The 440,299-nt window shown below is 64.9% G+C and carries 442 protein-coding genes, 5 tRNA genes and 12 pseudogenes (2 of these 459 only partly in view); 187 read left to right on the plus strand and 272 right to left on the minus strand.

Annotated elements, in window-relative coordinates:
- On the minus strand, positions 1-689 hold the 5' end (the start) of the coding sequence (locus ACEN9N_RS17265) for a DUF5906 domain-containing protein (protein WP_495654128.1). It extends 1,735 nt beyond the left edge of the window; only the first 689 of its 2,424 coding nucleotides appear in the window; the start codon lies at positions 687-689; the stop codon falls past the left edge of the window.
- A gap of 178 nt (positions 690-867) precedes the next feature.
- Entirely contained in the window at positions 868-1,401 is a 534-nt protein-coding gene (locus tag ACEN9N_RS17270; RefSeq protein WP_495654129.1) for a phage regulatory CII family protein, read from the minus strand.
- Between the two features lie 32 nt (positions 1,402-1,433).
- Between ACEN9N_RS17270 and ACEN9N_RS17275 the strand changes: the two genes are divergently transcribed.
- Positions 1,434-1,691, plus strand: a complete 258-nt coding sequence (locus tag ACEN9N_RS17275) for a hypothetical protein (protein WP_495654130.1) — start codon at positions 1,434-1,436, stop codon at positions 1,689-1,691.
- A gap of 23 nt (positions 1,692-1,714) precedes the next feature.
- Here the strand turns inward: ACEN9N_RS17275 and ACEN9N_RS17280 are convergent, their stop codons facing one another.
- Positions 1,715-1,957 carry a helix-turn-helix transcriptional regulator gene (locus tag ACEN9N_RS17280; protein WP_495654131.1) on the minus strand — a complete coding sequence of 81 codons (243 nt, stop codon included), beginning with the start codon at positions 1,955-1,957 and terminating at the stop codon, positions 1,715-1,717.
- Positions 1,958-1,986: 29 nt separating this feature from the next.
- On the opposite strand from ACEN9N_RS17280, the gene ACEN9N_RS17285 reads away from it, so the two are divergent.
- Positions 1,987-2,757, plus strand: a complete 771-nt coding sequence (locus ACEN9N_RS17285) for a S24 family peptidase (RefSeq protein WP_495654132.1) — start codon at positions 1,987-1,989, stop codon at positions 2,755-2,757.
- A 3-nt stretch (positions 2,758-2,760) separates the two neighbouring features.
- On the opposite strand, the gene ACEN9N_RS17290 is transcribed toward ACEN9N_RS17285, so the two are convergent.
- Positions 2,761-3,327: a hypothetical protein gene (locus ACEN9N_RS17290; RefSeq protein ID WP_495654133.1), complete on the minus strand. Its 567-nt coding sequence runs from the start codon at positions 3,325-3,327 to the stop codon at positions 2,761-2,763.
- A 160-nt stretch (positions 3,328-3,487) separates the two neighbouring features.
- On the opposite strand from ACEN9N_RS17290, the gene ACEN9N_RS17295 reads away from it, so the two are divergent.
- The 20 genes from ACEN9N_RS17295 to ACEN9N_RS17390 all read left to right on the plus strand — a co-directional run bounded on the left by ACEN9N_RS17295 (position 3,488) and on the right by ACEN9N_RS17390 (position 14,014).
- Positions 3,488-3,691, plus strand: a complete 204-nt coding sequence (locus ACEN9N_RS17295; protein ID WP_495654134.1) for a hypothetical protein — start codon at positions 3,488-3,490, stop codon at positions 3,689-3,691.
- 9 nt (positions 3,692-3,700) lie between these two features.
- On the plus strand, positions 3,701-4,060 hold the full coding sequence (locus ACEN9N_RS17300) for a hypothetical protein (RefSeq protein ID WP_495654135.1): 360 nt from the start codon (positions 3,701-3,703) through the stop codon (positions 4,058-4,060).
- Positions 4,057-4,197 (plus strand): hypothetical protein, encoded by a 141-nt coding sequence (locus ACEN9N_RS17305; protein ID WP_495654136.1) that lies wholly within the window; start codon positions 4,057-4,059, stop codon positions 4,195-4,197. The genes ACEN9N_RS17300 and ACEN9N_RS17305 overlap by 4 nt, the downstream gene beginning before the upstream one ends.
- Positions 4,194-4,637, plus strand: a complete 444-nt coding sequence (locus ACEN9N_RS17310) for a hypothetical protein (RefSeq protein ID WP_495654137.1) — start codon at positions 4,194-4,196, stop codon at positions 4,635-4,637. Before ACEN9N_RS17305 ends, ACEN9N_RS17310 begins: the two co-directional genes overlap by 4 nt.
- 115 nt (positions 4,638-4,752) lie before the next feature.
- Positions 4,753-4,926, plus strand: a complete 174-nt coding sequence (locus ACEN9N_RS17315; RefSeq protein WP_495654138.1) for a hypothetical protein — start codon at positions 4,753-4,755, stop codon at positions 4,924-4,926.
- Complete coding sequence (locus tag ACEN9N_RS17320; RefSeq protein WP_495654139.1) at positions 4,923-5,306, plus strand: hypothetical protein; 384 nt, start codon at positions 4,923-4,925, stop codon at positions 5,304-5,306. Before ACEN9N_RS17315 ends, ACEN9N_RS17320 begins: the two co-directional genes overlap by 4 nt.
- A gap of 21 nt (positions 5,307-5,327) precedes the next feature.
- Entirely contained in the window at positions 5,328-5,669 is a 342-nt protein-coding gene (locus tag ACEN9N_RS17325; RefSeq protein WP_495654140.1) for a YfdP family phage-associated protein, read from the plus strand.
- 3 nt (positions 5,670-5,672) lie between these two features.
- Positions 5,673-6,515 (plus strand): DUF2303 family protein, encoded by an 843-nt coding sequence (locus tag ACEN9N_RS17330; RefSeq protein WP_495654141.1) that lies wholly within the window; start codon positions 5,673-5,675, stop codon positions 6,513-6,515.
- A gap of 4 nt (positions 6,516-6,519) precedes the next feature.
- Positions 6,520-7,212 (plus strand): deoxynucleotide monophosphate kinase family protein, encoded by a 693-nt coding sequence (locus ACEN9N_RS17335; RefSeq protein ID WP_495654142.1) that lies wholly within the window; start codon positions 6,520-6,522, stop codon positions 7,210-7,212.
- 2 nt (positions 7,213-7,214) lie between these two features.
- Positions 7,215-7,688, plus strand: a complete 474-nt coding sequence (locus ACEN9N_RS17340) for a hypothetical protein (protein WP_495654143.1) — start codon at positions 7,215-7,217, stop codon at positions 7,686-7,688.
- Positions 7,685-8,122 carry a hypothetical protein gene (locus tag ACEN9N_RS17345; RefSeq protein ID WP_495654144.1) on the plus strand — a complete coding sequence of 146 codons (438 nt, stop codon included), beginning with the start codon at positions 7,685-7,687 and terminating at the stop codon, positions 8,120-8,122. Before ACEN9N_RS17340 ends, ACEN9N_RS17345 begins: the two co-directional genes overlap by 4 nt.
- Before the next feature lie 18 nt (positions 8,123-8,140).
- Positions 8,141-8,734: an Lcl C-terminal domain-containing protein gene (locus tag ACEN9N_RS17350; RefSeq protein WP_495654145.1), complete on the plus strand. Its 594-nt coding sequence runs from the start codon at positions 8,141-8,143 to the stop codon at positions 8,732-8,734.
- Between the two features lie 58 nt (positions 8,735-8,792).
- Complete coding sequence (locus ACEN9N_RS17355; RefSeq protein ID WP_495654146.1) at positions 8,793-9,305, plus strand: Lcl domain-containing protein; 513 nt, start codon at positions 8,793-8,795, stop codon at positions 9,303-9,305.
- A 48-nt stretch (positions 9,306-9,353) separates the two neighbouring features.
- Positions 9,354-9,728: a four helix bundle protein gene (locus ACEN9N_RS17360; RefSeq protein WP_495654147.1), complete on the plus strand. Its 375-nt coding sequence runs from the start codon at positions 9,354-9,356 to the stop codon at positions 9,726-9,728.
- Positions 9,725-11,125 (plus strand): RNA-directed DNA polymerase, encoded by a 1,401-nt coding sequence (locus ACEN9N_RS17365; protein WP_495654148.1) that lies wholly within the window; start codon positions 9,725-9,727, stop codon positions 11,123-11,125. Before ACEN9N_RS17360 ends, ACEN9N_RS17365 begins: the two co-directional genes overlap by 4 nt.
- Positions 11,122-11,805, plus strand: a complete 684-nt coding sequence (locus ACEN9N_RS17370) for a hypothetical protein (RefSeq protein WP_495654149.1) — start codon at positions 11,122-11,124, stop codon at positions 11,803-11,805. Before ACEN9N_RS17365 ends, ACEN9N_RS17370 begins: the two co-directional genes overlap by 4 nt.
- Positions 11,805-12,014 (plus strand): hypothetical protein, encoded by a 210-nt coding sequence (locus ACEN9N_RS17375; RefSeq protein ID WP_495654150.1) that lies wholly within the window; start codon positions 11,805-11,807, stop codon positions 12,012-12,014. Before ACEN9N_RS17370 ends, ACEN9N_RS17375 begins: the two co-directional genes overlap by 1 nt.
- A complete protein-coding gene (locus ACEN9N_RS17380; protein WP_495654151.1) occupies positions 12,004-13,113 on the plus strand; it encodes a phage Gp37/Gp68 family protein in 1,110 nt (369 codons plus the stop codon). The genes ACEN9N_RS17375 and ACEN9N_RS17380 overlap by 11 nt, the downstream gene beginning before the upstream one ends.
- Positions 13,110-13,769, plus strand: a complete 660-nt coding sequence (locus tag ACEN9N_RS17385; protein WP_495654152.1) for a hypothetical protein — start codon at positions 13,110-13,112, stop codon at positions 13,767-13,769. The genes ACEN9N_RS17380 and ACEN9N_RS17385 overlap by 4 nt, the downstream gene beginning before the upstream one ends.
- On the plus strand, positions 13,766-14,014 hold the full coding sequence (locus ACEN9N_RS17390; protein WP_495654153.1) for a helix-turn-helix transcriptional regulator: 249 nt from the start codon (positions 13,766-13,768) through the stop codon (positions 14,012-14,014). The genes ACEN9N_RS17385 and ACEN9N_RS17390 overlap by 4 nt, the downstream gene beginning before the upstream one ends.
- On the opposite strand, the gene ACEN9N_RS17395 is transcribed toward ACEN9N_RS17390, so the two are convergent.
- The 3 genes from ACEN9N_RS17395 to serS all read right to left on the minus strand — a co-directional run bounded on the left by ACEN9N_RS17395 (position 13,979) and on the right by serS (position 16,806).
- Positions 13,979-15,151: a tyrosine-type recombinase/integrase gene (locus ACEN9N_RS17395; protein ID WP_495654154.1), complete on the minus strand. Its 1,173-nt coding sequence runs from the start codon at positions 15,149-15,151 to the stop codon at positions 13,979-13,981. The genes ACEN9N_RS17390 and ACEN9N_RS17395 overlap by 36 nt on opposite strands.
- Before the next feature lie 176 nt (positions 15,152-15,327).
- Positions 15,328-15,417: transfer RNA gene (locus ACEN9N_RS17400), tRNA-Ser, on the minus strand.
- Between the two features lie 57 nt (positions 15,418-15,474).
- Positions 15,475-16,806: a serine--tRNA ligase gene (gene serS / locus ACEN9N_RS17405; protein ID WP_413315732.1), complete on the minus strand. Its 1,332-nt coding sequence runs from the start codon at positions 16,804-16,806 to the stop codon at positions 15,475-15,477.
- A 61-nt stretch (positions 16,807-16,867) separates the two neighbouring features.
- Between serS and ACEN9N_RS17410 the strand changes: the two genes are divergently transcribed.
- Complete coding sequence (locus tag ACEN9N_RS17410) at positions 16,868-17,269, plus strand: VOC family protein (RefSeq protein ID WP_413315733.1); 402 nt, start codon at positions 16,868-16,870, stop codon at positions 17,267-17,269.
- A gap of 103 nt (positions 17,270-17,372) precedes the next feature.
- Here ACEN9N_RS17410 and ACEN9N_RS17415 read toward each other — a convergent pair whose 3' ends face one another.
- The 3 genes from ACEN9N_RS17415 to ACEN9N_RS17425 are packed head-to-tail and all read right to left on the minus strand — an operon-like array spanning position 17,373 to position 19,743.
- A complete protein-coding gene (locus ACEN9N_RS17415; protein ID WP_413315734.1) occupies positions 17,373-18,338 on the minus strand; it encodes a threonine/serine dehydratase in 966 nt (321 codons plus the stop codon).
- Positions 18,335-19,303: a 4-hydroxy-3-methylbut-2-enyl diphosphate reductase gene (gene ispH / locus ACEN9N_RS17420; protein ID WP_007839273.1), complete on the minus strand. Its 969-nt coding sequence runs from the start codon at positions 19,301-19,303 to the stop codon at positions 18,335-18,337. The genes ACEN9N_RS17415 and ispH overlap by 4 nt, the downstream gene beginning before the upstream one ends.
- Complete coding sequence (locus ACEN9N_RS17425; protein WP_413335521.1) at positions 19,300-19,743, minus strand: FKBP-type peptidyl-prolyl cis-trans isomerase; 444 nt, start codon at positions 19,741-19,743, stop codon at positions 19,300-19,302. Before ACEN9N_RS17425 ends, ispH begins: the two co-directional genes overlap by 4 nt.
- A 108-nt stretch (positions 19,744-19,851) precedes the next feature.
- Here ACEN9N_RS17425 and radC point away from each other — a divergent pair, with 108 nt between their 5' ends.
- Together radC and ACEN9N_RS17435 are read left to right on the plus strand one after the other, a co-directional pair.
- Entirely contained in the window at positions 19,852-20,529 is a 678-nt protein-coding gene (gene radC / locus ACEN9N_RS17430) for a RadC family protein (RefSeq protein WP_007839271.1), read from the plus strand.
- The gene (locus ACEN9N_RS17435) at positions 20,529-21,185 is read left to right on the plus strand and encodes a Smr/MutS family protein (RefSeq protein ID WP_495654155.1); all 657 of its coding nucleotides are present in this window, start codon (positions 20,529-20,531) and stop codon (positions 21,183-21,185) included. Before radC ends, ACEN9N_RS17435 begins: the two co-directional genes overlap by 1 nt.
- A gap of 144 nt (positions 21,186-21,329) precedes the next feature.
- Here the strand turns inward: ACEN9N_RS17435 and ACEN9N_RS17440 are convergent, their stop codons facing one another.
- The 3 genes from ACEN9N_RS17440 to fabV are packed head-to-tail and all read right to left on the minus strand — an operon-like array spanning position 21,330 to position 24,235.
- Positions 21,330-22,553 (minus strand): NAD(P)/FAD-dependent oxidoreductase, encoded by a 1,224-nt coding sequence (locus ACEN9N_RS17440; RefSeq protein ID WP_495654156.1) that lies wholly within the window; start codon positions 22,551-22,553, stop codon positions 21,330-21,332.
- A gap of 38 nt (positions 22,554-22,591) precedes the next feature.
- Positions 22,592-23,011, minus strand: coding sequence for a group II truncated hemoglobin (locus ACEN9N_RS17445; RefSeq protein ID WP_007839268.1), 420 nt, complete (start codon positions 23,009-23,011; stop codon positions 22,592-22,594).
- A gap of 27 nt (positions 23,012-23,038) precedes the next feature.
- Positions 23,039-24,235: an enoyl-ACP reductase FabV gene (fabV, locus tag ACEN9N_RS17450; protein WP_413315735.1), complete on the minus strand. Its 1,197-nt coding sequence runs from the start codon at positions 24,233-24,235 to the stop codon at positions 23,039-23,041.
- Between the two features lie 204 nt (positions 24,236-24,439).
- Between fabV and ACEN9N_RS17455 the strand changes: the two genes are divergently transcribed.
- The 5 genes from ACEN9N_RS17455 (at position 24,440) to ACEN9N_RS17475 (ending at position 28,590) form a co-directional block, all read left to right on the plus strand.
- Complete coding sequence (locus tag ACEN9N_RS17455) at positions 24,440-25,270, plus strand: ABC transporter substrate-binding protein (RefSeq protein WP_495654157.1); 831 nt, start codon at positions 24,440-24,442, stop codon at positions 25,268-25,270.
- A 163-nt stretch (positions 25,271-25,433) separates the two neighbouring features.
- Positions 25,434-26,129, plus strand: coding sequence for an amino acid ABC transporter permease (locus tag ACEN9N_RS17460; protein ID WP_007839265.1), 696 nt, complete (start codon positions 25,434-25,436; stop codon positions 26,127-26,129).
- 12 nt (positions 26,130-26,141) lie between these two features.
- Positions 26,142-26,852, plus strand: a complete 711-nt coding sequence (locus ACEN9N_RS17465; RefSeq protein ID WP_007839262.1) for an amino acid ABC transporter permease — start codon at positions 26,142-26,144, stop codon at positions 26,850-26,852.
- Positions 26,849-27,592, plus strand: a complete 744-nt coding sequence (locus ACEN9N_RS17470) for an amino acid ABC transporter ATP-binding protein (protein WP_007839260.1) — start codon at positions 26,849-26,851, stop codon at positions 27,590-27,592. Before ACEN9N_RS17465 ends, ACEN9N_RS17470 begins: the two co-directional genes overlap by 4 nt.
- Positions 27,589-28,590, plus strand: coding sequence for an isopenicillin N synthase family dioxygenase (locus ACEN9N_RS17475; RefSeq protein ID WP_495654158.1), 1,002 nt, complete (start codon positions 27,589-27,591; stop codon positions 28,588-28,590). Before ACEN9N_RS17470 ends, ACEN9N_RS17475 begins: the two co-directional genes overlap by 4 nt.
- A 10-nt stretch (positions 28,591-28,600) precedes the next feature.
- On the opposite strand, the gene ACEN9N_RS17480 is transcribed toward ACEN9N_RS17475, so the two are convergent.
- Together ACEN9N_RS17480 and ACEN9N_RS17485 are read right to left on the minus strand one after the other, a co-directional pair.
- The gene (locus tag ACEN9N_RS17480; RefSeq protein ID WP_495654159.1) at positions 28,601-29,290 is read right to left on the minus strand and encodes an HAD family hydrolase; all 690 of its coding nucleotides are present in this window, start codon (positions 29,288-29,290) and stop codon (positions 28,601-28,603) included.
- 64 nt (positions 29,291-29,354) lie between these two features.
- Entirely contained in the window at positions 29,355-30,695 is a 1,341-nt protein-coding gene (locus ACEN9N_RS17485) for an MFS transporter (RefSeq protein WP_007839257.1), read from the minus strand.
- Between the two features lie 178 nt (positions 30,696-30,873).
- On the opposite strand from ACEN9N_RS17485, the gene cyoA reads away from it, so the two are divergent.
- Genes cyoA through trhA (ACEN9N_RS17525) form a run of 8 tightly spaced genes read left to right on the plus strand, consistent with a single transcriptional unit; the run spans position 30,874 to position 38,396 of the window.
- The gene (cyoA, locus tag ACEN9N_RS17490) at positions 30,874-31,902 is read left to right on the plus strand and encodes a ubiquinol oxidase subunit II (protein ID WP_042674611.1); all 1,029 of its coding nucleotides are present in this window, start codon (positions 30,874-30,876) and stop codon (positions 31,900-31,902) included.
- Between the two features lies 1 nt (position 31,903).
- The gene (gene cyoB / locus ACEN9N_RS17495; RefSeq protein ID WP_413315346.1) at positions 31,904-33,907 is read left to right on the plus strand and encodes a cytochrome o ubiquinol oxidase subunit I; all 2,004 of its coding nucleotides are present in this window, start codon (positions 31,904-31,906) and stop codon (positions 33,905-33,907) included.
- Positions 33,900-34,562, plus strand: coding sequence for a cytochrome o ubiquinol oxidase subunit III (gene cyoC / locus ACEN9N_RS17500; protein WP_007839254.1), 663 nt, complete (start codon positions 33,900-33,902; stop codon positions 34,560-34,562). The genes cyoB and cyoC overlap by 8 nt, the downstream gene beginning before the upstream one ends.
- Complete coding sequence (cyoD, locus tag ACEN9N_RS17505) at positions 34,559-34,963, plus strand: cytochrome o ubiquinol oxidase subunit IV (protein WP_007839253.1); 405 nt, start codon at positions 34,559-34,561, stop codon at positions 34,961-34,963. Before cyoC ends, cyoD begins: the two co-directional genes overlap by 4 nt.
- Positions 34,963-35,766, plus strand: coding sequence for an SURF1 family protein (locus ACEN9N_RS17510; RefSeq protein WP_495654160.1), 804 nt, complete (start codon positions 34,963-34,965; stop codon positions 35,764-35,766). The genes cyoD and ACEN9N_RS17510 overlap by 1 nt, the downstream gene beginning before the upstream one ends.
- Positions 35,750-37,144: an ATP-binding protein gene (locus ACEN9N_RS17515; RefSeq protein ID WP_495656396.1), complete on the plus strand. Its 1,395-nt coding sequence runs from the start codon at positions 35,750-35,752 to the stop codon at positions 37,142-37,144. The genes ACEN9N_RS17510 and ACEN9N_RS17515 overlap by 17 nt, the downstream gene beginning before the upstream one ends.
- Entirely contained in the window at positions 37,125-37,670 is a 546-nt protein-coding gene (locus ACEN9N_RS17520; protein ID WP_413315350.1) for a response regulator transcription factor, read from the plus strand. The genes ACEN9N_RS17515 and ACEN9N_RS17520 overlap by 20 nt, the downstream gene beginning before the upstream one ends.
- A 36-nt stretch (positions 37,671-37,706) precedes the next feature.
- Entirely contained in the window at positions 37,707-38,396 is a 690-nt protein-coding gene (gene trhA / locus ACEN9N_RS17525; protein ID WP_007839245.1) for a PAQR family membrane homeostasis protein TrhA, read from the plus strand.
- 10 nt (positions 38,397-38,406) lie between these two features.
- Here trhA (ACEN9N_RS17525) and ACEN9N_RS17530 read toward each other — a convergent pair whose 3' ends face one another.
- Genes ACEN9N_RS17530 through ACEN9N_RS17540 form a run of 3 tightly spaced genes read right to left on the minus strand, consistent with a single transcriptional unit; the run spans position 38,407 to position 40,390 of the window.
- On the minus strand, positions 38,407-38,631 hold the full coding sequence (locus ACEN9N_RS17530; protein WP_007839244.1) for a SlyX family protein: 225 nt from the start codon (positions 38,629-38,631) through the stop codon (positions 38,407-38,409).
- A gap of 46 nt (positions 38,632-38,677) precedes the next feature.
- Positions 38,678-39,601 carry an SDR family NAD(P)-dependent oxidoreductase gene (locus tag ACEN9N_RS17535; protein WP_495654161.1) on the minus strand — a complete coding sequence of 308 codons (924 nt, stop codon included), beginning with the start codon at positions 39,599-39,601 and terminating at the stop codon, positions 38,678-38,680.
- Between the two features lie 45 nt (positions 39,602-39,646).
- Entirely contained in the window at positions 39,647-40,390 is a 744-nt protein-coding gene (locus ACEN9N_RS17540) for an SDR family oxidoreductase (RefSeq protein ID WP_495654162.1), read from the minus strand.
- A gap of 123 nt (positions 40,391-40,513) precedes the next feature.
- On the opposite strand from ACEN9N_RS17540, the gene ACEN9N_RS17545 reads away from it, so the two are divergent.
- The gene (locus ACEN9N_RS17545; RefSeq protein ID WP_413315355.1) at positions 40,514-41,410 is read left to right on the plus strand and encodes a LysR family transcriptional regulator; all 897 of its coding nucleotides are present in this window, start codon (positions 40,514-40,516) and stop codon (positions 41,408-41,410) included.
- Between the two features lie 7 nt (positions 41,411-41,417).
- Here the strand turns inward: ACEN9N_RS17545 and ACEN9N_RS17550 are convergent, their stop codons facing one another.
- Complete coding sequence (locus ACEN9N_RS17550) at positions 41,418-42,929, minus strand: MFS transporter (protein WP_413315356.1); 1,512 nt, start codon at positions 42,927-42,929, stop codon at positions 41,418-41,420.
- A 107-nt stretch (positions 42,930-43,036) separates the two neighbouring features.
- On the opposite strand from ACEN9N_RS17550, the gene ACEN9N_RS17555 reads away from it, so the two are divergent.
- The gene (locus ACEN9N_RS17555) at positions 43,037-43,963 is read left to right on the plus strand and encodes a LysR family transcriptional regulator (RefSeq protein ID WP_007839236.1); all 927 of its coding nucleotides are present in this window, start codon (positions 43,037-43,039) and stop codon (positions 43,961-43,963) included.
- Here ACEN9N_RS17555 and ACEN9N_RS17560 read toward each other — a convergent pair whose 3' ends face one another.
- Entirely contained in the window at positions 43,964-45,550 is a 1,587-nt protein-coding gene (locus tag ACEN9N_RS17560) for an AAA family ATPase (protein ID WP_495654163.1), read from the minus strand.
- Between the two features lie 89 nt (positions 45,551-45,639).
- Positions 45,640-48,156, minus strand: coding sequence for an ABC transporter permease (locus ACEN9N_RS17565; protein ID WP_495654164.1), 2,517 nt, complete (start codon positions 48,154-48,156; stop codon positions 45,640-45,642).
- 204 nt (positions 48,157-48,360) lie between these two features.
- On the opposite strand from ACEN9N_RS17565, the gene ACEN9N_RS17570 reads away from it, so the two are divergent.
- Positions 48,361-48,588, plus strand: a complete 228-nt coding sequence (locus ACEN9N_RS17570; RefSeq protein WP_495654165.1) for a hypothetical protein — start codon at positions 48,361-48,363, stop codon at positions 48,586-48,588.
- Positions 48,589-48,671: 83 nt separating this feature from the next.
- Here ACEN9N_RS17570 and selD read toward each other — a convergent pair whose 3' ends face one another.
- On the minus strand, positions 48,672-49,739 hold the full coding sequence (gene selD, locus ACEN9N_RS17575; protein WP_007839232.1) for a selenide, water dikinase SelD: 1,068 nt from the start codon (positions 49,737-49,739) through the stop codon (positions 48,672-48,674).
- Between the two features lie 83 nt (positions 49,740-49,822).
- Between selD and ACEN9N_RS17580 the strand changes: the two genes are divergently transcribed.
- The 5 genes from ACEN9N_RS17580 (at position 49,823) to mnmH (ending at position 54,439) form a co-directional block, all read left to right on the plus strand.
- On the plus strand, positions 49,823-50,683 hold the full coding sequence (locus tag ACEN9N_RS17580) for a putative selenate ABC transporter substrate-binding protein (RefSeq protein ID WP_007839231.1): 861 nt from the start codon (positions 49,823-49,825) through the stop codon (positions 50,681-50,683).
- A 124-nt stretch (positions 50,684-50,807) separates the two neighbouring features.
- Positions 50,808-51,623, plus strand: coding sequence for a phosphonate ABC transporter ATP-binding protein (locus tag ACEN9N_RS17585; protein WP_413315359.1), 816 nt, complete (start codon positions 50,808-50,810; stop codon positions 51,621-51,623).
- Positions 51,620-52,450: a PhnE/PtxC family ABC transporter permease gene (locus ACEN9N_RS17590; RefSeq protein ID WP_007839229.1), complete on the plus strand. Its 831-nt coding sequence runs from the start codon at positions 51,620-51,622 to the stop codon at positions 52,448-52,450. The genes ACEN9N_RS17585 and ACEN9N_RS17590 overlap by 4 nt, the downstream gene beginning before the upstream one ends.
- Positions 52,447-53,247, plus strand: coding sequence for a phosphonate ABC transporter, permease protein PhnE (gene phnE, locus ACEN9N_RS17595; RefSeq protein WP_495654166.1), 801 nt, complete (start codon positions 52,447-52,449; stop codon positions 53,245-53,247). Before ACEN9N_RS17590 ends, phnE begins: the two co-directional genes overlap by 4 nt.
- A 121-nt stretch (positions 53,248-53,368) precedes the next feature.
- On the plus strand, positions 53,369-54,439 hold the full coding sequence (mnmH, locus tag ACEN9N_RS17600; protein ID WP_413315361.1) for a tRNA 2-selenouridine(34) synthase MnmH: 1,071 nt from the start codon (positions 53,369-53,371) through the stop codon (positions 54,437-54,439).
- Here mnmH and fdhD read toward each other — a convergent pair.
- The 10 genes from fdhD to apbC all read right to left on the minus strand — a co-directional run bounded on the left by fdhD (position 54,373) and on the right by apbC (position 65,234).
- On the minus strand, positions 54,373-55,299 hold the full coding sequence (gene fdhD / locus ACEN9N_RS17605; protein WP_413315363.1) for a formate dehydrogenase accessory sulfurtransferase FdhD: 927 nt from the start codon (positions 55,297-55,299) through the stop codon (positions 54,373-54,375). The two genes, mnmH and fdhD, sit on opposite strands and share 67 nt — an antisense overlap.
- A 31-nt stretch (positions 55,300-55,330) precedes the next feature.
- Positions 55,331-55,621, minus strand: coding sequence for a hypothetical protein (locus tag ACEN9N_RS17610; protein ID WP_007839221.1), 291 nt, complete (start codon positions 55,619-55,621; stop codon positions 55,331-55,333).
- A complete protein-coding gene (locus tag ACEN9N_RS17615) occupies positions 55,618-57,978 on the minus strand; it encodes an FdhF/YdeP family oxidoreductase (RefSeq protein ID WP_495654167.1) in 2,361 nt (786 codons plus the stop codon). Before ACEN9N_RS17615 ends, ACEN9N_RS17610 begins: the two co-directional genes overlap by 4 nt.
- Before the next feature lie 84 nt (positions 57,979-58,062).
- Positions 58,063-58,854, minus strand: a complete 792-nt coding sequence (locus ACEN9N_RS17620; protein WP_007839219.1) for an ABC transporter ATP-binding protein — start codon at positions 58,852-58,854, stop codon at positions 58,063-58,065.
- A 340-nt stretch (positions 58,855-59,194) separates the two neighbouring features.
- Entirely contained in the window at positions 59,195-59,944 is a 750-nt protein-coding gene (gene modA, locus ACEN9N_RS17625) for a molybdate ABC transporter substrate-binding protein (RefSeq protein ID WP_413315366.1), read from the minus strand.
- Between the two features lie 28 nt (positions 59,945-59,972).
- Complete coding sequence (modB, locus tag ACEN9N_RS17630) at positions 59,973-60,656, minus strand: molybdate ABC transporter permease subunit (protein ID WP_056593864.1); 684 nt, start codon at positions 60,654-60,656, stop codon at positions 59,973-59,975.
- Between the two features lie 89 nt (positions 60,657-60,745).
- Positions 60,746-61,093 (minus strand): winged helix-turn-helix domain-containing protein, encoded by a 348-nt coding sequence (locus ACEN9N_RS17635; RefSeq protein WP_042674408.1) that lies wholly within the window; start codon positions 61,091-61,093, stop codon positions 60,746-60,748.
- A 65-nt stretch (positions 61,094-61,158) separates the two neighbouring features.
- Positions 61,159-62,856, minus strand: coding sequence for an OFA family MFS transporter (locus ACEN9N_RS17640; RefSeq protein WP_007838583.1), 1,698 nt, complete (start codon positions 62,854-62,856; stop codon positions 61,159-61,161).
- A 132-nt stretch (positions 62,857-62,988) separates the two neighbouring features.
- Positions 62,989-63,933 carry a LysR substrate-binding domain-containing protein gene (locus ACEN9N_RS17645; protein ID WP_495654168.1) on the minus strand — a complete coding sequence of 315 codons (945 nt, stop codon included), beginning with the start codon at positions 63,931-63,933 and terminating at the stop codon, positions 62,989-62,991.
- Positions 63,934-64,142: 209 nt separating this feature from the next.
- The gene (gene apbC / locus ACEN9N_RS17650; protein WP_056593872.1) at positions 64,143-65,234 is read right to left on the minus strand and encodes an iron-sulfur cluster carrier protein ApbC; all 1,092 of its coding nucleotides are present in this window, start codon (positions 65,232-65,234) and stop codon (positions 64,143-64,145) included.
- 181 nt (positions 65,235-65,415) lie between these two features.
- On the opposite strand from apbC, the gene ACEN9N_RS17655 reads away from it, so the two are divergent.
- A complete protein-coding gene (locus tag ACEN9N_RS17655; RefSeq protein ID WP_042674176.1) occupies positions 65,416-66,621 on the plus strand; it encodes a patatin-like phospholipase family protein in 1,206 nt (401 codons plus the stop codon).
- Positions 66,622-66,652: 31 nt separating this feature from the next.
- Here ACEN9N_RS17655 and ACEN9N_RS17660 read toward each other — a convergent pair whose 3' ends face one another.
- From ACEN9N_RS17660 to ACEN9N_RS17675, 4 genes are all read right to left on the minus strand, one after another.
- Positions 66,653-67,333: a YceH family protein gene (locus tag ACEN9N_RS17660; RefSeq protein WP_495654169.1), complete on the minus strand. Its 681-nt coding sequence runs from the start codon at positions 67,331-67,333 to the stop codon at positions 66,653-66,655.
- 48 nt (positions 67,334-67,381) lie between these two features.
- The gene (locus ACEN9N_RS17665; RefSeq protein ID WP_413315370.1) at positions 67,382-68,080 is read right to left on the minus strand and encodes a phosphodiester glycosidase family protein; all 699 of its coding nucleotides are present in this window, start codon (positions 68,078-68,080) and stop codon (positions 67,382-67,384) included.
- 28 nt (positions 68,081-68,108) lie between these two features.
- Positions 68,109-69,140 carry an isocitrate/isopropylmalate dehydrogenase family protein gene (locus ACEN9N_RS17670; RefSeq protein WP_007837620.1) on the minus strand — a complete coding sequence of 344 codons (1,032 nt, stop codon included), beginning with the start codon at positions 69,138-69,140 and terminating at the stop codon, positions 68,109-68,111.
- A 114-nt stretch (positions 69,141-69,254) separates the two neighbouring features.
- Positions 69,255-69,614: a DUF4180 domain-containing protein gene (locus tag ACEN9N_RS17675; protein ID WP_413315372.1), complete on the minus strand. Its 360-nt coding sequence runs from the start codon at positions 69,612-69,614 to the stop codon at positions 69,255-69,257.
- Positions 69,615-69,838: 224 nt separating this feature from the next.
- Here ACEN9N_RS17675 and metG point away from each other — a divergent pair, with 224 nt between their 5' ends.
- Both metG and ACEN9N_RS17685 read left to right on the plus strand, forming a co-directional pair.
- On the plus strand, positions 69,839-71,929 hold the full coding sequence (metG, locus tag ACEN9N_RS17680) for a methionine--tRNA ligase (RefSeq protein WP_495654170.1): 2,091 nt from the start codon (positions 69,839-69,841) through the stop codon (positions 71,927-71,929).
- 17 nt (positions 71,930-71,946) lie between these two features.
- Positions 71,947-72,153 (plus strand): hypothetical protein, encoded by a 207-nt coding sequence (locus ACEN9N_RS17685; protein WP_495654171.1) that lies wholly within the window; start codon positions 71,947-71,949, stop codon positions 72,151-72,153.
- A gap of 12 nt (positions 72,154-72,165) precedes the next feature.
- Here the strand turns inward: ACEN9N_RS17685 and ACEN9N_RS17690 are convergent, their stop codons facing one another.
- Positions 72,166-73,878, minus strand: coding sequence for an enoyl-CoA hydratase-related protein (locus tag ACEN9N_RS17690; RefSeq protein ID WP_495654172.1), 1,713 nt, complete (start codon positions 73,876-73,878; stop codon positions 72,166-72,168).
- Positions 73,879-74,000: 122 nt separating this feature from the next.
- Between ACEN9N_RS17690 and ACEN9N_RS17695 the strand changes: the two genes are divergently transcribed.
- Positions 74,001-75,680 carry a SulP family inorganic anion transporter gene (locus ACEN9N_RS17695; protein ID WP_495654173.1) on the plus strand — a complete coding sequence of 560 codons (1,680 nt, stop codon included), beginning with the start codon at positions 74,001-74,003 and terminating at the stop codon, positions 75,678-75,680.
- 3 nt (positions 75,681-75,683) lie between these two features.
- Here ACEN9N_RS17695 and ACEN9N_RS17700 read toward each other — a convergent pair whose 3' ends face one another.
- On the minus strand, positions 75,684-76,157 hold the full coding sequence (locus ACEN9N_RS17700) for an outer membrane protein assembly factor BamE (protein WP_495654174.1): 474 nt from the start codon (positions 76,155-76,157) through the stop codon (positions 75,684-75,686).
- 69 nt (positions 76,158-76,226) lie between these two features.
- Here ACEN9N_RS17700 and ACEN9N_RS17705 point away from each other — a divergent pair, with 69 nt between their 5' ends.
- The 7 genes from ACEN9N_RS17705 to ACEN9N_RS17735 all read left to right on the plus strand — a co-directional run bounded on the left by ACEN9N_RS17705 (position 76,227) and on the right by ACEN9N_RS17735 (position 81,798).
- A complete protein-coding gene (locus ACEN9N_RS17705) occupies positions 76,227-76,433 on the plus strand; it encodes a DUF3460 family protein (RefSeq protein WP_007837597.1) in 207 nt (68 codons plus the stop codon).
- A gap of 76 nt (positions 76,434-76,509) precedes the next feature.
- Positions 76,510-77,346, plus strand: coding sequence for a segregation and condensation protein A (locus ACEN9N_RS17710; protein ID WP_007837595.1), 837 nt, complete (start codon positions 76,510-76,512; stop codon positions 77,344-77,346).
- A gap of 42 nt (positions 77,347-77,388) precedes the next feature.
- Complete coding sequence (gene nadB / locus ACEN9N_RS17715) at positions 77,389-78,933, plus strand: L-aspartate oxidase (RefSeq protein ID WP_495656397.1); 1,545 nt, start codon at positions 77,389-77,391, stop codon at positions 78,931-78,933.
- A 73-nt stretch (positions 78,934-79,006) separates the two neighbouring features.
- On the plus strand, positions 79,007-79,903 hold the full coding sequence (panB, locus tag ACEN9N_RS17720; RefSeq protein WP_007837592.1) for a 3-methyl-2-oxobutanoate hydroxymethyltransferase: 897 nt from the start codon (positions 79,007-79,009) through the stop codon (positions 79,901-79,903).
- A 10-nt stretch (positions 79,904-79,913) separates the two neighbouring features.
- Positions 79,914-80,756 (plus strand): pantoate--beta-alanine ligase, encoded by an 843-nt coding sequence (panC, locus tag ACEN9N_RS17725; protein ID WP_007837590.1) that lies wholly within the window; start codon positions 79,914-79,916, stop codon positions 80,754-80,756.
- On the plus strand, positions 80,753-81,391 hold the full coding sequence (queE, locus tag ACEN9N_RS17730; protein ID WP_413315378.1) for a 7-carboxy-7-deazaguanine synthase: 639 nt from the start codon (positions 80,753-80,755) through the stop codon (positions 81,389-81,391). The genes panC and queE overlap by 4 nt, the downstream gene beginning before the upstream one ends.
- A gap of 44 nt (positions 81,392-81,435) precedes the next feature.
- Positions 81,436-81,798 (plus strand): 6-carboxytetrahydropterin synthase, encoded by a 363-nt coding sequence (locus tag ACEN9N_RS17735; protein ID WP_495654175.1) that lies wholly within the window; start codon positions 81,436-81,438, stop codon positions 81,796-81,798.
- A 115-nt stretch (positions 81,799-81,913) separates the two neighbouring features.
- Here the strand turns inward: ACEN9N_RS17735 and nadA are convergent, their stop codons facing one another.
- The 6 genes from nadA to ACEN9N_RS17765 all read right to left on the minus strand — a co-directional run bounded on the left by nadA (position 81,914) and on the right by ACEN9N_RS17765 (position 86,375).
- Positions 81,914-83,029, minus strand: a complete 1,116-nt coding sequence (gene nadA, locus ACEN9N_RS17740; protein WP_495654176.1) for a quinolinate synthase NadA — start codon at positions 83,027-83,029, stop codon at positions 81,914-81,916.
- A 7-nt stretch (positions 83,030-83,036) separates the two neighbouring features.
- The gene (gene nadC, locus ACEN9N_RS17745; protein WP_413314807.1) at positions 83,037-83,915 is read right to left on the minus strand and encodes a carboxylating nicotinate-nucleotide diphosphorylase; all 879 of its coding nucleotides are present in this window, start codon (positions 83,913-83,915) and stop codon (positions 83,037-83,039) included.
- Between the two features lie 25 nt (positions 83,916-83,940).
- Positions 83,941-84,981, minus strand: coding sequence for an NAD(P)H-dependent glycerol-3-phosphate dehydrogenase (locus ACEN9N_RS17750; RefSeq protein ID WP_413314806.1), 1,041 nt, complete (start codon positions 84,979-84,981; stop codon positions 83,941-83,943).
- Positions 84,982-85,006: 25 nt separating this feature from the next.
- The gene (gene secB / locus ACEN9N_RS17755) at positions 85,007-85,471 is read right to left on the minus strand and encodes a protein-export chaperone SecB (RefSeq protein ID WP_007837580.1); all 465 of its coding nucleotides are present in this window, start codon (positions 85,469-85,471) and stop codon (positions 85,007-85,009) included.
- Between the two features lie 206 nt (positions 85,472-85,677).
- Complete coding sequence (grxC, locus tag ACEN9N_RS17760; protein WP_007837180.1) at positions 85,678-85,938, minus strand: glutaredoxin 3; 261 nt, start codon at positions 85,936-85,938, stop codon at positions 85,678-85,680.
- Positions 85,939-85,958: 20 nt separating this feature from the next.
- Entirely contained in the window at positions 85,959-86,375 is a 417-nt protein-coding gene (locus tag ACEN9N_RS17765) for a rhodanese-like domain-containing protein (protein WP_007837177.1), read from the minus strand.
- A gap of 72 nt (positions 86,376-86,447) precedes the next feature.
- Between ACEN9N_RS17765 and gpmA the strand changes: the two genes are divergently transcribed.
- The 3 genes from gpmA (at position 86,448) to ACEN9N_RS17780 (ending at position 89,526) form a co-directional block, all read left to right on the plus strand.
- Complete coding sequence (gene gpmA / locus ACEN9N_RS17770; RefSeq protein ID WP_007837175.1) at positions 86,448-87,191, plus strand: 2,3-diphosphoglycerate-dependent phosphoglycerate mutase; 744 nt, start codon at positions 86,448-86,450, stop codon at positions 87,189-87,191.
- 103 nt (positions 87,192-87,294) lie between these two features.
- Positions 87,295-88,737 carry a S41 family peptidase gene (locus ACEN9N_RS17775; protein WP_042674053.1) on the plus strand — a complete coding sequence of 481 codons (1,443 nt, stop codon included), beginning with the start codon at positions 87,295-87,297 and terminating at the stop codon, positions 88,735-88,737.
- Between the two features lie 12 nt (positions 88,738-88,749).
- On the plus strand, positions 88,750-89,526 hold the full coding sequence (locus ACEN9N_RS17780) for a HesA/MoeB/ThiF family protein (RefSeq protein ID WP_495654177.1): 777 nt from the start codon (positions 88,750-88,752) through the stop codon (positions 89,524-89,526).
- Here the strand turns inward: ACEN9N_RS17780 and ACEN9N_RS17785 are convergent.
- Positions 89,523-91,532 carry an AsmA family protein gene (locus ACEN9N_RS17785; protein WP_495654178.1) on the minus strand — a complete coding sequence of 670 codons (2,010 nt, stop codon included), beginning with the start codon at positions 91,530-91,532 and terminating at the stop codon, positions 89,523-89,525. The two genes, ACEN9N_RS17780 and ACEN9N_RS17785, sit on opposite strands and share 4 nt — an antisense overlap.
- Before the next feature lie 245 nt (positions 91,533-91,777).
- Between ACEN9N_RS17785 and ACEN9N_RS17790 the strand changes: the two genes are divergently transcribed.
- Positions 91,778-92,182: a response regulator gene (locus tag ACEN9N_RS17790; RefSeq protein WP_042674050.1), complete on the plus strand. Its 405-nt coding sequence runs from the start codon at positions 91,778-91,780 to the stop codon at positions 92,180-92,182.
- Positions 92,183-92,227: 45 nt separating this feature from the next.
- Here the strand turns inward: ACEN9N_RS17790 and ACEN9N_RS17795 are convergent, their stop codons facing one another.
- Positions 92,228-92,860, minus strand: coding sequence for a response regulator (locus ACEN9N_RS17795; RefSeq protein ID WP_007837167.1), 633 nt, complete (start codon positions 92,858-92,860; stop codon positions 92,228-92,230).
- 130 nt (positions 92,861-92,990) lie between these two features.
- On the opposite strand from ACEN9N_RS17795, the gene ACEN9N_RS17800 reads away from it, so the two are divergent.
- From ACEN9N_RS17800 to ACEN9N_RS17825, 6 genes are all read left to right on the plus strand, one after another.
- On the plus strand, positions 92,991-94,310 hold the full coding sequence (locus tag ACEN9N_RS17800) for a CHASE3 domain-containing protein (protein WP_007837166.1): 1,320 nt from the start codon (positions 92,991-92,993) through the stop codon (positions 94,308-94,310).
- Between the two features lie 197 nt (positions 94,311-94,507).
- On the plus strand, positions 94,508-94,672 hold the full coding sequence (locus tag ACEN9N_RS17805) for a DUF1328 domain-containing protein (protein WP_007837165.1): 165 nt from the start codon (positions 94,508-94,510) through the stop codon (positions 94,670-94,672).
- A gap of 54 nt (positions 94,673-94,726) precedes the next feature.
- Complete coding sequence (locus ACEN9N_RS17810) at positions 94,727-95,104, plus strand: hypothetical protein (RefSeq protein ID WP_007837164.1); 378 nt, start codon at positions 94,727-94,729, stop codon at positions 95,102-95,104.
- Positions 95,105-95,140: 36 nt separating this feature from the next.
- Positions 95,141-95,524 carry a hypothetical protein gene (locus ACEN9N_RS17815; protein ID WP_413314802.1) on the plus strand — a complete coding sequence of 128 codons (384 nt, stop codon included), beginning with the start codon at positions 95,141-95,143 and terminating at the stop codon, positions 95,522-95,524.
- Positions 95,511-96,035 (plus strand): hypothetical protein, encoded by a 525-nt coding sequence (locus ACEN9N_RS17820; protein WP_495654179.1) that lies wholly within the window; start codon positions 95,511-95,513, stop codon positions 96,033-96,035. The genes ACEN9N_RS17815 and ACEN9N_RS17820 overlap by 14 nt, the downstream gene beginning before the upstream one ends.
- On the plus strand, positions 96,032-96,592 hold the full coding sequence (locus tag ACEN9N_RS17825) for a ferritin-like domain-containing protein (protein WP_007837161.1): 561 nt from the start codon (positions 96,032-96,034) through the stop codon (positions 96,590-96,592). The genes ACEN9N_RS17820 and ACEN9N_RS17825 overlap by 4 nt, the downstream gene beginning before the upstream one ends.
- A gap of 92 nt (positions 96,593-96,684) precedes the next feature.
- On the opposite strand, the gene ACEN9N_RS17830 is transcribed toward ACEN9N_RS17825, so the two are convergent.
- The 20 genes from ACEN9N_RS17830 to serA form a co-directional block, all read right to left on the minus strand.
- Positions 96,685-97,203 carry a BON domain-containing protein gene (locus tag ACEN9N_RS17830; RefSeq protein WP_413334031.1) on the minus strand — a complete coding sequence of 173 codons (519 nt, stop codon included), beginning with the start codon at positions 97,201-97,203 and terminating at the stop codon, positions 96,685-96,687.
- A gap of 47 nt (positions 97,204-97,250) precedes the next feature.
- Positions 97,251-97,448, minus strand: a complete 198-nt coding sequence (locus ACEN9N_RS17835) for a CsbD family protein (protein WP_007837149.1) — start codon at positions 97,446-97,448, stop codon at positions 97,251-97,253.
- A gap of 125 nt (positions 97,449-97,573) precedes the next feature.
- On the minus strand, positions 97,574-98,398 hold the full coding sequence (locus ACEN9N_RS17840; RefSeq protein WP_413314798.1) for a DUF429 domain-containing protein: 825 nt from the start codon (positions 98,396-98,398) through the stop codon (positions 97,574-97,576).
- Positions 98,399-98,402: 4 nt separating this feature from the next.
- Positions 98,403-99,284: a DMT family transporter gene (locus tag ACEN9N_RS17845; protein WP_495654180.1), complete on the minus strand. Its 882-nt coding sequence runs from the start codon at positions 99,282-99,284 to the stop codon at positions 98,403-98,405.
- A 36-nt stretch (positions 99,285-99,320) separates the two neighbouring features.
- The gene (locus ACEN9N_RS17850) at positions 99,321-99,743 is read right to left on the minus strand and encodes a BLUF domain-containing protein (RefSeq protein WP_007837143.1); all 423 of its coding nucleotides are present in this window, start codon (positions 99,741-99,743) and stop codon (positions 99,321-99,323) included.
- A gap of 3 nt (positions 99,744-99,746) precedes the next feature.
- Complete coding sequence (folE, locus tag ACEN9N_RS17855; RefSeq protein ID WP_007837141.1) at positions 99,747-100,478, minus strand: GTP cyclohydrolase I; 732 nt, start codon at positions 100,476-100,478, stop codon at positions 99,747-99,749.
- A gap of 73 nt (positions 100,479-100,551) precedes the next feature.
- A complete protein-coding gene (locus ACEN9N_RS17860) occupies positions 100,552-101,319 on the minus strand; it encodes an endonuclease/exonuclease/phosphatase family protein (protein WP_007837139.1) in 768 nt (255 codons plus the stop codon).
- Complete coding sequence (gene nudB, locus ACEN9N_RS17865; RefSeq protein WP_413314796.1) at positions 101,316-101,792, minus strand: dihydroneopterin triphosphate diphosphatase; 477 nt, start codon at positions 101,790-101,792, stop codon at positions 101,316-101,318. The genes ACEN9N_RS17860 and nudB overlap by 4 nt, the downstream gene beginning before the upstream one ends.
- Before the next feature lie 7 nt (positions 101,793-101,799).
- The gene (gene aspS / locus ACEN9N_RS17870; protein WP_495654181.1) at positions 101,800-103,605 is read right to left on the minus strand and encodes an aspartate--tRNA ligase; all 1,806 of its coding nucleotides are present in this window, start codon (positions 103,603-103,605) and stop codon (positions 101,800-101,802) included.
- 37 nt (positions 103,606-103,642) lie between these two features.
- Positions 103,643-104,275, minus strand: a complete 633-nt coding sequence (locus ACEN9N_RS17875) for a DUF502 domain-containing protein (RefSeq protein ID WP_007837133.1) — start codon at positions 104,273-104,275, stop codon at positions 103,643-103,645.
- A 15-nt stretch (positions 104,276-104,290) separates the two neighbouring features.
- On the minus strand, positions 104,291-104,626 hold the full coding sequence (locus ACEN9N_RS17880) for an FmdB family zinc ribbon protein (protein ID WP_007837132.1): 336 nt from the start codon (positions 104,624-104,626) through the stop codon (positions 104,291-104,293).
- Positions 104,627-104,696: 70 nt separating this feature from the next.
- Entirely contained in the window at positions 104,697-106,145 is a 1,449-nt protein-coding gene (locus tag ACEN9N_RS17885) for a high affinity choline transporter 1 (RefSeq protein WP_413314794.1), read from the minus strand.
- Between the two features lie 13 nt (positions 106,146-106,158).
- Positions 106,159-107,724, minus strand: a complete 1,566-nt coding sequence (ubiB, locus tag ACEN9N_RS17890) for a ubiquinone biosynthesis regulatory protein kinase UbiB (protein WP_413314793.1) — start codon at positions 107,722-107,724, stop codon at positions 106,159-106,161.
- Positions 107,721-108,278 carry a ubiquinone biosynthesis accessory factor UbiJ gene (locus ACEN9N_RS17895; RefSeq protein ID WP_007837122.1) on the minus strand — a complete coding sequence of 186 codons (558 nt, stop codon included), beginning with the start codon at positions 108,276-108,278 and terminating at the stop codon, positions 107,721-107,723. The genes ubiB and ACEN9N_RS17895 overlap by 4 nt, the downstream gene beginning before the upstream one ends.
- Before the next feature lie 162 nt (positions 108,279-108,440).
- The gene (locus ACEN9N_RS17900; RefSeq protein WP_495654182.1) at positions 108,441-109,469 is read right to left on the minus strand and encodes a Tim44 domain-containing protein; all 1,029 of its coding nucleotides are present in this window, start codon (positions 109,467-109,469) and stop codon (positions 108,441-108,443) included.
- Positions 109,470-109,500: 31 nt separating this feature from the next.
- A complete protein-coding gene (gene ubiE, locus ACEN9N_RS17905) occupies positions 109,501-110,232 on the minus strand; it encodes a bifunctional demethylmenaquinone methyltransferase/2-methoxy-6-polyprenyl-1,4-benzoquinol methylase UbiE (protein ID WP_007837120.1) in 732 nt (243 codons plus the stop codon).
- 134 nt (positions 110,233-110,366) lie between these two features.
- A complete protein-coding gene (locus ACEN9N_RS17910; RefSeq protein WP_495654183.1) occupies positions 110,367-110,780 on the minus strand; it encodes a gamma-butyrobetaine hydroxylase family protein in 414 nt (137 codons plus the stop codon).
- Positions 110,780-111,217, minus strand: coding sequence for an HIT family protein (locus ACEN9N_RS17915; protein WP_495654184.1), 438 nt, complete (start codon positions 111,215-111,217; stop codon positions 110,780-110,782). Before ACEN9N_RS17915 ends, ACEN9N_RS17910 begins: the two co-directional genes overlap by 1 nt.
- Complete coding sequence (locus ACEN9N_RS17920) at positions 111,214-115,092, minus strand: DUF3683 domain-containing protein (RefSeq protein WP_495654185.1); 3,879 nt, start codon at positions 115,090-115,092, stop codon at positions 111,214-111,216. Before ACEN9N_RS17920 ends, ACEN9N_RS17915 begins: the two co-directional genes overlap by 4 nt.
- A 270-nt stretch (positions 115,093-115,362) precedes the next feature.
- Entirely contained in the window at positions 115,363-116,595 is a 1,233-nt protein-coding gene (serA, locus tag ACEN9N_RS17925) for a phosphoglycerate dehydrogenase (protein WP_056593990.1), read from the minus strand.
- Between the two features lie 228 nt (positions 116,596-116,823).
- On the opposite strand from serA, the gene ugpB reads away from it, so the two are divergent.
- The 6 genes from ugpB to ACEN9N_RS17955 all read left to right on the plus strand — a co-directional run bounded on the left by ugpB (position 116,824) and on the right by ACEN9N_RS17955 (position 124,493).
- Positions 116,824-118,137, plus strand: coding sequence for a sn-glycerol-3-phosphate ABC transporter substrate-binding protein UgpB (ugpB, locus tag ACEN9N_RS17930; protein ID WP_007837114.1), 1,314 nt, complete (start codon positions 116,824-116,826; stop codon positions 118,135-118,137).
- A 101-nt stretch (positions 118,138-118,238) separates the two neighbouring features.
- A complete protein-coding gene (gene ugpA, locus ACEN9N_RS17935; protein WP_007837109.1) occupies positions 118,239-119,120 on the plus strand; it encodes a sn-glycerol-3-phosphate ABC transporter permease UgpA in 882 nt (293 codons plus the stop codon).
- A gap of 1 nt (position 119,121) precedes the next feature.
- A complete protein-coding gene (gene ugpE / locus ACEN9N_RS17940; protein ID WP_007837107.1) occupies positions 119,122-119,973 on the plus strand; it encodes a sn-glycerol-3-phosphate ABC transporter permease UgpE in 852 nt (283 codons plus the stop codon).
- Between the two features lie 123 nt (positions 119,974-120,096).
- Positions 120,097-121,104, plus strand: a complete 1,008-nt coding sequence (gene ugpC / locus ACEN9N_RS17945) for a sn-glycerol-3-phosphate ABC transporter ATP-binding protein UgpC (protein ID WP_042674438.1) — start codon at positions 120,097-120,099, stop codon at positions 121,102-121,104.
- A 124-nt stretch (positions 121,105-121,228) separates the two neighbouring features.
- Complete coding sequence (gene ugpQ / locus ACEN9N_RS17950; RefSeq protein WP_495654186.1) at positions 121,229-121,972, plus strand: glycerophosphodiester phosphodiesterase; 744 nt, start codon at positions 121,229-121,231, stop codon at positions 121,970-121,972.
- A gap of 52 nt (positions 121,973-122,024) precedes the next feature.
- A complete protein-coding gene (locus tag ACEN9N_RS17955) occupies positions 122,025-124,493 on the plus strand; it encodes a DUF3772 domain-containing protein (protein ID WP_413314787.1) in 2,469 nt (822 codons plus the stop codon).
- Between the two features lie 58 nt (positions 124,494-124,551).
- Here ACEN9N_RS17955 and ACEN9N_RS17960 read toward each other — a convergent pair whose 3' ends face one another.
- Complete coding sequence (locus ACEN9N_RS17960) at positions 124,552-124,830, minus strand: hypothetical protein (protein WP_007833272.1); 279 nt, start codon at positions 124,828-124,830, stop codon at positions 124,552-124,554.
- 112 nt (positions 124,831-124,942) lie between these two features.
- Between ACEN9N_RS17960 and hemA the strand changes: the two genes are divergently transcribed.
- From hemA to paeA, 6 genes are all read left to right on the plus strand, one after another.
- Positions 124,943-126,214 (plus strand): glutamyl-tRNA reductase, encoded by a 1,272-nt coding sequence (gene hemA / locus ACEN9N_RS17965; RefSeq protein ID WP_413314786.1) that lies wholly within the window; start codon positions 124,943-124,945, stop codon positions 126,212-126,214.
- Between the two features lie 95 nt (positions 126,215-126,309).
- Positions 126,310-127,398 carry a peptide chain release factor 1 gene (gene prfA / locus ACEN9N_RS17970; protein WP_007833268.1) on the plus strand — a complete coding sequence of 363 codons (1,089 nt, stop codon included), beginning with the start codon at positions 126,310-126,312 and terminating at the stop codon, positions 127,396-127,398.
- Positions 127,398-128,249, plus strand: coding sequence for a peptide chain release factor N(5)-glutamine methyltransferase (gene prmC / locus ACEN9N_RS17975; RefSeq protein WP_413314811.1), 852 nt, complete (start codon positions 127,398-127,400; stop codon positions 128,247-128,249). The genes prfA and prmC overlap by 1 nt, the downstream gene beginning before the upstream one ends.
- A gap of 29 nt (positions 128,250-128,278) precedes the next feature.
- Positions 128,279-128,605, plus strand: a complete 327-nt coding sequence (gene grxD / locus ACEN9N_RS17980; protein WP_495654187.1) for a Grx4 family monothiol glutaredoxin — start codon at positions 128,279-128,281, stop codon at positions 128,603-128,605.
- Positions 128,606-128,621: 16 nt separating this feature from the next.
- On the plus strand, positions 128,622-129,128 hold the full coding sequence (locus ACEN9N_RS17985) for a cupin domain-containing protein (RefSeq protein WP_007833262.1): 507 nt from the start codon (positions 128,622-128,624) through the stop codon (positions 129,126-129,128).
- Positions 129,129-129,183: 55 nt separating this feature from the next.
- Entirely contained in the window at positions 129,184-130,494 is a 1,311-nt protein-coding gene (gene paeA / locus ACEN9N_RS17990) for a polyamine export protein PaeA (protein ID WP_495654188.1), read from the plus strand.
- A gap of 7 nt (positions 130,495-130,501) precedes the next feature.
- On the opposite strand, the gene ACEN9N_RS17995 is transcribed toward paeA, so the two are convergent.
- Positions 130,502-131,179 carry a lytic transglycosylase domain-containing protein gene (locus tag ACEN9N_RS17995; RefSeq protein ID WP_007833257.1) on the minus strand — a complete coding sequence of 226 codons (678 nt, stop codon included), beginning with the start codon at positions 131,177-131,179 and terminating at the stop codon, positions 130,502-130,504.
- Entirely contained in the window at positions 131,176-132,921 is a 1,746-nt protein-coding gene (locus tag ACEN9N_RS18000; protein ID WP_495654189.1) for a proline--tRNA ligase, read from the minus strand. The genes ACEN9N_RS17995 and ACEN9N_RS18000 overlap by 4 nt, the downstream gene beginning before the upstream one ends.
- Before the next feature lie 147 nt (positions 132,922-133,068).
- Here ACEN9N_RS18000 and ACEN9N_RS18005 point away from each other — a divergent pair, with 147 nt between their 5' ends.
- On the plus strand, positions 133,069-133,737 hold the full coding sequence (locus ACEN9N_RS18005; protein WP_007833253.1) for an RNA pyrophosphohydrolase: 669 nt from the start codon (positions 133,069-133,071) through the stop codon (positions 133,735-133,737).
- 91 nt (positions 133,738-133,828) lie between these two features.
- Positions 133,829-134,278: a CNP1-like family protein gene (locus tag ACEN9N_RS18010; RefSeq protein ID WP_237726091.1), complete on the plus strand. Its 450-nt coding sequence runs from the start codon at positions 133,829-133,831 to the stop codon at positions 134,276-134,278.
- Between the two features lie 41 nt (positions 134,279-134,319).
- Here ACEN9N_RS18010 and proB read toward each other — a convergent pair whose 3' ends face one another.
- The 4 genes from proB to rplU form a co-directional block, all read right to left on the minus strand.
- On the minus strand, positions 134,320-135,459 hold the full coding sequence (gene proB, locus ACEN9N_RS18015; RefSeq protein ID WP_042673374.1) for a glutamate 5-kinase: 1,140 nt from the start codon (positions 135,457-135,459) through the stop codon (positions 134,320-134,322).
- A gap of 78 nt (positions 135,460-135,537) precedes the next feature.
- Positions 135,538-136,614: an Obg family GTPase CgtA gene (gene cgtA / locus ACEN9N_RS18020; protein WP_413314778.1), complete on the minus strand. Its 1,077-nt coding sequence runs from the start codon at positions 136,612-136,614 to the stop codon at positions 135,538-135,540.
- Positions 136,615-136,685: 71 nt separating this feature from the next.
- Complete coding sequence (gene rpmA / locus ACEN9N_RS18025; protein WP_007833244.1) at positions 136,686-136,946, minus strand: 50S ribosomal protein L27; 261 nt, start codon at positions 136,944-136,946, stop codon at positions 136,686-136,688.
- A 12-nt stretch (positions 136,947-136,958) separates the two neighbouring features.
- Entirely contained in the window at positions 136,959-137,270 is a 312-nt protein-coding gene (gene rplU / locus ACEN9N_RS18030) for a 50S ribosomal protein L21 (protein WP_007833243.1), read from the minus strand.
- 191 nt (positions 137,271-137,461) lie between these two features.
- Between rplU and ACEN9N_RS18035 the strand changes: the two genes are divergently transcribed.
- From ACEN9N_RS18035 to ACEN9N_RS18080, 10 genes are all read left to right on the plus strand, one after another.
- Entirely contained in the window at positions 137,462-138,454 is a 993-nt protein-coding gene (locus ACEN9N_RS18035; protein WP_495656398.1) for a polyprenyl synthetase family protein, read from the plus strand.
- Between the two features lie 53 nt (positions 138,455-138,507).
- A tRNA-Pro gene (locus ACEN9N_RS18040) sits at positions 138,508-138,584 on the plus strand.
- Between the two features lie 113 nt (positions 138,585-138,697).
- Entirely contained in the window at positions 138,698-140,431 is a 1,734-nt protein-coding gene (pilB, locus tag ACEN9N_RS18045) for a type IV-A pilus assembly ATPase PilB (RefSeq protein WP_413314776.1), read from the plus strand.
- Positions 140,432-140,459: 28 nt separating this feature from the next.
- Positions 140,460-141,689 carry a type II secretion system F family protein gene (locus ACEN9N_RS18050; RefSeq protein WP_007833240.1) on the plus strand — a complete coding sequence of 410 codons (1,230 nt, stop codon included), beginning with the start codon at positions 140,460-140,462 and terminating at the stop codon, positions 141,687-141,689.
- On the plus strand, positions 141,689-142,654 hold the full coding sequence (locus ACEN9N_RS18055) for a prepilin peptidase (RefSeq protein ID WP_056594048.1): 966 nt from the start codon (positions 141,689-141,691) through the stop codon (positions 142,652-142,654). The genes ACEN9N_RS18050 and ACEN9N_RS18055 overlap by 1 nt, the downstream gene beginning before the upstream one ends.
- Positions 142,655-142,662: 8 nt before the next feature.
- On the plus strand, positions 142,663-143,271 hold the full coding sequence (gene coaE, locus ACEN9N_RS18060; RefSeq protein WP_007833238.1) for a dephospho-CoA kinase: 609 nt from the start codon (positions 142,663-142,665) through the stop codon (positions 143,269-143,271).
- A gap of 69 nt (positions 143,272-143,340) precedes the next feature.
- Positions 143,341-144,834 carry an MBOAT family O-acyltransferase gene (locus ACEN9N_RS18065; RefSeq protein WP_495654190.1) on the plus strand — a complete coding sequence of 498 codons (1,494 nt, stop codon included), beginning with the start codon at positions 143,341-143,343 and terminating at the stop codon, positions 144,832-144,834.
- Between the two features lie 161 nt (positions 144,835-144,995).
- Entirely contained in the window at positions 144,996-146,030 is a 1,035-nt protein-coding gene (locus ACEN9N_RS18070) for a hypothetical protein (RefSeq protein WP_007833234.1), read from the plus strand.
- A gap of 30 nt (positions 146,031-146,060) precedes the next feature.
- Positions 146,061-146,816: a cell division protein ZapD gene (zapD, locus tag ACEN9N_RS18075; RefSeq protein ID WP_495654191.1), complete on the plus strand. Its 756-nt coding sequence runs from the start codon at positions 146,061-146,063 to the stop codon at positions 146,814-146,816.
- Positions 146,813-147,025: a DNA gyrase inhibitor YacG gene (locus ACEN9N_RS18080; RefSeq protein ID WP_007833230.1), complete on the plus strand. Its 213-nt coding sequence runs from the start codon at positions 146,813-146,815 to the stop codon at positions 147,023-147,025. Before zapD ends, ACEN9N_RS18080 begins: the two co-directional genes overlap by 4 nt.
- 12 nt (positions 147,026-147,037) lie before the next feature.
- On the opposite strand, the gene ACEN9N_RS18085 is transcribed toward ACEN9N_RS18080, so the two are convergent.
- From ACEN9N_RS18085 to secA, 6 genes are all read right to left on the minus strand, one after another.
- On the minus strand, positions 147,038-149,008 hold the full coding sequence (locus ACEN9N_RS18085) for an acyltransferase family protein (protein WP_495654192.1): 1,971 nt from the start codon (positions 149,006-149,008) through the stop codon (positions 147,038-147,040).
- Positions 149,009-149,025: 17 nt separating this feature from the next.
- Entirely contained in the window at positions 149,026-150,993 is a 1,968-nt protein-coding gene (locus ACEN9N_RS18090; RefSeq protein ID WP_495656399.1) for an acyltransferase family protein, read from the minus strand.
- 3 nt (positions 150,994-150,996) lie between these two features.
- Positions 150,997-151,443 carry an NUDIX domain-containing protein gene (locus ACEN9N_RS18095; protein WP_413314772.1) on the minus strand — a complete coding sequence of 149 codons (447 nt, stop codon included), beginning with the start codon at positions 151,441-151,443 and terminating at the stop codon, positions 150,997-150,999.
- Positions 151,440-152,315: an ATP-binding protein gene (locus ACEN9N_RS18100; protein WP_042673371.1), complete on the minus strand. Its 876-nt coding sequence runs from the start codon at positions 152,313-152,315 to the stop codon at positions 151,440-151,442. Before ACEN9N_RS18100 ends, ACEN9N_RS18095 begins: the two co-directional genes overlap by 4 nt.
- A gap of 82 nt (positions 152,316-152,397) precedes the next feature.
- Positions 152,398-153,627, minus strand: a complete 1,230-nt coding sequence (argJ, locus tag ACEN9N_RS18105; protein WP_495654193.1) for a bifunctional glutamate N-acetyltransferase/amino-acid acetyltransferase ArgJ — start codon at positions 153,625-153,627, stop codon at positions 152,398-152,400.
- Between the two features lie 30 nt (positions 153,628-153,657).
- Positions 153,658-156,444, minus strand: a complete 2,787-nt coding sequence (gene secA / locus ACEN9N_RS18110) for a preprotein translocase subunit SecA (protein ID WP_413314768.1) — start codon at positions 156,442-156,444, stop codon at positions 153,658-153,660.
- A gap of 181 nt (positions 156,445-156,625) precedes the next feature.
- On the opposite strand from secA, the gene ACEN9N_RS18115 reads away from it, so the two are divergent.
- A complete protein-coding gene (locus ACEN9N_RS18115; protein WP_007833220.1) occupies positions 156,626-156,934 on the plus strand; it encodes a hypothetical protein in 309 nt (102 codons plus the stop codon).
- A gap of 56 nt (positions 156,935-156,990) precedes the next feature.
- Positions 156,991-157,980, plus strand: coding sequence for an ornithine cyclodeaminase family protein (locus ACEN9N_RS18120; RefSeq protein ID WP_413314767.1), 990 nt, complete (start codon positions 156,991-156,993; stop codon positions 157,978-157,980).
- A 6-nt stretch (positions 157,981-157,986) separates the two neighbouring features.
- Here ACEN9N_RS18120 and ACEN9N_RS18125 read toward each other — a convergent pair whose 3' ends face one another.
- Positions 157,987-159,138, minus strand: a complete 1,152-nt coding sequence (locus ACEN9N_RS18125) for a threonine synthase (protein WP_495654194.1) — start codon at positions 159,136-159,138, stop codon at positions 157,987-157,989.
- A 94-nt stretch (positions 159,139-159,232) separates the two neighbouring features.
- Between ACEN9N_RS18125 and ACEN9N_RS18130 the strand changes: the two genes are divergently transcribed.
- On the plus strand, positions 159,233-159,859 hold the full coding sequence (locus tag ACEN9N_RS18130) for a helix-turn-helix transcriptional regulator (protein WP_413314765.1): 627 nt from the start codon (positions 159,233-159,235) through the stop codon (positions 159,857-159,859).
- A gap of 35 nt (positions 159,860-159,894) precedes the next feature.
- Here ACEN9N_RS18130 and ACEN9N_RS18135 read toward each other — a convergent pair whose 3' ends face one another.
- The 4 genes from ACEN9N_RS18135 to ACEN9N_RS18150 all read right to left on the minus strand — a co-directional run bounded on the left by ACEN9N_RS18135 (position 159,895) and on the right by ACEN9N_RS18150 (position 166,696).
- Positions 159,895-161,139 carry a threonine synthase gene (locus tag ACEN9N_RS18135; RefSeq protein WP_495654195.1) on the minus strand — a complete coding sequence of 415 codons (1,245 nt, stop codon included), beginning with the start codon at positions 161,137-161,139 and terminating at the stop codon, positions 159,895-159,897.
- 124 nt (positions 161,140-161,263) lie between these two features.
- A complete protein-coding gene (locus ACEN9N_RS18140) occupies positions 161,264-161,932 on the minus strand; it encodes a PA4824 family protein (RefSeq protein WP_495654196.1) in 669 nt (222 codons plus the stop codon).
- A 142-nt stretch (positions 161,933-162,074) separates the two neighbouring features.
- Positions 162,075-163,106, minus strand: coding sequence for a response regulator transcription factor (locus ACEN9N_RS18145; RefSeq protein ID WP_007833205.1), 1,032 nt, complete (start codon positions 163,104-163,106; stop codon positions 162,075-162,077).
- Positions 163,103-166,696, minus strand: a complete 3,594-nt coding sequence (locus ACEN9N_RS18150; RefSeq protein ID WP_495654197.1) for a hybrid sensor histidine kinase/response regulator — start codon at positions 166,694-166,696, stop codon at positions 163,103-163,105. Before ACEN9N_RS18150 ends, ACEN9N_RS18145 begins: the two co-directional genes overlap by 4 nt.
- Before the next feature lie 190 nt (positions 166,697-166,886).
- Here ACEN9N_RS18150 and ACEN9N_RS18155 point away from each other — a divergent pair, with 190 nt between their 5' ends.
- From ACEN9N_RS18155 to ureC, 4 genes are read left to right on the plus strand one after another with little or no spacing between them, the layout of a single operon-like run.
- Complete coding sequence (locus ACEN9N_RS18155; protein ID WP_007833203.1) at positions 166,887-167,189, plus strand: urease subunit gamma; 303 nt, start codon at positions 166,887-166,889, stop codon at positions 167,187-167,189.
- Between the two features lie 28 nt (positions 167,190-167,217).
- Entirely contained in the window at positions 167,218-167,823 is a 606-nt protein-coding gene (locus tag ACEN9N_RS18160) for a HupE/UreJ family protein (RefSeq protein WP_413314004.1), read from the plus strand.
- Between the two features lie 2 nt (positions 167,824-167,825).
- On the plus strand, positions 167,826-168,131 hold the full coding sequence (locus tag ACEN9N_RS18165; protein WP_007833201.1) for an urease subunit beta: 306 nt from the start codon (positions 167,826-167,828) through the stop codon (positions 168,129-168,131).
- 2 nt (positions 168,132-168,133) lie between these two features.
- Positions 168,134-169,852, plus strand: a complete 1,719-nt coding sequence (gene ureC / locus ACEN9N_RS18170; protein ID WP_495654198.1) for an urease subunit alpha — start codon at positions 168,134-168,136, stop codon at positions 169,850-169,852.
- Between the two features lie 3 nt (positions 169,853-169,855).
- Here the strand turns inward: ureC and ACEN9N_RS18175 are convergent, their stop codons facing one another.
- The gene (locus ACEN9N_RS18175; RefSeq protein WP_413314001.1) at positions 169,856-170,260 is read right to left on the minus strand and encodes a type II toxin-antitoxin system death-on-curing family toxin; all 405 of its coding nucleotides are present in this window, start codon (positions 170,258-170,260) and stop codon (positions 169,856-169,858) included.
- On the minus strand, positions 170,257-170,484 hold the full coding sequence (locus ACEN9N_RS18180) for an AbrB/MazE/SpoVT family DNA-binding domain-containing protein (RefSeq protein ID WP_007833196.1): 228 nt from the start codon (positions 170,482-170,484) through the stop codon (positions 170,257-170,259). The genes ACEN9N_RS18175 and ACEN9N_RS18180 overlap by 4 nt, the downstream gene beginning before the upstream one ends.
- Before the next feature lie 71 nt (positions 170,485-170,555).
- On the opposite strand from ACEN9N_RS18180, the gene ureE reads away from it, so the two are divergent.
- From ureE to ureG, 3 genes are all read left to right on the plus strand, one after another.
- Positions 170,556-171,128 (plus strand): urease accessory protein UreE, encoded by a 573-nt coding sequence (gene ureE, locus ACEN9N_RS18185; RefSeq protein WP_007833194.1) that lies wholly within the window; start codon positions 170,556-170,558, stop codon positions 171,126-171,128.
- A 98-nt stretch (positions 171,129-171,226) separates the two neighbouring features.
- A complete protein-coding gene (locus ACEN9N_RS18190; protein ID WP_007833192.1) occupies positions 171,227-171,907 on the plus strand; it encodes an urease accessory protein UreF in 681 nt (226 codons plus the stop codon).
- A 16-nt stretch (positions 171,908-171,923) separates the two neighbouring features.
- Positions 171,924-172,574 (plus strand): urease accessory protein UreG, encoded by a 651-nt coding sequence (ureG, locus tag ACEN9N_RS18195; RefSeq protein WP_007833183.1) that lies wholly within the window; start codon positions 171,924-171,926, stop codon positions 172,572-172,574.
- Between the two features lie 21 nt (positions 172,575-172,595).
- Here ureG and ACEN9N_RS18200 read toward each other — a convergent pair whose 3' ends face one another.
- The 5 genes from ACEN9N_RS18200 to ACEN9N_RS18220 form a co-directional block, all read right to left on the minus strand.
- Entirely contained in the window at positions 172,596-172,775 is a 180-nt protein-coding gene (locus tag ACEN9N_RS18200) for a DUF3606 domain-containing protein (protein WP_007833182.1), read from the minus strand.
- Between the two features lie 110 nt (positions 172,776-172,885).
- A complete protein-coding gene (locus ACEN9N_RS18205) occupies positions 172,886-173,419 on the minus strand; it encodes a hypothetical protein (protein ID WP_042673368.1) in 534 nt (177 codons plus the stop codon).
- A gap of 82 nt (positions 173,420-173,501) precedes the next feature.
- The gene (locus ACEN9N_RS18210) at positions 173,502-174,125 is read right to left on the minus strand and encodes an ATP-binding protein (RefSeq protein WP_495654199.1); all 624 of its coding nucleotides are present in this window, start codon (positions 174,123-174,125) and stop codon (positions 173,502-173,504) included.
- Positions 174,125-174,373, minus strand: coding sequence for a hypothetical protein (locus ACEN9N_RS18215; RefSeq protein ID WP_495654200.1), 249 nt, complete (start codon positions 174,371-174,373; stop codon positions 174,125-174,127). The genes ACEN9N_RS18210 and ACEN9N_RS18215 overlap by 1 nt, the downstream gene beginning before the upstream one ends.
- Before the next feature lie 88 nt (positions 174,374-174,461).
- The gene (locus ACEN9N_RS18220; protein ID WP_495654201.1) at positions 174,462-175,619 is read right to left on the minus strand and encodes a porin; all 1,158 of its coding nucleotides are present in this window, start codon (positions 175,617-175,619) and stop codon (positions 174,462-174,464) included.
- Between the two features lie 192 nt (positions 175,620-175,811).
- On the opposite strand from ACEN9N_RS18220, the gene ACEN9N_RS18225 reads away from it, so the two are divergent.
- The 5 genes and pseudogenes from ACEN9N_RS18225 to ACEN9N_RS18245 all read left to right on the plus strand — a co-directional run bounded on the left by ACEN9N_RS18225 (position 175,812) and on the right by ACEN9N_RS18245 (position 181,410).
- The gene (locus ACEN9N_RS18225; RefSeq protein WP_007828016.1) at positions 175,812-175,967 is read left to right on the plus strand and encodes a hypothetical protein; all 156 of its coding nucleotides are present in this window, start codon (positions 175,812-175,814) and stop codon (positions 175,965-175,967) included.
- A gap of 169 nt (positions 175,968-176,136) precedes the next feature.
- A complete protein-coding gene (gene bamA, locus ACEN9N_RS18230) occupies positions 176,137-178,539 on the plus strand; it encodes an outer membrane protein assembly factor BamA (RefSeq protein WP_478180514.1) in 2,403 nt (800 codons plus the stop codon).
- 142 nt (positions 178,540-178,681) lie between these two features.
- Positions 178,682-178,804 (plus strand): annotated as a pseudogene (locus tag ACEN9N_RS18235) (winged helix-turn-helix domain-containing protein); the annotation flags it as partial.
- A gap of 339 nt (positions 178,805-179,143) precedes the next feature.
- The gene (locus ACEN9N_RS18240; RefSeq protein WP_478180513.1) at positions 179,144-180,727 is read left to right on the plus strand and encodes an ATP-binding protein; all 1,584 of its coding nucleotides are present in this window, start codon (positions 179,144-179,146) and stop codon (positions 180,725-180,727) included.
- Positions 180,724-181,410 carry a response regulator gene (locus tag ACEN9N_RS18245; RefSeq protein ID WP_495654202.1) on the plus strand — a complete coding sequence of 229 codons (687 nt, stop codon included), beginning with the start codon at positions 180,724-180,726 and terminating at the stop codon, positions 181,408-181,410. Before ACEN9N_RS18240 ends, ACEN9N_RS18245 begins: the two co-directional genes overlap by 4 nt.
- A 7-nt stretch (positions 181,411-181,417) precedes the next feature.
- On the opposite strand, the pseudogene ACEN9N_RS18250 reads toward ACEN9N_RS18245, so the two are convergent.
- Together ACEN9N_RS18250 and ACEN9N_RS18255 are read right to left on the minus strand one after the other, a co-directional pair.
- Positions 181,418-181,567 (minus strand): annotated as a pseudogene (locus tag ACEN9N_RS18250) (thioredoxin domain-containing protein); the annotation flags it as partial.
- A gap of 66 nt (positions 181,568-181,633) precedes the next feature.
- Entirely contained in the window at positions 181,634-182,467 is an 834-nt protein-coding gene (locus ACEN9N_RS18255; RefSeq protein ID WP_495654203.1) for a helix-turn-helix domain-containing protein, read from the minus strand.
- A 103-nt stretch (positions 182,468-182,570) separates the two neighbouring features.
- Here ACEN9N_RS18255 and ACEN9N_RS18260 point away from each other — a divergent pair, with 103 nt between their 5' ends.
- A complete protein-coding gene (locus ACEN9N_RS18260) occupies positions 182,571-183,551 on the plus strand; it encodes a Bug family tripartite tricarboxylate transporter substrate binding protein (protein WP_495654204.1) in 981 nt (326 codons plus the stop codon).
- A 2-nt stretch (positions 183,552-183,553) separates the two neighbouring features.
- On the plus strand, positions 183,554-184,414 hold the full coding sequence (locus ACEN9N_RS18265; RefSeq protein WP_495654205.1) for a PhzF family phenazine biosynthesis protein: 861 nt from the start codon (positions 183,554-183,556) through the stop codon (positions 184,412-184,414).
- A 36-nt stretch (positions 184,415-184,450) separates the two neighbouring features.
- Here the strand turns inward: ACEN9N_RS18265 and ACEN9N_RS18270 are convergent, their stop codons facing one another.
- On the minus strand, positions 184,451-185,668 hold the full coding sequence (locus ACEN9N_RS18270; RefSeq protein WP_478180511.1) for an acyl-CoA dehydrogenase family protein: 1,218 nt from the start codon (positions 185,666-185,668) through the stop codon (positions 184,451-184,453).
- Between the two features lie 128 nt (positions 185,669-185,796).
- On the opposite strand from ACEN9N_RS18270, the gene ACEN9N_RS18275 reads away from it, so the two are divergent.
- The 5 genes from ACEN9N_RS18275 (at position 185,797) to ACEN9N_RS18295 (ending at position 191,263) form a co-directional block, all read left to right on the plus strand.
- The gene (locus ACEN9N_RS18275) at positions 185,797-187,134 is read left to right on the plus strand and encodes an NUDIX hydrolase (protein WP_413336140.1); all 1,338 of its coding nucleotides are present in this window, start codon (positions 185,797-185,799) and stop codon (positions 187,132-187,134) included.
- Between the two features lie 48 nt (positions 187,135-187,182).
- Positions 187,183-189,393 (plus strand): YccS family putative transporter, encoded by a 2,211-nt coding sequence (gene yccS / locus ACEN9N_RS18280; RefSeq protein WP_495654206.1) that lies wholly within the window; start codon positions 187,183-187,185, stop codon positions 189,391-189,393.
- Positions 189,394-189,506: 113 nt separating this feature from the next.
- On the plus strand, positions 189,507-189,824 hold the full coding sequence (locus ACEN9N_RS18285) for a hypothetical protein (protein WP_413313996.1): 318 nt from the start codon (positions 189,507-189,509) through the stop codon (positions 189,822-189,824).
- A 175-nt stretch (positions 189,825-189,999) separates the two neighbouring features.
- The gene (locus ACEN9N_RS18290) at positions 190,000-190,698 is read left to right on the plus strand and encodes a Bax inhibitor-1/YccA family protein (RefSeq protein ID WP_413313995.1); all 699 of its coding nucleotides are present in this window, start codon (positions 190,000-190,002) and stop codon (positions 190,696-190,698) included.
- 22 nt (positions 190,699-190,720) lie between these two features.
- Positions 190,721-191,263 carry an Rrf2 family transcriptional regulator gene (locus tag ACEN9N_RS18295; protein WP_007828037.1) on the plus strand — a complete coding sequence of 181 codons (543 nt, stop codon included), beginning with the start codon at positions 190,721-190,723 and terminating at the stop codon, positions 191,261-191,263.
- 23 nt (positions 191,264-191,286) lie between these two features.
- On the opposite strand, the gene ACEN9N_RS18300 is transcribed toward ACEN9N_RS18295, so the two are convergent.
- A complete protein-coding gene (locus ACEN9N_RS18300) occupies positions 191,287-192,189 on the minus strand; it encodes a DMT family transporter (protein WP_495654207.1) in 903 nt (300 codons plus the stop codon).
- A 196-nt stretch (positions 192,190-192,385) separates the two neighbouring features.
- On the opposite strand from ACEN9N_RS18300, the gene ACEN9N_RS18305 reads away from it, so the two are divergent.
- The gene (locus ACEN9N_RS18305; protein ID WP_007828039.1) at positions 192,386-193,177 is read left to right on the plus strand and encodes a fumarylacetoacetate hydrolase family protein; all 792 of its coding nucleotides are present in this window, start codon (positions 192,386-192,388) and stop codon (positions 193,175-193,177) included.
- A gap of 230 nt (positions 193,178-193,407) precedes the next feature.
- On the plus strand, positions 193,408-193,749 hold the full coding sequence (locus ACEN9N_RS18310) for a hypothetical protein (protein WP_042672577.1): 342 nt from the start codon (positions 193,408-193,410) through the stop codon (positions 193,747-193,749).
- Between the two features lie 226 nt (positions 193,750-193,975).
- Here ACEN9N_RS18310 and ACEN9N_RS18315 read toward each other — a convergent pair whose 3' ends face one another.
- Positions 193,976-195,133: a porin gene (locus tag ACEN9N_RS18315; RefSeq protein ID WP_495654201.1), complete on the minus strand. Its 1,158-nt coding sequence runs from the start codon at positions 195,131-195,133 to the stop codon at positions 193,976-193,978.
- A gap of 338 nt (positions 195,134-195,471) precedes the next feature.
- On the opposite strand from ACEN9N_RS18315, the gene ACEN9N_RS18320 reads away from it, so the two are divergent.
- From ACEN9N_RS18320 to ACEN9N_RS18335, 4 genes are read left to right on the plus strand one after another with little or no spacing between them, the layout of a single operon-like run.
- Positions 195,472-196,038 (plus strand): hypothetical protein, encoded by a 567-nt coding sequence (locus ACEN9N_RS18320; RefSeq protein ID WP_495654208.1) that lies wholly within the window; start codon positions 195,472-195,474, stop codon positions 196,036-196,038.
- Between the two features lie 18 nt (positions 196,039-196,056).
- Positions 196,057-196,815, plus strand: coding sequence for a nuclease-related domain-containing protein (locus tag ACEN9N_RS18325; protein WP_495654209.1), 759 nt, complete (start codon positions 196,057-196,059; stop codon positions 196,813-196,815).
- Positions 196,816-196,819: 4 nt separating this feature from the next.
- Positions 196,820-197,509, plus strand: a complete 690-nt coding sequence (locus tag ACEN9N_RS18330; protein WP_413333531.1) for a response regulator — start codon at positions 196,820-196,822, stop codon at positions 197,507-197,509.
- Positions 197,510-197,540: 31 nt separating this feature from the next.
- Positions 197,541-197,666 carry a hypothetical protein gene (locus ACEN9N_RS18335; protein WP_495654210.1) on the plus strand — a complete coding sequence of 42 codons (126 nt, stop codon included), beginning with the start codon at positions 197,541-197,543 and terminating at the stop codon, positions 197,664-197,666.
- 104 nt (positions 197,667-197,770) lie between these two features.
- Here ACEN9N_RS18335 and ACEN9N_RS18340 read toward each other — a convergent pair whose 3' ends face one another.
- The 12 genes from ACEN9N_RS18340 to nac all read right to left on the minus strand — a co-directional run bounded on the left by ACEN9N_RS18340 (position 197,771) and on the right by nac (position 207,845).
- Complete coding sequence (locus tag ACEN9N_RS18340; protein ID WP_007829020.1) at positions 197,771-198,613, minus strand: ABC transporter substrate-binding protein; 843 nt, start codon at positions 198,611-198,613, stop codon at positions 197,771-197,773.
- 43 nt (positions 198,614-198,656) lie between these two features.
- Entirely contained in the window at positions 198,657-199,391 is a 735-nt protein-coding gene (locus ACEN9N_RS18345; RefSeq protein WP_007829018.1) for an amino acid ABC transporter ATP-binding protein, read from the minus strand.
- 50 nt (positions 199,392-199,441) lie between these two features.
- A complete protein-coding gene (locus tag ACEN9N_RS18350) occupies positions 199,442-200,200 on the minus strand; it encodes an amino acid ABC transporter permease (RefSeq protein ID WP_007829016.1) in 759 nt (252 codons plus the stop codon).
- 12 nt (positions 200,201-200,212) lie between these two features.
- Positions 200,213-200,914: an amino acid ABC transporter permease gene (locus tag ACEN9N_RS18355; protein ID WP_007829015.1), complete on the minus strand. Its 702-nt coding sequence runs from the start codon at positions 200,912-200,914 to the stop codon at positions 200,213-200,215.
- Between the two features lie 38 nt (positions 200,915-200,952).
- The gene (locus tag ACEN9N_RS18360; RefSeq protein WP_042672747.1) at positions 200,953-201,705 is read right to left on the minus strand and encodes an SDR family NAD(P)-dependent oxidoreductase; all 753 of its coding nucleotides are present in this window, start codon (positions 201,703-201,705) and stop codon (positions 200,953-200,955) included.
- A gap of 169 nt (positions 201,706-201,874) precedes the next feature.
- Positions 201,875-202,639, minus strand: a complete 765-nt coding sequence (locus ACEN9N_RS18365) for a LamB/YcsF family protein (RefSeq protein ID WP_413313988.1) — start codon at positions 202,637-202,639, stop codon at positions 201,875-201,877.
- 21 nt (positions 202,640-202,660) lie between these two features.
- Positions 202,661-203,059, minus strand: a complete 399-nt coding sequence (locus ACEN9N_RS18370) for an acetyl-CoA carboxylase biotin carboxyl carrier protein (RefSeq protein ID WP_413313987.1) — start codon at positions 203,057-203,059, stop codon at positions 202,661-202,663.
- A 294-nt stretch (positions 203,060-203,353) separates the two neighbouring features.
- Positions 203,354-204,334 carry a 5-oxoprolinase subunit C family protein gene (locus tag ACEN9N_RS18375; protein ID WP_495654211.1) on the minus strand — a complete coding sequence of 327 codons (981 nt, stop codon included), beginning with the start codon at positions 204,332-204,334 and terminating at the stop codon, positions 203,354-203,356.
- Positions 204,331-205,002: a 5-oxoprolinase subunit PxpB gene (pxpB, locus tag ACEN9N_RS18380; protein WP_007829010.1), complete on the minus strand. Its 672-nt coding sequence runs from the start codon at positions 205,000-205,002 to the stop codon at positions 204,331-204,333. Before pxpB ends, ACEN9N_RS18375 begins: the two co-directional genes overlap by 4 nt.
- Positions 204,999-206,351 (minus strand): acetyl-CoA carboxylase biotin carboxylase subunit, encoded by a 1,353-nt coding sequence (gene accC / locus ACEN9N_RS18385; protein WP_413333526.1) that lies wholly within the window; start codon positions 206,349-206,351, stop codon positions 204,999-205,001. The genes pxpB and accC overlap by 4 nt, the downstream gene beginning before the upstream one ends.
- Positions 206,352-206,364: 13 nt before the next feature.
- The gene (locus ACEN9N_RS18390) at positions 206,365-206,793 is read right to left on the minus strand and encodes an acetyl-CoA carboxylase biotin carboxyl carrier protein (RefSeq protein ID WP_413333524.1); all 429 of its coding nucleotides are present in this window, start codon (positions 206,791-206,793) and stop codon (positions 206,365-206,367) included.
- A gap of 113 nt (positions 206,794-206,906) precedes the next feature.
- A complete protein-coding gene (gene nac, locus ACEN9N_RS18395; RefSeq protein ID WP_042672744.1) occupies positions 206,907-207,845 on the minus strand; it encodes a nitrogen assimilation transcriptional regulator NAC in 939 nt (312 codons plus the stop codon).
- A gap of 136 nt (positions 207,846-207,981) precedes the next feature.
- Here nac and ACEN9N_RS18400 point away from each other — a divergent pair, with 136 nt between their 5' ends.
- The gene (locus tag ACEN9N_RS18400; RefSeq protein WP_413313981.1) at positions 207,982-209,208 is read left to right on the plus strand and encodes an aspartate transaminase; all 1,227 of its coding nucleotides are present in this window, start codon (positions 207,982-207,984) and stop codon (positions 209,206-209,208) included.
- 18 nt (positions 209,209-209,226) lie between these two features.
- The gene (locus ACEN9N_RS18405; RefSeq protein WP_007829004.1) at positions 209,227-209,898 is read left to right on the plus strand and encodes an RraA family protein; all 672 of its coding nucleotides are present in this window, start codon (positions 209,227-209,229) and stop codon (positions 209,896-209,898) included.
- 139 nt (positions 209,899-210,037) lie between these two features.
- Here ACEN9N_RS18405 and ACEN9N_RS18410 read toward each other — a convergent pair whose 3' ends face one another.
- The gene (locus tag ACEN9N_RS18410; protein WP_007829003.1) at positions 210,038-210,973 is read right to left on the minus strand and encodes a LysR family transcriptional regulator; all 936 of its coding nucleotides are present in this window, start codon (positions 210,971-210,973) and stop codon (positions 210,038-210,040) included.
- Between the two features lie 113 nt (positions 210,974-211,086).
- On the opposite strand from ACEN9N_RS18410, the gene ACEN9N_RS18415 reads away from it, so the two are divergent.
- From ACEN9N_RS18415 to ACEN9N_RS18430, 4 genes are read left to right on the plus strand one after another with little or no spacing between them, the layout of a single operon-like run.
- Positions 211,087-212,025 carry a dihydrodipicolinate synthase family protein gene (locus tag ACEN9N_RS18415; RefSeq protein WP_495654212.1) on the plus strand — a complete coding sequence of 313 codons (939 nt, stop codon included), beginning with the start codon at positions 211,087-211,089 and terminating at the stop codon, positions 212,023-212,025.
- Between the two features lie 49 nt (positions 212,026-212,074).
- Positions 212,075-213,046: a Bug family tripartite tricarboxylate transporter substrate binding protein gene (locus tag ACEN9N_RS18420; protein WP_413313979.1), complete on the plus strand. Its 972-nt coding sequence runs from the start codon at positions 212,075-212,077 to the stop codon at positions 213,044-213,046.
- Entirely contained in the window at positions 213,036-213,737 is a 702-nt protein-coding gene (locus ACEN9N_RS18425) for an SDR family NAD(P)-dependent oxidoreductase (RefSeq protein WP_495654213.1), read from the plus strand. The genes ACEN9N_RS18420 and ACEN9N_RS18425 overlap by 11 nt, the downstream gene beginning before the upstream one ends.
- Positions 213,738-213,771: 34 nt before the next feature.
- Entirely contained in the window at positions 213,772-214,938 is a 1,167-nt protein-coding gene (locus ACEN9N_RS18430; RefSeq protein ID WP_007828997.1) for a mandelate racemase/muconate lactonizing enzyme family protein, read from the plus strand.
- A gap of 120 nt (positions 214,939-215,058) precedes the next feature.
- On the opposite strand, the gene ACEN9N_RS18435 is transcribed toward ACEN9N_RS18430, so the two are convergent.
- Positions 215,059-216,042, minus strand: a complete 984-nt coding sequence (locus ACEN9N_RS18435) for a tripartite tricarboxylate transporter substrate-binding protein (protein WP_413333513.1) — start codon at positions 216,040-216,042, stop codon at positions 215,059-215,061.
- A 195-nt stretch (positions 216,043-216,237) separates the two neighbouring features.
- Here ACEN9N_RS18435 and ACEN9N_RS18440 point away from each other — a divergent pair, with 195 nt between their 5' ends.
- Both ACEN9N_RS18440 and ACEN9N_RS18445 read left to right on the plus strand, forming a co-directional pair.
- Positions 216,238-216,786: a MarR family winged helix-turn-helix transcriptional regulator gene (locus ACEN9N_RS18440; protein ID WP_495654214.1), complete on the plus strand. Its 549-nt coding sequence runs from the start codon at positions 216,238-216,240 to the stop codon at positions 216,784-216,786.
- A gap of 80 nt (positions 216,787-216,866) precedes the next feature.
- The gene (locus ACEN9N_RS18445; RefSeq protein WP_007828992.1) at positions 216,867-217,313 is read left to right on the plus strand and encodes a universal stress protein; all 447 of its coding nucleotides are present in this window, start codon (positions 216,867-216,869) and stop codon (positions 217,311-217,313) included.
- A 22-nt stretch (positions 217,314-217,335) separates the two neighbouring features.
- Here the strand turns inward: ACEN9N_RS18445 and ACEN9N_RS18450 are convergent, their stop codons facing one another.
- The 4 genes from ACEN9N_RS18450 to ACEN9N_RS18465 form a co-directional block, all read right to left on the minus strand.
- Entirely contained in the window at positions 217,336-217,560 is a 225-nt protein-coding gene (locus ACEN9N_RS18450; RefSeq protein ID WP_495654215.1) for a polysaccharide deacetylase, read from the minus strand.
- Positions 217,561-217,663: 103 nt separating this feature from the next.
- Positions 217,664-218,740: a helix-turn-helix transcriptional regulator gene (locus tag ACEN9N_RS18455; RefSeq protein ID WP_007828987.1), complete on the minus strand. Its 1,077-nt coding sequence runs from the start codon at positions 218,738-218,740 to the stop codon at positions 217,664-217,666.
- Between the two features lie 132 nt (positions 218,741-218,872).
- A complete protein-coding gene (locus ACEN9N_RS18460; RefSeq protein ID WP_495654216.1) occupies positions 218,873-219,202 on the minus strand; it encodes a hypothetical protein in 330 nt (109 codons plus the stop codon).
- On the minus strand, positions 219,203-219,655 hold the full coding sequence (locus tag ACEN9N_RS18465; protein ID WP_413313972.1) for an Lrp/AsnC family transcriptional regulator: 453 nt from the start codon (positions 219,653-219,655) through the stop codon (positions 219,203-219,205).
- Positions 219,656-219,863: 208 nt separating this feature from the next.
- Here ACEN9N_RS18465 and gcvA (ACEN9N_RS18470) point away from each other — a divergent pair, with 208 nt between their 5' ends.
- The 3 genes from gcvA (ACEN9N_RS18470) to ACEN9N_RS18480 are packed head-to-tail and all read left to right on the plus strand — an operon-like array spanning position 219,864 to position 222,155.
- On the plus strand, positions 219,864-220,811 hold the full coding sequence (gcvA, locus tag ACEN9N_RS18470; RefSeq protein ID WP_413313971.1) for a transcriptional regulator GcvA: 948 nt from the start codon (positions 219,864-219,866) through the stop codon (positions 220,809-220,811).
- Complete coding sequence (locus ACEN9N_RS18475; RefSeq protein WP_042672740.1) at positions 220,808-221,011, plus strand: hypothetical protein; 204 nt, start codon at positions 220,808-220,810, stop codon at positions 221,009-221,011. Before gcvA (ACEN9N_RS18470) ends, ACEN9N_RS18475 begins: the two co-directional genes overlap by 4 nt.
- A gap of 1 nt (position 221,012) precedes the next feature.
- Positions 221,013-222,155 carry a saccharopine dehydrogenase family protein gene (locus tag ACEN9N_RS18480; RefSeq protein ID WP_413313970.1) on the plus strand — a complete coding sequence of 381 codons (1,143 nt, stop codon included), beginning with the start codon at positions 221,013-221,015 and terminating at the stop codon, positions 222,153-222,155.
- A 123-nt stretch (positions 222,156-222,278) separates the two neighbouring features.
- Here ACEN9N_RS18480 and ACEN9N_RS18485 read toward each other — a convergent pair whose 3' ends face one another.
- Entirely contained in the window at positions 222,279-222,674 is a 396-nt protein-coding gene (locus tag ACEN9N_RS18485; RefSeq protein ID WP_007828978.1) for a hypothetical protein, read from the minus strand.
- Positions 222,675-222,914: 240 nt separating this feature from the next.
- Here ACEN9N_RS18485 and ACEN9N_RS18490 point away from each other — a divergent pair, with 240 nt between their 5' ends.
- Positions 222,915-223,187, plus strand: coding sequence for a hypothetical protein (locus ACEN9N_RS18490; protein WP_495654217.1), 273 nt, complete (start codon positions 222,915-222,917; stop codon positions 223,185-223,187).
- A 652-nt stretch (positions 223,188-223,839) separates the two neighbouring features.
- On the opposite strand, the gene aroQ is transcribed toward ACEN9N_RS18490, so the two are convergent.
- From aroQ to ACEN9N_RS18520, 6 genes are read right to left on the minus strand one after another with little or no spacing between them, the layout of a single operon-like run.
- Positions 223,840-224,286: a type II 3-dehydroquinate dehydratase gene (aroQ, locus tag ACEN9N_RS18495; RefSeq protein ID WP_007828976.1), complete on the minus strand. Its 447-nt coding sequence runs from the start codon at positions 224,284-224,286 to the stop codon at positions 223,840-223,842.
- A 22-nt stretch (positions 224,287-224,308) separates the two neighbouring features.
- Positions 224,309-225,130: a shikimate dehydrogenase gene (aroE, locus tag ACEN9N_RS18500; protein WP_007828974.1), complete on the minus strand. Its 822-nt coding sequence runs from the start codon at positions 225,128-225,130 to the stop codon at positions 224,309-224,311.
- Between the two features lie 13 nt (positions 225,131-225,143).
- The gene (locus ACEN9N_RS18505) at positions 225,144-226,373 is read right to left on the minus strand and encodes a CaiB/BaiF CoA transferase family protein (protein WP_413313967.1); all 1,230 of its coding nucleotides are present in this window, start codon (positions 226,371-226,373) and stop codon (positions 225,144-225,146) included.
- Positions 226,370-226,822, minus strand: a complete 453-nt coding sequence (locus tag ACEN9N_RS18510; RefSeq protein ID WP_413333543.1) for a MaoC family dehydratase — start codon at positions 226,820-226,822, stop codon at positions 226,370-226,372. Before ACEN9N_RS18510 ends, ACEN9N_RS18505 begins: the two co-directional genes overlap by 4 nt.
- A gap of 34 nt (positions 226,823-226,856) precedes the next feature.
- Positions 226,857-227,240 (minus strand): VOC family protein, encoded by a 384-nt coding sequence (locus ACEN9N_RS18515; protein WP_007828955.1) that lies wholly within the window; start codon positions 227,238-227,240, stop codon positions 226,857-226,859.
- A complete protein-coding gene (locus tag ACEN9N_RS18520) occupies positions 227,237-228,166 on the minus strand; it encodes a ketopantoate reductase family protein (RefSeq protein WP_007828954.1) in 930 nt (309 codons plus the stop codon). The genes ACEN9N_RS18515 and ACEN9N_RS18520 overlap by 4 nt, the downstream gene beginning before the upstream one ends.
- An 89-nt stretch (positions 228,167-228,255) precedes the next feature.
- Between ACEN9N_RS18520 and ACEN9N_RS18525 the strand changes: the two genes are divergently transcribed.
- From ACEN9N_RS18525 to ACEN9N_RS18535, 3 genes are all read left to right on the plus strand, one after another.
- On the plus strand, positions 228,256-229,200 hold the full coding sequence (locus tag ACEN9N_RS18525) for a LysR family transcriptional regulator (RefSeq protein WP_007828953.1): 945 nt from the start codon (positions 228,256-228,258) through the stop codon (positions 229,198-229,200).
- A 239-nt stretch (positions 229,201-229,439) separates the two neighbouring features.
- On the plus strand, positions 229,440-230,462 hold the full coding sequence (locus ACEN9N_RS18530) for an alpha/beta fold hydrolase (protein ID WP_495654218.1): 1,023 nt from the start codon (positions 229,440-229,442) through the stop codon (positions 230,460-230,462).
- Positions 230,463-230,514: 52 nt separating this feature from the next.
- Complete coding sequence (locus tag ACEN9N_RS18535; protein ID WP_495654219.1) at positions 230,515-231,963, plus strand: aldehyde dehydrogenase family protein; 1,449 nt, start codon at positions 230,515-230,517, stop codon at positions 231,961-231,963.
- Positions 231,964-232,266: 303 nt separating this feature from the next.
- Here the strand turns inward: ACEN9N_RS18535 and ACEN9N_RS18540 are convergent, their stop codons facing one another.
- From ACEN9N_RS18540 to ACEN9N_RS18555, 4 genes are read right to left on the minus strand one after another with little or no spacing between them, the layout of a single operon-like run.
- Positions 232,267-233,148 (minus strand): LysR family transcriptional regulator, encoded by an 882-nt coding sequence (locus ACEN9N_RS18540; protein ID WP_007835746.1) that lies wholly within the window; start codon positions 233,146-233,148, stop codon positions 232,267-232,269.
- A gap of 18 nt (positions 233,149-233,166) precedes the next feature.
- Positions 233,167-234,252 carry an ABC transporter ATP-binding protein gene (locus ACEN9N_RS18545; RefSeq protein ID WP_007835747.1) on the minus strand — a complete coding sequence of 362 codons (1,086 nt, stop codon included), beginning with the start codon at positions 234,250-234,252 and terminating at the stop codon, positions 233,167-233,169.
- A 9-nt stretch (positions 234,253-234,261) separates the two neighbouring features.
- Positions 234,262-236,004, minus strand: a complete 1,743-nt coding sequence (locus ACEN9N_RS18550) for an ABC transporter permease (protein WP_007835748.1) — start codon at positions 236,002-236,004, stop codon at positions 234,262-234,264.
- A 48-nt stretch (positions 236,005-236,052) separates the two neighbouring features.
- Entirely contained in the window at positions 236,053-237,375 is a 1,323-nt protein-coding gene (locus tag ACEN9N_RS18555; protein ID WP_413333492.1) for an ABC transporter substrate-binding protein, read from the minus strand.
- A 264-nt stretch (positions 237,376-237,639) separates the two neighbouring features.
- Between ACEN9N_RS18555 and ACEN9N_RS18560 the strand changes: the two genes are divergently transcribed.
- Together ACEN9N_RS18560 and ACEN9N_RS18565 are read left to right on the plus strand one after the other, a co-directional pair.
- The gene (locus ACEN9N_RS18560; RefSeq protein ID WP_042673743.1) at positions 237,640-238,725 is read left to right on the plus strand and encodes an ABC transporter ATP-binding protein; all 1,086 of its coding nucleotides are present in this window, start codon (positions 237,640-237,642) and stop codon (positions 238,723-238,725) included.
- A 253-nt stretch (positions 238,726-238,978) separates the two neighbouring features.
- On the plus strand, positions 238,979-239,734 hold the full coding sequence (locus tag ACEN9N_RS18565; RefSeq protein WP_007835751.1) for a phosphatase PAP2 family protein: 756 nt from the start codon (positions 238,979-238,981) through the stop codon (positions 239,732-239,734).
- A 38-nt stretch (positions 239,735-239,772) separates the two neighbouring features.
- On the opposite strand, the gene ACEN9N_RS18570 is transcribed toward ACEN9N_RS18565, so the two are convergent.
- A complete protein-coding gene (locus ACEN9N_RS18570; protein WP_237726120.1) occupies positions 239,773-240,408 on the minus strand; it encodes a L,D-transpeptidase in 636 nt (211 codons plus the stop codon).
- Between the two features lie 591 nt (positions 240,409-240,999).
- Between ACEN9N_RS18570 and ACEN9N_RS18575 the strand changes: the two genes are divergently transcribed.
- A complete protein-coding gene (locus ACEN9N_RS18575; RefSeq protein ID WP_162130820.1) occupies positions 241,000-241,161 on the plus strand; it encodes a hypothetical protein in 162 nt (53 codons plus the stop codon).
- A gap of 243 nt (positions 241,162-241,404) precedes the next feature.
- Here the strand turns inward: ACEN9N_RS18575 and ACEN9N_RS18580 are convergent.
- A pseudogene (locus ACEN9N_RS18580) lies at positions 241,405-241,617 on the minus strand (urocanate hydratase); the annotation flags it as partial.
- Between the two features lie 224 nt (positions 241,618-241,841).
- Here ACEN9N_RS18580 and ACEN9N_RS18585 point away from each other — a divergent pair.
- A complete protein-coding gene (locus ACEN9N_RS18585; RefSeq protein ID WP_495654220.1) occupies positions 241,842-243,485 on the plus strand; it encodes a hybrid sensor histidine kinase/response regulator in 1,644 nt (547 codons plus the stop codon).
- Positions 243,486-243,684: 199 nt separating this feature from the next.
- Positions 243,685-244,551: a DUF3108 domain-containing protein gene (locus ACEN9N_RS18590; RefSeq protein ID WP_495654221.1), complete on the plus strand. Its 867-nt coding sequence runs from the start codon at positions 243,685-243,687 to the stop codon at positions 244,549-244,551.
- Between the two features lie 98 nt (positions 244,552-244,649).
- Here ACEN9N_RS18590 and ACEN9N_RS18595 read toward each other — a convergent pair whose 3' ends face one another.
- The gene (locus tag ACEN9N_RS18595; protein ID WP_007835757.1) at positions 244,650-245,297 is read right to left on the minus strand and encodes a response regulator transcription factor; all 648 of its coding nucleotides are present in this window, start codon (positions 245,295-245,297) and stop codon (positions 244,650-244,652) included.
- A 111-nt stretch (positions 245,298-245,408) separates the two neighbouring features.
- On the opposite strand from ACEN9N_RS18595, the pseudogene ACEN9N_RS18600 reads away from it, so the two are divergent.
- Positions 245,409-245,503: pseudogene (locus ACEN9N_RS18600) on the plus strand (IS5/IS1182 family transposase); the annotation flags it as partial.
- Between the two features lie 170 nt (positions 245,504-245,673).
- Here the strand turns inward: ACEN9N_RS18600 and ACEN9N_RS18605 are convergent.
- A pseudogene (locus tag ACEN9N_RS18605) lies at positions 245,674-246,411 on the minus strand (IS5 family transposase); the annotation flags it as partial.
- A gap of 444 nt (positions 246,412-246,855) precedes the next feature.
- On the opposite strand from ACEN9N_RS18605, the gene ACEN9N_RS18610 reads away from it, so the two are divergent.
- Complete coding sequence (locus ACEN9N_RS18610; protein ID WP_495654222.1) at positions 246,856-248,076, plus strand: tyrosine-type recombinase/integrase; 1,221 nt, start codon at positions 246,856-246,858, stop codon at positions 248,074-248,076.
- A 560-nt stretch (positions 248,077-248,636) separates the two neighbouring features.
- On the opposite strand, the gene ACEN9N_RS18615 is transcribed toward ACEN9N_RS18610, so the two are convergent.
- Complete coding sequence (locus ACEN9N_RS18615) at positions 248,637-249,506, minus strand: helix-turn-helix domain-containing protein (RefSeq protein WP_495656400.1); 870 nt, start codon at positions 249,504-249,506, stop codon at positions 248,637-248,639.
- Between the two features lie 185 nt (positions 249,507-249,691).
- Between ACEN9N_RS18615 and ACEN9N_RS18620 the strand changes: the two genes are divergently transcribed.
- The 3 genes from ACEN9N_RS18620 to ACEN9N_RS18630 all read left to right on the plus strand — a co-directional run bounded on the left by ACEN9N_RS18620 (position 249,692) and on the right by ACEN9N_RS18630 (position 252,762).
- Positions 249,692-250,561 carry a fumarylacetoacetate hydrolase family protein gene (locus ACEN9N_RS18620; protein WP_495654223.1) on the plus strand — a complete coding sequence of 290 codons (870 nt, stop codon included), beginning with the start codon at positions 249,692-249,694 and terminating at the stop codon, positions 250,559-250,561.
- Positions 250,562-250,571: 10 nt separating this feature from the next.
- The gene (locus ACEN9N_RS18625; RefSeq protein WP_495654224.1) at positions 250,572-251,360 is read left to right on the plus strand and encodes an alpha/beta fold hydrolase; all 789 of its coding nucleotides are present in this window, start codon (positions 250,572-250,574) and stop codon (positions 251,358-251,360) included.
- A gap of 61 nt (positions 251,361-251,421) precedes the next feature.
- On the plus strand, positions 251,422-252,762 hold the full coding sequence (locus ACEN9N_RS18630) for a metal-dependent hydrolase family protein (RefSeq protein ID WP_495654225.1): 1,341 nt from the start codon (positions 251,422-251,424) through the stop codon (positions 252,760-252,762).
- Between the two features lie 384 nt (positions 252,763-253,146).
- On the opposite strand, the gene ACEN9N_RS18635 is transcribed toward ACEN9N_RS18630, so the two are convergent.
- The 6 genes from ACEN9N_RS18635 to ACEN9N_RS18660 all read right to left on the minus strand — a co-directional run bounded on the left by ACEN9N_RS18635 (position 253,147) and on the right by ACEN9N_RS18660 (position 263,345).
- Positions 253,147-253,674, minus strand: a complete 528-nt coding sequence (locus ACEN9N_RS18635; RefSeq protein WP_495654226.1) for a hypothetical protein — start codon at positions 253,672-253,674, stop codon at positions 253,147-253,149.
- A gap of 240 nt (positions 253,675-253,914) precedes the next feature.
- Positions 253,915-254,568, minus strand: coding sequence for a hypothetical protein (locus ACEN9N_RS18640; protein WP_495654227.1), 654 nt, complete (start codon positions 254,566-254,568; stop codon positions 253,915-253,917).
- Positions 254,565-255,212, minus strand: a complete 648-nt coding sequence (locus ACEN9N_RS18645; protein WP_495654228.1) for a PIN domain-containing protein — start codon at positions 255,210-255,212, stop codon at positions 254,565-254,567. The genes ACEN9N_RS18640 and ACEN9N_RS18645 overlap by 4 nt, the downstream gene beginning before the upstream one ends.
- A 67-nt stretch (positions 255,213-255,279) precedes the next feature.
- The gene (proA, locus tag ACEN9N_RS18650; protein WP_495654229.1) at positions 255,280-261,330 is read right to left on the minus strand and encodes an anti-phage protein ProA; all 6,051 of its coding nucleotides are present in this window, start codon (positions 261,328-261,330) and stop codon (positions 255,280-255,282) included.
- A 336-nt stretch (positions 261,331-261,666) separates the two neighbouring features.
- Entirely contained in the window at positions 261,667-262,707 is a 1,041-nt protein-coding gene (locus ACEN9N_RS18655; protein WP_495654230.1) for an endonuclease/exonuclease/phosphatase family protein, read from the minus strand.
- A gap of 275 nt (positions 262,708-262,982) precedes the next feature.
- Entirely contained in the window at positions 262,983-263,345 is a 363-nt protein-coding gene (locus ACEN9N_RS18660; protein ID WP_495654231.1) for an H-NS histone family protein, read from the minus strand.
- Between the two features lie 180 nt (positions 263,346-263,525).
- Here ACEN9N_RS18660 and ACEN9N_RS18665 point away from each other — a divergent pair, with 180 nt between their 5' ends.
- Positions 263,526-264,044, plus strand: coding sequence for a hypothetical protein (locus ACEN9N_RS18665; protein WP_495654232.1), 519 nt, complete (start codon positions 263,526-263,528; stop codon positions 264,042-264,044).
- Between the two features lie 139 nt (positions 264,045-264,183).
- Here the strand turns inward: ACEN9N_RS18665 and ACEN9N_RS18670 are convergent, their stop codons facing one another.
- From ACEN9N_RS18670 to ACEN9N_RS18735, 14 genes are all read right to left on the minus strand, one after another.
- Positions 264,184-265,239 (minus strand): hypothetical protein, encoded by a 1,056-nt coding sequence (locus ACEN9N_RS18670; RefSeq protein ID WP_495654233.1) that lies wholly within the window; start codon positions 265,237-265,239, stop codon positions 264,184-264,186.
- Positions 265,240-265,652: 413 nt separating this feature from the next.
- On the minus strand, positions 265,653-267,308 hold the full coding sequence (locus tag ACEN9N_RS18675) for a DUF927 domain-containing protein (RefSeq protein WP_495656401.1): 1,656 nt from the start codon (positions 267,306-267,308) through the stop codon (positions 265,653-265,655).
- Positions 267,309-267,313: 5 nt separating this feature from the next.
- Entirely contained in the window at positions 267,314-267,526 is a 213-nt protein-coding gene (locus ACEN9N_RS18680; RefSeq protein WP_495654234.1) for an excisionase family DNA-binding protein, read from the minus strand.
- A 233-nt stretch (positions 267,527-267,759) separates the two neighbouring features.
- Entirely contained in the window at positions 267,760-268,608 is an 849-nt protein-coding gene (locus ACEN9N_RS18685) for a hypothetical protein (RefSeq protein ID WP_495654235.1), read from the minus strand.
- A 635-nt stretch (positions 268,609-269,243) separates the two neighbouring features.
- Positions 269,244-270,080, minus strand: coding sequence for an enoyl-CoA hydratase-related protein (locus tag ACEN9N_RS18690; RefSeq protein ID WP_495654236.1), 837 nt, complete (start codon positions 270,078-270,080; stop codon positions 269,244-269,246).
- A 45-nt stretch (positions 270,081-270,125) separates the two neighbouring features.
- Positions 270,126-271,109, minus strand: coding sequence for a Bug family tripartite tricarboxylate transporter substrate binding protein (locus tag ACEN9N_RS18695; RefSeq protein ID WP_495654237.1), 984 nt, complete (start codon positions 271,107-271,109; stop codon positions 270,126-270,128).
- Positions 271,110-271,134: 25 nt separating this feature from the next.
- Positions 271,135-271,863 (minus strand): enoyl-CoA hydratase/isomerase family protein, encoded by a 729-nt coding sequence (locus tag ACEN9N_RS18700; protein WP_495654238.1) that lies wholly within the window; start codon positions 271,861-271,863, stop codon positions 271,135-271,137.
- Between the two features lie 146 nt (positions 271,864-272,009).
- The gene (locus tag ACEN9N_RS18705; protein ID WP_495654239.1) at positions 272,010-273,143 is read right to left on the minus strand and encodes a CaiB/BaiF CoA transferase family protein; all 1,134 of its coding nucleotides are present in this window, start codon (positions 273,141-273,143) and stop codon (positions 272,010-272,012) included.
- Between the two features lie 2 nt (positions 273,144-273,145).
- Positions 273,146-274,111, minus strand: a complete 966-nt coding sequence (locus tag ACEN9N_RS18710) for a Bug family tripartite tricarboxylate transporter substrate binding protein (protein WP_495654240.1) — start codon at positions 274,109-274,111, stop codon at positions 273,146-273,148.
- Between the two features lie 46 nt (positions 274,112-274,157).
- Positions 274,158-274,733, minus strand: coding sequence for an SRPBCC family protein (locus ACEN9N_RS18715; RefSeq protein WP_495654241.1), 576 nt, complete (start codon positions 274,731-274,733; stop codon positions 274,158-274,160).
- An 8-nt stretch (positions 274,734-274,741) separates the two neighbouring features.
- Positions 274,742-275,557 (minus strand): alpha/beta fold hydrolase, encoded by an 816-nt coding sequence (locus ACEN9N_RS18720; protein WP_495654242.1) that lies wholly within the window; start codon positions 275,555-275,557, stop codon positions 274,742-274,744.
- On the minus strand, positions 275,547-277,961 hold the full coding sequence (locus tag ACEN9N_RS18725) for a xanthine dehydrogenase family protein molybdopterin-binding subunit (protein WP_495654243.1): 2,415 nt from the start codon (positions 277,959-277,961) through the stop codon (positions 275,547-275,549). The genes ACEN9N_RS18720 and ACEN9N_RS18725 overlap by 11 nt, the downstream gene beginning before the upstream one ends.
- Positions 277,954-278,448, minus strand: coding sequence for a (2Fe-2S)-binding protein (locus tag ACEN9N_RS18730; protein WP_495654244.1), 495 nt, complete (start codon positions 278,446-278,448; stop codon positions 277,954-277,956). The genes ACEN9N_RS18725 and ACEN9N_RS18730 overlap by 8 nt, the downstream gene beginning before the upstream one ends.
- Positions 278,449-278,450: 2 nt before the next feature.
- On the minus strand, positions 278,451-279,332 hold the full coding sequence (locus tag ACEN9N_RS18735) for an FAD binding domain-containing protein (protein WP_495654245.1): 882 nt from the start codon (positions 279,330-279,332) through the stop codon (positions 278,451-278,453).
- A 110-nt stretch (positions 279,333-279,442) separates the two neighbouring features.
- Here ACEN9N_RS18735 and gcvA (ACEN9N_RS18740) point away from each other — a divergent pair, with 110 nt between their 5' ends.
- Positions 279,443-280,375: a transcriptional regulator GcvA gene (gcvA, locus tag ACEN9N_RS18740; RefSeq protein WP_495654246.1), complete on the plus strand. Its 933-nt coding sequence runs from the start codon at positions 279,443-279,445 to the stop codon at positions 280,373-280,375.
- Positions 280,376-280,386: 11 nt separating this feature from the next.
- Here the strand turns inward: gcvA (ACEN9N_RS18740) and ACEN9N_RS18745 are convergent, their stop codons facing one another.
- The gene (locus ACEN9N_RS18745) at positions 280,387-281,445 is read right to left on the minus strand and encodes an AraC family transcriptional regulator (protein ID WP_495654247.1); all 1,059 of its coding nucleotides are present in this window, start codon (positions 281,443-281,445) and stop codon (positions 280,387-280,389) included.
- Between the two features lie 172 nt (positions 281,446-281,617).
- Here ACEN9N_RS18745 and ACEN9N_RS18750 point away from each other — a divergent pair, with 172 nt between their 5' ends.
- Together ACEN9N_RS18750 and ACEN9N_RS18755 are read left to right on the plus strand one after the other, a co-directional pair.
- Entirely contained in the window at positions 281,618-283,084 is a 1,467-nt protein-coding gene (locus ACEN9N_RS18750; RefSeq protein ID WP_495654248.1) for a coniferyl aldehyde dehydrogenase, read from the plus strand.
- The gene (locus ACEN9N_RS18755; protein WP_495654249.1) at positions 283,081-284,694 is read left to right on the plus strand and encodes a GMC family oxidoreductase; all 1,614 of its coding nucleotides are present in this window, start codon (positions 283,081-283,083) and stop codon (positions 284,692-284,694) included. Before ACEN9N_RS18750 ends, ACEN9N_RS18755 begins: the two co-directional genes overlap by 4 nt.
- 3 nt (positions 284,695-284,697) lie before the next feature.
- Here the strand turns inward: ACEN9N_RS18755 and ACEN9N_RS18760 are convergent, their stop codons facing one another.
- The 21 genes from ACEN9N_RS18760 to ACEN9N_RS18860 form a co-directional block, all read right to left on the minus strand.
- A complete protein-coding gene (locus tag ACEN9N_RS18760; protein WP_495656402.1) occupies positions 284,698-285,594 on the minus strand; it encodes a branched-chain amino acid ABC transporter permease in 897 nt (298 codons plus the stop codon).
- A gap of 106 nt (positions 285,595-285,700) precedes the next feature.
- Positions 285,701-286,573, minus strand: coding sequence for a branched-chain amino acid ABC transporter permease (locus ACEN9N_RS18765; RefSeq protein WP_495654250.1), 873 nt, complete (start codon positions 286,571-286,573; stop codon positions 285,701-285,703).
- 1 nt (position 286,574) lies between these two features.
- On the minus strand, positions 286,575-287,291 hold the full coding sequence (locus tag ACEN9N_RS18770; protein ID WP_495654251.1) for an ABC transporter ATP-binding protein: 717 nt from the start codon (positions 287,289-287,291) through the stop codon (positions 286,575-286,577).
- Positions 287,275-288,087, minus strand: a complete 813-nt coding sequence (locus ACEN9N_RS18775) for an ABC transporter ATP-binding protein (RefSeq protein ID WP_413333704.1) — start codon at positions 288,085-288,087, stop codon at positions 287,275-287,277. The genes ACEN9N_RS18770 and ACEN9N_RS18775 overlap by 17 nt, the downstream gene beginning before the upstream one ends.
- Before the next feature lie 11 nt (positions 288,088-288,098).
- Positions 288,099-289,043, minus strand: coding sequence for an SDR family NAD(P)-dependent oxidoreductase (locus tag ACEN9N_RS18780; RefSeq protein ID WP_413333706.1), 945 nt, complete (start codon positions 289,041-289,043; stop codon positions 288,099-288,101).
- A gap of 32 nt (positions 289,044-289,075) precedes the next feature.
- Positions 289,076-289,870, minus strand: coding sequence for an enoyl-CoA hydratase/isomerase family protein (locus ACEN9N_RS18785; RefSeq protein WP_413333708.1), 795 nt, complete (start codon positions 289,868-289,870; stop codon positions 289,076-289,078).
- Complete coding sequence (locus ACEN9N_RS18790) at positions 289,867-290,292, minus strand: MaoC/PaaZ C-terminal domain-containing protein (RefSeq protein WP_413333710.1); 426 nt, start codon at positions 290,290-290,292, stop codon at positions 289,867-289,869. The genes ACEN9N_RS18785 and ACEN9N_RS18790 overlap by 4 nt, the downstream gene beginning before the upstream one ends.
- Positions 290,289-290,747 carry a MaoC family dehydratase N-terminal domain-containing protein gene (locus ACEN9N_RS18795; RefSeq protein ID WP_413333712.1) on the minus strand — a complete coding sequence of 153 codons (459 nt, stop codon included), beginning with the start codon at positions 290,745-290,747 and terminating at the stop codon, positions 290,289-290,291. Before ACEN9N_RS18795 ends, ACEN9N_RS18790 begins: the two co-directional genes overlap by 4 nt.
- A 9-nt stretch (positions 290,748-290,756) precedes the next feature.
- Positions 290,757-291,950: a lipid-transfer protein gene (locus tag ACEN9N_RS18800; RefSeq protein ID WP_413333713.1), complete on the minus strand. Its 1,194-nt coding sequence runs from the start codon at positions 291,948-291,950 to the stop codon at positions 290,757-290,759.
- Positions 291,951-291,986: 36 nt separating this feature from the next.
- A complete protein-coding gene (locus tag ACEN9N_RS18805) occupies positions 291,987-293,534 on the minus strand; it encodes an acyl-CoA synthetase (protein WP_413333715.1) in 1,548 nt (515 codons plus the stop codon).
- A 5-nt stretch (positions 293,535-293,539) separates the two neighbouring features.
- Complete coding sequence (locus tag ACEN9N_RS18810; RefSeq protein ID WP_413333717.1) at positions 293,540-294,547, minus strand: tripartite tricarboxylate transporter substrate binding protein; 1,008 nt, start codon at positions 294,545-294,547, stop codon at positions 293,540-293,542.
- A 119-nt stretch (positions 294,548-294,666) separates the two neighbouring features.
- The gene (locus tag ACEN9N_RS18815; RefSeq protein ID WP_495654252.1) at positions 294,667-295,755 is read right to left on the minus strand and encodes a thiolase C-terminal domain-containing protein; all 1,089 of its coding nucleotides are present in this window, start codon (positions 295,753-295,755) and stop codon (positions 294,667-294,669) included.
- Positions 295,756-295,771: 16 nt separating this feature from the next.
- Positions 295,772-296,974 (minus strand): ABC transporter substrate-binding protein, encoded by a 1,203-nt coding sequence (locus ACEN9N_RS18820; protein ID WP_413333721.1) that lies wholly within the window; start codon positions 296,972-296,974, stop codon positions 295,772-295,774.
- A 39-nt stretch (positions 296,975-297,013) separates the two neighbouring features.
- Entirely contained in the window at positions 297,014-297,850 is an 837-nt protein-coding gene (locus ACEN9N_RS18825) for an SDR family oxidoreductase (protein WP_413333723.1), read from the minus strand.
- Positions 297,851-297,869: 19 nt separating this feature from the next.
- Positions 297,870-298,727, minus strand: coding sequence for an SDR family NAD(P)-dependent oxidoreductase (locus ACEN9N_RS18830; RefSeq protein WP_495654253.1), 858 nt, complete (start codon positions 298,725-298,727; stop codon positions 297,870-297,872).
- 3 nt (positions 298,728-298,730) lie between these two features.
- Positions 298,731-299,930 (minus strand): cytochrome P450, encoded by a 1,200-nt coding sequence (locus tag ACEN9N_RS18835; RefSeq protein WP_413333727.1) that lies wholly within the window; start codon positions 299,928-299,930, stop codon positions 298,731-298,733.
- A 31-nt stretch (positions 299,931-299,961) separates the two neighbouring features.
- Positions 299,962-301,479, minus strand: a complete 1,518-nt coding sequence (locus ACEN9N_RS18840) for an aldehyde dehydrogenase (protein WP_413333729.1) — start codon at positions 301,477-301,479, stop codon at positions 299,962-299,964.
- Positions 301,476-302,783 carry an NAD(P)/FAD-dependent oxidoreductase gene (locus tag ACEN9N_RS18845; protein WP_413333731.1) on the minus strand — a complete coding sequence of 436 codons (1,308 nt, stop codon included), beginning with the start codon at positions 302,781-302,783 and terminating at the stop codon, positions 301,476-301,478. The genes ACEN9N_RS18840 and ACEN9N_RS18845 overlap by 4 nt, the downstream gene beginning before the upstream one ends.
- Positions 302,780-303,103, minus strand: a complete 324-nt coding sequence (locus ACEN9N_RS18850) for a 2Fe-2S iron-sulfur cluster-binding protein (protein ID WP_413333732.1) — start codon at positions 303,101-303,103, stop codon at positions 302,780-302,782. Before ACEN9N_RS18850 ends, ACEN9N_RS18845 begins: the two co-directional genes overlap by 4 nt.
- Before the next feature lie 161 nt (positions 303,104-303,264).
- Positions 303,265-304,461, minus strand: a complete 1,197-nt coding sequence (locus ACEN9N_RS18855) for a PrpF domain-containing protein (protein ID WP_413333735.1) — start codon at positions 304,459-304,461, stop codon at positions 303,265-303,267.
- Positions 304,462-304,468: 7 nt separating this feature from the next.
- Entirely contained in the window at positions 304,469-305,440 is a 972-nt protein-coding gene (locus tag ACEN9N_RS18860; protein ID WP_413333737.1) for a Bug family tripartite tricarboxylate transporter substrate binding protein, read from the minus strand.
- Between the two features lie 90 nt (positions 305,441-305,530).
- On the opposite strand from ACEN9N_RS18860, the gene ACEN9N_RS18865 reads away from it, so the two are divergent.
- A complete protein-coding gene (locus ACEN9N_RS18865; protein ID WP_413333739.1) occupies positions 305,531-306,508 on the plus strand; it encodes a LysR family transcriptional regulator in 978 nt (325 codons plus the stop codon).
- An 11-nt stretch (positions 306,509-306,519) separates the two neighbouring features.
- Here the strand turns inward: ACEN9N_RS18865 and ACEN9N_RS18870 are convergent, their stop codons facing one another.
- The 6 genes from ACEN9N_RS18870 to ACEN9N_RS18895 all read right to left on the minus strand — a co-directional run bounded on the left by ACEN9N_RS18870 (position 306,520) and on the right by ACEN9N_RS18895 (position 312,955).
- Complete coding sequence (locus ACEN9N_RS18870) at positions 306,520-307,656, minus strand: CaiB/BaiF CoA transferase family protein (protein ID WP_413333741.1); 1,137 nt, start codon at positions 307,654-307,656, stop codon at positions 306,520-306,522.
- The gene (locus ACEN9N_RS18875; protein WP_413333743.1) at positions 307,653-308,759 is read right to left on the minus strand and encodes a CoA transferase; all 1,107 of its coding nucleotides are present in this window, start codon (positions 308,757-308,759) and stop codon (positions 307,653-307,655) included. The genes ACEN9N_RS18870 and ACEN9N_RS18875 overlap by 4 nt, the downstream gene beginning before the upstream one ends.
- Positions 308,756-309,520 carry an enoyl-CoA hydratase/isomerase family protein gene (locus ACEN9N_RS18880; RefSeq protein WP_413333745.1) on the minus strand — a complete coding sequence of 255 codons (765 nt, stop codon included), beginning with the start codon at positions 309,518-309,520 and terminating at the stop codon, positions 308,756-308,758. Before ACEN9N_RS18880 ends, ACEN9N_RS18875 begins: the two co-directional genes overlap by 4 nt.
- Positions 309,517-309,951 (minus strand): Zn-ribbon domain-containing OB-fold protein, encoded by a 435-nt coding sequence (locus ACEN9N_RS18885; protein WP_413333747.1) that lies wholly within the window; start codon positions 309,949-309,951, stop codon positions 309,517-309,519. Before ACEN9N_RS18885 ends, ACEN9N_RS18880 begins: the two co-directional genes overlap by 4 nt.
- A 4-nt stretch (positions 309,952-309,955) precedes the next feature.
- Positions 309,956-311,071, minus strand: coding sequence for a thiolase family protein (locus ACEN9N_RS18890; RefSeq protein WP_413333749.1), 1,116 nt, complete (start codon positions 311,069-311,071; stop codon positions 309,956-309,958).
- Positions 311,072-311,461: 390 nt separating this feature from the next.
- The gene (locus tag ACEN9N_RS18895) at positions 311,462-312,955 is read right to left on the minus strand and encodes an NAD-dependent succinate-semialdehyde dehydrogenase (protein ID WP_413333751.1); all 1,494 of its coding nucleotides are present in this window, start codon (positions 312,953-312,955) and stop codon (positions 311,462-311,464) included.
- Positions 312,956-313,672: 717 nt separating this feature from the next.
- On the opposite strand from ACEN9N_RS18895, the gene ACEN9N_RS18900 reads away from it, so the two are divergent.
- The 3 genes from ACEN9N_RS18900 (at position 313,673) to ACEN9N_RS18910 (ending at position 315,462) form a co-directional block, all read left to right on the plus strand.
- Positions 313,673-313,768 carry a hypothetical protein gene (locus ACEN9N_RS18900; RefSeq protein ID WP_495656403.1) on the plus strand — a complete coding sequence of 32 codons (96 nt, stop codon included), beginning with the start codon at positions 313,673-313,675 and terminating at the stop codon, positions 313,766-313,768.
- Positions 313,769-313,783: 15 nt separating this feature from the next.
- Positions 313,784-314,215 (plus strand): hotdog fold thioesterase, encoded by a 432-nt coding sequence (locus ACEN9N_RS18905; protein ID WP_413333755.1) that lies wholly within the window; start codon positions 313,784-313,786, stop codon positions 314,213-314,215.
- Positions 314,216-314,307: 92 nt separating this feature from the next.
- On the plus strand, positions 314,308-315,462 hold the full coding sequence (locus ACEN9N_RS18910) for an acyl-CoA dehydrogenase family protein (protein ID WP_307642057.1): 1,155 nt from the start codon (positions 314,308-314,310) through the stop codon (positions 315,460-315,462).
- A 42-nt stretch (positions 315,463-315,504) separates the two neighbouring features.
- On the opposite strand, the gene ACEN9N_RS18915 is transcribed toward ACEN9N_RS18910, so the two are convergent.
- Entirely contained in the window at positions 315,505-316,266 is a 762-nt protein-coding gene (locus ACEN9N_RS18915; RefSeq protein WP_413333757.1) for a FadR/GntR family transcriptional regulator, read from the minus strand.
- Between the two features lie 404 nt (positions 316,267-316,670).
- Here ACEN9N_RS18915 and ACEN9N_RS18920 point away from each other — a divergent pair, with 404 nt between their 5' ends.
- From ACEN9N_RS18920 to ACEN9N_RS18935, 4 genes are all read left to right on the plus strand, one after another.
- A complete protein-coding gene (locus tag ACEN9N_RS18920; RefSeq protein ID WP_495654254.1) occupies positions 316,671-318,212 on the plus strand; it encodes a carotenoid oxygenase family protein in 1,542 nt (513 codons plus the stop codon).
- A gap of 31 nt (positions 318,213-318,243) precedes the next feature.
- On the plus strand, positions 318,244-319,218 hold the full coding sequence (locus tag ACEN9N_RS18925) for a Bug family tripartite tricarboxylate transporter substrate binding protein (RefSeq protein WP_413333761.1): 975 nt from the start codon (positions 318,244-318,246) through the stop codon (positions 319,216-319,218).
- A gap of 122 nt (positions 319,219-319,340) precedes the next feature.
- Positions 319,341-320,579 (plus strand): CaiB/BaiF CoA transferase family protein, encoded by a 1,239-nt coding sequence (locus tag ACEN9N_RS18930; protein ID WP_413333763.1) that lies wholly within the window; start codon positions 319,341-319,343, stop codon positions 320,577-320,579.
- 174 nt (positions 320,580-320,753) lie between these two features.
- Positions 320,754-320,978 (plus strand): hypothetical protein, encoded by a 225-nt coding sequence (locus tag ACEN9N_RS18935; RefSeq protein WP_495654255.1) that lies wholly within the window; start codon positions 320,754-320,756, stop codon positions 320,976-320,978.
- Positions 320,979-321,014: 36 nt separating this feature from the next.
- On the opposite strand, the gene tnpC (ACEN9N_RS18940) is transcribed toward ACEN9N_RS18935, so the two are convergent.
- From tnpC (ACEN9N_RS18940) to ACEN9N_RS18965, 6 genes are all read right to left on the minus strand, one after another.
- The gene (gene tnpC / locus ACEN9N_RS18940; RefSeq protein WP_495656404.1) at positions 321,015-322,535 is read right to left on the minus strand and encodes an IS66 family transposase; all 1,521 of its coding nucleotides are present in this window, start codon (positions 322,533-322,535) and stop codon (positions 321,015-321,017) included.
- Positions 322,536-322,643: 108 nt separating this feature from the next.
- Positions 322,644-322,976, minus strand: a complete 333-nt coding sequence (tnpB, locus tag ACEN9N_RS18945) for an IS66 family insertion sequence element accessory protein TnpB (RefSeq protein ID WP_495654256.1) — start codon at positions 322,974-322,976, stop codon at positions 322,644-322,646.
- Positions 322,973-323,320: an IS66-like element accessory protein TnpA gene (gene tnpA, locus ACEN9N_RS18950; protein WP_495654257.1), complete on the minus strand. Its 348-nt coding sequence runs from the start codon at positions 323,318-323,320 to the stop codon at positions 322,973-322,975. The genes tnpB (ACEN9N_RS18945) and tnpA (ACEN9N_RS18950) overlap by 4 nt, the downstream gene beginning before the upstream one ends.
- Positions 323,321-323,532: 212 nt before the next feature.
- On the minus strand, positions 323,533-324,873 hold the full coding sequence (locus ACEN9N_RS18955; protein WP_413335880.1) for a metal-dependent hydrolase family protein: 1,341 nt from the start codon (positions 324,871-324,873) through the stop codon (positions 323,533-323,535).
- Positions 324,874-324,937: 64 nt separating this feature from the next.
- Entirely contained in the window at positions 324,938-325,720 is a 783-nt protein-coding gene (locus tag ACEN9N_RS18960; protein WP_495654258.1) for an alpha/beta fold hydrolase, read from the minus strand.
- Positions 325,721-325,728: 8 nt separating this feature from the next.
- A complete protein-coding gene (locus tag ACEN9N_RS18965; protein ID WP_413335877.1) occupies positions 325,729-326,598 on the minus strand; it encodes a fumarylacetoacetate hydrolase family protein in 870 nt (289 codons plus the stop codon).
- 223 nt (positions 326,599-326,821) lie between these two features.
- On the opposite strand from ACEN9N_RS18965, the gene ACEN9N_RS18970 reads away from it, so the two are divergent.
- On the plus strand, positions 326,822-327,676 hold the full coding sequence (locus ACEN9N_RS18970; RefSeq protein ID WP_413335875.1) for a helix-turn-helix domain-containing protein: 855 nt from the start codon (positions 326,822-326,824) through the stop codon (positions 327,674-327,676).
- Positions 327,677-327,769: 93 nt separating this feature from the next.
- Here ACEN9N_RS18970 and ACEN9N_RS18975 read toward each other — a convergent pair whose 3' ends face one another.
- The 4 genes from ACEN9N_RS18975 to ACEN9N_RS18990 form a co-directional block, all read right to left on the minus strand.
- Entirely contained in the window at positions 327,770-329,119 is a 1,350-nt protein-coding gene (locus ACEN9N_RS18975) for a sensor histidine kinase (protein WP_413335872.1), read from the minus strand.
- Complete coding sequence (locus ACEN9N_RS18980; RefSeq protein ID WP_413335870.1) at positions 329,116-329,790, minus strand: response regulator transcription factor; 675 nt, start codon at positions 329,788-329,790, stop codon at positions 329,116-329,118. Before ACEN9N_RS18980 ends, ACEN9N_RS18975 begins: the two co-directional genes overlap by 4 nt.
- A gap of 82 nt (positions 329,791-329,872) precedes the next feature.
- Positions 329,873-330,616, minus strand: a complete 744-nt coding sequence (locus ACEN9N_RS18985; RefSeq protein ID WP_413335868.1) for a phosphatase PAP2 family protein — start codon at positions 330,614-330,616, stop codon at positions 329,873-329,875.
- 209 nt (positions 330,617-330,825) lie between these two features.
- Positions 330,826-332,118, minus strand: a complete 1,293-nt coding sequence (locus ACEN9N_RS18990) for a porin (RefSeq protein ID WP_413335866.1) — start codon at positions 332,116-332,118, stop codon at positions 330,826-330,828.
- A 187-nt stretch (positions 332,119-332,305) separates the two neighbouring features.
- Here ACEN9N_RS18990 and ACEN9N_RS18995 point away from each other — a divergent pair, with 187 nt between their 5' ends.
- The 6 genes from ACEN9N_RS18995 (at position 332,306) to ACEN9N_RS19020 (ending at position 337,993) form a co-directional block, all read left to right on the plus strand.
- Complete coding sequence (locus tag ACEN9N_RS18995; RefSeq protein ID WP_413335864.1) at positions 332,306-332,953, plus strand: TetR/AcrR family transcriptional regulator; 648 nt, start codon at positions 332,306-332,308, stop codon at positions 332,951-332,953.
- A gap of 134 nt (positions 332,954-333,087) precedes the next feature.
- On the plus strand, positions 333,088-334,251 hold the full coding sequence (locus tag ACEN9N_RS19000; protein ID WP_495654259.1) for a Gfo/Idh/MocA family protein: 1,164 nt from the start codon (positions 333,088-333,090) through the stop codon (positions 334,249-334,251).
- A 7-nt stretch (positions 334,252-334,258) separates the two neighbouring features.
- On the plus strand, positions 334,259-335,443 hold the full coding sequence (locus ACEN9N_RS19005; RefSeq protein ID WP_495654260.1) for a dihydrodipicolinate synthase family protein: 1,185 nt from the start codon (positions 334,259-334,261) through the stop codon (positions 335,441-335,443).
- Positions 335,444-335,455: 12 nt separating this feature from the next.
- Positions 335,456-336,472, plus strand: coding sequence for an amidohydrolase family protein (locus tag ACEN9N_RS19010; protein ID WP_413335860.1), 1,017 nt, complete (start codon positions 335,456-335,458; stop codon positions 336,470-336,472).
- Positions 336,473-336,517: 45 nt separating this feature from the next.
- Entirely contained in the window at positions 336,518-337,489 is a 972-nt protein-coding gene (locus tag ACEN9N_RS19015; protein WP_413335858.1) for a Bug family tripartite tricarboxylate transporter substrate binding protein, read from the plus strand.
- 186 nt (positions 337,490-337,675) lie between these two features.
- Positions 337,676-337,993, plus strand: a complete 318-nt coding sequence (locus ACEN9N_RS19020) for a YMGG-like glycine zipper-containing protein (protein WP_495654261.1) — start codon at positions 337,676-337,678, stop codon at positions 337,991-337,993.
- Positions 337,994-338,089: 96 nt separating this feature from the next.
- On the opposite strand, the gene ACEN9N_RS19025 is transcribed toward ACEN9N_RS19020, so the two are convergent.
- From ACEN9N_RS19025 to ACEN9N_RS19065, 9 genes are all read right to left on the minus strand, one after another.
- Positions 338,090-338,929, minus strand: coding sequence for an SDR family NAD(P)-dependent oxidoreductase (locus ACEN9N_RS19025; protein ID WP_413335854.1), 840 nt, complete (start codon positions 338,927-338,929; stop codon positions 338,090-338,092).
- Positions 338,930-338,968: 39 nt separating this feature from the next.
- Complete coding sequence (trhA, locus tag ACEN9N_RS19030) at positions 338,969-339,598, minus strand: PAQR family membrane homeostasis protein TrhA (RefSeq protein ID WP_495654262.1); 630 nt, start codon at positions 339,596-339,598, stop codon at positions 338,969-338,971.
- A 170-nt stretch (positions 339,599-339,768) separates the two neighbouring features.
- Positions 339,769-340,059: a hypothetical protein gene (locus tag ACEN9N_RS19035; protein ID WP_495654263.1), complete on the minus strand. Its 291-nt coding sequence runs from the start codon at positions 340,057-340,059 to the stop codon at positions 339,769-339,771.
- 231 nt (positions 340,060-340,290) lie between these two features.
- Positions 340,291-341,298, minus strand: coding sequence for a zinc-dependent alcohol dehydrogenase family protein (locus ACEN9N_RS19040; RefSeq protein WP_413335849.1), 1,008 nt, complete (start codon positions 341,296-341,298; stop codon positions 340,291-340,293).
- Positions 341,298-341,876 carry an amino acid synthesis family protein gene (locus tag ACEN9N_RS19045; protein ID WP_093050634.1) on the minus strand — a complete coding sequence of 193 codons (579 nt, stop codon included), beginning with the start codon at positions 341,874-341,876 and terminating at the stop codon, positions 341,298-341,300. The genes ACEN9N_RS19040 and ACEN9N_RS19045 overlap by 1 nt, the downstream gene beginning before the upstream one ends.
- Before the next feature lie 10 nt (positions 341,877-341,886).
- On the minus strand, positions 341,887-342,858 hold the full coding sequence (locus tag ACEN9N_RS19050) for a tripartite tricarboxylate transporter substrate binding protein (protein ID WP_413335847.1): 972 nt from the start codon (positions 342,856-342,858) through the stop codon (positions 341,887-341,889).
- 67 nt (positions 342,859-342,925) lie between these two features.
- Positions 342,926-343,789 (minus strand): fumarylacetoacetate hydrolase family protein, encoded by an 864-nt coding sequence (locus ACEN9N_RS19055; protein WP_495654264.1) that lies wholly within the window; start codon positions 343,787-343,789, stop codon positions 342,926-342,928.
- Positions 343,790-343,832: 43 nt separating this feature from the next.
- Entirely contained in the window at positions 343,833-344,390 is a 558-nt protein-coding gene (locus tag ACEN9N_RS19060) for a VOC family protein (RefSeq protein WP_413335844.1), read from the minus strand.
- A gap of 28 nt (positions 344,391-344,418) precedes the next feature.
- Positions 344,419-345,138 (minus strand): FCD domain-containing protein, encoded by a 720-nt coding sequence (locus ACEN9N_RS19065; protein WP_495654265.1) that lies wholly within the window; start codon positions 345,136-345,138, stop codon positions 344,419-344,421.
- Between the two features lie 33 nt (positions 345,139-345,171).
- Between ACEN9N_RS19065 and ACEN9N_RS19070 the strand changes: the two genes are divergently transcribed.
- Positions 345,172-345,771, plus strand: a complete 600-nt coding sequence (locus tag ACEN9N_RS19070) for an NADPH-dependent FMN reductase (RefSeq protein ID WP_413335841.1) — start codon at positions 345,172-345,174, stop codon at positions 345,769-345,771.
- A gap of 33 nt (positions 345,772-345,804) precedes the next feature.
- Here the strand turns inward: ACEN9N_RS19070 and ACEN9N_RS19075 are convergent, their stop codons facing one another.
- Both ACEN9N_RS19075 and ACEN9N_RS19080 read right to left on the minus strand, forming a co-directional pair.
- Positions 345,805-346,347, minus strand: coding sequence for a cupin domain-containing protein (locus ACEN9N_RS19075; RefSeq protein ID WP_413335840.1), 543 nt, complete (start codon positions 346,345-346,347; stop codon positions 345,805-345,807).
- 9 nt (positions 346,348-346,356) lie between these two features.
- A complete protein-coding gene (locus ACEN9N_RS19080; protein WP_495654266.1) occupies positions 346,357-347,466 on the minus strand; it encodes an alcohol dehydrogenase catalytic domain-containing protein in 1,110 nt (369 codons plus the stop codon).
- Positions 347,467-347,615: 149 nt separating this feature from the next.
- Between ACEN9N_RS19080 and ACEN9N_RS19085 the strand changes: the two genes are divergently transcribed.
- Positions 347,616-349,232 carry a bifunctional 3-(3-hydroxy-phenyl)propionate/3-hydroxycinnamic acid hydroxylase gene (locus tag ACEN9N_RS19085; RefSeq protein WP_413335837.1) on the plus strand — a complete coding sequence of 539 codons (1,617 nt, stop codon included), beginning with the start codon at positions 347,616-347,618 and terminating at the stop codon, positions 349,230-349,232.
- 339 nt (positions 349,233-349,571) lie between these two features.
- Here ACEN9N_RS19085 and ACEN9N_RS19090 read toward each other — a convergent pair.
- The 4 genes and pseudogenes from ACEN9N_RS19090 to ACEN9N_RS19105 all read right to left on the minus strand — a co-directional run.
- Positions 349,572-350,123, minus strand: a pseudogene (locus tag ACEN9N_RS19090) (xanthine dehydrogenase family protein molybdopterin-binding subunit); the annotation flags it as partial.
- A gap of 41 nt (positions 350,124-350,164) precedes the next feature.
- Complete coding sequence (locus ACEN9N_RS19095; RefSeq protein WP_495654267.1) at positions 350,165-351,793, minus strand: AAA family ATPase; 1,629 nt, start codon at positions 351,791-351,793, stop codon at positions 350,165-350,167.
- Positions 351,794-351,873: 80 nt separating this feature from the next.
- A complete protein-coding gene (locus ACEN9N_RS19100; protein ID WP_495654268.1) occupies positions 351,874-352,332 on the minus strand; it encodes a hypothetical protein in 459 nt (152 codons plus the stop codon).
- A 943-nt stretch (positions 352,333-353,275) separates the two neighbouring features.
- The gene (locus ACEN9N_RS19105) at positions 353,276-353,752 is read right to left on the minus strand and encodes a hypothetical protein (RefSeq protein WP_495654269.1); all 477 of its coding nucleotides are present in this window, start codon (positions 353,750-353,752) and stop codon (positions 353,276-353,278) included.
- A gap of 437 nt (positions 353,753-354,189) precedes the next feature.
- Between ACEN9N_RS19105 and ACEN9N_RS19110 the strand changes: the two genes are divergently transcribed.
- Positions 354,190-354,549, plus strand: coding sequence for a hypothetical protein (locus tag ACEN9N_RS19110; RefSeq protein ID WP_495654270.1), 360 nt, complete (start codon positions 354,190-354,192; stop codon positions 354,547-354,549).
- Positions 354,550-354,639: 90 nt separating this feature from the next.
- Positions 354,640-355,113 (plus strand): hypothetical protein, encoded by a 474-nt coding sequence (locus tag ACEN9N_RS19115; protein ID WP_495654271.1) that lies wholly within the window; start codon positions 354,640-354,642, stop codon positions 355,111-355,113.
- A 194-nt stretch (positions 355,114-355,307) separates the two neighbouring features.
- Here the strand turns inward: ACEN9N_RS19115 and ACEN9N_RS19120 are convergent, their stop codons facing one another.
- The 7 genes from ACEN9N_RS19120 to ACEN9N_RS19150 form a co-directional block, all read right to left on the minus strand.
- Positions 355,308-355,661 carry an H-NS histone family protein gene (locus ACEN9N_RS19120; RefSeq protein WP_495654272.1) on the minus strand — a complete coding sequence of 118 codons (354 nt, stop codon included), beginning with the start codon at positions 355,659-355,661 and terminating at the stop codon, positions 355,308-355,310.
- Between the two features lie 316 nt (positions 355,662-355,977).
- Positions 355,978-356,205, minus strand: coding sequence for a hypothetical protein (locus ACEN9N_RS19125; RefSeq protein ID WP_354425581.1), 228 nt, complete (start codon positions 356,203-356,205; stop codon positions 355,978-355,980).
- Positions 356,202-356,939, minus strand: coding sequence for a DUF7227 family protein (locus ACEN9N_RS19130; protein ID WP_495656405.1), 738 nt, complete (start codon positions 356,937-356,939; stop codon positions 356,202-356,204). Before ACEN9N_RS19130 ends, ACEN9N_RS19125 begins: the two co-directional genes overlap by 4 nt.
- 204 nt (positions 356,940-357,143) lie before the next feature.
- Positions 357,144-357,440 carry a hypothetical protein gene (locus ACEN9N_RS19135; protein ID WP_495654273.1) on the minus strand — a complete coding sequence of 99 codons (297 nt, stop codon included), beginning with the start codon at positions 357,438-357,440 and terminating at the stop codon, positions 357,144-357,146.
- Positions 357,437-357,748: a hypothetical protein gene (locus tag ACEN9N_RS19140; RefSeq protein ID WP_495654274.1), complete on the minus strand. Its 312-nt coding sequence runs from the start codon at positions 357,746-357,748 to the stop codon at positions 357,437-357,439. Before ACEN9N_RS19140 ends, ACEN9N_RS19135 begins: the two co-directional genes overlap by 4 nt.
- The gene (locus ACEN9N_RS19145; RefSeq protein ID WP_495654275.1) at positions 357,745-358,269 is read right to left on the minus strand and encodes a hypothetical protein; all 525 of its coding nucleotides are present in this window, start codon (positions 358,267-358,269) and stop codon (positions 357,745-357,747) included. Before ACEN9N_RS19145 ends, ACEN9N_RS19140 begins: the two co-directional genes overlap by 4 nt.
- A 201-nt stretch (positions 358,270-358,470) precedes the next feature.
- The gene (locus ACEN9N_RS19150; RefSeq protein ID WP_495654276.1) at positions 358,471-358,869 is read right to left on the minus strand and encodes a hypothetical protein; all 399 of its coding nucleotides are present in this window, start codon (positions 358,867-358,869) and stop codon (positions 358,471-358,473) included.
- 108 nt (positions 358,870-358,977) lie between these two features.
- On the opposite strand from ACEN9N_RS19150, the gene ACEN9N_RS19155 reads away from it, so the two are divergent.
- Positions 358,978-359,208 carry a hypothetical protein gene (locus ACEN9N_RS19155; protein ID WP_184605489.1) on the plus strand — a complete coding sequence of 77 codons (231 nt, stop codon included), beginning with the start codon at positions 358,978-358,980 and terminating at the stop codon, positions 359,206-359,208.
- Positions 359,209-359,264: 56 nt separating this feature from the next.
- On the opposite strand, the gene ACEN9N_RS19160 is transcribed toward ACEN9N_RS19155, so the two are convergent.
- The 6 genes from ACEN9N_RS19160 to ACEN9N_RS19185 form a co-directional block, all read right to left on the minus strand.
- Entirely contained in the window at positions 359,265-359,843 is a 579-nt protein-coding gene (locus tag ACEN9N_RS19160) for a YqaJ viral recombinase family nuclease (protein ID WP_495654277.1), read from the minus strand.
- A gap of 227 nt (positions 359,844-360,070) precedes the next feature.
- The gene (locus tag ACEN9N_RS19165) at positions 360,071-361,069 is read right to left on the minus strand and encodes a DUF932 domain-containing protein (RefSeq protein WP_495654278.1); all 999 of its coding nucleotides are present in this window, start codon (positions 361,067-361,069) and stop codon (positions 360,071-360,073) included.
- Positions 361,070-361,137: 68 nt separating this feature from the next.
- Complete coding sequence (locus ACEN9N_RS19170) at positions 361,138-361,593, minus strand: hypothetical protein (protein ID WP_495654279.1); 456 nt, start codon at positions 361,591-361,593, stop codon at positions 361,138-361,140.
- Positions 361,594-361,742: 149 nt separating this feature from the next.
- Complete coding sequence (locus tag ACEN9N_RS19175) at positions 361,743-362,090, minus strand: DUF2958 domain-containing protein (RefSeq protein ID WP_184605493.1); 348 nt, start codon at positions 362,088-362,090, stop codon at positions 361,743-361,745.
- A gap of 204 nt (positions 362,091-362,294) precedes the next feature.
- A complete protein-coding gene (locus tag ACEN9N_RS19180; protein WP_495654280.1) occupies positions 362,295-363,341 on the minus strand; it encodes a toxin-antitoxin system YwqK family antitoxin in 1,047 nt (348 codons plus the stop codon).
- Between the two features lie 37 nt (positions 363,342-363,378).
- Entirely contained in the window at positions 363,379-363,792 is a 414-nt protein-coding gene (locus tag ACEN9N_RS19185) for a hypothetical protein (protein WP_495654281.1), read from the minus strand.
- 273 nt (positions 363,793-364,065) lie between these two features.
- On the opposite strand from ACEN9N_RS19185, the gene ACEN9N_RS19190 reads away from it, so the two are divergent.
- From ACEN9N_RS19190 to ACEN9N_RS19205, 4 genes and pseudogenes are all read left to right on the plus strand, one after another.
- Positions 364,066-364,338, plus strand: coding sequence for a helix-turn-helix domain-containing protein (locus tag ACEN9N_RS19190; RefSeq protein ID WP_495654282.1), 273 nt, complete (start codon positions 364,066-364,068; stop codon positions 364,336-364,338).
- A gap of 479 nt (positions 364,339-364,817) precedes the next feature.
- A complete protein-coding gene (locus ACEN9N_RS19195) occupies positions 364,818-365,039 on the plus strand; it encodes a hypothetical protein (protein WP_495654283.1) in 222 nt (73 codons plus the stop codon).
- Between the two features lie 68 nt (positions 365,040-365,107).
- A pseudogene (locus ACEN9N_RS19200) lies at positions 365,108-365,500 on the plus strand (transposase domain-containing protein); the annotation flags it as partial.
- 542 nt (positions 365,501-366,042) lie between these two features.
- A complete protein-coding gene (locus ACEN9N_RS19205; protein WP_495654284.1) occupies positions 366,043-369,798 on the plus strand; it encodes a hypothetical protein in 3,756 nt (1,251 codons plus the stop codon).
- A gap of 250 nt (positions 369,799-370,048) precedes the next feature.
- On the opposite strand, the pseudogene ACEN9N_RS19210 reads toward ACEN9N_RS19205, so the two are convergent.
- The 4 genes and pseudogenes from ACEN9N_RS19210 to ACEN9N_RS19225 form a co-directional block, all read right to left on the minus strand.
- Positions 370,049-370,159: pseudogene (locus ACEN9N_RS19210) on the minus strand (transposase domain-containing protein); the annotation flags it as partial.
- 26 nt (positions 370,160-370,185) lie between these two features.
- Positions 370,186-370,614, minus strand: coding sequence for an IS66-like element accessory protein TnpA (tnpA, locus tag ACEN9N_RS19215; protein ID WP_495654285.1), 429 nt, complete (start codon positions 370,612-370,614; stop codon positions 370,186-370,188).
- Positions 370,615-370,861: 247 nt separating this feature from the next.
- Positions 370,862-371,590 (minus strand): HNH endonuclease, encoded by a 729-nt coding sequence (locus tag ACEN9N_RS19220; protein WP_495654286.1) that lies wholly within the window; start codon positions 371,588-371,590, stop codon positions 370,862-370,864.
- A gap of 81 nt (positions 371,591-371,671) precedes the next feature.
- A complete protein-coding gene (locus ACEN9N_RS19225) occupies positions 371,672-372,520 on the minus strand; it encodes an abortive infection family protein (protein WP_495654287.1) in 849 nt (282 codons plus the stop codon).
- A gap of 350 nt (positions 372,521-372,870) precedes the next feature.
- Between ACEN9N_RS19225 and ACEN9N_RS19230 the strand changes: the two genes are divergently transcribed.
- The 3 genes from ACEN9N_RS19230 to tnpC (ACEN9N_RS19240) are packed head-to-tail and all read left to right on the plus strand — an operon-like array spanning position 372,871 to position 375,328.
- On the plus strand, positions 372,871-373,398 hold the full coding sequence (locus ACEN9N_RS19230; protein WP_495654288.1) for a transposase: 528 nt from the start codon (positions 372,871-372,873) through the stop codon (positions 373,396-373,398).
- The gene (tnpB, locus tag ACEN9N_RS19235; protein ID WP_101488468.1) at positions 373,374-373,724 is read left to right on the plus strand and encodes an IS66 family insertion sequence element accessory protein TnpB; all 351 of its coding nucleotides are present in this window, start codon (positions 373,374-373,376) and stop codon (positions 373,722-373,724) included. The genes ACEN9N_RS19230 and tnpB (ACEN9N_RS19235) overlap by 25 nt, the downstream gene beginning before the upstream one ends.
- Positions 373,725-373,741: 17 nt before the next feature.
- A complete protein-coding gene (tnpC, locus tag ACEN9N_RS19240) occupies positions 373,742-375,328 on the plus strand; it encodes an IS66 family transposase (RefSeq protein WP_495654289.1) in 1,587 nt (528 codons plus the stop codon).
- A 174-nt stretch (positions 375,329-375,502) separates the two neighbouring features.
- On the opposite strand, the gene ACEN9N_RS19245 is transcribed toward tnpC (ACEN9N_RS19240), so the two are convergent.
- Positions 375,503-376,479, minus strand: a protein-coding gene (locus ACEN9N_RS19245) for an IS5 family transposase (protein WP_495654290.1) whose coding sequence is annotated in 2 segments (ribosomal slippage) — positions 375,503-376,278 and positions 376,278-376,479 — 978 coding nt in all. Because the reading frame shifts where the segments join, the coding sequence is not laid out codon by codon here.
- Between the two features lie 227 nt (positions 376,480-376,706).
- Positions 376,707-377,081, minus strand: coding sequence for a hypothetical protein (locus ACEN9N_RS19250; protein ID WP_495654291.1), 375 nt, complete (start codon positions 377,079-377,081; stop codon positions 376,707-376,709).
- Positions 377,082-377,309: 228 nt separating this feature from the next.
- On the opposite strand from ACEN9N_RS19250, the gene ACEN9N_RS19255 reads away from it, so the two are divergent.
- Positions 377,310-378,227: a hypothetical protein gene (locus ACEN9N_RS19255; RefSeq protein WP_495654292.1), complete on the plus strand. Its 918-nt coding sequence runs from the start codon at positions 377,310-377,312 to the stop codon at positions 378,225-378,227.
- Between the two features lie 189 nt (positions 378,228-378,416).
- On the opposite strand, the gene ACEN9N_RS19260 is transcribed toward ACEN9N_RS19255, so the two are convergent.
- From ACEN9N_RS19260 to ACEN9N_RS19325, 14 genes and pseudogenes are all read right to left on the minus strand, one after another.
- Positions 378,417-379,769 (minus strand): hypothetical protein, encoded by a 1,353-nt coding sequence (locus ACEN9N_RS19260; protein WP_495654293.1) that lies wholly within the window; start codon positions 379,767-379,769, stop codon positions 378,417-378,419.
- 78 nt (positions 379,770-379,847) lie between these two features.
- On the minus strand, positions 379,848-382,988 hold the full coding sequence (locus ACEN9N_RS19265; protein WP_495654294.1) for a DEAD/DEAH box helicase: 3,141 nt from the start codon (positions 382,986-382,988) through the stop codon (positions 379,848-379,850).
- A gap of 115 nt (positions 382,989-383,103) precedes the next feature.
- On the minus strand, positions 383,104-383,700 hold the full coding sequence (locus tag ACEN9N_RS19270) for a recombinase family protein (protein WP_495654295.1): 597 nt from the start codon (positions 383,698-383,700) through the stop codon (positions 383,104-383,106).
- A 131-nt stretch (positions 383,701-383,831) separates the two neighbouring features.
- Positions 383,832-384,113 (minus strand): hypothetical protein, encoded by a 282-nt coding sequence (locus ACEN9N_RS19275; RefSeq protein ID WP_495654296.1) that lies wholly within the window; start codon positions 384,111-384,113, stop codon positions 383,832-383,834.
- A gap of 6 nt (positions 384,114-384,119) precedes the next feature.
- A complete protein-coding gene (locus ACEN9N_RS19280; RefSeq protein WP_495654297.1) occupies positions 384,120-384,701 on the minus strand; it encodes a plasmid pRiA4b ORF-3 family protein in 582 nt (193 codons plus the stop codon).
- 2 nt (positions 384,702-384,703) lie between these two features.
- On the minus strand, positions 384,704-386,623 hold the full coding sequence (locus tag ACEN9N_RS19285) for a UvrD-helicase domain-containing protein (RefSeq protein WP_495654298.1): 1,920 nt from the start codon (positions 386,621-386,623) through the stop codon (positions 384,704-384,706).
- Entirely contained in the window at positions 386,620-388,893 is a 2,274-nt protein-coding gene (locus ACEN9N_RS19290; protein ID WP_495654299.1) for an ATP-dependent nuclease, read from the minus strand. Before ACEN9N_RS19290 ends, ACEN9N_RS19285 begins: the two co-directional genes overlap by 4 nt.
- A gap of 221 nt (positions 388,894-389,114) precedes the next feature.
- Positions 389,115-389,246 (minus strand): annotated as a pseudogene (locus tag ACEN9N_RS19295) (transposase); the annotation flags it as partial.
- 230 nt (positions 389,247-389,476) lie between these two features.
- Positions 389,477-389,564, minus strand: a tRNA-Ser gene (locus tag ACEN9N_RS19300).
- 32 nt (positions 389,565-389,596) lie between these two features.
- A complete protein-coding gene (hemW, locus tag ACEN9N_RS19305) occupies positions 389,597-390,859 on the minus strand; it encodes a radical SAM family heme chaperone HemW (protein WP_478180409.1) in 1,263 nt (420 codons plus the stop codon).
- Positions 390,859-391,458 (minus strand): non-canonical purine NTP pyrophosphatase, encoded by a 600-nt coding sequence (locus tag ACEN9N_RS19310; RefSeq protein WP_413314429.1) that lies wholly within the window; start codon positions 391,456-391,458, stop codon positions 390,859-390,861. The genes hemW and ACEN9N_RS19310 overlap by 1 nt, the downstream gene beginning before the upstream one ends.
- A gap of 3 nt (positions 391,459-391,461) precedes the next feature.
- Positions 391,462-392,193 (minus strand): ribonuclease PH, encoded by a 732-nt coding sequence (gene rph / locus ACEN9N_RS19315; protein ID WP_007835865.1) that lies wholly within the window; start codon positions 392,191-392,193, stop codon positions 391,462-391,464.
- Between the two features lie 41 nt (positions 392,194-392,234).
- The gene (locus tag ACEN9N_RS19320; protein WP_056595071.1) at positions 392,235-393,143 is read right to left on the minus strand and encodes a PP2C family protein-serine/threonine phosphatase; all 909 of its coding nucleotides are present in this window, start codon (positions 393,141-393,143) and stop codon (positions 392,235-392,237) included.
- Positions 393,144-393,147: 4 nt separating this feature from the next.
- On the minus strand, positions 393,148-394,155 hold the full coding sequence (locus ACEN9N_RS19325; protein WP_042673779.1) for a serine/threonine protein kinase: 1,008 nt from the start codon (positions 394,153-394,155) through the stop codon (positions 393,148-393,150).
- 91 nt (positions 394,156-394,246) lie between these two features.
- Between ACEN9N_RS19325 and ACEN9N_RS19330 the strand changes: the two genes are divergently transcribed.
- From ACEN9N_RS19330 to ACEN9N_RS19345, 4 genes are all read left to right on the plus strand, one after another.
- Positions 394,247-395,170: a YicC/YloC family endoribonuclease gene (locus ACEN9N_RS19330; RefSeq protein ID WP_495654300.1), complete on the plus strand. Its 924-nt coding sequence runs from the start codon at positions 394,247-394,249 to the stop codon at positions 395,168-395,170.
- A 14-nt stretch (positions 395,171-395,184) separates the two neighbouring features.
- On the plus strand, positions 395,185-395,805 hold the full coding sequence (gmk, locus tag ACEN9N_RS19335; protein WP_007835873.1) for a guanylate kinase: 621 nt from the start codon (positions 395,185-395,187) through the stop codon (positions 395,803-395,805).
- A gap of 39 nt (positions 395,806-395,844) precedes the next feature.
- Positions 395,845-396,048, plus strand: a complete 204-nt coding sequence (rpoZ, locus tag ACEN9N_RS19340) for a DNA-directed RNA polymerase subunit omega (RefSeq protein ID WP_007835875.1) — start codon at positions 395,845-395,847, stop codon at positions 396,046-396,048.
- Between the two features lie 93 nt (positions 396,049-396,141).
- Positions 396,142-398,397 carry a RelA/SpoT family protein gene (locus ACEN9N_RS19345; protein WP_007835877.1) on the plus strand — a complete coding sequence of 752 codons (2,256 nt, stop codon included), beginning with the start codon at positions 396,142-396,144 and terminating at the stop codon, positions 398,395-398,397.
- 6 nt (positions 398,398-398,403) lie between these two features.
- On the opposite strand, the gene greB is transcribed toward ACEN9N_RS19345, so the two are convergent.
- From greB to ACEN9N_RS19360, 3 genes are all read right to left on the minus strand, one after another.
- Positions 398,404-398,979 carry a transcription elongation factor GreB gene (greB, locus tag ACEN9N_RS19350; RefSeq protein ID WP_007835879.1) on the minus strand — a complete coding sequence of 192 codons (576 nt, stop codon included), beginning with the start codon at positions 398,977-398,979 and terminating at the stop codon, positions 398,404-398,406.
- A 57-nt stretch (positions 398,980-399,036) separates the two neighbouring features.
- Positions 399,037-399,113 (minus strand) — tRNA-Arg (locus tag ACEN9N_RS19355).
- A 115-nt stretch (positions 399,114-399,228) separates the two neighbouring features.
- Positions 399,229-399,305, minus strand: a tRNA-Arg gene (locus ACEN9N_RS19360).
- A gap of 349 nt (positions 399,306-399,654) precedes the next feature.
- On the opposite strand from ACEN9N_RS19360, the gene ACEN9N_RS19365 reads away from it, so the two are divergent.
- Positions 399,655-400,287, plus strand: a complete 633-nt coding sequence (locus tag ACEN9N_RS19365) for a YiaD family glycine zipper/OmpA-like lipoprotein (protein WP_413314427.1) — start codon at positions 399,655-399,657, stop codon at positions 400,285-400,287.
- A 250-nt stretch (positions 400,288-400,537) separates the two neighbouring features.
- Here the strand turns inward: ACEN9N_RS19365 and ACEN9N_RS19370 are convergent, their stop codons facing one another.
- The gene (locus ACEN9N_RS19370; RefSeq protein WP_413314426.1) at positions 400,538-402,040 is read right to left on the minus strand and encodes a lyase family protein; all 1,503 of its coding nucleotides are present in this window, start codon (positions 402,038-402,040) and stop codon (positions 400,538-400,540) included.
- An 87-nt stretch (positions 402,041-402,127) separates the two neighbouring features.
- Positions 402,128-402,289 (minus strand): helix-turn-helix domain-containing protein, encoded by a 162-nt coding sequence (locus tag ACEN9N_RS19375; protein WP_495654301.1) that lies wholly within the window; start codon positions 402,287-402,289, stop codon positions 402,128-402,130.
- A 185-nt stretch (positions 402,290-402,474) separates the two neighbouring features.
- On the opposite strand from ACEN9N_RS19375, the gene ACEN9N_RS19380 reads away from it, so the two are divergent.
- The gene (locus ACEN9N_RS19380) at positions 402,475-402,702 is read left to right on the plus strand and encodes a hypothetical protein (RefSeq protein WP_495654302.1); all 228 of its coding nucleotides are present in this window, start codon (positions 402,475-402,477) and stop codon (positions 402,700-402,702) included.
- A gap of 57 nt (positions 402,703-402,759) precedes the next feature.
- On the opposite strand, the pseudogene ACEN9N_RS19385 reads toward ACEN9N_RS19380, so the two are convergent.
- From ACEN9N_RS19385 to ACEN9N_RS19415, 7 genes and pseudogenes are all read right to left on the minus strand, one after another.
- A pseudogene (locus ACEN9N_RS19385) lies at positions 402,760-403,106 on the minus strand (DUF2958 domain-containing protein).
- 784 nt (positions 403,107-403,890) lie between these two features.
- On the minus strand, positions 403,891-404,211 hold the full coding sequence (locus tag ACEN9N_RS19390) for a chaperone modulator CbpM (protein ID WP_495654303.1): 321 nt from the start codon (positions 404,209-404,211) through the stop codon (positions 403,891-403,893).
- Between the two features lie 5 nt (positions 404,212-404,216).
- Positions 404,217-405,176 (minus strand): DnaJ C-terminal domain-containing protein, encoded by a 960-nt coding sequence (locus ACEN9N_RS19395; RefSeq protein WP_495654304.1) that lies wholly within the window; start codon positions 405,174-405,176, stop codon positions 404,217-404,219.
- Between the two features lie 28 nt (positions 405,177-405,204).
- Positions 405,205-407,844 (minus strand): ATP-dependent chaperone ClpB, encoded by a 2,640-nt coding sequence (gene clpB / locus ACEN9N_RS19400; RefSeq protein ID WP_495654305.1) that lies wholly within the window; start codon positions 407,842-407,844, stop codon positions 405,205-405,207.
- Between the two features lie 169 nt (positions 407,845-408,013).
- The gene (gene dnaK, locus ACEN9N_RS19405) at positions 408,014-409,924 is read right to left on the minus strand and encodes a molecular chaperone DnaK (protein ID WP_495654306.1); all 1,911 of its coding nucleotides are present in this window, start codon (positions 409,922-409,924) and stop codon (positions 408,014-408,016) included.
- Positions 409,925-410,002: 78 nt separating this feature from the next.
- The gene (grpE, locus tag ACEN9N_RS19410) at positions 410,003-410,584 is read right to left on the minus strand and encodes a nucleotide exchange factor GrpE (protein WP_495654307.1); all 582 of its coding nucleotides are present in this window, start codon (positions 410,582-410,584) and stop codon (positions 410,003-410,005) included.
- 59 nt (positions 410,585-410,643) lie between these two features.
- The gene (locus ACEN9N_RS19415) at positions 410,644-412,923 is read right to left on the minus strand and encodes an FdhF/YdeP family oxidoreductase (RefSeq protein WP_495654308.1); all 2,280 of its coding nucleotides are present in this window, start codon (positions 412,921-412,923) and stop codon (positions 410,644-410,646) included.
- A 686-nt stretch (positions 412,924-413,609) separates the two neighbouring features.
- Here ACEN9N_RS19415 and ACEN9N_RS19420 point away from each other — a divergent pair.
- Complete coding sequence (locus ACEN9N_RS19420; protein WP_495654309.1) at positions 413,610-414,170, plus strand: mechanosensitive ion channel domain-containing protein; 561 nt, start codon at positions 413,610-413,612, stop codon at positions 414,168-414,170.
- Between the two features lie 3 nt (positions 414,171-414,173).
- Here ACEN9N_RS19420 and ACEN9N_RS19425 read toward each other — a convergent pair whose 3' ends face one another.
- The 6 genes and pseudogenes from ACEN9N_RS19425 to ACEN9N_RS19450 all read right to left on the minus strand — a co-directional run bounded on the left by ACEN9N_RS19425 (position 414,174) and on the right by ACEN9N_RS19450 (position 419,729).
- Positions 414,174-415,112, minus strand: a complete 939-nt coding sequence (locus ACEN9N_RS19425) for a Dyp-type peroxidase (protein WP_495654310.1) — start codon at positions 415,110-415,112, stop codon at positions 414,174-414,176.
- Between the two features lie 94 nt (positions 415,113-415,206).
- A complete protein-coding gene (gene hemH, locus ACEN9N_RS19430) occupies positions 415,207-415,980 on the minus strand; it encodes a ferrochelatase (RefSeq protein WP_495654311.1) in 774 nt (257 codons plus the stop codon).
- Positions 415,981-416,032: 52 nt separating this feature from the next.
- Positions 416,033-416,257, minus strand: a pseudogene (locus ACEN9N_RS19435) (ferrochelatase); the annotation flags it as partial.
- Positions 416,258-416,349: 92 nt separating this feature from the next.
- Entirely contained in the window at positions 416,350-417,267 is a 918-nt protein-coding gene (locus tag ACEN9N_RS19440) for a bestrophin family protein (protein ID WP_495654312.1), read from the minus strand.
- Between the two features lie 61 nt (positions 417,268-417,328).
- Entirely contained in the window at positions 417,329-418,336 is a 1,008-nt protein-coding gene (cydB, locus tag ACEN9N_RS19445) for a cytochrome d ubiquinol oxidase subunit II (RefSeq protein ID WP_495654313.1), read from the minus strand.
- Between the two features lie 4 nt (positions 418,337-418,340).
- Positions 418,341-419,729 (minus strand): cytochrome ubiquinol oxidase subunit I, encoded by a 1,389-nt coding sequence (locus ACEN9N_RS19450; RefSeq protein ID WP_495654314.1) that lies wholly within the window; start codon positions 419,727-419,729, stop codon positions 418,341-418,343.
- Positions 419,730-419,985: 256 nt separating this feature from the next.
- Between ACEN9N_RS19450 and moaA the strand changes: the two genes are divergently transcribed.
- Genes moaA through ACEN9N_RS19465 form a run of 3 tightly spaced genes read left to right on the plus strand, consistent with a single transcriptional unit; the run spans position 419,986 to position 421,947 of the window.
- Positions 419,986-421,062: a GTP 3',8-cyclase MoaA gene (moaA, locus tag ACEN9N_RS19455; protein ID WP_495654315.1), complete on the plus strand. Its 1,077-nt coding sequence runs from the start codon at positions 419,986-419,988 to the stop codon at positions 421,060-421,062.
- A 45-nt stretch (positions 421,063-421,107) separates the two neighbouring features.
- The gene (locus ACEN9N_RS19460; protein ID WP_495654316.1) at positions 421,108-421,686 is read left to right on the plus strand and encodes a molybdenum cofactor biosynthesis protein MoaE; all 579 of its coding nucleotides are present in this window, start codon (positions 421,108-421,110) and stop codon (positions 421,684-421,686) included.
- A gap of 3 nt (positions 421,687-421,689) precedes the next feature.
- Positions 421,690-421,947, plus strand: coding sequence for a MoaD/ThiS family protein (locus ACEN9N_RS19465; protein WP_495654317.1), 258 nt, complete (start codon positions 421,690-421,692; stop codon positions 421,945-421,947).
- Between the two features lie 64 nt (positions 421,948-422,011).
- Here ACEN9N_RS19465 and ACEN9N_RS19470 read toward each other — a convergent pair whose 3' ends face one another.
- The 9 genes and pseudogenes from ACEN9N_RS19470 to ACEN9N_RS19510 all read right to left on the minus strand — a co-directional run bounded on the left by ACEN9N_RS19470 (position 422,012) and on the right by ACEN9N_RS19510 (position 432,963).
- A complete protein-coding gene (locus ACEN9N_RS19470) occupies positions 422,012-423,433 on the minus strand; it encodes an aminotransferase-like domain-containing protein (protein WP_495654318.1) in 1,422 nt (473 codons plus the stop codon).
- A 687-nt stretch (positions 423,434-424,120) separates the two neighbouring features.
- Positions 424,121-424,318 carry a hypothetical protein gene (locus ACEN9N_RS19475; protein WP_495654319.1) on the minus strand — a complete coding sequence of 66 codons (198 nt, stop codon included), beginning with the start codon at positions 424,316-424,318 and terminating at the stop codon, positions 424,121-424,123.
- A gap of 93 nt (positions 424,319-424,411) precedes the next feature.
- Positions 424,412-424,999, minus strand: a pseudogene (locus ACEN9N_RS19480) (IS3 family transposase); the annotation flags it as partial.
- A 283-nt stretch (positions 425,000-425,282) separates the two neighbouring features.
- A complete protein-coding gene (gene phaP, locus ACEN9N_RS19485; protein WP_495654320.1) occupies positions 425,283-425,729 on the minus strand; it encodes a TIGR01841 family phasin in 447 nt (148 codons plus the stop codon).
- A 46-nt stretch (positions 425,730-425,775) separates the two neighbouring features.
- Positions 425,776-427,116 carry an MFS transporter gene (locus ACEN9N_RS19490; RefSeq protein ID WP_495654321.1) on the minus strand — a complete coding sequence of 447 codons (1,341 nt, stop codon included), beginning with the start codon at positions 427,114-427,116 and terminating at the stop codon, positions 425,776-425,778.
- 48 nt (positions 427,117-427,164) lie between these two features.
- Complete coding sequence (locus ACEN9N_RS19495; protein ID WP_495654322.1) at positions 427,165-428,817, minus strand: wax ester/triacylglycerol synthase family O-acyltransferase; 1,653 nt, start codon at positions 428,815-428,817, stop codon at positions 427,165-427,167.
- Between the two features lie 51 nt (positions 428,818-428,868).
- Positions 428,869-430,590, minus strand: a complete 1,722-nt coding sequence (locus ACEN9N_RS19500) for a long-chain-fatty-acid--CoA ligase (protein ID WP_495654323.1) — start codon at positions 430,588-430,590, stop codon at positions 428,869-428,871.
- Positions 430,591-430,622: 32 nt separating this feature from the next.
- Positions 430,623-431,402 (minus strand): esterase/lipase family protein, encoded by a 780-nt coding sequence (locus ACEN9N_RS19505; protein ID WP_495654324.1) that lies wholly within the window; start codon positions 431,400-431,402, stop codon positions 430,623-430,625.
- 517 nt (positions 431,403-431,919) lie between these two features.
- Complete coding sequence (locus tag ACEN9N_RS19510) at positions 431,920-432,963, minus strand: AraC family transcriptional regulator (RefSeq protein WP_495654325.1); 1,044 nt, start codon at positions 432,961-432,963, stop codon at positions 431,920-431,922.
- 307 nt (positions 432,964-433,270) lie between these two features.
- On the opposite strand from ACEN9N_RS19510, the gene ACEN9N_RS19515 reads away from it, so the two are divergent.
- Positions 433,271-433,678, plus strand: coding sequence for an IS3 family transposase (locus ACEN9N_RS19515; protein WP_495654326.1), 408 nt, complete (start codon positions 433,271-433,273; stop codon positions 433,676-433,678).
- 74 nt (positions 433,679-433,752) lie between these two features.
- Here ACEN9N_RS19515 and ACEN9N_RS19520 read toward each other — a convergent pair whose 3' ends face one another.
- The 8 genes from ACEN9N_RS19520 to ACEN9N_RS19555 all read right to left on the minus strand — a co-directional run.
- Positions 433,753-434,100, minus strand: a complete 348-nt coding sequence (locus ACEN9N_RS19520; protein WP_495654327.1) for a DUF2958 domain-containing protein — start codon at positions 434,098-434,100, stop codon at positions 433,753-433,755.
- Positions 434,101-434,150: 50 nt separating this feature from the next.
- On the minus strand, positions 434,151-434,567 hold the full coding sequence (locus tag ACEN9N_RS19525; RefSeq protein WP_495654328.1) for a hypothetical protein: 417 nt from the start codon (positions 434,565-434,567) through the stop codon (positions 434,151-434,153).
- Positions 434,568-435,265: 698 nt separating this feature from the next.
- The gene (locus ACEN9N_RS19530) at positions 435,266-435,700 is read right to left on the minus strand and encodes a hypothetical protein (protein ID WP_495654329.1); all 435 of its coding nucleotides are present in this window, start codon (positions 435,698-435,700) and stop codon (positions 435,266-435,268) included.
- Between the two features lie 13 nt (positions 435,701-435,713).
- The gene (locus ACEN9N_RS19535) at positions 435,714-436,556 is read right to left on the minus strand and encodes an AP2 domain-containing protein (RefSeq protein ID WP_495654330.1); all 843 of its coding nucleotides are present in this window, start codon (positions 436,554-436,556) and stop codon (positions 435,714-435,716) included.
- A gap of 6 nt (positions 436,557-436,562) precedes the next feature.
- Positions 436,563-438,317 (minus strand): ShlB/FhaC/HecB family hemolysin secretion/activation protein, encoded by a 1,755-nt coding sequence (locus ACEN9N_RS19540; protein ID WP_495654331.1) that lies wholly within the window; start codon positions 438,315-438,317, stop codon positions 436,563-436,565.
- Between the two features lie 49 nt (positions 438,318-438,366).
- The gene (locus ACEN9N_RS19545) at positions 438,367-439,086 is read right to left on the minus strand and encodes a hypothetical protein (RefSeq protein WP_495654332.1); all 720 of its coding nucleotides are present in this window, start codon (positions 439,084-439,086) and stop codon (positions 438,367-438,369) included.
- Between the two features lie 182 nt (positions 439,087-439,268).
- Positions 439,269-439,685, minus strand: a complete 417-nt coding sequence (locus tag ACEN9N_RS19550; protein WP_495654333.1) for a hypothetical protein — start codon at positions 439,683-439,685, stop codon at positions 439,269-439,271.
- On the minus strand, positions 439,685-440,299 hold the final stretch of the coding sequence (locus tag ACEN9N_RS19555) for a two-partner secretion domain-containing protein (protein WP_495654334.1). 8,109 nt of this gene lie beyond the right edge of the window; 615 of the gene's 8,724 nt are visible here — the last part of the coding sequence; its start codon lies off the right edge, out of view — the gene reads right to left on this strand; its stop codon occupies positions 439,685-439,687. The genes ACEN9N_RS19550 and ACEN9N_RS19555 overlap by 1 nt, the downstream gene beginning before the upstream one ends.

Below are 440,299 nucleotides of genomic sequence, written 5' to 3' on the forward strand. Positions count from 1 at the left end.
TGCAGGTTGCCGGCATCGAAGGCGACAGCGACCGGCAGGCCCGTGGCTTCGTGCAGGCTGGCGGCCGTCGCGTAGCCCTCCGCCACGAGCATGATCGGCCCGCCCATGCCCAGCAGGTGGAAGTGCCCCTTCTTCACGAGGCCCGCGGGCCAGAATTCCTTCTCGAGGCGCACGCCCTGCTGCTTGCGGTCCCGAATGATCTGCAGACCGTGCACACGGCCGGCCGTGTCCAGCATCGGCACGACCATGGCGCCCTGCGGACTGAAGCGCACGCCATGTGCCCCCACCCCCTTGCGCTGGAGGTAGCCGCTGTCGCCTTGCTCGGAGCACTTGCGCCAGGCGGAGGTGGCTCGGGCCGCCGCGCGATCGGCATCGGCCTGGCGCGCCTGCTCGGCGCGGCGCTTGTCGTCGGCGAGCCGCTTGCGCAAGCTGTCGCGCTGCTCGGCGCTCAGTTCGGTCTTGCGCAGCTCCACCTTTGTCGCGTTGTTGTCCGCGCCGCGCCACACGCCGTAGCTCCCGACGATGAGGTCCTCGCCGTTGTCCATGCGGATCTCGTGCAGCAGGTACCAGCCGCGGCGCTCGCGGTCATCGACCACGCGGCAGCGGCGCAGCCGACCGATGTCCAGGCTGTCCACGATCAGGCCCGCGGCCTGCAGCTGGCCCAGCACGTCGTCGTAATTCGAGGCCATCAGTAAGTTCGCACCCCGCTGACTACACACCGCAAGGGGTTCGAATTACCCTCATCGCATGAGGCCAGGGAGGACCCACGATTCGGTTGAGGCAATGCACCAAGCAGGTGCAGCGTCGTTACTGACAGCACGCGCCGAAAAGCGCGCGCCATCTGCTCGCTCGGGGGGGTGGGGCTGCTCACCTGCCCGCTCCCGTGTCACGCATGCGTGCGCGCAGCATGGCGAGCGTGTGACCAGTGAGGGCGAGCAGTTCCTGCCCCATGTGGTCGGCCCTGCGCATCTGATTGCGAGACACCTCGCCGTCGCCGAGTAGCAGCGCATCAGCCACCGAGCGGCAGAAGTCGGCATGCGCCACCTGCAGGCGCGTGAAGGTATCGACCGGATCGCCGCCCGCCTGGTCAGGCGTGGCGCGCGAGCATGTGTGGCCCAGCGCCTCGGCCATCGCGTGCAGCACCGAGTAGTTGCCGCTGAACACCTGGATGTCAATCAGCTCGCGGGGGTTGGGCTGATGCGTGTTGGTGTTCGGGTTGGCTTTGTGGGTGAGCGTGTTCGGGCTCATGCCCATGCGCGCAGCCAAGGCGGTCACGCCACCGGGGTAGCCGTGCACCGTGTTGTAGACGGCATCGAGGATGTCCTGCCCGACCACGGTGGAGGGGAAGGGCTCATCAGCGCCGTGGGCAAGGTGCGGAGGAACTGAGACAGTTGCTTTCATGCAAACCTCAAGAGAAAGAAAGGGCCCGCCGCATGGACGCAACGCAACCCACCACGCACGAACGAATCGATGCGATCGAACAATTCCTGCAGCAGCTCGTGTTGCTGCTCGAAGTGGAGCCCGAGCTGTCGCGCGACAGCATTGGTGCGTGGTTCGCTGTGTGCCAGGCCAGCTCGCGGGCCAGTGGGATCGGGTCTCCACGCAGCGAGCGGGCGCTGGCGCAGTTGTGCGGGCGGGTGCTGGAGTCGCCAGTCGACGTGCTGCGGCCATCGGGGACATGGCCATCGTGAAAGGCAGGAACGCGAACCGGCTTTCACGCGGGCGCACCCTCCCCTTGGGCGCGGACGGCCGGGAGTTCCACGTCGCCATAGACGTGGTCGTATGTGATGGTCAGGCCTCGACGCAACGCAACGGCGATGATCTTCGCCGCCATCTCAGGCGGGACCGTCTGCCCACGCTCGTAGTTGGCGATGTTGCCCTGCGTGCAGCCCACATCAGCCGCAAGCTCCTGTTGCGTGATCCCGAGGCGGCCGCGAATGGCCTTGAGGTTGTTCATCCCGCCAAGTATCAGCGGCGCTGATTCTTATGTCAACAGCGGAACTGATTATTCTTGCAGGCGGCGCGGGGCATCATTCGCCCGCTATGAAATCCGCAGCACCTCGCAAGGCCAACGTCACCGATGAGCACCGCGCTGAAGCTCGGCGCTTGAAAGCCATCTGGGATCGCACCCAACATCCCAGCCAGGCTGCGTTTGGCGAGTTGCACGACATCGGCAGCCAGAGTGCCGTCGGCAATTTCTTGAATGGGCTGTCTGCGCTCAGCCTCAAGGCGGCGACGGGGTTTGCCAAAGGGCTCGGCTGCGATCTGTCCGACTTCAGCCCACGGCTCGCGAAGATGGCTGCAGAGATCTCGTCAATGGTGCCCGGCGACGAAGACGATTTTGTGTACGTGGCGCGCGTCGGCGTCACGTTCTCAAATGGGCGGGGCAGCCTCGTGTTCGATGAGCACGGGAAAGCCAGGCTCGCGTTCCGCGCCGACTATTTGCGCAAGCTGGGCGTCAGCACGAAGAACGCTGTGATCGTTGACTCAGAAGGCCGAAGCAACGACCCCGACATCAAGGACGGCGCGGTGCTCTTGGTAAATCGTGCAGCCACTCAGGTCCTGCCGGGAAAGTTTTACGCCTTCCGCCTCGATGGCGAACTCATCGTCAAGCCGCTGTTCCCCCAAAAGGACGGCACCATCAAGGCGACACCGGCCAACCAAGACCGCGACCTCTACCCCGAGTTCGTGATCGGCCCCGACTCCCAGGACTTCGAGATGATCGGTCGCGTGCTTTGGGCCGCAGGAGAACTGTAGACGTCAGCGGCACTCACGCATGCGCTGCACGATTGCCATTTTTTCTTTGCGCTGGGCTTCGTTGAGCGCGATGCTGTTCGCCGACACCTCGGCATTCCGAATGTCATGCGCACCTGGACACGACCGCGCACTCTCGATGACCTGCGGCCGGATCGCCTCGGTGAATTGGCTTGACCGGACGATGCCGTTCTCGGTGTACACGTAGAAGGTGCCGCTCGCGCGCTCGTAAATTCGCTGCTCCTGAAAGCCCGAAGAGTAGTCGCTCGCGTTCACACGGGAGGGGCTGCCCAAGGCGGACTGCAGTTGGCTCGCATTCATTCCGCGCACCGGATAGCTGCCCACGATTCCGGCGTTGATCGCGGCTTGGAGCGCAGCCGGCACCTCGGCTGAATCCGGCCGAGCTGGCCGAGCGGCTTCACGCATCTGCGTCTGCGCGGCATCGCTCGCACACGGTCGCTCCTGATACTCAGTTTTGCCGCCCACGACGCATTTAAACAGCGCCCATGATGGTGTCGCAGCCGCAATAGCCGCACCCACCACCGCCGCCTTGATGAAGAGCTTCGCTCGCATCGCCTGCCTCCTTATCGGCGCATGGTATCTGCAACGGTCTGAAACACGCAGCGAGTATGAGCGGCGCTGTTACAAAAAATAGTTTGACTGATATCAGTTCCGCTGTTGACTTAATAATCAGCGGCACTGATACTGCGTCCACCTCAACACGGAGATGGACATGGCAAAAGCTCCCACCGCCCAACGCAGCTACCGCTGCTTCTTCACCCCCAAGGACGGCCTCGGCCACTTGGCGCCCTCCGACACTGGCGCCCAGCCCTTCGTGCAGCTGAAGGCGCCCAACGCCGAAGCCGCCTTCGTGAGCGCGCACCACGTCACCGGCTGCCCGGTCTCCGACGTCGAGCGCATCGAACACGCCGCCTGAGGCCGAGCCATGAAGGCCCCGAGCAAGAAGGCGCGCAGCGTGGTGCTGGCGCCCATGTCGGCCACAGCGGCCGAACTGCTGCACCGCCTGCAGCAGGAAGCCGCCGACGCCGTCACACCGGCGCCGGGCACAGTGATGCTGCCGCCCCAGGGCGTTCTCAAGCCGTCGAGTGCGTGTGACGGGACCTACTTCTCTGCCTATGGCGCGGGGCACTACAACTCGATCACGCTGCTCCAGAACCACGCCCGCGAGAGCCAAGTCAAGTGGAACGGCACCGAGGCGCGCTACGACACAGACGGCCGGCGCTGGGAGCGCAGCATCCGCGCCGTCGTCGACGACTTCGGTGCGCTTGTCGAGGTGTCGCGATGAACGCCCTCCTTCTGCTCGACACCGAGCTCTTCCTGGAAGCGTGCGCCGTCAAGGTGTTCGAAGACGAAGAGCAGGCGCAGGAAGCCGTGGCCGATTTCCTCGCTGGTGACGACCTGGTGCTGGAGCAAGCAACGTGAGCGCCGCACAGCAGACGCCGATTCACGGATCCTCACTGCTGGCCGCGCAGCCAGGCTTGTTCGATCCGGTGAACATGGCGGCAACGGTTGTGATCCCGACCGCGCCCGAGCTGGAACTGCACGCATGGCCCTACCCAGGCTTGACGCCCGAAAACAGCGCACGGGCAGCCTGGGGCATCAGCACCGAATACGCCGACATGCTGGCGGCCCTTGTGAAGTCGCAGGCCGGCGCGGAGCTGACAACGGGCCAGGTCCTGGCCCTGATTCCCGCCGAATGGCGCGCGCTGCTCGGCGAGTGGGTGCATGCGAGTTTGTGCCCCCGCCAAGGCGAGGCGCGCGGCATTGAAGTCCGCTACGTGCACCACGACGGCGGGGGCTACCACTTCACCTATCAAGCAGCCGCGAAGCACCACGCGATCGCCACCGGGAGCGCCGTATGAGAACGTCACCCGTTCAGGCCGCACCGGGCCTGCTCAAGACCGCTGCAATGCTCGCGGTTCCGATCGTGCTGCCCGCAGTCTTCGCGGTATTGCTCGTTTACGGGTGGTGCACACCATGATCGTCATCGTGCAGCCCACGCGCCCACGGCGCCCGCGCACCGCCGTGCCCACCGGCCCGGTCGGCGGTCTCGACGACCCACGCTTCAAGTACTCCGAGAGCGTGGCTACCGACATTCGCAAGACTTTCCGCCGCGTGCGGCGCGAACTGAAGGCGGGAGCACGGCTGTGAGGTCCAACGGCGTGTTCTTCCTGCGAGGACGGCCCACGATCGCGCGCCAGTCGCCTGCGGCTGACGCGGCCGCCTCGTGGATCTTCTCGCTCGGCGAGCGCACCAGCGCGCGCGGCGTGAACCTGTTCTACGCAATCTGGCGCGGGCCCGACGCCGACCGCTTCATGGCCGCCAACCCGAACCTGCGCGCCGGCGACTGCCTGCGCCTGGAGCTGGACCGCCTGCACGCCACCAACAACGAGCTGCGCGGCTACGTCACGCGCTGCGAACTCGCGCCGCCCCGCTGGCCCGAGCCACCCCACACCGAAGGTGCCGACGGCACTGCCGGCGCTCCTGCCGCGCGCACTCGTTCCACGAGCGCAGCCGGCCATTTCCACTGAACCACCTGGAGAACAACACCAGTGAAAGCGTTTTCCCATTTCATGGTCGAGCTCAACGACGGCAGCACGCACGCCGCGCTGAGCGCCGACCTCGCTGAACTGCTACGCACCGTGCAGAACACGGGCCGCGCCGGCTCGCTCACGCTGAAGGTGAAGGTGGCGCCCGCCACCCGCACCAACAGCGGCTCGGTCGACAAAGTGACCATCACCGCCGACCGAAAGCTCGAGCTGCCCAAGCCTGAGCAGGCGAGCGACTTCTTCTGGCTCACCGAAGACGGTGAGACCTCCCGCAATCACCCGCGCCAGCAAGACCTGCCGCTGCGCGACGTGTCCACCACCCCGCAATCTTTCAAGGAAGCCTGATCCATGGACGCCATCAATGCGCCTACCGCACAGCTCGTGCGCGACCTCACCGCCAGCGGCGACGTCATCAAAGAAGCCGGAGACACCACGCACCTGGTTGTTCCTTCGAACTACCAGACGATCGACATTACCAAGGCCATCGAAGCCGCGCAGGACGCGCCGAATCGGAAGCGCGGCACAGTGACTCTGGGCGACCTGCCGAGCCTGCTCGCCTACATGAAAGACCAGGGCTGCCAGCCGTGCGGCTACGTGTACGCCGACCCCGACGCGCGCACCATCACCGCCGTCTTCAACGACGCGAAGGACGGCCCGGGCTGGCGCGATCATCGCGCAGTGTTCACCGCCCTGCTCACACCCGAGGCCAAGCGCTGGATCGAGAAGAACGGGCAGGTGTTCGGCCAGACCGAGTTCGCGGAGTTCATCGAGGACAACATGGCGGACCTGCAGGGCGAGGACGCGCAGAAGCTGCTCACGGTGGCCACCACCATCGCCGCATCGACGGGCATCAACTTCTCCAGCGCCAAGCGGTTGCAGGACGGCCAGACCCAGCTGACCTACAACGAGTCGATCAACGCGACCGCGGGCGTCGACGGCGCGCTGGCGATCCCGAAGACCTTCACGCTGGGCCTGCGCCTGTTCAAGAACGGCGCCGGCTACAAGCTGGTCGCCCGCCTGAAATACCGGCTGCACAGCGGCTCCGTGAAGTTCCACTACGAACTGGAGCGCCACGAGAACGCCATCGACGACGCCTTCAGCGACTACATCAAGCAGGTGCGCGAGGCCAAGGTGGGCGACGCCGCCGACGGCGAGCTGCTGGGTTACACGGTCCTCATCGGCAAGGCCTGAAGCGATGCAGCACATCCTCGGCCTCACCGGCTTCGCAGGCGCCGGCAAAGACACGGTCGCAGACCTGCTGGTAGCGCACGCGCGCTTTCGCAAGCTGGCATTCGCCGACGCGCTGCGCGCCGAGGTGGCCGAGGGCTTCGGCGTGCTGGTCAGCGACTTGGCTGACCCCGCAGCCAAGCACAGGCCCACGACGGCGCTGTGCATGCGCCGCGCGCCGCGCGACTTTCTCGCCGCCGTGGTGCTGTCGCTCAGCGTTGCGGCGCCTGACCACCGCACGCCGCTCAGCAATGAGTGGCTGGACGAACCGCGCAGCCCGCGGCAAATCCTGCAATGGTGGGGCACGGAGTACCGCCGCTCCCAGCACGACCGATACTGGACGCGCGCCATGCTCGCGCGCCTGGTCGGCTACCAGCGCGACGGCGAAAGCCGCTTCGTCATCACCGACGTGCGCTTCGACAACGAGGCCGACACAGTACGCACCGCCGGCGGCGCGATCTGGCAGGTGACGCGGCCGGGCTGCGACGGTCGCGCCGAGGGCGCGCACGTCAGCGCGACGGACGGCAGCCGATTCAAGCCGGACGCCGTCATCTCCAACCTGCACGACGTGCGCCATCTTCAAGGCCTGGTGCTGACCGAATTCGTCGCGCGCGAATGCGGGCTGGACCCGGCGCGCGTCTCCCTGACTGTGAGCGCCTGACCATGATGCCGTCCGCTCTCACCGATGAACTGGCCGCCGTGCTGCGCACGGTTGCGCTGGCCGACTTCTGCGAGCCCTCGACCATCGCCAAGGCGATCGGGTATGCGGTCGCTGAGCAGCTCGAGCAGCTGCGCGCCGCCGGCCTGGTGATGCGCAACGCGGCACGCCGTGCCGATCGCAGCCACACCACTCTCTACACCATCACCGCAATCGGGCGCGACCAGCTGCGCGTGTACGAAATCAACTCGGTGCCTCGCCTGCGTGTCCCGACTGGCCTGCCAACCGTAGCAGGACCTCGCACCGCACAGCTGACCACCCGAGGTCTCTACGTCGGCGCCGAACTGCGCCCCTACGAAGGGCGGCCGGGCGCCATGGACGCCTTCGCGCTCCCGAGCCGCATGGGCAGCCGCCTCTTCTATCGCTCGGGCGAGGTCGCTCTGGCGCACGCTGCCAGCGACGAGGAAACCGCAGCATGAAGCATCGCAGCGCAAATCCCACCAGTTGGGCCGAGACCATCGCAGCGCGCCAGCCCATGGCGCACAGCGTGGCCGACGACGTCATGGCGAAGCTCTACAGCGCCTTCGGCGACCTGAAGGCCGGCAGCACCGACGACGACCTGTTCGACCGCCTGGCCGCCGCAGTCAACGTGGGCATCGTCCGTGCCGAGCAGATCGACCCAGCATGCGTCGCGCCCATGCTGGCCGCACGCGACGCGCTCATCCGATGCGATGACATTCGCGGCCGCCATGGTCGCTATGGCTTTGACGGCCAGGGCTTGCTGGCGATGGCCGCAGGCCTTGAGGTCTACGAGGAAATGGTGCGCAACAGCACCCCACAGCAGATGCGCGAGGCCATGACGGCATCGATCACGCGAATGCGCCGCCAAGTCGCGCACCCCACCAGTCAGTGATTTCAACCAGGAGCCACCGTGCAACTTCACATTTCCAATTCCACCATCCATCTGTCGCTGCCGCACTCGGCCGCCATCGAAGGCACCGCGCTACGCTCGCTCGAGCCGCTGACAACTGCCACCTACATCGGCGACACGCCGAAGCCGGGCGACTACTGGGCCGGCCAGGGCGGCCGATTCATCTGCACGCTGCCGGCGCTGCAAGGGCTGCCCGCTCGGCATCTCATCGTCGGTGACGGCGAAGCCGAGGGCCTGCCGTTCGGGCCCAGCGTCGAAGTCTCCGGTGCGGGCAGTCATGCCGACGGCGCGGCCAACTCTGCCGCACTGCTGGCGCACTCCAGCACTCACCCTGCAGCCAAGTGGGCAGCGGAGTACTCGGCCGACGGGCACACCGATTTTCACCTGCCCAGTCGCCTCGATCTGCTGCTGGCATACATCAACGCGCCGCAGCTGTTCAAGAAGTCGGGCTGGTACTGGTCGAGCACGCAGTACTCGCGCGACAACGCCTTCGTCCAGGCCTTCGAGGACGGCTACAGCGACTGGGACGGCGAGGTCAACGAGCACCGAGTTCGGGCCGTCCGCTGGATTCGACTTGACGCCTTGAACGCTTAACCCCTTCACCGGCGCGCCGCGCCGGTTCACGCGATTTTTCCACCACCGAAAGCATGACATGAATGCAAGCTCCCTCTCCCTCCCGGCGTTCGGCGCCGAAATCCAAGGTCAAGGCGGCCTGTTCGCGGCCATCGTGCGCGCACCGCGCATCGATGGCGTCGAGCAGCCACCATTCGCCCTGATCGTTTCCAGCGCTGCCAGCGGCGAGTTGCGCAGCGTGTGGGGCGAATACGGCAATGAAGTGCCGGGCACCTCCAGCCGGACCGACGGCAAGGCCAACACCGATGCAATGGCCGCTGCAGGCTGCCCGGCCGCGCTCCGCGTGCGTGATCTCAGCATTGAAGGGCATTCCGACTGGTATCTGCCCAGCCTTGGCGAACTCAACGCGGCGGCGGCCAACGTGCCGGAGCTGTTCAACACGGACGGCTGGTATTGGACCAGTACGCAGTACTCGCGCAACTACGCCTTCGTCCAGGTCTTCGAGGACGGCCTCAGCGGCTGGTACTACAAGGACAGCGAGCACCGAGTTCGGGCCGTCCGCCGGATTCAGCTTGAACTCTTGACCGCTTAACCCCTTCACCGGCGCGCAGCGCCGGTTCGCCGAATTTTTCCTAGACCCATGGCCCTCTACAGCGACCTTCCCATCTACAAGCACGGCTGCGACCTCCTGTCGTTGGCCGTCGACGTGCAGACCCAAATGCCCCGCGCGTTCAAGCGCAGCCTGGGCGAGAAGATCCACGGCCTGTGCGTGGAGATGTTGGAGGCCATGGCCACGGCAAACGCCTGCCGCGGCGAAGAGCGCCTGCGGCAGCTTGAAAACCTGCTGCGGCACCTGCGCGCCGCCACGGCCATGCTGCGGGTCAGCCACGACAAGCGGCTGATCTCGCCGAAGCTGTGGGCCCAGTCGGTCGAGTTGCTCGACGCCGTGGGCTCGCAAGCCGGCGGCTGGCGGAAGCAGACCGCCGCAACCCTTTCCGCAGCGCCTGCTGCATGACGGTCAAGGCCCTCATGCCCGTGCGTTTTATGAATCCGGTCGAGCCGCTGGGCCACAAGCCCACCGCCATGCGCACCACGGATACCGGCGGGCAGCAGCTCGCGCTTTGGTCCGGCGCAGTTTCCGAGTCGATCGGCGAAAGCCTTCGGCCCGGCGACGTAGATAGCACGACATCACGCAGAACTCGCGCAACAACGCCTTCGTCCAGGACTTCGAGAACGGCAACAGCGACTGGAACGACAAGGACAACGAGCACCGAGTTCGGGCCGTCCGCGGATTCATCCGCCTCCCTCGTGGAGGCCCCTTTTTCAATGGCCGAGCTGGTGCAAGCCTGGCTCGACTGCCGACGCAGCAAGAGGCATAGCGCCAGTGCGCAGGCCTTCGAGGCCGAAGCAGAGCGCAACCTGTGCCAGCTGCGCGCCGAGCTGCTGTCAGGCGCGTACCGCCCCGGCCGCAGCATCTGTTTCGTGGTCACACGCCCGAAGCCGCGCGAAGTGTGGGCCGCCGACTTTCGCGACCGCATCGTGCACCACCTGCTTTACAACCGCGTCGCGCCGAGGTTCCATGCCGGCTTCGACGCCGGCAGCAGCGCGTGCATTCCCGGCCGCGGCACGCTCTACGCCGCGAACCGGCTCGAGCACAACGTTCGCTCAATCACCCAGAACTGGACTCGGCCCGCCTGGTATCTGAAGTGCGACCTAGCGAACTTCTTCGTTGCGATCGACAAGCATGTGCTGTTCGCGCGCATCCTGCGGCGCGTTGTCGAGCCGTGGTGGCAGGAGCTGACTCGGCTGGTGCTGTTTCACGACCCGCGCGCCGACGTCGATCTGCGCAGTTCGCGCAGCCTGCTCGCGCGGGTCGCTCCGCACAAGAGCTTGTTCAACGCGCCAACGGACGTCGGCCTACCCATCGGGAATCTCAGCAGCCAGTTCTTTGCGAACGTGCTGCTGGACGGACTGGACCAGTTCGCAAGGCACCAGCTGCGCGCGCGCCGGTATGTGCGCTACGTCGATGACTTCTTGCTGCTGCACGAGTCAGCGCAGTGGCTCAACGACGCGCTGACCAAGATCGACGCCTTCCTGCCCAATGAACTGCAGGTCCGGCTGAACCCGCGCAAGACCATCCTGCAGCCGATCGCGCGTGGGATTGACTTCGTCGGCCACGTCATCAAGCCCTGGTGCCACACCACGCGGCCGCGCACGCTGCGCGCCGCACTGCGCCGCATCGAAACCTTGCCAGCGAACGAGCTCCACGCCGCGGGCAACAGCTACCTCGGCCTCGTGCGCCAGGTGCCTCAGAGCCACACCGAACAAGTCGCGATCGCGCGCGCCCTACTGAAGCGCGGGCATGCGGTCGACGGCGGTCTCACGAAGATTTTCAGAAGGAAAGACGCATGATCACCATCACGCTGCGCCAAGCAGAAGAGCTCGTTGCTTTTTTCGGTGGACACGATGCCGAGGTAACCATCGCGCGGGAGTCGCCCGGGCTGCCCGCCGGACTGTACGCATGGCTCACTGACGACCCGGGCGAAGGCTCCGCATTCCTCGGCGCGACGGAGGTTGACGACGACCTCGCGGACAACGGACGGCCGGGCCCGGTCGCTCAGCTCGACGCGGTGATGAAGCTGGCCGACCACTACGCGTACCGCTATGCCTTCGTGGGCGACGACTCCATGCTGCGGGCACGGGAAGCGCTGCAAACCGCGCTGCTCGCCTTCCTGCCTGCGGGAGTGGCCGAGTTGCATGCCGAGCTCGCGCGGCTTCACGCCGTGGTCAACGAGCCGCACACCGACGACTTTCTCCAGGCCACGAGCATCGAGAAGGAACACCAGCGCCAGCGTTGGGGTGACGCACACGACCGCAGCAAGAGCGCGGAGCACTGGTTTTGGCTGGTGGGCTACTTGGCCGGCAAAGCCCTGCGCGCAGCCGTCACCGGCGACCGCGCAAAGGCGCTGCATCACACCATCAGCAGCGCCGCGGCGCTGGCCAACTGGCACGACGCCATTGCCGCCGATGCGAGCGGAGCATGCATCGGGCAGGACGCGGACCTCAAGAAGCATGCCGAGGTGACAACGTGATGGACACCGAACGCCGTCCTGGCATTGCAGGCGTGATTGCCGATGTACGCCGGCGCAAGCCGCACCTGAGCGCCCAGGCGGCATCCGCCGAAGCAAAGGCCATCTACTGCAGCGCCTTCATCGCGAAGCACACGGCGAGCGGGCTGACCATCGTAGAGAACCCGCTATACCGCGGCGGCACGGGCACGGAGGCAAGCAATGGCAGCTGACAGCAAGATCGAATGGTGCGACCACACCTTCAACCCGTGGATTGGCTGTACCAAGGTCTCCATCGAGGCCACCGGCGGCGGTGGCTGCGACCACTGCTACGCCGAGGTGAGCACGCCGGTGCGCGTGCTGCGCAGCAAGGGCGATGAGACCTGGGGCGCCCGCGCGCCGCGAGTTCGCACCAGCGCCGCAAACTGGGCGCTGCCGAAGCGCTGGAACGCGCAGGCCGAATCCTTCCGTGCTCAGCACGGCCGCCGCCAGCGTGTGTTCTGCGCGAGCCTGGCCGACTGGCTCGACAACGCCGTCGACATCGAATGGTTGATCGAACTGCTCGCATTGGTGCGGCTCACACCCGACATCGATTGGCTCATGCTCTCGAAGCGCATCGGCAACTGGCGCAGCCGACTGGAGCAAGCGGCGACGGCCCTGCGTGACCGGATCGAGCGCGCGTCAGAGGCGACCGTCGCGCTGCTGCGCTGGATTGAGCGCTGGCTCGCAGGGAACGCGCCAGCCAATGTTCGGGTCGGTGCGACTGTCGTGAACCAGGCCGAGGCCGAGCGCGACATTCCGAAGCTGCTGGCGATTGGCTGCCCGAACTTCCTGAGCCTTGAGCCGCTTCTCAGCGCCCTCTGGCTCAGCAAATGGCTGCACCCTACCTGCACGCTGCACGGCAAGCTCGAAGACGACGGGATTTGCGATGTGTGCCACGCCCGCGGCATGTGGGACGATTACCCGCCGCGCGAAGGCGGCCCGGCACCAACGCTGCGCGCGATCGACTGGGTAATCGTCGGCGGCGAGAGCGGCCCCAAGGCCCGCCCCATGCACCCGGACTGGGCCGCCAGCCTACGCAACCAGTGCGAGGCGGCCGGCGTGCCTTTCATGTTCAAGCAATGGGGTGAGTGGCTGCCGACGCAGCAGGCCGATCAGGCACAACGCGATGCCTCGCGCGACGAGGTGTTCGTGCGCCTAGTCGACGGCCGCACGCACACCTATGCCGACGACACGCCCTACGAGGCCAGCGATGCGCAGGTCCTGCTCGTGGGAAAGAAGGCCACTGGCCGCGTGCTGGACGGCCGCGAATGGAACGAGGTGCCAGCATGACGCCGTTGACGGAAAGCAAGCCTTCGATGCTCGAGCGCGGCAAGGCTCTGATGGTGCGCTTCTGCGCCCTGAACGACCTACCCGTGCCGGCCGTCGAGATGGCCGATCCGAAGCGCTGGCCGTTCGGGGTCTGCGCCTACTACCGCGACCATGTCACAACGATCGCCGTCGACAAGTGTGCAGCGATCGGGACCGCGGGCATGCAATGGTCATTCCCGGGCCACTCGGTGGACCGAACGCCCTATGGGGTCCTGCAGCATGAGCTTGGGCACCACGCTGACTGGCTCCGCAGCACGCGGCGCGGCCGCTACTTCGGTGACTTCAGCGTCGCGATGCGCGTGCGCGCCGCTGAGGCCCCGCTCACCTCGTACTGCCCGAACGACGCCGAATGGTTCGCCGAGATGTTCCGCCTGTTCGTGACGAACCCGGATCTGCTGGCGAAGCTGCGCCCTCGCACACACGCCGAGCTGCTCACGCGGTTCAAGCCAGCATTCGAAGATTCGTGGCGCGACCGCCTGGCCGGCGCGCCCGACCGGACCATCCTGTCGATCGAGCGAAAGCTCAGCCGCACATCCACCACCGAACTCCCGCTGACCGCAGGCCAAGTCGCCTGCATGGACAGCACCATGCAATCACTCACAGGAGAGCAGCCTTGATGCCGCCATCGATCATCAATTCCGAGCCGTGCCCAGTGCACACCGTTGAAACGCCCGACACCAACAGCAAGCCGGACCGGGTCATCTACCGCAGCGAGTTGTGCCAGATGACAGGGGTGGGGTCCGAGGCAGTGCGCCGGTGGATCAAGGCGAAGAAGATTCCACCGCCCGACGTCGCGATCAGCCAGAAGACGATGGGCTGGCGCCTCTCAACCCTCCGCGCTGCTGGCATCGGGCTTGTCTAACCAGTCGGCCCACGCTTGCATCATGGGCCGGCGCTCCTTCATGTACTCCGCGCGGTTGTATGCCGCCCGCACCTTGTCTTCGGGCGAGTGCGCGAGCTGCCTCTCGATCGCATCCGGCGGGTAGCCTTCCTCATTGGCCCAGGTTGACGCGATCGACCTCCAACCGTGGCCAGTCATCTCTCCCTTGTAGCCCATGCGCGCGATCAGCGCCAACACAGTGTTCTCGCTGATCGGCCTGTCGATTCGATGATCCGACGGGAACACGTAGTCGCAGCCCTCGCGCCGCCGCTCGCGCATCACCCCGATGATCTCCAGCGCCTGGCGCGAAAGCGGCACCAGGTGGTCCTTGTCGCGCTTCATGCGCTCGCCACCGATTAGCCACACGTCGCCTTCGATTTCATCGAAGCGCATCATCCGCATCTCGTTCGTGCGCACCCATGTGTAGGCGATCAGCCGGCAGGCCAGCACCGAGTTGAGATCCTTCTCGAAGCTCAGCCGCCGCACGAACTCGTGCACCTCGCTGAGCTTCAGAGAAGCGTGGTTCTTCACCTTGCGCCGGCCGAACGCCTTCTTCGGGTTGATCAGCTCGGCGGGATTGATGGTGGCCAGTTCCTGCTCGATCGCCCAGTCAAAGACCTGCGATGCCCACATGCGGACCTTGCGCACGTAGACGAAGCGGCCGTTGGCATCCATGCGGTTGAGCTCGGCGAGCAGCATGCCGCGGTCAATGTCTCCGGTGGCCAGGTCACCGAGCGCGGGCCTGAGATGCAGCTCCAGCCCGCGCAGCGCGTTGGCCCGATAGTCGGGCGAAACGTCCTGCCGCCCAGTCCAAAACGTCTCGCAGTCCTGCCAGAACGTCGATGGCGCGCGCTTTTTCTTGGTGGTCGGTGCTACCCCAGCCTGAAGCCCTTTGCGAAGCTCTGCGCACTTCGCTCGCGCTTCGGCGAGGCTCAGCAGCGGGTAGTCGCCCAGCGATTTCGTCTTTGGCTTGCCGTCGACGCGGTAGGCCATGCGCCAGACCTTTGCGCCCTTGGCGCTGACGAACAGGTAGAGGCCGTGGCCATCGAACATCTTGCGGTCCTTCTCGGACGGCTTGGCGCTCTTGCAGAGGTGGTCGGTGAGAGTGTTTGTAGGCATCGTGGTTCGGATGCCGCTCGATGCCTACTCGGATGCCTACCGACTGTCGGTGTGGGACAGCTTTTATCGGTGGGGAACGGATCGAAACGCAGGGGCACAGAAGCAGCTAAGGCCTTGATTCTGCGGCGTTTTCGGTGGGGAATGGGCAAAAAAATAGCCCCTTGCGGGGCCATTCTTGGAGGAGAGGGAGGGATTCGAACCCTCGGTACTATCGCTAGTACGCCTGATTTCGAGTCAGGTACATTCGACCACTCTGCCACCTCTCCGGTGCTGTCGAGCCTTCGATTATAGCAGAGGAAATTGTACTTTTTGAAGCCCTGGGCTCAGCCGCGCAAAACTTCGAGCCCACCGAGGTACGGACGCAACGCCGCGGGCACGTTGATGGAGCCGTCTTCGTTCTGGTGGTTTTCCAGCACGGCCACCAGCGCGCGGCCCACCGCCAGGCCGGAACCATTGAGGGTGTGCACGAGTTCGTTCTTGCCCTGCGCGTTCTTGAAACGGGCCTGCAAACGACGCGCCTGGAAGGCTTCGCAGTTCGAGACCGAGCTGATCTCGCGGTAGGTGTCCTGCGCCGGCAGCCACACCTCGAGGTCGTAGGTCTTGGCGGCGCCGAAGCCCATGTCGCCGGTGCACAGCAGCACGACGCGGTATGGCAGCTCCAGCGCCTGCAGCACGGCTTCGGCATGGCCGGTCATCTGTTCGAGCGCGTCGTAGCTCTTCTCGGGGTGCACGATCTGCACCATCTCGACCTTGTCGAACTGGTGCTGGCGGATCATGCCGCGCGTGTCGCGGCCCGCGCTGCCGGCCTCGGAGCGGAAGCACGGCGTATGGGCCGTGAGCTTGATCGGCAGTTGCGACTCGGCCACCACCTCGTCGCGCACGAAGTTGGTCAGCGGCACTTCGCTGGTGGGAATGAGGTACAGCGCCGAATGGTCGGGCGCGGGTTCGCCGTCCTGGCCGCCCTTCTTCGCGGCGAACAGGTCGCCTTCGAACTTGGGCAGCTGGCCGGTGCCGCTGAGCGTGGCGGCGTTGACCACGTAGGGCACGTAGCACTCGGTGTAGCCGTGCTGTTCAGTCTGCAGGTCGACCATGAACTGCGCGAGCGCGCGATGCAGACGGGCGATCGGGCCCTTCATGACGGAGAAGCGCGAGCCCGAGAGCTTGGCGCCCATCTCGAAGTCCAGGCCCAGCGGCGCACCGAGGTCGACGTGGTCCTTGGGTGCGAAGGCCAGCGGCGTGGCATTTGCGCCGGCGCCGCCCTTCGGGGCCCAGCGGCGCATCTCGACGTTGCCGGCCTCGTCTTCGCCCAGCGGCACGCTGGCGTGCGGCAGGTTGGGCACGGCGAGCAGCAGCGCGTGCAGTGCGGGCTGGATCTCTTCGAGGCGCCTGGATTGCGATTCCTGCTCGGCCTTGAGCGCGTTGACCTCGGCCATGAGCGCGTCGACCGATTCGCCCTTGGCCTTGAGCGGGCCGATCTGCTTGTTCAGCGTGTTGCGGCGCGCCTGGATTTCCTCGGTGCGGGTTTGCAGCGTCTTGCGCTCGGCCTCGAGCGCGGTGAACGCCGACACGTCGAGGTACGGCTGGTTCTTCTTGCGTTTTTCGAGGCCGGCCACGGCGGAGGCCAGGTCTTTGCGGAGCAGGGTGATGTCAAGCATGGGGGGATTTTAGGTGGGCGTAGCATCGCGATCCCACTCACCCACCTCGAAGGGAAAAACGATGGAAGCCTATCTGACATTCAACGGCAATGCCGCCGAAGCGCTCGCCTTCTATGCCAAGGCGCTGGACGGCAAGGTCGCCTTCAGCATGACCTTCGGCGAGAGCCCGATGGGCGCCCAGACGCCGGCCAGCCACAAGGACAAGATCATGCACGCCACGCTCGAGGCCCGCGGCCACAAGCTGATGGCCTCGGACGCCCCGCCGGAGTGGCCCTTCGAGGGCTACAAGGGCTTCTCGCTCTCGGTGCAGGCGAACAGCGTGGACGAAGGCAAGAAGCTGTTCGACGCGCTGGCCGAAGGCGGCAAGGTGACGATGCCCTACGGCCCGCAGTTCTGGGCCAAGGGCTTCGGCATGCTCACCGACAAGTTCGGCGTGCCGTGGATGGTGAACTGCGAGAAGTGAAGGCCCCCCGGCTTTTCACTGCGCTTCGCTCCGTGTAATTTGCCCCCCCGAGGGGGAGGCGCGGCTCGCCTTGGGGCGGCCCGGCGGCGGCCGCCTTCGACTCTCAGGCGACCGTCGCGGGGTCGACGTTCGCCCCGCAGACGATCAGGCAGACCTTCTCGCCCGCGCGCGGCGCGTAAGCGCCGGTCTGCAGCGCGGCCAGCGGCAGCGCGGCGGCCGGTTCCACTGCCAGCTTCAGCTCTTTCCACAGCCACTGCTGGGCGGCGCGGATGGATTCATCGGACAGCAGCAGGGCGTGCCGCACCTGCCGCTGCGTGATTTCCCACGAAATGGCGCCGATGCGGCGCGCCCCGAGCGAATCGGCCGCGATGCCGCCCACCTCCACGTCGATCGGCTCTCCGGCCTCGCGAGCGCGAAACAGCGTGGGCGCCTTTTCGGGTTCGAGTGCCACCACACGGGCGCGCTGCTCGAACCAGCCAGCGAGGCCGCCGATCAGCCCACCCCCGCCGACGCTCACGAGCACCGCATCGGGAAGACCGCCCTGCTCTTCGATCTCGCGGCCGAGCGTGCCCGCGCCGGCCACCACTTCGGGCTGGTCGTAGGCGTGGGTGAGCAAGGCGCCGGATTCCTTCTGGCGCGTCAGGCAGGCGGCCAGCGCATCGGGGTACAGCTCGCCGACGACGACCACTTCCGCGCCCAGCGCACGCAGCCGCGCGCGCTTGGCCTCAGGCGACACGCCCGGCAGGAACACCTGGCAAGGCACGCCCAGAGCGCGCGCCGCGGCCGCCGTGGCGATGCCCGCATTGCCGCCCGAGGCCACGACCACGCCGCTGTCGGGAATGTCGTTGGCCAGCAGCCGGTTCATCATGCCGCGCGCCTTGAAGCTGCCGCTGACCTGCATGTGCTCGAGCTTCAGCCAGATCTCGGCGCCCGGCGCCGCGACGCCGAAGGCGGCCGCCGGCAGCTTCCATAGCGGGGTTTCGCGCAGAAAGTGGCCGGCACGCTCGCTCAGCCTGCGGGAAGCGCTATCTATTTCAGAGCGCCAGTCGAAGGTTTTCTTGTCGTTCAAGAGATATGTCCTGGAGGGGGAATGTCGTCGAGCTTGAGCCCCTTGGGCAGCGGAAACTTGATGGTTTCCTCGATGCCGTCCATCTTGCGGACCGACACCGCGCCGAACGCGCGCACGCGCTCGATCACCTCGCGCACCAGCACCTCGGGGGCCGAGGCGCCGGCGGTGAGGCCGATGCGCGTCTTGCCCTCGAACCACTCGGGCTTGAGCTCTTCGGCCGAATCGACCATGTAGCTCTCGGTGCCCAGCCGCTGCGCCAGTTCGCGCAGCCGGTTGCTGTTGGAACTGGTGGGGCTGCCGACCACGATCACGAGGTCGACCTGCGGGCTCATGATCTTCACCGCGTCCTGGCGGTTCTGGGTGGCATAGCAGATGTCCTGCTGCTTGGGTTCGCGCACGGCCGGAAAGCGCGTGCGCACGGCGGCGGCGATCTCGGCCGCGTCGTCCACGCTCAGCGTGGTCTGGGTGACCACCGCGAGCTTCTCGGTCTGCGAGGGCGAGACCTTCGCCACGTCGGCCACGTCCTCGACGAGGTGAATGCCGCTGCTGAGCTGGCCCATCGTGCCCTCGACCTCGGGATGCCCCTTGTGGCCGATCATGATGAACTCGAAGCCCTCCTTCGCGAGCTTGGCGACCTCGACGTGCACCTTGGTCACCAGCGGGCAGGTGGCATCGAAGATCTCGAAGCCGCGGTCGCGCGCCTCCTGCTCCACCGCCTTGCTCACGCCGTGTGCGCTGAACACCAGCGTGGCGCCGGGCGGCACGTCGGACAGTTCCTCGATGAAGATCGCGCCCTTGGCCTTGAGCTCGTTCACCACGTAGGTGTTGTGCACGATCTCGTGGCGCACGTAGATCGGTGCGCCGAACTTGGCAATGGCGCGCTCGACGATCTCGATGGCGCGATCGACACCCGCGCAGAAACCGCGCGGTTCGGCAAGGATGACTTCCGAGATGTCGGGGTTCATAGCACGCCGATCAGCTTCACTTCGAAGGTGACGGGCTGGCCGGCCAGCGGATGGTTGAAGTCGAAGCGCACCGCCGTGTCATTCGATTCGATCACCGCTCCCGCGTAGCTGCCCGTGCCGTCGGGCGTGGGGAACTGCACGACGTCGCCCGTGGCGTATTGCTCGTCGGGGTCGCCCATCTGAGCGAGCAGCTTCCTGGCCACCCACTGCTGCATGTCGGGGTTGCGCTCGCCGAAGGCCTCGCCGGCGGGCAGCTCGAAGGTGGCATGCGCGCCTTCTTCCAGGCCCATCAGGCGCTGCTCCATGGCCGGAGAAAGCTCGCCGGTGCCGAGCGACAGGGTCGCGGGCTTGTCGGCGAAAGTGTTGATGATGTCGCCCGCCGGGCCGGCCAGCCGGTAGTGCAGGGTCAGGAAGGAGCCGGAAGTCACGAGTTGGGACATGGGGGCAGCGGAGGTGGGCAAAGACAAGGTGGGTGTCCCGATAAACTGGACCTCATTTTAAGGACCGGGACTTCACCCGGCTCCGCCAAGGTTTCACCCCAGGGTTTCATGGCATTCAAGGATCTCCCTCTCGACGCCCGTCCCCGCGAAAAACTCATCTCGCGAGGGGCATCCGCGCTGGCCGACGCCGAGCTGCTGGCCCTGCTGCTGCGCACCGGCGTGGCGGGCATGAACGTGCTGCAGCTGGCGCAGCAGCTGCTCGAGCGCTTCGGCGGCCTCTCGGGCCTGCTGCACACCGGCGCCGAGGAGCTCAAGACCATCAAGGGCATGGGCGGCAGCGCCAAGCGCTCCGAACTGATCGCGGTGCTCGAACTGGCGCGCCGCGCCATGGGCGAAAGGCTCAGGGAGCGCACGGTGTTCGACTCGCCCGACGCGGTCAAGCAGTACCTGCAGCTGCACATCGGCTCGCGCCCCTACGAAGTGTTCGCGGTGGTGTTCCTCGACGTGCAGCACCGCATGATCGCGCTGGAGGAAATGTTCCGCGGCACGCTCACGCAGACCAGCGTCTATCCGCGCGAGGTCGTCACGCGCGCCATCCACCACCAGGCTGCGGCGGTGGTGCTGGCGCACAACCACCCCAGCGGCAACATCGAGCCCTCGCGCGCCGACGAGTCGCTCACGCAGACGCTGCGCGCCGCGCTGGCGCTGGTGGACGTGCGGGTGCTCGACCACATCATCGTGAGCCCCGGACAGAGCTTCTCGATGGCCGAGAAGGGCGTGCTCTGATGGCCGCACGCGCCCCGTCTCTCAAGAACCTCGCCGACCTCAAGCAGGTGCAGCGCACGCTCGCCGAAACCCGTGAGCGCGAAGCCGCCGAGGCGGTCGCAAAGGCCGCGGCCGAACGCAAGCTCGCCGCCGAGAAAGACCTCTTTGCACGCGCCATCGGCGCCACCGAGCCGCTGCGCCGCAAGGCCGCAGTGCCGCTTGCGCCGCTGCCGCCGGCACCGATCCCGGTGCAGCACCAGCTCGACGAGCAGCGCGTGCTGCGCGAGTCGCTCTCCGACGAGTTCGACGTGACCACGCTGCTCGACGTGGACGACGCCATGAGCTTTCGCCGGCCCGGCATCGGCACCGACGTGACGGCGCGGCTGCGCAAGGGCGAATGGGCGATCCAGGGGCAGGTCGACCTGCACGGGCTGCGCAGCGACGAGGCGCGCGAGGCGCTCGGCGGCTTCATCCGCAACGCCAGCAAGCAGGGGCTGCGCTGCGTGCGCGTGGTGCACGGCAAGGGGCTGGGTTCGCCAGGCAGGCAGCCGGTGCTGAAGACCAAGGCGCAGCGCTGGCTGATCCAGAAGAACGAGGTGATCGCGTTCGTGCAGGCCAAGCCCGCGGAAGGCGGCGCCGGCGCCCTCGTCGTGCTGCTGGCGCCCGCGCGGCGCTGACGCTTTCTGCCTTGCTCCTTCCCCTTTCGGGGGAAGGCTGGGATGGGGGCTCGCGGCCTTTGCACGGGCCCTCCCCTCATCCGTCGCGGTCGTGCCCCCGCCCCTACCCTCCCCGGCGGGGAGGGAGCAGGAAACGCAGCCGGCTTACGCCAAGTGATTCTTCAGCGGAACCGATGCATCCGCCACCGCCGCAGCATCAGGGCTACGCCCCCCTTCAAGCAGCTTGCGGCTCATCATGTGGTCGACCGGCGCGTTCACCGACTCCACGCACACGAGCTGCCCATCGACGTAGTGGAACAGCGAGAACGCATCGGGCTTCGGCCCCGCGCGGCGAACGCTGACGAGGCCCGGCGTGCCTTCGGCCGGCATCAGGCCCACCATCTGCAGGCGCATGCCGCCCTGGTCGGACCAGAACCACGCGACCGCGTCGTGCGCACGCGCCGCGCCGGTCAGCGTGGCCACCGCGGTGCGCGCCTGGTCGTTGGCGTTCTGCACCGACTCGAGCCGCAGCGCGCGGCCCGCGCGGCGGTCGGGGAAGCGCGTGCAGTCGCCCACCGCGAGCACACCGGCCGCGCTGGTCTGCATGTGGCCGTCGACCACGATGCCGTCGGCGCATTCGATGCCGGCCGCCTGTGCGAGCGCCGTCTCGGGCACGGCGCCGATGCCGAGCAGCAGCAGGTCGACCGGCTGCTTCACGCCGTTGACCTGGATCGACACCAGCCGGTCGCCTTCCACTTCGAAGGCACCGGTCTGCGCACCGAGCACGATGTCGATGCCGGCCGCACGGTGCGTGGCGAGCACATGCGCCGACAGCTCGGGCGAGACGGCCCGGCCCAGCAGGCGCGGCGCGCTTTCGATCACCTGCACCGATTTGCCGAGCGCCTTGGCGGTGGCCGCCACCTCGAGCCCGATGAAGCCGCCGCCGAGCACGGTCACCTTCTCGGCCGATGCAAGCCGCTCGCGCAGGCGGTGCGCTTCTTCGGCGGCACGCAGGCTCGCGACGTTTTCGAGGCCCGGCTTCAGGTCGGGCATCTGGCGTGCGCGCGTGCCGGTGGCCAGCACCAAGCGCTCCCACGGCAGCACCGCGCCCGAACGCAGCGTGACGGTGCGCGCCTCGCGGTCGATCGCCACGGCCGCGTCGCCCAGGTGCAGCGCGATGCCCGCTTCGCGGTACCAGTCGGCGGCCTTGTGCGGCTGCGTGGTTTCCTCCGCGCTCTTCAGGAAGGCCTTGGACAGGGGCGGGCGGTGGTACGGCTCGCACGCCTCTTCGCACACGAGGTGCACGCGCGCGCCCTGCCCCGCTTCGGCAAGCCCGGCGCAGAGCTGGGCCGCGGCGTGGCCGCCGCCGATGATGACGATGGAATTCATGATGAGAGAAACGTCTTTCGGAATCGTTGTGGGGTCGGTCACTCGCCGCGGTTGCGCATCCAGTCGGCGGTTTTGAAAAAGGAGTCGCGCAGCCTTGCGCGCAAGTCCTCGGGCACACCCGTCTCGCCCATCGCCTGGTCCATGCAGGCCAGCCATTGGTCGCGTTCCTTGATGCCGATGGTGTGGCCGCCGATGCTCTGCGGCAGGTGGCGCGCGCGCAGCATCGGATGGCCGAAGCGGTCGGTGTAGTGCTGCGGCCCGCCGAGCCAGCCGCAGAGGAACCAGAACAGGCGCTGGCGCGCGTTGTCGAGGCTGGTGCCGTGCACGGCGCGCAATTGCGCATACGCGGGCTCGAGGTCCATCAGGTCGTAGAAGCGCTCGACCAGCGCCTCCACCTTCGGTTCGCCGCCGATCCAGTCGAAGGGCGTGCCGGCGGGCGGCTTTTCTTGTATCTGCATGGGCGGGAGTATCCCTTGAGGGGCCTGCTAGAGCTGCACGATGCCCGGAATGCCCACATCGGGGTTCACGTCGGCCTCGTAGTCCACGCCCTCCACGGCGAAGCCGAAGAGCCGCAGGAACTCGGTCTTGTAGCCCGCGAAGTCGGTGAGCTCGTACAGATTTTCCTTGGTCACCTGCGGCCACAGTTCGAGCACGCGGGACTGCACCTGCGGCGCCAGCTCCTTGTAGTCGGCGCGCAGGCGGCCTTCGGCATCGATGTGCGGGGCGCTGCCGTAGAGGCTCTCGGCGTAGAGGCCGTGCACCTGCTCGATGCAGCCCTCGTGCACGCCCTGCTCCTTCATCACCTTGAAGAGCAGCGACAGGTACAGCGGCATCATCGGAATGGCCGAGCTGGCCTGCGTGACCACCGCCTTGAGCACCGACACGCGCGCGTCGCCACCCTTGGCAGCCAGTCGTGCGCGAATGCCCAGCACCTTCTGGTCGAGGTCCTTCTTGGCCGCGCCGATGGAGCCGTTCCAGTAGATGTCGTGCGTGATCTGCTCGCCCAGGTAGGTGAAGGCCGTGGTCTTCGCGCCGTCGGCCAGCACGCCGGCCTGCTGCAGCGCGTCGATCCACATCTGCCAGTCTTCACCGCCCATCACGGCCACGGTGTTGTCGATTTCTTCCTGCGTCGCGGCTTCGAGCACCGTTTCCTTCACGGCCCCGCTGTCGGTGTCGAGGCCGCGCAGGTTCACGGCCTTGCCCACGGGCTTGAGCACCGAGTTGAAGACCTGGCCGGTCTTCGGGTGCGTGCGGCGCGGCGCGGCCAGGCTGTAGACGACGAGGTCGACCTGCCCCAGGTCGGCGCGGATGGTGTCGATGACCTGCTGCTTCACCGCGTCGGAAAAGCCGTCGCCGTTGATGCTCTTCGCATAGCGGCCTTCGGCGTGCGCCGCGCGCTCGAAGGCGGCGGTGTTGTACCAGCCGGGCGAGCCGGGCTTGGCCTCGCTGCCGGGGCGCTCGAAGAAGACGCCCAGCGTGTCGGCGCCGCAGCCGAAGGCGGCGGTGATGCGCGCCGCGAGGCCGTAGCCGGTCGATGCGCCGATCACCAGCACCTTCTTCGGGCCGCCCTCGATGGCGGGCCTGGCCTTGACGTACTCGATCTGCTGGCGGACGTTGGCTTCGCAGCCGGCGGGATGGGTGGTGACGCAGATGAAGCCGCGCACGCGGGGTTTGATGATCATGAGGATCTCGCTCGAAGAGATGCTGGAGGGAAGCGGGAGGGGCCGGAAGGAAGGCGCCGGAAGCGTGTTTTCGCGCCGCGAATTTAACCCAGCCCGCCAGGACGGCCTTCCGCTTGACCATATGCATATGTCGATTGACGATTTAATAATCAGCGGTTTTATTGATATGGTCCCGCCCCTCTGCTTTCCACCAAGGAGAAGAACATGCGCTTGAACCTGATCGCCGCCGCGGCCCTCGCGGCTTCCACTTTCCTGCTCGGCACCCTCGCCCACGCCGACCAGCTGGCCGACATCAAGAAAAAGGGCGAGCTGGTCGTCGGCGTGCTCGGCACCGACGAGCCCGCGACCTTCGTCGACCCCAAGACGCGCCAGATCGTCGGCTACGAAGTCGACCTGGCGAACGCCATTGCAAAGAAGATCGGCGTGAAGCCGGTGCTCAAGCAGATCGCCGTGGCCGCGCGCATTCCCGAACTGCAGCAGGGCCACGTCGACCTTGTCGCCGCCGGCCTCACGCACAACAAGGAGCGCGAGGCGCAGATCGACTTCTCGCTCACCACCTTCGTCACCGGCCAGAAGGCCATCGTGAAGAAGGACAGCGGCATCACCGAGGTGCCGCAGCTCGCCGGCAAGAAGGTGCTGACCATCCGCGGCGGCACGCAGGAACCCAACATCCGCAAGGCCGTGCCCAACGTCGAGGTCGTGACCTTCGACACCAGCCAGCAGGCCTTCCAGGCGCTGCAGCAGGGCAAGGGCGTGGGCTATGTGGACGACGAGGCCGCGCTGCTGCGCAGCTACGCCAAGCTCGGCCCGCAGAAGGCGCAGTACGTGGTGCTCAAGCAGAACCTGAGCACCGAGGCGCTGGCCATCGGTATCAAGAAGGGCGAGAGCGGCCTGAAGGCCGTGGTGGACGACACGCTGCGTGAGCTCGAGAAGTCGGGCGAGGCGCAGAAGATCTTCATCAAGTGGTACGGCCCGGACACGGCCTCGGGCTTCCAGTCGCGCGACTTCAAGCTCGAGACCGACAAGATCGACTGAGTTCGGTGTTTCTCCTTCCCCCGCTGGGGGAAGGTAGGGATGGGGGCATGCGGCCTCCGCATGAGTGCCGCGTCTTTCCAGGCGCCGCCGTGCCCCCACCCCAACCCTCCCCCAGCGGGGGAGGGAGCCAAGACCCCCTGCGGCAGTGATACTGTCGCCCCCCATGCCCCTGTTCGACTATTCCTTGCTGCTCACCGGCAAGTACCACGACATGCTGGTCGCGGGCCTGCTGCTGTCGCTGCAGCTGCTCGCGGCCGCGCTGGTGCTGGCGCTGCCCCTCGCGCTGGTGGTCGCGCTGCTGCGCCTTTCGCCCTTCGCACCGCTGCGCTGGCTCGGCTTCGCGTACGTCGAGTCGATCCGCAACATCCCGCTGCTCGCGCACATGCTGTTCTGGTACTTCGGCGCGCCCGAGCTGCTGCCCGAAGGCATCAAGCAATGGCTCTACGCGGGGCACATCGAGGCCTACAGCGCGGTGATCGCGCTGTCGCTGTACACGGCGGCCTTCATGGCCGAGGACATCCGCAGCGGCATCCGCGCGATCCCCACGGTGCAGTTCGAGGCCGGCCGCGCGATGGGCTTCAGCTACCTCGCCACCATGCGCGGCGTGGTGCTGCCGCAGGCGCTGCGCGTGACTGTCCCGCCGCTGATCTCGCAGACGCTGAGCCTCTGGAAGAACACCTCCATCGCCACCGTGATCGGCGTGGCCGAGCTGATGTACCAGGCCGGCCAGGTCGAGAGCGCGACCTTCCGCAGCTTCGAGTCCTTCGCGTTCGCGAGCGCGGCGTACCTGACGGTGTCGCTGGCGATCACGGGGCTGGCGACCTGGTATCACCACCGGTATCCGGTGCGCACGATCTGAGGACGCCGGGCGATGCTGCAGATCATCAACGACTATTGGGTCTACTTCCTCATCGGGCAGTACCCGAATGGCCCGCTCGGCGGACTGGTGCTCACGCTGCTGCTGGCCTCCTGCGGGCTCGTACTCGCCTTGCCATTGGGCATAGTGCTCGGCCTCGCGCGCGTCAGCCCGTGGCGCTGGCTGCGCTGGCCGGTCACGGGCTTCGTGTTCGTGGTGCGCGGCCTGCCGCTGCTGATGGTGATCTTCTGGGCCTACTTCTTCCTGCCGAGCGTCACGGGCGTGAAGACCGACCAGTTCACCACCATGCTGATCGCGCTGGTGATATTCGACGCCGCCTACCTCGCGGAGATCGTGCGCGCCGGCATCCAGGGCCTGCCCCGCGGGCAGATGGAAACCGCCCGCGCGCTGGGCCTGGGCTACGGCCGCGCGATGCGCCTCGTGGTGCTGCCGCAGGCGCTGCGCAGCATGCTGCCCTCGCTGGTGAACCAGTTCGTCTCGACCATCAAGGAAACCTCGCTGGGCTACATCATCGGGCTGGCCGAGGTGTCGTTCATCGCGACGCAGATCAACACGCAGGTGTTCACCAAGCCCGCGCAGATCTACCTGATCCTGGGCGGCACGTATTTCATTCTCTGCTTCGGCCTGTCGCGCTTCGCCTACTGGCTGGAACGCCGGCTTGCGCGCCGCGGCATGTCCACCGTTGCACCCAAGGTGTCCGCATGATCGAACTCGAAAAAGTCAACAAGTGGTACGGCAGCTACCACGCGCTGGTCGACATCACTGAGACCATCCACAAGGGCGAAGTCGTCGTGGTGTGCGGGCCCTCGGGCTCGGGCAAGTCGACGCTGATCCGCACCTTCAACCGGCTGGAGCCGATCCAGTCGGGCCGCATCGCCGTGGACGGCCAGGACATCCATGCGCCCGGCCTCGACGTGAACGCCTTCCGCTCGCGCATCGGCTTCGTGTTCCAGCAGTTCAACCTCTTTCCGCACCTCACGGTGCTGCAGAACTGCACCATGGCGCCGATGCAGCTGCGCGGCCTCACGCGCAAGGAGGCCGAGGAGCGCGCGATGGCACTGCTGCAGCGCGTGGGCCTGTCGAACAAGGCGAATGCGTGGCCCAGCGAACTGTCGGGCGGCCAGCAGCAGCGCGTGGCGATTGCGCGCGCGCTGGCCATGCAGCCGCCGCTGATGCTGTTCGACGAACCCACGAGTGCGCTCGACCCCGAGATGGTCGGTGAAGTGCTCCTGGTGATGCGCGACCTCACGCGCGACGGCATGACGATGGTCTGCGTGACGCACGAGATGGGCTTCGCGCGCGAGGTGGCCGACCGCGTTCTGTTCATGGACGAGGGCAAGGTGCTGGAACGCGCCACGCCCGACGATTTCTTCAACCGTCCGCAGCATCCGCGCGCGCAGCAGTTCCTGGCCGACATCCGGTCGCCCTTTGCGAGAGACGCATGACCGACACCGCCCTCCCCCTCATCGACGTCGCGCCCCTCGTGGCGGGCACAGCCGGGCGCGACGCAGTCGCCGCGCAGATCGGCGCGGCCTGCCGCGCGCACGGCTTCTTCTACGCGACGGGCCACGGCGTCGACGCGGCGCTCGTGAAGCGGCTCGAAGACCTGAGCCACCGCTTCTTCGACCTGCCCGAGGAAACCAAGATGCGGTGGCGCATGGCCTTGGGCGGGCGCGCGTGGCGCGGCTACTTTCCGCTCGGCGGCGAGCTGACCTCCGGCCGGCCCGACTGGAAGGAAGGGCTCTACCTCGGCACCGAGCTGCCCGCCACGCATCCGCTGGTGCAGGCGAAGACGCCGGTGCACGGGCCCAATCTGTTTCCCGATGTGCCGGGCTTGCGCGAGACCATCCTCGACTACATGGCCGCCGTCACGCAACTCGGCCACCGGCTGATGGAAGGCATCGCGCTGAGCCTGGGCCTGCCCGGGAGCTACTTCGCCGAACGCTACACGGCCGACCCGCTGATCCTGTTCCGCCTCTTCAACTACCCCTCGCAGCCAGTGCCCGAAGGCCTCGACGTGCAATGGGGCGTGGGCGAGCACACCGACTACGGGCTGCTCACCATCCTGCACCAGGACACCGTGGGCGGCCTCACCGTGCACACGCCGGACGGATGGATCGACGCGCCGCCGATTCCCGGCTCGTTCGTCTGCAACATCGGCGACATGCTCGACCGCATGACCGGCGGGCTCTACAAGTCGACGCCGCACCGCGTGAAGCGCAACACCTCGGGCCGCGACCGGCTGTCGTTCCCGCTGTTCTTCGATCCGAATTTCGAGGCCCGCGTGCAGCGCATCGAAGGGCTCGCCGGCGCCGAGGCACGCGACGACAGCGCCGAGCGCTGGGACCGCGCCAACGTGCACGCCTTCAACGGCCGCTACGGCGACTACCTGCTCGCAAAAGTGTCGAAGGTGTTCCCGCAGCTGCGCGACGAAGTGCTCTGAACAGACCCGGTCACGCGGGCAGCTGCTTTTCCGCCGGCGAAGGAAACCAGCGCGGCAGATGTGCCAACGCGTCGTGCAGCGAGCCGAGTACGTGGAATGCCCGCTCGACGATGGATTCGGGCGGCTGCTTGAGATCGGGCACCACCACCACGCGCATGCCCGCGGCCAGCGCCGCCTTGGCGCCGTTCTCGCTGTCCTCGAAGGCGATGCAGTCCACGGGGTCCACGCCCAGCCGCCCGGCTGCGAGCAGGTAGAGCGCCGGATCGGGCTTGGCGCGCGCCACCTCGTCGCCGCCCGCGAAAGCCTCAAAGTGATGAAGCACGCCGAGACTGCCGAGGCAGGCCTGGATCTGCCCGCTGGTCGACGACGAGGCCACGGCGCAGCGCGTGCCGCGTTCGCGCAGCGCCGCCAGGAATTCGCCCGCACCGGGCTTGATGGGAAACAGCGGCGTGCCGTCGGAGCGCGCCAGCTGCAGCCGCTGGCGCACGTGGCCGATGGCATGGCGGTAGGCGTCCGCGCCGCCGAGCAGCGATGCGAGGATGAGTTCGGACTCGGAGGTGGCCAGCCCCACGACCTGCAGGTACTCGCTATGCGAAAGCTCGATGCCGAGCGTGCGGGCAGCCTCGATCCAGGCGGCCATGATGGGGCGCTCCGAATCGATCAGCAGCCCATCCATGTCGAAAATTGCGGCAGCGAACATCGGGGCATCCTAATGAAAAAGGGGCCAAAACGGCCCCTTGCGGAAGAAATGGCTGCGCAGCCGGTCAGTCGCGCGCCAGCGCCCGGTTCAGCCCCAGCGCGGCCAGCGTGGCGACCGCGCCCGACAGCAGGTAGACGCTGACGTACGCCAGGCCGAAGTGGGCCGACAGGCCCAGCGCGACCAGCGGCGCGAACGCCGCGCCGATCAGCCAGGCCAGGTCGGCCGTCAGGGCCGCGCCGACGTAGCGGTACTTGGGCGCGAAGTTCGAGGTCACGGCGCCGGCCGCCTGGCCGTACGACAGGCCCAGGATCACGAAGCCCACCAGGATGAAGATGTCCTGGCCGAGACGGCCGCCGTCGAGCAGCGTGGGGGCGAAGCCACTGAACGCGGCAATCACGGCGGCCAGGCCGCCCAGAGTGAAGCGGCGGCCGATGCGGTCGGCCAGCAGGCCCGAGGCCACGATGCCGGCTGCGGCCAGCACCGCGCCGATCATCTGCACGACCAGGAATTCGCTGACCGACTGGTCGGAGTACAGCGTGATCCACGACAGCGGGAACACGGTGATCAGGTGGAACAGCGCATAGCTGGCCAGCGCGGCGAAAGCGCCGATCAGCAGGTTGGCGCCCTGCGAGCGGACCAGCTCGGTCACGCTGGTGGGCTCCAGTTCGCGTTCCTCGAGCAGGCGCGAGTATTCGTCGGTGGCCACCAGGCGCAGGCGCGCGAACAGCGCCACCACGTTGATCGCGAAGGCCACGTAGAAGGAATAGCGCCAGCCCCAGTCGAGGAAGTCCTCGGACGGCAGGCTCGAATACAGGTAGGCGAACAGCGCGCTGGCAATGAAGAAGCCGATGGGCGCACCCAGCTGGCCCAGCATCGCGTACCAGCCGCGGCGGTTGGCGGGCGCATTCAGCGCCAGCAGCGAAGGCAGGCCGTCCCACGAGCCGCCCAGCGCCAGGCCCTGGCCGAAGCGGAACACCGACAGCAGCACGATGGCCGTGAAGCCGAGGCTCGCGTAGCCCGGAAGGAAGGCGATGCCGGCGGTGGAGGTGCCCAGCACGAAAAGCGCCAGCGTGAGCTTGGCCTCGCGCCCGAAACGTCGCTGGATCATCATCGAGATGACAGTTCCGAACGGACGCGCGATGAAGGCGAAGGAGAAGATCAGGAACGAGTACAGAACACCTTCGAGGTGTTGCTCGAAGGGGAAGAAGACCGCCGGGAACACCAGCACCGAGGCGATGCCGTAGACGAAGAAGTCGAAATATTCGGAGGCGCGGCCGATGATCACGCCGACCGCGATCTCGCCGGGGGCGATGTGCGAGTGGTCGTCGCCCTGCCGGGCGCCGCCGTGCTCGGGCGAGTTCGGCAGCGGCTGTGCGCCTTGCGGACTGATGCTGGACGTCGTCATTGCTTGCTGTAATTCAGGTGTCACGCCTGGACGCGACACAAAAGACCATGGAGAACCTAGAGCGTCGCACCGAAACACATTTACCGCCATAGGACAAAACGTCCAATAGGCGAAACCCGTCTTCGAGCGTAGATTGTGGGGTCTTTTTGCGTCGCCCCTGCACCTCTTTTCCCCCGGCATGCACATCCTCAAGAACCTTCGCCGATCACTCCTGCTGCTTTCCGCCATGCTCCTGGCGGGCTGCAACACGGTGTTGATGAACCCCTCCGGCGACATCGCCAATCAGCAGGGACGCCTCATCGTCGTCTCCACCGTGCTGATGCTGATCATCATCATCCCGGTGATCGCCCTGACCGTCTTCTTTGCCTGGCGCTACCGCCAGTCGAACAAGGAGGCCACCTACAGCCCCGACTGGGACCACTCGACCCAGCTCGAACTGGCGATCTGGGCGGCGCCGCTGCTCATCATCATCGCGCTGGGCGCCATCACCTGGATCAGCACCCACACGCTCGACCCCTACCAGCCGCTGCGCCGCCTCGACGCGCAACGCGCAATCCCGGCCGAAGCCAAGCCGCTGGTGGTCGAAGTGGTGGCCCTCGACTGGAAGTGGCTCTTCATCTACCCCGAGCAGGGCATCGCCACGGTGAACGAGCTGGCCGCCCCGGTGGACCGCCCGATCAGCTTCAAGATCACGGCCTCCTCGGTCATGAACTCGTTCTTCATCCCCGCGCTGGCCGGCCAGATCTACGCCATGCCGGGCATGGAGACCAAGCTGCACGCGGTGATCAACAAGCCGGGCGAGTTCGAAGGCTTCTCCGCCAACTACAGCGGCGCCGGCTTCTCGGGCATGCGCTTCAAGTTCCACGGCCTGAGCAACGGCGACTTCGACCAGTGGGTGCAGAAGGTCAAGGCCGGCAAGGACGGCGAACTCACGCGCGAGCTCTACCAGAAGAAGCTCGAAGTGCCGAGCGAACGCGAGCCCGTGCGCCACTACGCGTCGGTGGACCCCGCGCTGTACGACGCCATCCTCAACCTGTGCGTCGACCGCAGCAAGATGTGCATGAAGGAAATGATGGCCATCGACGCCGACGGCGGCCTGGGCAAGCCCGGCGCCTTCAACGTCGCCACCAAGCAGGCCTGGCAGGCCGACTCCCTCGATTCGCCCAAGCGCAAGTACGTCACCGCGATGTGCACCACCGAAGAATAAGATGTTGCAGAACCTAGACCTGACGAAGCTCGTCTTCGGCCGCCTCTCCTGGGAGGCGATTCCCTTCCACGAACCCATCCTGCTCGCGACCTTCGCGGGCGTGGTGCTGGGCGGCATCGCCGTGCTGGGCGCGCTGACCTACTTCAAGCTGTGGGGCATGCTGTGGCGCGACTGGATCACCAGCATCGACCACAAGAAGATCGGCATCATGTACATCATCCTGGGCCTGGTGATGCTGCTTCGCGGCTTCGCCGACGCCCTGATGATGCGGGCCCAGCAGGCGATGGCCTTCGGCGACAACGCCGGCTTCCTGCCACCGCACCACTACGACCAGGTCTTCACCGCCCACGGCGTGATCATGATCTTTTTCGTGGCGATGCCGCTGGTCACGGGCCTCATGAACTTCGTGGTGCCGCTGCAGATCGGCGCGCGCGACGTGGCCTTCCCGTTCCTGAACAACTTCAGCTTCTGGATGACCACCTTCGGCGCCGGCCTCGTGATGGCGTCGCTGTTCGTCGGCGAGTTCGCCAAGACCGGCTGGCTGGCCTATCCGCCGCTGTCTGGCATTCTGTTCAGTCCCGACGTGGGGGTCGACTACTACATCTGGTCGTTGCAGATAGCGGGGGTGGGCACATTGCTTTCCGGCGTGAACCTGCTGGCGACCATCGTGAAGATGCGCGCGCCCGGCATGACGATGATGAAGATGCCCGTGTTCACCTGGACCGCGCTGTGCACCAACGTTCTGATCGTTGCAGCCTTCCCGGTGCTGACCGCCGTGCTGGCCCTGCTGTCGCTCGACCGCTACGTCGGCACCAACTTCTTCACGAACGACCTCGGCGGCAACGCCATGATGTACGTGAACCTGATCTGGATCTGGGGCCACCCCGAGGTGTACATCCTGATCCTGCCGGCCTTCGGCATCTTCTCGGAAGTGGTCTCCACCTTCTCGGGCAAGCGCCTGTTCGGCTACGCCTCGATGGTGTACGCGACGGTCGTGATCACGATCCTGTCGTACCTCGTGTGGCTGCACCACTTCTTCACCATGGGCTCCGGCGCCAGCGTGAACTCGTTCTTCGGCATCACGACGATGATCATCTCGATCCCGACGGGCGCGAAGATCTTCAACTGGCTCTTCACCATGTACCGCGGCCGCATCCGCTTCGAGCTGCCCATGATGTGGACCATCGGCTTCATGATCACCTTCGTGATCGGCGGCATGACCGGCGTGCTGCTGGCCGTTCCCCCGGCCGACTTCGTGCTGCACAACAGCCTGTTCCTGATCGCCCATTTCCACAACGTGATCATCGGCGGCGTGCTGTTCGGCATGCTGGCCGGCATCACCTACTGGTTCCCGAAGGCCTTCGGCTACAAGCTCGATCCGTTCTGGGGCAAGTGCTCGTTCTGGTTCTGGATCGTCGGCTTCTGGTTCGCCTTCATGCCGCTGTACATCCTGGGCCTGATGGGCGTCACGCGCCGCATGAACCACTTCCAGGACATGTCGCTGCAGATCTGGTTCCAGGTTGCTGCCTTCGGCGCCGTGCTGATCGCGCTGGGCATCGGCTCGTTCATCATCCAGCTGGTGGTGAGCTACATCCGCCGCGAGTCGCTGCGCGACACCACAGGCGACCCGTGGAACGGCCGCACGCTGGAGTGGTCGACCTCGTCGCCGCCGCCGGCCTACAACTTCGCCTTCACGCCGCGCATCCATGACAACGACGCCTGGTCCGACATGAAGGCCCGCGGCTACGAGCGTCCGGTGGAAGGCTTCAGCCCGATCCACATGCCCAAGAACACGGCCGCCGGCTTCATCATCGCCGCGCTGGCCGCGCTGTGCGGCTTCGCTCTGATCTGGCAGATGTGGCTCGTGGCCGGCATCGGCTTCTTCTCCATGCTCGCCGCCGTGATCATCCATACCTTCAACTACAAGCGCGACTACCACATCCCCGCGGATGAAGTCGTTCGCACCGAAGACGCGCGCACGCGCCTGCTGGCCGCCCATGTCTAACAGTACCGCCCTCCCCTCCAGCCACGCGAACACCGTGGGCAACGCCTCGAGCGTGCCCACCTTCGAGGTGTTCAACGTCCGCAACGAAGACCACCACCCCGAGAACGGCACGCTGCTCGGGTTCTGGCTCTACCTGATGAGCGACTGCCTGGTCTTCGCCTGCCTGTTCGCGGTGTATGGCGTGCTGGGCCGCAGCTACGCGGCCGGCCCCTCGGGCGCCGACCTGTTCGACCTGCCGCTGGTGGCGATCAACACCTCGCTGCTGCTGTTCTCGTCCATCACCTACGGCTTTGCCGTGCTCCAGATGCAGCAGCGCCGCATGGGCGGCGTGCTGGTCTGGCTGGCCATCACCGGCCTGCTGGGCGCGGGCTTCATCGGCCTGGAGCTGTACGAGTTCGCGCACCTGATCCACGAAGGCGCCGGCCCGCAGCGCAGCGCCTTCCTGTCGTCGTTCTTCGCGCTGGTGGGCACCCACGGGCTGCACGTGACCTTCGGCATCGTCTGGCTCATCGTGCTGATGATCCAGCTGCCCAAGCACGGCTTCACCGCCGCCAACCGCCGACGCCTGATGTGCCTGTCGATGTTCTGGCACTTCCTGGACGTGGTCTGGATCGGCGTCTTCACCTTCGTGTACCTGATGGGATCGCTGCAATGAGCGCGCATATCGAAACCGCCGGCCATGGCGCCCATGGCCATGACGACCACGGCCACGACGACGGCCCGGTGAGCCACAGCACCTTCAAGGGCTACATGACCGGCTTCGTGCTGGCCGTGATCCTCACCGCCATTCCGTTCTGGATCGTGATGGGCAAGGTCTTCGACAAGCCAGGCACCACCGCGCTGGTCATCCTGGCTTTTGCCGTGGTGCAGATCGTGGTGCACATGGTGTACTTCCTGCACATGGACGCCAAGTCCGAAGGCGGCTGGAACATGCTGGCACTGATCTTCACGCTGGTGCTCGTGGTCATCACGCTGGCCGGTTCGCTGTGGGTCATGTACCACATGAACACCAACATGATGCCGCACTCGATGCACGACATGAAGAACATGCCCTGATGGCGCAGCAGGCCGCGCGCCAGCGTTCCGATACCTCGCGGGTGGCGCGGGTAGCGCTGGCGGTCTGCGCCGCTCTCGCCTTTGCCGGCTTCATCGCGCTCGGCACCTGGCAGGTCGAGCGCAGGGCCTGGAAGCTCGATCTCATCGCCCGCGTCGACCAGCGCGTGCATGCCCCGGCCGCCACGGCCCCCGGGCGAACCGAATGGCCCACCGTCAACGCGGCCAACGACGAATACCGGCATGTCCGCCTCGCCGGCATCTTCCTCCATGACAAGGAAACGCTGGTGCAGGCCAGCACGAAGCTCGGCCCGGGCTTCTGGGTGCTGACCCCGCTGCGCACGACCGAAGGCACCGTGGTGCTGGTCAATCGCGGCTTCGTGCCGCCCGAGGCGCGCGAACGCCAGGCCCGCACCGCGCCCGAGCCGCAGGGCGAAACCACCGTCGCCGGCCTGTTGCGCCTGACCGAACCCAAGGGCGGCTTCCTGCGCAAGAACGATCCGGCCGGCGAGCGCTGGTTCTCGCGCGACGTGCAGGCCATTGCCGCGGCGCGCGGCCTGAACAACGTCGCGCCCTACTTCGTCGATGCCGAGGCGCCCCCCGCGCAGGCCATGGCCGACGCCGACACCCCCGCGTGGCCCGCCGCCGGCCTCACGGTCATCGCCTTCCCCAACAGCCATCTCGTCTACGCCCTGACCTGGTATGGCCTGGCGCTGATGGTGCTGATCGCCGCCTGGTTCGTGCGGCGCAGCGAAAATGCGGCCCATGCCGACACCCGCCCTGCCGAAGATGCCCACCGCGATTGAGGCGATCGCGGGGGAGCTGCACGCCCCCCGCGCCGGTGTCGCGAGCCTCGACAACGCCACCGGCCACCAGAACATGCAGCAGCTGATCCAGCTGCGCTGGTTCGCCGTGGTCGGGCAAGTGGTCACCATCCTGGTGGTGCACTACGGCTTCGCGATCCGCCTGCCACTGGACCACATGCTGCAGGTGCTGGCCTGCCTGGCGCTCTTCAACATGGTCAGCCTGCTGCGCTCGCGCAACCACCGGCGCGTGACGAACGGCGAACTGTTCCTCGCGCTGCTGGTCGACGTGGCCACGCTCACCGCGCAGCTCTACCTGAGCGGCGGCGCCACCAACCCCTTCGTGTTCCTGTTCCTGCTGCAGGTGACGCTGGGGGCGGTGCTGCTGAAGCCCTGGTCGACCTGGACCATCGTGGTCATCACCAGCATCTGCTTCGCCGGGCTGGCGCTGTTCTCGCGTCCGCTCGCGCTGCCGCTGGACCACGACCGCGGCCTGTGGAGCCCCTACATCCAGGGCATGCTGGTGTGCTTCGCGTTGAACGCGGCGCTGCTCGTGATCTTCATCACCCGCATCAGCCGCAACCTGCGCGCGCGCGACGCGCGGCTGGCCGACCTGCGCCAGCGCGCCTCGGAAGAAGAGCACATCGTGCGCATGGGCCTGCTGGCTTCGGGTGCGGCGCACGAGCTGGGCACGCCGCTGGCCACGCTGGCGGTGATCCTGGGCGACTGGCGCCGGCTGCCGCACTTCAGCTCCGACCCCGAGCTGCTGACCGAGGTGGCCGAGATGGAGCTGCAGATCCAGCGCTGCAAGAGCATCGTGAGCGGCATCCTGCTGTCGGCCGGCGAGGCGCGCGGCGAATCGTCGGAAGAAACCACGGTCAGCACCTTCCTCGACGACCTGATCGAAGAGTGGCGCACCACCCGCCCGGTGGAAGATTTCGAATACGACAATCGCTTCGGCCGCGACCTGCCCATGGTCTCGGACTCGGCGCTGAAGCAGATGATCTGCAACGTGCTCGACAATGCGCTGGAGGCGTCGCCGCACTGGCTGCGCCTCGAGGCGGCGCACGACGCCGACGCGCTGACGATCACGGTCACCGACGCGGGCCCCGGCTTCCTGCCGGCCATCCTGAAGGAGTTCGGCAAGCCCTACCAGTCGAGCAAGGGGCGACCCGGCGGCGGGCTGGGGCTGTTCCTGGTCGTCAACGTGGCGCGCACCGTGGGTGGCCGCGTCGCGGCGGCCAACCGGCCCGAGGGCGGCGCGATCGTGACGATCACGCTGCCGCTCGCGGCCATCGTGCTGGAAGAAGCAGCAGGGGACGAAGAGGTCCTCGACGGCGAGACCATCGAAACGGAAGGCCATGACCGAAACCGGAGCTGAGCGCCAGTTGCTGATCGTCGAGGACGACGACGCCTTCGCGCGCACACTCGGCCGCTCCTTCGAGCGGCGCGGCTATGCCGTGGCGCTCGCCAATAACCTCGGAGACGTCGAGGCGCTGCTCGCCACCTCGTCGCCGGGCTACGCGGTGGTCGACCTCAAGCTCAACGGCGAGGCCTCGGGCCTGGCCTGCGTGCAGATGCTGCACCGGCACAACGCCGAGATGCTGATCGTGGTGCTGACGGGCTTCGCCAGCATCGCCACCGCCGTCGAGGCCATCAAGCTCGGCGCCTGCCACTACCTGGCCAAGCCGTCGAACACCGACGACATCGAGGCCGCCTTCGGCCGCGCCGCCGGCACCACAGAGGTCGAGCTGACCAACCGCTCGACCTCGATCAAGACGCTCGAATGGGAGCGCATCCACGAGACGCTGGCCGAAACCGGCTTCAACATCTCGGAGACCGCGCGCAGGCTCGGCATGCACCGGCGCACGCTGGCGCGCAAGCTGGGCAAGCAGCAGGTCAAGTAGGCAACCACTGCATCCCTCCATCTGCATGAGGTTCCGATGACGACAGCTCCCTCCCAGACGCAACCCTCGCAGCGCACCTCCGTGCTGGCAGCCCGCGACCAGACGGCGATGGAAGAACTCTTCAATGCCCTGAGCCACGGCCTGGGCCTGGCGCTGGCCATCGCCGCGCTGCCCATCCTGGTCTACAACGCGGCGCAGAAGGGGCAGGCCGCGGGCGTGGTCGGCGCCTGTCTTTTTGCGGGCACGGCCATCGTGCTGTACCTGATCTCCACGCTGTACCACGCACTGCCCATGGGCCGGGCCAAGGCCTGGTTCAACCGGCTGGACCACGCGGCCATCTACCTGTTCATCGCGGGCAGCTACATGCCCTTCGTGTTCGGCGTGCTGCGCGGTCCGCTGGGGTGGACGCTGTTCGGCGCCATCTGCGCGGCGGCCGTGCTGGGCGTGAGCGCCAAGCTGTTCAACCGGCTGCAGCATCCGCTGTGGTCGACCGGGCTCTATGTGGCAATGGGGTGGATGGCGCTGATGGCTGCGGTGCCGCTGTACGAGCGCATGTCACCGGCGGGGCTGGGTTGGCTGGTGGCCGGTGGGCTCTTCTATACGGCGGGCGCCGTGGTCTTCCTGTTCGACAACAAGGTGCGCTTCGCGCATTCGGTGTGGCACCTGTTCGTGCTGGCGGGCAGCACCTGCCATTTCTTCGCCGTGCTCTGGCACTCGCACGGCTGATCTTCCTGACTCAGTAATGCGGCGGTAGCTCGTCGCGCGGGTTGCGCGCGGCGCCGTCCTGACCCGCGCTTTGCGCTTGTTCCTTGAGTTGCGTGACCTGGAGGATCAGCCGGTCGATCTGCTGCTGCTGGCGGTAGATCGTCATGTTCAGCTGGTCGAGCAGGTCTTCGGCGTAGCTCGACTTGATCTCGAGCTCGGTCACGCGTTCCGCGAGGTCGTGGGGTGGGTTTTCCATGCCGCTATTGGACAGGAAGATCGAACCACCTTTTATGACGCCTCCCTTAACTTCCTCTTAGCTTCTTGGCCTCTTGGCGCCGTACCTTCGCTTCGAGCAGATCGCCCATGCCGATGCGCTTCGCGAACTCGATGCGCACACGCTCCGACACCTCGAACACCTCCGTAGCACCGTCGCCCACGAAGTCGATCAACGAGCGCATCGGCCGCGTGCCGGCGGGCAGGCCCACGATGCGCACGATTTCGTCGGCCACGGCCTGCGGGTCGGCGTTGTCGGGCGTCAGCGCCGAGAGGCGTTCGCCGATCTGGTCCATCACGCCGTCGTAGCGGCTGTAGGCGGCGGCGGTCGCGGCATCGGCCGGCTTGCCCGCGCTCGGGAAGTGGTCGGTGCCCCTGGTGAAGGCGCCCGGCACGACGATGGAAGTCTCGATGCCGAAGCGCGCGATCTCGTAGGCCAGCGTGACGGCCAGCGAATCCATCGCCGCCTTGGCCGCGCCATAAGGGCCCATGAACGGCGGAAAGCCGCCCTTGGTGGTGGTGCTGCTGATCCACAGCATCAGCCCCGATTCCTGCCTGCGCAGGTACGGCAGCACCGCGCGGTTCACGCGCTGCGCGCCGAGCACGTTGATGTCGAACACCTTCATGATCTCTTCGGGCGTGAAGGCCTCGGTCGGACCGACCACGAGGTGGCCGGCGTTCTGCATCACCACGTCGAGGTGGCCCTGCTCGCGCACGATGGTCGCGGCGGCGGCATCGGCCGAGTCCTGCGAGAGCACGTCGAGTTCGAGTGGGTGGAGCTGAATGCTCTTCGCCGCGGCGAGCGAGCGCAGTTCGGCGGCGCGGCCGGCATTGCGGCCCGCGATGTCGCGCATCGACGCGTAGACGACGTGGCCGGCTTCGGCCAGCGATTGCGCGCCGAGCTTGCCGATGCCGGTGCCGGCACCGGTGACCAGGATGATCTGCTTTTGCATGAGGTTTCTCCGTATGGGTTGGGTTGATCCGAGAAAGCGAATGGCTCAGGCCACGCCGCCGTTGGCGCGCAGGACCTGCCCGTTGACCCAGCCCGCGTCCGGGCCGGCGAGGAAGGCCACCACCGAGGCGATGTCCTCGGGCTGGCCGAGGCGCTGCAGCGGCGGCATCCTGGCGAAGGCCTGGATCTGTTCGTCGGTCTTGCCGTCGAGGAACAGCGAGGTGGCGATCGGGCCCGGCGCCACGGCATTCACCGTGATGTTTCGGCCGCGCAGCTCCTTGGCGAAGACGTGCGTGAAGGCCTCGACCGCCGCCTTGGTGGCGTTGTAGATCGCATAGCCGGGCATGTTCAGCGCGAGCGTGGTGCTCGAGAAGTTGACGACGCGCCCGCCCTCGTTGAGGCGCGTGGCGGCTTCGCGCAGCGTGTTGAAGGTGCCGCGCACGTTGATGTCGAAGGTCTGGTCGTAGAGCGCGTCCGTGTGCTCGGCCAGCGGCACGGTCTTGAGCACGCCGGCGTTGTTGACCAGCACGTCGACCTTGCCGAGCTGCGCCTCGACGGCGTCGAACATGGCGCGCACTTCGCTGGCGCTGGCCACGTCGGCCTTGACCGCGAGAGCCTTGCCGCCGGCGGCCTGCAGTTCGGCGACGAGGGCGTCGGCCTGCGCCGGGCTCGACGCGTAGTTGACGGCGACCGCGAAGCCGTCCCTGGCAAGACGCCACGCAATGGCGGCGCCGATGCCGCGCGATGCGCCGGTGACGAGGGCGACTTTGGAATTGGAGGGCTTGTTCATGGCTGTTTCCTTTGCAGTGGTTGGTTGGTGAGACGAATGATCGATCGTTCCAATCTAAAGATAATTAGCCTTGAATCGCCATTACCATTCCATTTACTTCAACAATAGATTCGGAGCCCGGCCATGGACCGCTTCCAGGAAATGCTGGCCTTCGTGCGCATCGCCGAGCGCCAGAGCTTCACGCAGGCGTCCGAAGACCTGCAGATTCCGCGCGCCACCGTCACCAACCTGATCAAGCGCGTGGAGCAGCGCCTGGGAACCCGGCTGCTGGAGCGCACCACCCGCACCGTGCGCCTCACGCAGGACGGCGAGGCCTACTACCGCCGCTGCGTTCGGCTGCTGGCCGACGTCGAAGAGGCCGAAGGCCTGTTCCGCGACGAGGCGCCCAAGGGGCTGCTGCGCGTGAACCTGCAGGGCACGCTGGCGCGGCATTTCGTGGTGCCCGCGCTGCCGGCGTTCCTGGCGCGATATCCCGACCTGGAACTGCACATCGGCGAAGACGACCGGCTGGTCGACCTGGTGCGCGAAGGCGTCGACTGCGTCCTGCGCGCGGGCACGCTGCAAGATTCATCGATGGTCGGGCGGCGCGTGGCGCTGCTGCCGCAGGTCACGGTCGCGAGCCCGGCCTACCTGGCGCAGCACGGCGAGCCCGAGAGCGTGGAAGCGCTGTCGGCGCACCGCGCCATCCACTACATCTCCAGCGCCACGGGCAAGGCGGTGCCGCTCGAATTCACGGTCGACGGGCGGGTGACGAGCGTGCAGCTCGGCGGCATCGTCTCGGTGACGGGCGCCGACCTGTACACCGGCTCGGCCGTCGCGGGCCTGGGGCTGGTGCAGGTGCCGCGCTACCGTGTGGCCAGCGAACTTGCAGACGGGCGACTGAAGGTGCTGCTGCCCGGCTTCGCGCCACCGCCGATGCCGGTCTCGGTGCTGTACGCGCAGAACCGGCAGCTGTCGTCGCGGGTGCGAGTGTTCACGCAGTGGCTGCGCGACATCTTCGAGGCGGCCGCGCAAGCCTGAGCAGGTCTCAACAGGCCGTCGACTCCAGCGCCACGGCGCCAGCCTCGGCGGGAGTCTCGCCACGCAGGAACGCGAACACCACCAGCGCCGTCACCACCGTCACGCCTGCCAGCACGCAAAGCAGCGTGCCGAATGCGGCGCCGTAGGCATGCAGCAGCGCCGCGCGGTCCATGCCGGACAGCAGGGCCAGCGCCTGCGACATGTTCCCGGTGGTCATCCGCTGCGCCGCCTGGGATGCGGCGGCGGTATGGCCCAGCTGCAGCGTCACCAGCGCCGTCAGTCCGGCCCCGACCAGCGCCAGCGCAATCCCCTCCCCCGCCACTCGCACGGTGTTGAAGATGCCCGATGCCATGCCCGCACGCTCGCGCGGCACCACGCTCACGGCCAGCCCGTCCATCAAGCCCCACGGCAGGCCGATGCCGGCGCCGATCAACAACAGCGGCCACACGATGTCGTGCAGCGGCGTGCCCGGCGCGCAGCGGCTGAGCCAGAACAGCCCCGCCGCGCACACCAGCAGCCCCACGGCCGAGATCACGCCCGCCGAGAACCGGTGCGCAAGCGATGCCGCCAGCGTCGGCACGACGAGGATCGGCCCCGAGAGAGCGAACATGAAAGTCCCCGCCTCGATCGCGCTGCGCCCTTCCAGCCCGATGAAGCGGATCGGCAGCAGCACCAGCAGTACGACGAAGCCATAGGCCGGCGCGGCAGCCAGCAGTTGCACGCCCACGAAGCGCGGAAAACGGAACAGCGACAGATCGAGCATCGGATGCGCCACGCGCCGCTCGATGGCGATGAAGGCCGCGCCCATCAGCGCCGCGCCCGCCAGCGCGCAAAGCACCCACGGGCTGCCCCAGCCGCTGTCGGGCGCCTGCAGCACGCCGAGCGTCAGCAGGCTCAGCGCGGCGGTGAAAGTCGCTGTGCCTGGCATGTCGAGCCCCATGGCATCCGGATTGCGCGACTCGCGCATGCTCGGCGCGGCGATGCACAGCGCCACGAGGCTGACCGCGCCGGGGCTCAGCATCACCGCCTGCCAGCCGAAGCTCTCGGCGAGCCAGCCCGAGAGGATGGAGCCGCACGACAGCCCCACGCCGAACGAAGTGCCGATCAGGCTGAAGGCCCGCGTGCGCGCCGCGCCGTCGAACACCTGCGCCAGCGCGGCCGTGCCCGCCGCGAAGGCCGCGGCCGAGCCCAGCCCCTGCAGGGCCCGCGCCAGATCGAAGGCGACGATGCCCGGGGCCAGCGTCAGTAGCGAGCTGCTCAGTGCCACCACCGCGAGCCCCAGCAGGAACACGCGCTTGCGCCCATAGGCATCGGCCAGCGCCCCGGCCGCCATCAGCGTGGCGCCGAAGCTCAGCATGAAGGCGTTGGTCACCCAGTTGAGCTGCACCGGGCTGCCGCCCAGTGCATCGCGGACCGCGGGCACCACCACCGCCGGGCCGGTGAAGCTCAGCGGCATGCCCAGCGCCGCCAGGCAGACGGCGGCCAGCAGCCAGTTCTTGTTGGGGGAAGACGTGGACATCGAAGGCTTTCACGCAGGAGAAAGGAAGCCACAGAAGATAGAAAGGAATCAATGGAATGAAAATGGCGCCATTGATCCTCACACTCCCAACCCAGGGTTGCTAATCCATGGACAGCTTCAGCGGACTCGAATCCTTCGTGCGTGCGGCCGACCAGCTGAGCTTTGCCAAGGCCGGCCGGCAGCTGGGCATCTCGGCTTCGGCTGTGGGCAAGAACGTCGCACGGCTCGAACAGCAGCTCGGCGTGCGCCTTTTCAACCGCACCACGCGCCACACGCGGCTGACGCAGGAAGGCGCGCTCTTCCACGAGCGCTGCCGCCGCATCCTCGACGAGCTGGACGATGCGCGCGCCATGATGCAAGACGCCGTCGCCGCCCCGCGCGGCCGGCTGCGCGTGAGCCTGCCGACCATCGGCTACCGCTTCCTGCTGCCGATCCTGCCGGACTTCAAGGCGCGCTACCCCGAGATCGAGCTCGACCTCGACTTCAACGACCGGCTGGTCGACGTGATCGCCGAGGGCGTCGACGTGGCAATTCGCAGCGGCGATCTGGTCGATTCGCAACTGGTGGCGCGGCGGCTCGGCCCGTTCCAGTTCGTGCTGGTGGCCTCACCGGCTTATCTCGAACGCCACGGCGTGCCGCAGGTGCCGGCCGACCTGATACAGCACGCCTGCCTGCGCTACAAGTTCGTGACCGGCGGCAAGGTCGAGGAATGGGACCTGCCCGGGCTGCCCGCGCAACTGCCGCCCGGCCTGCTGTGCAACAACATGGAAGCCATGCTGGGCGCGGCCGTGGCCGGACTCGGCGTGGCCTACATGCCCGACTTCCTGGCGCGCGATTCGCTGTACCGCGGCGAGCTTCAGCGCGTGCTGGCCACGCACCTCGTGCGGCAGGGGCAGTTCTCGGCGCTGTGGCCGTCGAGCCGGCAGTTGTCGCCGAAGGTGCGGGCGTTTGTGGACTTTGCGGGGGAGCGGATGTTCAAGGAGGGCGACGAAGTCCCGCCCACCCCGGTCACGAGGCAGGCCGCGCGCGGATGATCAGCCCGGTTCCACCTGCTCGGCGACCGCCTCGGCAGGCGCGGCCACGGCGGCAGGCATCACCTCCACGGGCTTGGCCGCCCTGACAGGCTTCACACCCTCTGCAGTCACCGTTCTTGCAGCCGCCGGCTTCGTCGGCTCCGCCTTCACAGCCACGGCCTTCGCGGCCTCCACCTCCACCGGCTCGCTCCCAAGCCGGCTCAGTGCCAGTGCAGCCTTCAGCGGGAACAGCGTGCGCTCGTCGCCCTCCGCGGCATTGCTCACGGTGGTGCCGCTGGTCTCGCCGAGGCTGGCCGTGCGCACCGAGTCGAGCCGATGCGCAGGCACCATGAACGGCGAGTGCGTGGTGTAGATGATCTGGTTGCCGAAGTCTTTCTCGAAGTGCGCCAGCAGGTCGGCCTGCGAGTGCGGGTGCAGGTGCAGCCCGGGTTCGTCCAGCAGCAGCACCGCGTCTTCCGCACGCCCGCCCTTCGTGTCAGCAAAGAACGCGATGTAGAACGAGAAGAACCACTGGAAGCCGCGGCTGCGCTCGTCGAGGTTCACTTCGACCTCGTAGGCGCCGTTCGGGTCGGACACCAGCGTGTCGAGGTACTGCCCGTCGAGGTTGAAACGCACCTTCAGCGCACGGTCCTTCCACAGGCGGCGGACCTCGGCCGTCACCACCGAGCCCGCGCGATTGGCGAGCTGGTTGCGCGTGGCCTGGTCGTTCTTTTCCAGCAGGTCCTGCAGCTGCTGCGGATCGAGCCCCGCGACCTTGCACAGCTTGCCGAAGCTCTGCTGCGCGGGCGTGAGCTGCCCCCAGCCCTGGCGCCCAAGGTACTCGGCGATGTTCTGGCGGCCGGGCAGCGCCGGGTATTCGTCGACGTAGATGAAGCGCGGCAGCTTTTCGATCACCCAGGCCTGCGCGCGGGCGAGCGCGGGCGCGTCATTGGCGATGGACAGGGCCATGTCTTCCAGCTCGGCCAGCATCTGCTCCTGCTTGTCGCTGAGTTCGGCGCCCGCCGCGGCCAGCGCCTTGCGCAGGGCCTGCGCCGCCTTGACCGCGCCGGCCGACCACTTGATGTAGTCGGGGCTCATGATCATCGCGGCATCGAAGGTGTCGGCCTCCTGCTCGAGCGTCGCCTTCGCTTCCTCAGCGACCTTTTCGGCGGCGGCCTTCACGGCCGGCACGATCCTGCGGACCTTGCCCTTGATGTCGCTCACGTCGAGCGACAGCGCATTGAGCCCTTCGAGCCCGGCCCGGCGCGCGGTGGCATAGCCACGGGCCGCCGTGACGTGGCGCACGCCCGCCGCGCGCGGCAGGATCCCGGCCAGCTCGGCCTGCTCGCTTTCGTCGAGGCTCCAGCGCGTGAAGACGACCGGCGTTTCGCCAGTGCACTCCTCGAGCCGCCGGTGGCGCGGGAAGTCCTTGATGGGGCTGAGTTCGGCCAGGCCCTCTGCCGGGTTCAGGCTGTGGAGTGCGCGCAGCAGGTTCGATTTACCGCTGTCATTCCGTCCGAGGACCGCCGTGATCTGCTGTGTGGAATCGATGAGACCGCTGTCGTTGATCGAGCGAAAGTTGGTGATCTGGAATGACGCCAAGCGCATGTAGAAAGCTTCTTCTGAATTGAATACGGGGCCGGGGAATGTATTGCATTCCCCGGCCCCGTCCGGCCCGAATCCGAAGAAAAAGTTTGCTACTCGGCAGCGCGGCGCAGCGTGTCGACCACCGGGCGGCGCAGCACGTCGCGCAGGCCCCACCATCCGGCTCCCAGCGCGAGCACCGCGCCAGCCAGCGCACCGGCCACCGGCACGATGGGCGAGGCCCTCCACGTGAACTCGAACACATAGCGCGCCAGCGCCCAGCCGATCGCCGAGGCCACGATGCTCGCGAGAAAACCCGCAAGCAGGCCGACACCCGCCAGCTCGGCGCGCTGCACCTGCCGCAGCAGGCTGGCACGCGCGCCCACCGCGCGCATCACCGCGAACTCGCGCGCGCGCTCCTCGCGCGTGGCCGTGACAGCCGCGAACAGCACCACCAGCCCGGCCGCGAGCGTGAAGCCGAACAGGAATTCGACCGCGCGGATCACCTGGTCGAGCACACGCTGCACCTGGTTGATGGTGGCGCTCATGTCCACGTTGGTGACGTTCGGATAGCTGCGCACCAGCGCGTTGTCGAAGCCCCGCGTCTCGGGCGCGCGGAAGGCTCCCATGTAGGTGGTGGGCACGTCGGCCAGCGAAGCCACCGTGTACATGACGAAGAAGTTGGCATGCATCGAGCCCCAGTCGACCTTGCGCAGCGAGGTGATGCGCGCCTCGCTCTGCGTGCCGCCGATGTCGAAGCGCAGCGAGTCGCCGAGCTTGAGGCCGAGTGTCTCGGCCAGACCCTCTTCCACGCTCACTTCGCCGGCTGCATCCGGCGTCCACTTGCCGGCCGTGATGCTGTTGTGCGCAGGTGCAGCCACGCTGTTGCTGAGGTTGAACTCGCGGTCCACCAGCCGCTTGGCGCGGTCCTCGGCGTAGTCGTCGGGCGACACCGGCTTGTCGTTGATGGCCACGAGGCGGCCGCGGATCATGGGATACCAGTCGAACTTGCGCACGCCCGCATCACGCAGCGACTTCTGGAAGGCGTCGCTCTGGTCGGGCATGACGTTGATGACGAAGCGGTTCGGCGCGTCGGGCGGCGTGGCCTGGCGCCAGCTCGCGACGAGGTCGGTGCGCAGCAGCACCAGCAGCACCAGCGCCAGCAGCCCCACCGACAGCGCACTGACCTGCACCACCGCATACGCCGGCCGCGCCGAGATCTGCCGCGTGGCCAGCACCAGCCAGCGCGGCGCGGTGGTTTCGTTGACGCTGCGGCGCAGCACCTTCACAGCGAGCCAGCTCAGCAGCGCGAACACGGCCACCGCACCCGCGAAGCCGCCGACGGCAATGAGGCCCAGCTTGATGTCGCTGCTGGCCGCCATCAGCAGCGCCGCGAAGCCCGCGACGCCGACACCCAGCACCGCGAGCGAAGCGGGCTTGAGGCCGCCGACATCGCGCCGGATCACGCGCAGCGGCGGCACGCGGGCCAGTTGCAGCACCGGCGGCAGGCCGAAGGCGAACAACAGCGTGAGCCCCATGCCCAGTCCGAAGGCCACCGGCCACAGCGTGGCTGCGGGCAGCGCGGTTTCGACCAGCCCGGCCAGCAGCAGCACGAACACGTAGTGCACCGCGAAGCCAATCGCCACGCCGAGCGCGCTGGCCACGATGCCGATCACCGTGAACTCGAAGGCATAGGCGACGGCGATGGTGCGCTGGCTCTGGCCCAGCACGCGCAGCATCGCGCAGTCGTCGAGGTGGCTGGCCGCGCGCGGCTTCGCGGCCAGCGCCACCGCCACGGCCGACAGCAGAGCGGCGAGCAGCGCGACCAGGCTCAGGAATTTCTCGGCGCGGTCCAGCGTCTGGCGCATCTCGGGCCGGCCGCCCTCGAAGGAATCGAGCCGCACGCCGCGCAGCTCGCCCTTCTTGATGGTGGCGTCGGCCCAGTCGGAAAAACGCTTCACCGCCGCGTCGCTGCCCGCCACCGCATAGCGGTAGCCGACACGGCTGGCCGGCTGCACGAGCGCGGTGCGCGCGACGTCGGCCTGGTTGATCATCACGCGCGGCGAGAAGCTCATGAAGCCGGCGCCGCGGTCGGGCTCCAGCGTGATGACGCGGCCGACGCGCAGGCCGGCATCGCCAAGCAGCAGCGTGTCGCCGACCTTGAGCGCGAGCGAGTCGAGCAGCGAGGCATCGACCCACACCTCGCCCGGCGGTGGGATGTCTCGCGTCGCCTTGCCGGGGCCTTCGAGGGTGGCCGAGGTCAAAAGGCTGCCGCGCAGCGGATAGCCCGCGGCCACGGCCTTGAGCGCCACCAGCTTGCTGGCGCCGCCCTGCGCATCTTCGGCCCGGGCCATGGTCGGGAAGCCGTAGGTGCCGGAACCTTCCAGGCCGAGCGCCCTGGCCTGCGCCACGAAGGCAGCGGGGGTCGGGTTGTCGCTGACGATCACCGCATCGCCGCCCAGCAACTGGCGCGCATCGCGCTTCAGCCCACCCTGCAGCCGGTCGGCGAAGAAGCCGACGGCCGTGAGCGCAGCCACGGCCAGCAGCACGGCGACGATCAACAGGCGCAACTCGCCGGCGCGCAGGTCGCGCCAGAGCGTGCGCCAACCCAGGCGGAGGGAGGCATTCATGGCGCGAACGATAGCCGACAGTCGGGGGCACGGCCGGCTCCAAGGGTTATTGCGCCCTTGCGCCCCTTGATCCCGGCAGGATGCTGCCGCATGATGCGACAAACACACCCCGTTCTGTCGCAAACCGGGCCTTCGGCGAGCGAAGGACGAGGCAAGAAAAACAGCCAGTTTGTTTGTCGGACCATCCTTCCTCAAGGAGTGTCTATGCCACGATGCCAGCGCTTGCAGATCGTCGGCCTGTGCCTGGTTGCAGGTGTGCTGGCCAGTGCCTGCGATCCCAAACCCCCCGCACCGAAGGTGACCGGCGCGAGCCCGGCGGGCGTCAGGCCCGCCGACTCCGGTGTCGGCGGCATGAGCGGCCCGAATGGCGGCAGTTCCTCCGGCGGCGCGGCACCCGCGCCGAGCAGCGGCGACGCTGCGGCGCCCAAGTAGCACCGGCCGCCAGATCCAGCTATCGAGCGCCGCTTGCCCCCACCCCTCCCTCCCCCGGAAGGGGAGGGAGAAATGCCCGGGGGCTACGAAATCACGCGCAACGAGGGTTCACCAGCCTCCACACGGCCTATGACCGCCGCTCGCGCAAAGCCTTCGTCGCGGAAGATCTTCAGCACCGCATCGACCGCTTCGGGCGCACAGCTCACGAGCAGGCCGCCCGATGTCTGCGGATCGCTCAGCAAGTTCTGCGCGGTGGCCGGCAGGCCGGCTGCGAGTTCGATCTCTGCGCCATAACCCGCCCAGTTGCGCCCCGAGGCGCCAGTCACGAATCCCGCGCCAGCCATCGCCACCACGTTGTCGAGCAACGGCACCTTCGACCACTCGACCACCGCCCTCAGCTTTGCGCCGCGCGCCAGTTCGAGCGTATGGCCCGCCAGCCCGAAGCCCGTGACGTCGGTCAGTGCGTGCACGCCGTCGAGCGCCGACAGCGCGATGCCCGGCGTGTTGAGCTTCGTCGTGTTCTCGATCAGCTGGCGGTAGCCCGTCTCGGACAGTTGCTCCTTCTTGAGCGCGGCCGACAGCACGCCCACGCCCAGCGGCTTGCCCAGCACCAGGACGTCGCCCGCCTTCGCATCGGCATTGCGCCGCACGCGGTCCGGGTGCACCAGACCCATCGCGACGAGGCCGTAGATCGGTTCGACCGAATCGATGGTGTGGCCGCCGGCGATCGGGATGCCAGCTGAGCGGCACACGTCCTGCCCGCCGCGCACGATCTCTGCGATGACTTCCACCGGCAGCTGGTTGATCGGCATGGCCACCAGGGCCAGCGCCATGATCGGCCGGCCGCCCATCGCGTACACGTCGCTGATCGCGTTGGTCGCGGCGATGCGGCCGAACTCGTAGGGATCGTCCACGATGGGCATGAAGAAGTCGGTGGTCGCGATCAGTGCCTGCTGGTCGTTGAGCCTGTACACAGCCGCGTCGTCGGCGGTCTCGATGCCCACCATGAGTTCGGGCGGAATCATGCCGCCGGCGTGGTTCTTCAGGATCTGCGACAGCACGCCGGGCGCGATCTTGCAGCCACAGCCACCGCCGTGCGAAAAACTCGTGAGGCGCAAGGGCGCGAGCGGGTTCATGAGCGTTGGGTTCATGGGCCGATTATCGAAGCGGCCCCGCTTTCTACAATCCCGTCCTTACCTTTCCCGCACCCGCTGCACGTTTTCGAGGCACATCCATGAAGAAGACAACTCTCACCCAGCTGGCGCTCGCGCTCGCCGTTTCCGTCGCCAGCTTCGGCGCCCTCGCCCAGGGCCTGCTGCGCGTCTCGGCCATTCCCGACGAGGCGCCCACCGAGCTGCAGCGCAAGTTCACCCCGCTGGGCGACTACCTCAAGAAGGAGACCGGCATGGACGTGCAGTTCACGCCCGTGACCGACTATGCAGCAGTGGTCGAGGGCCTGGCCACCAACAAGATCGACCTGGCCTGGCTCGGCGGCTTCACCTTCGTGCAGGCGCGCATTCGCACCAACGGCGGCGCGGTGCCGATCGTGCAGCGCGCGGAAGACGAGGTGTTCACCAGCAAGTTCATCGTGCCGGTGGACAGCACCGCGAAGACCCTGGCAGACCTGAAGGGCAAGACCTTCGCCTTCGGCGCGCCCTCGTCGACCTCGGGCAGCCTGATGCCGCGCTACTTCCTGCTGCAGGCCGGCATCAACCCCGAGAAGGACTTCAAGACGGTCGCGTTCTCGGGCGCGCACGACGCCACCGTGGCCTTCGTGGCCGCGTCGCGCGCCGAAGCGGGGGTGCTCAACGCGTCGGTGTGGGACAAGCTGGTCGAATCGAAGAACCCCAATGCCGCCAAGGTGCGCGTGCTGGCGACCACGCCGACCTACTACGACTACAACTGGACGGTGCGCCCGGGCATGGACGCCACGCTGCAGAAGAAGCTGACCGACGCGTTCCTGAAGCTCGATCCGGCGAACCCGGCGCACAAGGAAATCATGGCGCTGCAACGTGCGAGCAAGTTCATCCCGACCAAGTCGTCGAACTACGACGGGATCGAGACGGCGGGGAAGTCGGCGGGTTTGATCAAGTGATTTTCTGGAAGGCGGGGGCACCCTCATCCCACACGGGGTCCGGCCGTTGGTTTTGGCTCCCTCTCCCTCTCCCGCTCGCGGGAGAGGGTTGGGGTGAGGGAACGCCCCCCGAAAGCCCCGCAGCGTGAGCTTCTCCCTCGATGCCATCGGCGTGGTCCACGCCAACGGCCAGCGCGCGCTGGCCGGAGTGACCCTCGCCGCGCAGGACGGCGAATGCATCGCCGTCATCGGCCCTTCGGGCGCCGGCAAGACCACGCTGCTGCGCGTACTCGGTGCGGCGCTGCGGCCCACGGAGGGCGCAGTGCTGGCATTGGGCGCACAGCCCTGGCAGTTGCCGGCCGCAGCGTTGAAGAAGCTGCGCGCCCGCATCGGCACCGTGCACCAGGCGCCACCGATCGCGCCACGCCTGCGCGTAGTCACCGCCGTGCTCACGGGCCGGCTCGGCGAATGGTCCACGCTGCGCGCGCTGGGCTCGCTGTTCTATCCCTCGGACATTGCCGGCGCGCACGAAGCGCTGTCGCGGCTGGCCATGGAAGACCGTCTGTTCGACCGCTGCGACCGCCTCTCGGGCGGGCAGCTGCAGCGCGTCGGCATCGCGCGCGCCCTGTACCAGCGCCCCGCCCTGCTGCTGGCCGATGAACCCGTGTCCGCGCTCGACCCCACGCTGGCCGACGCCGCCGTCGGCCAGCTCGTTGCGCAAAGCGAATCGACAGGGGCCACGCTGGTGGCCTCGCTGCATGCGGTGGACCTGGCGCTGCGCTGGTTCCCGCGCATCGTCGGCATGCGCAACGGGCAGGTGATGTTCGACCTGCCTGCCGCGCAAGTCACGGCCGCGATGCTCGACACGCTGTATGCGAGCGAAGGCGGCATCGCCATGCAGCGGCCGCTGCCGGCGGGCGCTGCGATGGAGGCGGCCTTCCACCGGCCGGACTGCCCTTGAGCTCGAACGCCATCGCGCAGCGCGACCCGCATGCGGCACGCCGGCTGGCCGGGTGGATCGCCGCGCTCGTCATCGCGTGGCCGATGCTGGCGCTGTCGGAGTTCAAGCCGTGGGCGCTGTTCGGCAGCGGCAACCTCGCCGTCATCGGCGGATTCCTGGCGGGCTTCTTTCCGCCCGAAGGCTCGCCCGCATTCCTCGCGATGCTCTTCAAGGCCACGCTCGAAACGCTGGCGATGGCCACGGCCGGCACCGCACTGGCGCTGCTGATCGGTGCGCCGCTCGGTTTCGTCACGACGCGTGCGCTGTCCATCTCGCGCATCGGCCCCGGGCCCGGCCGCGTGCAGGCGGGCATCGTTCGGCAGGCCGCGCGCTGGCTGCTGATGGTGCTGCGCGCCATTCCGGAAATCGTCTGGGCGCTGCTGTTCGTGCGCGCGCTCGGGCTCGGCCCCGCCTCGGGCGTGCTGGCGCTGGCCATCACCTACGGCGGCATGCTGGGCAAGGTCTACGCGGAGATCCTCGAATCGACCGACACGCGCCCCGCGCGCGCCCTGCTCGAAAGCGGCAGCGGCCGGGTCGCGGCGCTGTGCTACGGCCTGCTGCCGAACACGGCGCAGGAGCTGGCTTCGTACACCGTCTACCGCTGGGAATGCGCGGTGCGCGCCTCGGTGGTGATGGGCTTCGTCGGCGCTGGCGGGCTGGGGCAGCTGATGGACCAGTCGATGAAGATGCTCAACGGCGGCGAGGCCAGCAGCATCCTGCTGGTGTTCCTCGCGCTGGTGCTGCTGGCCGACCTGCTGAGCAATGCACTGCGGAGGCTGCTGGCATGACGACGCCGCTGCCCCCGCGCCCGCCACCGTGCTGGCGCTGCCGCATCGCGCTGCTGCTGATCGGCGCGGCGGTGGCCGCGAGCTTTGTCTACCTGGGCATCGACTACCGCGCGCTCGGCTCGTCGGAGTCGCTTCGGCTCATGGGCAGGTTCATCGCCGAGTTCTTCCCGCCCGACCTCTCGCCGGACTTCCTCGCCAAGGTGGGCAACGGTGCCTTGCAGACGCTGGCGGTGTCGGCCCTCGGTACGGTGCTGGCGGCCATTGCGGGTGCGGTGCTTGCGCTGCCTGCATCGGGCCGCACCGGCTGGCTGCCACGCCACGTGGCGCGATTCGTCCTCAACTTCCTGCGCAGCGTGCCCGAACTCGTGTGGGCCGCGCTGATGGTGCTGACCGCGGGCATCGGCCCATTCGCCGGCGCGCTGGCCCTGTCGCTGCACACCACGGGCGTGCTGGGCCGCCTCTTCGCCGAAGCATTGGAAAACGCCCCGCGCGAACCCGAGCACGCGCTCACGCTCTCGGGCGCCAACGCGGTCACCGCCTTCAGCTACGCGAGCCTGCCCATCGTGCTGCCGCAATGGGTGGCCTACACGCTCTACCGATGGGAGATGAACATCCGCATGGCGGCCGTGCTGGGCTTCGTGGGCGGCGGCGGGCTGGGGCAGCTGCTGTACTTCCACCTGTCGATCTTCCAGCAGCAGCAGGCGATGACGGTGCTGATCGCGATGTTCGTGCTGGTCACCTTTGTCGACCTTGCCAGCGCTCGGTTGCGCAAGGGGCTGGGGCCTGCTTACGCTTGATGCGCTCCCGGTCAGGGGTGCGATCACGCCGACGGGGGACATTCGCGCAGGGGAGCACCCGGGGCCCTGTGCACGCACCCCGAACAGCAAGACCGACAATCGAGCCCATGAGGTTCCAGCCATGAGTCACCGCCAGCCCGTACGAGTCGCCGACCGCCACGCCTTCGACACGCTGATCGACGCCCGCTCGCCGGCCGAGTTCGCGCTCGACCACATTCCCGGCGCCATCAACTGCCCCGTGCTCGACGACGAGGAGCGGCACATCGTCGGCACCGTCTATGTGCAGACCGGCGCCTTCGAGGCCCGGCGCATCGGCGGCGCGATGGTCGCGGCCAACATCGCCAGGCACCTGCGCGAGACGCTGGCCGACCGGCCCGAGAACTGGAAGCCGCTGGTCTACTGCTGGCGCGGCGGCATGCGCAGCGGCTCGATGGTCACCTGGCTTCGTCTCGTCGGCTGGGATGCGCAGCAACTCGCGGGCGGCTACAAGAGCTTTCGCCGGCATGTGATCTCGCAAATCGACGCGCTGACGCCCAAGCTCGACCTGCGCGTAGTCTGCGGCGCCACCGGCAGTGCCAAGACCCGCGTGCTGCATGCGCTGGCCGCGCGCGGTGCGCAGGTGCTCGACCTCGAAGATTTCGCCAGCCACAAGGGCTCGCTGCTGGGTTCGCTGCCGGGCGTGCCGCAGCCGTCGCAAAAGCATTTCGAGACGCGCATCGCGGCCGTGCTCGAAACCATCGACCTGTCGCGCCCGCTGTACGTCGAGGGCGAGAGCATTCGCATCGGGCGGCTGTCGCTGCCACTGTCGCTGGTGGCGCAGATGCGCGCGGCGCCGTGCATCGAGGTGTCCGCCACGCCCGAGGCGCGACTGGCCTACCTGCTGCGCGACTACGCCTACCTGGGCGACGACCGCAACGCGCTGGCCGACAAGCTCGGCGTGCTGAAGGAACTGCAGGGCAAGGAGACGGTGGCGCGCTGGCAGCAGTGGGCACACGAGGCCGACCTGCCGCACCTGTTCGCGGAACTGATGGCGCTGCACTACGATCCGCACTACCAGAAATCGCAGGAGCTGCACTTCCGCGCCTGGGCGCAGCGCCAGCGCGTGGCGGCGCCCGACCTGTCGGATCAGGGCATCGAGGCGGTGGCCGATGCAGTGCTGGCGCTCGGCGAACCCGCGAGCCCGTCAGCATAGAGCACGCCGCGCGGTGCGCGGCACAGGCCCCAGAAACGCAGGCCGCTGAGCTCGGCCATGCGCACGCCCATCGAAGTCGGCGCGGAGATGGTCGCCATCGCCGCAATGCCCAGGCGCGCGCACTTGCGCACCAGTTCGTGGCTGCCGCGGCTGGACATCAGCACGAAGCCCGGCTCCTCGAGGCGGCCCGCCAGCGCGAGCTTGCCGAGCAGTTTGTCGAGCGCGTTGTGGCGGCCGACGTCTTCCATCAGGTCGGTGAGCTCGCCATCGATCGTGGCCCATGCGGCGGCGTGGATCGCGCCGGCTTCGGCGTTGAGGATCTGGCGCGGCGGCATGGCGGCGAAGGCGCGCAGCACGGTGGCCAGATCGATGCGCTCGATCCAGTCGCGCGGCGGCACGCGCTGCGGCGTGAGGTCCAGCCCCGCGAAACTCTCGACACCGCACACGCCGCACCCGGTACGGCCCGCGAGGCTGCGGCGGCGGTCTTTCAGGCGCTCGAAGCTGCGCGTGGAAATCTCGAGCTGCACCTCGATGCCGGGCATGCCTTCGGGCAGGCCCGCGTCGGTGGCATCGACCGTGCGCGCCTCGACGCCGCGGCAGTCGGCCGCGGTGTCGAGGATGCCTTCGCTCAGTGCGAAGCCGAGCGCGAAGGCTTCGAGGTCTTGCGGCGTGGCCATCATCACCGCATGCGAGACGCCGTTGAACACCAGCGCCACCGGCACTTCGGCCGCCAGCGTGTCGTCGCGCACCACGCCTTCGGGCGCAACGCCGCGCTCGCCGAAGACATGCACGGCGTGCCGCAAGAGCGGCGGCAGGGCGTCTTCGGGATCGGCGAGATTGGCGAGGTCTGGCTTCGACATGGTGGCTCCGGGTGGGCCTGCCATTGTCTGCTCAGTCGCGGTTCTCGTCCGCAAGGGGCGGCAGCGTTTGCACCTGGGCCCGTCCGGGCGCCTGGAGGTGTGCCACCCAGCGGTCGTCGTACTGCACCACCCGCACCCAGCCGGGGCCGCGCACGCCGCCGATGGCCGCATCGCCCATCAGCGTGAGCCGGCGCATCAGCACGCTGGCGCCCTGCCCTAGCCGCTTGCCCAGGCGCGGCAGCGAGACGCCGGTGCCGTCGGGCTCCTGCGCGAGCATGCGCAGGATGGCCACCGACAGGCTGTCCTGCAGCAGGGCACTCATGCCGCCACCATGCCGTCGGCTTCGTCCTCCGCCAGTTTCTGGATCGGCAGCTCGTGCGGCACCAGCACCACGGGAATGGACTTGGAAGTCGGCGTGCCCGCGTTCTCGGCCACCGACGACAGCGGCACCAGTGGGTTCGTTTCGGGGTAGTAGGCCGCGAGGTTGCCGCGCGGGATGTCGTACGCCACCAGCCTGAAGCGGTCGGCGCGGCGCTCCTGGCCGTCGTTCCACACCGTCTGCAGATCGACCCAGTCGCCGTCCTTCATGCCCAGCGCCCGGATGTCCTCGGCGTTGATGAAGACCACGCGACGCTGGCCGAACACGCCGCGGTAGCGGTCGTCCATGCCGTAGATGGTGGTGTTGTACTGGTCGTGCGAACGCGTGGTCAGCAGCGTGAAGACGATGGTGTCGCCCTTCTTCGCAAAGCGCGCGCGGGCGCGGTGCGAATGGGTGTCCAGCGGCACGGCGTGCGTGAAGAACACGGCCTTCTTTGACGCGGTGTTCCACACCCGCTCGCTCGCGGTGTTGCGCAGGCGGAAGCCGCCGGGGTGCGCGACACGCGCATTGAAATCCTTGAAGTCGTCGAACACGGCTTCGATCTTGTCGCGGATGCGGGCGTAGTCTTCGATCAGCGACAGCCACGGCGTCTTGCTGCGCGCGCCGAGGGTGGCCGCGGCGAGCCGCGCCACGATGGCCGGCTCGGACAGCAGGTGTTCCGACGCGGGCGGGTTGATGCCCATCGAGATGTGCACCATGCTCATCGAGTCTTCCACCGTCACGCCCTGGGGGCCGCCGGCCTGCATGTCGATCTCGGTGCGCCCCAGGCACGGCAGAATGATCGCCTCGCGCCCGTGGATCACGTGGCTGCGGTTGAGCTTGGTGGTCACGTGCACCGTGAGGTCGCACTTCTGCAGGCCCTTCCAGGTCTGGTAGGTGTCGGGTGTGGCCGCCGCGAAGTTGCCGCCGAGCGCGAAGAACACCTTGCCCTTGCCCTCGAGCATGAGTTGTATGGCCTCGACCGTGTCGACGCCATTGCGGCGCGGCGGCTCGAAACCGAACACCTGCTGCAGCCGATCGAGCAGCGCGGCAGGCGGCTTTTCCCAGATACCCATGGTGCGGTCGCCCTGCACGTTGCTGTGGCCGCGGACCGGGCAGGCGCCCGCGCCTTCGCGCCCCATGTGGCCGCACAGCATGAGCCAGTTGCCGATCATCTGGATGGTGGCCACCGAATGCTGGTGCTGCGTGATGCCCATGCCCCAGCAGGCGATGACCCTCTTCGCACCCAGGTACACGTCGGCCGCGGCGCGGATCTGCGCTTCGCTCAGCCCCGACTCCTGCACCAGGATGTCCCACGACTCGGCACGCAGGTCGGCCGCCAGAGCCTCGAAGCCGGTGGTGTGCGTGGCGATGAATTCATGGTCGAGCACCGAAGGCTCGCCGCGCGCCGCGACTTCGTCCTCGCGCTCGATGACGTGCTTCATCATCCCCTTGACGGCGGCGAAGTCGCCGCCCACGCGCAGCTGGAAGTAGTGCGTGCTGATGGGCGTGGAGCCCATGGTGGCCATCTCGAGCTTGTCCTGCGGATCGGCGAAGCGCTCCAGCCCGCGCTCGCGCAGCGGGTTGAAGCTCACGACGCGCGCGCCGCGCTTCGAGGCCGCGCGCAATTCGCCCAGCATGCGCGGATGGTTGGTGCCGGGGTTCTGGCCGAAGATGAAGATCGCGTCGGCCTTCTCGAAGTCATCGAGCGTGACCGTGCCCTTGCCCACGCCGAACTGCGGGCGCATGCCGCTGCCGCTGGGCTCGTGGCACATGTTCGAGCAGTCGGGAAAATTGTTGGTGCCGTACTCGCGCACGAACAGCTGGTAGAGGAAGGCGGCCTCGTTGCTCGCGCGGCCCGAGGTATAGAAGATGGCCTGGTCCGGATCAGGCAGCGCGTTCAGGTGCTTCGCGATGCGCGCGAAGGCGTCGTCCCATTCGATCGGCACGTACTTGTCGCTGGCCGCGTCGTAGGCCATGGGGTGCGTGAGGCGGCCCTGGTCTTCGAGCCAGAAATCGCTCTGCTCGGCCAGTTGCGCCACGGTGTGCTTTGCAAAGAGTTCCGGGCCGGCACGCCGCGCAGTGGCTTCGGCCGCCACGGCCTTGACGCCGTTCTCGCAGAACTCGAACGTGGAGGCATGGTTGCGGTCGGGCCAGGCGCAGCCCGGGCAGTCGAAACCGTCGGGCTGGTTGGCCGAGAGCAGCGTCTTCGCGCCCTTGATGGGAATGTCCTGCCGCAGCAGCGCGTTGGTCACGCTGCGCAATGCGCCCCAACCGCCCGCGGGGCCCTTGTAAAACTCGATCTTCTGCTCACTGCTCATGCCGGCGAGTGTTCGCCGTGGGCCTGCGGAGCGTCAAATTGAATCGGGACATGCGGCGATTCAAAAAGGAAATGAAGCGAGGTCTCAGGCGCCTCGCGTGTCTTGCATCAGCAGCCCGCGCAACTTGCTGCGCAGCGGCGTCTCTTCCACAGCCTGCACGCCGGCGATCTCGCGCAACGCGAAGTCGCGGCTTTCAGCCGTGCGCAGGTCGATCTCGCGCACCACCTGCCCGTCCTTGTAGACAAAGGCCACGTCAGCCAGCGCGAGCACGTCCTCGATGTCGTGCGTGATCATCAGCACGGGAATGCCCCATTGCCTGCGCACTTGCGCGAGTTCGTTGCGCAACTCCGCGCGCAGCATGGGGTTGAGCGCGGCGAAGGGTTCGTCGAGCAGCAGCACCTGCGGCTCGCAGGCCAGCGCGCGCGCGAGCGCCACGCGCTGCTGCTGGCCGCCCGAGAGGTTCTGCGGCCGGCTGTCGGCCAGCGCCCCGAGGCCGAAGCTTTCGAGCAGGGCCTGTACGCGCTCGGCGTCTTTGGCGGCCGGCTTGCGACGGTGCCATGCGGTCAAGCCGAAGCCCACGTTCTCGCGCACGCTCAGGTGCGGGAACAGTGCGTAGTGCTGGAACAGGTAGCCGATGCGCCGCGCCGGTGCGGGCACGTCGATGCCCTGGGCCGCGTCGTACAGCGTGCGACCGTCGAGCCGCACGTGGCCGGCGCTGGGATGCAGCAGGCCGGCAATGGCCTGCAGGGTCAGCGACTTGCCTGCACCCGAAGGGCCGTAGAGCGCGGCGAAGGGCACGTCCGTGGCGAAACGCACGGCCAGATCGAAACGCCGGCGGCCGTCGGCTACCGTGAGCTTCAGGTCGACATCGATCATCCTTGCTGCTCCGGCGTTCTGGGGCGTGATACGCGTTTCGTTCCGGGGTGCGTGCGCAGGCCACCGGGTACTCCCCTCCGCGAATGTCCCCCGCTTCGCTCCTCCTTTATTTCGCTGCGGGGAGCACCCGGTGCCCTGCGCACAGGGCACGCTGCTGGTGTACCGCCGATCAACGACTGCTCTGTCCAACGCTCACGCCGATGGGGTGCCTTGCGCAGCGAAATAAAGGAGGAGGCCGCAGGCCGGGGGACATTCGCGGAGCAAGGTACCCCGTCGGCGTGAGCGCACCCCGAAGCACCCACAACGCGACGCATGAAACAACAGGATCTCATCTCGGGAGTCATGGCTTCCCGAACCCGTAACGCGTAAGCACTTCCTGCGCGGCGGGCGTCGAAAGAAAGGCGATGAAGTCACCGGCCAGCGCCTTCTGCCTGCTCTCGGCCACCACGGCGATGGGGTATGTCACTGGCGTGTGGCCGGTAGGCGTAAAGGCGATCTTCACCTTGTCGCCGGCCACGGCCGCATCGGTGCGGTAGACGAAACCGGCCTCGACCTCGCCGCGGCTCACGTAGTCGAGCACCTGGCGCACGCTGTCGGCCTGCACGAACTTCGGTTCGAGCGCAGTCCAGAGGTTGGCGTTGTCCAGCACCTGCCTGGTGTAGCGGCCGACCGGGACGGTGGCGACCTTGCCGATGGCGATCTTCTTCACGTTCGCGCCGCCCAGGTCCTGCAGCGTCTTGACGCCCACGCTCTCCTTGGCGGGTTCGATGAGCACCAGGCTGTTGGTGACGAAGTCCTTGCGCGTGGCGGCGTCGACGGCCTTCTGCTCGACACCGCGGTTCATCGTTTCCTGGTCGGCGCTGGCGAACACGTCCACCGGCGCGCCCTGGCCGATCTGCTGCAGCAGCACGCCCGAGGCGGCGAAGTTGAAGCGCACCGTGGCGCCGGCCTTGGCAGCCTCGAACCTGGGGCCGATTTCCTTGAACGCGTCGGTCAGGCTCGCGGCGGCGGACACGGTGATCTGCTGCGCGGCAGCAGCCAGCGGCAGGGCGAGTGCGAGAACCAACGACAGAAGGCGGAACGGGCGCATGGACAACTCCGGAATGATGAAGACGAAATCAGCGAAGCGAGAAGAAGCGGCTCGACAGCACCAGCACGGTGATCGACAGCAGCGAGGTCACGACGACCAGCAGCAGCGCGAGGTCGTCGTGACCGGCCTGCACAGCGTCGTAGATGGCCATCGACAGCGTCTGGGTCTGCTTGGGAATGGAGCCGGCCACCATCAGCGACGCGCCGAACTCACCCATCGCGCGTGCGAACGCGAGCAGTGTGCCGGCCAGGATGCCGGGCCACGCCAGCGGCAGCGTGACGCGCAGGAAAACCGACAGCGGCGACTGCCGCAGCGTGCTGGCTGCGGCTTCGAGCGATCGGTCCACACCCGAGAATGCCGCGCTGGCCGACTTGAGCACCAGCGGCAGCGCCACCACGGCCGAGGCCACCACGGCGCCGTGCCAGCTGAAGATGATGGTGTAGTCGAGGTGCTCGCGCAGCCACGCGCCGAGCGGGCTGCGGCGGCCGGCCGCCACGAGAATCGCATAGCCGATCACAGTGGGAGGCAGCACCAGAGGCAGCATGAACACGGCTTCGAGCACGCTGGCGCCGAAGAACTTCTTGCGTGCGAACACCCAGCCCAGCGCCACGCCCGCAATCAGCGCCAGCACGGTCGCGACCGCGGCGACCTTGAGCGACAGTGCCAGGGGTGACCAGTCGGTCGAGGCGATGAGGGCATTCGTCGTATTCATTGGGATACGACGGGATTGTTGCATGACGGACGCTGCCTCACCGCGAAGATGCACGGCGTGAGCTGCCCCATATACCGATCGATATAGCGTTACGGTGCCAGCAGCCGCGTCAGCGCACGGATGTCCGCAGCCGTGGCCAGCTTCGCCGCGTTTTCGATGGCACGGTAGTGCCTGACGACTTCCTCGCCCACCGGCGTGAGCGCGGTGCCGCCGCCGCGCGAGCCGCCGGCCGCAGTGTTCACGGCCGGCGAGACCAGTGCCTGGTTCATCTCGTCGATCAGCATCCACGCCCTGCGGTACGACATGCCCAGCAGGCGGGCCGCCGCCGAGATCGAACCGGTCTCGGCCACCGCTTCGAGCACGGCGATCTTGCCGGGGCCGATGGCGATGGCGTCGTCCCGGTATACGCGCAGACGGAACTGGACTTTGGATTTCATTTGGCGCGAAGGGTAAACCATGCCGCAAGGCTCGGTTCCCTTCGCGAAGCCCCGGGAAAGCGTTCCTAGTGGAAGAACTTCGCCGCGCTCACCAGCGTCTTGTAGACGCCCCAGGCCAACGGAATACCCACTGCCACCCATGCCAGCGCCACGACCGCAGGGCTCACCGTGTCGGCGCGGCCAGAGCCGCTGCCTACTTCGGCCGCAGAGGCCTTTTCGTGCGCCAGCTTCTTCTCGACCGCCAGTTCGGCATCGGTCATGAAGTGCTTGTCGGCCACCGGGCGCACCAGCAAGTTGGCGATGAAGCCGATCACCAGCATGCCCACGAGGATGTACATGGTCTGGTTGTAGACCTGCTCGCGCGGCAGGCCCAGGCCCAGTTGGTACTCGCGCATGTAGTTCACCACCACAGGGCCGAGGATGCCGGCCGTGGCCCACGCGGTGAGCAGGCGGCCATGGATGGCGCCCACGAACTGCGTGCCGAAAAGGTCGGCGAGGTACGCCGGCACCGTGGCGAAGCCGCCGCCGTACATCGACACGATCACGCAGCAGGCGCCCACGAACAGCAGCTTGCTGCCCGCGCCGGCCGACGAGGGAATGCTCGCGTACAGGATGCCGCCGAGCACGAAGAACACCGTGTAGGTGAGCTTGCGGCCCAGCTTGTCCGACAGGCTGGCCCACACGAAGCGCCCGCCGATGTTGAACAGCGACAGCAGCGCCGTGAAGCCGCCCGCCACCACCGCGATGGCCGCGAGTTGCGTCTTGTCGAGCTGTCCGTACTTGGCCGGCAGGTCGATGAGCGCGCCGCCGAACACTTCCTGCAGCATCGGCGAGGCCATGCCGATCACGCCGATGCCGGCGCTCACGTTCATGCACAGCACCAGCCACACGAGCCAGAACTGCGGAATGCCCCAGACCTTCTTCACGTGCACGTGGCGCTGCGTGATCATGGTGTTGCTGGTCTGCGCCGGGGGCGGCGTCCAGCCTTCGGGCTTCCAGCCCGAGGGCGGCACGCGGTAGCCGAGCGCACCAGCCATCATGAACACGAAGTAGCCGAGCGCCATGACCACGAAGGTCTGCATCACACCCACGTCGGTGGCCGTGCTGAAGCGCTTCATCAGGTCGACCGCCAGCGGCGAGCCGATCATCGCGCCGCCGCCAAAGCCCATGATGGCCATGCCGGTCGCCATGCCGCGTCGGTCGGGGAACCACTTGATCAGCGTGCTCACCGGCGAGATGTAGCCGAGCCCGAGGCCGATGCCGCCGATCACGCCCGAGCCGAGGATCATCAGCCAGAACTGGTGCAGGTGGATGCCCACCGCCGACAACAGCATGCCGCCGCACCAGCACAGCGCCGACACCACGCCGGCCTTGCGCGGGCCCGCACGTTCGAGCCAGCCGCCCCACAGGGCCGCCGAGCAGCCGAGGAAGACGAAGAACAGCGTGTACATCCAGCCCAGCGTGGCCACGCGCCAGTCGCAGTTCGTGGCGAACAGCTCGGCGAAGAAGCTCATGTCCTTGGCGCAGGCCTGGGCGCCGGTGCCGGCCGTGCCGAGCGCTTTCGACAGCGGCAGCCAGAACACCGAGAAGCCATACGCCATGCCGATGCACAGGTGAATAGCCAGCGCGGCGGGCGGCACCAGCCAGCGGTTGAAGCCAGGGCCCGCGATGATGCGTTCCTTTTCCAGGAAGCCAGGTTGCGGTTGCGCCCCTCCTCCGACGATGCGATCTCCATCGAGAACGCCTGCAGTTGAGCCTGCCATATTTCTCCTTGTTGGCCGGATTTGTAACTCTTGTGTTTGAATCCGGGCCGCGGAGTGTGTCAGAACGTTTCTCGCTCCGTCAAATTCGTTCGGCGCATCGGCCGATTCAATAACTAAATGCCCGGCCGGTGCTCAGTCGCCGAGCGCCCCGCTGTGGATACGCACCTGCTCACGCCACTCGGGGGTTTGCAGGAGGGCCAGCGCGGCTTCGAGCGCGCGCGAGGAGCGCACGCCGTCCTGCGTCATGAAGCCTATCGGCGTGAGCACTTCGGGCGCCACCAGCGGCAGCGCCTCCAGCTCGCGATGGCTGCGCACGGCCGCGACCATGGCGCCCGGAAGCACGCTGCTGACCGTGCCCGCGCTGACCGCGAGCGCGAGCGCGAGCACGGAGTTGGTCTCGATGGCGGGCGCCACCGGAACGCCGGCTTCGCGCAGCGCCTGGTCCAGGATGGCGCGGTTGTGCATGTCGGTCGTGAGCAGGCACAGCGGCAGCTTGCCGGCCTCGGCCCAGGTGATGGGTTGGCCGATGCGCAGTTCGTCCACAGAGGGCGTTTCGGCGCGCCGCAGGAGGAAGTAGTGCTCGACGCTCTGCGGCCAGGCCGTGAGCTTGATGCCCGGCAGGTGCATGCGCTCCGTGTAGCCGAGCGCAAGGTCGATCGAAAGGCTTTCGAGCCCCGTCTCCAGTTCCTGCGAGCTCATCGACAGCACGACCGGCAGGATGCCCGGATGCCGCTGGTTCAGCATGGCGGCGAAGCGCGAGAGCATCGGAATGGCGGTAGGCACCGCGGCCATGCGCAGGCGACCGTGCGGATTGTCCACATCGCTGCGCAACTCCTGCAGCAGCACTTCGTTGTCGCGCAGCATGCGCTGCGCCGTGGCCAGCACGCGCTCGCCTTCGTGTGTGAGGCCGACATAGACGCGTGCACGCTTGACGATGACCACGCCGAACTCGGTTTCGAGCGCGCGCAGCGCGTTCGACAGCGCCGGCTGCGTGATGTGGCAGGCCTGCGCGGCGCGGCCGAAGTGCTTGTGCTCGTTGAGCGCCACCAGGTAGCGCATCGAGGCGAGCAGGTTCATGCCTGTGGCTCCGGCGCGTGTCGTGTCGCGGGGTGCTTGTGTTCGGGGTGCATGCCAAGGGCACCGGGTGGCTCCCGCAGCGAAATAAAGGAGGAGGCCGCAGGCCGGGGGACATTCGCGGAGCAAGGCACCCCGTCGGCGTGATCGCGCCCCGAACAACGACGCACATCACGCACAACGCACCCAATCGGAAAGCAGGGCTTCATCCCTCAGGTGTTCTTGCTGATCGAGATCGTCGGAAACTTGGAGGAAAAATCCTTCGCCTTCTCGGCGATGCCCACGGCCACGCGGCGTGCAACGGCCTTGTAGATGCCGGCCACGTCGCCGTCCGGATCGGACACCACGGTGGGCGCGCCGCTGTCGGCCTGCAGGCGGATCTTGATGTCCAACGGCAATGCGCCCAGGTATTCCATCTGGTATTCGGCCGCCATCTTCCTGCCGCCGTCCGCGCCGAAGATGTGCTCCGCATGGCCGCAGTTCGAGCAGATGTGCACCGCCATGTTCTCGACGATGCCGAGGATCGGCACGCCGACCTTCTCGAACATCTTGATGCCCTTCTTCGCGTCGAGCAGCGCGATGTCCTGCGGCGTGGTGACGATCACCGCGCCCGTCATCGGCACGCGCTGGCTGAGCGTGAGCTGGATGTCGCCGGTGCCCGGGGGCATGTCGACGATGAGGTAGTCGAGGTCTTTCCAGTTGGTCTGGCGCAGCAGCTGCTCCAGCGCCTGCGTGGCCATGGGGCCGCGCCAGACCATGGCCTGGTCGGGGTCGACCAGGAAGCCGATGGACATCACCTGCACGCCGTGGCGCTCCATGGGCTCCATGGTCTTGCCGTCGGCGCTTTCGGGGCGGCCCTCGATGCCCATCATCATGGGCTGGCTCGGGCCGTAGATGTCGGCGTCGAGCAGGCCGACCGTGGCTCCCTCGGACGCCAGCGCCAGCGCCAGGTTGGCCGCCGTGGTGCTTTTGCCCACGCCCCCCTTGCCCGAGGCCACCGCGACGATGTTCTTGACGTTGGGCATCAACTGCACGCCGCGCTGCACCGCATGGCTGATGACCTTGGTGACGACGTTGACCGACACGTTCTCCACGCCCGGTACCGTCTTGGCGGCCGCCACCAGCGCCTTTCGGATGGCCGCGTGCTGGCTCTTCGCCGGATAACCGAGTTCGAGGTCGAACGAGACGTCGCCCTCCGCTATCTGCAGGTTCTTGAGCGACCGGCTCGCCGCGAATTCCTTGCCGGTGTTAGGGTCCGCGACGGCCTTGAGCGCGTCCATGAGCCCTTCTGGGGTGAGTGCCATTGATCAAACTCCTGAATGGCCGGTAGTCTAGTGGCTCGCCCCCAGGCTTCGCGCACTTCGTGTCGCTTCTCCCGCCCCCTACCGGGGGCAACACCAGCGGCCCGGCAAAGCCGGTTCCGCGGTGTTCCGCAAGAAAACGGGGAATCCAGGTCTGCTTTCAATGGCTCATGGCAACGACAAAATGACAGAGACCAGTCCCGCCACCGGCCTCCTGCTCACCGGGGGCGGCGCCCGGGCCGCCTACCAGGTCGGCGTGCTCGAAGCCATTGCCGACATCCGCCGCGCGGCCGGACCGGCGGCCACCGGCACCGGCAATCCCTTCGACGTCATCACCGGCACCTCCGCCGGCGCCATCAACGCGGCCGCGCTGGCCTGCGGCGCCGACGACTTCGACCAGGTGGTGGCGAACATCGCCGAGGTCTGGAGCCGGTTCCGCGCCGAGCAGGTGTACCGCGCCGATTCGCTCTCGGTGATCGGCAGCGGCACGCGCTGGCGCATGCTGCTCGGGTTCGGGCGCTTCGCGGCCAACTGGATGCGCATCAAGCCGAAGTCGCTGCTCGACAACGCGCCGCTTGCCGAGCTTCTGCAGCGCATGGTGCCGCTCGAGCGGCTGCCGCAGCTCATGAAGGACGGCCACCTGCAGGCGCTGGCCGTGACCGCGTCGAGCTACAGCTCGGGCGAGCACGTCACCTTCTTCGAGGCTGCCGTGCCGATGGAGCCGTGGGTGCGGTCGCAGCGCCTGTCGGTGCGCGACCGCATCACGCATGCGCACCTGCTGGCATCGTCGGCCATTCCCTTCGTGTTTCCGGCCACGGCCCTGCCGATGCAAGGCCACATCGAGTACTTCGGCGACGGTTCGATGCGCCAGTCGGCGCCCATCGCGGCAGCGATCCACCTCGGCGCGCAGCGCATCGTGGTGATCGGCGCGGGCCGCATGCACGAGCCGCGCGACACCACGGCGCCCAACACCCACAGCGGCTATCCAACGATGGCGCAGATCGCGGGCCATGCGCTGTCGAGCATCTTTCTCGATGCGCTGGCAGTCGACATCGAGCGGCTGCGCCGCATCAACCACACGCTGGGGCTGGTTCCCGAAGAGGCGCGCGCGGCGAGCACGCTGCGCCCGCTCGACCTGCTGGTGATCTCGCCGTCGGAACGGCTCGACGTGATCGCGGCACGCCATGTCGATGCCCTGCCGGGCGCGGTGCGGCACCTGTTGGGCGGCTCGAAGGTGGCGGCCGACGTGAAGGGCGGCGCTCTGGCGAGCTACCTGCTGTTCGACTCGGCGTACACGCGCGACCTGATGGCGCTCGGACGCGCAGATGCGATGCGGCAGCGCGACGAAGTGCTCCGGTTCTTCGGGTGGGAGACGCTCGCCGCGACGTGAGCCCCGCTTCCCGGCCGTCGGGCGGGCGCGCTCAGCCCCCTTCGGAAATGCCCAGTTCGGAACACACCCGCCCCAGCAGCGCCCTCAGCGATGCCACCTCGGCTTCGAGCCGCGCCACATTGGCCTTCAGCGCCGCGACCTCGCCGAGCGACACATCGTGACCGACGTGCGATGCCTCGGACGCCGGCCCCGCCACCTCTTCCGCCGGCGCACCGCTCAGCAGATGCGCCCAGCGGCTTTCTCGCGCGCCGGGCAGCCGTGCCAGCTTCACCACCAGCGCACCGGCCGGACGCTGCGCCAGTTCGTCGAGGAAGCCTTCGACCGACGAGATGTCGGCGAAGTTGTGCATGCGGTCGCAGGCGATGCGCAGTTCGCCCGCCGTCTGCGGCCCGCGCAGCATCAGCACGGTGAGCAGGATGACCGACTGCGACGGAATGCGCAGCACGCGGTCGACGTTGTGCTCGTAGCGGAAGGCACGCCCGCCGCTGGTTTCGGCGACGAGGCTGTAGCCCTTCAGGCTGTCGATGGCGGCCTGCACCTGCGACTCGGTGAGTTCGAGCACCGGGTTGCGGCTGGTCTTCTGGTTGCAGCCCGACACCAGCGAATTGAGCGTGAGCGGGTAGCTGTCGGGCACGGTGCGCTGCTTTTCGGCGAGCACGCCGAGCACGCGGGTTTCGAGGAGGGACAGGACGGGCAGCGATGGGGTGGACATGGCTCGGGCAAGGATCGATGGTGAAAACGCGAAGGGCGGCAACCGCACTCAAGGCGACGCGATGCCGAGCATAGGCCCCAGCTCCCGCACGAAGTCGCTTCGGTGCAGCGCAGCCGAATGCAGGGCCGAGACCGTGCCGTCGAGGTACAGCGCATCGCGGCAGTGGAGCACGTCGCGAAAGTACAGCGCGAACTCGTGGAAATTCACCGGCTTTTCGCTGATGACGAAGATGGCCGTGTGGCCGATCACGCCGACGCCGTTGCGGATCTTGCGCGAATCGGAATGGGGAATGAAGGCGGGATGCACGACCCCATGGCGCAGCAGCAGCGGACCCGACTGCGTCGCGAGGCGCACGCCCTTGGCCAGCGCCGGATATTCCGACGACTCGACCACCCGCGGCCCCGCGTCCGAGACGAGAAACACACCGTTGGGCTTGAGGAAGAAGTTGCCCACGCCATCCGCCAGGTTGAGCGGTGCTTCTTCGCGGCCGTCACGTACAAGCAGGCCGACCGGGGAAAAGTCCTCGTGGTACATGCCGGCGTTCACCGCGAAGTCCAGTTGCCGGTGGCGCTCCTTCAGCCAGGCATCGAGCCGGTCGAAGCGCTTGAACGGCACGCCTGCGTCGTCGCGCAGGAACAGCTCGAGCCGCTCGGTGCGCAGGTCGACCTTCACCACGGTGAAGCGCGGGTCGGCCGCCGCGAGGCCTGCGAACAGCAGGGCCGCCAGGAGCAGCAGAAGCTTTCTCATGCAGCCCTGCGAGCCCTGCCTGCGCCGCTCAACCGCCGTTGATGCGGCTGACCAGCGCCTTGGTGAACGCCGCCGTGCCCGCCGTACCGCCCAGGTCGCCCGTGCGCACCTTGTCGATGTTCAGCGTCTCGTCGATGGCCTTGCGCAGGCGCGTGGCCAGCTCGGGCAGCTTCACGTGGTCGAGCATCAGCGCGGCGGCCAGCAGCAGCGCGGTCGGGTTGGCGATGCCCTTGCCGGCGATGTCGGGCGCGGAGCCGTGCACCGCCTCGAAGATCGCGGCGTCGGTGCCGATGTTGGCGCCGGGCGCCATGCCCAGGCCGCCGACCAGGCCCGCCACGAGGTCGGACAGGATGTCGCCGAACAGGTTGGTGGTGACCAGCATGTCGAACTGCCAGGGGTTGAGCACCAGCTTCATCGCGCAGGCGTCGATGATGACCGTGTCGAGCTCGAACCTGCCCTTGTATTTCTTCTCGTAGAGGTCGAGGCCGGTCTCCAGGAAGATACCGGTAAGCGCCTTCATGATGTTGGCCTTGTGCACGATCGTGACCTTCTTGCGGCCCGTTGCCACGGCGGTGTCGAAGGCGTACTCCAGCAGGCGGCGGCTGCCCTGGCGAGTGTTGATGCCGGTGGCCATGGCCACGGCGTGCGGGTCGCCGTCGATGGGCACGTAGTGCTCGTGGCCGATGTAGAGGCCTTCGAGGTTCTCGCGCACAACCACCAGGTCGATCTTGTCGAAGCGGCCGCCGGGAATGATGGTGCGCGCCGGGCGCAGGTTGGCATACAGCTGGAACTCTTCGCGCAGCCGCACGTTCGACGAGCGGTAGCCGCCGCCCGACGGCGTCTCCAGCGGGCCCTTCAGGGCGAGGCGGGTGCGGCGGATGCTGTCGAGCGTGGCTTGCGGCAGCGGATCGCCCGAGGCCTTGACGCCGCCCAGGCCGGCGATCTGGGTGTCCCAGGCGAAGGGGGCCTTCAGCGCGTCGAGCGCGGCCAACGTGGCGTCGACAATTTCGGGGCCGATGCCATCACCGGGGATGAGGGTTGCGGGAATGGGGGTGGTCATGGGAAGCGCCCTTGTGAGGTCAGGTGAGTGAGGAGTCGCGGCCAATGCGGCGCGAAGGCGGAAGAATAACGCCGGCCCCTTGCGCCGGCGAGGCGCCAGAATCGGCCGAAAGGGTCATTCGCGGGCCAGCCACGCAAGCGCCTCGTCACGCGAGGTGAAGAACCGGCAGAAGTGCCCGCGCCGGGCTTCCCGCAGGTATTCCTCGAAGCGTGCGCCGTGATCGGCGAGCGGCGACATCACCACCGCGGTTCGCAGCCGGTAGGTCTGCAGCTTCTGGAGGAACTCGCCCGCGAAACGCGTCCGAAGCTCGAAGAATGCGGGCGGGAGCGCGCCCACATCGAGCAGCAGGCGGTCGGTGTCGTGCGACATGCAGGCGCCCACCAGGTCCGTGGCCTCGCCCACGTTCTGCAGCGGCGACGTCCATTCGAGGACGACGAAGGGACCGATCTGGTGGCGGATGGCATTCAAGGGCATCAGGGGCCTCAGGGATTTCAGTGGCTTGGGGGCCATGGGGTGGACGGCCGGATTCTCGCGGGCGCCCAGTTCTGATCGATTTCCCTGGCGTCGCGGTGGTTGCAGGCGAATGGGGCGATGCTGCCACCAAACACCCGGCCGGACGCGGGGCGCACGCGCCCACCTAAAATGCCCGGTTCCCCGTCCGCCTCACCTCCGAGTCACTCCCGAAAGCGCCCTCCCCGATGTCCGCCCCGCGCAAGCTCTTCGTCACCACCGCCCTGCCGTATGCCAACGGCAAGTTCCACATCGGCCACATGATGGAGTACATCCAGGCCGACATCTGGGTGCGGAACCAGCGGATGAACGGCGCCGAGGTCAACTTCGTCTGTGCCGACGACGCCCACGGCGCGGCCATCACCATCGCGGCCGACAAGGCCGGCGTGACGCCGCAGGCCTTCGTGGCCGAGATCGCCGCGGGCCGCAAGCCCTACCTCGACGGCTACTTCATCTCGTTCGACAACTGGCACTCGACCGACGCGCCCGAGAACCACCAGCTCGCGCAGGACATCTACCGCGACCTGCGCGCCAACGGCCTCATCGAGACCAAGAGCGTGGAGCAGTTCTACGACCCCGAAAAGGGCATGTTCCTGGCCGACCGCTTCATCAAGGGCGAGTGCCCCAACTGCCATTCGAAGGACCAGTACGGCGACAACTGCGAGGTGTGCGGCGCCGTGTACGCGCCCACCGAGCTGATCAACCCCTACTCGGCACTGTCGGGCGCCAAGCCCGAGCTGCGCAGCTCCGATCACTTCTTCTTCAAGCTGTCGGACCCGCGCTGCGAGGCCTACCTGAAGGAATGGACTGCCGCTGCCGGCCACGTTCAGAGCGAGGTGCAGAACAAGATCCGCGAGTGGCTCTACAAGGACAACGAAGGCAAGGGCGGCCTCGGCGACTGGGACATCAGCCGCGACGCGCCCTACTTCGGCATCGAAATCCCCGATGCGCCGGGCAAGTACTTCTACGTATGGTTGGACGCGCCCGTGGGCTACCTGGCGTCGCTGAAGAACCTGCTCGACAAGCGCTGCATCGAGCTCGGCGGCGACGGCATCTCGTACACCGAGTACATGGCCGACCCAGAGCTCGAGCAGGTGCACTTCATCGGCAAGGACATCATTACCTTCCACACGCTGTTCTGGCCCGCGATGCTGCACTTCAGCGGCCGCAAGGCGCCCGATGCCGTGTACGTGCACGGCCACCTGACGGTGAGCGGCGAGAAGATGAGCAAGAGCCGCGGCACGGGCATCGACCCGCTGAAGTACCTGTCGATCGGGCTCGACCCCGAATGGCTGCGCTACTACATCGCGGCCAAGCTCAACGGCCGCAACGAGGACATCGACTTCAACCCCGAGGATTTCGTCGCGCGCGTCAACAGCGACCTCGTGGGCAAGTACATCAACATCGCGAGCCGCGCGGCCGGCTTCATCGGCAAGCGCTTCGGCGGCCAGCTGGGCGAGGTGTCGGCCGACGGCGACGCGCTGCTGTTCGCGCTGCGCGATGCGGCGCCGCAGCTGCATTCGCTGTACGACGGCCGCGACTACGCCCGCGCGCTGCGCGAGGTGATGGCGCTGGCCGACAAGGTGAACGAGTACGTCGACCAGAACAAGCCCTGGGAGCTGGCCAAGAAGGAAGGCGCCGAGGCACGGCTGCACGACGTGTGCACGGTCTGCATCGAAGCCTTCCGCCTGCTCACGCTGTACCTGAAGCCGGTGCTGCCGGCGCTGGCCGTGAACGTCGAAGCCTTCCTGAAGATCTCGCCGCTGGCCTGGGCGGATGCCGCGCAGTCGCTGGCGGCGGGCCACGCCATCGGCGAGTACAAGCACCTGATGCAGCGTGCCGACGCCAAGGTGGTCGACAAGCTGTTCGACGCGCCCGAACCCGCACCGGCCGCCGCCTCCTCGGAAGGCGCACTGCCGGGCGGTGAAGCCATCGCGCCCACCATCACCATCGACGACTTCGCCAAGATCGACCTGCGCATCGCGAAGATCGTCGCCTGCGAGAAGGTCGAGGGCTCGACCAAGCTGCTGCGCCTGACGCTCGACGCGGGCGAGGGAAAGACGCGCAACGTGTTCAGCGGCATTGCTTCCGCCTATCAGCCCGAGCAGCTCGTGGGCAAGCTCACCGTGCTGGTCGCCAACCTGGCACCGCGCAAGATGAAGTTCGGCATCAGCGAAGGCATGGTGCTGGCCGCCAGCCACGGCGACGAGAAGGCCCATCCGGGCATCCATGTGCTGGAACCGTGGCCGGGCGCAACGCCGGGCATGCGGGTTCGCTGATCGCAAGGGACATCGCCATGGCCACGCTGCTGCATCGCGCCCTTCTGCTGCTCTCGCTTTCCGCCCTGTTGAGCGGCTGCGCCGTGGTGTCGGTGGCGAGCACCGCAGTGAGCGTGGGCGCCGACGCGGTGGGCCGCGCCGCCGACGCGGCCATCGGCACCGCGCGCATCACCGGCAAGGCCGTGGGCGCGGCGGCCGATGCGGTGATTCCCGACAGCGAGTAGGCGGCAACTCAGTCAGTCCGCCAGGCCCAGCCGGGCCAGGTGGGGCGGCGTGCGCGGCGCCTTTTCCTTGCGCACGAAGGCTGACCTCAGCCCCGCATGCGGCTCGCGGGCATCGAAGAAATTGCGGCGCATGTGCGTCAGCTCTTCGTCGCGGTACTTCTGCAGCGGCTTCACCGACTCGTCCTGCGCGCGAACCGCCTTCTTCTGCGCGATGCGCTCGGCCAGAACCGGCGAGGCGGCCAGCTGCGCCGCCATGCGGACCACCTCGTCGCCCAGCTCCTCCGGCGCGGCCTGCAGCACGCGCTGCGCCATGCCGAGCTCGACCGCGCGCTTCGCGCTCACCGGCAGCGCCGACTGCGTGAGCCGCTGCGCCTCGCTCTCGCCCACGCGGCGCGGCAGGATGTAGGTCCAGTATTCGGAGCCATGGAGGCCCATCAGCTTGTAGTGCGGATTGAGCACGGCGCCATCGCGGCACCACACCTCGTCGGCCGCCAGCGCGAACATCACGCCACCGGCCGCCGCATTGCCGCCTAGCGCGGACACGGTGAGCCTGTCGGTGGTGGTCAGCACCGCTTCGACCAAATCGTTCATCGCGTGGATGTTGGCCCACGACTCTTCGGCAGGATCGTCGGCCGCCTCGATCACGTTGAGATGGATGCCGTTGGAGAAGAAGTCGCGCAGCCCGCCCAGCACCAGCACCGAGGTCGGCCGGGTCAGCGCGAAGCGGTAGGCCTCCAACAGCCGCCGGCAATGCACGGTGCTCATCGCGCCACCGGCAAACGAGAAATTCAGCATACCGACCGTACCGTGCTCGCTGTAGCGGATGTCGGACCAGGTGCGGCGCGCGGCCGGCAACTGCAGCGGCGCCGGCACCTCGGGCACTTCCGCAGGCAGCAGGTCTCCGAGCGCCTGCACGGCCGGCAGCTTGAAGCTGGGCAGCCGCGAGCCCGGCTCGCGCCAGGGCCGCAGTTGCGCGATCCACACAGCGCCGTCGACGGTGGCGCGGCAGATGGCCCCGGCGCGGGTGGCGATCAGCTCGCCGGGCCTGCCGCGCAGCTCGCCCTCGGGATGGCCGCCGTGCAGATACCACTGCACGCCCAGCAGTTCGTCGAGCACGCCGGGCTGCGAATCGGCCGCGCGCAGCTGGCGCAGCACCACTTCGGTCGGATCGGCCGCCCAGTCGATGCGGCGCTGCGCCTGCTTCATGAAGGGCCGCCAACCGGCGGACAGGGCGGCGGCCTTCTGCTTCCGGGGCTTGTACTTGCCGGAGGCAAAGCGCTCCACCGCGAGCAACACCGCGTCGAGCGCGGCATCGGCGACCTCGCCACGGTAGAAGTCGCTCTTGCCGGCCAGCGGCGGCACCTTGAGCGGCGACCAGGCCCAGACATCGCCCGCGTCCATCTCGGCCACGGCTTCGAGCACGGTGACACCCCAGCTTTGCGCGCCGTCCTGCAGCGTCCAGTCGAGCGACGAGGGGCCCCGGTCGCCCGGCGGCCCGGGATGCACGATCAGGCAGGTGTGGCCGGTCCAGACATCCTCGGGGATCGCGGTGGTCAGCATCGGCGCCACGATGAGCTGCGGCGAATGATCCCGCACGGCTTCGCGCAAGGCATCGTCATTGCCGAGGGCCAGCGCCACTCCCACGGTATGGCCACGATCCTGGAGTTCGGCAAGAACCCGTTGCGTCAGGCTGTTGAACGCGCTTGCGACAAGCAGAATGTGCATCGAGGGCCTCGGTAATGTCGGCGACGAAATGTCAATGAATGTCAAAAATGTATCTGCATCTTTCTCATTGGATAAGTTGATCGAAAGTTCGCATGGGGCCAGCAGTCCACAATGGGCATCCCATGCAATCCCCGCTGAACCTCACCCGTTTCCGCCCCCGCCTGATGGACTCGCTCGCGGGGTACAACCGCGAGCGCTTCTTCAAGGACCTGGGCGCGGGCGCCACGGTCGGCATCGTGGCGCTGCCGCTGGCCATGGCCTTCGCCATCGCCTCGGGGCTGAAGCCCGAAGCCGGCATCTGGACGGCGATCATCGCGGGCTTCCTGATCTCGCTGCTGGGCGGCTCGGCGGTGCAGATCGGCGGGCCGGCGGGGGCGTTCATCGTGATCGTCTACGGCATCGTCGAGCGCTACGGCGTGGCGAACCTGCTGATCTCGACCGCCTGCGCAGGCGTGCTGTTGTTCATGGCGGGGCTGTTCGGGCTCGGGCGGCTGGTGCGCTTCGTGCCGCTGTCGATCGTGGTGGGCTTCACCAACGGCATCGCGGTGCTGATCCTGCTGTCGCAGCTGAAGGACCTGCTCGGGCTGACAGTGGCGAAGATGCCGGCCGACGTGTTCTCCCAGCTGCACGCGATGGCGCTGCAGATCGGCACCTTCAATCCCTATGCCTTCGCGCTCGGCATCGCCTGCGTGGCCGGGCTGGCGCTGTGGCCGCTGCTGCTGAGCGGCGACTCGAAGGTGGGTACCGCGGTACTGCGCGTCGCGGGCCGGGTGGCGCGCACGCGCGCCGTGCAGGTGGGTGCACGCATGCCAGGGCCCATCGTGGCGCTGGTCACGCTGACGCTGGTGTCATGGGGCTTCGCGCTGCCGGTGGAAACCATCGGCACGCGCTTCGGCGGCATTCCCGAAGGCGTGCCGGGCTTCGCATTGCCCAACTTCTCGTGGGAAACGGTGAAGCAGCTCGTGACGCCCACGCTCACCATCGCGCTGCTCGGCGCCATCGAGTCGCTGCTGTGCGCACGCGTGTCGGACCAGCTCAGCGGCCAGCCGCGCCACGACCCCAACCAGGAGCTGATGGCGCAGGGCATTGCGAACGTCGTCACGCCCTTCTTCGGCGGCATGCCGGCCACCGGCACCATCGCGCGCACCGTGACGAACATCCGCTCGGGCGGCACCTCGCCGATCGCGGGCATCGTGCATGCGATCACGCTGCTCGTCGTGGTGCTGCTGGCCGCGCCGCTGGCGCGCCACGTGCCGCTCGCGGTGCTGGCAGGCATCCTGGTGTTCGTGGGACTGAACATGGGCGAATGGCGTGAGTTCACGCCCACCCAGCTGCGGCATTTCAGCCGGCACTACCGGCTGCTGATGCTCGGCACCTTCTTTCTCACCGTGGTGTTCGACCTGACGGTGGCGGTGCAGGCAGGCATCGTGCTGGCCTGCGCGCTCTTCATCCGGCGCATGAGCGGGCTGTTCGGCGTCGAGCTGGTGACGCTGCAGCCGCCGGTGATCACCTACCGCCTCTACGGCGCGATGTTCTTCGGTGCAGCCGCGAAGCTCGACGAGGCGGTGAACGCCGCCGAGCGCGCGCCGCGTGGCATGACGCTGGTGCTGGACGCCACGCACCTGATCTACATCGATGCCACGGGCGTCGATGCGCTGCGGCAGCTGCACCGTGCGGTGCTGGCGCGCGACGGACAGTTGCGCATCGAGTCGCTGCAGCCGCAGCCGCTCGAGGTGCTGGAGCGCTCGGGTTTCGCCGAGGAACTGACGACCAGCCGGCCCGGCGCGGGCCACGGCGCCTGAACGCTACGGCGCCTCGGTGCCGCGGTCGGGCGAGGAGCCGCTGCGCACCACGCGCTGGTCGTCGTTCAGCGTGGCAGTGAAGACCATGGCCGAGTTCGGCGGCTGCACCCAGCGCCATTCCCATTCGGTCTCGCGCTTGAGCGCATAGGGCGTGACCTTGGCGGGCTTGCCGAGCAGCTTGCGCAGGTCTTCCATCATCATCCCGGGCTGCACCTTGGCGAAGTTCTGTGGCGTGAGCACCTGGCGCAGCGCACTCATCTTGCCGTCGGCGCCGATGGTGATCATGTAGTTCTTCTGGCCCTGCGGCTGGCGGTTGTATTCGAGGACGCGGCCGTTCGGCGCGTCCCAGATGTTCTCGGGCTCGCCGAACCGGGCCCGCACGTCGGCCTCGGTGGAGACGCCCTCTTCGAGCTCGCTGATGTTCTTCGGGTCGCATGCCGCGAGCCCGATGACCGCCGCCAGAAACCCTGTTGCCATGCCGATCCGCCACCCTTGCCGTTGCTTCATGCCGTCCCCGGTAAAATTCGCGCCATAAAGGTCCAGTCTATGTCCATCTTCCGCCGCCCCCACTACACCTCCGAGATCACGAACTTCATCGAGGAGATGAAGGAAAAGAAGCCGACGCTGGAGGCCGAACAGCGCGCCGGCCGCGCCCTTCTCTGGGACAAGCACCTCGACCGCGGCCTGCTCGAGGAGTACAGCGAAGCCCGCGTGCCGATGCAGCCCTACGTCTACCAGACGCAATCCAAGTAATCTTCTTGATGCCGAATTGGCAGCAAATGCCCGTCCGCATTGCGTCGGTCGCTATTAAAACAATAGTGACCAGCCGATGAGCGAAGACGAGGACAACGGCACGCTGGTGGTCGCCATGCCCGACGTGGTCGACCAGGTCGCGCTCGCGAGGCTCTATGGCGAGCCGCTGTTCGCGATGCCGAAGGACCTGTACATCCCGCCCGAGGCGTTGCAGGTGTTCCTGGAGGCCTTCGAAGGCCCGCTGGACTTGCTGCTCTACCTGATCCGCAAGCAGAACTTCAACATCCTCGACATCCCGATGGCGGGGCTCACGCGCCAGTACCTGAGCTACGTCGACGAGATCCGCCAGACGAACCTCGAACTCGCGGCCGAGTATCTGCTGATGGCCGCGATGCTGATCGAGATCAAGTCGCGCATGCTGCTGCCGCCCAAGAAGGTGGCCGACGGCGAGGAGGCCGAAGACCCGCGCGCCGAACTCGTGCGCCGCCTGCTCGAGTACGAACAGACCAAGCTGCAGGCCGCCGCCATCAGCGCCATGCCGACCTACGGCCGCGACTTCTGGAAGGCACAGGTCTACATCGAACAATCGCTGAAGCCGCGCTTCCCCGACGTGGACGTGGTCGAGCTGCGCGACGCCTGGGCCGACATCATGAAGCGCGCCAAGCTCGTGCAGCACCACAAGATCTCGCGCGAAGAGCTCAACGTGCGCGAGCACATGAGCATCGTGCTGCGCCACCTGCAGGGGCAGCGCTTCGTGGAGTTCGAGAAGCTGTTCGACGTGTCGCGCGGCACGCCGGTGCTGATCGTCACCTTCATCGCGATGCTCGAGCTCGCGAAGGAGACGCTGATCGACATCACGCAGGCGGAAGCCTTCGCCCCCATCTACGTCAGATTGGCCTATTCGCCAGCCTGACCCAACCGGTCCCTATACCCAGTGACCCCAGTGACTTCCGCCGTGCGCGATTTCGACGTCCTCATCGTCGGCAGCGGCCTTGCCGGCCTCTCGGCCGCGCTGCACCTGGCCCCCACGCATCGCGTGGCCGTGCTGACCAAGCGCGCGCTGAACGACGGCTCCAGCGCCTGGGCGCAGGGCGGCATCGCGGCCGTGCTGGCGGCCAGCGACACCTTCGACGCGCACATCGAAGACACGCTGGTGGCCGGCGCCGGCCTGTGCGATCCCGGGGCTACGCGCTTCGTGGTCGAGCATGCGCCCGAGGCCATCGGCTGGCTGCGCGAACTCGGCGTGCCGTTCTCGGAAGAAGGCGGCGACCTGCACCTGACGCGCGAAGGCGGCCACAGCCAGCGCCGCATCGTGCACGTGACCGACGCCACCGGCGCGGCCGTGCAGCAGGTGCTGATCGAGCGCGTGCGCCGCACGCCCAACATCACGCTGTTCGAGCACCACACGCTGGTCGACCTCGTCACCGGCACCAAGCTCGGCCTGGACGATCCGTCGTGCCAGGGGCTGTACGCGCTGGACGACGAAGCCGACGAGGTGCTGGCCTTCCGCGCGCCGCACACCATCCTGGCCACGGGCGGCGCGGGCAAGGTGTACCTGTACACCACCAACCCCGACACCGCCACCGGCGACGGCATTGCCGCCGCGTGGCGCGCGGGCTGCCGGGTGTCGAACATGGAGTTCATCCAGTTCCACCCGACCTGCCTGTACCACCCGCACGCCAAATCCTTCCTGATAAGCGAGGCGGTGCGCGGCGAAGGCGGGCTGCTCAAGCTGCCCGATGGCACGCGCTTCATGCCGAAGCACGATGAGCGCGCCGAACTCGCGCCGCGCGACGTGGTGGCCCGCGCCATCGACTTCGAGATGAAGAAGCACGGCCTGGACTGCGTTTACCTCGACATCTCGCACCAGCCAGCCGCCTTCCTCAAGGAACACTTCCCCAACATCCTGGCGCGCTGCCTGGAGCTGGGCATCGACATCACGCGCGAGCCCATACCCGTAGTGCCGGCTGCGCACTACACCTGCGGCGGCGTGCTCAGCGACCTGAGCGGGCGCACCGACGTCCCGGGTCTCTACGCCATCGGCGAGACCGCCTGCACCGGCCTGCACGGCGCCAACCGCCTCGCGAGCAACTCGCTGGTCGAGTGCATGGTGTTCGCGCGCGCGCCGCGCGAACGAGCCGAGCTGCCCGCCTGGGACGAGAGCCGCGTCACCGATGCCGACGAAGCCGTGGTCATCTCGCACAACTGGGACGAGCTGCGCCGCTTCATGTGGGACTACGTCGGCATCGTGCGCACCAACAAGCGCCTGGAGCGCGCGAGCCACCGCATCGCGCTGCTGCAGGCCGAGATCCAGGAGTTCTACGCGAACTTCCACGTCACGCGCGACCTGCTCGAACTGCGCAACCTGGTGCAGGTGGCCGAGCTGATCGTGCGCTCCGCGCAGGCCCGCCACGAGAGCCGGGGCCTGCATTTCAGCCGCGACTACCCCTCGCTCGCCGAGCCCACCGCGCCCACGGTGCTGGTGCCGCCGGCCGACTGACCGACCCACCGCTTCGTTGTCTTCTTCACTCAAGGATGCCCGGCCACCGACGCCCGCAGGGAGAAACCCAACCATGTCGAACACCACACCCCCCGCACCCGAGACACCACCGTCCTCGCCCTACGGCACGCTGCCACCAGCCTCCCCGCTCGCCTCGCGCAAGCCCGTGAGCCTGCCGCGCCTGGCCGACATGCATGCGCGCGGCGAGAAGATCGCGATGCTCACTGCCTATGACGCCACCTTCGCAGCGATGGCCGACGCCGCGGGCATCGACTGCCTGCTGGTCGGCGATTCGCTCGGCATGGTCTGCCAGGGCCTGAGCAGCACGGTGGGCGTGAGCCTGGACACCATGCGCTATCACACCGACAGCGTCTCGCGCGGCCTGCGCCGCGTGCAGGGCACGGCCTGGCTGATTGCCGACCTGCCCTTCGGCAGCTACCAGGAGTCGCGCGAACAGGCGCTGCGCAGCGCCACGGTGCTGATGCAGGCCGGCGCGCACATGGTCAAGCTGGAAGGCGGCGGCTGGACGACCGAGACTGTGCGCTTCCTGGTCGAGCGCGGCATCCCGGTGTGCGCGCACCTCGGCCTGACGCCGCAGACGGTGCATGCGCTGGGTGGCTACCGCGTGCAGGGCAAGGGCGACGCCGCCGGCGCACTGCTGAAGCAGCAGGCCCATGCGCTGCAGGACGCGGGCGCCGCGATGCTGGTGCTGGAGATGGTGCCGGCCGCGCTGGCCGCCGAACTCACGGCCGGGCTGCAGCACTGCGCCACCATCGGCATCGGCGCCGGCAAGGCCACCGCCGGCCAGGTGCTGGTGTTGCACGACATGCTGGGCATCAACCTCGGCAAGATGCCGAAGTTCGTGCGCAACTTCATGGCCGATGCGCCAGGCGTGCTGCCCGCGCTCAAGGCCTACGTGCAGGCCGTCAAGGACGGCAGCTTCCCCGACGACCGACTCCACGCCTGGTAAGGAACCGCTCATGTACATCGCACACACCATCGCCGAACTGCGCGACCACCTCGCCGCCTTCAAGCGCCCCGCCTTCGTTCCCACCATGGGCAACCTGCACGACGGCCACCTGGCCCTGGTGAAGCAGGCGAAACCGCTGGGCGACGTGACGGTGGCGAGCATCTTCGTGAACCGCCTGCAGTTCCTGCCGCACGAAGACTTCGACACCTACCCGCGCACCTGGGACAGCGACTGCGAGAAGCTGCGCGCCGCCGGCTGCGACGTGCTGTTCGCGCCCGACGAAAAGGCGCTCTACCCCGAACCGCAGACCTGCAAGGTGCACCCCGACCCTGCCCTGGCCGACATCCTCGAAGGGCACTTTCGCCCCGGCTTCTTCATCGGCGTGTGCACGGTGGTGATGAAGCTCTTTCAGTGCGTGCAGCCGCGCGTGGCGGTGTTCGGCAAGAAGGACTACCAGCAGCTGATGATGATCCGCCACATGGTGCGGCAGTTCGCGCTGCCCATCGAGATCGTGGGCGGCGAGACATTCCGCGCAGATGACGGGCTCGCACTGTCGTCGCGCAACGGCTACCTGAGCATGGACGAGCGCGCGGAAGCGGTTCAGCTGTCGAAGGCGCTGAAGGCCATGGCCGAGGCGGTGCGATCAGGCGAACGCGACCTTGCCGCGATCGAAGCGCGGGCCATGCAAACGCTCACGCAGCGCGGCTGGCAGCCGGACTACCTGGTGCTGCGGCGCCGCGCCGACCTGCAAGCACCTGCCGTCGGCGAACCGCTCGTGGCGCTGGCCGCCGCGCGCCTGGGCACCACGCGGCTGATCGACAACCTGGAGATCGAAGCTCCCTCCGCCTTATGACTTACAGCGTCAAGGAAATCTTCTACACCCTGCAAGGCGAAGGCGGCCAGGCCGGCATGCCGGCCGTGTTCTGCCGCTTTGCGGGCTGCAATCTCTGGACCGGCCGCGAGGAAGATCGAGCCTCGGCCATCTGCCGTTTCTGCGACACCGACTTCGTTGGCACCGACGGCACGCTGGGCGGCAAGTTCAAGAATGCCGGGCAGCTCGCTGACACCATCGCCGCGCAATGGCCGGCAAACGACGCCGAGCATCGCCTCGTGGTGCTGACCGGCGGCGAGCCGCTGCTGCAGGTCGATACGGCGCTGGTCGACGCGCTGCACGCGCGGCGCTTCCGCATCGCAGTCGAGAGCAACGGCACGGTCGAGGCGCCCGAGGGCATCGACTGGCTGTGCATCAGCCCCAAGGCCGGCGCGCCGTGGGTGCAGCAGCGCGGCCAGGAGCTGAAGCTGGTATGGCCGCAGACCGACTTCGACCTAGACACGATGGCGCGCACGGGCGAGTTCACGCACCGTTTCCTGCAGCCGATGGACGGGCCCGACCGGATCGCGAACACCGAGCTTTGCATTGCCGAATGCATGAAGCAGCCCGTGTGGCGGCTCAGCGTTCAGACGCACAAGATCACTGGCATCCGCTGAGACGGCGGCACTTTTTCCCTTTCAGAGTTTCTTTTTTCTTGACGATGCGCTTCACCATCAGCCAACGCTTTTTCTTCGACGCCGCCCACACGCTGAAGCGCGAGATCGAAATCGAAGGCAGCCGCCGTATCCACGGCCACACGTACCACGCGGAGGTCTGGCTCGCGGGCGAACGCGATCCGGTGACGGGGATGGTGATCGACCTGGGGTTGCTGCGCCGGCGGCTGGAAGAGGTGCGCGAGCTGCTGGACCATCACCTGCTGGACGACGTGCCGGGGCTGCATCCGCCGACGCTGGAGAACCTGTGCGTGTTCATCGCGGATGCGCTGCCGGACTTGCGGCCGTCGATGGCGCGGGTGAAGGTGTGGCGGGAGGCGATGGGCGATTCCTGCACCGTGGATTTCTAGGTTTTTCTCCCTCCCCCGCTGGGGGAGGGCGGGGGTGGGGGCAAGCGGCATACCCAGGAAGCGCTCTGCTGCCCCCATCCCACCTTCCCCCAGAGGGGGAAGGTGCAAGACGGGATCAGGCAGCGCCGATGCCGGCAACCAAGCTGCCCGGCGCCTGCCCGTTCTTCAGCCCGGCCGTAAACGCCAGCATGCGGTCGATCGGCACACGCGCCCGCAGCCCCAATGCCGGATCGACGTGGATCTCGCCCGCACCCGTCTCCAGCGCATTCGCCAGCTCCATCAACCCATTCATCGCCATCCACGGGCAATGCGCGCAACTCTTGCAGGTGCCGCCGTTGCCGGCGGTTGGCGCCTCGATGAAGGTCTTGCCGGGGTTCAGCGTGCGCAGTTTGTGCAGCATGCCGGTGTCCGTGGCGACGATGAATTCGCTGGCGTCCATGCGCTGCGCGGCATTCAGGATGGCCGAGGTGGAACCCACCGCATCCGCCAGCGCGATCACGTCCGACGGCGATTCCGGGTGCACCAGCACCTTCGCCTTCGGGTGCTCTTTCATGAGCAGTTCGAGCTCCAGCGCCTTGAATTCGTCATGCACGATGCAGGCGCCGTTCCAGCTGACCATGTCCGCACCGGTCTGGCGCTGGATGTAGTCGCCCAGGTGGCGGTCGGGGCCCCAGAGAATCTTCTGGCCCGCCGCGTGCAGGGCACCCACCACGTCGAGCGCGCAGCTCGACGTGACGAGCCAGTCGGCGCGCGCCTTCACGGCGGCGCTGGTGTTGGCGTAGACGACCACGGTGCGGTCGGGGTGCTGGTCGCAGAAGGCACTGAATTCGTCGACCGGGCAGCCCAGGTCGAGCGAGCAGTTCGCGTCGAGGTCGGGCATCAGCACGCGCTTTTCGGGCGACAGGATCTTCGAAGTCTCGCCCATGAAGCGCACGCCCGACACCACCAGCGTCTGCGCGGCATGGTCGCGGCCGAAGCGCGCCATCTCGAGCGAATCGCTCACGATGCCGCCGGTTTCCTCGGCCAGGTCCTGCAGGTCGGGGTGCACATAGAAGTGCGACACCATCACGGCATTGCGCTCACGCAGCAGGCGGCGGATGCGCTCCTTCAGCGCGGTGCGTTCATCGGGCGAAGGCTCGGGGGGCACGCGGGCCCAGGCGTGGCGCGTGTCGCAGGCTGAACCTTTCAGCGCGGGCTGTTCGTAGTCGATGTCGATGACCGGAGACGACATGGGCGGATCAGCCTTCCTGGAAACGCATCGAATAGTCGATGGCTTTGACATCCTTGGTCAACGCGCCCACCGAGATCCGGTCGACACCGGTTTCGGCCAGGGCGCGCAGGCCGTCCAGCGTGACGCCGCCGGATATTTCCAGCACGGCCTTGCGGCTTTCGCCGGCTTCGTCATTGATGCGCACGGCCTCGCGCAGCGTGGGCAAATCCATGTTGTCGAGCAGCACCATGCGCGCGCCGGCGTCCAGCGCCTCGCGCAGCTGGGCCAGCGTTTCGACCTCGACTTCGACGAAGGCGGCCCGCGCAGCCACCGGCGCCACGGCACGCAGGGCGGCCGCCACGCCGCCGGCCGCGGCGATGTGGTTTTCCTTGATGAGTACCGCGTCGTACAGGCCAATGCGGTGATTCAGGCCACCACCGGTGCGAACAGCGTATTTCTGAGCGAGGCGCAGGCCCGGAATCGTCTTGCGGGTGTCGACGATGCGGGCACGCGTGCCTCGCACGGCGTCGGCATACAGGGCGGTCTTGGTGGCGACCGCGCTCAGCAATTGCAGGAAGTTGAGCGCGGTGCGCTCGGCCGTCAGCAGTGCACGCGCAGAGCCTTCGATCTCGACCACGGTCTGGCCGGCCGCGCAACGCTCGCCTTCGGCGCAGAGCCAGTGGATGCGCACTTGCGGGTCGAGCTGCCGCAGGGCCGCCTCGACCCAGGGCGCGCCGCACACCACGGCAGCTTCGCGCGCCAGCACACGGGCGCGCACGGTACGGACGGGATCGACCAGCGACGCGGTGAGGTCGCCGTCGGCAACGTCTTCCTGCAATGCGCGGATGGCATCGGACAGGGCCAGCGCGGCCACGGCCGACGCTGAAAAATCGAAGCGAAGGCTCATGGCTCTTTGTCTCTGCGTTTTTTCTTCAGGAGGATTGACGAGGGGAAGCCGCGGCGCCCGGCTGGACCGATTCCGGCACCGGGTCGCGGCCCGTCAGGGCGGCCACGGCGTCCTGCGGGCTCACGCGGCCGTCGAGCAGGGCGACCACGCCCTCGGCGATCGGCATCTCGACACCAAGGCCGCGCGCGCGCTGCACCACGGTGCGGGCGCAATACACGCCTTCGGCGACGTGGCCGAGCGAATCGACGGCCTGCGCCAGCGTTCGGCCCTGGGCCAGCAGCAGGCCGACCTTGCGGTTGCGCGACAGGTCGCCGGTGGAGGTCAGCACGAGGTCTCCCAGGCCCGAAAGGCCCATGAAAGTCTCGGCGCGGGCGCCCAGCGCGAGGCCGAAGCGGGTCATTTCGGCGAGGCCGCGGGTGATGAGTGCCGCCCGGGCGTTGAGCCCCAGCGCAAGGCCGTCGCACAGCCCGGTGGCGATGGCGAGCACGTTCTTGACCGCGCCGCCCACTTCCACGCCCACGATGTCTTCGTTGGCGTACACGCGCAGCGCGGGTCCGTGGAAGGCATCGACCAGCGTGTCGCGAACCGCGGCATGCGGGCTGGCGGCCACCAGCGCGGTCGGCCGCCCTTCGGCGACCTCCTGCGCAAAGCTGGGGCCGCTGAGCACGCCCGCTCTCAAATCAGGAGCAACCTGCGCCCATATTTCGTGGGCCAGCAGGCCAAAGGATTCGGGAGAACTGTCGAGTGCGGGCTCGACGCCCTTGCACAGCCACGCCACCGCCGCGGTGGTGCCGCGCAGTGCGACGAGCTGCTCGCGCAGGGCGGCCATGGGCGTGGCCACGATGACGAGGTCGGCGCCGGCCTGCGCCTGGGCGATGTCGCCGGCGCGCACGGCGAGCGAGGCCGGCAAAGCCAGCCCGGGCAGGTAACGGGTGTTTTCGCGCGCGGCCGACATGGCGTCGGCCTGAGCGGCATCGCGCGCCCAGAGCGTGACCTCGTGGCGAACCGCCGCGTTGACGGCGACTGCCGTGCCCCAGGCACCGGCGCCATGAACGCAGATCTTCATCGGCGTTGGCGGCGTCTGTGCCGGTTTACTGCGCGAGGGTCGGCGCGGCTTGGCCGGCGGCCTGCGCCTGCTGCTGTTCGTACATCGCCTGGAAGTTGATCTCGGCGAGGTGCACTGGCGGGAAGCCGCCGCGCTGGATCACGTCGGCGACGTTGCCGCGCAGGTACGGGTAGACGATCTGCGGGCATGCGATGCCCAGGATCGCGCCCATCTGGTCTTCCGGCAGGTTGCGGATCTCGAAGATGCCGGCCTGCTTGGCCTCGACCAGGAACACGGTCTTGTCGCCGATCTTGGTCTGCACGGTGGCCGAAACGGTGATCTCGAAGATGCCGTCGGTCACCGGCTGGGCGTCCACGCCGAGCTGGATGTCGACCGTGGGCTGTTCCTGTTCCAGCAGGATCGCGGGCGAATTGGGTTGCTCGAGCGACAGGTCCTTGAGGTAGACGCGCTGGATCTGGAACACGGGATCTTGGGCTTGCTGGTCGGCCATGGCTGAACTTTCGAGGATCAAAACAATGCCCGCCGGGGAAAGGTTCCCGCAGCGGGCTGCAGATGAATGGACTCAAGATTATCGCCCCACGACGAGGCTCATCCGTGAAACACCGCGGAACCGGCTTTGCCGGGCCGCTGGTGTTGCCCCCCGGTAGGGGGTTGGAGAAGCGACACGAAGTGCGCGAAGCCTGGGGGAGAGCCTATTTACGCACCCTGCAGCAGGGGCACGAGGCCGCCGCGGCCGTCGAGGGCCATCAGGTCGTCGCAGCCGCCCACGTGCGTCTCGCCGATGAAGATCTGCGGCACCGTGCGGCGCTGGGTGATCTCCATCATGGTGTTGCGGGCCTGCGGGTCGGTGTCGATGCGGATCTCCTCGATCTGCTCGACCCCCTTGGACTTCAGGATCTGCTTCGCACGAATGCAGTAAGGGCAGACGGCGGTGGTGTACATCTTGACGGCTTGCATGCTCTCTACCTTGGGAAGACTCAGGCTTTTTCAACCGGCAGGTTAGCGTCTTTCCAGGCTTTGAGTCCGCCGGCCACGGCTTGGGCCTGCTCGTAGCCCAGCTTCCTGGCCATGGCCACGGCACGCTGGGCGCGGGTGCCGGTGGCGCATACCAGCAGCAGCGGCACGGTCTTGTTCTTGACCGCGCCCGTCAGCTTTTCCTCGAGCTGGTTCAGGGGCACGTTCTTGGCGCCGATCATGTGGCCGGTGGCGAATTCTTCCGGCTCGCGCACGTCGACCAGCACCGCGCGCTCGCGGTTGATGAGCTGCACGGCGCCCTGGGCCGTGAGCGTTCCGCCGCCCGCACCCCGTACCAGCGGCCAGGCCAGCATGGCGCCGGAGCTGAGCGCGATCAGGATCAGCATCCAGTTCGCGGTGACGAATTCGATCAATTTCACGGGGGTTCCTTGAATGGCAAACCGAGGATTTTAGAATGCGAGGTTTCGCAAGCGCAGCCAAAGGCCTCCCACATGCACAAACTGGTATTGATCCGTCACGGCGAATCGACCTGGAATCTCGAAAACCGCTTCACCGGATGGACCGACGTCGACCTCACGGAAACCGGCGTCGAGCAGGCCAAGCAGGCCGGCCGGCTGCTCAAGGCAGAAGGTTACGACTTCGACGTCGCCTACACCAGCGTCCTGAAGCGCGCCACCCGCACCCTGTGGCACACGCTCGACGAGCTCGACCGCACATGGCTGCCGGTGGTCCATTCCTGGCGCCTGAACGAGCGCCACTATGGCGGCCTGCAGGGCCTGAACAAGGCCGAAACCGCCAAGAAGTACGGCGACGAGCAGGTGCTGGTCTGGCGCCGCAGCTACAACACCCCGCCCCCGCCGCTGGAAGCCGACGATCCGCGCAGCGAGCGCAGCGACGTGCGCTATGCCAAGCTGTCGCCCGAGCAGATCCCGCTGACCGAGTGCCTGAAGGACACGGTGGCGCGCGTGCTGCCGTTCTGGAACGAATCGATGGCGCCAGCCATCCGCACGGGGCGCCGCCTGGTCGTCGCGGCCCACGGCAACTCGATCCGGGCGCTGGTGAAATACCTCGACGGCATCTCCGACGACGCCATCGTCGGCCTGAACATCCCGAACGGCATCCCGCTGGTCTACGAGCTCGACGACGACCTCAAGCCCATGCGCCACTACTACCTGGGCGATGCCGCGGCCGCCGAAAAGGCCGCCGCCGCGGTGGCCTCGCAAGGTAAAGGCTGAAGAAACCCTTTTCTGCCGGGCCCTACGTGGAACCCCGGCAGGCAATTTGCTTCCAAGCTGTGTATATTGGTTTGACAGCCGCCGACAAGGACAACCACTCATGATGGGCCAGAAACTGAAGATCACCGGCTGGGTCGCCGCCGGCGCCGTTGCCGGCGTCCTGACCACCGTCTCGTTGCAGACCGTCGCACGCGGATCGCTTGCGCCGCTACCGCTCGAGGAATTGCAGCAGCTCGCTGCCGTCTTCGGCATGGTCAAGAGCGACTACGTCGAGCCGGTCGACGAGAAAAAGCTCATCTCCGACGCCATTTCGGGCATGGTCGCGGGCCTCGACCCGCATTCCCAGTACTTCGACAAGAAGTCCTTCAAGGAATTCCGCGAGGGCACCACCGGCCGCTTCGTCGGCGTGGGCATCGAGATTTCGCAGGAAGACGGCCTGATCAAGGTCGTCTCGCCCATCGAAGGCTCCCCGGCCTTCCGCGCCGGACTGAAGCCCAACGACCTGATCACCAAGATCGACGACACCGCCGTGCGCGGCCTGTCGCTGAACGAGGCGGTCAAGCGCATGCGCGGCGAAGCCAACACCAAGGTGCTGCTGACCATCTTCCGCAAGGACGAAAGCCGCACCTTCCCGGTCACGATCACGCGCGAGGAAATCCGCACGCAATCGGTCCGCGGCAAGATCATGGAGCCCGGCTACGGCTGGATCCGCCTGTCGCAGTTCCAGGAACGCACCGTCGACGACTTCGTGAAGAAGATCGACGAGATGTACAAGGAAGATCCGAACCTCAAGGGCCTGGTGCTCGACCTGCGCAACGACCCGGGCGGCTTGCTCGACGCGGCGGTGGCGGTGTCGTCCGCCTTCCTGCCCGAGAACGTCACGGTGGTCACCACCGACGGCCAGCTGGCCGAAAGCAAGTCCGTCTACAAGGCGGCGCCGGAGTTCTACCAGCGCCGTTCCGGAAGCGACCCGCTGCGCAGCCTGCCGGCCGCGCTGAAGAACGTGCCGCTGGTGGTACTGGTGAACGAAGGCTCGGCCTCGGCCAGCGAAATCGTGGCCGGCGCGCTGCAGGACCACAAGCGCGCAACCGTCATGGGCAGCCAGACCTTCGGCAAGGGCTCGGTTCAGACGGTGCGCCCGCTCGGCCCCGATACCGGCCTGAAGATCACCACGGCGCGCTACTACACGCCCAGCGGCACCTCGATCCAGGCCAAGGGCATCGTGCCCAACGTGCTGATCGACGAAAGCGCCGAAGGCAGCCCGTTTGCCGCCCTGCGCATGCGCGAAGCCGACCTCGAGAAGCACCTGGCCAGCGGCCAGGGCCCCGAAGTCAAGGACCCGGAACGCGAAAAGGCCCGCGACGAAGCCCGCAAGCGCCTCGAGGAAGAAGCCAAGAAGCCGCCGCAGGATCGCAAGGTGCCCGAATTCGGCACCGACAAGGACTTCCCGCTGGTGCAGGCGCTCAACCGCCTGAAGGGCCAGCCGGTGCTCGTGAGCAAGACGCAGGTCATCATCGACAACAAGGAAGAAAAGAAAGAAAACTGAGCCGGGCGGCGCATGGAAGATAGCGATCTGCTGCGCTACTCGCGCCACATCCTTCTGGAGGAGTTCGGCATCGACGGGCAAACGCGCGTCAGTGCCGGGCAAGTTCTTGTCATAGGTGCCGGCGGGCTGGGCTCGCCGGTTGCCCTGTACCTTGCGGCAGCAGGCGTCGGCCACATCGCGCTGGTCGACGACGACGAAGTCGATCTCACCAATCTCCAGCGCCAGATTGCCCACACCCACGCGCGGGTGGGCCTCGCCAAGGTCGAATCGGCCGCGCGGGCCATGCGCGACATCAACCCCGACATCACCATCGAAACCCACGCCCTGCGCGCCGACGAGGCACTGCTGTCGCGCCTGGTGGCCGAGGCTGACGTGGTCGTGGACTGCTGCGACAACTTTGCCACGCGGCATGCCGTCAACCGCGCCTGCGTGGTCCATGGCAGGCCGCTGGTGGCCGGTGCGGCGATCCGCTTCGACGGGCAGTTGAGCGTCTACGACACCCGTGACGCCGCCTCGCCCTGCTACGCCTGCCTGTTCCCGCCCGATGCGGCCTTCGAGGAAACGCGCTGCGCCGTCCTGGGTGTGTTCGGTCCCGTGGTTGGGACCATCGGCACGCTGCAGGCCAGCGAAGCGCTAAAGCTGCTGGCCGGCATCGGGCCGTCGCTGGCGGGCAGGCTGCTGATGTTCGACGGACGCAGCACATCTTTCGACACGCTGCGCGTGGCGCGCGACCCGCACTGCAGCGTCTGCGCGCAGCGCCCCGCCCTGCCCGTCCACGGCGTCGTTTAAGGCTGCTTTGCGCCCTTCGCGCGGGCTGCCCCCTTGGCGGGCGCCCCAGCCGCGGGGGTGTTTGCCTGAGCCAGCACACTCTTGCAATCGGAATCCGCACCCGGCCCGGTTTCGACGGTCGCGGCCAGTGCCAGCAGCGGATTGACGGCGCCCAGCGCCAGCGCGGCCAGGCCGCGTCCCGCCAGCGGCCCCGCCTGCAGGCCGCCCTTCGGCGCTCCGAAGGTGCCATTCAATACCAGCGGCGTGCGGATCGACAGGATGTTCTTGCTCTTGGGCTCCGGGTGGATCACGAAGTCGAGCCCCTCGGTTGCCAGGTTGGCCTGGCCGGTGGCGATGAACACGGCGTTGGTCGTATCCACCATCATCGTGCGCCCCGTCATCAGCCCCTTGTTTACGTCGAAGGCCAACGCCGCGCAGCGCAGCTCGACGTTGCGGTCGCCGCGCAGCACGAACTTGATGATGTCGCCGCCCACCAGCGTCGCGAACACCGGCAGCAGGTTGCCGAACTGGCCACGCCCCGACATGACCGCCACGTCGCCCGACACGCCCCCGAGCCAGTTGGCCACGGTAGTGCCGGAGCCCGACAGGTTGATGCGCCCGTCCAGCCGCCCCACGCTGTTGCCCGTCGTTTCGAGCTTGGGAAAGAGGCGGGCCAGCTGCATCGCCCGTACGTCGAGCGAGGCGCGGATATCCGCCGGGTTCTTCGAGGCATCGATGCGGATCGCGCCGGCGAACCTGCCGCCAGCCATGCCGAGGTCGAGCGGATCTAGCGTGAGCACGCCGTTGGCCAGCTTGACCTGAACGCTGCCGCGCTCGAGTGGAATGTCGCGCACGTTGCGGATGCGGTCGGCCGTGTACTTCACGTCGGCGTTCATTGCGCGCACGCGCTCGAAGTCAAGCGGGGTCGCGGGGAGCACCTTGCCGCCCGGGCGCCTGACCTGCGTGATGGTCGGGGGCGGGGCTACGCCTTCCACGGCGTTGGCAGTGCGCGCCGTGGGCTGCAGGCCGATCAACGGGCCGAGGTCGTCCATGTCCATCACGCGCGAACGCAGGTCGCCCGCCAGGTACGGCAACTGGCCGGCCTGGTCGAAGCGCATGTCGCCGGCGATGTCGGACAGTCCCAGCCTGCCGTTGAGGCCGGTGGCCTGCCACAGCTTGCCGCGCTTGCCCAGCTTGCCGCTCAGGACATAGGGCGAAGTCTGTGGCAGCGCGATGCCGAGCAGCGGGTATAGCGCGCCCAGCGTCTGGCCCTTGATCTCGAATTTGGCATCGATGCCGTCGAGCCCCGACAGCTCGGCCACGGTGCCGGCGGCCTTCAGCTGGGTCTGGCCGGCAGCCGCATTGATTTCCATCGGGAACGGCGGCGCACCCGCGGCATTGATCTGCAGCACGTTGCCGGTGCGGCCACTGGCGGTCAGCGGTTGGCCCTTGTAGCGGCCCTTGATTCGGTAGTTGAGCGGCATTTCACCGCGGCTGCTGTCGTAGCTCAGGTCGGCTTGCAGGTCGACGCCGAGGTGCTTGGCAAGGAAGTCGACCACGCCGGTATCGACCTGGATGAGGCCGATGTCGGGCACCGTGCCGGGGTCGGAGGTGTCCTTGCCGAGCGCCCAGGTTCGGCGCCCGTCGGCCTCCATCTGCAACCCGAGCGTCGGCGAGAAAAGCAACAACCGGGGAATGACGACCTTGCTCGTGATCAGCGGCCAGACGCGGATGTCGAACTCGGCGCGGTCCGCCTTGACCAAGTACGGGTCGCGCGCCCAAGAGGGATTGGCAAACTCGATGCCGTCCAGCTTGACCGTTGCCTGCCCCCAGCCAAGGCCCACGTCGAGCCGCCGCGTGATCTCGAACTTGCGCCCCGTTTGCTCGCTGACATAGCGGTTGACCGGTCCGCGCAGCGTGTCCCAGGGGAAGAAGGCGAGCACGATGACCAGCGCCGCGAACAGCAGCACGACGAATGCGAGCAGCTTCTGCCAGAGGGGCCGGTTGCGAAGGATCATCGTTGCCATGGGTCATTGTCACTACGGGCCTCGCGTCGTCCAGGTCGGCGGCGGGCCGCAAAAACCGTGAGGCGTCGCCTACGAAGGTGCGTTGCAGACTTGGGCGGGTATACGCGTCGGAACCCGCCTACAACAGCCGCACGTTGAAGCTTGCATGATGGGGTGACAGAAGCGTCTCACACTCGATATGCAGGCGGTCATGGAGCTAGGCGCCGCGAATGCGCCTGCCAACCTCAGAGGAAGCGCGGTTCGGCATGGATTCCAGATTGCAGACCTACGTCGTCGAAGACAACCTCACGATCCGTGAAAACCTCATTGGTACGCTGGAAGAACTTACCTGCACCACGGTGGTTGGCTTCGCCGAAACCGAGAGCGGCGCGCGCGCGTGGCTGCTCGGCCACGATGGCGAGTGGGACCTCGTCATCGTCGATCTCTTTCTCAAGCAAGGCAGCGGCCTGGGGGTGCTCCAGGCCTGCCAGTCGCGCAAGCCCGTGCAGAAGGTGGTGGTTCTCAGCAACTATGCGACGCCCGATATCAGGCGGCGTTGCGCCGAGTTCGGGGTCGATGCGGTGTTCGACAAGTCGAACGAAATCGACGCGCTGGTCGACTTCTGCATCGGGCAGGCCAAGGCGCTGCATTCCTCGTCCGGAACAGGTTGAAGAAGGAGCCGCTGCATGGGGCCCCTTCCCGCTCGCTGGCCGATCTCAATCGATCAGCTTGTTCTTCAGTGCGTAGTACGTGAGGTCGCTGTTGGAGGAGAGGTTCATCTTCTCCATCAGGCGCGTGCGGTAGGTGCTCACGGTCTTCACCGACAGCGACAGCGTCTTGGCGATGTCGCCTGCGGTCTCGCCCTTGGCGAGCTTCAGGAACACCTGGAACTCGCGCTCCGAGAGTTGCTCGTGCGGCGCGGCGTCGTCCTTGCGGTCGAGCTGGCGGGCCAGCAGTTCGGCCACGGCGGGCGTGATGTAGCGCCGGCCCAGCGAAATGGTGCGGATGGCGTTGACGATCTCGATGGGATCGCATTCCTTGTTCAGGTAACCGCTCGCGCCCTGCCGGATCAGGTTCATCGCGTAGTGCTCTTCAGGGTAGCCGCTGAGGATCAGGATGCCCACGTCCGGCGCCTTGGCGCGGATCATGGCGAGCGCGTCGATGCCGCTTTGGCCCGGCATCGAAAGGTCCATGACCAGCACGTCGAGTTCCGTGGTGCGCACCAGTTCGATGGCCTCGCGCCCGCTTGCTGCCTCACCCGCCACGCGCAGGTCCACGTGCTCGGAGAAGAACTGCCGGAGGCCCGATCGCACGATGGCGTGGTCGTCCACAATTCCGATTTTGATCATCTGTTACTTTCGTCGTTGTGTTGCGGGCATGCGGGTCGCAACATACCGGTCCCTGATTGTTATCAATTATTCACGAACTTGCGCGTCAAGCGACCTTGAAAGTTTCATGCACTGGTTAGCCCCTCCACGAATGGCCGTGAGCCTGCTGCTCGCGGCGCTGGCTGCACTGGCCCTCGTCGGCATCAACGAGGCCGGCTACCGGCAGTCGAGCCGCGCCCTGGCCGACATCGACGAGGCGCAGCAGGTGCGCGGCACGCTCAACCAGATCCTGCAGAACATGCTGGATGCCGAAACCGGCCAGCGAGGGTACCTGCTGACCGGAGAGGCGAGCTACCGAAAGCCCTACGACGACGCGGTCAAACAGGTCGACGGCCATCTCGCCACGCTGCGCCGGCTGTACGCCGCCAGGCCGGCCGAACTCACCCAGCTGGCCGAACTGTCGAAGCACGTGCTGCGCAAGGTGGCCGAGATGGACATGAGCGTGCGGCTGCGCCAGGACGGCAAGGACGACGCCTGGAAGTTCGTCATCACGACCGATGTCGGCCGCGAGGAGATGGAGGCCATCCGCACGACAGCGAGCGAACTGGTGAAGACCAGCAACAACACCCTGCAGCGAAGCCAGCAGCAGGTGCTGCGCTCGCTGCAGCTGGCGCGCGTCGGCACCGCCATCGTGGCGCTGGCGGCGCTGATCGCCTTTTTCCTGTACCTGCGCCAGACGCATGCGCTGCGCTCCATCGGCGAGCGCCAGCAGGAGGCCCTGCAGCGCGAGCGCAATGCGCTGGAGGACGAAGTGCTCGAACGCACTGCCTCGCTGGCCGAACTGGCAACCCATCTGCAGGATGTGCGCGAAACCGAGCGCGGCTACCTCGCGCGCGAGCTGCACGACGAACTGGGCTCGCTGCTCACCGCCGCCAAGCTGGACGTGGCGCGGCTGAAGTCGCGGCTGACGGACGCACCCGACGCCACCCAGCGGCTGCAGCATCTGACCGAGCTGCTCAACAGCGGCATCGCGCTCAAGCGCCGCATCATCGAAGACCTGCGGCCGTCGTCGCTCTCAAACCTGGGGCTGGTCGCATCGCTGGAGATCCTGGGGCGCGAGTTCGGGGAGCGCTCGGGCCTGCAGATCGAGATGGCGCTGGAGCCGGTGACCATGGATGAATCGCGCCAGCTCACCATCTACCGCATGGTGCAGGAGAGCCTCACCAACATCGGCAAGTACGCCGAGGCCAGCGAAGCCACCATCGTGCTGAAGAACTATGAAAACCACGTGATCGTGGAAGTGGCGGACAACGGCAAGGGCTTCGACACGCAGCGCATGCGGCCATCGACACACGGCCTCGCGGGCATGCGGCATCGGGTGGAGGCGGCGCGCGGCAAGCTCACGGTGTCGTCGACGCCGGGCAGAGGCACGCGCCTGAGCGCCATGCTGCCCATCGTCAAACCCGTTTGAGACGCCGGACAGCGCTACTCCTTCACATATCGGCGCAGGGCGACTCGGCCATCTCCTACGCACCCCGCCCCCGGCCGCTGACAGGTCTGCGGCAGTGCCCCACTTAAGGTTGCACCTGTGCCATCCGGTACTTCCCCTGCGGGAGTCCGGCATGCGCCGCTTACAACACAACGAGGGCAGCCTCGAAGGAGTTCCGCATGTTGCATTACGCCGTGGTGTTTCTGGTCATCGCGTTGATCGCGGCCCTGTTCGGGTTCGGTGGCATCGCCGCCAGCGCGGTCGGCATTGCCAAGATCCTTTTCGTGATCTTCGCGATCCTCGCGATTGCGAGCTTCCTTGCCGGCTTGCTACGACGCAAGTAGCGTCGTTACGATCAACAGGCTTGCGCATTTCATTTTTCCGGAAAGGACTTTCACATGAACACGACGACCAAGACTCCCTCGCAACTCGCCGACGACGCCCGCCAGACCGCGCGCGAAGCGGTCGAAACGACCCGCGCCTATGCACAGAACGCGGTGAATGCGGCGGGCGAAAAGGTCCGCGACCTGCAACGCGATGCCGAACCCGCTGTCGAGCAGCTGGCTGCCCGCGTGCAGCAGGCCGTTCAGCGCGGGCTGGACGCCGCGTCCACCACCAGCGCACGTGCGCAGCGCCGACTCGAACAGGCTGCCGACGTCACGGGCCGCTACATCTCCGACCAGCCGGTGCGCTCGGTGCTTCTGGCCGCGGCCGCCGGCGCTGCCATCACGGCGCTCATCGTGCTGGCCAGCCGCCGCAGCCGGGACGACTACTGATCCGCCGACCTTTTTCGCTCCACCCATCCCGGCACCATGCTTCATCCGATTTTCTCCACGGTGCTCGGGCATCCGGAACTGGTCGCTGAACACCTTGCCAACTACGCCGCCCTCGTGCGCCAGGAATCAGCGCAGGCGGGACGCGGGCTTGTCGCCCGCATCGTCGCAGGCGTGCTGGCTGCGGCCTGCGCCGCACTGGCCCTTGGACTGACGGGGGTCGCAGTGCTGCTGGGCGTGATGCACGGCAGCTTTCACTGGGTGCTCGTGGCCGTGCCGGGCGTGGCGCTGGTGATAGCGGCCATCTGTACGTGGTACGCGACGAAGTCCGTTCCGAGCTACGGTTTCGACGATCTGCGCTCGCAGCTGGGCGCCGACCTGCAGGCCTTGCGCGACGCCGGAGCTGCCCATGAACAGCGATGAACGCTCCTCCCTCACCCCGCAGCAGCGCCTGGCCCTCTCGCGCCGCGCGCTGGTGCGGCAGCTGAACGGCGATGCGGACGCCGCGAACGACGACCCACAACCCCGGGCGGAACGCGACCGCGAGCCCGAGGACGAACTGGAATACGCGTTCGACGACCCATCGGCCGCCGCGCCGCGCCGCAAGCGGCACCCGCAAAACCCGCGGCGGGGACGAAACAACGTGTGGCTCTCGATGGGCCGCGGCGTGGTGGAACGCTGGTGGCGCCGGCATCCGGCACACGCGGTCGGCCAACTGGCCCGTCCGCTGCTCGAGCACTATGCGCGCAAGGAGCCGGCCAAGCTGATGGCCGCGGCCGCGGCCACAGGCGCGGTGCTGGTGCTCGTGAAGCCGTGGCGCCTGCTGTCGGCCACGGCCGTGCTTGCAGCGGTACTGAAGACATCCGACGTGGCCGACCTCGTCAACACCTTGATGCGCAAGACCACAAGCCTCCCACGAAAGGACCCTCCATGAAAGTCGATGTTTCCTCATCCTCCAAGGCGGCTCAGCACAAGCACCTGGTGCTGGACCAGGGCGGCCTGGACGCCGCGCGCAACAGCCTCGACGAAGGCGCCGTCACGCCCAGCTATGGCCCCTGGCGCGACGACGTCGTCAAGCTCCTGAACGACGCACTCGCCACCGAACTGGTCTGCGTGCTGCGCTACAAACGCCATTACTTCACCGCCAACGGCGTGGACTCGCCCGCCATTGCCGACGAGTTCCTCGTGCATGCCAACGCCGAGTCGGCACACGCCGACCGCATCGCCGAGCGCATCGTGCAGTTGGGCGGCGAGCCCGACTTCGCACCCAGCCACCTGCTGGACCGTAGCCATGCAGCCTACGACGAGTCGACCGACCTGCAATCGATGGTGCGCGCCAACCTCGTCGCCGAACGCATTGCGGTGGAGGCGTATCGCCAGATGATCACCCTGATCGGCGACAAGGACCCGACCACGCGCCGCATGCTCGAGGACATCCTCTCGGAGGAAGAAGAGCATGCCGACGAACTGAAGGACTGGCTCGGCCATTGACCATCGAGCCGAGGGCCCGGAGAGCTCTCGCCAAAAAAAAGCCCGGCAGAGACCGGGCTTCTTCATTTTTTGCGCCTGGCGCAGGGTGGCGATCAGCCCTTCACTTCGAGCTGGTTGTTCACCGATGTCACGCCCTGCACGCCCTTGGCGATCTCCTCGGCGCGCGCCTTGGCGGCGGCGGTGGGCGCGGGTCCCTTCAGGCTCACGGCGCCGCCCTTCGTGTCGACGTCGATCTTGATCGCGCTGAGGTCCGGGTCCTTGGCGAGGCCTGCGGATACGGAGGCCGTGATGGCGGCATCGTCCATCGTCGCGCTCATCGCGGCGCCGGCGTCCTTGGCAGCTTCCTTGGCACGGGCCATGCCTTCCTTCACCTCGGCCGTGGTGCTGGACGACTCAACCTTGGCCTTGGCATCCCTGACGGCCTCGCCGGTCTTGGCCGCCGCGGTATCGGCCGCTTTCTCGGTCTTGGCTACCGCACTGTCGAGCTTCTCGCCCGCCGTGCGGTTGTCGGACTTGTCGCAGCCGGCCAGCGTCAGCGCAACGCCGGCCACGAGCACGGCGAGCCACGCGCGCGAGTGCGGCATGGTGATGGGGGTAATGTGTTCGTTCATCTGGAAATCCTCCTGTCCGTCGCTCGATTGCGCACGGGAAATGGGCGTCACAGCTTGTTGGCGCCCGACTTGATAGCGTCCTTGGCCCGCTCCTTGACGTCGCCGTAGGTCTTCTGAACCTTGCCGGCGGCCTGTTCGGCAATGCCCTTGCCTTCGAGCTTTTCGCTGCCGACGGCCTTGCCGGCCACTTCCTTCAGCTTGCCCTTGGCTTCTTCCATGCGGCCTGCCAATTGGTCCTTGTTCATGTCGTTGTCCTTCCTGATCGGGTGATGAAATGCGCGGTCCGCAACGGCCCGCCGATTTCAATCTAGGCTTTCGCCGACGGCCGCGGACGCCGACGGAAGCCCGAAGCGGTGTAGGACAACGAGGCTCAGGCGGTGACGATCCATCCTTCAAGCGGATCGAAATTTCGCGGCAGGCCATGGCCGGGCCCGGGGCTTTGCGCGCGCTGCAGTGCCCAGGCCGCCTGCACGAGGCACAGCACCGCGTCGATGTCGTCGCCGCGGGCATCGGCCAGCAGTTCGGCGCGCTGCGGCGCGGTGACGCCAAGCCGCAGGCCGAGGCGCGTGGTGCCCGCTTCGAGCGCGACGAGCAGGTCGGTGCGTGCGGCGAGCCGTTCGGGCGTCTGCTTCGGCAGCTCGTCGCTCTTGTAGCTGCGGCGCCCGATCAACTCCCGCGCCAGCAGGCCGGGATAGGCCTCCAGCGCAATGCGGTCCGCGCCAGGGCCGGCGTGCAGGCCGGGAATGCGTGCACCGGCGGCCAGCAGGCGCGGCACACCTGCGTGGAGCATGTAGGCCACCGGCGGATTGACCCACTTCATCGACGGGCTGGAACCTGCGGGTCCATCGGTCGCACGGTGCGCGAACTTGCCGCCGAGGGGTCGCACCGCACAGAATGCGGCGAAGGTCTCGCGGATTTCGGCGCGGCTCAGGCTGGCGTAATGGGCCATCAACGGCGCCCATTGCACCGGCCATCCCAGATGCTCGACGAGTTCGCGCGGCAGGCTGAATGGAAAATCGAAACCGCCGGTCCAGGCGGGCGTGGCGCACAGCCATTCGCCCCATGCTTCGAGCGTCGAGAAGCGCTGCAGGCCGGTCAGCACGACGCGATTGCCATCGGCGAGTTCACCGGCAGCCACCACGATCGGCTTGCGTGCCGTCGGCGCGCTGGAAAAATCGCAGCCGAACAGCACCATGGCCTCAGCCCATCGCGAGCGCGACGACGCCGGCGGCGATGAACAACGCGCCCAGCAGCCGCAAGAGCCGGTCGCCTTCGCGCAGCAGGTGGCCGCCGACCAGCGCGGCGAACAGCATCGACACCTCGCGCGCCGGCGCGACGTGCGAGATCGGCGCCTGCTGCACCGCGTAGAGCACGAGCACATACGACACGGGGCTGATTGCCGCCACCAGCAGCGCGTACTTCCATTGCGCGCGCCACATGCGCGCTGTGGTCGCGCGGTCCTGCAGTGCGGCGGGCAGCAGCAGCACGAGCCGCACGAAGTTGCTCATGTAGTCGAGCAGGATCGGCGACATCGCCAGGAACTTGACCGCATAGCTGTCGGCCACCGTGTAGGCCGCGATGAAGGCGCCGGTCAGCACGCCGTAGCGGATGCCTTTGTGCACACGCTCGCGCTGCGCCGGGTCATGCTTGCCGTGCCACAGGCGCGGGCCACCCGCCACGAGGAACACGCCCAGCGCCACGCCGAAGATGCCGGCCACGCCGACAAGGCTGATCGTCTCGCCGAGGAACAGGATCGCGACCAGCGACGACAGCAGCGGGCCCGAACCGCGCGCCAGCGGATAGACCACCGTAAGGTCGGACTTGCGGTAGCCCCGCAGCAGGATCACATAGTAGAAGACGTGCAGCACGCCGCTCAACGCGACGAAGCCCCATTCGCGCAAGCCCCAGGCCGGCACCACGCGCCAGCCGAGCGCGATGCCCACCGGCGCCCACACGACGGCCATGAATACGCCGCTCTGGAAGGCGAAACGCGCATCGCCGTTCGCCTTCTTGGCGGCGATGTTCCAGCTGGCATGAATGACCCCGGCGAGCAGGATCAGGGCGAATGCGGAGAGCGGCACCTCGATCTATGCGAGGCAGAGCGCGGGGGCCACGTTCTAGTGTCGGCCGACGATGGCCGCGGTGGCCATCAGTTCCTCGAGCAGCGCCAGCGAAACCTTGCCCGAGACCGCATACGGGTTGAGCTCGGGTTTCTCGGAATACTTCAGCAGCGTCGAGGCATTGAGCTTCGACAGGTTGACCTGCCCCATCGTCCAGCCGCCGAAGCGGCGTTCGGAAATCTCCTCGTAGTGCAGCAGCACCACGTCCTTGTGGCGCCCGTCCCGCTGGATGTGGCCGTACAGCTCGCTGATGGCCATGCGGCCACCTTCGATGGCCTGCAGGAAGGTGCCCGCGCCATAGCAGAGGATGCCGGTGATGCCGCAGGTCGTGTTGTGCGAGCGCGATTGCGCAAGGATCGCCTCGATGGCCTCGGGGCTGGTGTCGACGGCGCGGCTGGCGTAGAGAAGTCGGACCAGCATGGCTCAGCCCTTTCGGGGAAGGAGGGAAAGGAATTCGCGGCGCAGGCTCGGATCTTTCAGGAACACGCCGCGCATCACGGAGTTGATCATCTTGCTGTCCATTTCCTTCACGCCGCGCCAGGCCATGCAGAAATGCTCGGCCTCCATGACGAGGGCAAGGCCGTCGGGCTGCGTCTTTTCCTGGATCAGGTCGGCCAGCTGCACCACGGCTTCTTCCTGGATCTGCGGACGGCCCATGACCCACTCGGCCAGGCGCGCGTACTTCGACAGGCCGATCACGTTGGTGTGCTCGTTGGGCATCACGCCGATCCACAGCTTGCCGATGATCGGGCAGAAGTGGTGCGAGCAGGCGCTGCGCACGGTGATCGGGCCGACGATCATCAGCTCGTTCAGGTGCTCGGCGTTGGGAAACTCGGTGAGCGAGGGCGGCGCCACGTAGCGGCCCTTGAACACCTCATTGAGGTACATCTTGGCGACGCGGCGCGCGGTGTTGTCGGTGTTGTGGTCGTTCTCGACGTCGATGACCAGGCTTTCGAGCACGCCCTTCATCTTGACCTCGACCTCGTCGAGCAAGGTCTCCAGCTCGCCGGGCTCGATGAACTCGGCGATGTTGTCGTTGGCGTTGAAGCGCTTGCGCGCTGCGGTGATGCGCTCGCGGATCTTCACGGAGACGGGCGTGCCCTCGTCATCGTCGTTTCGATCGGGGCGCGGGTCGACGTCGGTTTTCCTCAGCATGGCGGGGATCGTACCAGTGAATGGCTCCAGACATTCGGGCCCGCAACGCCCGTCCCTTCTTGGAGCAATGCTATCAATTGAGGAGCGTGAAATCAGCCACCAGCGGCAGGTGGTCGGACATGCGGGCCCAGATCGGCCCGCGCGGCACCGTGCAGGCCTGCGGCTCCAGCCTGCGCCCGTAGACGAAGTCGAGTTGCGCCACCGGCAGGCGCGAGGGGTAAGTGAGCGTGCGCGCACCACGCAGGTCGCTGGTGTCGCGCAGTCCCATGGCGTTCATGGCGTAGCGCATGCGGGCACCCCAATCGTTGAAGTCTCCCGCGACCACCACGGCCTCGTCGGGCGGCACTTCGCGGTCGATGAACTCGCGCAGGCGTGCGACCTGCCGCACCCGGCTGCCCCTGATGAGCCCCAGGTGCACCACGATGGCGTGCACCCTGCGGCCCTCGACGTCGATCACCACGTGCAACAGCCCGCGTTGCTCGAATCGGTGGTCGGAGATGTCCTGGTGGCTGGTGCGCAGCACCGGCCAGCGCGTGAGCAGCGCATTGCCGTGCTCGCCGTGGCGCGTAACGGCATTGGTCTCATAGACCGCGGTGTAGCCCTCGGGCGCGAGGAAGTCGGCCTGCGGCAGTTCGGGCCAGTGCGCGAAGCGTGTGGCGGCCTGCCGATTCATCTTGCGCACCTCCTGCAGGCAGACGATGTCGGCGTCGAGCTGCTCGATCGCGTGGCCCAGGTTGTGGATCTCGAGCCGCCGCGCGGGCCCGATGCCCTGCACACCCTTGTGGATGTTGTAGGTCGCGACCCGGAGGTTCTGCGCTGCTGTTGCTGCCGGCTGGTTCATCGCGCAAATTCTGGCAGCAACAGGATGGCTTCGGCGTTCGACGGGGAAAAGCACGCGTCCGCCGCTTCGCGGTACGGCAGCCACTTCCAGTCGGTGTGTTCGCGCGGATCGAGCGTGGGCGTCAGGCGATCGGGTACGCAGAGGCCGAACAGGTGCTCGGTGTTGTGCGTCACGCCGGGCGCATAGCGGGCGCGCCACCGTGGATAAATTTCGTAGACATTGCGCAGCTGCCAGTCGGCCAGCCGCGGGGCGAGCGCGGTGCCCTCGCCGCACCGGATGCCGGTTTCCTCGGCCACCTCTCGCGCCGCGGTGAGCGCGAGGGGCTCGTCGGCGGCGTCCTTGCTGCCGGTGACCGACTGCCAGAAGTCGGTCTCGGCATCCGCACGCCGGATCAGCAGCACATCGAGCGCCGGCGTGTGGATCACGACCAGCACCGACTCCGGGATCTTCCAGGGTCGGGGGCTGGTCGTCATGGCCGTATCAGGCTGCCTGGGGCGTGTTGCGCAGCTTGATGTGCAGCTCGCGCAACTGCTTCTCGTCGACCGGGCTCGGCGCCTGCGTCAGCAGGTCTTGCGCGCGCTGGGTCTTGGGGAAGGCGATCACGTCGCGGATCGACTCGGCGCCGGTCATGAGCATGACGAGGCGGTCCAGGCCGATGGCGATGCCACCGTGCGGCGGCGCGCCATACTGCAGCGCGTCGAGCAGGAAGCCGAACTTGAGCTGCGCGTCGTCGGCGCTGATCTTCAACGCGCGGAACACCTTGCTCTGCACTTCCTCGCGATGGATACGCACCGAGCCGCCACCCATCTCGATGCCGTTGAGCACCATGTCGTAGGCCTTGGCGATGCACTTCTCGGGTGCGGTGTCCATGAGGTCTTCATGGCCGTCCTTCGGCGCGGTGAACGGATGGTGCACGGCGCTCCAGCGCTGGCCTTCCTCGTCGAACTCGAACATCGGGAAGTCGACCACCCACAGCGGCGCCCAGCGGTCGTCGAAGAGGCCCGCCTTCTTGCCGAAGGCGCTGTGGCCGATCTTCACGCGCAGCGCGCCGATGGCGTCGTTGACGACCTTTTCCTTGTCGGCACCGAAGAACAGGATGTCGCCGTTGCGCGCGCCCGTGCGGGCGATGATCTCAGCCAGCGAGGCGTCGTCGAGGTTCTTGACGATCGGGCTCTGCAGGCCTTCGCGGCCAGCAGCCGCGTCGTTGACCTTGATGTAGGCCAGGCCCTTGGCACCGTAGATCTTGACGAACTCCTGGTACGCATCGATTTCCCCGCGCGACAGGCCGCCTTCGGCACCGCCGCCAGGCACGCGCAGCGCGACCACACGGCCGCCCTTCATGGTGGCGGCATTCGAGAACACCTTGAATTCCACGCGCTTCATCAGTTCGGTGAGCTCGGTGAACTCGAGCTTCACGCGCAGGTCGGGCTTGTCCGAACCGTACTTGAGCATCGCGTCGCCGTACGTCATGGTCGGAAATACCGGCAGGTCGATGCCCGCGGCATTGCGGAACACGTTGCGGATCATGCCTTCGAACATCTCGCGGATTTCTTCTTCGGCGAGGAACGAGGTCTCGATGTCGATCTGCGTGAATTCGGGCTGGCGGTCGGCGCGCAGGTCTTCGTCGCGGAAGCACTTCACGATCTGGTAGTAGCGGTCATAGCCGGCCACCATCAAGAGCTGCTTGAACAGCTGGGGCGACTGCGGCAACGCGAAGAAGCTGCCGTCGTGCACGCGGCTGGGCACGAGGTAGTCGCGCGCGCCTTCGGGCGTGGACTTGCCCAGCATCGGCGTCTCGATGTCGATGAAGCCGTTGGCATCGAGGAACTTGCGCGTTTCCATCGTCACCTTGTAGCGCAGCATCATGTTGCGCTGCATGGCCGGACGGCGCAGGTCGAGCACGCGGTGCGTGAGGCGGGTGGTTTCCGACAGGTTGTCGTCGTCCAGCAGGAACGGGGGCGTGACCGAGGGGTTCAGCACCTTGAGCTCATGGCACAGCACTTCGATCTTGCCGCTCTTGAGCTGGTCGTTGGTCGTGCCTTCGGGGCGTGCGCGCACGAGGCCGGTGATCTGCACGCAGAACTCGTTGCGCAGGTTCTCGGCGACGGCGAAGGTCGAGGCGCGGTCGGGGTCGCACACCACCTGCACATAGCCTTCGCGGTCGCGCACGTCGATGAAGATCACGCCGCCGTGGTCGCGGCGGCGGTTGACCCAGCCGCACAGGGTGACGGTCTGGCCCAGCAGGGCTTCGGTCACGAGACCGCAATAGTGAGTACGCATGGCCATAGGAATCCATTCCGGCGCCTTGTGGGCGCGTTCGTTTTTATGAGTTGGAAGACTTCACCGCCACCGTGGCGGGGCCGCCTGGAACGACCACCCCCATCGAGACGATGTACTTGAGCGCTTCGTCCACGCTCATCTTCAGTTCGATGCAGTCGCTGCGCTTGAGCATCACGAAGTAGCCGCCCGTCGGGTTGGGCGTGGTCGGCACGTAGACGCTGAGGAATTCCCCCTCGCCGAGGTGCTCGGCGACTTCGTTGCCGGGCGCGCCGGTCACGAAGGCGATGGTCCACACGCCCTCGCGCGGCCACTGCACCAGCACCGCCGTGCGGAAGGCATTGCCGTTCTCGGAAAACAGCGTATCCGACACCTGCTTGACGCTGGAGTAGATCGAGCGCACCACCGGAATGCGGCGCACCACGGCGTCGCCCCACCCGAGCAGGCGCTTGCCGACGAAGTTGCTGGCCGTGGCGCCCACCACCAGCAGGATGGCCAGCGTGAGCAGCACGCCCAGGCCGCGCACCTTGTGGTCGCTGAGCCAGGTCTGCCACTGCGCGGGCAGCAGCCACAGCGTCTGGTCGAGCGTGCCGATGATCCAGTTCAGCACGCCGAGCGTGATGACCAGCGGCACGATGACCAGCAGGCCGGACAGCAACCATTTGCGCAGGGCGAGCATGGCGGTCGGGATCGATCAGTCGCCGCTGGCCGCGGCCGGCGCGGGGGCCGGTGCAGCGGGCGCCGGAGCAGGGCTCGGCGCGGCGACGGTTGTGGAAGAGGAAGACTCGGCGGACTTGCCGCCGTCGCTGGACGCGGGCGCCGTGGACGGTTCGGACTTCTTGCCGCCGCCCTCACGGAAATCGGTCACGTACCAGCCCGAGCCCTTGAGCTGGAAGCCGGCGGCCGTGACCTGTTTTTCGAACGCACTCGCGCCGCACGCCGGACACACCGTGAGGGGCGCGTCGGACATCTTCTGCAAAGCGTCTTTGGCAAAGCCGCAGGCACTGCACTTGTAGGCGTAGATGGGCATGGGAAATGAGGTCAAAAAAGCGGCGCAGCTGCCGCTCGCAAAGCCCTCGATTATAGGGCTGCCCCCTGCTTCAGGCCGGTTCCGTCGTCAAAGGCCGGTGCGGCGTGTGAGTGTTCGCCAACCATTGCGGCAGCAGCGATCCGGCCACCATGCCCGCGAACGAGCACAGCACGCCTGCCAGCTGGGCCGGAAACGCACTGCCCCAGGGCATCCACAGGAACAGCAGCCATATGCCGATGCCCAGGACGATCGAGGCGATGGCGCCCTGGGTGGTGGCGCGGCGCCAGTACAGGCCGCACACCAGTGGCACGAAGGCGCCGACCAGCGGCACCTGGTAGGCGCCCGACACCAGTTCGTAGATTGGCGTGCCCTGCATGCGGATGGCGTAGGCAAGCACCGCGGCGCTGAACAGCAAGACCGTGATGCGCATCGTCATGAGGTTCTGGCGGTCGGTGCCGGCGGGGCGGAACTGGCGCCAGATGTTCTCGGTGAAGGTGACGCTGGGCGCCAGCAGCGTGGCCGAGGCGGTCGACTTGATGGCCGACAGCAGCGCACCGAAGAACAGCACCTGCATCACGAACGGCATCTTCTGCAGCACCAACGTGGGCAGCACCTTCTGCGGATCTTCCTTCAGCAGGGTGGCGGTCTGCTCCGGCATGATCAGCAGCGCGCTGGCCACCAGGAACATCGGCACGAAGGCGAACAGGATGTACGCCAGGCCGCCGATCACCGGCCCGCGCTGCGCCGCCTTGGCACTGTTGGCGGACATCACGCGCTGGAAAACGTCCTGCTGCGGGATGGAGCCCAGCATCATGGTGATGGCGGCCGCGAGGAAGAAGACCATGTCGTGCCAGTTGGGTTCGGGCCAGAACTTGAAGAGGTCCTTGCTGACCGCGAAGGCCACCACCTTGTCGGCGCCGCCGGCCATGTTGCCCGCGAACATCGCGATCACGGCAAGGCCGGCCACCAGGATGATCATCTGGATGAAGTCGGTGACGGCCACCGACCACATGCCGCCGAACAGCGTGTACGCCAGGATCGAGACCACGCCGATCACCATGCCCACGGGAATGCTGATGACGCCACCCGACAGCAGGTTGAACACCAGCCCCAGCGCCGTGACCTGCGCCGACACCCAGCCCAGGTAGCTCAGCATGATGATGAGCGAGCAGGCCACCTCGACGCCGCGGCCGTAGCGCTCGCGGTAGTAATCGCTGATGGTCAACAGCGTCATGCGGTAGAGCTTGCCCGCGAAGAACAGGCCCACCAGGATCAGGCAGGTGCCCGCGCCGAACGGGTCCTCGATCACGCCGTTGAGCCCGCCCTCGATGAACTTGGCCGGAATGCCGAGCACCGTTTCGGAGCCGAACCAGGTCGCGAAGGTGGTCGTGACGATCATGTAGAGCGGCAGGTGCCGCCCGGCGATGGCGAAGTCGGTGGTGTTCTTCACCCGCTTGGCGGCATAAAGACCGATCGCGATGGTGACCAGCAGATAGACGATGACCAGCGTCAGCAACACGGCAGAAACTCCTCTAGAACAGACGCACGCGCACCAGCAATTGCATGGCGAGCAACCCCAATACAAAACCTATGCCACCGTAGACGATCGTCTGCAGCAAACGGTTGGTGCGTTTCTGCTCGGCCAGCAGTTCGAGCAGCTCGCGGCGGTTGTCGACCGGCCGATTTTCGAGGAAATCGTGCAGCAGGCGCGGCAATTGGGGCAGCAGCTTGGCGTACCGCGGCGCCTCGGCCTTGAGCTGCTGGAACAGCTTTTTGGGGCCGATCTGGTCGACCATCCATTTCTCGAGAAAGGGCTTGGCCGTGGCCCAGAGGTCGAGCTCGGGATCGATGTTGCGGCCCAGGCCCTCGATGTTGAGCAGCGTCTTCTGCAGCAGCACCAGCTGCGGCTGGATCTCGACGTGGAAGCGGCGCGAGGTCTGGAACAGGCGCATCAGCACCATGCCCAGCGAGATTTCCTTCAGCGGCCGGTCGAAGTACGGCTCGCAGACGGTGCGGATGGCTGCCTCCAGCTCGTCGATGCGGGTGCCCACCGGCACCCAGCCGCTCTCGAGGTGCAGCTCGGCCACGCGCTTGTAGTCGCGCCGGAAGAAGGCCACGAAGTTCTGCGCCAGGTATTCCTTGTCCGACTCGGTCAGCGTGCCGATGATCCCGAAGTCCAGCGAGATGTAGCGCCCGAAGGTCTCGGGCGCCAGGCTCACCTGGATGTTGCCGGGATGCATGTCGGCATGGAAGAAGCCGTCGCGGAACACCTGCGTGAAGAAGATGGTGACGCCGTCGCGCGCCAGCTTGGGAATGTCGACGCCGGCCGCGCGCAGGCGGTCCATCTGCGCAATGGGCACGCCCTTCATGCGCTCCATCACGATGACTTCCGGATGGCAGAAGTCCCAGAACATCTCGGGAATCAGCACCAGGTCGAGTTCGGCCATGTTGCGGCGCAGCTGGGCGGCGTTGGCCGCCTCGCGCACCAGGTCGAGCTCGTCGTGCAGGTACTTGTCGAACTCGCCGACCACCTCGCGCGGCTTCAGGCGCTTGCCGTCGGCCGAGAGGTTCTCGATCCAGCCGGCCATCATGGCCATCAGCGCCAGGTCTTTCTCGATCACGCCGCGCATATTGGGACGCAGCACCTTCACCGCCACTTCACGCAACTCGCCCTGGTTGGTGCGGATGGTCGCGAAGTGCACCTGCGCGATCGAAGCGCTGGCAATGGGTGTTTCGTCGAACTGCACGAACACGTCGCCCACCGGACGGCGGAACGCACGCTCGATGGTCGCGATGGCCACCGCCGACGGGAACGGCGGCACGCGGTCCTGCAGGAAGGCCAGTTCGTCGGCGATGTCGGGCGGCAGCAGGTCGCGCCGGGTCGACAGCACCTGGCCGAACTTCACGAAGATGGGGCCGAGCCGCTCGAGCGCCTCGCGCAGGCGCTGGCCGCGCGGCGCATCGAGGTTGCGCCCGAACGAGACGACGCGCGCCACCACGCGCAGCCAGGGCTTCTGGAAGCTCGTGAGCACGAGCTCGTCGAGGCCGTAGCGCAGTGCGACCCAGACGATGAACAGGCCGCGGTAGAAGCGCCTCATTCGGCCGCGCTCGCCGAGCCGCCAGCCTTGGCCGAGCGATCGCCGACGAACTGGCGCAGCGCGCCCACGACGCGACGCACGCCGTTGCCGAGCGTGTGAGCGGGCACGTCGCCGATCAGGCGGGCCAGGTCGTCCTCGACGTCCCAGCGCACGTGGTCGACCAGCCAGTTGACCTCGGCCGCCAGCTGCACGTCGCCGATGATCTGCACGGCCGGCTTGTCGCCCCGCAGCGTGGCGCGGGCGATGTCGAAGGGGGATTCGTCGATGACGGTGAGCGTCAGTTCAGGCACCGAGCCCTCAGGTGCCAGGTCGAGCAGGCCGGCCGGCGTGGCCACCAGCTCCATCGTCACGAAGCGCCACTGGAAACGCACCACCCGCCCCTGCTGGCGCAGCAGCCGCTGCTGGGCCTCGGGCTCCTGCTGCAGCACGTGGTTGAGGAACAGGACCGCGCGATGCTGGATCTCGTGGACCGCCCAGTCCGGGGGCTGCAGACGCTCGCCGATGCGATTGAAAAGGTCGCCGAGAAAAGAAAATGGGGACGATGGTGTGGCCATGTCCCCATTATCCCGTCACTGTAGCGCCCCGCGACCCATGGACCACATGCCCTTTTCCAGAAACACCGCGGAACCGGCTTTGCCGGGCTGCTGGTGTTGCCCCCGGCAGGGGGCAGGAGAAGCGACACGAAGTGCGCGAAGCCTTGGGGGGCGAGCCTTTATTTACTGCAGTGCCTGCACCCCAGCCACGAGCCAGCCGCTGTTGCCGCTGGTCGGCTTCGTCATGTTCCACACTTCGCGGAACGGGCCCGGGCCGGCCGAGGCGTCTTCGCGGATCATGCCGGAGAACTCCACGCTGGCCATGTAGGCATCGGGCAGCTCCTCGATGCCGAGCAGCTTGGCATCGAGCATCACGACTTCGGTCTTGTTCGAGGCGCCGCCCGTGTGGCTGGCGCGGTCGGCCAGCTGGGTACGGATCTCGTCGACCATGCCGTCGGTCATCATCGAACGCAGCATCGAGACGTCGGCGCGGTCCCAGGCATCCTGCAGTGTCACGAAGTTGCGCTTCGCGGCGCCGAGGAAGCCGTCGACGTCGAAGCCCGCGGGGATGCCCCAGGACTGCGAACCGCCGAGCGCCGAGCCGATCATGCTGCCACCGGCCGCGGCACCCGCTGCCGAGAGACTGCTGCCGTGCGGCGCGTCGTTCGACGGTGTGGCATCGAAGGCGGCGGCATTGCGCTCCCATGGACGTGCCGATGCGTCGTTGCCCACGTTGGCCGGGCTGTATTGCGCCGGCGCGCTGGCATTGCTCGGGCTGGCGCCCGCGCCCTGGAAGGCGAAGCCGCCCTGGCCGTTGCCGGCAGGCTGCGAGCGCGACTTGATCATGCGCCACACCACCACCGCGGCAAGCACGAGCAGGCCGATCAGCAGGATGTTGCCGAAGCCGGCGCCGAGGCCGAGCGAATGCGCGAGCCATGCGAGGCCCAGGCCGGCGGCCAGGCCGCCGAGCATGGCGCCCCACGGACGCTTCGGCGCGGCCGCCGCGGGTGCGGGCGTTGCGGGCTTCGCCGCTGCAGCGTTGGTCGCGCTCTGCGCGGGGGCGCCAGGCGCTGCCGACGGGACAGCCTCACGCTGCGTCACGTTGGACGACTGGCGTCCGAACGACTTGCCGCCGCCCATGCGCGCAGCCTCGGCCTGGACACTGACCAGCACCAATGCAGCTGCCAAAAACAAAGAACCCAAACTCTTCATGTCGTCTCCTCTGAGCGAAAGATTCGCGTCATCAACACTTGATTCCAACATGGAGGGCGGCGATTCCCCCAGTCATGTTGTGATAGTCCACATGTCCGAAACCGCCCTCTTTCATGAGGGTCTTGAGCTCCTCTTGCGAGGGATGCATCCGGATCGATTCGGCGAGGTAGCGATAGCTTGCGTCGTCGCCGGCCACCAGCTTGCCCAGGCGTGGCAGCACGTTGAAGGAGTACCAGTCGTAGGCCTTGGCGAGCGGCTTCGCGACCTTCGAGAACTCGAGCACGAGCAGCTTGCCGCGAGGCTTGAGCACGCGGTTCATTTCCTTGAGCGCGATGTCCTTGTGCGTCATGTTGCGCAGGCCGAAGGCCACCGTCACCACGTCGAAGTGGTCGTCGGGAAAGGGCAGCTTCTCGGCGTCGCAGACCATGGTGGGCAGCGACACGCCGGCGTCGAGCAGACGGTCGCGGCCGGTGCGCAGCATGGCTTCGTTGATGTCGGTGTGGACCACCTGGCCGGTGGCGCCGACCTTCTTCGCGAAGGCGAGCGCGAGGTCGCCGGTGCCGCCCGCGATGTCGAGCACGCGCGAGCCCTCGCCCACGTTCGCGACCATGACGGTGTACGCCTTCCAGGCGCGGTGCAGGCCGGCCGACATCAGGTCGTTCATGACGTCGTAGCGCGAGGCGACCGAATCGAAAACGCCGCGCACGCGGCGTGCCTTCTCGCTTTCGTCGACCGTTTCGAAGCCGAAGTGTGTGGTACTCATGCAACCGATGTTAGGCCGGAAGCCCTCACATCAAGCCGACGACCCCGCGCGTACGGCGGACATTTGTTGCTTTTTCCGCCCGTCCTTCCTGGACGCAGGGCTATCTTTTCGAGAGCACCGCGCAGATTCGCGGCTCAGTGGCTGCCGCAGGCGTGGCCGCCCTTGTCGAGCATCGGCGTGTCGCGCTCGACGCCCGCTTCGGCCAGCCGGCGCTCGTAGGCAGCCCACAGCTCGGCCTGCTTCGCGCCCAGTTCGTAGAGCAGGTCCCACGAGTAGATGCCGGTGCTGTGGCCGTCGCTGAAGGTCGGCTGCACGGCGTAGTTGCCGACCGCTTGGAGGTCGACGAGTTCGACGTCGCGCTTGCCCGTCTGCAGGATTTCCTGGCCCGGGCCGTGGCCCTGCACTTCGGCCGACGGCGAGTAGATGCGCATCAGCTCGAAGGGAATGCGGAAGGTCGAGCCATCCGAGAAGCCCACTTCGAGCACGCGCGACTGGCCATGCACGGTGATCGACTGCGGCGTCGGTGCGCCCTGTTTCAAGCCTGCCATCAGAAGCTCCTTGTACCCAGGCGTTCGATCATCGCAGCCTCGACGGCCGGCAGGCGCGCGGCGACATGCGCCTCGTGCGCGGTATTCCGTGCGCGCTGCACGGGTGCCCATACCGAGCCCGGGAAATGGCTGTCGTCGGCGAAACGCGCAATCACGTGCCAATGCAGGTGCGGCACCATGTTGCCGAGCGCGGCGATGTTCACCTTGGCGGGATGCAGGTGCTCGCGCAGGCACTGCTCCACCGCCACCACCGCGTCCATGCACAGCGCGCGGCCGGTGGCATCGAGATCCGAGAACTCCGGCGCATGCGCGCGCCAGACCACGCGATAGAAGGCCGGGAAACCTGCCTCTTCCGCGTGGACGACGCGCAGCTTCGCACCCTCGAACACGACGCGTCCGCCAGGGCCTTCGCAGAGCGGGCAGCCTTGCGCCGTCATACCAGCACCCGCTCGATCCCGCCCTGGTTGGCCGCGGCCACGTATTCGGGCATCCAGTCCTTGCCGAGGAGCTTGTTGGCCATCTCGACCACGATGTAGTCGGCCTCGAGCAGTCCGTTGTTCAGGTCGTTGCCGTAGCGCGAGAGGCCTTGCAGGCAGCTCGGACAGCTGGTGAGGATCTTCACGTTGTCCTTCGCGCCGACCTTGCCGCTGTCGCGCAGCGCGGCCTCGCCCTTTTTCAGCTCTTCTTCCTTGCGGAAGCGGATCTGCGTCGAGATGTCGGGCCGCGACACGCCCAGCGTGCCCGACTCGCCGCAGCAGCGGTCGTTCTTGAGCACGTTGTCGCCGACCAGCGCCTTCACGGTCTTCATCGGGTCCTGCTGCTTCATCGGCGAATGGCACGGGTCGTGATAAAGATAGCCGCCACCGCCGGCATCGGCCAGCGTGATGCCCTTCTCCAGCAGGTACTCGTGGATGTCGATGATGCGGCAGCCCGGGAAGATCTTGTCGAACTGGTAGCCCTGCAGCTGGTCGTAGCAGGTGCCGCAACTCACCACCACCGTCTTGATGTCGAGGTAGTTGAGCGTGTTGGCCACGCGGTGGAAGAGCACGCGGTTGTCCGTGATCATCTTCTCCGCCTTGTCGTACTGGCCGCTGCCGCGCTGCGGATAGCCGCAGCACAGGTAGCCCGGCGGCAGCACCGTCTGCACGCCCGCGTGCCACAGCATCGCCTGCGTGGCAAGGCCGACCTGCGAGAACAGGCGCTCCGACCCGCACCCCGGAAAGTAGAAAACCGCCTCGGTTTCCGACGTGGTCGCCTTCGGGTTGCGGATGATCGGCACGTAGTCCGCATCCTCGATGTCGAGCAGCGCGCGCGCCGTCTTCTTCGGCAGGTTGCCCGGCATCTTCTTGTTGATGAAGTGGATCACCTGCTCCTTGACCGGTGCCGGGCCGAGCGTGGCCGGCGGCGCCGAGGTCTGCTTCTTCGCGAGGCCGCGCAGCAGGTCGTTGGCCAGGCGCTGCGCCTTGAAGCCCACGCCCACCATGCCCGCGCGCACCGCCTTGATGGTCTGCGGATTGGTCGCGTTGAGGAAGAACATCGCGGCCGCGTTGCCTGGGCGGAAGCTCTTCTGCCCCATCTTGCGCAGCAGGTTGCGCATGTTCATCGACACGTCGCCGAAATCGATCTTCACCGGGCATGGCGTGAGGCACTTGTGGCACACGGTGCAGTGGTCGGCCACGTCCTCGAACTCCTCCCAGTGCTTGATGCTGATGCCGCGCCGGGTCTGCTCTTCGTAGAGGAAGGCCTCCACCAGCAGCGAGGTCGCGAGGATCTTGTTGCGCGGGCTGTAGAGCAGGTTGGCGCGCGGCACGTGCGTGGCGCACACCGGCTTGCACTTGCCGCAGCGCAGGCAGTCCTTCACGCTGTCGGCAATGGCGCCGATGTCGCTCTGCTGCATGATCAACGACTCGTGCCCCATGAGGCCGAAGCTCGGCGTGTAGGCGTTGGTCAGGTCGGCGTGCAGCGTCTGAGCCTGGCCTGCCGGCGCACGCAGCAGCTTGCCCTTGTTGAAGCGGCCTTCGGGGTCGACTTTGGCCTTGTACTCGGTAAACGGACGCAGCTCCTCGTCGCTCAGGAATTCGAGCTTGGTGATGCCGATGCCGTGCTCGCCCGAGATCACGCCGTCGAGGCTGCGTGCCAGAGCCATGATGCGCACCACCGCGGCATGCGCGGTCTGCAGCATGTCGTAGTTGTCGCTGTTGACGGGGATGTTGGTGTGCACGTTGCCGTCGCCCGCGTGCATGTGCAGCGCGACCCACACGCGGCCTTTGAGCACCTGCTTGTGGATGGCCGCGCATTCGGCAACGATGGGGGCGAACTCCACGCCGCTGAAGATTTCCTGCAGCGGCTGGCGCAGCTGGGTCTTCCAGCTGGCGCGCAGGGTGTGGTCCTGCAGCTGCGGGAACAGCGTGTCGACGTCGCGCAGCCATTCGGCCCAGAGCGCGCGCACGCCCTGCACCAGCGCGACGGCCTGCGCCACGCGGTCTTCGAGCAGCTCGGCCGCCGGGATTTCATGCGCGTCGTCGGTCTTGCCCAGCGGCAGGTTGCCGCGCAGCAGGAAGGCTTCGAGCGCGTCGGTGAGCGCGAGCTTGTTCTGCAGCGACAGCTCGATGTTGATGCGCTCGATGCCGTCGCTGTACTCGGCCATGCGCGGCAGCGGGATCACCACGTCCTCGTTGATCTTGAAGGCGTTGGTGTGCTTGCTGATGGCGGCCGTGCGCTTGCGGTCGAGCCAGAACTTCTTGCGCGCCTCGGGGCTGATGGCGATGAAGCCTTCGCCGCTGCGCGAGTTGGCGATGCGCACCACTTCGGAGGTGACGCGCGCCACCGCATCGGCGTCGTCGCCGGCGATGTCGCCGAACAGCACCATCTTCGGCAGGCCGCCGTGCTTCTTCGACTTGGTGGCGTAGCCCACGGCCTTCAGGTAGCGGTCGTCCAGGTGTTCGAGGCCGGCCAGCAGCACGCCCGAGCGCTTCTGCTCGGCGAACATGAAGTCCTTGATCTCGACGATGCTGGGCACGGCGTCCTTGGCGTTGCCGAAGAATTCGAGGCACACGGTGCGCGTGTGCGCGGGCATCTTGTGCACCACCCAGCGGCAGCTGGTGATGAGGCCGTCGCAGCCCTCCTTCTGGATGCCCGGCAGGCCCGAGAGGAACTTGTCGGTCACGTCCTTGCCGAGGCCTTCCTTGCGGAAGGTGCGCCCCGGAATGTCGAGGCGCTCGGTGCGCAGCTTCGTCTTGCCGTCGGCCGCGTAGTACTGCAGCTCGAACACGGCGCTCTCGGCGTCATGGATCTTGCCGAGGTTGTGGCCGATGCGAGTGACTTCGAGCCATTCGGCCTGCGGCGTCACCATGCGCCACGAGGCGAGGTTGTCGAGCGCGGTGCCCCAGAGCACGGCCTTCTTGCCGCCGGCGTTCATGGCGACGTTGCCACCGACGCACGAGGCCTCGGCCGAGGTCGGATCGACGGCGAACACGAAGCCCGCGCGCTCGGCCGCATCGGCCACCCGCTGGGTGACCACACCGGCTTCGGTCCAGATGGTGGGCACCTGGGCTTCGAGGCCGGGCAGCGAGACGTGTTCGACCTCGGTCATCGCCTCGAGCTTCTCGGTGTTGATGACCACGCTCTTCCATGTCAGCGGGATGGCGCCGCCGGTGTAGCCGGTGCCGCCTCCGCGCGGGATGATGGTCAGGCCCAGCTCGATGCAGCCCTTCACCAGCAGCGCCATCTCAGCCTCGGTGTCGGGGCACAGCACCACGAACGGGTACTCCACGCGCCAGTCGGTGGCGTCGGTCACGTGCGAGACGCGCGACAGGCCGTCGAACTTGATGTTGTCCTTGGCCGTGAGCCTGCGCAGCGCGCGCGTGGCCTTGCGGCGCAGGGCGGCGACCTCGCGGAACTTGGTGTCGAACGCGGCCACCGCCTCGCCCACGAGGCCGGTGAGTTCGCCCACGAGCTGGTCGCGCGGCAGGTCGCTGTCGGGGGTGCGGCGCTTCTGCACCTCGGCCAGGCGGTGCCGCAGGGCATCGACCAGCTGGCCGCGGCGGCGCGGGTTGTCGAGCAGGTCGTCGACGAGGTAAGGGTTGCGCTGGACGACCCAGATGTCGCCGAGCACTTCGTAGAGCATGCGCGCCGATCGGCCGGTGCGGCGCTCGGCGCGCAGGGTCTGGAGCAGTTCCCAGCCGCGCTCGCCCAGCAGGCGAATCACGATCTCTCGGTCGGAGAAGCTGGTGTAGTTGTACGGGATCTCGCGCAGTCGTACGGGCTCTGCGGCCTGTGACAACAGCGTATTCAACGCAGTCGGAGCATTCATCGGGTGGGGCCCTTGGCCAGGCGCTGCGCGCCCATGTAGCCGGGGGAATGATTTTAGGGCAGGGCTTGGGGTCTTGCCTTGGGGTCCTGGCGTTGTCCTTGTGCCAGGGACGTCGCGCGGGCTGGGCCGTACCGCATACCGGACGCCTGTCGTGGCTTTGATGCCGCTGCCCTCACCCCAACCCTCCCCTGGAGGGAGAGGGAGCAAAACCGGGAGCGGGCTCCAAGGAAAGGGGCACAGCACCCAGCGCCGTACCCGGGGAAACCCAAATCAGAACAGCACGCGGCTGCGGATCGTCCCGCTCACCTTCGCCAGCTTCTCCAGCGCCAGGTCGGAAGAAGCCGCGTCGATGTCCATCACCACGTAGCCGATCTTCTCGTTCGTCTGCAGGAACTGCGAGGAGATGTTGATGTTGTTGTCCGAGAAGATCTTGTTGATCTCGGACAGCACGCCCGGCACGTTGCGGTGGACGTGCAGCAGGCGGTGCTTGCCCGGGTGCGCCGGCAGCGCCACCTCCGGAAAGTTGACCGAAGAAGTCGAGGTGCCGTTGTCGCTGTACTTGACCAGCTTCTCGGCCACTTCCAGCCCGATGTTGGCCTGGGCCTCCATCGTCGATCCGCCGATGTGCGGCGTCAGGATCACGTTGTCCAGGCCCCGCAGCGGCGACAGGAACTCGTCCTTGTTGGTGCGCGGCTCCACCGGAAACACGTCGATGGCGGCGCCCAGCAGTTTCTTGCTCTTCAGGGCCTCGGCCAGCGGCTCGATCTCGACCACCGTGCCGCGCGAGGCGTTCAGCAGGATGGCGCCCGGCTTCATCGCGGCGATCTCGGCCGCGCCGATCATCCACTGCGTGGCCTGGGTCTCGGGCACGTGCAGCGTCACGATGTCGCTCTGCGCCAGCAGCTGGTGCAGCTCGCGCACCTGGCGCGCATTGCCCAGCGGCAGCTTGGTGACCACGTCGAAGAAGGCCACATGCATGCCCAGCGCCTCGGCCAGCACCGACAGCTGCGCGCCGATCGAGCCGTAGCCCACGATGCCCAGCGTCTTGCCGCGGATCTCGAACGCGTTGTCGGCCGACTTGAGCCAGCCGCCGCGGTGCGCCACCGCGCTCTTTTCGGGCACTCCGCGCAGCAGCAGGATGGCTTCGGCCAGCACCAGCTCGGCCACCGAGCGGGTATTGGAGTAAGGGGCATTGAAAACGGCCACGCCGTGCTCGCGCGCCGCCTCGAGGTCGACCTGGTTGGTGCCGATGCAGAAGCACCCGGCGGCCACCAGCTTGTGGGCGGCTGCGAACACCTCGGCCGTCAGCTGGGTGCGCGAACGGATGCCCAGGAAGTGGACATCGGCGATCTTGGCCTTGAGTTCGGCGTCGGGCAGTGCGCCCGGCAGCGACTCGATGTTGGTGTAGCCGGCGGCGCGCAACACCTCCACGGCCGAGGGGTGGATGCCTTCGAGCAAGAGGAACTTGATCCTGCTTTTGTCGAGGGAGGTTTTGCTGCTCATGGCGGTCTCGCGGAAGCCCCGGCCATGGCGACAAGCTAGGCCAGAAAAAGGGAGGGCGATGCTAGCATGGTGCAGCGCAGCATGCAGGGTTGTCGCCCGCGCCGGGCATGAGGCCAAAGGGGTTTCCCTGATTGGAAGAAAGCGGCGCTCCGTGCGCCAATGTGACGCGGCTGTGTCATGCACATGCCCTAGCATCCGCGCTTTCCATTTCCCCCTTCAGGAGTCTTCATGCGATTCAAGACGCTCGCGCTGGCATCGGCGTTGGCCGCCACCACGCTATTCAACGTGGCGCAGGCCCAGACCGAGATCCAATGGTGGCACTCGATGACCGCCGTCAACAACGAATGGGTCAACGACCTGGCCAAGCAGTTCAACGAGAGCCAGAAGGAATACAAGGTCGTGCCGACCTTCAAGGGCACGTACGACGAATCGATGACGGCGTCCATCGCGGCCTTCCGCGCCGGCAACGCACCGCACATCCTGCAGGTTTTCGAAGTGGGCACCGCCACCATGATGGCCAGCAAGGGCGCGATCGTGCCGGTCGGCCAGGTCATGAAGGACGCGGGCGAGAAGTTCGACCCGGCCGCCTACATCCCCGCCGTGGCCGGCTACTACACCGCCCCCAATGGCCAGATGCTGAGCTTCCCCTTCAACAGCTCGACCACCATCTTCTATTTCAACAAGGACGCCTTCAAGGCCGCCGGCCTGCCCACCGACAAGGCGCCGTCGACCTGGCCCGAAGTGGTCGCCGCCGCCGCCAAGCTCAAGGCCAGCGGCCACAAGTGCCCGTTTACCACGGCCTGGCAGAACTGGACGCAGGTCGAGAGCTTCTCGGCCTGGCACAACGTGGAGTTCGCGAGCAAGTCCAACGGCCTGCAGGGCCTGGACGCGCGCCTGAAGGTGAACTCGCCGCTGCACCAGCGCCACATCGAGAACCTGGCCAGCATGGCCAAGCAGGGCCTGTTCATCTACAAGGGCCGCGGCAACGTGCCTGAAGCCTCGTTCGTCTCGGGCGAGTGCGCCATGATCAACACGTCCTCGGGCTTCTATGGCAACGTGGCGAAGAACGCCAAGTTCGCCTACGGCCTGGCGCCCCTGCCCTACTACCCGGACGTGCCGGGCGCACCGCAGAACACCGTGATCGGCGGCGCCAGCCTGTGGGTCATGTCGGGCAAGAAACCGGCCGAGTACAAGGGCGTGGCCAAGTTCTTCAGCTTCATCTCGACGCCTGAAGTGCAGTCCGCCAGCCACAAGCGCACGGGCTACCTGCCCGTGACCATGGCCTCGTACAAGCTCACCGAGGACTCGGGCTTCTACAAGCAGAACCCCGGCACCGACGTGGCCGTGACACAGATGATCCGCAAGGTCACCGACAAGAGCCGCGGCATCCGCCTGGGCAACTACGTGCAGATCCGCGCCATCGAGGACGAAGAGCTCGAACAGGTCTGGAACGGCAAGAAAACCGCCAAGGAAGCCCTCGACGCCATCGTGACCCGCGGCAACGAGCAGCTGGAACGCTTCCAGAAGGCCAACAAGAGCTGACGATCGACGACCGGACCCCTCGCGTGTCCGGCTAACATCGCCCGCCCCCGTCCGCTCTTGCGCAAGAGCGGGCCGGGCGGGATTTTTTATGTAGAGGGTTCATGGAAAAACGCGTTTTCTTTCGCTCGGGCTGGTTGCCCTGGCTGCTGCTGGCACCGCAGATGGCGGTGATCCTCGTGTTTTTCTTCTGGCCGGCGGCACAAGCCATCCTGCAATCGATGCAGCAGCAGGACGCATTCGGCACATCCGTCGACTTCGTCGGGCTGCAGAACTTCAAGGACCTGTTCCACGACCCGGCCTATGGCGAGTCGTTCAAGACCACCGCCGTCTTCTCGGTGCTGGTGGCCACCATCGGCCTGAGCCTGTCGCTGACGCTGGCCGTCTTTGCCGATCGCATCGTGAGCGGGGGCATGTTCTACAAGACCATGCTGATCCTGCCCTACGCCGTGGCGCCCGCCGTGGCAGCCGTGCTCTGGGTCTTCATGTTCTCCCCTTCGCTGGGCGTGGTCGCCTATGCGCTCGGCAAGATCGGCATCGACTGGAACCACCTGCTCAATTCAAAGCACGCGATGACGCTGATCGTGATGGCCGCGGTGTGGAAGCAGATCTCGTACAACTTCCTGTTCTTCCTGGCTGGCCTGCAGTCCATTCCCAAGTCGCTGATCGAGGCGGCGGCCATCGACGGCGCGCGCCCATGGCGCCGCTTCTGGACGGTGCAGTTCCCGCTGCTGTCTCCCACCACCTTCTTCCTGCTGGTGATGAACGTGGTCTACGCGTTCTTCGACACCTTCGCCATCGTTCACGCGGCCACCGAAGGCGGTCCGGGCAAGGACACGGAAATCCTCGTCTACAAGGTCTATCACGACGGCTTCAAGGCGCTGGACCTGGGTGGCTCGGCCGCGCAGTCGGTCGTGCTGATGGTGATCGTGATCGCGCTCACCATCGTGCAATTCCGCTACGTCGAGAAAAAGGTGCAGTACTGACATGGTTGAAAGAAGAAGCACTCAGGGCGTCCTGGCCCACGTGGTGATGATCCTCGGCGTCCTGATCGTCGCCTTCCCCATCTACCTCGCCTTCGTGGCGTCCACCCACACCGCACAGGAAATCGTGCAGCGGCCGATGCCGCTGCTGCCGGGCTCGAACATGCTCGACAGCTACAAGGGCGCGCTCTTCGGCCGCGCGAGCAGCGCAGGCTCCAACGCCCCGGTGGCCCACATGATGTGGGTCAGCCTGGTGACGGCACTGGTCATCGCCATCGGCAAGATCGCCATCTCGCTGCTGTCGGCCTTCGCCATCGTCTACTTCCGCTTCCCCTTCAAGAAGATCTGCTTCTGGGCGATCTTCGTGACACTGATGCTGCCGGTGGAAGTGCGCATCCTGCCCACCTACAAGGTGCTGTCTGACCTGAGCATGCTGAACAGCTACGCAGGCCTCACGGTGCCGCTGATCGCGTCGGCCACGGCCACCTTCCTGTTCCGCCAGTTCTTCCTGACCGTGCCCGAGGAACTCACCGAGGCATCGCGAATGGATGGCGCGAGCCCGATGCGCTTCTTCTTCGACGTGCTGCTGCCGCTGTCGAAGACCAGCATTGCCGCGCTCTTCGTGATCCAGTTCATCTACGGCTGGAACCAGTACCTGTGGCCGCTGCTGGCGGTCACCAACGAGGACATGTACCCGATCGTGGTCGGTATCAAGCGGCTCATCGCCGGCGGTGACGGCCAGAACGAATGGAACGTCGTGATGGCCACCGCCATCCTCGCCATGCTGCCGCCCGCGCTGGTGGTTGTGCTGATGCAAAAGTGGTTCGTCAAGGGCCTTGTTGATACAGAGAAATAGGCTCGCCCCCAGGCTTCGCGCACTTCGTGTCGCTACGCCTTCCCCCTACCGGGGGCAACACCAGCGGCCCGGCAAAGCCGGTTCCGCGGTGTTCCTGAAAAATATCGGAGAACTCGAATAAACATGGCTGCACTTTCCCTACGCAACGTCATCAAGCGCTACGGCCACGGGCCGAAAGCCAACCAGGTCATCCACGGCGTGAGCGCCGAGATCGCCAACCATGAATTCATCGTGATCGTCGGCCCCTCGGGCTGCGGCAAGTCCACGCTGCTGCGCATGGTGGCCGGCCTGGAGGAAGTCTCGGCCGGCGAGATCGCCATCGGCGGCAAGGTGGTGAACCAGCTCGAACCCTCCGAGCGCGACATCGCCATGGTGTTCCAGAACTACGCGCTGTACCCGCACATGAGCGTGTTCGCGAACATGGCCTACGGCCTGAAGATCGCCAAGGTACCGGTCGATGAGATCAAGGTGCGCGTCGACAAGGCCGCGAAGATCCTCGAACTCGGCCACCTGCTGGAGCGCAAGCCGCGCGAACTCTCCGGCGGCCAGCGCCAGCGCGTGGCCATGGGCCGCGCCATCGTGCGCCAGCCGCAGGTTTTCCTGTTCGACGAACCGCTGTCGAACCTCGACGCCAAGCTGCGCGCGCAGACGCGCCTCGAAATCCAGAAGCTGCACCGCGAACTCGGCATCACCTCGCTGTTCGTCACGCACGACCAGGTCGAGGCGATGACGCTGGCGCAGCGCATCATCGTGATGAACGGCGGCGTGATGGACCAGTTCGCGACGCCCGAAGAGGTGTACTCGCGTCCGGCGACCACCTTCGTGGCGAGCTTCATCGGCTCGCCGCCGATGAACCTGCTCAAGCATGCGCCGGGCGTGCGGCCCGGCCAGATCCTGGGCATCCGCCCCGAACACCTGAAGCTCGACGAGAGCGGCTGGACGGTGCAGGTCGAGCAGGTCGAGCTGCTGGGCGCCGAGCGCCTGGTGTACGGCCGCATCGGCGATGAGCAGATCATCATGCGCACTGACGAAGGCGACCATCCGCCGGTGGCAGGCGACACGGTGAAGATCGCCGCACGCGAAGACAAGCTGCACTGGTTCGACGCCGGCTCCGGCAAGCGCGCGGACTAATGCTCGCCCCCAGGCTTCGCGCACTTCGTGTCGCTTCTCCTACCCCCTACCGGGGACGACACCAGCGGCCCGGCAAAGCCGGTTCCGCGGTGTCCCACGAAGAAGCCGAAAGCCAACTCAGGAAATGATCATGAATTCCTGGCCCTACCCCCGCTGGGTCGCTCACCGCGGCGCCGGCAAGCTGGCTCCCGAGAACACTCTTGCCGCGTTCCGGCTCGGCGCGGCATACGGCTACCGCATGTTCGAGTGCGACGCCAAGCTCAGCGCCGACGGCGTGCCCTTCCTGATGCACGACGCCACACTGGACCGCACCACCAGCGGCCACGGCACCGGTGGCGCCCAGCCCTGGAGCGCGCTGGCGCAGCTCGATGCGGGCAGCTGGCACTCACGCGCCCATGCGGGCGAACCGCTGCCCACGCTGGAGAACCTCGCGCGCTACTGCCTGGCGAACGGCCACCTGCTGAACATCGAGATCAAGCCGACGCCGGGCGTCGAGCGCGAAACCGGCGAGGTGGTGGCGCGTGAGGCTGCGCGCCTGTGGCAAGGCGCGGCCGTACCGCCGCTGCTCACGTCCTTCCAGGTCGAATCGCTGAAAGGCGCGCAAGCGGTGCAGCCAGAGCTGCCGCGCGGTCTGCTGCTCGACACGCTGTGGAACGGCTGGCTCGAAGCCGCGCAACAGTTGGGTTGCGTGGCCATCGTCTGCAATCACGCGCTGTGGGACGCCGCAGTAGTCGCGCAGGTGCACGGCGCCGGCATGCGCGCGCTGAGCTACACGGTGAACGACGAATGGGCGGCGCAGCGGCTGATCGGCCTGGGTACCGACGGCATCATCACCGACCGGGTCGACCTGTTCAGCCCGGCCGGCTGAGGCGCACGTTTCTTACAGGCTCTTACCTCATGGCCGCTTCTATGATGCGGCCATGAATCGGACCTCTCGCCTGGCGGGCTTCGGCCTCGCCATCCTGCTGGCCCTGTCGGTGTGCGGCGCGTTCGCGCAGCCCGATGCCAGCATGAACGCCGGCACCGGCAATCCCAACAACAGCGCCAACACCGCCGCCGCGGCAGCCCCCGCGCCCACCGTGGCCGAACTGCGGGCGCAATTCAACAAGCTCACCGCCGACCCGGGCAAGGGCGGCGACGCCGAGGACGACCCGCGCAAGCAGATCGGGCAGATCAACGACATCGGCGCGCAGGCGGACAAATTCGTCGCCGCGCGCACCGGCGACCTCGCAGACCTCAACGCACGCCTGGGCGAGCTCGGCAACCCGCCCGCTGCCGGCAGCACCGAAGACCCCGGCATCACGCGCCAGCGCGCGCAGCTGACGAAGGAGCGCAACGCGCTCGACGCCGACATCCGGCTTGCGAAGCTTCTGTCCATCGACGTGCGCCAGCGCGGCGCCGACCTGGTCACGCAGCGCCGCGCACTGTTCGAGGCCCAGCTCACCGAGCGCGCGGCCTCGCCGCTCACCGAGGCCTTCTGGAACGACCTGCAGGAGGCCTGGCCCGACGACCTGGCGCGGCTGCAGGCCATGGGCACGGCCCTCGGCGACGGCATCGAACAGGCGCTGGCACCCGCATCGCGCACGGCGGTGATCGCCGCGCTGATAGGCGCGCTGCTGTTGGCCTTCCTGGGCGTCTGGGGTGCCGAGCACCTGCTGGCGCGGCTCTCCATGCGGGTGCTGCCGGCCGGCAGGCTGCGCCGCTCGTTGCTGGTGATCGCCATCGTCGCGAGCCACGTGCTGCTGGTGGCGGTAGCCGCGCACGGCTTCGTGGAAGTGCTCAAGACCTACGCCACCTGGGACCCGCAGGCGCGCAAGGCGCTGCAATCGGCGGCGCAGGCGCTGACCTTCATGGCCTTCGTCATCGGCCTGGGCCGCGCGCTGCTGGCCACTTCGCGCCCCTCATGGCGGCTGCCGCCGATCCCCGACGCCACGGCCAGCCGGCTTGCCGCGCTGCCCTGGCTGGTGGCGCTGGTGGCGGCACTGGCCTGGACGCCGGCCGAGATCAATGCGCTGATCGACGCCAGCTTCGCCGCCGTGGTGACCACGCATGTGCTGACGGCGCTGGTGCTGACGGCCCTGGTGGGCACGGTGATCTACCGGCTCAAGGCGCTGCGCGCCGATGCGCCCGAGGCCGGCCTGCCCGAGCGGCCGATGTGGGTCGGCCTGCTGGTGGCGCTGATCGGCATGCTGATGATCGCCATCTGGGTGCTGGTGGCGCTGGGCTACGTGGCGCTGGGCAGCTTCCTGGCCTCGCAGCTGACCTGGAGCGGCATCGTGGCCGCTGCCTTCTACGTGCTGTTCAAGTTCGCCGACGACGTGTTCATGGCCAGCGTAGCCTCGCGCAGCACCTTCGGCCAGAAGCTGCAGAAGAGTTTCAGCCTCGCACCGCAGACGCTGGACCAGGCGGCCACGGTGCTGTCGGGCATCAGCCGCGTGGCGCTGTTCGTCTACATGCTGATCGCGCTGGCCGCGCCGCTGGGCACATCTCCGAGCGAAGTGTTCCAGCGCAGCGGCAAGCTCGGCACCGGCGTGAAGGTGGGCGAATTCCAACTGGTGCCGGGCGCGATCCTGAGCGCGGTGGCGGTGGCGGTGTTGGGCTTCATCGTCCTGCGCATCTTCAAGCGCTGGCTCACGCGCAGCTACCTGCCGAACACGCAGTTCGAGCCGGGCATGCAGAACTCGATCACCACGCTGCTGGGCTACGTGGGCGGCATCATGGTGATTGCGTTCTCCCTGTCGGCGCTGGGCATCGGCATCGAGCGCATCGCGTGGGTGGCGAGCGCGCTGTCGGTGGGCATCGGCTTCGGGCTGCAGGCGATCGTGCAGAACTTCATCTCCGGGCTGATCCTGCTGGCGGAGCAGCCGGTGAAGGTGGGCGACTGGGTGGTGCTGGGCACGGCCGAGGGCGACGTGCGGCGCATCAACGTGCGCGCCACCGAGATCCAGCTTGGCGACCGTTCGACACTCATCGTGCCGAACTCGGAGTTCATCACCAAGACGGTTCGCAACATGACGCTGGCCAATGCCGAGGGCCGCGTGCTGATCCGCCTGCCGATGCCGCTGACCACCGACGCGCAGCGCGTGCGCGATCTGATCCTCGCGGCCTGCAGGGGGCACGAAGGCGTGCTGGAAACGCCGGCGCCGTCGCTCACGCTCGAGGGTATCGAGAACGGGCTGCTGATCTTCCAGGCGATCGCCTATGTGGCGAGCCCCCGGCTCGCGGGCGGCGTGCGCAGCGACCTGCTGTTCGTGATCCTCGACGAGCTCAGGAAAGCCGCGTTGCCGATGGCGACGCCGACCACCTTCATGATGGCGCCCTCCGAGCCGGCCGCGGCGGCGCCGGCACCCGCGACGTCCAACTCGCCGATCCCCGGCATGCCGACCTGAGCCTCGCTGCGGCGGCAGCGCCGCGGTGCACGCCGCCGCAGCCCGGAGTCGATCGGCCCTATCGGCGCCAGCCGCGCATCGCCAGCCACTGGACGGTGCCGCAGGCCACCACAAGCGCAGCGTAGGTCGCCATCATCCCGTCGCGCCCGAACACCACGAGGCCGATCACCGACACGCCGACACCCACGGCAAAGGTCAGCGCCCACTGCACCCACCAGCGCGGGACGCCGGCGCGCCCGCCGCCCAGGAACCGGCCGGCAAGAGCCAGCACCAGGGCCAGGAAGGCCGCCGGAGCGACGAAATTGAACAGGTGATCGAGGAGGGCCAGCAGGTCCATCGGAGGGAATTGCGCGTGCGCCGGGACATGCGGCGAAGGATATGGCTGTCATAGGGAAAGCCATTTGTCCCTCCGCAAGGCTCATGCGGCTGCTGATTTTATAATCACGGCCATGTCAGTCTGGGCTCTCGGCTTGAACCACACGACCGCGCCGCTCGACCTGCGCGGTCGTTTCGCGTTCGCGCTCGACCAAATCGCCCCCACGCTGCAGAGCCTGCGCAGTTCCTTTGCCTCCGGCCGCCACCCCCAGGTCGAGGCCGCGATCATCTCCACCTGCAATCGCACCGAGATCTATTGCGCCTCGGAACAGGCCGCACTCGACCACACCTTCGGCTGGCTGGCGCAAAGCGGCGGCGTGGCCCCGGCCCTGCTGCGATCGCACGCCTACACGCTTCAGGACGACGAGGCCGCCCGCCATGCCTTCCGCGTGGCCAGCGGGCTCGACTCGATGGTGCTCGGCGAAGCTCAGATCCTCGGCCAGATGAAAGATGCCGTGCGCGCGGCCGAAACCGCCGGCGCGCTCGGCAGCACGCTGAACCAGCTGTTCCAGCGCTCTTTCGCGGTGGCGAAGGAAGTCCGCACCGCCACCGAGATCGGCGCGCACTCCATCAGCATGGCCGCCGCGGCGGTCCGGCTCGCTGGCCAGCTCTTCGAAGACCTTCATCAAACGCGCGTGCTGTTCGTCGGCGCAGGCGAGATGATCGACCTCGCGGCCACGCACTTCGCAGCCAAGGAACCCAGGTCGATCGCCATTGCCAACCGCACGCTCGAGCGCGGCGAAAAACTGGCGTCGCGCTTCGGCGCCGAAGCGATGCGCCTGGCCGACCTGCCGGCGCGACTCGCCGAGTTCGACATCATCGTGAGCTGCACGGCGAGCACGCTGCCGATCATCGGCCTGGGCGCCGTGGAGCGCGCGCTCAAGGCACGCAAGCACCGCCCGATGTTCATGGTCGACCTGGCCGTGCCGCGCGACATCGAGCCCGAAGTGAAGGCGCTCGAGGACATCTACCTCTACACCGTCGACGACCTCGCACAGGTCGTGCAACAGGGCCAGGCCAACCGCCAGGCGGCTGTCGCGCAGGCCGAAGTCATCATCGACGCCGGCGTGCAGAGCTTCATGCACTGGCTGGGCCAGCGCGGCACCGTGCCGCTGATCCAGCAGCTCAATGCGCAGGCCGACGAATGGCGTGCCGCCGAGATGGCGCGCGCACGCAAGCTGCTGGCGAGGGGCGAATCGGTCGATGCCGTGCTCGAGGCCATGTCGCGCGGGCTCACGCAGAAGATGATGCACGGCGCCATGGCCGAACTGCACGCGGGCGATGCTGCCTCGCGCGAGCAGACGGCGCAGGCCATCTCGCGCCTGTTCCTGCGCAAAGAGCGTTAGCGACGCTCGTCGTCGCCAGGCCCGATCGGCCGCGGTCTTCATGCGCGCTGCCCTTTTGCGGCAGCACCTCCATATTTTTCGAGTCCCGTTCCTCCGTGAAATCCTTTCTGCGCCACCAACTCGAACGCTACGCCCAACGCCTCGGCGAGCTCGACTTCCTGCTCTCGCGCGAAGACATCATGAGCGACATGGCGCAGTACCGCACCATCTCGCGCGAGCATGCCGAAGTCACGCAGATCGCCGGCCGCTACGAGCGCTACAGGCAGCGCGAGGCCGACATCGCCGGTGCCAGGGAGATGCTCGACGACCCCGACATGGCCGAGATGGCAAAGGAAGAAATCGCGGGCGCCGAAGCCGAGCTGGTGCAGCTCGAAGAAGAACTGCAGCGCCTGCTGCTGCCGAAGGACCCCGACGACGCGCGCAACGCCTTCCTCGAAATCCGCGCCGGTACCGGCGGCGACGAATCGGCCCTGTTCGCGGGCGACCTGCTGCGCATGTACACGCGCTACTGCGAGCGCGCCGGCTGGCGCTGCGAGGTGGTGAGCGAGAGCGAAAGCGAGCTCGGCGGCTACAAGGAAGTGGTGATCCGCATCGTCGGCGACGAGGTGTTCGGCCACCTGCGCTTCGAGTCGGGCGGCCACCGCGTTCAGCGCGTGCCGGCGACCGAAACACAAGGCCGCATCCACACCAGCGCCTGCACGGTCGCCGTGCTGGCCGAGCCCGACGAGACCGTGGCCGTGCAGATCAACCCGGCCGACCTGCGCATCGACACCTACCGCGCAAGCGGCGCGGGCGGACAGCACATCAACAAGACCGACTCGGCCGTGCGCATCACGCACATCCCCACCGGCATCGTGGCCGAGTGCCAGGACGACCGCAGCCAGCACCGCAACAAGGCCAAGGCGCTGCAGGTGCTGTCGGCGCGCATTCAGGAGAAGGACCGCAGCGAGCGAGCGGCCAAGGACGCGGCCATGCGCAAGGGCCTGATCGGCAGCGGCGACCGCTCGGACCGCATCCGCACCTACAACTTTCCGCAGGGCCGGCTCACCGACCACCGCATCAACCTCACGCTCTACAAGCTGCTCGCGATCATGGAAGGCGACCTTGGCGACGTGCTCGACGCGCTGCGCGCCGCGCGTGAGGCCGAACAGCTGGCCGAGCTGGAATCGAGCCTGCCAGCGTGATGACCGCCGACGACCCGAAGCCGTCCACCGTGGCGCAGGCACTGGCCGCGGCCGTCGCGCTGGGCGTGGAGCGGCTCGACGCGCAGTTGCTGCTGCTGCACGCGCTGGGCCGGGCGCCGCATGACCGCGCCTGGCTGCTGGCGCACGACACCGATGCGATGCCCGACGCGGCGTGGGCCGCGCTCTGCGCGCAGTTGTCGCGCCGCCTCGCAGGCGAGCCGGTCGCGTATCTGCTCGGCGAGAAGGAGTTCCACGGCCTCGCCCTGCACGTCGACCCACGCGTGCTGGTGCCGCGGCCCGACACCGAGGCGCTGGTCGAATGGGCGCTGCAGTGCCTCGAGGGCCATGTCGCCCCGCGCGTGCTCGATCTCGGCACGGGCAGCGGTGCGATCGCACTGGCCCTGCAACATGCCCGCCGCGATGCGCAAGTCGACGCGGTCGACGCCAGCGCCGACGCATTGGCGGTCGCCCAGGCCAACGCGCAGCGCCTCGGCCTGCCGGTGCGCTTCACCGAAGCGAGCTGGCTCGACGGCGCCGGCAGCGGCTACACGGTCATCGCGAGCAACCCACCGTACATCGCCGCCGGCGACCCGCACCTGCCCGCCCTGCGCCATGAACCCGTTTCCGCATTGGTCGCGGGCGCCGACGGCCTCGACGACATCCGCCAGATCGTGCAGAACGCTCCCGGCCACCTCGCCGAAGGCGGCTGGCTGCTGCTCGAACACGGCCACGACCAGGCCGCGGCCGTGCGTCAATTGCTCGCCGCGCGCGGTTTCGCCGAAGTGCAAAGCCGCGACGACCTCGCCGGCATCCAGCGCTGCTCCGGCGGAATCTGGCGCACGGTGAAATAATCCCCCCAGCCCACTTTTCAGGAGTCCCCATGTCCGACGCCCAGCAACGCATCGACGACCTCGTCAAGACCAACGACCTCGTGCTCTTCATGAAGGGCAACGCAAGCTTTCCGATGTGCGGCTTCTCTGGCCGCGCGATACAGATCCTGAAGGCGGTCGGCGTCGACACCAAGACGCTCAAGACCGTCAACGTGCTCGAAGACGACGGCATCCGCCAGGGCATCAAGGAATACAGCAACTGGCCCACGATTCCGCAGCTCTACGTGAAGGGCGAGTTCGTCGGCGGCTCGGACATCATGATGGAGATGTACGAATCAGGCGAACTGCAGCAGGTCATCGGCGGCGGCGCAGCCTGATTCCACGGGACCCGCAATGAGCCACGATCACGCGGATCACGGCCATTCGCATGAAGAAGGCGAGTCGGCCTGGAAGCACGATGGCGTGCGCGTGATCGCGGCCAACCAGCTCGACGCCAACACCGCCCAGACGCCCGGCATGAACCGGGCAGCGGCCATCAACTTCGCCCGCGTGGGTGCGCAGAAGCTCTGGGCCGGCACCGTGACCATCCACGCCGACGCCAAGACCGGCGCCCATCACCACGGGCATCTCGAATCGGTGATCTACGTCGTGCGCGGCCGGGCCCGCATGCGCTGGGGCGAAAAGCTTGAGTTCACGGCCGAGGCCGGACCGGGCGACTTCATCTACGTGCCGCCCTACGTGCCGCACCAGGAGATCAACGCCAGCGCGACCGAGACGCTCGAATGCGTGCTGTGCCGCAGCGATGGCGAAGCGGTGGCGGTCAACCTCGACATCGAACCCGTCGAAAAGCCCGAATCGGTACTCTGGGTCGACCCCACGCATCCGCAGGGCGGGGTCTGAGCACTTTTCGGGTGCCGAGTCATGGCACCATGGTGGCCGTCTTCGACGTGCCACCATGACCCTGACCCAAAGCCTGCTCATCATCGCCATGCTGATCGCGATGAGCGCGTTCTTCTCCCTTGCCGAAATCACCCTGGCCGCCTCGCGCCGCCTGCGCCTGCGCCAGATGGCCGACGAGGGCGACCCCCGGGCCGAGAAGGTGCTGCGCGTGCAGGAGCAACCCGGCCACTACTTCACCGTGGTGCAGATCGGCCTGAACGCGGTGGCGATCCTCGGCGGCGTGGTCGGCGAGGGCTCGCTCAGCCCCTACTTCGCGGTGTTCTTCGAGAAATGGCTGAGCGTCGAGGCCTCCGCCAACGCGGCCTTCCTGTGCTCGTTCGTCATCATCATCGCGGTGTTCCTGGTGTTCGCCGACCTGTTCCCCAAGCGGCTGGGCATGAGCAACCCCGAGCAGTTGGCGGTGCGCATGGTCGGGCCGATGCAGGTGCTGATCACCACCTTCAAGCCTCTGGTGTGGTTCTTCACGCGTTGTACCGACCTGCTTTTCAAAGTGCTCGGCATGCCGATGGCGCGCGACGACAAGATCACCTCGGCCGACATCCTCGCGATGACCGAGGCCGGCGCACGGGCCGGCGTGCTCGCGGTGCGCGAGCAGCAGGTGATCGCCAACGTGTTCGAGCTGGAGACGCGCCTGGTCAGCAGCGTGATGACGGCGCGCGACAGCATCGCCTGGTTCCTGCACGACGACCCCGAGACGGTGCTGCGTGCGCGCATCGTGGCCGAGCCCTACTCGGCGTATCCGGTGTGCGACGGCGACATCGACCACGTACTCGGCTACGTCGATGCCAAGGACATGTTCCAGCGTGTGCTGAGCGGCCAGCCGCTGGCCTTCGACCAGGGCCTGCCGCTGCACAAGGCGCTGGTGATTCCCGATCGCCTGTCGCTTACCGAGGTGCTCGAACAGTTCCAGCAGGCGCACGAGGACTTCGCGATCATCGTCAACGAATACAGCCTCGTGGTGGGCGTGATCACGCTCAACGACGTGATGAGCACGGTGATGGGCGACCTCGTCTCCATGCCCGACGAGGAGCAGATCGTGCAGCGCGACGAGAACTCGTGGCTGATCGACGGCGTCACGCCCATCCAGGACGTGCAGCGCGCACTGCACATCGACGAACTGCCTCACTCGGAGGAGTACGAGACGCTGGCCGGCTTCCTGATGGTGATGCTGCGCCGCGTACCCAAGCGCACCGACAACGTGACCTGGGGCGGCTACACCTTCGAGGTGATGGACGTGGACAGCTACCGCATCGACCAAGTGATGGTCACGAAGGGCTCGGCCACCGCCAAGGCGCCGGCCGGCTGACGGAGGCTCAGCCTGCGGAGGCGGGGTCCTTCTCGCGCTCGCGCTCCCTGTCGTTGAACACCCAGAGCCGCTGGTTCGCGAACACCGCGTTCGGGTACGGCGACTTGCCGCGGCTGCCGTTGTAGCGGCCCAGCGTCATGTACAGGTCGCCGTTCTCGCGGTCGAGGTAGTGGCGAAGAATGACGCAGCCGAAGCGCAGGTTGGTCTGCATGTGAAACAACTTGGCCGGGTCGGCGTCGCCGATCACGCGCGTCCAGAACGGCATGACCTGCATGTAGCCACGCGCACCGGCGCTCGACACGGCGAACTTGCGGAAATTGCTCTCGACCTGGACGAGCCCGAGCACCAGGCTCACGTCGAGCCCCGAGCGCTTGGCTTCGTACCAGGCGGTCTGCAGGAATTCGATGCGCGATGGCGCATCGGCAACCTTCTTGCGCAGCCGCTCACTCATCTCGCCCAACCAGCGCAGGTAGGCAAGCCGGGCCTCGGTGTTCGCGAACTGGGGCACCGGCGGTGCCTTGTTGTGGATGGCCGAGCTGAGCGCAGTGCGCACCGAGTCGATCAGCGGCTCCTCGATCTGCGCACCGGCCAGGGCGGTCTGTGGCAGCGACAGCATGGCGAGGGCGCTTGCCGTCACGGCGCCGCCCAGGCACTGGCGTCGCGAGAGGCCGCCCTCCACGCTCATTTCGCGAGCTTGCCGGTGATGAACTCCGCAATGCCGGCCGCAGGCACCTTGGTGGCCGCCGTGTCACGGCGGTGCTGGTATTCGAGCTGGCCTTCCTTCAGACCGCGGTCCGAGATCACTACGCGGTGCGGCACGCCGATGAGCTCCCAGTCGGCGAACATCGCGCCGGGGCGCTCGCCGCGGTCGTCGAGCAGCACGTCGACGCCGGCAGCGAGCAGTTGCTCATGCAGCGCTTCGGCGGCCACCTTGACCTCGGGGCTGCGGTCCATGCCGATCGGGCAGACCACCACCGTGAACGGGGCCAGCGCGTCGGGCCAGATGATGCCGCGCTCGTCGTGATTCTGTTCGATGGCCGCCGCCGGCAGGCGCGTGATGCCGATGCCGTAGCAGCCCATCTCGAGGAACTGCGGCTTGCCACCTTCGTCGAGGTAGGTGGCGTTCATGTCCTTGCTGTACTTGGTGCCGAGCACGAACACGTGGCCGACCTCGATGCCGCGCTCGATGGCCAGCACGCCCTTGCCGTCGGGCGAGGCGTCGCCGGCGACCACGTTGCGCAGGTCGGCGACCAGGTCGGGCTCGGACAGGTCGCGGCCCCAGTTGACGCCGGTCATGTGGAAGTCGATCTCGTTGGCGCCCGTGATCCAGTCGGCCATCACGGCCACCTCGCGGTCGGCCACCATCCTGACGGGCTTCCTGAGGTTCAGCGGGCCAAGGTAGCCCGGCTTGCAGCCGAAGTGCTCGTCGATCTCGGCCAGGGTCGCGAAGCGAAAGCCCTTGTCCAGGCCCGGCAGCTTGCCGACCTTGATCTCGTTCATCTCGTGGTCGCCGCGCAGCAGCAGCAGCCAGACCTGCGAGCCCTTGGGGTTGCCTGCGTCGTCGACAATGTCGGTGGCCAGCACGAGCGACTTGACCGTGGTCGACAGCGGCACGCCGAGCAGCACTGCAACGTCTTCGCAGGTGGCCTTGCCCGGAGTGGGCGTCTTCTCGAGCGCCTTGGCGGCGGCAGGGCGCGGGCCGGCCGGGGCCAGGGCCTCGGCCTTTTCCATGTTGGCGGCGTAATTGCTGTCGGGGCAGTAGACGATGGCGTCCTCGCCCGTGGCGGCGATCACCTGGAACTCTTCGCTCAGGTCCCCGCCGATGGCGCCGCTGTCGGCCGCCACGGCGCGATAGCGCAAGCCGAAGCGGTCGAAGATGTTGCGGTAGGCCTGCGCCATGACCTGGTAGCTGGCCTTGGCCGCGTCGAGGTCGCGGTCGAAGCTGTAGGCGTCCTTCATGATGAATTCGCGCCCGCGCATCAGTCCGAAGCGCGGGCGGCGCTCGTCGCGGAACTTGGTCTGGATCTGGTAGAAATTCTTCGGCAGCTGCTTGTAGCTGCGGATTTCCTGGCGCGCGATGTCCGTCACCACCTCTTCGCTGGTCGGCTGGATCACGAAGTCGCGGTCGTGCCGGTCCTTGATGCGCAGCAGCTCGGGGCCCATCTTCTCGAAGCGGCCGGTCTCCTGCCAGAACTCGGCAGGCTGCACCACGGGCATCGTCATCTCGACGGCGCCGGCGCGGTTCATCTCCTCGCGCACGATGGCTTCGACCTTGCGGATCACGCGCAGTCCCATGGGCATGTAGGTGTAGATGCCCGTGCCGAGCTTCTTGATCATGCCGGCGCGCATCATGAGCCGGTGGCTCGCGACCTCGGCGTCAGCGGGCGCTTCCTTGAGGGTGGAGACAAAAAATCGGGAAGCTTTCATCGGGATTGCGGTGATGGATTCGCTGGATTCGAAGTTTGGAAGTGGGGGACTGCTCCCCCGGAGAGACCCTGAGAGCCTGGCATCGGCAGCTTGCCGACGGCAACCCGGCATGCATAATCGACTCAGTTCAAAAATTGGGGTTTGATTATGCTCGACCGGGACGGCTTCAGGCCCAACGTCGGCATCATCCTGCTCAACCAGAGAAACCAGGTTTTCTGGGGCAAGCGCATACGCACGCATTCCTGGCAGTTTCCGCAAGGCGGCATCGACCGCGGCGAAAGTCCCGAGCAAGCCATGTTCCGGGAACTGCACGAGGAAGTCGGGCTCCATCCGGAGCATGTGCGCATCGTGGCCCGTACCCGCGACTGGTTGCGCTACGAGGTGCCGGATCGGTTCATCCGCCGTGACGCACGGGGCCACTACAAGGGCCAGAAACAAATCTGGTATTTGCTGCAACTCACCGGCCACGACTGGGATCTCAACCTGCGTGCCACCGACCATCCCGAATTCGACGCCTGGCGCTGGCATGACTACTGGGTGCCGCTCGACGTGGTCGTCGAGTTCAAGCGCGGCGTCTATGAGATGGCGCTGACCGAGCTTGCTCGCTACCTGCCACGGCAGGATTTCCGCAACCGCTTCCTGCGCAGCAACGTGCGCGCCCGAGAATTCGAGCGCCATTCGCTGGACGCCGGGGCGCCTCCCGGACTGGACCTGCCGCCCGGCGGCAGTTTCGATCCGCATCCCGACATTCCTTCTGCGAGCGATGAACCTCCTGTCCACGACAACAAAGCGCCGTTCCTTCCGACGCAACGCTGAACGCGCCCTTCTTCTGGCCTGCTTCGGCATCCTTGCGGGATGCGCCTCGGGGCCGCACGACACGGACAATCCCGACTGGGCCCAGGGGGGCATGCCGCTGCCGCCCAAGCGCTACGAGACGGACAAGGAGTGGGAGGAAACCGCAACGCCCCCACCGCCGGCCTTCAGCGAAAGCCGCCTGCTGCCGATCGAAATGCCGCCGTACATGAGCTTGAAGTTCGGCATCGACCCGAACACGATCGCGATCACGGGCGACGGCATCGTGCGCTACGTGGTGGTGGCGCACAACCGCAATGGCGGCGCCGTCAATGCCTTCTATGAAGGCGTGCGCTGCTCGACCGCGGAAATGAAGAGCTATGCGCGCTACAACAACGGCGCCTGGCAAGACGTCGCCAAGCCCGAGTGGAAGCGCCTGAACGACCTGAATTCGAGCTACACCCGGGCGCTGTCGCGCCAGGCCCTGTGCCGCGGCAATGCGCCCCGCGCCTCGATCGGGGAAATGGTCCAGAACATACGCAACCCGATACGGGAAGTGCAGTAGTCAATCCATCAACGGGGCTTTGCGCCCCGTTGTTGTTTTCATCAGTTGGGCATCAGCACCATGTTGTCGCGATGGACCATCTCCGGCTCCGCGACATAGCCCAGCAGGCGCTCGAATTCGCTCGAGGGCTTGCGGCACAGCAGGCGCGCTTCCACGCTCGAATAGTTGGCCAGGCCCCGGGCCAGTTCGACGCCATCGACGTCGCGCACCGCAATCACGTCGCCGCGCGAGAACTCGCCCGAGACGCTGGTCATGCCGATCGGCAGCAGGCTCTTGCCTTCGGTCCGCACCTTGGCGGCAGCGCCCGCGTCGACAACGACGGCGCCGCGCAGTTGCAGGTGATCGGCCATCCAGCGCTTGCGGGCCTGGTGCTTGGCTGTCTGCGCCACCAGCAGCGTACCGATGGACTCGCCTCGTGCCAGGCGCAGCAGGGCATCGGACTCGCGCCCCCAGGCGATGACGGTGGAGGCGCCCGAGCCGGCCGCGCGCTTGGCCGCAAGAATCTTGGTGATCATTCCGCCGCGGCCGATGCTGGAGCCGGCGCCGCCCGCCATGGCCTCGAGCGCCGGGTCGCCGGCGGCGGCTTCGTGCACGAACTTCGCGTCGGCGTCCTTGCGCGGGTCGGCCGTGTACAGGCCCTTCTGGTCCGTGAGGATGACCAGTGCGTCGGCCTCGACGAGGTTCGCCACGAGCGCGCCGAGCGTGTCGTTGTCGCCGAACTTGATCTCGTCGTTGACGACGGTGTCGTTCTCGTTGATGACCGGCACCACGCCCAGCTTGAGCAGCGTGACCAGCGTCGAACGGGCATTGAGGTAGCGCTCGCGATCGGCCAGGTCGGCATGGGTCAGCAGCACCTGCGCACTGCCTATCTCGTTTTCGCGCAGCTTGGTTTCGTACATCTGGGCCAGGCCCATCTGCCCCACAGCCGCGGCGGCCTGCAGTTCATGGACCTCGTGCGGCCGGGTTCGCCAGCCGAGACGCTTCATGCCTTCGGCGATCGCTCCGCTCGACACCATGACGACCTCGCGGCCCTCGCGCACCAGCGCGGCCAGTTGCCGGCACCATTCGCCGATGGCTGCCTCGTCGAGGCCGCGCCCCTCGTTGGTCACGAGGCTGGAGCCCACCTTGACGACGATACGGCGGGCATCCCGCAAGGCTGTGGATCCGGAGTTCGAGGTCATTTTGCGGTGAATGCTGCGAGGTTGCTTTTGTCTGTCTATCTGTCCGTTGGCAGCATCACGGGCAATGCTGCGGTGCCGCTAAGCGCCCTCGGGAGGCAGCGGCGTGAAGCGCGGGTCGACGACCACCGGCGCATGCTCGGCCACCTGCTGCGCCTTGACCTGCTGATAGATGGCCTGCACCAGATGTTCGCAGCCTTCGCGCGTGAGCGCCGAGATTTCGAACACCGGCCCCTTGAAGCGCAGGCGCTTCACGAAGTCCTTGACGCGCGCTGCGCGTTCGTCGGCCGGCACCATGTCGAGCTTGTTGAGCACGAGCCAGCGCGGCTTTTCGTAGAGTGCGGCGTCGTACTTCTTGAGCTCGCCGACGATGGCCTTGGCCTGTGCGACCGGGTCGACGTTGTCGTCGAACGGCGCCATGTCGATCACATGCAGCAGCAGGCGCGTGCGCTGCAGGTGCCGCAGGAAGAGATGGCCCAGGCCTGCGCCTTCGGAAGCGCCTTCGATCAGGCCGGGAAGGTCTGCCACCACGAAGCTCTGTTCCGGGCCCACGCGCACGACGCCCAGGTTCGGGTGCAGCGTGGTGAAGGGATAGTCCGCGATGCGCGGGCGGGCGTTCGAAATCGCGCTGATCAGCGTCGACTTGCCTGCGTTCGGCATGCCGAGCAGGCCGACATCGGCCAGCACCTTGAGTTCGAGCTTGAGGCTGCGCTTCTCGCCGGGCCAGCCCGGGGTCTTCTGGCGCGGCGCGCGGTTGATGGCGCTCTTGAAGCGCATGTTTCCGAAGCCGCCGTCGCCGCCCTTGGCGATGGTGATGACCTCGCCCTCCTTCAACAGCTCGAACAGCACTTCGCCCGTTTCGGCGTCGGAGATGATCGTGCCAACCGGCATCTTGAGCGTGATGTCGTCGCCAGCGGCACCGAACATGTCGGAGCCCATGCCGTGCTCGCCGCGCTTGGCTTCGTGCCGGCGCGAGTAGCGAAAGTCGACCAGGGTGTTGAGGTTCGAGTCGGCCACCGCGAACACGTGGCCGCCACGGCCGCCGTCGCCGCCGTTGGGGCCGCCGAATTCCTTGTACTTCTCATGACGGAACGACACGCAGCCGTTGCCGCCATCGCCCGCGGCGATGTCGATGAAGGCTTCGTCGACGAACTTCATGGGATGTCCAGTTTACAAATGAAGAAGCCCCGGCAATGCGGGGCCTCGGGCAGTTCGAAGTGACTCGAGGCTTACGCCGCGGGGGTCACGTTGACCGTGTGCTTGTTGAGTGCACCCTTGTGACCGAACGACACGTGGCCGTCGACCAGGGCAAACAGCGTGTGGTCCTTGCCCACGCCGACGTTCACGCCGGGATGGAACTGGGTGCCGCGCTGGCGCACGATGATCGAGCCTGCGCTGATCAGTTCGCCGCCGAAAGCCTTCACGCCGAGCATCTTGGGCTTGGAATCGCGCCCGTTTCGCGTTGAGCCGCCGCCTTTTTTCTGTGCCATGGAATGTGCTCCTTAGCCGGCGATCGCGCCGATTTGCAGTTCGGTGAACTGCTGGCGATGGCCTTGACGTTTCTGATAGTGCTTGCGACGGCGCATCTTGAAGATGTGCACCTTGTCGTGCTTGCCGTGCGACAGTACCGTGACTGTCACCGTTGCGCCGGACACCAGGGGCGTGCCAACCTTGATTTCAGCGCCGTTTCCGACGGCCAGAACCTGGTCGATCACGATTTCCTGGCCTACGTCCGCAGCAATCTGTTCTACTTTAATTTTTTCGCCGGAAGCAACGCGATACTGCTTGCCGCCGGTTTTTATGACCGCGTACATGTAAACCTCTTAGAAATGAGTCTCCGCAGCGAATTCCGCAGAGCCCAAGATTATAGCGCGGTTTGTGCTTGCTAACCACTTCCAGCCCAACGCGCTCCCGGCAAACCTTGGCGGCTCCCTATAATTTGCGCCTTCCGCCCCTTCCCCAGCCTGGGTCGCCCTCATCCTCCGCAGCGCTCCGCGCCTCCGCTTTGCCAGTTCCCGCCGCCGACACCTCCCCCACCGCCACCGTGCTGGACCTGATTGCCGGCGACATGGTCGAAGTCGACCGTGTGATCGCCCGCCGCCTCGACACGGGCGTGCCGCTGGTCAGCCAAGTTTCAAGATACATCATCTCGGCTGGCGGCAAGCGCCTGCGGCCGGCGCTCCTGCTGCTGATGTCGGGCGCCTTGGGCTATACGGGCGAGCAGCGCTTCAATCTGGCGGCCGTCGTGGAGTTCATCCACACAGCCACCCTGCTGCACGACGACGTGGTCGATGAATCGACCCTTCGGCGCGGCCGGGCGACTGCCAACGAATCGTTCGGCAACCCGGCCAGCGTGCTGGTCGGCGACTTTCTCTATTCGCGCGCGTTCCAGATGATGTTGGATGCCAACAACATGCGCATCATGCAGATCCTGGCTGAAGCAACCAACGTGATCGCCGAGGGCGAGGTGCTCCAGCTGATGAACATGCACGACGCATCGCTGGATGAGGCCGCCTATCTGCGCGTGATCCGCTCCAAGACCGCGAAGCTGTTTGAAGCCAGCACCCGCCTGGCGGCCGTGCTGGCGGGCGCCACCGCCGAAGTGGAGGAAGCCTGCGCCACTTACGGACAGGCGCTCGGCACCGCCTTCCAGGTGATCGACGACGTACTGGACTACGCGGGCGATGCCAACGAGACAGGAAAGAACGTCGGCGACGACCTGCGCGAAGGCAAGACCACGCTGCCGCTCATCTTCGCGATGCAGCACGGAACCCCGGCGCAGAGCGAACTGGTGCGCGCCGCCATCGAAGCGGGCGACACCGCCCAGCTGGGCAAGGTCGTCGAGATCGTGCGCGAAACCGGCGCCCTTGCTGCCTCGCGCGCCGCCGCCGCCGCCGAGGCACAGCGAGCAATTCATGCATTGAAGGGCCTCCCGTCCAATTTGCATGCTTCAGGTTTGCTACAATTGGCGGCTCAGTTGCTTGAGCGACGTGCCTGAACACCTCACCTGAGTTGGCATCTAGGACGATTTCTCTTTTTTCTTGCAACCATCGGGGTGTAGCTTAGCCTGGTAGAGCGCTACGTTCGGGACGTAGAGGCCGGAGGTTCGAATCCTCTCACCCCGACCAGCCATTGGCTGGCATAAATAAATGGCCATGCCTGTTGCTGTGTAGCGATTTACAGCAAAGGACTGTTCAGCGATGATCGTGAAGCATTTTTTCACATCTTTTTCATCCGTTGAATGGCCGCAGCCGAACTTCCAGTTAAAGAAACCTCGCAGATTGCCCTCCCAGGGCTTGCACGCGCCCTGGTGTCGGCAGGCAAGCTTCCTGCCAGGGTGGCCGAGGACATCTACCAGAAGTCCCTGAGCGGCCGCACCAGCTTCATCGCGGAGCTGACCGGCTCTGGCGCCGTCTCGGCCGCCGATCTCGCCCACACCCTTTCCACCGCCTTCGGCGCCCCGCTGCTCGACCTCGACGCAATCGATCCCCAGCGCCTGCCCAAGGACCTGCTCGACCCGAAGCTGTGCCATGCGTACCGCATCGTCGTCCTCAGCAAGCGCAACAACCGTCTGATTGTTGCAACAGCCGACCCCTCGGACCAACAGGCGGCAGAGAAGATCAAGTTCGCTTCCCAGATGGGCGTCGACTGGGTCATCGCGGAATACGACAAGCTGTCGCGAATGATCGAAGCCGCCGCCGTCAGTGCAGCGGAAACGATCAACAACATCGTCGGCAGCGAGTTCGAGTTCGACGACGTCACGGCCGACACCTCGGGTGACAGCAACGAGCAGGCGGTCGCCGAAGTCGAAGACGCGCCGGTCGTGCGCTTTCTCCACAAGATGCTGCTCGACGCGATCGGCATGCGCGCATCGGACATCCATTTCGAGCCCTACGAGCACCAGTACCGCGTACGGTTCCGGATCGACGGCGAGCTGCGCGAAATCGCCAGCCCGCCCACCGTCATCAAGGACAAGCTGGCGTCGCGCATCAAGGTCATCTCGCGGCTCGACATCTCGGAGAAGCGCGTGCCGCAGGACGGCCGCATGAAGCTCAAGATCGGGCCCGATCGCGTCATCGACTTCCGCGTGAGCACTTTGCCCACGCTGTTCGGCGAGAAGATCGTCATTCGTGTCCTTGACCCCAGCAGCGCGCGCCTGGGCATCGACGCTCTGGGCTACGACGCAGACGAAAAGGAACGGCTCCTTCACGCCATCGGCCGGCCCTACGGCATGGTCCTGGTGACCGGTCCCACGGGCTCCGGCAAGACGGTGTCGCTCTACACCTGCCTGAACCTGCTGAACCAGCCGGGCGTCAACATCGCGACGGCGGAAGATCCGTCGGAAATCAACCTGCCCGGCGTCAACCAGGTCAACGTCAACGAACGGGCGGGACTGACCTTCGCGGCCGCGCTGCGCGCCTTCCTGCGGCAGGATCCGGACATCATCATGGTCGGCGAAATCCGCGACCTCGAAACCGCCGACATCTCGATCAAGGCCGCGCAAACGGGCCACCTGGTGCTCTCCACGCTGCACACCAACGACGCGCCGACGACGCTCACGCGGATGCGCAACATGGGTATCGCGCCGTTCAACATCGCATCGAGCGTGATCCTGATTACCGCGCAGCGCCTGACCCGCCGGCTGTGCACCCTCTGCCGCATGCCGGCCGACGTTCCGCGCGAAACGCTGCTCGACGCAGGGTTCAGGGAAGAAGATCTGGACGGCACCTGGAAGCCCTACCGCCCCGTCGGCTGCTCCGCCTGCAACGGCGGCTACAAGGGCCGCGTGGGCATCTACCAGGTGATGCCGATCTCGGAAGCCATCCAGGAAATCATCCTGCGCGACGGCAGCGCGCTCGACATCGCTCAGCAGTCCGAAAAAGAAGGCGTGCGTTCGCTGCGCCAGTCGGGTCTGCGAAAAGTCATGCAAGGTCTCACTTCGCTGGAAGAAGTGGTGGCCTGCACCAACGAATAACGAACACACACTGAGAACCGGAGATCGAATGGCAACAGTGGCATCCACCCGCTCCCAGCCCACGCACAAGGAATTTGTCTTCGAATGGGAAGGCAAGGACCGCAACGGCAAGGCGGTGCGCGGCGAACTTCGGGCCGCCGGCGAAAACCAGGTACAGGCTGCACTGCGCCGCCAGGGCGTGCTCGCCTCCAAGATCAAGAAGCGCCGCATGCGCTCCGGCAAGGCGATCAAGCCCAAGGACATCGCCATCTTCACGCGCCAGCTGGCGACCATGATGAAGGCCGGCGTGCCCTTGATGCAGTCCTTCGACATCGTCGGGCGCGGCAATGCGAACGCGAGCGTGGCCAAGCTGCTCAACGACATCCGCAGCGACGTGGAAACCGGCACCTCGCTGTCGGCCGCCTTCCGCAAGTTCCCGAAGTATTTCGACAACCTCTACTGCAACCTGGTGGAGGCCGGCGAAGCGGCCGGTATTCTGGAAGACCTGCTGGACCGCCTTGCCACGTACATGGAGAAGACCGAGGCGATCAAATCCAAGATCAAGTCGGCGTTGATGTACCCGACCTCGGTGGTGGTCGTGGCCTTTGTGGTAGTCGCGATCATCATGATCTTCGTGATTCCCGCGTTCAAGCAGGTGTTCACCTCGTTCGGGGCCGACCTTCCCGCACCAACGCTGTTCGTGATGGCCATGAGCGAATTCTTCGTCTCGTACTGGTGGCTGATCTTCGGCGGCATCGGCGGCGGCCTCTACTTCTTCATGCAGGCGTGGAAGCGCAACGAGCGCGTGCAGAAGGTCATGGACCGCCTGCTGCTTCGCATTCCGATCTTCGGCACCTTGATCGAGAAATCCTGCGTTGCACGCTGGACACGAACGCTTGCGACGATGTTCGCGGCGGGCGTCCCCCTCGTCGAAGCCCTCGACTCGGTGGGCGGCGCCTCGGGCAACAGTGTCTATGGCGACGCCACGGCGAAGATCCAGCAGGAGGTTTCCACGGGCACCAGCCTGACCTCGGCCATGACCAACGCCAACCTGTTCCCGTCGATGGTGATCCAGATGACCGCGATTGGCGAGGAATCGGGCTCCATCGACCACATGCTGGGCAAGGCCGCCGACTTCTACGAATCGGAAGTGGACGACATGGTCGCGGGCCTCTCGAGCCTGATGGAACCCATCATCATCGTGTTCCTCGGCACCATCATCGGCGGCATCGTGGTGTCGATGTACCTGCCCATCTTCAAGCTCGGCCAGGTCGTCTGATGCTCGTTTCGAGGGAGTTCGACACCGCGTTCGCCGGTGTGCTGGGGCTATTGATCGGCAGTTTCATGAACGTCGTCATCTACCGCACACCGGTGATGATGTATCGCGACTGGCTCGCCGATGCCGTTGCCAACCTCATGCCGTCGAAGGATGCGCCCTCGCTGTGGTCGCTGGCCTTCGGTCCAAAGGTGTCGCCTCCCGCGGGGCTGGAAGCGGCTGCCGACAAGGCCGCCGCAGTCCTCGAAGCGCAGCCCCCTTTCGACCTGACCCGCCCCGCATCGCGCTGCGGAAACTGCGGGCACAAGATCCGCTGGTACGAGAACATCCCCGTGCTGAGCTATCTCGTGCTGCGCGGGCGCTGCGCGTCTTGCAAGACTTCGATCAGTCCTCGCTACCCGCTGGTCGAACTGGTCACGGGCGCGCTGTTCGCGCTCTGCGCCTGGCGTTTCGGCATCACACCGGCCGGGGTGCTCTGGGCCGCATTCGGCGCCCTGCTGATCTGCCAGTTCCTGATCGATTTCGACACCCAGTTCCTGCCCGACTCGCTCAACTACCCCCTGCTCTGGCTCGGCCTGGTGGGTGCGGCCATGGGCTGGACCGGCGTGCCGCTGAGCTCTGCCGTCTGGGGTGCCGTGTTCGGCTACCTGAGCCTCTGGCTTGTGTACCATGGCTTTCGCCTGGTTACGGGCAAGGAAGGCATGGGCTATGGAGACTTCAAACTGCTCGCCGCGCTGGGCGCCTGGCTCGGCGCCGACTACCTCATCGCGATCATCCTCGTCTCTTCTCTGGTGGGCGCGGTGATCGGTGTGACGCTGCGCGTCGCCGGCAAACTGGCGCACAAGGACATTCCCATCGCCTTCGGCCCCTTCCTGGCCGGCGCGGGCCTCGTCTGCCTCGTGGCGGGCCCCGAAATCGTGAGGCAATGGATTCCGTTCGCCTTTCCCCTCGGCGCACTGATCCATTGACACACCGCATGGTGCGGCGCATCGGCCTGACGGGCGGTATCGGAAGCGGCAAGAGTACCGTCGCGGGGCTGTTGGTCGCCCAGGGGGCGGTGCTGGTGGACACCGACGCCATCGCGCGAGCCATCGCGCTCCCGGGCGGCATTGCCATGCCGGCCCTCGAAGCCGCTTTCGGCGCCGAAATCATTGCCCCCGACGGTGGCCTGGACAGGGCCGCCATGCGGCAGATCGTGTTCGCGGATGCAGGCGCCAAGGCCCGCCTCGAATCCATCCTCCACCCCTTGATCGGCGCCGAAACGCAGCGCCTGGCCGCGGCCGCCGGCGAGGACGCGGTCGTCGTGTTCGATGTTCCCCTGCTCGTTGAATCCGGCCGCTGGCGCGCCCTCGTCGACCGGGTGCTGGTGGTCGACGCCACCGAGGAAACGCAGCTGAAACGCGTCGTCGCACGCTCGGGTTGGGCACCCGAAGCGGTCAAGGCGGTGATTGCCCAGCAGGCCACGCGCCCGGCACGCCGGGCCGCCGCCGATGCGGTCATTTTCAACGAGTCCCTGACGCTGGAGGAACTCGGCCAGCAGGTTCAGGGTCTCTGGGAACGGTGGATTCGGGCAGGCACGCGATAATTTGGCGTTGACGCCGCGACGGCTACACGACGACCACGTCAAACGGCGCACGCCTCAGCGCCCCTCACGATGCTTTTCAATTCGTATTCCTTCATCTTCGTTTTCTTCCCGCTGGTCCTGATCGGCTTCTTCCTGATCGGTACGCGCAGCCCCCGGTCGGCGGCGGGTTTCCTGGCACTGGCATCACTGTTCTTCTACGGGTGGTGGAGCGTCAAGGCACTGCCCCTCCTGCTGGGGTCGATCTGCATCAACTACTGGTTCGGGCTGCGGCTGACGCCTTCTCCGGGCCGCGAGGACAAGCATCGCAAGGCCTTGCTGATCATCGCGCTGGTGCTCAACCTCGGGGTGCTGGCCGTCTTCAAGTACGCCAACTTCTTCCTGGAAAACGTCGATGCCGGCTTGGCGGCTGCGGGCTTCTCGCAGATCGATCTGGTGCACATCGTGCTGCCGATCGGCATCTCGTTCTACACGTTCACGCAGATCGCCTTTCTGGTCGACTGCTGGCAGGGCAAGGTGCACGAGCGCAGCTTTGTCCACTACGCGCTGTTCGTGACCTATTTCCCGCACCTGATCGCGGGCCCGGTGCTGCATCACGCGCAGATGATGCCGCAGTTCAACAATCCGGCCACCTACCGGTTCAACGCGAACAACGTGGCGCTCGGACTGGGCATCTTCGTCTTCGGCCTGGCCAAGAAGATGCTGATCGCCGACCCGCTGGGGCAGTACGCCGACATGATGTTCAAGGGCGTGCACGAAGGCGTGATGCCCTCGCTGTACACGGCCTGGTTCGGTGTGCTGGCCTACACGCTGCAGATCTATTTCGACTTCTCGGGCTACTCCGACATGGCGGTGGGCCTGTCGCTGTGCGTGGGCGTGCAGCTGCCGCTCAACTTCAGGTCGCCCTACAAGTCGACCAACATGATCGAGTTCTGGCGGCGCTGGCACATCTCGCTGTCGACTTTCCTGCGCGACTATCTCTACGTGCCGCTCGGCGGCAACCGCAAGGGCCCGGCGCGGCGCTACATCAATCTCTTTCTCACGATGCTGCTGGGCGGCCTGTGGCACGGCGCGGCCTGGACCTTCGTCATCTGGGGCGCGCTGCATGGCGCGTACCTGATGGTCAACCACTTCTGGAACGCGAAGGTCCGGCGCGGCAAGACCGGAAGCACGGTGCTCGGCCGCGTGGCCGGCTGGTTCATCACCTTCCTGTGCGTCATGATCGCCTGGGTGGTGTTCCGGGCCGACAGCATGACGGCCGCCGTCGAGATCTACAAGGGCATGCTGGGCCTGCACGGCGCGCCCGTGTCGGCCTTCAGCGAATTCCGCGTACCGTTCCGCAAGCCCGAGTTCTTCCAGACCGTCTTCGCCGGCCTGGTGATCTGCCTGGCGCTGCCGCCCACCATCACGCTCGACCGCTGGATTCCCAACGTCGCGGGCCTGGCCGGACGCCCCCGCCTCCAGCGCCTGGCCACCTGGGTCACGGGCCTGGGCTGCGTCTATCTTTTTGGCCTGTGCGTGTCGAAGTTCGGCAGCTACAGCCCGTTCCTCTATTTCCAGTTCTGAAATGAATCTCCCCCAGGCTTCGCGCACTTCGTGTCGCTTCTCCTACCCCCTCGCCGGGGGCGACGCCGGTGGCCCGGCAAAGCCGGTTCCACGGCGTCCCGCGAATGGAGCATGCCCGGTTCATGCGCTGGAGACCATTCGGAGTGCAGTGGAGAGCTGAGATGGAAGACACGAAATCGGCGAGGACCTGGCTTCGCATCTTCGCCGCGGGCTACCTGGTGTGCTGTGCGCTGCTGGTCGCCAGCCTCTTCACCCCCGTTCCCTACGGCGACCTGACCCGCATCGGCCGCATCTCGGAGCGCGAATTCGGCTGGCAAGTGCCACCGCCGCCGATTCCCGACGCCGACGTCAAGACCTGGCCAATCAACGAATCCGACATCCTGGTGATCGGCGACAGCTTCTCCGTGCGCTACGCCTGGCAGGCGTCCCTCGTGGGCGCAGGCTACAAGATGACGACCACCCACTGGGACAATCTCGGCGGCACGCTGTGCGACGACTTCCCGGGCTGGCTCGAGAAGTCGGGCTTCAAGGGCAAGGTCGTGATCGTCGAGAGCATCGAGCGCCTGCTGCAGGACCGCATCGAGAAGTCCGAGAGCTGCAAGGCGATGAAGCACGCCTTCAAGCCGACGCCGCCGCCGTTCGAGAACCCGGCCAGGCCCGCGCCCGGCTTCCAGCTCAACTGGGACGCCCAGCTGCTCAGCGGCTGGTTCACGTACCACAACACCAAGGCCATCCTGGCCTCCGACAGCTGGACCAACACGCCCGAGCGCTGGGGCCCGCTGATCGACGCGCGCGTGGTGCCCGATGGCTGCAAGCAGTTCAGCCACCGCGCCTGCGACAAACTGCTGATGACCGCCGAAGACCGCGTCAACGCGGCGCTGACAGCCGAGTCCGCGCAGTTCATGAAGCGCTTCGAGCGCACGGCCGCCCCCTACAAGGTGATGTGGATGGTCGTGCCCAACAAGACCACCGTGTATTTGCAACAAAACCATGCCGATGCATTCCGCGCCGCATTCAACCCGCAAAATATCGGGCCGGACCTGTTTGCGCTGGCCGAGCAGAACCGATTCAAGGTGAAGGATCTTTTCCCCGCCAACGAGACCCACGTTTCGACCCGGGGTTACATTCTTTTTGGGCAGCGTATGCTGGAGGCTGTGCGCGAGGTGTTCCCGCCACCGGTCGCCAAATCGCAATGAGCTCGAACCCGACGTGAAAAACCGATACGCGTGATCCTCTACGAGTACCCCTTCAACGAGCGCATCCGCACGTACCTGCGGCTCGAGCACCTGTTTCGCCGCCTCGGCGAGCTGGTGCCCGCTGAATCGCCGCTGTCCCATCACTACGCCCTGGTCACGATCTTCGAGATCATGGACGTCGCCGCGCGCGCCGACCTCAAGGCCGACGTGTTGCGCGACCTCGACAAGCACAAGAACGTCTTCAACAGCTACCGGGGTAATCCGGCCATCGCCGAGGCCGTGCTCGACCAGGTCGTCGGCCAGCTCGAAGGCAACTTCACCGCCCTCAACAGCGTGGCCGGCAAAGCCGGCCAGGCGCTGACCGAGAACGAGTGGCTCATGAGCATTCGCAGCCGCGCCGGCATTCCGGGCGGCACCTGCGAGTTCGACCTGCCCGCCTACTACGCCTGGCAGCACCGCCCCGCCGCCAGCCGCCGCGCCGATCTCGAACGCTGGTCGAACACCCTCTCACCGCTGGCCTCGTCGATCTACCTGCTGCTCAAGCTGCTGCGCGACGCCGACGTGCCCTACAAGGTGATCGCCAGCAACGGCCAGTTCCAGCAGAACCTGCCGCAGGGCCGCAGCTTCCAGCTGCTGCGCCTGCGCATCGACCCCAAGCTCGGCCTGATCCCTGAAATCAGCGGCAACCGCCTCATGGTCTCGGTGCGCCTGATGCACCACGACGCGGACGACCGCCTTCATCAAAGCTCGGACGACGCGCCTTTCGAGCTGACCCTCTGCGCATGACAACGCGGTTGAACAGCAAGGGCGAGCGGATCGTCCGCTGCCCCACATGCGGCGGCGACAGCATCTACGCGCCGAGCAACGCCTACAGGCCCTTCTGCAGCGCGCGCTGCAAGGGCGTCGACCTGGGCGCCTGGGCCAGCGAAGAATTCCGCATGCCGGCCGAAGCGCCACCGGACGACGAGCCTTTCGGCGACCCGAAGATCCAGTAGGCGGCCGCAGGACTACTTGCCGCCGGCGTCCTCGTCGAGCAATGCAGGGTCGACGTACGTCGCAAAGCTGCGTGCGTACCTGGGCCGAAGGTGGCCGATGTCCTTGTAGGCCGGCGAACCGTCGTCGGGCATGCTGCGAATGCACTGGCCGTCGGCGCACAGGCTCGCAAAAGGCTCGATGACCCGTGCGCCGTTGGCCTCGGCCACCTGCTTCAGCCGCGCGTTGAGCACGGCCTGGTCTTGCGGCATCGGGGCCTTGAGCTGTCCGCCGGCGGCCGTCATGCCCCCGAGCCGGCTGCCCTGGATCTGCTTGAGCGGATCGAAATCCATCCCGACCGGATTGCCGAGCACGAGGTAGACCGTCTTGTGCGCCGACAGGCGCTTCAGTACCTCGCCCAGCGACTTCAGCGACAGCTCGATGCCGTCCCCGTTGAGGAACGGGTGCACGGCCTTCCTGTCGTCCAGGAAGTAGTTCACCGTGGGCCCGGCGCCGGTGAAATAGCAGCTCCAGCAGCCCCCGATCACCACCGAATCGATGTCCGGCTTGAGCGCCAGGTCGAGCACGGCCTGGCGCCGCTCCTCGCATCCCGTGTCGGCGCTGCTGAACAGGCCGGGCACGGGCGGGCACGAGCCCTTGGTCGCAAAGTACACCGTGCGGGCCTTGCCGGGCTGCGTGCGCACCAGCTCGAGCGCGCGCGGTGCGTATTGCTCGACGTGGCTGTCGCCGATCAGCAGCACGTTGTGCCTGCCGCTGCCGGTGCGGTAGACGAACTGCCCGCCCAACGCGGTCTCCTCGAAGCCGCCGTAGTAGTTGTCTTCGCGCGTCGCGTCGGCCACCGCCTGCAGGGCCTGGCTGTCGTTGCGCGGAGGAGGCATGCCCAGGAAGACCAGCGCGCCGGCCAGCGCCAGCGCCGCGCCGCCGCCCGCCAGTCCGCGCAGCATGCCTTGCGAAAGATGAAGCTTGACGAAGCGCTCCAGGAAACGATAAGTGGCCCAGGCCAGCACCACCGCCGCCACCACCAGCACGACGCGCACCTGCAGCGGCGGCTCCCCGCCCGCCACGATGCGCGCATACGAAAGCAGCGGCCAGTGCCAGAGGTACAGCGGATAGCTGATCAGCCCGATCCACACCATGACGCGGTTCGACAGCAGATACCGGTTGAGCACGCCGTTGGGACCGGCGGCGATGCAGCTCACCGCGCCCAGCACCGGCAGCAGCGCCCACCAGCCCGGAAACGCCTTGGTGCTGCGCGTCATGAAGAGGCCGAGCACGATCAGGCCCATGCCGACGACGGACTGCACATGCTTCGTCCACGGACGCGGCTGCGCCGAACCATTGTTGGCGGCCTGCAGCCGCATCGCCGCCAGCAGGCCGCCGGCCATCAGCTCCCACGCGCGCGACAGCGGCGAATAGAACGCCGCCGCGCGGTGCGGCTGCACGGTCAGCACGTTGACCAGGAACGAGATCACCGCCACCGCCAGCGTCACGCGCAGCATCGGCCAGCGCCTGCGCCAGGCCAGCCCCAGCAGCAGAGGCCAGAAGATGTAGAACTGCTCCTCGATGCCCAGCGACCACAGATGCAACAGCGGCTTGGTCTCGGCCGTCGCATCGAAGTAGCCCGCCTCACCCAGGAAGACGAGGTTGGCAAAGAAGGCGGCCCCGCCGGTGGTCTGCTTGCCGAGCTGCGAGAACTCGCCCGGCAGCAGCACGTACCAGCCGAAAGTCAGCGTCGCGAGCAGCACCAGCACCAGCGCCGGAAAGATGCGCCGGATGCGCCGTGCATAGAAATCGCGGTAGCTGAAATCGCCCGCCGCCAGGCTCTGCAGAAGAATGGTCGTGATCAGGAAGCCCGAGATCACGAAGAAGATGTCGACCCCGATGAAGCCGCCCGGCAGCAGGCTCGGAAAGGCGTGGTACGCCAGCACCGAGCCCACCGCGATGGCACGCAGGCCGTCGATGTCGGGGCGGTACTTGGGATGCATGGTTGGCGAAGGCCCGCTCAGCGCGACGGCTGCTGCGCGGCAGGCGCGGTGCGCACCGTGCGGTCGAAGTAGCTCGCCTCTTCCCGGGTGTAGCGCGGACGCAGGTGGTCGGCGTCCTTGTAGGCGGGCGAACCGTCGGGCATCGTGCGCAGGCACTGGTCGGCCTTGCACAGCACCGCCATCGCGTCGATGGCTTCGGCCCCGCTCGCGGCTGCGATCGCGCGCAGCCGGTCATTGAGCTGCTTCTGGTCGGCCGGCAGCGGCGCCGTCGGTGTCGAGGTCATGACCTCCATGTGCGTCAGGCGGCTGCCCTCGATCAGGCGCTTCGGCGAAAACTCCGTGCCGGCGGGGTTGTCGAGCAGCAGGTAGACCTTCTTGCGGCGCGCCAGCTCGCGCAGCGTGAACTCCATCGAAGCCAGCGAACGCTCGATGCCGTCGCCGTTCTGGAACGGGTGGATCTTGTTGCTGCTGTCGCGGAAGTAGTAGTCGGTGGCGCCCTGGCCGACGAAGTAGCAGTTCCAGCAACCGCCGATCACCACCGAGTCGACCTCGGGGCCCAGCGCATAGGCCAGCATCGCGTCGCGCCGTTCGGCGCAGCCGATGTTCTTGTCCGCATACACGCCGGGCACCGCGGGGCAGGCGCCCTGGGTCGCGAACCAGGCCGACTTGCCTTCCATCGCCAGCGTGCGTGCGAGTTCCATCACGCGCGGCGCGTACTGCTGCACGTGGCTGTCGCCCAGGAACAGCACCCGCCTGGGCCCGCCACCGACCTTGTAGATCAGTTGCTCGCCGATCTGGTCGAGCTTGAAGCCCCCGTAGTAATCGGCGTCCAGCGTGGCGTTGGCCACGGTCTGCAGCTTGGGGCTGCTGTTGCGCGGCTCGGGCACGCCCAGGAAGATGGCGGCGCCCGCCACGGCCACCAGCACCATGCCGGCGCCCAGCGCCTTCAACGTGCCTGCACCCGGGCGATTCCTCGCGAAGCGCTCCACGAAGCGGTACGTCGCCCAGGCCAGCAGCACGCTCGCCACCAACGCGGCGGCGCGGTAGGCCGGCACCGGATGCAGCGGATCGGCTTCCACGATGCGCACGAACGCCAGCAGCGGCCAGTGCCACAGGTACAGCGGATAGCTGATGAGGCCGACCCACACCATCACGCGGTTCGACAGCAGGTATCTGTTCAGCACGCCGGCCGGCCCCGCGGCGATGCAGCTCACCGCGCCCAGCGTGGGCAGCAGCGCCCACCAGCCCGGGAACGCCTTGTTGCTGCGGATCATCACCAGCCCGAGCACGATCAGCCCGACGCCCAGCACCGATTGCACATGGCTGCGCCATGCACTCGGCGCTGGCGGCTTCAGCCGCATGCAGGCCAGGATGCCGCCGACCATCAGCTCCCAGAAGCGGGAGGCCGGCGAGTAGAACGACGCCGCCGGCAGCGGGTGCACCGTCGCCACGTTCACCACGAACGAGACCGCCGCCACCGCCAGCACCACGCGCACGATCGGCCAGCGCTTGCGCCATGCGAGCCCAAGCAGCAGTGGCCAGAAGATGTAGAACTGTTCCTCGATGCCCAGCGACCACAGGTGCAGCAGCGGCTTGGTTTCGGCGGCCGTGTCGAAGTAGCCCGATTCCCCCCAGAACACCAGGTTGGCGACGAACGCCGTGCCGCCCACGGTCTGCCTGCCCAGCTCGCCGAACTCGTCGGACAGCAGCAGGTACCAGCCGGCAAGCAGCGTTGCCAGCAACACCACGATCAGTGCCGGAAAGATCCGCCGGATGCGCCGCTCGTAGAAGTCGCGGTAGGTGAAGTCGCCCGCCGCGAGGCTTTGGAGAATGATGGTCGTGATCAGGAAACCCGAGATCACGAAGAAGATGTCGACCCCGACGAAACCGCCCATCAGCGTCTTCGGGAAGGCGTGATAGACCAGCACGGAGCCCACCGCGATGGCGCGCAGCCCGTCGATGTCCGGACGGTACTTGGGGTGCATCAATCAGGAAGCCGGCGCGACAACCGGCGGCGCCACGAACGGCAGGCCACGCTCTTCGCACAGCCACTGCAGCACCGGGAAGGCACCCGGCAGCACCGGCGCCACCTCCAGCGGCAGCTGTTGCCAGGCCATCTGCTGGCCCTCGCGCATCTCGAACTCGCCGCTCCAGGCCGTGACCTTGCACCAGTGCAGGCGCACCAGCGCATGCGGGTAGTCGTGCTCCGTGACCTTCCAGACTTCGGCGCCGTCGATGGTGATGCCGAGCTCTTCATGCAGCTCGCGCCGCAATGCCTCTTCGACCGTCTCGCCCGCCTCGATCTTGCCGCCGGGAAACTCCCAGTAGCCCGCATAGGCCTTGCCTTCGGGCCGGGTCGAGAGCAGCAGTGCGTCGTCGGACAGGCGGATCAGCACGCCAACCGCGACCTCGGTGTGCTTGCGCGCTTCGGTCACGCGTTGCTCCGGCCCGCGTAGTCGCGCGCGAACTGGTAGGCCACGCGGCCGCTGCGCGAGCCGCGCTCCAGCGCCCAGACCAGCGCCTCGGGCCGCGCGGCCTCGATGGCAGCCTTGTCCACGCCGAACGACGAGAGCCACTGCGCGACGATCGCCAGGTACTCGTTCTGGCTGAAGGGATAGAAACTCACCCAGAGGCCGAAGCGCTCCGACAGGGAGATCTTTTCCTCGATCACTTCGCCCGGATGCACCTCGCCATCCTCGGTGTGGGTGTACGAGAGGTTGTCCTTCATGTACTCGGGCAGCAGGTGGCGCCGGTTGCTGGTCGCGTAGATCAGCACGTTGGGCGTCGAGGCCGCGATCGAGCCGTCGAGGATCGACTTGAGCGCCTTGTAGCCCGGCTCGCCCTCGTCGAAGCTCAGGTCGTCGCTGAACACGATGAACTTCTCGGGCCGCTGCGAGACCACCTCGACGATGTCGGGCAGGTCGGTCAGTTCGGCCTTGTCGACCTCGATCAGGCGCAGGCCCTGCGGCGCGTAGGCCTGCAGGCAGGCGCGGATCAGCGACGACTTGCCCGTGCCCCGCGCGCCCGTCAGCAGCACGTTGTTGGCCGGCTTGCCTTCGACGAACTGGCGGGTGTTGCGCTCGATCTTTTCCTTCTGGACGTCGATTTCCTTCAGGCTGTCGAGTGCCATCGCGGCCACGTGCTTCACGGGCTCGAGCACGCCGTGGCCCGAGCTGCGGCGGCGGTAGCGCCAGGCGATCGACGCGTTCCAGTCGGCGGGCGCGGCCAGGGGCTGCGGCAGGATCGACTCGATGCGGCCGATCAGCTGTTCGGCGCGCTCGAGCAGCTTCTGGAACTGCTCGTTCATCTGCGCCCGCCCGGCCGTCCGAAGGGCGTAGAGCGCCCCCTCGGGGGGCAGCGACGACACGAAGTGCGGAGCGTGGGGGTCATCAGGATCTGTAGTCGGCGTTGATCGTCACGTATTCGTGGCTGAAGTCGCAGGTCCACACGGTCTCGCTGGCATTGCCGCGGCCCAGGCCGATGCGCACAGTGATCTCGCTCTGCTTCATCACGCGCTGGCCGTCTTCCTCGCGGTACGACGGGTTGCGCCCGCCCTTGACCGCCACGTGCACATCGTCGAGGAACAGGTCGATGCCGGTCTGGTCGAGGTCGGCAATGCCCGCGTAGCCCACAGCCGCGAGGATGCGGCCCAGGTTCGGGTCGCTGGCATAGAAGGCCGTCTTGACCAGCGGCGAATGCGCCACCGCGTACGCCACCTGCCTGCACTCGGCAGCGTCCTTGCCGCCGTCGACCTGGATGGTGATGAACTTGGTCGCGCCTTCGCCGTCGCGCACGATGGCCTGCGCCAGCTGGCGCGCCACATTCTGCATCGCGGCCACCAGCGCTTGGCCATCGGCCGAGTCGAGCGAGGTGATGGGGGCGTGCGCCGCCTTCTGCGTGGCGATGACCACGAACGAGTCGTTGGTCGAGGTGTCGCCGTCGATGGTCACGCGGTTGAACGAAGCGTCGGCCAACAGCTTGGCCAGCGGCTGGATCAGCGAGGGATCGATCTTCGCGTCGGTCGCCATGAAGCCCAGCATGGTCGCCATGTTCGGGCGGATCATGCCGGCACCCTTGCTGATGCCGGTGATGGTGACCGTGGCACCGCCGATCTGCACCTGCTGGCTGAAGGCCTTGGGGATCGTGTCGGTGGTCATGATGCCCTCGGCCGCGCGCGCCCAGTGGTTCGCATCGGCATCGGCCAGTGCGGCCGGCAGGCCCGCCTCGATGCGGTCGACGGGCAGCGGCTCCATGATCACGCCGGTGGAAAACGGCAGGATCTGCTCGGGCGCGATCTCCAGCTTGCGCGCGAGCGCAATGCAGGTGGAGCGCGTGCGCATCAGGCCGTCTTCGCCCGTGCCGGCGTTCGCATTGCCGGTGTTGATCACCATCGCACGGATGCCGTAGTTCGCGGCCAGGTGGTCGCGGCAGACCTGCACCGGCGCGGCGCAGAAACGGTTCTGGGTGAACACCCCGCCGACCGCCGAGCCTTCGTCGATCAGCACGACCGTCAGGTCCTTGCGGTTGGCCTTTCGTACGCCTGCTTCGGCCACGCCGATGCGGACGCCGGGCACCGCGAACAAGGCGGCAGGATCGGGAGCGGACAGGTTCACTGGCATGGCGATTTCTCTAACGAATGGGTTGCGGGGTCAGCTGAGCTTGCCGTGGCACTGCTTGTACTTCTTGCCACTGCCGCAGGGGCACGGATCGTTGCGGCCGACGCGCGCGAAAGCCGCGGCCTCCGCGCTGAGCGCGCCCAGGCCGGCAGCCGCGATGCGGCGCTGGTTTTCCTCGTCGACGCGGATCTCGACCTCGCCCGTCTCGGTCGGTGCCGAGTAGGTGATGTTCGAGACGTTCTCGCCACGGTTTTCCATCGCTTCCGCGGCTTCCTCGAGTTGCTCGCCCGACTGCACGCGCACTGTCATCAGCTGGCGCGTGACTTCGTTCTTCACCGAGTCGAGCAGCTGGCCGAAGAGCTCGAAGGCTTCGCGCTTGTATTCCTGCTTGGGCTGCTTCTGCGCATAGCCGCGCAGGTGGATGCCCTGGCGCAGGTAGTCGAGCGAGGCCAGGTGTTCGCGCCAGTGGGTGTCGATGCTCTGCAGCAGCACCATGCGCTCGAACTGGGTGAAGTTCTCCTGGCCGATCAATGCGACCTTGGCGTCGAAGGTTTCGTTGGCGTTCTTGAGCACCTTCTCGACGATGTCATCGTCGGCGATGGCGTCCGAGGCTTCGACTTCCTTCTTGAGCGGCATGTCGATGCCCCACTCGTTGAACAGGCTCTTCTCGAGCCCGTCCAGGTCCCACTGCTCTTCGACCGATTCGCTGGGCACGTACTGGCGCACGAGGTCGGTGAAGCAGCCTTCGCGCAGCGCCGCGATCTGCGCCGTGAGGTCGCCCGCATCGAGGATGTCGTTGCGCTGCTGGTAGATCACCTTGCGCTGGTCGTTCGACACGTCGTCGTATTCGAGCAGCTGCTTGCGGATGTCGAAGTTGCGCGCCTCGACCTTGCGCTGCGCGCTCTCGATGCTGCGCGTGACGATGCCGGCCTCGATGGCTTCGCCGTCGGGCATCTTCAGGCGGTCCATGATCGCCTTCACGCGGTCGCCCGCGAAGATGCGCATCAGCGGATCGTCCAGGCTCAGGTAGAAGCGCGAGGAGCCCGGGTCGCCCTGGCGGCCCGAACGGCCGCGCAGCTGGTTGTCGATGCGGCGCGATTCATGGCGTTCGGTCGCGATGATGCGCAGGCCGCCGAGCGACTTGACGAACTCGTGGTCCTTGGTCCACTCGGCACGCACGTGCTCGATGTCGGCCTGCTTGGTGGCTTCATCGCGGCCTTCGTCGTTCTCGATCGCCTCGATCATCTTCTCGATGTTGCCGCCCAGCACGATGTCGGTGCCGCGGCCGGCCATGTTGGTCGCGATGGTGATCATCTTCGTGCGGCCGGCCTGCGCCACGATGTCGGCTTCGCGCGCATGCTGCTTGGCATTCAGCACCTGGTGCGGCAGGCCCACCTGCGTGAGCAGGCCGTCGATGATTTCCGAGTTTTCGATGGACGAGGTGCCCACCAGCACCGGCTGGCCGCGCTCGTAGCACTCGCGGATGTCCTGGATGGCCGCCTCGTACTTCTCGCGCGTCGTCTTGTAGACGCGGTCGAGCTGGTCTTCGCGCTTGCTGACGCGGTTGGGCGGGATGATGACGGTCTCGAGGCCGTAGATCTCCTGGAACTCGTAGGCTTCGGTGTCGGCCGTGCCGGTCATGCCGGCCAGCTTGCCGTACAGGCGGAAGTAGTTCTGGAAGGTAATGGAAGCCAGCGTCTGGTTCTCGGCCTGGATCTCCACGCCTTCCTTGGCTTCCACGGCCTGGTGCAGGCCGTCGCTCCAGCGGCGGCCCGTCATCAGGCGGCCGGTGAATTCGTCGACGATGACCACCTCGCCCTGCTGCACCACGTAGTGCTGGTCGCGGTGGTACAGGTGGCGTGCACGCAGCGCCGCATTCAGGTGATGCATCAGCGTGATGTTGGCCGGGTCGTAGAGCGACGCGCCCTCGGGAATCAGCTTCAGCTCGCCCAGGATGCGCTCGGCATTCTCGTGGCCGTCTTCGGTCAGGAACACCTGGTGTGTCTTCTCGTCGACCGTGAAGTCGCCGGGCACCGTGACGCCCTCGCCCGTGCGCGGATCGGCTTCGCCTTCCTGCTTGGTGAGCAGCGGCACCACCTTGTTGATGGCAAGGTAAAGGTCGGTGTGGTCTTCGGCCTGGCCGCTGATGATCAGCGGCGTGCGGGCCTCGTCGATCAGGATCGAGTCCACTTCGTCGACGATCGCATAGTTCAGCCCGCGCTGGACCCGGTCGCCGGGCTCGTAGACCATGTTGTCGCGCAGGTAGTCGAAGCCGTATTCGTTGTTCGTGCCGTACGTGATGTCGCTGCGGTAGGCCTCCTGCTTTTCCTCGCGCGGCATCTGCGGCAGGTTGATGCCCACCGAGAGGCCGAGGAAGTTGTAGAGGCGGCCCATCCAGGTCGCGTCGCGGTTGGCCAGGTAGTCGTTCACCGTGACCACGTGCACGCCCTGGCCCGACAGCGCATTCAGGTACACCGGCAGCGTGGCGGTCAGCGTCTTGCCTTCGCCGGTACGCATTTCGGAGATCTTGCCGTTGTGCAGCGCCATGCCGCCGAGCAGCTGGACGTCGAAATGGCGCATCTTCATGACGCGCTTGGAGCCTTCGCGCACGGTGGCGAAGGCTTCCGGCAGCAGGTCGTCGAGCGTTTCGCCCTTGGCGATGCGGTCCTTGAACTCCTGTGTCTTGGCGCGCAGCGCATCGTCGCTGAGCTTCTCGAACTCGGGTTCGAGCGCATTGATGCGTTCCACCGTCTTGCGATACTGCTTGAGGAGCCGGTCGTTGCGACTGCCGAAGATCTGGGTCAGGAAGTTGGTTGCCATTGGGTGGAGATGGGCGGGCGCCTGATACGGCAGGCACTGCGACCGGATTCCCTAAGATATGGTGAAAGCAGTTGGGCGCGCCCGCTTCAAAATCAAGCTTGAAAGCAAGCGGCCTTTTTCCGGCGCGAACGCCGGCAAACCGGGCATTTTAGCTGTCTTGTTTCTAACCCCTGGATTACCCATGTATCGCCGCACGCCCCCTCCCATCTCGCTGCAGGACGCAGCGGAAGGCTCGCCCACCCTGGGCAGCCTGATGGCGCGCGCACGCGACGCTGCGGAGCGGCTCAAGGCCGTCGAGGGATTGATCCCGCCGGCCATGCGCAGCGCCATCCAGGCCGGACCGGCAGAGGGCGACGTCTGGTGCCTGCTGGTCAAGGGCAGCGCCGCGGCCGCCAAGCTGCGCCAGCTGTCGCCGATGCTGGTGACGCGGCTCAAGAACCGGGGATGGGACGTGGCGACCATCCGGATCAAGGTTCACACCGGACGCTGACAGCCCGCCAATGCCCGGAGTTTTATGTTTTGTCTGGAAGTAGATAATATTTCCAAATGACATCCGCAATCGCGCCTTCCAATGCCCAGCTCCTGCTGCTCGACAAGCACCAGGTCGACACCCTCCTCTCCCCCGACGACGTGCTGCAGGCCGTGCGCGAGGCCTTCGTGCTGCACAGCGAACGCGAGGGCCGCGTCTTTCCGGTCGTGCGCGAGCCGCTGCGCACGGGTGGGGTATTCGGCATCAAGTCCGGCGACGTGCAGGCCCAGGACCTGCTCGGCTTCAAGGCCGCCGGCTTCTGGCCGGACAACCGGCAGCGCGGCGGCGAGCCGCACCAGGCGACGATCCTGCTGATCGACCCCGCGACAGGCCGGCCGCTATGCGTCATCGACGGCAACACGGTGACGACCGTGCGCACCGGTGCGGCAGGCGGGCTCGGCCTGCAGCAGCTCGCACGTGCCGACAGCACGCGGCTGTGCCTCTTCGGTACCGGCGTACAGGCGCGCATCCAGCTCGACTTCGCGCTGCGGCTGATGCCCTCGCTGCGCGAGGTTCTTTATGTGAGCGCAAACGGCCAGCGCAATGCGGCGTTCGAGGCGCATTTCGCCGGCCGCTGCAACATCGCGCCGGCCACCGACCGCAACGCTGCAGTGGCCCGGAGCGACATCGTGATCACCGCCACCCCGGGCGGCGGCGGCGCGCTCTTCGATCTCGAAGCCGTTCGGCCCGGCACGCACCTGAACTGCGTCGGCGCGGACACCCGGGGCAAGCGCGAACTTCCCGACGGCCTGCTGCCGCGCGTGCGGCTGTTCGTCGACGACCGGACGCAGGCGCAGCAAATCGGCGAAACCCAATGGGCGCCCGACACGGCATGCATCGAACTGGGCGACCTGCTGAGCGGCAAGACGCCCTTCGAGCGAGCCGTCGCCGACATCACCGTCTTCGACATGACCGGCCTCGCGCTGCAGGACCTGACCGTCGCTCGCCTGCTGCATGCGCGCGCCGACGAAACGGGAACGGGCACACGCATCGCGTGGCCCTGGTAGTGCTGGCTACACGGCGACGGCGGCGCCGAACAGCTCGGTCATGAACTGCGTCGATTTCAGGCCAGTGCCGGTCAGCAACGCGACCGTCGTCTCGCTGGCCTTGATGTCGCCGCGCTGCGCCAGCACCTCGATGGCCGCCGCTGCCGAGGCGGACGTCGGCTCCGCGTAGAGCCCGCTCGCTGCCAGCCGGCGCACCGCCGCCGCGATCTGCTCCTCGGTCAGCGCCACCGTCTTGCCATCCGTCTCGCGCAGCGCCTGCAGGATTTCCTGCAGGCGCACGGGCCGCCTGATCGCCGTGCCTTCGGCAATCGTCGGCCGCACGATGCGCTCCACCAGCGTCTCGGCGCCCGCCATGAAGCTCGCATCGATCGGCGAGCAGTTCAGCGGCTGCGCCACGAAGATGCGGGGCAGCTTCGCGATCTGCCCCGCCGCCAGCAGTTCCTTGAAGCCGATCCAGCAGCCGAGCACATTGCTGCCCGCGCCGGTCGGAATCACGACGTTGTCGGGCGCGGTGAAGCCCAGGTCTTCCCACAGCTCGTAGGCCAGCGTCTTCGTACCCTGCAGGAAGAACGGATGCCAGTTGTGGCTCGCGTAGAAGATCGATTCCGACTGGCGCACCGCCTCATATTCGGACTCTTCGCGCGGCCCCGGCACCAGCTGTACCTCCGCGCCGAAGGCCCGGATCTGCGCCACCTTCGGCGCGGGCGTGTAGCTCGGCGCGAGCACCTTCACGCGCATGCCCGCCGCCGCGCCGGCCGCCGCAATCGCCGCGCCGCCATTGCCGGAGCTGTCTTCCAGCACCGCATCGACGCCGATCTGCCGCAGGAAAGACATCATCACCGCCGCGCCTCGGTCCTTGAAGCTGCAGGTCGGATTGAACCACTCGAGCTTGAAGTAGGGCTCGAAGCCGCCCCACCGCTTCTGCACCAGCGGCGTGCAGCCTTCGCCCATGCTCGCGGGCTGCTCGATCGCCACGGGCAGCGCCGCGCGGTAGCGCCACAGCGAGCGGACGCGCGAATCGATGTCGTCGCGCCCGATGCCGGGCAGCGGCGTGACCATCATCGGGTGGCCGTCGTCGGAGCGCCATCGGCGTTCGGACAGGTCGTAGTGCCTGCCGGTGCGGGGATCGACATAGCGTGCGCGTTCTCTCGCGGTCATTCGCGGGCTCCAGTACAAAATTAGATAATACATCCAACACTGTACTTTTTGTATGAATTGGATTGTCCGTCCAGAGCTGGATACATTCCACGGCATGAAGAAGAAGCCGAACAAGCAGCTCCTGGACATGCTGCGCAACATGGCCGAAGGCCTGGGCCAGACCTTTGCGCCCTTCTGCGAAGTGGTGGTGCACGACCTGAGCAACCCGAAGAACGCGATCTACGCCATCGAGAACAGCCTGAGCGGCCGCGAGGTCGGCCAGCCGGTCACCGAGCTGGGCCTCGCTCGCATCCGCGACCCGGAGTTTCCGGCGGTGATCGCGAACTACGCCAACACCTTTCCCGACGGGCGCAAGGTCAAGAGCACGTCCATCGGCATCAAGGACGACAGCGGCGAATACGTGGCCGCGCTGTGCCTCAACGTCGACCTCACGCTGTTCCAGAGCTTCCAGGGCGCGATCTCGCAGTTCACGAAGATCGACGACAAGGATGTGCACGAGCACCTCGAGAGCGGCGGCAACCACTCGGACCGCATCCACGCGCGCATCGACGAGTTCGCGGCGTCGCGCGCGACCACGTCGCGCTCGCTGAAGCCCGCCGACCGCAAGCAGCTGGTGCAGGAACTGAAGAAGGCCGGCATGCTGGAGGTCCGCCGGGGCGCCGAGATTGCCGCGGCGCACATGGGCGTGTCGCGCGCCACGGTCTACAGCGACGCGAAGTAAGGGGCTCGCCTTCTACTGCGGCTGCAGGCCGAAGGCTAGACAGGACGGTCGGGCCAGCTCGGATCGCCGGCCGCGCTGGCGGTCAGCATCAGCACCACATGCGCGTCGGCCGCGACGGCGTTGCTCTCGCGCAGCTGCCGCAGGGCGGCCAGGCCGCCGGCCGCGCACAGCTCGGCGCTGATGCCGGACGCCGAGAGCAGCCGGCGCGCGGCGCGCGCTTCGTTGTCGCCCACGACCACCGCGCCGCCGCCCGTCGCGGCGGCGGCCTGCCATTGCAGGTAGGTGACGGTGGCTCCGGCGGTGGAGAACTGCGCGGTGTGGCCCGGGTAGCTGTCGTTGAGGGGGCCGCCCGCGAGCACGCGCGCCAGGCGCGGGAACGGCTCCACGAGCCAGAGCTTCGGCAGGCGTGCGATGCGCCCCGCGGCCAGCAGGTCGCGAAAGCCCGCGTAGATGCCCCAGGCCAGGTCGCCGCGCGCGGTGGGAATCACGATGTGGTCCGGCAACCCGCCATCGGCCACGCATTCGAGCGCGATCGGCTTGTAGCCTTCGATTGCCAGCGGCGCGCTGCCCAGCGCGGGCAGGCGGTAGTTGGTCAGCGCAAAGTAGCCGGGGTGCTGCGCACGCTCGCGCACGAAGGCCCAGCGGCCCGCGTTGTCGGCGAACACATAGCGCCGCGCGCCGAGTGCATCGAGCTGCCGCGCATAGGTGGCCGGCATGCCTTCGTAGGTGGCCACTTCGCAGCCCAGGCCCGCGGCCCATGCATAGTGCGCCGCCGACACGGCCGCGTTGCCCGACGAGGCCAGCACCAGCGTGTGGGCGTCGAAATCGAGCGCCTGCGCCACGCCCACCGCGGTCATGCGGTCCTTGTGCGAGCCGGTGGGATTGCAAGACTCGTCCTTGATGGCCAGCCGACCCACGTCGAACTGCCGCGCCAGCTCGGGCACGTCCTGCAGCGGCGTCTGCCCTTCGCCCAGCGCGAAGCCGGAGGTGTAGGGCATGGGCATCGCTTCGGCACTGCCGGACAGGTAGCTGGCGCGCAGCGCGACGTGAAGGCCTCCGCGCCTGCACGCGGGACATCCGTCGTGCGCCAGCGCGAGGGGGAAGAGCGCATCGCACCGCAGGCACTGCAGGCCGCGCAGGTTCGGGTTGCGCACGGGCCTGGGTGTCCGATTGCGTGCCGCCATGCCCAAGGGGTTGCCCGAAGGATGAGCCGCGGAATCGAGGGGAGGAGCAGCGAACTTGAAGTCCAGCACGGGCGATGTCGTCACGGGATCAGGCATGGGAGGTCGTCACCAAATCTTTTGCAGTCGGAATCAAAAATTGCGCAGGGCCGGATACTCGATCGACAACCAGGCCCATCGATGGGATTCGCGGAAATCGGATACAGCGCCTCCTGCGGCAGGCTCACTTCCAGGTGAATTCGTGGTTCAGCCCGATCGCGAAGCCGCGCACGCCCTGCGGCCCGGTGCGCGACGCGCTCACGTCCACGTTGATCAGCGGCGTGAGGCTGAAACGCCCGCCGATGCGCGAAGTCCAGACGCCCGCCGCACGGTTGCGTTCTGCGATGAGCGACACGGTGTCGTTCAGCGCCCATTCGACGCCCACGCCGCCGCGCGGCGTGCGAAGGCCGGTGCCCAGCGCCCAGTCGGCACCGAAGTTGACATGCACCTGCAGGCTGCTGGCCGGGCGCCACGTCATCGGCACGACGAACTGCCCACCCATGCGGCCGCCGCGCCGCAGGTCCGAGACGATGCCGGCCGACACGGCGGCGCTGAACGGCGCATCCGCCGCCTGCCCGTAGAAGTTCCATTTGACCTGCGGCCCGCCGGTGACCGAGTGCACGCCCTGCATCGAGGTGCGGTCGAAGTTCAGGCCCAGCTCGATGGGACCCACCCGGCAGGCGGGCCCGAGGTGGAACCCCGTGACCGGCTCCGTGCCCGTGCGGCTCCACCAGGTCTCGTACTGGCATTGGCCCGGGTCGAGCGTGCTGGCGTCGTCCACGTCGAAATGGCCGGCGGCCCGTGCGCCAGGACTCGCGCCCAGGCTCACGAACAGGCAGGAAGCAGCAAGCATCCAGCCGCGGCATGTCGGTCGGGTTGTTGTCCTGTTGTGCCTGTTGTTCTTCATCGCGCGCGTCCGGTGGACCTTGAACCATTCTAGGGACGCTGCAAGCAGGCGCCATGACACGGCGCGGGGAACCGGCGGCCATCGAACCTCAGATCTCGAACTGCGGCTGCAGCTCGCGGATGCGCTTGATGGCCACGCCGGCCGCGGCTGTGCGCGTCTCCACGCCGAGCTTCACGTACACCCGCTCGAGGTGCTTCTTGGCGGTGGCCGGGCTGCTGCCGAGGATCTCGCCGATGTCCTTGTTGGTCTTGCCCTTGACCACCCAGTACAGCACCTCGGCCTCGCGCGCCGTGAGCTTCAGGCTCAGGCTCATGGCCTCGATCACGCCGGTGTCGGACACCTCGCGCATGACGATCATCCACTCGTCGCCGTCGTCGTCGCTGCTGGTCTGCTGGTGCAGGCGCAGCGTGAGGCTGCTGGCGCCCTGCACGATGGACAGCGCCGGCGGCTCGATGCCGCGCTGGCGCGCGTCGGGCGTGTGGCTGCGCAGCCATTCGAGCACCGCGGGCGGTGTCTCGGGCGCGCGCGTGTCGCAGTAGCGCTGCAGCAGGTCGCGCGCGAGGGCCGTCTGCCAGATCAGCCGGCCTTCGGGCAGGCGCACGGTGATGCTCGCGTAGCCGAAGGCATCGAGCGCGTTGCGCGCCTGCCCGGCCTGCCGCGCGTCCTGCCGCGCGCGGCGCGCGCCCTGCAGGTGCACGTTCATGCGCGCGAGCACTTCCTTCGGCTTGATGGGCTTGGTGACGTAGTCGACGCCCCCGGCTTCCAGCGCGGCCACGAGGTGCTCGGTCTCGGTGAGCCCGGTCATGAACACGATGGGAATGTGCGACGTGGCCGCATCGGCCTTGAGCCGGCGCGCCACCTCGAAGCCGTCGATGCCCGGCATCATCGCGTCGAGCAGCACGATGTCGGGCCGCGCCTGGGCGGCGCGTTGCAGCGCCTGTTCGCCGTTGGTGGCGATGAGCACGGTATAGCCCGATTCGTCGAGCGCGTCGTGCAGCACGGCGAGGTTGTCGGGCACGTCGTCGACGATCAGCACGAGATCGCTGTTGGCGCCTTGCTGCTCGCGCAGCGTCCTGGCGAGCGGCGATGTTTCCGCGGCGGGAGGTGGCGTCTGTGTCATGCGGCGCTTTCGACGGCGTCGGCGAGCGCACGGCTCATGGCTTCGAACTGGAACTGGCGCGCCAGCGTGCGCTGGGCCTCAGTCCATGCACTGCATTCGGGCTGCGCCGCGTCGATGGCGTCGAGCTGGTTCATGATGCCGCGGAAGTAGCCCAGCCCCACTGCCTCCTCGAGCACGCGCAGGCGCTCCAGCGAAGGTGGCAGCAGCGGGCGCGCAACTGCAACCGGCGCAGGCCCGGCGGCGGTGTCGGTCCATTGCAGCCCGAGCCGGCGTTCGAGCCAGTCGAGCAGCTCCGAGTGGCGCACGGGCTTCACGAAGAAGTCTTCGGGCGCAATGCCCACGTCGTTGTCGAGCCCCTTGTCGAAGGCGTTGGCCGAGACGATGGCCACCGAGGCCTCGGTCAGCCCCAGCTTGCGCGCGCGGCGAATCGTCTCCCAGCCGTCGATGCCAGGCATCGCGAGGTCGACGAACATCGCGTCGGGCCGGTAGCCGGCGGCGATGAGGTCCAGCGCATCGTGCCCGCTGGCCGCGCTGCGCAGTTCGAAGCCCAGCGGCGCGAGCACATGCCCCAGAAGGTCGCGGTCGGCCTCCTCGTTGTCGACCACCAGCAGGCGGCGGCGCGGGCCTTCGTAGCCGCGCCGCCCGCGCTGCACCGGCAGCGGCCGGCCGGTGCCGGCCATGGCGTCGTGCACGCGCGGCAGGAACAGGCGCACGCAGAACAGCGAGCCCACGCCCGGCGTGCTCTGCACCTTCATCTCGCCGCCCATCAGGTCGGTCAGCATCTTGGCGATGGTGAGCCCCAGGCCCGCGCCCGGCGCGGCCGATGCGCCCGCTGCATTCCCGCGCGCAAACGGCTCGAAGATCCGCTCGATGTCCCCGGCCGGCATGCCCGGTCCGGTGTCCTCGATCTCCACCGACGCGAACTCGCGCGCATAGGCCAGCCGCAGCGTGACCTGTCCGGCCGCCGTGAACTTGATCGCGTTGCCCAGCAGGTTGATGAGGATCTGGCACACGCGCTTTTCATCCGCGCGCACCACCTCGGGCAACGCGCCTGCAGCATCGAAGTGGAACTGCAACCCCTTCTCCGCCGCCTGCAGCTCGAACATGTCGGCCAGTTCGCGCATCGTGTCGGCGAAGCGCATCGGCCGCGCATGCAGCGTGAGCTTGCCGGCCTCGATGTGCGCGATGGCGAGCGTGCCCTCGATGAGCGACAGCAGGTGCTCGCCGCCGCGCTTGATGACCGCTACCGCCTGCTGGCGGTGCGGCGGCACCGAATGGTCTTCGCCCATCAGCTGCGCATAGCCGAGGATGCTGTTGAGGGGCGTGCGCAGTTCGTGGCTGATGGCGCTGATGTAGCGGCTCTTGGCCTGGTTGGCCTGGTCGGCGGCCTGCTTGGCCTGCTCGGCCACGGCCCTCGCCTCTTCGGCGATCTGTTTTGCGGCCTGCAACGCGCGATCGGTCTCGCGGTGCAGTTCAATCTCGCGCACCAGCAGGTGGGTCTGCCGGTTCGATTCTTCCTGCGCCACCTTGCGGCTCTGGTGCGCCAGCACCAGCCACCACGCAACGATGCCCGCGATGACCAGCAGCGCCATGTACGCCTTGAGGAAGCCCGAGCGCAGCGACAGCTTCTGCACGCCTGCCAGCGCCGCAGCCACGTCGGCCTCGGAGGCCAGCTCCAGCGCGCCTTCGCCGAACGCGCGCAGCTCCTGCTGGTAGAGCACGCCGAACACCACGGCCAGCAGCGGCACGATGACCAGCATCAGCAGCAGGAAGTGGCCGAGCCCCGTGTCGAGATAGCGCCAGCTGCGCCGCGGCAGCAGCCAGCGCAGCACGCCGGACCACTGCGACGAGAGGCTCGCATGCGGCTTGCACAGGTCGCCGCAGCGCGCATCGAGCGTGCAGCACAGCGAGCAGATCGCGCCCTGGTAGGCGGGGCAATGCGCCATGTCCGGCCCCTCGTACTCGCGCTCGCAGATCACGCAGTGCTGCACCTTCAGGCGTTGGTAGCTGCCGGTCTCGACCTTGGCCCAGCGCACCGTGCGCGAACCTCCGGCGGGCGCGAAAGCCACCGCACCGTGGTGTTCATCGGAGCCGCGCGCCAGGTAGTACTTGCCCCCCGTCGCCCAGGCCAGCAGCGGCGATGCCACCAGCGCCGTGCCGAGCGCGATCAGCGCCGAGAAGGCCTGCGCCAGCGGACCGAACATGCCCAGGTGCGCGGTGATCGACAGCACCGAGGCCAGCGCCATCGCGCCCACGCCCACCGGGTTGATGTCCCACAGGTGCGCGCGCTTGAACTCGATGCCCGGCGGTGACAGCCCCAGCGGCTTGTTGATGACGAGGTCGGCCACCACGGCCATCATCCAGGCGATGGCGATGTTGGCGAACAGACCGAGCACGTCGCCCAGCGCCTCGAACACGTTCATCTCCATCAGCATGAAGGCGATCAGCGCGTTGAACACCACCCACACCACGCGCCCCGGGTGGCTGTGCGCCACGCGCGAGAAAAAATTGCTCCAGGCCAGCGAACCGGCATAGGCGTTGGTGACGTTGATCTTGAGCTGCGAGATCACCACGAACAGCGCCGTGGCCGCCACCGCCCAGCCGTAGTGCGGAAACACGTACTCGTAGGCCGCGAGGTACATCTGGTTCGGATCGACCGCACGGTCGGCCGGCACCATGTGCGTGAGCGCCAGGTAGGCCAGCAGCGCCCCGCCCAGCATCTTGAGCACGCCCAGCACCACCCAGCCCGGCCCTCCGGCCAGCACCGCGCCCCACCAGCGGCGCGCCGTGGCCGCGGTGCGGGCGGGCATGAAGCGCAGGTAGTCGGCCTGCTCGCCCATCTGCGTGATCAGCGCGATGCCGACCGTGAGCGCAGCGCCAAACAGGTGCAGATTGAAGCCACTCGTGCCCGAGCGAACCCCGTTGTAGTGCACGATGCCCGCAAATGCACCAGGATCGCGCACCAGCACGTAGGCAAAAGGCACCACCAGCATCAGCAGCCACAGCGGCTGCGTCCACAGCTGCAGCCGGCTGATGGCCGACACGCCGTGCGTGACCAGCGGGATCACCACCAGCGCGCACACCAGGTAGCCCCACACAGGCGGGATGCCCAGTGCCAGTTCCAGCGCATAGGCCATCACCGCCGCCTCGAGCGCAAAGAAGATGAAAGTGAAGCTCGCGTAGATCAGCGAGGTGAGCGTGGAGCCGATGTAGCCGAAACCCGCGCCGCGCGTGAGCAAATCCATGTCGACGCCGTAGCGCGCCGCATACACGCTGATCGGCACGCCTGCCAGGAAGATGATGAGCCCGGTCGCCAGGATCGCCCAGAAGGCGTTGGCGAAGCCGTACTGCACCAGCAGCGTGGCGCCGACCGCCTCCAGGATCAGGAACGACGCCGCCCCGAAGGCCGTGTTCGCCACCCGCCATTCGGACCACTTGCGAAAGCGCTGCGGCGTGTAGCGCAGCGCGTAGTCCTCCAGCGTCTCGCTGGCCACCCAGCTGTTGTAGTCGCGCCGCACCTTGACGATGCGCTGGGGGGCGTCGTCTGGGGTGATCGGTGTGTCAGTGGGGTTCACACCGTTTCGGTGCATCTTTCGTGCCTGCACTGTTGATCGCCCCCAGGCTGCGCGCACTTCGTGTCGTTTCGCCCCCCCACCGCGGGCGGGCCGGCCGCTTCGGGCGGCCGTGCGCGGCGGCCCCGGCTGCCGCGCGGCACGACTGTTGCAAAGAAGCCGGCTTGCCCATAATGGCCGCCACTCTCTGCCACCCGATGCCGATCCCATGGAACTGACTCCGCGCGAAAAAGACAAGCTGCTGATCTTCACCGCGGCGCTGCTCGCCGAACGCCGCAAGGCCCGCGGCCTGAAGCTCAACTACCCCGAAGCCATCGCCCTGATTTCGGCCGCCGTGATGGAAGGCGCCCGCGACGGCAAGAGCGTCGCCGAGCTCATGAGCGACGGGCGCGGCGTGCTGACCCGCGCCGACGTGATGGACGGCATCGCCGAGATGATCCCGGACATCCAGGTCGAAGCCACCTTCCCGGACGGCACCAAGCTGGTGACCGTCCACCAGCCGATCGTCTGACACACCCAGAACAAGAAGGATTCTTTCCATGCGCAAGACCACTGCTTCCAGAAGCCTCGCACTGTGCGCCGCCCTCGTGCTGCCCCTCGCGGCCAGCGCCCACACCGGCGTCGACGGCGGCCTGCACCACGGCCTCACCACGGGCTTCCTGCATCCGCTGACCGGCGCCGACCACCTCGCCGCCATGGTCGCGGTCGGCCTCTGGAGCGCGCTGGCCGCGCGCCGCGCCTGGCCCGACCTGCTCTGGGCGCCGCTGGCCTTCGCCGGCATGCTGCTGGTGGGCGCGCTGATGGGCCTGGCCGGCGTGCAGCTGCCGGCGGTCGAGCCGATGATCGCGGCCTCGCTGCTGGTGCTCGGCCTGCTGGTGGCCACGCGCGTTCACCTGCCGGCCGTGGTCGCCATGGCGGTCGTCGGCGTGTTCGCCCTTTTCCATGGCGTGTCCCACGGCCACGAACTGGCGAGCGAAGAAGGCGCGGCCCTCACGCTGGCCGGCATGGTCGGCGCGACCGTGCTGCTGCACCTCGCGGGCATCGCGGTGGGCTGGGCGCTGCGCCATGCCAACGCGTGGCTGCCGCGCGTGACCGGTGCCGCGGTGGTGGTGCTCGGTGCGTCGCTGCTGGCACAGGCCGTCTGAACATGATCCCCGGCGAACTCCTCACCGGCGACGGCGAGCACACGCTCAACCCCGGCCGCCGCACCCTCACGCTGGTGGTGCGCAACACCGCCGACCGGCCGATCCAGGTCGGCTCGCACTACCACTTCGCCGAGACCAACGGCGCGCTCGGCTTCGACCGCGAGGCCGCGCGCGGCATGCGGCTGAACATCGCATCGGGCGCCGCGGTGCGCTTCGAACCTGGCCAGCAGCGCACGGTCGAACTGGTCGATTTTTCGGGCGATCGCATCGTCTACGGCTTTCGCGGCCTGGTTCAAGGGAAGCTTTAAACATGGCCACCATCGGGCGACGTGCCTACGCAGAAATCTTCGGCCCCACCGTGGGCGACCGGGTCCGTCTTGCTGACACCGACCTGCTGATCGAAGTCGAGGCCGACTACACCTTGCGCGCCGGCGGCTACGGCGAAGAGGTGAAGTTCGGCGGCGGCAAGACCATTCGCGACGGCATGGCGCAATCGCAGCGCACGCGTTTGCAGGGTGCTGTCGACACGGTACTGACCAACGCGCTCATCCTCGACCACTGGGGCATCGTCAAGGCCGACATCGGCCTGAAGGACGGCCGCATCGCCGCCATCGGCAAGGCCGGCAACCCCGACGTGCAGCCGGGCGTGGACATCGTCATCGGCCCGGGCACCGAGATCATCAGCTGCGAGGGCAACATCGTCACCGCCGGCGGCATCGACAGCCACATCCACTTCATCTGCCCGCAGCAGATCGAGGAGGCGCTGACCTCCGGCGTGACCACCATGCTCGGCGGCGGCACCGGCCCCGCCACCGGCACCTTCGCGACCACCGCCACGCCCGGCCCCTGGCACATCGAGCGCATGCTGCAGGCGGCCGATGCGTTCCCGATGAACCTGGGCTTCCTCGGCAAGGGCAATGCGAGCCTGCCGCACGCGCTGCACGAGCAGATCGAAGCCGGCGTCATCGGCCTGAAGCTGCATGAAGACTGGGGCACCACGCCCGCGGCCATCAGCAACTGCCTCGACGTGGCCGACGCCACCGACACGCAGGTGGCCATCCACAGCGACACGCTCAACGAATCGGGCTTTGTCGAGAACACTATCGCGGCCGTTGGCGGGCGCGCCATCTGCGCCTTCCACACCGAAGGCGCGGGCGGCGGCCATGCGCCCGACATCCTGCGCGTGGTGGGCGAGGCCAACTTCCTGCCCTCGTCCACCAACCCCACGATGCCCTACACCGTGAACACACTCGACGAGCACGTCGACATGCTCATGGTGTGCCACCACCTCGACGCCGGCATCGCCGAAGACCTGGCCTTTGCCGAATCGCGCATCCGCAAGGAAACGATTGCCGCCGAAGACGTGCTGCACGACCTCGGCGCGATCAGCATGTTCAGCTCCGACAGCCAGGCCATGGGGCGTGTGGGCGAAGTCATCATCCGCACCTGGCAGACCGCGCACAAGATGAAGCTGCAGCGCGGCACGCTGCCGGAGGACAACGAGCGCAACGACAACTTCCGCGCCAGGCGCTACGTCGCCAAGTACACGATCAACCCGGCCATTGCGCACGGCATCGCGCACGAGGTCGGCTCGCTCGAAGTCGGCAAGTGGGCCGACATCGTGATCTGGAAGCCGGCCTTCTTCGGCGTGAAGCCCTTCACCATCCTGAAGGGCGGCACCATCGCGATGGCTGCGATGGGCGACCCGAACGCGTCGATACCCACGCCACAGCCGGTGCACTATCGGCCGATGTTCGGCGCGTACGGCGGTTCCCTCGCGAAAAGCTCGCTGACCTTCGTCTCGCAGGCCGGTCTGGCCTCGGGCATCAAGGAACGCTACGGCCTGAGCAAGAACCTCAGCGCGGTGAAGAACATCCGCAACGTGCGCAAGAAGGATCTGATCCACAACGGCTACACGCCGAGGATGGAGATCGATGCGCAGACCTACGCGGTGCGCGCCGACGGGCACCTGCTGACCTGCGAGCCGGCGAAGCTGCTGCCGATGGCGCAGCGGTATTTCCTGTTTTGAATGTCAGGGGCTGCGCGGTGCGAGGTGCTCGCGAATCCATTGGGCAAAGGAGGCTTCGTCGATCTCCCCCGCCGCGAGGCCGAGCGTCTTCAGTACGCAGTCCTCGTCGGACGCGAGGAGCTCGAATCCGTTGAGATCGAGGAAAGTTTCCATCGCAACGAATGCGGTTCTCTTGTTGCCGTCCACGAACGGGTGGTTGCGGGCGATGCCGAATGCGTAGCTCGCGGCCAGCGTGGCCGCATCGGGAGATTCGTACATCGCGCGGTTCTGCGGTCGGCCCATGGCGGATGCAAGCATTCCCTCGTCACGCACACCGGCGGGACCACCATGCTCGGCGAGCTGTTCTTCATGGACCAACTGGATCACACTCAGGTTCAGCCAGACCCAGTGTTGGTTGGCGGCGCTCACTTGGCAAGCTCGCGCAGAACATTGCGCCGCTTCTTCATGACGCGGCGCGCCGCCTCCATCTGCCGCTCGAACTCGTCGTCGTACGGCGTGATCGTGACCCCGCCGTTGGCGGCCTGCGTGAGGTAGACGGTGTCGCCCTTGCCCACGTTCATGCTCGCCAGCACTTCCTTGGGCAGGATGATGCCGACAGAGTTACCGATCTGAGTCAGTTTGAGGGCGGACATTGAACGCTCCGTTGAACAGAAGTTATAACGAACGTTATATTAGCCCGCCTCATTTGGAGCCGCAAGCCACCATGCTCACCGCCAACAAACTCATGCCCCAGGGCCGCGGCCTTGCGCCCGTTCTGCTCAAGCGCGCCGCCACCATCGAGCTCGACTGGGACATTCGCCAGAAAAGCCGCTTCGACGCCACCGACTCGCAGGGCCGCCAGATCGGCGTGTTCCTGCCGCGCGGCACCGCCGTGCGGGGCGGCGATGTGCTGGTGGCCGAAGACGGCTCGCTGGTCCGCGTCATCGCCGCGCCGCAGCCCGTGCTGCGCATCACGCATTGCACGGCCCACGGCACGCCTTTCGACCTGACGCGCGCGGCCTATCACCTGGGCAACCGGCATGTGCCGATCGAGCTCAGGCCCGACCATCTCAAGATCGAGCCCGACCATGTGCTGGCCGACATGCTGCGTTCGATGCACCTGATCGTCGTGGCGGTGGAAGAAGCCTTCGAACCCGAGAACGGCGCCTATGGTTCGCATGAGCATTCGCACAGCGGGGGTCACAGCCACGGCCATGGGCACTCGCATGGCGGCAGCAAAGGCCCGAAGCCGCTCGTGCTCGCGCCGGAACTGCTCGACGAGCATGGCCATGCGTGATCCGGGGCGCGCTCACGCCGACGGGGGACATTCGCGGAGGGGAGTGCCCGGTGGCCTGTGCACGCGCCCCGAACAAAGTCGCGCAGTGAAAAACTGACATGCCCAACCCAGTCAGCGCCAACAGCTTGCTGCAGCTCATCTGGCTCGCCTCGCCGGCCTTGCCCGTGGGCGGCTTCTCGTATTCCGAAGGCATCGAGGCGGCAGTGGAATGGGCCGGCGTCGACTCGGAGGCCAAGGCCGCCGAATGGCTCGCCGACCAATTGCACCTGAGCTTCGCGCGCGGCGATCTCGCGGCCTTCGCGCAGGCCATCGCGGCCTGGCGCGCCAACGACATGCCGCGCATCCGCGAACTCAATCAGTGGGTGATGAGCACCCGCGAATCGGCCGAATTTTTCCTGCAGACCGAACAGATGGGCCGCTCCTTCGTCGAGTGGCTCAAGCTGCACCACGCCGACACGGCCGAAGTATTCACCGACCTGCCCGCGAGCTACCCCATCGCCTTCGCCTTCGCGGTCGGCCGCACCGGCGCCACGGTGCACGACGGCTGCCTGGCCTTCGCCTTCGGCTGGGCCGAGAACATGGTCGCCGCCGCCGTCAAGGCCGTGCCGCTCGGCCAGAGCGCGGGCCAGCGCATCCTGGGGCGGCTGGCGCAGGAAATCCCGGATGCCGTGGCCCGCGCCATGGCCCTCGGCGACGACCAGCGCCAGGCCTTCGCGCCCCTGCTGGCGGTGTTGTCGGCCCGTCATGAAACACAATATTCCCGCCTCTTCCGAAGCTGAACCGGACACCCCCTCCATGACCTCCGCCCTGCACCACATCCCCCATCGCACCAAGAGACTGCCCCCGCTGCGCGTAGGCATCGGCGGCCCGGTCGGCTCGGGCAAGACCACGCTGCTCGAGATGCTCTGCAAGGCGATGCGCGACAAGTACGACCTGATCGCCATCACCAACGACATCTATACCAAGGAAGACCAGCGTCTGCTGACGGTGTCTGGCGCGCTGCCGGCTGAACGCATCATGGGCGTCGAGACGGGCGGTTGCCCGCACACCGCCATCCGCGAGGACGCGTCGATCAACCTCGAAGCCATCGACCGCATGCTCGAGGATTTTCCGGACGCCGACATCGTGTTCGTCGAATCCGGCGGCGACAACCTCGCGGCCACCTTCAGCCCCGAGCTGTCGGACCTCACGATCTACGTGATCGACGTGGCGGCCGGCGAAAAGATTCCGCGCAAGGGCGGCCCCGGCATCACCAAGAGCGACCTGTTCGTCATCAACAAGACCGACCTCGCCCCCTACGTGGGCGCGAACCTCGACGTGATGGAGCAGGACACGCAGCGCATGCGCCGCCAGCGGCCCTACGTGATGACGAACCTCAAGACGCTCACCGGCGTGGCCGAGGTGGTCGCGTTCATCGAGGAACGGGGCATGCTGGCCGCAGCCTGAAGCAGCTCGGCTGCAGCCGCTTCAGGGTAGCCCGAGGTAGACGCGCAGATCGTCCCTGCGCGTGCCGGCAGACGCCACGGCCGTGCGCAGGCGAGCCTCGGTCACGCCGAACCATTTTGTCCAGTAGTCGACCTCTTTCAGGTCGGTGACATCAATCTGCTCATCGTCCTGCGGAATGCGGACCTCGCTGGCCTCGGGCATCGTCGTCTCCATGAAGAATTTGGAGACGGCAGTCTCTCCGCCTGCCGGGCGCCGCCGGCCGGACGGATTCGAATCGGCTTGCAGGACAACTTCCCATGGCGCGGCGGCGCTCAGAGTTCGCTGCCGTCGCGCAGCTGCCGCGCCTTGTAGACCAGCCGCACGCTCGCGCGGCGCGGATCGCCGGCCTGCTGCTGCACGTAGACGTCGGTGTCGTTGCTCACCCATGCGGCGTACGCGCTGCCCGGGTCGTGCGATGCGAGTTCATTGCCGAACGCCCCTCGGCCCCATCGCACGAGCGCCGCGAAGGCCGCCGCGCCGTTGTCGGGCGTGGCCTGCGCCGTCGCCACGTATTCGACGCGGCGCAGCTCCGAGGCGGCGAAGAAGAAGGTCGGCTCGAACAGCAGCCCCGCCATCTCGACCGGGGCCGCGCGCCAGCTGCCGGCCAGTCCGCCGCTCAGCCGCTGCGGGCGCTGCACACGCTCGGCCGCGGGCAGCACGGCCCGCAGTTCCTCGGCCGACATGCCAAGGTGCACGCCCGCCGGCAAGGCCTGCGCATGCAGTGCACCGGCAGCGAGAAGGGCCGCGCTCGCGGCGAGCGCACGGAGAAAAGAGGTCGGAGAAGCAATGGATCGCACGTTCGGCATCGGGAAAGAAAGGCGGCGGCACCGTGGGACCGCGAGTATGGCGCGGAGTTCCAGGAGGCCCGTTCCGGCCGGCGTCGATCAGTCAGCCGGTCAATCCCTGAACGCGCTCGCCGGCCAGCAGCGGCAGGCGCAGCGTCAGCCCCAGCACGCCTCCTGCATGCGGCGCCGAGTAGATGCGTCCGCCATGGTGGCTGGCGATGCGCTCGCAGGTCCGGGCGCTGGCACCGACTGCCGCCGTGTGGGCGTTGTCGAAGAACCTCGCCAGCGGCGGCCGCACGTCGACGGCATCGAGGTCGCGCCAGTGGATCACCGCCTGCCCGCCCTCCGCCTGGGCGCAAACCTGCAGCGTCGCGCCCGCGCGCATCACGCTGGCCGCATATGCCGCGACCTTGGCGAGCAGATCGCGCAGCTCGTTCTCTATCGCCAGCACGGGAACGGCCTCTGGCGGCAATTGGATGTCGAGGCGGATGCCCCGGCAGGCCGGGGCGGCATCGAGCAGCGGCCGCAGGTCCTGTACGCGGCTCGCGCCCAGCCTTTGCTGCGCCTCGTCGCGGGCCTGCGCCGCGAGCTCGCGCGCCCTCGCGCCCTGCCGCAGGTTGGTGATGAACAGCGAAAACATCATGCAGGTCACGCCGGCCATGCCGAGGAGGATCACGCCGGCGATGACCGTGCCGAGGTTGCCGGAGTGCAATTGCGCCCCGGTCATCAACGGGCTCCTGGAGCCTGGGCGTCGGGTTGGCCCGGCATGCCGCGCATGCAGCCGTCCCGCGCGCCGTCGCAGGCTTCCCAGCCGAGCGGCGGCGGCCTGCGCGCGCCGTGGTTCATCGGCGGCCCTTCGCCGCGAAAGCCCGGCGCGGGACCATGGAGCATGGGTGGAGGGGGCGGAGGCAGCATGATGCAGCCGGCCAGGCCGCCGGCCATCAGCACGCTCGCAAAGAGTCGGATTCGGTCCATTGGAAAACTCACTGCTGGCTGGACAAACAAAAGCCGTGCGGGAGAAAGGAGCACGCGCCCTTTTGTCCCGCGCGGCGTGCGCCCTGCATCAGAACGCGTGGCGGATACCGAAGTCGTAGCCGGTGGAAGAGCGCGGCAGGCCCGTGTAGCTCACGCCCGCGCTGCCGTAGCCCGTGGTGCTGGCCGACACCAGGCTGCCCGTGTAGTTCGCGTCGTTGCGGTTGTTCACGCGCGCCACCGTCGCATACAGCGCCGTGCGCTTGGACAGGTTGTGCACGTAGCCGATCGCGAACTTGCGTGCCAGCGGGTCCTCGCCCGTGGTGCCGGCCGCGCCTTCGTTGTAGCGCACCTGCGAGTACGCCACGCGGATCAGCCCCGCGCCCACCGGCACCGTCGCGCCCACCAGGTAGCCGTTGTAGCTGTCGTGCGTGCTCGTGAGCGCCGTGTCGAACTTGTTCTTCACGTTCGACAGCTCACCGAACAGCTTCACCGGACCGAAGTCGTACGAAGCGCCCAGGTTGATGGTCTGCACCTTGCGCTCCAGCGCGGTGGTGTCCACCGCCGTGCTCCGGCCCACGCCCAGCGCCACGTCCAGGGGACCGTTGGCGTAGCCGAAGCGCCCACCGACGTAGCGCCCGGCGGTGCTGCTGGAAGCAGCCGTGGTGCTGGTCGCATCGGTGCTGGCGTTCTCGTGCAGGCTGTACTGCACCTGGCCGTAGAAGCCGCCCAGGTTCGGCGGCAGGAAGTAGCCGATCGAGTTGCTCGCGCGCACGTAGTTGGCGTTGTTGATGGTGGTGTTGCCGCTGACGGTGCTGATGACGTTGGTGCCCGAGCCGTTGGTGCCGAACGGGTCGAACACGGTGTCGTTCCAGAAGGTGGGCGTGTAGTCGCGGCCCAGGCGCAGCTCGCCGAAGCCACCCGACAGGCTCACGGTGGAGCGGCGCGCGAAGGTGGAGATGCCGGTGGCGCCGTCGTCGTTGGTGATGGGCGCTTCGAGCCAGAAGCTCGCAGCCAGGCCGCCGCCGAGGTCTTCGGTGCCCCGAAAGCCGATGCGGCTGGAGTTGTAGCCGGAGTTGGCCAGGCTGGTCTTGCTGGACTTCACCGATGCGCCGGTGGCCGCGTCGCGCGCGGTCGCCGACTGGTAGGTCAGGCCCGCGTCGACGACGCCGAACAACGTGACGGACGATTGGGCAGAGGCCAGCCCGCAGACGGCCAGGGCAGCGTATGCCGTGAGGGTTTTCTTCATTCAGAGTTCTCCAGTTTCAGCGGCTCTTCATCGAGCAGCCGGCACGCATCGTCTCGCTCAAATTCGGAGGAATTTGGTGGACGCCTCCTGCTTTGCACGGACTGTTGTTTGCCTGCACACCACCGCAGGAAACACCTCGCACAAGAAGTCTCCCCAAAGCCGCGCGATGCTCGGTGGCCGAAGGAGTCCTCCATGGCCATTGCCTTGCAAAGCACCATCGCCACCTCGCTGGGCGTGCAGCAACTCGCCAGCGCATTCAGCCCCGCCTTTTCCTACCTGCGCGTTCCTCGCAACCTCATCATCCCGATGCCCGAAGGGCACGCGGCTGCAGGAGCGCGCGCGAGGTGAAAGATCCCGCATGGCGCGAAAAAATCTGCCAGGCCGCCGGCACCGAAACCGTGCCGGCGTGGACGGCCACAAACGCCATGGGGTTGCAGTAAGGTAAAGACCCCGAGCACCCCGGGGCAGCCGGAGAAAAGTCCCAAATTTCTCCGACATTGGCAAGGACCATGCGGCGATGCACTTACCGAAGTCCCTCGCAGCGGCATCCGCGCTGCTCGCCTCGCTCGCAGCCTCTCCCGCCTGGGCCGTCGAACCGTTCACCGTCAAGGACATCCGCCTCGAAGGCCTGCAGCGCGTCGAACCCGGCACCGTCTTCGCCACCATGGGCCTGCGCACCGGCGACACCTACAGCGACGAACGCGGCAGCGCCGCCATCCGCGAGCTTTTCAAGCTCGGCCTCTTCAAGGACGTGCGCATCGACGTCAACGGCAGCGTGCTGGTGGTGATCGTGGAAGAACGCCCCTCGATCGCCGACGTCGACTTCGTGGGCGCCAAGGAGTTCGACAAGGCCGCGCTGCAGAAGGCGCTGCGCGAGGTGGGCCTCGCCGAAGGCCAGGCCTACGACAAGGCACTGGCCGACCGCGCCGAGCAGGAGCTCAAGCGGCAGTACATCAGCCGCAGCCTCTACAACGCGCAGGTCGTCACCACCGTCACGCCGCTGGAGAACAATCGCGTGAACCTGACCTTCACGGTGACCGAAGGCGATTCCGCACGCATCAAGGAAGTGCACGTGGTCGGCAACAAGGCCTTCAGCGAAAGTACGCTGCTCGACCTGTTCGACCAGGACAGCGGCGGCTGGCTCGCCTGGTACACCAAGTCGAACCAGTACTCACGCACCAAGTTCAACGGCGACCTCGAGACGCTGCGCTCGTACTACATCACGCGCGGCTACCTGGAGTTCCGCATCGAGTCGACGCAGGTCGCCATCTCGCCCGACCGCCAGGCGCTCACCCTCACGATCAACATCACCGAAGGCGAGAAGTTCGTGGTGGCCGGCGTGAAGCTCTCGGGCGACTACATGGGCCACGAGGACGAGTTCAAGACGCTGGTGACGATCCGTCCCGGCACACCCTACAACGGGGAGGACGTGGCCGCCACCACCAAGGCCTTCACCGACTACTTCGGCACCTTCGGCTACGCCTTCGCGCGCGTGAGGGCCGAGCCCGAGATCGACCGTACGAACAATCGCGTCACGCTGGTGCTGAAGGCCGAGGCCTCGCGGCGCGCGTACGTGCGCCGCATCAACATCGGCGGCAACGCCCGCACGCGCGACGAGGTGATCCGCCGCGAGTTCCGCCAGTACGAAGGCGCCTGGTACGACGGCAACAAGATCCGCGCCTCGCGCGACCGCATCGACCGCCTGGGCTTCTTCACCGAGGTGAACGTCGACACCATCGACGTACCCGGCTCGCCCGATCAGGTCGACCTGGCAGTGAACGTGACCGAGAAGCCGACCGGCTCGCTGCAGCTGGGCGCGGGCTACTCGTCCACCGACAAGGTCTCGCTGAGCTTCGGGATCACGCAGGAGAACGTGTTCGGCAGCGGCAACTACCTGGGGTTGAACGTGAACACGAGCTCGTACAACCGCACCGTCTCGCTGACGGCGACGGACCCGTACTTCACCAAGGACGGCATCTCGCGCACGATCAACGTGTTCCACACCACCACGCGGCCCTACTACGAGGCCGACGGCAACTACAAGCTCGCGAGCGACGGCGGCTCCGTGCGCTTCGGCTTCCCGGTGGGCGAGCAGGACACGGTGTACCTCGGCATCGGCGTGGAGCGCTATTCGTTCACGCCCGGCACCAACGGCACCTACACGCTGGTCAATGGCTCGTACGTGTACACCGCCACGCCGCAGGCCTACCTCGACTATTTCAAGTGCACGGGCACCGTGCCGAGCGTGACCTGCGCCAATTCGAGCGTGCTGGGCATCCCGGCCACGCTGGGCTGGTCGCGCGACGACCGCGACAGCGCGCTGGTGCCCACGCGCGGCAAGCTGCAGAGCGCCAACCTCGAAATGGGCGTGGGCAGCGAGCTGCGCTACCTGAAGACCAACTACCAGTACCAGCAGTACTTCCCGCTTTCGAAGCAGTACACGCTGGCCATCAACGGCCAGCTAGGCTATGCGCGCGCGCTGGGAAGCAGCACCTACCCCATCTTCAAGAACTTCTATGCCGGCGGGCTCGGCTCGATCCGCGGCTTCGAACAGAACTCGCTCGGCCCGACCGACGCGGTCACGGGCGGTTCGCTCGGCGGCACGCGCAAGGCGATCTTCAACATGGAGTTCAGTACACCGTTCCCCGGCGCGGGCAACGACCGCACGCTGCGGCTCTACACCTTCCTCGACGCGGGCAACGTGTTCGCCGATCGCACGGCCAGCATGACGGACGCGCAGTGGAAGGCGCAGAACCGCATCCGCGCATCGACCGGCATCGGCATCAGCTGGATCTCGCCGCTGGGCCCGCTGCGGCTGGCCTATGCGGTGCCGCTGCTCTACCAGAAGGCCGACACCGCCAACGGCATCGCGGCCGACCGCACGCAGCGCTTCCAGTTCCAGATCGGAACCTCCTTCTGAGCGCCAGGGTCCAGAGCATGAGCCGCATCCTGCTGGTGGAAGACGGGCGCGACAGCGCGCCGCTGCTGCTGGGCCACCAGCAGCGCGCGGGCCATGAGGTCGAGCAGATCGAAGACGGCGCAGCGGCGCTGGAGCGCATCCTGAGCGCGCGGTCGACGGGCACATCAAGAACCTGCGCAGGAAGCTCGCGGAAGCCGTGCCGTCGCACGACTGGATCCGCTCGGTCTATGGCGTGGGCTTCTGCTTCGCGGAGCGGCCGGCCTGAGGCGGCGCGCCGTCGCGACTCCGCGTGCGCATGTGGCTGGCGAGGCTCAGCCTATGGCGTGCGGCGGCACCATCGCGCGGATGCGCTCGGAGCCTTCCAGAGCGCGGGCGCGACGGGTGCTGAGGGCCGCGTGGCGCCTTCTTCCGCCCAGAACACGAGCAGCGTCCATGCGAGGGCTCATGGGCCGCATCGTGCAGCTCGATCCGGGAGAAATGTGGGAGAACATCTCTCCCAATTTCCTCCACATTCGGCCCCGAGGATCAACCGCTTGCCCATGAAGCCCTCCAACGCCTGCCCGCAGTGCATGCCGCAGAATGCGGCCATGCCTTCCCCGAGCCCATGCCTCACCTGACCCTTTCCAGAAAGATCTTCCTGGCGCTGGCCGCCTTGTTGATCGTGCTGCTGATCAGCTTCGCGGGCCTGTCGATCATTGCGCTGCAGCGCGGCCTGGGCTCCTACGTGGCCGAAATCGAGATCCGGCGCATGGACTGGCTCTCGCAGCTGCTGCTGAAGCACTACGTCGCCAATGGCGACTGGAAGAGCCTGCACGACAACGACGACGCCTGGCGCCGCCTGCAGATGGGCCGGCTGGCCGCCGTGCTCGACGGCGCCGCGGGCAACGGCAACGCAGACGAGCGGCGGTTGCCCCCCTGGTACGAACACCGCGCCATGCGCGGCGATGCCCCGCCCGACAACGGCGCCGACGGCAGCCCGCCGCCCCTGCCGCCCCCGCAGCAACTCGACCTGTTGCCGCGCCGGGGGCCGGCCATGCCGCCACCATGGCCCTTCCCAGATCTGCGCGAGATGCCGGACTCCATCTTCCAGCGGCTGGCCGTGCTCGACGCGCACGGCGCGCGCGTGGTAGGCGCCAACGTCGATCTGGAAAACGCCGCGCGCACGCCGATCCGGCGCGACCGGACAGTCATCGGCTACCTCGCGCTCACGCCGATGCGGGGCCTCGAAAGCGAAGCCGACCGCGCCTTCGTCGCGCGGCAGTCGGGCGTGATCGTGCTCACCGGCCTGTGCGGCCTCGGCTTCGCGCTGATGCTGTCGTGGTTGCTGGCGCGCCGCTGGTTCAGGCCCATCGACGAGCTCACGCTGGCCGCGCAGGACCTGGCGCGCGGGCGGCTGTCCACCCGCGTCGCGGTGCACGGTTCGGACGAGCTGGCGCTGCTCGGGCGGACTTTCAACGATATGGCGCAGCGCCTCGACACGGTGGAAGCCTCGCGCCGCGCCTGGCTGGCCGACGCGGCGCACGAACTGCGCACGCCGCTGGCGGCCATGCGTGCTGAGATCGAGGCGCTACAGGACGGCGTGCGCACCTTCGACGAACGCACCGCGCTGCGGCTGCACCGGCAGGTGATCCGCCTCGGCCAGCTGGTCGACGACCTGCGCAGCAGCATGCGTGAACCGCAGAGCGACCTGCTCACCACCACGGTGTTTCCGCTGTCGCTGCTGAAGGAGGCGCTCGACCACACGCGCGACCGCTTCGCCAGGCGCGCCATCGCGGTGGACCGGCGCGCCATCGACCTCATCGGCGCCTCCGCGCAGCCGACCATCGACGGCGACGCGCACCGGCTGCACCAGGTCTTCATGAACCTGCTGGAGAACACGCTGGCCTACACCAACGACGGCGGCACGCTGCGCATCGGCGTCACGGTCGAAGGCGCATGGACCGGCAACTGCCTCACCCTGCTGTTCGACGACAGCGCGCCCGGCGTGCCCGAGGCCGAGCTGCCGCGCCTGTTCGACCGCCTGTTCCGCGGCGAGAGCTCACGCAGCCGCGAACACGGCGGCTCGGGACTCGGCCTCTCGATCTGCCGCGCGACCATCGAGGCGCACGGCGGCACCATCGACGCATCGGCCTCGCCGCTCGGCGGGCTGCGCGTGACCATCACACTTCCATTGGCGGCATCGTCATGACACGCATCGTCATCGTCGAAGACGAAATCGACATCGCCTCGGTGGTGCAGGACTACCTGCGCCACGCGGGCTACGAAACCGAACACTTCACCGACGGGCACAGCGCGTTGGAAAGCATCGTCGCAGCGCCGCCCGACCTCACGCTGCTCGACATCATGCTGCCGCGGCTCGACGGCATCGAGGTGCTGCGCCGTGCGCGCGAGCACACGGCGCACCCGATCATCATGCTGACCGCGCGCATCGAGGAGGTCGACCGACTGCTGGGCCTGGAGCTGGGCGCCGACGACTACGTGTGCAAGCCTTTCTCGCCGCGCGAACTGGTGGCGCGCGTGCGCGCCGTGCTGCGGCGCACCGCACCGGGCCTGCAGGGCCCGGCGTCGCAGAGCGAGGCACCGGGGCTGGTGCTCGACGACGTGCACTGGCGCGCGTCGCTCGAAGGCACGCCGCTGAATCTCACACGGCGCGAATTCGGGCTGCTGCAGGTGCTGTCACGGCATCCGGGGCGCATCTTCTCGCGCGCCCGCCTGCTGGAGCTGGCCTACGACGACACGGTGGACGTGACGGAACGCGCCATCGACAGCCACGTGAAGAACCTGCGCCGCAAGCTCGGCGCAGTAACGCCCGAATACGACTGGATACGGTCGGTGTACGGCGTCGGCTTCGCGTGGGAAATACCGGGCTAGCCGGTGGCTATCGGCTGGCGAGAAGAGTCTTGAGCTCGCCGCTGTCGATGAGCTTCTGCAGATCCGTGGCGCCGCCGACCAGCATGCCCTTGACGAACACCATCGGAAAGGTCGGCCACCCGGTCCACATCTTGAGCGCGTTGCGGTCGCGCCATTGGCGGGCCCGGGGCGGCGCTTCCTGATAGCGCAGGGCAGGTGATCGTGTGGACGGGGAAATGACGCTCTAAAGACTCGAGCCAGGCCCCGAGGCTCGGATCTGCATCGCAGTCTTCGCCCAGGTCTTCTCCAGCATCCGCGACAGGTACGAGCCCGACTCCCACCCCACCTGCAGGGCAATGGACAACACCGACTCCCGCGTGTGCGCCAGCAGGTAGGCCGCGCGCTCCAGGCGCCGGCGCTGCAGGTAGGCCAGCGGCGACACGCCGTACTTCGCGCGGAAGATGCGCTCCACCTGGCGGCGCGAGAGACGGTGCTGCTGCGCAAAGGCTTCCAGCGCCAACGGCTCTGCCAGGTCGCTTTCGATGGCTTCGGCCAGCAGTTCGGCCACCAGCAGGGCCGACGACGGATCGCCACCAGACAGCGGGTTGCCGCTGAGCCGCGCCGCCTCCATGACGAGCGCGCCGCACAGCGCGTAGTTTTCGCCGGTGCCGGTCTTCGCGGATTCGAACATCCGCTGCGACAGCGCGCGCAGCGCGGTGCTGCCCGCGCGCATGCCCTGCGGCGGCCCCGAGACACCCTGCGCCTGCAAGGCGGTGGCCCACAGCGCCGGATCGACATAGACCGCGATGTGCGTCTGCCCTGCGGTGAGCGTGGTCGTCGAGTGCGCGCTCCCCGCTGCAAACCACACGAAGTGTCCGGGACCGAGGCGCTGCGCCTCGCCCTGCGCATCGCCGACGCTGAAGCGTCCCGCGAGGGGCACGAACAGCATGTCGCAATCGTGCACGTGGGTGTCGGTGGCATAGCGGTCGCGGGTGTTCGCGACCATGGTGGCGTGGTGCGACAGCCGCTCGACGAACAGCGACTGGCGGGGCGTCGAGGGCGCGTTGTTCGGCTGCATGGCCACTCCTTGTCGCATTTGGATTCGTGCATGTCGCAATCGGTCGCGCACATTTGCGCACGCTCAACAGAATCGGGAAACACCACTCCCGCAAGCAAGAAGCATGACCCCAAAACCTCTGCGCCGCGCGCTCCTCGGTCTGGCAGCCGCCGGGCTTCTGTACGGCCCTGCAGCCTCCTGGGCGGCCCCGGACTATCCGGGCAAGCCGGTCACGATCATCGTACCCTTCCCCGCCGGCGGCGGCACGGACGTGATCTTCCGCTCGGTGCAGCAGCGGCTGCAGGCCGCGCTCGGCGTGCCGGTGATCATCGACAACCGCTCCGGTGCGGGCGGCACCGTGGGCACGGGCTTCGGCGCGAAGGCGAATCCCGACGGCTACACGCTGGTGGCCGCCACCACGTCGACCATCGCATCGGCCGACGCGGTGTACCCCAAGCTGCCCTACGACCCGATCAAGGACCTGGTGCCGGTCGGCACCATCGGCACCACGCCCTTCGTGCTGGTGGTGACGCCTTCGCTGGCGGCGCGCGATCTGAAGGGCTTCATCGACTACGCCAAGGCGCATCCACAGGCGCTCAACTACGGCAGCATCGGCAACGGCAGCCTGAGCCATCTGACAGGTGAACTTTTCAAGCAGCGCACCGGCATCGAGATGACGCACGTGCCCTATCGCGGCGCAGCGCCCGCGCAGGCCGACCTGATGGCGGGGCAGATCCAGGCGCTGTTCGACAACCCGCCCGCGCTGCTGGCGCAGGTGCGCGGCGGCCGCATGCGGGCGCTGGCGATCAGCGAGCCCTCGGCCGGCTTCGACGGCGTGCCCACTTTCGAGCAGGCCGGCATCAAGGACTTCAAGCCGCAGCTCTGGTACGGCCTGATGGCCCCGGCAGCCACGCCGCAGCCGGTGATGCAGCGCCTGCGCGCCGCGCTCGACACTGCCTTGAACGACCCGGCCCTGCGCGCCGACATGCTCGCCAAGGGCGTGACGCCATGGAACGTGCAGCCCGACGCGTTCCAGGCGCAGATCCGCGGCGACATCAAGCTCTGGGACGGCATCGCGCGCTCGGTGAACGCGAGGGCCGATTGACGATGGCCAGTGTTCACAACATCCGCGTCTTCGTGGGGCCCGACCCGAAGGTCGGCGGCAACCCCGCGCCGGTCTGGCTCGATGCCGACGACCTCTCCAGCGCGCAGATGCAGGAATACACGTGGCGCAGCGGGCATGAATCCGTCTTCGTGCTGAAGCCCGCGATGCCCGCTCATGCCCTGCGCATGCGCTACTTCGTACCGAACCACGAAATGGAAATGTGCGGCCACGCCACGGTCGGCGCGCTGTGGCTGTTGCACCAGCGCGATGAATGGAACGGCGCACCGGTCGCCATCGAGACGCTGAGCGGCACCGTGACGGGACGGCGTGTCGATGGCACGGTGCAGATCAGCCAGCCGCGCGCGGTGGTGCAGGAAGTGACGCAGCAAGCGCTGGTCGAAGAGATCGCGCAATGCCTGGGCATCGACGCATCGCAGATCGCGGGGCCGGTGCTCAATGCCGCCACCAGCCGCGTGAAGACACTGGTGCGGCTGGCGGACACGGCGCAGCTGCATGGCTTGCGCGTGGATTTCTCGCGCGTCGAATCGCTGTGCGAGCGACTCGGGTCCACCGGGCTGTATCCCTACGCGATGTCACAGGACGCAGCCGACACAGTCAGCGCGCGGCAGTTTCCGAAGTCTTCGGGCTATCCGGAAGACGCTGCCACGGGCATCGCCGCGGCCGCGCTCGCGTGGGGGCTGCGCCATCTGGGCCTGGTCGGCCGCGGCGCGCTGTCGGTGACGGTGCGCCAGGGCGAGGCCATGGGGTCGCCCTCCGCCATCCACGTGGGACTGCCCCCGGAAGCGATGGTGCAAGAAGGCTGCTGGGTGGGCGGCGACGCTGCGGCAGAAGATCTCCGCTGAAGCAGCGTAGCCGACGCGCGGCTGGCCAGTCCCGCCTTACTGGTACGCCGCCAGCTCCTGCTTGGCAATCGCGTTGCGGTGCACCTCGTCGGGACCGTCGGCCACGCGCAGGTGGCGCTCGTAGGCGTAGAAATGTGTGAGCAGCGTGTCCTGGCTCAGGCCCATGGCGCCGAAGGCCTGCATCGCCCAGTCGATCACCTTCGCGCAGTTGTTGGGCGTGAGCACCTTGATCATCGCGATCTCCTTGGCGGCGACCTTGTTGCCCACGGTGTCCATGCGGTAGGCCGCATTGAGCACCATCCAGCGCGACTGCTCGATGAGCATTCGCGATTCGGCAATGCGCTCGCGCCACACGCCCTGTTCCGACAGCGGCTTGTGGAAGGCGGTGCGCGACACCAGGCGCCGGCACATCATCTCGAGCGCGGATTCGGCCATGCCGATGGCGCGCATGCAATGGTGGATGCGCCCGGGGCCGAGGCGGCCCTGCGCGATCTCGAAGCCGCGGCCTTCGCCGAGCAGGATGTTCTCGACCGGCACGCGCACGTTCTCGAACACGATCTCGGGGTGGCCGAACGGCGGGTCGTACATGCCGAGCAGCTGCATGTCGCGCACGATGGTGATGCCCGGCGTGTTCTTCGGCACGAGGATCATCGACTGCTGCCTGTGGCGGTCGGCGTTGTCGGGGTCGGTCTTGCCCATCAGAATGAAGATCTCGCAGCGCTCGTTCATCGCGCCGGTGATGTACCACTTGCGTCCGTTGATGACGTACTCGTTGCCTTCGCGCCGGATGCTGCAGCGGATGTTGGTGGCGTCGCTCGATGCGACTTCAGGCTCGGTCATCGCGAACGACGAGCGGATCTCGCCCGCGAGCAGCGGCGTGAGCCAGCGCTCCTGCTGCGCCTTGGTGCCATAGCGGGCCAGCACTTCCATGTTGCCGGTGTCGGGCGCGGAACAGTTGAAGATTTCCGCGCACCAGTAGCGCCGCCCCATGATCTCGCACAGCGGGGCGTACTCGACGTTGGTGAGGCCGGGGCCGTGCTCGGCCTCGGGAAGGAACAGGTTCCACAGCCCGCGCTCGCGCGCCTTGGCCTTGAGGCCGGCCATCATCGGCAGCTCGGCGTATGCCCGCCCGGCGCGGGCGTTGGCGGCCAGCTCTTCCTCGCGGCGTTTCTCGTTCGGGTAGACGAACTCGTCCATGAACTTGAGCAGCTCGTCGCGCAGCGCGATCGCCCGGGGGGTGAATTCGAAATGCATGGTGCGTCCTTCAACAGTCGATGTGCATTGAAGGTACGCGGCGCATGGTGTTTCGCACGGTCGTTCATGCGACAGCCAAGGGCCTGTGCTGTCGCCTTCGCAGCAGCCGCCGGCGCGACAATGTGCGCATGACCACCAGCACCTCCGACGCCACGCCACGCCCCGCTTCGCCGCGCCCCGTGCGCACGGCCGCCACCCTCATCGTCCTGCGCGACGGCAGCCACGGGCTCGAGGTGCTGATGCTGCGGCGGGCCGAGAAGGCCGACGACCAGAACAGCGGTGCCAGCGTGTTTCCGGGCGGCGTGATCGACGCGCACGACCGCAGCCTGCACGGGCACTGCGGCGGCCTGGACGACAGCGCCGCGAGCGAACGCCTCGCGGTGCCGCAGGGCGGCCTCGACTACTACGCGGCCGCGATCCGCGAATGCTTCGAGGAAGCCGGCGTGCTGTTCGCGGCCGACGGCACGGGCCGGCTGGTGGCGCTCGACAAGCTGCCGCCCGCGCAACTCGCGGCCATGCGCGACGAAGCGGAGCAAGGCACCGACGCGCTGATTTCGCTGTGCGACCGGCACGGCTGGCAGCTCGCGGCCGACCGGCTCGCCTACTTCACCCACTGGCTCACGCCGCCGGGCATGCCGCGCCGCTTCGACACCCGCTTCTTTCTCGCGCCAATGCCCGAGGCGCAGAGCGTGCGGCCCGACGGGCGCGAGACGGTCGAGCACATGTGGCTGCGGCCGGCCGAGGCCGTGGCGCCCGCGCGCGGGCTCAAGCTGATGAACGTGACGCGCCGCATCCTCGAACAGCTCGCGCATTTCGCAAGCACGGCCGAACTCATGGCCCATGCGCGCGGCCTGACGCACATCCCGCGCATCATGCCGCGGCTGGCGGACGGTCCCGCGGGCCGGCGGCCGGTGAACATGGAAGAGCCGGCGTACGAGGAAGTCGGGCACGTCGATCCGGACGGCAAGGGCGGCGGCCGCTATGCGCACGAGGCCGGACTGGTGATGCGGCTGTCGGCGCGGGTCTTGCGGGTCACGGGCGAGGCCGATGCATCGGGCGCGCTGGCGCACAGCTATTTCGTGGGCGTCGCGGGCGGCGATTGCGCACTGGTCGACGCGCTGCCCGCGAGCCCCGGGCATCTCGCGGCCCTCGTCGCGGCGGCACCTGGCCGGGTGAGATGGCTCCTGTCGACGCAGGCAACGACCGAAGAAGAGAAGAAGCACGCCTTGCACGAGGCCTGGCCCAATGCATCTATCGCATCGCCCGCACCGGGCGAGCAGATCGATCTCGGCGATGCCACGTTGCGCGTGCTGCCCGGCACCGGCGGCGCGCCGACCTGCCAGTTCCTGCAGGTCGAAGACCGGATGCTGCTCGCGGGCCTCGACGCCGGCCCCGCAGCCGACGACGGCCAGGCCAGGTGGATCGCTCTGCGCCACGGCTTCCTGCGCAGCCGGCCCACCCCCTAGCGGCGGAGTGCCACATGGCGGTGGCATGCATCGTGCAAGATCGACCCCATGCTTCCCCTGTCTCCCGACGCGCTGCGCCAGCGGCTGCGGTCCTTCGCTTCCCGCGCGCAGCCCGTGCGCATTCTTCTCACCCTCGGCAGCCTCATGGCGGGCTGCGCCTGGACCGGCCATCCCGATGCGGTGATCCCGCTGTTCCTCGGCGCCATCGCCAGCGCGCTTGCCGAGACCGATGACAGCTGGCGCGGCCGGCTGCGCGCGCAGGTGGTCACGCTGGGCTGCTTCGCCGCCATCGCGTTCGCGGTCGAGGCGGCGTTCGGCCTGCCGCTGCTGTTCATCGCCGGGCTGGCGCTCGCGGCCTTCTGCCTCACGATGCTCGGTGCGGTGGGAGCGCGCTACAAGGCGATCGCGTACGCGACGCTGATCCTCGCGATGTACGCCACGCTCGGCATCGAGAACCTGGGCGCGCACGGCGTGGTGCAGCGCGGGCGCGAGCCTTTGCTGCTGCTGGCCGGCGCGGCCTGGTACGGCGTGTTCTCGGTGCTGTGGTGCGCGGCCTTTCCGGCGCAGCCGGTGCAGGCGCGGCTGGTGACGCTGTTCACGGTGCTGGGCAGCTTCGTGCGCTTCAAGGCCTCGCTGTTCGAGCCGCTGCGCGGCATCGACATCGAGCGCAAGCGGCTCGCGCTCGCGCAGCTCAATGCCGAGGTGGTGGCGGAGCTCAACGCCGCGAAGGAAAGCATCTTCCTGCGCATCGGCGCGCGCGCGCCGACCGGCCGGCTCTCGCGCTACCGCGGGCTCTACCTGATCGCGCAGGACGTGCACGAGCGCGCCAGCTCCTCGCACGACGACTACAACGCGCTGGCCGATGCCTTCTTCCACAGCGACCTGCTCTACCGCTGCCAGCGCGTGCTGGGCCTGCAGGGGCTGGCCTGCCAGCGGCTGGCCGATTCGATCGCGCGGCGCGAACCCTTCGAGGTCGCTCCGGAGACCGTGCAGGCGCTGGCCGACCTGCGCAGCGCCATCGAGCACGAGCGTGCGCGGGCCGACACGCCCGCGAGGCTGGCGTTGCTGGCATCGGTCGAGGCGCTGGCGCGCAACCTCGCGCTGCTCGACGGCCAGCTCACGGGTGCCAGCCAGCCGTCGGCGCGCGCGGGCCGCACCGAGATGGGCCTGTTCGACCGCTCGCCGCGCTCGTGGCGCGATGCGGTCGAGCGCGTGCGGCGGCAGCTCACCACGCGCTCTCCGCTCTTTCGCCACGCGCTGCGGCTGTCGATCGCGCTGGTTGCGGGCTACGGGGTGATGCGCGCCATCCACCCGGCGCAGGGCTACTGGATCCTGCTGACCACGCTGTTCGTCTGCCAGCAGACCTACGGCGACACCATTTCGCGCATGGGGCAGCGCATCGCCGGCACCGCGCTCGGCGTGGTGGCCGGATGGGCGCTGCTGCAGCTGTTTCCGCAGCCGCTGGTGCAGTCGGTGATCGCGGTGGCTGCCGGCGTGCTGTTCTTCGCGACCCGCGCCACGCGCTATCTGCTGGCCACAGCATCGATGACGCTGCTGGTGCTGATGTGCTTCAACCAGGTCGGCGACAGCGGCGTGCTGCTGGTGCCGCGGCTGGTCGACACCGCCATCGGCAGCGCGATCGCCGGGCTGGCCGTGCTGCTGGTGCTGCCGCACTGGCAGGCGCGGCGCATCAATGAACTGGCCGCAGCCGCGATGCGCGGCCATGCCGGCTACCTGCGGCAGATCGTCGGCCAGTACCGCTCCGGCGCGCGCGACCACCTCGACTACCGGCTGGCGCGGCGCAACGACCACAACGCGGACGCGGCGCTGTCCACGGCGGTGTCGGACATGTTCCGCGAGCCGGGCTATGTGCGGCCGCGCGCGGGGGTGGCGCTGCGCTTCCTGATCCGCTCGCACACGCTGCTGAGCTACCTCTCGGCCCTGGGCGCCCACCGCGCGGCGCTGCCCGACTCGGCGCAGATGGCACTGCTGCAAACGGCGGCGGAAGGAGCGATCGCGGCGCTCGAAGGGCTGGCGGCCGGGCTGGAAAAGGGCCTGATCGAGGCGCCGGGCGATGCCGCCGCGGAGCCTGCCGCGCGGGCCGCACTGGCGCAGGCCGTCGCCACCAGCAACGACCCGCAGGCGCGAACCCTTCACACCGAACTCGGCCTGATCTGGCTGCAGATCGACGCCCTGCGCACCCACGCACGTGAATGGCTGCAGTCCGAAGGCAGCGAAACCACGGCCGCGCCGGCCTGACGAACATCCATGCGATCCGGTCGGTTGAAACCCCCGTGGCGAGCGCCGCAAACCGCGGCAGGTAAAATTGCCCCTACATGTCCCGCTGGTTTGCCGCTGCTGTCCTCTCCATCATGTTGTCCTGTTACGGCTTTGCCGTGCTTGCGCACAGCATGATCGGTGCCGGCCATTCGCACGGCGAGCCGCAGGCCGCCACGCTGGTCGTGGCGCTCTCCGACGCTCCGGCAGGGGCTGCCGATGAGGCCTCGGACGATGCCCTTTCCCTCGACGAAGCCGGTTCCGAACACGCCGAACTGGTCAACGCGCGCAACGACGCTCCCGCGCTGCTGCGCTTCACGGAACAGCCGCCGAAGCTCGGCCTGACCACCACCGTCTCGCCGTTCCTCGCGCGACCCAAGCGGCCACCCCGGGCCGCTGCCTTCGTCGCCTAGGCCCCCAAAGCCTGCGCGACCGGGAGCCGCCATGGCTCCCGCCCTTGCGATCCGGGCCCGCCCCATGCGGTACCCGCATCGCGGCAACGACACCTCTCATTTTCAGGCCCTGCGCCGCCACTGCACGCGCCATTGCGCGCAGCCGGCACAGGTCCGGCTTCAAGGAATCCACACAATGAACAACAGCCCTATCGCCCATCACGACAGCATCGATCTGCCCCTCGCATCGCCGCAGGAGCGCAACCGCGTCCTGCGCAACGCCTACTGGCTGCTCGCGCTGTCGATGGTGCCCACCGTGCTCGGCGCCTGGATCGGCGTTGCCACCGGCTTGTCGCGCGCCATGTCGCCGGGCATCGGCCTGATGGTGTTCCTCGGCGGCGCCTTCGGCTTCATGTACGCCATCGAGAAGACCAAGGAATCGGCCGCCGGCGTGCCGGTGCTGCTGGCCTTCACATTCTTCATGGGACTGATGCTGTCGCGCCTCGTCGGCTCGGTGCTCGGCCTGGCCAACGGCGCGAGCCTGGTGATGACGGCGTTCGCCGGCACCGGCGCGATCTTCTTCGGCATGGCCACGCTGTCGTCGGTCATCAAGCGCGACCTGTCTTCCATGGGCAAGTGGCTCTTCATCGGCGCGATCGGGCTGCTGGTGGCGGGCATCGCCAACTTCTTCATCCAGTCGAGCGCGCTGATGATGACGCTGTCGGTCCTGGCCATCGGCATCTTCTCGGCTTTCATCCTGCACGACCTCAAGCGCGTGAAGGACGGCCTGGAAACCAACTACATCTCCGCCACGCTGGGTGTGTATCTCAGCATCTACAACGTCTTCCAGTCGCTGCTGGCCCTGCTGGGCATCGCCGGCGGCCGCGACGAGTAATCCCCCGAAAAGGAGAACTGACATGCGCCTCACCACCAAGGGCCGCTTCGCGGTCACCGCGATGATCGACATCGCTCTGCACGGCCGTTCGGGCCCCGTCACGCTGGCCTCGATCAGCCTGCGCCAGCGCGTGTCGCTGTCCTACCTGGAGCTGCTGTTCGGCAAGCTGCGCCGCGCCGGCCTCGTCGAATCGACCCGCGGCCCGGGCGGCGGGTACTCTCTGAGCCGCAAGGCGGCGGAGATTTCCGTGGCCGACATCGTCCTCTCGATCGAGGAACACGATGCGGAATCCTCCCGCCGGCGCAATGCCGACGCGCCGGGCGAGGCCGGCCGCTGCGAAATCGACGAGCTCTGGGCCACCGTGAACCTGCGGGCGGTCGAGTTCCTCAGGTCGATCTCGCTGCAAAGCCTGGTCGACGAACAGAAGGCCAAGGGCGTGCAGGCCGCGGCACGCAGCGACAGCCGGCGCACGCCGTCCGGCCAGCCGTCCACGCGCAAGCCTTTTGTCGTCGACGCGCCGAACTCGGTGTTCGCACTGGGACGGCGCCAGCAAGGCGCCAGCTGACGGCGTCGCGGCGGCTTCCCGGTTCAGCGCTCTTCGGCAGCTGGCAAGCGCCGCGGCAGGCCCGGCAGGGTCCATCCGAAGGTCATGCCAGCCGCCGCGATCAAAATGGCCGCCGCGCCCACCAGCTGCAGCGCGCCCAGCCGCTGGCCGAAGGCGACGTAGTCGACGCCAATGGCCACCAGCGGATAGATGAACGACAGCGCGCCCGCGACCGGCGTCGAGAGCTTCTGCAGCGCGCCGTACAGCAGCACGAACACCAGCCCCGTGTAGACCACGCCCATCGTCAGGTGCACGCCCCAGGTGGCGGCGTCGGCGGGCAGCGTCTTCAGGTGCGCGAAGGGCGCGAGCAGCACGATGCCCACGCAGACCTGGATCAGTGCGATGAGGTGCGGCGCGATGCCGTCGAGCTTCTTCGCGACGATGGCGGCCACCGCGTAGCAGAAGGCCGCGCCCAGCGCCATGAGCACGCCGATCAAGTAAGAGGAACCGTCGGCACCACCGCCGGACTTGGCCTGCGCCACCAGCACCACGCCGGCGAACGCGATGCACAGCCAGATGGCCTTCATCGCGGTCAGCCGCTCCGACAGCAGCAGCGCGCCGAGCGCGACCAGCATGAAGGGCTGCGTGTTGTAGACCGCCGTGGCGATCGAGATCGACGCATGCGAGAAGGCCGCGAAGATCAGCACCCAGTTGACGACCAGCGCCACGCCGCCGAGTGCGGCCAGAGCAAAGCTGCGCAGCGTCAGGCCGCGCCGCAGCAGGCCCAGCGCGAGGCACACGACCAGCAGCGTCGCCGCGCCGAACACGCAGCGCCAGAACAGCAGGTCGGGCAATGGCTGGCCCGAGCGCACGACGAACCATCCGATGGTTCCGGAAATCACCATGGCCACGCTCATCTCCAGCGCGCCGCGCAACTGCGTCTGCATGTCTCGGTTCCGAACGATAGAAAGAAGGAGCAAGCGTGCCACGTCCCGCGCGGATTGGATATGCTTTTAATAAGGAAACAGTTGCCAGCTGCCTTTGAAAAAAAGCCGCCAAGGCCCATTCGTCACCGGAGATCGGAAATGCTCGACGCAACAGACGGGCACGGCACCCGCATTCCATAAAACCAAGGAGACGCTCATGATCACTTCCCGTCGCGGCCTGCTGGCCGGTTCCGCTGCCATGGCCACGGGCGCCATCGCCGGTTGCGCGCTGCCCGCCGGGGCCGGCCGCGCGGCGGCAACGCCGTTCGACATCGCCGCATCGACCATCCCGATCGTCGGCAGCGAGCAGGTCTTTCCGGTGCGCCGCATCTACTGCATCGGCCGCAACTACGAGGCACATGCGCGCGAGATGGGTTCGGACCCGAGCCGCGAGCCACCCTTCTTCTTCCAGAAACCGGCCGACGCGATCCAGGTCGTGACGCCGGGCGTGGTGGCCGACCACCCCTACCCCACGCTCACGAAGAACTACCACTACGAAGTGGAGCTGGTGGTGGCGCTGGGCAAGGGCGGGCGCAACATCCCGGCGAGCTCGGCGCTGGACCACGTGTACGGCTATTCGCTCGGCCTCGACATGACGCGCCGCGACCTGCAGCGCGAGATGGGCGACCAGAAGAAACCCTGGGAAATCGGCAAGAGCTTCGACCACTCGGCGCCCGTCGGCCCGATCCACCCGGTGGCGAAGGTCGGGCACTTCACCGATGGCGCGATCTGGCTCAAGGTGAACGGGCAGACGAAGCAGAACGCCACGCTCAGGCACATGATCTGGTCTGTGGCCGAGCAGATCAGCCGGCTGTCGCAAGCCTTCGAGCTGAAGCCGGGCGACATCATCTACTCGGGCACGCCGGAGAACGTCGGGCCGGTGGTGCGCGGCGACCTGATCGAGATCCACATCGACCGGCTGCCGGAGCTGTCGGTGCGGATCGTCTGAGGGCTGCGGGAGAGGTGCCGGCGCGGGAGCCGCGGGACCATTTTTCCTGCCAGATCGATGCGGATCATCGGGGCTCCCGCATCTCCCGAGCCGCCATGTCCCAGCCTCCGCAAGCCACCTGAGCGGCGACTGGCCGCATGGACCGCGCCGCGCGGCTCCCTGAAGCACGCGGCCGCCATCGAGCGGCGCCGTCCAATTTTTCTCCTGTTTTGAAGCTCACGATACCGGCCATGAACAGTCCCCGGCATCGCAGCTCGAACGACGCATCGCACGCGCTGCGCTTCAGCAGCCTGCCGGCGTGGGCGCATGCAAATGGCCATCCCCCGGAGCTCGAGATGCAATCACGATGGAGAAAGACGCGACCCGCCTTCGGCGCCATGCCGCAGCTCGGCAGAGCCTTCCGGACATCGTGTCTCGTGGGCCTGGTGGCCTTCGGCGCGCTGGCGCTCGGCATCTTCGTGGCCGCCGGTGAGACGTGCGCCGCGCACGAAGCCGGCACCCCGGGCAACTACGGCCGATCGACCCTCGCGCCGATCATGGCCACCGGCAACGAGGCGCCGCGCATTCCTTGATGCCGCCTCGCGAGTGCTCCAGCAGCACGCGCTGCCCTTGCATCTATCGACCGCTCACCGCGCCGCGTTCCCAAGCATGATGCAGCCAGTCAAGCTGCAAGCCATCAGCACGCTCGCAAAGAGTCGGATTCGGTCCATTGGAAAACTCACTGCTGGCTGGACAAACAAAAGCCGTGCGGGAGAAAGGAGCACGCGCCCTTTTGTCCCGCGCGGCGTGCGCCCTGCATCAGAACGCGTGGCGGATACCGAAGTCGTAGCCGGTGGAAGAGCGCGGCAGGCCCGTGTAGCTCACGCCCGCGCTGCCGTAGCCCGTGGTGCTGGCCGACACCAGGCTGCCCGTGTAGTTCGCGTCGTTGCGGTTGTTCACGCGCGCCACCGTCGCATACAGCGCCGTGCGCTTGGACAGGTTGTGCACGTAGCCGATCGCGAACTTGCGTGCCAGCGGGTCCTCGCCCGTGGTGCCGGCCGCGCCTTCGTTGTAGCGCACCTGCGAGTACGCCACGCGGATCAGCCCCGCGCCCACCGGCACCGTCGCGCCCACCAGGTAGCCGTTGTAGCTGTCGTGCGTGCTCGTGAGCGCCGTGTCGAACTTGTTCTTCACGTTCGACAGCTCACCGAACAGCTTCACCGGACCGAAGTCGTACGAAGCGCCCAGGTTGATGGTCTGCACCTTGCGCTCCAGCGCGGTGGTGTCCACCGCCGTGCTCCGGCCCACGCCCAGCGCCACGTCCAGGGGACCGTTGGCGTAGCCGAAGCGCCCACCGACGTAGCGCCCGGCGGTGCTGCTGGAAGCAGCCGTGGTGCTGGTCGCATCGGTGCTGGCGTTCTCGTGCAGGCTGTACTGCACCTGGCCGTAGAAGCCGCCCAGGTTCGGCGGCAGGAAGTAGCCGATCGAGTTGCTCGCGCGCACGTAGTTGGCGTTGTTGATGGTGGTGTTGCCGCTGACGGTGCTGATGACGTTGGTGCCCGAGCCGTTGGTGCCGAACGGGTCGAACACGGTGTCGTTCCAGAAGGTGGGCGTGTAGTCGCGGCCCAGGCGCAGCTCGCCGAAGCCACCCGACAGGCTCACGGTGGAGCGGCGCGCGAAGGTGGAGATGCCGGTGGCGCCGTCGTCGTTGGTGATGGGCGCTTCGAGCCAGAAGCTCGCAGCCAGGCCGCCGCCGAGGTCTTCGGTGCCCCGAAAGCCGATGCGGCTGGAGTTGTAGCCGGAGTTGGCCAGGCTGGTCTTGCTGGACTTCACCGATGCGCCGGTGGCCGCGTCGCGCGCGGTCGCCGACTGGTAGGTCAGGCCCGCGTCGACGACGCCGAACAACGTGACGGACGATTGGGCAGAGGCCAGCCCGCAGACGGCCAGGGCAGCGTATGCCGTGAGGGTTTTCTTCATTCAGGGTTCTCCAGTTTCAGGTCTGATGCGGCCGCTCGGTATCGACCGGCTGTACGCATGGTTTCGTCCAAATCGGGAGGAATTTGGTGGATCGGTTCTCTGCCGCATCGAGTGTTGTGCGCGCACATCACACCGTGTGCGCGTCGCGCGGCAGGCCGATCCGGAGGCCCTTCAAATTTCTCCCAATTCGCCTGAAAAGATCCACGCATGACGAAGCTGGAGACTCACAGGTGAAGCGCCTACGAACCCTGATGGCTGCGACATGCGCTGCATTGGCTATCGCATGCGCCAGCACGAGCATTGCGATGGTTCATTCCACCTCTGTGCTCGCTGCGGGCATGTTCGTCGACCACAAGGCGCGTGCGCAAACACAAACGCAGGCGAGCGCGCAGCCTTGGTGGGCCGGCTTCGAGGACACCGCAATGAACCGGCTGATGGCCGCATCGCAGAGCGCCACCGAATCCGGCGCGGCCGCAGCCGACATCGCGCTCAAGGTGAAGACGCTCGAGTTGCTCTATCTGGAGAACACACACGCTTACGCGCACGCGGTCGTGCAGGCACGCGAGCAGGTCGCCGGAGCGCCGCACCGCCTGCAGATGCAGAGCGACATCGCGAACACCGCGTACGCGCGCGTCATGAACGCAAGGGCCGGCTTCGAGGCGTCGAAGCGGCATCGCGACCGCGGAGACATCTCCGAAGTGCAGCTGATGGCGGACTTGCAGGGCATGTTGCTCGACCTGCACGTGCTGGCTGCGGCCAACGGCGAACTGGCGCTCGCTTGGGTCGTCCTCATGGGAAGCATCGGAAACGGCGCATCGATCGATGCGGTTGCGGGCGCGCGATCGGCGCAAGCCGTGCAATTGCCGCTTCTGCACAAAGTCTCCCGAAAGTTGCGCAATCCTTGAAGTTCGAAGGAGCCTTACATGACCACTGCCTTGTATAAAGTCCCCGCCCGCCCCGTGCTCACGCTGGCCGGCCACGGACACCCGAAGCCGGACGCTTCCGCGCTTGCGCGGCGCGCGTGCGCTCCGGACGGCGAGCAGGCGAGCAGCACGGCAACCACGCTGGGCATCCAGCAGCTCACCAGCGCATTCCAGCCCGCGTTCGGGCGGCTGCACGTGCTGCGAGACCTCGTCATCCCCATGTACGAAGGCAGCGCCGTGCCCACGGCCCGCTTCGACGTGGCGCTGGTGTGCGAGGCCGGGGTCTACCTGTTCGAGGTAAAGGGCTGGCGCAACGCGGTGGTGTACCGCAAGACCTCGGCCCAGGCGCTGCCGCGCTGGTTCCTGCGCCAGCATGGGCATTCGATGGCGCGCGAAGTGAAAGACCCGGCCTGGCAGTGCGGCCGCAAGACCACGCACCTGCGCAGCCTGATGCCGCCCGACCTGCGTGTGCAGTACTTCGTGCTGCTGCCGTTCGAGGGCGTCGAACTCGAAGGCGTGATGCCGTCCGTCGTCATCACGCCGCAGGACCTGCCCTACATCGCGCGCGTGGCGCGCAACAACGGGCGCACCGAGCAGGGCTACCCGCTGCTCGACGACGCGGCCATCGGCCGCACGCTGCGGCTGCTGACCGACCTGCAGGGCGACCTGACGGTCGACGACCACATGAAGAACTGCCGCAACAGGAGCACGCAGGCCCCGGTCAGGGCAGCGCATCCGGGCGTCCTGAAACTTCAGTGACGCGATGAGCCGCATCCTGCTGGTGGAGGAAAGGCGCGAGGCCGCGTCGGTGCTGCTGGACGAGCTGCATCGCGCCGGGCACGAGGTCGACCACATCGACGACGGCGCGGTCGCGCTGCATCGCGTCCTGACCTCGCCGCCGGCACTCACCCTGCTCGACGTCGAACTACCGCACGTCAGCGGCCTGCAGATCCTGGAGAAGGTCCGCGCGCGCAGCGACCACCCGATCATCATGCTGACGGCGCGCAGCGACGAAGCCGACCGGCTGCGCGGCTTCGAGCTGGGTGCGGACGACTACGTGTGCAAGCCCTTTTCCCCAAAGGAAGTCGTGGTGCGCGTCCACGTGGTGCTGCGGCGCTATGCGCAGCGCCGCAGCGTCGTGCGCCCTTCGGTGCCGATCACCTTCGGGGCGGTGCGCGGCTGCGCGATTCTCGACGGGCACTACCTGCCGCTGACGCGCCGCGAGTCGCTGCTGCTGCGCGCGCTTTCGCAGGAGCCCGGGCGGGTGCTGACGCGGTCGAAGCTGCTGGAAGCCGCATTCCCGGAGGCGCTCGACGTCAACGAACGCGTGGTCGACACCCACATCAAGAACCTCAGGAAGAAGCTGGCCACCGTCTCCACCGCGCACGACTGGATCCGCTCGGTCTATGGCGTCGGCTTTGCATGGGAATCGCAGGCCAGGCATGACGCCTGACCCGGCGCCGGCTTCCAAGAAATCTTCTCTCATGAAACTACGCTGGCGCGGAGTTCCGCTGCCGCCGACGGTGTTGCTGTCGCTGCAGAACATACAGGACTACCAGCCGCTGAATCCGCAGACGCAGCAACCCAGCCGTTTCACAAACTACGACTGAGTGCTCTTGTGCTCCTGTTCAGGACGCGTGCACAGGCCACCGGGTACTCCCCTCCGCGAATGTCCCCATCGGCGTGAGCGCTCCCTGAACCCTCACAGCTTAGATCAAGGCAGCAGTTCGAATTTCAGGTCAGCCAGCGGCGTGACCTTCTCTTCGCGCACCATCTTGTATTCGGTGTTCGGACCCAGCCACTTGGCCCAGATGCGATCGAGCTCGCCCGACTTCTCCAGCGCATAGAGGGCGCCGTTGACCTTGGCCAGCAGCGCGGGCTCGTCCTTCTTCATGCCGATGCCGATGGGCTGCAGCACCATCGGGTCCTTGATCATCTTCAGCGCCACGCCTTCGGTCTTCGACTGGTTGACCAGCTTGGTGATGGTCATGGTGTTGGCGACCATGCCGACCGACTTGTTCTGCTGTACCGCCATGAAGGCCGAGCCCGTGTCCTGGAACGTGACGGGCTCCGAGCCGTTCATCTTGATCGACAGCTCGGAGGTGGAGCCCTTGGTCGAGCTCAGGCGCTTGCCCTTGAAGTCGGCCTTGGTGGTGCCGGAGTCGGAGGCCTTCACGGCCAGCATTTCCTTGGCCACGTAGTACGGGTCGCTGAACTGGATCTGCTCGCCGCGGCTCTTGGTATAGGCCAGGTTGGCGATGGTCACGTCGACGCGGCCGAGCTTCACCTCGGGCACGCGCGCTTCCACCGACAGCGGCGTGACCTTGGCGGTGAGGCCGAGCTCCTTGGCCACGGCATGGCACAGGTCGACGTCGTGGCCCACCATCTCGCGCGTCTTCGGGTCGGGTGCGGCGAACGGGGGAACGTCGGCGAAAGTGCCGCACTTGAGTTCCTTGCGCTGGGCAATGTCGCTCCACTGGTCGGCATGCGCCAGCAGGGACGACGCAGCAAGGCAGGCGCCGATGGCGGCGAGGCGGAAGACGGTCTTGTTCGACATGGTGGACTCCTGGGAGATTGCGAAGGGAAACGCGGGTGGGGGCTCAGTGCGCGCGCAGGTCCGACAGGAAGCGCTGCGCGCGCGGATGCTGCGGACTGCCGAAGAAAGTGGCGGGGTCGGCCTTCTCGAGGATGCGCCCCGCGTCCATGAACCAGACGCGGTCGGCCACCTCGCGGGCGAAGTTCATTTCGTGCGTGACGCACATCATCGTCATGCCGTCGTGCGCCAGCCCGCGCATCACCGACAGCACCTCGCCGACCATCTCGGGGTCGAGCGCGCTGGTGGGCTCGTCGAACAGCATGGCGGGCGGCTCCATCGCCAGCGCGCGGGCAATCGCCACGCGCTGCTGCTGGCCCCCCGACAGCTGCGCCGGGTACGCGCCCGCCTTGTTCGACAGGCCGACGCGTTCGAGCAGCTGCCCGGCCTTGGCCTTCGCGTCGGCGCGCTTCACGCCGAGCACGCGCATCGGCGAGAGCATGATGTTCTCCAGCACCGACAGGTGCGGGAACAGGTTGAAGCTCTGGAACACGAAGCCGATGCGGCTGCGCAGCTTGTTCAGGGCCTTGCTGCTCATGGGCGCATGGATGTCGTGGCCGTCGAACAGCAGCTTCCCCGACTTCACTTCCTCCAGCCGGTTCACGGTGCGGATCAGCGTGGACTTGCCGGAGCCCGAGGGTCCGCAGACCACCACGACCTCGCCCTTCTTCACCTCGGCGTTGATGTCGGCCAGCGCCTGGTAGTCGCCGTACCACTTGTTGATGTCTGAGAACAGGATCATGGTGTCGTCCTTGGCGGGCGCTGGTTGCCCTGCGGGGTGTGGAACGGGCGTCATGGCTGCGTCACCACCGGGGTCGGGAGCGGTGCGCCGTCTTCGGTGGACTTCACCGCCACGGCGCCGAGCCGCTTGTGCGCAATGCGCCGCTCCAGCCATTGCGCAAGCTGCGTGAGGCTGAAGCACACGACGTAGTAGGTCATCGCCAGGATGAAGAACACCTGGAACGGCTTGGTCAGCAGCTGGTTGTTGATCTGGTTGGCCGCGAAGGTGAGCTCCTGCACGTTGATCACGTAGCCCAGCGTGGTCTCCTTGATGGTGGAGATGAACTGGCTCAGCATGCTCGGCAGCATGTTGTAGAGCGCCTGCGGCAGGATCACGTACCACATGGTGCCCAGGTGGCTGTGGCCCAGTGCGCGCGCCGCCTCGCCCTGGCCCTTGGGCAGCGACTGGATGCCGGCGCGCACCACCTCCGAGAGGTAGGCGCCTTCGTAGATCACCAGCGTGCACAGCATGGTGGTGAAGCCCGACACGTCCCGCCCGATAAGGATCGGCACGAGAAAGTAGACCCACAGGATCACCATCAGCAGCGGCACGCCGCGCACGACGTACACCAGCACCGCAGCGGGCCAGTTCAGCAACCGCCAGGGCGACAGCCGCGCCAGCGCGAGCAGCACCGACAGCGGAAAGGCCAGCACGATGCCGAGCACCGACAGGATCAGCGTGGCGACGATGCCGCCGAGCGGGCCGGTTGGGTACTGCCCGACCAGCAACAGCAGCCAGTTGTCGCGAAGAATTTCGTAGACGCTGTACATCGGGGTCCTCGCTTACCTTGCGCCGGCGATGCGGTAGCGCCGAGCCAGCCATCCGCCCACGGCCATGATGATCAGCGAGCACAGCAGGTACAGCACCGTCGCGACGCTGTAGGCCTCGAAGGTGCGAAAGCTCTGGCTCTCGATCTCCTTCACCGCATGCGTCAGCTCGGCCACGCCGATGGCCATGGCCAGGCTGCTGTTCTTGAAGAGCGACACGCTGTGGTTGACCAGCGCCGGCACCGCGTTGCGGATGGCCTGCGGCAGCATCACGTGGCGCATCGAGCCGATGTAGCCATGGCCCAGCGCACGCGCCGCCTCGGCCTGCCCGGCGGGAATGGCGCGCAGGCCGGAGCGCATGTCTTCGCTGAAATACGCGGCCTGGCACAGCCCGAGCGCGACGATCGACAGCAGCCGCTCGGCGTTGTGCACCGACAGCCAGCCCTGCAGCGCATCGGGCAGCAGGCTGAAGATGCCGAAGTACCAGAACATGAGCTGCACCAGCGTGGGCACGTTGCGGTGGTAGGAGACGTAGCCGGCCACCACGCGCTCCGCGATGCGGTTCGGCGTGAGCCGCACCACCAGCAGCACGATGGCCATGGTCATGGCGAGCAGCCACGAGCCCGCGGCGATCTTCAGCGTCTCCTGCAGGCCGTGCAGCAGCATGGCGCCGAACTCCGGTTTCAGCAGGATCGCCAGCAGGTCGAAGTCCTTCATGGGCTGTTCCTTTGCGTGGCTGCCGGGGCTGCTGCCGCTCAGGCCTGCGGCGCTTCCGGCCGGGTGGTCGACAGGCCGCCGGGTACCTGCAGCGTGGGCGTGATTTCCATGTGGCCCACGTTCACCGCGATGGGCGCCGCAATGGCGAAGGCGATGGCGTTGGCGATGTCCTCGGCCTGCGGCAGCTCGAAGCCCTCGACGAAGCGCTTGTAGGTGTCCTCGGAGTCGCCGTGCACGTGCGCGAAGATGTCGGTGGCCACGCGCCCCGGGCAGATCTCGGTGACGCGCACGCGCTTGCCGAAGCAGTCGATGCGCAGCTGGCGCGACAGCATGCTCACCGCCGCCTTGGTCGCGTGGTAGGTGCTGTTGCCGCCGAAGTTGTAGGCCGCGGCAATCGAGCTGATATTGACCACGTGCCCGCGGTCGCGCGCCGCCATGCCGGGCACCACGAGACGGCACAGGTGCAGCACGGCCCGCAGGTTCACGTCCACCAGCAGGTCTATGCCTTCGGCGTCGGCCTTGAGGATGGAGCCGGGGCGGTCCACGCCGGCGTTGTTGACCAGCACGTCGAACTCGATCTCCTGCGCGAGACGCGTGACGCCCGCGAGATCGCTCACATCGATGGCGTGCGGCACGCAGCCGGTGCGCGCGGCCAGGTCGGCCAGCTTGTCGGCGCTGCGCGCGAGTGCATGCACCTGCAGGCCTTCCTTGCTGAGGCGCTCGACCACGGCGGCGCCGATGCCCGACGAGGCTCCCGTCACCAGCGCGGTCTTGTAGTCGGAAAACGGCATGTTGTGTTCTTTCATCGAGACGGCAGACGTCTGCCTGGAATTCACTGTAGCCAGCGCCCGTGCGCGGCGCCAAGACGGAATGGCTGTGGAGAGATAAGCCGCCCTTATGTCGCCCGGCATCCGTGCATATGACTAAGGGTAAGCACCATGTTCGTGCCCTTGCGCCTCGTCAGATCGATTGCCTGGAGATCGGCACCACGCGCCCCGCCTGCTCGACCACGCCGCGCACGGCGCGCGCCAGCTCCACCGCGCCGGGGGTATCGCCGTGCAGCAGGATCGAATGCACGCGCATCGGGATCTTCTTGCCGGTGACGCTGGTGACGATGCCTTCTTCGAGCAGCTGGCGCACGCGCGCCAGCACCGCGTCGCGGTCGTGGATCACGGCGCCGGGCAGCTTGCGCGGCACCAGCAGGCCGTCGTCGCCACAGGCGCGGTCGGCCAGGAAGGTGGTGCGCACGCGCAGGCCGCAGCGTTCGGCGGCCCCTTCGATGGCACGGCTGGCCGAGGTGCTGACGGTGAGCGTGGGGTCGAAGTCGGCCACGGCGCGCACCAGCGGATCGGCCAGCGCGGCGTCGGCGGCGGCCATGTTGCCGAGCGCGCCGTGGAAGCTCATGTGCGTCATGCGGTGGCCGGCGGTGCGCGCCATGCCATCGAGTGCGCTGAGCTGGTAGAGCACGCAGGCCACCAGTTCCTTCGTCTCGATCTGCATCTGCCGGCGGCCGAAACCCATCAGGTCGGGAAAGCCCACGTGCGCGCCCACATCGACGCCACGCTGGAGCGCCATGCGAACGGTGCGGTCCATGATGACCGGGTCGCCCGCGTGGAAGCCGCAGGCCACGTTGGCGGAGGAGACGATGTCCAGCAGGGCTTCGTCCTCGCCCATGCGCCAGGGGCCGAAGCCTTCGCCAAGGTCGGCGTTCAGGTCGATGTCCATGGGAGTGTCCTTCACGTCTTTTCAGAGGGGGTGCAGGTCGACCAGCGGCGTGCCGTAGCCGACCGTGGCGCCATCGTCCACAGGGATGTTTTCGACGATGCCGGGCTGCGGTGCGGTCACGGAGAGCAGCAATGGGCCGATCTTCAGCAGGCCGAGGGTTTGGCCGACCTCCACGCGCTGGCCGATGCGCACCAGCGGTGCGGCGGCCAGCGGGTGGCTGTGCAGGAACACGCCGAGCGAGGGGGCATGGATCGGCAGGAGTTCCGGCTCCTCTGCTTCTTCCACCGGCAGTTCAACGATGCTGTCGCCCAGCCGGCCGAGGCGCAGCGTGCCCTCGGGCGTACGCAGTTCGAGCAGGCCGATGTCGGTGCCGGACAGCCAAGCGGCCAGTTGCGGGATGCGGAGTGCGGTGTCCTGCATGTCAGTTCCTTCGGGGGTGCGTGGACAGGCCACCGGGCACTCCCCTCCGCGAATGTCCCCCGCCTTCGGCTCCTCCTTTATTTCGCTGCGGGGAGCACCCGGTGCCCTGTGCACGATGGGCGCTCTGCTTGTGCTGGCCGTTCAACCGCTCTGCCGAACGCTCACGCCGGCGGGGTGCCTTGCGCAGCGAAATAAAGGAGGAGCCCGAAGGGCGGGGGACATTCGCGGAGCAAGGTACCCCGTCGGCGTGAGCGCGCCCCGAACAAGCAGCACGACGAACAGAAAGACAGCTTTTCATCGAGGCGCCCCCCGATGCAGTTCCACCACGCGCGCCACCTTGTCGAGCCACGCGCGCACTTCGTCGAGCGCGTCCAGCGCCTCGTCCCACGTGGTTTCGATGAAGCGCATGCGGCTGCCGATGGGCGCCTGGCCGAGGCGCCACATGTCGGCCTCGATCACGGTGCCGAACTTGGGGTAGCCGCCTGACGGTTGGGCGTCGCGCATCTGGATGATCGGCTGGCCGCTGTGAGGCACCTGGATGACGCCGGGGACGATGCCGTGCGAGCGCAGTTCCATCGGCGCGATGGGACGCAGCGGCTCGCCTTCGAGGCGGTAGCCGTAGCGGTCGCTCTGCGGGGTGATTTTCCATTCGCCGGCCCAGAAGGCCTCGCGCGAGGCCGGCTCGAAAGCCATGTACTCGGCGGCGGGCAGCACGCGCACGGCCGCGACGCCGTCGCGCTCCAGCGGCAGCGCGATCGCAGGCGGCACCAGGCCGAAGCCGATACGGAAAGTGCTGCCCGTGGCCGCTGCGCGAAGCACATCGCCTCGGCGCAGCGCGCGTCCCTCGTGCCCGCCGAAGGCACCGCGCAGTTGCGTGCTGCGCGAGCCCAGTACCTCGGGCACGTCGATGCCTCCAGCCACGCACAGCACGGCGCGGCTGCCGCGCTGCGCGCCGCCTTGCGGCAGGCCCAGCGTGAGCACCTGGCCGGCGCGCGCCTGGTGCACCCACCAGGGCAGCAGCGGTTGGTCGTCGAGGCGGGCGGCGCAGTCAGCGCCCGTGAGTGCGAACGCGCAATCCTCGGCGAAACGGACCTTGAACGGGAACACCGGCACCTCGATCGCGGCGGCACCCAGTTCGTTGCCCAGCAGCAGGTTGCCCGCGGCCAGCGCGAGGTTGTCCATGGCGCCGGAGGTGCCGACGCCCCAGCGCAGGCTGCCGGTGCGCCCCAGGTCCTGCACGGTGGCGAGCGCGGCCGAGGAAAGGATTTCGATCATCGGACGATGCCCTCCACGCGGAAGCGGATCATGTCGCCCGGCTGCAGCATGGCGGGCGGGTCCTGCGCCGGATCGAAGAACACCATCGAGGTGCTGCCGATGGTGTTCCAGCCGCTGGGGCCGGCCGAGGCCGACACGCCGGTCTGCGCGCCGCCGATCGACACCGCACCGCCCGGGATGCTCAGCACGGGCACCTTGCGCCGCGGCGTCGCGATGCGCGGGTCCATGCCGCCCAGGTAGCAGTAGCCGGGATGGCTGCCGAGCGCATACACCGGGTAGAGCGGCGCGCTGTGCAGCTCGACGACGGCATCGATGCCCAGGCCCGTGTGCGCCATCACGTCGGCCATGTGCGGGCCGCCTTCGCCGCCGTAGACCACCGGGAGCTCGACCACGCGGCCTTCGCGCGGCAAGGCAGTAGCGGAGTCCCAGGCGTCGCACAAACGCGTGCGCAGCGCATCGAGGTGGCGCGGCGCACGCGTGAAGGTGAGCATCAGGTTGTTCATGCCCGGCACGGCCTCCCGCACTTCGGGCCAGGTCTCGGCCTCGCGGGCCAGCGCCCAGATGCGCTGTTGCGAAGGCAGGCTCATGTCGCCGGGCGCTTCGAACAGCAGCGCGGTGGTGCCCAGCAGGCTGGTGGACGGCGAGGTCGAAGATGTCTGTGCGCTCACGCCGCGCTCCTTTGCTGCAGCCAGCGTTCGAGGTGGTGGATGTCGACGCCGCCCGCGGCAAAGCCCTCGTCGCGCAGCAGCGCGCGGTGCAGCGGCACGTTGGTGGCAATGCCTTCGATGCGCGTCTCGGCCAGCGCAAGGCGCATGCGGTCGAGCGCATCGGCGCGGGTGTCGCCGTGCACGATGAGCTTGGCGATCATCGAGTCGTAGTACGGCGGCACGCGGTAGCCGGCGCCCGCGTGCGAATCGACGCGCACGCCGAAGCCACCGGGCACCTGCCAGCCGGTGATGCGGCCGGGCGCGGGCGCGAAGGTGTCGGGGTTCTCGGCATTGATGCGGCACTCGATGGCGTGGCCCTGGCAGCGCACGTCGGCCTGCGCGAGCAAGAGGCGCTCGCCGCGCGCCATGCGCAGCTGCTGCTGCACGATGTCGATGCCGGTGGTCATCTCGGTCACCGGATGCTCGACCTGCAGGCGGGTATTCATCTCGATGAAATAGAAGGCGCCCTTCTCGTAGAGAAACTCGAAGGTGCCCACGCCGCAGTAGCCGATCTGGCGGCACGCGGCCGCGCAGCGCTCGCCCACTTCGGCCATCAGCGCGTCGTCGATGCCGGGCGCGGGCGCCTCTTCGATCACCTTCTGGTGGCGGCGCTGCAGCGAGCAGTCCCGGCTGCCCAACCAAACGGCGTTGCCATGGCTGTCGGCCAGCACCTGGATCTCGACGTGGCGCGGGTGCAGCAAAAACTTCTCGATGTAGACCTCGGGGTTGCCGAAGGCCTGGCGCGCTTCCTCGCGCGTAAGGGCCATGGCGTCGAGCAGCGCGGCCTCCTCGTGCACCACGCGCATGCCGCGCCCGCCGCCGCCGCCCGCGGCCTTCACGATCACCGGGTAGCCAATGCCGCGCGCCAGGGCGAGCACGGCGGCCGGGTCCTCGGGCAGCCCTTCGTCGGGACCGGGCACGCAGGGCACGCCGGCCTTGCGCATCGCACGCTTGGCCGAGACCTTGTCGCCCATCGTGCGGATGCAGGCGGCACTGGGCCCGACGAACACGAGGCCCGCTTCCTCGACGCGTGCGGCGAAGCCCGCGTTCTCCGAAAGAAAGCCGTAGCCGGGATGGATCGCCTGCGCGCCGCTCAACTCGGCGGCGAACAGGATGGCAGACTGGTTCAGATAGCTCAGGCCCGGCGCTGCCGGCCCGATGCACAGCGCCTGGTCGGCCTGCGCGACGTACATCGCGTCGCGGTCGGCCTCGGAGTGCACGGCCACGGTGCGCAGGCCGAGCCCGCGGCAGGCGCGCTGGATGCGCAGGGCGATCTCGCCGCGGTTGGCAATGAGCACGGTATCGAACATCGCGCGTGCCTCCTCATGCGAAGCGGAACAGGGGCTGCCCCGCTTCCACTTCCTGGCCCGATTGCACGAGCACCTCGCGCACGGTGCCCTCGCGCTCGGCGCGGACCTCGTTGAACATCTTCATCGCCTCGATCACGCACAGCAGCTGGCCGGCTTCCACGGCCTGCCCAGGCTGCAGGAAAGGCGGCTCGCCGGGCGCGGGCTGCAGGTGCACCACGCCGTGCAATGGGGCGAGGCATTCGGCAGCGTCGAGCGGCACTGCTTCTTCGGGGGAGTGCCTTGGCGCCCTGCGCGCGGCAGGCTGCCTCGGCGCAGCGGACGCGCCCGCCAGAGCCGACAGCTTCACCAGCCGCAGCGTGCTGCCGTTCTCGCTGAACTCCAGTTCCGCCAGGTCCGATGCGGCCAAAGCGTCGATGAGCGTCTTGATCTGTTCCTGCTTCATGCCGGGGCTGTGGTGGCCGACGCGTTCCGCGAACGCGTGACGGCATGCATGAAAGGTAACGGGCCATGGACACAAAGCCCAAGACGGAATGGCTGTGCCGGGATAAGGCCGGCTTATGACAGCGCGGCAAGCTCGGGTTCGGGCGTCGACGCAACCTTGCCGGCCAGGTCGACCACGAGTTCGAGCAGGATGTCCTTCACGGCCTGCGCGGGTTCGGACAGCGGCAGGTGGTCGGACTGGCACAGCGCCAGCGGCGCCTCGATGACCGGGTCGACGATGGGGAATTGCCAGGCTCCGCAGCTCGCGACCACCTCGCGCGCCATCGACGCGGGCAGGATGGTGGCGCCCAGCCCGTCGGCAATGGCGGCCGTGAGCGTGAAGGCCGATTCGATCTCCGCCACCACGCGCGGCACCATGCCGGCGCGCACGAAGGCCGCGTCGACCAGCTTGCGCACCACGTTGTACGGGCGCGGCAGAAAGAGCTCGATGTCGCGCAGGTCGGCCAGCTTCACCGGCTGCGCGGGCACCGGCATCGCGGCCGGCCCGACCAGGAACAGCGGCTCCTTGAGCAGCGGCACGAAGGTGAGGCCATGGATGGCCTTGTCGCCATAGAGCACGGCCAGGTCCATGCGGCCGTTCATGATGAGTTCGCTCAGCGTGGTGCCGTAGTTCTCGTTCAGGTACAGCAGGATGCCGGGGTGGCGCGCGCGCACGGTGCGCAGCAGCGGCAGCGACAGCGCCGATGCGGCTGTGCCGGGCGCCAGGCCCACCGACACCTGGCCCGAGAGCCCCTCGCCGGCCGCCTCCATGTCGACGCGGGCCTGCTCGCACTGGCGCAGGATGATCTGCGCATGGCGGTACAGCACCTTGCCGGCCTCGGTAGGCGTCACGCCGCGCTTGGTGCGCACCAGCAGTTGCTGGCGCACCTCGCCTTCGAGCGTGGCCAGCTGCTGGCTCAGCGCGGGCTGGGCAATGAAAAGGACTTCGGCGGCCTGCGTGAGGCTGCCGATGTCCACGATCTTCACGAAATATTTGAGGCGTCGCAGGTTCACGCCTTGTCCCCAAGCAAAAGCCAAGCCTAGCACCGCCCCTGCGCGGCCGGTAGGGGGACTCACCATAAGCTGCGCCTATACGACCAGTGAAAAGTCGTCTTGGCCTCGCCCGATCGATGTGCGTACCGTTCAGTCCATGCAAGCCACCACCTCCCACGTTGCCTCCCGCATTGCCGCCCGCGTGCGGCGCATCAAGCCCTCGCCCAGCACCTCGGCCGCCGACCGCGCCAACGAACTGCGCAGGCAGGGCAAGTCGATCGTGAACCTCGTGGTGGGCGAGCCCGACTTCGACACGCCACCCCACATCCGCCAGGCCGCGGCCGCCGCCATCGAGCGCGGCGCCACGCGCTACACGCTGATGGCGGGCACGGTGGAGCTGCGCGAAGCCATCGCCGCCAAGCTCGAGCGCGAGAACGGCCTGCGCTACGCGATGAACGAGATCATCGCGACCAGCGGTGCGAAGAGCGCGATCTACAACGCCTTCGCCATCACGCTGGAGCCGGGCGACGAGGTGATCATTCCCGCGCCCTACTGGGTGTCGTACCCCGACATGGTGCTGGCCTGCGAGGGCACGCCCGTCACCGCGGCCTGCCCCGAGGCGAACGGCTTCAAGCTGACGCCCGCGCAGCTGGAGGCGGCCATCACGCCGCGCACGCGCTGGCTGCTGATCAACTCGCCGAGCAACCCGACCGGCGCCAGCTACACGGCGGCCGAATACGGCGCACTGGCCGAGGTGCTGCAACGCCATCCACACGTGATGGTGATGACCGACGAGATCTACGAGCACATCCGCTTCGACGGCGAGACGACGCCCCACATCCTCGTGGAGGCGCCCGCGCTGCGCGACCGCACGCTGATCGTGAACGGCGTCTCCAAGACATACGCGATGACGGGCTGGCGCATCGGCTATGCGGCCGGGCCGGTGGACCTGATCAAGGCGCTGGACACGCTGCTGTCGCAATCCACCGGCAACTGCTGCTCGGTGAGCCAGGCAGCCGCCGCGGCCGCGCTGAACGGCGACCAGAGCTTCGTGGCCGAGAGCGTGGCCGTGTACAGGCAGCGGCGCGACCGCACGCTGGCGCTCATCAACGCCATTCCCGGCCTGTGCTGCGCCACGCCGCCCGGCGCCTTCTACCTCTACATCAACTGCGGCGGCCTGATCGGCAAGACCACGCCCGAGGGCAAGCGCCTGGTAGAAGACGGCGACGTGGTGATGTACCTGCTCGAAAGCGAGGGCGTGGCCCTGGTCGCGGGCACCGCATACGGCCTGTCGCCGTACTTCCGCCTGTCCATCGCCACGTCGATCGAGACGCTCGAAGAAGGCTGCAAGCGCATCGCGCGCGCCGTGGCTGCACTGCACTGAATTCACAAGGACGAACCCATGCCCTACAAAGCCATCCGCAAGAACCCGTCGGCCCCGCAGGCTGCGCCGCACATCATCGCCGCGCTGCACGACATCCCGGTGGCTGCGCTCAGCGACAACATGCACCGCAACATCGGCAGCGTGGGCCTGCAGCCGTACCACCGCCCCGGGCACAAGACCATGGCGGGCACGGCCGTGACCGTGAAGACGCGCGGCGGCGACAACCTCACGCCGATGCGCGCCTTCGAGTTCTGCCGGCCCGGCGACGTGCTGGTGATCGACGCGGGCGGCGATGTCACGAACGCGGTCATCGGCGGCATCCTGTCGTTCTATGCCGCGACCATCGGCACCGTGGGCCTGGTGCTCGACGGCGCCGTGCGCGACGTGGCCGAGATCCGCGAGCGCGACTACCCGGTGTACGCGCGCGGCGTGAACCACCGCGGCCCGTACAAGGACGGCCCCGGCGAGATCAACGTGCCGGTGTCGGTGGGCGGCATGATCGTGAACCCGGGCGACATCGTGGTGGGCGACCAGGACGGCCTGATGGCCTTCTCGCCCGACGAGGCCGAGCTGCTGATCGAGAAGGCCCGTGCGCACCTGGAGACGGAAGCGCGCACGATCCTAGCGATGAAGGAGGGCCGCTGGGACCGCTCGTTCCTCGACGTGCTGGAAGCGCGCTGCGCGAACTAGACCTCCCCCAGGCTTTGCGCACTTCGTGTCGCTGCGCCACCCCCCTCACCGGGGGCGACACCGGTGGCCCGGCAAAGCCGGATCCACGGTGTCCCCCGAACAAGCCATGCCAGTCTCAAGCGTTGCTGGCAGCAGCGGCTCAGGTAGCTGAGGCACCCTCGCTGACCAGCTTCCACAGCGCCTCGGCCACCGGCGCCATCTGCGCCTGCTGGCGGTACAGGCGGATGTCCACCGGCACGCGCCAGCCGCCCGCACCGGCATCGGCCAGCGCGCCGCTGCGCAGGTCTTCCGCCACCAGGCTCATCGGCAGCCAAGCGAGGCCGCGGCCCTCGAGTGCCATGGTGCGCAGCAGCGCGGCATGGTGGGCCGTGAAGACCACCGACAGCGACGCGGCGAAGTCCTTGCCGAACTCGCTGTCCTGGATCGCCCGCATGATCCGCCCCAGGCCCGAGGCCTCGCTGTAGGCCAGTACGGAGGGCGACCGGCCCGTGCCGAGCACGTGCAGCGGCGCGCCCTTCGCGTCCGCCGCGGACACCGGCACCAGCACGTCTTCGCTCAACCGCTGCACCGGGTACTGCGCCTCGTCGAGCCGCCCCGGCGCGCCCGCATGGCCGTGGCACAGCACGAACTGCACGCGGCGCTGCAGCATCAGGTCTTCGCAGGCGTACGAACTGTCGGAGACGGTCTGGATCGGGCCCGTGTGCAGGCGCGATTCGACAGTGCCGAGCCAGCGCGGGAAGAAGGTCAGCGACAGCACGTGCGTGGCTGCGAAGCTCAGGCTGGCTGCGTCGAGGTCGTGCGCGGCGCGGGCCTTGATGCGCGCGGCCTGCAGGCCGGCCAGCACTTCCTGCAGCAGGGGCTGGAAGCGCTTGCCCGCCGCCGTGAGCGCCGTCGGGTGTGCGCTGCGGTCGAACAGATCGACGCCAACCCACTCCTCCAGCGAACGGATGTGCCGGCTGAACGCGGGCTGCGCGATGGAGCGCGCCTGTGCCGCACGCGAGAAATTGCCGGACTCGGCCAGGGCCAGGAAATCTTCCAGCCATTCCAGGTCGAGCGGTCGGTTGCCAGGGCCCATGCGCAGCGCGGTCGGTTGAATAGTTGTATGCGATTCGAGTATTGGACGGCCCATGCCCCGCCGGCAAAAGATGCACCCCATTCCTGCACCTTGAACCACCACGGAGACACAGCATGCCTTCCATCGCGAATTATCGCGGGATCATTCCCGCCATTTCCTGCCCCTTCACGGCCGACCACCGCATCGACGAACCCGCGCTGCGCAAGCTGGCCTCGTGGCTCGCGGGGCACGACGGCGTGGTGGCAATCATGACCAACGGCCACACCGGCGAAGTGTTCTCGCTGACGCCTTCCGAACGCGCCGAGGTGACGCGCATCGTGGCCGACGAGCTGCGCGGCCGCATGCCGGTGATCTCGTCCATCGTGTGCGAAGGCCTGGCCGAGGCCGCCGAGCATGCCCGCGCCGCCCAGGCCGCAGGCGCGGTGGCGCTCGACGTGATGCCGCCGCACCACTGGCTGCGCTTCGGCTTCACGCCCGGCCATGCGCTGCAGTACTTCGAGGCCATCCACCGCGCCGCGCCGGAGCTGGACCTGGTCTGCCACGTGTATCCGGCCTGGACGCGCGCCTCGTACTCGTCGCAGCTGCTGGCGGAGCTGGCTCGCCTGCCCTACCTGCAGGCCTTCAAGGTGGGCCAGCGCGACATGAACAAGTACGCCCGCGACATCCAGGCGATCCGCGAAGCCGATGCGTCCAAGGCCATCCTGACCTGCCACGACGAATACCTGCTGGCCTCGATGGTGCAAGGCGTGGACGGCGCGCTGGTCGGCTTCGCGACCTTCATACCGCAACTCATCATCGACCTGTGGAGCGCCGTGAAGGCCGGCGACCTGAAGAAGGCGATGGCGGTGCAGGCACTCATCACGCCGCTGAAGGACGCGGTGTACGGCGGCGGCGAGCCGACCGGCGAGGCGCATGCGCGCATGAAGGGCGGCATGTTCCTGGCCGGCGTGCTCGACAACGCCACCGTGCGCCCGCCCACCGAGGCGCCGAATGCACGCGAGATGGATGCGCTGCGCGCCGCCGTCGAGCAGGCAGGCCTCTCGAAGCGCTGAGCCCACGGGGCCGCGGTGCCCCGATGAAAAACACAAGGAGACAAGAGACATGCAACGCAATCATTTCCTGCGCACCGCGCTGGCCGCCCTCGCGCTGGCCGCCGCGTCCACCACCGGCTTCGCGCAGACCTGGCCCAGCCGCCCGGTACGCATGGTGATCCCGTTTCCGCCGGGCGGCACGCTCGACACCATCGGCCGCCTGCTGGCGCAGAAGCTCGGCGAGCAGACGGGCCAGAGCTTCATCGTGGAGAACCGCGCCGGGGGCAACGGCATCATCGGTGCCGACGTGGTGTCGAAGGCGCCGGCCGATGGGTACACGCTGCTGTTCAACGCCTCGACCTTCACCACCGCGCCGATGACCATGAAGTCCGTGCCCTACGACGTGGTGAAGGACTTCACGCCGGTGGCGCTGGTGGCGAAGGCGCCGCTGTCGGTGGCCGTGAACAAGAACCTGCCGGTGAGCGACGTGAAGTCGCTCATCGCGTATGCCAAGGCGCACCCCGGCAAGATGACCTTCGCGGTGGGTTCGATCGGATCGGCGGGCCATCTGTCGACCGAGCTGCTCAAGCGCGCGGGCGGCGGGCTCGACTACCTGATCGTGCCGTACAAGGGCACCGCGCCCGCGTTCCAGGACCTGATCGGCGGGCAGATCGACGGCTTCATCGACCCTATCCTCGGTTCGCTGCAGTACCACAAGAGCGGCATGCTGAAGGTGATCGCCGTCACCTCGGCCGCGCGCGCCGCGAGCCTGCCGAACGTGCCCACGGTGGGCGAGAGCATCCCGGGCTACGAGTTCTACAGCTGGTACGGCCTGTGGGGTCCGGCGAAGCTGCCGGCCGCCGTCACGCAGCGGCTGAACACCGAGGTCAACAAGGCGCTGGGCACCGACATGCGCGAGACGCTGAATGCGCAGGGCCTGCTGCTGACGCCGGGCAGCGTCGAAGACTTCGTGAAGTTCCAGGCCGACGACATGGCGCGCTCGAAGAAGATCATCGTGGAGGGCAACATCCATGTCGAATGAAGCTGCCCCGCACGCAGTGGTAACGGGCAGCAGCGGCGGCATCGGCCGCGCCATTGCGTCCCACCTGCTGGAGGCGGGTTGGCACGTGAGCGGACTCGACCTCGCCGCGCCGACGCTGTCTCACGAGCGCTTCGTGCATGTAGCCGTCGACCTGTGCGATGCCGACGCCATCGCGCGCACGGCCGCCGCGCTCCAGGACGCGGATGCGCTGGTGCATGCAGCGGGCGTGCTGCGCGTCGGCCCGCTGGGCGCGCTCGACCACGCAGGCGGCGAGCTGATGTGGCGCCTGCATGTCGACGCGGCCACGCGGCTGGCCGACGCGCTCGTGCCCGCGATGGCCGCGCGCGGCCGCGGCCGCGTCGTGTTCGTCGGCAGCCGCGTCGCGCAGGGCCTGCCCGGCCGCGGCCAGTACGCAGCCACCAAGGCAGCACTGATCGCGCTCGCGCGCAGCTGGGCCGCGGAGGTCGCGGCGCAGGGCGTGACCGTCAACGTGGTGTCGCCCGGCGCCACGCAGACCTCGATGCTGCAGGACCCGGCCCGCGCAGGCAGCGCACCGCGCATGCCGCCCATCGGCCGGCTGATCCAGCCCGAGGAAATCGCCGCGCTCGCGGGCTTCCTGCTGTCGCCGAACGCGGCGGCCATCACGGGGCAGGACATCGCCATCTGCGGCGGATCGTCGCTGCACCGCTGAACTTTCCTCCTTCTTTTCTCCAGAACCACCGACCATGAAAATCGTCAACATCCTCGAGTCCACCCGTCCCATCAAGTCGGACATCCGCAACGCCTACATCGACTTCTCGAAGATGACCTTGAGCCTCGTGGCCGTGGTCACCGACGTGATCCGCGACGGCAAGCCCGTCGTCGGCTACGGCTTCAACTCCAACGGCCGCTACGGCCAGGGCGGGCTGATCCGCGAGCGCTTCCTGCCGCGCCTGCTGGAGGCCGAGCCGGCATCGCTGCTCGACGAGACCGGCGACAACCTCGATCCGCACAGGATCTGGGCCCGCATGATGATCAACGAGAAGCCCGGCGGCCACGGCGAGCGCTCGGTGGCCGTGGGCACCATCGACATGGCCGTGTGGGACGCCACCGCCAAGATAGCCGGCAAACCGCTGTACCAATTGCTCGCGGAGCGCTACGGCACCGGCACGCCGGACCCGCGCGTGTTCGTGTACGCGGCCGGCGGCTACTACTACCCCGGCAAGGGCCTGGAAGGCCTGCAGCGCGAGATGACCAGCTACCTGGAGCGCGGCTACTCGGTGGTGAAGATGAAGATCGGCGGCGCCACGCTGGCCGAAGATTGCGAGCGCATCGAGTCGGTGCTGAAGATCCTCGGCCCCGGCCAGCAGCTCGCGGTGGACGCCAACGGCCGCTTCGATTTGCAGACGGCCGTCGACTACGGCCGCGCGCTGTCGCAGTACCCGCTGTTCTGGTACGAGGAGGCCGGCGACCCGCTCGACTACGAACTGCAGGCCAAGCTCGGCGAGGTGTACGCCGGCCCCATGGCCACGGGCGAGAACCTGTTCTCCATGCAGGACGCGCGCAACCTCATCCGCCACGGCGGCATGCGGCCCGACCGCGACTGGCTGCAGTTCGACTGCGCGCTGAGCTACGGGCTGGTGGAGTACCTGCGCACGCTCGAGATGCTGAAGGCACACGGCTGGTCGCCCTCGCGCTGCATTCCGCACGGCGGCCACCAGATGTCGCTGGCCATCGCGGCCGGCCTCGGGCTCGGCGGCAACGAGAGCTACCCCGACCTGTTCCAGCCCTACGGCGGATTCCCCGACGGCGTGAAGGTACAGAACGGCTACGTCACGCTGCCGCCGCTGCCGGGCATCGGCTTCGAGGGCAAGGCCGACCTGATCACCGAGATGCGCGCACTAGCAGCCTGAAAGCAAGCACGGCCGGTCTGTTCGTGGGGCACCGCGGAACCGGCTTTGCCGGGCCGCAGGTGTCGCCCCCGGCGAGGAGGTAGGCGAAGCGACACGAAGTGCGCGAAGCCTGGGGGAGTATCAAGGATGAAAGCCGGAGCGGCGCACGACCGGCTCCCATTGCTGGCGATAGTTCTTGAGCATCTGCGCGGTCTCGGCCGCGTTGCTGACCACGGACGTGATGTAGAGCGCGTCGGCCGCCTTCTGCAGTCCCGGGTCTTTCATGACGTCGCGAATCGCGTTGGACAGCACTTGCACCTTGGCGGGCGCCATCGTGCTGGGCGCGAAGAAGGTGTTCCAGCCGTCGGCATCGATCTTCATGCCGGCTTCGCGGAAGGTGGGGACGTTGGGCGCGAAGCTCGCGCGCTTCTTGCCTGACGTGGCCAGGATGCGGATCTTGCCGGCCACGTGCTGCGGATAGAGCGAGTCGAGCGTGTCGATCGCGATCGGCAGGCTGCCGCCGCTCAGGTCGGCCGACAGCGGCGCCGAGCCGCCATAGCCCTTGATCTCCGGCTGCACGCTCAGCGCATCGCCCACCATCAGGCCGAAGAAGTGGGGCAGGCTGCCCGTGGCCGGCACGCCGAAGACCGCCTCTTCAGGGTGCGCCCAGAGCCGGCCCACGAGGAACATCGCGCGGTCGAGCTGGAGCTTGTTGCCGACCGCCAGCGCAAAGTCGTAGCTGCTGACTTGCGAGACGGGCACGAAGTCCTTGTCGGGGTCGTAGCCCGCGTCCTTGAACACCAGCGGCGCGACCACCATCACGGCGGGGTTGCCGAGCATCAGCACGTTCTGCCCCGCGGGGGCGCGCTTCACTTCCCTGGCCGCGAGCCGGCCGCCCTCGCCCGGACGGTTTTCCACGCTCACCTGGATGCCGAGCTTCGGCGTCAGCCGCTCGGCGATCAGTCGCGCGATGCGGTCGGTGCTGCCGCCCGCGGCGTAGCCGACCACGAGCGTGAGCGGTCCGCCCTCCAGCGCGGCGGGCGCCTGGGCATGGACCAAGGGGGCGCAAGCGGCCAGGGCGACGCCCCACGCCATGAGCTTGCGCCTGGAAAGAAATACGGGCATCGGTTCTCCTGCGGACAGTTGTCGTGAACGGGGGCGCGCACGGCTTTCACGGCGAAAATCGCGCGCCCGGACTGTTTCCATTCGTTCAAATTTGTTACCGGTTTATACGCATACACAAACAGTTGATCTAATTCACTATCCGTTCGCCGAGGCGGGCGAACCACATTTCCTGCCCCTTCTCCTTCCGTCATTCCTATGCAACAAGCTTTTCCCGATGCAGCAGCGTTGCGCTCGCCCCGCTCCCTGGACGATCTGCTGCTGTACCGGCTGTCGCGTGCCGTGCGCGCAGGCAGCGGCATGGCGACCCGCCTGGTCGAGGGGGGCTTCGGCATCACGCGCCGCGAGTGGGGCATGGTCGCCACGCTCGCGCAGGAGGGCGAGATGACCTCGTCGACGCTCGCCACGCATCTGTACCTGGACCGGGTGCGCACCTCGCGCGGACTGCGCAGCCTGGTCGAGAAGAAGCTGGTGGAGCGGCGGCAGGACTCGCAGGACCGGCGCGAGGTGCATGTGCAGCTGAGCGCTTCGGGCCGGCAACTGTTCGGCCGGCTGTTTCCGCGGATCGCAGAGCTGAACACGGAACTGCTGGAAGGCATCGAGCCTGCGCACCTCGACATCTTCCTGCAGTGCCTGCGGCATCTGGAACAGCGTGGAGTGCAGTTGCTTGCACAGGGGGTGGTCGCGGAGAAGGCGGACCGCCGCTCGGGGGGAACGCGGCATCGGTGGCCGGAGCGCGGGGGCTGACGGTGCCCTTGCATGGCCGCAATCGCGAACTAGACTGAAGCATGAGGGCACCCGCGGTGCCGGGGGCCAAGGAGCGTGCCATGTACAAGCGTGTTCTTGTCCCGACCGACGGCTCTGCGCTGTCGGAGCAAGCAGTCAATACCGCCATCGAGCTGGCCTTGTTGACCAATGCGGAACTGGTGGGCGTCACCGTCGCGCACATCGAGCCCGTCGGCTACTTCGAAGGCTCGATGATGCTGAGCCAGCGGGACATCCAGGCCTCTCAGGCGCAGACGGACCAGGCCGCGCAGCACCTGGTCGACAGGGTCGCAGCCCTCGCGCTCGGCAAGGGGGTTCGCAACGCGCAGGCCATCGTCATGAAGTCGAACCAGGTCGCCGAGGCCATCATCGCGACCGCGAAGAACCAGCAGTGCGACCTGATCGTGATGGCCTCGCACGGGCGGCGCAGCCTGGCGCGCCTGCTGATGGGCAGCGAGACGCTGCATGTGCTGACGCACTCGCACGTTCCGGTGCTGGTGCTGCGATAGGCAGCTCGCCGCTGGCGCCCGTTCAGGCCAGGCTCGGTTCGCCGTCTGCCTGGGGCTCCTGAGCCTCCTGATCCAGCCATTGCAATTCACTCAGGAGGTACGGCCTGGAAAGAGTCATTCCGTCCAGCCGGACGCGCACAGCCAGGCCATACACCTTGGTGATCGTTCCCGGCTTTCCCTGAAATTCCACCCGCGCCCCTCTTCGGACGGGGACCCTGAACTGGGCGTAGATTTCCTCGATATTCATCGCAAGGGTTCCTGTGAGCATTTGGCCGGAGAACCGCGGTGATGGTTGTGTGGTCTGGTCATTTCGTAGGGGGCAAGCAGCCGGAGGCTGCATCGCGGATGCGTCATCCCGGATTCGGTTCCGCAGACGATGGGTCGCGGGGAGGACGCGAGCATGAATACGTTTGAGGCTGAGCCACCGGCTCCTCATGCTCGGCAGCGCATTCCGCGTGTCCGACCGCGCATTCACGCTCGCCATCGGCCATGACCGCGCTCGGCGCCATGCCGAAACGAGCTCGAAAACGCCGTGAGAAATGCGCAGCCGATACAAAGCCGCAGCGGGCGCAGATCTCGCCGATCGTGGCGCTGCCGCGCCGGGCTCCTCGCAACAGGCCATGGGCCCGCTCCAGCCTGTGCGCCATCAGCTCGGCGCCGAAAGTCATTCCGTCCTGGGCCATCCGCGCATGCAGGCTGCGCACCGAGATGCCCAGCTTCTCGGCGACGACCTGGGGATTCAGGGCGGGATCGGCATACATCTGTTCGACGACCTGCCGCACCTTGCGCCTGAAGAAGCTGCGCTCCCTGCGAACCGTCGTCAGCTCCCCTTCCCTTGCGCCAAGAAGAACGGCATGCACGGCTCCAACGAGCAGATCGGACAGCCTCTCGGATTCGGCCTTTTCGAACGCATGCGGCCACGCGCTGAGCATGCGCATCTGGCCGGCCAGAAGGTGGAGTGCGGCGTTTTGTGGCTGGGGGCGCGCAATCAGGCTTTCAACGGCACTCGCGTGAGGACCCAGCGCCGCAAAGGGTATGGCCAATGCGAGCATGCTGACCGACTGCCGATGGTCGAGCCGGTATTCACGCCTGCCGTCGATCAGGAACGGCTGCCCCGGCGCCGCCTGCATGCCTCGTTCGAGTTGCAGGACGTCGCATTTCCCCGAGGTATAGAGATCGATGAAGAGAAACGGCCGTTCGAGGCGTGCCAGGTCCGAGGCCGTGCACTCGACGTCATGCGGCGAGCAGACCTGCACATGGTTGAGCGCCAGCTCCTCGAAGCCGCGCGTCGTGAGCGTGGCTTCGAAATCGTCGGGCCACGGCACGTTCGGGGTCACCGGCGTCTTCGCCTTCTGGCCCGCCTCGCGCCAGAATTCCGCTCGGCGCTTCGGCTCGATGTGCAGCGTCGACCATCGGTTGAAAATCATCGCGCAGCAGGGCGATCGGGGTCCGCGATCTGTTTTCGATCCGGCACCGGAATCACAGCCATTGCAGGGTGTGCCCGATATTTCCTCTTTCGCCCCGCCCTCCCTTCACTCGGTTTTCGGGCGAGAGAATAATCACAAAATCGATTTTTCCGCGATGGACTTGTCTATAAGCGCAGGAAAAATTGACTCCTGGCGCAGTTCGCCCTCCAGCCCGGCTCGCCCATCGCGTAGCCAGCAGCGTCTCGATGTCGTGTACGCGGCGCCCTGTGGCGCAGGGTCGGCCTGCTTCACGATGCGCTCGGGCGATGTGCCAGTGACCACGTGGAACCGGACCGGAATGCCATGGCGGAAAAAGGTCTCGGGATTACCGATGTCGCCCGGCGGCCGCGAAAAGCGCGTGTCGAGCATCAGCACGCCGAGGAAGGCGCCGGCATTGCGGGTCATGTCCGTGGGGCTGGCCATTCACTCCACCGTGCTGCGGCGGTCGATCTTGCGGCTCAGCACGATGGAGGTGTGCGTCTGGTTGATGCCGTCGATCTGCCCCATCTGGTCGAGGAGCTTGTCGAGCTGTTCAGGAGTGCCGCAGCGCAGCAGGACCATGTAGTCGAACTGGCCGCTCACGGCCCATACCTCCTCCACCTCGGGCAACCGCTCGAGCGCCTTGATGGTCGCGGGGGCGCCCTTCGCATTGACGCTGAGGCCGCAGAAGGCTCGCACCGCGGCCTGTTCGAGCCGCTGGCCAAGGCGCACGCCATACCCCGAGACGATACCCTCGCGCTCCAGCCGGGCAATGCGTGCGACCACGGTGGTCCGTGCGATCTTGAGCTTGCGCGCGAGGTTGGCGGCAGGCTCGCGGGCGTTGGCTTGGAGCAGCGTCAACAGATGGCGGTCCAGGTCGTCGAGTCGTAGGTCCATGGCGGCCCCTGCAGCGGAAATGAGTGGATTGTGACCCGCGCGAAGCGAATGCCCGGGCGCCGGTGTCCGGAGCATCACCATCGTCAACGCAGCGGTCGATGGACAGCGAGAAGCCGGAACAATTTCATGTCAAACTGGAATCAACACGGGCCGTCATCTGCCACGCTTTATTAAAGAATGACGCCAGCGATCTTACGTTTTAGTCATCATGTTCAGACGCGAATTTCTTCCCCCCATGGGCCAGCTGCTGGCCTTCGAAAGCGCGGCGCGCCACGCCAGCATCTCGCGAGCCGCGCAGGAACTCCACCTGACGCAGAGTGCCATTTCGCGGCAGATCAAGCTGCTGGAAGAGCAACTGGGCACGGCGCTTTTTCATCGCGTACGGCAGCGCGTGGTGCTCACCGAAGCCGGCCGCGTGTATGCGGCCGAGCTTCGCGGCGGCCTGGACAGCGTGTCCAACGCCACCCAGCGCGTGGTGACCATGGGCGGGATGGGAGAGGTGCTCAACCTCGCGGTGCTCCCGACATTCGCAACGCGATGGCTGATCCCGCGCATGAAGCGTTTTGCCGCGCTGCATCCGGGCGTGACGGTCAACTTCGCAGCGCGGACCGAGCCCTTCGATTTCGCGCGCGAGCCCTTCGACGCGGCGATTCACTTCGGCGCCGATTTCTGGCCGGGCGCTTCTTGCGACTATCTGCTCGGGGAAAGCGTGGTCCCGGTGTGCAGCCCCGAGTTCAAGCGCCGCAGTGGCATCCACACGCGCGAGGACCTTGCGGGCCAGTGCCTTCTTCATCAGTCGTCGCGCCCCATGCAGTGGTCGGAGTGGTTCGAGCAGGTCAAGGTGAGCGCCGCGCATGCGATGCGCGGCCCGCGCTTCGAGCACTTCGCCATGCTCGCGCAAGCGGCGGCGAATGGCCTCGGCGTTGCGCTGGTGCCGAAGTTCCTCATCGAAGAAGAGCTGGCCTCCGACCGGCTGGTGGTGCTGTTCCGCGAGGCGCTGCTGACGCAGCGGGCCTACTACGTGGTGGTGCCGGAAGTTGCCGCCGAAAATCGCCTGGTGCTGGCGTTTCGCGATTGGCTGGTGGCCGAGGCGGCCGCGTCGCGGCCGTCGGGTGCCTCGTCGAAATCGACTCCGCCTGCGGCCGCCGGACGTTGAATCGCCTCGAGCAGCGGCTGGGCAAGCAGGATCACAAGGAGCACTCATTCGAGATCGAGATTGGAAGCGCCCAACCTGACGAACCGCGTCGTCGAAACGACGAAGCGTTCAGCCCTTTCGCCGATCTGCTCTCTACCATCCGTCAAGACTCGCTTCTACAGTTCTTTTCACAGGGCAACGGTGCCCCGCAGGAGAAATGAAATGACGAAAGTGAAGATCGAAAATGTGCTGGTCCTGGGCGCCGGCAAGGTCGGCAGCACCGTGGCCGACATGATCGCGGAGTACCACCGCCTGCCCGTGACGCTGGCCGACGTGAGACCGGGCCGCAATGATGAAAACGACCCGCTGGTGCGGCGCATTGCGCTCGACGTCGAAAACAACGAAGACCTGCGCACCGCGCTGCGCGCGCACTCGGTGGTGATCAACTGCCTGCCGTTCTTCCTCGCGCAGCGCGTGGCCACCGAAGCGGCGGCATGCGGCGTCCACTACTTCGACCTCACCGAGGACGTGGCGGCAACGAAAGCCATCCGCGACATATCGAAGACGGCCACCTCGGTCCTCATGCCCCAGAGCGGCCTGGCGCCCGGCGTGATCGGCATGCTCGGCGGCTATCTTGCCAGCCGCTTCGACGAACTCTACGACCTGCGCCTGCGCGTGGGCGCCCTCACGCGCAATGCCACCAACAGCCTGCGCTACAACTTCACCTGGAGCATCGACGGCGTCATCAACGAGTACTGCAACCCGTGCGACGCCATCGTGAACGGCCAGCTGGTGTCGGTGCAGCCGATGGAAGGGCACGAGACCTTCACGCTCGACGCCGAGGCCTTCGAAGCCTTCAACACCTCCGGCGGCCTGGGCACGCTGTGCGAGACGCTCGCGGGCAAGGTGCGCAACCTCGACTACAAGACGATCCGCTATCCCGGCCATTGCGACGCGATGAATTTCCTGCTGCACGACCTGCGCCTGATCGAGCGCCGCGACCTGCTGCGCCAGGTGCTGGAGCATGCCGTTCCGCACAGCCGCGAAGACGTGGTGATCCTGTTCGCCTCGGCCTCGGGCCGTCGCGACGGCCGCTTCGAGCAGGAGACGCGCGTCGCGCGGGTGTTCGGAGCGCCGCTGCGCGGCAAGGACCGCACCGCCATCGAGCTGACCACCGCCGCCGGCGTCGTCGGCGTGTTCGAGCTGCTGCGGCAAGGCAAGCTTCCCGCGCTCGGCTTCGTCGGCCAGGAGCAGGTGCCGCTCGGGCAGTTCCTCGCCACCAAGGTCGGCCACTATTACCAGGGGCTCGGCGTGGCGTCTTCCGCACCTGCGCCCAGGCCCAAGGGCGAGCCCGCGCACGCCTGACCGCCTCTCTGGCCAACCGCGTGCTGCCGGTGTATTCCTGGCTCGCCAGCAAGGAGCTCGATCCGCTGGCGCCGAGGCCCGGACACGTCGCGTACCTGGCTTGGGGGTTGTCGCTTCGTACCGTTACTCGAACCGTATCTCGGCCACCGTAGGCGCATTCGGTTCCCTGGTGTTGGCGTTCGCGAGGGCGCCGTCCTTTTCGATCCTGAACCAGTAGCGGCACCCGGTTCGCGAAATCATCGTCACGCACATCGCACCATCGGGGTTGAGAAACCATTTGCCCGACGCTCGGCCGGGGCCGCTCCGGTTGGCGAAGTCCACGCGGCCGTCGGCGTAGAACTGCCAGCTCGAGACCATGCCGGTCGCGAGATTGTTTGAAACGATGGGTTTGCCGATCAAGGTGCTCTCGATCTCGGTCTTGCTCAGAAACACGCGATCATGAGTGGGCGCCGACTCATCGGAGATGGCGGGGACGGCAGCAATGCAAAGCAGCGTGCGGATGGCGTAACGTGTGAACATGACATGCCCTTCTGACGTCGCCGAAAACGTCATTCGGAGGGGGCAAGCTCGGCCAGAATGTTGGCCCGTCGCGCTGAGGTGCGCGCGGTGGCGAAGTTGTGCTTCGACAAGTCTGCTCAGTTGAATCATTTCCTCTAGTAGTGGTCGGCTGTCATCCAGCCAGGTTCGCTTGAACGCATGCGTGAATGCATCCATGTACGGTTGCATGCGGGAGCCGGCGCCCCTCGGTGCGTGCACCGCTTGATCAATGAACGTTCTCGTTTTGCCGCCAGCATTCCAGGAAGCCGGCACGCATCGCGATGCGAGCCATCGACTTCAATGGCGTTACAGGGCATTAACCAAAAAGTACCCTTGTCCGGTGCATTGGGTAAGACCCATGCGCAGGAATATGGCTTGCTTTTTTCTGCTTTCCACGGCCTCTCGGGGCGGTTGTTGCCAGAAAGCGGATCGACAAAGGCGGTGTTCGATTTCAGCAATGACACAACGGTGCTCCGATTGCCCTTCGGTGAGTGACCGAAGAGCGGTCTGAGATGGCGGTCGGAGGCGACTTCGCAAGACGCCGGAGATCGCGGGAATGCACTGTGAAGGCAACTTCGATCCTGCTTGTATTTCGTTGTGTCGCATGTACTGCGCTTGTAGCACTCATGATCTGGCTGCCCTGGTCGGTGTCGAATATCTCAGCGACCTCCCGAGGCCGTGCAACGCAGCCGCCTGACGCTTTTCGCCAATCGCCGGGAGCAGTGCTGCCATTGCCGCGAGGCACCCGTGGTGTGCCAAGATCGAGGCGCTGGGCCTGCAGGTGGCCGGCGGCAAGCCCGAAGCGTTCCAGAAGGTGGTACGGGCGGACGCCGCCATCTACGCGAAGATCATCAAGGACGCGAACATCCGCCTGGCGCCCTGAAGCTGCGCCACCGCTGCGCGCCAGTGCCGCGCACATGGCGCAGGGGCCTGGATCGACGGATTCCCGAAGGGCCTGGGGATGGGCCGCGCGTCGGCGCGCATCCTTGTCGCTGGAGCGTACTCGCTGGGTAGTCTGCCTTCGTGCAGAACCGCTTTCGGCAAGGCCGTTCAGCTCCTGCACGCGCGGTACCGGGCACTCGCCGCAGGCGGCCGGAGGTCGGCTTCCGCAGCAAAGCCGACCTCCGCTTCCCACACAAGCTGAGGATCAGTTCTGCGCTGGCGTCGCAGCGGAAACGGCTGCGCGCAACCCCAACTCATAACTGTCTACGCCGAAACCGCAGATCTGCCCCCGCACGATCTCTGCGAAGACCGAGTGGTGGCGGAACTTCTCCCGCGCATGGATGTTCGACATGTGCACCTCCACCACGGGCACCGTCAGAATGGCCAGCGCATCGCGGATTCCGTAGCTGTAGTGCGTCCATGCACCGGCATTGATGAGCACTGCGTCCACGCCCTCCGAGAAGGCGCGATGGATGCGCTCGCACATCTCGCCCTCGCTGTTGGTCTGAAAGCTCTCGATCCCGGCACCCAGCTCCTTGCCCAGAGCTTGCAGCCGCTGGTCGATTTCCTCGAGGGTTGTCGTGCCGTACTGCTTCGGATCGCGCTTGCCGAACATGTTGTGGTTGATGCCGTGAAGCATGAGGATCTTCATGATGCGTCTCCGAAATGAGCTGTCAGACCAAGGGAATGGTCATGCGGTCGATCACGGCGCGGGTGTCGGGGCGCACGCCGCGCCACCATGCGAAGGCTTCCGCGGCTTGCTCGACCAGCATGCCGACACCATCGGCCAGCCTTGGCACGCCGGCGTTTTGCGCCAAACGCAGGAAGGGAGTGAGCCCTTTGCCGTAGGCCAGTTCATACGCCAGGCGCGCGCCCTGCAGGGCCTCGACCGGCAAGGGCGGCAACTCGCCCCTGAGACTGGCTGAGGTGCCGTTGATGACGATGTCGAATTTTTCGCCCGAAAGATCACCGTAGGCGCATCCCTCGACCTTGCCGTGAGCCGCGAACTGCCTTGCAAGATCGTCCGCCTTGCCCTGCGTACGGTTCGCGAGCACCAGCACCGCTGGTTGCTGTTCGAGAAACGGAAGCAGTGCGCCACGGACCGCACCACCGGCGCCGAGCACCAACATGCGCGCCCCCTTGAGTGCGAAGCCAAGGTTGCGTTGGATGTCATTGGTGAGCCCCAGGCCATCGAAGTTGTCGGCCACGATGCGGTCACCCTCGAACTTGAGTGCATTGGTCGCGCCTGCAAGTTGCGCGCGTTCAAGCCTTTCCGTGGCCAAGGCAAAGGCCTGAAGCTTGAACGGCGCCGTCACGTTCATGCCGCGTCCGCCAGCGCTGCGAAATGCATGCAGATCGTCGGCGAAGTGATCGAGAGATCCTTCGATCGCGCTGTAGTCGATGTCCTGTCCGGTCGAGGCTGCAAAACTGCCGTGGATGTAGGGCGACTTCGTGTGCCCGATGGGGTTGCCGATGACGGCGTACTTGTCGGTCATCTCGAGAAGCTCCTTATGCGCTGTAAAGCACGCCGTCGGCCTGCATGTCTGCGATCTGTGCGGCGTCGAAACCCAGGCTGGCTGCGATTTCCGCGTTGTGCTCGCCCAACTCGGGCGCGACCTGCGTGATCGAGGTATCGCCGCCCGACATGCGGAAAGGCAGGTTCGGCAGGCGGATCTTTCCGAGCACCGGGTGGTCCTGCTCGACCACCATTCCGCGCGCCTGGATCTGTGGGTCGGCCAGCACTTCGTCGATGCGCTGGACCTTCGCGGCCGGCACGTCGATGCCGTCCAGCATCTTCAGAAGTGCCGCCACCGGTCTTGCCGATACCCAGGGCTTCACCACTTCGAGGATGCCGGTGCGCTGTGCGTTGCGACCCGCCGAGGTATGCAACATCGTGTCGGTGCCGAAGCCTGCCGGGCCACCTGTCTGTTCCACCAACGCAGCGAACCTCTTCCAGGCGTCGTCGACTTGCGCCGCGATGACGACGTCGCCGTCCTGCGCGCGGAACACGCCGTAGAGCGTCGAGTTGGGCATGTCGTGCCCTGTCTGCACCGGTACTTCCTTGCCTCCCGACAGCGTGTAGCACTGCACCGCGTATTCGTGCATCGACACCAACGTGTCGTACAGCGCCATGTCGATGTGCTGCCCGCGCCCGGACTTCACCCGACCGAGGAGGGCCGCATTGATGGCCGCCACCGCATGGATGCCGGTGTACATGTCGCCTAGCGAGATCCGCAGCAGAGGCGGCGCTTCACCGGGATTGCCGACCATCTGCATGATCCCGCTCTTGGCTTCGGCGATGAGGCCGAAACCGGCGCGGTGCGAGTCGGGGCCGGTATGTCCGTAGGCCGAAATCGAGCAGTAGACGAGGCCGGGGTTGGTCTCGGCCAGTTCGGCATACCCCAGGCCGAGCTTGTCGAGTGCACCGGGCCGGTAGTTCTCGACGAACACGTCGGCACTGTCGACGAGCTTCTTCATCAGTGCGCGGCCGCGGGGATCCTTGGTGTTGACGCTCAACCCCTTCTTGCCCATGTTCTGCTGCAGGAAGTAGCCGCTGTGGTCACCGACGAACCAGGCATGCTGGCGGCCTGCGTCGCCCGACCCCGGGCGCTCGACCTTGATGACTTCCGCACCCAGTGCAGCGAGGCAGCGCCCCACATACGGACCGGCCAGGAAGTGGCTGTAGTCGATGACGCGCATGCCAGCCAGCGGCAGCGCTTGTTGCGACGACGCGCTCATGCCGGCCTCCTTGGCACCATCACGCGGTGCTCGCCCTTCTGCACGACCTCATCGCGCTGGTTGATCAGTTCGGACGGCAGCACGAGGATGCCCCAGCCCGGCTTGCTCTTCGATTCGCGCTTGGTGCCCACGTGGAACCTCACTCGCACCGTGTCGCCCAGCTTGATCGGGCCAACGAAGCTCCATTCCCAGCCCAGCGACATGCCGGGCATGAAGCGCAAGTCGCTCCTGGTCTTCAACCCGTCGGCGATCGACAGGCCGAACAGGCCGTGTGCCACGCGAGTGCCAAACGGCGTCATGCGGGCATAAGCCTCGTCTGTGTGCACGGGGGTGTGGTCGCCGCTGAGGTCGGCGTAAGCCATCACGCGCGCCTCCGTCACTTCGTAGGGCGGGCTGACGCAGGTGGCGCCGACGACGGCGTCGTCCCAATACTTGTCTTCGATGGTCAGTGATGTCATGGGTGTCTCTCCTGGATTGAAAGGTTCAGGCGCGTGGATCGATGGCAAGCGCGCGGGCCACGGTGCCTGCGCTGGCCTGGATGAATTCGACGGCCAGGCCATCCGGCAGGCGCAGCCAGTTGCGGCCTTGCGGCATCTCGGTGACGCCGAAGGCTTGTGCAGCGGCGAGTGCGGCCTCGAGGTCTTCGCACATCACGCCGATGTGGCCGAGGCGGCCCTCGGGTCCGGCGTAGTCAGGCTTGGCCATGAACTGCATGCCGCCGAGCGTCCAGTATTGGATGGGCTCCTCGACGGTGCCTTGCACCTCGCGCATCGTCATGCCGCAGACATCATGAAAGAACCGGATGTGCCAATGGATGTCTGCCACCCAGATGGCGACATGTTCGACGTAAGCGCGCGGACGGGTCATTTCGCCTCCATACGGCGTTCGATGCCCTTGATGGCAGCGACCAGCGTCTGATTCACCGGGGTCGGCACGCCGTGTTTCAGGCCCGCGCGCACAACGGCACCGTTGATGAAGTCGATCTCGGTGATGGAACCCTTCTCCAGGCTTTGCAGCATCGAGGTCTTGAACTCGTAAGGAAGCCCTTCGGCGGCCATCATCCAGGCGTCGCGCGGCGAACCGATGGACAATTTCACGCCACCCGCTTCGGCAACAGCCATTGCTTCGCCCACTGCTGCAAGGGCCGCTGCCTCGATCTCCGGCACTGCGTAGAGGCTGCCGTACACCTGCCCCGTGATCGCACTCAATGCACCCGTGGAGACGTTGATGAGGAGCTTGTCCCAGATCACGCCCATGATGTTGTCGCTGACCTCGCACGGCAGCGCAGCGCGTTCGAATTCGGCGGCAATGGCCGCAGCCCGTGCACTGATGCGGCCACCGAGTTCGCCGATCACCGTGCGCTTGTTGCGTGTGCCCGCGATGATGTGGCCCGGCCCGAGGAACACGCCGCCGACATAGGTCTTGCCGGCTAGCACATGCTCCGCGCCGGCGACCTCCGCCAGGATGTCTTCATGCCCCATTCCGTTCTGCAACGACATCACGGCGGTGTCCGGACCGACGACGGACAACGCGCCCTCGATGGCTGCACGCGTATGGAAGGACTTGACCAGCACGATCACCAGATCGGCCGGAGGCAAACCTTCGACGCTGGTGACGGCACGCACCTTCACCATGCGCTCGTTGTCGCCGTCCTTCATGCGCAGGCCATCGCGTCGGATGGCGTCGACGTGGGCCTGGAACGGATCGATGAGCGTCACATCGGAGCCACCCGCCGCGAGGGTGCCCCCGATGGCGCATCCGAGGGCGCCTGCGCCCAGAAAGTAGATCTTCATGCGTGTCTCCTGATGGAATGACACAACGATAGTTTTTTCAGGCCATGTCGCCAATGACATGGATGAAATGATCTACATTCCGTTTTGAAATGGAAGCGGACGACTATCCGACGGATACGGGGACCGGCATGGTCAGCGTCAAGCTGCTGTGCCTGTTCGACCTCGTCTACAGCACACGCAGCGTGACGCGCGCGGGTGAGCAGATGGGGCAGAGCCAGCCGACCGTGAGCAATTGGCTCGGCCGCTTGAGAAAGCAACTCGGGGACGAACTCTTCGTGCGCACGGTCGACGGCATGCAGCCAACGCCGCGCGCGACGGAACTCATCGTTCCTGTACGCGAAGCCTTGGCGGCATTGCGTCGTGTCGCTGCGCCCGAGCCGGCCTTCGAGCCGGCCAGCGCCACGCGGCGCTTCCGCATCTGCATGACCGATGCGAGCCACATCACATTGCTGCCGCAACTGCTGGCGCACGTGCGCGCGGCTGCGCCGGGCATCGTCCTGGAGGCCGCACGCATCGACGAGCAGACCGGGCCGGCGTTGCAATCGGGCCAAGCCGACCTGGCCATCGGCCTTGTGCCTTGGCTCGAGTCAGGTTTCTTCCAACAGGTGCTCTATCCGCAGGACTGGGTGTGCCTGGTCAACGCCAAGCATCCGCGTGTGAACGGCAAGCGCATGGGCTTGCGCGAATACCGGGCCGAAGCGCACGTCGGCATCTCCGGTGGAACTGGCGTTCAGTTGCTGGAAGCCGCGCTGCAGCGTCACCGCGTGGTGCGACGCATCCTGCTGGAACTCCCGGGATTTCTCGGTCTGGCCGCGATCGTGTCGACCACCGACTTGATCGCCACGGTGCCGCGGCAGATCGGCGAGACGCTGGCACGGACAACCGGCCTTTCGGTGTTCGATTGCCCCGTGCCCGTGCCGCCTTTCACAGTCAAGCAGCACTGGCACGCCCGATACAACCAGGATCCGGCGAATCGTTGGCTGCGAGGCCTGTGCGAGCACCTGTTCGCGCGAAATTTGCGAAAGGCTCAGTGAAGGCCGTGCGCGCCTGGTGGCAACGAGTACCCGCTTACTTTGCAAACGACTGGCCTGCGCGAATGCTCCGATTGAAATTTAGTGTTGACGAAGCCGGCCCAGATACAGAGGCATACGCAAACCGGGCTCCAGACGCTCCGCGCGCCGAACAATCTTCCCATCAGTCCGGAAGCGCATGCGGATCCGGCTGACCACCATTCCGGTGCTCATCAATCACTTCGGATTCAAGGAAATTTCAAATGACCGATTCCTCTCAGTTGCCCCGTCGCTCTTTCCTGGCCAAGGCGGCGCTCGGCGTGGCTGCCGTCCAACTGACTTCGATCGTGCCCGCCTTCGCCCAATCTGCCGGCACAGGCGCCGTCAGACGCCTCGAGCCGCTCAAGAGCATCGACGCCGGCAGCCTCAGCATCGGATATTTCGAAGCAGGGCCGGCCAACGGCGCGCCTGTGATTCTTCTGCACGGCTGGCCCTACGACATCCACATGTTCGTCGACGTCGCACCACAGCTGGCCGCCGCGGGCTTCCGCGTGATCGTGCCGTACCTGCGCGGCTATGGCACCACCCGCTTCCTGTCGGCCGACACCCCGCGCAACGGCCAGCAGTCGGTCGTCGCCGTCGACATCATCGCGCTGATGGACGCGCTGAAAATTCAGTCAGCCGCCGTTGCCGGCTGCGACTGGGGCGCGCGCACGGCGTGCATCATGGCCGCGCTGTGGCCGGAGCGCGTGAAGGCGCTGGTGTCGGTCAGCGGCTACCTGATCGGCAGCCAGGAGGCCGGCAAGATCCCGCTGCCGCCGCAGGCCGAGTTGCAGTGGTGGTACCAGTACTACTTCGCGACCGAGCGCGGCCGCGCGGGCTACGAGAAGAACCGCCACGACTTCGCCAAACTCATCTGGCAGATCGCATCGCCCAAGTGGAACTTCGATGCGGCCACCTTCGATCGCAGCGCCGTCGCGTTCGAGAACCCCGATCACGTGGCCATCACCGTGCACAACTACCGCTGGCGCCTGGGCCTGGCCGACGGCGAGGCGAAGTACCAGGCACTGGAAGACCGGCTCGCCAAGGCGCCCGTGATCGGCGTGCCGACCATCACGCTGGAGGGCGACGCCAACGGCGCGCCGCACCCCGAGCCCAGCGCCTATGCGAAGAAGTTCTCGGGGCGCTACGAGCATCGGCTGGTGAGCGGCGGCATCGGCCATAACCTGCCGCAGGAAGCACCCGAGGCCTTCGCAAAGGCCGTGATCGACGTCGCGCGCGGGTGAGTCGCGTCCGCCGTCGTCGAGCAATCACCCCCAAGGCACAGGAATACAAGCCATGTGGAACATCCATCAGGCATACATCGATGGGACCTTCGTGCCCGTACAGGGCAGCGAGCGGCTGGAGATCGTCAACCCCGCAACCGAGCAGGTCATCGGCACAGTGACCTTGGCGAACCGCGACGATGCGAAGCGAGCGATCGATGCGGCCAATCGGGCACAGCCGGGGCTGGCCGGCAGCACCAAGGCACAGCGCATCGAGATGCTCAAGCGCCTCGAGGCGGCCGTGCTGGCGCGCACCGACCAGATCTGCGAGGCCACGATCGAGGAGTACGGCGGCCCTTTGGCCCGCTCGCAATGGGTCAGCAACTACGCCTCGCAATGCTTCGCGAGCACGGCACGGATGCTACAAGACTACGTCTTCGAACGCCGCTTGGGCGACGCCACCGTGGTGATGGAGCCCGTCGGCGTCGCCGGCCTCATCGCCCCCTGGAACAGCACGGCCGGAAGCATTTGCAGCAAGTTGGCATCGGCCATCGCCGCGGGCTGTGCCTCGGTCGTCAAGCCCAGCGAGTTGGGCCCGCTGCAGGCGCAGGTCGTGACCGAGGCATTGCATGACGCGGGCCTGCCGGCCGGCGTCATCAATGTACTGCTCGGGCGCGGCGGCGATGTCGGCGACGAGATCTCCACCAACCCGGGAATCGCAAAGATCTCATTCACCGGTTCCACGCAGACCGGCAAGCTCATTGCGCGCGCGGGCCTGGATACCATGAAGCGCGTGAGCCTGGCGCTTTCGGGCAAGTCGGCCACCGTGATACTGGACGACGCCGACCTGGTCGCCGTGTTGCCCATGGCGCTGAACGCGGCCTTCATGAACAACGGCCAGGCCTGCGTGGCCGGCACGCGACTGCTGATCCCGAACGTGCACATGACGCAGGCGATCGAACGCCTGCAGGCCACGGTGGCCGCCATGCGCGTGGGCGATCCGCGCGACGCCGCCACCGCCGTCGGGCCGCTCGCGAGCAAGGCGCAGTTCGAGCGCGTGCAGCATTTCATCCGCCGCGGTCTGGCGCAGGGCGCGACGCTCGTGGCCGGCGGCGAAGGCCGCCCGGACGGTCTCGACAAGGGCTGGTTCGTGCGGCCCACCGTATTCGCCGGCGTGCGCAACGACATGGACATCGCACGCGAGGAAATCTTCGGGCCGGTGCTCTCGGTGATCGGCTATGACGACGAGGATGAAGCCGTTGCCATCGCGAACGACTCCGTGTACGGCTTGCAGGCCTACGTCTTCTCGTCGCAGCCGATGCGCGCGCTCGGTGTGGCCTCGCGGCTGCGCGCCGGCACGGTGCTGGTCAATCGCATCACGCCCGAATTGATCGCGCCATTCGGCGGCGTCAAGCAGTCGGGCATCGGCAGAGAATTTGGCATCTTCGGCATGGAAGCGTTCCTGGAGCCCAAGACCATTGCCATTCCGAACGGCCCTGTGCTGCCCCGTCAGCCAGCTTGAGCACGATCGCTCGCCGGTTGGGTTCACGGCCCCGCGCGCCGGGGGCACGCTCTACGCCGCCGAGTCTCCCAGCAACCGTTGGGCTGCTTGCAGATCTGCAGTCTCGAAGCCTTCGGTGTAGCGAGCGAGGACGCCCGCGAGCCCAGACCGTACGTTTATCTCAGGTCCAGACTCGCGATAGCTAGAGCCACCCGAACACCCGGCATGAAGAGCCGTGCGATCGCGGCGACGTTGATTCCGACAACGAGCATCCAGAGGTAGTGGCGCATACTTCTCCACGTGCATATTGGTGGGCCGCCGTCTTCATTGAGCCCAGACTGCCTGGATCACCGAAGACATCGCCACGATCAGCGGATCGCTCGCACGCTCAGCCGAAGTGACAAAGAACAACTGCGCGTCGATCCTGGCCGCGCTCCAGACCATCCAGTCTTCCCGCTCGGCACCCAGCACGGCAACCTCCTCCCGCAAGAGCGCGCAGCCGCTGCCTGAGCGAACAAAATCATCCAGTCCGCTGGTGTCCTCGCTTCGCAGGACCACATTGGGATCGAGCCCCTGCTGCTCGAACAAGGAGCGCAGCATCTGATGGACATGTGATTCGATCGCGCCGTCGATCCATGGAAGGCTCGCCAGAAAGCGCCAGCCCCAGCTGTGCATCTCGGGCTTCAGCCGATTGGGAATCGCCACGCGATAGCTGAGCGATCGCAGAGGATGCCACTGCACGTCGCGTGGCGGATTCGGTGCCACGATGAGTGCGCAGGACAATCCACCGCCCCGCACCTGATCCAGAAGGTGCAGCAAAGGCAGGCTGCGCGTACGAAGCTCTACCAGAGGCAGCCCCTGCTGCATGCCTCCCAGCAACGCGCCGAGCCGAAGAAACTCGGGCGTCTCGCCCGGCACCCCCAACTCGATGCTCCCTGAGAGTTCACCCTTCAGGCGCTGCGCCGTTGCTTGCATCTCGGCCGAGGACTGCAGCAGGGCCTCCGCACAGGGAAGCAGGCGCTCCCCCGCCCGGGTCAGGCTCAGCCGGCCGCCGGCGCGAACGAACAGGGCGATGCCGAGGTCCTGTTCCAGCCCTTTGATCTGCGCCGTCACGGCCGGCTGGGTGACGTGGAGTGCATCAGCCGCCTTGGTCACGTTGCCCAGCCGGGCCACAGAGACGAATGCACGGATCTGGTAGAGCTCCATGGTTCACGAACAAGCGCGTCAGGCTGCGAAAAGACGCACTTGGGAGGGCTCCAACCCGAGACTCACCGCGCATCCGGCGGGGAACTTGGAAAGACCCGCGTAGTGCGGTTGATCCACTTCGACGGCCTGGTTTCCGACCCGCACGCGATAGCGGGAAAACTCCCCGAGGAACTCGCTCGCTTCCACCGTTCCCGGCATCCATACGAAGCGCGCATCGCGCGCCGCGTCGACGACATCCACTCGCAGCGAATGCGGCCTGAACGTTGCCAGTACGCGGTCAGAGGCCGGAGCGTCCGACGGGAGCTGGAACGGCAGCCCTCCCACGCCGTCGATGTCGAGCGTCACGGTGTTGCCCTGGCGACTGCTGACGCGGCCGGCGAGGCAGTTCATCGTCCCCACGAAATTCGCCACGAACGGGTTGACGGGATAGTCGTAGAGCATCGCGGGACTGCCTACTTGCTGCAGCACGCCGCGATCCAGGATTGCCATGCGGTCTGCCGTCGTCATGGCCTCTTCCTGGTCATGGGTGACGAAAATGGTGGTAATGCCGAGCCGCCTCTGCAACGCCAGGAGCTCCTGGCGCATCTGTACGCGCAGCGACTTGTCCAGATTGGAGAGCGGCTCGTCCAGCAAGAGCACCTGTGGCTCGATGACGATGGTGCGCGCCAGCGCAACACGCTGCTGCTGGCCGCCGGAGAGCTGGCTCGGCTTGCGCTTGGCATAGCGCAGCAGGTCCACGGTCTCGAGCGCGGCCGCCACCTTGCGCTTGATTTCCGACCGTCCGACCCGGCGTTCCACCAGTCCGAATGCAACGTTGTCCCACACGTTCAGATGGGGCCACAGCGCATAGCTCTGGAACACCATGCCGATGTTGCGTTTCCATGGGGGCATGCCGCTGACGTCCTTGCCATCCACGAGAAGCTCGCCGTGCTGATGCTGGTTGAAGCCGGCGATGAGCCGCAGCAAAGTGGATTTTCCGGACCCCGAAGGTCCCAACAGCGCAAAGAACTCGCCAGGCTCGATGAGCAGGTTGACGTCCCGCAGGACTTCCGTCGCTCCGTACGCGAGCCGGAGATTGCGGCACTCGACACTTACTTTTTTCATGATGTCTCCTCAGATCTTCGCGGGAACCGCCCCGAACGGCAGCGGTGCTTCCTCTTCCACAGGTCTCGCGACGAACCGGCTGCTGGTTCGCTCGACGACAACGTGCGATATGTAGGTACCCAGCGCGACAACGACGATGGCCAGCACGCCCAGAGCCGCCCCGGGGCCGCGGCCCGCGACACTCTGCATGTACAGGTAGATGCCATAGCTCATCGGTGCCTGCGACTGGCTGGTGGTCAGCATGATGGTGGCAGACAGCTCGACGGCAGCCGTGATGAAACTGGTGACGAAGCCCGCCAGAATCCCTCCCGCCATCAACGGCACCACGACGCGCCGGATGGTTCGTGCCTTGGTCGCCCCCACGCTTTCGGCAGCCTCCTCGAGCGAGACGTGAATCTGCTGCAATGCCGCCACGCACGACCGCAGCGCATACGGCAGGCGTCGCACGGCGTAAGCCAGCATGATCATGACCCAGGTGCTGGTGAGAAGCACCTCCGTACCAGGGACCAACACACCCTTGAAAAAGCGCAGATAGCCGATGGCAAGGACCAGGCCGGGGACAGCCAGCGACGCCGTTGCTATCACGTCCAGCCAATGGCGTACCGGCAGCCGCGTGCGCAGCAGCAGGTAGGCGATGGTCGTGCCGAGCACCACGTCGAGGCCGGCGGCGAGCCCGCAGTACAGCATCGTGTTGCCAATCATGCTGCCGGCATCCTGGAATACCGTCGCATAGTGCGCGAGGGTGTAGGCGTCCGGCAAGGGAGAGAAGCTCCACACGTTCCCGAACGATAGCAGCAGCACGCCGATGTGGGGCGACAGAACCAGCAGCATGACCAGTCCGATCCACCCATAGGCCAGAAGCGATCCGGCGGGCGACAGCACGCGCCGCTGAATGGCCCCGCCACCCTTCTGGATCGTCGAGAAGTCCTTGCCCTTGAGCATCCGTGCAGACAGCGACATGGCGGCGATGGAAAACGCGATCATGATCACGCTGGTCACGTAGCCTAGCGGATCTTCCAGCCCCACCTGGGTGATGCGCAGGTAGGCCTGCGGGGCGAGCATGTTGGTCGTGCCCAGCACCAACGGTGTGCCCAGGTCGTCGAAGACCTTGACGAACACCAGCGACGCCCCCGCCACGAACCCCGGCAGCGCCAGCGGGAAAATAACGCGCCAGAAGAGACGCCAGCCGCGGCAGCCGAGGTTCATTGCAGCCTCCTCCATCGCCCCGTCTATGTTGCGCAGCGCGAGCGTGAGGTTCATCAGCACGAAGGGAAAGTAGTGGATGGACTCGACGAAGATCACGCCGCTCAGCCCATCCATCAGAGGAATCGAGAATCCGAGGTACTCGTTGAGCAGCAGGTTGATGCTGCCCGAGCGCCCGAAGATCAGTTGCAGCGCCACCGCACCGACAAAGGGCGGCATGATCAGCGGGAGGACGCCGAGCGTCTGGATCAGGGCGGCGCCGCGGAACTGGAAGCGAACCGTGAAATAGGCCAGCGGCACCGCGATCAGCGAAGCGAACACGGTCGACATCACCGCCACATAGAGGCTGTTGAAGAACGCCTCCTGCATCAGCGGCTGGGAAAAGAATGCGACGAAGTGCCCGATCGTCGGACTCCCGTCTGCATTCACGAACGCGGTGTAGAACACCCATGCCACGGGCATGACGAGGAACAGCAACAGGAAGACGGCAACCAGACCTGCGGCGCACCACGCGCCTGACCGCACATCCGATGGGAAAAGACCGAGCATGAAGATCTCCATGGCAGCCCGGCATTGCCGCGCTGCACGACATTGTGGTTACTTGAGGAGGGCCTCGGCCTGCTCGGCCAGGCTCCGCGCCTGGTTGTAGTTTTCCAGCGCCTTGCCGCTCCAGTCGCCCTCGAGGCCGGTGATCCGCTTGTTCGCCTCGGCATCCTTCTTGTTGGCCGCAAACATCGTCAAGAAGGCCTTGTCGGCAACCATCGACGCACTCACCAACGGCGTGAACGCGAGGCTGCGAGCCCTCTTGATCAGCGCGGCCGCCTCCGCATGAGGTTTGCGGGCCAGCGCCGCCTCGGCCCCATGAATGGCCTTGGTCGCGGCCTTCAGCTCCTTGTGCCGAAAGGTGATGGTCTGGTCGAAGAGAGACGAGACGACGTTGTAGCGCGTGGCGGAGAGATCCGCGTCGAATTTGACCTTGGTGCGCCTGGCAACCTCATAGGCGTTCGGAAAGCCGGCTGGCATTTTCAGTTGCTCGGGTGGCAACACCGGAAGACGGGAGATCTGCGGAGCAACGAGCAGTTGTTGCCCTTCCTTCGACAGCGAGAACGCAATGAACTTCCTGGCTTCCTCGGCGTTTTTGGCACCGGCGATCAATGCAATGTTGGCTGGCACCATGGCCGTGACGCTCGGGTAGGCGAACTCCACCGGAAAGCCCGAGTACTTGCCTGCGAGGCCGAAGAAATCGATCACCATGCCGATGCCGAACTGCCCGTTGTTGACACCGTCGGGAACGCCGAAACTGCGCTCCGTGATGGCCGCGCTGTTGCCCGTGATCTGAAGCAGTTCCGACCATCCCTTGTCCCACCCCTCTCCCTGAAGAATTGTCTCCACGGTCAGGTGAGTCGTGCCGGAACGCGAGGGCGAGCTCAGCGCCACGTGGCTGAAATAGATTGGTTTGGTGAGGTCGCTCCATTCCGCGGGCGCAGGAAGCTTGTTGGCCGACAGGTACCGCGTGTTCCACATCAGTCCGTACCCGCCGAGCGCCTGGCCGAGGTACATCCCCGAGGCCTCGTTGAGGGGGTAGCTGCCCACGGTCTTGGGGACGGACGGATTCGCCAGCGCCGCAATGGGCTCCAGCAGTTTCCCGTTGACCAGGACCTCGAAGGCATCGGGTGCCGAAGCCCAGAAGACGTCGGGGCGCTGTCCTGCCGGCATTTCGCGGACATAGGCGACGCCTGCGGTGGTGCTCTTGTTCAGGATTTCAAGCTTGATCGAGGGGTTGGCTTTCTCGAACGCCGTCTTGTACGCTTGTGTCAGCTCCTTGGGAAACGATGTCACGACCGACACGGTGCCGGCGTGCAGCGCTGCGCAACCAGCGAGGGCGGCCAGCGTCAGCAAGGGCCGAAAGTCAATGCGCATGGAAGTCTCCGTTGTCTTGGTGATAGTGGGCCCGAGCTTATGGCCGAGGCGGAACGCATTCCAATCACAGTTTTTGATTCGAGGCATTGCCGGGAGCCTCACTCGGGTTTGCCCGTGCAAGTGGCTGCGACAGGTCGCCACCATCTGGCCCCTTGCCGTCATTGCCTTGCATACTCCCCTCTTTCCCGCTTCACCATCGGCCCTCGAAACCGCACCGCCCTTCACTCGCCGTCGGACCACTCTTTCATGCCAAATGACATCTTCATGAAGAAGGTACGCGTGGAATGTCGTCACATTCACTTCTCTCACGGCCCGGCAAAGGCATTGAACGACGTCAGCCTCGACATCGCACCGGGTGAATTCTTTGCCTTGCTGGGGCCGTCGGGCTCGGGAAAATCGACGTTGATGCGGGTCATCGCCGGGCTCGAGGCGCCTGACCTGGGCCGCGTGCTTCTGGACGGCCGCGACGTGTCCGAGGAGCCCGCCTGGGCCCGGCAGGTCGCCATGGTGTTCCAGAATCACGCCCTCTGGCCTCATATGTCCGTGGCAGAGAACATCGCCTTCGGCCTGATTGAACGCCGGGTCGAACCGCCCATCGTTCGCATCGCGGTCTCCCGGTGGCTGAGTGCCATCGGCCTGCAAGGCCAAGGAGATCGTGAACCGAACCAGCTTTCGGGGGGGCAGCAGCAACGTGTCGCATGGGCACGGGCCCTTGCCGCCGAGCCCCGACTGCTGTTGTTGGACGAACCGTTCTCCAACGTGGACAAGACGCTGAGACTGGGACTGCGGCAACAGCTGCGCACTTTGCAGCAACACCTTGGCATCACGACCGTGCTCGTCACGCACGATCAGGAAGAGGCACTCGGCTCGGCAGATCGAATTGCCGTGCTGGACAACGGCGCCGTCCAGCAGGTCGGCAGCCCCACCAGCCTGTACGACTACCCGGCCAACACGACCGTTGCCCGTGCCGTTGGTCAATGGAACCTGTTCATCGGCTCGGTGCGCTCGCGGCAAGGTGGCGTGCTGCTGCTCGACGTTGAAGGTGTCGGCGAACTGCGCGTGCCGCTGCGATCGGACACACCCGCCACCTCGCGGCTCTCCATCGGCTTCCGCCCGCATGCCGTGAAAGTCGGCCATCAGGACGACGTGCACGACGCCCGCTACACATGGCTCGCAGGCACGGTGGAGAACGTCGAATTCCTGGGCAGGGCCATCCGCTACCGGGTGCGAATAGGCGATCACGCCGTGCTGGTGGACGAGCCGCATCATCGCGGCGCATCGCGCCAGGCTGTCGGTACCGACATCACGCTCGGAATCGAATTGGCTCGGTGCCGGCAATTCGCGGCCTAGCTTTTCGTCTCGGATTCGCGCCCCCAATGCGTCTTTGATCTCGACCCGAGCGCACCGAGCGCGATGGCCTTATGGCCGTCATCAGAAGACGTGATTGGAAGGATGCCACCTGCTCTGCTATTTTTGCGTCGCCTGCCGCCCCAACCACGGTTGACGAGGGCTATCACACCGGGCGCGCACCGTGAACCCGATCGTCCTGCCCATGCCGGACGCCCGATCCGCGGTCGCTCCGCACAACGAACGGAGATACTCAATGCGCATCATCACCCGCAAGCTTTGCTGGCTATCCCTTGTCGCCTTCTTGTTCACCGGCTGCACGACGCAAGTGCCGCCGCCGGCCGGCGTGCCGCGGGTCTACGAGAAGACCGTCGCCTCGCCGGTCAAGGACGAAACCTACCTCGATCCAGCGCAGATAGACACCACGCGCTTCCTGGCACCACCTCCCGATGAAACGTTCACTCGACGCGAAATTGAGCAGATGCTCGTGCTGCAGCAGCTGCGCACGCCGGCGCAGGCGGAACGATCCATCGCCGACCTAGAACAAAGTATTTTTCGGTTTTCCGATGTGATGGGCGAGCGGTTCAGGAAGGAAGACCTGCCGCGGACCGCCCAGCTGTTCGAGACCCTGTACAGAACCGAAAGCAGTCTCAACAAGCAGGGAAAGGAAAAATGGCAGCGCACGCGGCCTCCGCTGTTCGATCAGCGCATTCAACCGGTGGCACGGTATTCTTCCAGCGGCTCCTACCCGAGTGGTCACTCGACCTTTGCCTACCTCGCCGGGATTGTGCTGGCCGACATGGTTCCGGAAAAGCGTACGCGAATCTTTGAGCGTGCCAGCGAGTTCGGCGAAAACCGCGTCCTCGGTGGCGTTCACTACCCTAGCGATACCGAAGCGGGTCGTCGCCTGGCGACGATGATCGCCGTCCTGATTCAGCAGAATCCCGCGTATCAACGCGATTTCGCCGCCGCCCGAAAGGAACTGCGCGCGTTGCTCGACCTGGAGAGATGATCGTTGAGCGCGGCCAGGCAGGCTCCGGGGTCGACGCGTCATCTATCGCCATCCGGCAGGAACTTGAAGTACTCGCGCATCGGCCTTCGCTCTGGCAAAACGTAAATCACACCATGCGCATTGCCAAACAGCGGCTTCACATGCGTGTCGTAGAAAAGCGCTGGAACATTGATGCATCCATAGGAGATACGGTGATCTTCTGCGTTCGTCGATGCAAGTCGCTCCAATCGCCGCTCGGCCTTGTTGCTTGTCCGCACTCGATGCATGGACACTGCTGCGTCGTAGTCGACCCAAACGACGTCTTCGCCCTGCAAGTTGACCCCGGGTTCCGAGACGAAACGCCCGGCCGGTGTGGTGCGCTCTTCAGGCCGTATTTCAGACATCTTTCGCTCCCCGATCCCCGGCACCGATTCATCGCCATGCGCGAGTCCCAGCAACACCGGCGAAGCGCCTCGCAGACCTCCCTCAACGCCATAGATGAAAACGCGTGCTCTCTTCTTATCAACAATCGCAAAAGGAAGACCCTGGCTATCGCGTGCATCGATTGCCGCTCGAGCCAGCCGCCGAACCTCGACCGGCACCGCAACGCCTCCAGCGGGCTCCCCAGCATCGGCTATTTGAGCGAAGCTCGCAGCACAAGCCAGGACGAAGGACAGGAGCAGCGAATTTTTCATAGGCAGCCGGAACCGTCTGGCGAGAACGCTAGGTCGACTGGATGAGTCAGCAACGAAAAGAGAAAAATGCGCAGCCGCCTATGCGGACGTGGCGACCGCGTTTGAGGACTGCAGGTGATCAGCCTCGATCGGCGCGAGCGCGGCGTACACGCGGTGCGGGTGCGGGCTCAGGGGCCGGCGCTGCCGTCACGACACGAGCCGGTGCGGCTGCCGGGGCAACCGCGCGAACAGGTGGTTGCGCGCGTGCGGCAGGTGTTCCGGATTGCAGCGTCGTACCGGTTTCGCCCATGGGACCGCCAGTCTGATTTTGTTGTCCAGCTGGCAACTGTACGTTGCCAGAAATAGGAGGCATATCTGTCTTTGCCGCTGGTGCCACCCCTTGCGCCATCGTAGGAGCAATTGCGAAGGCCATGGCGGTGGCAACCAGGATGCGATACATAGCGTGTCGAGTCTTCATTGTTAGATCTCCTTGGGTTTCATTTCGACAGGCAATCCTCGCGGGACAATTCCCAACGAGAGCGCAGTCTGAGATCAAGAACGCCAAGGACTGTGCGGGGACATACAGAACGCAGTTGGCGACTCAGGTGGATCGTGAGATTTGACACGCTTCGTGCCGCAAAGTACCAGGACCCATTCGCCTCGCTCGCTCCGAGCATGCTGCGCCTGTTCCAGAACCTGCAGGCGCACCGCGACTTGGCTTGCCTCTTCATCAGCATGACCTCGCGGCCGTCGAGCAGATCGGCGGCCGCGTGATCGTGATGGAGCACGGCCGCATCGTGGAGCAAAGCGCGCGCGACGCGGTGTTCGATGCACGCTCATGCCAGTTTCTCTGCAAGGGATCACTTCGACGGTATCTGTATACCCAGTCGCACTCACTGTTTTGCTCCTATCTTTAAAGATAGGCGATAGACCGTGTCTTGTCATTCATGGGGCTAGCTCATGTACACAATCAGCGTATTGATGCAGCGCGATTCCTTACTGCGCACAGATTCACGATCAAGGCGTTCTGCAAATCATCGGCAGCTTGAGCCCCTGCTTCTTCGCGGTGGCGACCGCGATGTCGTAGCCCGCGTCGGCGTGGCGCATCACGCCGGTGGCCGGGTCGTTGAACAGCACGCGCTCGATGCGCTTGGCGGCCGCGTCGGAGCCGTCGCACACAATCACCACGCCCGAGTGCTGCGAGTAGCCCATGCCCACGCCGCCGCCATGAAGCTCGACCGCCGTACGGCTATGGAGCCTCAGCAGCGCCCGAGGCGAGTTCTTGCTGGCAGCTACCGCGCAGAAGGCGAAAGCCCCGGTGCGCTTGTGGAAAATGACGTCGTCTCGGAAACAGGTCTCTGCCCATGACGTCCCCATCCTTGCTCCCGGCCACCCGACGGCAGCGTCGCCTCCTGGCGGACGCAGCCAGCCATGCGCCGATATCGGTGCTCGCGATGCTGACCCTGCCGACCCTGCTGTGGTGGCTGCATAGGCATTACAGCGGCGCGCCGCTCATGGATGCGTGGGTTCCCCTGATGTGGTTGCTGGCGGGCGCGATGCTGCTCGTGCTGCACCACCTGCGCGTCGATCCGCCCAGCACCGACAAGGCCGATCGGCGTTGGCGCGCCGGGCTGATGCTGCTGGCCGTGCTGGTTGGACTGGGCTGGGCGGCACCGGTGCCCATCACGTTGCACGAGCGCCTACCGCTGTTCCATCTGGTGCTGTACGCGTCGCTGTGCGCGGTCACCTCTTCGGGCGCGATGTACCTGAGCTTGCTGCCCGCCATGTTTCTGTGCTTTTCCGGCAGCGTGATGGCCGTGGCCCTGGCCGGTGCCTATTGGATCTTTCCGCAAGACTGGCCGTTTATGGTCGCCGCGCTCCTGCTGTTCTTGGGCGTCACCGTGCGACATGCGCGGCAGAATCGACGTTTCATCGAGCGGCAGCTCGCGCTGGAAGAGGGCTACCGGGAGATGAGCGAAAGGGCCGCTCAGGCCTTGCTGGAAAAGAACCACTTCCTCAATGCCGCCAGCCACGACCTCCGCCAGCCGGTCCACGCGATGCGCATGGCCGTGGAAGCCGGCCTGCAGCTACACGGACAGGACGCTCATCTGATCCCTCTGCTCGAACACCTGGAGCAATGCGGACAGAGCATCCATTTCATGCTCGAGTCGCTGCTCGATCTGGCCCGCGCGGAATCCGGCCACCACACGGCGCAGCCACAGACACTGTCCGTCGACGCGCTGATGGCCGATGTCCCGGTGCTGTTCTCGGCACCGGCTCGCGCGAACGGGCTCGCTCTGCGCCTGCGCGCGCCGCGCCGTGAAACGCTCCATGTGCGCACCGATCCGGCGCTGCTGCGCCAGGCATTCTTCAACCTGGTGCAGAACGCCATCCGATACACGCCCCGGGGCGGTGTACTGGTCGCCGCGCGCAGAAGAGGGACGGCGCTGCAACTGCAGGTGTGGGACACGGGCGTCGGCATCGCCGCCCCGGAGCAGGCCAGCCTCTTTGCGCCGTTCGAACGCGGGCCCGCCACCGCAGCGCCCGGCCAGGGCGCTGCCCACGGGCTGGGGCTGGCCGTGGTGGCGCGCAGCGCCATGCTGATGGGGGCCATGTATGGCGTGCGCTCGAGGCCCGGCCGCGGCTCATGCTTCTGGCTGCAGCTACCGTTGGCGGAGGCGCCTGCCGCGCCGGCACGACCACCTCAGCGTGCCCCGGCCGAAGCGCGCCACCTGCCCGGGCATTGCCTGGTCGTCGAAGACGAACCCCACGTCGTGCGCGCCTGGCGCATGCTGTTCGAGGCATGGGGAACGACCGCGCGGTTCGCCGACGGCGTCGACATGGCGCACCGCCACCTGGACGAGGGCTTCAGGCCGCAGGCACTGGTCTGCGACCTGCGTCTGCGCGGCGGCGACAACGGCTGGCAACTGCTGCAGTCTCTCGCAGCCCGTTGCCCCGACGCGGGTTGCCTGCTCATCAGTGCCGATCTGTCGGCGCCGGAGATCGGCGAGGCCGACGACTTCGGCTGCCTCGTGCTGCACAAGCCGGTGGAGCCCGACGCGTTGCACCGCGCGTTGCGGGCGTGGATGCACGCCTAGGGCACGGCCACATTCATTTCGCCGCAACCTCACCCCGCTGTGCGTGCAATATGCCGCACCGCTTCGTCTCCAACTTCGAGCGCATGTACTTTGGTACATGGTGCGATCCACTGCCATTGGCTAACTTGCAGATCCGTTCGCCGGACGCCTGCCGTCCGGACAACACACCGATCCCGGACAGCATTGAAGTGGAGGAACCATGTCCCAGCCCCAACGATACAAGCACCTTGTCACTCTCCTGGCCACTGCGGCGCTCGCGGCCTGCGGCGGTGGGGGCGGGGGTGGGGGTGGCGGCATGCCCCTGATTGGCGGCCTGCCGACACCTGCACCGTCGCCCGCGGCCCCACCCGATCCTTCACCCTCGCCGAGCCCGGCGCCAGCGCCTTCGCCGGCACCAACACCCACGCCTGCTGCATCTGGCTACGCGGCATGCGTCAACGAGGCCGACTGGCATGAAGGCACCACGCTGTCGCAGCAGATTCGCGTCACCCTGGCCTCCGGCCAGACCACGACCTCCGAGACCACCGTGCGCACGACCGGCGCACGTCAATCCTTCGCCGGTACCAACCCCGTCCCCTGGATTACCCCGCTGCCGAACGGCGACGTGTCCACGACGTACACCGATCTTGCGGGTGGCAACGTCATCCAATATGGCTTCGAGGCCAAGACGGCCACGCAAACCAACACCGGCGTCTACGATCCGCCACCGGCCTGGCCGATGGACATGCCCCAGGGCCAGGCGATGGTCCGCACCTGGGACACGAAGATGACGATCACGGGTTCGAGCGGCACATCGGTGGTCGACCAGGGCACCATGAAGGACGAGGTCACCTACCTGGGCCAGGAGAGCGTACAGACCGCGCTCGGCACCTTTGTCGCCTGCAAGGTGAGCGCCCATATGTACTTGACAAGCGGCGGAACCACGACCGATCAAGGCACCGCGATCAGTTGGATGGCGGCCGAAGGTCCCTATCGCGGCCAAGTCCTCAAGGGCGAGACGCGTGACAGCAAGGGAGCGCTGCTGGCGACCAACGAATCCGTGAACATGACATACACGCCCAAATAAAAAAACGCGCAGCCCGGGCCGCGCCCGTCCTTTCAAAGGTGCCTCGGTCCGGCTCCCTTCGCGCGGTTCTTTCCGTCGAACGGAGCCGGCCTTTTGCTTCACCCGGCCAGCCATCCCACCTCGCGCGCCACACGCAATAGCTCGACGCGGTTGGCCGCGCCACTGAGCTGCAGCATGTTGGTCATGTGCATCTTGATGGCCCGCTCGGTCAGCCCGATCGTGGCGGCGATGGCCTTGTTGCTCATGCCTTCGCTCAGGTGCTGCAACACCTGGGCCTGGCGTGGCGTGAGGCGCACCGACCGCGCCACCTGCGCCTGCACCGACACCTCCGGCGCCGGCCAGCGGGCCTGGCCATCGAGCGCCGCGTCGATGGCCGTCCACATCGACCGGGCATCCTCGCTCTTGCGCAGGAAGCCGTGGGCGCCGTGCTGGCGGCAGGTCTGCGGCAGATGCGGCCGCGTATCGCCCGTGATGACGATGCGCGCGACGCGAGGGTGACGACCGGCAAAGGCGTCCAATGCGGCCAGACCTCCAGCCTGCGGGTCACCGAGATGCATGTCGATCAGCACGCCCTGCACCTGCTGCGCGTCGGCGAGTGCCAAGGCCTCGTCCAGGGTGCCGGCGCACAGAACCCGAACCTCGGGTCGCAGCGCGCGCAAGCCGAAAGCGAAACCGGTCCGGTATAGAGGGTGGTCGTCCAGCAACAGCAGGGTGACGGCGGTAGACGTTGCGTCGAGCATGGGCATGGAAGTCCAAAGAAATGCTGATCAATAGATCGCGGCGGGCACGGCCCGTGCATGTGCATGTGCATGTGCATGTGCATGTGCGAAGGTACCGCAAATCACAGCACCATCGAGATGAACCAACGCAGCTTTGCCCCGCCGAGCAAGCGATGAAGAAGAAGCGCACACGACGCGAGAAATTTCTGACCGACACGGAACGCGTTGTACCGTGACTTCGCTTAGGGCCCATTAAGGAACGTCGATCAAGTCGTAAATTGATTTGATGACAAGCCTGGGTGTTGTGCAGCTGCGCTCGCAGGCCCGTTGCACTGGCATTCGATGTGTTTGAGGGCTCCTGTAGCGCCCCTCAGGCCGCGTGCGGACGCACCCGGCCCTCTGGCATCTTCGCCATGTCACCGGGCCGGCCCGCAATGTGCCACTGCACATCGCGCGTCACCCGCGCCTGCGCGCCCCGATAGCCCAAGTCGGCCCACACCTGCTCTTCCTTGCCGTGCAGCAAGTCAGTCACCTGTTCCACGTCCGCTTCGTTGGCGGCCGTCGCCGTCACGGTATGCACCAGTCCCGACTCGGCATCCACCGCGATATGCGCCTTCATGCCGAAGTGCCATTGGTTGCCCTTCTTCGTCTGGTGCATCTCGGGGTCTCGCTCGCCCGTGCTGTTCTTGGTGGAACTGGGCGCGGCGATGATGGTTGCGTCCACGATGGAGCCGCGCTTCAGCAGCAGCCCCTTCCTGGTCAGGTGGGCGTTGACCTGCTTGAAGATGTCCTCGGCCGGATCGTTGGCCTCCAGCAGGTGGCGGAAGTTCAGGATGGTCGTCTCGTCGGGCATCGTCTCCAGACCGAGTCCGGCGAACGTGCGCAGCGAGGCGATCTCATACAGGGCTTCTTCCATCGCCGGGTCGCTCAGGGCGAACCAGTTCTGCATCAGGTGCACGCGCAGCATGGCTTGCAGCGGGTAGGGCCGACGGCCTCGGCCTGCCACTGGATAGTGGGGCTCGATGACCTTGAGCAGCGCCTTCCACGGCACCACCAGCTCCATCTCGGCAAGGAAGACTTCGCGCCTCGTCTTCTTCCTCTTGCCCGCTTGCTCCGTATCCGCAAAACTGATCTGGCTCACCGCTCGTGCTCCTGTGCAGGGTTCAGGCCTTCATGCAAGAAACGTGCTCTTGATCAGACCTTCCTCAACAGTGAGGGTCATGGTATCGGCTAGAAAATACCATGATTGATGCCATGTTTGGCGCTTGGCTAGTGGCAGTCTGCGACAGCTCCCGCTAGACCAAAACGGATGCATCTCCCAATGAAAAAGTCCCGTCACATGAACTGCGCGGGACTTTTTGAAAGTTGCTCAGATTGATTCTGGCGGAGAGTGTGGCCCCGCATTCTAACTGCAGGGCTGTGCAAGGGCAACCAACAGGGTACAAAAACTGTTTAAAAACAGCCACTTAGCCGATAGCCATCGTGCAGCAAAATGCAGCAAAAACCAGGGCAGCGCAGTATAAAAAGGGGGTAATATTGGGGGTACAGCCAGTTCGGATGCGGATTCTGGCTATACCACTTTTGTATGCGCCACAACCTGTTGACCGATGCCGCCGTAAAAAGCAAAAACAAGCCGCCGGGCTACTATCTCGATGGCCGTGGCCTGTACCTTCAGATAGCGCCCAAGGGCGGCCGGTCATGGTTGCTGCGGTACAGCCTAAACGGCAAATCGCGGGAGATGGGACTTGGCTCCGTGTATGACGTGGGATTGGCCCGTGCTCGCGAACTGGCGCAGCAGCAACGTGAGCTAATAAACCAGGGCATCGACCCCATTAACCATCGCTCAGCCGTCCTCGGGCAGCGACAGGCCGCGGAGGTTAAAGCGGCACAAACCAGCGTGACCTTCGAGGCATGTGCTCGCGAGTACCACAAGGCCCACGCAGACAACTGGAAGAATGCCAAGCACGGCGACCAGTGGATCAACACCCTAACAACATACGTTTTTCCGGTGTGCGGCAATCTTCCGGTTGGCGCAGTGGGAAAAGCCGAGATTCAGAAGGCGCTGTTGCCCATCTGGAAGAAGAAGGCAGAAACAGCGAGCCGCGTATTTCAGCGGATTCGCACTGTCCTCAACTACGGCGCTGCCAAGGACTACTGCACTGGCCTCGATCAAGAATTCTGGGAGCAGTTGAAGCTGGCACTCGGTGCAAATGATCGCGCGCGGAAGGTCGAGCACCACGCCTCATGTCCACATGCTGATGTTGCAGCTCTGTTGTCCAAGATCAAAACCGGCACCGCCACACCGACGGTCAAGCTAGCATTCGAGTTCATCGTGCTCACAGGGGCCCGCAGCGGGGAAGCTCGTGGTGCTCGGTGGTCCGAATTCGACGCAAATCTCTCAACCTGGACGGTGCCCGGCGAGCGAATGAAAGCCGGTCGCGAACACCGGGTACCGTTGTCACCGCGCGCTCGCGAAGTTCTACTCGAGACGCGCAAGCTGCAGGGCATCGAAGATCACCAGGCATCAAATGGTTTGGTGTTTCTCAACCCCAAGGGCAAACCCTACAGCGACATGGTGTTCACCCAGCTCATGCGCCGCATGGGTCTGGAGTACACGATGCATGGATTCCGCGCCACCTTCCGCACCTGGGGTATGGAGGCGACTCAGTACCCGGACGAGATGTTGGAGTTTGCGCTGGCACACGTCGTCGGAGACCAAACCGTACGTGCGTATGCCCGCAGCGACATGGTGGAAAAGCGCAAGCGGCTAATGGAGGACTGGGCTATCTACCTGCAAGGGAAGTGAAGTCAGACCTGAGGTCGAAAGCTCCTGCCTCCCGAACTTCGGGTTCAGACTGGTTGCAGTCCGTCGGCGCGGCCCGCTGAATTGCTGTCTAGACCCAGGTTAAAGAGAGCGAGCTCGCGCACTCGGCCCTCCAGTTGACACCCGCAGCGCCCAAATGTCTTTGAGCTTGAAAGGCGCCTTCTGCGCCGACGATCTTGCCCTTGTTCCAGGGCACTCGGTAGGTTGCAGAGTTTTCGGCTGCCATGACGGTCTCACATCGAGTTGAGGGAGCCTCAGCATGCCCGGTCCGGACTGGAGCTGTCCTGAATGCAGCGTCCAAGCAGCGCCTGCTGTCACTGGATTAGGCATCAGCTTTCGCGACTACGTTTGACTTAAGGCGAGGGGCGCAATCGGCCACGAGTTGCCGCTCGTGTTGCCACGGGCAATGCCCGGTTCGGTCGCGAAAGCAGTCGCTCGAGCACATACCCGATGTTAGTGCCGCTTGGTGTTTGGCAAGTCTCCGCCATGGGTAGCTTGTTCTTTGATCAAGCCGCAGACAGTTCTGGAGTTCTTCTGAGTACCTAAGACGACTGGCCTTCCCGCGGTATTCCCGTGACGGTGACTGGCGAAGGTGCACGTGTGGCTCGCTTGAAAATCGAGGGTGAAATCCCGGTGTGCTCCTTGAAGAAGCGCGAGAAATTGCCGGGGGCTGAAAACCCCAGATCGAGTGCCACGTCTGTGAGTTCGCCACCTTCACTGACGCGCCGCATCGCCTCCTCGACTCTCACCCCACTCCAGAACACCTGCGGCGTCGTGTGCAGCTGGTCACGGAACAGCGCGAAGAAATGGGCGCGCGACAGCCCAACCTTGGCGGCAATTTCATCGATGGTCGTTTTTTCAGACACATGCGCACGCATATGGGCAATAGCTGCGCGAAGGCGATGGTCCAGGGTAACGCCAATGCCGCCACCCACAGCGGGGGCATCGACGCCGATCGTAGAGGCCGCAATGGCCGCCTCCAGCAAGCGCTCTACTTCCTTGTCGATCTGCTTGCGTCCGCTGCCAGCGGAGATCATCAGGTCCAGTACGCGCCAACACGAACGGCGCAACGCGTCCCCGATGGGAACGCGCGGTGACGGAAACCGGAAGCTGCGGTCCTTCGCCTGACCAAGCTCATCGAGCCAGTCTTTCTTGATCATGAAGACAATGAACAGGCTCGAACCGGTGTCGTCCAGGCGCACCATGTCGTGCGCCTCAAACGCGTTGACGCCTAGCGCCACGCTTTCGCTGTAGTGCACGATTTCCATACCGACGTGCGCGCAGGCACGCGCGCCGCCCAGCCAAAGGGCGAGCTGCGTTTCCGAATGTGCATGCGACACCAGATTGGCGCTCGCCTCCAGGACGATTGCCGTGCCGAACGCGCCTTCGTGGAGTGCATAGGCTTCCTGCATCTGCATGCTTCATCGAGGTGGGTTGATGCGATTGTTCCTCCCCGCACCCCTGACCGGCATAGCGCCTCGGGTAAGTCCTTAGGACCACACCAGACGATTTGATACGCCGCCGGATCGCTCGATAAGCGCGCTCGGCTCGCAATTTCTAAAGTTGGCGCATCGCTAATACACAGGAGCAAACCTTCATGCGAATCGCGACCTTTACAAGCGAGGGCCACCGAAAGGTCGGCCTCGTTTCCGCAGATGGGAAGACCGTTACCCCACTGCAGCTCACCCAGGCCCAAGCCGATCGTGGCGTGCTGACGCTGATCGAATCCCTGGCCGAGGGCGGCTCGCTCCCGGAGGCGTCCGGTCCTCCGGTCAATCTGGCCGACGTGGTGCTGGATGCGCCGCTGCCCAAACCGCGCCGCAATCTCTGGTGTGTGGGCCGAAACTACCACGCGCACGCCAAGGAGCTGTCTGCCTCGGTGTTCAAGGACAACGCAGCCAAGACCGACGAGTGGCCCATTGTCTTCACCAAGGTACCCGAGTGCGTCGTGGGCCCGCATGACGACGTGCTCGTGCCTTCCAAGGTGTCCGTGCAGATCGACTACGAAGCCGAACTGGCCGTCGTGATCGGAAAGGGAGGCAAGAACATCACGCGCGCCGCTGCGATGTCGCATGTGTTTGGCTATACGGTCGTCAACGACGTGACCGCCCGCGATGTGCAGATGCGCCATGGGCAATGGGACATGGGCAAGTCTTTCGACACCTTTTGCCCCATGGGACCGTGGATCGTCACCGCGGACGAGTTCGACGGTACCAAGACGCGCGTACGTTGCTGGGTCAACGGCGAGATGCGCCAGGACGGTCCGACCGAAAACATGATCTTCGACATCCCCACGTTGATCGAGACCATCTCGCGCGGCATCACGCTCTACCCCGGAGACGTCATCGCCACTGGCACGCCTGCCGGCGTAGGCATGGGCATGAGCCCACCGCGCTACCTGCGCGCGGGCGACGTGGTGCGCGTGGAAATCGACCGGCTCGGCGCCATCGAGAACAAGTTCGTCTGAAGGGGTGTGCATGACGACTCAAGTTCTGAATGGTCTGACTGTCGAGATCGATGGTGAAGGCGCGGCGCTGCTGTGCATCCACGGGCTGGGTGGTTCGTCGAACAACTGGACGCCCATACTGCCGGCGCTCGGTAGCTTTCGCCGCATCAGGCCCGATCTGCCGGGCAGCGCGAGGTCGCCGCTGCCTGCTGACGGTCAGACGCTGTCGATCAAGCACTACGTGGAGACGATGATGCGGCTTCTCTCGAAGCTCGACATAGGGTCGGTGCACGTGATGGCGCACTCGATGGGCACGATCGTCGCCCAGCACCTGGCACTGCGCAGGCCTGGCACGGTGAAATCGCTGGCGCTCTTCGGCCCGCTGGCTGCGCCTCCCGAGGCAGCTCGCCCCAGCATCGCGGCCCGTGCCAACGCGGCGCGCGGCGGTGTGGCGGCCCTGCAGGAGATTGCCGATGCCATCGTGAAAGGCGCGACGAGCACACAGACAAAGGAGCAGCAGCCGGCAGTGCTCGCGCTGGTGCGCGAGAGCGTGATGCGCCAGTCGCCCGAAGGCTATGCGCAAACCTGTGCGGCGCTTGCCGAAGCGCAGTCGGCTGTGCTCGAACGCATCGATGTGCCAACGCTCCTGGTCACCGGCGACCAGGATGGCGTAGCCCCCGTGGTCAATGTCCGCACCATGCAGGAACGCATCGTGGGCAGCCGCCTCGTCGTGCTCGAAGGATGCGGGCATTGGACGACTTTCGAGCAACCGCAGCGCTGCGCACAAGAGCTTGAAGCCTTCTACGCGGCACTGCCCTGAGCAAGCGCCGGATTCCATTTCGACAACCCATTGCCGGCACAACAAGCCGGAGGAGACAACGATGACCCGTATTGCATTCACCAATGTCCGTATCTTCGACGGCTCGGGCGAGGATCCGTATACCGGCGACCTTCTCGTCGAAGGAAGGCGCATCGTAGAAGTCGCTCGCTTTCCAAAGCGCGTGAGCATCGACGATGCGCGCGTGATCGACGGCAAGGGCCGCTTTCTCATGCCGGGGATGACCGAAGCCCACACGCACTTCTCGTGGAACGACCAGCCTTCGCTCGCGGCCATTCAGTTCATGCCGCCTGAGGAGCACATGCTCTGGTGCGTGCGCGTCGCCAAGCGCTACCTCGACATGGGGTGGACCTCCGCGATTGGCGCCGCAGCGGCCAAGCCGCGGCTGGACGTGGTCTTGCGCAACGCCATCGACGCAGGCGAATTTCCAGGCCCACGCTACCTGGCCGGCAGCCAGGAGATCACCACCATCGGCGCGCTGGGCGACAACACACTGCCACACATGAAGTTTGAGGAGCTCAGTTTCGGCAGCGTGTGCAGCGGCCCCGAAGAGATCCGCAAGTCGGCCCGCACCTTTATCAAGTACGGCGTCGATCACCTGAAGATCAATCTGTCCGGCGAGTACATCGCTGGCCTGCCGGCCGAGATGTCGCCGTTTGCGGACGACGAAGTAGCCATGCTGGCGCAGGAAGCCAAGCGTTACGGCAAACGCATGGCCGCGCATGCGCGCTCCAGCGAATCGGTCAAGCAGTGTGTGCGCCACGGCATCGAAATGGTTTACCACGCTAGCTTTGCCGATTCGGAAGCATTGGACATGCTGGAGGCGGCCAAGGACCAGCACTTCGTAGCGCCTGGCATCGGCTGGCTCATTCGTACGACCTACAACGCGGCCGAGTACGGCATCACCGAAGCTGTCGCCACTCAAATGGGCTACAAGCGCGAACTGGAGATCGCATCCGCCTCGTTGCGCGAGATGCACAAGCGCGGCATTCGCATCCTCCCGGGCGGTGACTACGGCTTTGCGTGGATGCCGCATGGCACCAATGCCAACGATCTTCAGTACTTTGTCGACTACATCGGCATGACCGCGAAGGAAGCGCTGACGGCTGCGACCCGACTGGGTGGCCAGATCATGCAGCGGCCCGATGAGCTCGGACAGTTGAAGGCGGGATTTCTTGCAGACATCGTTCTCATCGACGGCGACCCGCTGGAGGATCTGTCGCTATTGACGGATCCGGCCAAGGTTCAGTTAGTGATGAAGGATGGCGTGATCCATAAGGACTGCGCTACGCCTGTTCCACCGCACGCGGCGCTGCATCTGGAAGGTGCCGACACACCGCTGCAGGAACAAGGCGTGAAGGAAGCCTTGGCGGAGATGCACTGACCGCGGCGGGTCCAGCTGCTCGCTTATGGGTCACGGCGAGCAGCCGATTTTCAACACAAGCGGTCGATCAGTGGACCCTTCTGAAATTCGGCATTGGGCCCGAAGCCGACTTTCCCCTTGCTCCGAAACGGCCAGTCGAACACGCGCATGCAACCGCCTTGGCTGAGGACTGTCAGCGAGCACTGCAAGTACTGCGACCTAGGGTCCACTCCAACAGTAACGCTGCCTGCGCTGCAGGTCGTTGCGGTCCTTGCGTCAGATTTCACCGAGGAACAAAAACTTGAAGTCGTGAATCCGAGCGGCCCGTGCCCAATTAGAACGCTTGTTTGGGAGAACGCTACCGTGGATTAATGCTTCGGGAGCCAGCGGCAGTAATCACATAGCTCAGAAGCGCCGTTCTTCGCCTTTCACGGCACAGCCGCAAATTTGCAGTGTTTCAACGCAGCGAGAACGTCTGCTGGCGGGGTTCGCAACCTGCCGCTGGAGCACTTCGAGACGACCAGGCTCATATATGGCGTACTCAAACTTGAGAACAAGATTCTCAGACCCCATGAACAAGTGCGCTGAAGACGCTACAGAAGCCAGTTCTAGCGCGTCGGCAAATTCGCCTCTAATGATTGCGCCGCGATGTACGGCCACCTTTCCGCCATCAACTGCGCCATCCCAGGCCCGGATATGCGTCAGCCGCCCGCCGAGAGAATTGGACCGTATCGCGCACGCAGAGCGCCCCTTTGTCACCACGTACCAAGCTTCTCCGAAATCGAATGGCGCTCCATTGACAGTGAGCTCGCCGCCCTCACCAACCCACCATCCATCAATAGCTGGTGATGCACAGGCCGCTCCAGATAAAAGGGTCACCGCGATGGAGGCAACAAACGAGATGAAAGAGACTCTACTCTGCTTTGCTGTCATGTCTGCTCTCGTGCAGCTTGGACCCAGACGGACGGTCCAAAGCTTTTGATGGTTCGGTCACTGGAAGATTAAGCTCGTCGCGTGCTCCCTGCATGAAGCCTCTGTGAAGTTCGCCCGCTCATCAGTACAAAATTCCAAAGGCACCATTGGCCTTGGAAGGCCTAGTTTTGGCCGCAAGACGCCCGTCATCCCACTTGCAGGATCGGCCAAGACGCTGGCCGACCGCCGCTACGAATGGCTTCAGATGCCTGCATTGATAAGCGACCGAATTGCGGTCGCCTCGCTCACCTTGCGCGCCTCAAACCTGCCATATACGGAGAAGTGAAGATGGCTATAGACGGTCTTCATTTGCTGTCGATGCAGGATGCCGAGCGGTCCAAGCTGCCCCAACGGCTTCTTTGCCAGCCACGGGAAGCGACCTGTGGCCTGCATGAGGAGGGCCACCGCTCGTGGCACAAAAATGTGCTGTGCGGCACCAGCTAGGACAAGTTCACTGAGCCTGGACAGGTGGTCATTGCTTAAGTCTGCTGGCACAAGGCTACTTCGCCCGACCGTAGGAAGGTGTAGCAGCTCGATGAATGCGACTTGACTCGCCTGCTCTGGCGTAAAGCCGATACGGGCGAAGCTGCGGTGATAGAAGCGGCCATCCCCTGCGTATTGAGGTAGCAGAAACGGGTGATGCACTTGGTGCCTTCGCCAGAAGGCGACTCCGTCTTCGTGATACTCCCGCAGCTTTTCGAAGATTGGACTGACCCCTATCTCTGCAGCGTAGTTCGCATCAAGGCCAATGAACAGGAACTTTGCTTCTGCGGGATTTGCGCCTTGATACGGCTTGCTGCGGAATAGCGAGTTCAGGACTCGGCTCGGATGCTCGATGAACATACGACGCTTCAAACGGTCAGCTTAAGGGACGTCCCGCTCGGGGGACTCAGAGGGGCGACAGCCTGAGCATCTGGGTAGCCGACCTTCGTCCCGCTGATGACCACAAAGCCACCGACCTCAAGGCTTTTGATAATGTCCCCTGTCACGCCTTCTGCCAAGCCACCAGGAAACATCCCTTCGATGGTTGACTCCAGAGTCTTCAGAGTTGCCGGCCGGCCACCTGGTCTTTCGGCCAAAGACGCTGTCACGAAGGCAACCTTCGACTGCAGCGTCTTGGAGTTGGCCGCTTTCACGTGCGGAATGTCGGCAATGGACTTGTACTTGCGGGCAAACACCTTTCGGTCTTTGAGGTGCTGAATCAGTGGGTCGTACCCACCATCTACGGCGATGACATGGAACACAGCCGTCGGGTCCTTGGCGAGCAGCTCGCCCAAGTAGAAGGCAATGTGAAAATCGAGCGCGTTGCGGCCAGAGCCTGAAATTCGCAAGTACTCAGCGCGCGTGCCCAGCCGTTGCAACCGAGAAGCGAAGTCGATGGGCACCTTGGTCTGCGTGGCACCGATGAAGACCATGACACGGAAGTGCTCGAGGTCAATGGCTGCAAGGAGCTCAGGCTGCAGGTTCTCGAAATCAATCAGGACGTAGTTTGTTCGCATCGCGCGACGTTTTCATTCGTGAAATGTTGAGCCTAGTTTGAGGCGCTCGTAGGAAGCCTTCCATGGGTCACTGCCGAAGAATGGGATGGTCCAAACGGAACGGGTCGCGCTCATAAAGGCGAAGGGCCCCAGCCGCCTCGCTCAGGAGTTTTGCCTCTACGAGCGCGTCGACCGCTTCCATGACACGGCGCTCAGCGTCTGCAGGCGTACGGGCCATGCCTATCAGGCGGCACACCGCCCTCGCGGTATCGGACCGAGAAGGCCACCCCGCTTCCCGAACAACATGCAGTGCCAGCGCTGCTACCTCCTCGATGCAGACTTCGGCAACGTGCCGTTTGGACCCGTCGCTCGTGTCGGCGATGCGGAACCCGTTCCAAGTCTTCGGCTCGGCGTTGGGCGGCCAGTAGAAGGTCTCATGGTCCTCTACCGTCCGCGGCAGATTGACTGGGGTGAGCGACCTGAGCCGCTCGACAATCTTGGCGCCTGTGCGTTCCAGACCCCACGCTCTCGCCACCCGCTTGAGCAGGGTCGACTCGGGAATCGGGCCTTCGGCTTCCACAACGAGCTGAAGCTGGTCCGCAAGTCGGCGGTTCGAGTGCGGCTCATAAAACGCAAACGGGTTGCCGGGTGCGACGGTCGCCGGCGCGTAGACGGGGAAGCCGCTCCCTTGAGGAGTATCGGCGGCCGACTGAGTTGCCACCAGAGTCGCCTCTGGCGTCCCTGCTCCGCTTCCAACAGCAAGCTTGGCATCGTGGACGTCCGTATCGAGCGACTCTTCCGACTCTGGCGAGTACTCGTCCGGCGCGCCTCCTGCGTCATCGTCTTCGGCTTCTTCTTCCACCAGCGACTGAAGCAATGCCGACATCTTCTGAACCTCGCCCTCGGGATTCACCCACCAGTCCGTGGACCAGATGCGGTGAATTCTCCAGCCGAGGCCCTCAAGGACCAGTTGGCGCAGGCGGTCGCGGTCACGCGCCGTGGCTCCAGAGTGGTATGCGCGGCCGTCGCACTCGATTCCGACCAGGTAGCGACCCGGGGCACGAGGGTCCACAACGGCGAGGTCGATGCGGTAGCCCGAACAGCCCACCTGAGGATGCACGGTCCACCCTAGGTCGCGCAGAACCTTGATGACCGCAAGTTCGAATGGACTCTCGGGCTCCAAGCCGGTAGGAGAGCTCTGCTCGACCAGGGCCCGCGCGCCGCGGATAGCGAACTCGAGATAGTGCTTCAGGTCACGCACACCGGCGGCGCGCACCCTCGCAAGGTCAATCTGCTCTGGCATGAGCGTGCTGTAGATGACGACCGCTTCGCGCGCCCGCGAGATGGCGACATTCAGCCGACGATGCCCCCCTTCGCCATTCAGCGGGCCGAAGTTCATGGTGGTCTTACCCGCGGCGTCGGGGCCATAGGTAATCGAGAAGAAGATGACGTCGCGCTCGTCACCCTGAACGTTCTCGAGGTTCTTGACGAACAGCTTCTCGCGCGTCTGCGCCGCGATGGCGCGGTCGAGGTCTGAATGTGCCCGGCGCCGCGCGTCCAGCAAGGTGTCGATGAGCGACTGCTGCGTCTGATTGAACGTGACAACGCCCAGCGTCAGGTTTCGCTTCTTGGGATTCAGGAAGTGCTCTTCGATGCCCGCCACGATGGCTTCCGCCTCTGCGCGGTTCGTCCGACTTCCCCCGCGGTCGTAGACACCTGCCACGCGCTGGAACTTGACGGCCAGGTCGTCGGTCACTGGCGACGGGAAGGTCACCAGCGAATCGTCGTAGTAGCGATGGTTGCTGAACGTGATGAGGCTTTCGTGGCGGCTGCGGTAGTGCCATTTGAGGCTGAGCTTGTTCATGCCGGCGCCAAGGCACTCGTCCAAGATGCTCTCGAGGTCCTCGACCCGTTCGTCGTCACCAAATCCGCCCTCTTCGCTGTCGGAGGACTTGTTGAAGAAGTTGGTCGGGGGCAATTGCTTGGGGTCACCAACAACCACCACCTGCTTGCCGCGTGCAATCACTCCCACCGCGTCCCAAACCGGAATCTGAGATGCTTCGTCGAAGATGACCAGGTCGAACTGCGAGAAGCCGGCGTCGAGATACTGCGACACCGAAAGCGGCGACATCAGAAGGCACGGCTTGAGCCTGGGGAGGAGCGTTGGCATGGCTTGGACGAGTTGGCGCACGGGCATGTGAGCGCGCTGCTTCTGGCGCTCGCGCAGGAGACGTCCCATTTCCGGATTCGCCTTCGCTGCGGCGCCCGCAGCGGAAGGGATTCTGCCCGCCAGGGTCGCGGCAAGGTAGCGCTCCGTCAGCTTCTGGAAGCTCGCATCGGCGGCCCGAAACTCGCGAATCTTGCGTTCGTGCTCGGCGCTTGCGAAGTTGCGCAGGATGGGGTCCACATCGATGGCCTTCTTCGCCCACCAGTTGCGGTAGCTGAACTCGAAGTGTTCATCGATCTCACTCAGGCCGATAGCGCCATGCTCAAGGTCCGACACAAGGCCTTGGAGCCCTTGCGCGACGGCGTGGTCGCGCACCTTCCGCCACAGGCACCATGCTTGCAAACGCTGCTTGGACGACTGCCATCCAGCGATGACACCTTGGACGCGCTCCAACGCCCCGTCTGCGTTACCGGGGCCCGCAATCGGCGCGACCGGCTTCGCGGCGTCGTTCAGCGCGTCGAGTTTCTGGCGCATGTCGCGCAGAGCGCCGCGGTACTCGAGGAGCGCCTGTCCAACCCTTCCGTTGGCCTCGAGCGCGACGCGGTTCTCTGCAACCAGCGGCTGCAAAGCACTTCGCAGAGCCTGCGAGCGTCCGTCATCGCCCGCGGCGACTCGTGCCACCGCCTGTGTGAACCGCTTCGCCCAGTCATCATGAGCCGCCACCGCGCTCCAATCGGTTTTCAAGCCGTCATAGGCGTCATCAAGCAAGGTCTGTGCATCGGCGTGCATTGACCGCAGCACCTGGTCTTCCTCGTTGAGCTCCATCAGGGGATGGAGCATCGCGTCGACCTGCGCCGCGGTGGGACGCTTCGTTCCTTCGCGAAAGGCGGCCAGCTTCGCCGTGATGGCGCGCCGGCCCAATATGGCCTTCAGCCACCAGGACGCGTTCGCTTGGGACCAGCTCGATAGGAGCTCGGCGCCATTGAGCTTCGCCAACTGCGGCGTCCATCCGGCCCCGATGCTTTCCCAGTGCCCAGCCCGCGCGGTCCCGTGCTTCACGAGCGCCTGGAGGCGTGCACGCGTCGCGGGTTCGTGGGCCTGCCGCGCGACTGCAATGGGCACCTTGGGCGCCGCGAGCAGGATGTCGGCGAGCGTGTCCATGTTCCCAAGGGTGTCCGTGCTCGACCCCGCCAGGCTCAGCCCAAGGAGTGCCTCGAGTGTTTGTGCCTTGGCATGGAGTACCGTGGTCACGCGGGCCAGGTCCTGGCAAACGACAAGAAGGTTGTCCCCCCAGGTGTTACTCCATTGCGTCATGCCGATGAGGGCGAGCGGGTGACCATTCACCCCGCCGATGGAGCCCGCTAGGGTGGCCATGCTGCGCGAGGTTTCCCTGAGCTTGTCGAGCTCGTCGCGCGTGTGCGTCATGGCATCAGCCCACGGCATCGAGGACGGCTCTTTCCCGCTCTTGCCGATGCAGGTGCCGATGGCATCGAACACCGTGAGACCGTTGGGGTAGGCCTGATGCAACGAACCGACGAGCCCGTTCAGCTCCTGGCGCAGCTGCGCGAGGCGCTCTGCCTCCCGAGACCAGTCATCGGTGGTGCGTTGGCCGGCCATGTCCAGCGCGCTGCCCAACTGCTGCAGTACCTCCGATTTCTTCGACTTCGAGGAATGAAGCTCCAGGCAGAATGGCCCCAGCCCGATGGCTTCGAGCCGCCGATGCACGACCGAGAGCGCCGCCATCTTCTCGGACACGAAAAGAACAGTTTTTCCGCGCCCAAGCATGTGGGCAATGATGTTGGTGATGGTTTGGCTCTTGCCGGTACCCGGCGGACCCTCGAGCACCAGGTCGCGGCCGGTGTCGACGGAGCAGATGGCTTTCAGTTGCGACGAGTCGGACAGAAGCGGCGCGAGGATGTCCTGAGGCTTGTGGGTCTGGTCCAGTTGCTCGAATTCGCCGACATCGCCGTCCCTTTCGAACGGCTGGCCTGGGTTGTCGATGAGGTGCTTCACCACGCGGTTGGCTTTGAGCTGCTCGGTGCGGTCCTGCAGGTCCTTCCACATCAGGTACTTGGTGAAGGAGAAAAGTCCGAGATGCGCCTCCTCTCGCACTTCCCAGTGCTTGATTTCAGCGACGGCCAGCCGAAAGGCCTGCAGCACGCGGCCCACGTCGATGCCCTTCTCGTCATTGGGCACGACCTCCAGCCCGGGAACACGAAGTTCGAAGTTCGCCTTGAGGAACTGCAGGAGCGTGGGGTTGACGATGGCCTCGTCGTCGTGCCTTGCCAGCCTGAAACCTGAACGCACCGACTGGCGTTGGAGCGTGACAGGGACCAGAAGAATCGGAGCGAGGTTCCTGCGCTCCGACTTCTCATCCTCCGCCCACCGCAACAGGCCGATGGCCAGGTACAGCGTGTTGGCGCCGCCTTCTTCCAGGCCCGTGCGCGCGGCGGTATGGATGCCCAGCAGGCGTCCATCCAGTTCGTCCGCTTTCACTTCGGCAAGCAAATCCCTGTTCGACAGCGCCTCTAGTGCCATGTCATCCAGCGGGGAGTTGCCACTGCGGCCGGCGTGAACCTGGGCCATGCGCGGGTCGGCTCCCTCCATGATGCCGGGCAGCGGCCGGACCTTGAAGTCTTTGCCATCAGACAGCACGTCTTCAAGGCGCGCCAGGTCTGGGGCAATGAGCTTCAGCGTCGTCTTCGTGGCCTTGAAGTTCAGGAGCTTGTTGCGCAGCGTCAAGTCCAGGAGACGGGATTTCCACTTCGACAGGCGGCCTTCCGGTGTGTCGTCAAAGGGAAGGTCCAGCGGGGTGAGTGCGGCCACGTCCAGGTCGGGGAGCTGCGGAGTCGGCTCGATGGCAACCGGCGGCTCCCCCTCGTCGGTTTCTGCCCGCCGGACCTGCACCGCCTTGGAAGGCAGGGGTTTGATTTGGACTTCGCGCGCACGGTGAATGTCCACCGCGTACCGGAAGGACTCCTCGTCAAGCAGGTGCCCGCTGCCCTGCTCCATTGCAATTCGCAAGGTGGGACGATGGCTGTGGTGCAGTGCAATGCCCGTGGTCTCGAAGACCAGGAGTTCCCCGCTGTCGACGCGCTTGCGCACGGCCTGCACGTCATCGGTCAGGGGGTCCGGAAAGCTCGCCGGGTGGAGCCACACGCCCACCCAAGCATGGCCCTCCTTGACCAGGACCACGGGTCGCAGGCCGGCTTGCTCGAAGCAGGACGCGAACAGCATCGCCAGGTCGAGACAGGTGGCGACCCCGGCGTCAAGGATGCGGTCCGGCGTGCGAATCTTCTGGCCGTCGGTTCCGAACGATGCAGGCGGCTCCGAGTAGTGCAACCCGGCGGCCGCGATGGTGCTGTAAACGGCGGATATCTGCTTCCAGACGACGTCCCGATTCTTGGACTGGTAGCCGTTCATCGACAGCTCGTTGTGAGCAGACCTCAGGAGGCCAGATGCCTTGTGAATCAGCACATCGATAGCCGGATTGTTCGGCATGCAGAAGGCTGCGAGCAGTTCCGGCAGCGCCCGGGTGCCGGCCCACTGGTCGTAGGCGAGAACCTCGACCGCCTGTGTCTTGCGTGCCAGTTCCGTATTGCCCGCCGTGACCACCACCGTAATCGTTGCCCGGGCGGCCTCCTGAAGGTCGGCCAGGAAGGTGTGGTCCGGGCGCAGGTCGATGGGCGAGATTCGGCGTGACTCGCTGGGTGCCAGGCGGTCGAACCGCAACCTGGCCCCTTCGGCGAACCTCGGATTGCAGCTCACCAGTACCTCGAGGCCTTCGAGGGCCTCGGTCCCGTTATTCGTCAGTCGCAAGGACCGGATGACCGGCACGGCGTTCTGAATCGAGGCATACCCCAGCGTCCCATCCGCTTCGACGTCAATGAGGACCACTTCAAGTGGAGCGCTTGGCTCTGTGCTCTCTTTGGAACCAATCGGCAAGGCTTCATCGTTTTTTTGGACGTCCAACTTTCACTCCTCCAGAGGAAAAGCCATTTTGCGCCGGTGCAACGAGTCTTGGCGCACACGTCCGGGTTACCGCCTACTTTTCCCAAGAAGATCTATTGCGCACCTAGTCGACTGCGCGTCGATCGAGCGAGATCGGTAGCGCCCGGCCCTAAGCTCGCCATCCGGCGAGCCAATAGGGAAAGTGAGTCGCACGCAGTTTGCGTACGCCACCATCTCCACTTCGCGGTCAACTCACGATAAGTGGGCGTTTACGAGGATGAGTCGCCGCGAGCATCCCGCCCGGTGGAAAGGCGGGTGGGAACCTTCAGGGCTCGCAGTACTAAAGCCCGAGTCCGATCAGGCTATTGAGTCCAGGTAACTATCAGCATCATCGATACCAAGTTCAATCCACATGGGCAGATGGTCGCTCATGCGGTAGGTGCGCCAGTCTTTGAAACTGCGACCAGGTCGCTGCGCACGCTCTTGGGCGTAGTCGCCTTCATCTGCGAGCCGATACACATGCTCATAGAAATCGAAAACACCCGCGTTGCCGGTCGGCTCAAGTCGCGCTAGCTTTTTATAGTACGCGATCTGGTCGTAGTGCTTATTCTTGTCGACATTTGAGCCCGGCACTTCCTGCAAGTCCCCAGGAACAACGAAGCCGGCCTTAGTAATGCCTTGCATCGTCACGTCCTTGCGATTGAAGATGTTGAAATCGCCCAGCATGATGAGATTGTCGGGCGCGGGCGGTATTCCGGGCTCGTATTGAGGTGCACCGGAGAGCTTCCCGGCGTGCTTGGCGATCGTCTTGGCGAAGGCCGTGATCTCTGCGAGACGTCGTGGATCCACTGCTACTCCCTTACCGTAGTAGATGTGAACGGTGGCCAGGGTAAGGTACGCCCAGCCCGCCCGGAAACCAGCAATGTAGGGTGACCGCGCCATCTGCACAGGTTCTTCCTTGACGCCCTTTTCCTTGGGCAGCACCAATTCCGCAGCCAGTCCCGTGAAACTGACCTTCCGACGATCGAACAGGTAGGCCATGCGCTCCGAGTTACCGGAAGTGCCAAGAGTCACGTCGGTGACGAGAAAGTCCCAGTCACTGCCGAGGAGGCGCACCAGCGTCTGCAGAGGGTACACGCCGTTGCGCACCTCTTGAATCGCGATGAGATCGAAACGGCTCAATATCTCCGCAATGTAGTAGTACGGCTCCTCGGGTCTGTAGCCATACTTTCCGGAATCGAACTCCCGGATGTTCCACGTGGCCAGCAGGAGCGTATCAGTCGCAGTGCGTGCGGGAATAGCAGTCGCAAGTGATGAGCGCAGCCGCTTAAGACCATCGATGATGCGACGGCGCGCCTTGGTATCTTTGATCCTCTTTAGGCCAGCATAGTACGGCATTCGTTTCTCCTAGGAGACGATGGTGCGGTCAACTCCACTAGCTCCTGGTAGGGCCGCGGCGGAAAATCCACAGCCGCACATTCTCTCTTCCCCGGAATGCGATGGCACCTACGGACGCCTCCCATATTTAGGGGAGGCCAGCTATTTGCAGCAGCCACTGCTTTGACCTCACAGCATGACCTCTGATGCTGGCTCCAGATAAACGGGGGTTTACGACGCCGACGATAAGGTGCGGCGCAGCGGGCGGGACCACTGCCGCTGCCGCAGGGTGGCGTTTACTTGACGAGCAGATCGTCGGCGGACTTGCCGGTCTCGAGCGCGGCTTTGAACCATGCGGGGCGTGGACCACGGCCACTCCACACGTTGCCCTGGTCGTCTTGGAACTTTGGCGCTGCTGTTGCTGCAGGCGTTGCGGCGGCCTTCTTGTCCTTCCGGGTCTTCTTGGCGACGGAACCGGTCTTGCCAGCAGGACGGCCGACAGCCTTGCCAAAGCCAAGCTCGGCCGCCGTGAAGCCATACACCGCGATTGCCTCCTTGATGCGGCTGAGAACGCCGTCGGCCTCCTTCTTGCGCAATTTCTCAGCTTCGCGCTGAAGTTCTTCGATCTGCTTCTGAACTTGGAGGAATGTCTTTGCCATGTGTAGTACGCCTTGAATTAGGAAGACCACGAGCTTATACGCGATTGACATTGAGTTAATGTCAGAGCATATCGATAATCCAATGCTTTGAAGAGTGCACGCGTGTCGTTCATTAACAGGCAATGCGACCCCGCGACACCATCAAAAGCCTCATCTCTTTACTCATAGTCACGAATGGCCTTGCTCATCGACACCCCTAGATACAAGCTCCTTTACAACAGTCCCAATTTTCAAACGCGAGACGAGTTGCTGGCGAGCGAGACCGGGCGCGAGTGGCTTTACGTGCCTCACGACCACGATGCTCTCGAAGAGATTGCGGGGCGCCTTGGGTGGGCTGCTCGCAAGAACGCGACATGGACGTATGGTGCAATCGTCAAGGAGGTTGTCTTCAACATTCCCTCGATCAATGACGGCAAACCCTATCGCCCCAATTTGGACGTCGGCAGTGACACCGTGGTACGCCGTGAGGATCTGAAACTGGTGGACGAGTTCCTGACTTACTTGAGCCTGCACTCCTACAAGGAGGCGGACATCATCGCCTCCGCACTCGTCACCGGACCGGCCACAGGAAAACCCAATGCAGAGTTTCTTCGACTGGCGCAGAAACTTCGTCGCGTGACGCCTAGATTCACACCCGATACCGAGTTGTGGGCCAGGGAGCTGCGGCTCAACTACAACTACTTTGCCAGTCTCAAGTAGCTGTAATTGAGCCTTCCTTTGGATTCGCATGACGCTGTCGCAAAAGGCATCAGTCTGGACTCCGCCTTCAGCTCAAAGGGCTGCCCGCCCCCAGATTGACTCGAGCCGGCGCTCCGTCGCCATGCAAGAGATGCATGGTCTACGGATTCTTGAACGCCTTCTTCGGGAAGATCCCCGCCCCTTTCAAGGCTTTGATGCCACGCCCCCAAAGGTCGTCCGGCTCCCACCAGGTGGGCGTGGTGTCCACGAGCGCCTGGATCACCTTTCGCACCTTCTTGTCGCTACAGTCCTTGTAGACGGCGGTGGCGCGCATGAGGCCAACCTCCCGGACCAGCGCCATGAAGTTGGCTTTGATGAAAGGGGAAAGATCGTCAATGGCCGACAGATCCGCAAGCACAAACCGGTGGAAGCGCTTCGCATCTCGCTCCTTGAGTTGGTGCAGGCGCACGCCGCCCAGCTTGATGCCTCGCACCTCCAGCCGCACGATTGGTGGCCCGCCTCTGGCATCCCTGACCTGGCGGACAAGGTTGTCTTCCAGGTCCTCGTTGTCGCCAGTTTTCTTGAGCTTCTGCACCAACTCGTGGGTGATTTGAATTCCCTTGTCATAGACGGCCTCGCGATACGGGCTGGTGACGCTGCCGAAGTTGAAGGTCTCAGCTTGGCCGCGCACGAAGCGTTTACCGAAAACGGTCAGTTCGTGAACACCCTTGTAGCCCACGAGAAGGCTGTCTAGCCGGGCGTTGACCACGTCGACCGCGACGTCGAGCCGATTGACGGTAGCTTTGGCCAGAAGCTCCTTGTAGTCTTCAACGTCGAGAATCTGCTTGATCACCAGGTGCAGTTGCTCGATGGCGTCCTCGCTCATCTTGCTGGGGGTAATGTCGACCCGCAGCCCACCCTTCTGCGTCGCTTGAGTGGCGCCAAAGCTCAAGAGCGCGCGAGCGCCATCAGGCAACGTGGGGCAAACGTTCGTGCGATACCGATTGCCCTTGCCACGCGCGTACGACGCCCGGCCCTCTGTCACCTCGTCCTTGATGCGTTCCACCACATCCTCAGGGATGGAGGCGGCGATTCCGGGCGTCACATTCCAGGGCAGGACGAACACGAGGCGGTCAATAACTGGCGCTTTTACCCTCACCTCCGACTTGGAGGTTTTTTGCTTGGTGCTTTTGATGGTTTCTTTCGATTTAGGCATGAATATCCTCTTGATAGTTATAGCCACAGACAAGCAGCGGCTACCCGACGAGGCATAGGCCTCGTCAGCATTTACATTCCAGATCTAGTAGAGCTACCCCGAGACAGTTACGGGGCCGAAATGAGGCTCAGCGAGGAGGCATATAGACAGGCCGAGGGACCGAGAGGGAACCGGCCGATCTACCTAAAGGGGGTTGGGAATACATACTGTGTTACCCCCTTATTAGTACCTGGCCTATGCTCAGGAAGAGGTCAAAAACAGAAGAGTTTTTGACCCATTTCCATCACTCAAAAGCTGTATATCTCAACGTTCCGACGGCCTTCTTGAAGACACACCGGGCAACAGCCCGAGTGCCAACTGCGACACAACTCAGCTTCCTGTTTCGACGTAACGACGTAACAGCAGTTCGACCGCTAGCCGTCGAAACAGATGCGCTCCCGGATGGCATAGAAGCGCTTCGACTGTCTCTCGTTCGGCAAACGAACAGAGAGCATCCGCTCACCCTTGTTGTGTTTCAGGTAATCCGCTCCGACAAGCGCATCCAGAATCTCGCGATCGGTGTGACTGCTTGCCAATTTGCTCAAGGAGGAACCGAACACCAGATAGAGAGTCTCGTCGTTGATCTTGTGGATGTAACCCCACGCTCCGCCCTTCGTTTGGCCGCGCTCGTCCAACGCAGTGAAGCGCCCAGGGTTTTCATCGATCGCCGCTCGGACAGCGCCGATGACCGCATGGTCGATTGGCGTGAGGCCTGACGCGTACCGCTTGCTATGCGCTTTCAAAACGGTATAGAACGCGTCTCGAATCTGCCCTTTCTCGACGGAGAAGACTCCGTACTTTGCAGCCATGATCAGCGCGAAGAACCATCCCGCGTATCCGTTGAGCATGCGGTTAAACACGGGGTCATTGACCTCCACCTGTTCCAGCAGCTTTTCGCGAATGCGAGGTATCAGCGTTTCCGCCTTCTCGCGAATTTCTGCGCAGTTCTCAACCACTACCTTTACCCACCTGTCCCACACCGCCCCGTATGCGTTCTGGCTAGCCTCCGTCAGGTGTTGCGCAAAGTCGGCCGCGGTCATGCCGCTGGGCAGCTTTTCGAACGCGCCATGTGCCCCGTCGGTCACCAGTTCGAACAGACGCGCGTCGACGCCGGCATCGAGTACCACGGACTTGCGACGCACCAATTCCGCGAGCGTTTGCTCGTTGGAGGCAATCAACACGCAGCGTAGGGCCTGACCTTCCACTCCGCGCTGAGCGGCGTTGCCGATGGTGCGGGCACCTCCGTTACCGTGGTCAAAGATCAAATTGATGAGTTCAGCTGAATTGGTGACCTGCCGCGTCTCCTGGAGAAAAACCGGCTGATCGGACTGATGCGACATCCATTGGTGAAGGCCGAGCACCGTCCCGGAGGCGGACTTCACCGCACCAGGTCGAATGATCGACTGGATGGCTTGCTGAATCGAAGTCTTCCCGCTCGAACTCGGTCCGACCAGCATGAGCATCAGTGGCTGAATTCTTACCGGCCCCACGAGGAGTGCCGACAGCGCCGCACCGAGGGCAACCAGCATGGTCGGGTTTTCGAGCATGTGCGCCCCCAATGTCCGGTGCCATGTCTTCCGACTGCCTTTGGCCGGAGGAAGATCAACCCGCACCGACGAATCCACAACCACGGGAACTGCGGGCTTATCCCCGATCCAGTGCGCATCTCCGCGCCAGACCACCACCTCATGGCGAGTCCCGCCCAACTCGAAGGCTTGATAGCCTGCACTCGGCAAGAGGATCGCCCTTTCGGTTGCAGCCTTGGCGATCTGATGACCGAGCAACGCGAGCTCTTTTTTCGTCATGTCGATGGACAGATTGCTCGCTTGCGCGATGTTGAACAGGCCCTCAACTTTCTCCTTCAGAACTTCGAGGGCGTTCAGCATGTGCCACACGTCACCGATTTTGAGGGCATACATGTTCGGCTGCCCGGGAACCATGCTCTTGGCGGAGTAGATGGCTGCGATCGCTTGTCGCAATGCACCGTCACCTGGGAGCAGTTGGCCCTTCTTCTTTGATTCGGCCTTCATGTTGCTCACAGTGCTGCTCCCTTTTGGCCACCGCAATTCTTCTGCTTGACCAGGAAGCTCTCGATCTCGGCGTCGCTGATGCGCACACAACGTGTGCCTACGTGAACAGCAGTCAGATGCCCGTCCTCAACAAGCTTCCGGGCTGTGCCGAGGGAAATATTAAGGCGACTGGCAAGCTGCCGGTAGGACGACATAGTCGTCAGTGGTTTCGAACTCATAAGTGATCTCCGATGGGTTTAAACAGATCTCAGCCGGGGCTGAGGTGTGTGTTGCGCAACGGGATCAATGGTCGAAGGAAAGGTCGCTTGCAGTTTGCAACCTGCAGGTGTGGGTGGCAGCCTGCAAGAGTAGAACTTGCAGGCTGCAGGGCGTTAGTTTCTCAGCCTATTTGAAGGCGCGCCTATTAACGAGGATGCTCCCCGCCCTACGGGGCCAACAAGGCCCAGAGGAGTTAGCCTTCCTCAGCTTCGCTACTCGGCTTCGATTTGGGATACGCAATGGCGTAGCCACGTAGCGCATCTCGAAGGTAGCTCCGAACATTGCTGTCACTCATACCGGCGAGGTCGTGAGCTGTAGCTTTCTCTTCGGCGACGACGGCTTTGACTTCCTCTACGAGCGTGGTGAAGTTGAACGCACCCTCGCGTAGATAGCGCGGGCGCACCATCGTCTTCTCAGCGCGATGCAGAAGGACGAGAACCGCGCCGAGCATTTGAATAGCGCGTTCTTCCTTGCGGCTCGGTTTCTCATTCGCGTGCGGCTCTTGATTCACCGGGAAGGCGAAAGAGCCTGTCGCTGTGCTTAACGGCAGCGGCCGAACACCGACTATTGGCTCTATCGGTGATGTATCCATTTCTCGGCGGACGTCGGCGATGCCGTCCATCGGCTCAAGATGTCGTGCTCGCATCAACGCGTTCTTGGCATTCTTCGCAAGTGCCCATCTGGACTCCGATGCGAACTCGAGCGCGTTGCGCACGGTTACTCGACGCGGCAGGGTGTTTGCGCGTGGAATCCATTTGCTGATCCCGTATGCGGCCTCGAGCTCCTTCTCGCGCTTGCGGAACTCGATCTTCTTTCGCTCCTTGTTTTTCAGTAGCGCAATGACGCCCTTCTCGGGAGCCAGACCCATGGTTAGCAGCGCCGCCTGCTGTAGCGAAACGCTCGGCCGTCCGAGCCAATAAACCCAACGGGGGGCCTTTAGCCGTTGCGGCGGGAGCTTTCCGGATCTCTTGACGGTAGTCAGCTTCTTCTTCGCTTTGGGTGTACGTTGCACTGCGAATGTGCTTTTCTTGCCAGTTGCCATGCGGCGGATTCTATTCAGGTCGGCAACTTCGCCCTCATGCAAGCGCGGCCAGCAATCACGCTACGGTGTTGTAGAAGGCCCAACCCACGATAACCATAGGCACGTAAACGCCTGGTTATCGGCGGTTGGGGCTTTTCTTTTGGGGGGCTTGGACCCGCCCCTACTTCTCGCCAGCTCAACATTGCCCTGGCGCGCACCACAACACACGCATCAGGTAGGCCAAAAAAACGGTCGTCGTCTCAGCCAAGCGCATGCAGCGGCAGGGGGGCCGTGGCTCAGCGCCGTGTCGCTTCTTGATCCGCAAAGTCGAGCGCCTCACGGGCCTGCATAGGCCAGCCATCTGCGGCCAGATGCGCCGCGGGGTCTTTCCCCTCGAGCCAAGTAGCGCCGGTCAACGCACAGCGCGGGGCTCAAGAGCTCCGCAAAATCTTAAGTCCGCCTCGCATGGACGGGCCCGTGGCTTGATTCGCAGATCCGGAACGGAGCACTTGCAAGTCCAAGAGCTTGAGGGGCCACGTCGGCAAACCTGTACGCAGCGACCACTGCGGCGGCCCATCAGGAGAACTCCCTTAAGGGTGTGCCAGTATGAATACTTGTCTTGGCGACCGTTGTCACCGGCGCCACAAGCGATGGCTTCAGTTGGTATCTTTCTCGCTTTCCCGATAGTCCCCGAACTTTCCGTCTCGAATGGAGAGCGCGTGACGCACGCCCTTGGCGAACTCCTCCCGGTAGGCGATGCTGGAGGGCGTGAAGAAGGCCAGCGCCTGCATTTCGGTCCCCGCACGAATGGCAGCACGCACGCCCATGATCTCCATGGCCCTGTGGGTCGCTCGCTTGTTGAATTGCTGGACGTCCGAGGGTACCTTTGCGACTCGCTCTGCCATCTCGAGCACGCGCTCCTCGAGCTCTTCCGCTGGAAAGGCCCTATTCGCGAATCCTTTTTTGACAGCTTCCGCTCCGCTGATCGAATCTCCCGTGAGCATCATTTCCATTGCATTCCGTAAACCCATGAGCCAAGGGTGAAACTGCATGTCGGGTGGGCTCATGCTGCGTACAGGCGGATAGCCGATCTGCGCGTCGTCTGCAACATAGACCAAGTCGCAGGCCGTCGCGAGCTCGCTGCCACCAGCAAGGCAGTAGCCATGAACCTGAGCAACCACCGGCTTCGCGAGATCCCAGATCCGGAAGGATCCCTCGACCACGTGCCGGGGCCATTGGCCGATGCCGTCCGACGTGTAGTACGGTTGGCCCTCTTCGTTTCCACCGCCCAATTGATAGCCTGAGGAGAAGCACTTTCCCGCGCCGCGGATGATGCTCACGCGCACCGACTCGTCCCTATCGGCAGCCTCGAGTCCTGAGAACAGCTCGGTGCGAAGGGCATTGGAAAGCGCATTGCGCTTTTCGGGCCGGTTGAGGGTGAACCTTCGGACCTGGGGACGTGGGTTATCGACTAGAAGAAGAGGTTCGGACATACGGGTTAGGAAGGAGTCGGGAGTTCGGAACCATTTACGTCCATCTCAGCCTTCGAGCTTGACGCCACTGCGCCTCACGACTTCGCCCCATTTGGCGTACTCCGCGCGCATGTAACTTTCCGCGGCATCGGGATTGGCGCTGTATCGTGGCAGGCAGTTCAATGTGGCCAATTTCTGCTCCACGCTCGATGTTCGCAAAGATGTCCGCATCGCTTCGAAGGTGCCGTGGGCGAGGTCCTTCCGCACGCCTCGCGGATATAGGACCATCAGCCAAGTGGCGGCATCGAAATCACCCAGGCCCTGTTCCTGCATCGTGGGAACGTTCGGCATCCCATCGAGGCGCTGGTTTGTCCCGACAGCCAGTGGTCTCAACTTGCCACTCTGAATGAGCGGGGCCACGCCGGCAGCCGTCTCGAGCGCAATAGACACGTTGCCAGCCGCTACGTCCGTCAGTCCGGGCACGCTACCCTTGTAGGGCACATGAACGATCGAGATTCCGGCTCGACGCTTGAATTCCTCCATCGCCAGATGCGATACGGTTCCGTTCCCGGAGGAGGCATTGGACAATTTTTCGGGATTCGCCTTTGCGTAAGCGATCAGATCCTGAACGTTTTTGATCGATAGGGCCGCGTGGCAAACCAGCACGAAGGGAAGGTCGCCCACCAGGCCGACCGGTTCGAAGTCCTTCAGGGAATCGTAGCTGACACGCTTGTAGAGGTGCGGATTGGTGCAAACCGCCGACATATGGGCCAGCATCATGACGCTGCCGTCCGCCGGTGCACGCGCCAACTCCGACAAGGCGATGCTGCCGCCCTGCCCCGGCCGGTTCTCCACGATGTAGCTTTGGGCGGTCGTGCCTCGGAGACTCTCCGCCATCAGCCGGGCGACAGCATCCGTCGCCTGTCCCGCCGGGAATCCAACCAGGATCTTGACCGTCTTCGCGGTGGCTTGGCCCAGCGCCCACGGACTTGCCGTGACGGCCGCACCTGCCAACAGGAACTGGCGGCGTCGGATTTGCGTACGGGCCATGTTTTGTCTCCTCCTCGCCGTACGCTCAGTGCGCCTTTTTCATCGCTGCCGAGGTGTTCACCATCGAGTGCAGTGCACGTGCGTAGTCGATCGCCGCTTGTTCATCCATGCGCGGGGCGACTCGCAGGTACTCCTTGAGTCCCAGGATCGCGGGGCGCGGGCGGGAAAGGAGAACGTCCAAGAAGCCGGCGGCGGTCGCGTCGAGCTTGTCTTGTACCACCACCTGGCTCACGATTCCCCAGTCTTTGGCCTGCTTCGCGTCGATGAAGTCAGCCGAATACGCCATCCACAGAATGGCATTGCGATTCACGCGGTCATACAGCGCCGACATCACCATGGTCGGCATCACGTTGTGAGTGATCTCGGGGATGTTGAAAGTCGCAGTGTCGGCGGCGAAGCTGACATCGCAGAGGGCCGCGAGCGCAGTGCCGTAGCCCATTACACGGCCCCGCAGAATCCCGACCACGGGCACCTGGGCAGAGCGCACCGACTTGTAGCTATTGAAGATGGCGTCGTACTCCGGTCGGCGGGCGTAGGCCTCCGCTGGGGGCGGCCCGCCCGCATCGCGGATGCGGCCGGTACAGAAGTCGGGGCCAACGCTGCTCACCACCACCACGTCCGAAGTCTCGTGGGCCGTGGCCAGCGCGGCAGACAACGCGGCGGCCATGCTGTCCGACACGCCGTTGTCCTCGGGCCGGTTAAAGGTGACGCGCAGCACGCGGCCGTCTTGTTCGATGCGGATCTGTTCGCTCATGACTATCTCCGGAAAAGAAGGCAGTTTGTCTCCGGGCGTGGCCGAGCGGCAAACGAGGATTTCTCACGAAGCGCGAGCCTGGCTCACGGGTCGATCAATCACGTGCTGCATCAGCTTTGCATGACGGAACTTCCGAGTGCTTCGCCTCAGCAGACTCCCTCGGACTCGAGCCTTGCGATCTCCATGTCGCTGAGCCCGAGGTCGGAAAGAATGGCCCGCGTGTGCTCACCCGGCGCAGCGATGCGTCCGGCCCGTCCGGGTGTCATGCTCATCCTCGGCGCCGGGGCCGGTTGCGTGACACCGTCGATCTCCACGAAGGTGCCGCGTGCCACGTTGTGCGCGAACGCCGGTGCCTCGTGCATGTCCAGCACCGGTGCCACGCAGGTATCGACGCCAACCAGCAGTTCGCACCAATCGTCCCGCGCCCGCGTGCGAAAGGTTTCTTCGAACAGCCGCCGGGTCTGCGGCCAGCTCGGTTCATCCCATTGGCTGTCGAGCAGAGCTTCGGGCAGGCCGCAGCGACGCAACAGCTCGCCATAGAAGTTCGCCTCGACCGCTCCGACCGCCAGCCACTTGCCGTCGGCGCACTGATAGCAGCGATAGAACGGCGAGCTGCCGTCGAGGAAGTTCGCACCGCGCTGCGCTTTCCAGCGCCCCATGGCCAGGTATCCGTACAGCATGCTCATGAGCAGTGCCGACCCGTCGCTCATTGCTGCATCAACCACCTGGCCGCGGCCGCTGCGCTGAGCTTCGATAAGCGCGCACGCCATGCCGAAGGCGAGAAGCATGCCGCCGCCGCCAAAGTCTCCGACCAGGTTTAACGGTGGCATCGGCGGTCGGTCCGGATCACCCATGCCATGCAACGCACCGGAGATAGCCATGAAGTCGATGTCGTGACCGGCGCGTTGGGCCAACGGCCCTTGCTGGCCCCAGCCCGTCACTCTTCCATAGACGAGCCCAGGATTTCGAGACAGGCAGGTGTCCGGCCCCAAGCCAAGGCGCTCCATCACGCCGGGCCGGAAGCCCTCGATCAACATGTGGGACTGCTCAACAAGTTTGAGAACCACCGAGGCGGCGCCCGGCTGCTTCAGATCGAGCGCGATCGACCGGCGACCTCGCTGCAGGACATCCGCCGTTCCAGACCCCGCACGCGGTCGCTCGCCCTTTCGCTCGATGCGGATCACGTCCGCGCCCATGTCGGCCAGCAGCATCGCGCAGAAGGGCGCCGGCCCGATGGCGGCGATTTCGACAACCCGAGTGCCTTTGAGCGGACCTTGCATGGCTATTCAGGAAGGATGCCGGCTCGGCGAATCACCGACGTCCATTTCTTCGTTTCGGCGGCCTGGAACGCCGGCAGCTCCGCCGGCGTGGTCAAGGCCACTTCGGCGCCCTGCGACGCCAAACGTGCTTTCAGCTCGGGCTGATTCAGCACCTTTGATGTCTCGGCATGCAGCTTCTGCACAATGTCGGCCGGTGTCCCAGCAGGTGCATACAGCGCGAACCAGGTATATGCGTCGAAGCCTTTGACACCGCTCTCGTTCAATGTCGGCACTTCAGGCATGGCCTCGGTTCGTGCCGCGGTACTCGCCGCCAGCACCTTCAAACGTCCCGCCTTGACATGCGGAATCACGACCGGACCGAGCTCGATCATCATCTGCACCTGGCCGCCGAGGAGATCCGATACTGCCGGACCGCTGCCACGATAAGTGATCGGCACGACAAAGAGGTTTGCCATGTTTTTCAGCAGCTCCATGTTGGTGTGCTGCGAGAACCCGTTTCCCGTCGACGCGTACGAGAACTTGCCAGGATCGGCCCGAACCTTGGCGAGGAAATCCTTCACGTTGTCGACGCCCAGGCTGGGGTGAACGACGAGATAGCCGGGCATCTTCACGAGCCTGGCCACGGGAGCGAAGTCCTTCTCCGGGTCGTAGCGCAGTTTTCGGAACATGCCCGGAGCTACCGACATCGGCCCGGTGGAGCCCACCACCAGCGTATAGCCGTCGGGCGCGGACTTCGCCGCTGCATCCACGCCGATGGTGCCGCCCGCACCGGCGCGGTTCTCCACCACGAACGGCTGGCCCAGCGACCGCTGCAAGCCATCTGCCAGCGCCCGCGCAATATAGTCATAGGGGCCACCCGGCGGAGCGGGCGCGATGATCTTCACAGGGCGGCTTGGCCACGTATCCGCGTTGGCGGCAACAGAAACCGCCATTGCCGCGACTGCGGCAAGTATTCGAAAGGCTTTCATCCGATGTCTCCTTCAGTAGCTTTTCATTTGAAGTGGCCAGCCAATCTCAGCGCAGAAGTACCCCGCCCAAGACGACAGCCGTGACAGCGGCTGCGGCGTACACCCACACGGGGACAAAGCTGCTTCGCTTTGCGCTCGCAGGAGTTGCCGTGTCAGCCTCGGCAGTGATCGGAGGGCTCGGCGTGGGCACCACCAGCTTGCGGAACGCCTCGAAGAAATCGTCCGACATCTTCCGCGCGACACTGTCGATCAGCCGCGAACCGATTTGCGCGAGCTTGCCGCCGACCTGTGCCTGCGCCGAATAGCGCAGCTCGGTCGCGCTGCCGACGTCGAGCAGTTCGACGGTGGCTTGTCCCTTGCCGAACCCCACGGCACCGCCCTGCCCTTCGAACACCATCACGCATGACTCCGGCGGCTGTGCCTGAGTCAGGCGCAAGTCGCCGTTGAATTTGGCCCGCAACGGACCAATGGCCGACACGACGACCACGCGGAAGAGCTCAGGCGAGACACGCTCAACCGACTCACAGCCGGGCAGGCAGCCCTTGAGGATCACTGGATCGTTTAGAGCCGCCCAGACCTGATGGCGTGGCGCGGCGATGGATTGGCTTCCGGTGATTTGCATGGCAGTCCTTAAGCGATCAGAGAGTGCAGCCGGCGCGCCACGACGTCGTTGAACGCAGTAGGCTGGTCGACATTTGGAAGATGTCCGGCGCCTTCGATCACGTCGAGGGCCGAGCTGGGAACGAGTGATTGCAGGTGCCGCATAGCGTCCGGCAGTACACCGTCGTTGGCACCGACTATCCATTGCGTGGGCACCGCAATGCTCCCGACGCGACCCAGGTAGTCCAGCCCTTGCAAGGCTCGCGCGCAGGCGGCGAAACCACCGACGGAAGTGCCGGCGATCATCTCTTTCACCTCTCGTGCGACCTCTGGCCGGCGTTCGAGGAAGCCGGAACCGAGCCAGCGTTCAGCAGTCGAGTCCGCGAGTGCAGCGGTGCCATGCTCTTGGGCCATCGCAATCCGCTCGTCCCAGGGAGCTGCAAATGCAGGTGGCGCATCCGCACGGGCGTCGCAGACGATCAAGCTGGCGACGCGATTCGGGTGAAGAATGCCGAGACCGAGCGCCACCATCCCGCCCAGCGATACGCCGATGAAGTGCGCCCGTGCAATGCCCAACTCGTCGAGCACGCGAATGTTGTCGGCAACCAGGTCGTCCAGATTGCATTCCGGAGGCGGCTCGTCTGAGGCTCCGTGGCCTCGGGTATCGATGCTCACGACGCGCAGTCCCAGCTCAAGCAGCATTTCGACTTGGCCGCGCCACATTTTTGTTGAAGCCAGGATCGAGTGTCCCAGCACGGCCGCCGGAGCGCCGACAGGGCCGGCGGTGTGTACCGCCAGTTTCCCGTGAAAGCCCTCTGCGGGAATGAGTGTGGATTCAAGTTGCATGGTTATCTCCGGCTTTTCCACCGTTGCGCTGCTCGATGACGGTCCAGATGGCTTGCGGCGTCATCGGCAGTGCGTCGATGGATGCGCCCATCGGTTCGAGCGCATCGTTGACGGCCGCCGAGATCGCCGCGGCGCTGCCCAGGTAGCCGGCCTCGCCGGAACCTTTCTGGCCGAACTCCGTCAGCGGCGAAGGTGTGCAGTGATCGACGATGGTCACGTTCGGCACCTCTTCCGCACTGGGCAGCAAGTAGTCCATGAACGTGCCCGACAGCAGTTGCCCATCGTCGGAATAGGTGAACTTCTCCATCAGTGCGGCGCCAAGGCCGTGCGCGACACCTCCGTAGGTCATGCCGTGCACGACGTCCGGGCTGATCATCACGCCGCAGTCGTGGCCCACCGAATAGCGATGCAGCTTCACCTTGCCAGTCTGGGGATCGACGCTTGCGAGGACCACATGGCTCTCGAACGAATGACAGGGATACATCTGCACCCGGCCATCCTCGGTGGGCATCTTGCCTCCGGTGGGAACTTGCCAGACGAACTTTTCCTGCAACCCAGGTTCCATGCCGGGCGGCAGTTGGTGGTACTTGCGGTGAGCGATCTCAACCAGTTGCTCCCAACCCAGACGCCGCTGCGGTTCCTCCGCCACGAACACGGCACCGTCGTCATAGACCACCGACGAGAGCGGGACGCCCAGATTGTGAGCAGCGATGGCAAGCACCTTCGCCTTGAGAATCTTCGCTGCGCCAGCAGCAGCCCCGCCGAGCATGATGGCCATGCGGCTTCCCACCGGGCTGTTGGATGGCAGCGCGCTCAGCGAGTCCGCGTGCAGCACTCGGATGCTGTCGGGCTGAATCTGCAGGACTTCGCCCACCACCGTCGAGACAAGTGTTTCATGCGCCTGCCCCGAGGTGGAGGTCGCCATCAGCGCCGTCACGGTGCCTGACAGATCGATGCGCACCAGGCAGGAGTCCATCCACGTCGTGGTCTCGTTCTTCGGATTGAACAACGGCTCGAAGGAAGAGTTGCCCCCCGATGGCTCGAGGCAAGTGGACACGCCGATTCCCGCCAGCAGCCCCTGGCTGCGCAGCGCGTCGCGCTCTCGCTCCAGCTGGGCCATCGGGACGACGCCCAGGGCCTTGTCCAGCACGGTGGCGTAGTCGCCGGAGTCGTAAGTTGTTCCGCTCGGGATGAGGTAAGGGAACTCGTCCTTGGCGATCAGGTTACGACGCCGCAGTTCCACGCGGTCCAAACCGAGGAAGCGGGCGACCTTTTCCATTCCCGTCTCGATGGCATAGTTGGTGGGCGCCTGACCGAAACCGCGGACTGCCTCCTGCGGCGTCTTGTTGGTGAGCACCGAGATCGCTTCGTACTCGACGCTCGCCATGCGGTAAGGACCGACAATGGCGCCCACCGGCTTGCCCAACTGCAGCGGCGCACGACCGGAGTAGGCGCCGATGTCGTCGATGGCCCGCATCTTCATCGAATGGATCACACCTTGCTCATCGAACGCCATCGTGACGTCGAAGGCACGATCAGGGCCCTGCATGTCGCCACCGCGCATGTTCTCCAGGCGATCCTCGATGAGCCGTACGGGTCGCCCGAGCTTGCGCGCCAGATAGCCGACGAGGACGGCATGCTTGATGCCGCGCTTGACGCCGTAGCTTCCGCCCACATCAACGTCGAAGTGCACCCGCACGGCATTGCCAGGCAGCTTGAGCGCCTTCGCCAGCTGGTCGGGGAACTTGGGCATCTGGATCGAAGCCCATACGTCGAGGATCTGCTGCGACTCGTTCCACTCGCAGGTGACACCGAAGGTCTCGATCGGTACGGTCGCGCTGCGCGCCCAGCGCACGCGGTAGCTGAGCGTGTGGCGAGCCCGAGCGAAGTGGTCGTCCACCGCTCCCCAAGTGAACTTGCGGCGGAAGATCGTGTTTGAGCCGAACTTCGGATGCACGATGGGGGAGTCGGGTTCGATCGCACTTTCCATGTCTACGACCGCCTGCAGGGGGTCGTAGTCGATGTGCACCAGCTCCGCAGCGTCCTCGGCAAGCGCACGCGTTTCCGCGACGACGGCAACCACCCACTCGCCGGCGTAGCGTGCAACGCCAGCGGCAAGCGGAAATCGTTCGACTTGAGGCGCATCGACACCCACCAGCAGCGGCAGCGTCGCAGCGCAAAGCTCCTCGCCCGTGAGCACGGCGTGCACTCCGGGGACGGCGAGCGCCGCACTCGACTCGATCCTTGTGATGCGTGCGCTCGCATAGGGACTGGCGATGATTGCCACGTGAAGTGTGTCGTGACGCCTCACATCCGCTGCGAAATGCCCCTGGCCCAGCACGAAGCGCCGGTGCTCCACCGCGCGGCGGTGCTTGCCGATGTACCGGAATTGCGCTTCAGCCATGAGCTGCATCCTGGGCCGTCGCATGAAGGACGGCGTCGATGATCTGCTTGTAGCCCGTGCAGCGGCACAGGTTGCCGCTGATTGCCTCGCGCACTTGCGCTTCCGTGGGGTGCGGAATCCTGTCGATCAGCGACTGGCAGGCGACCAGCATGCCAGGCGTACAGTAGCCGCATTGCAGCGCATGCTTCTCACAGAAGGCGTCCTGCAGCGGAGATAGCTTTCCCCGCTCCGGTGCCAGTCCTTCTACCGTAGTCACGGACGAACCGTCGGCCTGCACGGCGAACATGCAGCAGGAACGCACGGGCTCGCCATCGAACACCACGGTGCATGCACCGCAGACTCCGTGCTCGCAACCGACGTGCGTACCGGTCAGGCCAAGTTCGTCGCGAAGAAAATCGACGAGCGTCATGCGTGGCTCGACAGCCCGCTGGTGCTCACGGCCGTTCACCGCAATGCGGATGTTTACAAGTCTGTTCAGATCGTTCATGGTCAGTGGCTCGCATTGCGAGCGTTTTCGGCGGCCTTCAGCAGAACCCGCTCGCCCAGCACCGCCGCCAAGTGGCGACGGAATGAAGCAGTGGCATGGATGTCGTCACCTGGCTCGCAGCGCGACGAAGCCGAGTGGGCGATCTCGCGCGCGGCCTGCGCGGTGATGCGGTGGCCGACGAGCTGCGAGGCGAGCTCGGGAAATACCATCGGCGTGCCGTCCACGCCGCCGAAGCCGATGGCGACCCGCTGGCAGACACCGGCGTCATCGAGCTGCAGCTGGCAGGCGGCCGATGCCATCGCGAAATCACCGTGCCTGATACTGGTCTCGTCGAAAGCGCTGCCTGTGCGTGCGCTCTTCCAGACCGGCCAGTCGATGGCGACCAGGCATTCGGTCTCGGCCGTGGCGGTAAACATCGGGCCCTGGAAAAACTCCGCAGCATCCACGATGCGCACGCCGTTCTGGCTGCGAAGATGCATCCGGGCTGCCAGTACGCTGGCCGCCAGCGGTAACTCGGCGGAAGGATCGGCGTGAACGAGGCTGCCGCCCACGGTGCCGCGATTGCGTGTCTGAATGTGGCCGACCCAGGCCAATGCTTGCGCGACCAGCGGCAGTCGCGACCGGAGACCTTGATCGTGCTCGACATCGCGCTGGCGAGTGCAGGCACCCATGCGGATGGCATCGGCGGTGTTCTCCACGCCTTTCAGCGCGGCCAACCGATTGATGTCTACAAGCACCGAAGGGCGGGCCAGGCGCATGGCCATCATCGGAACCAGGCTCTGGCCGCCTGCCACGAGCTTGGCGTCGGCGCCATGCTGTTGCAGGACCTCCAGCGCGTGAGCTTCGCTCTCGGCGCGGATGTAGTCGAACGGGGCTGCTTTCATGGTTGCCGATCATCGGCACGCAACGCGATCGCGGCAAAGGACGATTCTTCACGTGGCGTGAGCTATAGTCACTCGACTGCCGGAACGCCTTTCCCCAGAATGAACGGGCCATGATCAGAAAACTCCCGCCATTGAATGCGGTACGAGCATTTGAAGCTGCGGCGAGACACGTCAGCTTTACCAAAGCTGCCGAAGAGCTCAGCGTCACGCACGGCGCGATCAGCCGGCAGGTGGCATTGCTGGAGGATTGGTTCGGCCGGCCACTGTTCCGACGTTCGTCGTCGCAACTGACACTCACCGACGCCGGTCGTACCTATTTGCCCGAAGTCAGCGCCGCATTGGACCGACTGGCCTTGGCCTCGATGTACATGCTTCAGCAGCAGTCACCGACCAGCCTGCGCGTGAGCGCTCCGCCGACCTTCACCATGCGTTGGCTCATCCCCCGCATGTCGGCATTCCAGCGCCGACGTCCGGACGTCGAGATCCGGCTCTCGACGTCGATGGAACGACCGAACTTCCAGGCCAACCTGTACGACGTAGCCATCCGGGGTGCCCATGAAGCCCCTTTGGACTGTGGCGCAGTGCGGTTCATGTCGGAACACATCCTTCCTGTCTGCCACGTGGACGCGCTGAACGGAGGGGCTCTGCTTGAGCCGAAGGACATCACCCGCTTCACGGCTATCAGCTATGCGACCGAACCCTACCCCTGGCAGGAGTGGCTGCAATCGGCTGGCGTTGCGGATCTGCGTCCCACAAATACACTGAAGTTCGAACAGATGTACTTCGCATTGCAGGCAGCCTGCGAGGGACTTGGTATCGTGCTCGTACCGCTGTTTCTGGTCCTCGACGACATCATCGCCGGCAAGTTGTGTGCACCCTTCGGCCCCCTGGGAATCAAGCGCCGCGACTATTACGCCAGCTTCCCCTCTGAATCGGACGCCTATCCGCTCATCGCCAAGTTTGCTGAGTGGCTCCGCCAGGAAGGGCGCGACACAGAGAGCTCCATCGAGGAATGGGCCCGATCGCAGGGCTGGGACCTGTAGGCACCGTGCAACTATGACTTGGCCGGCACCTGCTGGCGGTATTGCGTCGGGCTGAGACCTGTCCACCTCCGGAAGGCCTTGCGAAAGTTGGCGGCATCGGAAAAGCCTATGCGCCCGGCAATCTCGTCGGTCGACAAGGGAGAGTTTCTCAGCAAGCTCGCAGCGATGGCTTGTCGAACCTCGTCGGCGATGGCCTGGAAACCAAGCCCATCCTCGGCCAGTCGCCGATACATCGTCCGTACCGACAGGCCGAGTGATCGAGCTACCGCATCGGCATTCAGCATCCTGCCCTGGTTGCTGAGACAGGCGGCGCGGATCTGGCCCGCGAGTCCTCCGCTCTCGGGCTGGCTTCTCATGATCTGGTCGCAAAAGCTCGCGCACAGTTTGGCCGTTACCGGATTCGCGCCGGGACACGCCATGCGCAACACGGCGGCGTCGAATTCCCATTCGATACGTGGAGCGCCGAAGTGCACCGGGCATCGGAACATGCGCTCATAGGCAGCGGCGTGCACCGGACGCGGATAGGGAAGGCGCAGGCACTGCGAAGGAAACGGTGCCGCGAGGATGTTGGTCGCGAGTTGGAGCATCGAGGCGAGCCAGAACTCGGTGGCCAACGGCAGCACCGGACCCAGCGAGAGAACGTCGGCTCCTTCGAGCAGGGCCTTGTCGCCCAGCAGGCGAAAGCGCTTGTGGACCACCGGCCCCGCCAGCTTCAGGTACTTCATGCCAAGCATCACTGCGTCGCCGAAGGCTGCGCTGCTGGTCAGCGCGTATCCGTACACACCGAAGTCGCTCAGGCGCTGCCGCGCGCCGGCACGCAGACCGACGTCGGGCAGCTTGGCCATTCGCTGTGCGTTGCGGAAGATGGTGATCTTCTGTCGATGTGACATGCGCACTTCGGGGTCCACTAACTGCCCCGCTTCCAGCCCCGACCCGCCGAGCACCACCTCGGCGCTCACACCCTGGCCAGCCATTTCGGCCAGGAGCGCGCCCAGGCCCAGCACCGAGTGCACAGGCGCCTCCAACTCCATTCCATAGCTACCTACCAGTTCGAAGCCGGCGGACTGCATCTGACACCGTTGCATTGAGCTTGGCAATTTATGACCCCTGTTGGCAGTATGAGACCTCGTTGAAGCCCTGCGTCATCCGTAGATTTCGTTCGCCCACAAGCCATCCCTGTCCCCACGACCCTGCGGCATGTGCGAGCGCCCATCCAACCGACGAATGACCGGAGACACTTCCATGGAAACCGAGCTGCGCTTGCGCGGGCTTTTCGATCGCCAGAGGGCAGCTTTTGCCGCCCAACCCTTTCCGAGCGACACACAGCGAAAGACGCATCTCCGAACACTGAAGAGCCAGTTGCTGCGCTATCAGGACAAATTGGTGGCCGCCATCAGCCGCGACTTTGGATTCCGGGCACCCGCCGAAACCCAGATGATGGATGTGCTGGGCTCGGTGCTGGAGATCAACCACGCTCTTTCGCATGTGGGCCGCTGGATGCGTTCGCGCCGGCGATCGACCGAACTGCTGTTCATGAGCAACAGCCTGCGCGTGCACTATCAGCCCAAAGGCGTGGTGGGCGTGATCGCGCCCTGGAACTTTCCGGTCTACTTGGCGCTGGGGCCGCTCGCGGCCGCTCTCGCAGCCGGCAATCGCGTGCTCCTCAAGCTCTCGGAAGCCACGCCTGCCACCAATGAGGTGCTGGCAACCCTGCTGGCGGAAGCGTTTTCCGAGGAATGGGTTGCGGTAGTGGGTGCGGAATTGGAGAACCCGAACTTCTTCACCGCCCTGCCCTTCGATCACATCGTCTTCACGGGATCGCCTGCGGTCGGACGCGCTGTGATGTGCACAGCGGCCCAGAACCTGACGCCCGTCACGCTCGAGCTGGGCGGCAAGTCCCCTGCATTGCTGCTGCCGGGATGCGATCCGCGCGATGCCGCGAGCCGGATCGCACATGGAAAGGCTATCAACGCCGGGCAGATCTGCATCGCGCCCGACTACGCACTCGTGCCGCTGGCGCAGGTGGAAGCCTTCGTCGAGGGCGTGAAGGATGCGTTTGCGCGGCTCTACGGCTCGAGCGTCTGTGATCACCCGGACTACACCACCATCGTGAACGAACGCCACGGCCAGCGCATCTGGGACTTGCTGGATGACGCGCGAAGCAAGGGTGCCAATGTGATTGCCTGTGCCGAGCCGGGGGCCGGCCGGCGCGTTCCCTTGCATATCGTCACAGGTGTGCGCAAGGACATGCGGATCGCTCAGGAAGAAATATTCGGCCCTATCCTGCCGGTGTTGGGCTATGACAGCCTCGACGACGCGCTCGGCATCATCAATGCCGGCCCGCGCCCGCTGGCCCTGTACTGCTTCGGCCATGACGCGCGCGCGCGGCGTCGCGTGCTGGAGCATACGCACTCGGGCGGCGTGACGATCAACGACTGGGGCTGGCACGTGCTGAACCATGACGCGCCCTTCGGCGGCATAGGCAACTCGGGCATGGGCAGCTATCACGGCGAGGAGGGCTTCCGCGAGCTGTCGCATGCACGAACGGTCTTCAAGCGCCACCGCTGGTTCCCCGTGGGCCTCTTTTATCCACCGTACGGCAGCTTCCTGCAGCGGTTGATCCTGCGCCTCTGGCTGGGCCGCGGCGATCCGTCGCTGTCGCCGTCCCCGGCGCGGCCATCCCGGGCCTTGGGGAGTTCCGCCCGATGAGCCAGCAGACCTTCGACTACGTCGTGGTCGGTGCGGGGGCAGCCGGATGCGTGATTGCCTCCCGCCTGAGCGAGGATGCCAAGACCAGCGTGTGCCTGCTCGAGGCCGGTCCGCCTGATCAGAGTGTCCTGATCCGCGCGCCTGCCGGTGTCGTCGCCATGGTGCCGACCCGATTGAACAACTATGCCTACGAGACGGTGCCGCAGCTTGGTCTGGGCGGGCGGCGCGGCTATCAGCCCCGTGGCAAGGTACTGGGTGGCTCCAGTTCCATCAACGCCATGCTGTACGTGCGCGGCCATCGCTGGGACTATGACCATTGGGCCGAGCTCGGCAATCCCGGCTGGTCGTACGACGAAGTGTTGCCCTACTTCCGACGCTCGGAGAACAATGAGCGGTTCGGACCGGACGACTTCCATGGCCGAGGCGGGCCGCTCAGCGTGGCGGACTTGCGCAGTCCGAGTCCCATCAACCAGGCCTTCCTCCAGGCAGCGACAAATCAGGGCGTCTCTCGCAACGAGGACTACAACGGCGCCGAGCAATTCGGTAGCTTCCACTACCAGGTGACGCAGAAGAACGGCGAGCGCTGCAGCGCCGCCAGCGCCTACCTGACCCCACATCGCAGCCGGCCCAACCTGCATGTCAAAACCAGCACGGTGGCCTCCCGCATCTGCTTCGACGAGGGTCGGGCCGTGGGCGTCGAGTTCCTGAAAGGCGGTCAGCTGCACACGGTCCTCGCGCGCCGGGAGGTGATTGTCTGCTGCGGCACCTTCGGCTCCCCGCAGCTGCTGATGCTTTCGGGCATCGGTCCCGCTCACGCACTGCAGCGCGTTGGCATTCCAGTGTTGCATGACTTGCCCGGCGTCGGCCAGAATTTGCAGGACCACATCGACTACGTGCAGGCCTGTCTCGCCCGTAGCGACACGCCAACCTTCGGGGTCTCCCTGCGCGGTATCGGGCGAATCGCCAAAGCGATCTTCGAGTGGCGACGCCATCGCACCGGGCTCATCACCAGCCCCTTTGCCGAGTCCGGCGCCTTCGCGCGCTCCCGCGCCGACGTGGCTGTGCCCGACCTGCAGCTGATCTTCGCGGTGGCCATCGTGGACGACCACGCGCGCAAGATGCACCTGGGTCATGGCTTCAGCTGCCACGTGTCGGTCTTGCGTCCCAAGAGTCGCGGCAGCGTCACCCTGGCCTCCCGCGATCCGCGTGCAGCTCCAGTGATCGACCCCGCGTTCTTCAGCCATCCAGACGACATGGCACTGATGCTCAAGGGCGCGCACCTGATGCAGTCCATCCTCGGCGACCCCGCGCTGGCGCCCTACCGCGGCCGGCGCATGTTGTACCCGGTGCGTCCGGGCGACGAGGCTCATCTCGAAGCCGACATCCGACAGCGCTCCGACTCGCAGTACCACCCGGTGGGAACCTGCAAGATGGGCCCGGCCCACGATACCGGCGCCGTTGTCGACGCCGAGTTGCGGGTTCATGGCGTGAGCGGCTTGCGCGTGGTGGATGCGTCGATCATGCCGACTCTGGTGGGGGGCAACACCAGCGCGCCCGCGATCATGATCGGCGAAAAGGCGGCTGCCATGATCCGCACCGATGGAGCATGAGAGTCAGGCCCGGCGGCGCATCAGCCGGGCCAAGCCTCCCGGCAACAGGTAGACGAAAACGATGAGTACCACGCCATAGACTGCCCACGGCGCTGCCTTCGACACCTTCTCGGCCAAATCGGGTACGAACATGATGAACACGGCCCCGTACAGCGCCCCCCATAGCGTGCCAACGCCGCCAACGACGATGCCTACGAGCAGCGAGATGGACAGAAACATGGCGAAGGTGTCGGGCGACACGAACTGGACCGCGACAGCGAACAGGGATCCCGCCACGCCCGTAAACCCGGCCGAGATGCCGAAGGTCACCGACTTGCAGTGGCTGCCCGGCACGCCGATGGCCTCGGCCGCGAGGGGATGGTCCCTCATCGCCCTCATGGCTCGCCCGCTGGCGCCACTGACGAGATTGCGGGCGACCAAGAGCATTAGCAAGCCCACCACGAGAGAGAACACGTAGAACCATTGGTCTGCATCAAGGGGAAGGCCAAACGGCGCCTCGGGCTTGTTCAGCACGATGCCGCTGGACCCTCCCGTCCACGGCTCGAAATGCCTGGACTTCAGCAGCTGCGGAGCGGCGATCCCCAGCGCGAACGTGGCGAGCGCCAGATACAGTCCCTCCAGCCGGAGGGCGGGAAGTCCGAACAGGTAGCCCACCACCAGCGCGACGGCCCCGGAGATCGGTACGCACACCCAATACGGCACACCATACCTGTCCATCAGGATGGCCGTGACATAGGCACCGACCGCGTAGAACGCACCATGCCCAAGCGAAATCTGGCCGTTGTAGCCGGTCAGCAAATTCAGGCCAAGCAAAGCGATCGCGTAGCTCACGATCATGGTGGCCTGGAACAGCTGGTAGCCCTTGGCGAAGAAGGTCACAGACACGGCCAGAACCACCATTGCAATGAACAGCCGCGGGATCGAGCGCACTACATCAACCTGCGCGGGCTGTGCGGTTGGCAGCGCCTTCAGGGCGGGAGGAATGGCATTCATGGTCGATCTTCCTTCAGACACGCTTCACCACCACGCGGCCCAGCAACCCCGCAGGTCGAAAAACCAGCACGGTCACAATCAGCACCAGAGCCAGCGGCAGTTTCAGCTCCGTGCCGATGACATAGGTTCCGAGCAGGTTCTCTGCCACCCCCACCACGAGGCCGCCGACAACGGCGCCCACCGGGTTGTTGATGCCTCCGACGAGCGCGCCGGCAAATGCGTAGAGCAGCACCCCGCTCATCATGTGCGGGTCGAGGAACAAGGTGGGTGCGACCATCATGCCGGCCACCGCGCCGATCGCTCCGGCCAAGCCCCACCCAACCATCAGCATGCGGCTTACGGGCACCCCGAGCAGCCGCGCCGAATCGGCGTTCTCGGCAGCCGCGCGCATGGCCAAACCCAACGGCGTCAGCCGCAGGAATGCGAACAGCATCGCGACCAATGCCAGCGTGACGGCCATGGCGCCCAGTTGATGCACGCTGAGTAGCGCCGAGCCGAACCAGGCGTCTGCGGGGAACGGGCTCGGAAAGCGCTTCACGTCAAAGCCGAAAAGCCAGCCCGCCATGCTGTGAAAGACCACCAGCAATCCGATAAAGACAACCACGACACTCAGCTCGGGCGCCTTCTCCAAGGGCCTGACGATGAAAAACTGGACCGCCGCACCCATGGCGAACGACACCAGTACCGTGGCCACGAAAGCCAGCCAATACGGCACCCCCGCCTGCAGCAAGGCCCAGGCAATGAAGGCCGAGAAGGTGGCCATCTCCCCTTGGGCGAAGTTGATGTGGTGGGTGGCCTGGTAGATCATTACCAGGGCGAGCGCCATGCTCGCATACACCCCGCCGGCCGCAAGGCCGGCGGCAAGTTGATGCAGGAACGCTTCCATCTCAATCTCCGAGGTAGGCCCGGCGCACGGCATCGTCTTGCCGCATCTGCTCGCTGGGACCATGCGCGACGACTCGGCCGCCTTCCAGCAGATAGGCGCGCTGCGCAAGTTCCAATGCCAGGCGCGCGTTCTGCTCCACAAGCAGGATGCTCACGCTCTCTTCACGATTGATCTTCGCGAGGATGCCGAAGATCTCGCGCACGATCAGGGGGGCCAAGCCGAACGAAGGCTCATCGAGCAGCAGCAAGCGCGGCCTCGCCATCAACGCCCGCGAAATAGCGAGCATCTGCTGTTCGCCGCCCGAGAGCGTCCCTGCCTGCTGTCGCCGCCGCTCCTTCAGCCGCGGGAAGTAGCCGTACATGCGCTCCAGGTCACCGGCACAACCGGCCCGGTCCGTCCGCGAGTAGCAACCCAGCCGTAAGTTTTCCTCCACGGTCAGGCCAAGGAAGGTGCCACGGCCGTCAGGCACATGACCGACCCCGAGCCGGGCGACCTGCTCGGTCGTCTTGCGCTCGATGGCCTCTCCCGCGAGGCTCAAGGTTCCCTCGGTCCGCACCTTGGTACGGCACAGCGCCCGCAGCGTGGTCGTCTTGCCCGCGCCGTTGGCGCCCAGAAGTGCACACACTTCGCCTCGCTCCACGTCGAGATCGATCCCGTGCAGCACGGCGACAGGGCCATAGAAGGCCCGCAGGCCCTTCGCTTCAAGCAGCTTGTCCATCGTTCGCTCCATGAACCTGCTCGCCCAGGTAGGCAGTGATCACGTCCGGGTGCCTGCGCACCTGATCCGGCGTGCCTTCGGCGATGCGGCGACCGAAGTTCAGGGCGACCACCTTGTCGGAAACCCCCATGACGAGCCCCATGTGATGCTCGACCAGCAGCACGGCGAGGGACAACTTGTCCCGCAGGGACACGATCAACTCACCGAGGCTCTCGAGCTCCTCGTGGTTCAGGCCGCAGGCAGGTTCGTCCAGCAGAAGCAAGGACGGCTCGCAGGCCAGCGCCCGCGCCATCTCCACCCGCTTCTGCGTTCCAAAAGGCAGCGCAGCGACGCACCGGTCCGCCACGGCCTGGAGCGACAGCAACTCGATGGCAGCATCGGCCCGCTCGGCCGCGTCCCTCTCCACCTTTCGTGTGCGCTTGCCACCGATCGCATCCAGCAGAAAGCCGGCGTGGTGGTGTGCGTAGGTGCCGACAAGCACGTTTTCACGCACACTCATCGAGTCGAACAGCGCAAGGTTCTGGAAGGTGCGGCCGAGCCCGAGCACCGCACGACGGTGGCTAGACATGCGCGCAAGCGAGTGGCCATTGAATTCGATCGCACCGGCCTGCCACGGGTAAAGGCCCGAAAGGCAGTTGAACAAGGTGCTCTTCCCAGCACCGTTGGGGCCGATCAATCCGCAGACCCGTCCGCGCTCGACGTTGAACGAGACGCCATCGAGTGCGACGATCCCGCCGAAGCGAACCGTCACGCTGTCAATGCGCAGCAAAGGCTCACGAGGCGCCGTGCGGTCCATTGCGGTGCTGCTCAGATTGGGTCCCAGCGAAAAACATCGACAGTGCGGTCCAAGCTGTGGTACTGCGCTCGCAGCGCAGGCAGTGCATGTTCAGCCACGCTACGAGGAGTCCAGCCGTCGCCGCGATGAACCGAGCGCACGGGCCGCGGCTGGCTCATCAAGAAGATCTCGTTGTTGCGCACTGCAAAGATCTGTCCGGTCGTGTCTTCCGCAAGATCGCTCGCCAAACACACTGCTAATGGAGCGATCTTTGCGGGCGTCATTTCCTTCAGACGATTCACTCGTGCCTGTTGTTCCGGCGTATCCGTGGGCATGGAGGCAATCATCCGGCTGAAGGCGAATGGCGCGATGCAATTGGATCGCACATTGAACTTGGACATGTCCAGGGCAATCGACTTGGACAGCGCGGCAATTCCCATCTTGGCAGCCGCGTAGTTCGCCTGCCCTATCTCGCCGATCAGCCCCGAAGTTGACGTCATGTGCACGAAGCATCCGCCCCCCTGCTCCTTGAAATGATTGGCGGCCGCGCGGCTCACGTAATAGCTGCCATACAGGTGCACCTTGATGACGGCATCCCATTGGTCGTCGCCCATCTTGTGGAAGAAGCCATCGCGCAGGATCCCGGCGTTGTTGACGACGATGTCCAGGCGACCGAAAGCATCCAGTGCGCACTCCACCATCCGCCGGCCGGCGACCGGATCGGCCACGCTGTCGGTGTTCGCGGCGGCCTGGCCGCCCAGCGCCTTGATCTCGTCCGCCACAGCCTGGGCCGGCCCCGCGTCCCGGCCCTCGCCATTGAGAGCGGCGCCGATGTCGTTCACAACCACCCGAGCGCCTTCGCGCGCCATGGCCAGGGCGATGTCGCGGCCAATGCCGCCGCCCGCGCCCGTGACCACAGCCACCTTGCCTTGCAGAATGCCCTCGGCGCCTGTCAGCGCTGATTTTGTGTTGTCCATGTGATTGCTCCTGTTGGTGGGCCCTGCCGCCGTCATGTGCCGGCGGGCCAGTTGTAAGGGGGGGCCTGCTTTTCCAGCAGGCGATTGACGGCCAAGCGGTGGCCCGGGGTACTCATGGCCATCGCCTGCGCCTGGGCCTCGGCATCCAGCAAGGCAGCCAGTTCACCGCCTTGCGGCGCCAGGTTGCGCTTGATCATGCTCACGGCGGCAGGCGATGCTTGGACGAAGCTGCGGGCGATGGCACGTGCCCGGGCGAGCAGCGCATCGGCAGCGGCGATCTCTGTGACGATGCCCAGTCGCTGCGCCTCGTCGGCGCCGAATTCGCGGGCCGACAGCATCAGTTCCTTGGCTCGCTGCACACCGACCGCTCTAGGCAGCGTGTAGAGGCAGCCGCAGTCGGGCACGAGACCCACGCGCAGAAACGACGCGCTGAACCGCGCACGCGGCGTGGCGAGCACGAAGTCCGCCGTGAGGGCGAGGCTCAGACCGGCCCCTGTCGCCATGCCATCCACGGCCGCGACCACCGGCCGGTCGAGCGAGATCAGGTCGCGCACCCAGTCGTTCATGTCCTGGAAGCGCTGAAGCCAGCCTTCGTTGTCCAGGCCCGCGCCGGCGAGCGCCCGGAGATCGCCACCGGCACAGAAATGCCCTTGCGAGCCGGTCAGGATCACGACGCGCACGTTGCGGTCGCGTCGAACGGCACAGATCGCGTCCGCCAATTGCGCCCGCATGACGGGATCGAGCGCATTGCGGCGCTCCGGCTGGTTGAGCGTCAGTTCCGCAACACCATCGTTGATGTCGAGCAATACGCTTCGGGGTTCGCTCATGGTGCCTCCTGCGGTAGCAAAATCAGGGCCTCTCCTTCGAGCTTGATCTCGCCCTGCTCATTGGTGCAAGTGAGCGCCACACGGGCCAGTCGCTCCGGCGCCTGTTCGACAAGCTCGGTGACACGCCCGCCACAACGGATGCGTTCGCCAACTCGCGTGATCGCCGCAAAGCGCACGTCCATGCTGCGGATCGCATGCTGAGGCACCCAGCACGTGAGCACGTGGCCCAGCCAGGCCATGGAGAGCATGCCGTGCGCGAAGACGTCCTGCGCGCCGGAGGCGCGGGCATAGTCGATGTCGACATGAATCGGGTTGTGATCCCCTGACGCGCCGCAATAGAGCGCAAGCACAAGTCGCGAAACAGGCTCCGGTTCGAAGACCGGTAGATCTGCCCCCGCCTGCAAGGATTCGAAGGCCTTCATGCGCTTGCTCCAGTCGGGTGGCGCACAACTGTCACGAATCGCAGGTCCGCAACGTGTATGCCCACCTGGTTGCTGACGCGCGTGTCACGCGCGACGAATTCGAGCGCCCCCCCCTTCTTGTCCCAGATGTTCTCGATGCGCGGCGCGAAGGTGAGCACGTCACCTGCGTAGGCCATCGCGTGATACCGGAAGCCCTGCTCGCCATGCAGCAGGAAGCGGTAGTCGAGGCCCAGAAGCTCCCGCACGGCAGCCGGATTGGGTCCGTCCATCTCCAGGCAAAACAGGAAGGTTGGCGGCACGGGCAATCCGCGATACCCCGCGGCGTGTGCGGCCGCCTCGTCCGTGTACACCGGGTCTGGCTGGCTCGTCGCCTTGGCAAAGAACCTCAGCCGGCCGGGTTCCACTGCAATCGAGAACGGCTCTAAGGCACACCCGATAAAACGCTTGTCGATCACGTCGTCCCTTCAAGCGCGCTGGTAAAGCGTGACGACGCAAGCGCCGCCAAGCCCCAGGTTGTGCTGCAACGCCACGCGCGCGCCTTCAACCTGGCGCTGTTCAGCCTGTCCCCGCAGTTGCCACACCAGTTCCGCGCATTGCGCGAGGCCGGTGGCACCGAGCGGATGGCCCTTGGACAGCAGCCCGCCCGAGGGATTGACGACATAGCGGCCGCCATAGGTGTTGTCGCCATCGAGCACGAATTTCTCCGCCGTTCCAGGCGCGGTCAGGCCAAGCGCTTCGTACGAAATAAGTTCGTTGGCCGTAAAACAATCGTGCAATTCAACGACGTCCACGTCTTCGGGGCCGATGGCGGCCCGCTCGTAGACCCACTTCACGGCGTCCACCGTCATGTCGTAGCCCACAAGCTTGCGCATGTCGTTGCTTTCGAAACTGGCGGGCGTATCGGTGGTCATGGCTTGGGCTGCGATCACCACGCTCATGTCGAGCCCGTGCTTGCGCGCGAATTCGGCCGAGCACACGATGGCCGCCGCCGCTCCGCAGGTGGGCGGGCAGCACTGGTAGCGCGTGAGTGGATCGAACACCTTGGGCGATGCCATCACTTCTTCGAGCGAGAGTTCCTGCCGGAACACGGCCAGTGGATTGCGCGCTGCATGCTGGCGCGCCTTGACGGAGATGCGACCAAAGGTCTCGGGCTTGGTCCCGTATTGCGCCATGTAGTCGCGCCCCGCGCCGCCGAAAAATTGGGCGGCCCGCGGAGTTTGCGGCTCGTAGCCCTGGTGCGCGGCCATCGTTTCGGCAAAGCGCTGCATTGGCGAAGGGCGATCCTCGAAGGCGCCCTTCAGTGCGCCCGGAACCATCTGATCCATCCCCAAGGCCAATGCGCACTCCACAGCCCCGCTCTCCACGGCCTGGCGCGCCAGGAACAGCGCACTAGAGCCTGTGGCGCAATTGTTGTTGACGTTGAAGACGGGAATGCCGCTCAGTCCGACTTGGTACATGGCCGCTTGGCCGGCGGTGGAATCACCATAGACGTAGCCAACGTAGGCCTGGTCCACGAGGTCGTAATCCAACCGGGCGTCTTCAAGAGCGAGCTTCACAGCCCGCGCGCCCATGATGTTGTAGGGCTCGCTGGTGCCGGGCTTGGTGAACTGGATCATGCCGACGCCCACGACATGGACGGGACGGTGCTTGTGGGTCATCGATCTTCCTCGGAGGAAATTAAGAAAAGTGGGCTGTCACACGGTTGCACGGGACAGGTATTCGTCGCGCAGTCGGGTCTTCAGAATCTTGCCGGCGGCCGACAGCGGCAAGCTGTCGGCGAAGTCGAAGCTCTTGGGGCACTTGTAGCCCGCGAGACGTGTGCGGCAGTGCTCCCGCAGGGACTCGCCATCGGCAGTTGCGCCTGGCCGCAGAACGATGACGGCATGCACGGCTTCGCCCCACAGGATGCTGGGTATGCCAATCACGGCGCACGACGAGACGGCCGGGTGCGCCATCAGCGCCGCCTCAACCTCCGCGGAGTAGACGTTCTCGCCGCCAGTGATCACCATGTCCTTGAGCCGGTCGACCACGTAGATGTGGCCAGCGGCGTCGCTCCAGCCGGCGTCGCCCGTGTGCAGCCACCCCTCGCGCAGTACGGCCGCGGTTTCGGCAGGCTTGTTCCAATAGCCTCGCATTACCGCCACCCCGCGCAGCACGATTTCGCCGACGGCGCCCGGCGGGAGGTCACGGTCATCGGGGTCGACGATGCGAAGTTCGGCGCCCAGACCGACACGCCCCACGGAACGCGTCACCTCGCCCATTCCCTTGCGGTCTGCCTCGGTGAACGGGCCCAGCACACTCACGACGCCCGAAGTCTCAGTCATGCCATATGAGCTGCAAAAACCCACGTGAGGCAGGGCGCGCATGGCCCGATCGAGCAGCGCGGGTGGCATCGGAGACGCACCGTACGAGAGTCGCTGCAGGTTGCGCAGTCGCACGGCATCGAACGCCGGATCGTCCAGCAGCATCTGCAGCATGCTGGGGACAACGACGATGTCGGTCACACCGTGACGCTCGATCGCCTCGACCACGGCTTCGGGGCGAAACTGCGGCTCGATGACATTGCTGGCGCCGAGCACCAGTTGCATGACAAACCGGAAGAGACCCGAGACATGGAAGAAGGGCGTCACCAGCAAGGCCACACCGTCACGGGGACTAAACATTTCCGCCAGGCGCGTCACTGCACCGCCCCAGAGATTGGCGTGGGAAAGCATCACGCCCTTCGGGAAGCCGGTGGTGCCGCCCGTGTACAGGATGGCCGCCAGTTCTTCGCCGCCGCGCCGCACATCGGCGACTGGCTCGCAAGACTGCACCAGAGCCTCGTAGGAATGAACCCCTTCGGCACGTGGTGCCACGCCGACGTGCACAACTCGGCGCACCACAGCTGCGGCAGTCCGAATCGCATCGACGAGCGGCAGGAAGGTGTCGTCCACCACCAGGACGACAGCCCCGCAGTCCGAGAGCGAGTACGCGATCTCAGTCACGCTCCAACGCGTGTTCACGGGCGTCGCGACCGCCCCAGCCCACCATACGCCCAACAGCAACTCGACATAGCGGTCCGAGTTGTGCGCCAGGATTGCGACGCGGTCACCTGGGCGCACGTCAAGTCCCTGCAGCAGGGACGCCGCGCGGCTCGCGCGTTCAGCCAGTTCGCGAAACGAACTCGTTCTTCCAGCACACACCGTTGCGGGCTTCTCCGGAACCTGCTGCACAGCGCGGTGCAAACCTTGGGTGAGATACATTGCCGTCATTCCAGCGTGATGCCCAATTCCTGCATGAGGACCTTCTCCCGGGCGAATTCGCGCGCCGCGGATTGCGCATAGGCTTCGCTGCCCAGGTACTCGGGTATCTGGTCGTTCTGATCCATCGCACGAACGTAGGCTGGATCGCTCATCGCCTTGTGCAGGGCATCGTGTAGGCGCGCCACGACTGCGGGGTCCATGCCGCGCGGGCCAATCAAGCCGATAGGCGAAGTCACGACGATGTCGTAGCCCAGCTCCTTCAGCGTGGGGACCTGCGGCCAGCGCTTCGGCCGGTTCTCGCCCATGGTGGCCAGGACGCGCACCCTGCCCGACTCGAGCACCCCTCCCCAGCCGGCGTCCGAATACACGCCGATATGCCCACCCAGCAGGTCGTTGGTCACCTCGGCCGTCCCCTTGTAGGGCACGAAGTTCAGGCGCACACCGGCCGCCCGGGCAAGACGTTCCATGGCGACATGGCCGCTGCTGCCACGACCCGTGGCGCCGTAGGCGATGGCGCCGGGCCTGGCACGTGCGTCGTCGAGCATGCCCTTCAGCGTCTTCCAGGGAGCATCGTCGCGCACGACGATCCCGAACGAGAACCCGCTCAGACCGATGATGTAGGTGAAGTCGTGCAGCGGATCGTAGTTCACCTTGCTGAGGTGAGGCAGGCGCAACAAGGTGCGCACTGCCAGCGCGATCGTGTAGCCATCGGGAGGAGCGCTGCGGGCCATCGCGGCCGGCGCGAGCGTACCCCCATTGCCCGGCCTGTTCACAATGATGATGGGCTGGCCCAGGTCCTTCGAGGCCGCGGCGGCGAGCGCACGCAGCTGTCCATCGGAAACGCCGCCAGCTGGGAACGGCAGGATCAACGTGATCGGGCGCACCGGGAAGGCATCGGCCGCACTTGCCGGCGCGGCAACCATCAGCGTGCAAGCCGATGCGAGGGCAAGAAGCAGTCTGCGGCCAAGCAGTGCCGGGGAGGCGTAAGGCGTCGTGTTGCAATGCTTGGGCATGGTCAGTCCTGTGTACCGTCTTGGGAGCGCGCGGAGAAAGCGCCGCTGCAATGTAGGCGCGGGTTCGTGATTACGCGAGGCAAAAACGCTCAAGCTGCATGAGAATTCCTGACGTGTCATCACCGCACTTCCGCCCGATACAGCGTGACGACACAGGTCCCGGTCTCGTGATCGATGGCATGCTGCAAGGCCGAGCGGGCGCCCTCCACCTGCCGGCGGCGAGCGGCGCCGCGAAGCTGCCACACCAGCTCAGCGCACTGCGCAGGCGCATTGGCTGCACCTGCGTTGCCGAGACCGAGCAATCCCCCCGAAGGGTTGATCACCACGAGTCCGCCGTAGGTGTTCTCGCCTTCGAGAACGAATCGTTCTGCACCGCCTTTCGGCACAAGGTGCAACGACTCATAAGCAAGCAGTTCGCTCGCAATGCAGTCGTCATGCAGTTCAACGAGGTCTAGATGCTCCGGGCCGGTGCCGGCTTCTGCGTACGCCTTGCGCGCGGCAATCTCGCTGGCGCGCGGTACATCGAGGGAACCAGCCGTTCGTTCGACGACTTGCGCATCAACCAGAACCCGCTTGTCGAGCCGATGACGACGCGCGAAATCCGTGCTGCACAGGATCACGGCCGCCGCACCTGCACGAGGTGCGCTGAATTGCAAGCCCCTCGGCGAATCTGAGAGCGCATCCGAATCCAGGATCTCCGACAGCCCCAATGCACGTCGGTCGGTCGCAAGCGGATTGTGCGCAGCATGCTGCCAGGCTTTCACCGCGATTCGTGCGAATGTCTCCCTTCGCGTCCCGCACAGGCTCATGCAGGTGCGTGCGACACGACATCGGGCCTCGTCGTGCGCCTCGCCATTCTTCGAGCAGGCGGCACCCGCATGGACCCCCACGATGAGCGCGCACTCCACCGAAAAGTTCGCCACTGCCTCGCGGGCCCGGTGCAGCGCGTGGGCACCGCCGAGATCGTCCGTACTCACCCGGAATGCCGGGATGCCGGCCATTTCCGCGGCACAGACCGCGCTGGAAGCCCAGTTCAGATCCTGGATGGCCGAAGCCACGAATGCGCGCTGCACCTGATCGCCGTCGAGTGCAGCATCGGCGAGCGCCGCACGTGCCGCCTGTGCACCCAGCACGGCCGCATTGATATCTGGTTGCGGAGCGGTGAAGGGCCTCCGACCCACACCGACTACATGCACGCTGCGGTTCATGGCCATCACAGTTCGGTCAGCGCCCGTAGACCTTCCCGAACAGCTCCCAGTAGGTGCCATTGAATCGCATCATCTTCATGCGCTCCAACGGAAAGTAGTCATCGGCACTTGTTGTCACGCTGATGCCGGGCAGCAGCATGGGCAACGTGACATCGAGGCTGGCGGCTTGCTTCATGATGTTCTCGTGTGTCAGGTTGTCACCCGCCTGGCGGATCACCTGCACCGTGGCCTGCGCAACCGTGTAGCCCCAGACCACCAGCCAATCCTTCAGATCGGCGTTGGGGTTGTACTTACGCGCCCAGGCCACGAACTCTTCGTATTCTTTTCCCTTCTGCCACTGCGGGTCGGAAGCATCCCGGAAGAAGTTCGCGCTGATGAGGCCGACAGCGCTGTCCACGCCAGCAGGCTGCAAGACGCCGCCAATCGAACTCGACGCATTGATCAGGTAATGGGTCGGTTTCCATCCCAGCTCCGCCGTCTTGCGGATGGCCTGCGAGGCGAACTTGCCAAAAGAGACGTTCAGCAACGTGTCCGCTCCAGAGGCCTTCAGGGCGATGATCTGGCTGTCGATGGTTGGGTCGGTAAATTCGTAGCTGGCGCGGCCTACGATCATGGACTTGGCTTTGGCACCGAGTCCCTCCTCCAGACCTGCGAGGAACTCCTTTCCCACGTCGTCGTTCTGGTGGAAAACTGCGATTTTTGCCGCCGGTTTGGTCTCGAGAAGGTACTGCGCAAAGATGCGAGCCTCGCTGTAATAGTCAGGCGTGAAGCCCATCGAATACGGGAAGGCTTTCGGATCGCCCCACTTGCGCGTGCCTGACGCGACGAACAGCTGCGGCACCTTTTTTGCGTTCATGTACTTCTGCACCGCCGCGCTGGTCGGGCTGCCGATCGACGCGACGATCATCAGTGCCTGCTCCTGCTCCACCAGTTTGCGGGTTTGCTCCACCGTCTTGGGCGGGTTGTAGCCATCGTCCAGCGAGACGAAAACGATCTTTCGTCCATTGATGCCGCCTTCATCATTGACCTTGTCGAAATACGCTTTCATCGCCTTCGGACCGGAACTGGCACTTGAGAGCGCTCCGGAATAAGGGGCGGTGTTGCCGATCTTGATCTCCGTGTCCGAGGCACCCGGGTCGTACTTTTTCTGGGCAAAAGCTGTCGTATGGGCGGCCACAGCCATGACCGCGGCCCAGGCCGCGAATCGGGTAATAGTCATCTTGTCTCCTCGGTGGATTGGATTAAGGTCGCGGTTCGACTAGGCATCCACGTCCGTGGAGAACGCGATCGCCTGCTGCGCCTCTAGCGCCGCGAGGCGTGCCGTCAGCGTCGAATGCAGGGCTTCGTAGGCATCGCTGCCCAGGGCCAGACGACGCGGGGCCTGCGGCTCGTCTGCGCAGGCGATCATGGCCCTCGCAATCTTTTGCGGATCGCCACGGAAGGCCCCTAGACCGGCGGCCGCCATGCGGCGCCGCATCGCGCCGACGGTCGACTCTTCGTAGGCTGATAGCGGTTGTGCGCGCTCAGCGCTCGATCCTGCCCAATCCGTACGCGCGCCCCCTGGCTCCACCAACGTGGCTTGGATGCCAAAGGGCGCGACCTCTGGAATGAGCGCTTCAATGAAGCCTTCGATGCCCCACTTGCTGGCGTGGTACACCCCGAGGGTGGGATACGCGACCTGTCCGCCCACGCTGGATACCTGCAGAATACGCCCGCCGCCGTGTCCACGCAGGTGCGGCAAGGCCGCCCGCACGAGCCGCATCGAGCCCAGAAGGTTCACGTCGAGTTGGCGTACCAGTTGCTCATCGCTGACTTCCTCGGCCGCGCCGAAGAGGCCGTAGCCGGCATTGCTCACAACCACATCGATGCGGCCAAGATCCGCAACAGCCTTTTGGACGACGCGCACGATGTCGGCGTTGTCTGTGATGTCAAGCTCGCTGCGCCAGAGACGTTCGCCGAAGCGAGTTGCAAGGTCATCGAGCGAGGTCAGGCTGCGCGTGGTGGCAGCCACGCGGTCACCGCGGACCAGGAGCTGCTCTGCCATCGCGCGCCCGAAGCCACCGCTGGTTCCAGTGATCAGCCAGGTCTTGGTCATTTGCGTGTTCATTCGGGTTTCAGGGATTGCCGTGCATGAAGGGGCAACGCGCTCCATTTGCCGCCGTCGCCGGTTTTTGTTCCGCCTGCATCGGCAGGCGTTGGACTTCCGCCATCAGTTGGCGGGCATGGGCCATCGCGAACTCACGGCTGGCGGGATTCGTCGCGATGATCATGTGCCCGGCAGCGAGGCCATCGAACGCCTTTGCAGCGACGTCCGCGGAGTCCTGCGCATAGGGCTCTATGCGCGCCGCGGCCTCGGCTGAGGCGCCAATCAAGGCTGTGACGCGCTCGGTTCGCACCCATCCGGGAGTCAGAAGCGACACCTTGATGCCGAGCGGAGCAAGATCCCTTGCCGCTGTTTCCGTCAGGCCCAGCGCTGCGAACTTGCTGGCCGTGTAAATGCTCATCGGCCCGACGTGCGGCGGCACGCCCAACGAATGTTCAGACCCGGTATTCAAGATGAAAGCGGGCCGACCGACCGCCGCAGCCGCCTGCAGATGCGGCGTGAATGCATGGATGCCATGGAACAGGCCGAGCACATTGAGATCCAGCACCTGGCGAGCCAGAGAAGGGTCAGTCGAATGCAGCGGCCCCGGCACGCCTCGGCCGGCGTTGTTGCACAGCACGTTGATACCGCCGAATCGCTCGACGGCGTGCGCCGCCAGGGCAGCGACGTCCGAGTACTGCGTCATGTCGCAAGGGCGCCATTCGGCTCGACCGCCAGCAGCGGAAATCGCATCCACCGTGGATTGGGCGTCCTGCACGTCGCCGATGATCACTGCCGCCCCCCGGCCCGCCGCTTCGATCGCAAGCGCGCGACCGATCCCGGCTGCTCCACCGGTGACGACGACGACGGTGTTGTCCAGCGTCTTCATGGCTCAGGCGACTGCCAGCGGCAGCGACAGCAACTGATTGATCATCGTGTTGCGGCCACGCTTGGGCTCGCCGTTGGGCCGCAGGCGAATGCCGCGCCGGTGCATCTCCTCGAACAGGATGCGCAGTTCCAGCTTCGCGAGGGGCGCGCCCAGACAGGCATGGCAACCGCCGCCAAAGGCCATGTGGTTGTTCTTCGGACGCGCCGGGTTGAAACGGTGCGGCTCCTCGAAGATCTCGGAGTCGCGGTTCGCCGAGACAAAGTACAGCTGCATCACATCGCCTTCGCGGATCTTCGTGCCGGCGAACTCCAGGTCCCGCGTGGCAACCCGCACCATGTTCATGGCCGGCGTGATGTAGCGCAGGAACTCATCGATCAGCGCATCGGTCGTGCCGGCCGCCACCGCTTCATCGGCCATTCGCGCAATCGTCTCGTCTTCCGCGATCATCCGCATCGCCTGGGCCATCACGGTGTGCGTGGTTTCAAAACCGGCCAACAACAGCACGCTCGTGAACGAGCGGTACTCGCCCTCGCTCAACTCGCCGCGTTCGTGTGCCTGCGCGAGCGCCGTGGCCATGTCATCCGCCGGTTCGCGCAGCTTGGCAGCGCGCAATTCCCACATGTAGTCACGGATCGGGTTGTTGACCGTCCAGAATGTCTTGCCGCCATCGGGCACCTGCATTGCGGCAAAGATGTCGAACGTCCACTTAACCACGCGCAGCTCCTCATTGCGAGGGACGCCGATCACCCGAGCCATGACGCGCGAGGGAATCATCGCAGCCACTTCGGGTACAAAGTCGCCACCGCCCTTGGCCGTATAGGCATCCAGCGCCTCGACCACGATCGGCCGAACCCAACCGTCGAAGTTCGCGACCACGCGCGGCCCAAAAGTCTTCGCCACACCGCGGCGCAGCTCACCATGCTTGGGCGGGTCATTCCACAGGATGTTCTCGGGATTCTTTCCAGGCAGGGGAAAGTAGGGGCCGTGGTTGGACGTGAAGGTCGCCGGATCGCTCTCGATCGCGGCGATGTCCTTGGCCCTTGTGACGGCCCAGAACCCGCCGCTGAGCGTACCGCGATCGGCCGGCTGCCAATAGAGGCCGGGCATGGCCCGGAGGGCGTCGAAAGCTTCGTGCGGCACGCGGTCCACGAAGGTATCCTGGCTGGCCAGGTTGGGGATCTGTGTTGCGGCTACTGCGCTCATGCTCGTCTCCTTTTTTGCGATGGAAGGCGCCCTAGCGGCGGCCGAAAGTCTGCCGATTGCCCAGGTCGATCCAGATCGACTTGGTCTCTGTGTACTCGTCGAGGGCATGGGAGCCCAGTTCACGTCCCAGCCCGCTTTGCTTGAAGCCGCCGAACGGCATCGTGTGGTGGACCATGCGGTAGGTGTTGACCCACACCGTTCCAGCGCGCAGACGGCGCGCCATCCTTTGGGCGCGGACGGAATCGCGTGTCCAGACCGCAGCCGCAAGCCCGAAGTCCACATCGTTGGCAAGGGCGAGCGCTTCCTCCTCGCCCTTGAAGCGGATCACCGCCACGACGGGACCGAACACCTCTTCCTGTGCGAGGCGGGAGCTGTTGGCGACGTCGGCAAACACCGTGGGCCGAACGAAGAATCCGCGCCGAGTGGCTGGCGCTTCGTCACGTACGCCGCCAGCCATCAACCGCGCCCCTTCGGATTTCCCGATCTCGATGTACTCCAGCACCTTGCGCAGTTGCGCATCACAGGCCAAGGGACCAACCTCGGTCGCCGGGTCGAGCGGGTCGCCGAGCCGCAGGGACTCGGCAGCGACGGCGAGACGCTGGGTGAACTCGTCGTAGATGCTGTCCTCCACCAGCAGCCGCGAGCCGCCCATGCAGGTCTGCCCAGTAGCCGCGAAAATACCCGCCATCGCACCATGCACGGCGTTGTCCAGGTCGGCATCGGCGAAGACGATGTTGGGCGACTTCCCACCAAGCTCGAGCGTTACCCGTCCGATGCGCTCCGCAGCGGCCTTCAGCATCGCGCGGCCGCCCTGCGTAGAACCTGTGAAGGCAATCTTGTCTACCCCGGGATGGGCCACGAGCGCAGCGCCGGCCGTTTGCCCATAGCCGGTGACCACGTTCACCACACCCGCCGGAAAACCGGCCTGAACACAGAGCTCCGCCAAGCGTAGGGTAGAGGTAGGCGTCACCTCCGATGGCTTGATTACCAGCGTGCAACCGGCGCCCAGTGCCGGGAACAGTTTCCAAGCAAGCAGACCCAGCGGCGTGTTCCACGGGGTGACTGCAGCGACGACACCCAGCGGCTCCCGCACGGTGCTTGTGCTCATGTTGGGAAAACCGGTGTCGACAGTCTCGCCATGCAAGTTTTCCACCAGCCCGGCAACATAGCGGGCATGGGCTCCCAGCACGAAGGTGCCGCGGCTCATCTCTCCAAGCAGCTTGCCGTTCTCCTGGATCTGAATCCTCGCGAGCTCGTCGGCGTTCTGTTCGATGAGGTCTCCCAGCCGACGCAGCAACGCGGCCCGTTGCCCTGGTGGCGTCTGCGGCCAGCCGCCTGTATCGAACGCCCGGCGGGCAGCGCACACGGCGCGGTCCACATCTCCCGCTTGTGCCGAGGGGACGCGGCCCCATTCGCGGTCTTCGTAAGGATCGACACAGCGGAAGGTCTCACCGCTTTGCGCAGCGACCCACTCGCCGTCGATCAGCATCCGGTAGTCGCGATCCGTACTGGGGTCGAATCGCGTGGGGGATTGGGAGGGTTCGCTCATACGGATGCCTGAATGGAGTTGGAATTGGATGGAACTTGCGGCGCCGCACAGGTAGCGCCGGTCGCCAGATGGTTCAGTGGCAGGGAGGTGTCGGCCAGCTTCTTCGCAGTGACACTCACGCCACCGCCGACGAGCCTGCGCGCGGCAGCAAAGTCCCGCGGGCTCGACACGACGTCAGCAGCAATCAGGGCGCCCGCCCTGAGGTACCACACACTGAAGCTGCTGTCTGTCTGTGGGTCGCCGCGCACCACACGTTCGCAATCCGGCGTGTAGAGGCCCACACTCTGCAGCCGCGCATCGAACTGGTTCGACCAGAACCACGGCGCCGCCCGAACAGGTAGCGGCTTTCCGGTGAGCGCGGCTGCGGCGATACGCGCCTGCTGCAAGGCGTTGTCTACCGACTCGATTCGGCGCAGCGTCCGGTCCGCGCCACATGGCTGCCGTGCGCAGTCCCCGATGGCCAGGATGCGGTGATCGCTGGAGCGGCATGCCGCGTCCACGAGGACACCCTCTGTCACGGCGAGTCCAGCCTTCTCGGCCAGCTCCGTCCGCGGCTGCTGGCCGATTCCCACCAGAAGGACGTCGCACGCGACGCGCTCTCCGTCCGCAAGCGTGACGGCTGTCACGTGCCCGCCTGCTCCGAACTCGAACGAGGCAATCTGGGACGCCAGTCGGATGTCGACGCCACGCGATTCATGCAGACGCCGGTAGAAGTCCGATACCGGCTCGGAGGTCACGCGGGCCAGCAAGCGTGACTGCGCTTCGAGCACAGTGACCTGCAGTCCGAGCTGGCGCGCTGCCGCGGCGGCCTCCAGGCCGATGTAGCCACCGCCCACGATCACCAGCTTGGAGCTGGTCCGCAGGTTTTTCTTGAGCGCAGTGGCGTCCGGCAGTGTCTTGAGGTAGTGGACGTTCGGTGCACGCTCGATGTCGCAGCCGGCAAGACGCTGTGGCCGCCCACCGGTTGCGAGGACCACTGCGTCGTAAGAGAGCTCGCACCCGTCATGCAGGCGGACTCTCCTGTTGGCGCGGTCAATGGAGTCAACCGTGCCTGACAGGATTTCGATGCGCTGCTCGTCATACACGCTAGCCGGCCGGATTGCCAGGTCGGCTTCGGTCGCTGCGCCGAGAAGGTAGGCCTTCGAGAGTGGGGGCCGTGCATAGGGCACGCCCTCCTCTTCATGAACAAGCGTGAGCGTGCCGGTGTAGCCGCAGGCGCGCAGTTCCGTGGCCACCTCGGAGCCGGCCTGGCCGGCTCCGACGATCACGACGGCGCCGTACTCGGGGACTTCCGTGGCACTCATTTCTGCGAGCGAGGCACGTGAACAACAAGGCCCTCGAGGGCCGGCGTCAGACGCACCTGGCATGCGAGGCGGCTGCACGGCGTGGGCATCTCCGCCGTGCACTCAAGCATCTCTTCTTCGTCGGAGGAGCGAGCGGGCATTGTCGCGAGCCATTGCTCGTCCACCATGACATGGCAGGTGGCGCACGAGAGTTCACCACCGCAGTCTGCGACGATCCCGGGCAAGCCATGGCGGCGTGCCACCTGCATCACCGATTCACCTTCGAGGCCTTGCACAGTCCTGCGCTCGCCCGAGGCCTGCACGAAGGTCACCGCGGGCATACGGACCGTCCTGCGCATTTGACGGGTTGCTGGAAGTTCATGGATATGTCTCCTGCCGATTCACACATTGAATAGCGGGGATGCTGACGCCCTCGGCCGATAGCGTCCAATAGAAAGATGCGAGGTCTCGGATACGTGTTCGGTATAGCCCGTACGCAGGCTCAGCGCGCAGCAAATTCCGGCAACCAGGGCAGCCGGTCCATCGCTGTGTAGACCTGCCCATCCGCGATCCGGCGGGCCGTTCGCACGAACGCCGCACGGCGCACCAAGGGATCGGCTCCCGTCTGGTTTTCGATCGCGGCGGCAACGTCGAGCACTCCGCAGGGATGCCCAACCCGAATCGTGCCACTCGCGTGCGCGTCCGCGCTGACAAGCTCATGAGCCACGCTTCCCTCCAGCATGGAAGCAACGCCCAGGCAGGCGCTTCCCGTCCCAGGATAGGCCTTGTGCACATTGCCGCCCCTCGCGTAGAGACGCGCGGCGATGTCGCACTCATGCGCCTCATGCTGTTCGCTTGTTGCATGATCGCGCCAAGGACGCGGGGCGCTGACGAGCGCCAGCCAGGGCGTCGAAGGTGGCTGTCGGATGGCCGAGTCCATGTCCTTCGCGACGCCGGCGAGCAGCGCGGCTTCCAGCCGCACCCGCTCGCACAGTTGCATCAGTTCGCGGTTTGCCTGCATTGCGAGTGGGTCTTCAGTCCCCGCTAAGCCCAGGTCCTCGGCGCGTACATAGCAGACCAGATTCGCGAGGTCGACGATGGAGACTTCGATCTCTTTGCCATCGACGACCAGTCGATCTCGGACACGCCCCGTCGGAAGCAGCCGCCCTGTCGCGCCTCCCACCAGCTCCCTGAAATCCAGCCGCACGGGCGCACCGGTGCCGGGCACGCCATCGATGCGTTGCGAGCCCAGCACGCGAGCCTTCCCGTCCTCGCCAACCTCCACATCGGCGTGGATGATCTGGCCCATGTTGGTGGCGTGGATGCGCACCGAGGTGATGGGTGCGCGGGATACCACAAGGCCTTCGTCAATGGCGAACGGACCGATGGCCGCGGAGATGTTGCCGCAGTTGATGTCCTGCGTGACGGTTGCCCGCTCGGGGACGACTTGCAGGAAGGTGTAGTCAACGTCCGCGTCGGGACGTGTGGGGGGACCCACGATCGCGAACTTGCTCGTCAGCGGGTCGGCGCCCCCGAGACCGTCGATCTGACGGCGATCTGGAGACCCCATCACTGCGAGCACCCAAGCGTCCAAGTCCGAATCGCTTCGCATCGGCGGCAAGTCGGAGCGCTTCACGATGGCGGCTTTGCTGGTGCCGCCCCTGTAGTAGGCATATGCGGTTGCGAACTGTTCCATCATGCCCTCCTCACTCCATGCGCAGCTTGTTCTTGGCAATCAGCCCCTGCCAGCGGCGCCCCTCGCGGGCGAGCCGTTCGGCATAGTCCTGCGGTGTGTGCTGCGACGCGACTTCCACACCGGCAGCTGCCATGCGCGTGCGCAAGGCTTCATCCGACCACACTTTGGCGAGGGCAGCGTGGAGTTTCTGGACGACGTCCGGCGTTACGCCGCTGGGCACGGCCAGTCCGACGTGCATCTCTGCGTCAAAGGCAGGAAACCCTGCTTCAGCAAACGTGGGCACGTCGGGCAACGCCGCAATGCGCTTCTCGTTGGCAACCGCTAATACTCGCAGGTCACCGGAGCGGATGTGCGGCAGGTAGGTATTGAGCGCGGCAAACGCCACATCCGTGTCGCGCCGCACGAGCGACGTTGCCATCGGCGATCCACCGGGATAGGGCACGTGCACCATCTGCACATCGTTCTGGGCCATAAACATCTCGGCAGCCAGGTGATAGGCGGTGCCCGCGCCAGCAGACGCGTAGTTCACTGCGCCGGGGCGAGCCTTCAAATAAACCACGAGCTCGCGCACGGTGCGCACCGGCAATTTGGCATTCACGATCAGGCCGAGCGGAAACCGGGCGAGTACGCCAACGGGTGCGAGATCCTTGCGTGGGTCGTAGCTGAGGTCTTTGCGCAACAAGGCTGCCGTAGCCATGTTGAACTCGGTGCTCATGAGCACCGTGTATCCATCGGGCGGTGAGTGCGCAACCAGATTGGCGGCGAGCGTCGAGGCTCCTCCCGGGCGGTTCTCGAGCACCAGGGGCTGGCCAAGGCTTCGCGCCATGATCTCGCCGGCGCTGCGACCGATGAAATCCGCGATGCCGCCCGCGGAAGTGGGCACCACCAGCTTGATCGGGCGGATGGGGTAGGACTGTGCCCGCGCGACATGCGCGAGCACGGAAGCCCCCAGCGCAACGAGAGTTCTGCGTCGATTCATCATGATCTTTGTCTCCATTTCAAATATTCAACGTTATTGGGGAGCACCGCCAGTTGGCAGGCTCTCCCCGGGTACTCTGCTGCTTAGAATCGAATGACGATCGCGACGGATTTCGCGACGAGGAGACCCGAGGTGGACATCAAGCAGCTGCGCGCATTCCTGGCCATTGCCGACACGGGAAGCATCACACGGGCCTCCGAAACATTGCATCTGGTTCAGCCAGCGCTGTCGCGCCAGCTGCGCATGCTTGAGGACGAACTGGGCACCACGCTGTTCGAGCGCACGCCACGTGGCATGGACCTCACGGATGCTGGCGCGCGCCTGATTGACCGGGCGCGGCGCGCGCTGCGGGAGATCGATGGCGCACGCACGGAAATCCTGGCGGCCAGTCCGGGTGCGGTGCGCGGCACAGTGGAACTGGGACTCCTGACGAGCCACAGCGAGATGATCGCCGCCCCGCTGGTGGCCGCGCTGCGGGCCAGCCATCCGGACCTGCTGCTGCGGATATTCACGAGCTATTCGGACCGGCTGCGCGAGTGGCTGGAATCGGGTGACGTCGGCCTCGCCATGTTGACCGACTACAAGCAGTCGAGCCAGTTGGACATGCAGCCGCTCTTTGCGGAACAGCTGTGCCTGGTTGGCGGCCCGGCATTGGAAGACCATGGGCGCGAGCCCATTGGGCTCCAGCGCCTGGTGAGCCTGCCCTTGATCCTGCCAACCTTCTACCGGGGGCTGCGCCTGATTCTCGACCACGCGAGCGAGGCGCAGGGCGTCAAGCTCAACGTCGTCGCCGAAACGAACGACACGCGAGTGCAGAAGGAGATGTTGCAACTGAACCTCGGCTACGCAGTGCTGCCCATAAACATCGTCGCCGCGGAGGCGGCCAGCGGGCAACTGAAGTTCACGCCGCTGGCCAGCGAAGAGCTGCAGCGCCGCACCGGAATTGCCGTGTCGATGATGCGTCGCAACTCCCTGGCGGTTCGCGCCGTTGCCAATGAACTGAACGCGCTCACCCGCACCTTGATCCAAGAAGGCCGCTGGGTCGGTGCCACCTGGATCGGCGAAGACTGACGCGAACGGAATCAGGTGTCCGCGCATTCGATCACGCCGTCCTTGCGCAAGGCCGCGATCTCCTGCGACGTGTAGCCGCCGAGATCCTGCAAGACCTGCGCGGTGTCCTGCCCGATCGAGGGTGCGGGCCGCGTCAATTGCATCGGCTCATCCTCGAACTGAAACGGGAAGCCCTTGGCGAGAGAGCCATCAGGCAGGGTCCCGACGGCTTCCCACCAGGAGGTACCCCGCCCCTGGGCGGCTGCGCGCCCGTCCCGCACGGGCGCAGTGGCAATGCCCAGCGCGGCCAGTGCTTCGACAGCCTCTTCGGCTGTGCGAGTGGCTATCCACCGCACCAAGCGCTCCTGGACCCGTCCGACAGTCGAATCGGCCACCAGTCCGACCAACGACGGAAGCTGCCGCTGCTCCACGCTAACGGCAATCCACACCTTGTCTTGAGACGCATAGCAATTCTGGAGCGCGTAGAGCGGATCTGCATTGCCCCGAGGCTGACCCGAAGCGCCCAGCACGAAGCGCTCGCCAAGCAGGAAGCTCGTCAGCTCGCGCTGGGACAGGTCCAGGTGCACTCCCTGGCCACCCTGGGCTGCGTGCCAGGCTGTGACCACCATGCCCGCCGCGAAGATCGCAACGACCTGGTCGGGATAGTTCAGCTCGCGGCCGCTCACCGTCGGCGTTCCGCCCGCGTACCCTGTTTCCGCCGCAAGACCCGACATCGCTTCGAGCGTCGTGCCGAACGATACGCGGTCGGCGTCGGGACCGAACTCGCCATGGCTGGACAGCGAGGCCAGGATGATAGAAGGCCGCACCGCGCGCAGCTGCGGGTAGTCGATGCCAAGCTTGGCCAGCACGCCACGTCGGAAGTTCTCCACCACCACGTCGGAACGGGCAACCAGACGCATGAACACCGCCCTGCCCTCAGGCCGCTTGATGTCGATGCCGACTCCCTGCTTGTTGCGGTTGGTGAACCGGAAGAATGGCGAATCGTCGGCGCCGCCCGGCCCGCTCCAGCGACGGAACGGATCGTGGTAGCCCGGTGATTCCACCTTGATCACATCGGCACCGAGGTCCGCAAGCATGGCCGAGGTCGCCGCGCCGGCGGTGATGATGCCCAGGTCCAGGACCCTGCATCCTGCGAGAGGACCGGTCATGCCGCAGTCTCCTCTTCCTGCACGCTGCGCGCCGGAATTCGCCCCGGCGCAAACAGCTCACCGCTCCAGAAAACTGGAAGGCGCGGCAGGGACACGCTGCCTGCATCCGACGCGACGGAGCGCACGAACCCGCGCGCGCGATAGTGCGGATCGTCCGCCAGCTCACCGGCGCTTTGCACGACGCCCAGGGGCAACCGGTGTCGCGCGGCGAGCTCGTTCACCTCGTCCCGTGTCAATCTGGTCAGCGAACCTTCGAACAGCGCAGCGAGTTCGGACGCGTGCGAAGCACGGCCCGCAGGGGTACCGAACCGGGGATCTCGCAGACGCGGATCACCCAGCGTGTCACGCAACGTCTCCCACTCGTGGGGTTGGTAGACCACCGCCACCCAGCCGTCCGCACACCGCACCACCGGCCAGCTCATCGCCTGGCCGGAACGCGTGGCAGGCGTCTCGCCAATAGAAACCGTTGCCAAGTTCTTCCAGTTCAGCCACAGGGCTGTTTCCAGCAGGCTCACACGCACGACTGGCGGCCGCAGCCCGCGGCGACAGAACGCCGCCACCATACCGGTGTACGCCGCCAGACCGGCGGAATAAGCGACCTGATGGCCGGCAAGGCGCACGGGCTCGCGCCATGCATCGCCGACCAGATCCAGCAAGCCGCTCTCGGCTTCGACGGTGAACTCGCTGGCCGGCGGTTCGCATGCATGCTGGCAGGGCAGCGTGTCCACTTGCACGATAGCGCGCGGGGCACCGGCAGCCAGCTTCTGGCCGAGGGCGTCGGTCGCGGCATTGCGCAGCCAAACATCCCCGAGCAGGGCATTCGCGCCGCCCGCGATTTCACGCGCCAATGTCGAGGCCGCGTCGCCCGCGACGCCCTTCATCACGTTCTTGCCTGCGCAGAGAAACGAATGGAGCGCTGACGCCTCTTCGATCGCAGCACTCGTGTCCGGCAGCGCGGCCTCGCCAGCGGGTTGCAGGCAGATGACCTGCGCGCCGAGGTCGGCAGCAATTCGACCCGCGAAAGCAGCAGCGAGTCGCACCCCCCAACTGCTGCGTGGCGAAACGGCCTCAAGCACAACACGGCCTTGGAGAGGCTTCGTCATGCTTTGTCCTTGAACGCTGCGATGCCTTCGGCCTGAACCGTCGTGCGCGCCCGAATACCGACGTTGAGAGCCATCGCGTAGTCGAAACCCGGTTCCAGTTCGGTGATTCGCTTCGGGATCATCTCGAGCGCACGCTTGCTCTCGGAAAGCGCAATGGCGTCATGCCGGGCGATCCGTTTCGCCAGTGCGTCCGCGGCGCCCTCCAGGTCAGCCAACGGTACGCTCTCGTTCACAAGTCCCCACTGAGCGGCGGTACGGCCGTCGATGCGATCAGCCGTGAGCACCATCCAGGCCGCGCGCTTCGGCGGCAGCATCATCTGCGTGGACGGCCCTGCCATCGCGGGATACATGCCAAAGCCGAGCTCAGGCATGCCGATCGGCGCTTCGTCCGCAGCGATCGCTAGGTCGCACACGTTGATCAACGACACCCCACCGCCCAGCGCATAACCCCCGACGGCCGCGATGAAGACGGCAGGGTGACGGCGGATCGCCAGCAACACCTCCACCCATTCGCGCGGAGCTAACTCCCGTTCACGCTGAGTGGCGGACGCGACTTCCTTCAGGTCCACGCCGCTGCAAAAGCTGCCGTCCTGCCCCGTGATGACCAGGACCTTGTACGTGCCGCGGGCCCGTTCGAGGCATTGGAGCAGCCCTTTGCGGGCCGCGCCGTTCATGGCATTGCGCTGGGCCGGGCGGTTCAGCCGGATCAGTCCGTAGTCGCCACGGTCTTCCAGAAGAACAGGTTCTTGCGGTGTGCTCATCGAGCGTCCTCCCGCACCGGCTCGAACACCGGGATTGAAACTTGCTCGTTGGCGTCGCGGAACGTCACGCAAACACGTTGGCCGATGCGGATGTCATCGTTCGCAATGCCGACCAGATTGGTGAAGATGAACGGGCCTTCGTCCAGTTGGACCATTGCCACGTTGTACGGCAGCTCGTCGGCGAAGCCAGCGTAGTATTTTTGATGGAAGACGACCCACGAGATGACGGTGCCCAAGCCGGAGAGCTCCGCCCATTCCCATTCCCTGGAGAGCGTACGCGGTACCACGGGCGAAGGCGGAAACCAGAACTCGCCGGTCGCCTTGTCGCGCTGCATGAGCAGGCGATGCTCGCGGCAGGCGTTCCAGAAGGGCCTGCTCCAGACGTCGATGACGGGGAGCGGCTTGCGGTAGGGAGTCGATGTTTCGCTCATGGACTCAGTTCCTGAAAATGATTGAAGTGGCGCAGTTGGTTGCGCAGATGTACTGCAGGGCCTTGCAGTCCGGGATCTGCCGTTCGCCCGCGCTGCCACGCAGCTGGCGCACGGCCTCAGCAATCAGTGCCCAGCCCTGCATGTACGACTCCGACAGATGGCCGCCACTGGTGTTGGTGGGCCAGCGGCCGCGCCCTAGTTCAAGCATGCCGTCGCGCACGAATGCGCCGCCCTCGCCGCGCTCGCAAAAGCCCATGCCCTCCAGCGCGAACAGCACGGTAGGCGTGAAGTTGTCGTAGATCATCAGGCCGCTCAGGTCTGCGCGCGAGATCCCCGAGCGCGCGTGCACCTCGCGGGAAACCTCTTGCAACGCCGGATGCCACAGATCCGGATGGAACGTGGAACTGTTGTCGTAGGTGTCGCGGCGGGCATAGCCGCTCACGTACACCGGCTTGCCCCGCAGATCTCGCGCTCGCTCGGGCGTGGTCATGATCCAGGCCACTCCGCCGTCATTAATCAGACAGTAGTCATTCAGCCGCAGCGGGTCCGCAATGAAGCGCCCTGCCTGATGCTGCTCCACGGTCAGCGGCTCCCGCATCACGGCATCCGGGTTCAGCATGGCGTGCTTACGGAACGCCACCGCGATGTGGGCCAGGTCCTCGGAGCACGACCCGTACTGGTTCATGTGATGGCGCCACATCATCGCGTGCAGCGCGCCCGGCGAGGTCATGCCCCAGGGCGACCAGGTGGCGTCGCCGCCGCCATAGTTCATCCGCTGCGAGCGACCGTTGTTGCCATACACAAGGGCTACATAGTTGGCCTCGCCGCAGGCAAGCGCGTTGGCCGCCAACTCGAGAGAGATCGAGGCGAAGCGGCCATGCACGGGCGTCTGCATGGTGAAGCGCGGGTTGAGCCCTGCGACTTCGGCGAAGCGCTCGAACGATGGGATGCGGCTGACGATCAGCCCGTCGATTTGTTCCGGCTTCAGGCCGGCGTCTTCGACGGCACGCTGGAGCGCGTCCGCGCCCAGCCCATAGGCATCCGATTCGGGGAAGGATCCATAGGCCGTCGTTCCGACACCGACGACACAGGCCCTGTCGCGAAGCGACCAGTCTGACATTTGATTCCTCTCAGGTTGAACGCCGGATGGCGTATCGGGGAATCGTGGCTCAGGGCTCTTTCACAGTCCAATAGAAAGGCTTGAGGAGCCGCATAACCGAACGGAATAGGGCCGTCGGAGATCGATTCGCAAGAACCAGGAAACGACGATCTCGCTGAGTGCAGGGACTGCTTGGAAAATAAATAGCGCCCGCAGCCCGTGCGCGGGGGTGACTCCAGTTGCTCCTCGGATGCGCCACTGCGTGGCCGCGCGATGCAGCCGCAGAAGTCACTCCGACGGCCTCGAATTGGCACCAACGGATCCCCGCATTGGCCAATATCGACGTTATGCCGCAAGTGCGATCAGCTTGCCCGCATCAAAGCTGGAAAGAATGGCCCGTACGCTCGGGCCTCAAGCGATGCCGCCGAAGCAGATGTACTTCGTCTCGATGTACTCTTCAATCCCGTATTTCGAGCCTTCGCGCCCGATGCCGGACTCCTTCACGCCTCCGAATGGAGCGAGTTCGGTGGATATGCCGCCTTCGTTCACGCCCACCATGCCGACCTCCAGCGCCTCGGCAACCCGCCATGCGCGACCAACGTCCCTGCTGTAGAAGTAGCCCGCCAAGCCGTAAGGTGTGTCATTGGCAGTGGCGACAACGTCCGCTTCATGCTCGAACCGCTGCAGAGCTGCCACGGGCCCAAAGATCTCTTCGTGGCACATGCGCATATCACCCGTGACGCCGGAGAGCACCGTCGGGCGAAAGAAGAGCCCGCCGAGTTGATGCACGGTGCCGCCAGTTTCCACCTTGGCACCGCGAGCCAAGGCATCGCCCACCAGCGTTTGCACCTTTTCCAGGGCGGCATGATTGATCAGCGGACCTTGCTGGATGCCGGGCGCAAGCGGATCACCGACCTTCATGCCAGCTACAGCCTCGCTCAACATGTTGCAGAAACGATCGAAGATGCCGGCCTGCACGAAGATGCGGTTGGCGCTAACGCATGTCTGCCCCGTGTTGCGAAACTTTACCGCCAGCAGACCTGCCAACGCGGCGTCCAGATCCGCATCGTCGAACACGATGAAAGCAGCGTTGCCGCCCAGTTCTAGCGACACCTTCTTGACTGTTCCTGCACACTGCGACATGAGCAGCTTTCCCACACGCGTGGAGCCGGTGAAGGACAATTTTCGGACCGCCGGGTGCGTAGTGAAGACCTCCCCTACCGGTGCCGGCTTTGCCGTAGTTACGATGTTGAAAACGCCCGCCGGTACGCCCGCGCGCAGCGCCAGCTCACCCAATGCCAGCGCAGACAACGGCGTGTCCTCCGCAGGCTTGAGCACCACCGTACATCCAGCCGCCAGGGCAGGCGCTGCCTTGCGGGTGATCATGGCGCTGGGGAAGTTCCAGGGTGTGACCATCGCCGCGACACCGACGGCCTGCTTCACGACGACGAGGCGGCGGTCGCGCACGTGCGGCGGAATGACATCGCCGTAAACACGCTTGGCCTCTTCCGCAAACCACTCAACGAAGCCAGCGCCGTAGACCACCTCACCAATGGACTCGGCCAAAGGCTTACCCTGCTCGCTGGCGAGGATGAGCCCGAGATCTTCTCGGTGTGCAAGGATCAACTCGTACCAACGACGCAGGACAGCCGCACGCTCCTTCGCAGTGAGGCTGGACCATGCTGGCAGGGCGCGGTGCGCCGCTTCTACGGCCGCGGCGGCATCTTGCGCGTCCGAGGCAGGCACGTGCGCCAATCGGGCGTCATTTGCAGGATTGACGACCAGATGCACCTCGCCGGAGGCGGCGCTGCGCCATTCGCCGTCGATCAGATTGAGCTGCCTGAGCAGCGTCTTGTCGGCGAGACGATCTGCAAGTGTTTGGGATTGGGATGTTTTGAGCGTCATGGCTCGAAGCATTTTCCGCAGAGTACGCAAGCGCACAATCGACGAATACTCACGTCGCACCAGACAATCTCACGTTTGAGTCGCCTTTATCACACGCTGGTGCACTGGCAATCGCACCGTGAACAGCCAAGCAAACGATGCAATTGCCGCAAGGCGATCCCGGCCTCGTCCCTGGTCAGGAAACGATGCGCCGACATGTGCTCGGACAGTCTATGAGCTGATCTCCGAACATGGCACTCGACGGCATCAGCATGAGGGCAGGCCGGGGAAGTGGCCCCCTCCATGGATACGGTCAACTACCACTTCGACAACAACAAGGACCTGCCTGCTCAATAGCCGCCATCGTCGAACCGACACGTCGGTCGCCCATGGCCGCCTATCCGTCACGCAAGGTCGCGGCCGTCTCTTCCGGGCAGTGAAAGTACTCCTCATCTTGAGCAGCAATCCGGCTCCCAGCTTCTCCGCGCGGCGCTCAATGCAAGGCGCCAGCGATGTGTGTTCGCTGGCACCAAGCTGCGCTCTGGTAGGCAGGAGCATGAGATTAACTCACGCCGCTCAAGCTTTCATCGCTTGCCGCACGAAGAGGCGTTCCGGACAATCTGACAATTCGGGCGCAGTGCGCTGGCATAGTCAAGCGAATCCTTTGGAACCCTGGTGGAAATGCAGCTTTACACAGTGTTCGACGACACCGACATCGACGCTGCAGTTGCCGGAATGATGGTGGCTAAATTGCGAAGTACGGGAGACACCTGCTTTAGCGCCAGCAGGAGCGTGGTCAATTTTAATTTTCCATCCGAACAATCGCTTTATTAACAATTGTTATCATTCATGTTGATCTGGAAAAAACCGGTTTCGGTCGCTTCTCTTACCCGGCGCGCGGCTAATACCGCAATAACCCATCTCGGAATAGAGTTTATGGAGGTGGGGGAAGATTTCCTCACTGCGCGGCTCCCGGTGACTAGGCAAACATGCCAGCCGATGGGCCTGCTGCACGGAGGCGTGTCGGTCGTGCTAGCCGAAACGCTGGGATCGATCGGCGCGGCCCATTGTTGTTCCGAGGGAAGCAGCGTGGTTGGTCTGGATATAAACGCCAACCATCTACGCGCCGTACGTGAGGGCTGGGTTACGGGGCGCGCCATGCCGATCCACATCGGGCGGACCACACAGGTGTGGAAGATTGATATTTCCGATCAGGCGGGCAAGCTTACTTGCGTGTCTCGCCTAACTATGGCGGTTATCCCAGCCGTAGCTGAGATTTAGATCCACGGAAATTTAGCAGTGGATTGCCTCATCTGGCCTGCTATGAAATAAGAATAGCCATGGCACATACGTGACAATTTACCGGATAAAACATGAAAGAATACAAGTCGCCTTGGTTGACCCCGGAATTGGAAATGCTGCAGGAAGCGAGCCGCCGATTCTTCGAGGAACAATTCGTGCCTCGAGAGGAGGAATGGGCGCACAACATGTTGATGGACCGGAGTGCTTGGAACGAAGCAGGCGCCATGGGTTTGCTTTGTGCGAGCATTCCTGAGGAATACGGTGGAGGCGGAGGAAGCCTAGCGCATGACATTGTTATTTTTAGCGAACAGTCGCGAGCACTGATAGGAAGCTTCAGCAACACGGTACACAGCGGTATCGTTGCCCACTACTTGCTGCACTACGGAACAGAGGAGCAGAAGCGCCGTTGGCTGCCTGGTATGGCCTCGGGGGAGTTGGTTGGTGCAATCGCTATGTCCGAGCCGGATGCGGGCTCCGATCTTCAAGCGATTAAGACACGGGCACGGCGCCAAGACGAACACTATGTAGTCAACGGTTCCAAGACGTTTATCACGAATGGTTATCACGCAGACTTGGTATTCGTGGTCGCGCGTACCGATCCCGAAGCAAAGGGCGCGCGTGGATTGTCCATAATAGTTTTAGAAACTAACAACCTAGAGGGCTATCGCAAAGGCCGCGTATTGGAGAAATTAGGAAATAAAGGCTCTGATACTGCAGAACTTTTCTTCGATGACGTAAAGGTGCCGTTGAAAAATCTTCTTGGCACCGAGGAGAACAAGGGCTTTTCGCAGTTGATGGCGCAATTGCCAGCGGAGCGGCTGTACATAGCCATGAATGCCGTGGCGCAAATGGAACGAGCTGTGGCGATGACCATCGACTACGTCAAGAGTCGAAAGGTCTTCGGACAATCCCTGTCGCAGCTCCAAAACACGCGATTCAAGCTCGCCGAATGTGCAACTCAGGCCAAGGTTGCACGGGTGTTTTTGGACAATTGCTTAGTCAGGTGCCTAGATGGTGATCTTGACGCTTCTGAGGCGGCAATGGCGAAATGGTGGAGCACGCAGCGATGCAATGAGATAGTCAACGAATGCCTCCAACTGCATGGAGGAAACGGCTATATCATGGATTATCCGATCGCAAGAATGTATGCAAACGTACGCGTTGGGCCGATTTACGGGGGCTCAAACGAGATCATGAAAGAAATTATCGCGCGGAGTATTCTTTAATTTTCGCTTAGTGGCACTTGGCAAGTGGCGCATTGCTGGGGCCTATAACATCGTCAAATCGGGTGATTGCTTTTGCTCCACGGCATGCCTAACGATGTGTTCGTGCAGCTTGCGAAGGTGCGTGTGCATTTCTTGAGCTGCCTGATCCCCATTCCGAGCCTGAAGCGCTTCAAGGAACCGCCTTCTTGACAACGCCAGATCTTGCGTCGGATATATTTCGATGCGCTGCAAGATAACTCTTATCACGTCTGTTAGGGATCGGACGACAACCGTCATAACCTTGTTTTTTGTGGCTGACGCCAGCAGTTCATAGAAGTCGGTGGCATGCTGCAACCGAATTTCCCGACTTCCGGATTTAAGCGCCACCTCGTTAAGTCTTACGTTCTCTTCGATTTGCTCTAGGTCTTGGGTTGTGGCTCGTTCACATGCCAAGCGTGCAACCGAAGCGAGTATGAATATACGTGCTTCAGTCAGCTCGCTTAGCGTGATCGTTCCCAGATTGAGCATGTCCTGCATCAGCTCCGTCATCTTGCGATCGGAACTGGCCTGAATAAACGCGCCGCCTTTTGGCCCCCTCTGCAAGGCTATGAGGCCAGCGTTCTCAAGGCTTCTGAAGGCTTCGCGTATTGCAAGACGGCTGACGCCAAGCTGAACCGCCAACTCACGCTCAGGAGGCAGCTTGTCCCCTTTCTTTAATCTGCCGCTCGCGACAAGCTCGCGAATCCGTTCGCAGACAACTTCAAACGCCCGCTGCGCCGGTATGGGTTGAAACATTGCGGGTACTTTGGCGGCTGTTTGATCCATTGCGCATGCCTTAGTCGAGATCCCACACACTCCGCGCTCTCTCGAGGCGATCTTGTACAAGATTGTTGGCCTGACAGTAAATCATCGTACCGATAGCGCGGGGCGGCTGAATTGCGCCGCCGAGGCGATACGAAAACTCACGCGCCCCTGGAAATAATCATGCTGCAGGGGCTTGAGCCTCAGGGGAGAGGCCTTCTATCATAGCAATATGCAATGGTCATACCAACGTGTCGCAAACCCGGGCGGGGTGCGACAGCGGCCGTTGTACCCACGAGCAGGGTCCGCCTCGCAGGTGATCCGTAGGACGCATCATTCGAAATGCCGCTCAAACGGCTGAGCCGGACCCTGCCCGCGGTGACTTTGTTGTTGTACTTCTTTCGAAGAATTTCTGGGAACCCATGATCATGCAACTCACCGAAACCCAAAAAAGAGAACTTGAGACCATCGATGCCGCCATCCAGGCGCAGGCCTACAACCAACAGAGTGCCTATAGCCATTGGGGCTTCCGTGCGATTCATACCGAGTTGCAGCGCGCGCCTGTCACGGTCACGGGCACCCTCCCGCCGGATCTTGAGGGCGTATATATCCGCAACGGAACGAATCCTCAGTTTGATCCAATGGCGATCCGGTATCAGATGTTCGATGGGCCAGGCATGCTTCACCAGGTCCACATCAAGAATGGTCAGGCCACCTATACCAATTCTTATGTCCGTTCGAAGCGCTTCCAAGTTGAAAGGGCGCTTGGCCGAGACGTCTACATCAGCATGGGTGAACTGCTGACCGGGGGCAAGGCGACTTTAGCCAAAATGGAATGGCTGCAAAAGCAATACAAGGAAGGTGCGTTGCCGGAACTCAAGTTCAGCGGCACGGGCAACGGCACGGCCATCCAGTTCCACCAAGGCCAGCTCTACACGTTTAACGAGGCCGGCTATCCGTTTCTTTTGTATGTCCGAAAGGAAAACGGGGAACTGGTCATCGATGGTACTGGCGAGCCCACCACTTGGGGAGGAAAGCTGACCGGACCGTTCTCCGCCCATCCCGCGATCGATCCTGACACCGGCGACATGTACAGCGTGGCGACCAACCGCTATGACGGAAGTATCACCATTGTGCAGGTGTCGAACAACGAAGTGGTTCGGTCACTTACTTATCAGCAGCCGCCGAAGCATATGGCGTGGATCCATGAGTGCTGCATCACCGAGAACTACATCATCTTCCCGGACATCTCCATGCGGGTCGATAGAAATGGGCTGCAGCAAGAAAACGGGAGCATGTACTACTGGGACACCGGATACAACATGCGCTTCGGCGTACTGCCGCGCAAGTTCGATAGCGACACGCCAATTCGCTGGATCTCGACGAGCAGGCCAGGTGCAATTTGGCATTTGCTCAATGCGTGGGAAGAAGAAAGGCCCGACGGGGGCACGAACATCGTGATGTACGGTCCGCGATTCCACGAATACCCTACTACGGTCCCCATTCACACCCCGGAAGAGTCGCATGCTCAGCTTTCGCGATGGGTGATTGATCCGGAAGCTCACGAGGTGCTGGAAGACCGAGTGCTCGTCGAGTGGGGCTACGAACGTTGCTCTTTCCACGTCGGATACCGCGGGAAGAAGATGCGCTACTGCTACCTCCTTGATGAGCAGAAGGAGGGCTACATGGGCAAGGGCACCCTCAAGTACGACATCCTGAACGAGCGCGAAATCAAGTATGTGGACTACGGAAACCAATACGGCGGAGAACCGCTGTTCGTTCCTAAGAAGGGCGCGGTCGATGAGGATGACGGCTACATCCTGGACCTGATGATGGAGAAGGACAGGGCCGAGGTTCTCGTGCTGGATGCCAAGACCATGGACGAAGTCTGTCGCCTGCACCTTCCGCAACGCGTTCCGTTCGGCGTGCACGCCGTCTGGCTCGACCAGGAGAAAGTTCAGCAACTCTAAGAATCAGCCCCCATCCAAACGGAGACTTGAAATGCGATTCCTGTCATTGGCCAAGCTGTGCCTCTCTCTCGGCCTCGCTACGATGGCCGCCACTTCCTTGGCTCAAGGCAGCGCTGCAACTTTCCCTGCTAAACCCATCACGCTGGTTGTTCCTTATCCCGCCGGCGGCGTGGCCGACCAAACGGCGCGCGTCGTCGGGCAGAAGCTCCAAGATTCATTGCGCCAGCCCGTGATCATCGAGAATCGGACCGGCGCCGGCGGCATGGTGGGAGCTCGTGCCGTGGCGCGCGCGCCGGCCGACGGATATACGATTCTGTTGGGAGTATCAGGGCTGGTACTTCAGCCCCTACTGGTACGAAGTGCCACCGTGGATCCCTTCAAGGAACTGGCTCCTATCACCCTTATCGCTCGCCTACCCTTGTTGCTCGCCGTGCCGAAAAGCGGACCAACTTCACTTGAAGAGTTCGTTCGCCAGGCGAAGGCCAATCCCAGTCAATTCAGTATTGGCAACTATGGCGTGGGTACACCCTCGCAGTTGCTGAGCATCATGCTCAATCAACAAGCGGGATTGGATCTGCCCTTGGTCGCTTTTCAAGGAAGTGCGCCCCTGGCAACCAATTTGATAGGCCAACAGGTGAGCGCAGGTTTCCTGGACAGCGTCACCGCACGTCAATTCACAGAAAAGTTCCGCTTCTTGGCAGTGACGGGCACGCGACGGCTTCCGGGACTGCCTGAACTTAGAAACTTCCGTGAACTGGGTTATCGCTCGTTCGAACAGGATGGTTGGTTGGGCATTCTCGCGCCAGCAGGCACTCCCACGCCGATCATCACAAAACTTTCAAACGAGATGGCTCGCATCATCGCAACGCCGGAGGTCTCCGCGAAGATCGAACGCATGGGGATCAGTCCAGTGGGGAGTACTCCGGAAGAACTCTTGTCCGTGATGCGCAGCGATACCGAGGTATATGGGAAAGTCATTCGGAGCGCAAACATCCAGTTAAATTAAATGGCAAGTCGGCTGTGGGGCGTCTTCCCCTTCATCCGAGCTCGTTTCGCTACTCCAGCCCTCCGGCATGCCGTTCAAATGTCGCTGCGCGATTCTGCGAGCCCCTAAATTCAAGGTGACGAATGATGACTTCTATTGCTGTGAAGACATACCCGTTGACGGGTGTGCGGGTACTTGATTTGGGAACCATGCTCGCTGGTCCCGTGGCTGCAACACTTTTGGGCGATTTCGGCGCCGATGTCATCAAGATCGAACAGCCTGGAGGAGGCGACACGATCCGCAAGTTAGGACCGTTTGCAGATGGCGAGAGCCTCAGCTGGCACGTGGAAGGAAGAAATAAAAAGTCCGTAACAATCGACCTACGTGTACCGGCAGGGCAGAAGTTGCTCCTTGATTTGGCTTCTAAGGCGGACGTCGTAGTTGAGAATTTCCGTCCGGGGACGATGGAGAAATGGGGGATTGGGTATGACACGCTCAGCAAGGTTAATCCCGATCTAATTTTGCTCAGCATTTCTGGCTACGGTCAAACCGGCCCCTACGCTTCCCGAGCAGCCTACGACCGGATCGCATTGGCCTTCGCGGGCGTCTTAAACATCACGGGATTTCCAGACCGCCCGCCTGTCAGACCAGGGGTTGCAATGGCAGACTATCAAGCCGCACTGTTTGGTGCATTCGGTACCATGCTTGCACTCTACGGGCGAGATGCCGCTGGGGGCACCGGGCAACATATTGATCTGGCGCTCTACGAAGCGGTCTTCCGTTTTACCGATGTCATGGTGACCGCCTATGAAAAATCCAATACCAAACGGGAGCGCACGGGGAACAAGCACTTCGCTGCTGCTCCCGGCGATCATTTTCCTACTTCCGATGGACGATACATTGCGCTGACGGTGTCTGCGGACACAGTTTTCAAGCGGCTTTGTGAGCTCATGGAGATGCCGTCTTTGATCACGGATGAAAGATTCACCAGTCATGCCCGCCGTGTCCAAAATTTGGACGCCATCAATGCGATAGTTGCAGATTGGATTTATAAGCAACCCGTCGAGGTAGTCATGGCGTCGCTCGAGAAGGCAGGCCTTGCATTTTCCCCGATCCTGTCCGTGCAAGAAATCACGGAGGATGAACACTATAAAGCGCGCGGCAATATTGCGACAATGGAACACCCACGCCTAGGCCCGTTGAAGGTCCCAGCGGTCGTTCCAAGAATGTCGAATACGCCGACTCGCGAGTTTGAGCCGGCACCGGAGTTGGGCGAGCATACGGCTGAAATCCTTGCTGACTGGTTGGGAATGGATGCGCTTGCTATCGAAGCGTTGGCATCCGATGGAGTAATTACAACTCCGAAAGCTTTAACGGCCTGAACTCGGGCGTCGGGACGTTTAGGCTGCTGCTGCGCCTCGTTGCGGAACAGCACCATAGCGCCACTGCCGTTGCGCGCGCAGGCCTCCTTGATCTTGTTGACCAGTCGCATGCGTGATCGGTCCTGATCCTGGGCTGCATCTGCGAGCCCCTTTATCGTCGCGCTGGAATGCGGCGTGCGGCACGCTCATCGGCTCATGGATGCAACCGGGCTCCACCTTCACCATCCTGCAGCCGCAACGCCGATCAGCGCCGGCTGCATGGAATGGCGAACGCGAGGACTGCGCCCAGAGAGGACCTTCCCTGCCATCGACGAGAACTTCAATGTCAACGAGAACGTGCGTCAGTCGCACCCTATGCCAACACGTCCCAGATATAGCCGAAAGCGACGCGCGGCGTAAGCGCGCGGTGATCCCGTCTTGACGACGGTCCTTCGATCAGTGCACGGCGGTTGGCTGCCAGCGATGCGGCAGCAAATCTCCGACGCGACTGGCCGGCTGCGTGGGCAGCCGCTCGAGGACGTCGCTGAGGTACGCGTGCGGCTCATGTCCATTGAGCTTCGCTGACTGGATCAAGCTCATGATGGCCGCCGCGCGCTGGCCTGCCCGTAGCGATCCCGCGAACAGCCAATTCGATCGTCCGATGGCGATCGGGCGGATCTGGTTCTCCACCCAGTTGTTGTCCGCCGGCAGATCGCTGTCGTTGATGTAGCGCGTGAGCGCCTGCCAGCGCTTGAGGCTGTAGTCGATTGCCCTGGCCGTGGCCGAACCATCCGGCACCCTCTGCCGTTGCCCGGCGAGCCATTGCTGCAGGGCATCGGCCACCTTGTGCGACTTCTCTTGTCGTATTCGCCTTCGCTCCTCAGGCATCAATTCGGCGACCTCGCGTTCGACGGCGTAGAGCTCACCGAAGAACTTCAGCGCCTGCTCGCCGACCGGGCTGCCGTGATTGGCCCAGAGTTCGTGGAACTTGCGCCTGGCGTGCGCCAAGCAGCCCGCCTCGGTAACGCCGAGCTCGAAGCACGCCTTGTAGCCGCTGAAGTCATCGCACACAAGCGTGCCGCGCCAGCCATGCTCGCCCGGCAGCCCGAGGAAGGCGCGTGCATGCTGGCCACCACGGCTGTCGGCGAAGTCGAACACCACCGCGCGCAGCGCGCTGTAGCTCGTCGTGCAGTAGCTCCAGAGGTACGCCCGGTGTGTCTTGCCGTTGCCGGGTTTGAGCATCGCCACCGGCGTCTCGTCGGCATGCAGCACGCGGTCTTCGAGCATCTCGCGCTTGAGCGCGTCGACCAGAGGCTGCAACTGCACGCCGCACTGCCCGACCCAGCTGGCCAGCGTCGAGCGCGGGATGGCGACACCCGCGCGACCGAAGATGGCTTCCTGCCTGTACAGCGGCAGGTGATCCAAGTACTTGCCTACCAGCACCTGTGAGAGCAACCGAGCCGTCGGGATGCCCTTGTCGATGATGTGCGGGGCGACGGGCGCCTGCACCAGCGTCTCGCACTTCGTGCAGACCCATTTGCCGCGAACGTGGCGCTCCACCGTGAAGACGCCAGGCTGATAGTCGAGCTTCTCGGCCACATCCTCACCGATGCGCTGGAGGGTGCAGCCGCAGGCACAGGTGGTGCTCTCGGGCTCGTGGCGGATCTCCCGGCGCGGCAAGTGCGCGGGCAGTGGCTGGCGCTTGGGCTGCTGCTTCTCACGCTGCGCAGACGGCGCGGCCGCGAGTTCCTCCAGCTCACGCTCCATCGCCGCCAAGTCGGCGTCGATGGTCTCTTCCAGCAGGCTTTTCTGCTCGGCGTTGAAGGCTTCAGACTTGGCGGCGAACTTCAGCCGCTTGAGCACGGCCATCTCGTGCGTGAGCTTGTCGATTGCCGTCTGCTTGAACGCGATCTCGTGGTCTCGGCGCTCGATCTCGAGCTTGTCGGCTGCGGCTCCTCTTCTGAGCGAGAGGACCATCTCGCGCAGTTGCTGCGCGTCCAGTTGGTCAAGGTCGGCCGTGTCGATCACGGACGGTGATGGTGCCCCATCGTGCCCACCCACGCATCAGCACATTCGGCAATTGCACTACAGCACGCAGATCACCCCAGCTTCGCCGATACGCTGCCACGGCAGACCGAGCACCAGTGCATCGAACTGGGGAGGGGGCAGGCTGAGGGTGCTGCCGCTGTCCTTGGGCCAGACGAACTTGCCCTGGTGCAGGCGTCGTGCCGACAGCCAGATACCGATGCCGTCGTGCACCAGGACCTTCATGCGATTGGCGCGGCGGTTGGCAAACAGGTAGGCGTGGTGCGGGCGCGCGGAGCCGAAGACCCGCACCACGCGCGCCAGCGCCGCTTCAGTGCCCGCACGCATGTCCAACGGCTCAATGGCCAGCCACAGCGCGTCGACGCGAATCACCTGAGGATCTCGCGCAGCCAGGCGGCGCATTGGCTTGACGCGCTCAGCGGCCAGGTCACGTTCACCGCGATCGCGCCTCGGCGAAGCTCAAGGTGAATGTCATTTGCGACGGTGGGATCTGGCGCCAGCGTGAGCGAGACGAACTCGGCGTGCGGGTCACCGGCCTTGGAGGCGATACCTCCAGCGTCGACCATGCGGCGCCACTTGTGAACGAGGTTGGCGTTGAGGCCATGAGCCAGCGCCACTTGAGCCACAGACGCCCCGGGCTCTGCGCACGCCGCCAACACTTGCCGCTTCAGATCGGCCGCGTGGCGCCGTCGGCTCACGCGCTTGGAGTCTTCCATAGGTGTCCACCTAAATCCTTGGTGGACACCATCGTCATAGACACTAGGGCCAAGCTCAAGACGGGATCACCGCGCGCTTACCGCGCGGCGCGCCCAGAGCCGCTTGCACGTAGGCAACGCAACTGAGAAGCCCGACTGGATTGTTCCGAAATCTTCTCTTGCTCTGGCAAGTGCCTGGAGATTGGATGCCGCACACGCTCGTGCCACTGGCCTCAGGTCAGGTCCGCAAGCGCTTCCCTGACACCCTGCTCCCGCAACGGGGCGTCCGCGCCGTTTCGATGAAGCGCCGCATCCATAGGCACCGGCGTTACGCAGTCTTTGTGGATGACCCCATCCTTCATCACGAGCTGAATCTTCACCGGGTCCGTCAGCAGCCCGAGATTCGTCAAGGGATTGCCGTCGACCAGGACGATGTCTGCCAGGAAGCCCTCCTTCAGCTGGCCGAGTTCATCTGACCGCTGCATGATCTGGCCGCCGAGCCGGGTCGCCGCAAGCAAGGCCTCCTTCGGCGTCATGCCAATGTAGTCGACAAAATACTGAAGGTCGTTGGCATTGGTGCCGTGCGGCATCCATGCAAAGCCATAGTCACCGCCCGGAAGGATGCGGATTCCCCGCTTGTGCATTTCGCGCAGCGAGGCCGATGCAATTTCCAGCTCGCGCTTGTAGCCCATCTGCGTGGCCACGGCCTCGGTGATTCCGTATTCGGCGGCGTTGTAGGTGGTGCGGATCAACCAGCCAATACCCGGTGCGACAAAGTGCTTGTCCTTTGCAGCTTCGAGCATGTCCAGGGCTTCGGCATCGGCGAAACTGGCGTGATAGACCATTTCGATGCCGTGGCGCACGCACTGCTTGACCGATTCGCTGGACCGGGCGTGCGCAGCCATGCGCTTGCCATAGCGCTTGGCCTCCTGCGCCAGCATCGCCACCTCGTCCTCAGCAAACGGGGACATCTCCGCCGGCAGGCCCGCGATGTACTCGCCGGAAAGGTTGATCTTCAAATGGTCGACGCCATACTTGATAAAGGTGCGGGCCGATTTGCGGATTTCTTCGGGTCCGCTGCAGACGCTGCCGAAGCTCAATTCCTCAAATTTCATGTGCGGCAGCGTGTTGTCCCCGAGCGCGCCGATCGTCGTGATTTCCTGGCTGCCTGCGAGATAGCGTGGGCCGGGAAACTCCCCAGCGTCGATGGCATTGCGCAGCACCACGTCGAGCCGCGGCTTGGCCGCCGCTGCGCCAATGGCGGAAGTCCAGCCCATATCTAGATAGCGCTTGGCCACCCGTACGCACCAGAGCATGTGCTCCTCGGGTGGCATGAACTGGATTGCGGCGAGCGAAGGCTGGTCATTCCATGAAAAATGCGTGTGCGCCTCGGTCATGCCGGGCATGAGGAAGCGGCCCCTGCCCTCGATCACGCAGGCGTCGTCGGTGCTGACTTTCTGCGGTGCGCGCGCAACTTCGAGGATGCGCTTTCCTCCGACAAGAACGTCGCCCACATAGGGGTCTTCGCCGGTGCCGTCAAAGATGCGGACATTGGTGAATGCAGTGCGGGTCATGACATGTCTCCTCCGGTCGTGAATGCCGGAAATGGTGGATGAAACCTAATAATCTGGAAAAGAATCAGCGCAGCGATGCATGGAACCGCTCGAGTTCCTGCATGCAGCGTCGCGGCTTCTCGAAGGTGGTCCAGTGGCCGCAGCCGTCGAAGACCACCTGTCGCGATCCGGCAATGCGTGAGCTCATCACAGCGACATTGGCTGGCGGCGCGACGCCGTCCTGGTCGCCGGTCACGAGCAAGGTCGGTATGCCGATCCGCTCGATCCGGGCCGACTGCGCCGCAGCCAGCGCCTCGCAGCTTTGCGCATAGCCCTCGGGAGACTGGCGCATCACGCTTTCACGCACCAGCGCGAGCACCGCAGGCTGCTCGACCTTCGTCTCCCGGCTTGTGGCTGCCTTGACGATGGCATCGGCAATCTCCTGCATCGCCACCGCCCCACCACGCGCGATCGCCGCGCGCGCCAGGATGTTCGGCCTGGCCGCGTCAGGCGGCGCAACTAGCGGGCCGAAGAGCGCCAGTGACTTGACCTTGGAGGGATTGCGAACCGCGAGGTGCTGCGCAACGATGGTTCCAAGAGAGTGCGCGACAACATGCACCGTCTCGATGCCAAGCGCCGAGAGCAAGGCTTCGAGCTTCAACGCATAGCCTTCGATCGAGAGCGGCTCCTGCAACAGCGATGAGCGCGCACTGCCAGGCAGGTCCGGCCGAATCACTCTGAAATCTGACAACGCGGCAAGAAGCGGCGTCCAGGTGTTCGACGAGCCGCCGAGCCCATGGATGCACAGCAGTGCATCGCCGTCGCCATCGATCTCGACGGCTAGACCGTGGATGAGTTGTGTCGCCATGGTGCGGCTCAGACGAACTTGTTCTCGATGGCACCCAAGCCGTCGATCTCGACGCGCACCACATCACCGGACTTCAAGTACCGCGGCGGTGTCATTCCCATGCCGACCCCTGCCGGTGTACCGGTGGCGATCACGTCGCCCGGATACAGCGTGATGCCGCGCGAAATGGTTTCGATCAACATCGGAATGTCGAAGATCATGTTCTCCGTGGGGCCGTCCTGGCGCAGCTCGCCGTTGACCCAGCAGCGCACGCGCGCCCTGGTGCCATCGAACTCTTCCGCCGTCACGACCCACGGCCCCATCGGGCAGAAGGTGTCGAAGGACTTGCCGAGGTCCCATTGCCCGTGTCGGATCTGCACATCCCGCGCCGTCACGTCATTGACCACCGTGTAGCCAAAGATATGGTCCATCGCCGCAGCGCGCGTGATGTTCTTGCCGCCCTTGCCGATGATGACGGCGAGCTCGGCCTCGTAGTCGATCTGGGTCGAGACGCCGGCGGGAACCAGCACGTCGTCATGCGGACCGACCACGCACTCCGGTACTTTGGTGAAAACGATCGGCCACTCGTCAGTCTCAGCGCTGTTGTCCTTGAAGACCGAGGCCGAGAGTTCCTTGGCGTGTGCGTGATAGTTGCGCCCAACACACCAGAGATTGCGGCGCGGTTTGGGCAGTGGCGCATCGAGCGCTACGTCGCCCATCTTGATTTTGGGGGCGATCGATAAAGGCAGCGCGCCGCCGCCGGCCATTATTTCGATGATGCTCAAGATGCCCGCATCCGCCTGCGCGGACGACAGGTCGAGCGGCTGGATAGACAGTCCGTCGCCGGAAACCACGCCCACTTTGCGGGTGCCGTCGATGATGAAGGTTGCGATGCGCATTTCGGTTTGCTCCTGGGATTTGCCTTGCTGGCCGCGGCGCCAATGGAGGTGCCGCAGGGACGGATCAACTGTAGAAAAACGAGCCTTCGAGGGCTTATCGATGCATCCGGCGACGTATCGAAGAGTCGGGTGAAGTGCTAGGGAGTTACCCGGGGAGGGCTCCCTGCTAGACCAGTGCGGACGAACAATTGAGCCGTTGACCCATGATTCAAGGACCCGAAAGATGTCGGAGGCATACGCACTGCACGAAGGGGCGTTCGGTACGGCGATCGTTCTGGAATCACGTGCGAACCTAGTCGCGCACGCGCATTCGGAATCGCAGCTTGCGCTGTGGCTCGGCGGCACGCGCGCCGTCGCCCACGTGGGCAGCGAAGTCGTGCCCTATGGCGAGGACGTCGCGCTCGGCGTCAACGCCTTCGAGGCCCACGACATGGTCATGGAGAGCAGCGGCGGTTCCTGCCTCTTTCTGGTCTTCATGATCTCGCGGCAATGGCTGGACGACCTTGGAGATACAACAGGCCGCAGCTTTCGGTTTCCGTCGCCTCGCGTGCCCATCAATGCCGCGCTTCGCCGGTCGTGCTGGCGCGTGCTCGACCTGTTTATCTCCGCCCAAGACGCCCGTTCGTCTATCGACGGCGAGGTCGAACGCCTGCTGGAAGCGGCCATCGCGACTTCGACCACTGGCGCCGAGACTCCTGCGGTTCACAGGATGCTCGACCAACGGCTCCGCGGCGCAATTTCATATATGCGTGAGCATGTCTCCGAGATCACGACCATTGATGAAATCGCCGCCAAGGTAGGGCTGTCGCGCGGTCACTTCTTCGCCCTTTTCCGAGACCAGCTCAACACAACGCCACAAGTCTTCTGGAGCGGCGTGCGCGTCGAGGAAGCCATGCGGCGCGTAGCGGAAGGCAGCGCACTGACTCAGGTCGCCCTGGACCTCGGCTTCTCTGCGCCTGGAAACTTTTCTCGCTTCTTCAAGGAGCACACCGGAGTTTCACCGTCGATCTTCAAGCGGGCAGCGCGAGACCCTATGCCGGTGACCGTGACTGGAATTCCGCGAGAGCCACAAATCTAGCTGCATGTTTGCGCGACATGTTGGGGCAGGTTGCCCTCGCCGCTCCGGCCAAGACATCATCCTTCCCCAAGTCTTGCTCTTCAGTCTTCGTTCTCAAGCCCCAAGCCCGCCCAACTCCAGGCGCATGCTCGCCCCTCCAAGGTCGGATGACCCGACTTCGAGCCGCCCTTGATGAATGCTGGCCACTTCGGAAACGAGGTGCAAACCGAGGCCGGCTCCGCCCCCGCGGGCGCGAAGTCGGTAGAAAGGCTCGACGATCCGCCCGCGTTGATCCTCCGGAATGCCGGGCCCGGAATCGGACACCTCGATTGTCGCGGGTGGATAGACGCTGACACGAATCTCGCATCCTTCGCCACCATGTTCAATGGCATTCTGAATCAGGTTCGCCACCGCGCGCTCAATCGAAGTCACGTCGGCGCGGACGCGTATAGCATCGAGAGCATCGACCGCAATCGAACAGCCATTCATGACTACCAGAGGGGCCAGATCGCCGACCACCCGCTCGCAGAGCAGCCGAAGGTCGACGGAATCGATGGATGCTGGTTCGCGTGTAAGCCTTTGAAGATCAAGCAGTTGCTCAGCCAGTGTGGCCAATCGCGTTGTAGCCCGAAGCAGCCGCGGCTTGTCCCTGGTGTTTTGAGGCAAGGACTCGATCTGTATGCGCAGCGTTGCAATGGGAGTTCGTAGCTCATGCGCCGCGTCCGCCAGAAATCTTTCGTGACGCTTGTAGCCCTCGTCGAGACGATCGAAGGCTCTGTTGACAGCCGCCACGAGCGGCTGGATCTCGGCAGCCACTTGGGTCATTGGCAAGCGCGTTTCAAGGCGGTCGATGTCGATATGTTCCGCCTTGGCCGCAGTAGCTACCGTTCCTGCCAATCCGCGCCGGATGACAAATGGCGTAGCCACAAGCACCACCAGTGCTGTCACAAGCATGGTGGGAGCCACCAATACGAGGTAGGCCGTCGCTATCCATTTGAACTTGTCTACCAAGGACAGTGGCGCCCCAGCCTGCACCATGACGTTGACAGTTCCTCCATCTGTATCGATCCGCTCGAACCGAGCTGCAGGCCGACCGACGGATTCGGCGAGATCCAAAGCCGACCGCTCCTTGCCATCCAGGACCCGAAGCAACGCGACATAGCGTGAAGGGACATCGCCATGCCGCAACTCGTATCCCTGCGAGTTGCGCACTACAAACCAGAGGTTGGGTGCAGCGCCCAACAGCCGCTGCACTTCCGAGGTCGCTCCCAGCACAAGCTTTCCGTCGGCAGTGTGCTCGATCGACCTGCCGATGATCTGCACCGTACGTTCCCCACCTTCGTCCACGAATCTTCCTACCGCGCCGAAGATCGCAATCACGCCGAGAAGCGCCAGCAAGCTGGCGACAACCTGCAGGAGGACGAGATTTCCGACCAGTCGCCAGCGCAGGGATCTTGGTTTCATGCGGACGTTTTCAGCAGATAGCCGACCCCACGAATGGCGTGTATTTCCACGCCTGCGCCCGATTGCTCCAGCTTGGATCGAACTCTGGATACGTGGGCGTCCAAGGAGTTCGAGCGTATGTCATCCGCATCTCCATAAATGCGCTCCAGCAGCCGCTGCCGAAATACCGTACGGCCTGTCGACAGGAGAAGGGTTTCGAGCACCAGAAGCTCGCGTCGCGTCAAGGCAAGCGGTTCGTTCCCGACTTGGAACTGGCGTGATTCGTGGTCAAAATGCAGCCGTCCGGCGACACTAATCTGCTGCGCACGCACAACGGGGCGGCGCGCGAGAGCCCGAATCCGGGCCATGAGTTCGTCGATGGAGAACGGCTTGGCTAAGTAATCATCCGCGCCACGATCCAGGCTGCGAACCCGTTCCGTTACCTCGCCCATCGCGGTCAAGACCAGCGCTGGCGTTGACCGGCCGGAACCTCGAAGAAATTCAATGAGGGCAAGGCCGTCGCCATCGGGGAGGCCTCTGTCCACGATGAAGATATCGTGGTCAGCATCGATTGCGAGATGCATGGCTTCACGCAATGACGAGGCGATGTCCACCACCATCGAATTGTCATGCAGGGCGGACGCCAGCGCCTGCGCGAAATCGGAATCGTCTTCAACTACAAGGATTTTCAAGGGCGAACCATACTTTGGGTCAAACGAGGCTGGCTATCGAGCCCCATCCAGGCAAATCGGAGGCAGTTTGCCCGATCGAAGGTCAGTCCGCGAGTCGCCGGCCATCCAGCTGCTCCGCCAAACGCCTGGAGCGAGCCAGCCTTCCGGGACGTTGCCACATCGCGCGCCCCCACGGGCTCCACGCCGCGCGCCGCGCCAGGCAGGCCACGAGTATGCCCCCGGCCACGTCGACGAAGACGTGCTGACGGGTCGCAAGCGTCGAGTAGATGATGGCGAGACACCAGAACCAGTTGAGAGCTCGGACCCAATGCGGCGAGCGAATGCTCTTCAGCTGGCTCGAAATGATGTACCCGCTGTACACAGCGAACGCCACGTGCAGCGAGGGGAATGCGTTTCCGCTGGCGTCGGACTCTTTCAGAAGGCGGAGCATTGGAACTTGGGACCACTCAACGCCGAACGGCGGTGTAACGGTGGGAAAGAGCCAGAATGATGTGATGCCCAAGAGAGCAATGGCCAAGGCTCCCGCGGCGCAGGCGCGCAGCGCGCCTGCGTTCAACGCGAAGGCAGGGGCGAGTGATATGTAAAGCCAAAGCGACACGTAAGGTACAAACGCAAATTCGTTGACGCCAATCCATTGATCGATCCACGTCATTGGCATCGTGATCGCCCGGCCCGCCGTTTGTTCCATGGTCCAGAAGTACACAGCAAAGAATGCGGAGATTCCCGTGACCGTACCGATCATTTTCAGAAACCAGAGTGTCCGGATACGAAACCAGAGGGCTCTGGTCCAGGAAAAGGGCACGTGCGCAGGTTGGATGTATTTCATCTGAGATCCACAGGGGTCGGAGGGCCATCCTATGGACCGAGATTGCGCAAACATTACGCAGATCGGCGGGCAGAAACATTCGGCGGCGTCCCCGGGTGCGCAGCCGCTGTGTGGATCCCGGCCACAACCGCCAAAAGCCCGATTCCGTAGTGATCGGAACCTCGGTCCGTCACTGGCCCCTTTTGCGCAGCGCAGCCCTACCCGCCTGTCTAGAACGCGTGCCTCATGCCGAAGTCGTAGCCCGTCGCCGCGCGAGGCGCATAGCCCGAGGTGCCGGCACCGGTGGAAAGATAGCCTCCAGTACCGCCGGGGACCACTCCCATGATGGCCGGGCTGTTCTGCCCGTTCTTGATCCGGATCCGTGCCACTGTGGCATATAGCGCCGTGCGCTTCGAAAGGTTGTACTCATAGCCGATGGCAAGCTTGCGCACCGATGCATCGCGATCGGGTGCGAAGGGCGTGGCGGCGGCACCTAGGTCATTGTTGAACTTCACCCATGAGAAGGCCCCCTTGATCAAGCCAGCGCCAACCGGCACCGTGACGCCGAGCAGTCCGCCCTTGTACTTGTCGACCTCGCGCGTGGTGAGCAAACCGAGTACGGAGACAGGCGCGGTCGACACGGAAACATCACACACCTGCGACAACTCTCCGAAGAGCTTTAAGGTCCCGAAATCGTAAGAGGCGCCGAGGTTGAGTGTCTTGATCTTCTCGCGCAACCGGGTCCCGGTGGGCAGCCCTGCTGCGTTCAGCGTCGTCGCATCGGCAGCGGTGCTTTCGCCATAGGCCAGCGCCACATCCAGAGCTTGTGAGAGATATCCGAACCGCCCGCCGACGAAGCGGCCCTTCGCGCTCGGTGTGCCTGGCGCATTGCTCTGGCTTGTGTTCTCGTGCAGCGCATACTGGACCTGCCCATAGAAGTTGCCCAGCCCCCGCGGCAGGAAGTAGCCGATGCTGTTGCTGGTGCGCATGTAGTTGTCCGTCGCAGAGACAGCAGAGCCTGGCCCTTTCGCGACCTGCAGATTACTCCCCACGCTCGACACGACGTTGCTGCCGACTCCCAGCGTGCTGAACGGACTGAAGACAGCATCGTTCCAGTAGGTAGGCGTGTAGTCCCGGCCAAGACGGACTTCGCCGAAGGGCCCTGAGAGACTCAGAGTAGACCGACGGTTAAAGGCAATGACCCCGCCCGTACCGGCTCCAGTACCGGAGTCGTTGGCCAGCCCGGCTTCCATCCAGAAGGTCGCCGCCATGCCACCACCCAGATCCTCCGTGCCACGAAAACCCAGCCGGCTGGGTGTTGTGCCACTGTTGGAGAGCACGGTCTGGCTGCGTTTGATTTCCGCTGCGGGCAAGAGCAAACGGGTGGTGTTGCTATAGAAAGAACTGGTCGTGCTGTAGTAGCTGGCGCCGGCATCCACCGCACCAAACAATGTGACGGACGATTGCGCGATGGCTACACCTGCACAGGACAGCATAGTGACTGCCGCGATGGTTTTTTTCATGAAGTCTCCTCGATGGGTTTTGGGTGGGAAAGCGGTGGTGACAAGGTCAGGCCGGCCCATGGATTGGCCGCCCTCCTCGCCCCCTAGTTCACCATTAGTGAATTGTGAAATGAAAGTTCCTGCATGTCAGCCATACTTGCCTACGCATTAACCCTAGCAACTCACCCGCGGTGAGCGCATTGAAGAATTGCCCATGAAGACAGCGAGCACAGCAGAAGCCAAGACGCGCGACGCGGACCGTTCACGCAAAGCCATCCTCGAGGCCGCGAGAAAAGAGTTCTCGGTTCACGGCCTGGGCGGCGCGCGGCTGGAGCGGATCGCGGCGGAGGCCGGCGTGCACAAGCGGCTGGCGTACTACTACTTCCAGGACAAGGACGGCCTGTTCTCGGCCGTGCTCGAGAGCGTCTACGAGGAGATCCGGGATGCCCAGTTGTATCTGGACCTCAAGGGCATGGCACCCTTGGCCGCGCTGCGGCGGCTGGTCGAATTCACTTGGGACTACTACATTGCCCACCCCGAATTCATCATCTTCCTGAACAGCGAAAACCTGCACAAGGCAAGGCATCTGGCGGCCTCACCGCGCATCCGCGCGCTGAATTCCCCGCTGCTGCAAACCCTGTCGGATATCGTCGAGCGCGGGCAGAAGGAAGGCGTGTTCCGCGCCGGCATCGACCCCATGCAGCTCTACATCACGATCGCAGGCTGCGCTTACTTCTACCTGTCCAACATCCACACGCTCTCTGTCGGCTTCAGCTGCGAGCTTGGCAGCCAGAAGATGCTCACCCAGCGCATGCTGCACATCATCGACGTCGTCACCGCTTACGCGCTTCGCTAGCAGCAACGACGCGCGGGGACCTTGTCGGTCCCAATTTTTCGCCCCATAATTCACCAATAGTGAATTGAGGCAAGCATCCTGCATTCCGCCGACGGTGGCCCGGCTCCTGCGCCGCCCTTCAGAAATCTCCTCTTATGAGCACCCAACGTCTAGGAATCATCATGCACGGCGTCACCGGCCGCATGGGCATGAACCAGCACCTGATCCGCTCGATCTGCGCCATTCGCGCGCAAGGCGGCGTCACGCTGTCGAACGGCGACAGGGTCATGCCCGACCCGATCCTCATCGGCCGCAACGCCGAGAAGATGGAAGCGCTTGCCAAGGCCCACGACATCGCACGCTGGGGCACCGATCTCGACAAGGCGCTCGAGAACAAGGACGACTCCCTCTTCTTCGATGCCGGCACCACGCAGATGCGCCCCATGCTGCTGGCCAAGGCCATCCGCGCCGGGAAGCACGTGTACTGCGAGAAGCCGATCGCCACCAACCTGAACGAGGCCGTCGAGATCGCGCGCCTGGCCGAAGGATCCGGCTTGAAGCATGGCGCCGTGCAGGACAAGCTCTTCCTCCCCGGCCTGCGCAAGCTCGACATGCTGCGCCGCGCCGGCTTCTTCGGCCGCATGCTCAGCGTGCGCCTGGAGTTCGGCTACTGGGTGTTCGAGGGCGACCTGCAGCCCATCCAGCGCCCGAGCTGGAACTACCGCAAGGAAGACGGCGGCGGGATGATCCTGGACATGATGTGCCACTGGCGCTACGTGCTGGACAACCTGTTCGGCGAAGTGAAGTCGGTGAGCTGCCTGGGTACCACTCACATCCCGAAGCGCTGGGACGAAGCCGGCAAACCCTACGAAGCCACCGCCGACGATGCCGCTTATGCCACCTGCGAACTCAAGGGCCACAACGGCGAGCCGGTGATCGCGCAGATCAACATGAGCTGGGCGACGCGCGTGCGCCGCGACGACCTCGTGACCTTCCATGTGGACGGCACCGATGGCTCCGCCGTCGCGGGCTTGTCGAGCTGCCGCGCGCAGAGCCGCGTCGCCACGCCGCGCCCGGTGTGGAACCCCGACGAGAAGCAGACCATGAACTTCTTCGACCAGTGGCAGGAGATTCCGGATTCGCAGGTCTACGACAACGGCTTCAAGATCCAGTGGGAGCACTTCATTCGCCACGTGGTCGAGAACGAGCCCTACAAATGGACGCTGCCCGAAGGCGCCAAGGGCGTGCAGCTGGTCGAGGCCGCACTCGAGTCGTGGAAGGACCGCCGCTGGGTCGACGTGCCCGCGCTGAAAGTCTGAGGCAGGCATGGCGCTTTCGCTCACCCTCCCCACCGCCGGCGGCACGCTCGCACCCTACGCGCTGCGCGGCATCGCTCCGATCAAGTCCGATGCGGGCGTCAAGTTCAACCGCATCGCCTACTCGGCCGCGCACGTCGTAGCCGACCCGCTCGCGGCCATCGACCCATGGCTGCAGTGCGCGGTCGACTGGGACACCACCATCGCCTACCGCCGCCACCTGTTCTCGCTGGGCCTGGGCGTGGCCGAGGCCATGGACACCGCGCAGCGCGGCATGGGGCTCGACTGGCCGACCTCGCTGGAGCTGATCCGACGCTCGCTCGATGCCGCGAAGGACGTGCCGGGCGCGCTGGTCGCTTCGGGTTGCGGCACCGACCACCTCAACATCGACGACGTGAAGAGCGCCGACGACGTGATCCGCGGCTACGAAGAGCAGATGGCCGCCATCGAGGCGCTCGGCGGCAAGCTCATCGTGATGGCCAGCCGAGCGCTGGCCCGCGTGGCCAAGAGCCCGGCCGACTACGAGCGCGTGTACGACCACATCCTGCGCCAGGCGAAGCAGCCGGTGGTGCTGCACTGGCTCGGCGACATGTTCGACCCGGCGCTGGCCGGCTATTGGGGCACGAAGGATGTCGATGCAGCGATGGACACCGCCGTGGGCATCATCGCGGCGCATCCAGGCAAGGTCGACGGCATCAAGATCTCGCTGCTCGACAAGGACAAGGAAATCGCGATGCGCCGGCGGCTGCCCCAGGGCGTTCGCATGTACACGGGCGACGATTTCAACTACGCCGAGCTGATTGCGGGCGACGGGTTCGGAAATGAGCCGACGCACGGCCAGAGCGACGCACTGCTTGGCATCTTCGACGCCATCGCTCCCGCCGCGAGCGCCGCGCTGGGCGCACTGGCCCAGGGCCGCACCGAGAAGTTCCACGCGATCCTCGGCCCCACGGTGCCGCTGTCCCGCCACATCTTCGCGGCGCCCACGCGCTTCTACAAGACCGGCGTGGTATTCATGGCCTGGCTCAACGGCCACCAGAAGCACTTCACGATGGTGGGCGGCCAGCAGAGCACGCGTTCGCTGCAGCACTTCGCCGAGTTGTTCCGGCTGGCCGATGCGGCCCATCTGCTGGAGCAGCCGGAACTGGCGGTCCGGCGTATGAAGAACCTGATGTCGACCTACGGCATCGAATGACGAAAAGCAAGAATGCGAAAAATCGACAGCTACGCACACATCCTGCCGAAGGCTTACTTTGACAAGATGGCGGAAATCGCAAAGGACAAGGGAGCCATCAAACGGTGGCTCACCATCCCGGTCCTCTATGACCTAGACGCACGCTTGAAGATGATGGAGGACTTTCCTGGGTATCAGCAAATCCTCACGCTTTCGAACCCTCCCATCGAACTCATCGCCGGGCCCGAGATCTCGCCCGAAATGGCGCGCCTGGCCAACGACGAGATGGCAAAGATTCGCGATGCTCATCCGGACAAGTTTCCGGCGTTCGTCGCATCCTTGCCGATGAACAATGTACCGGCAGCGCTTGAGGAGATGGAGCGCGCGATCACGGTGCTCGGCGCACGTGGAATCCAGGTCTTCACCAACGTCAATGGGCGCCCTCTGGACGATCCGGATTTCTGGCCCATCTTCGAAACGGCAAGCAAGAAGTACGACGTGCCGGTGTGGATGCATCCGGCCCGTGGCGCTGGCATGACGGACTACGCGAGCGAGGAGAAGTCGAAATACGAGATCTGGTGGACCTTCGGCTGGCCTTACGAAACCAGCGCGGCAATGTCTCGCATGGTCTTCTCCGGCTTCTTCGAACGACTCCCCGAACTCAAAGTAATCACGCACCACATGGGCGCAATGATCCCGTACTTCGACGGACGCGTCGGCCCCGGTCTCGACCAGTTCGGCTCCCGGACATCGGGCGAAGACTACGAAGGGCTGCTCAAGCGCATGAAGAAGCGCCCCATCGATTTTTTCAAGATGTTCTACGTCGACACGGCATTGGCGGGCGGCAAGTCGGGGATTCGTTGCGGATTGGACTTCTTCGATCCGAAGCAGGTGGTCTTCGCAACTGATTGCCCCTTCGATCCGGAAGGGGGACCGATGTTTCTGAGAACCATTCCCCAGGCGATCGACGAACTGAATCTTCCACAGGACGTACAGGACGGCATCTATTTCGGCAACGCCCTTCGCTTGCTGAAGATGAATTGCTGCTGAGACGGCGCCAAAAAGACCGAGCTTCAAATCATCCGGAGACAAACAATGAACAAGAGAATCTTCCTGCAAGCGATCGCAACCGCTGCGCTATGTGCTGGAAGCATCCCGGCCATCGCGGACAATTATCCCTCGCGGCCCGTGAAAATCATCGTGCCGTACGTGGCGGGCGGCACCGTGGATCTGGTGGCCCGGGTGTTGGCACAGAAGCTGGGGGAGCAGATGGGCCAGCCGTTCATCGTGGACAATCGCCCTGGTGCCAGCGGATCCATCGGAAGCGACATGGCCTCCAAGGCATCGCCCGACGGCTACACACTCCTGCTTCAATCACCGACGCTTGTCGCGAGCCCTTTTCTCATGAAGAAGACGCCATACAACGTGAAGACCGACTTCACGGCGATTTCTCTGCTGGGGTCGGTGCCGATGGTGGCCGTGGCAAACCCGGCTGTGCCGGGCAAGAATCTGCAAGAGTTCCTCGCGGCGGCCCGCCGCGAGCCGTCAAAGTACGCGTTCGGAACTTCAGCCATCGGATCTCCGATGCACCTGGCGCAGGAGGCAATCAAGCGAGACGGCAAGCTCGACGTGCCCATCGTCATCTACAAGGGCACGGGCAGCGCACTCAACGATGTATTGGGAGGGCAGATCAGCATGATCATCGACGCGATCCCGTCTTCTGCTCCCAACATCGCGGCCGGCAAGCTCAAGCCCCTCGCCGTCACCACGCGCGAACGCCTGCCCTCCATGCCCAATGTGCCGACGGTCGCGGAATCCGGCTTTGCCGGCTTCGAAATGGTCAGCTGGTACGGGCTGTGGGCGCCGCCCAGACTACCTGCAGCGATCCTTGAGCGGCTTTCGGCGGAGGTTGCCAAGGCCATGCGCTCTCCGTTCGTAGCCGAGCGCCTCGAGCCGCAGGGCTTTGTGTCCTCCCCGAGCACTCCGGCCGAATTTTCCACTTACATCGACAAGGAAGCAGCCACTTACGAGCGCATCGTGAAGGACGCCAAGATTCAGATCGACTGATCGTCACACATCAGAATGGAAGGCAGATGATCTCGTGCGACGTCAATGCCACCTGACGTAATGAGCGCTGACCCGCGGGGCAACACCTTTGCAATGTTCGCGTAACCCTTATCGGTAGTCTTCTCGTCAATCTCCAACCGATTCGCAGATCGCGGGCCGTGCGGCGATCTTATAAGGAGCTGAAAGATGAGGTTGAATGGCAATCTTCTAGTGCTTGCAGTTGCAGCGGCGTTGACGCTCACGCTGACAGGCTGTGCAGTGGATCGACATGAACGACGCGCTGCAATCAAAGGAGCTCTGATTGGCGCAGCTGGAGGCGCTGCGATCAGTGCAATGACTGGCGGAGACGTGGCTGCAGGAGCTGCGATCGGAGCGGCTGGTGGTGCCGCTGTAGGTGTCATAACTCATGAGGGGCGCGAACGCCGCGTCTACAACGACGGAGGTCGCCGCTATTGGCAGGACGACTACGGCCAGCGGCGCTATTTTCCAGACGGCTATCGTTGACCGAACTGGGCTGGCCTGAGTTGAACAGCCAGCGCAGTTCGATGACGCACGGACTTGGCGCCGTCAAGCGAGCCTGCCGCTCCCCCGGAGCGGCTCTCAATCCGTGACTGGCAGCATAAATCGACCCGTCGGTCGTCCTAGGGTCTCCGTATAGAGCCGAGGCTGCTTGCCGTCCAGGTCCTTGATGCCATACGCCATACCCAACTCAGCCGAGATCAGCGTCTCTCCCGACCTATCAAGCTTCGACGGATCACGCCACAGCCGTTCGATGACCGACCCCGTGAACTCAGGCATTTCGAAGTTGGACAGATCAGCCGCAACTTGGGGAGGGAGGTGTTCGCGCGGGATGGACTTCAGCACGTCGGTGAGGATCAGCCCGGGCCAGATGGATACCGCAGTCACGTTGTACGGACGAAGATCCACCGCCATGTCGAACGTCATCTTGTCGGTACCGGCCTTTGCAGCCCCATACGCTGGCCCGCAATGGTAAGACACGGCACCATAAAAGGAGATGTTGGCGATCAGGCTGCCACCAGTCGCGACCATCAGCGGCACCGCGTGGTAGGCGGCCACGTAATTTGAGCGAAGCCCAATATCAATCATGTCAGCGAGAGCGAGCGGCTTCTCCCAGAAGGGCCCCGGCTTGGCGAGCGACCGAGCATCGACCGCGGCGGCATTGTTGACGAGGATGTCCAGGCACCCTGCCTCCATCTTGATGCGCTCGAAGAGCATCTTCACTTGCGCGTCGTCGGCGTGATCGCACATCACGGGTATGCCTTCACCACCGACGGAATTCACCTCCTCAGCGGCATCTTCGAGTGGCTCAAGTGAGCGCCCAGTAATGTAGACCTTGAAGCCTCGGCCGCCAAGCGCCCGCGCAATGCCTCGACCGAGCCCACGACTCGCACCCGTAACGACCGCAATATTGGTTTTCATCTTTGGGGTGACCCTCACCGCAGTGCGCGGATCCGCTATTCAACATGCTCGAGAGGTTACCTGGGATTGCGAGCGGCGCCTACGGCACACCTTTATGCCCGTCAATCTTGCGAGCAGGGCCTGACAAATTGCCGCGGACATCCAACGGCCACCCGGGGGCCGAAGGAGCTTCAGGATCATTTCGAGCAGTGCCGCCGGCCATATGATCACAAGCAGAAAAATACCCCAGCCGCCACCCAATGCCACTGCGAACGGCGTGTATGTTCCCGCGATCAACAGATAAATCGCACAGTGATCGAGGATCCGAAGCGTAGCCTTGCGAGCCTCGCTCGTACTGCAGTGATAGGCCACCGAAGCCGCATACGTCACCAACACCGTGCCGATGAACGCGATCACAGAAAGCGTCGGGGCAGCAGAGTCAAGAGCGCTACTCCGGACAATGAGCCAACACCCGAGCACGAGGAAGATTGCGAGACCAGCTGCATGTGTCGTCACGTTCATGCGTTCGCCTGGCGGTATCGCGCTGACCCAGCGCGACAGCCACATCGGCCGACGATCTACACCAGGGCTGCTCCGGTTCGCATCGGATCGCGCGCAGACCTCTTCAGATTGGCCAGCATGCGCCGCACGGGCAGTCTCGGTCGGGGGGGGTAAGTGCATCATTTCCATCTATTCAAGAAAAGCGACAGCGGCGCAGCGTCTTGGGCTCGGAAGCCGCACGCTAACGCGTGCGCTGAGCACAATGACAAGGATGGTGGAATGAGTCGCTCGCACTTGCGGAACTCAGTATCAATCCATCGCCGGCCGGCAGCGTTCGATCAAGCAGCGCTAACCCGCAACTACCGGTATGCACGGCTTCCCGGGGCTTGAAGCAGGTTCGGCACGCAGTTGGGGAGGAAGCGCTTCTGAACAGCCGCCTCGCTGATGGACGCAGCCAGCTCGGCTACATCTTCGATCAGCAGGATTTTCATGAAAGACGTCTCGCTCAACAATGGACGAGCATTACATCTACCGAACATTGCGGCAACGTAGCGCGTCAGCGAATCGATCGCGACAGGCGCCCAATCGAGAAAAGTGAGGATTGAAAAACCGATTGCGAAAATCGCCAATAGAACAGCGCCGTTGCACATGTGGCAATGGAGAAGCTCAGATTGGGAATTGCAACGCCGCAAATAGCGGACCAATCTTTGTCCGCGACCTGCTAAACGGACACGTGCCCCGATCCAAGCTGAAGCACGGCTGAAACCGCGGCGTCGCTAATTTTCGCTATCGAGGTGAATGCGTCTCGCTTTTCGACCGGCAAGCTTCACGACAAGGCGAGAACGTGCCTCGCTGCCGCTCGGCATCTCAACGAAGAGATCTCACGCGTTGCGAGGCAACAGCACGATCTTTCCGAGCGTGTCTCCGCTGTCGAGCAACTCGTGCACGCGGCGCGCGTCCGCGAGCGCAAAGAGCGCCGCCTTCGGCGCACGCACGCGGCCCGCGGCCATGAGGGCAATGGCCGACTCCATCAGCCCGCGCCGTTGAGCGGCATCGGCATCGATGGCGTGGATCGAAAAAGTGCGTACCGCCAGGCTCTTGCCCAGCAACTTGCGAAGCTCCTCGAACACATCACCCGCCGGCGGGCCGGTGACGATGTTGTAGGAAACCGCCATTCCGAACGGCGCCAGGGCGCGCAGGCAGGCGATGAAGTGCGCGCCTCCGAGATGGTCGAAGGCCAGATCGACGCCGCGCCCGCCGGTAAGCTGCATGACCTTCTCGGTCAGTCCCTGAGGATCGCTCTCGACGACTTCGTGCGCGCCATTGGCCAGTGCGAAGTCTTTCTTTTCCGGCGTCGAGGCCGTCCCGATCACATGCAGGCCGCGATCGCGCGCCACCTGCACCAGTGCCGTGGCCACGCCACCCGCCGCGCCGGGAATCAGGATGGAGGTCGCAGGCGAGTTGCCATTGCTCGACAGCATGGCCAGTGCGAGCTGGAAGTTTCCAAGACTGACGGCATCCTCGAAGCGGATCGCATCGGGGAGAACGAATGGCGCGGCCTCGGGCACGCAGATGGCTTCGGCGTAGCAGCCGCCGCGCTGCTTCAGTTCCCGCGCGCTCACGAACACGCGCTGGCCGACCCGTAGGGCCGTGACGCCGGATCCGACCGCATCGACCACGCCGGCCATCTCGTTGCCGGGAATCGCCGGCATGGGCGGCATCCACTTGTAGGTGCCGTTGCGGATCAGCACGTCGGGGCCGCCGGCGCCGATCGCCATCGCCTTGACGCGCACTTCGCCCGCCTGCGGCTGCGGCAGAGGAAGCTCCACCAGTTGCAGAACCTCCGGGCCGCCGGGGGCCTCGAGCTGGATCGCCTTCATGGTGTGCATCACCGCTGCCCGTCGTGCACGGCCACCTGCTCCTTGGTGAGCCCGCCCAGGCGTGCATGCACCCGCCCTCCCGTGCCCATCACCAGCGCGAACAGGATCTCGTTCGGGCGCGGCGCGTCCTGGATGCCCACCTCCATCGAGTTGTAGTGGCTGCGCACGTACGCGGCATGGATGTAGTGCAGCGGCACCATGAGCCGGTAGCCGGTGGCGGCCACCGCCTTGGCCGAGGGGACGATCGCCTTCGGCTCGCCCAGGATGCTGCGCATGGCCCATCCCCCGGCCTCGTGCCAGACCGCGCCGTGCTCCAGCTCTCCGTTCACGCCGACGATCGCGGCCTTGCTGTAGACCTCGATCTTGTCCTGCCCGAGCACCTCGACCAACTCAGTGGCAAGCAACGTGCCGAGCGAGCGCAGCTCGGCCATGAAGGGCATCAGGTCCGGCTCGTACCGTCCCGCGTAGGGGTTGTGGATGACCGCGCAGGCAGCCGCCAGCCTGAGCGGCGTCGCGGCCGGCGGACCGCCCTCGTGGTAGATCGTTTCGATGGAAAGACTGCGCTTGCGGATCTCGATCAGTGACATGGAATTGACCTCATTGCTTGGGAATGTGTGCGTCGTTCACGACGGCGGCCCACCGCTTCAGCTCGGCGGCCACCATCGTGGTCATTTCTTCCGGTGTGCTGCCGCGCGCTTCGCCGCCCATCTCTTCCAGCCGCGCACGCACGCCCGGCGCCTGCAGGGCCTTGAGCGTCTCGGCCTGCAGGCGATCGACGATCGGGCGCGGCGTGCCGGCTGGCGCCATGAAGCCGGCCCAGGAGCGCACGTCGTAGCCGGGCACGCCTTGCTCGGCCACGGTCGGCAGCTCCGGCATCTGGCTCCATCGTTGCGCACCGGTGGTGGCCAGCGCCCGCAGCTTCCCTGCCTTGATGTTGGCCATGACGGCCGTGGGCGGCGCGATGATCATCGGCACCTCGCCGCCGAGCAGCGCCGTGACCGCGGCCGCATCTCCGCGATAGGGGATGTGCAGCATCTCGGCCTTGGCGGTCTTTACCAGCAGCTCGCCGGCAAGGTGGTGCGTGGAGCCGATGCCCGCCGATCCGTACGACACGCTGCGCGCGTCGGCACGTGCCGCGGCCAGCACTTCGGCAAGCCCGCGGTACGGCGAATCGGCCCGCACCACCAGCAGGAACGGAAAGTAGGTGATCGTCGAGACCATCTGGAAGTCCGACACCGTCTGGTAGCCGAGCTTGTTGTAGAGGGCGCCGGCCACGGCATGGCCGCCCGTGGCCAGCAGCAGCGTGTACCCGTCGGGCTTGGCACGCGCCACCGTTGCCGCGGCGATGGTGCCCCCTGCCCCGGCCTGCGCCTCGACCACGAAGGGCTGCGCCAGCCCCTTGGTCATCTCCGCGCCGACCACGCGCGCGATGGTGTCGGCGTTGCCGCCGGCCGCAAAGCCCTGGTAGACCTTGATCGGCTTGTCCGGATAGCCCTGGGCCATGCCGTCAAGGGGTGCCGCGCAGGCCATGGCAAGGCCTGCGGCGACGAGCAATCGTCTGCGCCGCATGAATTTGTCTCCGATGGTTCTTGTAGGAAGGCTGCGGCTTATCGTGCCGAGGCCCGGGCGAAGGGCTTCAGTCCTGCTGCACGATCGGGTTGCGCAGCACGCCGATGCCTTCGATCTCGACCTCGCACACGTCGCCCGGCTTCATGAAGCGCGGCGGCTTCTTGCTCCAGCCCACGCCTGCGGGCGTGCCGGTGGCGATCACGTCGCCGGGTGTGAGCGTGAAGATCGTCGAGGCATAGCTGATGAGCTTCGGAATGCTGAAGATCATGTGGCCCGTGTGGCTGCTCTGCACGACTTCGCCGTTGAGCCGGGTCTCGAGCTTGAGCTCGCGGCCGGGCGCGATCTCGTCGGCCGTCACCATCCAGGGACCGAAGCCGCCGGTCGACTCGAAGTTCTTGCCCGAGGCGATCTGCTTGGCGTGGAACTGCCACTCGCGAATGCTGCCGTCGTTGTAGCAAGAGTAGCCCGCCACATGGGCGAAGGCGTCGGCCTCCGCAATGTTGCGCCCGCCCTTGCCGATGATGACGGCGAGCTCGCCTTCCCAGTCCAGCGATTCCGACACGTGCGGCCGCACGATCGGCTGGTTGTGCGCGCACTGCGAACGCCACACGCGCAGGAAGATCGGCGGCTGCTCCGACAGTTCGCGATGCATGCCGGCGGCCAGCACCTCCTGGTGATGGTCCATGTAGTTGCGCACGGCGCACACGATCTTCTCGGAGCGCGGGATCACCGGCAGGAAGGTGATGTCGGCCAGCTTCGCCGCCACCGGCAGGCCTTCGACGTGCTGCGCCGCCTGCAGGTACTCGTCGGAGGCGATGTAGTCGACCAGGCCTGCATGCTGGGGCCGCGCCTTTCCGAGGTCGACGACGCCGTCACCGACGACGGCGCCCCAGGTTTCGCGGCCTTGATAGACAAATGACAAAAGCTTCATGGGAACTCCGGTTGAAAAGGGTGTGCGGAAAAGACGGAATGCGTCAGGCGGCAGGCGCAGCGGGCGAACGCGACTCGAACTGCGCCTGCCATTGCGCAAGCGGCATGAAGGTGGGGTCCTTGCGGCACGCCTCCTCGGTCTCGCGCATGAGCGTCTCGTCGTCCTTCGAAAGATCGAGCGGATCGCCGTGCGGCTGCGCCACGTAGAACGGCGTGTCGACGTAGATCTCCACCGTGTTGCCCTCCGGGTCGAGCATGTAGACCGAGAGCGCATTGCCGTGATTGAGGCCACGGATGCTGGTGGCGCCCCGGGCCTCGGCGCGCGCGGAAATATCGCGCAGGTACTGGATGCTCGGCACCACGAAGGAGATCTGCATCACGGTGCTGAACTTCGCCTCGGCCGGCCGGCCCGAGGCCAGCACCAGCTGGTGATGCTGATCGGGGCTGGCGCTGGTGAACACCAGCTGGTTCTTGAAGGTGCGGCCTTCGCCGCGATCGGTGATCGTGAGGTCGAAGGTCTCGGTGTAGAAGGCCACCATCCGGTCCAGGTCCGTGACGAAGATTCCGAAATGCGAAGGCGTGGGTCGGGCGACCTTGAGCATGCTGTCTCCTGTGAAGGGGCCGGTGGCCCTACGATTGCGCGGCCTGGGCGGCCTTGAGTGCGGCCAGCACGTTGCGTTGCGTGCTCAGGATGTGCTCTTCGAGCAGGACGCAGGCCGTATCGGCGTCGCGGCGCAAGGTGGCGTCCATGATCTTCTTGTGCTCGTTCGACTTGCGGCGCGCGGTCTTCCTGTGACGAGCGGAAAAGCGCCGGTACCGCTCGGCCTGGTCGAACAGGCTCGCGCCCCATACGCGCTGACGCAAGGAAGGGCATGCAGCCACCAGCGCGAGGTGAAAGGCACGGTGCAGCTGCGACCAGTCGTTGTCGAGAATGACAGGTCCGTCGCCCAGGCGGGACTCGACCTTCTCCAGGCGGTGGTACGCAGCAAGGATGTCCGCCTCCCAGGCATCATCGCCATGGGCAATGGCTTCCCGCAGCGCAGGCACGTCGAGCATGACGCGCATGCGCGTGATGTCGGCCAGGTCGTCTTCGGAGATCGGCGCCACGCGGAAGCCGCGGCGCTCGTCGGCGCGAATCAGCCCTTCCTGCGCCAGCCGGCTGAGCGCCTCGCGCAGCGGGCTGCTCGAATAGCCGTAGGCGGACTGGAGTTCGTCGAGCTTGAGCTTGGCGCCGGCTTCGAACGTGCCGGCTAGAACATCTTGCCGCAAGCGGGTGAAGGCCTGTTCGACCAGCGGCGGCTCGTAGGCGGGGGAGATTTCTTTTTTGTGCATGGAAATCATTTTATGCATAAACTCCAGATTTTTTTGATCAAGAACATCACCATGGCACACGACATCCCGACGACCGGCATCCGCCTGCTCGGCATCTCCGGAAGCATCCGGCGCGACTCCCACTGCACCGCGGTGCTTCGCAGCCTGCAGCCGCTGCTGCCGGCGTCGGCAACCATCGAGCTCTTCGCGCTCGACGACGTTCCGCTCTACAACGCCGACCTGGACGGCGATGCGCCGCCCGCGGCCGTCGTCCGGCTGAAGAGCGCCATTGCGCAGGCCGATGGCCTGGTCCTGTGCTCGCCGGAATACAACTACGGGATGCCCGGCGTGCTGAAGAACGCGATCGACTGGGCGTCGCGGCCCGGATTCGCCTCGCCGCTCAAGGGCAAGCCCGCGCTCATCATCACGGCCTCGCCCGGCAGTGCGGGCGGTGTGCGGGCACAGGCGCAGATCCGCGATGCCCTGGCCGCCACGCTGGCGCGGCCCGTGGTCCGGCAGCATGTCGCGATCGCGAACGTCAACGCACGGCTTCGCGATGGCCGGCTCGCGGACGAAGCCACGCTCGACTTCGTGCACGCAGCGCTCGCCGACCTCCTCGAGGACATCGCGTTGCTGGGCAAGGCCGCGTTCGGGCCGGCAGGCCGGAGCTGACGAAGGCATCTGCGACATGGGTTCAGGCCCGGCTCAGCCCTGGCGCCTGGTGCCCACGAGCACGAACAGCATGGTCGCGGGCTTGTCGCCGAGGTTGCGCCATGCATGCCGGTTGCCGTGCTGCACGGCCACCTCGTGCTGGCGCAGCAGCACCTGTGCGCCGTCGTCCAGTTCGAGCGTGATCTCGCCTTCGAGCACGATGTCGTAGTCGATGCTGTCGGTGGTGTGCATGCCGGGGTGGTCGGGCTCGAAGGTCTCGGCCAGTCCGGGAACCAGGCGGCCGAACTCGGCGCCGAAGGCGGCCGCATCGAAGTCGGCGCGCATCATCACCGCATCGGGCGGGAACGTGACCATCATGAGCCGGGTTCCGCCAGCGGCAGGCACGAAACCCGCCTCGCCCGTGCGGTCGCCCACGGAGCCGGTGCCCACGCTGTCGGACGCATCGGTGGCCCAGAGCAGCACCGCGGCAAAGCCGGGCACGGTCGTGAATTCGACGCTGCGCGGCGCCGGCCCATCCGAGATGAATTTCGCCTTGCCGCCGGCACCCGTGCCGGCCACTACCCGTCTGATCTTCATGGCGCGCTTTCAGGGATTGATGACGAAGTTGCTGAAGCCACCGTTGCGGCTCGCGATGCCCGAGATTGCTTCGTTGATGCGGTCCAACGGATAGCACACGTGCTCGAAGACCGAGAGGTCCAGCGTGCCGGCCTCGGCCATGTCGGCCATGTCTTGCCCCTCGCCAGCCGTGAACCAGGCCGAGCCCTCGATGCTCTGCTGCTCGTCCATCATGGTGTGCAGGTCCATGCCCACCATGCCGGCGATGGCGCCAATGTTGTAGGCGCGGCCGCCGCGCTTCAGTGCGCGCACACCCTGCTGGAAAGTCTCGTGCGGCGCGCCGGGGCCCAGCGCGTCGATGAAGGTGTCCACGCCCAGCCCGTCGGTGCGTGCCTTGGCCCACGCGTCGATGGCCTCGCCGTCCGCGCTGGAGAAGACCTCGATGCGATCGGGGGCCAGCGCCTTCACGCGCTCGAGCAACTCGCGGTTGCGTCCGGTGCCCAGGATGCGCGTGGCGCCCATGGCCAGGCCGAAGAGCGCGCCGCCGATGCCGAGCGTGCCGCTGATGCCGTTGATCAGCACGCTCCTGCCGGGGCCGACCTGCGCCTTGCGCATCGCGGAGTACATGGTGCCGAGGTAGCCGAAGCGTGCCGCCTGGTTGAAGCTCACGTTGTCCGGCAGCTTCACCAGCGCGTACTGCGGGGCGATCATGTATTCGCACAGGCCGCCGAACGGATAGTTCTTGTAGAGCTTGAGCGAGTTCTGCGAAAAGCCGAAGTAGCCGCTGAACGCGTAGTGCGTGCAGTTGATCAGGTCGCCGTTGCGGCAGGCGCGACAGCCGCCGCAGTAGAGGCTCGGGTTCACGTAGACGCGATCGCCCGGCTTCCACGTGTGCACGTGGGAGCCGACCGCCGTTACCTCGCCGGCTGGGTCGAGCCCGAAGACCGCGGGCAGCGGCGGCAGCGGCAGCTCCGGAAACCAGGTCGTCCAGTTGGCCAGGATGTTGCCGAGGTTGGGCACGATGCCGCATGCACGCACCCGCACCTGCACATCGTTGGCGGCGGGCTGGGGAATCGGAAGTTGCTCGACCTCCATCGGGGCGCCGACCTGGTGCAGTCGGGCAGCTTTCATCGTCGTCATGGTGTCTCCTGGCTGATTGATGTCTAGATGCACAAATCGTGTTTTGTGCATTCTTTTCGACCACGCGGCATAGCGTCATCAGTAATAACCCTTTGTGCGTGAAATCATGTTTTATGCACAATATCTGATTCATGCATTCAAACAAAGCCATGCTCCACCAGAATCCGGAACCCGTCGACGTGGCGATCATCGGCTTCGGCCCCGTCGGCGCAACGCTCGCCGCGCTGCTCGGCCAACGCGGCTTGCGCGTCGCGGTCTTCGACAAGTCGCAGCAGATCTACCCGCTGCCGCGCGCCTTCGCGCTCGACCACGAAGCACTGCGCGTGTTTCAGGAGATCGGCATCGCCGGCACGCTGGCGCCGCACATGACGCCCTACCGCCCGACGGTCTACCAGGGCAGCGACGGCGAACCCATCCAGCACTTCGACATGGGGCCGTCGCCCTACCCGCTCGCGTGGGCGCCGTCGTACACCTTCAACCAGCCGGCGCTGGAAGCCTCGCTGCGCCAGGCGGTCGGCAAGCTCCCCGGCGTGTCGATCCATCTCGGGCACGAGGTGCTGCAGCTGAGCCAGTCGCAAACCCACGCGCAGCTCGGCGTTCGCAGGTCCGACGGCACGCAGGCGCAACTGAGCGCGCGCTATGTCGTCGGCTGCGACGGCGGCACCAGCCCCACGCGCAAGCAGATGGGCCTGACGCTCAAGAGCCTCGACTTCGACGAGCCCTGGATCGTGGTCGACATGCATGTCGACGAAGACAAGCTCGACCGGCTGCCCGCCACCAACGTCCAGTACTGCCACCCGTCACGGCCTTGCACCTACGTCGTGGGTCCGGGCACCCACCGGCGCTGGGAGTTCCTGCTGCTTGCCGACGAGGCCGAGCAGCGCGAGATGCCGCACGAGGCCATCTGGCAGCTGCTCGCCCCCTGGCTCACGCCCGCTGACGCACGCATCTGGCGCGCGGCGGCCTACCGCTTTCATGCGGTGGTGCTCGAGCGATGGCGCAACGGCCGTGTGCTGCTGGCGGGCGACAGCGCGCACCAGATGCCCCCCTTCCTCGCCCAGGGCATGTGCCAGGGCTTGCGCGATGCCGTCAACCTCGCCTGGAAGCTTCAATGGGTGCTCGAGGAACGCGCCCCCGAGAGCCTGCTGGACAGCTACGGCGACGAGCGCGGACCGCAGGTGGAAGACGTGACGGCAACCGTCAAGCGGCTGGGCCAGATCATCTGCGAGCGCGACCCGGTGCGCGCCGCCGAGCGCGACCTTCGCCTGCGCGAGCAGCAAGGCGGGCAGGTGCGGATGCAACTGCGCCAGAGCCTGTTGCCCGGCGTGCGTCACGGGTTGATCGAACGCGACGAGTTGCCCGCGGGCACGCCCTTCCCCCAGGCGATGGGATGCATCGAACCCGGCGTTGCGCCGCAGATGATGGACGACCTGTTGCCGCCCGGCTTCCTGCTGGTGTTGCGCCATGCGCCCGATCCGGCGGCGCTCCGGACCTTGGAAACATCGGTGGCGAACCTCGGCGCGCAGCTGCTGTGCCTCGATGCCGCGACGACGGCGCCCGGCGTGGTGAAGCTGGCCGAAGCCGACGGTATTCTGGCGGCCTGGTTCGAACGCCATGGATGCGAGGCCGCGCTCGTGCGGCCGGATCATCTGGTCTACGGCGTGGCACGCACCTGCGGCGATATTGGCGAACTGGTGCGACGCGCCTGCACAAGGCTTGGCGTGGCACTCAACCTTCCTCCCCCCGCTCGCCGGGAAACGGTATGACCGATGCTTCTACCCCCACCCGAGCTTTTGGGCACCGGGGCGCTTCTGTTCGATCTCGAGACACAGCGATACGATGCCACGAAGCGCCCCGACTTCGCGCGCCTGCGAGCTCCTTAACTGCCCACTTACGCTTGAGCGATCCAGGGCGCGTCTCAACGCAGACTACTTTGTTGGTTGACGCGTGTGTATAGACCGCGCTGAGTCGGAGCACGCACAATAGTGGCGAATCCTTAAGCGGCTTACCAATCGTCCTCGGGTTGCGGATTTTCGATCTGAAGCGATAGGTAGTCAAAGGCCTGAGCCTGCGCCCGCCATCAGTTCCGCGCGTCGCCGGCAAGGGCCCGCGTAGGCGCCACACTCGGCAATGATGTGAACCTGCTTGGCAACGATCACGCCGTCGCGGTTCATGCCCATCTTGAGGGTGATGTGCTCAGGCACGCTCGCGCAGCAGGCTTGGAAGTCCTCAAACCGATTGTTCACCAGCCGCACGGGGCTACCGGTGCGCAATGCCAACAGGCCCGCCACCAGTTGGTTATCGTCTTCAACGATCTTGCCGCCGAAAGCGCCACCCGTGGTGGCCTGCACCACCCGCACTCGCGAAACCGACAGACCCAGCGTCGCCGCCACCTGCTCGCGCACCAGGTTGACGGCTTGCGTGGAAGTCCACAGCACGAGCCGTCCGTCCGGATCGAACGCGGCCACGGTTGCCATCGGTTCCATGTAACCGGGGTACTGTAAATGGGTGGTGTAGGTCGACTCGTGAACGAGATGTGCCGCAGCGAAACCTGCGTCCACATCGCCGCGGTCAAAGCGTATCTCGCGCGCAATGTTGTCGTGCCCCGGATGCACGCCGGGGGCATCCTCGTCCATCGCCTCGCTGGTGGTGAGGATGTCCGAACGCGTGAACAGCGCGCACCTTACGTGCTGGAGCGTCACACACCCGACAGGTCATCATCGGCAGTCGTCCCTTTCATCAGTGAAGGGTACCGGTTCCGAAGCAAAGTTCCCAGGGTCAAATTCCCAAACAGGTCACTCATGGAATCGCCACGCGATTCCATTGAATCGTTGGCGCATGAGTCCGAGCGCTCGATGTCGACTGCGGCCTGAGACTCAGAGCGAAGGCTGAAATGAGGCTCTTCATCATTTCTGGAAAGGTCGGTTCTCACGCCGGGAACTTTATCGACCTGCCCGACCTGCCCGACCTGCCCGACCTGCCCGACCTGCCCGACCTGCCCGACCTGCCCGACCTGCCCGACCTCCAAAGGTCGCGCTTGCAGCACCTCTGCGCGCCGTAATTCTGCAGGTCGTAGATCGTGGTGATCGACTGTTTGCGAGCTACACACGGAAGCGCCTTCCGGTTCTGCTCTCAACGAGTTCGAGAAGTGCGGACCAACGAACGGCCATGCTTTTCGAGGCACTCCCTCTACAGGTGCACGCTCGAACCAGGGATGCAAGGCACCCTGGCCCGGCACGACCGCAGATTCGAGTTCCTCGGCTGCGGCGACCACTGCGCGCAGATCCGGTCCTGGCAATCTCATGGTGTAGATCGTCTTTGCGCCCGGCGCCCGACAGCTGATCACCTTGAGATCGCGTTCAGCACGTCTCAAGGTCTCGAGGTTGTGCCCCGCCTTTTCTGCCTCCAATCGCACGTCTTTGCTCAGTTTCGGCCCATTTTCAAGTGCTGCACGCAACCACAAGCGAGCCTGTTCACGCTTGCTCTGCACAGATGCTCCGCTGTAGCTGTCCCCTCCGATAAGCCACTCCAGCGGCTCAAGTCCGCTTTGCGAATCTTCGAATTCTGCAACGAACTCCTCTATCAGCACACCATTAGAGGCCGTCGCGGTACGCAGAATGTCGAAGCCAAACGCCTTGATGTCGTCGTCACCCAAGTTCTTCGTTCGCACCACTACGTGGGTCGTACGCGGCGACGGCGCGTCCACGCGTGCGACGGCCAGATTGGTTGCAGACCACTCACTGAAGGGAGAGCGGTTAGCGCGCTGGGCAATGTCCTTGAGGCCCTTGCCGCTGGGTAAGTCGGCGACTACGACGATTGCACACTGCCAACGACGCGCCAAATCGCCCAGAGCCTCTCCGATCTGCTCCACCTTATGGCGCCCGCCGAGCTTCTGGGGCGAAGGCAGTGAATCGATGACCAGCAAACCGGGTGCCTGGTTGAAAGTTCGCATCTGGCTCTCGAGTGAAGCGATATCGTTTCGCAGATCGAACGGCTTGCAGTTCTTCGGGCTCCACAGCATGCAGATATCCGGGTCGGCTTTTGCCACGCGCAACTTATCAGCAAACGCGTTGATGCCCACTCGACGGTGGTCGCAAGCTATGGAGCGGAACATCGCGCAATCGCCGCCATCCGGCCATTGAGCGCGCTCGCGCTCTTTACTTGTGACCAGAGAAACAATTTTCGCCAGCAAGGTAGATTTGCCGCATCCTGGCTCTCCAAGCAGCAGAGTTACCTGCTCGCGTTGGATCATGCCCGGCCAAAGATACAAGGGAGTCCAGCGAGGCACGGCCTTCAAGGACTGCAGGGGGCCTTGGTCAAAAATCACTTTGATGTTCCTATGAGAAGTCGTCAACGGGAAGGCCCGCTATCGGCGGGTCTGGCTTCCCCTTCAAACCATGGAACGAATTAAAGGACCAAGTCGAGGGCCTTTTGGTCCTCGTCGAGCGTCTGCATGATCTGGCTGAAGCGAAAGGCAATCGCTTTGCGCCCGCCCGTTTCGCGACAATCGCGGCAAATGTGCGTGGTCTCGAGCACGACTTGCTCGTCAAAGTCGTCGAATCCGTTCCAGCACAGGATGGCGATGTCGTAGGTTGTCCAGTTGCACCCGGACCCGATTTGCGAGTTCTTGCAGCAACCACATTTGCAGAATGCCTCGTAGCTCCCGGCAACGTAGGTGCTGATTCCGCGTTCTTCCAGATAGGCTTTGGCTGCCTCGATCCCGCAACCCGTGCAGTAGACTCCAAGCACCGTCTTGCAGGCGCCATAGCTGTGGACAAGGCCAACAATGGTCTCACCGTGCGGGTGCCCACAGTTCATGCAGCGTCCGGACCAGTTGCGCACATCGCTCAAGTAGCTCACTTCCATCTCCGATTTCCAAACGGCTCCTTTCGGAGCGGTTTGCGGGCACCTGAGGCGCGCGCAAATCACGTTGGGCTGTATGGTCGTTGATGGAGGAAGGCTTGGCAGTGACGGTCAGCGTTCTGAACTTGCCCGTACTGCGAACCCTAAACAGCGGTCGTCTCCGCTGCATGCGCACCAAAAGCCCATCAGCCATTCTGGTCTCTCAGCTCTGTGCCGAGAAACCAGCCAATGACGACGAATCCTTATTGGTGCACCCCTGCCGTTGCGGCAAGGCGCTGCGCGTGAAGCGCTTATATATCGGAGCTGATTGCTCAGGCTTCCAACGGGAACGATCATAGCCGATCCGCGAACCTTGTCTATCCGAAGTCCGATTTGGGTGTCAAAGGGACAGTGGATCTCACCACACTGTACTGGACGGTAGGCTCGTCACGCAGGAACGACTTCCGTTTGGTCTCAGGGTGTCGAAGGCGCCCGCGTGGCGGGCAAGCGCTCTCGTAGAACATCAAGGGTTTGTCAGTAAAAATTTACTGCGTCAACCCATCATCTGCCAGGCGCTGGGAAGCAGCCTGACATCCGGCATAAAAAGTGCGGGAGCCAATGCCCCTTTATGTTGTTAATTATTAGGGAGTCCGAAGGACTCCCTCTGACTAAAGAGAAGAGAGGTGCCTTCACACCTCTCTTCTCTCCTCTCCCCCTAGCTCTAGCAAGGCTGAAAGCCTTGCTCTGACTTCAGCTCTCAGAGAGGTTCACCTCTCTGCTGATCATGAAGAAAAACGACCTAAGAAGAACGAGAAAGACCGAAAGTCTTTCTCGTGCATATTCTCTTTGAGGGAGGGACTACTTGCGGTGACGTGCGAAGGAAAAGCAGCATGCGAGCTCCTGCCAACTACATCGGTGGATTACAAACCTGTCTCCACCGAGGGGGGTCCGTTCGGCCGTACGCCGGTCATGATGTGCTGGATTTCTCCAAGCTCATTACAGTGCGAAGGTAGTTCCTCAACATCTCGCACTTCGTGCGCCGCGCCATCTCGGAAAACATGGCAGGAAAAACATCTCGAACCCAAAGCGTCACAGGGGATATCTGCGTTCGTTCCAGCTTGATCGGAACGTCGGCAAACTCTGGCCTGCCCAGTTCCTTTGCCCGCTCTTCCAATTTGAGAGCGAGGTTGGTCTCAGCTAGCCACACGGCCTCGGCTTCCATACTTACTTCGTCTAAGGGCGCCAAATCAGTTGGGTAGCCTGTAGTGTCGCGCTCAAAACTCCACCAATGCAGATTTTCTTGCGGACGCTGCGAAAGAGTGTTCACCTCAGCAGCCCAAGTTCTCTGCGACGTCTTCCACACGGCGATGACCACGAAGGTCTCACCGAAAACGGCTGGAGAAGGCCCCGTTACACGGAACATAGCCGGAGATTTCATGCTCATGCTCTGATTTCTTTGTTGGACTTGAGAAGTCTATGCGACTTCATCGAGAACCTTATTGAAAACATCGCCATCGACCTCTGGCTTCCTCCTAAGCCCAGTCACAACCTATGGTGCTCTTAGCTTCCTCAATTGCAAACGCGCTGGCATCGATCTACTGTACCCAGACTTTTGTGAGGCCCCATAGCGGAGTCCGCCGCACTCCCCGCCGTCAGTACGCATGGCTCAGTCGAGCGTTGGACATGCAGCCCTGAACTCTAAGGTGCTGGCTCTTCGTAGCTGGGCAATTCTTACTGAAACCCGCCATTCCATGAGCACGAACCTTGCGTCCTTGCTCGACGTCGCATAGACAAGACCCGACTACTTGGTTCCCGGAGGAACAGCTCTTCCGCGGTTCTCGGATCGTTCGGATCAACTCAGCAGGCGGAAACCTTGAGCCCGTGATCGCCGCAGCCGAACGCTTCCGGCGCGAGGCGGTCATCCTGCAGCGTGACATCCAGGCGCGTCGACCTTTGCATGTCGAGCTGAGCCCGGGTCAGGATGTCACCGAGGTTTACCGGATCCCGGTCAACCATGACACCGCAGATTTCGACCACTACAACCTGCGGGAATCGGAGTTCGCCGACCGTTATCTGCATAGATGCGTCGTCGAGGTTGCCGGGTACAAAGTTGCGGGCCTCGGCAGAATCTTCCGCAGCACGATCTGGAACCCGCGGCAGCCCATCGAGAACGCCGCTTTCCAGTCGAGCGATGCCATGCGTCGAACCATGAAAAAGAAGGGCGACCGGCCGCAGCACTGACAACGACCATTGGTCTTTCACGTAATGGCCTCAGCCAACGGGCCCTTCTGCGCCGGTCGGATCTCAGAACCTCAACTCCAGGAAAACAACATGTCCCGCTATTGGAATAAAGTCCCTTCGAAACATTGCTCGAACTGCGGAGCGCTCGTCGGTCATATTCACGTGAACTTGCACCGCAATGAAGAACGCTTTCAAAAACCTGGCCCGCCAAGCACCTTGGAGGTGAGAAACGCCCGCGTGCTGAAGTCGTACTGCATGAAGTGCGGAGTCAACGCTGCCCGTAAGGATCTGGAGAAGCATGGTTTCGCCTGCCATGACATAGAGGACTACGAGGGCGTTCGTCTATGCACAAGCTGCGGACAGACTCACCTCAAAAGGAACAATTGGCAACCCGTGTACCTGATCGCTGTCAACCTGTTTGATGACGAGGACCTCGACACCGTGGAGGAAACGGCGGTGGTAATTGCCTGCGCGGAGTGCGAGGCTGCACATGGAGGATTGCAGCCTGTGCCTCTCGCTATAAGCAAGCCGCGACTGGTGCGTCGATTCATTGACGCTTTTTGACCCGCGGATATACGACCTTGAGGACCTGGCGCAACGCCGCCGCAAGGATCCTGCGGATACCGGGTTCGTGCCTGCTCACCTCGCCGTGCGATTCGCGTAGAACTCCCGCACCTTCTTCCACCGCGGTCACGCACGGGGCCCAACTAGGGCGCCGACGCGTGCGATCACCCTATACCGCTTTCTCATGAAGCCAACTATTTCACCAACAGCTCTTCGGCCGACTTGCCCGCCTCGAGTGCTGCTTTGAACCAAGCAGGGCGTGGGCCACGGCCGCTCCAGACATTGCCCTGATCGTCCTTGAATTTCGGCGCACCATTGGCCGCAGCCAACTTCTTGGTCTTGCGCCCCTTCTTCGCGGTGGCTTCTTTCACCACGGCAACTCTTCCAATTGACCTGCCAAAACCAAGATCAGCAGCGGTGAAACCGTATACCGCGATAGCTTCTTTGATGCGACTGAGAACGCCGCTGGCTTCCTTATTGCGCAATTGCTCAGCCTCCTTCTGCAATTGTTCAATCTGCTTCTGAACCTGAAGATAAGTCTTTGTCATAGGAACTTTCAAACTGGAAAAGGCGCAAGCATACGCTGGGCAGAGGGACGGCCGTTGTCAGCGTTCTTCCTTATTTTTTCAACAACCCATACTGCTGCTGAACGACTGGTGGCAAGTGTCACACACACTGGCGCCCTATCTCATCACCAATCCTCGATGCTCAAGCTTCTTGCATCCATGCAATCAAAAAAATGAAACCTGCAACGGAGTCCTCCGAGGCTCGCCGAGAAGGCGAAACCAAGGAGGACTTTTCAGGCGTCTCAATGCTTGTTCAGCGTTGATTTGGTTCGAATATCCGTCAAGGTCGTATCGCGCATCAGACTCTACCGAGATCACCGCGGTGCTTCGCGTTGGACTCATGTTGAGCAGTAAGATTGGCAATCCGCGTCTCCTCCGCTGCAGCGCGATGGACCTGTTCCAATTGATACGGATCACATTGCTTGCGGGCCAGCATGACACGGTCCACGAGAAGAAGGAATTCTTCGTCAAGCGCTGGTGCACCTTCCTGTCCCGCCGCTTCGCTGACGGCATGGGTCGCCTTCATTGGACCTGCCGCCCGAAGAAGATCGCCTGGACGTGCCTTGCGCCGCTCCCGTGCGCCGGGAATCCCATGATGGCGATCCGATCGCGTTGCTGGCAAATGCCGCAGTTCAGGCAATCGCTGCTGCCGAGGCTGGCGGGGCACACGACGACGTGACGACCTGCAGGCGTCCGAACAGCCTTGGTAATTCCGGCAGGCAGAAGGACCACGACGGGCGCAACTCCGAGCGCGGCATAAGCATCGGCCTGGGCAAGCGTCTCCGCGCTCAGGTTGACAGTGAAGCCGATTTGGTTGGCCCTCTGGATAGCAACGCGGTTCGCCGGCGTGGGCAGGTAGTGGGTGTAGGTAAACCCGCGCCGCCCCATGTTCGCCAGCGCCAACTGGATGAGCAGCTTCTCGTCGATCACGCCTGGCGAGGACGGCGTCAGATCCCCTGCCTGGTTGTGCCGCCACAGCGCATGTCGACGCAGCGTGGAGATCTCCTGCAGCAACTCGTCGAAGCTGCTGCCGCGCCCTCCTTCCGAGACAGCTCTCCAGTGAAGCGCCAGAGGCCCGCTCTCGGCATAGCAGCCGTTGTGCTTGAGGCTGCAGCCGGGTGGACAGGAGTTCGCACTCGTCGTGGTGACCGGCATCGGGCCGGTCTTGGCGTTGCGGCTGATGCGCGTGAAGTGATATGTGAAAGTCGACGGTGATGCGACCGATGCGACGAATCGCTTCGATCGACCACGCGAATGCATGGTGACCAAGATCTGCTCCTCGGGGTGGGCCGCGGATTGCGGCAAGGCAGCGCATGCCCTCCCCTCCCTCGCTCCGCCTGGAAGGCTCAGAAGGATTCAGGACATGCGCGGGGGTAAAACGGACTCGCAGGTCCAAGAAAGGCGGGGACGGCCAGGTGCGAGCGCCATGGCGGCACTCGGGTCGAGCGACTGGATCACAAGCGCTCAGCTGTCGGAATCGCCTGAGGATTCCGTGGCGTTGGCCGCGGCATGGCACGCGCCCGGAGGCTCGGACATTTCCTCGCCCAGCCATTGCGCCAACTTCCTCCCCACCTCGACGGCGCAGCCATGCCAGGCATGGCCACTCACGAGACCGGTGTCCAACTGCTCTGGCGTGACCGCCGCAACCCGTCTCGCGTACTGCTCGAGCGCTTGGATCACGAAGGCTTGAATGAGCGCACCGTGTGCGCTGTACTCCATCAAATCGACGACGAACTCGACGTTGGACTGACGGTGGTTCATGGCGCCTCCTTGGATGACAGCAGCGCAATCTCCGCACCGAACGCCAAGGCGGCGTTGTCCGGTGTGGGCGGGCCGTTCTGGCGGATCCACCAGTTGGGCGGAGTGCACGGAACGGACATCACGCCCAGGTAGCCGCCGTAGGTGGCATAGCCCACCACCTTGGCCCGGCCGATGCCGTTGAGGCGAATCAGAATGTCGGCTCCGATCGCTGGCACCTCGAATTCGGCCGACCACTTGATCTGGTCCTTGGAGGTGAGGTTCCGTGTGTAGGCAGGCACCGTCTCGTGCCGCTCGAAGTCGATGTTCATGCGGGGGACTCCAGAGGTGAAAGCAGCGTGGCGCTGCCGAGTTGGCGGGATTTCATGCGGAAGGCTTGGCCGTCGCTCTCGCGCGCGACGTCCCACCCTCGGCGGCCAAGGCAACGCTGCAGCACATAGATCTGAGCGTCGTACGAGATGCGCACACCTGGCCGGATCGCTGCACGCCTTGCGGATCGGCTCGCATGGAACGCGCGCACCTTCTCACGCCAAGGCCCCGCATAGGGCCCTGCAGGCGCATCGGCCTGTGCGAGGAACGACAGCGGGCAGTCGTAGTGGCAAGGCCCGCAGGTCTCGTCCATGCTCTTGACTGCCACCTCCCCCTTGCGGGATTCGACGAGCGTCAGCCCGATCCATTTGCACCCGGTGCGCTCACCGGCACGGTGTTGGGCAAGGAACCACAGGCGGTTGCCGATCACGCGGTGTGCCAGCACCGTGGCGTAGGCGCCGACACTGGCCAGTTCATCGTGGATGGCCTGATCCTTGGTAGCGCGATAGACGATGCTTCCCATGTCAGGCCTGCGCAATGAACGAACGAATGGATGAAACCTTCGCGCGAAACCCGAGAGAAGACAGGTTCGCGGCGAGGATGAAGGGAATATTTTTCCGAGGAGAGTGGTTTTTGTTGCGCATAGAACGGGCGTAAAAAAACCCGCACGAGGCGGGTTGGTTCTGGGTTCAAGGGCTGTTGACTTCGCATGGACGACTTCGATTCAGGGCCATGCAAAGACCATGAAGTCCAAGACGCTTGGCAACGCCGGGTTGTCGGCGGCCAGTTCCAGAGCCTCGCATTGGTAGGTCTGCGCGAGCCGGAGCAATCGACGCAGTTCGTGCCATCCCAGCGCTTGGGCTGCTGCGATGTTGTCGGCGGTGACGTCGACGCGCCAGCTGAAGTCGTCCAGCTCGAGGACCCGTAAGCCAGCGAGATTGGACTGCGAGGTGTTGTCGCCTTCTTCAGCCTGATGTTCGGCGTGAATCTGCCGCGCGACCTCCCAGGGCAGATGGCATGCGCTGACTCGCAGCGTTCGGGCGATGTAGCGATGAAGGCCTGCCGGCGGAAATGCAGAAGGCTCGTGAGCCACCGGACTGCGAAGTGTTGGATCGATGTTCATGGGACTGCTTGGGAAAAGAAGAAGGGAAAAGGGAGAGGAAAAACGCTTCGTGCGCGCGGCGCTGGGACACTCGTCAAGACATGCCGCCTCAGGCGGCACAATCTCTGCATGACGACGATGCAAGAGCTGCCTGATGAGGTGCTGAGTGCGATGGCAGTGGAGTGGCGCAGGAAGGCCCTGGAGGGAGACCTTCATGCACGCGGCACTGCCCACGAACTTGAGACGGAATTGCGCCGACGTGCCGGCGCACCGTTCACGAGCTACGACACCCTGGACATGCGCCCACTCGAGAAGAGAACGGCGCGGCGCCCGTGGTGGAAGCTCTGGCGCGCACACTGAAAAGAACGAGCAAGTGCCGCTGAGCCAAGCGCGGTTCTCACCTTGACGTCGGTGCGTCATGGCATCTGTGCGTCGTTGTCCTGCGCAGACGGGGCCTTGTCGAGCTCGACACATCGCCAGAACGCTTGCTCCTGCCGGATAAGTCGCGCAATCTCGGCTTCGCAGCGTTCGATCCGGTAGACCTGCAGGTGCTGGCCGCCCAGCAGCACGATCACGTCAGCGGCGTTCGCGCCTGTGACCGCGAGCTGGTGCAACACCCGCAGCCTGATGTGCTCGGGGACACCTTGAGCCCAGAGGTCGGCGAGGTTCATGCCAACGGAGAAGCACTCGAGGAGCTGGACCTCGGATGACGCCACGACTTCGCGCGTGACCATGGCGCGCATCCACGCGTGCCGCGGGTGCCGCAGCGTGGTGTTGACGCGCCGGACCTTGCGCCCCGTCCTGAGCGTGTAGTGCGCCGCCACGATCGGTTCGAGCAGCCGACTCCAGTACGCGAGGCTGTCGTCCTGGAGCTGCGTCGGATACAACAGGTCCTGTCGACCGGTCTTCTCCATCCAGAGACGGACCTGGGACTTGAAGGGATCCCGGTCGAGGGCAGCGGCCGCATCGAGGTCTCCGATTCCGGGCTCGCGCATGTCGGGCCATCGGTCGCAGCGCGGGTGTTGGGGCTGAGGCGGCTGGACCAGTTGGAGTTGCGGCCGCCCTGCGGGGTACGTCGCTCGCAGACGCTCCGCGCGTGTATTCACCATGCTTTTCTCCTTGAGAAGTTCTGATGTCCATCCGGCAAAAAGCCCCTCTCCTTTGAAGGAGAGGGGCCTCTTTTTGGGGGGACGGGGGGGTAAAAAGCCCCTGTTAGAGGGCTTCAGGACGTGAGCTGAATTGCGCGGTCAAGGGCGCGTTGCTTGATCGCCGCGCCTTGGCCGAACCAGGCGCTGTCGAGCCGGTATTCGCGGCTGCGAGCCCGACGCTCATGGTCGACGAACTCGGTCACCGCGTTGAGCAAGCCCCAGGCCGTGCCCTTGGCGGCTGCGAGCTCTGCGCCTCGTCCCCTGCCCTCGTAGAGGGCTTGCACTGTCTTCAGGGCACGGTCATGCGGCAGGCCCGGCTGTCCGATGTCGCCCTGCTTGCGGATGGCCTCATGGGCGTTCGGTCCGCACAGCACGTGCAGGAAGTAGTCCAGCGATTCCTTCTCTTTGACCTTACGTTCGGACAGCTGCTTCATGCGGTGCATGAAGTGATCCCACTGCGAGACGGCAATCCCCAGCTTCTGCTTGATGGCGTCGGCATCGAAGCGGGTGTTATGGGGCACCCGAATCGCATTGCTCGTGCCGTCCAGCGCGATGGACAGGGTGTTGTTGCAAACCACCCGAACGGTGGTTGGGGTGACGGTAGTGGCGAGGGTGCCGTCGCAGGAGGTGGCGAGCAGCAGGTAGCCGTCGACGATGTCCGAGCCCTTGAGGACGGCCTGCTTGCCGGTGCGCGCCAGTGCCCAGAACTTGCGTCCGGCCTTGAGCACGCCAGCGGTTTCCATCTCGTAGCCCCCGATCTCGGTGAGGTCGCGGTAGAACTCGAGCACGGCCCGGGGCTGCACGACCTGGTAGCGGCTGCTCACGACGGACAGGGGAGCTTGGGTGTCGCTGCGGTAGAGCACCTTGTGGTCCTGGAAGGACTCCAGGGTCTGGAGCAACGGGTCTGTCCCCGGACCTTCGGTCATGTAGCGCACGGGGGTTTCTCGGATGGTCCAGTCCATGCCGGCACTGCGGGCCCAGACCTCGATCGGTTGCTTGGGCGGGAGACGGTGACCCAGGCGATGCCAAGGGGTTTCACCTGCAAAGGCCATTTGTTCGATGAGATGTGCCATAGGGAATGGGGAAGAGAATGAGAAAGGAAATGGGGAAGAAAAGAAGAACCGGGACCGCGAGTGCTGCGTCAGTCCAGGTCCGGGTCTTCGGGGTCGTCGTAAAACGGGCTCTCGGCGGGGGACGGCCCCGCTGGCCGGAACGATGACGACGCCGGCGCTGGGTCCGGGGACGACCACGGTCCGTCGGACGCGCCCCGTCGGCCACTGAAGGTGTGGCCGCAGTTGGTGCACCTGCAGTTATTCAGGACGCGGTCATCGACAACGCGCCCGAAGATGGCGCCGACCTCGGTGCCCAGGGCGCCGCCGCCCAGGCCACCGAGCACCACGCCGATGACAGTGCCGATCGTTCCGCCAGCCGGACCGGCGGCCATACCGACGGCGAAGCCGACGCGCGCGCCGCGAAGCGCACCGGCAACGCCGCCGGCGGCACCTGCCAGGCCGCCGAGCGTGCCGCCGGTTCGCTGGGCGATGTCGCGGGTTTCGATGCGGTCGCAGCCGCAGTTGGGACATTGAAGGGAAGACAAGGTGAAAGTGCTCCTTTGAAGCAGGTGGAAGAAAGAAGAGAAGCGCTGGAAAGGCCGGACCCAGGCGGCAAAAAGCCCGGTCGACGGCGAGGCCGGACCGGGCTTTTCTGGGGCTCTTGTTGAATTCGGGAGCGAAGGAGGAACAGGCGTCAGTCGACGATGCGCCCAGCAAGCCGTGCCAGACGCGCGTATTCGCTCAAGGGCTTGTTCGCCTTCCAATACAGGTCACGCTCGATGCCAAGGGCACCGCCCATCAGTCGGATCGACATCAGCTCTTGCACGGACACATGGCCCGTCTCAGGCATGCCCATGCCGAGGTCGCCCAGGCCGTAGGCCAGGTCTTCGTCATCGGGGTCCAGTTCGGTGATGAGCCAGGTAGCGGCCCCGCAGGGGTTGAACCACTTGACCACGGGAGGTGGATCGAAGCGAGGGTTATCGCGCGAGGCTTCGCCGTTGGCGAGCAGCAGCTGGCGCAACTCGGGGGTAATGAGTTCCATGGGGTCTCCAAGTCTTGGCCCGATGGGGTCGGGCAATTGGGTGTCTGGGAAGGGTTCGGGCCGCGCTGCGTCAATGAGCAGACGGCATAGCGCCCGGCTACCACGACCGAGCAGGGCCGGGCACGGCCGGGCGAGACGGCATGCAGAAACGAAAAAGCCGCCCGAAGGCGGCTTGAGAAGGATTGGAAGATCGAGACAGAGGCATCAGCCTGGGCGTTTGCCGCTGCGGCACTCGGCCTCCCATTTACCGAGCTGATCGGCGGTGATCAACTCGTCCTCACCATGCTGGACGCGGAAGGCGACGATCTGCGTATCCACGCAGCCCTGCACATTGGAGGCAGTGCCCGGTGGCACCACCGTCACTGCCGACTTCGCTGTCGGTGCCAACGGCACTTCCACGCCGTTGTCGTATCTGGCCACGACCTGGAGCTCGTCCGTTGGGTTCCTGTCGCTGTCCAGCGTGGCGACCACGACGTCACCATGGGGCTTGCCCATCTTCCATCCGCTGCGATCCCTGAGCTTGCCGGAGAAAACGTCGTAGTTTTCTTCGATGCCGTCCTTGACCCCATCGACCATCCTGACGCGGTACACCAGCCGGTCGGTGCCGCGTGAATAGCGTACGAGCTCGCCGTCGACCAGGCCCTTGGAGTACGTGGCGCGAAAGACCAGCTTGCCGGTCTCGTCGTCGACGATTTCCTGTTTGCCGTGCACCTTGCCCTGCTTGAAGCTCACCTGCAGGATCTTGCGCCCCGACTCGGGCCCGTACATCGCCATGTCGCCATCCAGGACGCCGTTGTCGAACTGCGCTTCTGCTGCGAGCTTGCCACCGTTGCGAGGAAAGTAGGTCTTGATGCGTCCATCCAGCGCCCCCTTGTCGAAACTCATCTCGTCCGACAGCAGTTGGTCCGCAGTGGCGCGGCAGACTGCCTTGCCATCCAGAACACCTTGATCGACATCGACGTCGCAGACAGCGACAGCGGTGTAGATGTCCGCCTGGATGCCCAGCGACGTGTAGACGTTGGAAAGGGTCTGGTGGTAAGCCCCATAGTCCCTGCGGCCCATGATGGCTATACGTGCGGGAATGTTGGTAAGGTGCCCTGAGTACGGCTTGTCGGCACCAGCCCGGAAGATCTTGCCGTTGACGACCTCCGCGTTGCGGAAGTCCAGGGTCGAGGGGCCGCAGCCGGTCAGCAGGAATGCGGCGACCACGGACATGCACGGCGCGAGATGCGCCTTGATGATGGTTTTCATGGTGTGTGGAGAGGAAGGAAGTGGTTGACCGCTCGGCTCATCTACGGATCGACAAGCCGATGGCGCCGCCGATGAGCAGCATGCCGGCGAAGCCTTGGAAGGCCTCGTCATCGCCCGCCAGGGCGATCAGCAGTACCGCCGTGATCACCGTCATGATGATCTTGGCGCTCCTTGGGAGGGTCTTGATGGTGGTGCCGACCAGGTAGTAGATCTCTCCGCTCCAGGCAATGACCACCGCGGCCGGCGGGAACACCAGGAACATGCAGACGAGTGCCCAGCGCTGGCGGAACCAGGGGATCGAGCCATAGGGACTCGGGCTTCCGGAAAGCGGTGTCTGCGCTGTGGCAGGTCCCTGCCCTGCGGGGGCCTGGGGGGCACCGCATTTGGGGCACGTAGGGGCGGTTTCGTGGATCTGGTGGCCGCAGCCGCGGCAATGGACGAAGTTGGTCATGTGATTTCTCTCAGGTTTTTCGATGGGAATGTCCTTTAGCTGGGCGAAGTCGAGGCTCGGACGCACGCAATCCGCTCTGTCGCGCACAGCAGGTACGCGCCTCCTCTAAAGCTCAAGGAAGTCATATGTGGTTGAAGATTTCTTGAATCGCCGCTCAGCCGACCCTAGAAGGATCTTCATTTGTAGATTTTTGAATCTATATTGGGCGTAGTTTGCCAGATATAGATCCATAGTCTATGGATTTTTGGGTCTAGCGTTTTCAGACTTCGGGAGATGCCGAAGTCGACCTCTAAACTAGCCAGCAAGGAGGACGTTCAGTGGCAGTTCGGCGTTACTGTGCGGAGACTTAGAGACGCACGCGAACTGACGCAAGAGCAACTCGCCGATTTCAGCGATATGCACGTGACATATATCAGCCAAATTGAACGTGGTCTGAAGAATGTCTCCCTTTTCAACATTCATCGCCTCGCGCACGCCTTGAGTGTTGCACCAAGCGAGTTGTTGAGCGCTTCGCACCTGCAGGGTCAAGGTGCGCGACACGAGTAACGTTTCTGCCAATCATGGCGACCAGCAGCTGCTCGGTTGAAATTCCCGAGCAGGTCGCCCCTTCGCGAAACAGAAAATCTCGTCTCTAGGGACGATCAGGATCGGGAACTCTGTGCTCCTCTCTCATTCGCCCAGAAGTTCGAGTAACTCGAAGTCAAGGCGCATGGATCGTGTCTATCACGTGCGAGTCTTTGGCCGCGTAGCTGCATAGCTGTTGCGGTCCGCAGATCCATTTCCGAACTAACTTGCGTACGTTGACGGGAAAAAGCCATCAGCACATAGACGGGGCAGGTCGTCTCGCCAGCTCCTGTCTGCCGGGCTGGCTGTGGTGCCAGTCGCGACTGCGCGGGCACACGGATTGCTCATGCCTCTGAAGCTTTTCATGGCGCAGGTGAGCGCATATGCACTGCATGACCGCATGTCCCACAGATGCATGCATTTCGTGATGTTCTATCATTCGCTCGTTTCCGACTGGAACCATGGCAGCGCGCACTTTCTGCGGCGTGTGCAGCGACCTGCTCGTGCGCGGGCATGCGGTGGCCGTGTACGAGTCGCGGCAGGGCTGGAGCCGCGCCAACCTGAAGGCCGCGCACGGGCGCGCGCCGTTCACCGCGTTCGCGCGCTTCTATCCGGACCTCGCGAGCACGACCTGCGACTGCCACACTTCGACCTGGACGTCGTGCTCGACGGCTCTGACGTAGTGCTTGTCCACGAATGGACGGATCCCTCGGTGTTCCGGCGCATCGGGCAGCATCGCCGCGACGCCGGCCGCTACGAGGCCGAGGCACTCTCACCCACCGATCAGACGCCGCAGGCCGAGGTCGACGAAGAGGAGTCGACGCCGGTCGCTGGGCATCAGCGCAAGAAGCGTGGACGCAAGCCGCTGGACCCTGCGCTGCAGCGCGAGATCGTGCGCCACGAGCTGCCCGAGGCCGAGCGTGTGTGCGCGCATGACGGGCACCAGCTGGTGGAGATCGGAGCCGAGGTCAGCGAGCAGCTGGACGTCATCCCCGAGCAGGTGCGTGTACTGCAGCACCACCGCATCAAGTACGCCTGTCCCTGCTGCGACCAGAGCCTATGGGTCCCACCAGCGCAAGCGCGCATCATCCCGCGCGGGCTGCTCACCGAGCAGCAACAGGCCTGGGTTATCACCGGCAAATACTAGTCCGGCATGCTCGCGTGAGCATGCGCGCCGGGATGGTGTGCGTCAAGCCGATCATGCACATCATGTCCGTAGAGATGAAGTCCCTTAGGCAAACCGCGGCATACAGCGATGCCTCCAAACGCGAACTGGTCGAGCGCAGCCTCCCGCCGGGGGCCTCTGTGGCGGCGCTGGCGTAAAAGTCAGATGCGCTCATGGGTTCTGAAAAATCGGTGGTCGAAGGTGCACCATGCTCTCGGCCTCAAGGCATTCTTCATCGGCTCAGCCAATCAATCGGCGGTGTGCAGCTCAGATCTCGAAGCTTCCAATCACCGAAAATGGCGCCTCCGTATGAGTACGGATGCCAACATAGTCAGCATCCCCTGAATGGGGGATACATCAGCGCAATGAGAATATGCAGACTTGCCGATTCAGCACTTGTTGAGAGCTTGATCAGACATCAGAGCGTCTTTTACTGTTTAAGCTCTCGGCGAGATACCGTCGCTGATAATGAGCCAATCCGTTGTGCATAGCAACGATTAAGGCCAGTGAGGGAACAAGAGATGCAGTGGATCGACGAAAAGGGCCTTGCGATATGGGCGGAGCGAGCTGACGCCCGAGCGCTGCTGGCCGACATGGTTGCGGACCTCATTCGAGCAACCATATCAGATGCAAGTCGATTCAGATTTCCTGGCGGAGACGCCGGCCAGCTTCGAGGCTGGGATGGAGACCTCGAAACAGCCGAAGCGGTAGGTCTAGTACCGGCCGGTAAGTCCAAATGGGAGTTTGGTGCCGGCGCAGGCGCGGCCAAGGCATCAGCGGACTACAAAAAGCGCACGGACTCCACCACGGATGCGGTCATGGCGGAAAACGCCTTGATTCTGGTGAATCTTGAGTCGTGGGACACGCCTCGTTCTAAGTTGACCGAGTGGGAAGACGAGCGGAAGGCCGAGAAGAAATGGCGCGACGTGAAATACGTGGATGCCGTCAGCCTCGTTCATTGGCTTGATCAAAACCCAGCAGTCGCTGCGCGGTATGCCAGAGACGTATTGCGCTCGGCGCCACAAGAGGGCGCCCTGAGTACAGACGAGTTCTGGGACGAATTCAGCCTTCAGTTCAGGCCAAGACTTACGGAAAAGCTGGTCATCGGTGATCGCCAAGAGTTCGCTAAAGAGCTACTGGAGATGCTCAAGGGGCCGGCGCAATCGATCTTGATTGGCGCAGAAACATCGGACGAAGTGATTGCCTTCGCCGTTGCTGCAATACGCGATTCCGAGCCCCAAGAACGCCGCTCGCTTGAGTCCAAAACGCTGATTGTGCGGACGGAGGCTGCTGCGCGCTTCTTGAGTTCGCGCTCTGGCTTGATCTTTCTGGCAACAAAGGGCGCCGAACCACTTGCCGGTGTACTCGGCGGTATAGGGGCAACGCTGTCGGCGGCGACAGGAGGCCAGGCAAGGAAGCACAAACTTCTCCAGCGTCCAAGCGCTACAGGCATGGCTGAAGGTTTCATCTCGATGGGGCTCGAGCGCGATGCCGGCTACGAGCTGGCGCAACGTTGCGGTCGCAGCCTGACAATCCTGAGACGGCTCATTCCGAATGGACCGGTCCCTCAACCTGAGTGGGTTCAGCACGCGCCAGCGTTGAAGCCGGCCTTTTTGGCTGGCGGCTGGTCATCCAACGCACAATTGGACCGCGAAATCTTGAAAATGCTAGGGGGAGTTCAAGACTACGCAGATCTAGAAAGTATGTTGATGCCCACGATCGCCATGTCCGATCGCCCCATTGATAGAGTGGCGGACGTTTGGCAAGTGCGAGCGCCTGTGGATGCCTTCCATTTTTACGGACCACAGGTCGCAGACGTAGATTTGCAGCGCCTTCGCACCGCTGTCCTGAGGGTATTCAGCCATGCTACGGCTCCACCCTCACGGGATCAAAAATTCAGCCTCGACTATGTGCCTCCCGCGGATTACAGCAAATGGCTGCGCGACGGGCTTGCACTGACATTGGTCATCATTGCAGCAATGCATGGTGTTGCAGACCTGCACATCAACGGCCAGACTGCACAACAGTACGTCGACGACATCGTCACGACGCTGCCAGAATGGGGCAGAAGTCATCAATCATTGATCCAACTGGGAGATCAGACGGCGCTGTTTTCCGAGGCCGCACCCAACCCTTTTTTGACGGCCCTCGAGTCTATGCTCGAGGGCGCCCCTGGTGAGCTCAAAGCGATCTTTGCAAGGGAAGAAAACCGTCTCTTCAGACACTCAAGTCCTCATGTCGAACTACTTTGGGCTCTCGAGATATTGGCATGGGATCCTAGGTACCTGAATCGAACTGCGGTCGTGCTTGCCAAACTCGCCGAGCTTGATCCCGATCCAGAGTCGAACTTCATGAATCGTCCAATCAACAGTTTGCGTTCGATCCTGTTGAGCTGGTCGCCGAACACCTACGCTCCGCTTACGCAGCGGATTGCTTGCTTGGACTTGGTCCTCGCGGCGGGTCAGGCTATCGGATGGCAATTGTTGATGAAGCTGCTTCCGAAGAATCACGATTCCACCTCTCCCACTCAGCGGCCAAAGCTAAGAGACGTTGAACCCAAGAACCCTGAAACATTGACCTTTGGATTGGTCTGGGATTTTCAAGCAGCCGTTGTAAGCCGCGCTGTGACGATGGCCGCAGAGGACGAAGACCGCATCATCGCTCTCATCAAGGCCTTCTCTGCGTTCCAACCCGCAAGCCGTGCAGCTGTTCTTGCGCATGTCGACAACTATTTGGCTGCCAATCAGACGACTGAAGGAAGCAGGGTTTGGCATGAACTGAGGCAGGAAACTGCGCGGCACGAGTTCTTCTCGGAGTCCGAGTGGGCAATGACGCAGGAAGAGCGCACCACCATTGCCGAAGTCGTTGACCGTTATCGACCCGAAGATCCGATGATCGAGGACCGTCAAGCGTTTGATGACTGGCTGCCCCATATTGGCAAATATGCCCCAGGCTCCGGCATCTCCGACGATCTTGACGAGTTGCGCTCGAATGTTTTGCAACGTGTTCTAGACCGAGATGGGGTGGCGGGAATTCTGCGACTGGCCAGGATGGTCAAGCTTCCGCACCTGATCGGGCCAGCGCTTCGCCACACATCGATCACAATAGACCAGTTGTTCGAACTCCTTGCGGGGGCTTTGGATCCAGCGGAACCACGAGAACTGGCCTTCTTTGCCTCGGCTGTCGGTGCAGAGAAATTCGGTGAGCAGTGGAGATCTGGCTTCAAAATCCGCGCCCTCCAATTGGTTTCGGATGACACCATTAAAGCCCATCTTCTACTTGGTTGGCCTCTGGACGAGATAACATGGTCCTTCGTCCGCAGCTTGGGCGAGCAAGTGTGGAAGGAGTACTGGCGACAGATGCGCGCTCTCCCCACCCGGGGCACTCTGGAGCAGTTGCTCTTCGCTGTCGGTGAACTGCGAAGCCAAGGCCGTGATCTTGAAGTTCTCGGCCTTGTACACCTTAGATTGAAAGACCTGCCAACAAATCTGATCCAAGGCCTTCTGACGAGCGGAGCTCGACAGGTATCCTCTGCCATCGACAATATGGGAAACATGCTTTCCTATCACGTTTCCGGCGCACTTGCCGAGTTACGAAATCGAGAGGATGTGGATGAGCTCTCTATCGCCAGACTTGAATATGCATACCTTCCTGTCTTGCATTCCAAAACTGAATCCTTGACCATTGTCGGATTGATGGCGAAGGATCCAGCACTTTTCGTTGATGCTCTCTCGCATGTATTCAGAGGGAAGAATACGCCTCCCAAAAACGAAATTGCAGATGAAGATAGAGCGCGTGCCCATACCTCCTACGACCTGCTGTCTAGTTTCAAGACTGTGCCAGGTCTAGCTGATGGGAAGATCGATAGAGCGGTACTGGCCGGTTGGGTTGCCCAGGCGCGCGAGTTAGCAAAGGCAAAGGACCTGGAGGAAATTTCTGATCAGTACATCGGACGCGTGCTCGCACACGCGCCGAAGGATCTCGATGAATTGTTCTGGCCGCCTTCTCCTGTTTGCTCAGTCCTCGAAGAGCTTGCTTCTGACAACATTGAGCGGGGCTTCAGTCTCGAGTGCTTTAACAAGCGCGGCGTTTATAGCAAAGCCATCAATGAAGGCGGCGGCCAAGAGCGCAAGCTTGCAGAGCAGTATGAAACATGGGCCGACCATGCTCATCAATTTCCCCGGGCGTCGGCTATGTTGACCGCCATTGCAGACATGTGGCGAAGCCAGGCTGACAGCGAAGATACGCGTGCGGAAAAGAACAAGTTGAAGGAGTAGTGGCTGCCGCGCCTGAGATGTGGGAAGTACGACCGGCTAGCCCCTCTTCTTACTGACTGGTCGATTGCCATTCCCATGAGAGTCCGTCTTGACGGGTGTAACTGGATCGCGGGGCACCAACGGCAGCAGCCAGAAATCGCGCCACAACACGTCCACGCATCGAACGGACTGGAGTAGCGAGCATTGATGTTGATCACGAAGCATCTACACAGTGAGCGTCTGGCCGTCCCACCTTGACGGCAAACAGCGTTCAGGCCTGCGCGGATGTCCAACGATGTGGCAGCAGCTCGGCGAGTCGGGAGTTGGGCAGTGCCGGCAGCCGCTGCAGCACATCACGCAGGTAGGCCCAGGGATCGTGCCCGTTCAGCCACATCGCGTCGATGCGGATCATCGCAGCAGCTCGCGCATCCAGGCTGCGCACTCGGCTGCAGCACCTGCAGGCCAAGTCACCGTGACCGTCGTTGGCCGGCGCCGCAGTTCGACGCGGATGTCCGGTGGCTGGGCCAGTGGCGTAGGCGCCGGCAAGCTGACAGGAACGAAGACGGTCTTGGACTCTTGCGTCTTGGCTGCGTCGCCGGCGTCGGCCCCCACGACGTCACGGCTCGGCTGCATCTCTGCTTCGTGCACCCAGCGCAGAAGCAGGTTGGCGCTGATGCCATGGGCCATCGCAACTGCGGCCATCGACATGCCCGGCTGCGCGCAGGCCGCTACCGCATTGGCTTTGAACTCATCGCTGTGCAGGCGACGCCGACGACGCGGGCCGGCTTGTTGATCGGAGATAGTGTTCACGAGTCCACCAAGAATTGCGGTGGACACGAGACTCCTATGCCCGGGCAGGCTTTCAAGATGGGCGGACTGGACGCTAACAGTGCGGTGGTGGAAACCCGAGCCGATGTGGCGGCAGGGCTGTGATGCGCTACTGGCGCTAGGTTTGTTCCCGATCGAGGCGTTTGACGATGACGAGCTACTGGTGCCGCCGGCACCGGCAAAAGCGAAGAAGCGTCGATAGCGCGCTGCTGCTGTTGCCGCGCGATCCCGAGAGAAAGCCGAGCATCGGCTCCGGTCAGCTCAGGTGACGCCTCTGGAAGTCCTCGAGAATTTTTGCGCGTTTCAGTTGCTCGCGTTCTTCGTTCTTGCGGTTGCGCCGAAGCACGCGCACCGCAAGGCACGTGTAGTCGTGAAGGACAAACATGAACGTGTTGTTCTTGGTGTAGATGATGCAATCGCCGTCTGACAGCACTTCCGAGAACGCGTTCTGTTCGAGATCGCGAAATGGATTGCTTTCATGTCGCGCCTCATAGCTGTACTCGATCGATTGCATCACCTGCTTGTTGAAGAAGTCGAAAAGCATGACGTTCGCAGTTTGCTGATAGACGATGCCGAACTTCTTGAAGTACTGCCCTTTGCCTAGGAACGTCATGTACTCCAGAAGTTCGATGCCGGAGAGTGGCATCGTGCATTGAACATCTCCACCATCAACGTGCTCGGCCGAGCTAAGCATCTCAATGAATCGGCCTGTTCGCTTGTCGTCTGCGGTCACCACATCGATCAAGGCTTGCGCCGCAAACTCGGGATCTCTCGACTGGCTTCTGGCAATGATTGCCAGCACGTGGTCCATGTGGCTCTTTCGACCGTTGCAACGCCTGCACGCGTAGAAATCCCCTTCGCCGTTGTTGCGTCGCTTCCGCAATACCGTATTCGGTATGAGATGCTCAACTGATCGACCTTGAGGAAGATTCTCGCCTTTGATCATCAGCACCCCGCAGTAAGGGCAAAGGGGATTGAAGATCATCAGACGAATACGAAGAGGGTTTCAAAGATCGAGGGGGTGATTACTACGCCCCCTCGTTGAGCGAGCAACGTTGGCAAGGGGTTAGCTCTCCATGCTGCGTATTTTTTCGTTCCATGCTTCAAGTAGAAAAAGCGTGGCTGCATGGGATGAGTGGACTGCGAAACGAGCATAGTAGGCTGGTAGCTCGAACGACTCGGGACCTTGCCCATGTGCACTTGACGCGTGGGTCCGTAGCGAGCCAACACCCGAAATCACATTTCCCAGTCCGCTTGAGATTGTTCGAATGTCCTCGGCAACTAGCGCATTCGGGTCAAGACCCAGGTGCTTTCGTACCACTTTGAACAGGGATTGAACATCTTGCATCGAAGGGAAGTTCAATCCGTTCTCGGAAATGTAGTATTTACAAACCACTTCCAAGATGTTCGATGCAGCAGAGACTGCTTCCCTTGCATTGATGTCGACGTTTCGCAATGCGCGATCGAACTCAAGATCGAGTGCGCGCATGTTGCGAGTCTTGACGAAGCTGGCAAGTGCTTCACTTGCGGGAACGACGTTAGGCCCCACGATGACGCCGCCGAGACGGTACTCCATCTTGTGTTGCTCAAGAAGCGCATGGAAGTCACAACCGAACTGCGCAATCGCCATTCCTTCGGCCGCTCGAAGAAAGCCGCCTGCGGTTGCCCCTGGTCGTAGATCAGGGGTGTCGAGATAGACCGCAACAACTTTTCCTAGAACGTTGAGCGGACTGGGATGAGACTCGTTGATTCGTCGGAGCCACTCTTCAGTGCGCTTGGATACAGAACCATTCGGCGGCGCTGGCGGCGCTCCAGCACGTTCGAATATGACATCCAGATCGTGCGAGTTGCGGATCACAGCGGAAAGCAACTGGCTAACCAAGCTGATGATCGGAGGAGGAATGCTTGCGGTCATATTCCGAGATATTGCCTCAAGTCTTCGAGTACCCGGACACCCTAGTCCGGAGGTGCTCGGCGTCAGGCGCGCGCTGATCCTGCAGGCCTGTTCTATGCTCCGCTGGGCTGGGGCTCTGCATCGAATCGGCCTGGCTATGAAGAATGGACGCTCAATGCCGGCACATGGCCGAAGGGCGCCAAGCGGCCGACCGCGCACTACCGCGTACGCATCAACTCGTCCGGCTGGACCAACTCGCAGCGCGCGACGTTGCACCACGAACTGTAAGCCGTCAATTAACCACGCCCTTGTTCAGGGAGCGATGAGCTGTGAGGCTACGTGCCCATGTATAGCAACATGGACACGTAGACATGACAGAGCAGTACGCAGAGTTGAGAGGCCGGTTGGTTGTGGGGCGCAAGAGTGACGGTCGCGGCGTCTACGACGAAGCCGCCAAGAGGGAGTTGATCGTTGCGTGCCTCAAGCAAGGAGTGTCGGTGGCACGCATGGCGATGGAGCACGGTGTCAACACGAACCTGCTGAGGACATGGATCGCGGCTTACCAGCGGCGAAGCGCCCAGGTGCCAGCGGGCGACATCGCGCGAATGCAAGATGCGGCATTCGTTGCCGTGCGCGTAGAGGGTGAACAAGATCAGCCTCAGCGAGTGCCTCAGCGCGAGTGTGCGGTGGCGGCGCCCGCGATGGCCCACGCACCCGCTACGGCAGTGGCGGTGATCCCGAATGAGAACTCCTTGACGGCACCGACCCCGATGGTCGGGTTGCAGGTGCGCCTGCCCAACGGCGTGCAGCTCGATCTCGGCGAGACGAGCTTGCGGCAATTGCCGACGCTGGTGCAGATGTTGAGCCGACTTCCATGTTCCGCTTCGACGAAGGGCTGAAGGTCTACCTGCACCGCGAGCCGGTGGACTTCCGGTTGAACATCAACGGCCTGGCCGTGCTGGTGGAGCAGGCGCTGGGCCTGGACCCGTTCGCCTCGTGCGCGTACGTGTTCAGCAACCGCCGGCGCGACCGGGTGAAGATCCTGGGTTGGGAGCGCAACGGCTTCTGGCTGTTGCTCAAGCGCCTGGAGAAGGACAGGTTCATCTGGCCCTCGGCCGATGCGGTTCCCACGCTGACGGCCGAACAGCTGCACTGGTTGCTGGAGGGCATCGACATCGCGGTGGTGCAACGCCACTCGCGCCTGCGCTATTCCAGCGTGGCCTGAAGGAACAATGATGGCGCATGCCGATCCAAGCGGGCGTGTCGACGCCTGCCACCATCACCGCTGAAGAACTCGCTGGTCTCATCGCCGAGCGCGATGCGCTGGCCGGCGCGCTTCGAGTCGCGACCACCGAGCGGGACCTCGCACTGGAGCGGCTGAAGGCGCTGCAGCGCCAGCTGTTTGCGGCCAAGAGCGAAGCCCGCGGCACCGATCAGAAGGACCTGTTCCTCAACGAGGCCGAAGCACTCGCGCCCACCGATCAGACGCCGCAGGCCGAGGTCGAAGACATCGACGAAGAGGAATCGACGCCGGTCGCCGGGCACCAACGCAAGAAACGCGGACGCAAGCCGCTGGACCCCGCACTGCCGCGCGAGATCGTGCGCCACGAACTGCCCGAGGCCGAGCGTGTGTGCGCGCATGACGGGCACGCGCTGGTGGAGATCGGCGCCGAGGTCAGCGAGCAGATGGATGTCATCCCCGAACAGGTGCGCGTGCTGCAGCACCACCGCATCAAGTACGCCTGTCCCTGCTGCGATCAGAGCCTGAAGGTTGCACCGACGCCGGCGCGCATCATCCCGCGCGGGCTGCTCACCGAGCAGGCCCAGGCCTGGGTCATCACCGGCAAGTATCAGTTCGGCATGCCGCTGTACCGAACGGCCGTATTGCTGCGCCGCTTCGGTGGCGACATCGCGAGCAATACGCTGGCTTCCGGCATCGTGCGCATCGGCCAGGCTGTACAGCCGGTCATCAACCTGCTGCGCGACCACTTGCTGGACTCGGACCTGATCTACGGCGACGAGACCACGGTCCAGGTGCTCAAGGAGCCTGGGCGCAAGGCACAGACGAAGAGCTTCATGTGGGCGCAGATGAATGGCACTGGTCCACCGGTACGGCTGTTCGCCTATGCACCGGGGCGCGGCGCCGTGCACGCCGAAAAGCTGTATGCTGGCATCCGTCCCGGCACGACGCTCATCACCGACGGCTACGAGGTCTACAACGGCATCGCGAAGGCCGGCGGTCTCACGCACCTTGGATGCTGGGTGCACGCGCGCAGGCCATTCATCAAGGCTGACGAGTCCATCCCGAAGGCAGCCCGCTCGTCCGATCAGATCGCGGCCCGGTTCGTACGGCTGATTGGCAAGCTGTACCGTGCGGAGTCCTTGGCCAGGCACTGGACGCCCGCGCGCCGCCTGCGACTGCGTTCGCGCTACAGCGCCGCCGTCGTGCGCGAGATCGAGCGGCTGCTGCTGACGCACCTGCACGTCGTTGCACCGTCGAGCCTGCTGGGTGAAGCGCTGCACTACCTGCACGGTCAGTGGCCCAAGCTCGTGCGGTTCCTGGACAACGGCTCCTGGCCGTTGGACTCCAACCCGGTGGAGAACGCGATCCGGCCCTTCGTCGTTGGGAGACGCAGCTGGTTGTTTGCCGACACCGTGGGCGGTGCCAACGCGAGCGCCAATCTCTACTCGCTGATCGAGACCGCCAAGGCCAACAACATCGAGCCCTATCGGTATCTCGTCGCGCTGTTCAAGAAGCTGCCGCTGGCACAGACGGTCGACGACTACGAGGCGCTGCTGCCCTGGAACCTTGAACTCGGCGGCGCGTAGGCCGTCCTGCGCGCATCGGCTCTGACACCACGCGCAAGGGCGTGGTTTATTGACTGCTTACCACGAACTGGCGCGAGCGCGCAAAGAGATCGTGGGCAAGAAAGACATACGTGAGAAGGCGTGGCTGTTCGTCGCGCTGGATATTCCGCGCGTTCCAGAGCCTCTGCGGTCCCGTCATGCTGCCTGCGGGCGCACCTGTCCCATCATCGCAATCAGCTTCCTTCTGACCATCCACAGGTTCGACAACGCAAACAGCGTGATCACATGCGCGGTGTTCTTTGTCAGCCCCTTGAACCTCACCTTCGCCAGGCCGAACTGCCGCTTGATCACCCGGAACGGGTGCTCCACCTTCGCGCGGATGCTGGCCTTCCGGTATTCCTGCTTGCGCGCCCTGGCCTTGGCGCGGCCCTCTGGCATCTTCGCCATATCGCTGGGCCGGCCGGCAATGTGCCATTGCACGCTGCGCTTCACTCGGCCCTGTGCTCCGCGATAGCCTGAGTCTGCCCACACCTCGTCCTCTTTGCCGTGCAGCAGGTCATTCACCTGTTCCACGTCCGCCTCGTTGGCTGCGGTAGTCGTCACCGTGTGCACCAGCCCCGAGTCTGCGTCCACGCCGATGTGCGCCTTCATCCCGAAGTGCCACTGGTTGCCCTTCTTCGTCTGGTGCATCTCCGGATCTCGCTCGCCACTTTCGTTCTTGGTCGAACTGGGTGCCGCAATGATGGTTGCATCCACGATGGAGCCGCGCTTCAGCAGCAGCCCCTTCTTGGCGAGGTGGGCGTTGACCTGCTTGAAGATGTCCTCGGCCAAGTCGCTGGCCTCAAGCAGGTGGCGGAAGTTCAGGATGGTTGTCTCGTCGGGGATCGCCTCCAGACCGAGTCCGGCGAAAGTGCGCAGCGAGGCGATCTCATACAAAGCCTCCTCCATCGCTGGTCGCTCAGTGCGAATCAGTTCTGCATCAGATGCACGCGCAGCATGGCTTGCAACGTGTAGGGCCGACGGCCTCGGCCTGCCACTGGGTAGTGGGGTTCGATGAACTTGAGCAGCGCCTTCCACGGCACAACCAGCTCCATCTCACCAAGGAAGACTTCGCGCCTCGTCTTCTTCCTCTTGCCCGCTTGCTCCGCATCCGAAAAACTGATCTGGCTCATCGCTCGTGCTCCTTTGCAGGGTCAAGCCTTCATGCAAGAAACGTGCTCTTGATCAGACCTTCCCTAGATGACGAGTGGAGCGCTTGCACTCGATGCAGTAGACCGAAACGATCTTGCCCTTTGTTTCGTTCTCGGTACTCTTGTTTTCAATCATCACAAGTCCCCGTTTCCATTTCAAGCAGAGCTACGGATGCAAGCACACAGACGGCAGTGAATCGTCTTGTGGTTCATTCCTTGCTCTTGAGGGCGAGATAGCTGGTGAATGCCACACCTAGTGCCATTGCGCCGAAGCCAAGGACTTGAAGGAAGACAGTGTTGCTGTCGTCCTTGTGGAGATTTATCTTTTCTGTGTGGCGCGCTTGAGCTTCTCTAGCTTCTCGACGGATAGTGGCACGCTCCTCCGGCGTATCTGCCTTCTTGGACTGCTCGAGCAGAATTTTCATGAAGCCATCAGTCGATGTGGCCTCAGAATCGATAGCGCTGCGGTGCGTCTCTTGGGTGGATCTGCCGCTATCACTGACGGCCTTCACGGCATCCACTTTGTCTTTCATCGAGGCTGCAGCCTGCGCAGTCACTGGGGACGTCTTCTTCTCCATCGCCATGAAATCTATTTCCTCCGGCGGCGTTGTTTGTGCCTTGGCTCGAAATGATACAGCCGGGGCGTGGAGGGGCCCAAAGCGAAGCTATGAGGATATGCGAGTTCTCGGCGCTGGCCGTCGCAAAGCAGATGGGTGCCACGCTGTCCTGCTGAGCCGTTCAGCGGCACTCGACCGGCATTTGACTCCGATACCATCTCAAGAAATTCAATAAGCGAGCAAGGGAAGAAAGACATGGACAGTGCGCGCTGCAAGTCAACGGGCGATATCGTCGATGCTGAATCGCTCTGGGACACACACCCTGTCGACAAGGACGACTACGAGTGTCATGGCTGCGCCGTTAAGGCATGGCCGGCGTCCTATCAGCGGGGAGTCAATCTCAAGCGACCGTATTTCAAGCTCTCGCCCAATGCGGACCATGATCCTTCCTGCGGTGTAGACGGGGCGAAGAAGTACATCGAGAGCGCGAAGAGTGTGCGCATTGGCACAGCGGCGAGCGGCTTTCCTCTTCCCTATCCGAGCAAGCTGGTACTCGCAGATGAGCGGCCGGTTGTTGACGCAGCCGGACTCGGACATGGTTCAAGTGTCGTCTTAGGAGGCAAGAGCAACGGCAGCAATCCGAATGGCGGCGGAGGTCGCCATGGCCACACCGTCAAGACCTTGCGCCCGATTTGCCGCGCGTACATCAACTATCCCCATGATCGGCCGTTCTTGCCATTGATGGTCCCCCAGTGCATCGGCGAGACATTCGATCAAGTTTTCCGCCGACTCTCCGGCAGCCAGATCACGGTGCACCACGAGCCGACGCGCCTTTACTACGCTGCGCTGCACTGGAAGGCTCCGACGGTTAATGCAGCCGGTGCGGAATGGGTGTTGGACGCAGGGGAGTGGGATGCAGAACACAAGCGACGTGGCCTTCCCTATCGTGTTCGCGTTGAGTGGTCCACTTGGACACCGCGGCAGCGCGAAACGCTGCGCCACGAGGTCGAGATCGCACGCGAGGAAGCCAAGCAGCAGAAGGGGAAAGGAGCCAAGGCATGGATGTTCTTCGAGGGCACGCAAGACACCTTCGATCCCGCGTTGTTAGTAGTAGATCGATTCCAGTTGATCTGCTGTTTGATGGCACAGATGATCTATCCGCCGCGAACTTGATCGCCAGCCGCAACTGCACAACTGTGCACGGTCGCCGCGATAGCATCTCGAATGTCGCTCACTTGCCCGGTGAGCGAGTCGAGTACAAAGGAAACAGCAGGTCGACCCACTCCAAGATTGAAATCGGCGGTGTCTGTTGCTGAATGCCGGCCCGAGCGCTCGAAGCGCGTACGCGGATGATCTTGCGATCTATGGATTGGCTACTCTGCGTCCCCTCCTGCTTGCGGAGGGTTCCGCAGGTTGCTCGATCACCGCCAGCATCGCTTGACGGCCGCCGCGACGATTCGCGGCCAGCAGTTCTCCCATCATTCGAGCTGCTTGCCGACCTGCGCCAATCCATCCCGATCTGGCCAGCTGAATGAATTCGGTATTGGTCAAATATCGCGGACAGTTCTGATACCCAACGTACCTCCCGCCACGATCTCCTCGTTGCTTGTCAAGCGCCAGGAATTCCAATAAATGTTCCGCAGGCATGGTGATCCCGCGGATCAAGCTCGCGTCGTTCGCCGTTGGGCGTTGTTCTTCACAGAACTTGAAAAAGAAGGGCTCTTGATTCAGGCGGTAGCTCCATAGAGTCGGAGCGAGCGAGTTTTCTTCCTGAGCAGCGGCGCGCTTGAACCTGCCTATTTGGTGGAGTTGCTCATGCAGATTCGCGGTGGGTGGAATCGCATATGCCCACGAGTCGGCTGTTCGACTCATGCGCTTGTACTGGAGCAGCAAGAAGCTTTCGTATCGTTGCTGGTAGATGACAAGGTCGATTCCGAGAACGCTCTCAAGGTCATCACGATCAGTCACGGTTACTCGTACCGAATTTCCGCTTCCGTCGTCAAAAGCCGCTGAGCGCGCGGGCTGCGACCCGATCAACATCTCGAAGATTCGTCGGTCGTGTTCGAGCAAGCTACGCTCTTGGGTCCTTATTCCGTCCAGCAGGTCCAACACCGAAAGGGCGTTGCCTGCCGCATCGGCGTTCATTGTCTTGAAAATTCCTGCGCGATCCAGATTTCCGATATCAAGCGCGACGCCCAGTCCATCGCGTTGCTCGTTCAGTCGAAGTTCGCGCTGCCCAGTCTCCAGCAACCGCCTTTGCTGCGTCCGTTTGGCAATGGTTTCCTCGATCTGATCGGCGTGTGCGGGACGGAGGGCAAGCACAGCAGACACAAGGCGATTCCATTCATGACTCGGCACACGCTTCAGGCGCTCTGATGTGCTGACCAGCAATGAAAGGTCTATCGACGCTTCATCGCCGGAGATCGGCTCTTCAAAGACCACCAGCGGCTTGGTCATGCGCATTTTTGCCTTGCCGACACCTCCACTTCCATGCATCCGTTCCATGAGGGCAAAGCCATGAATCCGGAATGGCTCATGGCTCAGGATCAGGAACACCAGTTCGCGAGGCTCAAATTCCCAATCGAGTGCCGAGAATGACTCAGACAGCTTTGCTTCGGGATAGATGCGTTCCCGAAGCCATTGCGTCCGCTCTGGCTCGAAGGTGAGCACGAACCCACCGTAATCGGCGGATGTAGATTCTTTTCTTCTTGCCATGGTGGATGATTTTGGGCAGATGGTTCTTTCTATAGTGATCGAGGGCGCACTAGCGGAGAAGGTTGAATGCTAGGAGGCTCAAACAAGCGCCTCCAAGAGTCCCGCCGCATCGCTGAAGAACGGATACTTCCGCCATTCGTCACGATTTCCCACCACGTAGAGCCTTCGCTTCGCGCGGCTCGCGGCGACATTCAAAAGATTCGGGCGCTGAGATGCCCATTGCTTGGCACCTGGCTTGCTGGGATTTCCACCCAAGACCAAGATCACCACATCGGATTCTTTGCCTTGTGCGGTATGAATTGTTCCGACTTGAATGCCATGGGCTTGTTGTGCGATTTGCCGCAGTCGACGAACGACAGCACGGAATGGAGAGATCAAAAAAATTTCACGCGAAGGGACGCCGGAGCCCAAGAGCTGCCTAATCAGTTCTTCTGCCGTGCGCCCCTCGTGCTCGATCCAGTGACCATCGCTGTCACCGCCTTCAACGTGCATCCACTGGCTTTCAGGCAGATCAATGACCGAACGCCGTGGAGTTCCGAACACCATCAAGCCGTCATATGCAATGGCGTTCGAGATGGCGAACATGGGTTGGTCGCAGCGGCGGTGGACGCGCAGCGGCGCCCCAACCCACAGCGGTTCATCGCCGGCCGTCAATGTTGTGCCAAGGCGGCTGATCCGATCTGCAAGCTGCTGCACAGACGTACGACCCGGCAGCCAAGTCTCGGCGACCTTGAAATGCCGCCGCAGCGCTTGCTGCGCAGTGAATGGAATTGTCACCACGGGTTCAAGCTGAAGGGGATCGCCAACAACAACAGATCGCCTCGCGCGCCAGATCGCGCCCGCTGCCAGTTGCGGTGCTGCTTGTCCGGCTTCGTCGATCAGCAGCCAGCCCAGTGATTCTCGGCCTAGATGAGAGAAAAGGCGGTCGAACGATGCGAATGTGGTGGACACCACCGGCACGAGAAAGAAGAGGGTTGTCCACGCCGCTCGCACGGCCTCTGGCGCGGCGTCGCTTGGCACGCCTCCCGACAAGATGTCCATTGAGCCCTGAAGACTCTTGCGCATGGCCGAAGGGTTGGCGAGCACAAATGCTTTGTGAAGCTTCAGCGCCGCCAGAAAGACCTTGGCCCGCGCTTCGTTCCATGCGGCGTCCGCCCAAGGCGAGGACAGTTCCCGGTCACTTTCCATTTCCTGCCATTGGGCAATCATCGGAAATGCGACACCGAGTTGCTCTTTCATCGATCGGAGGTGTTCGTTCGCCGTCATGCGCTCCTTGCGTAGTCTCTCACCAGTAGCATGCAGCCTCTGCCCTTCGCGCTTGATGCTGTCGATCTTGGCCGAGTGTTGGGCCAGTGCCTGAGTGTTTTCCTCGACAGCTTTCCTCGCATCGTCGATTGCGGTCTCCATGACTTTGTCCTTGGAGCGCCACTCTTTGAACGCGCGTCCCAGAGTCATGACGATTTCCACTATTCCAGGACGAAAATTGCGATGCTTCTGGCGAGCGGATTGAGCGTCTTCGATCTTCCGCGCAGCTCGGTCGCGCCCCGCGTCTAATAGTGGCGTTCGATCGGTTGCGATCCGCAATTCCATCGCGTTCGCATCGCACGCCCGGTCTGTCTCTGGGATTTCATGATGCAAGGCGGCCAGACGCGCATAAGCCTCGTGAGTTTGTATCCGGGCTTGGCGAAGCGCCTGTTCTTCGACTACAACAGCCTTGAAGTCGGCGGTGGCTTTGCGCCAGTCGAACGGTGTGTCTTCAACGCTCTTGAGCCAGTTCAGAAGCCCTGCGATAGAAGGGTCGGTTGCATGTAGCGCGCGAGCCTCCTTGCTACCGTACCAAAGGCGATTTGTGAATTCGTTGCGGTTGGTCTTGTTGCCAAGCCGTGCCGCGACCATGGCCCACGCCGGCGCGTCCAGCAACCTGGTTCCGAACTCGGAAAAGTAATCGACACCGGCAAGCCATGAAGGGTCAACGGCATCAACACCTGGAATCTCTCGCGTGACGTTCTCGACAGCACCGTTGTTGGCCGAAGCGATCACGATCTCGAAACCTTGGAACTGCTCTTTCCAGATCGAGACAACACGGTTGTACTTGTCCGACTTCCAGCGACCTTCGCCCTTGAACGCATCTTCTGGTCTCGATAGCTCCGCCAAGAGCATGGCACGCTCTACAACGACAGATGCGATCAGGTCGCGCAAGAGCGTCGTCTTGCCGGTTCCCGGTGGACCGTTGACCGCGAAAACACCAGCGCCACTGCGATCGGATGCGCCAAGCTCCTGGCTCATAGTGTTGATCGCAAGCTGCTGGCTGAAGACCAGAGGATGGTGTCCCTTGCTCGGCCAGCGACCGCGCGGGAACAGCGTCGGAGACAGCTGCTTGAACAGCGCATTCAAGGATTGGCGCACGTCGATGCGTTCTGCCAGTCTGGGCTCATGGATCAACAAGTCTTTCAAGCCCTTGCCGACGTTCCCGGAACGGGCAGCGGTGGCCACCCGGGCCAAATCCTTGAGATAGAAGCTGTTCAGGAAATCGCTGTCCTCCGCGGAATACTGCTTCGACGATGCCACCAGTCCGCAACGTATGCGAATGCCACGATCCGGTAACAGGTCAAGCAGGCCTAGTTGCTCGGTGACGCGTTCGGTGATGGCCAGCAGGTCCACGTAGTTCAGTGCCCGTCCGATCCGAAACCCCATGCCAAGCAGTCTCTGAGCCTCAGCATCATCGTCGGCTGCTGCGTAAGCATGCTCGAAATCATCGATGATCTCTTTTGCCTTCTCGTCGAAGCCATCGAGCCATCTACTGTTCGATGGAGTGGGGTCAAGTGTGCGAGCAGTGCCCCATGCGCAGCTGGAGAGAACCGGCGTGTGGAACAGCGGTCGACCGGCGTCCGTCACCGAAAATGCAAATAAGCAGGTTTCGCCGTCGCTACGCTCGTCGAACGACTCGTCATCTTTGCCAAGTTTTTCTTCAAGGACCGTGCGAACGGTGGAAGTGGCGAGCACGCCGCAATAGACGGTGAAGCGTCTGGACGTGTTCTTTGGTGGCCAACGATGCAGTAGCGCATGCGCCGGCTCCCATGGTAACGGGTTCAAAGCACTGGCGGCAAAAACCGGCTCGCTTTGCTCATTCGGCGCGACGCTCGGAATGTTTTGCGGTGAGAACAGCTCGATGGCACGCCAATATTCCAATATTGCGGCGGTGTCGTGCGGGCTATGCATACGTTTTCCTCTCCCTCTAGGATGACCGATTCTGCATGTGAATTGATCGCGTCAGTCCGGCTGCGGGAGTTCTTGATAAAGGCGTAAGACAGCATTTCGAGAATCTTGTCGCGGACTACGCTTTCAGGTATTCGTAAACACTGGCCCGCGAGATGCCAAGAGCAGTTGCGATATCGATCTTGGCCATCCCGCTCGCCGCCATCTCTTTGAGCGTCACGATCGCCGCCGCATCGAGCGATGGCTTGCGCCCCTTGTAGACGTCCTTGGCTTTGGCGATTGCAATGCCCTCGCGTTGGCGCTCTTTGATCAGCGCGCGCTCGAACTGGCCGACTGCGCCGAGAAGCTGCAGCATCAGCATCGAGTACATGGCTTCGTGGGACTTGTCGCCGGAGCCGGGCTTTTGGAACGTCAAGTTTTCCTTCACCAACGTGACGCTCACTCCCTTGGCCGTCAGTGACTCGACCACCTGCTGCAAGTCCGCGGGACTGCGCGAGAGCCGATCCATGCTGTGCACGTACAAATGGTCGCCGTCGCGCATGTGACCGAGCATGGTTTGCAACTGGGGCCGGTTCGTATCTTTGCCACTCGCCTTGTCTGAGAAGATTTTTTCCAGTTCCAGGCCTTCGAGCTGGCGCGCGTCATTCTGGTCGGCACTGGAGACGCGGACGTAGCCGACCCTTTGGCCGGTGGTAGGTTTTTTCGGCGGTGTCATGGGCTGGTGATTCCAAGAGTCAATGTCTGAATTGACTCCAAAAGGTAATTTGGAATTTGTCGATAAATTCCTAGACCAACCCTATTCAGACACAAAACGGTGCTAGTCGAAGTGTCTGGCTAGCGTGTACTTCAGATAGACGTACAAGCCACACCCCCTGCCAGTAGCGGCAAAAAATCGGCCGCTACTGTGAGCCGGCCAGCAAAGACTGTCGCCAAGCTGCCAAATTTGGCAGCAGAGCCGTCTTTTGCGTTCGCCAATACGGTAGTGGCGTCACCGTCGCGACGCACGAGCATGGCCAGGTATTTGCTGCCATCGGCGGCCGTGGCGACGCACGCGTGCGGCGGCAGCTCACCGACCGTGATGTCACCGCCGTCCTCGATCAGGGCCTCGATGTAGTTCGTCCGAGCCATTGCCGCTCAGACCTTGACCTCGGCGAGCCGGTCGTTGATCTCGATGGTGTCGAAGGCCAAGGGGTCCCATGTATCGGTGCCGATCCATTCGACCAGGTTGTCGTGCTCGGGGTCATCAGGGTTCGCCATGGCCCGCACGAACTGCGCATAACCCGGCGCGCCTCCGCAATCCTCCGGCGGCGTCGCACAGGCACCACCGGTACAGAACGGGCGCACGAACTCCGGAATTGGTGCGAGCTTCTTCTCGACCTTGATGCGGTGGTCCCAGTAGTCCCCGAAGTCGTAAACGTAGCTCAGCGTCGACCGGTTCAGGGCCGTGGTCAGTCGCGTGCTCTCGCTGGTAATCGAGCCAGGCTCGTCGTACATCGGATCGGGCGTGCCATAGCGCTCGCCGTCGCCAGCGACGAACTCGTGCAGATGAGAGTGGCCCCAGCCGAAGGCAGCCTGGATGACACGGTGCAGCCTGGCCAGGGTGATCGTCTCCGGCACAAGGACGCGGCGCCAGACCTTGGGCCTGGTGCCGCGCAATTCGATGTGCAGTTGCAGGATCGCCGCTGGTGCCTTGATCCGTTGTTCCTTGCTCGCCACGCCTACACCACTTCAATATGCCAGCCCTTGCTCAAGAGCGCCGTTCGCAATACTGGCGGAACTCGCTCTTCGTTTGCCGCCAGGCATAGCAACGTCGCTGGGCGGGACATCGCAACATAGAGATTCCGCATTTGGGCCTGCTGTGTCTTTGGGAGCTTGTCGAGCTTCTTCGAGGCAATCCCGGCGATGTATTCAAGCCCCAGCGCAACGTCAAACTTCCTGCTGGTGCCACCGTAGGATTCCAGGACCAGGGATGCGGAGTGCGTCTCGCCCTTCATCCCGGCCGTCGTGCCTAGTCCAAACTCAAGACTCCGTCCCAGGTGGGAGACTTGACACCTCGTCGAGGCAGTCGAACTCGTCGCCCCTTGCGGCGCTGGCTCATCAAATACGCTCATCGCTGAGAACGCATCAAACTCGAGTTCATCCGGGAGATACGGCTTGAGTCCTGAATATACAAGCTGGATGGCCGCATCGCGCTGGCCCACAGCACAGAGCTGCTCGCCAGAAATCGCCAGGTGGCGAGTGAGACCTTCAATAGGCCCTGATGCCCCGGACTCTCTTGCAGCCCGAGGCAATGCACGCGCATCTCGAACGCTGTCCACCAGAGGCGCCCCTGCCGCGCGGAGCACCAGCAGCAGTGCCCTCCGGACGTCGGAAACACGCGAGTTGAGCGATGCCTCCAGCAAGGTTTTCTTTGCATCCCCGACGAGCCCCCAGAAGCGCTCAGAACGCATGCTGGCGATTTGCTGACCTTCACCATAAGTCGGCCAATAATCTACGAGGTGGCGCCCAGCCGCAACTTTCCCTTCTCCCGACTTCCGAGTGCACATCGCCTTCACCTCGCGGGCCGCGGCTTCTTCCTCGGTCAGGCGGTCAATGACTAGGCGGCCATAGTGCGGCACCACATTGGCTACGTCTGCCGTGGAGTACAAGAGTAGGATCGGCGCTTGGGTGCCAGTTCCCTCTCCAACAACCGCATTGCCACTCAGACGCACGCTACCCACCGCACTTGCGATGGCAGGACCAAACCGCTTACTGGTGCTAATGCAGCCGTAACCGCCCCTCGGGAACGTGAGAAGGTCAGCGCTCTCCTCGTCCGAGAGAATCTTCTGGTCTACGTCCCCGAATCTTTGCATCGCCGACTTTCCATCGAAGATGCGATTCAGGAAGGACTCCTGGTCCCAGGACGTGTCCTGCATTTCGTCGATGAACACCATCGGGAACCGCCGATGAACGACGTCCACAAGGTGGGGGCAGGTCTTGAGCGCGAGGGCGGCATACGCGAACATGTCTCGATGCCGAAAGATGCCGTCCTTGGTTAGCATCTTCTTGAGTGTCATCAGCGACTTGTATGACGCCGTGTGCGTGCCGGGCAGTGTTCCGCTCTCGACTTGCACCTGCAGGTCCGCCGTCCGATAGAACAAGGAGGTGGCGATACCATCGCCATTGTTCTGGTTCTCCAGATACACGCGCAGGCCCAAAAACATACTCAGTTGAAGAAGCGACTTGGCCTTATCGGCGAAGACGACGTCGTCGATGACATCGACCTTTTGGCCCAAGCTTCGCAGCATCGGCATTGCGAAGAACTGGTTGATGAAGGCATGAATGGTGCCAACAAAATGGGGATAGCTCAGTAGCTGCGCGCCCTCAGCACTCCCCGCTAAGCGCTGTGCAATCTCGTCCCGCGCCACGTTGGTGTGGCTGAGAACACAGATTCCGCGCCGCGCATGAGGCCACTTTTTGGCCAGCAAGAGCAGCTTGGCCGCGAGCAATGAAGTCTTCCCGCTACCCGGAACCGCATTGAAGTCACGCGAACCGTTCTCCAGCAGCGCGCTCCGACGTTCCACATCATCGAACTTCAGGTCCTTGGCTAGGGTCGTGAGGTCGGCCAAGTCCGCCGGCCCGAGGCTGACCGCGCTCACGCTCCATTTCCCTGCGTAACACCCGGCGACGCACTTGGCAGAACGACTGGGGCCGCCGGCGCTCCTCCAGCCTGACCATGTGTCTGAGCACTGGCGACGACGGTGTCTTGCGGGGCGGCCACGGTCGGGATGGCCGACGGAACTGACGGGAACGCCGCAGGCACCGGAGGCAGCGTGGAGCTTGGGACTGACGCGGCAGCTCCAGGCACGGTGAGCGCGGTTAGCACTGCCGCTCCCGCGCCGGCCGTCGCTGCCGGCTTCGCGGCCGGAGCGATAGTCAAGTGGGAGAGTGCTGCCTGCAGGTAAGGCGGCAAAGCCTTGAACAGGTCTTCGCCCGTTCCATACTTCCCCGTGCAGACTAGGTGAGCCGCGTACTGGGCCGCGATGGCCTTCGACGCGTCCTTCTCTTGGAGCGGCTTGTAAATGATGGCCGCCAGCTCCTCCTTGGTGTGCCCGGCACCTTCCAACGAGGTCCAGCTCAACTCAGCTTCAGCCAACGTCGCTGTCTCATCGGCTTCTTCAAGACGTTCATCGCGAGACTTTGCCTTGGCCGCCAGAGAAATCGCCAGGTGCATCAGCTTCGCGCAGCCATGTAGCGCCAGGTCGAACTCAAGCGTCCAGCGATCAGAAACACACACGATGGTCTTGCCGCCTTCAGCTCGCTCCTTCTTCCTCTGCACCGCTTCAGCCATCTCAAGTGGGGAGTAATCAGAATCGAAGCGCTTCCCCTTGGCGGGCTTGGCGACGTAAGGCTTTGCGACGTTGGGCACAATGTCCCGATCAGTCAGGCAGACCACCGGGATCGGAATCTCCGGGCCGGCTCCCTCGCGCTGAAGGATGCGAGCGTAGTGATACAGGCCAGTGTGTCCCACGTTGACCATCGACACGCCATGCTTTGAGAACGACCGACCGCACATCTCAGCGATAGCGGGAATCAAGATGGCTTCGGCAGGTCCCTCCACCATCATGACGCCGCGGGCAAAGAACAAGTTCGCCTTGGTTGCATCAATGAAGCGGCGCAGGAACGAGTAGTCGGTACGCTTGAGCTTGGTCTTTCCCGCGGCCAAGGGGAAGGTCTGAGCCTTGCGCACCAGCGTCATATCTTCGATGCGCGCGGTCGACACCAGCGAAGGGCTATGGGTCGTCATGATGACCTGCACGCGCTTCTCCGCCTGCTCCTCGTTAGAGTGTTCTTTCAGCAGGTCCATCACGCGCTCTTGCAGCTGCGGATGGAGGTGAGCCTCAGGCTCTTCGACGAGCAGCAGAGCGAGCTCCTCGCCGTCCCGAAGCAGGACCAACTCGGTGGCCATGAACAGCGCGTTGTTGTAGCCAAGGCCCCGCGCACAGCGCTCATCCGGATGAATATGCGCGCCGGGCAGCAAAGACAGCTCGAACTTCTCAAGGATCGGCGTCAGCGAAAGGTCGGGGGCGATACGGATGCGCGATTGCAGCTCCTCGCCAGAGAACGCGAACTGACCGAGGTAGTTATCGTTGATGTCTTTCTCTACGCCCTTGACGACCTCATGCTCACCCAGGTGGTGCTGCGCGAAAGCCATCAAGCCGACCAAGCGCTCAGGAACATCTTTGGGCGAGGCCTTGTCGAAGTCGTTCACCTCCTGGCCTGCGATGTCGTTGTGGGCGCCAAGAATCTGCGAAAGACGCGATTGGCGGCCTGGTCGCAACTCCGCTTCGGCGTCACGCAGTGGCTTCAGGTAGGTCGCGCGCACAAGCTCTCTGACCGCGTAGCCGACCTCCGGTCCGGTGCCAGCAGCGCCGGTTCGAACGACTGTGTCGACGCGCGCTCGCTTTGTCGCTTGCGGCGGGTGGTAGCGCGCCTCGAGATGGAGGATGAGCGAGCAGGTTCCGTCCGCGCCGAGTGTGAGCCATTCGAGAACCGATGCCTCCTGGTCTGGGCTCAATCCACACAGCGTGGCTTCGATGCTGAGTGTTTGGGCGCGGCTTTTGCCTTCAATGTGGAAGTCCTGCTCGAAGAGCCTGACAGGCTCATAGCTTGTCGTCAGCAGTACCTGCCGGATAGCGTCAATGATGCCGGTCTTGCCCGCATCGTTCTCACCAACAAGGATGTTGAGCCCGGGATTGAGCTCCCAGTTCAGTTCAGGCGCAGTCGTGCCGTCCCCGAACGCGCGATAGTTGCGCGCCCGGATGTGCTTCAGATACATGCTCTCCCCCCACTTGTTCAACGGCATCACCTGCGAAAGTTTGCAGGCTCCCTCCGACTTCAGTGCTCGCTTGCCGCTTAAGTCATTCACGCCTTAGCGATGTCGTCTTCTCACGGAACTGGGCTCCGTGCAGGACAGGCCCCTCAGTTGAGGTGATTGACGCGTTCGCCAGACGTCTTGGCGCTACCGCAACACTATCACCTCTTCGCGCCCATTCGGGGATATCGAAGGTTCGCATCGAAAACCCGCTTGTGCTCGTCGCGGCCATTTGAGTCGCTGGTCGCTGACCAGCGACAATTATCTTGAGCGGCCCCTCGGGTCTTCAGGTCGTTGAACACCTTCATCCAGAACTTGGCGCCCTCGGTGCCCTCAATCCACAGTCCCAGGATGTCGCGCGTGCCGCCGGGCAGCACGCCCAGGGCCAGGTAGATGTCCGTTCTTCGTCAAGCAGCGGTCGTTCACCGAGGAATGTGTGATCGGCAGCTCTCAGTCTGAAAGACGTGTACGGCGTCGATGGCCCGCCGCTTAGTGGCAGCAAAGCATAGACAAGACCAACCCCTGCGGGGGTTGGCGGCGATACATCTATGCTCAAACCAACCGTAAGTCGAATTGGTAGGAACGATGGTGTAAGAAATAAAAAAGCGCCCCGTAAGGCGCTATTTTCCTTATCTTCTGGCGGAGAGTGTGAGATTCGAACTCACGGACGATTTCTCGTCGGCAGTTTTCAAGACTGCTGGTTTAAACCACTCACCCAACTCTCCGGAACCGTCGATTTTATGCCGACGGCGTTGCCCTACGCTTCATCGGGCAGGAACATCGCCTGCAGATCGCTTAGAAAATCCAGCCCGCGCTCGGTCGGCCACACGCGGAACAGGTCGCGTGCCACGAGCCCCTTGCGCTCGGCTTCTTCCAATCCACGCTGGATCGACGTCATTGCCAGCCCCGTGCGTTCGCTGAACTGCGGCAGCGTGAAGCCCTGCTTCAGCCGCAGCGCATTGAGCATGAATTCGAACGGCAGATCGGCCAGCGCCACCTCGTCGCTCTGCGACACGGCGGCGCCCGCGCGTGCGTTCTCCATGTACAGGCGCGGCTCACGAAAGCGCACCTGGCGCACGATGCGGTGCGCAAAGCTCAGCTTGCTGTGCGCGCCGGCGCCAATGCCAAGGTAGTCGCCGAATTGCCAGTAGTTGAGGTTGTGCGCGCACTGGTGCCCTTCGCGCGCATAGGCCGACACCTCGTAGCGCGACATGCCGGCCGCAGTGGTGCGCTCGGTGATGCGGTCGAGCATGGCGTAGGCGATGTCGTCCTCGGGCAGGGTCGGCGGGAACTTGGCGAACCAGGTGTTGGGTTCGATGGTCAGGTGGTACACCGACAGGTGCGGCGGCGCGAGCGCCAGCGCCTGCGACAGATCAGCTTCCAGGCCCTCGAGCGTCTGGCCCGGCAGCGCGTACATCAGGTCGAGGTTGAAGGTGTCGAAGGTGCTCGCAGCCTCTTCGAGCGCGGCAATGGCCTGGGCGCGATCGTGCACACGGCCCAGCGCCTTCAGGTGCTCGTCGTTGAAGCTCTGCACGCCCACCGACAGGCGCGTGACGCCGGCCGCGCGGTAGGCCCGAAAGCGATTGCGCTCGAAGGTGCCGGGGTTGGCTTCGAGCGTGATCTCGCAATCGGGCGTGAGCTTCAGGCGCGCACGCACATCGCCGAGCAGGCGGTCGATGGCTTGCGGCGAAAACAGGCTCGGCGTGCCGCCGCCGATGAAGATGGTGTGGACGGTGCGGCCCCAGATGAGCGGCAGTGCGGCATCCAGGTCGGCCACCAACGAATCGATGTACGCCTGCTCGGGAATGCCGTCGATCTCCGCTTCGCTCGCGGCGCGCCATTCGTGCGAGTTGAAGTCGCAGTACGGGCACTTGCGCAGGCACCACGGCAGGTGGATGTAGAGCGACAGCGGCGGCAGCGCGCTGAGCTGCAACGGACCGGGCCGCATCCAGTGCAGCACGTCGTTGGCCTGCGGCGCTCCCGTGGACTGCGCCGGCTGGATCGGGAAGATGGTGGCCATTACAGCCAGCGCTCGCGCATCAGCGCCAACATGGCCTGCGCCGCGCGGCCGCGGTGGCTGTTGGCGTTCTTGACCTCGGGCGGCAGTTGGGCAAAGGTCTTGCCGAAGGCTGGCAGGTACATGACGGGGTCGAAACCGAAGCCGTTGTCGCCAACGGGCGCGGGCGCGATCTCGCCGACGACGCGGCCGATGGCGATGAGCGGCTCGGGGTCGTCGTGGCTGCGCAACGCGACCAGCGTGCTCACGAGCGCGGCGCGGCGGTTGGCCACGCCGTCGAGTTGCTCGAGCAGCGCCTTCACATTGTTGGCGTCGCCCTTGGGGTAGCCGAATTGCGTGGCGTAGTAGGCGGTGTCGACGCCCGGCAGGCCGCCGAAGGCATCGACGCAAAGGCCCGCGTCGTCGGCGATGGCGGGCAGGCCAGTGGCGGCGCTGGCGTGGCGGGCCTTGGCCAGCGCGTTCTCCACGAAGGTGCGGAAAGGTTCTTCAGCCTCACCCACGCCCAGCGCCGACTGCGGCACCAGGGTAACGGCCAGCCCTGCAAACAGTTGCTGGAGTTCGGCGAGCTTGCCTGCGTTGTTGGAAGCCAGAACCAGTTTCATGAGTCAGTTCGAGAGCAGTGCCTGCTTCTGCAAGGTCACGAGTTCGCCGATGCCCTTCTCGGCAAGGCCGAGCAGGATGTTCATTTCTTCGCGAGTGAAGGCCACGCCTTCGGCCGTGCCCTGCACTTCGACGAAGTGGCCGGCGCCGGTCATGACGACGTTCATGTCGGTGTCGCAGGCCGAGTCTTCGGTGTATTCGAGGTCGAGCAACGGCGTGCCGCCGACGATGCCCACCGAGATGGCGGCCACGTGCCCCTTGATGGGCGATGCCTCGATGGCGCCGCTGGCCACCAGCTTGCTGACCGCGTCCTGCGCCGCCACGAAGGCGCCGGTGATGGCGGCGGTGCGGGTGCCGCCGTCGGCCTGCAGCACGTCGCAGTCGAGGTGGATGGTGCGCTCGCCGAGCACGGCAAGGTCGAACACGGCGCGCATCGAGCGGCCGATGAGGCGCTGGATTTCCTGCGTGCGGCCGGTCTGCTTGCCCTTGGCCGCCTCGCGGCTGCTGCGGGTGTGCGTGGCGCGCGGCAGCATGCCGTATTCGGCGGTGACCCAGCCTTCGCCGCTGCCCTTCTTGTGCGGCGGCACCTTCTCTTCGACGGAGGCCGTGCACAGCACGCGGGTCTGGCCGAACTCGATCAGCACCGAGCCTTCGGCATGGATGGTGAAGCCACGGGTGATGCGCACCGGTCGCAATTGATCGGCGGCGCGGCCGCCGCTTCGCGTGAAAGCAGTCATTTGTTCGGGAATTGGAAAGAAAAAAGAAAAGCCGCGCGCGCTCAGGTCTTGCGTGCGGCGGAACGGCGAATGGCCTCGTTGATCTCAGCGATGGAGCGCTCGATGGCGTCTTCGTCGAGGTCGTCGATCTCGTTGTCCGACGCCGGCATGCCGGCCTGGATGGTCGAGGCGAACACGCCGTCTTCGATGGTCTCGGTGGATACGCCGCTGCGGTCGTCCGCGCTGTCGGGCATTTCCCATTCGAGCGCGATGAGCGTGACGTTGTCGCTGTGGGCACCGCCCTTGCGCAGGGCCATCTCGGCGAGGTCGGGAGCCGCATCGGACACGGGCTTGCCCGAGGAGAGCGTGTGCACGATCAATTCGTCGTCGAGCACGCCCCAGACACCGTCGGAGCACAGCATGATGCGGTCGCCGCGCTGCAGCTGCAGCGGCGCCGCAATGTCGAACAGCGGCGTGGTCGGCGAGCCGAGGCATGTCAGCAGCAGGTTGCGGTTGACGGGCATGTCCGAGCCGTGCGGCTTGGGGCGTTCGGCGTGCGAGTGGTCGCGCGTGCGCACCAGCAGGCGGCCGTCGCGCACGACGTACAGGCGCGAATCGCCGCAGTGCATCCATGTCGCGGTGGTGCCCTGGAGCACGGCCGCGACAACGGTGGTGCGCGGCGTGTCGAGCATGGCCTTGTGGCTCGCGTAGCGCATGATCTGCTGGTGCGCGGCCATGGCCGATTCGGCCAGGAAGGCCTTCACGTCCTTCACGGTCGGGCGGGCCTCGCGCTGGTAGAGCGCAGCGATGGTCTGCAGCGCCAGCTGCGCCGCGACCTCGCCTTCCGGATGGCCGCCCATGCCGTCGGCCAGCACGAACAGCCCCGATTCCCGCGTGTAGCAATAGCCCATGCGGTCTTCGTTCTTGAGACGCCCGCCCTTGCGGCTGACCTGGAAGACGGAGAATTTCATGATGTCATGCGGGGCGCGTGGTGGGCGCAGCAGCCTTGGGCAGGCTCTTCTTGTCGAAAGAGCGGATGTTGTCGATCGACAGGCGCACTTTCTCGCCCACCGTGAGCTTGGTGTAGCGGCGCTCGCCTTCGCGGCTCAATTCCTTCTGCAGCGCGAAGACCGATTGCGGGCGCGACAGCGGGTCGAGCGACATGCACCACTCGACCACCTCGATCAGGTTGTCGGAGTACACGCCGCGCAGGCGCGACAGCGACAGGCTGAGCCGATCTTTCTCGATTCGCCGCGGCGCGTCGTTGGGCGGATAGCCCTGCATGCAGGCGTAGATGCAGGCGCCGATGGCGTAGATGTCGGTCCAGGGGCCCATCGACGAGTCGCGCCGGTACATCTCGGGGGCCGCGAAGCCGGGGGTGTACATGGGGCGGATGAAGATGCCTTCCTTGCTGAGCACTTCGCGCGCGGCGCCGAAATCGATCAGCACGGCGCGGTCGTCGTCGGTGACGAAGATGTTGGCCGGCTTGATGTCCAGGTGCAGCATCTTGTACTGGTGGACGATGCGCAGGCCGCGCAGGATCTCGTCGAACAGCGAGCGGATGGTCGACTCGCGGAACACCTTCTGCTTTTTCAGGTCTCGCGCGGTGACCACGAAATCCTGCAGGGTCGCGCCCTCCAGGTAGTTCATGACCATGTAGACGGTCTCGTTCTCGCGGAAGAAGTTGAGCACGCTGACCACCGAGGCGTGCGAGATCTGCGCGAGCGAGCGGCCCTCCTCGAAGAAGCTCTTGAGCCCCAGCCGGTAGAGCGACAATTTCTCGGGCGGCACTTGCGGCGCGAGCTCACCGGGGCCTCGGGTGGCGAGCGACGACGGCAGGTATTCCTTGATGGCCACCTGCTGTCCGCTGGGGTCGATGGCGAGATAGACGACACCGAAACCACCTGCGGAAAGCCGGCGTACAACGCGGTAACCACCAATGACCGTATCGGGCAACAGGGGCGTAGGCTTGACCTTTGACATAATCCGGGAGTTTCGCCCGAAGGCGATGGTGCGGCAAGCGAACGCCGTGCCGACGCCTCGGTGCATGCAAGCAAAACCACAGTGAGGCGCAATGCCAGTTTACAGCATGACCGGCTACGCCAGCGGCCAGAACGGGTCCGCAGGCAGCCACTCCGAAGCCGATGCACGGCCTTCCGCCGGGGGTCGGCTCGGGGTCGAAATCCGCTCGGTCAACAGCCGCTTCCTCGATCTCACCTTCAAGTTGCCCGAGGAGCTGCGCCAGCATGAGACCGCGCTGCGCGAGCTGCTCACGGGCAAGCTCAAGCGCGGCAAGGTCGAGGTGCGCGCCGCCATCGAAAACACGGCCCAGGCCGGCGTGGTCGAGCCCTCCGTCAAGCTGCTCCAGCGGCTCAACGGGGTGCAGGACAGCATCAAGGCCTGGCTGCCCGCCGCGCGCGACCTGAGCGTGGCCGACGTGCTGCGCCTGGCCGGCGGCGACAGCGCCGCCCGCGGCGACTGGGGGCCCGACCTGATCGATGTCACAGGCAAGGCCCTCGAGGGCCTGATGTCGGCCCGCCAGCGCGAAGGCGCCCGGCTGGCGAAGATGCTCGAAGCCCACCTGGCCCAACTGCGCACCCTGGTGCAGCAGGCCGGCCCGCTGGTGCCGCAGCTGGTCGAACAGCAGCGCACCCGCTTCCTGGAACGCTGGCAGGAGGCCATGGGCCTGACCGCCGGCACGGGCGGCACGCTGCCCGAGGCCGCCCAGGACCGCGCGCTGACCGAGGCCACCGCCTTCGCGATCCGCATCGACGTGGCCGAGGAGCTCACGCGGCTGAATTCGCACCTCGACGAGATCGAGCGGCTGCTCAAGAAGGGCGGCGAGATCGGCAAGCGCCTCGACTTCCTGATCCAGGAGCTGCACCGCGAGGCCAATACCCTGGGCTCGAAGTCGGCGGCGCTGGAACTCACGCGCATCGGCGTGGACATGAAGGTACTGATCGAGCAGATGCGCGAGCAGGTGCAGAACATCGAATGACGACGAGCGACAGAATGGACTACCCCGGCAACATCTTCGTGGTGGCGGCGCCCAGCGGCGCCGGCAAATCGAGCCTGGTCAAGGCGCTCATGGAACTCGACTCGGCCGTGCAGCCTTCGGTGTCGCACACGACCCGGTCGCCGCGCGGACAGGAAAAGCATGGCCGCGAGTACTTTTTTGCGTCGCCGACGGAGTTCGACGCGATGATCGCGGCCGACGGCTTCGTGGAGTGGGCACATGTGCACGGCCACCGCTATGGCACCTCCAAGAAGGCCATTGAGGAGCGGATCGCCCAGGGCGCGGACGTCATCCTCGAAATCGACTTCCAGGGCGCCCTGCAGATCCGCAAGACCTTTGCCAACGCGGTGATGATCTTCATCCTGCCCCCCAGCTGGGAAGAGCTGCGCTCGCGGCTCGAGCGGCGCGGCGAAGACAGCGCCTCGGTCATCGAATTGCGGCTTAAAAACGCCGCCGAAGAGATGGCCCGGGCGGGGGAATTCGACTTCGTTATAATCAACGAGTTATTTGAGCGCGCACTTTTCGATCTCAAGGCGATCGTCCACGCTCAGCGGCTCCGGTATTCCGCACAGCGCCGTGCCCGTGCCGACACATTCGCCGCACTGAACATCCCCTGATATCCGAGTTCACCGCTCCCAGACCGAAAGATTCTCATCATGGCCCGCATCACCGTCGAAGATTGCCTCGTCAATATTCCGAACCGTTTCCAGCTCGTCCTGGCCGCCACCTACCGTGCGCGCATGCTGAGCCAGGGCCATGCCCCCAAGATCGAGAGCAAGAACAAGCCCGCCGTGACCGCCCTGCGCGAAATCGCCGAAGGCAAGATCGGCCTCGAAATGCTCAAGAAGGTGCCGGGCTGATCTGACGCAGCCCTGCAACGAAAAGGCACCGCGAAGCGGTGCTTTTTTTATGTCCGGACGCGTCCACAGAGCGGTCACGCTAAAGTGGTAGCCATGAGCGCGGTAGCCAAACATCAGTCCCATGCCCCCAAAGGCACGCCGAAGCCGAGCCCGGCGGCGCTGAACGCGGCCGCCGCGAGCTTCGCGGCATTGACCGCGCGCCTCGACTACCTGAGCCCCGAAGACACCGAACTGGTCCGGCGCGCCTACCGCTTCGCCGACGAAGCCCACCTGGGCCAGCTGCGCAACAGCGGCGAGCCCTACATTACGCACCCGATCGCCGTGGCGGCGCAATGCGCCGAGTGGAAGCTCGATGCGCAGGCGCTGATGGCCGCCCTCCTCCACGACGCCATCGAAGACTGCGGCGTCACCAAGCCCGAACTCATCGAGCGCTTCGGCGCCCCGGTTGCCGAACTGGTCGACGGACTGACCAAGCTCGACAAGCTGCAGTTCAACACCCGCGAGGAAAACCAGGCCGAGTCGTTCCGCAAGATGCTGCTGGCGATGGCGCGCGACGTGCGCGTCATCCTCGTCAAGCTGGCAGACCGTACGCACAACATGCGCACACTGGCCGATGCGCCGCGTGAAAAATGGGGCCGCATCTCGCGCGAGACGCTCGAGATCTACGCGCCCATCGCGCACCGGCTCGGGCTGAACCAGACCTACCGCGAGCTGCAGGAGCTGTCGTTCCGGCATTTGAAACCGTGGCGTTACGCCACGCTGTCGAAGGCCGTCGCCAAGGCGCGCGGCCGTCGGCGCGACCTGATCCAAAAGGTGCAAAAAGAGGTCGAGGCCGCGTTCTCGGCCGCCGGCATGACACTGCGGATCGCAGGACGCGAGAAAACGCTCTATTCGATCTACCGCAAGATGGAAGAAAAACACCTGAGCTTCGCCCAGGTGACCGACATCTACGGCTTCCGCCTGATCGTGCCGAACGTGATCGCCTGCTATACCGGCCTGGGCATCCTGCACCAGATGTACAAGCCGCTGCCGGGCAAGTTCAAAGACCACATTGCGATCGCCAAGCTCAACGGCTACCAGTCGCTGCACACCACACTGGTAGGCCCGGCCGGCGTCAGCGTGGAATTCCAGCTGCGCACCGAGGCGATGCACGTGGTGGCCGAATCGGGCGTGGCCGCGCACTGGCTGTACAAGGCCGCCGAGCCGAACGCGGCCAGCAATGACCGGCTGGGCACCAAGTGGCTGCAGTCGCTGCTCGACATCCAGGACGAGACGCGCGATGCGGCCGAGTTCTGGGATCACGTCAAGGTCGACCTGTTCCCCGACGCGGTGTACGTGTTCACGCCGAAGAGCCAGATCATGGCGCTGCCCCGCGGCGCCACGGTGGTCGACTTCGCCTATGCCATCCACAGCAACATCGGCGATCACACCTCGGCCGCGCGCATCAACGGCGACCAGGTGCCGCTGCGCACCGAGCTGAAGAACGGCGACGTGGTCGAGGTGATCACGGCGCCCGTGTCGACGCCCAATCCGGCCTGGCTCGGGTTCGTGCGGACCGGCCGGGCGCGCTCCAAGATCCGCCACTACCTGAAGACGCTGGCGCACGCCGAGTCCGAAGGCCTGGGCGAAAAGCTGCTCGCGCAGGCCTTGCGCGCCGAAGGCCTGAGCAAGCTGCCCGAGGAAGACGAAGAGCATCAGGCGCTGTGGGAAAAGCTGCTGCGCTTCACCGGCAACCGCACCCGCTCCGAGCTGCTGACCGACATCGGCCTGGGCAAGCGCATCGCCAGCATCGTCGCCAAGCGGCTGGTGGCGATGCTTTCCGAACTAGGCGAACGGCCCGATGCGCTGCTGTTGAGCCGCGAGCGCTTCATCTCGCACGAAACCGTGTCGCAGGGTGCGGTCACGCTGGATGGCAGCGAGAACTCGTCGGTGCGGTTTGCGCTGTGCTGCCGGCCCATTCCTGGCGACCAGATCGTCGGCTATCTCGGCCATGGAGAAGGGCTGGTGGTGCACACGGAAGACTGCGGCGTCGGCCAGCGGCTGCGCCACAAGGACAGCGAACGCTTCTTCGCAGTCGAGTGGGCGGACGAACCCACGCGCGCCTTCGAGACCGGGGTGGTCATCACCGTGCGCAACGACAAGGGCGTGCTGGCGCGCGTCGCCGCCACGCTGGCCGATGCGGAAGCCGACATCACGCACGTGGAAATGGCCGACGAAACCCCGCAGGACTCGACCGACCTGCGCTTCGTGATCGCCGTGCGCGACCGCACGCACCTGGATGCGGTGCTGCGCGCGGCCCGGCGTACCGCGTCGGTGCTGACCGCCTCCAGGACGGTTCCGGCCTCCTGAGGACGGCTACGCCGCTGCTGGGCGCGGCGCCGGATAGCTCACCGACAGAATCTCGACTTCGTGCGCCCCGCCGGGCGTCACGAGCTTCACCACGTCGCCCTCGCGCGACTTGAGCAGTGCCCGCGCAATCGGCGAGATCCAGCTGACCTGCGATTTCGCGCTTTCCGCTTCGTCGATGCCGAGAATGGTGACGCTGCGCTCGTCACCCGTCTCGTCGACATAGCGAACTGTCGCGCCGAAGAAAACCTGGTCGCGGCCGTGGTGCACCGAGGGATCGGTGACCTCCGCGATTTCGAGGCGCTTGGTGAGAAAGCGGATGCGGCGATCGATTTCGCGCAGGCGCTTCTTGCCGTAGAGGTAGTCGCCGTTCTCGGAGCGATCACCGTTCTTGGCCGCCCAATGCACGGTTTCGACGATCTTGGGCCGCTCCTCGTCCATCAGCTGCAGCAGTTCGTCGCGCAGGCGCGCATAGCCTTCGGGCGTGATGTAGTTCTTGCTGCCTGCAGGCAGCGGAGGTGACGCACCATCGGCACTGTCGTCATCTCCGTCGGAGTCGGTTTCCTTGGTGAATGCCTTGCTCATCGCAAAATCCTCCAAATGAAAAAAGCCCGCAACTTTCGTTGCGGGCTTTCCTTGTAGTGGTGCGGCTGGCAGGAATTGAACCCACGACCCCTTGGTTCGTAGCCAAGTACTCTATCCAACTGAGCTACAGCCGCACAGCTTGCAATTATAGCCCGCTTTTATCGACCTTTCGGGCTTCACCGGTCGATCCATCGCGAAGGCACAAAAGAAAAATGCCCGGAAGAAGAATCTTCCGGGCATTTTCAGTGATGGTGCGGCTGGCAGGAATTGAACCCACGACCCCTTGGTTCGTAGCCAAGTACTCTATCCAACTGAGCTACAGCCGCTAAGCCCTCCATTATAGCGTCTTTCAAGGCATTTCTCGAAACAGGCGCGAACAGGTGGCAGCGGGCCCTGAGGGGCTCGAGGCAGTCGCTCCGTGGATCGTGCGCCGGAGCCTCCTTGAGCCCGTAGTTCAGCACCGCCCTTCTGAACGCAGGAAAGCCTGTAACGAGCCGTTCCAGGCGCGACCTATTTCACGATTGCCAAACCTGGTCTGGGCCAACAGTCAAAGAAGCGGTTCCGCCTGTCGGCCTTTGTCTCCGTGCGCGAGTTGTCTTCTCCAGATCGCGCTTGCGCTTGGCAAAGCATCAGCCAAGGCAGTCGATTCAACGGAAACAACTGAAAGGGACCATTATGAAACTCGGGCTGATCTCACTCGCACTCGCAGCTGGACTCGCCGCAGGCTGTGCAACCGAACAAGGGACTCACACGGCCGTCGGCACCGGTACAGGCGCCGTCCTCGGCGCCGGTGTCGGCAATCTCATCGGGCACGACAAGAAGAGCACGGCGATCGGTGCAGCGGTTGGCGCGGCGGTCGGCGCCGGCGTGGGCTACAACTGGACCAACATCCGCAACAAGCTCAGTGGCCAGACGGCCGGCACCGGCACGCAGATCACCGATCAGCCGGACGGCTCGCTGATGGTCAACATTCCCAGCAATGTCACGTTCGACACCGACAGCGCGACCATCAAGCCTTCGTTCCGAAGCGTGCTCGACGGTGTGGCCCAGACCATTTCGCAGGAGCCCAGGATCAACGCGCGCGTGGTCGGCCATACCGACAGCACCGGCAATCCGGACCACAACATGGCTCTGTCGCAGCGCCGCGCGCAAAGCGTGGCGACCTACCTGGCCGATCGCGGTGTGGCGAACACCCGCCTGACCGCCGAAGGACGAGGCCAGACACAGCCGGTGGCAAGCAATGCCTCCGAAGAAGGCCGCACGCAGAATCGCCGTGTCGAAATCTATTTGAAGCCTGCTGCGCAGTAGGCGATGCAAGGGCGCGCGGGACGGCAGCTCTACTGCTTGATCCATCCCGAGGCGGAGGATCGGCGCCCGGAGCTCCGTCTGCGCCGCCATGCGCTGCGTGAGTTCGGCCGGCGTCGAGGCCTTGGGATCGAAGACCAGGCCGGCCATGCGCGCGAACCTTTGCCGCAGCCAGTGCCTTGTTCGATGACGGGTTGAGCCGGTCGACCGCAGGCTTCTGCGTTCCGGCCGGTGCGAACACGCGTGAGCGGAACTAGCGGCCCGCCCCCAGTTTTTCAAAAGCCGAATCGAGCCGTCCCAATGCGATCGAGACATCCGCCCTGCGCGCGTTGATCCAAGCCTCCTGCTCGGCAACGCGCTTCGTCGACTCCCTCAACATCCGGTCCATCTCTTTCAGCTGCGGACCTCCAGCGGTCTGGCGGTTCTTGACGATAGCGGCAGGGTCGAGCGACGATCGAAACTCCGCCTCGGACATCGGCAGCGCAGTTGCAAACTCGCCTTTCACCGTTTCGGCATAGATGCGTTGTGCTTCCACATAGGGGAAGTCGAGTGGCTTGATGTTCTTGGCTTTGGCGTACTCCACCACTTCTGAAGCGAAGTGGTGCCCGACACGGAAAGGCAGTTTGTACCTGCGCATCAGAACGTCGGCGAGTTCCTGGGAGGCGGTCCAATCGCTGTTGAGCTCCTCCAGTGCACGCTCCGGATCGACAACCAGCGCCCCGAGGATCTTGTCCCAGTTGCCAAGCACGCCGATGGCGCTGCGGATCATCGCGCTGGTAGGCCTGGCGTCCTTCGCATCGCTCATGCCTGTCGGAATATTGTGTGCCAGAAGCGCTGCCCCGATGCCAAGCGTCAAGGTAGTCGATGCGTCGCGGCGAGTGCTGTTGAGCAGGCCCGGATTGCGCTTTTGTGGCATGGCGCTGGACACATAGGTGTTTTCGCCTCCCTCGCGCAGCAAGATCCAGGGACGAGCCTGGGAATATTGCGCCATGACGTCCTCGACAAACATGCCGGCATGCAGGGCGATGGCGCTGACGATGGCACCTGCTTCGACGGGCTCGTCTACGGATGAGACCTGAGATGCGTCATAGGCGTTGTCGACCGTGGCTGCAAAGCCCAGGTAATCCGCCATGCGTTTGCGGTTCAGCGGCCAACTGGTGCCGTTGAGCACCGTGGTGCCCATGGACGAGCGGTCGATCCGAACATAGGCCTCGCGGATCCGTTGTGCGTCGCGGTCCAGGCCGGCCGCAATTCCCAATAGATAGTGGCCATAGCTATTGGGCTGAGCGGCCACGCCATTGGTGTAGTTGGGAACGATGGTGTCCTTGTGTTTGTCCGCCAACTTCACCAGGGTGCCGGTCGTCTTGTTCAGCTGCTCGGCCAAAGCCAGCATGTCGTCGCGCAAGATGGCCGAGCGCAGCGTCGCCAGCATGTCCTGGCTCGAGCGGCCGGCATGCAGCAGAGTGATCTGAGGGCCTACGGCGTCAATCAGCAATGGCTCGAAAGTGATGACGTTCGTTGGGCGCTTGCCCCCCGGCTTGCCCCCATCGACCAACACCTTGGTGATGCCGGAGTAGACCAGCGGCCCCATGGACCGATCCAGCAAACCTTCGTCGATGTTGATGACTGCGGAGGCTTTGTTGATCTCCCCGAGCCAGAAGAACTCGTCACGCGCTGGCTTGGTCTGAGCATGAACTTGCAGTGCGGTGAAAGAAAGCGCCAGGGCTGCCGCGAGGGTACAGATCGAGAATTTCAAGCTTGTCTCCGGTAGTTGAGGTTGTCGCGACGGTATACGTGAAAACACGCGCGCGCCCACCGGACTGGTCGGGCTCTGCATACGCAATCATCGGCATCCATGTGTGCGCGCACGGTAGGCCAGTTGGGGACGTGTGACACCCAGCACGCGCGCCGCCGCGGAGAGGTTTCCTCCGCAGTGTTCCAGCGCACGGCGTATCAGCGTCTCCTCCACTTGTCCCAATGAGCCGGAGCCGACGCGGTCCGCCATGGCTTGGCCTGTGGGCACGGACTGCGGCAATAGGACGCCGTCTCCGCCCGCCAAGTGCCCATCCGGCCGTACCGACAGCACGTTCTTGTCCAGCGTCTCGCCGCTCGTGAAGAGGTGGTGAACATCGAGCAGGGCGCCCTCGGGAGCGACCAGACGGCGTGGTGGACTGGGGACTGAGCTCCGTGGTGGAACATCTGCGCGAGGCCGAATGCGCTCTGGCGGTGGACGGTTGGGCCCCGCTGACCCAGGTAGTGGAGCGGATGAGGACGCTGCATCCCGAATACACGCTGGAGCGCTACAAGCGCGTCAGCTGGCGTCAGGTCCTGTATGACTGCGGCCGCTTCGAGCAGCGATGCTTGAAAGGTGCTGGCTCGAAGGACAATCGGACGTGGCTTCGCAGCAGGTCCCACTGAGGCTCCTGGCTGCCCCTGGCTCCAATCGCACACGGGGCAGGCGTTGAGTGAATGGATTCAGCTGACGATGCGACCCGCAACTTGTGCCAAACGCAGGTACGCGCTCAAAGGCTTTTCGGCGCGCCAGTGCAAGTCACGCTCGATGCCAAGCGCGCCGCCCATCAGCCGGATGGCACTCAACTCCCGCACGGACACATGACCCGTCTCGGGGCTGCCCATCCAAGGTCCATGAGGCCATATGCAAGATCTTCGTCATCGGGGTCAAGCTCGGTGATCAGCCAAGTGGCGGCACCGCATGGGTTGAACCATTTGGCCACAGGCCAAGGATCGAAGCGTGGGTTGTCGCGCGCGATCTGGCCGTTGGCCAGCAGCCGTACGCGCAATTCGGGGGTGATTAGGTCCACGAGGACTCCTGAATGAGAGGGATTGGAATACAGAAGCTGACGCGAGGAGAACGCGAAAGAAATCAGCGGCGCGAGACGGAAGGTGTGACCGCAGCCGAGGCAGCGGCGGTTGCGCAGGAATGCGTCGTCGACAGCCTCGCCGAGTGCCGCGCCAACAACACAGCCAGCGACGCCGCCACTCAATCCGCCAAGGACGGCGCCGGCCACCATGCCCAACGGTGTTGCTGCGGCCAAGCCGAACTCGGCACCTGTGATCGCGCCGGACAACGCGCCCGAAATGCCGCCGGCTACGCCGGCCACAGTGCCGATGATGGCGCCGGCTTTCTTAGCGGTTTCGCGCCGAACAACGTGCCGTGATTGACAGACAGGACAGGTGGAGCTCGATGTGGGTGCAAACGTCTCTTGCGGCTGATACGGTTCATCGTCAAAGGTAGATGGGGTGAAGTCGATTTCCATGAGCGAGGTGAACGCACAGGAGCGTTCCTGGTTGAAAGGGAGGAAGGCACATCCGGTGAAACCAGACGGCAAAAAGCCCAGCGCGGCCGATGGGCCGGTCTGGGCTTTGGTGGACTGGGTTGACGGATTTCTACCGTCTGTCCAATGCAGTCATATGTGGCTGAGAATTTCTGGGATCATCGCGACTATCGGCCCCCACTCGCAATGCAGGAAGAGTCTCGACGAGGGTGAAGCGGCTAATGCTCTACTTCGGCCGGCGCAGGGACCAAGCTGAGATCTGTTGCTTCATGCTTTGATCATCACTCAGCCGGGATGGTGGTGGAACTTTTCAGGTTACTCCTAGGCCTCGAACTAGTAGTGCCGTTTTCAAACGCCGCACCTCGTACTGCAGGTCAATGATGAGCGCGGCCGCATCCAGGTTGGTCCCGAAGTCGCGTTCAAGCCGTGCCGCCACGAGCGCACGCTGCAGATCGGCACCGTGGAAGCGCCACTGCGTGGGTACCCGCGACGGCACCTTCGATTCGATGATGCCGATGTCGACCAGTTCGACGACCCAATCAACGCGAACGCCGCAAGCGTGAGCGAGTTCGTCGGCTGTGAGCGGGTGCAATGCATCCACTGGCGTACCCTGAATGGAAGAGGAAGTCATAGTGCTCATACTCCCAAATGGCGACGTGGGTTGAACGGCGCAGCCAAAGCCAGTTGCTCGTAAGCCTTGCGTGCCGCTTCGGTGTTGGCCGGTGGCAGCGCAATCTCGATCAGCAAATAGAGATTGCCGGGTGGCTTGCCCGGAAATCCGCGTTCTTTGAGGCGCAACTTGAGCCCGTTACGCGCATTGGCAGGAATGGTGACTTCGACAACGCCGCCACCAGGGGTGGGCACCTGGACCTTCGCTCCCAGTGCCCCCTCCGACGGGGTGACGGGTAAAGTCATGTATAGATCACAGCCATCAATACGGTAGAGCGCATTCGGTGCGATACGGACTTCAAGATACAGATCGCCCGACTCTTCACCACCGTGACCTGGCATACCCCGGCCCGCCAACCGTATGAGCTGACCAGGGTGGACGCCCGCGGGAATCTTGACGCTGAAGGTTCGCGTCTTCCATTCAGGCCTACCCTGCGCATCGATCTCCTGCCCACGCAGGGTGATCTCGCGTTCGACGCCCTTTAGCGCATCTTCCAGCGAGATTTCAATCGCTGCATGATGATCCTCGCCGCGTGCCCGGAAATTCTTGCGGTAGGCATCACGTCGCTCAGCCGCACCAAACATCGAAGAAAAGAACTCGCTGAACTCGGCCTGGTCGGCCGGCCCTTGCCTTGGGCCTCGATGGAACTCGAACCCTTCGTCCCAGTTCGGCGGCGGATGGAATTGGCCGTCAGGACTGCCGCCACGCGCAACATGATCGACGAGTTGGTCATATGCAGCGCGCTTTTCCTTGTCGCGCAGCACATCGTTGGCCTCGTTGATCTCGCGCATCCGCTTGTCCGCGTCTGCCTCCTTGCTGACATCGGGGTGATACTTGCGGGCGAGCTTGCGATAGGCCTTGCGCACCTCATCCTGCGTTGCCCCACGCTCGACGCCGAGAGTCTTGTAGTAATCCTTGAAGTCCATGATCGATGTCCGCGGACGTGCTCTGGCCTCAGGCGGCGCTGCTTGCCGGCAGGCTCTTGGCTCTGGCCTTGGCCTTCGCCTTGGAAAAAATGAACTTGCCCGGCGACCGGATCGGATCGGTCGTGACCTCGATCGTGTCCTTCGGCCCGAAGCTGCCGTCCAGCAGCAGCTTCGACAGCGGGTTCTCGATGCGCTGCTGGATCGCGCGCTTCAGGGGCCGCGCACCGAACACCGGGTCGAAGCCGACCTTGGCGATCTCCGCCAGCGCCGCTGGCGACACTTCCAGCCCCAGGTCCATCTTCGCGAGCCGCGCCTGCAACACCTTGAGCTGGATCGCTGCGATCGATTCGATGTTCTTCGCGTCGAGCGCATGGAACACCACGGTCTCGTCGATGCGGTTCAGGAACTCGGGGCGGAAGTAGTTCTTCAGCTCGTCCCACACCGCTTCCTTGATCTCTTCGGAGGGCTTGCCCACCATGGCCTGGATGATGGGCGAGCCGATGTTGCTCGTCATCACGATCACCGTGTTCTTGAAGTCCACGGTACGGCCCTGGCCGTCGGTCAGGCGCCCATCGTCGAGCACCTGCAGCAGCACGTTGAACACGTCGGGGTGGGCCTTCTCGACTTCGTCGAGCAGCACCACGCTGTAGGGCTTGCGGCGCACGGCTTCCGTGAGGTAGCCGCCCTCCTCGTAGCCCACGTAGCCCGGCGGCGCGCCGATCAGGCGGGCGACCGAGTGCTTCTCCATGAACTCGCTCATGTCGATGCGGATCAGGTGGTCCTCGCTGTCGAACAGGAAGCCCGCCAGCGCCTTGCACAGCTCGGTCTTGCCCACGCCCGTGGGGCCGAGGAACAGGAACGAACCCGTGGGACGGTTCGGGTCCGACAGGCCCGAGCGCGAGCGGCGGATCGCGTTGGCGACCGCGCCGATGGCTTCGTCCTGGCCGACCACGCGCTCGTGCAGCTTGTCTTCCATCACGAGCAGCTTGTCGCGCTCGCCCTGCATCAGCTTGGCGACCGGAATGCCGGTGGCGCGTGCCACGACCTCGGCGATTTCTTCGGAGCCGACCTGGGTGCGCAGCAGCGTGGGCGCGCTCGACTTGCCTTTGGTGGCCTCATTGGCTTCGGCTTCCTTCAGGCGCTTTTCGAGCGCGGGCAGCTGGCCGTATTGCAACTCGGCGACCTTGTTGAAGTCGCCCTTGCGCTTCCATTCCTCGATCTGGAACTTGATCTTGTCCACGTCCTCGCGCACCTGCGCGCTGCCTTGGGCCTGGGCCTTCTCGGCCTGCCAGATCTCGTCGTAGTCGGCGATTTCCTTCTGCAGCTTCTCGATCTCGCCCTCGATCAGGCCGAGGCGCTTCTGCGAGGCCTCGTCCTTCTCGCGACGCACGGCTTCGCGCTCGATCTGCAGCTGGATCAGCCGGCGGTCGAGGCGGTCCATGACCTCGGGCTTGGAGTCCATCTCGATCTTGATCTTGGCCGCAGCCTCGTCGATCAGGTCGATGGCCTTGTCGGGCAGGAAGCGGTCGGTGATGTAGCGGTCGGACAGCTCGGCCGCGGCCACGATGGCCGGGTCGGTGATCTGCACGCCGTGGTGCACTTCGTACTTCTCCTGCAGGCCGCGCAGGATGGCGATGGTGGCTTCCACGCTGGGCTCGCCCACGATGATCTTCTGGAAGCGGCGCTCCAGCGCGGCGTCCTTCTCGATGTACTTGCGGTATTCGTCGAGCGTGGTGGCACCCACGCAGTGCAGCTCGCCGCGCGCGAGCGCGGGCTTGAGCATGTTGCCTGCGTCCATGGCACCTTCGGCCTTGCCGGCGCCGACCATGGTGTGCAACTCGTCGATGAAGACGATGGTCTGGCCTTCGTCCTTCGCGAGTTCGTTGAGCACGGTCTTCAGGCGTTCCTCGAACTCGCCGCGGAACTTGGCGCCCGCCAGCAGCGCGGCCATGTCGAGCGACAGCACGCGCTTGCCCTTGAGCGACTCGGGCACTTCGCCCGCGACGATGCGCTGCGCGAGGCCTTCGACGATGGCGGTCTTGCCCACGCCGGGTTCGCCGATGAGCACGGGGTTGTTCTTGGTGCGGCGCTGCAGCACCTGGATGGCGCGGCGGATTTCCTCGTCGCGGCCGATGACCGGATCGAGCTTGCCCAGGCGGGCGCGCTCGGTGAGGTCGAGGCAGTATTTCTTGAGGGCTTCGCGCTGGCCTTCGGCATCGGCGCTGTTCACGCCCTGCCCGCCGCGCACGGCGTCGATGGCCGATTCGAGCGACTTGCGGCTCAGGCCGTTCTCCTTGGCGATCTTGCCGATGTCGGCCTTGCTGTCGGCCACGGCGAGCAGAAAGAGTTCGCCCGCGATGAACTGGTCATTGCGCTTGATGGCTTCCTTCTCGGTGGCCTGCAGCAGCTTGCCGAGCTCGGGGCCGACCTGCACGATGTCGTGGCCCTGCACCTGCGGCAGCTTCTTGATGGCGGCCTCGGCCGCCTGCGTCAGGCCCGGTACGTTGACGCCGGCACGCTCCAGCAGAGCGCGTGGGCCGTCGTCCTGGCGCAGCATCGCCAGCAGCAGGTGGGCCGGTTCGATGTAGGCGTTGTCGTTGCCCAGCGCGAGCGACTGTGCGTCGCCCAGCGCTTCCTGAAATTTGGTGGTGAGTTTGTCTTGTCGCATGGATTGAGTTCGTTGTGACTGCCAGCAGGATCTGCATCAGGCGGCAGGGCAGCGGCAGGATCGGCCGACCGACTCCGCCGGGAGGGCATCGCGGGCGGTCGGATCGGGTCCGGAGCGAAACGGGTCTCGCTGCCCGGCATGACGTTCTGCCTACCCGTCTGCCAGGAAATCAGCCCTTCTTCACTTCCTTGACTTCGGCGTCGACGACGTTGTCGTCTGCCGGTGCACTTGCAGCTTCCGGACTACCTGCTGCAGCCTGCGATTCGGCATACATCTTCTCGCCCAGCTTCTGGCTTGCGGTCATCAGCGTGTTGGTCTTTTCCTCGATCGCGGACTTGTCTTCGCCCTTGAGCGCTTCCTCGACGTCCTTGATCACGGCTTCGATCTTTTCCTTCTCGCTGGCGTCCAGGCTTGCACCATGTTCGTCCAGTGACTTCTTCACGCTGTGCACCATGGCCTCGCCCTGGTTGCGGGCCTGGGCCAGTTCAACCTTCTTCTTGTCTTCGGCCGCGTTCAGTTCGGCGTCCTTCACCATCTTCTGGATCTCGTCCTCGGACAGGCCCGAGTTCGCCTTGATGGTGATCTTGTTTTCCTTGCCGGTGCCCTTGTCCTTCGCGCCGACGTGCAGGATGCCGTTGGCGTCGATGTCGAAGCTCACCTCGATCTGCGGCGTGCCGCGTGCCGCCGGCGGAATGCCTTCGAGATTGAATTCGCCGAGCAGCTTGTTGCCCGAGGCGATGTCGCGCTCGCCCTGGAACACCTTGATGGTCACGGCCGGCTGGTTGTCCTCGGCGGTTGAGAAGCTCTGTGCGAACTTCGTCGGGATCGTGGTGTTCTTGGCGATCATCTTCGTCATGACGCCGCCCATGGTCTCGATGCCCAGCGACAGCGGGGTCACGTCGAGCAGCAGCACGTCCTTGCGGTCGCCCGAGAGCACCTGGCCCTGGATGGCGGCGCCGACGGCCACGGCTTCGTCGGGGTTCACGTCCTTGCGCGGTTCCTTGCCGAAGAAGGCCTTCACCTTTTCCTGCACCTTGGGCATGCGGGTCATGCCGCCGACCAGAATCACGTCGCTGATGTCGGACATGCCGACACCCGCATCCTTGATGGCCAGACGGCACGGGGCGATGGTGCGCTCGACCAGCTCGTCAACCAGGCTTTCGAGCTTGGCGCGGGTGAGCTTGATGTTCAGGTGCTTCGGACCCGAGGCATCGGCCGTGATGTAGGGCAGGTTGATGTCGGTCTGCGCGCTGTTCGACAGCTCGATCTTGGCCTTTTCTGCAGCGTCTTTCAGGCGCTGCAGAGCCAGCACGTCTTTGCTCAAGTCGACGCCCTGGTCCTTTTTGAACTCGGCAATGATGTAGTCGATGATGCGCTGGTCGAAGTCTTCGCCGCCCAGGAAGGTGTCGCCGTTGGTCGACAGCACTTCGAACTGCTTTTCGCCTTCAACGACCCCGATTTCGATGATCGAGATATCGAAGGTGCCGCCGCCGAGGTCATACACGGCGATCTTGCGATCGGCCTTGTCCTGCTTGTCGAGGCCGAAGGCCAGGGCTGCAGCGGTCGGTTCGTTGATGATGCGCTTCACGTCGAGGCCCGCGATACGGCCGGCGTCTTTCGTGGCCTGGCGCTGGGCATCGTTGAAGTAGGCCGGCACCGTGATCACGGCTTCGGTCACGGTTTCGCCGAGGTAGTCTTCGGCCGTCTTCTTCATCTTGCGCAGGATTTCGGCGCTGATCTGCTGCGGCGCGAGCTTCTTGCCACGCACCTCGACCCATGCGTCACCGTTGTCGGCCTTGACGATGGCATACGGCATCAGCCCGATGTCCTTCTGCACTTCTTTTTCCTCGAACTTGCGGCCGATCAGGCGCTTGACCGCATAGATCGTGTTCTTGGGGTTGGTCACCGACTGACGCTTGGCCGATGCACCGACCAAGATTTCACCATCTTCCTGGTATGCGACGATGGAGGGCGTCGTGCGGCCGCCTTCCGAGTTCTCGATCACACGCGTGGTGTTGCCTTCCATGATCGACACGCACGAGTTGGTGGTGCCGAGGTCGATGCCGATGATTTTGGCCATGTTGCTACTCCTGATGACTGTACAAACGTCGATGTGAATTCCGCACGACTGAGGTGCTTGTTCGCTCTGTGATCCGTATCAATGGGACGCTGCCACCATCACCAGCGCTGGCCGAAGCACCCGACCGTTGATGGTGTAGCCCTTCTGCAGCACGCTCACCACAGTATTCGGCTCCTGGTCGGCGGGTACCACCGAGATGGCCTGGTGCTGGTGCGGATCGAACTTGGTGCCGGGCGCGGGGGCTACTTCGATCACCTTGTTGCGTTCGAGCGCGCTCTTGAGCTGGCGCAGCGTGGCTTCGGCGCCTTCGCGGATCTGCTCGGACGTGGCGTCCTTGATGGCCAGGCCGGCTTCGAGGCTGTCGGTCACCGGCAGCAGGCTCTCGGCAAAGGCCTCGACGGCGAACTTGCGGGCCTTGGCGATCTCGCCGTCGGCGCGGCGGCGGGCGTTCTGCATGTCGGCCTGGGCGCGGAGGTAAAGTTCCTCCAGTTCCGTGTTCCTGGCCTGCAGCGCAACGGTTTCGGCTTCCGCTCCGGTCAGGGCATGCGGCAATCCGGAGGGCTTAGAAGCTTCTTTTGCAGGCTGCCTGGCGGCGGGACCATCAGGACTCTGCCCGGCCTGACGTCGACCGGAATCGGTGGAGGTTGTATCTGGCGGCATGTTGTGAATCCGTGAAGGACTAGGAATGACCGTGCGCGATGCCCTGAGGTCATCGGCAATCAGATGGCAGCCTCTGCTGCGCGTGTCACCCGGACAGGCACGGACTTGTACGACGGCGTGCCGCTTTCCTTATCGATGTAGTCGAGTGGAACAAGAACGTTTGCTTCCGGATAGTACGCACCGACCGACCCCCGGGCGATCTCATACGCGATCGCAGTGATCTTTTCGAGGCGGAGCTTTCTGTCGCCGATTGCTGTCTCGATATCGACGACGTCGCCGTGCTCAATTCCTTGCTCGGCCATATCGGACTCGTTCATGAACAGCACGTCGCGCCGACCAAACACGCCGCGATACCGATCGTCGAGCGCGTAGATCGTTGTGTTGTACTGGTCGTGGCTGCGCAGCGTCACGAGACGCAGCACGTCTGCTCCGGCGTAAGCCGCGTCTTCGTTCACGCCTTCGTACACCGCGAACATCGCCTTGCCAGTCGGCGTGTCCCAGCGACGCTCAGTCGCCGGCAGCGGCATGCGAAAGCCGCCCGGTTTGCGTATACGCTCGTTATAGTCCTCGAAGCCCGGGAGTGTGCGCTCGATCAAGACACGGATCTTGTCGTAGTCGGTGATCAACTCGAGCCAGTTCACCTTGCTGTTGGGCAATGTCGCGCTCGCGATGCCGGCAACGATCGCCGGCTCGGAACGGCAGAACAGGGATGCCGGCGTCAGCTTGCCGCCCGAGGCGTGGACCATCGACATCGAATCCTCGACCGTGATCGATTGCGGTCCGGTTGCTTGCACGTCGAGTTCGGTCCGGCCAATGACCGGAAAGAGATAGGTCTCTTTGGCTGTCAGCAAGTGCGAACGGTTCAGCTTGGTACCGAAATGCACGCTCAGGTCAAGTTGCCTCATTGCCGGAAAACACGCCTTGGAATCTGGCAGCGCGACTGCGAAATTGCCGCCAAGGCACAGCAGCGCCTTGGACTTGCCCGCGACCATCGCCTGCATTGCGGCTACCGCGTCATGACCGTGGTGCTGGGGCGGCGTGAAGCCAAAGACCTCCTCGATCTTTTTCAGGAAATCGGCGCTCGGTTTCTCGGTGATGCCGACCGTGCGGTTGCCCTGCACATTCGAATGGCCGCGCAGCGGACACACACCGGCGCCGGGCTTGCCGATATTGCCGCGCATCAACAGCAGGTCGACGATCAAGCGCACGTTGGCAGTGCCCTTGTTGTGCTGGGTGACGCCCATGCCATACGTGACGATCGTCTTCTTCGATTTCGCGTAGGCGGCCGCGGCCTGCTCCAGTTCAGGGCGCGTGAGCCCGCTCACGCGTTCGATATCCGGCCACGTCGTCGCTTCGAGGTCAGCGGAAAAGGCCTCGTAGCCTTGGGTATGCGCTGCAATGAAATCGTGATCGATCACGTTGCCTTGCGCCGCATCCATCTCCAGCAGCGCCTTCATGATGCCTTTGAGCGCAGCCGCGTCGCCGCCGGCCTTGACCTGGAAGTAGGTCGACGCGATCCGGGTCGAGCGAAATGTCGCCATTTCAAGCGCGGCCTGTGGATCCTGGAAGCGTTCGAGCGCTCGCTCGCGCAGTGGATTGAGCACGATGATCGGGACGCCGCGGCGAGATGCTTCCCACAGCGTACCCATCATCCGCGGGTGATTGGTGCCCGGATTGTGGCCGATCGAGATGATCAACTCACATTCTTCAAAGTCATCCAGCGAAACCGTGCCCTTGCCCTGCCCTATCGCCTGTGGCAGGCCAACGCTGGTAGGCTCGTGACACATGTTCGAGCAGTCTGGGAAGTTGTTCGTGCCGAGTTCGCGTGCAAACAGTTGGAACAAGTACGCAGCTTCATTCGACGCGCGGCCGGACGTATAGAACTCGACCTGCTCGGGCGTCAGTCCGCGAAGGATCTCTCCGATGCGTGCGTATGCGGCTTCCCATTCCACCGAACGAAATGTGTCAGTATCCTGGTCGTAGACCATCGGATGCGTCAACCGGCCCATGTTCTCGAGCTCGTAATCGCTCATGCCAAGGAGCGATTCGACCGTGTTCTGGGCAAAGAAGTCAGGAGTGACTCGCTTCGTCGTTGCCTCCCAAGTGACCGCTTTCGCGCCATTTTCGCAAAACTGGAATGTGGACTTGTGCTCCTTGTCGGGCCATGCGCAGCCCGGGCAATCGAATCCGTCGGGCTGGTTGGTCCGCATCAGCGTGATCGGTGCCCGGACCGTTTCCATCTGAGCCCAGATGGCTTGCGAGGTCGCCTTGAGCGCACCCCAGCCTCCGGCCGGGGCGTTGTATTTCCTGATACCGGGTACTTCGCGTCGAGTGGTCATCGTGAACTCCATGAATCGCCCGAGAAATCCCGCGGGCCTGTTTTCTTGCGTTGCGCCGCCACGGCGGACTGGGTATCGATTTCCGCGCCTCTCGAATACTTGACTCGCTTCTTCATGGTGGGTGGACTTGTCGCTCCAAAAGAAGAACTTTTTGGTTCGATGTGGATGTCTCCGCGTGACGCGGAAGGTGCGGGAAAAATATCCGATCGATAGCGATCTGCCAAGACACAGTTCGAGAGAATGGTCCTTGCAAACTGCACTCTGGCTCCATGCGTACCCTGCTGCGAATCACGAGAGCACAGATCGATCGGCCACGAGAGCCAGGCTGCTTTTTCGAATACAGATCGCCGATTCGCTTTCCTTTGCTGGCGCCGTTCTTGGGCGGCAAGAAAACTATGCATCTCGGGAAGCTTCGCAAGCGTACTTCTCGTGGTGCGTGGGATGCCTTGCGAATTGCTGCGAGCGCTTTCTAGAATGCATCCGCACACACCCGTCACATCCCAATAGACAACAAGGACGATCCAATCGATGGAATTCTCTCGTCGTCAGCTCATGAGAGTGACGGACCCCGTCTTGATCGGGTCAGGCTTGGCGCTGCTGGGCTTGTCATCAGCCGCCGCAAGTCAAAGAAGGACGCGCGATATCGCCGCGGCTCCGTCTGCCTCCGGCAGCAGTGAGGGGCAGCGATGAATCATCTGACCGATGCCGTCAGCGGCATGCTGGACCCTCGGTCGCTCGTTGGGGCGGCGCTCATTGGGGCGATTGTTCTCGGGCTCGCATCCGTCGTGGTCGTGCTGCTCCGAAGAAGCGTGCGTCGCATCGAGCTGCACCTTTCCGACGTCACCGCCCTGCGATTCGTCAGTGCTTTCGCTCAGGTCCTGGTCTACCTGATCGGATTCGTTCTCTACGCTCATCTGGTCCCCGAATTGCGCGCTCTGGGCACGGCGCTGCTGACGGGAGCCAGCGTCGTCTCGGTTGTTGTGGGGCTCGCCGCCAAGGACACCCTCGGCAATCTCGCGGCCGGTTTCTCGTTGGTGCTCTACAGGCAGGTTCGAGTTGGCGACACGATTCGCATCGCCTCTCCACTGGGAGTGATCTCCGCCAATGTTCAGGTCATTTCATTGGGATTCACAGTGCTCGTCGACGAGGAGAAGCACGACGTCGTTGTTCCAAACAGCACCATGATGAGCAACACGATCATTCGCGTCGGCCGGGCGTTCGATCAAATGAGGATGCACGGTTTTTGACGGCTAGGAATCCTCGGTCGACACGTTGGCGAGAAAGGTTTCGGACGGCACGAAGAAGAGCGTGCCCGTTACCGCCTTGCTGAAGTCGAGCAGGCGGTCGTAGTTGCCCGGTGGCTGTCCGACGAACATGTTCGAGAGCATTCGTTCGATCCGCACGGGTGATCGCGCGTAGCCGATGAAGTACGTCCCGAACTCACCCTTGCCCACTTCGCCGAACGGCATGTTGTCGCGCACGATTTGCAGTTGCGTGCCGTCTTCTTCAATGCTGGTCAGGACGTTGTGCGCGTACGGCGCCTTGATGGCGTCATCCAATTCAATGTCCGAGAGCTTCTTGCGTCCGATGATCGTTTCCTGTCGTTCGACGGCAACCTCGTTCCAGGCTTTCAGGTCATGAAGATACTTTTGGACGATGACGTAGCTGCCGCCGGTGAAGCCGGGGTCCTCATCGCCGACAAGCGACGCATCCAGGGCATCCTGATCCACCGGGTTCTCCGTGCCATCCACGAAGCCCAGGAGATCGCGCTCGTCGAAATACTTGAATCCGTGCGTTTCATCCACCACCGTCGCGACGTTTCCGATGCGAGTCATGATCTGCGCGGCCAGTTCGAAGCACAGGTCCATGGCTGTCGCCCGGATATGGAACAGCAGGTCGCCCGGCGTCGAGACCGCGTGGTGCACGCCGTTGATTTCACGAAACGGATGCAAACCGGCAGGTCTCGGACTGCCAAACAGACGATCCCAGGCCTCGGAGCCAAACCCCATGACGCAAGACAAGCGCCGGTCAGGGTGGCGAAACCCTATGCCACGCAGCAGAGACGCCATGTCGGCGCAGAGCGCTCGCACCGCCAGATCGCATCGAGGTCCTGGCTCCAGCGTCACCACAAGAAAAATGGCTGCATGAGTCAGCTTGGCAGTGACTGGCTGCGGAACAATGGAAGGCATGATCTGCTCCTGGTGATTGTTGTTCGACGCATGGCTTCGTCGCTCCGATGATGTTGGGCTGCCCGCTGCGCTGCCAGTGTCGCAGCACTTTCTTTCATGCAAGGGTCTCACGAGTCGGCCAACCAGCCAAGTTCCGCTCGGCGATATCGCGCAATGCAGTGATCCAGCTCGGGTTGTCGTTGAGCGCCGGGATGTAGTGGAACTCTTTGCCGCCGCCATCGAGGAAGGCGGCGCGGCCTTCCATGGCGACGGCCTCCAGCGTCTCGACGCAGTCGGCAGGAAAGCCGGGGCACAGCACATCCACCCGGCCCACGCCTTTTCGGCCCATGTCCGCCAGCACGGCATTCGTGTCGGGCCGTAGCGACTTCGCGCGTCTGAAGTGCGGCTGGAAGGTGGTCTCCCATGCATCCTCTCGCCATTGCAGGCGGTCGATCAGCCGCATGGCGGTGTGCCTGCACTGTGTCTCGTAAGGATCGCCGCGTTGAATGTTGCGTTCTGGGATGCCGTGGAAGCTGAACACCAGTCGGTCGGGCCGGCCATGGTCCTGCCAGTAAGCTTGAACGCTTCCGGCCAGCGCATCGATGTAGCCGGTTTGGTCGTGATAGCCATTGACGAAGCGGATTTCCAGCATCCGGCGCGCGCTTGTGCTCCATGCGTTGGCGGCATCGATCATGCTGGCTGTAGTTGCGGCCGAGTACTGTGGACAGGCCGGCAGCACCAGCACGCGATCGATGCCACCAGCCTTGAGGGCCTCCAGCTGTGATGCGATCGAGGGTTGCCCGTAGCGCATGCCCGGCAGGGCAACGATCTTGTGGCCGCGCTCGTTCAGACAGCTCTGCAGCAGGGCCGCCTGCTTGTGCGTCCACACCCGACAGAGGCGCGCCCTCGCTGGTCCATATGCGAGCGTACTTCGCAGCCAGGGCCGCAGGCTGCGAGCGAAGGATGATGCCGTGCAGAAACGGCTGCCAGAGCATGCCGGGCATCTCCACGACCCGTGGATCGCTCAGGGATTGCGCCAGATAGGGCCGTATTGCGGCGGCGGTAGCAGCCTCGGGCGAGCCGAGATTGCACCAGAGGACCGCGGTGCGTGAGGCGGCCACCGGCGGACTCTGGATTGCGAGGGGTTCTTGGCGAAAGCGAGGCATGTAGTATTTTTGCGCCGTGGTCTTAGCTGGTGCCGAAAAACTGCAACGACTTCCAGTTGATGAAGCTCGCTCCCAGGGATTCAAAAGAACGCTCACGTCAGCCGGTACAGGTCCACCGGCGCCAACTCTTCCGGAATCTCCAGGCCGCACATCTCGAGTATCGAACGTTCGATCGTGCGCGTCATTGCATCGAGCGCCAGCGCGTTTGGCGCAAGGCCGAACGGCTCGGCGACTTCATTCGCTATCGCCTCCAGTGCGATGAGCGTGTACGAAATGACCACGCAGATCATTGGGGTGAAAGAGACCGTCGAATCCACGAGGCCGAACGGAAGCAGGATGCAATAGGCGTACACCGTCCGGTGAAGCAGGACGCTGTAGGCGAAGGGGATCGGCGTCGATGCGATCCGCTCGCACCCGCCCACGGTCTTTTCCATGTCGTTGATCTGTGCGTCGAACATCCACGATGCGGTGTCCGGCGGTCTGCAGCCATGAATGGCAGCAAGAGCGCCGCGGATGTCGTTGAGGATGGCGACCGGCTTGTAGAACTTCCCGCGCAGCGCATCGGCACGCTCATCACCGAGCAGGCGACGCAGATCGGGCATCGGATCGGTACGGCGCAGCTGGTGCTTCAACGCGTAGACGAGCGCGATCAGCGCGTAGGCAAGGCGCACCCGTTCCGCCTCATCGATGTTCTCGTGCAAATAGCAGCGAACCTGCGAGGTCAGCGTGCGCGTGGAGATCAGGAGGTTGCCCCAGAGAAGCCGTCCCTCGATAAAGCGGGCGTAGCTTGCGCTGTTCCGAAATCCGAGAAAGAGCGCCAGCGCCACACCGAACAACGTGAACGGCGCCGGATTCAGCGGAATTTTCTCGCCGAAGATGCGTCCGTGCGTGAACACGGCCAGGCTGCTCAGTGCCCCCATGAAAAGCAGTTGCGGAATGATCGTCTGCAAGACAGAACCATTCCACACGAACAGCATGCGGAACCAGTTTTGTGTCGGCCGGATGATCATGATCTACAAGTTGAACTGACATCCATGTCGCCTGGCGTTCCCGTCCGGCCATGAACCGTCATCAGTGATAGCCGGCGTCGCCCTCGCGCACCTTGCCGCGAAAGACGCGGTATTGCATCGCGTTGTAGACAAGGATGATCGGCAGGACGACGATGGTTCCCACGAGTGCGAACAGTTGGCTCGTATGGCTCGACGATGCATCCCAGATCGTCAGCGAGGGCGGCACGATGTTCGGCCAGATGCTGATGATCAGTCCGCTATAGCCGAGAAAGCAGAGTGCGAGAGTCAAAAGAAACGGCGAAGACTCATGCTCGAGCCGGACTGTCCGAAAGACCCCCCAGACGCATGCGAGCACAAGGACCGGCACTGGAAGGAACCAGAGAAGATTGCCACTGCCGAACCAGCGTTGGGCGACGGCGGGCAGGCCGATGACGGTCCAGAGACTGACGATGCCCATCGCGCCCAGCAATACGCCGACGAGCGGTTTCATCAACAACCGCATCTTGCGCTGCAACTCGCCATCCGTCTTCAGGATGAGCCAGCCGCAGCCGAGCGCCGCATAGGTCACAAGCACGCCGAATCCGCAGAACAGGCTGAAAGGCGACAGCCAATCGAATGCGCCGCCGACGAATTTCCCGTCTTCGATCCTGATGCCTTGCAGCAGGGAGCCGAGCACGATCCCCTGGCATAGCGCGGCGAGCGCCGACCCGCCGATAAAGGCGAGATCCCACAGGTTGCGAGTACGTCGGGCCTTCGCGCGCAACTCGAACGCCGCACCGCGAAAGATCAACCCCACCACCATCAGGATCAGCGGCAGATAGTTGGCGGGCAGCAGCGTCGAATAGACGATTGGGAACGCGCAGTACAGGCCCGCGCCGCCAAGCACGAGAAATGTCTCGTTGCCGTCCCAGACCGGTGCGATGGTATTGAGCATGACCTGGCGTTCGCTCTTGCTCTCGAAAAATGGAAACAGCAAGCCGATGCCGAGATCGAACCCATCCAGCATCACGTAGACGAACACGCCGAAGCCGATGATTGCGGCCCACACCACGGGAAGATCGATTTGCATGGCGTTACTGCCCTTCCAGCGCGTCCAGCGCGCGATTGCTCAATCCCGGGTACTCGCGCTGCCCGGAAGCATCGGCGCGCGGCGTCGGCCCGCGCTTCATCAACTTGAGCATGTAGTAGACGCCCATGCCGAACACCATGAAGTACACGATGACAAAGATCAGCAGCGAAACACCGGCTTGCTGCGAGGCGATCGGCGACACGGAGTACTCGGTTCGAAGTACCCCATAGACCGTCCATGGCTGGCGGCCGACCTCGGTCGTGATCCAGCCGGCCAACAGCGCAATGAGCCCGGACGGCCCCATGGCCAACACAAGGCGCTGGAACCATCGCGTCTCGTACAGACGTCCGCGCTTTCTCAGCAACAGGCCCAGCGCCGCGGTCAGAAGCATCAGCATGCCGAGCCCGACCATGACCCGGAATGTCCAGAACACGATCGGCGAGTAGGGGCGATCCGCGGCCGCGAACTCCTTCATGCCACGGATCTCTCCGTCCCAACTGTGCGTGAGGATGAGGCTGCCCAGATGCGGCACCCGGACGGCATAGCGTGTTTCCTCCGCTTTCATGTCGGGCAGCCCGAACAGGGTGAGGGCCGTCCCCCCCTTCTCCGTCTCCCACAGGCCTTCGATCGCCGCGATCTTGGCCGGTTGGTGTTCACGCGTGTTCAGGCCATGCGCATCGCCGACCAGGATCTGGACCGGCGTCATGACGAGCAGGAGCCAGAGCGCCATCGAGAAACTGCGCTTTACCGGCTCATCGCGCCGGCCATTGAGCAAATGCCACGCGCCGAACGCGGCAACGATGAAGCCCGCCACGATGAAAGCTGCGACCGTCATGTGCGCGATGCGATACGGAAACGACGGATTGAAGATGATCTTCAGCCAATCCACCGGGATGATGCGGCCGTTCTCGATGGCGAACCCCTGCGGGGTATGCATGAAGCTGTTCGATGCAATGATCCAGAACGTCGAGATCAACGTGCCGATCGCAACCATCAATGTTGCAAAGAAATGCGCCCGCGGGCTGACACGGTTCCAGCCAAACAACATGACCCCCAGGAACCCGGCTTCGAGGAAGAACGCGGTCAGAACTTCATAGTGGAGCAGCGGCCCGGTGATGTTTCCGGCGATCCGCGAAAACTCGCTCCAGTTCGTGCCGAACTCGTAGGCCATCACCACCCCGGAGATGACGCCCATTCCGAAAGAGACCGCGAAGATCTTCGACCAGAACTGAAACATGTCCTTGTAGGCCACGTCATCCGTCTTCAGCCAGCGCCACTCGAGCACCGTGAGGAAGCTGGCCATCCCGATGCTGATTGCAGGGAAGACGATATGAAACGAGACGGTGAACGCGAACTGCAATCGCGCGAGATGGAGAGCGTCGAAGATTTCCATGGCTTTGGCTGGCGCTCGGGGAGTGAAGTTGAAGGCGCGTGGCTGACGGTGCGCGACGATATCGCGATTCAAATATCGTTCGCAATCATTCGTTGCCGAGCATGAACTGTGCTCGCCGCACGCGTGGCGATGTGTGCCTGCAAAGCGAGTCCAAGCCCTGCTGCCGGGCCGAACTGTTCTCCATTTCTCCTTTCAGCTCTGACGCCGAACTGTGCTTGCGCAATCGCGATGCAACTGTGTATCGAATTCCGCAGGCATGCGCACTATCCTGATCGAAGGCCTTTTGATGCAGCGTCCCATGTCTATCGTCGACCAACTTGACCGCCCGCTACGCGATCTGCGTCTGTCCGTGATCGACCAGTGCAACTTTCGCTGCACCTACTGCATGCCTCGGGAGATCTTCGGCGCGGACTACCCGTTCATGCCGTCCTCCGACCGCCTTTCCTTCGCCCATTTGACTCGGATCGCAAGCGCATTCGCGTCGCTTGGCGTCGAAAAGATACGCCTCACCGGTGGCGAGCCCCTCTTGCGGCGCGGGCTCGAAACGCTGATCGAACAACTGGCCGCGCTCACGACCATCAGCGGCAATCCGATGGAGATCGCGCTCACGACGAACGGATCGCTACTCGCCGCGAAGGCGCGTTCGCTGCGCAACGCTGGCCTGGGCCGCGTCACGGTGAGCCTCGATGCCGTGGACGACGCGGTGTTCCGGCGCATGAGCGACGTCGATGTTCCCGTCTCGCGCATCCTGGAAGGCATCGAAGCCGCATGCGCGGCGGGTCTTGCACCGGTCAAGGTCAATGCCGTGATCGAGCGCGGCGCGAACGACAGTCAGATCCTGCCGCTCGTGCGCCGGTTCAGACACACCGGCGCCACTGTGCGATTCATCGAATACATGGACGTCGGAGGCGCGATCGATTGGTCGAGCGAGAAGGTGCTCTCGGCGCAGCAGACGCGAGAAATCATCGAATCGGAATTTCCGCTCGTCCCCACCGCCGATCCGCGGCAGGTGGGGACGGCGGTCAACTACCGGCATGCGGACGGCGCCGGCGAGATCGGGTTCATCGCGAGCGTCTCGCTCCCGTTTTGCGGCTCGTGCTCGCGTGCTCGCGTATCGGCCGACGGCAAGCTGTACACCTGCCTTTTCTCTACACATGGCACCGACCTTCGACCGTGGCTTGACGATGCCGCTCCAGTCGAGCAGCTGGCCGACATGGTGCGCAGCCGGTGGGTGTCGCGCAACGACCGCTACTCGGAGTTGCGCCAGGCCCGCCGCGAGCGCGGATCGGCAAGGGCCTATCCCACGGTGCTCATGTCGCTGGTCGGCGGATGAAGCAGCTCAGTGCAGTGCGGCACGAACAACAGCAGGAGAACAACCATGACGTCACCCCCCGCTCGATCCGGCGCTCCGCTCAGTCAGCCTGGGTGGACCGGATCCGATCCGCCGGGCCGCGTTGACGATCATGCCGGCGCCCCCATGCATCTTCAGCCCGCAATTGCGGCGGGCTTCGAGGTGCGGGTCCAGTACGAGCCCATCGACATCGATGCGGAGATCGCGCCGATCGCGCGCAACCCGCGCATCGGCGCGGTCGTGAACTTCCTCGGTGTCGTGCGCCAGTCCGGCGACATCGACGATGTCGTGGCGCTCGAAATCGAACACTATCCCGGGATGACCGAGCAATCGCTCTGGAGCACCGTGGAGGAAGCAGCCGCCCGATGGCGCGTCGAGGCGGTGAAGATCGTGCACCGCGTCGGTCATGTCGCGCTGGGCCAATCGGTCGTCCTCGTCGTGGTTGCGGCTCGGCATCGCGGCACGGCATTCGACGCCTGCGAATTCCTGATGGATATCCTCAAGACGCACGCACCCTTCTGGAAAAAGGAGATCCGCAGCGACGGCAGCTGCGAATGGGTCGAAGCAAAGGCGCGAGACGACCAGGCCATGGAGCGATGGGGCTGACTTATGAAACTCAGGATCAAATACTTTGCAAGCGTTCGCGAGCGGTTCGGCATCGAACAGGAAATCGTCGACATCGACGCGCCCGAATTAACCGTCGACGCCCTGCGCGCTCATATCGCATCAAGGGACGAGCGCGCCGCCAAAGCCCTGCACACAGACGTTCTGATACGCGCCGCCGTCAATCAGGAAATGGTTGACGGCGGATTTGTCGTGCGCGGAGACAGCGAGATCGCCTTCTTTCCCCCGGTGACGGGTGGTTGATTCGGCGCACGCGGGCGGCAGGGCTTCGCGCGGGGGCGCGGCCCCGGCGAATCGTCGGACGCCGTCAACGCGCACAGCCCGAAGCAAGCTTGCCCACCGAGATCACCGCCTGCTCGATCCGGGCGGTCCATGGGCTGCTGTAGTTGAGCCGGATGAAGTTCCGATAGGTGTCGGAGATCGAGAACATATAGCCTGGGCCGATCGTGATCTCCTGTTCGAGTGCGAGTTGGTAGAGCAGCATCGCGTCGACCTTGGGCGGCAGTTCGACCCACAGCACGTACCCGCCGGCCGGGCTCGACATGCGCGTTCCCTCCGGAAAGAACCGCAAGACGATCGCGCGCATCAGGTTGGCCTGCTGCGCATAGGCCTTCCGAATCCGCCTCAGATGATGCTCATAGCCTTCGCGCTCGAGAAATTCGGCGATCGCGAGTTGCGGAATCACCGGCGTTGCCAGTGTGTTCAGGAACTTGAGTTTCTCGACTTTGTCGCGATAGCGTCCCGGCAGCGCCCAGCCGATCCGGTACGCGGCCGTGAGGCTCTTCGAGAACGACGAGCAGTGAAGAACCAGCCCCTTTTTGTCGTAAGACTTCAGCGTGCTCGGGTGCGAATCGCCGAAATACAGTTCGTTGTACACGCCGTTCTCGATGATCGGCATGTCGACCTGCGTCGCGAATTCAACGAGTTCGCGCTTGCGCTCGTCGGACATCTGGAAACCGAGCGGATTCTGGAAGTTCGGCATCACCATGCATGCAGTGACCGGCTGCGATTTCACGATCGCCGCAAGCGCTGCGATGTCGATGCCGTACTCCGGATGCGTCGACACCTCAATCGCCTTCATGCCCATTCTCTCGATCGCATGGAGCATCGCGTAGAACGTCGGCGACTCAACCGCAATCACGTCGCCGGGCTTCGCAACCGCCTGCAGACACAGATTGATCGCTTCCGTCGCACCGATGGTGACGATGATCTCGTTGGGATCGACCGACATTCCGTTCTCGAGATAGCGACGCGCAATCTGCCGCACGAGTCGCGGGTCACCGGGCGGAAGTGCATTCGTCAGACCCCACTGCGACTTGTCGCGGCCCGCCGTGTACGCGTAGCGGTTCAGCTTTTCGAATGAGAACAGGCTGGGATCCGGATAAGGCGACCCGAGCGGCACGGCATTGTCAGTCCCGATGGAGCGCAGCGTCGAAAGCACCAGCCGGCTGACGTCGACCGAGGACGACATGGCGATCGGCCTCGACGGCTGGAGGTCGCGCCGCCCGGCTTCATCCTTGTGCCCGAGGCTCACGAAATAGCCCGACTGTGGCCGGCTTTCGAGCAGACCGCGGCTTTCGAGCAGCAAGTAGGCGTGGAGCACCGTGGTGATGCTGAGCCGGTGGTGCTGGCTCGCCTGCCGCACCGATGGAATCCGGTCGCCGGGGCGGTAGACACCCTGCCGAATCAAGCGCTGGATGTCGTCGGCAAACTTCTCATAGAGCTTCATCCGGGGGCCCTTTCCACGGAACGAGCCAGGCGGCGATTGACTGTGATCGCGCCTGTAGCCGGCAGGCGATCCATCTCGATGGCTGTCATCTGTTGTCCTTTTCCACGATTTTTCGAACGAGGTGGAAAGGTTAAAAGAAGGGCACAGATCGATGAATGTACAGATCAATCCATAAGAAAAGAGTACAGATTGCGCCGAAATGCAGATTCTGGAGCGCCTGTGCCTCGATTGCAGAGGCTTGGCCTGCTCCACGACTCGCAGACGGGAGCCGGGGGTTCAGCAATGCGGGGACCTGTGTGAGCAGCATCGACGCGACGCGCTCCATGAGGAATCGGGGCTGCGCGGTCGCGGCCGCCCGGAGAAGTCTTCGTGTGCGATGTCAACGAAGCCGACTCTGGCAGCTTCCCGGACTACATGACCATGGGAGGCGGCTCCGTCAGGCAACCCGGGGCTACGTCTATGTGCGAATCGAGCATGGGAACCGCACATGCGCCGAAACTTCCTGTCGTGTCCGGATCGCCGCGGCGCGTTCGAACTGAACGGTCGGATTGCTGAGGCAATCACGTGCCACCGCGAGTCGCAGAACCGACTCGCATGAGACGATGCCACCAAGGCGTGCGCCTCCTTCGAACGCCGGCATCATGGGGCCGCTTCCGGCCGATAGTTAGACCCGGCCTGCGTATCGAGCTATGTTCCCAGCTCCTGGAAGGCATGACCGTTGGCCCGCAGTCCTTTCAAGACCGCGGGCGGCAACTCGTTCTCCCAGACATGGCCCTCAAGCTGCCACTGTCCCGCTTCCGCGAGGTCAGGAAGTCCCGAGCCCTTGGGTACATAGAGCCCGAGGGTTGGCTTATGGGGATTGATGTAGAAGTCGAATTCCTGCATATGCGAAATCTCCATACGTGAGCCTGGGGGTGGTCTGACCTGTCCCCCTTTAGACGTGCCAATGTCGAGTTAGCGAGTCCAAGGTTGTGGAGACTACTTGATCTTCGGTGATTGCCTTGCATCGCCAGCGCGCTGGCGATGCAAGGCGGCGAACTTGGCTGGCGAGATGCGGCCCAGCGAACGGTGAGGCCGCACCTCGTTGTAGTCGCGTCGCCAACGGGCGATCTCCCCTGTGGCTTGCGCAAGCGACTCGAACCACTGCTCATTCAGGCACTCGTCGCGGAACTCGCGGTTGAAGCTCTCGATATAGGCGTTCTGAGTCGGACAGCCCACGTCGTTGAGCAGGTGCCGAACGCCGCGTGCAGCAGCCCAAGCCATGAAGGCCCGGCTGGTGAACTCCGGGCCCTGGTCGGTGCGGATCGCCAACGGATAGCCGCCGAACTGCACTGCCTGGTCCAGCAAGCGCACGACGTACTCGCCACCCATGCCGTGGTCCACTGCAATTTCCACGCACTCGCGGCTGAAGTCGTCCACCACCGTCAGGCACTTGATGCGTCGGCCGTTGGCCAGTGCGTCCATCACGAAGTCTGTGCTCCAGGTTTCATTGATGAGTCGGCTGGCTGCCAGCGGCTGGCGCTCGCCGGTGATCCGCTTGACCTTGCGGCGCTTGCGTACCGACAGGTTTATCGCGCAAATGATCCCGACGCGGAGGATAGCCTGCTGCCTCAGCACAAATTCGTCAACGACACGCGCCGCAAAGGCATCATGCTTCAGCGGCACCGCGCATCGATCTGACGAATGAAGTCTGACCACACCGCGTGCGCTAGCCACTGCGGCTAGCAGCACGCCGGCTCGGCAAGCCTTCCATCGAGCCGTTGATCGAGTTAGGAATAGTCTCGATATCCAGCCTTGATAGACGGTGGGCGACATGCGCGAGGCCGTGCCGGGGCATCAGGCGCGGAGCTTACTTCGGCTGCAACAGCTTCTGCAGGTTGGCCATGTTTTCGTTCAGGCGGTCCTGCACCACCTTCCAGCTGTTGTTGCGCGCCTGCGCTTCCAGCTGCGCCAGTTCGCGGAAGTTGTCGAGGGCCTGCTGCACGCCGCGCTGCGCGGCCTCGGTTTGCCTGGAGGTCGCGTCCTTGCCGGTAGCGTCCTTCAGCGCGTCCTGCCACTGGGCCAGCGTCTCGCGCAGGATCTCGCCACGCCGTTGGGCGAGCGACTGGATGCCTTCATAGGCCTGCCGGTTGGCCTCGGCCAGCGCCTCCATGTCCTTGCGCTGCCACTCCACGAGCGCGCTGACGTCCACACCGGGGAGCTTGAGCTGTTCGATCAGCTTGCCGAAATCTTCCATCGACGGCAGTGCGGCGGGAAAGAGCGGGTTGGCGTTGGCTGCGTTCTTGCTGGTTGCCATGAATTGAATCTCCTTGGATGAATGAAAGGACGGGGAAACAGGGAACTCAGGCCGGTGCGAACTGCGTGCGCGTGGCGGCGGCGGGCCGCATCACGCGCAGCAGGACCACGCCGGACAACAGCCATAGCCCGATCGCCAGGAACATGCTGTTGTCCGAGCTGCCGGTGGCGGTCGTGATCCACGCGGTGACCACCGGCATCACGGCGGGCCCCAGGTTGCCCAGGCTGCTGATGAGCGCGATGCCGCCGGCCGCCGACTTGCGCGGCAGGTACTCGCTGATGGCCGCGAAGAAGATCGGCGTGTTGGCCGACTGGCCGATGCTCATGACCGCAAGCCCTGCCAGCGCCAGCACCAAGTTGCCGCCGCTGAAGACCGCCACCAGCAGGCCCGCCGATGCCAGCGCCACGCAGAAGAAGAAGTGCTTGCGCCGCTCCAGGTGCCTGTCGGAGCTGCGCCCGACGAACACCATGCCGATGGCGCCGAAGATCCCCGGTATCGCCGACAGCAGGCCGACCATGAACACGTCGCCCACGCCCCAGTTCTTGATGAGCGTCGGCACCAGGAACACCAGCGTGTAGTTGGCGCCCAGGAACAGGAAGTACACAAAGGCCATCGTGAAGACCTTGGGGTCGCGCAGCAGCGCCCAGAACGAGCCGTGCGATGCGGTCTCCACGGCATGCGGTTCGTTGTCCAGGTGGTGGCGCAACGCGACCTTCTCGGACGGCGTGAGCCAGCCGGCCTGCTCGGGCTTGTCCTTCAGGTAGAAGAACGCGACGATGCCCAGCACCGAGGCCGGCAGGCCCTGCACCACAAACAGCCACTGCCATCCATGGTGACCACCCAGGCCGTTCATGTACTTCATGATCCAGCCCGAGAGCGGGCCGGCCAGCAGGTAGCCGATGGCCGTGGCCGTCATGAAGATCGAGATGACCTTGCAGCGCCGCGCCGAGGGGTACCAGTAGGTGAGGTACAGGATGATTCCGGGGAAGAAGCCTGCCTCGAACGCGCCGAGCAGGAAGCGCAGCACGTAGAACTGCGTGGTCGTCTCCACGAACATCATGGCCGAGGCCACGATCCCCCAGCAGAACATGATGCGCAGCAGCGTCTTGCGCGCGCCGATCTTCTCGAGCACCAGGTTGCTCGGCACCTCGAAGAGAAAGTAGCCGATGAAGAAGATGCCCGCGCCCAGCGCGTAGGCCTCGTTGCTGAAGGCCAGCGTCTGCTTCATCTGCAGCTGCGCGAAGCCGATGTTGATGCGATCGATGAACGCGACGATGTAGCAGAGGATCAACAGCGGCAGCAGGTGCCAGCTGACTTTCGAAAACAAAGCCTCGTCCGCCGCGTTGTACGGCGCGCGGGCGGGAGCCTGCGCAGGGGTGGGGGTCATGGTCTCGCTTCCTTTCAGGGGCCGATCGGTGACCGGTGCGCCGGCCGGCTAGTCCGCGGAGGCCGCCGCGGCCGCGGCGCCACGCTTGCCCTTGGCAACCGCCGCCGGCTTGCGCGGTGCGCGCGGCTTCTTGCCGGCTGGCGCGGAAGCAGCTGTGGCAGTGGCACCACGGGCTTTGGAAGCGGCCGGCGCCTTCGCGCGGCGCGGGGCCGCGGCCGCCTTGGCAGGGACGGGCCGGGCCTCGGCCTCGGTTTCTTTCGTGACCGCCGGCCTGGCAGCGCCTTCCACGCTCGGCAGTCGCTCGATCTGCCGTAGCGCCGCGCGCAGGTGACCGATCAGCTCGTACGACTCTTCTTGCGACAGGATGCGGCGGCACGCCGTGATCCCGAAGTCGAGCGAGCCCGCGTAGCTCTGGACGGTGATGTTCAGCGCGTTGCCGTGGTACGGAATGGAGACTGGGTAGAAGTGCTCCATGCGCGCACCGGCCACGTAGAGCGTGGCGCCGGGACCCGGCACGTTCGAGATCAGCACGTTCGCCGTGGGCGGCAGCCTGCGCGCCAGGTTGGAGCGGCCGAACAGCGAGGCCAGGCTGGTCATGAGCCAGGGCGAACCGGTGATCGGCATGTCCACGCCGAGCACCGGCTTGAGTTCGCGCACCACGGCCTTGGCGGCCTCCGACGACGCATGGATCGCCTTGAAGCGTTCGGCCGGATCGGCGATGTCGGTGGCCAGGTCGACGCGCACCATCGACACCTGGTTGTTCATCGAATCGTCGCCCTCCGCACGCAGGCTCACGGGCACGCCGGCGATCAGCGCGTCCCTCGGCAGCAGGTTGCGCTCCTTCAGGAAGCGGGCCAGCGCCTCGCTGCACATCGCCATTACGATGGTGTTGACGGTGCCGCCCACGCGCTTGCCCAAGGCTTTCAGCTCGTCGAAGGGCAGCGAGAGCGTGCTGTACGAGCGCTGGTTGGTGATGGCGTCGTTGAACATGCTCTTGGGCGCCATGCCCAGGCTCAGGCGGCGCTGGCCTTTGCCGGTCTGCTGGCTCGCGAGCACGCTGCCGGCCGCGGTGAGCGCGCGCGCGGCGGCCGGCAGCAGCTCGGCGAGCTTGCGGTACTGGCGCGCCGAGTTGGACACCGCCGCCTGCAGCAATTCGGCCACGCCGAGCTGGTAGTGGCTGCCGTTGCCGCGCTTGCGGCGCGCGGGCGGCACCTCACGCATCTGCGCCGTGGTGTCGTAGAGCACCTTCGCCAGCTCGGTGCCGGCCTTGCCGTCGACGCCGCTGTGGTGGGCCTTGGTGTAGAAGGCCACCTGGCCGTTCTCTAGGCCTTCGATGACGTACATCTCCCACAGCGGACGGCTGCGGTCGAGCAGGCTCGAATGCAGCCGCGCCACAAGGTGGTGCAGCTGTTCCATGGTGCCGGGCCGGCGCAGCGTGAGGCTGCGCACGTGATAGTCGAGGTCGATGTCGTCGTCGTCGATCCACACCGGCTCGGCCAGCTCGAAGGGCATCTGCGCGAGCTTGCGTGTCAGCACCGACGCCAGGTGCAATCGCTTGCCTAGCATGCCCTTCACGTCTTCGTAGTAGTCGCCCCGGTAGCCCTCGGGCAGGTCCAGGAGCATGAGGCTGCCGACGTGCATCGGCGTCTCGGGAGTTTCAAGGTGCAGGAACGACGCGTCCATGCTGCTCAGGTGGTCCATGGCGTGACCTCTTTCGTCGGTGGATCGGTTGGGAATCGGGGGCGGTTGCGTTCAGGCCGTGGCTGCGGCCACCGCCTGGTTGCGCAGCTCTTCGTCGATGAGGTCTTTCTTGGAGAGCTTGCCCACCGCCGTCTTGGGCAGCGCGGCGCGGATCTCCAGGGCCTGCACCATCTCGTGCTTGCCCACGCGCTCTTTGAGGAAGGCCTGCAGCTGCGCCAGCGTGAAGGGCTCGGCGCCGGCCTTGAGCATCACGAAGGCCTTGGGCGACTGGCCGCGGTATTCGTCGGCCACGCCGATCACTGCCACCTCGTTGACCGAGGGGTGCTGGTAGATGGCTTCCTCGAGCACGCGCGGATAGACGTTGTAGCCGCTGCACAGCAGCATGTCCTTGCAGCGGTCAACGATGAAGACGAAGCCGTCCTTGTCCATGTAGCCCACGTCGCCGGTGCGAAAGAAGCCGTCGAAAGTGGTGCTTTCGGCCGTGGCCTCGGGCTTGTTCCAGTAGCCCTTCATCACGTTGGGGCCCTGGATGCACATCTCGCCCTTCTCGCCCGGCGGCACGTAGCGCGTGGGGTCCTCGAGGTCGAGCATCTTGATGACCACGCCCGGATGCGGAATGCCGCACGAGCCGGCCTTGCGCTGCCCGTGCGCGGGCGAGAAGGTGCCGGTGGGCGATGTCTCGGTCATGCCCCAGCCTTCGGCCAGCCAGGTGCCGGTGATGGCGCGGAAACGCTCGCCGACCTCCATCGGCAGCGGTGCACCGCCCGAGTTACACAGCTTCAGCGAGCGCAGGTCGTACTGCGGCGCGTCGGGGTCGCCGATGACCGCGGTGAACATGGTGGGCACGCCGCAGAAGGTCGTGAGCTTCTTTTCGGCGATGTCGCGCAGCGCGGCCTTGGGGTCGAAGCGCAGGTGCTGCACGATCTCGGCGGCCAGACGCACGCCCAGCAGCAGGTTGACCGTGAGCGCGTAGATGTGGAACGGCGGCAGCACCGCGAGGAGCCGCTCGGTGCCTATCTGCAGCACCGGCGGCGTGCCCGACTGCGTGATCACCACCTGTTCGCAGGCCGACGAGAGGTTCGCGTGCGTGAGCATCGCGCCCTTGGGCAGGCCGGTGGTGCCGCCCGTGTACTGCAGGATGGCGAGCGTCTCGCGTGGATCGCCGATTGGGCGCAGCGTGTAGCGGCCGTCGTTGTCGAGCAGCTCGGAAAAGCGCAGGTGGTGCTCGTCGCCGGAGATCTCGACCGTCTCGTTCTTCGCCTTCATTTGCGCGGCCACCTGCTCGGGCGCGCCTGTCATCTCGGCCAGGTTGCCGACAATGAGCTTCTTCAGCCGCGTCTTGCCGAGCATCGCGGCCATCTGTGGGTACAGCGCCGCCAGGTCAAGCGTGATGAGGAAGTCGGTCTGGCTGTCCTCGATCTTGTGCTCGAGCACCTTCGCCGCATCGAGCGGCGAGTAGTTGACCACCGTGCCACCGGCCTGCAGCACGCCGAACAGCGCCACGAGGTAGTGGGGCGTGTTGGGCAGGAACAGACCCACGTGCACGCCGGGGCCCACGCCCAGGGCCTGCAGTCCCTTGGCGGCGCGGTCGACCAGCGCGCCCAGCTCGCGGTAGTTCAGGCGCTTGCCCATGAAGTCGATGGCCGGGCGATCGGGATAGCCGGCCACCGCATCGGTCAGGATCTGCTGGACTGGCTTGGGCGTGATGGTCTCGTCCCACTTCACGCCTTCGGGGTAGGAGGCCAGCCAGGGCTTGTCGTTGCTGCGGTTCATGTGTTGTCTCCGGATGAGGGTGATGCGATGGATCAGGCGGCCTGGCGCACATCGCGGTGCGGGTCGAGGTAGAGCAGGCGGCGCAGGCCTTCGCGGCGGAACGGCTTCCACTCGCCTTCGGGCTGCGCCAGCCGGTCGGCAATCGCGTAGAGCACCACGGGGTTGTGGCCGAGCCCGCAGTGGCTGCCCTCGACCTCGATGTTTTCCGAGGTCGCGGTCTCGCGTTCGCGGCAGCCCTGCCAGGCGACGATGCCGTCGGTGCGGCTGTAGATGGCGCTGGCCGGCACGGGCGGCGGCGTGCGCATGCGTTCGCGCTCGGGCCAGTCCTCGACCTTGCGCTCGCTCACCATCTCGTACAGCCGCCACGCGTTGCTCGCGCGCGGCTCGCCCGCGAAGGGACTGCCCAGCGTGATGACGCTGCGCACCTGCGACGGCGCGCGGCGTGCGAGCTCGCGTGCGAACACGCCGCCCAGGCTCCAGCCGACGATGCTTACCTTGCGGCCATAGCGCGCGTGCAATTCGGCCAGCCGCTCCTGCATTTGGTCTTCCACGCCAGGCCGCGGTCCGAAGTTGGGCCCGAGCTTCCATCCGTGCGCGCGGTAGCCGCGGTCGCGCAGGAAGGCGCGCAACGGCTGCGTCGATGCATCGCTGGCCGACAGGCCGGGCAGCACGAGCACCGGGTGCCCGTCGCCCGATGGGGCCATCCGCAGCATCGGCGCCATGGTGAAGAAGGCCGACAGTTCGGCGACAGCGCGCCACTCGAGCATGAGCAGGCGACGGGACGGTGGGGCGGCGGCGGAGGTTGCGGTCATGGTTTTTTCTCGGTGGGGGGAAGGGTCGAAAAGGCCCACGCGGGCGGTGCGGGCACGGCATGCCCGTCGCCGAACGCGATGGCACGCGCGGCGAGTTCGCAGGCGATGCGAGAATCAGGAAAGGAAGCGCCGTTCCTGCCGTGATGGCGGTCCGGGGCTGTAGCGGCCACATGCGTGCATGGTGTGAACCCGCCGCGTGCTGCCGATCGGTGCCGGATGGTCCGGCACCCGCGAGATGCATCCATGTTGTCTCCTGTCGGCCTCGTCCGTGCCATCGCTGGGCTCGGATCGGGCGTCATGTCTTGTTTGATCTGAGCGCGATCTTTCCGCGAGGCCTGCGGCAAGGAAAGGTGCATTCAGACCAGTTCGCGGTGATTTCGGGACGCGATCCGCGGGGCCCTTTGCGCGGTCCGATGCCGCTCGCGCACACGTGCACGCGGCCCTCGCGAAGTGAAGGATGCAGGGGGTGCGCGATGCCGGGTTCGGCATCGCGCATGGCGCTCAGCGGCTCAGGATTTCAGGGCCTTGGCGCGCGGTAGTCCTGCGGGCTTCGCCCGGTCCAGCGAAAGAAGGCATGGCGGAAGTTCGAGGCATCGCTGTAGCCCAGCCGCTCGGCAATTTCCTCGGTGGTCATGCGCGTGGTGCGCAGGTATTCGATGGCGAGCACGCGGCGCACGTCCGCAAGAATGCCGCGGTAGTTGGTGCCTTCGGCCTCCAGCCGCCGGCGCAGCGTGCGCGGATGGATCGACAGCTCGGCCGCCATCGGTTCGATGGTGGGAAAGCGCCACGGCATGTGGTCGATGAGCGTGCGGCGTACCACCGATGAAACGCCGCCGGAGCGCGGCAGGTCGGCCAGCACCTGCTGGCACATCTCGCTCACCATCGCATGCGTGACCGAATCCGGCAGGCGCGAGGGATGGTCGATCCACGGCGCGCCGATGCACAGCTCGTCGCGGTCCTGCCCGAACGTGGCCGGGCAACGGAACAGCGTGCGGTACGCACTGAGATCCTCGGGCTCGCGAAAGCGCACCTGCAGGGACGAGAAGCCGAACGACGGGCCGTACAGGTCGCGTCCCAGCCGCAGGTGCGCCGCCATCGCGAACTCGAGCGCGAAGCGATAGAGCGCATCGTCCGGGTCGGCTGACAGCAGCACTTCATAAGGCAGGACGCCGACCGCGCCTTCTCGCAGGTAGGCCACCGGTCCGGCCACGGGGCCCATGACGCGGTTGTACTTGATGACGAAGTCCATCAGGTCCGCATGCGTCGGACTGCTCAGCAGGCCGTAGCCATACATGCCATAGGCCGTGAGGTGCATGCGGATACCCGCGCGGAACGCGACCGTGGGACCGGGCGCCAGGCGCACGGCGTTGCGGAACACGGCGGCGGCCTGTCCGTAGGAGATCCGCATCGACGGCTGTCGCAGGTCTTCCTCGCCGATGCCGCTTCCCGTGAGGGCTTGTCCCGGCGCAATGCCTTCCTCGACGAGGGTGGCGACGATGGCTGCGACACGTTGCGGTCCGTAGACGCGTGACTCGAAGTCGGGTGGCGAACGGTACGGCAAATCAATCCCTTCAGAACACTTCTCTCTTCGATCGCGAAGGCCGCGAGGGGCCCGCGTTTTCGAAGGTGGCCGCGAGGATATCGAAGCGACAAGGGGCGCCAGATGCGGAATTTCCCGATAGCGCGAAATTGTCCTGAAGTCACTCCCGGGAGGTCTGAACGAACCTTTCTGGCTGCCGGTATCTGGGGTGACCCCGCAGGCCAGGCGCGAGGCCGCTGCCAGGATGGTTCAGGAACTGTCCATCAGCGAGCGCCGCGCCTGTCGCTATGCGGGGTTGTCCAGAACCAGCTACCGGGAGCCGCCCAGCATGAACGAGTCCACGGCCAGCCTGAGCACGCGCATCGTCGAGTTGGCGCACGAGCGCCGGCGCTTTGGCTACCGGCGCATCCACGACCTGTTGAGTCTTGAAGGCCACCAGGTGAACCACAAACGTGTGTGGCGCCTGTACAAGCTGGCCAACCTGTCGGTGCGCAAGCGCCGCAAGGTCAAACACCCCACTGGCGAGCGCCAGCCCCTGGCAGCCAGCCAGCACGTCAATGACACCTGGAGCGCAGACTTCGTGATGGACGCGCTGGCAGTCCATGCCGGCCTTCCGCGCCCAGACTTCGATGGGCTGCTTGGGAGGCAGTTGGTTGCCCAGCTCGTGCCGCGGGGTTTGGCCGACGTAGGCCATTTTTTCGATGAGATGTGCCATGGGGGAAGGTGTCCTTGCTGACGGGTGAAGAAGAAAGAAAAGCCCGCACGAGGCGGGCTTCGCAGGAGGAATGCCGCGGTGCGGCGGTTGAGGAGTCAACTGACGATGCGGCCAGCGGCCCGGGCCAGACGCGCGTAGGCACTGAGAGGTTTGTCGGCACGCCAGTGCAGATCACGCTCGATGTCCAGGGTACCGCCCATCAGCCGGATGGAGGCCAGTGCCCGAACGGAGAGGTGGCCGATTTCGGGACTGCCCAGGCCCAGGTCGGCCAGGCCGTAGGCGATGTCCTCATCGTCGGGGTCCAGCTCGGTAATCAGCCAGGTCGCAGCACCACACGGGTTGAACCACTTGAGCACGGGCCAGGGGTCGAAGTGCGGGTTGTCGCGCGCGGTATTGCCGTTGGCCAGCAGCAGGATGCGCAATTCGGGCGTGATGGGGTCCAAGGGAAGTCCAGAATGAAAGGGGTGGGGAAGAAGAGACGGCGCAAGGGCTATCAGCGGCGAGCAACTGAGAAGGTGTGGCCGCAGCCCAGGCAGCGACGGTTGCGCAGGATCGCGTCGTCGACGGCTTCACCGAGTGCCGCGCCGACAGCGCAGCCGGCGATGCCGCCACTCAGGCCTCCGAGGATGGCGCCGGCAACGACACCGAATGGCATCGTCGCTGTAGCTGCAGCGACGACCATGGCCATGCCGATCTCGGCGCCCGTGATGGCGCCGGACAGCGCACCAGAAATACCGCCAGCCGCGCCGGCGACGGTGCCGATCGCGGCGCCAGTCTTCTTGCCGGTGTCGCGCGGAATGGTCCGCGGTGAATGGCAGGCCGGGCAGGCAAGGTTCGGTGATGTCGCGAATGTCTGGTGCTGAGGGAAAGGTTCATCGTCGAAAGTGGTGGATGTGAAATCGTGGTCCATGAGATACGGGGCGATCAAGAACGAGGAGCCCCTTGGAGAAGAGAGAGGACACGCCCGGGCGAAGCCAGACGGCACAAAGCCCAGCGCGGCGGTGAGGCCGGGCTGGGCTTTGGTGGAAAGGGATGGACGTTCTACCGTCTATCCAATGCCGTCATATGGGGCTGAAAATTTTTGGAGTCGTCGCGATGGCTAGCTCTTGCGATCCAGACCTCAGAGCAAGCCCACCGATAGCTAACCTAAAAGGCACTGCGGTACGAGCCTATGGGCATGTAGGTCAAGAAAGGAAACCTGCAGGCCATGAACGGCAAACCTGCTCAGGCGTTGACAACGAAGCCGTTCGCTATCAACGGCTGCTCCATACGTGACCAAACTTCTGACTCAAGGTATATCGTCTCAACTGTGCCGTCGGCCAAGGTGAGCCGATAAGCCCTCTTCCCGTAGAGCAACGCAGCGCTGAGCGTGCGTTGATTCTCAAACTCGGTGACCGCGATGAATCGTTCGCTCTGTGGCGTGACTCTCTTGAAGAACACATCTACCCCCTGAATGAAATTGAGCCTGTCGAATTGTCAAGGCACTGCCGCGAGAAATCGTCGACCGTACACCTTCGGCAGATGGATCTGCGCGCCATCAGAACTCTTGAAGATATCGATCACGTAGTTCTGCCCATTCTCTACTGTAGAGGCAGTGCAATATCGTGACTACTCACGGTGACGCCGAATCTTGAGCGTTTGTGCAGCAAGAAGAAAGAGCGTGCAGAAATGAATGAAGTTCGGTTCGCCAAGCAACGCAAAAGTCAGTCCTTGAGGGTGCGACGACAAATGCGAGAAGGCGATGCGTATGCACAAGGCTAGAAGGGTGCAACCGATCACCGGCCCCCAGCTGAACAGGTCGTTATCTGCCAGTCGCGAATTCAGCGTGAGGACGAGGTACATCCAACCCCAAACGAAAACATAAGCGCTAAACACAAGAATCGGCAAGAGCAACAGATCCCAAGAAATAGTCGGCGTTCGAAGCGCATCATTGGAAAACCAGGTGGTCATCGACAGCGCACAGAACGTGATCAGCAACGGGCGCGTACTGACGTTGTTGAGGACTTCGAGAAATTCTTTCAGTGGCATGTAGCGTTCGGTCAATATCGTCGTTCTGTCACCTGGGCTTCCGGGTCCGCGGCTTTTTCGCGCGCTGTGACTCGGCCCTCATTTTCAGGTGCTTCTCGCGGGCCGCGACTGCCAGGGCTTTCGCCTGCTCATCGCCGTGGACCTTGATCGAAAACGATTCGCTCACCCTCTTGTCACCGACATGGGTCGCAGCCGTCCACCGTGCGGGTCGCCCCTTTGCATCCTTGGTCAAGACAACGCCAACGACGCCCGATGGATTCGGAGTTCGCACGATTTCTGCGAGATCGATCCGTCTCGGCAGCGGAACCGGCTCGCGTGGTGGTGCGATTCTGACTGTGACCTCCGATGGGTGAACACGTTGCAGGCCCGTCATTTGCCGCAACTGCTTCTGTCGCTCGGCGATGGCGAGGCGCTTGGCTTCGGCCGCACCATAGCGACTCACGCTGAATTGCTTGGCGACTTTCTGTCCGGGGAACAACTGTGTCATGGCTCGCCAGGCTATCGGTTCACCTCTTGCGTCGAGTCGACACAGCACACCGGGAATACCCGTTTTACTGTCGGAGCGCAGCTTTTCGGCAAGTTTGCGGCGTGACGCAGGGGGGTACTTCTTGACCACCTCATCTCGCCACGCCTGCGCAAGCAGGAGTGCAGCCTCCTCTCCGCCGTGAATGCCGAAGGAGAACGCCTTGGAATAGACGACGCGCCCGCGCTTCAGGATCACCGCCCAATTCTTATCCTTGGCCGAACGATGGATGCCGTACATGGCCGCTGCATGAAATGTCCATTGCGCGGTCGGCACCTCGTGCTTTGGCGCTGAATCAACGTTCGCATGCGCGGAGGCATTACGGATCTTGGGCTTGATCTTTGCCATTTCGCTTCAAAAGCTCGCGTTTAGGTTGAAGCCCAGCGTCACCTTGGCGGTGCGATAGCCCTCGGGCTTGCTGATGGGCGTGCCGATGAAGAAGTCGTAGCTCAGCTTGGTCCACTGGCCTCGGACACCGATGACGGCGCCTGCCAGGCTGCGGCCAAGAAGGCCGGCGGTCGAGCGGCCGCCCACGTGCCCGTAGTCCATGCCTGCATAGAGCTCCGCCCCGCTCTGGCCCATGGCCCAACCGATGTCGTTGCGGACCAGCACTCCGCGGTCTCCCAGCAGACTGGTCTCGCCGTCAAAGCCGCGGACCGTGTAGCGGCCACCAATGGCGAACCGGTCCTGCGGCGTCAGCGGCGTGCGGTTCCATTGCGCACGGATCAGCCCGGCGTAGCGCAGCTTCTGTTCGCCGAGCTTGAACGGGGCATTGAGGCTGATGTCGGCGGTGTACAGCTTCAGGCGCGAGGTGCCCTCGAGCGGCTCGCTGGGATTGTTGCGGTAGGCAATCTCCTCCGATGCGGCCCTGGCACCAAAGCCACCCGTGCCGCGCTTGTAGGCGAGCGTACCTTCGAGCGTCGCATCGCCGATGAACTCCTTGTGGTTCAGGCTGAATTCCCAGCCGCCGACCACGGAGTGTTGCACCGGCAATTCCGTATCTTCGATGAAGTTGCGCGACTCACGACGCCAACCTTTGACGGCCACCATCGTCTTGCGGTGCTGATCGCGATAGATCAGGCGAGAGAGCTTGACCTCGGCGTTGTTGGTCTTGCCGGCATAGACGATGTTTCCATTCAGGCCGGCCGCGCTTTGATGGTGCTGGCCGTTGGAGGCCGTGAAGCCCAGCAGCCAGTAGCCGTACGGCAGCGAGTAATGGGCCGTCTGACCCTCGGTGCCATAGCTCGGCTCCGAAAGGAAGTGGCTGTTGATGCTGTGGTTGGCGCTGACGTAGAACAGGTCGTTCAGGCCGAAGGGGTTGTCCAGGGACAGGGTTGCACCGGCCTGGTAGCGGCCCGTAGCTTTGGTGCCGCTGTCGTCCAGGCTGAGGGTGACGCGCCATTTCTTGGACTGGACGTACTTGACGATCAGGTCGCTGTCACCGGGACGCGCATTCGGCGCGGTCGAGGGCTCGATCTGGATGTCGGCTTCGGCCGTGGGTGCGCGCTTGAGGTTCTCCAGGCCCTGCTCGATGTCGCGCAGGTTCAGGAGGTCGCCAGGACGCGCGGGAACGGCCGTGGCCAGCAAGGCAGAACTGCCGAGCAACGTCGACGAAGAATCCGGCGTCGTGCGAATGGCGGCGATGCGGCCGGGGACGAGCGACAGGGTCAAGGTGCCGCTAGAGAGATCCTGCGGTGCGGCGAGGACTCGGGTGGTGACAAAGCCGCGTGCGATGACGGCCTGCTGGGCGCGCGCCAGGACCACGTTGACGCCGGCCGTGCCCAGGCAGCGGCCAACCGGTGAGTCGTTGCCCTCAGGACCGGACAGATCGGCCACGGCCCACTGGAAGGATTCGGACTGCTCACCGACCAGCAGCACCCTGTCGATGCGGAAGCACGGCGACTCGGAGTCGGGGATGCGCTGAACCGGAGCCGGAGGAGCGGCCTGAGGGCGCTGGTCGACAGTGCGTTCGTTCTGCTCGCGCAGGGCACGCTCGCGCTCCTGTTGGCGTTGCTGCTCGACGAAGGGCTGCGGCGTGGTAGGAGACTGTTGGGCCAAGGCTAACAGTGGACCGGCCGCAATGACAGCAGCCAACGTGTTGCGCTTCAAATCAAACTCCCTCTCTACTTGACCAAGTTGATGGCCAAGACTCACATAGTCAACGGACGGTGACCGCGGTCTTGGGCACCGGCGTAGTTTTTTCTCTAATGTTTGCAGCGATCTTTGCTGCCAAAGCATCGACCGCGACGTCGTAGCTCTGCGCAACCTGTTGCGGACGGTCATACAGTTCGTTGAAACTCGACCAGTGATGACGAGGGTCTGCCGGAATGCTGCCCGACGTGCTTCCATCTGCGTCAGCGCCATAGCGAATGTCCTCGCCATAAATCTCATCCCCGCTCGATGGGTGCAAGAGGAAAGCGCTCAGGTTGACTCGCGGGACGTAGTCCAGCGAGAAACGAGCGGAATACATGCCGACCTCGTTGAGATAGATGTGCAAGACGGGATCGTTCGTCGGCAAGCGCGAATAGTCGATGCTGTCCGGCGAGTCCGCAGGTCTCACAACCCCTTCGAGCGCCTGCACGTCATAACCCTGAGCGGTCAGTTCACGCACCAGCGCAGCCGTCAGCTTGGGCCCCATGTCTTTACGCACTGCTTCCATGCGCTTGTCGAAGTCCGAGCTCTTGATGCGGTCGGCCAGTGACTGCCATAAGACGCCAAGCGGAATACCCTTGTTCTCGGTGTACATCTTGGCAATAGGGGCCACGGGAATCACCTTAATACGGGTCACCGGTATTTGCGGTGCAGGCGTGACGGGTGATCGAGCGCAGCTGACCAATGCGCCGAGCACTAAAAGAGAAGAGAAGAAGCTGATTCGCATAAAAATTATTATTGAGGCTCAGTATGCCCTGGCAAACTACACCCAATAAGGGAATGCGAGCATACCGCCCTTGAGGCGGCATCAAGAGATGATCGCGAAAAGGCTCTATTCAACCCGGCAATGCGATGAAATTCCGCTCGCATCAATTGACCGCATCGATTTTGCCTCAATATATTTCAAAATTACTTCTCTGTTTTGCGTCGACACGAAAGCTCAATCACAATGCCGGGGGAAATAGCAGGCCTCCCCGCCTCCCTTCGGACAACAGTTGTGAAAATCATTTTCTCCGGGAATCCGAGGTTGGCGATATAGGCCTTAAGCAGCAAAACCTCGCTTGAAGCTTTTGAAAAATCGGCGTCGTCTCCTGGTTCCACATCCGTAACCACAGCGATATCACTGGCGCCAGGATTTTCAGCGCACTGCCGATTAAATTTTTCAAATATATCTGCAGCCGCCTTGCGGGCACTATCATTGAAGCTACCGCTATCAGGGACAGGTTTTCGATTCACTTGAACTTGTGCCTGATATGGAAATGGAGCATCCGCCATCGTCATGCCGGAGGAGAAAAAAATCCCGAGAAGAATGACAATCGAGCGCATCAAAAAAGACCTCCGAAATTGGCAATGAATTTATCGGAAAACCGATATCTAAACGCATCCTGGATTTTATTTGCCTCAACCTCCCACGGCTGGGTTGCGTAATTGTTCCAAAGTGGTGAGTTGGATGGAGGAATGGCGGCCTTGCCTCCTTGAATTGTATGAGTGTATTCGTGAACCAGAATTCCAATCTGAGTGATGCTGGTTTGCTCAAAAAAGGATTGGTACACTATCACGGCACCGGTGTTTGGATCAAATACCGCAAGCGCAGGGCTTCCATCAGATGCTTTTCCTGCAAACTCGCTGGATATGGAGACATTCATGTTTTTAAATCCTGCCGCCGAACATTGTTGGCAAATGTCTTGGAATGAATCCATGAAATCTGCGGCCGAATTAAACAGCTTATCTATTCTTTTCTTTTGATCTTCAAGTGTTCTCGGCGCGTAACGCCGACCAAGCTGATTGTTTTCGACTGCATTTGCTCCAGCCAGTCCTGCGATATCGGCACTGGCTTGATCGCCGCCAATCAAGGCCCCTGCAATCCCCGCCATCATTTGCCCGAAAAGTATGGTCTCTGTCGCAAGCGCGGGATCATTCGATGGGTTGTAGAAGTTGCC

This window comes from Variovorax sp. Varisp46 (assembly GCF_059491885.1).

Excerpts from the sequence above, each read along its gene's own strand:
- ACEN9N_RS18070 (WP_007833234.1), top strand. The coding sequence starts at position 144,996 with ATGGAAGACACGAAATCGGCGAGGACCTGGCTTCGCATCTTCGCCGCG.
- ACEN9N_RS19260 (WP_495654293.1), bottom strand. The coding sequence starts at position 379,769 with ATGGCAAGAAGAAAAGAATCTACATCCGCCGATTACGGTGGGTTCGTG.
- ACEN9N_RS17785 (WP_495654178.1), bottom strand. The coding sequence starts at position 91,532 with ATGGCAACGATGATCCTTCGCAACCGGCCCCTCTGGCAGAAGCTGCTC.
- ACEN9N_RS19145 (WP_495654275.1), bottom strand. The coding sequence starts at position 358,269 with ATGGGAAGCATCGTCTATCGCGCTACCAAGGATCAGGCCATCCACGAT.
- ACEN9N_RS19175 (WP_184605493.1), bottom strand. The coding sequence starts at position 362,090 with ATGGAACTCATTACCCCCGAGTTGCGCCAGCTGCTGCTCGCCAACGGC.
- ACEN9N_RS18785 (WP_413333708.1), bottom strand. The coding sequence starts at position 289,870 with ATGAGCGAACCCCGAAGCGTATTGCTCGACATCAACGATGGTGTTGCG.
- ACEN9N_RS17385 (WP_495654152.1), top strand. The coding sequence starts at position 13,110 with ATGACGCCGTTGACGGAAAGCAAGCCTTCGATGCTCGAGCGCGGCAAG.
- ACEN9N_RS17545 (WP_413315355.1), top strand. The coding sequence starts at position 40,514 with ATGGACCGCTTCCAGGAAATGCTGGCCTTCGTGCGCATCGCCGAGCGC.
- ACEN9N_RS19195 (WP_495654283.1), top strand. The coding sequence starts at position 364,818 with ATGGCAGCGCGCACTTTCTGCGGCGTGTGCAGCGACCTGCTCGTGCGC.
- ACEN9N_RS18615 (WP_495656400.1), bottom strand. The coding sequence starts at position 249,506 with ATGCAGGAAGCCTATGCACTCCACGAAGGCGCGTTCGGCACGGCAATC.
- ACEN9N_RS18775 (WP_413333704.1), bottom strand. The coding sequence starts at position 288,087 with ATGGACCGCACGGCGCCTCGTGAGCCTTTGCTGCGCATTGACAGCGTG.
- ACEN9N_RS18735 (WP_495654245.1), bottom strand. The coding sequence starts at position 279,332 with ATGAAAGCAGCCCCGTTCGACTACATCCGCGCCGAGAGCGAAGCTCAC.
- ACEN9N_RS18270 (WP_478180511.1), bottom strand. The coding sequence starts at position 185,668 with ATGCATTTCGAATTCACCCCCCGGGCGATCGCGCTGCGCGACGAGCTG.
- moaA (WP_495654315.1), top strand. The coding sequence starts at position 419,986 with ATGCGCACTATCCTGATCGAAGGCCTTTTGATGCAGCGTCCCATGTCT.
- ACEN9N_RS18140 (WP_495654196.1), bottom strand. The coding sequence starts at position 161,932 with ATGCTTGCTGCTTCCTGCCTGTTCGTGAGCCTGGGCGCGAGTCCTGGC.
- cyoB (WP_413315346.1), top strand. The coding sequence starts at position 31,904 with ATGTTGCAGAACCTAGACCTGACGAAGCTCGTCTTCGGCCGCCTCTCC.
- ACEN9N_RS17520 (WP_413315350.1), top strand. The coding sequence starts at position 37,125 with ATGACCGAAACCGGAGCTGAGCGCCAGTTGCTGATCGTCGAGGACGAC.
- ACEN9N_RS19185 (WP_495654281.1), bottom strand. The coding sequence starts at position 363,792 with ATGACCAACTTCGTCCATTGCCGCGGCTGCGGCCACCAGATCCACGAA.
- ACEN9N_RS18135 (WP_495654195.1), bottom strand. The coding sequence starts at position 161,139 with ATGCCTGATCCCGTGACGACATCGCCCGTGCTGGACTTCAAGTTCGCT.
- cyoC (WP_007839254.1), top strand. The coding sequence starts at position 33,900 with ATGTCTAACAGTACCGCCCTCCCCTCCAGCCACGCGAACACCGTGGGC.
- ACEN9N_RS17645 (WP_495654168.1), bottom strand. The coding sequence starts at position 63,933 with ATGAACCTGCTCGCCTCGATGCGCTACCTGGTGGCGCTCAACGAGCAC.
- ACEN9N_RS19100 (WP_495654268.1), bottom strand. The coding sequence starts at position 352,332 with ATGGAAGTGAGCTACTTGAGCGATGTGCGCAACTGGTCCGGACGCTGC.
- ACEN9N_RS17360 (WP_495654147.1), top strand. The coding sequence starts at position 9,354 with ATGGCCCTCTACAGCGACCTTCCCATCTACAAGCACGGCTGCGACCTC.
- ACEN9N_RS17860 (WP_007837139.1), bottom strand. The coding sequence starts at position 101,319 with ATGAACCAGCCGGCAGCAACAGCAGCGCAGAACCTCCGGGTCGCGACC.
- ACEN9N_RS17275 (WP_495654130.1), top strand. The coding sequence starts at position 1,434 with ATGGACGCAACGCAACCCACCACGCACGAACGAATCGATGCGATCGAA.
- ACEN9N_RS19495 (WP_495654322.1), bottom strand. The coding sequence starts at position 428,817 with ATGGACCACCTGAGCAGCATGGACGCGTCGTTCCTGCACCTTGAAACT.
- ACEN9N_RS18790 (WP_413333710.1), bottom strand. The coding sequence starts at position 290,292 with ATGAAGGCCTTCGAATCCTTGCAGGCGGGGGCAGATCTACCGGTCTTC.
- ACEN9N_RS18515 (WP_007828955.1), bottom strand. The coding sequence starts at position 227,240 with ATGACCCGTCCGCGCGCTTACGTCGAACATGTCGCCATCTGGGTGGCA.
- ACEN9N_RS17540 (WP_495654162.1), bottom strand. The coding sequence starts at position 40,390 with ATGAACAAGCCCTCCAATTCCAAAGTCGCCCTCGTCACCGGCGCATCG.
- ACEN9N_RS19080 (WP_495654266.1), bottom strand. The coding sequence starts at position 347,466 with ATGACGACGATGAAAGCTGCCCGACTGCACCAGGTCGGCGCCCCGATG.
- ACEN9N_RS18880 (WP_413333745.1), bottom strand. The coding sequence starts at position 309,520 with ATGAGCACACCGCAAGAACCTGTTCTTCTGGAAGACCGTGGCGACTAC.
- ACEN9N_RS18700 (WP_495654238.1), bottom strand. The coding sequence starts at position 271,863 with ATGAGCGAACAGATCCGCATCGAACAAGACGGCCGCGTGCTGCGCGTC.
- ACEN9N_RS18830 (WP_495654253.1), bottom strand. The coding sequence starts at position 298,727 with ATGAAGACGCTGGACAACACCGTCGTCGTCGTCACCGGTGGAGCAGCC.
- greB (WP_007835879.1), bottom strand. The coding sequence starts at position 398,979 with ATGAGCAAGGCATTCACCAAGGAAACCGACTCCGACGGAGATGACGAC.
- phnE (WP_495654166.1), top strand. The coding sequence starts at position 52,447 with ATGACGACGCCGCTGCCCCCGCGCCCGCCACCGTGCTGGCGCTGCCGC.
- ACEN9N_RS17850 (WP_007837143.1), bottom strand. The coding sequence starts at position 99,743 with ATGCTGGTCCGACTTCTCTACGCCAGCCGCGCCGTCGACACCAGCCCC.
- ACEN9N_RS19155 (WP_184605489.1), top strand. The coding sequence starts at position 358,978 with ATGACGACGATGCAAGAGCTGCCTGATGAGGTGCTGAGTGCGATGGCA.
- ACEN9N_RS18130 (WP_413314765.1), top strand. The coding sequence starts at position 159,233 with ATGAAGAAGAAGCCGAACAAGCAGCTCCTGGACATGCTGCGCAACATG.
- ACEN9N_RS17475 (WP_495654158.1), top strand. The coding sequence starts at position 27,589 with ATGACCGACACCGCCCTCCCCCTCATCGACGTCGCGCCCCTCGTGGCG.
- ACEN9N_RS18120 (WP_413314767.1), top strand. The coding sequence starts at position 156,991 with ATGACATCCGCAATCGCGCCTTCCAATGCCCAGCTCCTGCTGCTCGAC.
- ACEN9N_RS18900 (WP_495656403.1), top strand. The coding sequence starts at position 313,673 with ATGGTGGCTAAATTGCGAAGTACGGGAGACACCTGCTTTAGCGCCAGC.
- ACEN9N_RS18465 (WP_413313972.1), bottom strand. The coding sequence starts at position 219,655 with ATGGACCTACGACTCGACGACCTGGACCGCCATCTGTTGACGCTGCTC.
- proB (WP_042673374.1), bottom strand. The coding sequence starts at position 135,459 with ATGACCTCGAACTCCGGATCCACAGCCTTGCGGGATGCCCGCCGTATC.
- ACEN9N_RS18865 (WP_413333739.1), top strand. The coding sequence starts at position 305,531 with ATGACGATCGCGACGGATTTCGCGACGAGGAGACCCGAGGTGGACATC.
- ACEN9N_RS18155 (WP_007833203.1), top strand. The coding sequence starts at position 166,887 with ATGGAACTGACTCCGCGCGAAAAAGACAAGCTGCTGATCTTCACCGCG.
- ACEN9N_RS18245 (WP_495654202.1), top strand. The coding sequence starts at position 180,724 with ATGACACGCATCGTCATCGTCGAAGACGAAATCGACATCGCCTCGGTG.
- ACEN9N_RS18360 (WP_042672747.1), bottom strand. The coding sequence starts at position 201,705 with ATGCCGTTTTCCGACTACAAGACCGCGCTGGTGACGGGAGCCTCGTCG.
- ACEN9N_RS19040 (WP_413335849.1), bottom strand. The coding sequence starts at position 341,298 with ATGCACACCATGAAGGCGATCCAGCTCGAGGCCCCCGGCGGCCCGGAG.
- ACEN9N_RS18540 (WP_007835746.1), bottom strand. The coding sequence starts at position 233,148 with ATGGAGCTCTACCAGATCCGTGCATTCGTCTCTGTGGCCCGGCTGGGC.
- ACEN9N_RS19180 (WP_495654280.1), bottom strand. The coding sequence starts at position 363,341 with ATGAAAACCATCATCAAGGCGCATCTCGCGCCGTGCATGTCCGTGGTC.
- ACEN9N_RS17355 (WP_495654146.1), top strand. The coding sequence starts at position 8,793 with ATGAATGCAAGCTCCCTCTCCCTCCCGGCGTTCGGCGCCGAAATCCAA.
- ACEN9N_RS17805 (WP_007837165.1), top strand. The coding sequence starts at position 94,508 with ATGTTGCATTACGCCGTGGTGTTTCTGGTCATCGCGTTGATCGCGGCC.
- secA (WP_413314768.1), bottom strand. The coding sequence starts at position 156,444 with ATGGCAACCAACTTCCTGACCCAGATCTTCGGCAGTCGCAACGACCGG.
- ACEN9N_RS18870 (WP_413333741.1), bottom strand. The coding sequence starts at position 307,656 with ATGACCGGTCCTCTCGCAGGATGCAGGGTCCTGGACCTGGGCATCATC.
- ACEN9N_RS19070 (WP_413335841.1), top strand. The coding sequence starts at position 345,172 with ATGGCACACGACATCCCGACGACCGGCATCCGCCTGCTCGGCATCTCC.
- ACEN9N_RS18545 (WP_007835747.1), bottom strand. The coding sequence starts at position 234,252 with ATGAAAAAAGTAAGTGTCGAGTGCCGCAATCTCCGGCTCGCGTACGGA.
- ACEN9N_RS19125 (WP_354425581.1), bottom strand. The coding sequence starts at position 356,205 with ATGAAGGCGACCCATGCCGTCAGCGAAGCGGCGGGACAGGAAGGTGCA.
- ACEN9N_RS17875 (WP_007837133.1), bottom strand. The coding sequence starts at position 104,275 with ATGCTCGCCCTGCGCAAATGGTTGCTGTCCGGCCTGCTGGTCATCGTG.
- ACEN9N_RS17900 (WP_495654182.1), bottom strand. The coding sequence starts at position 109,469 with ATGAAGAGTTTGGGTTCTTTGTTTTTGGCAGCTGCATTGGTGCTGGTC.
- ACEN9N_RS18335 (WP_495654210.1), top strand. The coding sequence starts at position 197,541 with ATGAAACTACGCTGGCGCGGAGTTCCGCTGCCGCCGACGGTGTTGCTG.
- ACEN9N_RS19470 (WP_495654318.1), bottom strand. The coding sequence starts at position 423,433 with ATGAAGCTCTATGAGAAGTTTGCCGACGACATCCAGCGCTTGATTCGG.
- ACEN9N_RS18695 (WP_495654237.1), bottom strand. The coding sequence starts at position 271,109 with ATGGCCCGTACGCAAATCCGACGCCGCCAGTTCCTGTTGGCAGGTGCG.
- mnmH (WP_413315361.1), top strand. The coding sequence starts at position 53,369 with ATGAGTCACCGCCAGCCCGTACGAGTCGCCGACCGCCACGCCTTCGAC.
- ACEN9N_RS18485 (WP_007828978.1), bottom strand. The coding sequence starts at position 222,674 with ATGTTCACACGTTACGCCATCCGCACGCTGCTTTGCATTGCTGCCGTC.
- ureE (WP_007833194.1), top strand. The coding sequence starts at position 170,556 with ATGCTCACCGCCAACAAACTCATGCCCCAGGGCCGCGGCCTTGCGCCC.
- ACEN9N_RS18585 (WP_495654220.1), top strand. The coding sequence starts at position 241,842 with ATGCTGACCCTGCCGACCCTGCTGTGGTGGCTGCATAGGCATTACAGC.
- ACEN9N_RS17425 (WP_413335521.1), bottom strand. The coding sequence starts at position 19,743 with ATGTCCCAACTCGTGACTTCCGGCTCCTTCCTGACCCTGCACTACCGG.
- ACEN9N_RS19425 (WP_495654310.1), bottom strand. The coding sequence starts at position 415,112 with ATGCCTTCCATTGTTCCGCAGCCAGTCACTGCCAAGCTGACTCATGCA.
- ACEN9N_RS18090 (WP_495656399.1), bottom strand. The coding sequence starts at position 150,993 with ATGCACCCCAAGTACCGTCCGGACATCGACGGGCTGCGCGCCATCGCG.
- ACEN9N_RS19065 (WP_495654265.1), bottom strand. The coding sequence starts at position 345,138 with ATGCATAAAATGATTTCCATGCACAAAAAAGAAATCTCCCCCGCCTAC.
- ACEN9N_RS19010 (WP_413335860.1), top strand. The coding sequence starts at position 335,456 with ATGCGAAAAATCGACAGCTACGCACACATCCTGCCGAAGGCTTACTTT.
- ACEN9N_RS18660 (WP_495654231.1), bottom strand. The coding sequence starts at position 263,345 with ATGGCAAAGACATTCCTCCAAGTTCAGAAGCAGATCGAAGAACTTCAG.
- ACEN9N_RS18440 (WP_495654214.1), top strand. The coding sequence starts at position 216,238 with ATGCAACAAGCTTTTCCCGATGCAGCAGCGTTGCGCTCGCCCCGCTCC.
- ACEN9N_RS17280 (WP_495654131.1), bottom strand. The coding sequence starts at position 1,957 with ATGAACAACCTCAAGGCCATTCGCGGCCGCCTCGGGATCACGCAACAG.
- aroE (WP_007828974.1), bottom strand. The coding sequence starts at position 225,130 with ATGACCGACAAGTACGCCGTCATCGGCAACCCCATCGGGCACACGAAG.
- ACEN9N_RS18655 (WP_495654230.1), bottom strand. The coding sequence starts at position 262,707 with ATGCCGTACTATGCTGGCCTAAAGAGGATCAAAGATACCAAGGCGCGC.
- ACEN9N_RS18860 (WP_413333737.1), bottom strand. The coding sequence starts at position 305,440 with ATGATGAATCGACGCAGAACTCTCGTTGCGCTGGGGGCTTCCGTGCTC.
- ACEN9N_RS18835 (WP_413333727.1), bottom strand. The coding sequence starts at position 299,930 with ATGAGCGCAGTAGCCGCAACACAGATCCCCAACCTGGCCAGCCAGGAT.
- ACEN9N_RS17795 (WP_007837167.1), bottom strand. The coding sequence starts at position 92,860 with ATGATCAAAATCGGAATTGTGGACGACCACGCCATCGTGCGATCGGGC.
- ACEN9N_RS17670 (WP_007837620.1), bottom strand. The coding sequence starts at position 69,140 with ATGACCACCCCCATTCCCGCAACCCTCATCCCCGGTGATGGCATCGGC.
- serS (WP_413315732.1), bottom strand. The coding sequence starts at position 16,806 with ATGCTTGACATCACCCTGCTCCGCAAAGACCTGGCCTCCGCCGTGGCC.
- argJ (WP_495654193.1), bottom strand. The coding sequence starts at position 153,627 with ATGCCAGTGAACCTGTCCGCTCCCGATCCTGCCGCCTTGTTCGCGGTG.
- ACEN9N_RS18345 (WP_007829018.1), bottom strand. The coding sequence starts at position 199,391 with ATGATCCTGTTCTCAGACATCAACAAGTGGTACGGCGACTACCAGGCG.
- ureG (WP_007833183.1), top strand. The coding sequence starts at position 171,924 with ATGACCTCCGCCCTGCACCACATCCCCCATCGCACCAAGAGACTGCCC.
- ACEN9N_RS18450 (WP_495654215.1), bottom strand. The coding sequence starts at position 217,560 with ATGAATATCGAGGAAATCTACGCCCAGTTCAGGGTCCCCGTCCGAAGA.
- ACEN9N_RS17960 (WP_007833272.1), bottom strand. The coding sequence starts at position 124,830 with ATGGACCTGCTGGCCCTCCTCGATCACCTGTTCAATTTCGTCGCTCCG.
- ACEN9N_RS18085 (WP_495654192.1), bottom strand. The coding sequence starts at position 149,008 with ATGCATCCCAAGTACCGCCCCGACATCGACGGCCTGCGTGCCATCGCG.
- fabV (WP_413315735.1), bottom strand. The coding sequence starts at position 24,235 with ATGATCATCAAACCCCGCGTGCGCGGCTTCATCTGCGTCACCACCCAT.
- ispH (WP_007839273.1), bottom strand. The coding sequence starts at position 19,303 with ATGAACCCCGACATCTCGGAAGTCATCCTTGCCGAACCGCGCGGTTTC.
- ACEN9N_RS17640 (WP_007838583.1), bottom strand. The coding sequence starts at position 62,856 with ATGGCAGGCTCAACTGCAGGCGTTCTCGATGGAGATCGCATCGTCGGA.
- ACEN9N_RS18480 (WP_413313970.1), top strand. The coding sequence starts at position 221,013 with ATGACGAAAGTGAAGATCGAAAATGTGCTGGTCCTGGGCGCCGGCAAG.
- ACEN9N_RS19330 (WP_495654300.1), top strand. The coding sequence starts at position 394,247 with ATGCCAGTTTACAGCATGACCGGCTACGCCAGCGGCCAGAACGGGTCC.
- gcvA (WP_413313971.1), top strand. The coding sequence starts at position 219,864 with ATGTTCAGACGCGAATTTCTTCCCCCCATGGGCCAGCTGCTGGCCTTC.
- ACEN9N_RS18430 (WP_007828997.1), top strand. The coding sequence starts at position 213,772 with ATGAAAATCGTCAACATCCTCGAGTCCACCCGTCCCATCAAGTCGGAC.
- ACEN9N_RS18670 (WP_495654233.1), bottom strand. The coding sequence starts at position 265,239 with ATGCCTAAATCGAAAGAAACCATCAAAAGCACCAAGCAAAAAACCTCC.
- ACEN9N_RS18300 (WP_495654207.1), bottom strand. The coding sequence starts at position 192,189 with ATGCAGACGCAGTTGCGCGGCGCGCTGGAGATGAGCGTGGCCATGGTG.
- ACEN9N_RS19550 (WP_495654333.1), bottom strand. The coding sequence starts at position 439,685 with ATGCGCTCGATTGTCATTCTTCTCGGGATTTTTTTCTCCTCCGGCATG.
- fdhD (WP_413315363.1), bottom strand. The coding sequence starts at position 55,299 with ATGTCGAAGCCAGACCTCGCCAATCTCGCCGATCCCGAAGACGCCCTG.
- ACEN9N_RS18725 (WP_495654243.1), bottom strand. The coding sequence starts at position 277,961 with ATGGCTGAAGCGCAATTCCGGTACATCGGCAAGCACCGCCGCGCGGTG.
- ACEN9N_RS18255 (WP_495654203.1), bottom strand. The coding sequence starts at position 182,467 with ATGCAGCCGAACAACGCGCCCTCGACGCCCCGCCAGTCGCTGTTCGTC.
- rpoZ (WP_007835875.1), top strand. The coding sequence starts at position 395,845 with ATGGCCCGCATCACCGTCGAAGATTGCCTCGTCAATATTCCGAACCGT.
- ACEN9N_RS17995 (WP_007833257.1), bottom strand. The coding sequence starts at position 131,179 with ATGAGCGTGGAGGGCGGCCTCTCGCGACGCCAGTGCCTGGGCGGCGCC.
- ACEN9N_RS18910 (WP_307642057.1), top strand. The coding sequence starts at position 314,308 with ATGAAAGAATACAAGTCGCCTTGGTTGACCCCGGAATTGGAAATGCTG.
- ACEN9N_RS17315 (WP_495654138.1), top strand. The coding sequence starts at position 4,753 with ATGATCGTCATCGTGCAGCCCACGCGCCCACGGCGCCCGCGCACCGCC.
- phaP (WP_495654320.1), bottom strand. The coding sequence starts at position 425,729 with ATGGCAACCAGCAAGAACGCAGCCAACGCCAACCCGCTCTTTCCCGCC.
- ACEN9N_RS17455 (WP_495654157.1), top strand. The coding sequence starts at position 24,440 with ATGCGCTTGAACCTGATCGCCGCCGCGGCCCTCGCGGCTTCCACTTTC.
- ACEN9N_RS19085 (WP_413335837.1), top strand. The coding sequence starts at position 347,616 with ATGCTCCACCAGAATCCGGAACCCGTCGACGTGGCGATCATCGGCTTC.
- ACEN9N_RS17300 (WP_495654135.1), top strand. The coding sequence starts at position 3,701 with ATGAAGGCCCCGAGCAAGAAGGCGCGCAGCGTGGTGCTGGCGCCCATG.
- ACEN9N_RS18000 (WP_495654189.1), bottom strand. The coding sequence starts at position 132,921 with ATGAAAGCTTCCCGATTTTTTGTCTCCACCCTCAAGGAAGCGCCCGCT.
- ACEN9N_RS18435 (WP_413333513.1), bottom strand. The coding sequence starts at position 216,042 with ATGCCCGTATTTCTTTCCAGGCGCAAGCTCATGGCGTGGGGCGTCGCC.
- ACEN9N_RS18755 (WP_495654249.1), top strand. The coding sequence starts at position 283,081 with ATGAGCCAGCAGACCTTCGACTACGTCGTGGTCGGTGCGGGGGCAGCC.
- ACEN9N_RS18625 (WP_495654224.1), top strand. The coding sequence starts at position 250,572 with ATGACGACTCAAGTTCTGAATGGTCTGACTGTCGAGATCGATGGTGAA.
- ACEN9N_RS19395 (WP_495654304.1), bottom strand. The coding sequence starts at position 405,176 with ATGGACTTCAAGGATTACTACAAGACTCTCGGCGTCGAGCGTGGGGCA.
- ACEN9N_RS18905 (WP_413333755.1), top strand. The coding sequence starts at position 313,784 with ATGTTGATCTGGAAAAAACCGGTTTCGGTCGCTTCTCTTACCCGGCGC.
- ACEN9N_RS19190 (WP_495654282.1), top strand. The coding sequence starts at position 364,066 with ATGCCGAAGTCGACCTCTAAACTAGCCAGCAAGGAGGACGTTCAGTGG.
- ACEN9N_RS18815 (WP_495654252.1), bottom strand. The coding sequence starts at position 295,755 with ATGAACCGCAGCGTGCATGTAGTCGGTGTGGGTCGGAGGCCCTTCACC.
- ACEN9N_RS18240 (WP_478180513.1), top strand. The coding sequence starts at position 179,144 with ATGCCTCACCTGACCCTTTCCAGAAAGATCTTCCTGGCGCTGGCCGCC.
- ACEN9N_RS19105 (WP_495654269.1), bottom strand. The coding sequence starts at position 353,752 with ATGAGCATGAAATCTCCGGCTATGTTCCGTGTAACGGGGCCTTCTCCA.
- ACEN9N_RS18965 (WP_413335877.1), bottom strand. The coding sequence starts at position 326,598 with ATGCGCATCGCAACCTTCATCATCGACGGCACCCGCAAAGTGGGCGTG.
- ACEN9N_RS18875 (WP_413333743.1), bottom strand. The coding sequence starts at position 308,759 with ATGACGAAGCCTCTCCAAGGCCGTGTTGTGCTTGAGGCCGTTTCGCCA.
- ACEN9N_RS17285 (WP_495654132.1), top strand. The coding sequence starts at position 1,987 with ATGTCAACAGCGGAACTGATTATTCTTGCAGGCGGCGCGGGGCATCAT.
- ACEN9N_RS18975 (WP_413335872.1), bottom strand. The coding sequence starts at position 329,119 with ATGAAACCAAGATCCCTGCGCTGGCGACTGGTCGGAAATCTCGTCCTC.
- ACEN9N_RS17305 (WP_495654136.1), top strand. The coding sequence starts at position 4,057 with ATGAACGCCCTCCTTCTGCTCGACACCGAGCTCTTCCTGGAAGCGTGC.
- ACEN9N_RS19420 (WP_495654309.1), top strand. The coding sequence starts at position 413,610 with ATGAATCATCTGACCGATGCCGTCAGCGGCATGCTGGACCCTCGGTCG.
- ACEN9N_RS18150 (WP_495654197.1), bottom strand. The coding sequence starts at position 166,696 with ATGCACCGAAACGGTGTGAACCCCACTGACACACCGATCACCCCAGAC.
- ACEN9N_RS18425 (WP_495654213.1), top strand. The coding sequence starts at position 213,036 with ATGTCGAATGAAGCTGCCCCGCACGCAGTGGTAACGGGCAGCAGCGGC.
- ACEN9N_RS18520 (WP_007828954.1), bottom strand. The coding sequence starts at position 228,166 with ATGAAGATCTACTTTCTGGGCGCAGGCGCCCTCGGATGCGCCATCGGG.
- ACEN9N_RS19375 (WP_495654301.1), bottom strand. The coding sequence starts at position 402,289 with ATGGCGGACCGCGTCGGCTCCGGCTCATTGGGACAAGTGGAGGAGACG.
- ACEN9N_RS17460 (WP_007839265.1), top strand. The coding sequence starts at position 25,434 with ATGCCCCTGTTCGACTATTCCTTGCTGCTCACCGGCAAGTACCACGAC.
- ACEN9N_RS18225 (WP_007828016.1), top strand. The coding sequence starts at position 175,812 with ATGGCCATTGCCTTGCAAAGCACCATCGCCACCTCGCTGGGCGTGCAG.
- ACEN9N_RS17985 (WP_007833262.1), top strand. The coding sequence starts at position 128,622 with ATGAGCCACGATCACGCGGATCACGGCCATTCGCATGAAGAAGGCGAG.
- ACEN9N_RS18220 (WP_495654201.1), bottom strand. The coding sequence starts at position 175,619 with ATGAAGAAAACCCTCACGGCATACGCTGCCCTGGCCGTCTGCGGGCTG.
- ACEN9N_RS18265 (WP_495654205.1), top strand. The coding sequence starts at position 183,554 with ATGGCCAGTGTTCACAACATCCGCGTCTTCGTGGGGCCCGACCCGAAG.
- ACEN9N_RS17530 (WP_007839244.1), bottom strand. The coding sequence starts at position 38,631 with ATGGAAAACCCACCCCACGACCTCGCGGAACGCGTGACCGAGCTCGAG.
- ACEN9N_RS17820 (WP_495654179.1), top strand. The coding sequence starts at position 95,511 with ATGAACAGCGATGAACGCTCCTCCCTCACCCCGCAGCAGCGCCTGGCC.
- ACEN9N_RS19275 (WP_495654296.1), bottom strand. The coding sequence starts at position 384,113 with ATGGCTCGGACGAACTACATCGAGGCCCTGATCGAGGACGGCGGTGAC.
- ACEN9N_RS18855 (WP_413333735.1), bottom strand. The coding sequence starts at position 304,461 with ATGATGGAACAGTTCGCAACCGCATATGCCTACTACAGGGGCGGCACC.
- ACEN9N_RS17295 (WP_495654134.1), top strand. The coding sequence starts at position 3,488 with ATGGCAAAAGCTCCCACCGCCCAACGCAGCTACCGCTGCTTCTTCACC.
- ACEN9N_RS18305 (WP_007828039.1), top strand. The coding sequence starts at position 192,386 with ATGATCACTTCCCGTCGCGGCCTGCTGGCCGGTTCCGCTGCCATGGCC.
- ACEN9N_RS19475 (WP_495654319.1), bottom strand. The coding sequence starts at position 424,318 with ATGCAGGAATTCGACTTCTACATCAATCCCCATAAGCCAACCCTCGGG.
- ACEN9N_RS18635 (WP_495654226.1), bottom strand. The coding sequence starts at position 253,674 with ATGACAGCAAAGCAGAGTAGAGTCTCTTTCATCTCGTTTGTTGCCTCC.
- ACEN9N_RS18730 (WP_495654244.1), bottom strand. The coding sequence starts at position 278,448 with ATGAACGATCTGAACAGACTTGTAAACATCCGCATTGCGGTGAACGGC.
- ACEN9N_RS17370 (WP_495654149.1), top strand. The coding sequence starts at position 11,122 with ATGATCACCATCACGCTGCGCCAAGCAGAAGAGCTCGTTGCTTTTTTC.
- ACEN9N_RS17560 (WP_495654163.1), bottom strand. The coding sequence starts at position 45,550 with ATGCGCTTGGCGTCATTCCAGATCACCAACTTTCGCTCGATCAACGAC.
- ACEN9N_RS19545 (WP_495654332.1), bottom strand. The coding sequence starts at position 439,086 with ATGCGAATCAGCTTCTTCTCTTCTCTTTTAGTGCTCGGCGCATTGGTC.
- ACEN9N_RS17610 (WP_007839221.1), bottom strand. The coding sequence starts at position 55,621 with ATGAGTGCCCTGCTGCAGGACAGCCTGTCGGTGGCCATCCTGCGCATG.
- rplU (WP_007833243.1), bottom strand. The coding sequence starts at position 137,270 with ATGTACGCGGTCATAAAAACCGGCGGCAAGCAGTATCGCGTTGCTTCC.
- ACEN9N_RS18810 (WP_413333717.1), bottom strand. The coding sequence starts at position 294,547 with ATGCCCAAGCATTGCAACACGACGCCTTACGCCTCCCCGGCACTGCTT.
- ACEN9N_RS19120 (WP_495654272.1), bottom strand. The coding sequence starts at position 355,661 with ATGACAAAGACTTATCTTCAGGTTCAGAAGCAGATTGAACAATTGCAG.
- ACEN9N_RS17395 (WP_495654154.1), bottom strand. The coding sequence starts at position 15,151 with ATGCCTACAAACACTCTCACCGACCACCTCTGCAAGAGCGCCAAGCCG.
- ACEN9N_RS18460 (WP_495654216.1), bottom strand. The coding sequence starts at position 219,202 with ATGGCCAGCCCCACGGACATGACCCGCAATGCCGGCGCCTTCCTCGGC.
- ACEN9N_RS19500 (WP_495654323.1), bottom strand. The coding sequence starts at position 430,590 with ATGAACCGCAGCAACGACAAGCCCTGGCTGGCCTCCTACCCCGAAGGC.
- apbC (WP_056593872.1), bottom strand. The coding sequence starts at position 65,234 with ATGGCACTCACCCCAGAAGGGCTCATGGACGCGCTCAAGGCCGTCGCG.
- ACEN9N_RS19025 (WP_413335854.1), bottom strand. The coding sequence starts at position 338,929 with ATGAAAACCAATATTGCGGTCGTTACGGGTGCGAGTCGTGGGCTCGGT.
- ubiB (WP_413314793.1), bottom strand. The coding sequence starts at position 107,724 with ATGAGGCGCTTCTACCGCGGCCTGTTCATCGTCTGGGTCGCACTGCGC.
- ACEN9N_RS17920 (WP_495654185.1), bottom strand. The coding sequence starts at position 115,092 with ATGAATGCTCCGACTGCGTTGAATACGCTGTTGTCACAGGCCGCAGAG.
- ugpQ (WP_495654186.1), top strand. The coding sequence starts at position 121,229 with ATGATCATGAATTCCTGGCCCTACCCCCGCTGGGTCGCTCACCGCGGC.
- ACEN9N_RS18930 (WP_413333763.1), top strand. The coding sequence starts at position 319,341 with ATGATGACTTCTATTGCTGTGAAGACATACCCGTTGACGGGTGTGCGG.
- dnaK (WP_495654306.1), bottom strand. The coding sequence starts at position 409,924 with ATGGCCAAAATCATCGGCATCGACCTCGGCACCACCAACTCGTGCGTG.
- ACEN9N_RS18325 (WP_495654209.1), top strand. The coding sequence starts at position 196,057 with ATGACCACTGCCTTGTATAAAGTCCCCGCCCGCCCCGTGCTCACGCTG.
- modB (WP_056593864.1), bottom strand. The coding sequence starts at position 60,656 with ATGAATACGACGAATGCCCTCATCGCCTCGACCGACTGGTCACCCCTG.
- ACEN9N_RS18805 (WP_413333715.1), bottom strand. The coding sequence starts at position 293,534 with ATGTATCTCACCCAAGGTTTGCACCGCGCTGTGCAGCAGGTTCCGGAG.
- ACEN9N_RS17675 (WP_413315372.1), bottom strand. The coding sequence starts at position 69,614 with ATGCCCTTGAATGCCATCCGCCACCAGATCGGTCCCTTCGTCGTCCTC.
- ACEN9N_RS18350 (WP_007829016.1), bottom strand. The coding sequence starts at position 200,200 with ATGTACAGCGTCTACGAAATTCTTCGCGACAACTGGCTGCTGTTGCTG.
- ACEN9N_RS17410 (WP_413315733.1), top strand. The coding sequence starts at position 16,868 with ATGGAAGCCTATCTGACATTCAACGGCAATGCCGCCGAAGCGCTCGCC.
- ACEN9N_RS18005 (WP_007833253.1), top strand. The coding sequence starts at position 133,069 with ATGCTCGACCGGGACGGCTTCAGGCCCAACGTCGGCATCATCCTGCTC.
- ACEN9N_RS19450 (WP_495654314.1), bottom strand. The coding sequence starts at position 419,729 with ATGGAAATCTTCGACGCTCTCCATCTCGCGCGATTGCAGTTCGCGTTC.
- ACEN9N_RS18160 (WP_413314004.1), top strand. The coding sequence starts at position 167,218 with ATGCGCAAGACCACTGCTTCCAGAAGCCTCGCACTGTGCGCCGCCCTC.
- ugpE (WP_007837107.1), top strand. The coding sequence starts at position 119,122 with ATGGTTGAAAGAAGAAGCACTCAGGGCGTCCTGGCCCACGTGGTGATG.
- ACEN9N_RS18275 (WP_413336140.1), top strand. The coding sequence starts at position 185,797 with ATGACCACCAGCACCTCCGACGCCACGCCACGCCCCGCTTCGCCGCGC.
- ACEN9N_RS19035 (WP_495654263.1), bottom strand. The coding sequence starts at position 340,059 with ATGTGCAACGGCGCTGTTCTATTGGCGATTTTCGCAATCGGTTTTTCA.
- ACEN9N_RS17830 (WP_413334031.1), bottom strand. The coding sequence starts at position 97,203 with ATGAACGAACACATTACCCCCATCACCATGCCGCACTCGCGCGCGTGG.
- ACEN9N_RS18620 (WP_495654223.1), top strand. The coding sequence starts at position 249,692 with ATGCGAATCGCGACCTTTACAAGCGAGGGCCACCGAAAGGTCGGCCTC.
- ACEN9N_RS17555 (WP_007839236.1), top strand. The coding sequence starts at position 43,037 with ATGGACAGCTTCAGCGGACTCGAATCCTTCGTGCGTGCGGCCGACCAG.
- ACEN9N_RS19255 (WP_495654292.1), top strand. The coding sequence starts at position 377,310 with ATGGACAGTGCGCGCTGCAAGTCAACGGGCGATATCGTCGATGCTGAA.
- ACEN9N_RS19115 (WP_495654271.1), top strand. The coding sequence starts at position 354,640 with ATGTCCCGCTATTGGAATAAAGTCCCTTCGAAACATTGCTCGAACTGC.
- ACEN9N_RS18645 (WP_495654228.1), bottom strand. The coding sequence starts at position 255,212 with ATGCGAACAAACTACGTCCTGATTGATTTCGAGAACCTGCAGCCTGAG.
- ACEN9N_RS18705 (WP_495654239.1), bottom strand. The coding sequence starts at position 273,143 with ATGCAAGGTCCGCTCAAAGGCACTCGGGTTGTCGAAATCGCCGCCATC.
- ACEN9N_RS17840 (WP_413314798.1), bottom strand. The coding sequence starts at position 98,398 with ATGGTGCTGTTCGGCTGCGATTTTTCCAGCGCGCCGACGGCACGCAAG.
- ACEN9N_RS18125 (WP_495654194.1), bottom strand. The coding sequence starts at position 159,138 with ATGACCGCGAGAGAACGCGCACGCTATGTCGATCCCCGCACCGGCAGG.
- ACEN9N_RS19270 (WP_495654295.1), bottom strand. The coding sequence starts at position 383,700 with ATGACACCGCCGAAAAAACCTACCACCGGCCAAAGGGTCGGCTACGTC.
- ACEN9N_RS19390 (WP_495654303.1), bottom strand. The coding sequence starts at position 404,211 with ATGACTTCCTCTTCCATTCAGGGTACGCCAGTGGATGCATTGCACCCG.
- ACEN9N_RS18405 (WP_007829004.1), top strand. The coding sequence starts at position 209,227 with ATGCCCTACAAAGCCATCCGCAAGAACCCGTCGGCCCCGCAGGCTGCG.
- ACEN9N_RS18565 (WP_007835751.1), top strand. The coding sequence starts at position 238,979 with ATGCGCATCATCACCCGCAAGCTTTGCTGGCTATCCCTTGTCGCCTTC.
- ACEN9N_RS19140 (WP_495654274.1), bottom strand. The coding sequence starts at position 357,748 with ATGAACATCGACTTCGAGCGGCACGAGACGGTGCCTGCCTACACACGG.
- ACEN9N_RS19015 (WP_413335858.1), top strand. The coding sequence starts at position 336,518 with ATGAACAAGAGAATCTTCCTGCAAGCGATCGCAACCGCTGCGCTATGT.
- ACEN9N_RS18780 (WP_413333706.1), bottom strand. The coding sequence starts at position 289,043 with ATGGACAACACAAAATCAGCGCTGACAGGCGCCGAGGGCATTCTGCAA.
- ubiE (WP_007837120.1), bottom strand. The coding sequence starts at position 110,232 with ATGAGTACCACACACTTCGGCTTCGAAACGGTCGACGAAAGCGAGAAG.
- grpE (WP_495654307.1), bottom strand. The coding sequence starts at position 410,584 with ATGCCGCCAGATACAACCTCCACCGATTCCGGTCGACGTCAGGCCGGG.
- secB (WP_007837580.1), bottom strand. The coding sequence starts at position 85,471 with ATGGCCGACCAGCAAGCCCAAGATCCCGTGTTCCAGATCCAGCGCGTC.
- ACEN9N_RS17535 (WP_495654161.1), bottom strand. The coding sequence starts at position 39,601 with ATGCAAAAGCAGATCATCCTGGTCACCGGTGCCGGCACCGGCATCGGC.
- trhA (WP_495654262.1), bottom strand. The coding sequence starts at position 339,598 with ATGGAAATGATGCACTTACCCCCCCCGACCGAGACTGCCCGTGCGGCG.
- ACEN9N_RS17550 (WP_413315356.1), bottom strand. The coding sequence starts at position 42,929 with ATGTCCACGTCTTCCCCCAACAAGAACTGGCTGCTGGCCGCCGTCTGC.
- paeA (WP_495654188.1), top strand. The coding sequence starts at position 129,184 with ATGACCCTGACCCAAAGCCTGCTCATCATCGCCATGCTGATCGCGATG.
- ACEN9N_RS18415 (WP_495654212.1), top strand. The coding sequence starts at position 211,087 with ATGCCTTCCATCGCGAATTATCGCGGGATCATTCCCGCCATTTCCTGC.
- ACEN9N_RS17910 (WP_495654183.1), bottom strand. The coding sequence starts at position 110,780 with ATGGCAGGCTTGAAACAGGGCGCACCGACGCCGCAGTCGATCACCGTG.
- cgtA (WP_413314778.1), bottom strand. The coding sequence starts at position 136,614 with ATGAAGTTCGTCGACGAAGCCTTCATCGACATCGCCGCGGGCGATGGC.
- ACEN9N_RS19205 (WP_495654284.1), top strand. The coding sequence starts at position 366,043 with ATGCAGTGGATCGACGAAAAGGGCCTTGCGATATGGGCGGAGCGAGCT.
- ACEN9N_RS18675 (WP_495656401.1), bottom strand. The coding sequence starts at position 267,308 with ATGAAGGCCGAATCAAAGAAGAAGGGCCAACTGCTCCCAGGTGACGGT.
- ACEN9N_RS18745 (WP_495654247.1), bottom strand. The coding sequence starts at position 281,445 with ATGCAGTCCGCCGGCTTCGAACTGGTAGGTAGCTATGGAATGGAGTTG.
- ACEN9N_RS17810 (WP_007837164.1), top strand. The coding sequence starts at position 94,727 with ATGAACACGACGACCAAGACTCCCTCGCAACTCGCCGACGACGCCCGC.
- selD (WP_007839232.1), bottom strand. The coding sequence starts at position 49,739 with ATGAACCCAACGCTCATGAACCCGCTCGCGCCCTTGCGCCTCACGAGT.
- ACEN9N_RS18535 (WP_495654219.1), top strand. The coding sequence starts at position 230,515 with ATGTGGAACATCCATCAGGCATACATCGATGGGACCTTCGTGCCCGTA.
- rpmA (WP_007833244.1), bottom strand. The coding sequence starts at position 136,946 with ATGGCACAGAAAAAAGGCGGCGGCTCAACGCGAAACGGGCGCGATTCC.
- cyoA (WP_042674611.1), top strand. The coding sequence starts at position 30,874 with ATGCACATCCTCAAGAACCTTCGCCGATCACTCCTGCTGCTTTCCGCC.
- ACEN9N_RS19060 (WP_413335844.1), bottom strand. The coding sequence starts at position 344,390 with ATGCTCAAGGTCGCCCGACCCACGCCTTCGCATTTCGGAATCTTCGTC.
- ACEN9N_RS18970 (WP_413335875.1), top strand. The coding sequence starts at position 326,822 with ATGTCGGAGGCATACGCACTGCACGAAGGGGCGTTCGGTACGGCGATC.
- ACEN9N_RS19150 (WP_495654276.1), bottom strand. The coding sequence starts at position 358,869 with ATGAACATCGATCCAACACTTCGCAGTCCGGTGGCTCACGAGCCTTCT.
- ACEN9N_RS17690 (WP_495654172.1), bottom strand. The coding sequence starts at position 73,878 with ATGCACATTCTGCTTGTCGCAAGCGCGTTCAACAGCCTGACGCAACGG.
- ACEN9N_RS18990 (WP_413335866.1), bottom strand. The coding sequence starts at position 332,118 with ATGAAAAAAACCATCGCGGCAGTCACTATGCTGTCCTGTGCAGGTGTA.
- aspS (WP_495654181.1), bottom strand. The coding sequence starts at position 103,605 with ATGGCCATGCGTACTCACTATTGCGGTCTCGTGACCGAAGCCCTGCTG.
- ACEN9N_RS17470 (WP_007839260.1), top strand. The coding sequence starts at position 26,849 with ATGATCGAACTCGAAAAAGTCAACAAGTGGTACGGCAGCTACCACGCG.
- ACEN9N_RS18050 (WP_007833240.1), top strand. The coding sequence starts at position 140,460 with ATGGCAACAGTGGCATCCACCCGCTCCCAGCCCACGCACAAGGAATTT.
- ACEN9N_RS17365 (WP_495654148.1), top strand. The coding sequence starts at position 9,725 with ATGACGGTCAAGGCCCTCATGCCCGTGCGTTTTATGAATCCGGTCGAG.
- ACEN9N_RS19135 (WP_495654273.1), bottom strand. The coding sequence starts at position 357,440 with ATGAACCACCGTCAGTCCAACGTCGAGTTCGTCGTCGATTTGATGGAG.
- ACEN9N_RS18115 (WP_007833220.1), top strand. The coding sequence starts at position 156,626 with ATGTATCGCCGCACGCCCCCTCCCATCTCGCTGCAGGACGCAGCGGAA.
- ACEN9N_RS17775 (WP_042674053.1), top strand. The coding sequence starts at position 87,295 with ATGGGCCAGAAACTGAAGATCACCGGCTGGGTCGCCGCCGGCGCCGTT.
- accC (WP_413333526.1), bottom strand. The coding sequence starts at position 206,351 with ATGTTCGATACCGTGCTCATTGCCAACCGCGGCGAGATCGCCCTGCGC.
- trhA (WP_007839245.1), top strand. The coding sequence starts at position 37,707 with ATGACGACAGCTCCCTCCCAGACGCAACCCTCGCAGCGCACCTCCGTG.
- ACEN9N_RS18215 (WP_495654200.1), bottom strand. The coding sequence starts at position 174,373 with ATGGACCGAATCCGACTCTTTGCGAGCGTGCTGATGGCCGGCGGCCTG.
- gmk (WP_007835873.1), top strand. The coding sequence starts at position 395,185 with ATGGACTACCCCGGCAACATCTTCGTGGTGGCGGCGCCCAGCGGCGCC.
- ACEN9N_RS18750 (WP_495654248.1), top strand. The coding sequence starts at position 281,618 with ATGGAAACCGAGCTGCGCTTGCGCGGGCTTTTCGATCGCCAGAGGGCA.
- ACEN9N_RS18710 (WP_495654240.1), bottom strand. The coding sequence starts at position 274,111 with ATGAAAGCCTTTCGAATACTTGCCGCAGTCGCGGCAATGGCGGTTTCT.
- ACEN9N_RS17700 (WP_495654174.1), bottom strand. The coding sequence starts at position 76,157 with ATGGCAACAGGGTTTCTGGCGGCGGTCATCGGGCTCGCGGCATGCGAC.
- ACEN9N_RS17465 (WP_007839262.1), top strand. The coding sequence starts at position 26,142 with ATGCTGCAGATCATCAACGACTATTGGGTCTACTTCCTCATCGGGCAG.
- ACEN9N_RS18285 (WP_413313996.1), top strand. The coding sequence starts at position 189,507 with ATGTTGTCCTGTTACGGCTTTGCCGTGCTTGCGCACAGCATGATCGGT.
- ACEN9N_RS18920 (WP_495654254.1), top strand. The coding sequence starts at position 316,671 with ATGCAACTCACCGAAACCCAAAAAAGAGAACTTGAGACCATCGATGCC.
- ACEN9N_RS18765 (WP_495654250.1), bottom strand. The coding sequence starts at position 286,573 with ATGGAAGCGTTCCTGCATCAACTTGCCGCCGGCCTTGCGGCCGGCGGG.
- ACEN9N_RS18065 (WP_495654190.1), top strand. The coding sequence starts at position 143,341 with ATGCTTTTCAATTCGTATTCCTTCATCTTCGTTTTCTTCCCGCTGGTC.
- ugpC (WP_042674438.1), top strand. The coding sequence starts at position 120,097 with ATGGCTGCACTTTCCCTACGCAACGTCATCAAGCGCTACGGCCACGGG.
- ACEN9N_RS17705 (WP_007837597.1), top strand. The coding sequence starts at position 76,227 with ATGTCCATCTTCCGCCGCCCCCACTACACCTCCGAGATCACGAACTTC.
- ACEN9N_RS18720 (WP_495654242.1), bottom strand. The coding sequence starts at position 275,557 with ATGCAACTTGAATCCACACTCATTCCCGCAGAGGGCTTTCACGGGAAA.
- ACEN9N_RS18375 (WP_495654211.1), bottom strand. The coding sequence starts at position 204,334 with ATGATCGAAATCCTTTCCTCGGCCGCGCTCGCCACCGTGCAGGACCTG.
- ACEN9N_RS19230 (WP_495654288.1), top strand. The coding sequence starts at position 372,871 with ATGACAGAGCAGTACGCAGAGTTGAGAGGCCGGTTGGTTGTGGGGCGC.
- ACEN9N_RS18295 (WP_007828037.1), top strand. The coding sequence starts at position 190,721 with ATGCGCCTCACCACCAAGGGCCGCTTCGCGGTCACCGCGATGATCGAC.
- grxD (WP_495654187.1), top strand. The coding sequence starts at position 128,279 with ATGTCCGACGCCCAGCAACGCATCGACGACCTCGTCAAGACCAACGAC.
- ACEN9N_RS19160 (WP_495654277.1), bottom strand. The coding sequence starts at position 359,843 with ATGCGCGAGCCCGGAATCGGAGACCTCGATGCGGCCGCTGCCCTCGAC.
- ACEN9N_RS19000 (WP_495654259.1), top strand. The coding sequence starts at position 333,088 with ATGAGCACCCAACGTCTAGGAATCATCATGCACGGCGTCACCGGCCGC.
- ACEN9N_RS17620 (WP_007839219.1), bottom strand. The coding sequence starts at position 58,854 with ATGATCGATGTCGACCTGAAGCTCACGGTAGCCGACGGCCGCCGGCGT.
- ACEN9N_RS18800 (WP_413333713.1), bottom strand. The coding sequence starts at position 291,950 with ATGACCCACAAGCACCGTCCCGTCCATGTCGTGGGCGTCGGCATGATC.
- ACEN9N_RS18180 (WP_007833196.1), bottom strand. The coding sequence starts at position 170,484 with ATGTCCGCCCTCAAACTGACTCAGATCGGTAACTCTGTCGGCATCATC.
- cydB (WP_495654313.1), bottom strand. The coding sequence starts at position 418,336 with ATGCAAATCGATCTTCCCGTGGTGTGGGCCGCAATCATCGGCTTCGGC.
- metG (WP_495654170.1), top strand. The coding sequence starts at position 69,839 with ATGTCCGCCCCGCGCAAGCTCTTCGTCACCACCGCCCTGCCGTATGCC.
- ACEN9N_RS18340 (WP_007829020.1), bottom strand. The coding sequence starts at position 198,613 with ATGTCGAACAAGACCGTCTTCCGCCTCGCCGCCATCGGCGCCTGCCTT.
- ACEN9N_RS18370 (WP_413313987.1), bottom strand. The coding sequence starts at position 203,059 with ATGCAGGACACCGCACTCCGCATCCCGCAACTGGCCGCTTGGCTGTCC.
- tnpC (WP_495656404.1), bottom strand. The coding sequence starts at position 322,535 with ATGGTCCTCTCGCTCAGAAGAGGAGCCGCAGCCGACAAGCTCGAGATC.
- ACEN9N_RS18680 (WP_495654234.1), bottom strand. The coding sequence starts at position 267,526 with ATGAGTTCGAAACCACTGACGACTATGTCGTCCTACCGGCAGCTTGCC.
- nadA (WP_495654176.1), bottom strand. The coding sequence starts at position 83,029 with ATGTCGTCTCCGGTCATCGACATCGACTACGAACAGCCCGCGCTGAAA.
- ACEN9N_RS18925 (WP_413333761.1), top strand. The coding sequence starts at position 318,244 with ATGCGATTCCTGTCATTGGCCAAGCTGTGCCTCTCTCTCGGCCTCGCT.
- ACEN9N_RS17685 (WP_495654171.1), top strand. The coding sequence starts at position 71,947 with ATGGCCACGCTGCTGCATCGCGCCCTTCTGCTGCTCTCGCTTTCCGCC.
- tnpC (WP_495654289.1), top strand. The coding sequence starts at position 373,742 with ATGCCGATCCAAGCGGGCGTGTCGACGCCTGCCACCATCACCGCTGAA.
- serA (WP_056593990.1), bottom strand. The coding sequence starts at position 116,595 with ATGAGCAGCAAAACCTCCCTCGACAAAAGCAGGATCAAGTTCCTCTTG.
- ACEN9N_RS18850 (WP_413333732.1), bottom strand. The coding sequence starts at position 303,103 with ATGCCCGCGGTGACCTTCGTGCAGGCCTCGGGCGAGCGCAGGACTGTG.
- ACEN9N_RS18960 (WP_495654258.1), bottom strand. The coding sequence starts at position 325,720 with ATGGCGACACAACTCATCCACGGTCTAGCCGTCGAGATCGATGGCGAC.
- ACEN9N_RS19515 (WP_495654326.1), top strand. The coding sequence starts at position 433,271 with ATGAACGAGTCCACGGCCAGCCTGAGCACGCGCATCGTCGAGTTGGCG.
- prmC (WP_413314811.1), top strand. The coding sequence starts at position 127,398 with ATGACCGCCGACGACCCGAAGCCGTCCACCGTGGCGCAGGCACTGGCC.
- ACEN9N_RS19505 (WP_495654324.1), bottom strand. The coding sequence starts at position 431,402 with ATGACCGCAACCTCCGCCGCCGCCCCACCGTCCCGTCGCCTGCTCATG.
- ACEN9N_RS19220 (WP_495654286.1), bottom strand. The coding sequence starts at position 371,590 with ATGATCTTCAATCCCCTTTGCCCTTACTGCGGGGTGCTGATGATCAAA.
- ACEN9N_RS18690 (WP_495654236.1), bottom strand. The coding sequence starts at position 270,080 with ATGTCCGAACCTCTTCTTCTAGTCGATAACCCACGTCCCCAGGTCCGA.
- ACEN9N_RS17480 (WP_495654159.1), bottom strand. The coding sequence starts at position 29,290 with ATGTTCGCTGCCGCAATTTTCGACATGGATGGGCTGCTGATCGATTCG.
- ACEN9N_RS19365 (WP_413314427.1), top strand. The coding sequence starts at position 399,655 with ATGAAACTCGGGCTGATCTCACTCGCACTCGCAGCTGGACTCGCCGCA.
- ACEN9N_RS19250 (WP_495654291.1), bottom strand. The coding sequence starts at position 377,081 with ATGGCGATGGAGAAGAAGACGTCCCCAGTGACTGCGCAGGCTGCAGCC.
- ACEN9N_RS17330 (WP_495654141.1), top strand. The coding sequence starts at position 5,673 with ATGGACGCCATCAATGCGCCTACCGCACAGCTCGTGCGCGACCTCACC.
- grxC (WP_007837180.1), bottom strand. The coding sequence starts at position 85,938 with ATGCAAGCCGTCAAGATGTACACCACCGCCGTCTGCCCTTACTGCATT.
- ACEN9N_RS18555 (WP_413333492.1), bottom strand. The coding sequence starts at position 237,375 with ATGCGCATTGACTTTCGGCCCTTGCTGACGCTGGCCGCCCTCGCTGGT.
- ACEN9N_RS18595 (WP_007835757.1), bottom strand. The coding sequence starts at position 245,297 with ATGCCCATGCTCGACGCAACGTCTACCGCCGTCACCCTGCTGTTGCTG.
- ACEN9N_RS18055 (WP_056594048.1), top strand. The coding sequence starts at position 141,689 with ATGCTCGTTTCGAGGGAGTTCGACACCGCGTTCGCCGGTGTGCTGGGG.
- ACEN9N_RS18010 (WP_237726091.1), top strand. The coding sequence starts at position 133,829 with ATGCCGCTGCCGCCCAAGCGCTACGAGACGGACAAGGAGTGGGAGGAA.
- ACEN9N_RS17340 (WP_495654143.1), top strand. The coding sequence starts at position 7,215 with ATGATGCCGTCCGCTCTCACCGATGAACTGGCCGCCGTGCTGCGCACG.
- ACEN9N_RS18355 (WP_007829015.1), bottom strand. The coding sequence starts at position 200,914 with ATGAAGGACTTCGACCTGCTGGCGATCCTGCTGAAACCGGAGTTCGGC.
- ACEN9N_RS18310 (WP_042672577.1), top strand. The coding sequence starts at position 193,408 with ATGAACAGTCCCCGGCATCGCAGCTCGAACGACGCATCGCACGCGCTG.
- ACEN9N_RS19415 (WP_495654308.1), bottom strand. The coding sequence starts at position 412,923 with ATGACCACTCGACGCGAAGTACCCGGTATCAGGAAATACAACGCCCCG.
- ACEN9N_RS17695 (WP_495654173.1), top strand. The coding sequence starts at position 74,001 with ATGCAATCCCCGCTGAACCTCACCCGTTTCCGCCCCCGCCTGATGGAC.
- ACEN9N_RS19465 (WP_495654317.1), top strand. The coding sequence starts at position 421,690 with ATGAAACTCAGGATCAAATACTTTGCAAGCGTTCGCGAGCGGTTCGGC.
- ACEN9N_RS17485 (WP_007839257.1), bottom strand. The coding sequence starts at position 30,695 with ATGACGACGTCCAGCATCAGTCCGCAAGGCGCACAGCCGCTGCCGAAC.
- ACEN9N_RS17835 (WP_007837149.1), bottom strand. The coding sequence starts at position 97,448 with ATGAACAAGGACCAATTGGCAGGCCGCATGGAAGAAGCCAAGGGCAAG.
- tnpA (WP_495654257.1), bottom strand. The coding sequence starts at position 323,320 with ATGGAAGACTCCAAGCGCGTGAGCCGACGGCGCCACGCGGCCGATCTG.
- ACEN9N_RS18260 (WP_495654204.1), top strand. The coding sequence starts at position 182,571 with ATGACCCCAAAACCTCTGCGCCGCGCGCTCCTCGGTCTGGCAGCCGCC.
- folE (WP_007837141.1), bottom strand. The coding sequence starts at position 100,478 with ATGCTGAGGAAAACCGACGTCGACCCGCGCCCCGATCGAAACGACGAT.
- radC (WP_007839271.1), top strand. The coding sequence starts at position 19,852 with ATGGCATTCAAGGATCTCCCTCTCGACGCCCGTCCCCGCGAAAAACTC.
- ACEN9N_RS18685 (WP_495654235.1), bottom strand. The coding sequence starts at position 268,608 with ATGGCAACTGGCAAGAAAAGCACATTCGCAGTGCAACGTACACCCAAA.
- ACEN9N_RS18290 (WP_413313995.1), top strand. The coding sequence starts at position 190,000 with ATGAACAACAGCCCTATCGCCCATCACGACAGCATCGATCTGCCCCTC.
- ACEN9N_RS17710 (WP_007837595.1), top strand. The coding sequence starts at position 76,510 with ATGAGCGAAGACGAGGACAACGGCACGCTGGTGGTCGCCATGCCCGAC.
- ACEN9N_RS19050 (WP_413335847.1), bottom strand. The coding sequence starts at position 342,858 with ATGCGGCGCAGACGATTGCTCGTCGCCGCAGGCCTTGCCATGGCCTGC.
- ACEN9N_RS17615 (WP_495654167.1), bottom strand. The coding sequence starts at position 57,978 with ATGAGCAGTGAGCAGAAGATCGAGTTTTACAAGGGCCCCGCGGGCGGT.
- ACEN9N_RS18145 (WP_007833205.1), bottom strand. The coding sequence starts at position 163,106 with ATGACACAGACGCCACCTCCCGCCGCGGAAACATCGCCGCTCGCCAGG.
- ACEN9N_RS18320 (WP_495654208.1), top strand. The coding sequence starts at position 195,472 with ATGTTCGTCGACCACAAGGCGCGTGCGCAAACACAAACGCAGGCGAGC.
- ACEN9N_RS18525 (WP_007828953.1), top strand. The coding sequence starts at position 228,256 with ATGGAAGCGGACGACTATCCGACGGATACGGGGACCGGCATGGTCAGC.
- panB (WP_007837592.1), top strand. The coding sequence starts at position 79,007 with ATGTCGAACACCACACCCCCCGCACCCGAGACACCACCGTCCTCGCCC.
- ACEN9N_RS19440 (WP_495654312.1), bottom strand. The coding sequence starts at position 417,267 with ATGATCATCCGGCCGACACAAAACTGGTTCCGCATGCTGTTCGTGTGG.
- ACEN9N_RS18445 (WP_007828992.1), top strand. The coding sequence starts at position 216,867 with ATGTACAAGCGTGTTCTTGTCCCGACCGACGGCTCTGCGCTGTCGGAG.
- ACEN9N_RS17780 (WP_495654177.1), top strand. The coding sequence starts at position 88,750 with ATGGAAGATAGCGATCTGCTGCGCTACTCGCGCCACATCCTTCTGGAG.
- ACEN9N_RS19320 (WP_056595071.1), bottom strand. The coding sequence starts at position 393,143 with ATGAAATTCTCCGTCTTCCAGGTCAGCCGCAAGGGCGGGCGTCTCAAG.
- ACEN9N_RS18630 (WP_495654225.1), top strand. The coding sequence starts at position 251,422 with ATGACCCGTATTGCATTCACCAATGTCCGTATCTTCGACGGCTCGGGC.
- ACEN9N_RS19165 (WP_495654278.1), bottom strand. The coding sequence starts at position 361,069 with ATGGCACATCTCATCGAACAAATGGCCTTTGCAGGTGAAACCCCTTGG.
- ACEN9N_RS17270 (WP_495654129.1), bottom strand. The coding sequence starts at position 1,401 with ATGAAAGCAACTGTCTCAGTTCCTCCGCACCTTGCCCACGGCGCTGAT.
- ACEN9N_RS19460 (WP_495654316.1), top strand. The coding sequence starts at position 421,108 with ATGACGTCACCCCCCGCTCGATCCGGCGCTCCGCTCAGTCAGCCTGGG.
- ACEN9N_RS17825 (WP_007837161.1), top strand. The coding sequence starts at position 96,032 with ATGAAAGTCGATGTTTCCTCATCCTCCAAGGCGGCTCAGCACAAGCAC.
- ugpB (WP_007837114.1), top strand. The coding sequence starts at position 116,824 with ATGCGATTCAAGACGCTCGCGCTGGCATCGGCGTTGGCCGCCACCACG.
- ACEN9N_RS19130 (WP_495656405.1), bottom strand. The coding sequence starts at position 356,939 with ATGCATTCGCGTGGTCGATCGAAGCGATTCGTCGCATCGGTCGCATCA.
- gpmA (WP_007837175.1), top strand. The coding sequence starts at position 86,448 with ATGCACAAACTGGTATTGATCCGTCACGGCGAATCGACCTGGAATCTC.
- ACEN9N_RS18410 (WP_007829003.1), bottom strand. The coding sequence starts at position 210,973 with ATGGGCCCTGGCAACCGACCGCTCGACCTGGAATGGCTGGAAGATTTC.
- ACEN9N_RS18080 (WP_007833230.1), top strand. The coding sequence starts at position 146,813 with ATGACAACGCGGTTGAACAGCAAGGGCGAGCGGATCGTCCGCTGCCCC.
- ACEN9N_RS18315 (WP_495654201.1), bottom strand. The coding sequence starts at position 195,133 with ATGAAGAAAACCCTCACGGCATACGCTGCCCTGGCCGTCTGCGGGCTG.
- cyoD (WP_007839253.1), top strand. The coding sequence starts at position 34,559 with ATGAGCGCGCATATCGAAACCGCCGGCCATGGCGCCCATGGCCATGAC.
- ACEN9N_RS17510 (WP_495654160.1), top strand. The coding sequence starts at position 34,963 with ATGGCGCAGCAGGCCGCGCGCCAGCGTTCCGATACCTCGCGGGTGGCG.
- ACEN9N_RS18530 (WP_495654218.1), top strand. The coding sequence starts at position 229,440 with ATGACCGATTCCTCTCAGTTGCCCCGTCGCTCTTTCCTGGCCAAGGCG.
- ACEN9N_RS17735 (WP_495654175.1), top strand. The coding sequence starts at position 81,436 with ATGCGCTTCACCATCAGCCAACGCTTTTTCTTCGACGCCGCCCACACG.
- gcvA (WP_495654246.1), top strand. The coding sequence starts at position 279,443 with ATGATCAGAAAACTCCCGCCATTGAATGCGGTACGAGCATTTGAAGCT.
- ACEN9N_RS18845 (WP_413333731.1), bottom strand. The coding sequence starts at position 302,783 with ATGAGTGCCACGGAAGTCCCCGAGTACGGCGCCGTCGTGATCGTCGGA.
- ACEN9N_RS18455 (WP_007828987.1), bottom strand. The coding sequence starts at position 218,740 with ATGATTTTCAACCGATGGTCGACGCTGCACATCGAGCCGAAGCGCCGA.
- yccS (WP_495654206.1), top strand. The coding sequence starts at position 187,183 with ATGCTTCCCCTGTCTCCCGACGCGCTGCGCCAGCGGCTGCGGTCCTTC.
- ACEN9N_RS19020 (WP_495654261.1), top strand. The coding sequence starts at position 337,676 with ATGAGGTTGAATGGCAATCTTCTAGTGCTTGCAGTTGCAGCGGCGTTG.
- ACEN9N_RS19490 (WP_495654321.1), bottom strand. The coding sequence starts at position 427,116 with ATGACCCCCACCCCTGCGCAGGCTCCCGCCCGCGCGCCGTACAACGCG.
- ACEN9N_RS18100 (WP_042673371.1), bottom strand. The coding sequence starts at position 152,315 with ATGAACGAGCAGTTCCAGAAGCTGCTCGAGCGCGCCGAACAGCTGATC.
- ACEN9N_RS19525 (WP_495654328.1), bottom strand. The coding sequence starts at position 434,567 with ATGGACCACGATTTCACATCCACCACTTTCGACGATGAACCTTTCCCT.
- ACEN9N_RS18190 (WP_007833192.1), top strand. The coding sequence starts at position 171,227 with ATGCCCAACCCAGTCAGCGCCAACAGCTTGCTGCAGCTCATCTGGCTC.
- ACEN9N_RS19075 (WP_413335840.1), bottom strand. The coding sequence starts at position 346,347 with ATGAAGATCAGACGGGTAGTGGCCGGCACGGGTGCCGGCGGCAAGGCG.
- ACEN9N_RS19265 (WP_495654294.1), bottom strand. The coding sequence starts at position 382,988 with ATGCATAGCCCGCACGACACCGCCGCAATATTGGAATATTGGCGTGCC.
- ACEN9N_RS17440 (WP_495654156.1), bottom strand. The coding sequence starts at position 22,553 with ATGAATTCCATCGTCATCATCGGCGGCGGCCACGCCGCGGCCCAGCTC.
- coaE (WP_007833238.1), top strand. The coding sequence starts at position 142,663 with ATGGTGCGGCGCATCGGCCTGACGGGCGGTATCGGAAGCGGCAAGAGT.
- ACEN9N_RS18210 (WP_495654199.1), bottom strand. The coding sequence starts at position 174,125 with ATGACCGGGGCGCAATTGCACTCCGGCAACCTCGGCACGGTCATCGCC.
- clpB (WP_495654305.1), bottom strand. The coding sequence starts at position 407,844 with ATGCGACAAGACAAACTCACCACCAAATTTCAGGAAGCGCTGGGCGAC.
- ACEN9N_RS17580 (WP_007839231.1), top strand. The coding sequence starts at position 49,823 with ATGAAGAAGACAACTCTCACCCAGCTGGCGCTCGCGCTCGCCGTTTCC.
- ACEN9N_RS18715 (WP_495654241.1), bottom strand. The coding sequence starts at position 274,733 with ATGCAAATCACCGGAAGCCAATCCATCGCCGCGCCACGCCATCAGGTC.
- ACEN9N_RS19345 (WP_007835877.1), top strand. The coding sequence starts at position 396,142 with ATGAGCGCGGTAGCCAAACATCAGTCCCATGCCCCCAAAGGCACGCCG.
- ACEN9N_RS18760 (WP_495656402.1), bottom strand. The coding sequence starts at position 285,594 with ATGGTGGTTCTGGCCGTGTCTGTGACCTTCTTCGCCAAGGGCTACCAG.
- queE (WP_413315378.1), top strand. The coding sequence starts at position 80,753 with ATGACTTACAGCGTCAAGGAAATCTTCTACACCCTGCAAGGCGAAGGC.
- ACEN9N_RS17815 (WP_413314802.1), top strand. The coding sequence starts at position 95,141 with ATGCTTCATCCGATTTTCTCCACGGTGCTCGGGCATCCGGAACTGGTC.
- ACEN9N_RS17380 (WP_495654151.1), top strand. The coding sequence starts at position 12,004 with ATGGCAGCTGACAGCAAGATCGAATGGTGCGACCACACCTTCAACCCG.
- ACEN9N_RS17665 (WP_413315370.1), bottom strand. The coding sequence starts at position 68,080 with ATGAGAAAGCTTCTGCTGCTCCTGGCGGCCCTGCTGTTCGCAGGCCTC.
- nadC (WP_413314807.1), bottom strand. The coding sequence starts at position 83,915 with ATGAGCCTTCGCTTCGATTTTTCAGCGTCGGCCGTGGCCGCGCTGGCC.
- hemW (WP_478180409.1), bottom strand. The coding sequence starts at position 390,859 with ATGGCCACCATCTTCCCGATCCAGCCGGCGCAGTCCACGGGAGCGCCG.
- ACEN9N_RS17660 (WP_495654169.1), bottom strand. The coding sequence starts at position 67,333 with ATGTCCACCCCATCGCTGCCCGTCCTGTCCCTCCTCGAAACCCGCGTG.
- ACEN9N_RS17895 (WP_007837122.1), bottom strand. The coding sequence starts at position 108,278 with ATGGCCACACCATCGTCCCCATTTTCTTTTCTCGGCGACCTTTTCAAT.
- ACEN9N_RS17655 (WP_042674176.1), top strand. The coding sequence starts at position 65,416 with ATGACAGAGACCAGTCCCGCCACCGGCCTCCTGCTCACCGGGGGCGGC.
- ACEN9N_RS18560 (WP_042673743.1), top strand. The coding sequence starts at position 237,640 with ATGAAGAAGGTACGCGTGGAATGTCGTCACATTCACTTCTCTCACGGC.
- ACEN9N_RS18825 (WP_413333723.1), bottom strand. The coding sequence starts at position 297,850 with ATGACCAAGACCTGGCTGATCACTGGAACCAGCGGTGGCTTCGGGCGC.
- ACEN9N_RS18955 (WP_413335880.1), bottom strand. The coding sequence starts at position 324,873 with ATGACCCGCACTGCATTCACCAATGTCCGCATCTTTGACGGCACCGGC.
- ACEN9N_RS18205 (WP_042673368.1), bottom strand. The coding sequence starts at position 173,419 with ATGCCGAACGTGCGATCCATTGCTTCTCCGACCTCTTTTCTCCGTGCG.
- ureC (WP_495654198.1), top strand. The coding sequence starts at position 168,134 with ATGGCCACCATCGGGCGACGTGCCTACGCAGAAATCTTCGGCCCCACC.
- ACEN9N_RS19535 (WP_495654330.1), bottom strand. The coding sequence starts at position 436,556 with ATGGCAAAGATCAAGCCCAAGATCCGTAATGCCTCCGCGCATGCGAAC.
- ACEN9N_RS17435 (WP_495654155.1), top strand. The coding sequence starts at position 20,529 with ATGGCCGCACGCGCCCCGTCTCTCAAGAACCTCGCCGACCTCAAGCAG.
- ACEN9N_RS17915 (WP_495654184.1), bottom strand. The coding sequence starts at position 111,217 with ATGACGGCGCAAGGCTGCCCGCTCTGCGAAGGCCCTGGCGGACGCGTC.
- rph (WP_007835865.1), bottom strand. The coding sequence starts at position 392,193 with ATGACTGCTTTCACGCGAAGCGGCGGCCGCGCCGCCGATCAATTGCGA.
- ACEN9N_RS17375 (WP_495654150.1), top strand. The coding sequence starts at position 11,805 with ATGGACACCGAACGCCGTCCTGGCATTGCAGGCGTGATTGCCGATGTA.
- ACEN9N_RS18820 (WP_413333721.1), bottom strand. The coding sequence starts at position 296,974 with ATGACTATTACCCGATTCGCGGCCTGGGCCGCGGTCATGGCTGTGGCC.
- ACEN9N_RS17880 (WP_007837132.1), bottom strand. The coding sequence starts at position 104,626 with ATGCCCATCTACGCCTACAAGTGCAGTGCCTGCGGCTTTGCCAAAGAC.
- ACEN9N_RS17290 (WP_495654133.1), bottom strand. The coding sequence starts at position 3,327 with ATGCGAGCGAAGCTCTTCATCAAGGCGGCGGTGGTGGGTGCGGCTATT.
- ACEN9N_RS18390 (WP_413333524.1), bottom strand. The coding sequence starts at position 206,793 with ATGAAGCAGGAACAGATCAAGACGCTCATCGACGCTTTGGCCGCATCG.
- ACEN9N_RS18200 (WP_007833182.1), bottom strand. The coding sequence starts at position 172,775 with ATGCCCGAGGCCAGCGAGGTCCGCATTCCGCAGGACGATGAGCAGATT.
- aroQ (WP_007828976.1), bottom strand. The coding sequence starts at position 224,286 with ATGAAGATCCTCATGCTTCACGGCATCAACCACAACATGTTCGGCAAG.
- ACEN9N_RS18330 (WP_413333531.1), top strand. The coding sequence starts at position 196,820 with ATGAGCCGCATCCTGCTGGTGGAGGAAAGGCGCGAGGCCGCGTCGGTG.
- ACEN9N_RS18365 (WP_413313988.1), bottom strand. The coding sequence starts at position 202,639 with ATGGACATCGACCTGAACGCCGACCTTGGCGAAGGCTTCGGCCCCTGG.
- ACEN9N_RS17635 (WP_042674408.1), bottom strand. The coding sequence starts at position 61,093 with ATGAAATCCAAAGTCCAGTTCCGTCTGCGCGTATACCGGGACGACGCC.
- panC (WP_007837590.1), top strand. The coding sequence starts at position 79,914 with ATGTACATCGCACACACCATCGCCGAACTGCGCGACCACCTCGCCGCC.
- bamA (WP_478180514.1), top strand. The coding sequence starts at position 176,137 with ATGCACTTACCGAAGTCCCTCGCAGCGGCATCCGCGCTGCTCGCCTCG.
- ACEN9N_RS17445 (WP_007839268.1), bottom strand. The coding sequence starts at position 23,011 with ATGCAGATACAAGAAAAGCCGCCCGCCGGCACGCCCTTCGACTGGATC.
- ACEN9N_RS19055 (WP_495654264.1), bottom strand. The coding sequence starts at position 343,789 with ATGAAGCTTTTGTCATTTGTCTATCAAGGCCGCGAAACCTGGGGCGCC.
- tnpB (WP_101488468.1), top strand. The coding sequence starts at position 373,374 with ATGTTCCGCTTCGACGAAGGGCTGAAGGTCTACCTGCACCGCGAGCCG.
- ACEN9N_RS18505 (WP_413313967.1), bottom strand. The coding sequence starts at position 226,373 with ATGAGCGCGTCGTCGCAACAAGCGCTGCCGCTGGCTGGCATGCGCGTC.
- ACEN9N_RS18770 (WP_495654251.1), bottom strand. The coding sequence starts at position 287,291 with ATGGACAAGCTGCTTGAAGCGAAGGGCCTGCGGGCCTTCTATGGCCCT.
- ACEN9N_RS18840 (WP_413333729.1), bottom strand. The coding sequence starts at position 301,479 with ATGAGCGAACCCTCCCAATCCCCCACGCGATTCGACCCCAGTACGGAT.
- ACEN9N_RS19310 (WP_413314429.1), bottom strand. The coding sequence starts at position 391,458 with ATGAAACTGGTTCTGGCTTCCAACAACGCAGGCAAGCTCGCCGAACTC.
- modA (WP_413315366.1), bottom strand. The coding sequence starts at position 59,944 with ATGCGCCCGTTCCGCCTTCTGTCGTTGGTTCTCGCACTCGCCCTGCCG.
- ACEN9N_RS19325 (WP_042673779.1), bottom strand. The coding sequence starts at position 394,155 with ATGTCAAAGGTCAAGCCTACGCCCCTGTTGCCCGATACGGTCATTGGT.
- ACEN9N_RS17955 (WP_413314787.1), top strand. The coding sequence starts at position 122,025 with ATGAATCGGACCTCTCGCCTGGCGGGCTTCGGCCTCGCCATCCTGCTG.
- ACEN9N_RS18890 (WP_413333749.1), bottom strand. The coding sequence starts at position 311,071 with ATGTCAGACTGGTCGCTTCGCGACAGGGCCTGTGTCGTCGGTGTCGGA.
- ACEN9N_RS17790 (WP_042674050.1), top strand. The coding sequence starts at position 91,778 with ATGGATTCCAGATTGCAGACCTACGTCGTCGAAGACAACCTCACGATC.
- ACEN9N_RS18885 (WP_413333747.1), bottom strand. The coding sequence starts at position 309,951 with ATGAGCGAAACATCGACTCCCTACCGCAAGCCGCTCCCCGTCATCGAC.
- ACEN9N_RS17515 (WP_495656396.1), top strand. The coding sequence starts at position 35,750 with ATGCCCACCGCGATTGAGGCGATCGCGGGGGAGCTGCACGCCCCCCGC.
- ACEN9N_RS18165 (WP_007833201.1), top strand. The coding sequence starts at position 167,826 with ATGATCCCCGGCGAACTCCTCACCGGCGACGGCGAGCACACGCTCAAC.
- ACEN9N_RS17345 (WP_495654144.1), top strand. The coding sequence starts at position 7,685 with ATGAAGCATCGCAGCGCAAATCCCACCAGTTGGGCCGAGACCATCGCA.
- ACEN9N_RS18590 (WP_495654221.1), top strand. The coding sequence starts at position 243,685 with ATGTCCCAGCCCCAACGATACAAGCACCTTGTCACTCTCCTGGCCACT.
- ACEN9N_RS18915 (WP_413333757.1), bottom strand. The coding sequence starts at position 316,266 with ATGGATCAAACAGCCGCCAAAGTACCCGCAATGTTTCAACCCATACCG.
- ACEN9N_RS18550 (WP_007835748.1), bottom strand. The coding sequence starts at position 236,004 with ATGCTCGGTCTTTTCCCATCGGATGTGCGGTCAGGCGCGTGGTGCGCC.
- ACEN9N_RS17800 (WP_007837166.1), top strand. The coding sequence starts at position 92,991 with ATGGCCGTGAGCCTGCTGCTCGCGGCGCTGGCTGCACTGGCCCTCGTC.
- ugpA (WP_007837109.1), top strand. The coding sequence starts at position 118,239 with ATGGAAAAACGCGTTTTCTTTCGCTCGGGCTGGTTGCCCTGGCTGCTG.
- ACEN9N_RS17570 (WP_495654165.1), top strand. The coding sequence starts at position 48,361 with ATGCCACGATGCCAGCGCTTGCAGATCGTCGGCCTGTGCCTGGTTGCA.
- ACEN9N_RS19225 (WP_495654287.1), bottom strand. The coding sequence starts at position 372,520 with ATGACCGCAAGCATTCCTCCTCCGATCATCAGCTTGGTTAGCCAGTTG.
- pilB (WP_413314776.1), top strand. The coding sequence starts at position 138,698 with ATGGCCGCAGCCGAACTTCCAGTTAAAGAAACCTCGCAGATTGCCCTC.
- hemA (WP_413314786.1), top strand. The coding sequence starts at position 124,943 with ATGTCAGTCTGGGCTCTCGGCTTGAACCACACGACCGCGCCGCTCGAC.
- ACEN9N_RS18610 (WP_495654222.1), top strand. The coding sequence starts at position 246,856 with ATGCGCCACAACCTGTTGACCGATGCCGCCGTAAAAAGCAAAAACAAG.
- ACEN9N_RS18570 (WP_237726120.1), bottom strand. The coding sequence starts at position 240,408 with ATGAAAAATTCGCTGCTCCTGTCCTTCGTCCTGGCTTGTGCTGCGAGC.
- ACEN9N_RS17335 (WP_495654142.1), top strand. The coding sequence starts at position 6,520 with ATGCAGCACATCCTCGGCCTCACCGGCTTCGCAGGCGCCGGCAAAGAC.
- ACEN9N_RS19005 (WP_495654260.1), top strand. The coding sequence starts at position 334,259 with ATGGCGCTTTCGCTCACCCTCCCCACCGCCGGCGGCACGCTCGCACCC.
- ACEN9N_RS17565 (WP_495654164.1), bottom strand. The coding sequence starts at position 48,156 with ATGAATGCCTCCCTCCGCCTGGGTTGGCGCACGCTCTGGCGCGACCTG.
- ACEN9N_RS18400 (WP_413313981.1), top strand. The coding sequence starts at position 207,982 with ATGCAAGCCACCACCTCCCACGTTGCCTCCCGCATTGCCGCCCGCGTG.
- ACEN9N_RS19045 (WP_093050634.1), bottom strand. The coding sequence starts at position 341,876 with ATGTCACTGATCGAGATCCGCAAGCGCAGTCTTTCCATCGAAACGATC.
- ACEN9N_RS18420 (WP_413313979.1), top strand. The coding sequence starts at position 212,075 with ATGCAACGCAATCATTTCCTGCGCACCGCGCTGGCCGCCCTCGCGCTG.
- ACEN9N_RS18895 (WP_413333751.1), bottom strand. The coding sequence starts at position 312,955 with ATGACGCTCAAAACATCCCAATCCCAAACACTTGCAGATCGTCTCGCC.
- ACEN9N_RS18985 (WP_413335868.1), bottom strand. The coding sequence starts at position 330,616 with ATGAAATACATCCAACCTGCGCACGTGCCCTTTTCCTGGACCAGAGCC.
- nudB (WP_413314796.1), bottom strand. The coding sequence starts at position 101,792 with ATGACGACCAGCCCCCGACCCTGGAAGATCCCGGAGTCGGTGCTGGTC.
- ACEN9N_RS17750 (WP_413314806.1), bottom strand. The coding sequence starts at position 84,981 with ATGAAGATCTGCGTTCATGGCGCCGGTGCCTGGGGCACGGCAGTCGCC.